Annotated in this window: 421 protein-coding genes, 8 tRNA genes and 1 riboswitch; of the genes, 261 read left to right on the top strand and 168 right to left on the bottom strand. The window is 73.5% G+C overall.

Features of this window, described 5'->3' with window-relative positions; genetic code table 11:
• Positions 1 to 1,089: 1,089 nt before the first annotated feature.
• Entirely contained in the window at positions 1,090 to 1,533 is a 444-nt protein-coding gene (locus DCS98_RS09545) for a hypothetical protein (RefSeq protein WP_116451158.1), read from the top strand.
• Positions 1,534 to 2,071: 538 nt separating this feature from the next.
• Here DCS98_RS09545 and DCS98_RS09555 read toward each other — a convergent pair.
• Positions 2,072 to 2,260, bottom strand: coding sequence for a hypothetical protein (locus DCS98_RS09555; RefSeq protein WP_116451160.1), 189 nt, complete (start codon positions 2,258 to 2,260; stop codon positions 2,072 to 2,074).
• Positions 2,261 to 3,015: 755 nt separating this feature from the next.
• Here DCS98_RS09555 and DCS98_RS09560 point away from each other — a divergent pair.
• The 3 genes from DCS98_RS09560 (at position 3,016) to DCS98_RS09570 (ending at position 4,906) form a co-directional block, all read left to right on the top strand.
• Positions 3,016 to 3,948 carry a DNA-processing protein DprA gene (locus DCS98_RS09560; RefSeq protein ID WP_206340175.1) on the top strand — a complete coding sequence of 311 codons (933 nt, stop codon included), beginning with the start codon at positions 3,016 to 3,018 and terminating at the stop codon, positions 3,946 to 3,948.
• Positions 3,945 to 4,688 carry a hypothetical protein gene (locus DCS98_RS09565; protein WP_116451161.1) on the top strand — a complete coding sequence of 248 codons (744 nt, stop codon included), beginning with the start codon at positions 3,945 to 3,947 and terminating at the stop codon, positions 4,686 to 4,688. The genes DCS98_RS09560 and DCS98_RS09565 overlap by 4 nt, the downstream gene beginning before the upstream one ends.
• Positions 4,689 to 4,759: 71 nt before the next feature.
• Positions 4,760 to 4,906 (top strand): ATPase, T2SS/T4P/T4SS family, encoded by a 147-nt coding sequence (locus DCS98_RS09570; protein WP_241037466.1) that lies wholly within the window; start codon positions 4,760 to 4,762, stop codon positions 4,904 to 4,906.
• Between the two features lie 11 nt (positions 4,907 to 4,917).
• Here the strand turns inward: DCS98_RS09570 and DCS98_RS09575 are convergent, their stop codons facing one another.
• Complete coding sequence (locus DCS98_RS09575) at positions 4,918 to 5,925, bottom strand: hypothetical protein (RefSeq protein ID WP_164704483.1); 1,008 nt, start codon at positions 5,923 to 5,925, stop codon at positions 4,918 to 4,920.
• A 21-nt stretch (positions 5,926 to 5,946) separates the two neighbouring features.
• Complete coding sequence (locus tag DCS98_RS09580) at positions 5,947 to 6,525, bottom strand: hypothetical protein (protein WP_116451163.1); 579 nt, start codon at positions 6,523 to 6,525, stop codon at positions 5,947 to 5,949.
• A gap of 320 nt (positions 6,526 to 6,845) precedes the next feature.
• On the opposite strand from DCS98_RS09580, the gene DCS98_RS09585 reads away from it, so the two are divergent.
• Positions 6,846 to 7,721, top strand: coding sequence for a TIR domain-containing protein (locus DCS98_RS09585; RefSeq protein ID WP_164704484.1), 876 nt, complete (start codon positions 6,846 to 6,848; stop codon positions 7,719 to 7,721).
• Between the two features lie 9 nt (positions 7,722 to 7,730).
• Here the strand turns inward: DCS98_RS09585 and DCS98_RS09590 are convergent, their stop codons facing one another.
• Positions 7,731 to 8,321, bottom strand: coding sequence for a hypothetical protein (locus DCS98_RS09590; protein WP_116451165.1), 591 nt, complete (start codon positions 8,319 to 8,321; stop codon positions 7,731 to 7,733).
• 1,855 nt (positions 8,322 to 10,176) lie between these two features.
• The gene (locus DCS98_RS09605; RefSeq protein ID WP_116451167.1) at positions 10,177 to 11,115 is read right to left on the bottom strand and encodes an HNH endonuclease; all 939 of its coding nucleotides are present in this window, start codon (positions 11,113 to 11,115) and stop codon (positions 10,177 to 10,179) included.
• A 401-nt stretch (positions 11,116 to 11,516) separates the two neighbouring features.
• Here DCS98_RS09605 and DCS98_RS09610 point away from each other — a divergent pair, with 401 nt between their 5' ends.
• Entirely contained in the window at positions 11,517 to 12,218 is a 702-nt protein-coding gene (locus tag DCS98_RS09610) for an EcsC family protein (RefSeq protein WP_116451168.1), read from the top strand.
• A 296-nt stretch (positions 12,219 to 12,514) separates the two neighbouring features.
• Here the strand turns inward: DCS98_RS09610 and DCS98_RS09615 are convergent, their stop codons facing one another.
• On the bottom strand, positions 12,515 to 12,697 hold the full coding sequence (locus DCS98_RS09615) for a hypothetical protein (protein ID WP_116451169.1): 183 nt from the start codon (positions 12,695 to 12,697) through the stop codon (positions 12,515 to 12,517).
• A gap of 128 nt (positions 12,698 to 12,825) precedes the next feature.
• Here DCS98_RS09615 and DCS98_RS09620 point away from each other — a divergent pair, with 128 nt between their 5' ends.
• Entirely contained in the window at positions 12,826 to 13,527 is a 702-nt protein-coding gene (locus DCS98_RS09620) for a hypothetical protein (protein WP_116451170.1), read from the top strand.
• An 859-nt stretch (positions 13,528 to 14,386) separates the two neighbouring features.
• Here the strand turns inward: DCS98_RS09620 and DCS98_RS09630 are convergent.
• The 4 genes from DCS98_RS09630 to DCS98_RS09645 all read right to left on the bottom strand — a co-directional run bounded on the left by DCS98_RS09630 (position 14,387) and on the right by DCS98_RS09645 (position 18,164).
• Entirely contained in the window at positions 14,387 to 14,956 is a 570-nt protein-coding gene (locus tag DCS98_RS09630) for a hypothetical protein (protein WP_116451172.1), read from the bottom strand.
• Positions 14,957 to 15,102: 146 nt separating this feature from the next.
• Entirely contained in the window at positions 15,103 to 16,293 is a 1,191-nt protein-coding gene (locus tag DCS98_RS09635) for a PrsW family intramembrane metalloprotease (protein ID WP_116451173.1), read from the bottom strand.
• Positions 16,290 to 16,931 (bottom strand): hypothetical protein, encoded by a 642-nt coding sequence (locus tag DCS98_RS09640; protein WP_116451174.1) that lies wholly within the window; start codon positions 16,929 to 16,931, stop codon positions 16,290 to 16,292. The genes DCS98_RS09635 and DCS98_RS09640 overlap by 4 nt, the downstream gene beginning before the upstream one ends.
• A gap of 342 nt (positions 16,932 to 17,273) precedes the next feature.
• Positions 17,274 to 18,164, bottom strand: a complete 891-nt coding sequence (locus tag DCS98_RS09645; protein ID WP_116451175.1) for a LysR family transcriptional regulator — start codon at positions 18,162 to 18,164, stop codon at positions 17,274 to 17,276.
• Positions 18,165 to 18,474: 310 nt separating this feature from the next.
• On the opposite strand from DCS98_RS09645, the gene DCS98_RS09650 reads away from it, so the two are divergent.
• Entirely contained in the window at positions 18,475 to 19,734 is a 1,260-nt protein-coding gene (locus tag DCS98_RS09650; protein WP_116451509.1) for an aminomethyltransferase family protein, read from the top strand.
• Positions 19,735 to 19,755: 21 nt separating this feature from the next.
• Here DCS98_RS09650 and DCS98_RS09655 read toward each other — a convergent pair whose 3' ends face one another.
• Positions 19,756 to 20,088, bottom strand: coding sequence for a hypothetical protein (locus DCS98_RS09655; protein WP_116451176.1), 333 nt, complete (start codon positions 20,086 to 20,088; stop codon positions 19,756 to 19,758).
• 193 nt (positions 20,089 to 20,281) lie between these two features.
• Here DCS98_RS09655 and DCS98_RS09660 point away from each other — a divergent pair, with 193 nt between their 5' ends.
• The 3 genes from DCS98_RS09660 (at position 20,282) to DCS98_RS09670 (ending at position 23,041) form a co-directional block, all read left to right on the top strand.
• Complete coding sequence (locus DCS98_RS09660) at positions 20,282 to 20,902, top strand: hypothetical protein (RefSeq protein ID WP_116451177.1); 621 nt, start codon at positions 20,282 to 20,284, stop codon at positions 20,900 to 20,902.
• A gap of 103 nt (positions 20,903 to 21,005) precedes the next feature.
• Positions 21,006 to 21,566, top strand: coding sequence for a gluconokinase (locus tag DCS98_RS09665; RefSeq protein WP_116451510.1), 561 nt, complete (start codon positions 21,006 to 21,008; stop codon positions 21,564 to 21,566).
• Entirely contained in the window at positions 21,563 to 23,041 is a 1,479-nt protein-coding gene (locus DCS98_RS09670; RefSeq protein ID WP_116451178.1) for a GntT/GntP/DsdX family permease, read from the top strand. The genes DCS98_RS09665 and DCS98_RS09670 overlap by 4 nt, the downstream gene beginning before the upstream one ends.
• Positions 23,042 to 23,049: 8 nt before the next feature.
• On the opposite strand, the gene DCS98_RS09675 is transcribed toward DCS98_RS09670, so the two are convergent.
• The 4 genes from DCS98_RS09675 to DCS98_RS09690 all read right to left on the bottom strand — a co-directional run bounded on the left by DCS98_RS09675 (position 23,050) and on the right by DCS98_RS09690 (position 27,140).
• Positions 23,050 to 23,397, bottom strand: a complete 348-nt coding sequence (locus tag DCS98_RS09675) for a flagellar FlbD family protein (protein ID WP_116451179.1) — start codon at positions 23,395 to 23,397, stop codon at positions 23,050 to 23,052.
• 136 nt (positions 23,398 to 23,533) lie between these two features.
• On the bottom strand, positions 23,534 to 24,832 hold the full coding sequence (locus tag DCS98_RS09680; RefSeq protein WP_116451180.1) for a hypothetical protein: 1,299 nt from the start codon (positions 24,830 to 24,832) through the stop codon (positions 23,534 to 23,536).
• Positions 24,829 to 25,272, bottom strand: coding sequence for a cupredoxin domain-containing protein (locus tag DCS98_RS09685; RefSeq protein WP_241037469.1), 444 nt, complete (start codon positions 25,270 to 25,272; stop codon positions 24,829 to 24,831). The genes DCS98_RS09680 and DCS98_RS09685 overlap by 4 nt, the downstream gene beginning before the upstream one ends.
• Before the next feature lie 26 nt (positions 25,273 to 25,298).
• On the bottom strand, positions 25,299 to 27,140 hold the full coding sequence (locus DCS98_RS09690) for a hypothetical protein (RefSeq protein WP_116451181.1): 1,842 nt from the start codon (positions 27,138 to 27,140) through the stop codon (positions 25,299 to 25,301).
• Positions 27,141 to 27,249: 109 nt separating this feature from the next.
• Between DCS98_RS09690 and DCS98_RS09695 the strand changes: the two genes are divergently transcribed.
• On the top strand, positions 27,250 to 28,020 hold the full coding sequence (locus DCS98_RS09695) for a MerR family transcriptional regulator (protein WP_164704485.1): 771 nt from the start codon (positions 27,250 to 27,252) through the stop codon (positions 28,018 to 28,020).
• Here the strand turns inward: DCS98_RS09695 and DCS98_RS09700 are convergent.
• Both DCS98_RS09700 and DCS98_RS09705 read right to left on the bottom strand, forming a co-directional pair.
• Positions 27,998 to 28,204 carry a hypothetical protein gene (locus DCS98_RS09700; protein ID WP_164704486.1) on the bottom strand — a complete coding sequence of 69 codons (207 nt, stop codon included), beginning with the start codon at positions 28,202 to 28,204 and terminating at the stop codon, positions 27,998 to 28,000. The genes DCS98_RS09695 and DCS98_RS09700 overlap by 23 nt on opposite strands.
• Positions 28,205 to 28,254: 50 nt before the next feature.
• A complete protein-coding gene (locus tag DCS98_RS09705) occupies positions 28,255 to 29,193 on the bottom strand; it encodes a siderophore-interacting protein (protein WP_116451184.1) in 939 nt (312 codons plus the stop codon).
• A 147-nt stretch (positions 29,194 to 29,340) separates the two neighbouring features.
• Here DCS98_RS09705 and DCS98_RS09710 point away from each other — a divergent pair, with 147 nt between their 5' ends.
• Positions 29,341 to 30,288 (top strand): ABC transporter substrate-binding protein, encoded by a 948-nt coding sequence (locus DCS98_RS09710; protein ID WP_116451185.1) that lies wholly within the window; start codon positions 29,341 to 29,343, stop codon positions 30,286 to 30,288.
• A gap of 56 nt (positions 30,289 to 30,344) precedes the next feature.
• Here the strand turns inward: DCS98_RS09710 and bfr are convergent, their stop codons facing one another.
• Together bfr and DCS98_RS24085 are read right to left on the bottom strand one after the other, a co-directional pair.
• Positions 30,345 to 30,881: a bacterioferritin gene (gene bfr / locus DCS98_RS09715; protein WP_241037477.1), complete on the bottom strand. Its 537-nt coding sequence runs from the start codon at positions 30,879 to 30,881 to the stop codon at positions 30,345 to 30,347.
• A complete protein-coding gene (locus DCS98_RS24085) occupies positions 30,814 to 31,047 on the bottom strand; it encodes a (2Fe-2S)-binding protein (protein ID WP_116451187.1) in 234 nt (77 codons plus the stop codon). The genes bfr and DCS98_RS24085 overlap by 68 nt, the downstream gene beginning before the upstream one ends.
• Positions 31,048 to 31,181: 134 nt before the next feature.
• On the opposite strand from DCS98_RS24085, the gene DCS98_RS09725 reads away from it, so the two are divergent.
• The 3 genes from DCS98_RS09725 (at position 31,182) to DCS98_RS09735 (ending at position 33,321) form a co-directional block, all read left to right on the top strand.
• On the top strand, positions 31,182 to 31,964 hold the full coding sequence (locus DCS98_RS09725; protein ID WP_116451512.1) for an isocitrate lyase/PEP mutase family protein: 783 nt from the start codon (positions 31,182 to 31,184) through the stop codon (positions 31,962 to 31,964).
• Between the two features lie 2 nt (positions 31,965 to 31,966).
• Positions 31,967 to 32,482, top strand: coding sequence for a class I SAM-dependent methyltransferase (locus DCS98_RS09730; protein WP_116451188.1), 516 nt, complete (start codon positions 31,967 to 31,969; stop codon positions 32,480 to 32,482).
• A 134-nt stretch (positions 32,483 to 32,616) separates the two neighbouring features.
• Complete coding sequence (locus tag DCS98_RS09735) at positions 32,617 to 33,321, top strand: response regulator transcription factor (protein WP_116451189.1); 705 nt, start codon at positions 32,617 to 32,619, stop codon at positions 33,319 to 33,321.
• On the opposite strand, the gene DCS98_RS09740 is transcribed toward DCS98_RS09735, so the two are convergent.
• The 13 genes from DCS98_RS09740 to DCS98_RS09800 all read right to left on the bottom strand — a co-directional run bounded on the left by DCS98_RS09740 (position 33,303) and on the right by DCS98_RS09800 (position 43,235).
• On the bottom strand, positions 33,303 to 34,022 hold the full coding sequence (locus tag DCS98_RS09740; protein WP_116451190.1) for a response regulator transcription factor: 720 nt from the start codon (positions 34,020 to 34,022) through the stop codon (positions 33,303 to 33,305). The genes DCS98_RS09735 and DCS98_RS09740 overlap by 19 nt on opposite strands.
• A 38-nt stretch (positions 34,023 to 34,060) precedes the next feature.
• Complete coding sequence (locus DCS98_RS22965) at positions 34,061 to 34,735, bottom strand: response regulator (RefSeq protein ID WP_164704487.1); 675 nt, start codon at positions 34,733 to 34,735, stop codon at positions 34,061 to 34,063.
• On the bottom strand, positions 34,729 to 35,205 hold the full coding sequence (locus tag DCS98_RS22970) for a hypothetical protein (protein ID WP_164704488.1): 477 nt from the start codon (positions 35,203 to 35,205) through the stop codon (positions 34,729 to 34,731). Before DCS98_RS22970 ends, DCS98_RS22965 begins: the two co-directional genes overlap by 7 nt.
• Complete coding sequence (locus tag DCS98_RS09755) at positions 35,202 to 35,810, bottom strand: signal peptidase I (RefSeq protein ID WP_206340177.1); 609 nt, start codon at positions 35,808 to 35,810, stop codon at positions 35,202 to 35,204. Before DCS98_RS09755 ends, DCS98_RS22970 begins: the two co-directional genes overlap by 4 nt.
• Before the next feature lie 32 nt (positions 35,811 to 35,842).
• Entirely contained in the window at positions 35,843 to 36,439 is a 597-nt protein-coding gene (locus tag DCS98_RS09760) for a TasA family protein (RefSeq protein WP_116451191.1), read from the bottom strand.
• Positions 36,440 to 36,734: 295 nt separating this feature from the next.
• Positions 36,735 to 38,018, bottom strand: a complete 1,284-nt coding sequence (locus DCS98_RS09765) for a PAS domain-containing sensor histidine kinase (RefSeq protein WP_116451192.1) — start codon at positions 38,016 to 38,018, stop codon at positions 36,735 to 36,737.
• On the bottom strand, positions 38,015 to 38,395 hold the full coding sequence (locus tag DCS98_RS09770; RefSeq protein ID WP_116451193.1) for a response regulator transcription factor: 381 nt from the start codon (positions 38,393 to 38,395) through the stop codon (positions 38,015 to 38,017). Before DCS98_RS09770 ends, DCS98_RS09765 begins: the two co-directional genes overlap by 4 nt.
• A 192-nt stretch (positions 38,396 to 38,587) precedes the next feature.
• Positions 38,588 to 39,223 (bottom strand): DUF3618 domain-containing protein, encoded by a 636-nt coding sequence (locus DCS98_RS09775; RefSeq protein ID WP_116451194.1) that lies wholly within the window; start codon positions 39,221 to 39,223, stop codon positions 38,588 to 38,590.
• Between the two features lie 22 nt (positions 39,224 to 39,245).
• A complete protein-coding gene (locus tag DCS98_RS09780; RefSeq protein WP_116451195.1) occupies positions 39,246 to 39,779 on the bottom strand; it encodes a phage holin family protein in 534 nt (177 codons plus the stop codon).
• Between the two features lie 3 nt (positions 39,780 to 39,782).
• Complete coding sequence (locus DCS98_RS09785) at positions 39,783 to 40,580, bottom strand: hypothetical protein (protein WP_116451196.1); 798 nt, start codon at positions 40,578 to 40,580, stop codon at positions 39,783 to 39,785.
• A 251-nt stretch (positions 40,581 to 40,831) separates the two neighbouring features.
• Complete coding sequence (locus DCS98_RS09790) at positions 40,832 to 41,617, bottom strand: enoyl-CoA hydratase/isomerase family protein (RefSeq protein ID WP_116451197.1); 786 nt, start codon at positions 41,615 to 41,617, stop codon at positions 40,832 to 40,834.
• Positions 41,614 to 42,534, bottom strand: coding sequence for a KPN_02809 family neutral zinc metallopeptidase (gene ypfJ / locus DCS98_RS09795; RefSeq protein WP_116451198.1), 921 nt, complete (start codon positions 42,532 to 42,534; stop codon positions 41,614 to 41,616). Before ypfJ ends, DCS98_RS09790 begins: the two co-directional genes overlap by 4 nt.
• Positions 42,531 to 43,235 carry an SIMPL domain-containing protein gene (locus tag DCS98_RS09800; protein WP_164704489.1) on the bottom strand — a complete coding sequence of 235 codons (705 nt, stop codon included), beginning with the start codon at positions 43,233 to 43,235 and terminating at the stop codon, positions 42,531 to 42,533. The genes ypfJ and DCS98_RS09800 overlap by 4 nt, the downstream gene beginning before the upstream one ends.
• 116 nt (positions 43,236 to 43,351) lie before the next feature.
• Between DCS98_RS09800 and DCS98_RS09805 the strand changes: the two genes are divergently transcribed.
• The 3 genes from DCS98_RS09805 to DCS98_RS09815 are packed head-to-tail and all read left to right on the top strand — an operon-like array spanning position 43,352 to position 45,466.
• Positions 43,352 to 43,753 (top strand): hypothetical protein, encoded by a 402-nt coding sequence (locus DCS98_RS09805; RefSeq protein WP_164704490.1) that lies wholly within the window; start codon positions 43,352 to 43,354, stop codon positions 43,751 to 43,753.
• 3 nt (positions 43,754 to 43,756) lie between these two features.
• Positions 43,757 to 44,995, top strand: coding sequence for a glutathionylspermidine synthase family protein (locus tag DCS98_RS09810; protein WP_241037505.1), 1,239 nt, complete (start codon positions 43,757 to 43,759; stop codon positions 44,993 to 44,995).
• A gap of 24 nt (positions 44,996 to 45,019) precedes the next feature.
• Positions 45,020 to 45,466, top strand: a complete 447-nt coding sequence (locus DCS98_RS09815; RefSeq protein ID WP_116451201.1) for a nitroreductase family deazaflavin-dependent oxidoreductase — start codon at positions 45,020 to 45,022, stop codon at positions 45,464 to 45,466.
• 3 nt (positions 45,467 to 45,469) lie between these two features.
• Here the strand turns inward: DCS98_RS09815 and DCS98_RS09820 are convergent, their stop codons facing one another.
• Positions 45,470 to 46,534 (bottom strand): winged helix DNA-binding domain-containing protein, encoded by a 1,065-nt coding sequence (locus DCS98_RS09820; RefSeq protein WP_116451202.1) that lies wholly within the window; start codon positions 46,532 to 46,534, stop codon positions 45,470 to 45,472.
• Positions 46,535 to 46,573: 39 nt separating this feature from the next.
• Between DCS98_RS09820 and DCS98_RS09825 the strand changes: the two genes are divergently transcribed.
• The 5 genes from DCS98_RS09825 to DCS98_RS09840 all read left to right on the top strand — a co-directional run bounded on the left by DCS98_RS09825 (position 46,574) and on the right by DCS98_RS09840 (position 49,799).
• The gene (locus DCS98_RS09825) at positions 46,574 to 47,152 is read left to right on the top strand and encodes a class I SAM-dependent methyltransferase (RefSeq protein WP_116451515.1); all 579 of its coding nucleotides are present in this window, start codon (positions 46,574 to 46,576) and stop codon (positions 47,150 to 47,152) included.
• A gap of 30 nt (positions 47,153 to 47,182) precedes the next feature.
• Positions 47,183 to 47,308, top strand: a complete 126-nt coding sequence (locus DCS98_RS23885) for a hypothetical protein (RefSeq protein WP_277394607.1) — start codon at positions 47,183 to 47,185, stop codon at positions 47,306 to 47,308.
• A gap of 10 nt (positions 47,309 to 47,318) precedes the next feature.
• Positions 47,319 to 47,759 carry a DUF1801 domain-containing protein gene (locus DCS98_RS09830; protein ID WP_241037508.1) on the top strand — a complete coding sequence of 147 codons (441 nt, stop codon included), beginning with the start codon at positions 47,319 to 47,321 and terminating at the stop codon, positions 47,757 to 47,759.
• Between the two features lie 161 nt (positions 47,760 to 47,920).
• Positions 47,921 to 48,130 carry a three-helix bundle dimerization domain-containing protein gene (locus DCS98_RS09835; protein WP_116451203.1) on the top strand — a complete coding sequence of 70 codons (210 nt, stop codon included), beginning with the start codon at positions 47,921 to 47,923 and terminating at the stop codon, positions 48,128 to 48,130.
• Between the two features lie 49 nt (positions 48,131 to 48,179).
• Positions 48,180 to 49,799, top strand: a complete 1,620-nt coding sequence (locus DCS98_RS09840) for an ABC-F family ATP-binding cassette domain-containing protein (RefSeq protein WP_116451204.1) — start codon at positions 48,180 to 48,182, stop codon at positions 49,797 to 49,799.
• Here the strand turns inward: DCS98_RS09840 and DCS98_RS09845 are convergent.
• Positions 49,796 to 51,031: an amino acid deaminase/aldolase gene (locus tag DCS98_RS09845; protein ID WP_116451517.1), complete on the bottom strand. Its 1,236-nt coding sequence runs from the start codon at positions 51,029 to 51,031 to the stop codon at positions 49,796 to 49,798. The two genes, DCS98_RS09840 and DCS98_RS09845, sit on opposite strands and share 4 nt — an antisense overlap.
• A 124-nt stretch (positions 51,032 to 51,155) precedes the next feature.
• Between DCS98_RS09845 and DCS98_RS09850 the strand changes: the two genes are divergently transcribed.
• Genes DCS98_RS09850 through DCS98_RS09860 form a run of 3 tightly spaced genes read left to right on the top strand, consistent with a single transcriptional unit; the run spans position 51,156 to position 54,308 of the window.
• Positions 51,156 to 52,475 carry a D-arabinono-1,4-lactone oxidase gene (locus DCS98_RS09850; protein ID WP_241037510.1) on the top strand — a complete coding sequence of 440 codons (1,320 nt, stop codon included), beginning with the start codon at positions 51,156 to 51,158 and terminating at the stop codon, positions 52,473 to 52,475.
• A gap of 1 nt (position 52,476) precedes the next feature.
• Positions 52,477 to 53,079: a TetR/AcrR family transcriptional regulator gene (locus DCS98_RS09855; protein WP_116451206.1), complete on the top strand. Its 603-nt coding sequence runs from the start codon at positions 52,477 to 52,479 to the stop codon at positions 53,077 to 53,079.
• Positions 53,076 to 54,308: an MFS transporter gene (locus DCS98_RS09860; RefSeq protein WP_116451207.1), complete on the top strand. Its 1,233-nt coding sequence runs from the start codon at positions 53,076 to 53,078 to the stop codon at positions 54,306 to 54,308. The genes DCS98_RS09855 and DCS98_RS09860 overlap by 4 nt, the downstream gene beginning before the upstream one ends.
• Position 54,309: 1 nt before the next feature.
• Here DCS98_RS09860 and DCS98_RS09865 read toward each other — a convergent pair whose 3' ends face one another.
• The 3 genes from DCS98_RS09865 to DCS98_RS09875 form a co-directional block, all read right to left on the bottom strand.
• A complete protein-coding gene (locus DCS98_RS09865) occupies positions 54,310 to 55,203 on the bottom strand; it encodes an aldo/keto reductase family oxidoreductase (protein WP_116451208.1) in 894 nt (297 codons plus the stop codon).
• A gap of 38 nt (positions 55,204 to 55,241) precedes the next feature.
• On the bottom strand, positions 55,242 to 56,453 hold the full coding sequence (locus tag DCS98_RS09870; protein ID WP_116451209.1) for an MFS transporter: 1,212 nt from the start codon (positions 56,451 to 56,453) through the stop codon (positions 55,242 to 55,244).
• A gap of 186 nt (positions 56,454 to 56,639) precedes the next feature.
• A complete protein-coding gene (locus tag DCS98_RS09875; RefSeq protein ID WP_116451210.1) occupies positions 56,640 to 57,821 on the bottom strand; it encodes a zinc-dependent alcohol dehydrogenase in 1,182 nt (393 codons plus the stop codon).
• Positions 57,822 to 58,110: 289 nt separating this feature from the next.
• Here DCS98_RS09875 and DCS98_RS23890 point away from each other — a divergent pair, with 289 nt between their 5' ends.
• The 3 genes from DCS98_RS23890 (at position 58,111) to DCS98_RS09895 (ending at position 61,915) form a co-directional block, all read left to right on the top strand.
• A complete protein-coding gene (locus tag DCS98_RS23890; protein WP_206340178.1) occupies positions 58,111 to 59,889 on the top strand; it encodes a M23 family metallopeptidase in 1,779 nt (592 codons plus the stop codon).
• Between the two features lie 85 nt (positions 59,890 to 59,974).
• Positions 59,975 to 60,892: a cation diffusion facilitator family transporter gene (locus DCS98_RS09890; RefSeq protein ID WP_116451211.1), complete on the top strand. Its 918-nt coding sequence runs from the start codon at positions 59,975 to 59,977 to the stop codon at positions 60,890 to 60,892.
• Positions 60,893 to 60,985: 93 nt separating this feature from the next.
• Positions 60,986 to 61,915, top strand: a complete 930-nt coding sequence (locus DCS98_RS09895; protein WP_241037512.1) for a cytochrome c oxidase assembly protein — start codon at positions 60,986 to 60,988, stop codon at positions 61,913 to 61,915.
• A gap of 60 nt (positions 61,916 to 61,975) precedes the next feature.
• Here the strand turns inward: DCS98_RS09895 and DCS98_RS09900 are convergent, their stop codons facing one another.
• Positions 61,976 to 63,574 (bottom strand): MFS transporter, encoded by a 1,599-nt coding sequence (locus DCS98_RS09900; protein ID WP_116451213.1) that lies wholly within the window; start codon positions 63,572 to 63,574, stop codon positions 61,976 to 61,978.
• Between the two features lie 76 nt (positions 63,575 to 63,650).
• On the opposite strand from DCS98_RS09900, the gene DCS98_RS09905 reads away from it, so the two are divergent.
• Positions 63,651 to 64,160: a metallophosphoesterase family protein gene (locus DCS98_RS09905; protein WP_206340179.1), complete on the top strand. Its 510-nt coding sequence runs from the start codon at positions 63,651 to 63,653 to the stop codon at positions 64,158 to 64,160.
• The gene (locus DCS98_RS09910; RefSeq protein ID WP_206340180.1) at positions 64,157 to 65,032 is read left to right on the top strand and encodes a putative RNA methyltransferase; all 876 of its coding nucleotides are present in this window, start codon (positions 64,157 to 64,159) and stop codon (positions 65,030 to 65,032) included. The genes DCS98_RS09905 and DCS98_RS09910 overlap by 4 nt, the downstream gene beginning before the upstream one ends.
• Here DCS98_RS09910 and DCS98_RS09915 read toward each other — a convergent pair.
• Positions 65,022 to 65,300 carry a GlsB/YeaQ/YmgE family stress response membrane protein gene (locus DCS98_RS09915; RefSeq protein ID WP_116451214.1) on the bottom strand — a complete coding sequence of 93 codons (279 nt, stop codon included), beginning with the start codon at positions 65,298 to 65,300 and terminating at the stop codon, positions 65,022 to 65,024. The two genes, DCS98_RS09910 and DCS98_RS09915, sit on opposite strands and share 11 nt — an antisense overlap.
• 216 nt (positions 65,301 to 65,516) lie before the next feature.
• On the opposite strand from DCS98_RS09915, the gene ctaD reads away from it, so the two are divergent.
• Both ctaD and serB read left to right on the top strand, forming a co-directional pair.
• On the top strand, positions 65,517 to 67,274 hold the full coding sequence (ctaD, locus tag DCS98_RS09920; RefSeq protein WP_116451215.1) for an aa3-type cytochrome oxidase subunit I: 1,758 nt from the start codon (positions 65,517 to 65,519) through the stop codon (positions 67,272 to 67,274).
• 90 nt (positions 67,275 to 67,364) lie between these two features.
• The gene (gene serB, locus DCS98_RS09925; RefSeq protein WP_116451521.1) at positions 67,365 to 68,621 is read left to right on the top strand and encodes a phosphoserine phosphatase SerB; all 1,257 of its coding nucleotides are present in this window, start codon (positions 67,365 to 67,367) and stop codon (positions 68,619 to 68,621) included.
• An 89-nt stretch (positions 68,622 to 68,710) separates the two neighbouring features.
• Here the strand turns inward: serB and DCS98_RS09930 are convergent, their stop codons facing one another.
• Positions 68,711 to 69,277 carry an isochorismatase family protein gene (locus tag DCS98_RS09930; protein ID WP_116451216.1) on the bottom strand — a complete coding sequence of 189 codons (567 nt, stop codon included), beginning with the start codon at positions 69,275 to 69,277 and terminating at the stop codon, positions 68,711 to 68,713.
• Complete coding sequence (locus DCS98_RS09935) at positions 69,274 to 70,581, bottom strand: nicotinate phosphoribosyltransferase (RefSeq protein WP_116451217.1); 1,308 nt, start codon at positions 70,579 to 70,581, stop codon at positions 69,274 to 69,276. The genes DCS98_RS09930 and DCS98_RS09935 overlap by 4 nt, the downstream gene beginning before the upstream one ends.
• A 60-nt stretch (positions 70,582 to 70,641) precedes the next feature.
• Here DCS98_RS09935 and clpS point away from each other — a divergent pair, with 60 nt between their 5' ends.
• Together clpS and DCS98_RS09945 are read left to right on the top strand one after the other, a co-directional pair.
• Positions 70,642 to 70,938 (top strand): ATP-dependent Clp protease adapter ClpS, encoded by a 297-nt coding sequence (clpS, locus tag DCS98_RS09940; protein ID WP_116451218.1) that lies wholly within the window; start codon positions 70,642 to 70,644, stop codon positions 70,936 to 70,938.
• A complete protein-coding gene (locus DCS98_RS09945) occupies positions 70,935 to 71,432 on the top strand; it encodes a DUF2017 family protein (protein WP_116451219.1) in 498 nt (165 codons plus the stop codon). The genes clpS and DCS98_RS09945 overlap by 4 nt, the downstream gene beginning before the upstream one ends.
• On the opposite strand, the gene DCS98_RS09950 is transcribed toward DCS98_RS09945, so the two are convergent.
• Positions 71,371 to 71,724 carry a hypothetical protein gene (locus DCS98_RS09950; protein WP_116451220.1) on the bottom strand — a complete coding sequence of 118 codons (354 nt, stop codon included), beginning with the start codon at positions 71,722 to 71,724 and terminating at the stop codon, positions 71,371 to 71,373. The genes DCS98_RS09945 and DCS98_RS09950 overlap by 62 nt on opposite strands.
• A gap of 90 nt (positions 71,725 to 71,814) precedes the next feature.
• Here DCS98_RS09950 and DCS98_RS09955 point away from each other — a divergent pair, with 90 nt between their 5' ends.
• The 6 genes from DCS98_RS09955 (at position 71,815) to DCS98_RS09980 (ending at position 76,005) form a co-directional block, all read left to right on the top strand.
• Complete coding sequence (locus DCS98_RS09955) at positions 71,815 to 72,288, top strand: M67 family metallopeptidase (protein WP_116451221.1); 474 nt, start codon at positions 71,815 to 71,817, stop codon at positions 72,286 to 72,288.
• Between the two features lie 122 nt (positions 72,289 to 72,410).
• A complete protein-coding gene (locus tag DCS98_RS09960; protein WP_116451222.1) occupies positions 72,411 to 72,686 on the top strand; it encodes a ubiquitin-like small modifier protein 1 in 276 nt (91 codons plus the stop codon).
• 4 nt (positions 72,687 to 72,690) lie between these two features.
• Entirely contained in the window at positions 72,691 to 73,641 is a 951-nt protein-coding gene (locus DCS98_RS09965; protein ID WP_116451223.1) for a PLP-dependent cysteine synthase family protein, read from the top strand.
• A gap of 92 nt (positions 73,642 to 73,733) precedes the next feature.
• On the top strand, positions 73,734 to 74,474 hold the full coding sequence (locus DCS98_RS09970; protein WP_116451224.1) for an MBL fold metallo-hydrolase: 741 nt from the start codon (positions 73,734 to 73,736) through the stop codon (positions 74,472 to 74,474).
• A gap of 8 nt (positions 74,475 to 74,482) precedes the next feature.
• Positions 74,483 to 75,436, top strand: a complete 954-nt coding sequence (locus DCS98_RS09975; RefSeq protein ID WP_116451225.1) for a DNA polymerase domain-containing protein — start codon at positions 74,483 to 74,485, stop codon at positions 75,434 to 75,436.
• Positions 75,437 to 75,519: 83 nt separating this feature from the next.
• A complete protein-coding gene (locus tag DCS98_RS09980; protein ID WP_116451226.1) occupies positions 75,520 to 76,005 on the top strand; it encodes a DUF4262 domain-containing protein in 486 nt (161 codons plus the stop codon).
• Between the two features lie 3 nt (positions 76,006 to 76,008).
• Here the strand turns inward: DCS98_RS09980 and bcp are convergent, their stop codons facing one another.
• Both bcp and DCS98_RS09990 read right to left on the bottom strand, forming a co-directional pair.
• Positions 76,009 to 76,497 (bottom strand): thioredoxin-dependent thiol peroxidase, encoded by a 489-nt coding sequence (gene bcp, locus DCS98_RS09985; protein ID WP_116451227.1) that lies wholly within the window; start codon positions 76,495 to 76,497, stop codon positions 76,009 to 76,011.
• A gap of 60 nt (positions 76,498 to 76,557) precedes the next feature.
• Entirely contained in the window at positions 76,558 to 76,962 is a 405-nt protein-coding gene (locus DCS98_RS09990) for a YjbQ family protein (protein ID WP_116451228.1), read from the bottom strand.
• A gap of 77 nt (positions 76,963 to 77,039) precedes the next feature.
• Here DCS98_RS09990 and rph point away from each other — a divergent pair, with 77 nt between their 5' ends.
• Both rph and rdgB read left to right on the top strand, forming a co-directional pair.
• Positions 77,040 to 77,762, top strand: coding sequence for a ribonuclease PH (rph, locus tag DCS98_RS09995; RefSeq protein ID WP_116451229.1), 723 nt, complete (start codon positions 77,040 to 77,042; stop codon positions 77,760 to 77,762).
• Entirely contained in the window at positions 77,759 to 78,370 is a 612-nt protein-coding gene (gene rdgB / locus DCS98_RS10000) for an RdgB/HAM1 family non-canonical purine NTP pyrophosphatase (RefSeq protein WP_116451230.1), read from the top strand. The genes rph and rdgB overlap by 4 nt, the downstream gene beginning before the upstream one ends.
• A 3-nt stretch (positions 78,371 to 78,373) precedes the next feature.
• Here rdgB and DCS98_RS10005 read toward each other — a convergent pair whose 3' ends face one another.
• Entirely contained in the window at positions 78,374 to 78,631 is a 258-nt protein-coding gene (locus tag DCS98_RS10005) for a hypothetical protein (RefSeq protein WP_116451231.1), read from the bottom strand.
• Between the two features lie 70 nt (positions 78,632 to 78,701).
• Entirely contained in the window at positions 78,702 to 79,313 is a 612-nt protein-coding gene (locus DCS98_RS10010; RefSeq protein ID WP_116451232.1) for a class I SAM-dependent methyltransferase, read from the bottom strand.
• 74 nt (positions 79,314 to 79,387) lie between these two features.
• Between DCS98_RS10010 and DCS98_RS10015 the strand changes: the two genes are divergently transcribed.
• The gene (locus DCS98_RS10015; protein WP_116451233.1) at positions 79,388 to 80,308 is read left to right on the top strand and encodes a DUF6910 family protein; all 921 of its coding nucleotides are present in this window, start codon (positions 79,388 to 79,390) and stop codon (positions 80,306 to 80,308) included.
• A 1-nt stretch (position 80,309) separates the two neighbouring features.
• On the opposite strand, the gene DCS98_RS10020 is transcribed toward DCS98_RS10015, so the two are convergent.
• Positions 80,310 to 80,390, bottom strand: a tRNA-Leu gene (locus tag DCS98_RS10020).
• Between the two features lie 90 nt (positions 80,391 to 80,480).
• On the opposite strand from DCS98_RS10020, the gene DCS98_RS10025 reads away from it, so the two are divergent.
• Positions 80,481 to 80,711, top strand: coding sequence for a DUF3618 domain-containing protein (locus tag DCS98_RS10025; protein WP_116451234.1), 231 nt, complete (start codon positions 80,481 to 80,483; stop codon positions 80,709 to 80,711).
• A 4-nt stretch (positions 80,712 to 80,715) separates the two neighbouring features.
• The gene (locus tag DCS98_RS10030) at positions 80,716 to 81,210 is read left to right on the top strand and encodes a DUF427 domain-containing protein (RefSeq protein ID WP_116451235.1); all 495 of its coding nucleotides are present in this window, start codon (positions 80,716 to 80,718) and stop codon (positions 81,208 to 81,210) included.
• 7 nt (positions 81,211 to 81,217) lie between these two features.
• Here the strand turns inward: DCS98_RS10030 and DCS98_RS10035 are convergent, their stop codons facing one another.
• On the bottom strand, positions 81,218 to 81,841 hold the full coding sequence (locus tag DCS98_RS10035; RefSeq protein WP_116451236.1) for a TetR/AcrR family transcriptional regulator: 624 nt from the start codon (positions 81,839 to 81,841) through the stop codon (positions 81,218 to 81,220).
• Positions 81,842 to 81,976: 135 nt separating this feature from the next.
• Between DCS98_RS10035 and DCS98_RS10040 the strand changes: the two genes are divergently transcribed.
• Entirely contained in the window at positions 81,977 to 83,089 is a 1,113-nt protein-coding gene (locus DCS98_RS10040) for an EAL domain-containing protein (RefSeq protein ID WP_116451237.1), read from the top strand.
• 9 nt (positions 83,090 to 83,098) lie between these two features.
• On the opposite strand, the gene DCS98_RS10045 is transcribed toward DCS98_RS10040, so the two are convergent.
• Positions 83,099 to 83,698, bottom strand: coding sequence for a histidine phosphatase family protein (locus DCS98_RS10045; protein WP_116451522.1), 600 nt, complete (start codon positions 83,696 to 83,698; stop codon positions 83,099 to 83,101).
• Between the two features lie 52 nt (positions 83,699 to 83,750).
• On the opposite strand from DCS98_RS10045, the gene DCS98_RS10050 reads away from it, so the two are divergent.
• Positions 83,751 to 84,611 carry an aldo/keto reductase gene (locus DCS98_RS10050; RefSeq protein WP_241037515.1) on the top strand — a complete coding sequence of 287 codons (861 nt, stop codon included), beginning with the start codon at positions 83,751 to 83,753 and terminating at the stop codon, positions 84,609 to 84,611.
• Positions 84,612 to 84,614: 3 nt separating this feature from the next.
• Here the strand turns inward: DCS98_RS10050 and DCS98_RS10055 are convergent, their stop codons facing one another.
• Positions 84,615 to 85,043: an STAS domain-containing protein gene (locus tag DCS98_RS10055; protein WP_164704491.1), complete on the bottom strand. Its 429-nt coding sequence runs from the start codon at positions 85,041 to 85,043 to the stop codon at positions 84,615 to 84,617.
• A 185-nt stretch (positions 85,044 to 85,228) separates the two neighbouring features.
• Between DCS98_RS10055 and DCS98_RS10060 the strand changes: the two genes are divergently transcribed.
• The 3 genes from DCS98_RS10060 (at position 85,229) to DCS98_RS10070 (ending at position 88,572) form a co-directional block, all read left to right on the top strand.
• Positions 85,229 to 86,380: an acyl-CoA dehydrogenase family protein gene (locus DCS98_RS10060; RefSeq protein ID WP_420837351.1), complete on the top strand. Its 1,152-nt coding sequence runs from the start codon at positions 85,229 to 85,231 to the stop codon at positions 86,378 to 86,380.
• Positions 86,377 to 87,033 carry a PaaI family thioesterase gene (locus DCS98_RS10065; RefSeq protein WP_116451240.1) on the top strand — a complete coding sequence of 219 codons (657 nt, stop codon included), beginning with the start codon at positions 86,377 to 86,379 and terminating at the stop codon, positions 87,031 to 87,033. The genes DCS98_RS10060 and DCS98_RS10065 overlap by 4 nt, the downstream gene beginning before the upstream one ends.
• Positions 87,034 to 87,096: 63 nt before the next feature.
• Positions 87,097 to 88,572 (top strand): AAA family ATPase, encoded by a 1,476-nt coding sequence (locus DCS98_RS10070; RefSeq protein ID WP_116451241.1) that lies wholly within the window; start codon positions 87,097 to 87,099, stop codon positions 88,570 to 88,572.
• A 1-nt stretch (position 88,573) separates the two neighbouring features.
• Here DCS98_RS10070 and DCS98_RS10075 read toward each other — a convergent pair whose 3' ends face one another.
• From DCS98_RS10075 to DCS98_RS10110, 8 genes are read right to left on the bottom strand one after another with little or no spacing between them, the layout of a single operon-like run.
• Positions 88,574 to 89,689, bottom strand: coding sequence for an NAD-dependent epimerase/dehydratase family protein (locus tag DCS98_RS10075; protein WP_116451242.1), 1,116 nt, complete (start codon positions 89,687 to 89,689; stop codon positions 88,574 to 88,576).
• A gap of 9 nt (positions 89,690 to 89,698) precedes the next feature.
• Positions 89,699 to 90,997, bottom strand: coding sequence for an MFS transporter (locus tag DCS98_RS10080; protein WP_164704492.1), 1,299 nt, complete (start codon positions 90,995 to 90,997; stop codon positions 89,699 to 89,701).
• Positions 90,994 to 91,575 (bottom strand): helix-turn-helix domain-containing protein, encoded by a 582-nt coding sequence (locus tag DCS98_RS10085; protein ID WP_116451244.1) that lies wholly within the window; start codon positions 91,573 to 91,575, stop codon positions 90,994 to 90,996. The genes DCS98_RS10080 and DCS98_RS10085 overlap by 4 nt, the downstream gene beginning before the upstream one ends.
• Before the next feature lie 49 nt (positions 91,576 to 91,624).
• Positions 91,625 to 91,819 carry a helix-hairpin-helix domain-containing protein gene (locus DCS98_RS10090; protein WP_116451245.1) on the bottom strand — a complete coding sequence of 65 codons (195 nt, stop codon included), beginning with the start codon at positions 91,817 to 91,819 and terminating at the stop codon, positions 91,625 to 91,627.
• Positions 91,816 to 92,172 carry a cupin domain-containing protein gene (locus DCS98_RS10095; protein ID WP_116451246.1) on the bottom strand — a complete coding sequence of 119 codons (357 nt, stop codon included), beginning with the start codon at positions 92,170 to 92,172 and terminating at the stop codon, positions 91,816 to 91,818. Before DCS98_RS10095 ends, DCS98_RS10090 begins: the two co-directional genes overlap by 4 nt.
• On the bottom strand, positions 92,169 to 93,545 hold the full coding sequence (locus tag DCS98_RS10100) for an MFS transporter (RefSeq protein ID WP_116451247.1): 1,377 nt from the start codon (positions 93,543 to 93,545) through the stop codon (positions 92,169 to 92,171). The genes DCS98_RS10095 and DCS98_RS10100 overlap by 4 nt, the downstream gene beginning before the upstream one ends.
• A gap of 10 nt (positions 93,546 to 93,555) precedes the next feature.
• Positions 93,556 to 94,386: an alpha/beta fold hydrolase gene (locus DCS98_RS10105; protein WP_206340181.1), complete on the bottom strand. Its 831-nt coding sequence runs from the start codon at positions 94,384 to 94,386 to the stop codon at positions 93,556 to 93,558.
• Positions 94,387 to 94,423: 37 nt separating this feature from the next.
• Positions 94,424 to 95,041: a TetR/AcrR family transcriptional regulator gene (locus tag DCS98_RS10110; RefSeq protein ID WP_116451249.1), complete on the bottom strand. Its 618-nt coding sequence runs from the start codon at positions 95,039 to 95,041 to the stop codon at positions 94,424 to 94,426.
• A 52-nt stretch (positions 95,042 to 95,093) separates the two neighbouring features.
• Between DCS98_RS10110 and paaA the strand changes: the two genes are divergently transcribed.
• From paaA to idi, 6 genes are all read left to right on the top strand, one after another.
• Positions 95,094 to 96,032, top strand: coding sequence for a 1,2-phenylacetyl-CoA epoxidase subunit PaaA (paaA, locus tag DCS98_RS10115; protein ID WP_116451250.1), 939 nt, complete (start codon positions 95,094 to 95,096; stop codon positions 96,030 to 96,032).
• Positions 96,029 to 96,394, top strand: coding sequence for a 1,2-phenylacetyl-CoA epoxidase subunit PaaB (paaB, locus tag DCS98_RS10120; protein WP_116451251.1), 366 nt, complete (start codon positions 96,029 to 96,031; stop codon positions 96,392 to 96,394). The genes paaA and paaB overlap by 4 nt, the downstream gene beginning before the upstream one ends.
• Positions 96,395 to 96,488: 94 nt before the next feature.
• Complete coding sequence (paaC, locus tag DCS98_RS10125; RefSeq protein ID WP_116451252.1) at positions 96,489 to 97,400, top strand: 1,2-phenylacetyl-CoA epoxidase subunit PaaC; 912 nt, start codon at positions 96,489 to 96,491, stop codon at positions 97,398 to 97,400.
• On the top strand, positions 97,397 to 97,942 hold the full coding sequence (paaD, locus tag DCS98_RS10130; protein ID WP_241037518.1) for a 1,2-phenylacetyl-CoA epoxidase subunit PaaD: 546 nt from the start codon (positions 97,397 to 97,399) through the stop codon (positions 97,940 to 97,942). Before paaC ends, paaD begins: the two co-directional genes overlap by 4 nt.
• Positions 97,942 to 99,024: a 1,2-phenylacetyl-CoA epoxidase subunit PaaE gene (gene paaE, locus DCS98_RS10135; protein ID WP_241037520.1), complete on the top strand. Its 1,083-nt coding sequence runs from the start codon at positions 97,942 to 97,944 to the stop codon at positions 99,022 to 99,024. Before paaD ends, paaE begins: the two co-directional genes overlap by 1 nt.
• Before the next feature lie 49 nt (positions 99,025 to 99,073).
• The gene (idi, locus tag DCS98_RS10140) at positions 99,074 to 99,616 is read left to right on the top strand and encodes an isopentenyl-diphosphate Delta-isomerase (protein ID WP_116451253.1); all 543 of its coding nucleotides are present in this window, start codon (positions 99,074 to 99,076) and stop codon (positions 99,614 to 99,616) included.
• 5 nt (positions 99,617 to 99,621) lie between these two features.
• On the opposite strand, the gene DCS98_RS10145 is transcribed toward idi, so the two are convergent.
• Both DCS98_RS10145 and DCS98_RS10150 read right to left on the bottom strand, forming a co-directional pair.
• Complete coding sequence (locus DCS98_RS10145; protein WP_116451254.1) at positions 99,622 to 102,249, bottom strand: putative bifunctional diguanylate cyclase/phosphodiesterase; 2,628 nt, start codon at positions 102,247 to 102,249, stop codon at positions 99,622 to 99,624.
• A 16-nt stretch (positions 102,250 to 102,265) separates the two neighbouring features.
• The gene (locus tag DCS98_RS10150; RefSeq protein WP_164704493.1) at positions 102,266 to 104,365 is read right to left on the bottom strand and encodes a S8 family serine peptidase; all 2,100 of its coding nucleotides are present in this window, start codon (positions 104,363 to 104,365) and stop codon (positions 102,266 to 102,268) included.
• Between the two features lie 269 nt (positions 104,366 to 104,634).
• On the opposite strand from DCS98_RS10150, the gene DCS98_RS10155 reads away from it, so the two are divergent.
• From DCS98_RS10155 to DCS98_RS10180, 6 genes are all read left to right on the top strand, one after another.
• Positions 104,635 to 105,465: a polysaccharide deacetylase family protein gene (locus tag DCS98_RS10155; protein ID WP_116451256.1), complete on the top strand. Its 831-nt coding sequence runs from the start codon at positions 104,635 to 104,637 to the stop codon at positions 105,463 to 105,465.
• A 77-nt stretch (positions 105,466 to 105,542) separates the two neighbouring features.
• Positions 105,543 to 106,322, top strand: a complete 780-nt coding sequence (locus DCS98_RS10160) for an SDR family NAD(P)-dependent oxidoreductase (protein WP_116451257.1) — start codon at positions 105,543 to 105,545, stop codon at positions 106,320 to 106,322.
• Positions 106,323 to 106,342: 20 nt separating this feature from the next.
• A complete protein-coding gene (locus DCS98_RS10165; protein WP_241037523.1) occupies positions 106,343 to 106,627 on the top strand; it encodes a hypothetical protein in 285 nt (94 codons plus the stop codon).
• 63 nt (positions 106,628 to 106,690) lie between these two features.
• Complete coding sequence (locus DCS98_RS10170; RefSeq protein WP_116451258.1) at positions 106,691 to 107,140, top strand: helix-turn-helix transcriptional regulator; 450 nt, start codon at positions 106,691 to 106,693, stop codon at positions 107,138 to 107,140.
• Between the two features lie 5 nt (positions 107,141 to 107,145).
• Positions 107,146 to 107,565, top strand: coding sequence for a VOC family protein (locus DCS98_RS10175; RefSeq protein WP_116451527.1), 420 nt, complete (start codon positions 107,146 to 107,148; stop codon positions 107,563 to 107,565).
• A gap of 57 nt (positions 107,566 to 107,622) precedes the next feature.
• The gene (locus DCS98_RS10180; RefSeq protein ID WP_116451259.1) at positions 107,623 to 110,010 is read left to right on the top strand and encodes an ATP-binding cassette domain-containing protein; all 2,388 of its coding nucleotides are present in this window, start codon (positions 107,623 to 107,625) and stop codon (positions 110,008 to 110,010) included.
• A gap of 8 nt (positions 110,011 to 110,018) precedes the next feature.
• Here the strand turns inward: DCS98_RS10180 and DCS98_RS10185 are convergent, their stop codons facing one another.
• From DCS98_RS10185 to DCS98_RS10195, 3 genes are read right to left on the bottom strand one after another with little or no spacing between them, the layout of a single operon-like run.
• Entirely contained in the window at positions 110,019 to 112,346 is a 2,328-nt protein-coding gene (locus DCS98_RS10185; RefSeq protein ID WP_241037526.1) for a SpoIIE family protein phosphatase, read from the bottom strand.
• Positions 112,343 to 112,969 carry a biliverdin-producing heme oxygenase gene (locus tag DCS98_RS10190; RefSeq protein ID WP_116451260.1) on the bottom strand — a complete coding sequence of 209 codons (627 nt, stop codon included), beginning with the start codon at positions 112,967 to 112,969 and terminating at the stop codon, positions 112,343 to 112,345. Before DCS98_RS10190 ends, DCS98_RS10185 begins: the two co-directional genes overlap by 4 nt.
• 42 nt (positions 112,970 to 113,011) lie before the next feature.
• Positions 113,012 to 114,142 (bottom strand): PucR family transcriptional regulator, encoded by a 1,131-nt coding sequence (locus DCS98_RS10195; RefSeq protein ID WP_116451261.1) that lies wholly within the window; start codon positions 114,140 to 114,142, stop codon positions 113,012 to 113,014.
• Between the two features lie 151 nt (positions 114,143 to 114,293).
• Here DCS98_RS10195 and DCS98_RS10200 point away from each other — a divergent pair, with 151 nt between their 5' ends.
• A complete protein-coding gene (locus DCS98_RS10200) occupies positions 114,294 to 115,223 on the top strand; it encodes a proline dehydrogenase family protein (RefSeq protein WP_206340182.1) in 930 nt (309 codons plus the stop codon).
• Positions 115,224 to 115,233: 10 nt separating this feature from the next.
• On the top strand, positions 115,234 to 116,859 hold the full coding sequence (gene pruA, locus DCS98_RS10205; RefSeq protein ID WP_116451263.1) for an L-glutamate gamma-semialdehyde dehydrogenase: 1,626 nt from the start codon (positions 115,234 to 115,236) through the stop codon (positions 116,857 to 116,859).
• A 75-nt stretch (positions 116,860 to 116,934) separates the two neighbouring features.
• Here the strand turns inward: pruA and DCS98_RS10210 are convergent, their stop codons facing one another.
• Positions 116,935 to 117,477: a DUF488 domain-containing protein gene (locus tag DCS98_RS10210; protein WP_116451529.1), complete on the bottom strand. Its 543-nt coding sequence runs from the start codon at positions 117,475 to 117,477 to the stop codon at positions 116,935 to 116,937.
• A 43-nt stretch (positions 117,478 to 117,520) separates the two neighbouring features.
• Between DCS98_RS10210 and DCS98_RS10215 the strand changes: the two genes are divergently transcribed.
• Positions 117,521 to 118,690, top strand: coding sequence for an MFS transporter (locus DCS98_RS10215; protein ID WP_116451264.1), 1,170 nt, complete (start codon positions 117,521 to 117,523; stop codon positions 118,688 to 118,690).
• Here the strand turns inward: DCS98_RS10215 and DCS98_RS10220 are convergent.
• The 5 genes from DCS98_RS10220 to DCS98_RS10240 form a co-directional block, all read right to left on the bottom strand.
• Positions 118,612 to 119,037: a hypothetical protein gene (locus tag DCS98_RS10220; protein ID WP_206340183.1), complete on the bottom strand. Its 426-nt coding sequence runs from the start codon at positions 119,035 to 119,037 to the stop codon at positions 118,612 to 118,614. The two genes, DCS98_RS10215 and DCS98_RS10220, sit on opposite strands and share 79 nt — an antisense overlap.
• A gap of 47 nt (positions 119,038 to 119,084) precedes the next feature.
• Positions 119,085 to 119,918, bottom strand: coding sequence for an ABC-2 transporter permease (locus tag DCS98_RS10225; RefSeq protein ID WP_116451265.1), 834 nt, complete (start codon positions 119,916 to 119,918; stop codon positions 119,085 to 119,087).
• The gene (locus DCS98_RS10230; RefSeq protein ID WP_116451266.1) at positions 119,915 to 120,835 is read right to left on the bottom strand and encodes an ABC transporter ATP-binding protein; all 921 of its coding nucleotides are present in this window, start codon (positions 120,833 to 120,835) and stop codon (positions 119,915 to 119,917) included. Before DCS98_RS10230 ends, DCS98_RS10225 begins: the two co-directional genes overlap by 4 nt.
• A 117-nt stretch (positions 120,836 to 120,952) precedes the next feature.
• Positions 120,953 to 122,116, bottom strand: a complete 1,164-nt coding sequence (locus DCS98_RS10235; RefSeq protein ID WP_241037537.1) for an FAD-dependent oxidoreductase — start codon at positions 122,114 to 122,116, stop codon at positions 120,953 to 120,955.
• Entirely contained in the window at positions 122,077 to 123,252 is a 1,176-nt protein-coding gene (locus DCS98_RS10240; RefSeq protein ID WP_164704495.1) for an MFS transporter, read from the bottom strand. Before DCS98_RS10240 ends, DCS98_RS10235 begins: the two co-directional genes overlap by 40 nt.
• An 84-nt stretch (positions 123,253 to 123,336) precedes the next feature.
• Between DCS98_RS10240 and DCS98_RS10245 the strand changes: the two genes are divergently transcribed.
• The 3 genes from DCS98_RS10245 to DCS98_RS10255 are packed head-to-tail and all read left to right on the top strand — an operon-like array spanning position 123,337 to position 125,889.
• Positions 123,337 to 123,723, top strand: a complete 387-nt coding sequence (locus DCS98_RS10245) for a DUF6394 family protein (RefSeq protein WP_116451531.1) — start codon at positions 123,337 to 123,339, stop codon at positions 123,721 to 123,723.
• A 12-nt stretch (positions 123,724 to 123,735) separates the two neighbouring features.
• The gene (locus DCS98_RS10250) at positions 123,736 to 125,577 is read left to right on the top strand and encodes a potassium channel family protein (protein ID WP_116451268.1); all 1,842 of its coding nucleotides are present in this window, start codon (positions 123,736 to 123,738) and stop codon (positions 125,575 to 125,577) included.
• A 9-nt stretch (positions 125,578 to 125,586) separates the two neighbouring features.
• The gene (locus DCS98_RS10255; protein ID WP_116451269.1) at positions 125,587 to 125,889 is read left to right on the top strand and encodes a hypothetical protein; all 303 of its coding nucleotides are present in this window, start codon (positions 125,587 to 125,589) and stop codon (positions 125,887 to 125,889) included.
• Here the strand turns inward: DCS98_RS10255 and DCS98_RS10260 are convergent, their stop codons facing one another.
• Together DCS98_RS10260 and DCS98_RS10265 are read right to left on the bottom strand one after the other, a co-directional pair.
• Positions 125,890 to 126,129 (bottom strand): hypothetical protein, encoded by a 240-nt coding sequence (locus tag DCS98_RS10260; RefSeq protein ID WP_116451270.1) that lies wholly within the window; start codon positions 126,127 to 126,129, stop codon positions 125,890 to 125,892.
• Between the two features lie 87 nt (positions 126,130 to 126,216).
• Positions 126,217 to 126,289, bottom strand: a tRNA-Lys gene (locus DCS98_RS10265).
• Positions 126,290 to 126,486: 197 nt separating this feature from the next.
• On the opposite strand from DCS98_RS10265, the gene DCS98_RS10270 reads away from it, so the two are divergent.
• The 4 genes from DCS98_RS10270 to DCS98_RS10285 all read left to right on the top strand — a co-directional run bounded on the left by DCS98_RS10270 (position 126,487) and on the right by DCS98_RS10285 (position 129,588).
• Positions 126,487 to 127,644, top strand: a complete 1,158-nt coding sequence (locus DCS98_RS10270) for a L,D-transpeptidase (RefSeq protein ID WP_241037541.1) — start codon at positions 126,487 to 126,489, stop codon at positions 127,642 to 127,644.
• A 69-nt stretch (positions 127,645 to 127,713) separates the two neighbouring features.
• Positions 127,714 to 128,133 (top strand): hypothetical protein, encoded by a 420-nt coding sequence (locus DCS98_RS10275; RefSeq protein ID WP_116451271.1) that lies wholly within the window; start codon positions 127,714 to 127,716, stop codon positions 128,131 to 128,133.
• Between the two features lie 91 nt (positions 128,134 to 128,224).
• Positions 128,225 to 129,307, top strand: a complete 1,083-nt coding sequence (locus DCS98_RS10280) for a WD40/YVTN/BNR-like repeat-containing protein (protein WP_116451272.1) — start codon at positions 128,225 to 128,227, stop codon at positions 129,305 to 129,307.
• On the top strand, positions 129,304 to 129,588 hold the full coding sequence (locus DCS98_RS10285) for a ubiquitin-like small modifier protein 1 (protein ID WP_116451273.1): 285 nt from the start codon (positions 129,304 to 129,306) through the stop codon (positions 129,586 to 129,588). The genes DCS98_RS10280 and DCS98_RS10285 overlap by 4 nt, the downstream gene beginning before the upstream one ends.
• A gap of 47 nt (positions 129,589 to 129,635) precedes the next feature.
• On the opposite strand, the gene DCS98_RS10290 is transcribed toward DCS98_RS10285, so the two are convergent.
• From DCS98_RS10290 to DCS98_RS10305, 4 genes are all read right to left on the bottom strand, one after another.
• Complete coding sequence (locus DCS98_RS10290) at positions 129,636 to 129,878, bottom strand: hypothetical protein (protein WP_116451274.1); 243 nt, start codon at positions 129,876 to 129,878, stop codon at positions 129,636 to 129,638.
• A 92-nt stretch (positions 129,879 to 129,970) separates the two neighbouring features.
• Entirely contained in the window at positions 129,971 to 130,273 is a 303-nt protein-coding gene (locus tag DCS98_RS10295; protein WP_116451275.1) for a transcriptional regulator, read from the bottom strand.
• Complete coding sequence (locus DCS98_RS10300; protein WP_164704496.1) at positions 130,263 to 130,718, bottom strand: hypothetical protein; 456 nt, start codon at positions 130,716 to 130,718, stop codon at positions 130,263 to 130,265. Before DCS98_RS10300 ends, DCS98_RS10295 begins: the two co-directional genes overlap by 11 nt.
• Positions 130,719 to 130,764: 46 nt before the next feature.
• Entirely contained in the window at positions 130,765 to 132,555 is a 1,791-nt protein-coding gene (locus DCS98_RS10305; RefSeq protein ID WP_116451277.1) for an AMP-dependent synthetase/ligase, read from the bottom strand.
• 128 nt (positions 132,556 to 132,683) lie between these two features.
• Here DCS98_RS10305 and DCS98_RS10310 point away from each other — a divergent pair, with 128 nt between their 5' ends.
• From DCS98_RS10310 to DCS98_RS10325, 4 genes are read left to right on the top strand one after another with little or no spacing between them, the layout of a single operon-like run.
• Positions 132,684 to 133,826, top strand: a complete 1,143-nt coding sequence (locus tag DCS98_RS10310; protein WP_116451278.1) for an acyl-CoA dehydrogenase family protein — start codon at positions 132,684 to 132,686, stop codon at positions 133,824 to 133,826.
• A gap of 56 nt (positions 133,827 to 133,882) precedes the next feature.
• Positions 133,883 to 135,097, top strand: coding sequence for an acetyl-CoA C-acetyltransferase (locus tag DCS98_RS10315; protein WP_116451279.1), 1,215 nt, complete (start codon positions 133,883 to 133,885; stop codon positions 135,095 to 135,097).
• A 28-nt stretch (positions 135,098 to 135,125) separates the two neighbouring features.
• Positions 135,126 to 137,288, top strand: a complete 2,163-nt coding sequence (locus DCS98_RS10320; protein ID WP_116451280.1) for a 3-hydroxyacyl-CoA dehydrogenase NAD-binding domain-containing protein — start codon at positions 135,126 to 135,128, stop codon at positions 137,286 to 137,288.
• Positions 137,289 to 137,299: 11 nt separating this feature from the next.
• Positions 137,300 to 137,920, top strand: a complete 621-nt coding sequence (locus DCS98_RS10325) for a TetR/AcrR family transcriptional regulator (RefSeq protein WP_164704497.1) — start codon at positions 137,300 to 137,302, stop codon at positions 137,918 to 137,920.
• 22 nt (positions 137,921 to 137,942) lie between these two features.
• On the opposite strand, the gene DCS98_RS10330 is transcribed toward DCS98_RS10325, so the two are convergent.
• Positions 137,943 to 139,082: an acyl-CoA dehydrogenase family protein gene (locus tag DCS98_RS10330; protein WP_206340184.1), complete on the bottom strand. Its 1,140-nt coding sequence runs from the start codon at positions 139,080 to 139,082 to the stop codon at positions 137,943 to 137,945.
• A gap of 89 nt (positions 139,083 to 139,171) precedes the next feature.
• Between DCS98_RS10330 and DCS98_RS10335 the strand changes: the two genes are divergently transcribed.
• From DCS98_RS10335 to DCS98_RS10370, 8 genes are all read left to right on the top strand, one after another.
• On the top strand, positions 139,172 to 139,783 hold the full coding sequence (locus DCS98_RS10335; RefSeq protein ID WP_164704498.1) for a TetR/AcrR family transcriptional regulator: 612 nt from the start codon (positions 139,172 to 139,174) through the stop codon (positions 139,781 to 139,783).
• A gap of 15 nt (positions 139,784 to 139,798) precedes the next feature.
• Complete coding sequence (locus DCS98_RS10340) at positions 139,799 to 141,346, top strand: acetyl-CoA acetyltransferase (RefSeq protein ID WP_116451283.1); 1,548 nt, start codon at positions 139,799 to 139,801, stop codon at positions 141,344 to 141,346.
• Positions 141,343 to 142,137, top strand: coding sequence for a crotonase/enoyl-CoA hydratase family protein (locus DCS98_RS10345; RefSeq protein WP_116451284.1), 795 nt, complete (start codon positions 141,343 to 141,345; stop codon positions 142,135 to 142,137). The genes DCS98_RS10340 and DCS98_RS10345 overlap by 4 nt, the downstream gene beginning before the upstream one ends.
• 18 nt (positions 142,138 to 142,155) lie before the next feature.
• Positions 142,156 to 143,637 (top strand): flavin-containing monooxygenase, encoded by a 1,482-nt coding sequence (locus DCS98_RS10350; protein WP_116451285.1) that lies wholly within the window; start codon positions 142,156 to 142,158, stop codon positions 143,635 to 143,637.
• Positions 143,624 to 145,342 (top strand): FAD-dependent oxidoreductase, encoded by a 1,719-nt coding sequence (locus DCS98_RS10355; RefSeq protein ID WP_116451286.1) that lies wholly within the window; start codon positions 143,624 to 143,626, stop codon positions 145,340 to 145,342. Before DCS98_RS10350 ends, DCS98_RS10355 begins: the two co-directional genes overlap by 14 nt.
• Before the next feature lie 72 nt (positions 145,343 to 145,414).
• Positions 145,415 to 146,743 carry a methyl-accepting chemotaxis protein gene (locus DCS98_RS23895; protein ID WP_164704499.1) on the top strand — a complete coding sequence of 443 codons (1,329 nt, stop codon included), beginning with the start codon at positions 145,415 to 145,417 and terminating at the stop codon, positions 146,741 to 146,743.
• Between the two features lie 107 nt (positions 146,744 to 146,850).
• Complete coding sequence (locus DCS98_RS10365) at positions 146,851 to 148,248, top strand: TrkH family potassium uptake protein (RefSeq protein WP_206340185.1); 1,398 nt, start codon at positions 146,851 to 146,853, stop codon at positions 148,246 to 148,248.
• Positions 148,241 to 148,903, top strand: coding sequence for a potassium channel family protein (locus DCS98_RS10370; protein WP_116451288.1), 663 nt, complete (start codon positions 148,241 to 148,243; stop codon positions 148,901 to 148,903). The genes DCS98_RS10365 and DCS98_RS10370 overlap by 8 nt, the downstream gene beginning before the upstream one ends.
• Positions 148,904 to 148,921: 18 nt before the next feature.
• On the opposite strand, the gene DCS98_RS10375 is transcribed toward DCS98_RS10370, so the two are convergent.
• The gene (locus DCS98_RS10375; RefSeq protein WP_164704500.1) at positions 148,922 to 150,487 is read right to left on the bottom strand and encodes a Na+/H+ antiporter; all 1,566 of its coding nucleotides are present in this window, start codon (positions 150,485 to 150,487) and stop codon (positions 148,922 to 148,924) included.
• A 60-nt stretch (positions 150,488 to 150,547) separates the two neighbouring features.
• Positions 150,548 to 151,123, bottom strand: a complete 576-nt coding sequence (locus tag DCS98_RS10380) for a DUF421 domain-containing protein (protein ID WP_164704501.1) — start codon at positions 151,121 to 151,123, stop codon at positions 150,548 to 150,550.
• 229 nt (positions 151,124 to 151,352) lie between these two features.
• Here DCS98_RS10380 and DCS98_RS10385 point away from each other — a divergent pair, with 229 nt between their 5' ends.
• The 11 genes from DCS98_RS10385 (at position 151,353) to DCS98_RS10435 (ending at position 161,226) form a co-directional block, all read left to right on the top strand.
• Positions 151,353 to 151,625 carry a hypothetical protein gene (locus tag DCS98_RS10385; RefSeq protein WP_164704502.1) on the top strand — a complete coding sequence of 91 codons (273 nt, stop codon included), beginning with the start codon at positions 151,353 to 151,355 and terminating at the stop codon, positions 151,623 to 151,625.
• Positions 151,626 to 151,701: 76 nt separating this feature from the next.
• Positions 151,702 to 152,079: an ArsR/SmtB family transcription factor gene (locus DCS98_RS10390; protein ID WP_116451292.1), complete on the top strand. Its 378-nt coding sequence runs from the start codon at positions 151,702 to 151,704 to the stop codon at positions 152,077 to 152,079.
• 171 nt (positions 152,080 to 152,250) lie between these two features.
• Positions 152,251 to 152,592 carry an NADH-quinone oxidoreductase subunit A gene (locus DCS98_RS10395; RefSeq protein WP_116451293.1) on the top strand — a complete coding sequence of 114 codons (342 nt, stop codon included), beginning with the start codon at positions 152,251 to 152,253 and terminating at the stop codon, positions 152,590 to 152,592.
• Positions 152,583 to 153,668, top strand: a complete 1,086-nt coding sequence (locus DCS98_RS10400) for a hypothetical protein (protein WP_164704503.1) — start codon at positions 152,583 to 152,585, stop codon at positions 153,666 to 153,668. Before DCS98_RS10395 ends, DCS98_RS10400 begins: the two co-directional genes overlap by 10 nt.
• Entirely contained in the window at positions 153,661 to 154,599 is a 939-nt protein-coding gene (locus DCS98_RS10405) for an NADH-quinone oxidoreductase subunit H (RefSeq protein WP_116451295.1), read from the top strand. Before DCS98_RS10400 ends, DCS98_RS10405 begins: the two co-directional genes overlap by 8 nt.
• Before the next feature lie 10 nt (positions 154,600 to 154,609).
• Positions 154,610 to 155,191 (top strand): NADH-quinone oxidoreductase subunit J, encoded by a 582-nt coding sequence (locus DCS98_RS10410; protein ID WP_116451296.1) that lies wholly within the window; start codon positions 154,610 to 154,612, stop codon positions 155,189 to 155,191.
• Positions 155,188 to 155,505, top strand: a complete 318-nt coding sequence (locus DCS98_RS10415; RefSeq protein WP_206340186.1) for an NADH-quinone oxidoreductase subunit NuoK — start codon at positions 155,188 to 155,190, stop codon at positions 155,503 to 155,505. Before DCS98_RS10410 ends, DCS98_RS10415 begins: the two co-directional genes overlap by 4 nt.
• Entirely contained in the window at positions 155,502 to 157,439 is a 1,938-nt protein-coding gene (locus DCS98_RS10420) for an NADH-quinone oxidoreductase subunit 5 family protein (RefSeq protein WP_116451297.1), read from the top strand. Before DCS98_RS10415 ends, DCS98_RS10420 begins: the two co-directional genes overlap by 4 nt.
• The gene (locus DCS98_RS10425) at positions 157,436 to 159,058 is read left to right on the top strand and encodes a complex I subunit 4 family protein (RefSeq protein WP_241037543.1); all 1,623 of its coding nucleotides are present in this window, start codon (positions 157,436 to 157,438) and stop codon (positions 159,056 to 159,058) included. The genes DCS98_RS10420 and DCS98_RS10425 overlap by 4 nt, the downstream gene beginning before the upstream one ends.
• Positions 159,059 to 159,063: 5 nt before the next feature.
• Complete coding sequence (locus DCS98_RS10430; protein WP_116451537.1) at positions 159,064 to 160,524, top strand: NADH-quinone oxidoreductase subunit N; 1,461 nt, start codon at positions 159,064 to 159,066, stop codon at positions 160,522 to 160,524.
• Between the two features lie 39 nt (positions 160,525 to 160,563).
• The gene (locus DCS98_RS10435) at positions 160,564 to 161,226 is read left to right on the top strand and encodes an HAD family hydrolase (RefSeq protein ID WP_116451298.1); all 663 of its coding nucleotides are present in this window, start codon (positions 160,564 to 160,566) and stop codon (positions 161,224 to 161,226) included.
• Between the two features lie 84 nt (positions 161,227 to 161,310).
• Here the strand turns inward: DCS98_RS10435 and DCS98_RS10440 are convergent.
• Positions 161,311 to 161,386, bottom strand: a tRNA-His gene (locus DCS98_RS10440).
• 60 nt (positions 161,387 to 161,446) lie between these two features.
• A complete protein-coding gene (gene orn, locus DCS98_RS10445) occupies positions 161,447 to 162,127 on the bottom strand; it encodes an oligoribonuclease (RefSeq protein ID WP_116451299.1) in 681 nt (226 codons plus the stop codon).
• Positions 162,128 to 162,274: 147 nt separating this feature from the next.
• Between orn and DCS98_RS10450 the strand changes: the two genes are divergently transcribed.
• Entirely contained in the window at positions 162,275 to 163,459 is a 1,185-nt protein-coding gene (locus tag DCS98_RS10450) for a hypothetical protein (RefSeq protein ID WP_116451300.1), read from the top strand.
• A gap of 180 nt (positions 163,460 to 163,639) precedes the next feature.
• Positions 163,640 to 165,394, top strand: a complete 1,755-nt coding sequence (locus tag DCS98_RS10455; RefSeq protein WP_116451301.1) for a hypothetical protein — start codon at positions 163,640 to 163,642, stop codon at positions 165,392 to 165,394.
• A 3-nt stretch (positions 165,395 to 165,397) separates the two neighbouring features.
• Here DCS98_RS10455 and DCS98_RS10460 read toward each other — a convergent pair whose 3' ends face one another.
• Positions 165,398 to 166,003 carry an SACE_7040 family transcriptional regulator gene (locus DCS98_RS10460; RefSeq protein ID WP_206340187.1) on the bottom strand — a complete coding sequence of 202 codons (606 nt, stop codon included), beginning with the start codon at positions 166,001 to 166,003 and terminating at the stop codon, positions 165,398 to 165,400.
• A 90-nt stretch (positions 166,004 to 166,093) separates the two neighbouring features.
• Between DCS98_RS10460 and DCS98_RS10465 the strand changes: the two genes are divergently transcribed.
• From DCS98_RS10465 to pdxA, 7 genes are all read left to right on the top strand, one after another.
• Positions 166,094 to 167,704 (top strand): carboxyl transferase domain-containing protein, encoded by a 1,611-nt coding sequence (locus DCS98_RS10465; RefSeq protein ID WP_116451302.1) that lies wholly within the window; start codon positions 166,094 to 166,096, stop codon positions 167,702 to 167,704.
• Between the two features lie 49 nt (positions 167,705 to 167,753).
• Positions 167,754 to 169,757, top strand: a complete 2,004-nt coding sequence (locus DCS98_RS10470) for an acetyl-CoA carboxylase biotin carboxylase subunit (RefSeq protein ID WP_116451303.1) — start codon at positions 167,754 to 167,756, stop codon at positions 169,755 to 169,757.
• Positions 169,757 to 170,911: an acyl-CoA dehydrogenase family protein gene (locus tag DCS98_RS10475; RefSeq protein WP_116451304.1), complete on the top strand. Its 1,155-nt coding sequence runs from the start codon at positions 169,757 to 169,759 to the stop codon at positions 170,909 to 170,911. The genes DCS98_RS10470 and DCS98_RS10475 overlap by 1 nt, the downstream gene beginning before the upstream one ends.
• A gap of 244 nt (positions 170,912 to 171,155) precedes the next feature.
• The gene (locus DCS98_RS10480) at positions 171,156 to 173,075 is read left to right on the top strand and encodes an MSCRAMM family protein (RefSeq protein ID WP_116451305.1); all 1,920 of its coding nucleotides are present in this window, start codon (positions 171,156 to 171,158) and stop codon (positions 173,073 to 173,075) included.
• 155 nt (positions 173,076 to 173,230) lie between these two features.
• A complete protein-coding gene (locus tag DCS98_RS10485) occupies positions 173,231 to 174,724 on the top strand; it encodes a GntP family permease (protein ID WP_116451306.1) in 1,494 nt (497 codons plus the stop codon).
• Between the two features lie 27 nt (positions 174,725 to 174,751).
• Positions 174,752 to 176,077 (top strand): four-carbon acid sugar kinase family protein, encoded by a 1,326-nt coding sequence (locus tag DCS98_RS10490; protein WP_116451307.1) that lies wholly within the window; start codon positions 174,752 to 174,754, stop codon positions 176,075 to 176,077.
• A gap of 31 nt (positions 176,078 to 176,108) precedes the next feature.
• Positions 176,109 to 177,146 (top strand): 4-hydroxythreonine-4-phosphate dehydrogenase PdxA, encoded by a 1,038-nt coding sequence (gene pdxA / locus DCS98_RS10495; RefSeq protein ID WP_116451308.1) that lies wholly within the window; start codon positions 176,109 to 176,111, stop codon positions 177,144 to 177,146.
• 49 nt (positions 177,147 to 177,195) lie between these two features.
• Here the strand turns inward: pdxA and DCS98_RS10500 are convergent, their stop codons facing one another.
• The 3 genes from DCS98_RS10500 to DCS98_RS10510 form a co-directional block, all read right to left on the bottom strand.
• Positions 177,196 to 178,332, bottom strand: coding sequence for a glycerate kinase (locus tag DCS98_RS10500; RefSeq protein ID WP_116451309.1), 1,137 nt, complete (start codon positions 178,330 to 178,332; stop codon positions 177,196 to 177,198).
• 65 nt (positions 178,333 to 178,397) lie between these two features.
• Positions 178,398 to 178,745: a cupin domain-containing protein gene (locus DCS98_RS10505; protein ID WP_116451310.1), complete on the bottom strand. Its 348-nt coding sequence runs from the start codon at positions 178,743 to 178,745 to the stop codon at positions 178,398 to 178,400.
• Positions 178,746 to 178,767: 22 nt separating this feature from the next.
• The gene (locus DCS98_RS10510; protein ID WP_116451311.1) at positions 178,768 to 179,781 is read right to left on the bottom strand and encodes an NADPH:quinone reductase; all 1,014 of its coding nucleotides are present in this window, start codon (positions 179,779 to 179,781) and stop codon (positions 178,768 to 178,770) included.
• A gap of 70 nt (positions 179,782 to 179,851) precedes the next feature.
• Between DCS98_RS10510 and DCS98_RS10515 the strand changes: the two genes are divergently transcribed.
• The gene (locus DCS98_RS10515; protein WP_241037546.1) at positions 179,852 to 180,136 is read left to right on the top strand and encodes a DUF1905 domain-containing protein; all 285 of its coding nucleotides are present in this window, start codon (positions 179,852 to 179,854) and stop codon (positions 180,134 to 180,136) included.
• A 4-nt stretch (positions 180,137 to 180,140) separates the two neighbouring features.
• On the opposite strand, the gene DCS98_RS10520 is transcribed toward DCS98_RS10515, so the two are convergent.
• The 3 genes from DCS98_RS10520 to DCS98_RS10530 are packed head-to-tail and all read right to left on the bottom strand — an operon-like array spanning position 180,141 to position 182,070.
• A complete protein-coding gene (locus DCS98_RS10520; protein ID WP_116451313.1) occupies positions 180,141 to 180,557 on the bottom strand; it encodes a hypothetical protein in 417 nt (138 codons plus the stop codon).
• 24 nt (positions 180,558 to 180,581) lie between these two features.
• Positions 180,582 to 181,211 (bottom strand): HAD family hydrolase, encoded by a 630-nt coding sequence (locus DCS98_RS10525; protein WP_116451314.1) that lies wholly within the window; start codon positions 181,209 to 181,211, stop codon positions 180,582 to 180,584.
• Positions 181,212 to 181,221: 10 nt separating this feature from the next.
• The gene (locus tag DCS98_RS10530) at positions 181,222 to 182,070 is read right to left on the bottom strand and encodes an IclR family transcriptional regulator domain-containing protein (RefSeq protein ID WP_116451539.1); all 849 of its coding nucleotides are present in this window, start codon (positions 182,068 to 182,070) and stop codon (positions 181,222 to 181,224) included.
• Between the two features lie 87 nt (positions 182,071 to 182,157).
• On the opposite strand from DCS98_RS10530, the gene DCS98_RS10535 reads away from it, so the two are divergent.
• The 9 genes from DCS98_RS10535 (at position 182,158) to DCS98_RS10575 (ending at position 192,778) form a co-directional block, all read left to right on the top strand.
• A complete protein-coding gene (locus DCS98_RS10535) occupies positions 182,158 to 184,146 on the top strand; it encodes an acetoacetate--CoA ligase (protein ID WP_116451315.1) in 1,989 nt (662 codons plus the stop codon).
• A 25-nt stretch (positions 184,147 to 184,171) separates the two neighbouring features.
• Positions 184,172 to 185,980: a PEP-utilizing enzyme gene (locus DCS98_RS10540; RefSeq protein WP_116451316.1), complete on the top strand. Its 1,809-nt coding sequence runs from the start codon at positions 184,172 to 184,174 to the stop codon at positions 185,978 to 185,980.
• Positions 185,980 to 187,059 carry a PEP/pyruvate-binding domain-containing protein gene (locus DCS98_RS10545; protein WP_116451317.1) on the top strand — a complete coding sequence of 360 codons (1,080 nt, stop codon included), beginning with the start codon at positions 185,980 to 185,982 and terminating at the stop codon, positions 187,057 to 187,059. The genes DCS98_RS10540 and DCS98_RS10545 overlap by 1 nt, the downstream gene beginning before the upstream one ends.
• Positions 187,060 to 187,064: 5 nt before the next feature.
• A complete protein-coding gene (locus DCS98_RS10550; RefSeq protein WP_241037548.1) occupies positions 187,065 to 187,532 on the top strand; it encodes an acetyl-CoA carboxylase biotin carboxyl carrier protein in 468 nt (155 codons plus the stop codon).
• Positions 187,529 to 188,890 (top strand): acetyl-CoA carboxylase biotin carboxylase subunit, encoded by a 1,362-nt coding sequence (locus tag DCS98_RS10555; RefSeq protein ID WP_116451318.1) that lies wholly within the window; start codon positions 187,529 to 187,531, stop codon positions 188,888 to 188,890. Before DCS98_RS10550 ends, DCS98_RS10555 begins: the two co-directional genes overlap by 4 nt.
• Positions 188,890 to 190,374 (top strand): biotin carboxyl carrier protein, encoded by a 1,485-nt coding sequence (locus DCS98_RS10560; protein ID WP_116451319.1) that lies wholly within the window; start codon positions 188,890 to 188,892, stop codon positions 190,372 to 190,374. The genes DCS98_RS10555 and DCS98_RS10560 overlap by 1 nt, the downstream gene beginning before the upstream one ends.
• Entirely contained in the window at positions 190,367 to 191,209 is an 843-nt protein-coding gene (locus DCS98_RS10565) for an HAD-IIA family hydrolase (protein WP_116451320.1), read from the top strand. Before DCS98_RS10560 ends, DCS98_RS10565 begins: the two co-directional genes overlap by 8 nt.
• 80 nt (positions 191,210 to 191,289) lie before the next feature.
• Positions 191,290 to 192,132: a formate/nitrite transporter family protein gene (locus tag DCS98_RS10570; RefSeq protein WP_116451321.1), complete on the top strand. Its 843-nt coding sequence runs from the start codon at positions 191,290 to 191,292 to the stop codon at positions 192,130 to 192,132.
• Positions 192,133 to 192,307: 175 nt separating this feature from the next.
• Complete coding sequence (locus DCS98_RS10575; protein WP_206340188.1) at positions 192,308 to 192,778, top strand: CoA-binding protein; 471 nt, start codon at positions 192,308 to 192,310, stop codon at positions 192,776 to 192,778.
• A gap of 240 nt (positions 192,779 to 193,018) precedes the next feature.
• Here DCS98_RS10575 and DCS98_RS10580 read toward each other — a convergent pair whose 3' ends face one another.
• The 7 genes from DCS98_RS10580 to DCS98_RS10610 form a co-directional block, all read right to left on the bottom strand.
• Positions 193,019 to 195,625 (bottom strand): bifunctional FO biosynthesis protein CofGH, encoded by a 2,607-nt coding sequence (locus DCS98_RS10580; RefSeq protein ID WP_116451323.1) that lies wholly within the window; start codon positions 195,623 to 195,625, stop codon positions 193,019 to 193,021.
• 69 nt (positions 195,626 to 195,694) lie between these two features.
• Positions 195,695 to 195,829, bottom strand: a complete 135-nt coding sequence (locus tag DCS98_RS10585; protein WP_116451324.1) for a methionine/alanine import family NSS transporter small subunit — start codon at positions 195,827 to 195,829, stop codon at positions 195,695 to 195,697.
• The gene (locus DCS98_RS10590; RefSeq protein ID WP_116451325.1) at positions 195,826 to 197,424 is read right to left on the bottom strand and encodes a sodium-dependent transporter; all 1,599 of its coding nucleotides are present in this window, start codon (positions 197,422 to 197,424) and stop codon (positions 195,826 to 195,828) included. Before DCS98_RS10590 ends, DCS98_RS10585 begins: the two co-directional genes overlap by 4 nt.
• A 137-nt stretch (positions 197,425 to 197,561) precedes the next feature.
• Positions 197,562 to 198,410, bottom strand: coding sequence for an ABC transporter permease subunit (locus DCS98_RS10595; RefSeq protein WP_116451326.1), 849 nt, complete (start codon positions 198,408 to 198,410; stop codon positions 197,562 to 197,564).
• Positions 198,407 to 199,351 carry an ABC transporter ATP-binding protein gene (locus DCS98_RS10600; RefSeq protein ID WP_241037552.1) on the bottom strand — a complete coding sequence of 315 codons (945 nt, stop codon included), beginning with the start codon at positions 199,349 to 199,351 and terminating at the stop codon, positions 198,407 to 198,409. Before DCS98_RS10600 ends, DCS98_RS10595 begins: the two co-directional genes overlap by 4 nt.
• A 19-nt stretch (positions 199,352 to 199,370) precedes the next feature.
• On the bottom strand, positions 199,371 to 200,444 hold the full coding sequence (locus DCS98_RS10605) for a hypothetical protein (RefSeq protein WP_116451328.1): 1,074 nt from the start codon (positions 200,442 to 200,444) through the stop codon (positions 199,371 to 199,373).
• Complete coding sequence (locus DCS98_RS10610; protein ID WP_241037554.1) at positions 200,428 to 200,952, bottom strand: sigma-70 family RNA polymerase sigma factor; 525 nt, start codon at positions 200,950 to 200,952, stop codon at positions 200,428 to 200,430. The genes DCS98_RS10605 and DCS98_RS10610 overlap by 17 nt, the downstream gene beginning before the upstream one ends.
• Before the next feature lie 188 nt (positions 200,953 to 201,140).
• Here DCS98_RS10610 and DCS98_RS10615 point away from each other — a divergent pair, with 188 nt between their 5' ends.
• Complete coding sequence (locus DCS98_RS10615; RefSeq protein ID WP_164704504.1) at positions 201,141 to 204,011, top strand: AfsR/SARP family transcriptional regulator; 2,871 nt, start codon at positions 201,141 to 201,143, stop codon at positions 204,009 to 204,011.
• Positions 204,012 to 204,023: 12 nt separating this feature from the next.
• Here the strand turns inward: DCS98_RS10615 and DCS98_RS10620 are convergent, their stop codons facing one another.
• From DCS98_RS10620 to DCS98_RS10640, 5 genes are all read right to left on the bottom strand, one after another.
• Positions 204,024 to 206,267: a peptidase domain-containing ABC transporter gene (locus DCS98_RS10620; RefSeq protein ID WP_116451331.1), complete on the bottom strand. Its 2,244-nt coding sequence runs from the start codon at positions 206,265 to 206,267 to the stop codon at positions 204,024 to 204,026.
• Positions 206,264 to 207,319 carry a TIGR04500 family putative peptide maturation system protein gene (locus tag DCS98_RS10625; RefSeq protein ID WP_116451332.1) on the bottom strand — a complete coding sequence of 352 codons (1,056 nt, stop codon included), beginning with the start codon at positions 207,317 to 207,319 and terminating at the stop codon, positions 206,264 to 206,266. The genes DCS98_RS10620 and DCS98_RS10625 overlap by 4 nt, the downstream gene beginning before the upstream one ends.
• Positions 207,316 to 208,344: an MvdC/MvdD family ATP grasp protein gene (locus DCS98_RS10630; protein ID WP_206340189.1), complete on the bottom strand. Its 1,029-nt coding sequence runs from the start codon at positions 208,342 to 208,344 to the stop codon at positions 207,316 to 207,318. Before DCS98_RS10630 ends, DCS98_RS10625 begins: the two co-directional genes overlap by 4 nt.
• Before the next feature lie 93 nt (positions 208,345 to 208,437).
• The gene (locus DCS98_RS10635) at positions 208,438 to 208,596 is read right to left on the bottom strand and encodes a putative ATP-grasp target RiPP (protein WP_116451333.1); all 159 of its coding nucleotides are present in this window, start codon (positions 208,594 to 208,596) and stop codon (positions 208,438 to 208,440) included.
• Between the two features lie 139 nt (positions 208,597 to 208,735).
• The gene (locus DCS98_RS10640) at positions 208,736 to 209,248 is read right to left on the bottom strand and encodes a flavin reductase family protein (RefSeq protein WP_116451334.1); all 513 of its coding nucleotides are present in this window, start codon (positions 209,246 to 209,248) and stop codon (positions 208,736 to 208,738) included.
• A 35-nt stretch (positions 209,249 to 209,283) separates the two neighbouring features.
• On the opposite strand from DCS98_RS10640, the gene DCS98_RS10645 reads away from it, so the two are divergent.
• Together DCS98_RS10645 and DCS98_RS10650 are read left to right on the top strand one after the other, a co-directional pair.
• Positions 209,284 to 210,702: a dihydrolipoyl dehydrogenase family protein gene (locus tag DCS98_RS10645; RefSeq protein WP_116451335.1), complete on the top strand. Its 1,419-nt coding sequence runs from the start codon at positions 209,284 to 209,286 to the stop codon at positions 210,700 to 210,702.
• A 25-nt stretch (positions 210,703 to 210,727) separates the two neighbouring features.
• Positions 210,728 to 211,705, top strand: a complete 978-nt coding sequence (locus DCS98_RS10650) for a pyridoxamine 5'-phosphate oxidase family protein (protein WP_116451336.1) — start codon at positions 210,728 to 210,730, stop codon at positions 211,703 to 211,705.
• On the opposite strand, the gene DCS98_RS10655 is transcribed toward DCS98_RS10650, so the two are convergent.
• Positions 211,644 to 212,429, bottom strand: a complete 786-nt coding sequence (locus DCS98_RS10655) for a transglutaminase-like domain-containing protein (protein WP_206340190.1) — start codon at positions 212,427 to 212,429, stop codon at positions 211,644 to 211,646. The two genes, DCS98_RS10650 and DCS98_RS10655, sit on opposite strands and share 62 nt — an antisense overlap.
• Before the next feature lie 96 nt (positions 212,430 to 212,525).
• Here DCS98_RS10655 and DCS98_RS10660 point away from each other — a divergent pair, with 96 nt between their 5' ends.
• The gene (locus tag DCS98_RS10660; protein ID WP_116451338.1) at positions 212,526 to 213,311 is read left to right on the top strand and encodes an SGNH/GDSL hydrolase family protein; all 786 of its coding nucleotides are present in this window, start codon (positions 212,526 to 212,528) and stop codon (positions 213,309 to 213,311) included.
• A gap of 98 nt (positions 213,312 to 213,409) precedes the next feature.
• Here the strand turns inward: DCS98_RS10660 and DCS98_RS10665 are convergent, their stop codons facing one another.
• Complete coding sequence (locus DCS98_RS10665; protein WP_241037557.1) at positions 213,410 to 215,344, bottom strand: putative bifunctional diguanylate cyclase/phosphodiesterase; 1,935 nt, start codon at positions 215,342 to 215,344, stop codon at positions 213,410 to 213,412.
• A gap of 235 nt (positions 215,345 to 215,579) precedes the next feature.
• On the opposite strand from DCS98_RS10665, the gene DCS98_RS10670 reads away from it, so the two are divergent.
• Positions 215,580 to 215,951: a VOC family protein gene (locus DCS98_RS10670; protein WP_116451339.1), complete on the top strand. Its 372-nt coding sequence runs from the start codon at positions 215,580 to 215,582 to the stop codon at positions 215,949 to 215,951.
• Positions 215,952 to 216,074: 123 nt separating this feature from the next.
• On the top strand, positions 216,075 to 217,109 hold the full coding sequence (locus tag DCS98_RS10675) for an LLM class flavin-dependent oxidoreductase (protein WP_116451543.1): 1,035 nt from the start codon (positions 216,075 to 216,077) through the stop codon (positions 217,107 to 217,109).
• A gap of 94 nt (positions 217,110 to 217,203) precedes the next feature.
• Here the strand turns inward: DCS98_RS10675 and DCS98_RS10680 are convergent, their stop codons facing one another.
• The 4 genes from DCS98_RS10680 to nadA all read right to left on the bottom strand — a co-directional run bounded on the left by DCS98_RS10680 (position 217,204) and on the right by nadA (position 221,464).
• Entirely contained in the window at positions 217,204 to 217,689 is a 486-nt protein-coding gene (locus DCS98_RS10680) for a hypothetical protein (protein ID WP_116451340.1), read from the bottom strand.
• 196 nt (positions 217,690 to 217,885) lie between these two features.
• A complete protein-coding gene (gene nadC, locus DCS98_RS10685) occupies positions 217,886 to 218,782 on the bottom strand; it encodes a carboxylating nicotinate-nucleotide diphosphorylase (RefSeq protein ID WP_116451341.1) in 897 nt (298 codons plus the stop codon).
• Entirely contained in the window at positions 218,779 to 220,449 is a 1,671-nt protein-coding gene (locus DCS98_RS10690) for an L-aspartate oxidase (RefSeq protein ID WP_241037559.1), read from the bottom strand. Before DCS98_RS10690 ends, nadC begins: the two co-directional genes overlap by 4 nt.
• Position 220,450: 1 nt before the next feature.
• Positions 220,451 to 221,464: a quinolinate synthase NadA gene (gene nadA / locus DCS98_RS10695; protein WP_206340191.1), complete on the bottom strand. Its 1,014-nt coding sequence runs from the start codon at positions 221,462 to 221,464 to the stop codon at positions 220,451 to 220,453.
• A gap of 72 nt (positions 221,465 to 221,536) precedes the next feature.
• On the opposite strand from nadA, the gene DCS98_RS10700 reads away from it, so the two are divergent.
• Positions 221,537 to 222,268 carry an NUDIX hydrolase gene (locus tag DCS98_RS10700; protein ID WP_116451343.1) on the top strand — a complete coding sequence of 244 codons (732 nt, stop codon included), beginning with the start codon at positions 221,537 to 221,539 and terminating at the stop codon, positions 222,266 to 222,268.
• Here the strand turns inward: DCS98_RS10700 and DCS98_RS10705 are convergent.
• Positions 222,239 to 223,537, bottom strand: coding sequence for a lytic transglycosylase domain-containing protein (locus DCS98_RS10705; protein WP_164704505.1), 1,299 nt, complete (start codon positions 223,535 to 223,537; stop codon positions 222,239 to 222,241). The genes DCS98_RS10700 and DCS98_RS10705 overlap by 30 nt on opposite strands.
• A 229-nt stretch (positions 223,538 to 223,766) precedes the next feature.
• Positions 223,767 to 223,839: transfer RNA gene (locus DCS98_RS10710), tRNA-Arg, on the bottom strand.
• A gap of 203 nt (positions 223,840 to 224,042) precedes the next feature.
• Here DCS98_RS10710 and DCS98_RS10715 point away from each other — a divergent pair.
• From DCS98_RS10715 to DCS98_RS10725, 3 genes are all read left to right on the top strand, one after another.
• On the top strand, positions 224,043 to 224,558 hold the full coding sequence (locus DCS98_RS10715; RefSeq protein ID WP_241037561.1) for a single-stranded DNA-binding protein: 516 nt from the start codon (positions 224,043 to 224,045) through the stop codon (positions 224,556 to 224,558).
• A 100-nt stretch (positions 224,559 to 224,658) separates the two neighbouring features.
• On the top strand, positions 224,659 to 226,329 hold the full coding sequence (ettA, locus tag DCS98_RS10720) for an energy-dependent translational throttle protein EttA (protein WP_116451346.1): 1,671 nt from the start codon (positions 224,659 to 224,661) through the stop codon (positions 226,327 to 226,329).
• 71 nt (positions 226,330 to 226,400) lie between these two features.
• On the top strand, positions 226,401 to 226,814 hold the full coding sequence (locus DCS98_RS10725; RefSeq protein ID WP_116451347.1) for an acyl-CoA thioesterase: 414 nt from the start codon (positions 226,401 to 226,403) through the stop codon (positions 226,812 to 226,814).
• 77 nt (positions 226,815 to 226,891) lie between these two features.
• On the opposite strand, the gene DCS98_RS10730 is transcribed toward DCS98_RS10725, so the two are convergent.
• From DCS98_RS10730 to DCS98_RS10750, 5 genes are all read right to left on the bottom strand, one after another.
• Positions 226,892 to 227,488 (bottom strand): biotin transporter BioY, encoded by a 597-nt coding sequence (locus DCS98_RS10730; protein ID WP_206340192.1) that lies wholly within the window; start codon positions 227,486 to 227,488, stop codon positions 226,892 to 226,894.
• A gap of 164 nt (positions 227,489 to 227,652) precedes the next feature.
• Positions 227,653 to 228,084, bottom strand: coding sequence for a globin (locus tag DCS98_RS10735; RefSeq protein WP_116451348.1), 432 nt, complete (start codon positions 228,082 to 228,084; stop codon positions 227,653 to 227,655).
• Positions 228,081 to 229,391 carry an MFS transporter gene (locus DCS98_RS10740; protein ID WP_116451546.1) on the bottom strand — a complete coding sequence of 437 codons (1,311 nt, stop codon included), beginning with the start codon at positions 229,389 to 229,391 and terminating at the stop codon, positions 228,081 to 228,083. The genes DCS98_RS10735 and DCS98_RS10740 overlap by 4 nt, the downstream gene beginning before the upstream one ends.
• Positions 229,388 to 230,368 carry a mechanosensitive ion channel family protein gene (locus DCS98_RS10745; RefSeq protein WP_241037562.1) on the bottom strand — a complete coding sequence of 327 codons (981 nt, stop codon included), beginning with the start codon at positions 230,366 to 230,368 and terminating at the stop codon, positions 229,388 to 229,390. Before DCS98_RS10745 ends, DCS98_RS10740 begins: the two co-directional genes overlap by 4 nt.
• An 82-nt stretch (positions 230,369 to 230,450) precedes the next feature.
• The gene (locus DCS98_RS10750) at positions 230,451 to 232,523 is read right to left on the bottom strand and encodes a prolyl oligopeptidase family serine peptidase (RefSeq protein ID WP_116451350.1); all 2,073 of its coding nucleotides are present in this window, start codon (positions 232,521 to 232,523) and stop codon (positions 230,451 to 230,453) included.
• A gap of 119 nt (positions 232,524 to 232,642) precedes the next feature.
• Between DCS98_RS10750 and DCS98_RS10755 the strand changes: the two genes are divergently transcribed.
• The 5 genes from DCS98_RS10755 to DCS98_RS10775 are packed head-to-tail and all read left to right on the top strand — an operon-like array spanning position 232,643 to position 236,485.
• Complete coding sequence (locus DCS98_RS10755) at positions 232,643 to 233,251, top strand: HNH endonuclease (RefSeq protein WP_241037572.1); 609 nt, start codon at positions 232,643 to 232,645, stop codon at positions 233,249 to 233,251.
• Positions 233,248 to 234,114 carry an SCO6745 family protein gene (locus DCS98_RS10760; protein WP_116451351.1) on the top strand — a complete coding sequence of 289 codons (867 nt, stop codon included), beginning with the start codon at positions 233,248 to 233,250 and terminating at the stop codon, positions 234,112 to 234,114. Before DCS98_RS10755 ends, DCS98_RS10760 begins: the two co-directional genes overlap by 4 nt.
• Positions 234,115 to 234,124: 10 nt before the next feature.
• A complete protein-coding gene (locus DCS98_RS10765) occupies positions 234,125 to 235,558 on the top strand; it encodes an amidase (RefSeq protein ID WP_116451352.1) in 1,434 nt (477 codons plus the stop codon).
• A 30-nt stretch (positions 235,559 to 235,588) separates the two neighbouring features.
• Entirely contained in the window at positions 235,589 to 235,972 is a 384-nt protein-coding gene (ctaJ, locus tag DCS98_RS10770) for an aa3-type cytochrome oxidase subunit CtaJ (protein WP_116451353.1), read from the top strand.
• 42 nt (positions 235,973 to 236,014) lie between these two features.
• Positions 236,015 to 236,485 (top strand): DUF5130 family protein, encoded by a 471-nt coding sequence (locus DCS98_RS10775; RefSeq protein WP_116451354.1) that lies wholly within the window; start codon positions 236,015 to 236,017, stop codon positions 236,483 to 236,485.
• Positions 236,486 to 236,651: 166 nt separating this feature from the next.
• On the opposite strand, the gene pepN is transcribed toward DCS98_RS10775, so the two are convergent.
• A complete protein-coding gene (gene pepN, locus DCS98_RS10780) occupies positions 236,652 to 239,204 on the bottom strand; it encodes an aminopeptidase N (RefSeq protein ID WP_116451355.1) in 2,553 nt (850 codons plus the stop codon).
• A 149-nt stretch (positions 239,205 to 239,353) separates the two neighbouring features.
• Between pepN and DCS98_RS10785 the strand changes: the two genes are divergently transcribed.
• Positions 239,354 to 240,019 carry a mycothiol-dependent nitroreductase Rv2466c family protein gene (locus DCS98_RS10785; protein ID WP_116451356.1) on the top strand — a complete coding sequence of 222 codons (666 nt, stop codon included), beginning with the start codon at positions 239,354 to 239,356 and terminating at the stop codon, positions 240,017 to 240,019.
• Here the strand turns inward: DCS98_RS10785 and DCS98_RS10790 are convergent.
• Positions 240,003 to 241,655, bottom strand: coding sequence for an MFS transporter (locus tag DCS98_RS10790; RefSeq protein ID WP_116451357.1), 1,653 nt, complete (start codon positions 241,653 to 241,655; stop codon positions 240,003 to 240,005). The two genes, DCS98_RS10785 and DCS98_RS10790, sit on opposite strands and share 17 nt — an antisense overlap.
• Before the next feature lie 239 nt (positions 241,656 to 241,894).
• Here DCS98_RS10790 and DCS98_RS10795 point away from each other — a divergent pair, with 239 nt between their 5' ends.
• Both DCS98_RS10795 and DCS98_RS10800 read left to right on the top strand, forming a co-directional pair.
• Positions 241,895 to 242,656: an SDR family oxidoreductase gene (locus DCS98_RS10795; protein ID WP_116451358.1), complete on the top strand. Its 762-nt coding sequence runs from the start codon at positions 241,895 to 241,897 to the stop codon at positions 242,654 to 242,656.
• A gap of 182 nt (positions 242,657 to 242,838) precedes the next feature.
• Positions 242,839 to 243,357 (top strand): ribose-5-phosphate isomerase, encoded by a 519-nt coding sequence (locus DCS98_RS10800; RefSeq protein ID WP_116451359.1) that lies wholly within the window; start codon positions 242,839 to 242,841, stop codon positions 243,355 to 243,357.
• On the opposite strand, the gene DCS98_RS10805 is transcribed toward DCS98_RS10800, so the two are convergent.
• The 5 genes from DCS98_RS10805 to DCS98_RS10825 are packed head-to-tail and all read right to left on the bottom strand — an operon-like array spanning position 243,347 to position 248,318.
• Positions 243,347 to 244,429: a DUF2855 family protein gene (locus DCS98_RS10805; RefSeq protein WP_116451360.1), complete on the bottom strand. Its 1,083-nt coding sequence runs from the start codon at positions 244,427 to 244,429 to the stop codon at positions 243,347 to 243,349. The genes DCS98_RS10800 and DCS98_RS10805 overlap by 11 nt on opposite strands.
• A gap of 21 nt (positions 244,430 to 244,450) precedes the next feature.
• Entirely contained in the window at positions 244,451 to 245,059 is a 609-nt protein-coding gene (locus DCS98_RS10810) for a maleylpyruvate isomerase N-terminal domain-containing protein (protein WP_116451361.1), read from the bottom strand.
• A gap of 9 nt (positions 245,060 to 245,068) precedes the next feature.
• Positions 245,069 to 246,313 carry a GNAT family N-acetyltransferase gene (locus DCS98_RS10815; RefSeq protein WP_116451362.1) on the bottom strand — a complete coding sequence of 415 codons (1,245 nt, stop codon included), beginning with the start codon at positions 246,311 to 246,313 and terminating at the stop codon, positions 245,069 to 245,071.
• 47 nt (positions 246,314 to 246,360) lie between these two features.
• Complete coding sequence (locus DCS98_RS10820) at positions 246,361 to 247,005, bottom strand: response regulator transcription factor (protein WP_116451363.1); 645 nt, start codon at positions 247,003 to 247,005, stop codon at positions 246,361 to 246,363.
• Positions 246,993 to 248,318, bottom strand: a complete 1,326-nt coding sequence (locus DCS98_RS10825) for a sensor histidine kinase (protein WP_241037574.1) — start codon at positions 248,316 to 248,318, stop codon at positions 246,993 to 246,995. The genes DCS98_RS10820 and DCS98_RS10825 overlap by 13 nt, the downstream gene beginning before the upstream one ends.
• A gap of 245 nt (positions 248,319 to 248,563) precedes the next feature.
• On the opposite strand from DCS98_RS10825, the gene DCS98_RS10830 reads away from it, so the two are divergent.
• Both DCS98_RS10830 and DCS98_RS10835 read left to right on the top strand, forming a co-directional pair.
• Positions 248,564 to 249,556, top strand: coding sequence for a sigma-70 family RNA polymerase sigma factor (locus DCS98_RS10830; RefSeq protein WP_116451365.1), 993 nt, complete (start codon positions 248,564 to 248,566; stop codon positions 249,554 to 249,556).
• A gap of 72 nt (positions 249,557 to 249,628) precedes the next feature.
• The gene (locus DCS98_RS10835; protein WP_116451366.1) at positions 249,629 to 250,003 is read left to right on the top strand and encodes a VOC family protein; all 375 of its coding nucleotides are present in this window, start codon (positions 249,629 to 249,631) and stop codon (positions 250,001 to 250,003) included.
• Between the two features lie 19 nt (positions 250,004 to 250,022).
• Here the strand turns inward: DCS98_RS10835 and DCS98_RS10840 are convergent, their stop codons facing one another.
• Positions 250,023 to 250,934, bottom strand: a complete 912-nt coding sequence (locus DCS98_RS10840) for a DNA-formamidopyrimidine glycosylase family protein (protein WP_116451367.1) — start codon at positions 250,932 to 250,934, stop codon at positions 250,023 to 250,025.
• A gap of 100 nt (positions 250,935 to 251,034) precedes the next feature.
• Here DCS98_RS10840 and DCS98_RS10845 point away from each other — a divergent pair, with 100 nt between their 5' ends.
• The gene (locus tag DCS98_RS10845; RefSeq protein WP_206340193.1) at positions 251,035 to 251,181 is read left to right on the top strand and encodes a hypothetical protein; all 147 of its coding nucleotides are present in this window, start codon (positions 251,035 to 251,037) and stop codon (positions 251,179 to 251,181) included.
• Between the two features lie 93 nt (positions 251,182 to 251,274).
• Here DCS98_RS10845 and DCS98_RS10850 read toward each other — a convergent pair whose 3' ends face one another.
• The 3 genes from DCS98_RS10850 to DCS98_RS10860 form a co-directional block, all read right to left on the bottom strand.
• Entirely contained in the window at positions 251,275 to 252,204 is a 930-nt protein-coding gene (locus DCS98_RS10850) for an NADP-dependent oxidoreductase (RefSeq protein WP_116451368.1), read from the bottom strand.
• Positions 252,205 to 252,268: 64 nt separating this feature from the next.
• Positions 252,269 to 252,736: a DUF5709 domain-containing protein gene (locus DCS98_RS10855; RefSeq protein WP_206340194.1), complete on the bottom strand. Its 468-nt coding sequence runs from the start codon at positions 252,734 to 252,736 to the stop codon at positions 252,269 to 252,271.
• 232 nt (positions 252,737 to 252,968) lie between these two features.
• Positions 252,969 to 253,610, bottom strand: a complete 642-nt coding sequence (locus tag DCS98_RS10860; RefSeq protein ID WP_116451370.1) for a TetR/AcrR family transcriptional regulator — start codon at positions 253,608 to 253,610, stop codon at positions 252,969 to 252,971.
• A 374-nt stretch (positions 253,611 to 253,984) separates the two neighbouring features.
• On the opposite strand from DCS98_RS10860, the gene DCS98_RS10865 reads away from it, so the two are divergent.
• On the top strand, positions 253,985 to 254,608 hold the full coding sequence (locus DCS98_RS10865; RefSeq protein WP_164704506.1) for a hypothetical protein: 624 nt from the start codon (positions 253,985 to 253,987) through the stop codon (positions 254,606 to 254,608).
• A gap of 387 nt (positions 254,609 to 254,995) precedes the next feature.
• Here DCS98_RS10865 and DCS98_RS10870 read toward each other — a convergent pair whose 3' ends face one another.
• From DCS98_RS10870 to DCS98_RS10895, 6 genes are all read right to left on the bottom strand, one after another.
• Positions 254,996 to 258,235, bottom strand: coding sequence for a heavy metal translocating P-type ATPase (locus tag DCS98_RS10870; protein ID WP_116451372.1), 3,240 nt, complete (start codon positions 258,233 to 258,235; stop codon positions 254,996 to 254,998).
• Between the two features lie 90 nt (positions 258,236 to 258,325).
• Complete coding sequence (locus DCS98_RS10875) at positions 258,326 to 258,742, bottom strand: hypothetical protein (protein ID WP_164704507.1); 417 nt, start codon at positions 258,740 to 258,742, stop codon at positions 258,326 to 258,328.
• Positions 258,739 to 259,212 carry a GNAT family N-acetyltransferase gene (locus tag DCS98_RS10880; RefSeq protein WP_116451374.1) on the bottom strand — a complete coding sequence of 158 codons (474 nt, stop codon included), beginning with the start codon at positions 259,210 to 259,212 and terminating at the stop codon, positions 258,739 to 258,741. Before DCS98_RS10880 ends, DCS98_RS10875 begins: the two co-directional genes overlap by 4 nt.
• Before the next feature lie 67 nt (positions 259,213 to 259,279).
• Positions 259,280 to 259,708: a hypothetical protein gene (locus tag DCS98_RS10885; protein ID WP_116451375.1), complete on the bottom strand. Its 429-nt coding sequence runs from the start codon at positions 259,706 to 259,708 to the stop codon at positions 259,280 to 259,282.
• Between the two features lie 34 nt (positions 259,709 to 259,742).
• Complete coding sequence (locus tag DCS98_RS10890; RefSeq protein WP_116451376.1) at positions 259,743 to 259,976, bottom strand: heavy-metal-associated domain-containing protein; 234 nt, start codon at positions 259,974 to 259,976, stop codon at positions 259,743 to 259,745.
• Positions 259,977 to 260,086: 110 nt separating this feature from the next.
• Entirely contained in the window at positions 260,087 to 261,547 is a 1,461-nt protein-coding gene (locus tag DCS98_RS10895; protein WP_116451377.1) for an MFS transporter, read from the bottom strand.
• A gap of 123 nt (positions 261,548 to 261,670) precedes the next feature.
• On the opposite strand from DCS98_RS10895, the gene DCS98_RS22975 reads away from it, so the two are divergent.
• The 3 genes from DCS98_RS22975 to DCS98_RS10920 are packed head-to-tail and all read left to right on the top strand — an operon-like array spanning position 261,671 to position 265,977.
• Complete coding sequence (locus DCS98_RS22975; RefSeq protein WP_164704508.1) at positions 261,671 to 264,388, top strand: ATP-binding protein; 2,718 nt, start codon at positions 261,671 to 261,673, stop codon at positions 264,386 to 264,388.
• Positions 264,389 to 264,442: 54 nt separating this feature from the next.
• Entirely contained in the window at positions 264,443 to 265,540 is a 1,098-nt protein-coding gene (locus DCS98_RS10915; protein ID WP_116451379.1) for a flavin-containing monooxygenase, read from the top strand.
• Positions 265,528 to 265,977 carry a hypothetical protein gene (locus tag DCS98_RS10920; RefSeq protein WP_116451380.1) on the top strand — a complete coding sequence of 150 codons (450 nt, stop codon included), beginning with the start codon at positions 265,528 to 265,530 and terminating at the stop codon, positions 265,975 to 265,977. Before DCS98_RS10915 ends, DCS98_RS10920 begins: the two co-directional genes overlap by 13 nt.
• A 216-nt stretch (positions 265,978 to 266,193) precedes the next feature.
• Here the strand turns inward: DCS98_RS10920 and DCS98_RS24090 are convergent, their stop codons facing one another.
• Positions 266,194 to 266,685, bottom strand: coding sequence for an RGCVC family protein (locus DCS98_RS24090; RefSeq protein ID WP_420837352.1), 492 nt, complete (start codon positions 266,683 to 266,685; stop codon positions 266,194 to 266,196).
• A 397-nt stretch (positions 266,686 to 267,082) separates the two neighbouring features.
• Between DCS98_RS24090 and DCS98_RS10930 the strand changes: the two genes are divergently transcribed.
• A complete protein-coding gene (locus tag DCS98_RS10930; RefSeq protein ID WP_116451382.1) occupies positions 267,083 to 269,233 on the top strand; it encodes an amylo-alpha-1,6-glucosidase in 2,151 nt (716 codons plus the stop codon).
• A 71-nt stretch (positions 269,234 to 269,304) separates the two neighbouring features.
• Positions 269,305 to 270,420 (top strand): glycosyltransferase family 4 protein, encoded by a 1,116-nt coding sequence (locus tag DCS98_RS10935; protein WP_116451383.1) that lies wholly within the window; start codon positions 269,305 to 269,307, stop codon positions 270,418 to 270,420.
• 221 nt (positions 270,421 to 270,641) lie between these two features.
• On the opposite strand, the gene DCS98_RS10940 is transcribed toward DCS98_RS10935, so the two are convergent.
• Entirely contained in the window at positions 270,642 to 271,832 is a 1,191-nt protein-coding gene (locus DCS98_RS10940; RefSeq protein WP_116451384.1) for an AI-2E family transporter, read from the bottom strand.
• Positions 271,833 to 272,551: 719 nt separating this feature from the next.
• Between DCS98_RS10940 and DCS98_RS22980 the strand changes: the two genes are divergently transcribed.
• Positions 272,552 to 272,758 (top strand): lipopolysaccharide assembly protein LapA domain-containing protein, encoded by a 207-nt coding sequence (locus DCS98_RS22980; protein ID WP_164704509.1) that lies wholly within the window; start codon positions 272,552 to 272,554, stop codon positions 272,756 to 272,758.
• 634 nt (positions 272,759 to 273,392) lie between these two features.
• Here DCS98_RS22980 and DCS98_RS10950 read toward each other — a convergent pair.
• Positions 273,393 to 273,466: transfer RNA gene (locus tag DCS98_RS10950), tRNA-Gly, on the bottom strand.
• 33 nt (positions 273,467 to 273,499) lie between these two features.
• Complete coding sequence (locus tag DCS98_RS10955) at positions 273,500 to 276,850, bottom strand: ATP-binding protein (RefSeq protein WP_116451386.1); 3,351 nt, start codon at positions 276,848 to 276,850, stop codon at positions 273,500 to 273,502.
• A gap of 171 nt (positions 276,851 to 277,021) precedes the next feature.
• On the opposite strand from DCS98_RS10955, the gene DCS98_RS10960 reads away from it, so the two are divergent.
• The 7 genes from DCS98_RS10960 to clpX all read left to right on the top strand — a co-directional run bounded on the left by DCS98_RS10960 (position 277,022) and on the right by clpX (position 284,645).
• A complete protein-coding gene (locus tag DCS98_RS10960; protein ID WP_116451387.1) occupies positions 277,022 to 278,332 on the top strand; it encodes a glycosyltransferase in 1,311 nt (436 codons plus the stop codon).
• 57 nt (positions 278,333 to 278,389) lie between these two features.
• Entirely contained in the window at positions 278,390 to 279,841 is a 1,452-nt protein-coding gene (locus DCS98_RS10965; protein ID WP_206340195.1) for an amidase, read from the top strand.
• Positions 279,842 to 279,854: 13 nt separating this feature from the next.
• Positions 279,855 to 279,928: transfer RNA gene (locus tag DCS98_RS10970), tRNA-Pro, on the top strand.
• Between the two features lie 129 nt (positions 279,929 to 280,057).
• Entirely contained in the window at positions 280,058 to 281,509 is a 1,452-nt protein-coding gene (gene tig / locus DCS98_RS10975) for a trigger factor (RefSeq protein ID WP_116451389.1), read from the top strand.
• 246 nt (positions 281,510 to 281,755) lie between these two features.
• Positions 281,756 to 282,394 (top strand): ATP-dependent Clp protease proteolytic subunit, encoded by a 639-nt coding sequence (locus tag DCS98_RS10980; protein ID WP_420837353.1) that lies wholly within the window; start codon positions 281,756 to 281,758, stop codon positions 282,392 to 282,394.
• Positions 282,395 to 282,416: 22 nt separating this feature from the next.
• On the top strand, positions 282,417 to 283,046 hold the full coding sequence (locus DCS98_RS10985) for an ATP-dependent Clp protease proteolytic subunit (protein ID WP_116451390.1): 630 nt from the start codon (positions 282,417 to 282,419) through the stop codon (positions 283,044 to 283,046).
• A 324-nt stretch (positions 283,047 to 283,370) separates the two neighbouring features.
• A complete protein-coding gene (gene clpX, locus DCS98_RS10990) occupies positions 283,371 to 284,645 on the top strand; it encodes an ATP-dependent Clp protease ATP-binding subunit ClpX (RefSeq protein ID WP_116451391.1) in 1,275 nt (424 codons plus the stop codon).
• A gap of 121 nt (positions 284,646 to 284,766) precedes the next feature.
• On the opposite strand, the gene DCS98_RS10995 is transcribed toward clpX, so the two are convergent.
• Positions 284,767 to 285,684 carry a DUF559 domain-containing protein gene (locus DCS98_RS10995; RefSeq protein WP_164704510.1) on the bottom strand — a complete coding sequence of 306 codons (918 nt, stop codon included), beginning with the start codon at positions 285,682 to 285,684 and terminating at the stop codon, positions 284,767 to 284,769.
• A 265-nt stretch (positions 285,685 to 285,949) separates the two neighbouring features.
• Here DCS98_RS10995 and DCS98_RS11000 point away from each other — a divergent pair, with 265 nt between their 5' ends.
• Positions 285,950 to 286,591 (top strand): hypothetical protein, encoded by a 642-nt coding sequence (locus DCS98_RS11000; protein WP_116451393.1) that lies wholly within the window; start codon positions 285,950 to 285,952, stop codon positions 286,589 to 286,591.
• A gap of 36 nt (positions 286,592 to 286,627) precedes the next feature.
• On the opposite strand, the gene valS is transcribed toward DCS98_RS11000, so the two are convergent.
• Positions 286,628 to 289,222 (bottom strand): valine--tRNA ligase, encoded by a 2,595-nt coding sequence (gene valS, locus DCS98_RS11005; protein ID WP_116451550.1) that lies wholly within the window; start codon positions 289,220 to 289,222, stop codon positions 286,628 to 286,630.
• 40 nt (positions 289,223 to 289,262) lie between these two features.
• Between valS and DCS98_RS11010 the strand changes: the two genes are divergently transcribed.
• The 18 genes from DCS98_RS11010 (at position 289,263) to DCS98_RS11090 (ending at position 308,006) form a co-directional block, all read left to right on the top strand.
• A complete protein-coding gene (locus tag DCS98_RS11010; protein WP_116451394.1) occupies positions 289,263 to 289,730 on the top strand; it encodes a YccF domain-containing protein in 468 nt (155 codons plus the stop codon).
• Between the two features lie 32 nt (positions 289,731 to 289,762).
• A complete protein-coding gene (locus tag DCS98_RS11015; RefSeq protein ID WP_241037577.1) occupies positions 289,763 to 291,115 on the top strand; it encodes a bifunctional folylpolyglutamate synthase/dihydrofolate synthase in 1,353 nt (450 codons plus the stop codon).
• Complete coding sequence (locus DCS98_RS11020) at positions 291,112 to 291,519, top strand: DUF4233 domain-containing protein (protein ID WP_116451395.1); 408 nt, start codon at positions 291,112 to 291,114, stop codon at positions 291,517 to 291,519. The genes DCS98_RS11015 and DCS98_RS11020 overlap by 4 nt, the downstream gene beginning before the upstream one ends.
• Before the next feature lie 11 nt (positions 291,520 to 291,530).
• On the top strand, positions 291,531 to 291,941 hold the full coding sequence (ndk, locus tag DCS98_RS11025) for a nucleoside-diphosphate kinase (protein WP_116451396.1): 411 nt from the start codon (positions 291,531 to 291,533) through the stop codon (positions 291,939 to 291,941).
• A 145-nt stretch (positions 291,942 to 292,086) separates the two neighbouring features.
• The gene (locus DCS98_RS22985) at positions 292,087 to 292,740 is read left to right on the top strand and encodes a hypothetical protein (RefSeq protein WP_164704511.1); all 654 of its coding nucleotides are present in this window, start codon (positions 292,087 to 292,089) and stop codon (positions 292,738 to 292,740) included.
• Between the two features lie 47 nt (positions 292,741 to 292,787).
• The gene (locus DCS98_RS22990; protein ID WP_164704512.1) at positions 292,788 to 293,783 is read left to right on the top strand and encodes a signal peptidase I; all 996 of its coding nucleotides are present in this window, start codon (positions 292,788 to 292,790) and stop codon (positions 293,781 to 293,783) included.
• Positions 293,689 to 294,702, top strand: a complete 1,014-nt coding sequence (locus DCS98_RS11035; RefSeq protein WP_116451397.1) for a hypothetical protein — start codon at positions 293,689 to 293,691, stop codon at positions 294,700 to 294,702. The genes DCS98_RS22990 and DCS98_RS11035 overlap by 95 nt, the downstream gene beginning before the upstream one ends.
• Positions 294,699 to 296,372 carry a GGDEF domain-containing protein gene (locus tag DCS98_RS11040; protein ID WP_116451398.1) on the top strand — a complete coding sequence of 558 codons (1,674 nt, stop codon included), beginning with the start codon at positions 294,699 to 294,701 and terminating at the stop codon, positions 296,370 to 296,372. Before DCS98_RS11035 ends, DCS98_RS11040 begins: the two co-directional genes overlap by 4 nt.
• A gap of 92 nt (positions 296,373 to 296,464) precedes the next feature.
• Positions 296,465 to 297,526 carry a hypothetical protein gene (locus DCS98_RS11045; protein ID WP_116451399.1) on the top strand — a complete coding sequence of 354 codons (1,062 nt, stop codon included), beginning with the start codon at positions 296,465 to 296,467 and terminating at the stop codon, positions 297,524 to 297,526.
• Between the two features lie 82 nt (positions 297,527 to 297,608).
• Positions 297,609 to 299,531, top strand: a complete 1,923-nt coding sequence (locus tag DCS98_RS11050; RefSeq protein WP_116451400.1) for a TIGR03960 family B12-binding radical SAM protein — start codon at positions 297,609 to 297,611, stop codon at positions 299,529 to 299,531.
• Positions 299,531 to 300,292 carry a TIGR03936 family radical SAM-associated protein gene (locus DCS98_RS11055; RefSeq protein WP_116451401.1) on the top strand — a complete coding sequence of 254 codons (762 nt, stop codon included), beginning with the start codon at positions 299,531 to 299,533 and terminating at the stop codon, positions 300,290 to 300,292. Before DCS98_RS11050 ends, DCS98_RS11055 begins: the two co-directional genes overlap by 1 nt.
• A gap of 325 nt (positions 300,293 to 300,617) precedes the next feature.
• Positions 300,618 to 303,467 carry an Rne/Rng family ribonuclease gene (locus DCS98_RS11060; protein WP_241037579.1) on the top strand — a complete coding sequence of 950 codons (2,850 nt, stop codon included), beginning with the start codon at positions 300,618 to 300,620 and terminating at the stop codon, positions 303,465 to 303,467.
• 186 nt (positions 303,468 to 303,653) lie between these two features.
• A complete protein-coding gene (gene rplU / locus DCS98_RS11065) occupies positions 303,654 to 303,965 on the top strand; it encodes a 50S ribosomal protein L21 (RefSeq protein ID WP_116451403.1) in 312 nt (103 codons plus the stop codon).
• Between the two features lie 7 nt (positions 303,966 to 303,972).
• Positions 303,973 to 304,230, top strand: a complete 258-nt coding sequence (gene rpmA / locus DCS98_RS11070) for a 50S ribosomal protein L27 (protein ID WP_091379203.1) — start codon at positions 303,973 to 303,975, stop codon at positions 304,228 to 304,230.
• Between the two features lie 77 nt (positions 304,231 to 304,307).
• Positions 304,308 to 305,795 carry a GTPase ObgE gene (gene obgE / locus DCS98_RS11075; protein ID WP_116451404.1) on the top strand — a complete coding sequence of 496 codons (1,488 nt, stop codon included), beginning with the start codon at positions 304,308 to 304,310 and terminating at the stop codon, positions 305,793 to 305,795.
• Positions 305,792 to 306,913 (top strand): glutamate 5-kinase, encoded by a 1,122-nt coding sequence (gene proB, locus DCS98_RS11080; protein ID WP_116451405.1) that lies wholly within the window; start codon positions 305,792 to 305,794, stop codon positions 306,911 to 306,913. Before obgE ends, proB begins: the two co-directional genes overlap by 4 nt.
• A gap of 24 nt (positions 306,914 to 306,937) precedes the next feature.
• Complete coding sequence (def, locus tag DCS98_RS11085) at positions 306,938 to 307,420, top strand: peptide deformylase (protein ID WP_116451406.1); 483 nt, start codon at positions 306,938 to 306,940, stop codon at positions 307,418 to 307,420.
• A gap of 1 nt (position 307,421) precedes the next feature.
• Positions 307,422 to 308,006, top strand: a complete 585-nt coding sequence (locus DCS98_RS11090; protein WP_116451407.1) for a GNAT family N-acetyltransferase — start codon at positions 307,422 to 307,424, stop codon at positions 308,004 to 308,006.
• Positions 308,007 to 308,009: 3 nt separating this feature from the next.
• On the opposite strand, the gene DCS98_RS11095 is transcribed toward DCS98_RS11090, so the two are convergent.
• From DCS98_RS11095 to DCS98_RS11110, 4 genes are read right to left on the bottom strand one after another with little or no spacing between them, the layout of a single operon-like run.
• The gene (locus tag DCS98_RS11095; protein ID WP_116451408.1) at positions 308,010 to 308,426 is read right to left on the bottom strand and encodes a Fur family transcriptional regulator; all 417 of its coding nucleotides are present in this window, start codon (positions 308,424 to 308,426) and stop codon (positions 308,010 to 308,012) included.
• Positions 308,423 to 309,421: a metal ABC transporter permease gene (locus tag DCS98_RS11100; protein ID WP_116451409.1), complete on the bottom strand. Its 999-nt coding sequence runs from the start codon at positions 309,419 to 309,421 to the stop codon at positions 308,423 to 308,425. Before DCS98_RS11100 ends, DCS98_RS11095 begins: the two co-directional genes overlap by 4 nt.
• A gap of 1 nt (position 309,422) precedes the next feature.
• The gene (locus tag DCS98_RS11105) at positions 309,423 to 310,223 is read right to left on the bottom strand and encodes a metal ABC transporter ATP-binding protein (RefSeq protein WP_116451410.1); all 801 of its coding nucleotides are present in this window, start codon (positions 310,221 to 310,223) and stop codon (positions 309,423 to 309,425) included.
• On the bottom strand, positions 310,220 to 311,182 hold the full coding sequence (locus DCS98_RS11110) for a metal ABC transporter substrate-binding protein (RefSeq protein WP_116451411.1): 963 nt from the start codon (positions 311,180 to 311,182) through the stop codon (positions 310,220 to 310,222). The genes DCS98_RS11105 and DCS98_RS11110 overlap by 4 nt, the downstream gene beginning before the upstream one ends.
• A 78-nt stretch (positions 311,183 to 311,260) precedes the next feature.
• Between DCS98_RS11110 and DCS98_RS11115 the strand changes: the two genes are divergently transcribed.
• From DCS98_RS11115 to holA, 10 genes are all read left to right on the top strand, one after another.
• Positions 311,261 to 312,514: a glutamate-5-semialdehyde dehydrogenase gene (locus tag DCS98_RS11115; RefSeq protein WP_116451412.1), complete on the top strand. Its 1,254-nt coding sequence runs from the start codon at positions 311,261 to 311,263 to the stop codon at positions 312,512 to 312,514.
• 39 nt (positions 312,515 to 312,553) lie between these two features.
• Positions 312,554 to 313,441, top strand: coding sequence for an AAA family ATPase (locus DCS98_RS11120; RefSeq protein WP_116451413.1), 888 nt, complete (start codon positions 312,554 to 312,556; stop codon positions 313,439 to 313,441).
• Entirely contained in the window at positions 313,441 to 314,877 is a 1,437-nt protein-coding gene (locus DCS98_RS11125; protein WP_116451414.1) for a vWA domain-containing protein, read from the top strand. Before DCS98_RS11120 ends, DCS98_RS11125 begins: the two co-directional genes overlap by 1 nt.
• 328 nt (positions 314,878 to 315,205) lie before the next feature.
• A complete protein-coding gene (nadD, locus tag DCS98_RS11130; RefSeq protein ID WP_241037581.1) occupies positions 315,206 to 315,874 on the top strand; it encodes a nicotinate-nucleotide adenylyltransferase in 669 nt (222 codons plus the stop codon).
• Entirely contained in the window at positions 315,871 to 316,302 is a 432-nt protein-coding gene (gene rsfS, locus DCS98_RS11135; protein ID WP_116451415.1) for a ribosome silencing factor, read from the top strand. Before nadD ends, rsfS begins: the two co-directional genes overlap by 4 nt.
• Positions 316,299 to 317,036, top strand: coding sequence for a histidine phosphatase family protein (locus DCS98_RS11140; protein ID WP_116451416.1), 738 nt, complete (start codon positions 316,299 to 316,301; stop codon positions 317,034 to 317,036). Before rsfS ends, DCS98_RS11140 begins: the two co-directional genes overlap by 4 nt.
• Positions 317,037 to 317,106: 70 nt before the next feature.
• Positions 317,107 to 317,973, top strand: a complete 867-nt coding sequence (locus DCS98_RS11145; protein ID WP_116451417.1) for a DegV family protein — start codon at positions 317,107 to 317,109, stop codon at positions 317,971 to 317,973.
• A gap of 140 nt (positions 317,974 to 318,113) precedes the next feature.
• Positions 318,114 to 318,944: a ComEA family DNA-binding protein gene (locus DCS98_RS11150; protein WP_116451418.1), complete on the top strand. Its 831-nt coding sequence runs from the start codon at positions 318,114 to 318,116 to the stop codon at positions 318,942 to 318,944.
• Positions 318,941 to 321,340 carry a ComEC/Rec2 family competence protein gene (locus DCS98_RS11155; protein WP_241037583.1) on the top strand — a complete coding sequence of 800 codons (2,400 nt, stop codon included), beginning with the start codon at positions 318,941 to 318,943 and terminating at the stop codon, positions 321,338 to 321,340. The genes DCS98_RS11150 and DCS98_RS11155 overlap by 4 nt, the downstream gene beginning before the upstream one ends.
• A 12-nt stretch (positions 321,341 to 321,352) precedes the next feature.
• Positions 321,353 to 322,354 (top strand): DNA polymerase III subunit delta, encoded by a 1,002-nt coding sequence (gene holA, locus DCS98_RS23600; RefSeq protein WP_241037585.1) that lies wholly within the window; start codon positions 321,353 to 321,355, stop codon positions 322,352 to 322,354.
• Between the two features lie 99 nt (positions 322,355 to 322,453).
• On the opposite strand, the gene rpsT is transcribed toward holA, so the two are convergent.
• A complete protein-coding gene (gene rpsT, locus DCS98_RS11160) occupies positions 322,454 to 322,714 on the bottom strand; it encodes a 30S ribosomal protein S20 (RefSeq protein WP_116451419.1) in 261 nt (86 codons plus the stop codon).
• A 211-nt stretch (positions 322,715 to 322,925) separates the two neighbouring features.
• Between rpsT and lepA the strand changes: the two genes are divergently transcribed.
• The 6 genes from lepA to DCS98_RS11190 all read left to right on the top strand — a co-directional run bounded on the left by lepA (position 322,926) and on the right by DCS98_RS11190 (position 329,301).
• Positions 322,926 to 324,755 (top strand): translation elongation factor 4, encoded by a 1,830-nt coding sequence (gene lepA / locus DCS98_RS11165; RefSeq protein WP_116451420.1) that lies wholly within the window; start codon positions 322,926 to 322,928, stop codon positions 324,753 to 324,755.
• The gene (locus tag DCS98_RS11170; protein ID WP_116451421.1) at positions 324,752 to 325,408 is read left to right on the top strand and encodes an MOSC domain-containing protein; all 657 of its coding nucleotides are present in this window, start codon (positions 324,752 to 324,754) and stop codon (positions 325,406 to 325,408) included. Before lepA ends, DCS98_RS11170 begins: the two co-directional genes overlap by 4 nt.
• Before the next feature lie 327 nt (positions 325,409 to 325,735).
• Positions 325,736 to 326,602: an ABC transporter permease gene (locus DCS98_RS11175; protein WP_206340196.1), complete on the top strand. Its 867-nt coding sequence runs from the start codon at positions 325,736 to 325,738 to the stop codon at positions 326,600 to 326,602.
• A complete protein-coding gene (locus tag DCS98_RS11180; protein WP_241037586.1) occupies positions 326,599 to 327,513 on the top strand; it encodes an ABC transporter permease in 915 nt (304 codons plus the stop codon). Before DCS98_RS11175 ends, DCS98_RS11180 begins: the two co-directional genes overlap by 4 nt.
• Positions 327,497 to 328,261: an ABC transporter ATP-binding protein gene (locus DCS98_RS11185; protein WP_116451422.1), complete on the top strand. Its 765-nt coding sequence runs from the start codon at positions 327,497 to 327,499 to the stop codon at positions 328,259 to 328,261. Before DCS98_RS11180 ends, DCS98_RS11185 begins: the two co-directional genes overlap by 17 nt.
• A gap of 56 nt (positions 328,262 to 328,317) precedes the next feature.
• Complete coding sequence (locus DCS98_RS11190; protein WP_116451423.1) at positions 328,318 to 329,301, top strand: ABC transporter substrate-binding protein; 984 nt, start codon at positions 328,318 to 328,320, stop codon at positions 329,299 to 329,301.
• Between the two features lie 42 nt (positions 329,302 to 329,343).
• On the opposite strand, the gene DCS98_RS11195 is transcribed toward DCS98_RS11190, so the two are convergent.
• On the bottom strand, positions 329,344 to 330,159 hold the full coding sequence (locus DCS98_RS11195; RefSeq protein WP_116451424.1) for an IclR family transcriptional regulator: 816 nt from the start codon (positions 330,157 to 330,159) through the stop codon (positions 329,344 to 329,346).
• Positions 330,160 to 330,424: 265 nt separating this feature from the next.
• Here DCS98_RS11195 and DCS98_RS11200 point away from each other — a divergent pair, with 265 nt between their 5' ends.
• The 7 genes from DCS98_RS11200 to DCS98_RS11230 all read left to right on the top strand — a co-directional run bounded on the left by DCS98_RS11200 (position 330,425) and on the right by DCS98_RS11230 (position 341,448).
• On the top strand, positions 330,425 to 332,008 hold the full coding sequence (locus DCS98_RS11200) for an FAD-dependent monooxygenase (protein WP_116451425.1): 1,584 nt from the start codon (positions 330,425 to 330,427) through the stop codon (positions 332,006 to 332,008).
• Between the two features lie 107 nt (positions 332,009 to 332,115).
• On the top strand, positions 332,116 to 332,823 hold the full coding sequence (locus DCS98_RS11205) for an LppX_LprAFG lipoprotein (RefSeq protein ID WP_116451426.1): 708 nt from the start codon (positions 332,116 to 332,118) through the stop codon (positions 332,821 to 332,823).
• Positions 332,792 to 334,525 (top strand): MFS transporter, encoded by a 1,734-nt coding sequence (locus tag DCS98_RS11210; protein WP_116451427.1) that lies wholly within the window; start codon positions 332,792 to 332,794, stop codon positions 334,523 to 334,525. Before DCS98_RS11205 ends, DCS98_RS11210 begins: the two co-directional genes overlap by 32 nt.
• 1 nt (position 334,526) lies before the next feature.
• Positions 334,527 to 334,592, top strand: a riboswitch (guanidine-III (ykkC-III) riboswitch).
• Positions 334,593 to 334,602: 10 nt separating this feature from the next.
• A complete protein-coding gene (locus DCS98_RS11215) occupies positions 334,603 to 334,917 on the top strand; it encodes a DMT family transporter (RefSeq protein ID WP_116451428.1) in 315 nt (104 codons plus the stop codon).
• Positions 334,918 to 334,968: 51 nt separating this feature from the next.
• Positions 334,969 to 338,568: an ATP-binding protein gene (locus tag DCS98_RS11220; RefSeq protein WP_116451429.1), complete on the top strand. Its 3,600-nt coding sequence runs from the start codon at positions 334,969 to 334,971 to the stop codon at positions 338,566 to 338,568.
• Positions 338,565 to 339,956, top strand: coding sequence for an FAD-binding oxidoreductase (locus DCS98_RS11225; protein WP_116451430.1), 1,392 nt, complete (start codon positions 338,565 to 338,567; stop codon positions 339,954 to 339,956). The genes DCS98_RS11220 and DCS98_RS11225 overlap by 4 nt, the downstream gene beginning before the upstream one ends.
• A 97-nt stretch (positions 339,957 to 340,053) precedes the next feature.
• Complete coding sequence (locus DCS98_RS11230) at positions 340,054 to 341,448, top strand: FAD-binding oxidoreductase (RefSeq protein ID WP_116451431.1); 1,395 nt, start codon at positions 340,054 to 340,056, stop codon at positions 341,446 to 341,448.
• Between the two features lie 52 nt (positions 341,449 to 341,500).
• On the opposite strand, the gene DCS98_RS11235 is transcribed toward DCS98_RS11230, so the two are convergent.
• Positions 341,501 to 342,037, bottom strand: coding sequence for a Clp protease N-terminal domain-containing protein (locus tag DCS98_RS11235; RefSeq protein WP_116451432.1), 537 nt, complete (start codon positions 342,035 to 342,037; stop codon positions 341,501 to 341,503).
• A gap of 2 nt (positions 342,038 to 342,039) precedes the next feature.
• Positions 342,040 to 342,273, bottom strand: a complete 234-nt coding sequence (locus DCS98_RS11240; protein ID WP_116451433.1) for a helix-turn-helix domain-containing protein — start codon at positions 342,271 to 342,273, stop codon at positions 342,040 to 342,042.
• A 117-nt stretch (positions 342,274 to 342,390) separates the two neighbouring features.
• On the opposite strand from DCS98_RS11240, the gene DCS98_RS11245 reads away from it, so the two are divergent.
• A complete protein-coding gene (locus tag DCS98_RS11245) occupies positions 342,391 to 342,702 on the top strand; it encodes a hypothetical protein (protein ID WP_116451434.1) in 312 nt (103 codons plus the stop codon).
• A 4-nt stretch (positions 342,703 to 342,706) separates the two neighbouring features.
• Here DCS98_RS11245 and DCS98_RS11250 read toward each other — a convergent pair whose 3' ends face one another.
• Positions 342,707 to 343,015 carry a hypothetical protein gene (locus DCS98_RS11250; RefSeq protein ID WP_206340197.1) on the bottom strand — a complete coding sequence of 103 codons (309 nt, stop codon included), beginning with the start codon at positions 343,013 to 343,015 and terminating at the stop codon, positions 342,707 to 342,709.
• A 16-nt stretch (positions 343,016 to 343,031) separates the two neighbouring features.
• Positions 343,032 to 343,997 carry a zinc-binding dehydrogenase gene (locus DCS98_RS11255; protein ID WP_116451435.1) on the bottom strand — a complete coding sequence of 322 codons (966 nt, stop codon included), beginning with the start codon at positions 343,995 to 343,997 and terminating at the stop codon, positions 343,032 to 343,034.
• A 93-nt stretch (positions 343,998 to 344,090) separates the two neighbouring features.
• Between DCS98_RS11255 and DCS98_RS11260 the strand changes: the two genes are divergently transcribed.
• Positions 344,091 to 344,954, top strand: coding sequence for a class I SAM-dependent methyltransferase (locus DCS98_RS11260; RefSeq protein ID WP_116451436.1), 864 nt, complete (start codon positions 344,091 to 344,093; stop codon positions 344,952 to 344,954).
• Here the strand turns inward: DCS98_RS11260 and selD are convergent.
• The 3 genes from selD to DCS98_RS11275 are packed head-to-tail and all read right to left on the bottom strand — an operon-like array spanning position 344,941 to position 347,117.
• Positions 344,941 to 345,948 carry a selenide, water dikinase SelD gene (gene selD, locus DCS98_RS11265; protein ID WP_116451437.1) on the bottom strand — a complete coding sequence of 336 codons (1,008 nt, stop codon included), beginning with the start codon at positions 345,946 to 345,948 and terminating at the stop codon, positions 344,941 to 344,943. The genes DCS98_RS11260 and selD overlap by 14 nt on opposite strands.
• 36 nt (positions 345,949 to 345,984) lie before the next feature.
• A complete protein-coding gene (locus DCS98_RS24095; RefSeq protein ID WP_116451438.1) occupies positions 345,985 to 346,503 on the bottom strand; it encodes an Lsr2 family DNA-binding protein in 519 nt (172 codons plus the stop codon).
• A 47-nt stretch (positions 346,504 to 346,550) separates the two neighbouring features.
• Positions 346,551 to 347,117: a helix-turn-helix transcriptional regulator gene (locus DCS98_RS11275; protein WP_164704515.1), complete on the bottom strand. Its 567-nt coding sequence runs from the start codon at positions 347,115 to 347,117 to the stop codon at positions 346,551 to 346,553.
• A 64-nt stretch (positions 347,118 to 347,181) separates the two neighbouring features.
• On the opposite strand from DCS98_RS11275, the gene DCS98_RS22995 reads away from it, so the two are divergent.
• From DCS98_RS22995 to selB, 3 genes are all read left to right on the top strand, one after another.
• Positions 347,182 to 347,277, top strand: a tRNA-OTHER gene (locus DCS98_RS22995).
• A 29-nt stretch (positions 347,278 to 347,306) separates the two neighbouring features.
• Positions 347,307 to 348,611, top strand: a complete 1,305-nt coding sequence (selA, locus tag DCS98_RS11280; protein ID WP_116451440.1) for an L-seryl-tRNA(Sec) selenium transferase — start codon at positions 347,307 to 347,309, stop codon at positions 348,609 to 348,611.
• Positions 348,608 to 350,386, top strand: coding sequence for a selenocysteine-specific translation elongation factor (gene selB / locus DCS98_RS11285; RefSeq protein ID WP_241037588.1), 1,779 nt, complete (start codon positions 348,608 to 348,610; stop codon positions 350,384 to 350,386). The genes selA and selB overlap by 4 nt, the downstream gene beginning before the upstream one ends.
• 8 nt (positions 350,387 to 350,394) lie before the next feature.
• Here selB and DCS98_RS11290 read toward each other — a convergent pair whose 3' ends face one another.
• Complete coding sequence (locus tag DCS98_RS11290) at positions 350,395 to 350,697, bottom strand: hypothetical protein (protein WP_116451441.1); 303 nt, start codon at positions 350,695 to 350,697, stop codon at positions 350,395 to 350,397.
• A 58-nt stretch (positions 350,698 to 350,755) separates the two neighbouring features.
• Between DCS98_RS11290 and DCS98_RS11295 the strand changes: the two genes are divergently transcribed.
• Complete coding sequence (locus DCS98_RS11295; protein ID WP_241037596.1) at positions 350,756 to 351,403, top strand: TetR/AcrR family transcriptional regulator; 648 nt, start codon at positions 350,756 to 350,758, stop codon at positions 351,401 to 351,403.
• A 2-nt stretch (positions 351,404 to 351,405) separates the two neighbouring features.
• Here DCS98_RS11295 and DCS98_RS11300 read toward each other — a convergent pair whose 3' ends face one another.
• Entirely contained in the window at positions 351,406 to 352,173 is a 768-nt protein-coding gene (locus tag DCS98_RS11300; protein WP_116451443.1) for an enoyl-CoA hydratase-related protein, read from the bottom strand.
• Positions 352,174 to 352,221: 48 nt separating this feature from the next.
• On the opposite strand from DCS98_RS11300, the gene hemW reads away from it, so the two are divergent.
• Positions 352,222 to 353,442 carry a radical SAM family heme chaperone HemW gene (hemW, locus tag DCS98_RS11305; protein WP_116451444.1) on the top strand — a complete coding sequence of 407 codons (1,221 nt, stop codon included), beginning with the start codon at positions 352,222 to 352,224 and terminating at the stop codon, positions 353,440 to 353,442.
• Between the two features lie 18 nt (positions 353,443 to 353,460).
• Here hemW and DCS98_RS11310 read toward each other — a convergent pair whose 3' ends face one another.
• Positions 353,461 to 353,817 (bottom strand): hypothetical protein, encoded by a 357-nt coding sequence (locus DCS98_RS11310; RefSeq protein ID WP_116451445.1) that lies wholly within the window; start codon positions 353,815 to 353,817, stop codon positions 353,461 to 353,463.
• Positions 353,818 to 353,905: 88 nt separating this feature from the next.
• Here DCS98_RS11310 and DCS98_RS11315 point away from each other — a divergent pair, with 88 nt between their 5' ends.
• The 8 genes from DCS98_RS11315 to DCS98_RS11350 all read left to right on the top strand — a co-directional run bounded on the left by DCS98_RS11315 (position 353,906) and on the right by DCS98_RS11350 (position 360,167).
• Positions 353,906 to 354,820 (top strand): oxygenase MpaB family protein, encoded by a 915-nt coding sequence (locus tag DCS98_RS11315; protein ID WP_116451446.1) that lies wholly within the window; start codon positions 353,906 to 353,908, stop codon positions 354,818 to 354,820.
• Between the two features lie 71 nt (positions 354,821 to 354,891).
• Positions 354,892 to 355,050: a hypothetical protein gene (locus DCS98_RS11320; protein ID WP_164704516.1), complete on the top strand. Its 159-nt coding sequence runs from the start codon at positions 354,892 to 354,894 to the stop codon at positions 355,048 to 355,050.
• Between the two features lie 92 nt (positions 355,051 to 355,142).
• Positions 355,143 to 355,454, top strand: coding sequence for a TraR/DksA family transcriptional regulator (locus tag DCS98_RS11325; protein WP_116451448.1), 312 nt, complete (start codon positions 355,143 to 355,145; stop codon positions 355,452 to 355,454).
• 1 nt (position 355,455) lies between these two features.
• Positions 355,456 to 356,706 carry an NAD(P)/FAD-dependent oxidoreductase gene (locus DCS98_RS11330; RefSeq protein ID WP_116451449.1) on the top strand — a complete coding sequence of 417 codons (1,251 nt, stop codon included), beginning with the start codon at positions 355,456 to 355,458 and terminating at the stop codon, positions 356,704 to 356,706.
• 77 nt (positions 356,707 to 356,783) lie between these two features.
• A complete protein-coding gene (locus DCS98_RS11335; protein WP_116451450.1) occupies positions 356,784 to 357,680 on the top strand; it encodes an ABC transporter ATP-binding protein in 897 nt (298 codons plus the stop codon).
• A complete protein-coding gene (locus DCS98_RS11340) occupies positions 357,677 to 358,423 on the top strand; it encodes an ABC transporter permease (protein WP_116451451.1) in 747 nt (248 codons plus the stop codon). The genes DCS98_RS11335 and DCS98_RS11340 overlap by 4 nt, the downstream gene beginning before the upstream one ends.
• Before the next feature lie 20 nt (positions 358,424 to 358,443).
• Entirely contained in the window at positions 358,444 to 359,565 is a 1,122-nt protein-coding gene (locus tag DCS98_RS11345) for a sensor histidine kinase (RefSeq protein ID WP_116451452.1), read from the top strand.
• Between the two features lie 5 nt (positions 359,566 to 359,570).
• The gene (locus tag DCS98_RS11350) at positions 359,571 to 360,167 is read left to right on the top strand and encodes a response regulator transcription factor (protein ID WP_241037597.1); all 597 of its coding nucleotides are present in this window, start codon (positions 359,571 to 359,573) and stop codon (positions 360,165 to 360,167) included.
• On the opposite strand, the gene DCS98_RS11355 is transcribed toward DCS98_RS11350, so the two are convergent.
• From DCS98_RS11355 to DCS98_RS24175, 5 genes are all read right to left on the bottom strand, one after another.
• Positions 360,164 to 360,979 (bottom strand): ABC transporter ATP-binding protein, encoded by an 816-nt coding sequence (locus DCS98_RS11355; protein ID WP_116451454.1) that lies wholly within the window; start codon positions 360,977 to 360,979, stop codon positions 360,164 to 360,166. The two genes, DCS98_RS11350 and DCS98_RS11355, sit on opposite strands and share 4 nt — an antisense overlap.
• The gene (locus tag DCS98_RS11360) at positions 360,976 to 362,028 is read right to left on the bottom strand and encodes a FecCD family ABC transporter permease (RefSeq protein WP_116451455.1); all 1,053 of its coding nucleotides are present in this window, start codon (positions 362,026 to 362,028) and stop codon (positions 360,976 to 360,978) included. Before DCS98_RS11360 ends, DCS98_RS11355 begins: the two co-directional genes overlap by 4 nt.
• Entirely contained in the window at positions 362,025 to 363,068 is a 1,044-nt protein-coding gene (locus DCS98_RS11365; protein WP_206340198.1) for a FecCD family ABC transporter permease, read from the bottom strand. Before DCS98_RS11365 ends, DCS98_RS11360 begins: the two co-directional genes overlap by 4 nt.
• A complete protein-coding gene (locus DCS98_RS11370) occupies positions 363,065 to 364,087 on the bottom strand; it encodes an iron-siderophore ABC transporter substrate-binding protein (protein WP_116451456.1) in 1,023 nt (340 codons plus the stop codon). The genes DCS98_RS11365 and DCS98_RS11370 overlap by 4 nt, the downstream gene beginning before the upstream one ends.
• A gap of 158 nt (positions 364,088 to 364,245) precedes the next feature.
• Positions 364,246 to 364,746: a type II toxin-antitoxin system VapB family antitoxin gene (locus DCS98_RS24175; RefSeq protein WP_476727144.1), complete on the bottom strand. Its 501-nt coding sequence runs from the start codon at positions 364,744 to 364,746 to the stop codon at positions 364,246 to 364,248.
• Positions 364,747 to 364,842: 96 nt separating this feature from the next.
• Here DCS98_RS24175 and hrcA point away from each other — a divergent pair, with 96 nt between their 5' ends.
• From hrcA to DCS98_RS11390, 3 genes are read left to right on the top strand one after another with little or no spacing between them, the layout of a single operon-like run.
• Positions 364,843 to 365,865, top strand: a complete 1,023-nt coding sequence (hrcA, locus tag DCS98_RS11380) for a heat-inducible transcriptional repressor HrcA (protein ID WP_116451457.1) — start codon at positions 364,843 to 364,845, stop codon at positions 365,863 to 365,865.
• 15 nt (positions 365,866 to 365,880) lie between these two features.
• On the top strand, positions 365,881 to 367,017 hold the full coding sequence (dnaJ, locus tag DCS98_RS11385; RefSeq protein ID WP_116451458.1) for a molecular chaperone DnaJ: 1,137 nt from the start codon (positions 365,881 to 365,883) through the stop codon (positions 367,015 to 367,017).
• 1 nt (position 367,018) lies between these two features.
• Entirely contained in the window at positions 367,019 to 367,774 is a 756-nt protein-coding gene (locus DCS98_RS11390) for a 16S rRNA (uracil(1498)-N(3))-methyltransferase (protein ID WP_116451459.1), read from the top strand.
• 91 nt (positions 367,775 to 367,865) lie between these two features.
• Here DCS98_RS11390 and DCS98_RS11395 read toward each other — a convergent pair whose 3' ends face one another.
• Together DCS98_RS11395 and DCS98_RS11400 are read right to left on the bottom strand one after the other, a co-directional pair.
• A complete protein-coding gene (locus DCS98_RS11395; protein ID WP_116451460.1) occupies positions 367,866 to 368,054 on the bottom strand; it encodes a YbdD/YjiX family protein in 189 nt (62 codons plus the stop codon).
• Complete coding sequence (locus DCS98_RS11400; protein ID WP_116451461.1) at positions 368,051 to 370,270, bottom strand: carbon starvation CstA family protein; 2,220 nt, start codon at positions 370,268 to 370,270, stop codon at positions 368,051 to 368,053. Before DCS98_RS11400 ends, DCS98_RS11395 begins: the two co-directional genes overlap by 4 nt.
• Positions 370,271 to 370,489: 219 nt before the next feature.
• Here DCS98_RS11400 and DCS98_RS11405 point away from each other — a divergent pair, with 219 nt between their 5' ends.
• The 6 genes from DCS98_RS11405 to DCS98_RS11430 all read left to right on the top strand — a co-directional run bounded on the left by DCS98_RS11405 (position 370,490) and on the right by DCS98_RS11430 (position 376,219).
• On the top strand, positions 370,490 to 370,849 hold the full coding sequence (locus tag DCS98_RS11405) for a histidine triad nucleotide-binding protein (protein WP_241037600.1): 360 nt from the start codon (positions 370,490 to 370,492) through the stop codon (positions 370,847 to 370,849).
• 22 nt (positions 370,850 to 370,871) lie between these two features.
• Positions 370,872 to 371,690, top strand: coding sequence for an enoyl-CoA hydratase/isomerase family protein (locus DCS98_RS11410; RefSeq protein ID WP_116451462.1), 819 nt, complete (start codon positions 370,872 to 370,874; stop codon positions 371,688 to 371,690).
• Positions 371,691 to 371,794: 104 nt separating this feature from the next.
• Positions 371,795 to 374,011, top strand: coding sequence for a PhoH family protein (locus DCS98_RS24100; protein ID WP_206340199.1), 2,217 nt, complete (start codon positions 371,795 to 371,797; stop codon positions 374,009 to 374,011).
• A gap of 4 nt (positions 374,012 to 374,015) precedes the next feature.
• On the top strand, positions 374,016 to 374,519 hold the full coding sequence (gene ybeY / locus DCS98_RS11420; RefSeq protein WP_116451463.1) for an rRNA maturation RNase YbeY: 504 nt from the start codon (positions 374,016 to 374,018) through the stop codon (positions 374,517 to 374,519).
• The gene (locus DCS98_RS11425) at positions 374,516 to 375,862 is read left to right on the top strand and encodes a hemolysin family protein (protein ID WP_116451464.1); all 1,347 of its coding nucleotides are present in this window, start codon (positions 374,516 to 374,518) and stop codon (positions 375,860 to 375,862) included. Before ybeY ends, DCS98_RS11425 begins: the two co-directional genes overlap by 4 nt.
• 24 nt (positions 375,863 to 375,886) lie before the next feature.
• Positions 375,887 to 376,219: a cytidine deaminase gene (locus DCS98_RS11430; RefSeq protein ID WP_116451562.1), complete on the top strand. Its 333-nt coding sequence runs from the start codon at positions 375,887 to 375,889 to the stop codon at positions 376,217 to 376,219.
• On the opposite strand, the gene DCS98_RS11435 is transcribed toward DCS98_RS11430, so the two are convergent.
• Positions 376,216 to 376,629 carry a DUF1801 domain-containing protein gene (locus DCS98_RS11435; RefSeq protein WP_164704517.1) on the bottom strand — a complete coding sequence of 138 codons (414 nt, stop codon included), beginning with the start codon at positions 376,627 to 376,629 and terminating at the stop codon, positions 376,216 to 376,218. The two genes, DCS98_RS11430 and DCS98_RS11435, sit on opposite strands and share 4 nt — an antisense overlap.
• Before the next feature lie 2 nt (positions 376,630 to 376,631).
• Positions 376,632 to 377,213 (bottom strand): hypothetical protein, encoded by a 582-nt coding sequence (locus tag DCS98_RS23000; protein ID WP_164704518.1) that lies wholly within the window; start codon positions 377,211 to 377,213, stop codon positions 376,632 to 376,634.
• Positions 377,214 to 377,281: 68 nt separating this feature from the next.
• Here DCS98_RS23000 and era point away from each other — a divergent pair, with 68 nt between their 5' ends.
• The 11 genes from era to ppdK all read left to right on the top strand — a co-directional run bounded on the left by era (position 377,282) and on the right by ppdK (position 387,849).
• Entirely contained in the window at positions 377,282 to 378,199 is a 918-nt protein-coding gene (gene era / locus DCS98_RS11440) for a GTPase Era (RefSeq protein WP_116451466.1), read from the top strand.
• A complete protein-coding gene (gene recO / locus DCS98_RS11445) occupies positions 378,199 to 378,987 on the top strand; it encodes a DNA repair protein RecO (RefSeq protein ID WP_116451467.1) in 789 nt (262 codons plus the stop codon). The genes era and recO overlap by 1 nt, the downstream gene beginning before the upstream one ends.
• An 8-nt stretch (positions 378,988 to 378,995) precedes the next feature.
• Entirely contained in the window at positions 378,996 to 379,748 is a 753-nt protein-coding gene (locus tag DCS98_RS11450) for an isoprenyl transferase (RefSeq protein ID WP_241037602.1), read from the top strand.
• 118 nt (positions 379,749 to 379,866) lie between these two features.
• The gene (locus tag DCS98_RS11455; RefSeq protein ID WP_164704519.1) at positions 379,867 to 380,571 is read left to right on the top strand and encodes a hypothetical protein; all 705 of its coding nucleotides are present in this window, start codon (positions 379,867 to 379,869) and stop codon (positions 380,569 to 380,571) included.
• Positions 380,572 to 380,662: 91 nt separating this feature from the next.
• Positions 380,663 to 380,938 carry an antibiotic biosynthesis monooxygenase gene (locus DCS98_RS11460; protein ID WP_116451470.1) on the top strand — a complete coding sequence of 92 codons (276 nt, stop codon included), beginning with the start codon at positions 380,663 to 380,665 and terminating at the stop codon, positions 380,936 to 380,938.
• Between the two features lie 23 nt (positions 380,939 to 380,961).
• The gene (locus DCS98_RS11465; RefSeq protein WP_241037604.1) at positions 380,962 to 381,342 is read left to right on the top strand and encodes an HNH endonuclease; all 381 of its coding nucleotides are present in this window, start codon (positions 380,962 to 380,964) and stop codon (positions 381,340 to 381,342) included.
• Positions 381,343 to 381,422: 80 nt separating this feature from the next.
• Positions 381,423 to 381,806: a hypothetical protein gene (locus tag DCS98_RS11470; RefSeq protein ID WP_116451472.1), complete on the top strand. Its 384-nt coding sequence runs from the start codon at positions 381,423 to 381,425 to the stop codon at positions 381,804 to 381,806.
• 84 nt (positions 381,807 to 381,890) lie between these two features.
• Positions 381,891 to 383,288 (top strand): glycine--tRNA ligase, encoded by a 1,398-nt coding sequence (locus DCS98_RS11475; RefSeq protein ID WP_116451473.1) that lies wholly within the window; start codon positions 381,891 to 381,893, stop codon positions 383,286 to 383,288.
• A gap of 135 nt (positions 383,289 to 383,423) precedes the next feature.
• Entirely contained in the window at positions 383,424 to 384,563 is a 1,140-nt protein-coding gene (gene dusB, locus DCS98_RS11480; RefSeq protein WP_116451474.1) for a tRNA dihydrouridine synthase DusB, read from the top strand.
• Positions 384,560 to 385,003: a hypothetical protein gene (locus tag DCS98_RS11485; RefSeq protein WP_116451475.1), complete on the top strand. Its 444-nt coding sequence runs from the start codon at positions 384,560 to 384,562 to the stop codon at positions 385,001 to 385,003. Before dusB ends, DCS98_RS11485 begins: the two co-directional genes overlap by 4 nt.
• 146 nt (positions 385,004 to 385,149) lie before the next feature.
• Entirely contained in the window at positions 385,150 to 387,849 is a 2,700-nt protein-coding gene (ppdK, locus tag DCS98_RS11490) for a pyruvate, phosphate dikinase (protein WP_206340200.1), read from the top strand.
• Between the two features lie 18 nt (positions 387,850 to 387,867).
• On the opposite strand, the gene DCS98_RS23005 is transcribed toward ppdK, so the two are convergent.
• From DCS98_RS23005 to DCS98_RS11500, 3 genes are all read right to left on the bottom strand, one after another.
• Positions 387,868 to 388,017: a hypothetical protein gene (locus tag DCS98_RS23005; RefSeq protein ID WP_164704520.1), complete on the bottom strand. Its 150-nt coding sequence runs from the start codon at positions 388,015 to 388,017 to the stop codon at positions 387,868 to 387,870.
• 76 nt (positions 388,018 to 388,093) lie between these two features.
• Positions 388,094 to 390,313, bottom strand: coding sequence for a catalase/peroxidase HPI (gene katG / locus DCS98_RS11495; protein WP_206340201.1), 2,220 nt, complete (start codon positions 390,311 to 390,313; stop codon positions 388,094 to 388,096).
• 35 nt (positions 390,314 to 390,348) lie between these two features.
• Complete coding sequence (locus tag DCS98_RS11500) at positions 390,349 to 390,780, bottom strand: Fur family transcriptional regulator (RefSeq protein WP_116451564.1); 432 nt, start codon at positions 390,778 to 390,780, stop codon at positions 390,349 to 390,351.
• Between the two features lie 117 nt (positions 390,781 to 390,897).
• Between DCS98_RS11500 and DCS98_RS11505 the strand changes: the two genes are divergently transcribed.
• From DCS98_RS11505 to DCS98_RS11520, 4 genes are read left to right on the top strand one after another with little or no spacing between them, the layout of a single operon-like run.
• Positions 390,898 to 391,527: a YdcF family protein gene (locus tag DCS98_RS11505; protein ID WP_206340202.1), complete on the top strand. Its 630-nt coding sequence runs from the start codon at positions 390,898 to 390,900 to the stop codon at positions 391,525 to 391,527.
• 9 nt (positions 391,528 to 391,536) lie between these two features.
• On the top strand, positions 391,537 to 392,046 hold the full coding sequence (locus DCS98_RS11510) for a hypothetical protein (protein ID WP_116451477.1): 510 nt from the start codon (positions 391,537 to 391,539) through the stop codon (positions 392,044 to 392,046).
• A complete protein-coding gene (gene dnaG, locus DCS98_RS23605; RefSeq protein ID WP_116451478.1) occupies positions 392,046 to 394,874 on the top strand; it encodes a DNA primase in 2,829 nt (942 codons plus the stop codon). Before DCS98_RS11510 ends, dnaG begins: the two co-directional genes overlap by 1 nt.
• Entirely contained in the window at positions 394,871 to 395,443 is a 573-nt protein-coding gene (locus DCS98_RS11520; RefSeq protein ID WP_116451479.1) for a hypothetical protein, read from the top strand. The genes dnaG and DCS98_RS11520 overlap by 4 nt, the downstream gene beginning before the upstream one ends.
• Positions 395,444 to 395,450: 7 nt before the next feature.
• Here DCS98_RS11520 and DCS98_RS11525 read toward each other — a convergent pair whose 3' ends face one another.
• Positions 395,451 to 395,699 (bottom strand): hypothetical protein, encoded by a 249-nt coding sequence (locus DCS98_RS11525; RefSeq protein ID WP_241037606.1) that lies wholly within the window; start codon positions 395,697 to 395,699, stop codon positions 395,451 to 395,453.
• A gap of 100 nt (positions 395,700 to 395,799) precedes the next feature.
• Between DCS98_RS11525 and DCS98_RS11530 the strand changes: the two genes are divergently transcribed.
• The 3 genes from DCS98_RS11530 to DCS98_RS11540 all read left to right on the top strand — a co-directional run bounded on the left by DCS98_RS11530 (position 395,800) and on the right by DCS98_RS11540 (position 398,108).
• Positions 395,800 to 395,872, top strand: a tRNA-Asn gene (locus DCS98_RS11530).
• 689 nt (positions 395,873 to 396,561) lie between these two features.
• Positions 396,562 to 397,710, top strand: a complete 1,149-nt coding sequence (locus DCS98_RS11535) for a DUF4062 domain-containing protein (protein WP_116451481.1) — start codon at positions 396,562 to 396,564, stop codon at positions 397,708 to 397,710.
• Between the two features lie 35 nt (positions 397,711 to 397,745).
• Complete coding sequence (locus tag DCS98_RS11540) at positions 397,746 to 398,108, top strand: 4-fold beta flower protein (RefSeq protein ID WP_116451482.1); 363 nt, start codon at positions 397,746 to 397,748, stop codon at positions 398,106 to 398,108.
• Between the two features lie 255 nt (positions 398,109 to 398,363).
• Here DCS98_RS11540 and DCS98_RS11545 read toward each other — a convergent pair whose 3' ends face one another.
• A complete protein-coding gene (locus DCS98_RS11545) occupies positions 398,364 to 398,699 on the bottom strand; it encodes a helix-turn-helix domain-containing protein (RefSeq protein ID WP_116451566.1) in 336 nt (111 codons plus the stop codon).
• Positions 398,700 to 398,995: 296 nt separating this feature from the next.
• On the opposite strand from DCS98_RS11545, the gene DCS98_RS11550 reads away from it, so the two are divergent.
• The 26 genes from DCS98_RS11550 (at position 398,996) to DCS98_RS11680 (ending at position 424,432) form a co-directional block, all read left to right on the top strand.
• Positions 398,996 to 399,448, top strand: coding sequence for a helix-turn-helix domain-containing protein (locus tag DCS98_RS11550; RefSeq protein WP_116451483.1), 453 nt, complete (start codon positions 398,996 to 398,998; stop codon positions 399,446 to 399,448).
• Positions 399,449 to 399,534: 86 nt separating this feature from the next.
• The gene (locus tag DCS98_RS11555; protein ID WP_241037608.1) at positions 399,535 to 400,245 is read left to right on the top strand and encodes a hypothetical protein; all 711 of its coding nucleotides are present in this window, start codon (positions 399,535 to 399,537) and stop codon (positions 400,243 to 400,245) included.
• Between the two features lie 1,024 nt (positions 400,246 to 401,269).
• Positions 401,270 to 401,821: an SAF domain-containing protein gene (locus DCS98_RS11565; RefSeq protein WP_241037717.1), complete on the top strand. Its 552-nt coding sequence runs from the start codon at positions 401,270 to 401,272 to the stop codon at positions 401,819 to 401,821.
• Positions 401,822 to 401,835: 14 nt separating this feature from the next.
• Positions 401,836 to 402,639, top strand: a complete 804-nt coding sequence (locus DCS98_RS11570; RefSeq protein WP_116451487.1) for a CpaE/TadZ family protein — start codon at positions 401,836 to 401,838, stop codon at positions 402,637 to 402,639.
• Positions 402,640 to 402,697: 58 nt separating this feature from the next.
• Complete coding sequence (locus tag DCS98_RS11575) at positions 402,698 to 404,050, top strand: TadA family conjugal transfer-associated ATPase (RefSeq protein ID WP_241037610.1); 1,353 nt, start codon at positions 402,698 to 402,700, stop codon at positions 404,048 to 404,050.
• Positions 404,047 to 404,958, top strand: a complete 912-nt coding sequence (locus tag DCS98_RS11580) for a type II secretion system F family protein (RefSeq protein ID WP_116451489.1) — start codon at positions 404,047 to 404,049, stop codon at positions 404,956 to 404,958. Before DCS98_RS11575 ends, DCS98_RS11580 begins: the two co-directional genes overlap by 4 nt.
• On the top strand, positions 404,955 to 405,869 hold the full coding sequence (locus DCS98_RS11585) for a type II secretion system F family protein (protein ID WP_116451490.1): 915 nt from the start codon (positions 404,955 to 404,957) through the stop codon (positions 405,867 to 405,869). Before DCS98_RS11580 ends, DCS98_RS11585 begins: the two co-directional genes overlap by 4 nt.
• Before the next feature lie 30 nt (positions 405,870 to 405,899).
• Positions 405,900 to 406,097 carry a hypothetical protein gene (locus DCS98_RS11590; RefSeq protein ID WP_116451491.1) on the top strand — a complete coding sequence of 66 codons (198 nt, stop codon included), beginning with the start codon at positions 405,900 to 405,902 and terminating at the stop codon, positions 406,095 to 406,097.
• A 101-nt stretch (positions 406,098 to 406,198) separates the two neighbouring features.
• Positions 406,199 to 406,570 (top strand): TadE/TadG family type IV pilus assembly protein, encoded by a 372-nt coding sequence (locus tag DCS98_RS11595; protein ID WP_241037612.1) that lies wholly within the window; start codon positions 406,199 to 406,201, stop codon positions 406,568 to 406,570.
• Positions 406,567 to 406,992, top strand: coding sequence for a TadE/TadG family type IV pilus assembly protein (locus tag DCS98_RS11600; protein WP_116451492.1), 426 nt, complete (start codon positions 406,567 to 406,569; stop codon positions 406,990 to 406,992). Before DCS98_RS11595 ends, DCS98_RS11600 begins: the two co-directional genes overlap by 4 nt.
• The gene (locus DCS98_RS11605; protein ID WP_116451493.1) at positions 406,989 to 407,435 is read left to right on the top strand and encodes a TadE/TadG family type IV pilus assembly protein; all 447 of its coding nucleotides are present in this window, start codon (positions 406,989 to 406,991) and stop codon (positions 407,433 to 407,435) included. The genes DCS98_RS11600 and DCS98_RS11605 overlap by 4 nt, the downstream gene beginning before the upstream one ends.
• Positions 407,432 to 410,665: an AfsR/SARP family transcriptional regulator gene (locus DCS98_RS11610; RefSeq protein WP_116451494.1), complete on the top strand. Its 3,234-nt coding sequence runs from the start codon at positions 407,432 to 407,434 to the stop codon at positions 410,663 to 410,665. Before DCS98_RS11605 ends, DCS98_RS11610 begins: the two co-directional genes overlap by 4 nt.
• A 154-nt stretch (positions 410,666 to 410,819) precedes the next feature.
• Positions 410,820 to 411,287, top strand: a complete 468-nt coding sequence (locus DCS98_RS11615) for a hypothetical protein (RefSeq protein ID WP_116451495.1) — start codon at positions 410,820 to 410,822, stop codon at positions 411,285 to 411,287.
• A gap of 6 nt (positions 411,288 to 411,293) precedes the next feature.
• Positions 411,294 to 411,551, top strand: coding sequence for a helix-turn-helix domain-containing protein (locus DCS98_RS24105; RefSeq protein WP_116451496.1), 258 nt, complete (start codon positions 411,294 to 411,296; stop codon positions 411,549 to 411,551).
• A gap of 302 nt (positions 411,552 to 411,853) precedes the next feature.
• Positions 411,854 to 412,675 carry a hypothetical protein gene (locus DCS98_RS11625; RefSeq protein WP_116451497.1) on the top strand — a complete coding sequence of 274 codons (822 nt, stop codon included), beginning with the start codon at positions 411,854 to 411,856 and terminating at the stop codon, positions 412,673 to 412,675.
• Positions 412,672 to 413,055: a hypothetical protein gene (locus DCS98_RS11630; RefSeq protein WP_241037614.1), complete on the top strand. Its 384-nt coding sequence runs from the start codon at positions 412,672 to 412,674 to the stop codon at positions 413,053 to 413,055. Before DCS98_RS11625 ends, DCS98_RS11630 begins: the two co-directional genes overlap by 4 nt.
• Before the next feature lie 68 nt (positions 413,056 to 413,123).
• Positions 413,124 to 413,864, top strand: coding sequence for a hypothetical protein (locus DCS98_RS11635; RefSeq protein WP_338070209.1), 741 nt, complete (start codon positions 413,124 to 413,126; stop codon positions 413,862 to 413,864).
• Between the two features lie 94 nt (positions 413,865 to 413,958).
• The gene (locus tag DCS98_RS11640) at positions 413,959 to 415,479 is read left to right on the top strand and encodes a hypothetical protein (protein ID WP_241037616.1); all 1,521 of its coding nucleotides are present in this window, start codon (positions 413,959 to 413,961) and stop codon (positions 415,477 to 415,479) included.
• Positions 415,476 to 416,990, top strand: coding sequence for an SCO6880 family protein (locus DCS98_RS11645; protein ID WP_116451499.1), 1,515 nt, complete (start codon positions 415,476 to 415,478; stop codon positions 416,988 to 416,990). The genes DCS98_RS11640 and DCS98_RS11645 overlap by 4 nt, the downstream gene beginning before the upstream one ends.
• A complete protein-coding gene (locus DCS98_RS11650) occupies positions 416,987 to 418,486 on the top strand; it encodes an ATP-binding protein (protein ID WP_116451500.1) in 1,500 nt (499 codons plus the stop codon). Before DCS98_RS11645 ends, DCS98_RS11650 begins: the two co-directional genes overlap by 4 nt.
• A 5-nt stretch (positions 418,487 to 418,491) precedes the next feature.
• Entirely contained in the window at positions 418,492 to 419,661 is a 1,170-nt protein-coding gene (locus DCS98_RS11655) for a M23 family metallopeptidase (protein WP_116451570.1), read from the top strand.
• A 55-nt stretch (positions 419,662 to 419,716) separates the two neighbouring features.
• Positions 419,717 to 421,639, top strand: coding sequence for a type IV secretory system conjugative DNA transfer family protein (locus DCS98_RS11660; protein WP_241037618.1), 1,923 nt, complete (start codon positions 419,717 to 419,719; stop codon positions 421,637 to 421,639).
• Positions 421,636 to 422,214: a hypothetical protein gene (locus DCS98_RS11665; protein ID WP_116451501.1), complete on the top strand. Its 579-nt coding sequence runs from the start codon at positions 421,636 to 421,638 to the stop codon at positions 422,212 to 422,214. The genes DCS98_RS11660 and DCS98_RS11665 overlap by 4 nt, the downstream gene beginning before the upstream one ends.
• Positions 422,211 to 422,693: a hypothetical protein gene (locus DCS98_RS11670; protein ID WP_116451502.1), complete on the top strand. Its 483-nt coding sequence runs from the start codon at positions 422,211 to 422,213 to the stop codon at positions 422,691 to 422,693. The genes DCS98_RS11665 and DCS98_RS11670 overlap by 4 nt, the downstream gene beginning before the upstream one ends.
• A 108-nt stretch (positions 422,694 to 422,801) precedes the next feature.
• On the top strand, positions 422,802 to 423,098 hold the full coding sequence (locus DCS98_RS11675; protein WP_116451503.1) for a hypothetical protein: 297 nt from the start codon (positions 422,802 to 422,804) through the stop codon (positions 423,096 to 423,098).
• A 2-nt stretch (positions 423,099 to 423,100) separates the two neighbouring features.
• Positions 423,101 to 424,432 (top strand): hypothetical protein, encoded by a 1,332-nt coding sequence (locus DCS98_RS11680; RefSeq protein ID WP_116451504.1) that lies wholly within the window; start codon positions 423,101 to 423,103, stop codon positions 424,430 to 424,432.
• Here the strand turns inward: DCS98_RS11680 and DCS98_RS11685 are convergent.
• From DCS98_RS11685 to mobF, 3 genes are all read right to left on the bottom strand, one after another.
• Positions 424,426 to 425,259, bottom strand: coding sequence for a DUF5710 domain-containing protein (locus tag DCS98_RS11685; protein WP_116451505.1), 834 nt, complete (start codon positions 425,257 to 425,259; stop codon positions 424,426 to 424,428). The two genes, DCS98_RS11680 and DCS98_RS11685, sit on opposite strands and share 7 nt — an antisense overlap.
• 268 nt (positions 425,260 to 425,527) lie before the next feature.
• Complete coding sequence (locus tag DCS98_RS11690) at positions 425,528 to 425,938, bottom strand: hypothetical protein (RefSeq protein ID WP_164704521.1); 411 nt, start codon at positions 425,936 to 425,938, stop codon at positions 425,528 to 425,530.
• A gap of 98 nt (positions 425,939 to 426,036) precedes the next feature.
• Positions 426,037 to 431,544: a MobF family relaxase gene (gene mobF, locus DCS98_RS11695; protein WP_116451572.1), complete on the bottom strand. Its 5,508-nt coding sequence runs from the start codon at positions 431,542 to 431,544 to the stop codon at positions 426,037 to 426,039.
• Positions 431,545 to 431,884 lie beyond the last annotated feature (340 nt).

Here is a 431,884-nt window from a genome sequence, read left to right on the forward strand (position 1 = left end):
GCTGCGCAATCCGTTGTGACCAGTAGCCGACGTCGAGGGGTGACAGGGTCTGGTCAGCTGCCTAACGGCAAGCCGCTCGGGGGCGTCACCGGCGCGCGACCCCTCGAAACGGATCGGTGCGCCTCTCGGCGGGGCGTTCCGCGCGGGCAGAGGGCGCTGCCGGATGTCACGTCGCTTGCGAGGACCAGTGGCGCGCCGGTTGGGGTGACGTGGGGCCGGTCGGGTCGTCGCCGCCCCGTCACCCCGCTCCACGACGAAATGCCTGGACGCCACCGTCGACGCCGGTGCCTCACAGGAGCAATAAGGGAGCTCCGCCTCCGGGCGCTCAGGTGAGGTCAGGTGCGCCGCTCCAGCGCGCCCGCCGCCGGTAGGACCGCAGGACGGGCTCCAACGCCCGGCCAAGGACGGACAAGTCCCGGTCGTAGACGTGGCCGTCATCCAATTGACCGGCGAGATCGCCGAGCAATCTCGGCCAGTCCCGGCGGGTCGGCTCGAGGGGGACACGAACCTCAACCCGCCGCTCCACCACCTGCACCGCCGCCCTGCCGGAGGTCGCCGCGCGGCTCTGCTCCCACGCTCGGTGGCGGCAGGTGGCCGAGCACCACTTGGGGATCGGACCGCGGCTGCGCGGGGTGATCGGTCCACCGCACCACCCGCAGGCCGTCGCGGCAGTGCGTCGTTCCCGCCCGTCCGCCGCGGGGGCCGCCCGGTCCGTACGAGGGAGTTCTTCCGGGGTGCGACGTTGACGCTCGCGGCGTTGCTGCTCGCGCGCTCGCCGTCGGGCGCGGTACTCAGGGGTGCCGCTGGTTCCCATGTCCTCAGTCTGCTGGCGATCCTCCTGTAATCCGTCACCACGAGTTCCCAGCCCGAGATGCAAGACGTGTGTCGCCTCTTGTTCTGGCTGCGCTCCAGTGTCGAGGGCATCGCGTCACGGGTCGCGGCGGACCAAACGTGATGACGATGGTCGCGGTGGGCGGTGTCCCAGAAGGCGGCTTTAGGGACAGTGGAAGGGCGACATCGCGGGCGCGGGGTCGACCCTCATCCGGTAGGGGGAAGACAGTCGCGCCCCGGAACAACACGATGTCGAGCGTGAGCAAGAACTTCGTCTCAAAGGACACCATCGACGCCCTGGTCACCGCCGCTCTCCACTGGGGCTACACCAAGCCAGGAGAGTTCTGGTTTCGGCCGGTGGCCACGACGGACGTTCGCAGGATCGGTTGGAATCAGGCCACTCAGGTCGGCGAGATGCTCTGGCGGCAGAACTGGGAGACCACCGAGGGGTGGGTGGAACCGCTCGAGGTGAAGTGGCCGGGGTATGAATTCGACCGCTACCCCGGGGAGCCGGACCCGGTGGTGATCCTCAAGACGATCAGCTTCTACGAGTATCAAACGGAAACGGATCCGGACATCTGGGACGTGAGCGAGGCGGCCGGATTCACCCGCTACCTCCGGCTGGTGGCTGAAAAGCAGCTCCCGGGTTGGGAAGACGCCCCGTGGGGGATCGACGACCGCGCAGCATTCACGGCGTCCTAGCTTCAGATCGGTGTCACTGAGTGGGCCGCTCAGGGGCGGTGCCCCGGGGCTAACGGAGAGGCCAGCTATGCGGGAAAACGCCTCAACAGCTCTGCTCAGATGCGGGGCTCGGGCGAGCCTCTGACGAGGGTAGGTTCCGTGCCTGTGGCGAGTCTCCGAGTAGAGCGTCCTCACGATGGTGGGGGCCTGCTGCGTCGACTTCGCGTCGACGTCAATGGCCAGACGGTGGCTAGCCTCAAGCAGGGAGAGTCTGCGGATATCCCTCTCGCGTCGGGCACCCACACGGTGACCGGCCGAATGGATTGGACCAGTAGTCCGCCGCTTGCCGTCGACCTGGGAGAGGAAGAGCAGGTACGGGTGGAGGTCGCTCTACCGTTCTCCGCGCTCTGGAACATGGTTCTGCGTCCGCAAACGGCGCTCACGATCCGTCGCATCTAGCACGGACTCGCCTGTCCCATAGTGGGCCGCTCGGGGGCACCCGCGTCGCTCTCTCTCCGGGTGGCTAGGGACACTCCGGCCACGCCGGCAGGGGCGCTCCTCATCCCCTTCGGGACTGCCGCCGCTCCTGGTACCAGCGGATAGCGAACACGAGCGTCGCTATCACCATGAAGACGACGATCCACCAGCGGTCGCCCGTCAGGACCGACACGATGAACAGCGCGAGGGTGACAACGCCCGCGCTGACGGCCATCAGTGCCAGCGTGTCTTTGACCTGCGGATTGGCCATGGCTGGGAACGGTAGTCGCGATCTGCCCCCGGTGTCCCTAGGTGGGCCGCTAAGGGACACGCAGCGCATCCCCGAGCTGCCCCGGCGACTGTTCAGCCGCTGAACAGTCGGTCGGGCCCCGCGGGTCGCTGAGCGGACCCCGGACCCCACGGCCGCGGCGCCCGGCGGGGTGTCCGTCTCACGCCGGCCACCCGGTAGCGCGGTGGTAGCTGGAGGCAGCGCGGAGGGGCTGAACCGACCGGGGGAGGGGGTCCCGAGACGTGTTCCCGAGGTGTTCCCCTGCAGGTCAGAGCGTTGGGACCCTCCCCGGAATCCGTGCGGGGGATGGCCCTCCGCTCTCACTGCGCGACGCACCCCGCCAAACGGCCCCGGGAGACATGTTCCCGACCCGTTCCCGATGTGCTCCCGGGAACGGGTCGAGTCAGAGATGGAGACGGGGGTGACGTGTTCCCCACTCACGGACTGGTCCGCGACCCCTGGCCGGCGGATCGTTCCCTCGCCAAGTCGCGGCTGCGCAGGCGTTCCGTTTTCGTCCCTATCTCCGGGGGAGGACTTGGGTCGTCTCGCTGGTGCGCCTTCGTGCCTTGCTCCCACGGCCAACTGACAGCGGCCAGTCGGGGGCGTGGGGTCAAAAGGTCAGCGAAGGCAGAGCCTCCGGGCAGTGTCTGCCGGGCGCCGCTCTGCCGATACAGGGTGGTGATGGCCATGTGTCCAGCGGGCCCGGCCTGCGGCTAGTTTGGTCGTAGGTGTCAGGCATGATCGATCACATGTTCGAGAGAAGGTGTCGCGGGGTGAGTGAGTCAGCTGCACTGGTTGCACTGCTGCAAGCGCGCCCCCAACGGCTGACATGGCCGGAGTTGACGGCCAGAGTCGTGGAAGCGGGGTCTGCGTCTGCCGTCTATGACGAGCTGGTGCCCGCTGTCCTCATGCCCGCCCCAGGGGAGGCCGATCCCCTCGCTGCTGCGGAGGCGCAGGTGCAGGGGTGGGCAGACGAGGGCCTGTCATTCGTGACAGTCCTGGACGATGCCTACCCGGCGAGACTCCGGCAGGTGCACCAGGCGCCACCGTTCCTCTTCGCACGCGGTCGCCTGGTGTCCGACGACCCGGCTGTGTCGGTTGTGGGCTCGCGCAAGGCATCCCCTCAGGGCCTCCACATCGCTGCAGGCGTTGCGACAGCGCTGGCGCAGCGCGGAGTTACCGTGCTGTCCGGGCTGGCGGCTGGAATCGACGCGGCCGCCCACCGGGCTGCCTTGGCCGCCGGCGGGCGCACAGTCGCCGTGATCGGCACTGGCATCCGTGGCTACTACCCAGCCGGGAATCGGAATCTTCAGGATCAGATCGCCCGTGACGGACTAGTGCTGTCGCAGTTCTGGCCAGACGGGCCACCGAGGGCTCAACACTTCCCGATGCGGAACGCCACCATGTCTGGCTACGGCGTGGCCACCTTGGTCGTGGAGGCAGGGGAGACGAGCGGCGCGCGCATCCAGGCAAGGGTTGCGGTCGAGCACGGACGCCCCGTCATGCTCACTGACCTGGTGGTGGAGCGAAACCTGTGGGCGCAGGCGCTAGTTGGCCGGCCAGGGGTGCACGTCGTTAAGGGCACGGAGCAGGTGCTGTCCCTTGTGGACGAGTTGCTCGCGGAGCCGGAGCGTGTGGAGGAGTTTCTGGCCCAGCTGCTGTCAGCGTGACCGGCGCCCAGATTCCCGCTCGGGTCCGGGACATACTCCGGCCGCGGGTGTCGGGCTACTTCCCGAACATCGTGCATGAGTCCGCGACGTGCCTGACTTGCGCTACGCCGGTCGATGGTTACGCGCGCTGCTACCGCTGCAACTCCGACCGCGGGCCGCTAACTGCTGACCATGTGGGCTCCTCCGTCTATGCCTGGCCGCGCCACCAGTCGGGTTACGCCATGCATGGCTACAAGGCGCCCCAGCCGCTTGCCGAGGCTGGCACGGCGGTGTCTCTCCTCCTCGGCGTGGCTTTCGCCTTCCACGCGGACTGTCTGGAGCGCGTGGCAGGACGCTCGGTCGAACAGTGGGCAACCGTGCCATCGGCCAGCGGCCGCACGGGCGAGCATCCTTTCCACCGCATCGTCGGTCGACTGAAGACAGTGCCCGGGGCAGAGGTGCCAATGCGGTCGCTCGTTCAGCAGGCGCCGAGGAACGTCGACCCAGCGATTTTCGCCGTTGACGGTGAGGTGCTGGCTGGTGGCCACGTGCTCCTGCTCGACGACACGTGGACGACGGGCAGTCGCGCGCAGTCTGCTGCCGGAGCGCTGAAGCTTGCCGGTGCTGGGACTATCTCCGTCTACACCGTGGCGCGATGGTTGGACCCCGCCTACAGCACCACGAAGGCCTTCATGCCTCGCCTTGCGCATCCAGACTTCGACCCCAGCCTGTGCCCCTGGACCGGCGGAGCCTGTCCGTAGCTTCGTTCGTAGGTCACCTGTGCGCTAGACCTATCTTTCGCCTGCGGGCGCCACTGCCCGACGTCGTCGCGATGCAGACCCGCCAGCCGAACCTGGAGGGCGCCGGGGAGATCCCGCTGCGCCGGCTGGTGAAGGAGGCGCTGCGCATGCGGCCCTCGCGGATCGTCGTCGGCGAGGTCCGCCAGCAGGAGTGCCTGGATCTGACGCAGTCGGCCTGAACGAATACCGGCTACTGCGAGCTCGCTGTGCTCGAAAGGTTGTTGAGCCACTCCAGGAGGCGCTCAGCCGTCAGTAGGCCTTCTCGCGCCTCTTCGGGAGCCACAGGTACACCGGTATGAACGACCCTGTTCCTCAGGTCGGTCAGTCGTCTAAGGGCCGAGCCCAGCTCCGCGTCGGCGCTCTTCAGCGTTGCCAGTCCCAGGGCGGCAAGCGGCCTATCGACGAGATCGGGCGCGCTGGACATCCGACTCATCACCAATGCCAAGAGATCCTGCTGCTCAAGTGAAGCCAGTGAGCGAACAACAATCTTTGCCTTTATCTCACAAGCCATAGCTGACACCAAAACGGCGCGCTGAGCATCAGGGACGTCTGATCCTTGGAGCATGTGCCGCGCGTCGGCCAGCAATGACTCAGCTACCGGAGGGTCCTCCTGTGCCGTCACCCCTCGGGTGACGGCAAGCCAATCATCTCTCGTAAGGGCCAACTTGGCTGAACGCCATTCGACCTCCATTTGAGGGCCAAGACCCATCAATGGCTGGCCTGTGTCAGCGTTCAGAATGCCGGCCCGTCCGTACTGAGCAGGCGGCTCTTCACTTAGACCCAGCCACCCCTGACGGCAGCTCACTCGCAACCACCGCAAGAAGTCGTGCCCGGCACGCTGGGCGATTACCAGGCCGGGCGCCGCCAACTCCTCCATGTGGGCGAAGAAGCTATCGGGTGCATCCGCCGGTTGCCGGTCAGGAACATCCGCGTCGTAGGTGACGGAAACGGAGAACAGTCGAACTGCCACAGCGAAGTCGGGGCCCGTCGGGTCATTGAAGGTGCGCGCCTGAAAGCACGCGGGGGTGGGTTGCACCTCCGTCGCCCCCGGACTTGGCTGAAAGTCCGTGGAGCTTTCCGGCAGGGCAATCCGGATGTCCGCATCGTCCCGCCTCAAGCTGAAGGCCGAGCCAAGCAGCTCGGGCAGCACCCACACGTCATGAGACAGATAGCGAACCTGGACCTCGACCCGTGACACGAGTCTGAAGCTACAGCGGTCCTAGAAGGTGACAGGCTCAGGCAGCCCATCATCTGCGCTGGCCACCGCTTCCACGATCTGCGGCTGCTCGCTCACGGTCTTGCCCTTCTGGGCCGCACGGAGGTGCTGTGCAAACACACGCCGGACACGATCGCCGCCGGCGTCCAGTCCCAGCTCGCGGCGAGTCCCGACCAGCGCCAGTTCGACGGCTTCCACCCCTCGCTCGGTAAGGGCCGCCCGACGCTCACCCCCGTTGCTGCGGACCATCGCATCGGCCAGCTTCGCCAGGTGGTTGCGTTCGGCCGTGTAGACCGCGAGCAGGCTGGCGTCTTGCGGTCGGTGAGCGATCTGCGCAGCAAGCCAGTCGACGTGCCTGAGTCCTGTGCAGCTCCTCGGTGAGCGCGTCGATGGGGGAGACGTCGCGCGGACGCCGTAGTAGCGCGCGACCTCCATGATCGACGCCTCCGCGACGACCTCCGCGGCCTTCCGGCGAACCATCGGTGCGGAGCCGCCGTGAATGCGACAACGAGCGCCACCACGGACGGCTGCGTCCGTGGCGACGGTGGTTGCGGCGGCCAGCTTGGCGAAGTCGATGGTCATGACGGTTCCTCTTCCGGTGCGGTCGAGGGCTGCTTGCTGCGGCAAGGGCCCCGATCGATGCCAACTGCACCGTTGCGCTCCATAAACAACGATCGGACGTTCTGACAACGATCTTGATGTCAATGCTGGTCGCCGGCTGTCGTGCCCGTGGCGCCCATGGTTAGGGATTGGGCTCGCTGAGCCACGGGGTCGAGCGGCCCTTAGCGTCGTACTCGCTGGGTAGCGTTCGGCACAAAGTCGCAGCTACCGGAGGCTGCGAGGATCGGGGGGGACACTTCTTGCCGCTCAACTGGCCTCAGATGCAGTCAATCGGGGGCAACATGCCCGACGGTGACCGGCAGGCTGTGCACAAGCAGCTGAACCAGTTCGCCGATTTCGTTGTCGCAGGCTTGGCGAAGCATGGCTTGCCTCAGCACGCGTCACCCCTCTGGCGGCCTTGGAGCGTGCTCGTTGTCAGGGACAGGGAGAAGGTCCTCTGTGCCTTCAGCCCACTCACCGGTGGCATCGCCAACGTGAACTGGCTCGACAAGCCAGGTGAGATGTGGAGCCCCGACGGGATGGCGCAGGCGGTCAGGAGCGAGCTCGGCCGTGAGGTCAGCACGGTCGTCGTGCTACCGCCCTCGGGCATTAGTGGAGAGGCAAGCTTCTTGGAGGCGGTTGCCGGGCAGCATGTCGATGATGTTGAGAGAGCGAACCGGCTCGGACGCTTGGGCGACTTGAGCGGCGTCCGGCATCTTGAGCCGCAGTTGCGCCAGTTCTTGGAGGACCACCCAGACCCGGAGCGCAACGTCTTCGTGATGATGCGCTTTCTGCAGTCCGCGCAGCTCGATGAGGCGCATACGGCGGTGAAGGAGACACTGGCGGCTCGCGGCTTCCACGCAGTGCGGGCAGACGACCGCGACTACACCGGCGAACTGTGGTCCAATATTGAGGTCTACCTCACTGGCTGCAAGTACGGCGTAGCGATCTTCGAGGACATTGAGCAGCGTGAGCACAACCCCAATGTCGCTTTGGAGCTTGGTTACATGCTGGGACGGCGTAAGCGCTGCCTCATCCTCAAGGAGAAGCGACTGCCCACCTTGCCGTCAGACGTCATGCACCGTCTCTACAAGCCCTTCGACATGTTCGATGTCAAGGCGTCGGTGACTCGTGAAGTTGGCCGCTGGATTGACGTTGACCTCGGATTAGGGGCTTGAAGCTCTCGTTTATGAAAGACCAGCCTGAGCCTTGCTGACCAGCACGTTGTTCTGGAAGATCAGTACTGCGTTGGCCCCCGGCTGTCCTTCACCTCGGCACGTGAGGCCCACCGTCGTGAATCCTCCGATAGATGACTCCGAGGATTTATCGCACGCTCGGTCGCCGACCAAGGCGTAAAGCTGATCCAGGGTCGTGCTTTCTGGGATGAGCTGCTGATAGTCGGCCATGGTCATGCGCGTCTTTACGCTAGAGGCACTCGGTGTGCCCAACACGCAGGCGGCGACACGGGTCCTGTCGTTGTTCCAGAAGTAGGGGCCCGTTTCGGCAGTGGGCGATAGCACGCCCTCAATCTTGTTCTCAAGGTCGAAGCGCTGGTCCCCATCGGTGTCCTTGGCCCACTGGACCCCGACGGGCGGCTGGCCGTCGGGAAGCGCCCACACCGCCACCGTCGTCAGCGCGCCGTCAATCGTGGGGCCGATGCGTGCGGCAAGGTACGTCCACGAGTCGCCCTCGTATGTGGTGCGCAGGCCGACAACGCCGTTCAGCGCGAAAGTTGGGTCGTCCCACGGGGGCAGGACTGTGGCCGCCAACTGCGACACGACCCCCTGATCGGTGACCGGCTCGCACTCATTGAGAACTGGCTGTGGGTCGAGAGTCGCGGTCGCGCTCGGGGGACTCGCACTTGTTCTCGGCGTGACGCTCGGCCTTGAGCTTAAAGATGTGGCCGAAGCTTCGCTTGGCGCTCGCGTGGACCTTGCATCGTCCGAACGGTCGCTGTCGCCGCTGCCGCACGCCACGGCCATCGCTAGGACAGCGGCCGCAATCCCGACTGATCCCCCCGTGCGCATGAGACGGACTGTCTCACTGCGTTCGCTGATCCGTCTACGAGTCGGCTGCCAGGAGAGAAGTCAAGCGCCGGTGACGTCCTCGGGCGTTAGGTCACCCGCGTCCATCGGCCAGTGAGCCACCCACGGCTCCTCGACGTCGAACATCGGCGCGTGCCAGGGACACCGGTAGGTGATGAGGCGTGTCTTCACCCCTGAGGCAGCACTCAGCCCACCCGGCCTAGATGGTCAGGTGGGCGTTGCAGGCCCGTACGGGGGTAATCAGGGCCTTGTAGGTACTGGACAGTAAGGCTCAATTGCGCGTGCATGAGACCCTCTCTGACGAGTTCTTGATGCGGGCGACGCGCGGCGCCTCTTCCACGGTCGCGGCCTGCCGTTTCGAGAAGGCAAAGTCCCGTAGCCTCCCACCGCAACCTTCAATGACTCGGGGATGGCCAATGACTCACCAGCGCTACGCGGCTCGTCAACTCGCCATCTTGGCGCTTATGCCGACAGTGCTAGCGGCTTGCAGCAGCGGCGGTGAGAGCGAGCAGCCGGCGGCCACCGTCACGGTGACCGAGACGCCGAGCGAGAGCGCGTCCCCCTCGCAGTCCTCGGAGGCACCCTCTACTTCCGTCGCTCCGCCGAACGTGGGTGGCAACGCGCTGCCGCTGGACGCTTGGCGAGAGGGCACGGCGGTCCGCACCCGGGTCCGCAGCGTCACCCAAGCTGTGGACGCTGCTCTTCCGTCCTACTTGGTCGGTGACACCAGCGCGGAGGGTGCGGTGGCTCTTGTGGAGGTGTGTAACCGGGAGTCGGCGACTAGCCCGCTGGCGACCGAAGTTTTCACTTTGTTCTCCGCACATGACGGGAGCGGGGGGCAGTACACGCGGGCGAGCAGCTCGTGGGACGTCTGGCCGCCTCGGCCGCAGTTTCCCAGCGAGATCAGCGTGGCCCCTGGCGCTTGCGCCAGCGGCTGGGTGCTGTTTTCGGTTCCGCCAGATGTGCGGGTCGCTTCCATCACCCTCGACGACGGGAGCGTGACCCTCGCCGAGTGGCTCGTCGGCTGATAGTCCGCCGACCGACGGACGGCGGCCGGTGCTCGGCCAAGTCGTGGACTCGCCGGAAGCTGTCCTTGAAGCCGCCTTCGCGGCACGGTCGACCGGCGTCCTTGAGCGGCCCACTTAGGGACAGTCGATACGGATTCGCCTCTGGGTGCCGCTGCCCGACGTCGTGGCAATGCAGACCCGCCAGCTTCAACCTCGAGGGCGCGGGTGAGATCCCGCTGCACCGGCTGGTCAAGGAGGCGCTGTGGATACGGCCCTCGCGGGTCGTCGTCGGCGAGGCGCGGATTCCGGCGAGAGTGTCCCCGCGCGACCTGCGGCTCTCCGCCGACGGACACTGCCCGCGTCGTCCGACCACGGACACTGCTGGGGCGAACGGTTCCGCGGAAGGACACTTCGCTCCGCCGACGGACACTTCCGGCGACGTACGAGCCCGGAGATGGCGCTCTCGAGCATGAGACTTGCGGCGACTGGCGGCCGCCACGTGGGCACAGCGCTGCGGCCCGGACCGAGGTGGGTCCAGGCCGCGGAGGCTTTGGTGGTCGGGCCGCGCTCGGGACCCGGTGTCAGACGAGCTTGGCGGCCTTCGACCGATTGCAGCGCCAGCACAACGTCTGGAGGTTCTCCGGCGTGGACAGGCCACCCTTCGACACCGGGATCATGTGGTCCACTTCCAGCAGCAGGTGGGGCTCGTCTGTCAGGGACACGGCGCAGCGCTGGCAGGTGTAGTTGTCGCGCGCCTTGATGTCATTGCGCAGCCTGGTCGTCATCAGGGCGCGCTGGCCGGCTGCGCTCCTCCTCCAGCGGATCTTCTGCCCGAGCGTCTCGACAAGTGCGTCGATAACCGGAGCGTTGAACGTGACGGTCGCCCTCTGCGAGCTGTTGCCACCGGCGCTGACGTACTCGAACACGTAGACGGGGTAGGGCACGGAGATCGGCGCGAGGTGCGCGCCGACCTGCGCCATCAACTCCCGCCAGTAGTGCTTACGGATGAAGCTGGGCGGGTCGATCGACGCGGCGATGGCGGCCTCGCGCTCGTGGAGGTTGCCGACGGCTGCCTCGAGGCGGGAGATGCTCTCGCCGAGGCGCTCGACCTCCTCAAGGCTGGGCTCGTCGGCCCGGATGCCGAAGTACTTCATCACGTACTTCAGCGGGTCCGCGCTGGCGTTTCGGACGACCTGCAGGGAGCAGTTGTGCACATTCCGGGCCTGGTAGCTGGCCAGGTTCCGGTCGCGTCGGTAGTTCCACTGGCTGGTGTTCTGAAAGGACGCCAGGTGCGCCTGGGTCCCAGTGGTCGACGCACCGATTTGGAACGTGCCGCCGGACCGGATGTCGGCGGTGTACGCGCTGACTTCGTTGTGCTCGGCGACCACCGCGGCGACATCGGCCTTGTGGGCCCCGAACTCCTCGCTGGCGAAGTAGCGCTCCTTGCGGATGTAGCGGATGACGCGGATCAGCGCCCACGCGGCGAGGACCACAGCGACGAGCGTCAAGAAGTCGTTCACGGCTCGGCACACTCCGTGATCGGCCAGCGAAATGCCACCGACCGCGCCGCGCATGCGTCGCGTGAGGCCCGTGGGGTGCGGATGGCCGGGGGATGCGCCCCGCAGGTCGGGTCCGGCCCCGCGGCTGCGCTGCCGCCGGGGATGCACCGCAATCTCGCGCTTGGACGCCTCCGCGGTCTCGCCTCCTCACGCGGCAAGGGGACGCTCGCCGCCGTCGAACCACGCTTCCCGCTAGCCAACGTGCCGTGCACCAGCTGCGCCGGACATGCGCCGCGGCTGCTGGCGGGGCGTCTGTGACGGCAGTGAGAAGGGCCGCTTCCTGCGGCGGTGTCGGCGGCACGGTCCCGGTTCTCTCGTCGTCGATGACGAAGAGTGGAGGGACCGAACGGGGAGGAAGACCGATGCAGCTGATCCGCAAGACCGAGGTGGTCGAGGACTACGACACCGATGAGCTGGTAGGCGAGGTGATGCCTACCCAGACGAGTCGGAAGGGCGCCGAGCTCGCCGAGAAGCTGGTCTCGAACATCCTCTCCGTCGGCGTGGACGGCGCCGGTCGGTTCAAGGGCGCCCGCGAGATCGCCGAGGAGCACCGGGCTCACCACGTCGACGTCGAGGTGGCCATCGCGAAGGTCATCGCCACGCATGCGCGCGTAGTCACGGCGACGGGATTCGCCACCGGGCTCGGCGGGATCGCCACGCTGCCGGTCGCGATCCCGACCGACATCGCGATGTTCTACGCCTACGCCGGCCGCTGCGCCGCCGCCGTCGCGTATCTCCGCGGGTACGACATCGAGTCCGACGAGGTCCGGAGCGTCGTACTGCTGTCACTTCTGGGCGCAGGCGGTGTCGCGGCCGCGTCGAAGGTCGGCGTCGAGCTCGGCACCAAGACCGCGATGGCTGCACTCAAGAAGCTGCCCGGCAAGGTGCTCATCGAGATCAACAAGAAAGTCGGCTTCCGGCTCGTCACCAAGGCCGGCACCAAGGGAGTCGTCAACCTCGGCAAGCTCGTGCCGTTCGTGGGTGGGGGCGTCGGCGCCACGGTCAACGCGGTGGGGATGCGCACCGTGGCGACCTACGCGAAGAGCAACTTTCCGACTATCTGACGAGGACCACTGCCATGCTGTTTCGCCGCCGGCGGCCTGAGCCCCACGTCACCGCAGTCCGTTTCCTGCCGTTGCACCGAGCGTCGCATGGGAAGTGTGTTGCATACGGCCGAACCCCGGAGGAAGCGGTCGCGCGATGGAAACTGCGCCACAAGGCTCAGAGCTTCAGCGTCTGGGACGTCCCCGACGCGATTGCGCAGGCCGTCTTCTTCTAGCTTGGCGAGCCGTGCGCCGAGCTGGACGGGACAGTGTCCTAGGCGCCGGCAGTGACGGTGACAGGTCCTCGGACATCGCGGTCAGCTGCCTGCGGTGACGTAGCGGTCGAAGATGGTCAGGAGCGGGTAGTCGGCCGGGCCGTTGCACAGGATCGAGGCGGTGCGGTGCCGCAGCAGCGGCTTGCGCATGTGCGCCGGAACCGTGACCGGGCCGGCGGTCAGCACTAGCTGCGCTCCACCGACGGTCAGCATGTCGGCGTGCACGTCGTTGAGGCGATGCTTGGCCGGGTGCAGTTCGACGAGCGCGTCCTGCTGATCGCGCTCAACTCCGGCCTACCCAGTGGTAATGGCGCATTGGGCGCGCGTGCGTGGCGAGATTGTCCGAGTTACCTGTGACGATCCTCGGCATGGATGGGGAAGTTGTTGTAGCCATCGTGTCGTCGGCGATCGCCCTCGTGGCGTTGGTAGTCGCCATCATCACAGCGATCTTCGCCCGGTCTCAGACGCGCAGCGCGAAGGCGTCTGCTGACGCCGCCAAGGTGCAGGCAGAGCGAGCAGGCGAGCAAGTCGACGTGGCAAGGCAGTCAGCCGACTCAGCGCGCGAGCAGGTCGAGGCCGCGCGTCGACAGAACGAGCTGCAGGAGATGGTGCGCCAGGACCAGGCGCAGCCTTACGTCGTCGCCGATGTCGTCCCCAGCCCGGGGTCTGGGCACCTGCTGCAAGTTGCAGTCACGAACCACGGCTCGACCATTGCCCATAACGTCCGGGTCAAGTTCGACCCGCCGCTGATGTCTCGGTGGCAAGGTCGTCCAGTCGAGCCCTTCGCCGCACTTGACGAGGGCATCTCGTTCCTAGCGCCTGGACGAAGCATGAAGTACCACCTGGGCACGTCTCCCGACTACTTCGTCGGTGGCCAACTGCCCGAGGACAACAAAGTCACCGTGGACTGCGAAGGACCGTTCGGAGCGCTACCGCCGTTGACTTACACCCTGTCGCTGGCCGCACTCAGGAACAGCGAGGCGGCGGCCCCGGGGACGCTCGGTCGCATCGAGGACTCGATCAACAAGCTGACCAAGGTGATGAGTCAGCAGTGAGCTTCGGGTACACCTTCGTCGACGTCGTCAGGGGGGCGTGCCCAGCTGAACCAACTCGTCGAGGAAGTGCGCCTGGACCACGAACTTGCGGATGTTCATCCCCATCGTGACGGCGGGTGATGTCTGTCTGTTAAGCCGCCTTCAGGGACACGCGGTCGCGGTCGTGCCCGTGGCCTCAGGCACACCGTCGGGACCGGCCACAGCCAAGCGACCCCAGCTCCTGCTGGTGGCAGTTTTGGTTGCAGTTGCTCTAATTCGATCTTGGTTCGCGGGCGTTCGCCGTCGTCCGGCGACGTGGTAAACCCGCTGCTCACCAGGCCTTTTGGGACGTTCGCGAACGTCAGCGAACGCCGTCAGGTCGGCCTGGCAGTGTGGGGGTCAGGGGTTCGAGTCCCCTCAGCTCCACCCCGATGACCAGGCCGTCCTCCTCCGGGAGGGCGGCCTGAGTCGTCTCTGGTGCCACCGTGGTGGCCACCGGAGCCAAGCCGGTGCCGGCTCGGTCCCAGAGAGCGCGGCCCATCCGGTCGGCCGCGTCGCGCCCCAAGGCAGGCATGACGTCGCTGTAGGTGTCCGTGTGGTCCGCATCGGTGCGGAACCGAGCACCTTCACAAGGACCGGGGGATGTGCTCGCCTCTCTGAACGAGCTCGCCGACCTGCGCCGGGGTGGAGAACTCGGACACGCTGCCGGAGAGCCTGGCCATGTGGGGTCGAGCAACGACGCCCCGCGCACGCAGCGGAGCGCATGACCCACTGAGAACACGGCCCGATTCCGCGACCCCCACGGGGGCGAGGAGGCAGAGTCTCGGTCGGTTGTCGCGCAGCCATGTCTGGCACCAGGCATCCCTTGCGTGCGCGGCCTTCAGTCGCCGAGTGCGTCCAGAAGCTCCCCGAGGCCGTGGCCGCCGATGGTCATCACCTCGAATTCGAGGGCCTTCCCGGTGGTGGTGTCGGTCAGCTCGATGACGCGGACGGTGCCGTGCTTGCGGCGCGTGACCTCGAGGTTCTGGCGTTCGATGTGGGCAACCGGGTGCAGGTGCTTCCAGCCACCGACGACGTCGGTGCGGCTGCGTCCGAGGACGTAGAGCCGGGTCGGCGAGAGGGCCAGGACGATGGAGGGGTAGCTGCCCTTGGCGGCGCTGTTCGCGCGCTGCGCGAGCATCCCGCCCGCGATGCCCCACGCCATCGTGGAGTTCGACGAGCCGGTGCCGACGCCGGCGGCGGCACCGAACACGCCGGCGAGCGTAGAGCCGCGTGGCATGACGACGGCGATGTCGAGGATCTCGTCGTCAGGGATCACGGCCTGCGCGCCTGCGCGGGCGTTGTCCTCACTGCTCATGCTGCCGTCCTCAGTGGCGAGTCCCGGGATCGTGCGGATGTCGTGGTCCTCGCGGGAGCGGTGGCGCCCGGAGTGTCCGGCCTTGCCGCGCACGGTGAGGTGGATCAGACGATAGGGCGATACCGCCGATGCTGATCAGCAGCGCAAATCCGCAGACGATGCGACCAGCGTGACTGCCTTCCCCGTCGAGGGTCGGTTCCAGACATGTGGTGCCAGCGGGTGCGGCGCCGTCCAGCAGGTCAACTGTGCCGCCGCAGACGACCGATCTCGGCACGGGCGTGGAGCACCGCGGGGCTGTCGTCGCCGTCTGCTCGGGCAAGATCCTGGGCGAGATCGCGGGCGGCACGTAGCACGTGCTTCTCCCGGTGCCGGCCCATCCCCTCGGGCCTGTGCCGGACGGCGGCCTTGCGGTCGTGGCGGCGGCCGGCCACCGCCACGAGCTCGTCCTCGGTGATCGTGCCGTTGGTGACCTCGGGGGCGAGGATGTCTCGCATCCAGCCGTGCTCGCGGTCCCGGGCCCAGCGCAGCGCGGCGAAGAGGATCACGACGCTGGCCACGGTGAGGCCGACCATCAGCAGGAGCGCGACCGCCACTGACCCGTCGGTGAGTGCGGAGGTGGCATCCCAGACGCCGTGGATGACGATCGCGGCCAGCATCAGAGCGATGCCGCGGCCTGCGCGGCGCGGTTGAGCGGCGGTGCCGACCAGGTAGATCAGCCCGGCCGCGAACAGCGCGGTGTAGAGGGCATGGGAGGCGATGCCGGTGAGGGAGCGGATGACGAAGGTGTGCAGCACGCTGGGGGCCTGGTCGGCACCGAAGTGCTCGATGGCGGCGTTCTGCCCGTAGAGCATGTCCTCGAGGATCTGGAAGCCCAGGCCGACGTAGGCACCGACGATGAGCCCGTCGTAGACGGTGCGGATCACGAGCGGCGCGAGGCCCCAGACGAGCAGGAACGCCGCGCCCTTGGCGGTCTCCTCGACGAACGGCGCGCTCAACCCGGCCTGCCAGTCGGTGGCCCAGGACTGGCCGAACAGCTTGCTGTAGAGGGATGAGAGTGCAGCGTTCCCCGGGAGGGCCATCGCCCACGGCACCCCGAAGCCGCCGATGAGGAACGCCGCCAGCGCCAGCTTCGCCGGCGTCCGTTCGAACCGGTCGAAGCGGTGCAGGAAGTACAGGAAGACCAGCGCGAACAGCCCGGTGGTCAGCACCGAGGCCACGTAGGCCTGGGCGAACGCGCCGGCCGTGTCGGCAACGGTGTTCACGACGTACCAACCACCGGCGAACACCACCGCCAGGTAGACCCGGAAGCAGGCATTGCGCGGCTGGATGAACCGGAAGCGGGCTCCCCAACCACTGACCTCGATCGCGTGGCGACGGCGCTCCAGCTCATCGGCCGGAGGAACGGGAGCCGGGTCCACGGTGGCGGTCATGCCGCCTCCTCGTCGGTGAAGCTGGCGATCATGTCGACGATCTGATCCGAGTGCTGGCCGATCTGCTCGGGCGTGCCGAGGACCTCGATGAGGATCCCCTCCTCACCGAAGACGTAGGCGGCGGCGACGCCGTTGCCGCGGTTGGTGGTGAACCCCTGCCCCACGCCGACATCGCCGTCGATCGTGGTGATCGTGGTCGCGTCCCCGACCAGGTCGACCTCCGTGTCCCCGAAGGTTCCGACCGTGGGGGCTTCCTCGACCTGTGCCAGCAGCTCGCCGGCCGTGCCGCTCCAGGGGCCGGGCTGGACGGCGAACGTCACGCCGTCCTGGACGAGGACGACGTCGGAGGGAACGGCGCCGCTGCGCGTCGCCTCCGTGGTCCGGATCCCCTGCTGCAGGTCCCAGCCCGGGGTGGGCGTGAAGGTGACGCCCCTGGCGCTGACCAGCACCTCGTCACCGGCCTCGACCGGGTTGGTGTAGTCCACCTGGCTGTTGACCCATGGAAGGACCACCGCCCAGAGCAGCCAGACCGCCAGGGCCACGGCCGCGAACGGGATGGTGCGCTTGTCGAGGCCGAGGAAGCGATGCTCGACCGGCACGCGATGCTGCGGCGCTGCCGGTACGGCGGGGGCGGTCATGTGCGCTCCTGGTGCCGGCTTCGCTCACCGGCAGGTCATGCGTGGCACGGTGCCCACCCGCGACCGCCCCGGGCCCCCGCGCACCGGGTCGAAGTGGACGCGACCGGCGGTGCCAGCCGCTGCCCCCGGAACGTACTGGCGCGGTGCGCAACCGTGTAGGGCGTCATCGATCCGAGGCTCCAGTCGCCGATCAGGATGCCCTGCGATCAGGCCGGGCCCGACCTGCCCGCGCAAGAAAACTGCAGGTACGCGCGGAGGACGGGCCGCCTCGCGGGTGGAGGGAAGCCGCCATGCGATATGTCATGCGCAGCTCGCATCGCGCCGGGATGTGCTCACTGCCGCCTACGAGGAGACGGCGCCGGAGCAGCACCGCACGAACTCCTGCACTGCCGGTCGAGAATCCTGATGCCGCCAGACGATGGCCAGTTCCCCGGGCGGGATGTTCGGTACCGGCCTCGTCGTGAACTCGGGGCGGCGGAACAGCTCAGCGTTCCCGGCTGCGATGAAGGCCACGCCGATGCCTCGGCCGAGGGCCTCGATCACCTCCTCCGGGCCGTGAACAACGGTCCCGATGCGGACTGGGTGACCCTGCCGTTCCTCCGTCGCCAGCCAGTAATCGCGCACTGGTCCGGCGGACTCCGGAAGGGCCAGGAACGGCTCGTCCAGCAGATCGGTCATGGTGACTTCGGCTTGAGCCGTCAGGCGGTGCGTCGCCGGCAGAGCGATGTGTCGTGGTTCGGTCACCAGCACTCGGGCATGCAGAGGTGCGTCGTGCGGCAGGGGCAGCCAGCAGAGGGCGACGTCGGCGCGCCCCTCCAGGACAGCGGCCGCTTCACCGCCGAGCGGGACCTGTCGCACGTTGACGCGATGGCCCGGACGGCGCTGCGAGAACGTCGTCGTGATCGCCGGCAGCAGCCCTCTGCCCACGCTGATGGTCAGGGCGACAACCAGGGTGCGACTGCTCTCGGACTCGGCCTCCGCAACGGCCCGCTGGGTCTCGTCCCACGTCTGGATGACCCGCCTCGCGTGCTCGACGAGGGCCTGCCCGGCGGCTGTCAGGACCAGGCCGTTCGGCCGACGATCGAACAACGGCGCGTGGACCTGCAGTTCCAGCGCATGGATCTGCCGGCTCAGGCCGGGCTGGGAGATGAACAACCGCTGGGCGGCACGTGTCAGGTGCAGCTCCTCGGCGACCACGAGGAAGAACCGGAGGTCGCGCAGCGACACGTCCACGTCTCCGTTGCTACCCGATGGGTAGGCGCCAACTCAATCCCGCACCGCGTGATGCCGCTGTTTTCGCGACGGAACCGGCATGGAGCAGCGAGCTCCTCCTCTCCATGTCAGGAGGGCGTCTTGCGTGAGCTGGCCGGCCGGCACGCTGGTTGCGCATCCCGAGATCGCGGTCTTCATCGCACTGGGTCCAAGCCCCGGCCTTCGTCCTTACCGGTGCCGGTCGCGGTCCGGTCGGGGTGGTCCTAGCGTCCGACGGGACAGCACCCGCCGACGTCGGAGCGAGGCAGCAGTGGACTACTCGGTCAGCAGCATGCGCACGCCACCGGAGGGCTACGCCTGGAGCCGCTGGGGGCAGCCGGAGTTCACCGACTGGCTGGACGAGAGCCTGTCGTGGAAGCAGACCTGCTACATCGGCGACTGGTCGTTCCTCTGGCAGCACCGCTTCACCGGGCCCGACGTCCTGGCCATGCTGGGCGAGATCACGGTCAACAGCTTCGCGACCTTCGACGTCGGCCAGTCCAAGCACGCCATCCACACCAACGCGGACGGCAAGGTCATCCACGAGGGCATCCTGACCCGGTTCGGGCCCGAGGAGTTCATGCTCCACGGCCGCGGCGGGTTCTGGGCCAGCCACCACCTCGCCTCCACCGGCTACGACGTGCAGGTGGAGCGGGACGACTGGTTCATCCTCCAGGTGTCCGGGCCGCTCTCGGTCAAGGTGCTCGACAAGCTCGCCGGCCCGTCGCTGCGCGACACCGGTTTCATGCACGTCGCCACCGTCACCGTGGCCGGCCACCGGGTGCACGCCCTCCGCCAGGGCATGGCCGGTGAGATCGGCTTCGAGCTGCAGGGGCCGGTCGAGCACAAGCAGGAGGTGTACGACGCGGTCCTCGAGGCCGGCCGGGAGTTCGGGATCCGCAAGCTCGGCGGCCGGACCGCACCGATCAACCACCTCGAGGCGTGCTTCCCGACCATCGCGACGGACTACATCCCGGCGATCTTCGAGCCCGAGACGGCCGACTACCTCGACTTCTTCACCGCGTCCATGCCCGCCTTCGCCCAGCCCGCGTACGTCGCCGGCTCCTACGACGGGCAGGACATCTCCGAGTACTACCGCAGCCCCGTCGAGCTCGGCTGGGGCCGCAACATCCGGTTCGACCACGACTTCCTCGGCCGCGAGGCGCTCGAGGAGGAGAAGGCGAACCCGCGCCGGACCATCCGCACCCTGGTGTGGAACGCCGAGGACGTCCTCGACGTGCAGGCCTCGCTGTTCCGCCCCGGGGAGCACTACCCCTTCATGGACATGCCCCGGGACCAGCGCGGGTTCATGTGGGCGGACAGGGTCACGCGCGACGGCGAGCTCGTCGGGGTGGCCACCTCGCGGGGGTACAGCTACTGGTTCCGCGAGATGCTCTCCCTCTGCACCATCGACGTCGCCCACGCCGAGGTCGGGACGCCGGTGATCGTGCACTGGGGCGACCCCGGGGGCCCGCAGAAGGAGATCCGGGCGACCGTGGCCCCCGCGCCGTACAAGACCGACCGCAGGCGAGCGGACCTGCACAGCGCCTGAGCGCCGCCGGCCCGGGCGGGTTCAGTCGCCGCTGCGGGCGTGCACCTGGTTGTGCACCCAGCCGATGAGGCAGTACAGCGCGGCGTGCCCCTCGGGGGAGGCGTACGCCTGCTCCGCCCGCGCCGCCTCGAGCAGCTCGGCGGTGTCCACGGAGCCCTTCCGGTAGAAGCGTTCCATCACCTTGCCCGTCGGGGTGGGGCTCCGGAACAGGCCGGCGATGCCGAGCGCGGTCGCGTCGGACACGGCCAGGGTGACCGGCGGGTGCTTCATCGCCCCCCGGCGCTCCAGCACGTCGGAGACCTCGGCCGCGACGGCCAGGTCCCCTGCGGCAACGGCCTTGTTGCTGACGATCAACGGACGGTCCTCCCCGTGCTGTGGTGCATCGGTCCGTTGGGTGAATCGGCACCCGATCGGCCGTTCTGAAGCCCGGCCGCCCTGTTCTTGCGGATCCCTTGCGCTTCCCCGGGCAGGACCGTGCGTTTTCCCCGGCACGGTCGAGTCGTCGCCGGGTGGAGGTCACCCGGCCCGGCACCTGAGGAGCTCCACCGTGCAGAACTCGAGCGTTGCCGCTCCGGCCCGGCGCCGTACCGCGGCGAAGGTCGTCGCGTCCCTCGGCATCGTCGGCGCCAGCGTGGCGATCGCCGGCCTGGGCACGTTCGGATCCTTCACCGAGACCACCGCCCCGGTCGAGACGAACGTCGAGACCGGCACCGTCTCCATCCGCCTGTCCCCGGCGGCCTCCTACGCGTCGGTCCCGTTCACGGCCGGCGGCCTGATGCCCGGTGACAGCACCTCGACGCCCTTCGACCTGGTCAACGACGGCGACGTCGCCTGGGACTCGGTGACGTTCACGTCCTGGGCGACCAGCTCCAGCCTGCTCGACACCGACCAGGTCAACGGCCTCCAGCTGACCCTCGAGTCCTGCCCGACGTCGTGGACCGTCGTCGGCAGCGGCTACGCCTGCGGCGGCGCGGTCCAGGAGTTCTACTCCGGGCCGATCATCATGGACGACGCCCTCGCCGGCGCCGCCAGCCTGCAGCCGGGCCAGGTCGACCACCTGCTCGCCACCATCGACTTCCCGACGACGGCCGGTGAGGCGCACGAGAACAAGGTGAGCCAGCTGGCGTTCGCCTTCACCGCCGTGCAGCGCGACGGCGCCGCCCGCTGACCGACCGCACCTGCACCGCGGGGCGTCCTCCTTCCCGGAGGGCGCCCCGCGGTCGTCCCGGCTCCGGGTGTCCGCGCAGGTCGAGCGGGCCTACGGTCGGGCCATGGACTCCCACAGCAGCGCGGGAACGACGTCGATCGTGGTCATGGGGGTGTCGGGCTCGGGGAAGTCGACCGTCGCCGCCGGCCTCGTGGAGGAGCTGGGCTGGGAGTTCGCCGAGGGCGACGACTTCCACCCTCCGGCCAACGTGGAGAAGATGCGCAGCGGCACGCCGCTGGACGACGACGACCGGTGGCCCTGGCTGCGCCGCCTCGCCGACTGGATCGGGGAGCACGAGGCGGCGGGGACGTCCGTCGTCGTCACCTGCTCGGCGCTGAAGCGCAGCTACCGGGAGCTGCTCCGCGACGGGCACCCCTCGGTCTGGTTCGCGCACGTGACCGCCGACCGCGAGCTGCTGCGCGACCGGGTGGAGCACCGCAGCGGCCACTACATGCCGTCGTCCCTGCTCGAGAGCCAGCTGGCGACCCTCGAACCCCTGCAGCACGATGAGCCCGGCGCCGCCATCTCGGGGGCCGGAGCACCCGAGGACGTCGTCCGGCAGCTGCTCGCCGCGCTCGGGGCCGAGCGCGGCGTCCACCCCGAGAGCCGGGAGGCCTCGTCATGAGCCTGCTCGCCGCAGAGGAGACCATCGCGACGGGGAGCGACGGGCAGCTCGTGATCGCGGCGGTCCTCGGCATCGCCGTCGTCGTCGCGTTGATCACCTGGCTGAAGGTGCACCCCTTCCTGGCCCTGATCCTCGGCTCGCTGCTGCTCGGCGTCGTCGGCGGGCTGGCCTTCACCGACACCATCGCGAGCTTCCAGGCCGGGGTGGGCTCCACGGTCGGCAACGTGGGTGTGCTGATCGCCCTCGGCGCGATGATCGGCGGGATGCTCGCCGAGTCCGGCGGCGCCGACCGCATCGTCAACGCGTTCGTCGACCGGGTGTCGGCTCGCCGGCTGCCGTGGACGATGGCCGGCGTCGCGGCCCTCATCGGCATCCCGCTGTTCTTCGAGGTCGGCGTCGTCCTGCTCGTCCCGATCGTCCTGCTCGTCGCCCGGCGCACCCAGCTGCCGGTGCTGGCCGTCGGCATCCCCGCCCTGGCCGGCCTCTCGGTGCTGCACGGACTCGTCCCGCCGCACCCGGGTCCGCTGGTCGCGATCGACGCCCTGGACGCCGACCTGGGCCGCACCCTGCTGTTCGGCCTCATCGCCGCGATCCCGTGCGTGATCATCGCCGGGCCGGTCTTCGGGTCGTGGATCAGCCGGCGGCTCGACCTGCCGGTACCCGGGCCGGCCGGCAACGGCCCGGCCGACCCGGAGCCGCCCGCCGGCGGCAGCGGGTCCGTCCGCACGGGGACCGACCTGGGTGAGCCGACCGGCAGCGAGCAGCGGGCGACCGCGACGGCGACGGTCGCCGACGGCCGCCCCACGCGGCGGCCGGCGCTCGGCGCGACGATCCTGACCGTCCTGCTGCCCGTCCTGCTCATGCTGCTGCGCGCCATCGGTGAGCTCACCCTCGACGAGGGCAACGCCCTGCGGTCGGTGCTCGACGTCGCCGGTGCGCCGATGATCGCCCTCCTCGCCGGCGTCGTCCTGGCCATGTTCACGCTGGGCACCGCCGTCGGCTTCGGCCGGCAGCGGATCTCCGACACGCTCGGCGGCTCGCTGCCGGCGATCGCCGGCATCCTGCTCATCGTCGCGGCGGGCGGCGGCTTCAAGCAGGTGCTCGTCGACGCGGGCGTCGGTGACCTGGTCGGCGAGGCGGCGCAGGACTGGAACCTCAACGCGCTGGTGCTCGGCTGGCTGGTCGCCGTGGGCATCCGCCTCGCGACGGGATCGGCGACGGTCGCCACGATCACCGCCGCGGGCATCGTCGCGCCGCTGGCCTCCGGGCTCGACGGCAACACGGTCGCCCTGCTGGCCCTGGCCGTCGGCGCCGGCTCGCTGTTCTTCTCCCACGTCAACGATGCCGGCTTCTGGCTGGTGAAGGAGTACTTCGGGATGACGGTCGGCCAGACGATCAAGAGCTGGTCGGTGATGGAGACGCTGATCTCCGTCGTGGGTCTGCTCGCCGTGCTCGGGCTGTCCGTCGTCGTCTAGCGGGCGGCTCAGCCCTCGTCGGGGGACGTCTCCTCGGGCACCCGGCGGTCGGCCGCCGACCGGCCGGTGTCGACGCTCCGGTCGTACTGCCGCCGCTCCACCCGGAGCGTCCCGTTCCGCACGTTCGTCGCGTGGTCGGCGATCTCCGCCGTCCCGCCGGCCAGCCGCTTCTGGACGACGGTGCGCGCGGCCCGGTGGTCGCGGATCGAGAGCAGCACCTCGTCGAAGCTCTCGTTCACCACGTACTTGGTGCCGTCGACCAGGTGGACGACGGTGTCGGGGCGGGTCTCCACCCGCTCGATGTGCGTCGGGTCGACGGAGAAGTGCTCCCCGTTGCGGCAGGTGACACCGATCATGGAGCGGTCCTTCCGCTCGAGCGGGGCAGCGGACCCCGTTGGCGCCGGTGACGGCACCCTCTGCATCGGCGCGCGGGTGCCCCGGCTGTAGCCGAACCGCCTGGATCTCACCCCGACGGCGGGGGAGAGTCGCAGGTCAGAAGCCGAACAGCAGGCCCAGCCCGCCGAGCGTGAAGCACACCATGACCAGGACGAGGGGCAGCTGGTCGGAGGCGCGGGCCCGCCGGGCCGACAGCAGGGCGCGCTCGTGCGCCAGCGTGACGCCGGCGACGTGGCCGAGGATGATCGCGCCGACCTGCACCAGCGCGATCACGTCGGAGCTCACGGCGGTGAGGTCGACGCGGTTGCCGTAGGTGCCGAACAGGTCGACCCCCGCGACGCCGAACGGGTTGCTGGCCAGGATCCAGGTCGTCTGGCCGTCCAGGGCGAGCAGGCTGAAGTAGTGCGCCACGGTGTACCCGAGGGCGATCGGGATGACGGTGGCGGCGTACCGGCCCGGCTGCACCGCGGGGTCCTGGCCGGCCATCCGGCCCGAGAGCCGGGTGCCCAGCAGGTACAGCGCGCCGACGACGGCGATCATCGCCAGCAGGCCCAGCGTCCCGGACAGCGTGTCGTTGGCCGACCCCGGGCCGCTCTGCCAGAACACCGTGCGGGAGAGCCCGTCGAACGCGGTGGAGCCGAGCAGCACCACGACGAGGGCGGCCAGCCCCGGCTGCTGGGGGGTGGCCATCGCGTTGGCCAGCGGGTTGCGCAGCACCAGCCGGCCGTCGTCCCGCCGCCCCCACGGGGAGAGCCGGGCGATCAAGGTCGAGTACGCCTCGAAGCCGTCGCCGTGGGCGAACCAGCGCTCCCCGAACCACAGCGACAGGGCCAGCTGCACGACCGCGTACGCGATCAGGAAGACCGCCACGGTGGTGGGCTCCGAGCGGCCGGGGTAGACGAGCTCGAGCCAGACGAAGACCAGCAGCGAGCCGGCGGCCGGCCACAGCCCCAGCGCCGGCAGCCGGGTGGCGCCGGGCGCCCGGGGAGCGAGCACCCGCAGCCCGCGGTGCAGCAGGCGGAGCGGGTTGGCCACCCGGGCGACGGGTCCGAGCAGCAGGCTCAGCGGGACCAGGCCCACCCAGAACGTCACGTACAGGACCCAGGGGGCCAGGTTGCGGGACGTGTCGTCGGGCCCCCACAGGGCGACGGCGACGACGAAGCAGGCGACCACGAGCGCGAACGCCTGGAGCCCGCGCCGCAGCGGTGCGCCGTCGAGCACGCGCTGCAGCCCGGCCGGCAGCGGACGGCCGGAGCCGCCCAGCCGTGGCGTCCGCCAGAAGAGCAGCAGGACGGCGAAGCTGGCGAGGATCGCGGCGCCGGCGCCGTAGAGCGCGAAGCCGATCGGGATCGGCAGGTCCGTCCGGGAGCCCACACCGTGGGCGAGGACCGTCACCCGACCTGCAGCGAGAGCAGCACCGTGCCCGCCTCGTGCAGCTCCACCTCGAACACCCCGGGGATGGTGGCGTCGAACTCCACCGTGGCGGGCGTGCCCGGGGGGACTTCGGCCTCGAGGTCGTAGCCGTGCACGTGCAGCTCGTCGGCGACGTCGCTGGTGACGACCAGCGTGACGTGCTCACCGGCCGGCACGGGCACGCGGCCGGTGTCGCCGCTGACCTGGCCGCCGGTGACGGTCACCTCGATCCGCTGCCCGGTGGACGCGGTGGTCTCCGGGGCAGCGGACGAGCTGCTGCTCGTCGACGCCGGCGCCGACGAGCTGCTCGAGCTCGCCGACCCGGCCGACGCCGGCTCGTCGGTGCCGGCGCAACCGGCGACGGCGAGGGTCACGCCCAGGCAGAGCAGGGCAGCGGGGAACCGGGACGGTCGTGCGGTCACAGGAGTGCTCCAGGAGAAGAGGGGGGTCAGCGGGAGCCGAGCTCGCTGGCGGGACGGTCACCGGCGTCCGGCGCGTCGGCCGGGGCGTCGGGATAGGGCTCCCGGGACGCCGCGCGCCGCGAGTACCGGCCGACGCCCCACGACAGCGCCGCGATCAGGGCCAGCGTGCAGGCCAGCACCACCAGGTTCGACACCAGCCACAGGCCACCACCGGAGGCCTTCAGCTCCCGCTGCAGGATGTCGATCTCGGGGATCGTCCCGCGGGTCACGCCGTCGTCGGCCTCGATGGCGTCGGCCGGGATGGCCTCGTCCTCGGGGAGGTAGATCGGGACGGCGCTGAGCATCCGGCCGTCGTGGATGCGCAGCAGCGTCTTCCAGTCGCCGTGCAGCGGCACCGGCTCCGTCGTCCGGTAGCTGCCCTCGCCGGTCTCCTCGAGCGCGGTCACCACCAGCCCCTGGCCCTGCCACGAGGTGATCTGCACCCACGCGGGGTCGTCGAGGGCGTCCGCCGGCTCGAGCTGGACGCTGATGTTCGCCGTCCGCGGGTCGGTGGTGACGTCCTCGATGGTGAAGGTGGCCTCGACGTCGTCCGGGACGGTGGCGACGAGCCCGTTGGTGACGCAGGCGGCGAGGACCAGGACCGAGCCGACCAGGACGCCGCGGGCGACCGCGGGACGCGGGAGGCGCCGGCGGAGTCCGGTCGCCAGCAGCGCACCGAGCAGCGCTCCCGCGACACCACCGGCGATCGCCATGAGCGTGCCCTCGACCAGGATGTCGCTGTCCCACGACAGGGTCTGGGTGAACTCGGTCCAGCCCCACTCGGTCGCGTGGCCCAGCGTGCCGATCGCGACCCCGAAGACGGTGGCCGACAGCAGCGGCCGGCCGGCGAGCGGCAGCACCAGCGCCAGCAGTTCGACGACGATCGCCGAGCCCAGGTAGAGGGGGAACATCGGCACGATCTCGCCGAAGGCCGGCCCCACGATCAGCGCGATGCCGCCGCGGACGACGAGGAAGAACGCGGTGGCGGCCAGGGCGCCGCCCTTGCCGATGAACAGCCGGGCCGCGACCAGCGCCAGGCCCGCGGCACCGGCGATCATGAACGGCTCCAGCACCAGGCGGAACTGGGGGACGTCGAAGTCGTACTCGCCCTGGAAGACCGAGAGCCCGAGCAGCAGGCCGCCCATCGCCGCGGCCTGGCGGACGAACCGCGCCGTCTGGCCGACCTTGCGGTCGCCGTCGTCCGTCGACAGCCCGCCGTGGCCCTCCTGCTCGAGGATCAGCAGGCCGATGATGGACAGGCCGGCGCCGGTGATGAGCATCAGGTGCGTGGGGCCCCACAGCGTGACGTCCTGGCCGAAGAGCCGGTGCCAGACGTCGTCGAGGGGGAAGCCGAGGAGGGCGTAGAAGCCGGCACCGGTCAGCAGGATGCCGCCGACCGGCACGTCCCAGCCCCTGATGAAGCGCACGGCGGCCGGGCCGGGCTTCTCGTCCAGCGGCATCGCGCAGGCGAAGACGCCACCGGCGAAGACGCCGAAGAGCCCGAAGAGGATGAGGTAGTGCGCGGGGTTGGCCAGCGGCCCCTCGTCGCGGCCGACGCCGATGTGCAGCGAGATGTCCCAGAGCATGCCCAGCAGGGCCACGAGCAGGGACGCCGTCGTCAGCACGGTGGGCAGGGCGACCCACGGCGGGACGCCGGTGGCCTTGCCCAGCTTCGTGCCGACCGCGGTGAGCACCGTCGTCCTGCGCGTGCGGTGCAGGAAGACCAGGCCCAGCAGCACCACGGTCAGGCCGAGGCCGATCCCGGTCGCCAGGATCACCTCACCGATCGCGGCGCCTCCGGCGGGACGTGTGTCAGCAGCGAGCAACACGGAAACCTCCTGAGCCATGAGGCCTATGCAACACCCATGACGGTGACATCGACAACTGATACATAAACGAGCGGATTACCGTGGACGTCACGACGAGGAGGAGGTGGCGGTGGTCACGCCCGGCCAGACCCCGCACGAGGACGACGACGGCGACCGCGAGCTGACGGTCGACGAGCTCGCCGCCCGCGTGGGTGTCACGGTGCGCAACCTGCGTGCCTACTCGGCGCGCGGGCTGCTGCCGCCGCCGCGCATGGTCGGGCGCACCGGCTACTACGGCCGCGAGCACGTCGCCCGGCTGCTCCTCGTGCGCGAGATGCTGGCCGAGGGCTACTCGCTGGCGATGATCGAGCGCACCCTCGCCTCGGCCCCCGCCACCGCGAGCTCGGCCACCCTGGCGCTGCACCGCGCGCTGCTGGCGCCCTGGCTGCCGCCCGAGCCGGAGACGACGACCGGCGCGGAACTGGCCGCGAAGGCCGGCGTGCCGGAGGACTCCGCCCTCGTCGACCGGCTGGTCGACCTCGGGCTGGTCCAGCGCACCGAGGACGGCGGCCTCCGGGTGCTCGACCCCGCGCTGCTCACCGCCGGCCTCCAGGTGGTGGGGCTGGGCGTCCCGCCGGAGGACCTGATCGAGGCGCAGACCCGGGTCAACCAGCACGTCCGCGAGATCGCGCAGACCTACGTCGGCATGTTCGTGCGGACCGGCTGGCAGGCGTTCCTCGACGCCGGGTCACCGCCCGAGCAGCTGGACGCGCTGCGCGACACCGTCGCGCGCCTGCAGCCGGCCGCGGCGCAGGCGGTGCTGGCCGCCTTCCGCACCGAGATGGCCGCCGCCGTCGAGGGGGCGCTGGAGACCGAGCTCAGTCGGCTGCAGGGGGATTAGGGATCTCCTCGCGCGCCATGGCGGCGCGGCGGGCGTCGTCGGCCTCCTCCCGGGCGCTCAGCCGGCGGTCGCGGACGACCGCGCCCACCACGAGCGCGACGAGGATGGCCGCCGGGACGAAGAAGCCGATCGTCCCCAGGACCTTGAGGCCGTCGGTCGCCAGGACGTCGAAGGCATCGGGCACGCCCTCCATGTGACACCGCTCGATGTCAGGGTGTCAAACGGAAGCCCGGATCAGTCGCTGACGCGGCCGTCCCGCCAGTAGCCCATGAAGGCGACGGAGCGGCGGTCGACGCCGCGCTCCTGCACCAGGTGCCGCCGCAGGCCCTTCACGACGCCGGCCTCGCCGGCCAGCCAGGCGTACACGCCGGACGAGCGGCGGGGGAGCGGCTCCTCCTCCGGGACCTCCCAGAGGATCCCGGCGTCCACGTCGACGTCCTCGAGCTGGACGCCCGGTGTCGGCGCGAGGACGTCGGACAGCTCCTCGACGGTGGCGACCACGGCCGCGGTCAGGAGTGCTCCCCGCGGTGCCGGGGCGCCGCCGTCGTCGGGCCAGCGGGGGAGCCAGGTGATGCGGACGCCGGCCGGAGCGGCCACGTTCAGCGCGTCGGCCGCCGTCGGCACCTCGAGGAGCACGTGTGCCCGCTGCCCCGCGGGCAGGGCCTCGACGATCGCGCAGACGGCGGGGACGGCGGTCTCGTCGCCGGCGACGATCAGGCAGGACGCGTCGGCCGGGGGGTGCCACTCGAAGCCGCCGGTCGGGCCGGGGAACGGCCGGTTCGGGCCGATCAGGACGACCTCGTCGCCGACGGACGCGGTCTCCGCCCAGGCCGACGCCGGCCCGGTGGCGCCGTGCAGGACGAAGTCGACGTCCACCTCGCCGGCCTCGGGCCGCAGGGCGCGGATCGTGTACGTCCGGATCGGCATCTGCCGCTCGACCGGGAGGGCCCGCCAGGCGCCGTACCAGTCGGGATCGGCGGGGAAGTCGACGACGGCCTGGCCGGGGAGGGGCAGGACGACCTTGATCCGCTGGTCGAAGCCGTTGGAGGCGAAGTCGCCCATGTCCGGCCCGGTGAAGGTCACCCGCAGGAAGCTCGGGCTCAGCCGCTGCAGCCGCGCGACCTGCACGACGAACGGCCGGTAGACCGGGACCTGCAGTGCCTCGACGGTCATGCGCCCTCTCCCGGTGGCCGGCAGGTGAGGGCCGGGAACCGACTTAGGCTAGCCTCACCTGGCTTCGTGACGGAGTCTTGCACACCGTCGCGGACGGATCCAGAGGCACGTCCCACCGAGGTGGCGTGCCCGTCCACGAGGAGAACGATGAGACGCCCTGCCCTGACCGCGGCACTGCTCCTGGCCCTGTCCCTGACTGCGTGCGGGACGTCGGACGACGGGGGGACTGCAGCCGAGGCCACGACGACCGAGGGCGCCGCCTTCCCGCGCACCGTCGAGCACGCCATGGGCAGCACCGAGATCCCCGAGCGGCCCGAGCGGGTCGTCGTCCTGGACACCGGCGAGCTCGACACGGCGCTGTCGCTCGGCATCACGCCGGTCGGCGCCGTCACCACCGCGGTGTCGGACGACTTCCTGAGCTACCTGGCCGACGACGCGGCCGGCGTCGAGGTCGTCGGCACGATCGCCGAGCCGAACCTCGAGGCGATCGCGGCGGTGCGGCCGGACCTGATCCTGTCGAACAAGACGCGGCACGAGGACATCTACGAGGAGCTCTCGCAGATCGCCCCGACCGTCTTCGCCGACCGCGTCGGCGCGGTGTGGAAGGACAACCTCCGGCTGGACGCCGAGGCGCTCGGCCTCGAGGACGAGGCCGAGGAGCTGATCGACGCCTACGAGGAGGACGCCGCGGCCCTGGGGCAGGAGATCGGCGACCCGGCCGGGACGACGGTCAGCACGATGCGGTTCGTCGAGGGGGCGATCCGCGTGTACACGGCCGAGTCCTTCATCGGCACGGTGATGGCCGACATCGGGCTGGACCACCTGCAGCTGCCCACGCAGGACGTCGCCACGTTCGCGGAGCTCAGCCCGGAGCAGGTCACCGAGGCCGACGCCGAGATCGTCCTGTACTCGTCGTACGGGGCGGCCGCCGACTCCGGTGAGGACGCCGTCGTCGCCGGCCCGCTGTGGCCGCGGCTGGGTGCGGTCGCCGACGGGCGCGCCCACGCCGTGGAGGACGACGTGTTCTACACCGGCATCGGGCTGCGCGCCGCGACGCTCCAGCTGGAGGCGCTGCGCGACCTGCTGGCCGGGTGAGACGACGAGGGCCGCTCCCCGGACGGGGAGCGGCCCTCGTGGCGATCAGCTGCGGATCAGGGCGTCTCGGTCGCGATCTGGGCGGCGAGGTACTGCGGCGCGCCCACCCGCTCGATGGCGGCCAGCTGCGCCTCGAACCAGTCGGCGTGCTTCTCCTCGTCGCGCACCATCTCCTCGAAGACCGCGGCGGTGCCGTGGTCGCCGAGGTCGTGGCACTCCTTCGCGGAGGCGTTGAACTGCGCGACGGCGGCCTTCTCGCTGTCGAGGGCGAGGACGAGCATCTCCTCGGCCGTCTCGCCGACGCGGATGGCGTTCAGGCGCTGGACGTTGGGGTGGCCGTCGAAGAGCAGCACCCGCTGGATGAGGTCGTCGGCGTCGCGCATCTCGTCGATGGACAGGTCGTAGAAGACCTTGCCGAGCTTGGGCAGGCCCCAGGCGTCCAGCATGCGGGCGTTCAGGAAGTACGTGTTGGTGACGGTCAGCTCGAAGGTGAGCGCGTCATTGAGCAGTTCGACCACACGGGGGCTAACGGGCTGCACCAGCCACTCCCACTTCTCGTTCTGCCGCGACTTGCTCGGTACGGCGCTCGGCACGGACCGGGCAATGCTGACACACGAGGTCGCGGAGGGAGCTGATGCAGTTTCCGCAGGTCCGTCCGGCGCCGGTCTCCCGGGCGACGTCGGCGACGCACCGCGCACCGTTGGCGATCGACTCCAGGACGTCGCGGTCGGTCACCACGTTGCAGTGGCACACGTACATGGCGGTCGCCTCACGGGTAGCGCTGACAAGGTCTGCCTCCCAGAGGCTCGACCCTGGGCACTGGATGCAGGTTAGCCTGACCTAAGTGGTCCTGGTCAAGTGTGCAGGTCAGCGTCCTGGCCTACGTTCGGGTCATGCCTGATCTCGCCACTCGCGCCCGCACCATGCTCGAGCTGCACACCGCACCCGAGATCCTCGTCCTCGCGAACGTGTGGGACGTCGTCTCGGCCCGCGTGGTCGCCGCGACCGACGGGGTCCGGGCCCTGGCCACCGCCAGCCACTCGATCGCCGCGACGTTCGGCTACGAGGACGGCGAGAACATCCCGCTCGACCTCCACCTCGACATGGTCGGCCGCATCGTGCGGGCCGTCGACGTGCCGGTGACCATGGACTTCGAGGCCGGCTACGGCGACGCCGGCGAGACAGCCCGCCGCGCCATCGAGGCGGGCGCGGTCGGCGGCAACCTCGAGGACCAGATGAAGCCGCTCGACGAGGCGGTGGCCGCCGTGGAGGCGGTGGTGCGCGCCGGGCGGGACGCCGGGATCGACTTCGTGCTCAACGCGCGCACCGACGCCCTGCTCCGGGCGGGCCGCGACGCCGACCGCGGGCAGCTGCTCGAGGAGGCCGTCCGCCGCGGACGCGCCTATCTGGAGGCCGGTGCGCCCGTGGTCTTCGTCCCCGGGGCAGTCGGCCGCGAGGAGATCGCCGCCCTCGTCGAGGCGCTCGGGCGGCAGAAGGTGAGCGTCATCAGCGTGCCCGGGCACTCGCTGCCCACCCGGGAACTGCAGGAGCTCGGCGTCGCCCGGGTCTCGACCGGGCCGTTCACGCAGCGGGTGGCGCTCACCGCCCTGCAGGACGCGGCGGCGGAGGTGGTCGCCGGCGGCGTGCTGCCGGCCGGGACCCGCCCGCTGAACTAGCGGTGCCCGCGTCGGAGCGACTGGCCTGGACGGCGGGCCTCGTCGACCTCGGACCCGGTGAGCGGGCGCTGGAGGTCGGCTGCGGGCACGGCGTCCTGCTCGGGCTGCTGGCCGGCCGCCTGACGACCGGCGAGGCGGTGGGCGTCGACCGCTCGCCGACGATGGTCGCGGCGGCCGCGCGCCGCAACCGCGCCGCGGTCGAGGACGGGCGGGTCCGGCTGGCGGCGGCCGACCTGACCGACGCCGAGCTGGGCGTCCGGCCCTTCGACGTCGTCGTCTCCTTCAACGTGCGCGCGTTCTGGACGCCACCGGCACCCGAGTGGGACGTGGTCGACCGGGTCCTCGCTCCGGACGGCCGGGTGCTCGTCGCCTTCTCGGTCATGGCGCCGGGCGCCGACGGGCCGGTCGAGGACGCGGTGCGGGAGCTGGCAGGGCAGCGCGGGCTGCGCCCCGTGCGCAGCCACCGGGGCGCGACCGCACCGATCGCGTCGGCCGCCGTCGAGCTCCGCCGCGGCTGACCTCACCCGTCCGGGGGAGCCGGAGCCGGCCGGGGGCGCTCGGCTCAAGGCGGAGCCCCGGGCTGCCGATCACCCGGTCAGGTGAACGGAGGAGTCTGCCTCCGCACCGTCGCCGCTGGTGAGGAGGAGACGTCGTGCCCGCACAGTCCGTGCTCGTGGTGGAGGACACCGACGAGATCCGCGAGCTGGTGACCACCGTGCTGCGCCGTGCCGGGTTCGACGTCCGCGAGGCGGCCTCCGGGGCCGCGTGCCTCGAGGAGGTCCGGCGCTCGGCTCCCGACCTGATCGTGCTCGACCTGGGGCTCCCGGACGCCGACGGCACCGAGGTGTGCCGGCAGATCCGTGCCGAGACCCAGTGCTACGTGCTAATGCTCACCGCGCGCGCCGAGGAGGTCGACCTGCTCATCGGGCTGGCCGTCGGCGCCGACGGGTACATGGCCAAGCCGTTCTCCCCGCGCGAGCTCGTGGCGCGGGTGCAGGCGATGCTGCGCTTCCCCCGCACCGCCCCGGCCCCGGTCGAGACCGCGGCCGCCGACGAGTCGGTGCGCCGGCTCGCCGAGCTCGAGGTGGACGAGGAGACGCGGGAGGTACGGGTGGACGGCTCCGTCGTCGACCTGACCCGCACCGAGTTCGACCTGCTCGCCGCCCTGGCGTCGCGACCCGGCCGGGTGCTGCAGCGCGAGACGCTGCTGCGCGAGGTCTGGCAGACCGACTGGGAGGGCAACCTCCGGCTGGTCGAGGCGCACATGTCCAACCTGCGCCGCAAGCTCGTGGCCGCCGGGCTCAACAGCCCGGAGATCCGGACGGTCCGGGGAGTGGGCTACCGGCTCGTCGCCTGAGCCGCCGGCATCCGGCGGCGGCGCCCCTCGACGCGGGCGCAGGCGCCCACGAGCTCCATCAGCCGGCCCTGCGGGAGGACCCCGCGGCGCGCGTCGTCCGCGACGGCGTGGGCGACCTCCGCCACCTCGAGGTGACCGAGCCGGTCGCTGACCGCGGCCAGGGACACGGCGTGGGAGGCCACCGCCTCCGCGTCGCCCTCCCGGGCGCCGGCGGCGATCATCGCGAGCCGGTGCGGCAGGGCGCTGACGAACATCTCGTCGAGCCGCGCGCGCTCGCCCGCGGCGAGCTCGGGGGCGGCGGGCTCGACCTCGACCCGGCGCAGCACCGGCGCGAGGCCGCGCATCACGTCCACGAACAGGCGGGGGTCCACCGGCTTGGCCAGGCACGCGACGGCGCCGGCGTGGGCGGCCAGCGTGCGCACCTGGTGGGTGCGGCGGGCGGCGACGACGAGGAAGCGGGCGGTGCTGCCGTTCTCCCGCAGCTTGCGCATCAGGGTGGCGCCGTGGCCGTTGCGCATGGCCATGTCGGTCACCACGAGGTCGAAGTCGACGACCGCGGCCATGCGGAGGGCGGCGTCGGTGCCGACCGCCTGGACGACCTGCCAGCCGCCGAGCTGCAGCAGCGTGGTGATGCGGGCGCGGGCGGCGGGGGAGTCGTCGACGACCAGGGCGGTCTGGACGGCGGGGGTGGGCTGGGACATGGTCCGGACCTCCGTCTCTCGTTCGTGGGTGGTGGGCCTCAGGCCCGGGCGAGTTCCTGCAGTTCGACGACCTTCGCGTGGGACATGACCCCGCGCCGGGCGTCGGCGGCGATGGCCTGGCAGACCGCGGCGACGTCGGGGTGACCGAGCTGACCGCTGGTCCCGGCGAGGGTGTGCGCGGCGGAGACGACAGCCGGCGCGTCCCCGGAGCGGGTGCCGCTGGCGATGGCGCTCAGCCGGCCGGGGAGGGCGTCGAGGTACATCTCGTGCAGCCGGTCCATGAGCTCCTGGTCGACGTCCTCGTCGTGCAGGTCGATCCACTCGCGGAGCTCGGGGAGTTCGCCCTGCGCAGTCGGCCCCGTGGTCCGGCTGCGCAGGAAGTCCAGGAGGAGGCGTGCCTCGACGGGCTTGGCGAGGCAGGCCATCGCGCCGGCGGTGATCGCCTCGGCCCGCACCTCGTCGGTGGGCTCGTCGGTCACGACCAGGAAGCGGGCGCGGGAGCCGTCGTGGCGCATCCGGCGGAGCAGCGCCGGGCCGCTCCCGCCGGGCACCGAGGCGTCGGTGACCACGAGGTCGGGGTCGTCGGCGGCGGCGACGCGGCGGGCGCTCTCGGCGTCGGCGGCCTCGCGGACCTGCCAGCCGCCGAGGCGGAGGAGGCCTGCCACGCGACGGCGGGCGGTGGGTTCGTCGTCGACGACCAGGGCGGTCAGCACGCCAGCACCGCCGTCCGGGGCGTCTCCGCCGTCCAGCCGTAGCTGGTGAGCGTGATGACCGAGATCCGCGGCTGGTAGTTCAGGTAGCTGCGGTCGACGCGGGCGTTGGCCGTGCGGTTCGTGGTGCCGGTCTCGGCCATCACGATCGACTGGCCGTTGTTCAGGTGCGCCATGACCCGGTAGCCGACGACCCCGCGGGCGGTGGTGCTGGCCGGCCAGGTGACGGTGGCGTCGACCCAGTAGGAGTAGGTGGTGACCCACTGCCCCCAGGAGTTGTAGTAGCCGCCGTTCGCCGTCTGCCCGCAGTAGTCGTTCACGGTGACCGAGGCCGGGGCGGCGACGGTGCCGGTGGAGATGCCGGTGGCGACGGCGACGGTGTCGCCGAAGGTGGCCGAGGCCGGGATGGCGGCGCCGATCATGACGGCCACGGTGAGGCCGACCAGGACCAGGGCCCGACGGATGCCGGTCATTCCGTGCCCTCCTCTTCCTCACGGGTGGGACGCCAGATGGTCATCAGCAGCCAGCCGGCGAGCAGTGCCGGGGCGCCGTAGAGCAGCACCTGGGTCACCACAGGGGTGCGCAGGGCCTGGATCAGGTGGCCGAGCTCGGGGACGACGACACGCACCTGGTAGGCGGTGTCGCCCTGCAGGGTGGCGGTCCAGGGGTCGACGGCGTCGTTCGCGTCGCCCTTGGTCTGGATCTGCACGGCGCCGTCGGGGCCGGTCTCGACCGACACGACCCGGTGGGTGACGAGCGCGTGGTCGTCGATGGGCTTGTGGTACGCGAGGACCATGCCCTCGGTGATCTCGGAGGTCGCGATCGGCGTGACGACGGTGACGTCACCCGGCTCGATCCCCGGGGCCATGCTCGGCGTCAGCATGGTCATCGTGCGGTAGCCGAGCAGGTGGGGCCCGACGGCCAGGAGGAGGAACACCGCGACCGCGACGCCCATGACTCCGCGGACCAGCCACGGGGCCACACGGCCCACGATGCGGCCGGCGGTGGAGCGCGTGTCCTCGGCCGGGGGCAGCGCGGCGGCTGCCCCCGGGCGACGGACGGGGAGGACGGCGGTCATGGCGAGATCTCCGTGTGGTCGTCAGGCCGTGATCAGCGGGTGGTACCGGTGCGCTGGGTGCCCGTGAAGGTCAGGCTGAGCGCGGCGGTCTTGCCCTGGAAGGTGTTGTCGGCCGACGACGGCAGCGAGATGGTCAGCGCCAGGTTGTCCGTGGCACCGGCGGCCAGCGACGCGGGGTTGGTCAGGGTCATCTGGCTGGTGACCGGACCGGCGGCCAGCAGACGCTCGGTGCCGCCGCAGGTGTAGGTGGCCGACCAGGCGACGCTGCAGGACTTGACGCTCAGCTGCAGGCCGTTCGTGATGTCGGTGGTGAGGACGCTCGGGGTGGTCACGGTCGTGTTCAGGACGACCGAGCCGAGTGCCGAGGTGCCGTCGTTGCTCAGGTTGACCGTCCGGGTGAGCGAGTCACCGGGGACGAAACCGGCGGTGGTCACCGGGATGGCGGTGCCGACCTGCGCGAGGTTGATGTCGACCGTGCCGGAGGCGACGGTGGTGGTGACGGGGGCGGTGCTGTCGGTGAAGCTACCGAAGGTGCCCATGCCGGCGACCGCGGCAGCGGCGCCGAGGACGCCCAGCGAGCCGACGACCTTGCGGGCGGTGGAGCTCTTGGCGATGGTCTTGGTGCTCATGTCCGTTGTTCTCCCTGTGTCCGGTTCGTCGACCGGCGATCCGGGCGACAGGGAGAACTCTGCGGGCCCTACCGCAGGGCACCCGCGAGCGTTCCGCAAGGAATCCGCAAGGAATCGGCGAACCCGTCGCAACCGGGCTCTTCCCCCGGATCTGCAGGAGTTTCCGGCCCGTCGCCGGGCGCCGGCGGAGCTCTCGACCGGCGTCCTGGCTCAGCGTTCCGGGTCCTGCCTCACCGTCGACCGTGAGCCAGGACCCGGGACGATCAGGAGACCTGATCGTCCGGGGCGGGGTCCGTCAGGCGGTGGCGAGCGGCAGGGTGAGGGTGAAGGTGGTGCCCTCGCCCTCCGCGCTCACGAGGTCCAGCGTCCCGCCGTGCGCGGTGGTGATGGCCTTCGTGATGGCCAGGCCGAGCCCGACCCCGGGGACGGCGTTGCGCTGCGCCGTCGAGGCGCGGAAGAAGCGGGTGAACATCTTCCCCTGCTCGCCGGTGGGGATGCCGATGCCGGTGTCGCTGACCGCCAGCCGGGCCACGGGGACGGCGCCGGGACGCGGATCGGTGCTCGTCGTGCCGTCGGGGGCGGCCCACGCCCGGTGGAGCGAGAGCGTCACGCGGCCGCCGGCCGGCGTGAACTTGACGGCGTTGGAGACCAGGTTGTCGCAGGCCTGACCGAGGCGCACGGCGTCACCGGGGACGACGAGGCCGCTGCCGGGGACGTCGACGACGATCTCGACGCCCGCCGCCGCAGCGCCCACCCGGGCGGTCTCCTCGGCCGCCCGCACCACGCCGGCCAGGTCGACGTCGTGCGGCTCCAGGCTGAAACGGCCGGCGTCCACCTGCGCGGTGAACAGCAGGTCGCCGACGAGCCGCAGCAGCCGGTCGGCGTTGCGCTCCACGGTGGTCAGGTACTTCCGCTGCTCCTCGGTGAGCGGCTGCTCGTCGTCCTCGAGGACGAGTTCCAGGTAGCCCAGGATCGAGGTGAGGGGGGTGCGCAGCTCGTGGCTGATCAGGCTCACGAACTGGTCCTTCATCCGCTCGGTGGCGCGGGCCTCGGTCATGTCGGTGCCCACGAAGTTCCAGCCGGCGTGTGCGCCGTCGTCGTCGGTGCGCGGGGTGATGGCGACCGACACCGTCCGGTGCGACCCGTCGGCCGCGACGTAGGTCCAGTCGCGGACGTCGCTGCCGTGCTCCTGGGCCGCGTGCACCAGCGCCGCGAGCCCGGGCGCCGAGCCGCAGCTCTCGGCCTGGGCCTCGAGCTCCTCGGCGACGTGGAACTCGACGATCGACCGCTTCCGGACGACGTCGGGGCGGGGGAGGCCCAGCATCTTCTCCGCGCCCGGGTTCCAGACGCGGATCACGCCGTCGACGTCGGTGCCGATGATCGACTGCTCGGTGACCGCGTCGATGACGCTGGTCATGGTCTCGGCGCGCGCGGCGAGCATGCGCGTGGCGACGTCCAGCTCGTCGGCGCGGCGCTGCACCTGCGAGAGCAGGGCGGCGTTCTCCTCGCGCAGGCGGGCCAGCTCGACGTCGCGGCGGTCGGGCTGCCCGGCGCGCGGCCGGGGGACGACGGTCGTCATGCCGGCTGCCGGGCAGTCAGCGCACGCACCTGGTGCACCAGGGCGGCGACCCCGAAGGGCTTGGCGAGGTAGGCGTCGGCGCCGGCCGCGAGACCGCGTGCGACGTCGTCCAGGGAGGCTCCGGCGGACAGCAGCAGGATGCGGATGCCGGCGGTCGCCGGGTCGGCCCGCAGGGCGGTGCACACCTCGAGCCCGGTGGCTCCGGGCATCGACACGTCGAGGACGACGAAGTCGGGCAGCTCGGTGCGGGCGGTCGCCAGCGCGGTGCTGCCGTCGGCGACGGCGTCGGTGACGGTGCACCCGGCCTTGGCGACCGCCAGGCACACGAGCGCGCGGATGTCCTCCTCGTCGTCGGCGACGAGCACGCGGACGTCCACGGCGGGGCTCCTGTCGGTCGGCGGCTCCGGGGAGCCGAACGGCGTCGTCCACGAAGGACAACGGCCTCCCGAGCAGGGGCCTGCAGGGTCGCGACGGTCACCTCACCCCGTCGGGTGAGCACAGCGCTGCGCCCCGCCGGGAGAACCCGGCGGGGCGCAGTCGAGCGGGGTGGGTCGGTACGACCCGAGGGGTCAGGAGCCGGTTGCCTGGCTCTGCACCGTCTCCTTGGACTGCTGGGCCTGGCCCTGCACGTCCGCGGCGGAGGACTTCCCCTCCTCGGTCACCGTGGTGGCGGCGTCCTGGGCGGTGGACGTGACCGACTCGACCGCCTGCTGCGCCGCGGGCTTGAGCTGGTCACCGATCTCCTGGGCCGCCTGCTTGGCCGGCTCGAGGAGCGTGTCCTTGTGCTCCTTGACCGCGGTCTCGGCCTGCTGGGCCAGCTGCTTCTCCTTCTCCGAGGCCGGCAGGAGGCTCGACACGAGCCAGCCGACACCGAAGGCGATGAGGCCGGCGGCCAGGGGGTTGCCCTGGGTCTGCCGCATCACCTGGTCGGGAGCCTGCTGGACGGCGCCCACCGCGGTGGAGGCGGCGTTCGAGACGCTGTCCGCCGCGTTGGAGGCGGCCCCCTGCGCGTGGGCGGAGGTGTCCTGAGCGCTGCCCATGACCTTCTCCTTCAGGTTGGTCATGCGTCCCTTGGCCGCACTGACGCGACGGTCGACGACGCGGGCCGGGTTGACCTTCTCGTTGAGGGCGTCGACGTCGTAGCTGAGCTCGCGCCGGGTGTCCTCGATCTGGCGCCGGATGACGTCCGGGTCACTGGTGGTCATCGGTACTCCTCGGGTCTCGTGGTCAGTTGGGCTTCAGGGCGCCGGGGACCTGCTGGAGGGTCTCCACGGTGCGCTCGGGCTTGGGGTTGACCTGCTGGAACTTCTTCTTGCCCATCACGAACGTGACGGCGGCGACGACGCCCCAGAGGATCGCGACGACGAGCGCCGCCAGGCCGATGTCCATGACGTTGGCCAGGGCCCACCAGAGCGCGAAGGACAGGAACATCAGGACCATGTAGCCGGCGAAGCCGGCGGCTCCGAACATCCCGGCCCCCTGGCCGGCCTTCTTGGCCTCGACCTTGAGCTCGGCCTTCGCCAGCTCGAGCTCCTGGCGCATCAGCGTCGAGAGGTCCTTGCTCACCTCACCGAGGAGCTGGCCGACCGAGGTGCTCTCGACGTCCGGGCGACCCTCGGCCGTCGTGGGCGTGCCCATGCTGCCGCTGTAGTCGGCCGCGTAGTTCTGGCCGGTCGCCGGCTCCACCATGGGCGGCGAGGTGGGGCTCGCGTAACCCTGCGGGCTGCCCGCCGGGGTGGCCCCGGAGTAGGGGGAGCTCATGGGTCAGCCCACCCCACCGGGCCGACGGGCCGGGTCGTCCCAGCCGGTCTGGCTGGCCGGCGGCACCATGCTGCCCTCGGGGGGCACCGTGCCGTAGGGCGGCGGCGGCAGGGGAGCGCCGCCGGTGGCCGCACCGGTGGTCGCGTAGGTGCTGGTGGCCGGGGCCGAGTAGTCGGAGTAGGCCGGCGCGGGGTCGACGTAGTTCGACTGGGCGGTGAGGCCGTTGCCGGAGCTGCTGTCGCTGTGGGCGGCCTTGACCCCGCTGGTCAGCCGGCCGGCGAGCACGCCGGCGGCGGCGGCACCGAGGAGGAAGAGACCCGGCTTGCGGCGGGCGAAGCTGCGGACGTCGTCGAGCAGCTGCGCCGGCTCGCGGTTCTGCAGCATGCCGGCGAAGTTCTCGACCTGGGTGGACGCCTGCTGGAGCAGGTCCCGTGCGGGGCCGGGGGCACCTTCGCTGCTGCCGTCGGCCAGGGCGCGCAGCTCCTGGGCGAGCGCGGACAGGCTCTGCCCGGCCTTGTGCTGCTGGGTGACGACCTGGTCCCTGACCTGGGTGCGGCCCTGGTCGAGCAGGTCCTTGGCCTGGCGCTGGGTCTCCTGCGCGACCTGCTTGGCCTGGTCGGTCGCGACGGAGGCGACCTGGCTGCCGGCCTCCGCCGCGGTCTGGCCGACGTTCTTGGCCTCGCTCACCGCGGTGTCCTTGGTCTCCTGGGCACGCCCGCTCGTGGAGTTCTCGGGCGTGGCGTGAGCTCCTGCGCCCGCGGTGGCGGGGGGCGGGAACGGGGCGTCGATGCTGTGCGTCATCGGTCCTCCTGGGCAGTGGGCTGTCTGGTCGTGAGGTCGGGTGGAGCGCTACCCCCACGCCGTTCGGCGACACCTGCCATCGCTGGCAGAGCGGGCGTGAACGGGGGCCTTCCGACCGGCGCATCCATGCGTCACGGGCGGGCGGGGAGACGAGCGGCGGCGTGGCTGCAGACCACGCCGCTCCCCGTCTCCGGAGGAGAGCGCCGCAGACCTCTGGTACCCCTACCGGCCCGAGAACGAAACGGGAACGATCACTTCTCGGCCCACGGGAAACGGGGGGGACGGCGCTCGGCGAACGCCGCGACGCCCTCGGCGAGCTCGCCGGCGGCGATCGTCTCCCGGTACCAGCGGGTTGCCACGCGCTCGCCGTTCCCGCCCTCGGTCAGGTCGGCGACGACCGCCTTGGTGGACCGCTGGGTCAGGGCCGAGCGGGAGGCGAGGACGTCGGCGAAGCGGCGGACCTCGTGCTCCAGGTCGTCGGCCGGGACCACCTGGTCGACCAGGCCGGCCCGCAGCGCCGTCGGGGTGTCGATCAGCTCGCCGCTGAACAGCAGGTACTTCGTCATCGCGGGGCCCACGAGGTCGATCAGCGCCTTCGTGGACGACGGGGTGTAGACGATCCCGACCTTCGCGGGGGTGACCCCGAAGACGGCGGAGGGGTCGGCGAAGCGCAGGTCGCAGCAGGCCGCGATCTCGACACCGCCGCCGATGCAGTGGCCGCGGATCATCGCCAGGGTCGGCTTCGGGAAGTCGCGCAGCGCCGCCTGCGCGGCGAGGTTGTCCCGCCGGACGTCGGCCATGGGGTCGGCCGGGTCCGGCCCGCTCAGCAGGTCGGAGATGTCGGCCCCGGCGCAGAAGCTGGGTCCCGCGCCGGTGACGACGAGGACCCGCACGCCCGGATCGTGGGCGAGCGGTTCCAGGACGCCGGGCAGCGCGGCCCACATGGCCGCCGTCATGGCGTTGCGCTTCTCGGGGCGGTCGATCGTCAGCACGGCGACGGAGCCGTCCCGGGTGACCACCAGGGGCTCGCCGGTCACCCGAGGTCGTCCGTGCCGAACGTGTCGCACGCGCGGAAGTCGCCGGTCTCGTAGCCGGTCGTGAACCACCGCTGCCGCTGCTCGGAGGAACCGTGGGTGAAGGCGTCCTGGTCGACCGTCCCGCTGCCCAGGTTCTCCTGGATGAAGTCGTCCCCGATGCGCGAGGCCGCGTCCAGGGCGCGGTCGAGGTCGTCCTGGGTGATCTCCTCGATCAGCGGCGCGCCGGACTCGTCGGGCACCGTCTCGGCGTGGTTGGCCCACGTGCCGGCGTAGCAGTCGGCCTGCAGCTCGAGCCGCACGGTGCCGCTGGCGGGCCCGGTCTCGCCCGGCGTGACGAGCCGGTTGGTGCCCAGCAGGTTCTGCACGTGGTGGCCGTACTCGTGCGCGATCACGTAGGCGTTCACGAACAGCCCGCCCTCGGCGCCGAACTGGCTCTGCAGCTGGTCGAAGAAGCTCAGGTCGATGTACACGAGCTGGTCGGCCGGGCAGTAGAAGGGTCCCGACCCGCTGGTCGCGCCGCCGCAGCTGGTCTGCGTCGAGCCGGAGAAGAACACGGTGCTCGTGGGCAGGTAGTCCTCGCCGAGCGTCGCCGACCAGTAGTCCTGGATGGAGTCGACGTCGGCGACGACGGCGCAGTCCACGGAGGTGTTCGCGTCGCCGCTGTCGTCGCACGCCTGTTCCAGCGCGCTGTTGTCCGCGGTCTCGCCCTGCCCGAGGCCGGCCAGGCCACCGAGCGCGGCGCCGGTGCCCCCGTCCCCGCCGCCGGCCAGCTGGAGGACGACCACGATGATCAGGCCGACGAGGCCGAGCCCGCCGCCCCCGACCGCGATCCCGCGGCCACCGCCGAGCCCGCCGCCCCGGCCACGGCGGTCCTGGACGCTCGACGTGTCCAGGCGGCCGCCCTCGCGATACCTCATCCTCCGAGGACCCTTCCTTCCTGCTTCCCGGTGCCGAAGAGCGCGGCGTCCGGCTCCGACATGGCGAAGCGGACCTCCACCGCGCCGTGCACCTCCTGACGGGGCGGGGTGAGGTCGAGGTGGACCTGGCCGTCCTCGAACCGTGCCATCGAGGTCATGGCTCCCGCGACTCGGAGCCCACCTCCGCCCAGCCCGGCGTCGCCGACCTCGAGCAGGGCGGTCAGCCGTGCCCCGAAGGCCGCGGCGTACTGCTGGGCCCGGCGCACGGCGTCCCGGACGGCGTCCAGGCGCGCCCGCTCCTGCACCGGGCTGTCCGGCCGCAGCCGCCAGCCCGGGCCGGACACGTCGACGTCGTCGAGCCGCCCCAGCTCCACGACGAGGTCGCCGACGGCGTCCAGGCGGCCGACGGTCAGCCGGGTCTGCACGGTGGCGACCGGCTCACCGGGGGCCCGCCGGTCGCGCACCTCCAGGTGGACCGATGCGGTGCTGGTCTCCACGGCCTCGACGGCGTCGCCCGCCGCCGCGGCGACCGCGGTCACCTGCTGCTGCACCGACAGGCAGCGCTGCAGGGCCGACTCGCGGTCGCGGGCCCGGACGCGGACGGTCACCCAGACGTCGGCCAGTTCGGGCTCGACCTGCAGCAGGGCCTCGCCGCGGACGACGACCTGCGGCTCGGCGGTGCGGGGGGAAGAGCTGTTCACGGTGACCTCCGGGAGGGTTCGGCGGAGGGACTCTGGCAGACCTCGCGGGGCGGGAGCGCGCACGGCGTGGCGGCGACGTCCTACTGTCGGGCGCAACCGAGGGAAGGGGAGTGGTCGTGGCGGTCTCCAACCGCATCCGTGCCGCCTTGACGACGACCGTGCTCACCACTGCTGCCACCGGCTTCATGGCCGGCTGCGGCGTCGGCGGGGAGGACGAGGAGGAGCAGGTCGCGTACTGCACGGACGAGAACGGCGAGATCGTCGACGAGGACCTGTGCGACGACGACCGCGTGGGTGGCGGTGGCGGGCTCTTCTTCCTGTACCTCGGCGCGTTCCGGCCCGGCCTGCCCGTGGGCACCGTGCTCCCGTCCGGTGGCACGCGGATCAACCCGACCGACTCCGCGGCCCGCCAGCGCGCCGGTCTGCCGGCCAGCGGCAAGGTCAGCGCCGGCCAGCGGGTGAGCGGCGGGATCGGCAGCGGCGTGGGCAACAAGGCCGGCAGCGGAGCCGGCAGCTAGACCTTGAGACGGATCGAGAGCGGGATCGTCCGGCCGGGCTGGGAGGCCGAGATCGAATCCCAGGGCCTGGTCTACAACCGGACCCACCTGCCCGGCGGCGAGGTGCGCAGCTACTGGCGCGAGGGGCCGTTCTACGACTTCACGATGGCCGAGGTCCAGCGGCTCGAGGGGGCGGTCGCCCAGCTGTTCGAGATGTGCGTGGCCGCCGGTGACCACGTCGTCGAGAACGAGCTGTTCGACCGGATGCGCATCCCGCCGATGGCCCGCCCGCCCATCCGGCGGACGTGGGAGGCCGAGCCGCCGAGCATCTACGGCCGGTTCGACCTGCGCTACGACGGCGAGGGCCCGCCGAAGCTCCTGGAGTTCAACGCCGACACCCCGACCGGGCTCGTCGAGTCCGCGGTGACCCAGTGGAACTGGCACCTGTTCACCGGGCAGGGCAGCGACCAGTGGAACGCGCTGCACGACAAGCTCGTGGCGGCCTGGCAGCGCAACCTGGTCAAGTGGGAGCGGCGCACCGGGATCCGCCCGCGGGTGCACCTGGCCTGGACGAGCGAGGAGAAGTCCGGCGAGGACCGGATGACCGTCGCCTACCTGATGGACACCGTCGTGCAGGCCGGGTACGAGGCGATCGAGCTGGTCGTCGAGGACATCGTGCTCGACGACGGCGACGGCCGGTTCTACGACCCGCAGGGCCGCCATCTCGACGTCGTCTTCAAGCTCTACCCCTGGGAGTGGCTGATCGAGGACGAGTTCGGCCCGGCCGTGCTGGCCGACGGGATGCGGCCGGGCGGGACGACGTGGGTGGAGCCGGCCTACAAGATGCTGTGGAGCACCAAGGCGCTGCTGCCGGTGCTCTGGCAGATGTTCGGCACCGACCCCGTCCTCGGGGAGCTCCTGCTCCCGGCCTACTTCGCCGACGAGATGCCGTCGTCCTGGCGGGACTACGTGCGCAAACCGCTGTGGGGTCGCGAGGGCGCCAACGTGGCCATCGTCCGGGGCGGGGCGGTCGCCGACGAGCTGCCCGGCCGCTACGGGACCGAGGGCTTCGTCGTGCAGGAGCTGGCGCCGCTGCCGGACTTCCCCGGCGTCGACGGGTCCCACCACCCGGTCCTCGGCGCCTGGGTCGTGGACGGCGAGCCGGCCGGCCTCGGCATCCGCGAGAGCGACGGCCTGATCACCGACAACCTGAGCTACTTCGTTCCCCACACGATCGACTACCGGCCTCCGCGCGCGCGGTGACCGGAGCCGTCCTAGGTTCGGGGCATGCCGCTGGAGGGTGAGTACGAGCCGAGCGCCGCCGACTGGGTCCGCGAGCAGGTCGAGCGCTACGAGGCGACCGGGGGGCGGGAGGCCAACACCCTCCGCGACACCGGGCTGCCGATCGTCATCGTGAGCACGCGGGGGGCGACGAGCGGCAAGGTCCGCAAGCTCGGGCTGATGCGCGTCGAGCACGAGGGCGTGTACGCCATGGTCGGGTCGAAGGGGGGCGCACCGGAGGACCCCGCATGGGTGAGCAACCTCCGCGCCCATCCCGACCAGGTGGTGCTGCAGGACGGGCCGGAGCCGTGGGACGGCGTCGCGCGCGAGATCACCGGTGAGGAGCGGGCGGCCTGGTGGGAGCGGGCCGTGGCGGCCTACGCGGACTACGCCGACTACCAGGAGAAGACCGACCGGGAGATCCCGGTCTTCCTCTTCGAGCGCCGGACCTGACTCTCAGGGGAGCGCCGCGGCGAGCCCCGGGACCGCCGCTGCCACGCCCGGCGGCAGCTCGGTGTACGGCTCCAGGTCCACCGTGCGCTTGGCCCCCCGGCCGGCCCACCGCCAGACCGCGACCACCTGGCCGCGGTGGACGACGGTCGACCGGAACATCCCGTTGTTGCCCGGGACGATGCGGGTCGCGAACTCGGCGGGGACGACGGCGGTGCGGTCGGCGTAGCCGAGGACGAACTCGTCGAAGCCGGGCAGCAGGAGCGGCCCCTCGGCCTCCGCGCGAGCCGCCGCGAGCCGATCGGGGGTCCCGGGGTCCATGAGGTACTCGGTGCCCTCGACGGTCACCGGCTCCAGCCGGTCGCGGACCGCGGCCAGGCCGGCCCGGACGTCGCGGACGGTGCTCCCGGCCCACCGCACGAGGTCGGCCACGGTCGCCGGACCGTGCCCGGTGAAGAAGCGCAGCGCGAGCTCGGCCAGGGCCTCGTCGCGGTCCAGCCGTCGGGGCGTGCGGATCCACTCGTCGAGCAGGACGAACAGCTGCTCGCCCGCGCCGTCCGTGGGCCCCAGGCAGAGGGTGCCGGTCTGCGACAGGTACCAGAGCAGGTGGTAGCCGCGCTGGCCCGTGACCGGGACGCCGCCCTCGTCGATGGCCGCCAGCAGCTCGGCCCGCGTGGCGCGGCGCCCTCCGGTGAGTGCCCCGAGGACGACCTCCCGGGCCCGCTCGGCCTGCACCTCGTCCAGCTCGAGCTGCGCCCACCGGCGGCCGATCCCGTTCAGCGCCCGGACGCCGACGGTGTCGAGGAACCACGGCAGGTCCTCCGCCGCGACCAGGTGCAGGGTGCCCCGCATCGGCCACGACCGCACGACCTCGCCGGCGTCGAGCGCGGCCTCGACGTCCGCCCGCAGGCGGCTCTCCGTGCGCAGCGCCACCGACACCAGCGCACCGGGGTAGTCCTGCCCCTGGGCCGCGCCGAGGCGGTGGACGGCGGCGGCCGCGCTCGGCGCGCGCGGGCCGACCAGCCCGAGGGCGGCCAGGCGGAGCAACCCGAGGTCGCGGAGCGCGGTCACCCGCCCACCGTGGCAGGTGGGTGCGACAGACTGCACGGTGTGCAGGCCCGGGAGTGGGACGAGCGGTACGCCCAGCGGCAGCAGTGGTCGTCGGAGCCGAACGCGCTGGTCGCCGAGCTCCTCGCCGGTCTACCGGCCGGGGACGCCGTCGACCTCGCGGCGGGTGAGGGACGGCACGCGCTGTGGCTCGCCGCACGGGGGTGGCAGGTGACGGCGGTCGACTTCTCCGGCGTCGGCCTCGACCGCGGGCGGGCCCAGCCCGGAGCCGACCGGATCGCGTGGGTGGCGGCCGACGTCACGACCTGGACGGCGCCCGCGGAGAGCCTCGACCTGGTGCTGGTGGCCTACCTGCACCTGGCGGAGCCCGAGACCCTCGACGTCCTGACCCGTGCTGTCGGCTGGCTGCGGCCCGGTGGACGGCTGCTCGTCCTGGGCCACGACCTGGCCAACCTGACCCACGGGGTGAGCGGGCCCCAGGACCCGGCGCTGCTGCACAGCGTCCAGAGGCTGCAGCCGGTCGCGGACCTCCTGGAGGTCGACCGGCTCGAGCAGGTGCGGCGGGAGACGCCGGCCGGCGTCGCGCTGGACACCCTGCTCTGGGGTCGCCGGCCCTCCTGAACGGGCCGTTCCGGCTGTAGGTTGCCCGCCATGACGAGGACGAGTGGGTACGGGCGCTCCCGGGCGGACCGGCGCCGACGGTTGATCGCGCTGGTGATCGTGTTCGGGATGGTCCTGGCGGCGGCGGCCACGATCATCTCGCTGATGATCGGCTGAGCCGGTCGCGGTGGCCGACGACATCGAGGCCGACGACATCGAGGCCTGGTTCGATGCGGCCGGCCCCCGGGGTGAGGAGCTCCGCCGGGTCGACGAGCTGGTGATGGCGGCCGCGCCCGGGATCGACCGGCAGCTGGTGCCGGTGGGGTCCGGGGCCATGCTGGGGTACGGGCTGATGCCCTACCGGCCGCGGTCGGCCAAGGAGACGACCCTGTGGCCGCTGATCTCGCTCGCGGCGCAGAAGCGGCACCTCTCCCTCTACGTGAGCGCCGTCGTCGACGGCGAGTACATCGCCGAGCAGCGTGCCGAGCGGCTGGGCAGGGTCTCCTGCGGCAAGAGCTGCATCCGCTTCACCTCCCTGGACGCGGTCGACACCGGTGAGCTCAGCGCCCTGGTCCGCGACGCCGTGGCCGTCACGAACGCCGGCGGGAACGCCTTCTCGTCGTCCTGAGGCGCGCCACGCCGAGGGCGAACAGCGGCGGGGACCTTCGTCCCTGGATCACGCACGCCACACGCGCCACGGTGTTCCAGCACGACATCGGCCGCCTGGTCAGGTGGCCTCGGGGGGAACCATCACCGCCGCACCGCGGCCGCGCACCGGAGGACACGTCCATGACGTTGGCCGTCCCGCCCATCGTCCCCGACCCGTCCGTCCGTTCCGCCATCGCCCGATTGCGGCAGGAGTTCCCCGAGCTGGGGCCCGAGCCGATCGTCCTCGTCGTCCGCACCTGCCGCGAAGAGCTGCGCGGCTCGCCCGCCGACGCGCTGCCCGAGCTCGTCGAGCGCCTCGCCCGCCAGCGGCTGCGGGTCTCCCTGGACTGAGCCCGGACGCGAGCGGAAACGCGGTTGCCCGGACGGGGAGGATGTCCGGGTGGGGTACGTCGACGTCAGCGCGGTCCGGCACACGCTCTCCGACGGGCGGGTGCTGCTCGACGACGTCAACTTCCGCATCGGGGAAGGGGCGCGTGCGGCGCTGGTCGGTGAGAACGGCGCCGGGAAGACGACCCTCCTGCGCATCATCGCCGGCGACCTGACCCCGGAGGCCGGCGCGATCGCCCGGACCGGCGGCCTCGGCGTCATGCGGCAGTTCATCGGTTCGGTGCGCGACGACACCACGGTGCAGCGGATGCTCGTCGACCTCTCGCCGCCCGCCGTCCGGGAGGCGTGGCACGCGGTCGAGGCCGCCGAGCTGGCGATGATGGAGGACGACGACGAGCCGACCCAGATGTCCTACGCCAACGCGCTCGCGCACTGGGGCGACGTCGGCGGCTACGACATCGAGGTCACCTGGGACACCGTCACCGTCGCCGCGCTCGGCATCCCCTACGACGGGTGCAAGTACCGGGAGCTGAACACGCTCTCCGGTGGGGAGCAGAAGCGGCTGGCCCTCGAGGCGCTGCTGCGCGGGCCCGACGAGGTGCTGCTGCTCGACGAGCCGGACAACTACCTCGACGTGCCGGGCAAGAGGTGGCTGGAGGAGCGGCTGCTGGAGACGCGCAAGACGGTCCTGTTCGTCAGCCACGACCGCGAGCTGCTGGCCCGGGTCGCCGACCGGGTCGTCACGGTCGAGGGCGGGACGGCGTGGGTGCACGGCGGCGGGTTCGCCAGCTACCACGAGGCGCGGACGGCGCGGCACGACCGGCTGGCCGAGCTGCGCCGCCGGTGGGACGAGGAGCACCAGCGGCTCATCGACCTGGTGCGCACCCTGCAGCAGCAGGCCGCCAACTCGCCCGACATGGCCTCCCGGTACCGGGCGATGCAGACCCGCCTGGCGAAGTTCGAGGCCGAGGGCCCGCCGCCGGACCAGCCGCCGGAGCAGAAGGTGGCCATGCGCCTGCGCGGCGGGCGGACCGGCGTGCGCGCGGTGCTCGCCGAGCAGCTCGAGCTGTCCGGCCTGATGCAGCCGTTCGACCTCGAGGTCTTCTACGGCGACCGCGTGGGCGTCCTGGGCGCCAACGGCGCGGGCAAGTCGCACTTCCTGCGGTTGCTGGCCGGCCAGCAGGTGGCGCACACGGGCGACTGGCGGCTCGGTGCCCGTGTCGTCCCGGGGTTCTTCGCCCAGACGCACGCGCACCCCGACTGGCAGGACCGGACGCCGGTGGACCTGCTGTGGCACGGCGAGCCGGGCCGGCCGGGCGTCGACCGCGGGCGGGCGATGGCGGCGCTGCGCCGCTACGGCCTCGCCGGGGCGGGGGAGCAGCCGTTCCGCACCATGTCGGGCGGGCAGCAGGCGCGGTTCCAGATCCTGCTGCTGGAGCTCTCCGGTGCGACGCTGCTGCTCCTCGACGAGCCGACCGACAACCTCGACGTCCTCTCCGCCGAGGCGCTGGAGGAGGCACTCGCCGCGTTCGACGGGACGGTCCTCGCCGTCACCCACGACCGCTGGTTCGCCCGCTCGTTCGACCGCTTCGTGGTCTTCGGCGCCGACGGGCGGGTGTACGAGTCGGCCGAGCCGGTGTTCGACGAGACGCGGGTCCAGCGCGCCCGTTAACCGAAGGAACGGCCCTCGCCCCGGTACGTGCGCATCGTCCCGGTGAGCTCGTCGCCCGCCAGGGCGTGCAGCTCGTCGACGTGCTCGCACACCTCTCCCGCCTTGGCGTGCCGGAACCACACCCGGTCGCCGACGGCGAGCCGTGCTGCGGCCGCTCCCCGCAGCGGCGTCTGCACCTCGCCGACGCCCTCGGTCGGCAACCAGCGCAGCCCGGCCGGGTAGGTGGGCACGGGCAGCCGGTCGGCCCCGGGCGGACCCGAGGCGATCCAGCCGCCACCGGCCACGGTCACGGTGCCCGGTGCCGGGAGCCGGGTGACCGGTGCGGCGAAGAACGCGGCCGGCCGGCCGGTGAAGGCGCGATAGCCGTCGAAGAGCACCGGGTTGTAGAGGCCCGACCCGGCCGCCACCTCGGTCACCGCGCCCTCGGCGGCGGTGCGCTCCACGCTGCCGGTGCCGCCGCCGTTGACGAACTCGAGGTCGGCGACCGACGAGACGGCGTCGACGACGGCGGCCCGGCGGCCGGCCAGCTCGCGCCCGGACACCGCCTGCATCCGCCGCACGGCGAGGCCGCGGACCCTCCGGTTCGCCGGGGCGTCCTGCACGCCGGCGATCTGCGCCTCGTAGACCATGACGCCGACCAGCCGGAAGCCGGGCCGGGACGCCACCGCATGCGCGAGGGCGACGGCTTCGGCAGGGGAGTGGACGGGGGACCGCCGGACGCCGACGTGCACGCGTCCCCCGGCCGCGCGCAGGGAGGCGTCGACGTCCAGGCAGATCCGCAGCTCCGCCCGCTGACCGGGCGGGACGACGGAGTCGATCAGGTCCAGGTGGGCCACCGAGTCGACCATGAGGGTCACCCGCGCCGCCCCCGTCGCGTCGGTGGCGAGCCGGCGCAGCGCCCCGCGGTCGGCCGACGGGTAGCCGACGACGACGTCGGTGCTGACCGGGTCGTCGCCCGAGGCGAGCCAGAGCGCCTCCGGGAGCGCATAGGCCAGGACGCCCGAGAATCCGGGACGGGCGAGCACCCGGCGGAGGACGTCGCGGTTGCGGACGGACTTGCTGGCCACGCGGATCGGTTTCCCCGCCGCCCGGCGCACCAGGTCGCCGGCGTTGGCGTCGAGCGCGTCGAGGTCGACGACGGCCAGCGGTGGGTCCAGCGACGCGGTGGCGCGGTCGAGGCGGTCGCGCGCCCGTACGGCGTCGTCGGGGGAGGAGGACGCCACGGAGGTCATGGGCGGCAGCATCATGGGTCGACACCCGATGGGTCAACTGTCCCAGTCACTTGACCCGCACCGCGCCGGACGCCAAGCTGCGCCGGAACCCGCGCGCACCGCGGCCGGACGACGAGGAGGACCCGTGGCGGGCACCCGCACCGACCGCTGGCGCAACTGGGCCGGCAACCAGCGGGCGACCGGCATCGAGGTGGTGCGCCCCGCGGGTGCCGACGGGATCGCCGGGGAGGTGCTGCGCGCGGCCCGGTCGGGCCGCCGGGTCCGGCCGATCGGCAGCGGGCACTCCTTCGCCGCGATCGGCCGCCCCGAGGACGTGCAGCTCGTCCTCGACCGCCATGCGGCGCTGGTCGACATCGGACCCACCGGCCTGGTGACCGTCCAGGCCGGCATGCCGCTGCACCGCCTCAACGCCGAGCTCGCCGCGCAGGGATGGGCACTCACCAATCTCGGCGACATCGACCGCCAGACCGTCTCCGGTGCGCTGTCGACGGGGACCCACGGCACCGGGGCGCGCTTCGGCGGGCTGGCCACGCAGCTGCGGGGGTTCGAGCTGGTGCTCGCCGACGGGTCGCTGATGCGGTGCTCGGCCACCGAGAACGCCGACGTCTTCGCCGCCGGCCGGATCGGCCTGGGGGCGCTGGGCGTGCTCAGCACGGTGACGCTGCAGGCCGAGCCCGCGTTCGCCCTGCGCGCCGAGGAGGGGCCGGGGCACCTGCCCGACCTGATCGACGGCTTCGCCGGGTTCATGACCTCGACCGACCACGTCGAGTTCTACTGGTTCCCCCACACCGACCGGTGCCTGACCAAGCGCAACACCCGGGTGCCCTTGAGCGAGGTGGCGCCGCTCGGTCGCTGGCGGGCGGTCTGGGACGACGAGATCCTCGCCAACGCCGTCTTCGGCGGGGTCGTCGCCGCCGGGCGGAGGGTGCCGGCGCTCATCCCGCCGCTCGCCCGTGTCTCGGCACGCGCCCTCGGGCCGCGCACCTGGACCGACCGGTCGCACGAGGTCTTCGTCAGCCGGCGGCGGGTGCGCTTCCAGGAGATGGAGTACGCCGTGCCGCTGGCCGACGCCCCCGGGGTCCTCGCCGAGCTCCGCCGCGTGCACCGGGCCAGCGACTGGCGGGCCGCCTTCCCCGTCGAGGTGCGCGTCGCCGCGGCCGACGACATCCCGCTGTCGACCGCCACCGGCCGCGACACCGCCTACATCGCCGCCCACGTCCCGGCCGGCACGGACCCGGGACCGTGGTTCGCGGCCCTGGAGTCGATCGCGGGCGAGGTCCAGGGCCGGCCGCACTGGGGGAAGCTGCACGGGCTGGACGCCTCGGCGCTGCGCGGGCGCTACCCCCGCTTCGACGAATTCACGGCGCTGCGCGACCGGCTGGACCCGGCCGGCGTCTTCACCAACGCCCACCTGGACCGCGTGCTCGGCCCGGCGGGGAGCTGACGTGGCGCGGCGACCGGTCGAGGAGCGGCGTGCGGCGCTCGTCGACGCGGCTCTGCGGGTGATGGCGCGCGACGGCCTGGCCGCCGGGACGACGCGGGCGATCGTCGCCGAGGCCGGCATGTCGCTGGCCAGCTTCCACTACGCCTTCACCTCCCGCGACGAGCTGCTGCGCCAGCTCGTCCGGGGCGTCGTCGGCCGCGAGTTCGACGCGGCCACGGCGGGCATGACCGCCGACGATGGGCTCGCCGGCTGCCTCCGGCAGGCGGCGGCCGGCTACCTCGACCACCTCGAGCGCGACCCGGGCCACGAGCAGCTGATGCTCGAGCTGACCCTCCACGCGCTGCGCAACCCGGCGCTGCGACCGCTGGCGGGGGAGCAGTACCGCGCCTACGCCGTCGCGGCGGAGCGGCTCCTGGAGCAGGCGGCCGAGCTGACCGGGGAGCGGTGGGCGCGGCCGGTGCCGGAGCTGGCCCGGCTGCTCATCACGATCGTGGACGGCGCCACGACCACCTGGCTGGTCGACCGCGACACCGCCGCCACGCGCGCGGCGCTGGATGCCGCGGTGGAGGCGTTCGTCGTCCGGCACGCGGCGCGGACGCCGTGACCGAGCCCGCCCTGGTCCGTCCCGGCGTCCCGGTGACCCGCGCGTGGACCGCCCGCTTCGGCCTCGCCTGGCTGGGGCTGTGGGCCGCGCAGCTGGCCCCGATCCAGCTGCTGCTGCCGCTGCAGCTGGCCGAGGTCGACCCGGACCACAAGGTCCGCGACTTCGCGCTCGTCAACGGCCTCGCCGGGCTGGCGGCCCTGGTGGCGCTCCCGCTCTTCGGCGCGCTGTCCGACCGGTCCCGCAGCCCGTTCGGACGGCGGCGGGTGTGGGTGGCCGGGGGCGTGCTGGTCTACGCCGCCGGACTGCTGCTCACCGGCACCGCCTCGACGTGGCCCGCGGTGGCCGGGGCCTGGCTGGTCGCACAGCTCGGCATGTACGCGGCCATGGCCGGGCTGACGGCGACGGTCGCCGACCAGGTGCCCGTCGAGCACCGCGGCGCGGTCTCGGCGGCGATCTACGGACCCCAGGCGCTGGGCATCGTGGTGGGCCTCGGGCTCGTCGCCGCCTCGGGTGGGGAGCCCGGCGCCGGTTACCCGTTGCTGGCCGCGCTGCTGCTCGTCGCCGCGCTGCCCTGGGTGCTCAGGGCGCGGGACGCGCGGCCGACCGAGGGCGAGCGGCCCCGTTCGCTCGGTGCGGCGCTGCGCAGCACCTGGCGGGCGCCCTCCCGGCACCCCGACTACGGGTGGGCCTTCGCCGGCCGGCTGCTGGTCAACCTCGGCAACGCGCTGGGGACCACCTACCTCCTCTACTTCCTCACCGACGGCTTGCGGGTGGCCGATCCGGAAGGGTCGCTGCTCGTCCTGACGCTGGTCTACCTCGTGGCCACGGTGGCCGCGACCTGGGGCGGCGGGGTGCTGTCGGACCGCACCGGCCGGCGCCGGGTCTTCGTCGCGGGGGCCGCCGTCCTGCAGGCCCTCGCCTGCGCCGTCCTGGTGCTCGCGCCGAGCTGGCCCGCTGCGCTGGTCGCCGGCGTGCTGCTCGGCGCCGGCTACGGCGCCTACACGTCGGTCGACCAGGCGCTGGTGACGCAGGTGCTGCCCGACGCCCGGACCGTCGCCGGCGAGCTGGGCGTCATGAACGTCGCCGTGGTGGCACCCCAGGCACTGGGCCCGCTGCTCGCCGGCCTGGTGATCGCGGAGCTCGGCGGCTACGACGTCCTGTTCACCGTCGCCGGGCTGGCCACGGTGCTCGGGGCGCTGACCGTCGGGCGGATCCGCTCGGTGCGCTGACTCAGAGGTCGGGGTCCGGCTCGCCGGTGCCGCCGATCCGATCGAGCTCCTCGAGCTCGACCGGCCCCAGGACCCGGGCCGACGCCATGAGGTTCTCCTCGAGGTGCGCGACCGACGACGTCCCCGGGATGAGCAGCACGTTGGGGGAGCGGGCCAGCAGCCACGCGAGCGCCACCTGCATCGGCGTGGTCTCCAACCGGCGGGCCACGGTCTCCAGCGCCGCGGACTGGATCGGCGTGAAGCCCCCGAGCGGGAAGAACGGCACGTACGCGATGCCCTCGCGGGCGAGCGCGTCGACGAACGGGTCGTCGTGCCGGTGCACGAGGTTGTAGTGGTTCTGCACGCAGACCACGGGCGCGATGGCCTGCGCCTCGGCGAACATCTGCGTCGTCACGTTGCTGATCCCGAGGTGGCGGATCAACCCCTCCTGCTGCAGCTGCGCCAGGGCCTCGAACGGCTCGGCGAGCGAGCGCTCCTCCGGCTCGGCGAACCCGGGCATCCGCAGGTTCACCACGTCCAGGACGTCGACCCCGAGGTGGTCCAGGTTGTCCTGCACGGCGCTGCGCAGCTCGTCGGGGGACAGCGCCTCCGGCCAGTGCCCGTCGGGGGTCCTTCGCGCGCCCACCTTGGTCACGATCACCAGGTCCTCGGGGTAGGGGTGCAGCGCCTCGCGGATGATCTCGTTGGTGACGTGCGGACCGTAGTAGTCGCTGGTGTCGATGTGGTCGACACCGAGCTCGACCGCCCGGCGCAGCACCGCGATCGCGGCGTCCCGGTCGGCCGGCGGGCCCATCACGTGCGGGCCGGCCAGCTGCATCGCGCCATAACCGAGCCGGTGGACCGGCTGCCCGCCGAGGGTGAACCGACCTGAGCGCTCCGCGCCGATGACCGTCATGCCTCCCTCCTACCCGGCGGACGGCGGTCAACCCCGGGTCAGGCGGCGTCGGCCGCCTGCAGCCGGCCCGAGGGCACCGGCTCCACCCGGACGACGTCGGCGGCGGGCGCCCGCCGGTCGACCGCCCGGGCGAGCACCGCCAGGGCGGCGCCCACGAGCGCGAGGACAGCCCCGACCCACATCGGCGCCGTGTAGCCGAGTCCCTGCGAGATGACCAGGGCGCCCAGCGCGGCCCCGACGGCGTTGGCGATGTTGAAGGCGCCCTGGTTGGCGGCGGAGACCAGGCTGCCGCCCGGGACCCGCGCGGCGTCGATGACGGCGTTCTGCACGACCGGGCCGAGCGCGAACGACAGCGTCCCGAACAGCACGAGCAGCGCGACCGCGGCGACGGTCGTCCGCGCCAGGAACGCGAAGGCGACGAGCACGCCGGCCATGGCGACCAGCCCGACGGCCACGAAGGAGAAGCCGTACCGGTCACCGAGCCGCCCACCGGCGAGCGTGCCGACCGTCGTCCCGGCGCCGAAGAGGGCCAGGACCGGGGTGACCCACTCCGTCGGGATGCCGCCCAGCTCGGTGAGGATCGGGCTGACGTAGCTGTAGACGGCGAAGAGCGCGGCGAAGCCGATCATGGTGAGCGCCAGCACGAGCCAGACCTGGCCCCGGCGGAACGCGTGCAGCTCGGACCGCAGGTCGCCGGGCTCGCCGGCGTCGCCGGGCATCCACGCCAGCAGCCCGGCGATCGTCGCGACGCCGATCAGCGCGATGGCGCCGAGCACGACCCGCCAGCCGAGGTGCTGGGCGACGAACGTGCCCAGCGGCACACCGATGACGTTGGCCAGGGTCAGGCCGGTGATCATCAGGGAGATGGCCCGGGTGGCCCGGTCCGGCGGCACGAGCCGGCGGGCGGCGACCGCCCCGACGCCGAAGAACGAGCCGTGCGCCAGGGCGGTCAGGACGCGGGCGGCGACCAGCAGCCCGTAGCTGGGGGCGAGCGCGGACAGGGCGTTGCCGACCACGAAGACGACCATGAGCGCGACGAGGGTCTGCCGAGGGGTGAAGCGCAGCCCGATGGCGGTCAGGGTGGGCGCCCCGAGCACCACGCCGATCGCGTAGGCGGAGATGAGGATGCCGACGGCGGACACCGAGACCCCGAGGCCCTCGGCGATCTCGGGCAGCATGCCCATGACGACGAACTCGGTGGTGCCGATGCCGAAGGCGCCGATGGCCAGGGCGAGCAGCGCGCGAGGCACGAGGGGAACTCCAGGGGGGACACGGGTGCGCGGGCGGTCGGCCGGCGGACCTCGTCGTCCTTCCTGAGCCGGGTGGACTCTCCTCAGGGGCAAGCGCCCGACGCCGCCCGCCATGCCCCGGCAGCGGCGTGGGGATGCTCACAGCGGGGGTCCGGGGCGCCGGGCGGGCCGGCGCCCCGGACGCCGTCACGGCTGGAGCAGGACCTTGACGTGCCCGTCCTTCTTCTCGCGGAAGTTCATGTACGCCTGCGGTGCCTCCTCGAGCGGCACGTGGTGCGTGGCGAACTCGTCGACGCCGAAGGCGTCGCCCTCGGTCAGCAGCGGGAGGATGTCGGGCACCCAGCGCCACACGTTGGCCTGGCCCATGCGCAGCTGGATCTGCTTGTCGAACATGCGCATGAGGGGCAGCGGGTCGGTCGCCCCGCCGTAGACGCCGGACAGCGAGATGGTGCCGCCGCGGCGGACCGCCTCGATCGCGGTGTTGAGCGCCGCGAGCCGGTCGATGCCGGCGACCTGCATGACCTTCTCCATGATCGCGTCCGGAACCACCGCGGTGGCCTTCTGGAGCGCCGATGCCACGGGGGAGCCGTGGGCCTCCATGCCGACGGCGTCGATGACCGCGTCGGGCCCGCGACCGTCGGTCAGGTCGCGCACCCGGGCGACGACCTCGGCCTGGTCGGTGCTCTCGATGACCTGGACGTCGTTGCGGCGGGCGCGGGCCAGGCGCTCGGGGACGACGTCGGAGGCGATGACCTGACCGGCGCCGAGGTGCTTGGCCACCCGGGTCGCCATGTCACCGATCGGCCCGAGGCCGAGGACGAGGACGCTGCCGCCCTGGGGGATGCCGGCGTACTGCACCGCCTGCCAGGCCGTGGGCAGGACGTCGGAGAGGTAGACGAAGCGGTCGTCCGGCACGCTTGCCGGCACCTTGATCGGCAGCGTGTTGCCGAACGGGACCCGCAGGTACTCGGCCTGGCCGCCGGGGACCTGCCCGTAGAGCTTGGTGTAGCCGAACAGCGAGGCGCCGAAGCCCTGCTCGCGGTTCTGGGTGGTCTCGCACTGGGAGAACAGCCCCTCGGAGCACATCCAGCAGGTGCCGCACGAGATGTTGAACGGCACGACCACCCGGTCGCCGGGCTTGACGGCGGTCACCTCCGGGCCGACCTCGCGCACGATGCCCATGGGCTCGTGCCCCATGACGTCGCCGACGGTCATGAACGGCGCCATGACCTCGATGAGGTGGAGGTCCGAGCCGCAGATGCCGGTCGACGTGATCTCGACGATCACGTCGGTCGGGTCCTGGATGACGGGGTCGGGAACGGTATCGACGCGGACGTCCGCCCGGCCGTGCCATGTCACTGCGCGCATGTGGAGATCTCCCTCGATCGGGTCGCGATTCGGCCCCTTCGGAGGGTGTCCTGCCCCGTCGTGACCTGGATCGCGCGACTTTCAACAAATCGCTGCGTGGCGTTCACTCTCCGTAGCGCGGCACTTACGGACAGCGGAATCACACCTGTGCTGTCTTGTGGCCCAGGCCACAGAACTGCAGCTCCTTACCCCCTTGTGCAGATCACGAAAACATCACGACGTGTTTACATGGGCCCCGCTCCTCTCCCCGGGAGTGCACGTGGAATGCCCGCAAACGGAAGTCAGGTGCATGAGTCCGCTCCACAAGGACCGCCTCCACGAGGAGGGTTCGGAACCCACGACCGGGTTCCCGGCCACCCTCGTCCCGGCCCGCGAGACCTCGCGTCGGCCGGCCGCAGGGAAGGCGACCAGCACGGTCCCGACGCAGCGCCAGGGGACGGCGCAGCGATCCGGGTCCACCACGAACACCGCCGCTGCCGTGGCTCCCGCCACCCGGAACCGCCGCGCCACCGGTGCGAAGGCCGGGACGGGTGCGGCCGGGTCGATCGCCGCCCGCGCCAAGGCTGCCGGTAGCGCGACGCGCAAGGTCGCCACGGGCAAGGCCGCGACGGCGACGGCGGCGACCGCCAAGGTCGCCACCGCCAAGGCCGCGTCCGCCGCGAAGGCCGCCACCGCCAAGGCCGCGTCCGCCGCGAAGGCGGCAGCCGCCGCCAAGTCCGCCCGGGCCGCCGCCCCGAAGACCCCGCGCACCCCGAAGCCGGCGACCGCCGCCAAGCCGGCGACCGCCGCCAAGGCCGCCCCGGCCGCGAAGCCGGCGACCGCTGCGAAGGTCGCCCCGCTCGCGAAGCCCGCGGCCGCCGCGAAGGCCGCCCCGGCCGCGAAGCCCGCGGCCGCCGCGAAGGCCGCCCCGGTCGCGAAGCCGGCGACCGCTGCGAAGGTCGCCCCGGCGAAGCCGGCCACGGCGAAGCCCGCCTCTGCCAAGGCCGCCGCGTCCGCGACCGCTGCGACCAGCAAGGCTGCGACCGGCAAGCCGGCGACCGGCAAGCCCGCGACCGCCAAGCCTGCGACCGCCAAGCCTGCGACCGCCAAGCCCGCGAAGGCGGCCACGGCGAAGCCCGCCACCACCAAGGCCGCCCGGACCGCCACGCCGGCCACCGCGGCCGAGGCCGCCACGACCCCTGTCGTCGCCGTCGCGACCGAGGCGCCCGCCGTCGAGGCGCCCCGCGTCCGGCCGACGCCGCACAAGCGCACCGTGCCGGCCGCCCTGATCCTGGCGGCCCTGGCAGAGCCGGCCGCCACCGCCGAGGCCGTGCCGGCCGTCGCCGAGGAGGGTCGCCGGGCTCGCTTCCTGCGCTTCCGCCCGCCGTCGATCAGCCGCCGTCCCGGCGTGTACCTCGCCGCCGGCCTCATCGCCGCGCTGAGCGTCAGCTCGGTCACCACCAACGACCCCCGTGCCCAGGCCACCGACACCATGAGCTCGTCGGTGAGCGTGGCCGAGGAGCTCGGGATCGAGGCGGCCCCGACCGAGGCGATCATCGACACCGACGCCGCCGCCCGCCTCGGCGAGCTCGTGGTGAGCCGCAACGCCCGTGACGCCGAGCAGGCGGCGGCCGTCACGGTGCAGGCCGAGGCCGACCGCGCCGCCGCCGAGGCTGCTGCCGAGGCCGCCCGCCCCAAGGCCGTGCTGCCGGTGCAGGGCGCCCGCCTGACGAGCGGCTTCGGCGCCCGCTGGGGCACGCTGCACGCGGGCATCGACCTCGCCGCACCGATGCAGACCCCCGAGTACGCCGCCATGGACGGCGTCGTGCTCGAGGCCGGGCCCGCCAGCGGCTTCGGGCTCGCCGTCTACATCCAGCACGAGAACGGCGACGTGACCGTCTACGGCCACATGGACTCGATCCTGGTCCAGGCCGGCCAGGTGGTGAAGGCCGGCGACACGATCGCCCTGCTGGGCAACCGCGGCCAGTCCACCGGCCCGCACCTGCACTTCGAGGTGCACGTCGGTGGCCTGAACGGCCAGAAGATCGACCCGCTGCCCTGGCTCCGGGAGCGCGGCGTCCAGATCTGACCGCGACCCTCGACGCCCCCTGCCGGACATTCCGGCAGGGGGCGTCGTCGTCGGGGCAGACTGTGCCCAGGAGAAGGGAGGGCCGATGGGGCACGGGCACGCGCACGCTCCGGGAACCGCCGCGGGCGGCCACCGCCGGCGCCTCGTCGTCGTCCTGGCCCTGACCCTCGCCGTCATGGCGGCGGAGATCGTCGGCGGTCTGCTCTCCGGCTCGCTGGCGCTGCTGGCCGACGCGGGGCACATGGCGACCGACGCCGCCGGGATCGGGCTCGCGCTCGGCGCGGTCACCCTCGCCCAGCGACCGGCCCGGGGGCGCCGCACGTTCGGCTGGCAGCGGGTCGAGATCCTGGCCGCCGTCGCGAACGGGCTGCTGCTCCTCGCGGTCGCCGGCTACGTCCTCGTCGAGGCGGTGCGCCGGATCGGGGAGCCGCCGGAGATCGGCTCCGGGCTGATGCTCGTCGTCGCCGGCGTCGGCCTGGTCGTCAACCTGGGGTCGCTCGCCGCCCTGCACCGGGGGCGCGACGCGTCGCTCAACCTGCGGGGCGCGTACCTCGAGGTGCTGGCCGACGCCCTCGGCTCGGTCGCGGTCATCGTGGCCGCCGTCGTCATCCTCACGACCGGGTGGACGCCGGCCGACATCATCGCGTCGGTGGCCATCGGCTGCCTCGTGGTGCCCCGGGCCTGGCACCTGCTGCGCGAGGCGTTCGACGTCCTCCTCGAAGCCGCCCCCAGGGGCGTCGACCTCGACGCAGTGCGCGCCCACATCCTCGGTGTCGACGGCGTCCTCGGTGTCCACGACCTGCACGCCTGGACGATCACGTCCGGCCTGCCGGTGCTCTCCGCCCACGTGGTCGTCACCGACGAGGCGCTCGACGCCGGGCACGGCGGCCGCGTGCTCGACGCGCTGTGCGCCTGCCTGGGGGAGCACTTCGACATGGAGCACTGCACCTTCCAGCTCGAGGCCGAGGCGCACGCCGGGCACGAGGCGCCGGTCCACGACTAGACCGGTCGGTGGGACAGTGGTGCCCGCACGGACGACTCGGATCGGAGGCAGCTGGTGGACCACGGGCACCACTCGGGCATGTGGGTGCCCTCAGTGCCTCCGACCTGGGCGCGGATGTTCATCCCGCACCTGGAGGCCTGGTCGGTCCTCGCCGTGCTCAGCGTCGTCGGCCTGGTGCTGTACCTGGCCGCCGTCGTGCGCCTGCGTCGCACCGGCGTCGCCTGGCCCTGGTGGCGGGTGCTCGCCTGGATCGGCGGGACGGCGTCGCTGTTCGCCGTCACCGGCACCTGGCTCAACGGCTACAGCATGGTGCTGTTCAGCGTCCACATGACCCAGCACATGGTGCTGTCGCTGATCACCCCGCTGCTCCTGCTGCTGGCCGCCCCGGTGACGCTCGCCCTGCGCACCCTGCCGCGCGGTCAGGGGGCGGCCGGGGCGCCGCGGGCGCTGCTGCTCAACGGCCTGCACAGCCGGTTCGCGCGGTTCGTCGCGCACCCGGGGTTCTCGATCCCCCTGTTCATCGCGAGCCTCTACGGCGTCTACTTCACGCCGCTGTTCGACGCGCTCATGAGCAACCCTGCCGGGCACCAGCTGATGCTGGCCCACTTCGTCGTCACCGGGCTGCTGTTCTTCGGGCCGATCGTCGCCCAGGACCCCTGGCCGCGGACCCTGAGCCACCCCGGCCGGATGCTCGAGCTGTTCCTGCCCGTGCCGTTCCACGCCTTCTTCGGCGTCGCGGTCATGATGGCCGGCTCCCTGGTGGTCGAGACGTTCGCGAACCCGCCGGCCGGCTGGGGCATCGACCCGCTCCGGGACCAGGGCGAGGCGGGCGGCATCGTCTGGGCGTTCGGCGAGCTGCCGACCGTCCTGGTGCTCGCCGTCGTCTTCTTCTCCTGGGCGAGCTCCGACGAGCGCCGCGCCCGGACCCTGGACCGCGCCGCCGACCGCAGCGGTGACGCCGAGCTCGCCGCCTACAACGCCCGGCTGCGCGCGCTGGCGGAGCGGCAGCAGCAGAAGGCCTGAGAACCCGTCAGGCGCCCTCTCCCGGTACGGGGAGAGGGCGCCTGACGGGCGGTGGTGGGCTCAGCCGACGTGGACGACGGCGTCGCCCTCGGCGGGCAGGTCCTCCTTGGTCGCCTTGATCAGCAGCCCGGCGACCAGCGCGCCGAGCACGAGGAGCGCGGCCGCCCACGTGAACGCGGTGGTGTAGCCCTCGACCTGCGCCGTCAGGCCGACCGACGGGTCCTGCGGGTTCGCCCCCGAGGTGAGGGCGTCGGCGGTGTAGGCGCTGATCGCCGCCACCGACAGGGAGGCGAGGACGGCGGTGCCGATGGAGGCCCCGACCTGCTGGGTGGCGTTCAGCATCGCCGAGGCCGCGCCGGCGTCGTGCTGGCCGGCGCCGACCAGTGCCAGGTTCGACAGCGGCACGAAGGTGAAACCGAGGCCCAGGCCCAGCAGCAGCTGGCCGGGGAAGGGCAGGGCCCAGAAGCTCGTGTCCAGCCCGACGAACGACAGCGTGAACAGCCCGCTGGCGGCCAGCAGCCCACCGAGCACCATCAGCGGCTTCGGCCCGACCCGCGGCACCAGCGCACTGGCCGCTCCCGCGGAGATGAAGACGCCGAGCGTCGTCGGCAGCGAGGCGAAGCCCGCTTCGATCGGCTCGTAGCCCAGCACCTGCTGGAAGTACAGGCTGAGGAAGAAGAACGCCCCGATCAGCCCGGCGCCGACCAGCGTCGAGGTCAGGTAGGCCCCGCCCCGGTTGCGGTCGAGCACGATGCGCATGGGCAGCAGCGGGTTGCGGGTCCGCATCTCGAGCAGCACGAACAGCGCCACCAGGACGAGGCCGACGACGATGAACACCCAGGCGAGGCCGTCGGTCCAGCCGCTGTCCGGGGTCAGCAGGGTCGGGTTGCCCTGCGCGGCGGACTCGGCGTTGGCTGCGGCGGTCTCCGCCGCGTTGGTCTGCGACGCCTCGGCGACCCGGGTGAAGCCGTAGACGATCGAGGCGAGGCCGAGGGTGATGAGGACCGCCCCGGGGATGTCGTACTTCGTGTCACCGGGGGCCTTGCTCTCCGGCACGATCGGGATCGCGAGCGCGATGGCGAGCAGCGCCACCGGCAGGTTCACCCAGAAGCACCAGCGCCAGTCGGCGTACTCGGTGAGCACGCCACCCAGCAGCAGGCCGACCGCCGAGCCGCCGCCGGCGATGGCGCCGTAGACGCCGAAGGCCTTGGCCCGCTCCTTGGGGTCGGTGAACAGGACCGTCAGCAGCGCCAGGGACGCCGGCGCGAGCAGCGCGCCGAAGACGCCCTGCAGTGCCCGGGCGCCGAACAGCATGGCCTCGTTCTGCGCGACGCCCCCGAGCGCGGAGGCGAACGCGAACCCGCCGGCGCCGACGAGGTAGGTGCGCTTGCGGCCCCAGAAGTCGGCGATGCGGCCGCCGAGGAGCAGGAAGCCACCGAAGGTCAGCGTGTAGGCGGTGACGATCCACTGCTGCGACGCCGCGCTGATGCCGAGGTCCTCGGTCACGGCCGGCAGGGCGATGTTGACGATCGTCGCGTCGAGGATGACCAGCAGGACGGTCATCGCGATGACGCCCAGCGCCAGCCAGCGCTTCTCGTACGGCTCGTCGGCGGGGGTCGCCGCGCCGGCGGCCGAGGTCGTGGGACGGGGTTCGGTCACGGGGGTTGTCCTCGCTTCGTACGGATCGGCCGGATCGCCGGCCGGAGAGAACGTAGCGGCCTGCAACGATGTCGTCGTGCCTGTTCCGCTGGTGTTCACCTCCGACACGCACGTACCGAAGCGGGCGCGTGACCTACCTCATTCCCTGTGGGCGGCGATCGCGGACGCCGACGTCGTCGTGCACGCCGGTGACTGGGTCGACGTCGCGCTCCTCGACCTGTTCGAGGCACGGTCCCGGCGGCTGGTCGCGGTGCACGGCAACAACGACCACGGCGCCCTGCGGGACCGGCTGCCCGAGATCGCCCGCGCCGAGATCGAGGGCATCCGCTTCGCCGTCGTCCACGAGACCGGCGACGCCAAGGGCAGGGAGTCGCGATGCGCGGCACGGTTCCCGGACGCCGACGTCCTGGTGTTCGGCCACAGCCACATCCCGTGGGACACCACCGCGGCGTCGGGCCTGCGGCTGGTCAACCCGGGGTCGCCCACCGACCGCCGTCGCCAGCCGCACGGCACCTACGTGACCGCCGTCGCCGACGCGGGGGAGCTGCGGGACGTCGTCTTCCACGCCGTCCCGCCACGTCGGTGAGCGCCCGGCCGCCGCTGGACGAGCGGGCCGTGGCGCTGCTGGCCTGCCCCGTCTGCGGCCGGCAGCTGTCCGCGCAGCCGGACGGGGCGGCGTTGCGCTGCCCGGAGGGGCACGCGTTCGACCGGGCCCGGCAGGGCCACGTGACCCTGCTGCCCCCGGGGCACCGCCCGCCGTCCGGCGACTCGGCCGGGATGGTCGCCGACCGGGTGGCCTTCCTCGACGCCGGGCACTACGGCCCGGTCACCGCTGCCCTGGCGGACGCGGTGGAGGCCGACGGGGCGCCGTCGGCGCTGCTCGACCTCGGCGGCGGCACCGGGCACCACCTCGCGGGCGTGCTCGACCGGCTGCCGGGAGCGGTCGGGGTGGTGCTGGACTCCTCGCCCTACGCCGCCCGCCGGGCGGCGCGGGCCCACCAGCGGGCGGTGGCCGTCGTCGCCGACAGCTGGGCGCGGCTGCCCGTCCGGGACGGCGCCGTGGACCGGGTGCTCGTGGTCTTCGCGCCGCGCAACGGACCCGAGATCGCCCGGGTGCTGCGACCGGAGGGCCGCCTGGTCGTGGTCACGCCGGCCGCGGACCACCTGGGTGAGCTGGTCGGCCCGCTCGGCCTGCTCCGCGTCGACCCCGACAAGGCGGCGCGCCTGGCCGCCTCGCTCGAACCCGGGCTCGAACCGGTCCGGACGACGGGCCTGCGGCGACGGCTGCAGCTGTCGCGGGCGGCGGCCGCAACGCTCGTCGGGATGGGCCCGCACGCGCGGCACACCGATCCGCAGGCGATCGCCGACCGCCTCGCCGGGATGCCCGAGCCGGTCGAGGTGACCGTGTCGGTCGACCTGGGGACCTACCGCCCGCGGCGGGGAGCGGTCAACGGCTGACCGACCGCCGGCCCCGACCGGCGACGGCCACGTAGATGCCCAGCACGACGATGGCGCCGAGGATGGAGGCCCACCAGCCGCCGAGGTCGAAGGTGGCCTCGCCGTCGCGGATGAGGCTGACGATCAGGTTGCCGACGACGGAGCCGATCAGGCCGAGGACGAGCGTGGCGACGATGCCCAGGTCCTGCTTGCCGGGGATGACGGCGCGCGCGATCAGGCCTGCGACCAGGCCGATGACGATCGCCAGGATGATGCCACCGATGGACATGGATGGACCTCCGCGTGGTGGTCCGCGGGAGCGGACCGGGCGCCCGGGATCTCCGGTCGCGGGGGAGGGGTGCCCTGCCGATCATGATCGAAAACGCGCCGCCGGAGGGTCCGGGGCGGTCGCCGAGAGGCCTCCGACCGGGGATGTGGGCTCGGTCACCGGCGCGCCCTCCCTGGTCGGCCGAGCGGCTGATAAGGGAACGGTTAAGCTCCGACCGTGACGATTGCACCGGCGCCCATCGTGAGTCGGCCGAGCCCGGTCCACGTGGCGGAGAAGGGTTCGCGGCTGTCCAGCCTGCTGCGGACGACCGACCACAAGACCATCGGCCTGATGTACATGGTCACCTCGTTCGCGTTCTTCATCGCGGGCGGGCTGATGGCCCTGCTGATGCGCGGCGAGCTGGCCAGGCCTGAGCTGCAGTTCCTGTCGCCGGAGCAGTACAACCAGCTGCTGACCATGCACGGCACGGTCATGCTGCTGATGTTCGCGACGCCGCTGTTCTTCGCGTTCGGCAACCTGATCATGCCGCTGCAGATCGGGGCGCCCGACGTCGCGTTCCCGCGGCTGAACGCGTTCTCGTACTGGCTGTTCCTCTTCGGCAGCCTCATCGCCGTCTCGGGCTTCCTGACCCCCGGCGGCGCGGCCGACTTCGGCTGGTACGCCTACGCGCCGCTGTCCGACGTCACGAACTCCCCGGGTGCGGGCGCGAACCTCTGGTTCGCCGGCCTGGCCGTCAGCGGCCTGGGCACGATCCTCGGTGGCGTCAACTTCATCACCACGATCGTCTGCCTGCGGGCTCCCGGCATGACGCTCTTCCGGATGCCGATCTTCACCTGGAACGCCCTCGTCACCAGCGTCCTGATCCTGCTGGCGTTCCCGATCCTGACCGCCGCGATCTTCGGCATGCTGGCCGACCGCAACCTCGGCGCCCTCGTCTACTCCGACGAGAACGGCGGGCCGATGCTGTGGCAGCACCTGTTCTGGTTCTTCGGCCACCCCGAGGTCTACATCATCGCGCTGCCGTTCTTCGGCATCATCACCGAGATCATCCCGGTGTTCAGCCGCAAGCCGCTGTTCGGCTACAAGGGCATGGTCTTCGCGACCATCGCGATCGGGGCGCTCTCCCTCGCGGTGTGGGCGCACCACATGTACGCCACCGGCGCGGTGCTGCTGCCGTTCTTCGCCTTCCTGACCTACCTGATCGCGGTCCCGACCGGCATCAAGTTCTTCAACTGGATCGGGTCCATGTGGCGCGGCCAGATGACCTTCGAGACGCCGATGCTGTTCTCGATCGGCTTCATGGTCACGTTCCTCCTCGGTGGCCTGACCGGCGTCCTGCTGGCCAGCCCGCCGATCGACTTCCACCTCAACGACAGCTACTTCGTCGTCGCGCACTTCCACTACGTCGTCTTCGGCACCGTGGTGTTCGCCGCCTACGCCGGCATCTACTTCTGGTTCCCGAAGATGTGCGGCCGGATGATGGACGAGCGGCTGGGCAAGCTGCAGTTCTGGCTGACCTTCATCGGCTTCCACACGACGTTCCTGGTGCAGCACTGGCTCGGTGGCGAGGGCATGCCGCGCCGGTACGTGGACTACCTGCCGACCGACACCTTCACCGCGCTGAACATGGTGTCGACCATCGGGTCGTTCATCCTCGGTGCGTCGGTCATCCCGTTCGTCTACAACGTCGTCCGGTCGTGGAAGTACGGCGAGCTCGCCCTGCGCGACGACCCGTGGGGCCACGGCAACTCGCTGGAGTGGGCCACGTCCTCCCCGCCGCCGCGGCACAACTTCGTCGAGATCCCGAAGATCCGCTCGGAGCGCCCCGCGTTCGAGGCGCACTACCCGCACCTCCTCCAGCGGCTCCAGGACGAGGCGCACGCCGGCAAGCGGCACAAGCCCTACGGCGGCGTCAGCGAGCTGGTGCCCGGCACCGGTCCGCGCCAGGGTCCGAACGACCCCGACCCGACCTGATCCGCCCGAACTGATCCGCCGGAGAGGCCCAGGACCGTCGTGGTCCTGGGCCTCTCCGGTTCGTCCGGGCGGGTCAGGCACGATGACGGCGTGCAGCTCGACCCCCACCCCCGTCACCCGGCGCCCGTCCCGGGAACGGCGCAGGCCGTCCTGACCGTCTCCGGCGACGACCGACCCGGGGTGACCGCCCGGCTGTTCGCCGCGCTCGCGTCCGGCGACGGCCCGGTCCCCGTCGAGGTGCTCGACGTGGAGCAGGTCGTCGTGCACGGGCACCTCGTGCTGGGCGTCGTGGTCGCCGCGCTGCCCGGCGAGGGCGTGCCCGACCAGGGCGCCCTGCTCGCCCACCTCGGCGCGCTGGCCGGTCAGGTCTCCGCGGACACGGGCCTGGAGGTGACCGTGGAGCCGGTGTCGCCCGACGAGCCGGCGCCCCGGCCGGCGGACCGCCCGCACCACGTCATCGTGCTGGGCCGGCCGGTGCCGCCGGACGCCGTGGGCGGCGCCGCGCGGGCGATCGCCGACGTCGGGGGCAACATCGACGCCATCCGCCGGCTCTCGGACTACCCGGTCACCAGCTTCGAGCTCACCGTGTCCGGCGCCGACGGGACGACGCTGCGCACGCGCCTGGCCGAGGTGGCCGCCACGACCGGGGCCGACATCGCCGTCGAGCAGGTGGGGCTGGCCCGCCGCAGCAAGCGCCTGATCGTGCTCGACGTGGACTCCACGCTCGTCCGGGGCGAGGTGATCGACGAGCTGGCCGCCCGCGCCGGACGCGCCGCCGAGGTCGCCCGCATCACCGCCGCGGCCATGAACGGGGAGCTGGACTTCGCCGAGTCGCTGCGAGCCCGCGTGGGCGTGCTGGCGGGGCTGCCCGTGGAGGTGCTCGACGAGGTCCGCGAGCACCTGGTGCTGACGCCGGGGGCGCGGACCCTCATCCGCACGCTCCAGCGGCTGGGCTTCCGCTGCGGGATCGTCAGCGGCGGCTTCACGCAGATCACTGACCCGCTCGCCGAGACGCTGGGCCTCGACTTCGCCGCCGCCAACACCCTGGAGGTCGTCGACGGGAAGCTGACCGGCGGGCTCGTGGGCGAGATCGTCGACCGCCCCGGCAAGGCCCGGGCGCTGGCCCGCTTCGCCGCGCAGTACGGGATCCCGCTGGAGCAGACGGTCGCGGTGGGCGACGGCGCCAACGACCTCGACATGCTCAGCACCGCGGGGCTCGGGATCGCCTTCAACGCCAAGCCGTTCGTGCGCGAGCAGGCGCACACCGCGCTCAACCAGCCCTACCTGGACGCCGTCCTGCAGGTGCTCGGCTTCACCCGCGACGAGGTCCTCGACGCCGTTCCCTGATGATCAGGGTCCCTGATCACCACGGGTCCCCCTCGTGGTCGACCGTGAGGAAGGACCCGGAACGGTGAGGGAGGACGCGGGTCGGGTCCCTACGGGCGGTGGACGGCGCCCTCGAGCTCGACGCCCGCCGTGCGGAGCTGGTCCAGGGCCGCGTCGGTCGACGCCTCGGCGACGCCCGCGGTGAGCGGCAGGAGGACCCGCGTGGCGAAGCCGCTGCCCACCCCGTCGAGCGCGGTGGCCCGCACGCAGTGGTCGGTGGCGATGCCGACGACGTCGACGGCATCCACTCCGCGCTCCCGCAGCCAGTCGGCCAGCAGCACGCCGTCGGACCTCGCCTCGAACCCGGAGTAGGCCGCGGCGTACTCGCCCTTGTCGAACACCGCCTCGATCGGCCCGCGGTCCAGCGCCTCGTGGAGCTCCACGCCGCCGGTGCCGACGACGCAGTGCGCCGGCCACGTCTCGAGGAAGTCCGGCTGATCGGCGAAGTGGTGCCCCGGATCGATGTGGTGGTCCCGGGTGGCGACGACGTGGTCGTAGGCCGTCGACGACATGTGCTCGGTGATCGCGGCCGCGACCGCGGCACCGCCCGCCACGGCGAGGCTGCCGCCCTCGCAGAAGTCGTTCTGGACGTCGACGACGATCAGCGCGCGGGTCACGAGGACGCAGTCTCCAGCACCGGCTCGCCGCGGGACAGTGCCCAGGCCTCCGCCGGGAGGGATTCGCGGACCCGCTCGTGGTGCGCGCGTGCGCGGGTCAGGGCGTCGGCCGGGCCGACCTCCTCGCAGAGCTCGCCGCCCCGCACCAGGGGGACGACGAGGTCGCGGTCGCCGTCCCGGGGCGTGACCGGCGCGCTGCTGACCACCTCCGCGGTCGCGATGCCGTCGGCGTCGTGCCGGCGGACGGCGTGCTTGCGGCCCCCGACGGAGCGCTTGCCCTCCGACTTCTTCGCCACCGGGACGCCGTCGCGCTCGACGAGCTTGTAGACCATCCCGACCGTGGGGGCGCCGGACCCGGTCACCAGGGAGGTGCCGACGCCGTAGCGGTCGACCGGCGCGGCCATGAGACCGCTGATCGCGTACTCGTCCAGGTCGCTGGTGACCACGATGCGGGTCTTCGTCGCGCCGAGGGAGTCGAGCAGCTCGCGGGCGTGGGTGGCCAGCGTGGGCAGGTCGCCGGAGTCGAGGCGGATGCCGCCCAGCTCGGGCCCGGCCACCTCGACCGCCGTCCGGATGCCCTGGTCGACGTCGTAGGTGTCCACGAGCAGCGTCGTCCCGGGGCCGAGGGTGTCCACCTGCGCCTGGAAGGCCGAGCGCTCGTCGTCGTGCAGGAGCGTGAAGGCGTGCGCGCTGGTGCCGCTGGTGGGGACGCCGTAGCGGCGGCCGGCCTCCAGGTTCGAGGTGGTCGCGAAGCCGACCAGGTAGGCGGCACGGGCGGCGGCGACGGCTGCCTCCTCGTGGGTGCGCCGCGAGCCCATCTCGATGCAGGGCCGCTCGCACGCCGCGGCGACCATGCGGGCGGCGGCCGAGGCGATGGCGCTGTCGTGGTTGAGGACCGAGAGGGCGAGCGTCTCCAGCAGCACGCCCTCGGCGAACGGGGCGCGGACGGTGAGCACCGGCGAGCCGGGGAAGTAGAGGTCCCCCTCGGCGTAGCCGTCGACGTCGCCGGAGAACCGGAAGTCCGCCAGCCAGTCCAGGAGGCGGGCGTCGGTCAGCCCCTGCTCGCGCAGCGCGGCCAGCTCGCCGTCCCCGAAGCGGAAGTAGGGCAGCGCCTCGAGCAGCCGCCCGGTGCCGGCGAGGACGCCGTAGCGCCGGCCGTGGGGGAGGCGGCGGGCGAAGACCTCGAAGACGCAGTCGCGCCCGGCGGTGCCGTCGGCCAGCGCGGCGGCGACCATCGTCAGCTCGTACCTGTCGGTGAAGAGCGCGGGTGCCGGCGGGGGAGTCAGCCCGGTGTCCACAACCATGATCGGGGAGCGTAGGCGGGGCCGGGGACCAGGGCAGATCGGCGTCCTAAGGTGGAGTGCGTGTCCGGACCTCTCGCCCCGACGGTGATCCCGGAGACCACCGACGAGGAACGCGGCGACCTCGACCGCCCGTGGGTGACCGTCGTGTGGAACGACCCCGTCAACCTCATGACCTACGTGACGTTCGTGCTGCAGGAGCTGTTCGGCTACGACGAGCCCACGGCCACGACGCTGACGCTCCAGGTCCACCACGAGGGCAGGGCGATCGTGAGCTCCGGCCCGCGGGAGCGGATGGAGCACGACACCAGCCGGCTGCACGCCTACGGGCTGTGGGCGAGCTTCCAGCGGGACTCATGAGGCCCTTCCGCGCCACGGGCGGCAGCGTCGTCGCCCGCCTCGAGCCGGCCGAGTCCGGCATCGTCGGACTGCTGCTCGACCAGCTCGAGCAGCTGCTGGACGCCGACTCGGACGACGTGGGTGGCGACCCGGTCATGGCCCGGCTGCTGCCCCCGGGGCACCGGGGGGACGCCGAGCTCGCCGCCGACTACCGGGAGCTGACCGAGAGCGCGCTGCGCAGCGGCAAGGCCGACGACCTCGCGACCGTCCGGGCCACCCTGCCCGACGGCGGCGGAGAGGTCCGCCTGGACGCCGACCAGGCGGCGGCCTGGCTGCGGACGACGAACGACCTGCGGCTGGCGCTGGGCACCCGGCTGGACATCAGCGAGGACACCGAGCCGCCGGAGGAGATCACCGGCGACGAGGACCAGCAGCTGGCCGTCTACTACTGGCTCACCGCGCTGCAGGGCTCACTCGTCGACGCACTGATCGCCGCGCGCGCCGGCCGAAGCTGAGCACGATCAGCAGCGCGAGCAGGACGTCCAGGCCGAACAGCACGTAGACCATGCCGTGCAGCGGGACGTCGACGACGACCGCGCCGACGGTCGACACGAGGACGACCGCGGAGAGCGCGAGCACGAGCAGCAGCACCAGCGCGCGGAGGGCGACCACCAGTACGTAGGAGACGCGGTCGGCCGGTTCGTCGGCGCTGTAACCGGGGCGCTTCATCAGGCCCCGGGCCCCCATGACGAGAGCGGGAACCGGGAGGACGAGCACCCCCGCGGCCACCAGAAGCTTCACCAGCACGTCACGCAACGTATCGGTACGGGCAGCGCATCGGACGGTCGGGCGGGACCACGCCATGGGCGGCCGGATCGCGCCACCTAGACTGGTGCCGTGCTGCGCATCGACCGCGCGACCTACGACGCCATCGTGGCCCACGCCCGGGAGGACCACCCGGACGAGGCCTGTGGCGTCGTCGCCGGGCCCGAGGGCAGCGACCGCCCGGAGCGGTTCATCCCGATGCTCAACGCGGCGCGGTCCCCGACGTTCTACGAGTTCGACTCGGCGGACCTGCTGAAGCTGTACCGGGACATGGACGCCCGCGACGAGGTCCCGGTCGTCGTCTACCACTCGCACACGGCCACCGAGGCCTACCCCTCGCGGACCGACATCAGCTACGCGTCCGAGCCCGAGGCGCACTACGTGCTGGTCTCCACCCGTCACCACGGGGAGCGGACCGGCCTGGTCGAGGACGAGGTCGAGTTCCGCAGCTTCCGCATCGTCGGGGGCGAGGTGCGCGAGGAGGACGTCGAGGTCGTCGAGTCCTACCTGTTCGGGCACACCCCGACGACCGTCGTCTACGACTGACACGTGATCTGCCCCGCGGTCCGGAATCGGCCGCGGGCGAGGGGCGTTGCCCCGACCAGACGCACGAACGCTGCCGTACCGCGGCGCCCTGACACCCCTGCTCGCGAGGAGAACCGCACGCCATGGCCATCGAGGTCCGGATCCCCACCATCCTGCGCACCCACACCGGCGGCAACAAGACCGTCGAGGGCAGCGGCGCCACGCTCGGCGCGCTCGTCGACGACCTCGACACCAAGCACCCCGGCCTGAAGAACCGCCTCGTCACCGAGGAGGGCAAGCTGCACCGCTTCGTGAACGTCTACGTCAACGACGAGGACGTGCGGTTCACCGGCGCGCTCGACACCGAGGTCAAGGACGGCGACTCGGTGACGATCCTCCCGGCCGTCGCCGGCGGCTGACCTCATGGCGCGATTCGCCTCCCTCGTCGACTCCCTCGGCGGCACCCCGCTCGTGGGGCTGCCGAACCTGTCGCCGACCTCTGACGTCCGGCTGTGGGCCAAGCTCGAGGACCACAACCCCACCGGGTCGATCAAGGACCGCGCCGCGATCGCGATGATCGAGGCGGCGGAGAAGGACGGGTCGCTGCAGCCCGGGTCGACGATCCTGGAGCCGACGAGCGGCAACACCGGCATCTCGCTGGCCATGGTGGCCCGCCAGCGCGGGTACAAGCTGATTTGCGTCATGCCGGAGAACACCTCGGTGGAGCGCCGGCAGCTGCTCGAGATGTACGGCGCGCAGATCATCTCCTCGCCGGCCGCCGGGGGGTCGAACCAGGCCGTCGCCGTCGCGAAGGGGCTCGCGGCCGAGCACGAGGACTGGGTGATGCTGTACCAGTACGGCAACCCGGCCAACGCCCAGGCGCACTACGACGGCACCGGTCCGGAGATCCTCGCCGACCTGCCGACGATCACCCACTTCGTCGCCGGCCTGGGGACGACGGGCACGCTGATGGGCGTCTCCCGCTTCCTGCGCGAGAACAAGCCCGACGTCCAGGTGATCGCCGCCGAGCCGCGCTACGGCGAGCTGGTCTACGGCCTGCGCAACATCGACGAGGGCTTCATCCCCGAGCTCTACGACGCCTCGCTGCTGGACTCGCGCTTCTCGGTCGGCCCCGACGACGCCATCCACCGCACGCGTCAGCTGGTCGAGCGCGAGGGGATCTTCGCCGGCATCTCGACCGGCGCGATCCTGCACGCCGCCCTCGGCATCGCCGACAAGGAGGTCGCCGCCGGCCGGCACGCCGACATCGTCTTCATCGTCTGCGACGGCGGCTGGAAGTACCTGTCGACCGGTGCCTACGCCGGCTCGCTCGAGGAGGCGACCTCGGCGCTGGAGGGCCAGCTCTGGGCGTGAACCCGGCCCGGTCGGTCACACGCGGTCTGCGGAGCGTCAGCACCGGCCGCTAGCCTGACCCGCGCCATGGAGATGCGACGGGGGGAGGCGGCGTGAGACTCACCGTCGTCGGCTGCTCGGGCAGCGCCCCCGGTCCGCGGTCGGCCGCGTCCTGCTACCTCGTGGAGCAGGACGGGTTCCGCCTGCTGCTCGACCTCGGCAACGGGGCGTTCGGCGCGCTGCAGGGCCTCGCCGACCCCGACTCGATCGACGCGGTGTTCCTCTCCCACCTGCACGCCGACCACTGCCTCGACGTCGCGCCGTTCGTCGTCTGGCACCGGTACTCCGGCCGTGCGACGAAGGAGCAGGTGCCGCTGTACGCACCGGTCGCCGCGGAGCGGCGGCTGGCCCTCGCCTACGACGCCGACGGCGAGGGCGTCACCGACGTCTTCGACTTCGTGCCGGTCGGCCCGGGTTCGTTCACCCTCGGCCCGTTCGACGTGACGCTCGCGCGCACCGCGCACCCCGTCGAGTGCTACGCCATCCGGCTCACCGCCGGCGGCCGTTCCCTGGTCTACACCGGCGACACCGGTCCCAGCGACCGGGTCGTCGAGCTCGCCCGCGGCGCCGACGTCCTGCTGGCGGAGGCCGCCCACCCGCCGGGGCCCGACCTGCCCGGCGGTCTGCACCTGACCGGCAGGGAAGCGGGGGAGCACGCGGCGGCCGCCGGCGTCGGCCGGCTGCTGCTCACCCACATCCCGGCGTGGGTGGACGAGATCGGCCAGCTGTTCGCCGCCAGCGCGGTGTTCTCCGAGACCGAGCTGGTCCGCTCCGGCGCGACGTACGAGATCTAGGCTCGGACGTGGCCGAGGAGGAGCGCGACGGCGTCACGTTCTCCAGCCTGGACGCGCCCCTGGGCGACGGGCTCGAGGTGACGAAGCGGGCGCTGGTCGACTACGCCGACGCCGTCGCCGACCGGCTGGTGCCGCTGCTCGCCGGCCGGCCGCTGTCGGTGAAGCGGGTGCGGCCGGGCCAGGCGCCGTTCATGCAGCGCAACGTCAGCAAGGGCGCTCCCGACTGGGTGCGGACGGCGCCGATGTGGTCGGAGGGTTCCCACCGCGAGATCCAGCAGGTCCTCTGCGACGACCGGCGCACGCTGCTGTGGCTGGCCAACCAGCGCGCCGTCGAGCTGCACGTCCCCTTCTTCCGGGTCGGCGAGGACGAGCCCACCGGCCTCGTGCTCGACCTGGACCCGCCCGAGGGCGCCGACTTCCCGGTCGTCGTGGCCGCCGCGCGCCTGGTCCGGCAGGCGCTCGACGGCTCGGGTCTCACGGGTGCGGTCAAGACCAGCGGTTCCAAGGGCCTGCACGTCGTCGTCCCGGTGGGCGGGTCGCCGTTCGAGGACGTCGCCGCCGCCACGCGCGCGCTGGCCGCCCGCACCGCCGCCCTCGACCCGGAGCTGGCGACCACGGCCTACATCAAGGAGGACCGGGGCGGCCGGGTCTTCGTCGACTCGACCCGCTCGGGTCAGGGCACGATCGTGGCGGCGTACAGCCCGCGGATCCGGCCGGAACTGCCGGTGTCGTTCCCCGTGGCCTGGTCCGACCTCGACGACGTGCGTCCCGCCGACTTCACGGTGACGACGGCGCCCGGCCTGCTCGGCGACCGCGACCCGTGGGCGGAAGCGCTGCCGGAGCCGCAGCGGCTGCCGGCCGACCTCGTCGCGGAGGGCCACACCATCCCGATCGCTCGGGTGCAGGCCATGCACGAGGGCAAGCGCCGCAAGCGAGCGGCACGGGAGTCCGGCGGCGGCTGACCGCCGTCCCCAGGGCGGGCGCCCGTCCACAGGCCGCCGGTGGGGCAGGGCGTTCTGTCGGTCCTCCGGCGCACGCTGCCCCCATGACGCACGACCCGCAGACGCTCGCCTGGCTCGACCAGGAGGACGCGCACCTCGCGCAGACCATCCGCGCCCACCGCTGGGCGGTCCAGTACGTCGGAGCGGGCGACGGCCCCGACGAGCCGGCGTTCGGTTACACGATCGGCCTGTTCGGCCTCGGCCACCCGGAGCTGGTGCTCGTGGGGCTGGGGCACGACAACGCGCACGGGATCCTCGGCCGGGTGGCCGGCATGGTGGCCGACGGGCGCGACCTGGTGGCCGGTGAGCTGCTGACCTGGCCGGACCGGGGCGGCCGGATCGTGGTCGAACCGCTGCCCAACCCGGGGGAGGTGCTGCTCGCCGCGAACCGCTTCTACGAGCGGCCCGCCGAGTACTCGGTGCCCGCCCACCAGCTCACGTGGAGCCACGCGGACGGGACGTTCCCCTGGGACGACGACTACCCCTGCGGCCCGGAGTGCCAGCCGCGGCCGGGGACGTGGCGCGCGTGAGACCTAGTCGATCCCGAGGTCGCGCATCAGCTTCGCGACGTGCCCGGTCGCCTTGACGTTGTAGGACGCCTGCTCGATGCGGCCCTCGGCGTCGACGATGAACGTCGAGCGGATCACGCCGACGACCTCCTTGCCGTACAGCTTCTTGGGGCCGTAGGCGCCGTAGGCCCGCAGCACGGTCTTCTCGGTGTCGGAGACCAGCGTGATGCCGAGGTTCTCCTTCTCCCGGAACCGCAGCAGCTTGTCGGGCTCGTCGGGCGAGATCCCGATGATGTCCAGCCCGGCCTCCGCGAGGTCGCCCGCGGCCGCGGTGAAGTCGACGGCCTGCGTGGTGCACCCAGGGGTCATCGCCGCCGGGTAGCAGTAGACGATCACGCGGCGGCCGCGGTGGTCGGCGAGGGAGACCGGCTTCCCGTCGGCGTCGGGGAGCGTGAAGGCCGGCGCCGGGTCGCCGGGGGAGAGGCGGACGGGGGCGGAGACGGACTCGCTCATGCCCCGCATCCTGCCGTGCGCAGGTGCCGCAGCGGGAGGGGGGCTCGGGGGGCGGGCCCGTCAGCCGCCCAGGAACGAGAACCGGACGTGGCGGGTGTGGTTGTCCACGTTGGTGTCCACCAGGCAGATGCGCTGCCACGTGCCCAGCTGCATGAGGCCCTCGAGGACCGGCACGGTCGCGTGCGGAGGCACGAATGCGGGGAGGACGTGGTCCCGGCCGTGTCCTGCGGAGCCGTGCCGGTGGCGCCACCGGTCGTCCCGGGGGAGGAGCTCGTCGAGCTGGGCGAGGAGGTCGTCGTCGCTGCCCGAGCCGGTCTCCAGGATCGCGATGCCGGCCGTCGCGTGCGGCACGAACACCTGCAGCAGCCCGTCGGCCTCCTGGCGCACGAAGTCGGCGCACTCGTCGGTCAGGTCCACCACCACGGGGACGCCACCGGTCCGGACGGCACGCAGCTCCGATCGCATGCCGACGATCCTGGCCGGGCGGGGGCGGTGGTGCACGGCGGCGGGCCGTGCGGGGCGCCCCACTACCCTGGGTCCCCGTGACACGCCCCGACGGCCGCAGCGCCGACCAGCTCCGTCCGGTGACCATCACGCGCAACTGGCTCGACCACGCGGAAGGGTCGGTGCTCGTCGAGTTCGGGCGGACCCGCGTGCTGTGCGCGGCCAGCGTCACCGAGGGCGTGCCCCGCTGGCGCAAGGGCTCGGGGCTGGGCTGGGTGACCGCCGAGTACTCGATGCTGCCGCGCGCCACCCACACCCGCAGCGACCGGGAGTCGGTGAAGGGACGCATCGGCGGGCGCACCCACGAGATCAGCCGGCTGATCGGCCGCTCGCTGCGCGCCTCGATCGACCTGGCGGCCCTGGGTGAGAACAGCATCGCCCTCGACTGCGACGTCCTCCAGGCCGACGGCGGCACCCGCACCGCCGCCATCACGGGTGCCTACGTCGCCCTCGCCGACGCCGTCTCCTGGCTCGGGGAGCGCAAGAAGCTGGCCCGTCCGACGGCGATCGTGCAGTCGGTGTCCGCGGTCAGCGTGGGCGTCATCGACGGGGAACCGCGGCTCGACCTCGCCTACGAGGAGGACGTGAAGGCCGGCACCGACATGAACGTCGTCTGCACCGGCGACGGGAACTTCGTGGAGGTGCAGGGCACCGCGGAGGGCGCCGTCTTCGACCGGAAGACCCTCGATGCGCTGCTCGACCTGGCGGTCGCCGGCTGCGGCGAGCTGTCCCGGCTGCAGGCCGACGCGCTCGGGCGATGACCACCCGCCTGCTCCTGGCCACCCGCAACGCCGGCAAGCTCGCGGAGCTGCAGCGGCTGCTGGAGACCGCCGTCCCCGGCGTGGAGGTGATCGGACTCCGGGACGTGCCGGAGTATCCGGAGGCGCCCGAGACGGGCGCGACCTTCGAGGAGAACGCCCTCCTCAAGGCGCGCGAGGCGGTGCGGTACACCGGGCTGCCGGCCGTGGCCGACGACTCGGGTCTCGCCGTCGACGCCCTCAACGGGATGCCCGGTGTGCTGTCGGCGCGCTGGTCGGGCCGGCACGGGGACGACGACGCCAACACCGCGCTGCTGCTGGGCCAGGTCGCCGACGTGCCCGACGAGCGGCGGGGGGCGGCGTTCGTCTGCGCGGCCGCGCTCGTCACGCCCGACGGCGCGGAGCGGGTGATCGAGCGGCACTGGCGCGGGCGGGTGATCCGCGAGAAGCGCGGCACCAACGGGTTCGGCTACGACCCGGTGTTCGTGCCCGAGGGGCTCGGGCTCACCTCGGCGGAGCTGAGCCCGGCCGAGAAGGACGCGCGCAGCCACCGCGGCCAGGCCTTCGCGGCACTGGTGCCGGTGCTGGCCGAGGTGCTGGCGCCCCGCTGACGATCAGCGGCGGGCAGTCCGGAAGCCCAGCCACGCCAGCGAGTCCGCCTCGTCGCGCCTCGGGTCGTGCAGCTCGCGGCTCCACTCGGTCTCGGCGTGCCGGCCGGAGCGCTTGAGGTCGTCCGGGGTGGCGATGCGGATCTCGCCGGGCACCTCCGGAGCGGCGTGACGACCGCGCCGCGGCACGTCCTGCGCCGGGGGAGCGGGAACGACGGCGGCGCGGACGATGGCGGCGGGCAGCCACGAGGCAGAGCTGGTCATGGGGATGAGGTCGGCCGGCGCGCGGCTCCACCTCAGCGCCGCCGGCGCTGTTCCACCCCGAGGGGTGAGGTCAGGCGCGGGCGCGGCCCTCGTACATGTACCCGGCGGCCTTCGGAGCCCCCGGCTCGTACCCGGTGCGCAGATCCGTCACGGTCAGGGGCGAGCGGTCCAGGAGGCCGACGACGTCGTTGTCGAGGACGCAGCCGGACACCACCCGGTTGATGCGGTTGCCCCGTCGCTGCCACCGGACCACACCCGGGTCGGGCGCCAGGCCGTGCTCGACGAAGTGCACCTCGCCGCCGGGCTTGAGGACCCGGGCGAGCTCCCTCAGCGCGGCGTCGCCGTCCGGGATGCCGCAGAGCACCCAGGTGCACAGCGCCGAGTCGAACCGGCGGTCCGGGAACGGCAGCACCTGCGCGTCCTCCCCGGCGACGACGACCGGGACCGCGGAGGCCTCGCGCCGGGGGAGCGAGAGCTCCAGCGCCGTCGCCGACGGCTCTACGGCCCAGACGCCGGTCACTCCTGCCGGTAGGTGGGGCAGGTTCAGGCCGCTCCCGAAGCCGATCTCCAGGACGTCCCCGGCCAGGCCGTCGCACACCCGGTCGCGCACCTCGCCGGTCAACCGCTCGTTCAGGGCGTACGTGTGCAGGCGGGGCCGGAGATGTCGTCCGTAGAAGCCCATCGCCGCAGCATGCTGCAGCCGTCCTCCGGACGGAAGCCCGCGTGGGACGAGCGGCCCGCGGGCACAGAACGCCCGTGCGGGTTCACGTGGACGACGTCAGGGCGCTGCGGTTCGACGACGGCACGCCGGTGACCGCCGCGTCCGGGATCTCTCCGCTGGGGCCGGGCTGGCTGGTCGCGCAGGACGACGCGACCGTCGCTGCGTGGCTGCACGGGCGGCGGGTGGCACCGGTCCGGCTGCTCCCACCGGTCGAGGGCCTGGACAGGTTCGGCGAGGCGGCCGGCACCAAGCACCTGAAGCCCGACCTCGAGGTCGCCTGCCCCGCCGAGGTCGACGGCGAGCCCGCGGTCGTCGTCCTCGGGTCCGGGTCCACGCCGAGGCGCATGCGCGGAGTCCTGGTCCGCCGGTCGGGGGCTGGGTTCCAGGTCGAGCCGGCCGAGCTCGGGCCGCTCTACGCGAGCGTTGCCGCCGAGCTCGGCCTCCCGGTGGAGCACCTCAACCTGGAGGGAGCCAGCCGGCACGGCGGCACCGTGCGCTGGTTCAACCGCGGCAACCTGGCGGCCGGTGTGCCGTCGTGCAGCGTCGACGTCCCGCTGGAGGCGCTCGTCGACGCGCTGCTCGGCCGGGCCGACTCCGGGGCGGTGGAGGTCCGCCGGCCCCGCGTCTACGAGCTGGGGAAGGTCGAGGGCGTGGGGCTGGCGGTCACCGACGCCGTCGCGCTGCCCGACGGGCGGGTGCTGCTGAGCGCCGCGGCGGAGGACACCCCGAACGCCGTCGACGACGGCCCCGTCGTGGCCACCGCCCTCGCCCTCCTGGACGACGAGGAGGTCCTCGCAACCGCCGCCATCCCGGAGGTCGGGGGCCGCGTGCACAAGGTCGAGGGCCTCGCCCTCCGCCGCGTGCACGGCGGTGAGCTGCACCTGCTCGCGGTGGTCGACGACGACGACCCGGAGACCCCGTCGACGGCGATCGAGCTGCGCGTGCAGCTCGGGTGAGTGCGGGAGGCGGGAGTCGAACCCGCACGCCCGAAGGCACCAGATCCTAAGTCTGGCGTGGCTGCCGTTACACCACTCCCGCTCGGCTCCCGGAGTGTAGGAGCAGCCCGCACGGGTGGCCTCGCCGTTCCCGGACGCGCCCCGCCGGAGAACGTCTGGCAGGCTGTCGCCCGTGCCTCGCGACCCACGACAGATCCAGCTGGAGATCGACGCCGCCCGCGAGTCGCTGGCCGCCACGCTGGACCAGCTGACCTACCGGACCAGCCCGGCGCGCATCAAGGCCAAGGGGCGGGACGCCGTCCAGCGCTTCCTGCAGACCCCGGCCGGCATGGCCACCGTCGGCGCGGTCGGCCTCCTGGTCACCGTCGTCGTCGTCCAGCGGATCCGGCACCGCAACGACTGACCGCATGCACCCGCGCCCCGACCCCGTCGGGCCCGGCCAGGAATCGGTCTGGGACTACCCCCGGCCGCCGTCGGCCGAGGTCACCCCGCGGCACGTCGTCGTCGAGCTCGGCGGCCGGGTCGTCGCGGACACCGTCCGCGCGGTCCGCGTCTGCGAGACCAGTCACCCGCCGGTCTACTACGTGCCCCGCGAGGACGTCGCGGACGGCGTCCTGGAGCGGGCCGCCGGCTCGTCGTGGTGCGAGTGGAAGGGCGCGGCGACCTACTGGGACGTCGTCGTCGACGGGCGGCGCTCCGCGGCCGCCGGCTGGTCCTACGAGGACCCCACCCCCGGGTACGAGCACCTCCGGGGCGCTGTCGCCTTCTACCCCTCCCGCGTGGACCGCGCGACGGTCGACGGCGAGGAGGTCAGGCCCCAGGCCGGCGGGTTCTACGGCGGCTGGATCACCGACGAGGTGACCGGGCCGTTCAAGGGGGACCCGGGCACCCTGGGCTGGTGAGCCGCGCTCAGGCGGTCGCGGCGGCCGAGCGGATCAGCGGCATGACGACGGTGGCCAGCACCTCGTCGGCGTAGGCCTCGTCGACCGGGCGCCCGGTGAGCAGCCAGCGCTGCACCATCAGGGCGCTCGTGGTCTCGGCGATCACCGAGTTCGCCAGCCCGGGGGCGATCTCGCCGCGCGCCTCGGCGCGGGCCCACAGCTCCTGGAACGACGAGCGCCAGACGGCGAGGGGCCCGTCCTGGAACGCCTGCGACAGCGCCGGCTGGTGCGGGATCGTCGACAGCAGCGACAGCGTCGCCGCCCCCGTCGGGCCGTCGATCATCGCCACCATCTGGTGCATCATCGCGCGCAGGTCGCCCTCGAGGGTCCCGGTGTCGACCACCTCGGCCTGGGCCCGGTTCAGGTCGGAGATCGTGTCGACCACGAGGTCCTGCTTGGTGCGCCAGCGGCGGTAGATCGTCGCCTTGCCCACACCCGCCTCGGAGGCCACCGCGTCCATCGTCAGCGCGCCGTAGCCGACGTCGGCCAGCAACCGGAGGATCGCCGCCCGGATGACGCCGTCGCGGCTCGGGTCGCGCGGGCGCCCACCACGGCTGGGGCGCGGGATGCTGGGCGAGGCGAGGGCGGTCATGATCGAGACCTTAGACAATAAAGCTAGGAACGTTCCAGAACTTGGCTGTCAGTTCACTGGGCAATCACCTGACCGGGCTCGCGAGGCGCCGCGCGCCTGCCCGGAACGTGCCGCGGCGTGGGTCATCCTGCGACGGTGGGAACCATCTGCGGCGGTGTCTGCGGTTGCCGCCGGAACTGGGAGGTCCCGGGGCCCGCGACCCGCGCCCTGTTGGCCACCTCCGCCGACCACGTGCTGCCGACCGTCGCCCGCCTGGCCAAGGCGCTGGGGATGACCGTGCGCTCCTCGCCCCAGCTGGTCGACGTCCTCGACGACTGGGGCGGGCGGCGGCTCGAGGTCCTCTTCCAGCGGTTGGCCCGGGAGCTCACCGCGGCCGAGACCGAGGCGCTGCGGGTCGTCACCGACCCGCCGACCGAGCCGACCGCGCTCACCGCCCGCCTGCTCACCGCGCCGACCCTCGCCGTCGAGCTGGCCCGGCGGGGAGTCACGGTCGAGGTGGGGGTCCTCGCCGAGGCGGAGTTCTGGTCGGTCTACCAGCCGATCGTCTCCCTCGCCGACCGCTCCGTCGTCGCGCACGAGGCGCTGCTGCGCGGCGTCGTCGACAACCGCGAGGTGGGCGGCGGCGACCTGTTCTTCGTGGCCGAACAGGCCGGCTGGCTGGACCGGCTCGACCGCATCGGCCGGGAGTCGGCGATCACCGGCGCCGTGCCCTGGCTCGGGGACGACGACCTCTACGTCAACTTCAACCCGACGTCGATCCTGCGGCCGCAGGTGTGCCTGGCCAGCACCGAGCGCGTCGTCCACGAGACCGGGATCGACCCCGGGCAGCTGGTGTTCGAGGTGGTGGAGTCGCACGCCATCGCCGACCGCGGGCACCTCGTCTCGATCCTCGACCACTACCGGACCCTGGGGTGGCGCGTGGCCCTCGACGACGTCGGCGCCGGCTGGTCCAGCCTGTCGCTGCTGGCCGCGGTGCGCCCCGAGGTGGTCAAGCTCGACAAGGCGCTGGTGCAGGAGCTGCCCGACGACGGCGCCCGCACCGTCCTGAAGGCCGTCACCGACCTGGCGCACCAGCTGGGCGCCGTCGTCGTCGCCGAGGGGATCGAGACCGAGCGGCTCGCCGACGAGGTGACCGCGCTCGGGGCGGACCTGGGCCAGGGCTGGCTCTTCGGCCGCCCGGTGCGGCCGGAGCCGCCGGTGGAGGAACCGGCGGGACGCTGGCAGCCGGTCACCCCTGCCCGGCGCTGACCTCGCGCATCAGGGGCAGCCGGTGTTCCAGCCGGTCAGGGCGGGCCAGTCGTGCTCGTGCCCCAGGACGCCGTAGCGACCGGTCGCCAGCGGGAAGAGCGCGCCGGCCTCGGGGTCGAGCCCCAGCCAGCGGGCGGTGAGGATCCGCAGCACGTGGCCGTGCGCGACCAGGGCGACGTCGCCGTCCGCGAGCAGCGGGCGGACGGTGCCCAGCACGCGGTCCACGCGCGTCGCGACCTCCGCCAGGGTCTCTCCGGGGGTGTCGCCGGGGACCGTGCCGTCCGCCCACAGCGACCAGGGCCGTCCCAGGTCCGCGCTGATCTCCTTGGTCGTCCGGCCCTCGTAGCCGCCGTAGTCGACCTCGACCAGGTCCGGCTCCAGCTCGGTCGCGACGGCGCCGTCCATCAACCCGGCCAGCTCGGCGGTCCGGCGGGCGCGGGCGAGCGGGCTGACGAAGGCGTGCGTGATGTGCCGCCCCGCGAGGACCGGCCGCAGCCGCCGGCCGTCGTCCTCCCCGTCGGGGAGCAGCGGGAGGTCGGTCAGGCCCGTGTGCTGCCCGTTCCGGCTCCACTCGGTCTGCCCGTGGCGCACCACGATGACTTCGCCCATGCGGCCATCGAACACGCCGCCGGGAACACCCGCGCGTCGTCCCGTGCTGGCCATGTCCATGACGACCGCACAGATCAGCGACACGTTCACCATCGGCGGGGACCTCCCCGTCCACCGGCTCGGCTACGGCGCGATGCAGCTCACCGGCCCCGGCGTCTGGGGTGAGCCGGCCGACCGGCCCGGTGCCCTCGCGGTGGTCAGGGCGGCGATCGAGCAGGGCGTCGACTTCATCGACACCGCCGACTCCTACGGCCCCCAGGTCAGCGAGCAGATCATCGCCGAGGCGGCGTACCCGTACCCCGACGGCCTCGTCATCGCCACGAAGGCCGGGCTGACCCGGACCGGTCCGGGCGAGTGGCCGGTGTGCGGGCGGCCCGAGTACCTCACCCAGCAGGTCGAGCTGTCCCTGCGCAACCTGAAGGTCGACCGCATCGACCTCATCCAGCTGCACCGCATCGACCCGCAGGTACCCCTGGCCGACCAGCTCGGCGCCTTCAAGGAACTCCAGGACCAGGGCAAGGTGCGCCACATCGGCGTCTCGGAGGTCTCCGTGGCGGAGCTGCAGGCGGCGCGGGAGATCGTCGACGTGGTCAGCGTCCAGAACCTCTACAACCTGACCAACCGGCAGAGCCAGGACGTGCTCGACTACGCCACCGCCGAGGGAATCGCGTTCATCCCGTGGTTCCCGATCGCCACCGGCGACCTCGCCGCCCCGGACAGCCCGGTCGCCGACATCGCCCGCGAGCTCGACGCGACGCCGTCGCAGGTCGCGCTGGCCTGGCTGCTGCAGAAGTCGCCGGTCGTGCTGCCCATCCCGGGCACCAAGTCCGTCGACCACCTCACCGAGAACCTCGGCGCTGCCCGGCTGACCCTGTCCGACGAGGACATGGCCCGGCTCGACGCCCTGGCCTGAGCCTCAGCGACCGTGACCGGCGGCCACCAGGTCGCCGGTCACGGAGGCGGCCGCCCGGCGCACCCGCCGGCCGGATGCCCGTGCGGCGACGTTGCCGCGGAAGGCCGCGGCGGGCCGGACGACGTCGAGCTGGAGCCCGGCCGTCAGGTTCGCCATCCCGATCAGCCGCCGGGTCGCCGGCTGGGCGGCCACGACGCGGCAGGACCGGCCGGCGGCCTGCAGCTCCCGGGTGAACCGCACGAGCTCGTGCAACCCGGAGCAGTCCCAGAACCGCGCGGACCCCAGGTCGACGACCACCTGCGGCGTGCCCAGCCCCGCCGCCTGCCCGAGCGCGTCGGCGACCAGGGGTGACGTGGAGAGGTCGACGTCACCGGTGAGCCGGAGGACGACCTGGTCGGGAGCGGGGACGAGAGCGACGTTCAGCTGCGGCACCTTGCCTCCGTGGACCGGATGCGTCGGCCACCTGTGTTCGGCGGCCATCTCCGAGCCTAGGTCGGACGGAACCTCTTCACAACGGAGAGCAACCGATTGATTGCAGGAAGTTCACGGAATGGGACGCCGGCCGTCTCCGGACCCCGGCGGGAGGCCGGTCCGCGGCGCGCGTCACCATGACCGGCGTGGACACCGCTGACTTCCGCCAGATCCGGGACGCCGTGCGCCAGCTGGTCCGCGGGTCCGTCGTCCCCCGCGAGGAGCAGATCGAGGACGAGGACCGCATCCCCGACGACCTCCGGGCGCAGGCCGCCGACATGGGCCTGTTCGGGTACGCCCTGCCCGAGGAGCACGGCGGGCTCGGCGTCACCATGACCGAGGACGTGCAGCTGGCCTTCGAGTTCGGCTACACCACCCCCGCGTTCCGCTCGCTGTTCGGGACCAACAACGGCATCGCCGGCCAGGTCATCGCCAAGTTCGGCACCGACGAGCAGAAGGTGACGTACCTGCCGCGGCTGGCCGCCGGCGAGCTGATCGGCTCCTTCGCGCTCACCGAGGCCGAGGCGGGTTCCGACCCGGCCGGCCTCCGGACGACCGCCCGCCGCGACGGCGACCAGTGGGTCATCAACGGCAGCAAGCGCTACATCACGAACGCGCCGATCGCCGACCTGTTCGTCGTCTTCGCCCGCAGCAACCCCGAGGAGAAGGGCGGCCGGGGCATCTCCAGCTTCGTCGTCGAGACCTCGACGCCCGGCGTCACCGTCGGCCCCAAGGACAAGAAGATGGGCCAGTCGGGCGCCTGGACGGCGGAGGTCTTCTTCGACGACGTCCGGGTGCCGGCCGACGCGCTGATCGGCGAGGAAGGGCGCGGGTACGCGAAGGCGCTCACCGTGCTGTCCCGCGGCAGGTTGCACATCGCCGCGCTCTGCGTCGGCATGGCGCAGCGGGTGCTGGACGAGTCGGTCGCCTACGCCGCGACCGCGAAGCAGGGCGGAGCACCGATCGGTCGGTTCCAGCTGGTGCAGGGCCTGCTCGCCGACATGCACGCCGAGCTGCTGGCCGGCCGCGCTCTGGTGCGCGAGGTGGCCGAGCGGTACGACAGCGGCGAGGACATGTCGATCGGCCCGTCGTCGGCCAAGCTCTTCTGCACCGAGATGGTGGGCCGGGCGACCGACGCGGCTGTCCAGGTGCACGGCGGCATGGGCTACCTGCGGACGACGCCGGTCGAGCGCTTCTACCGCGACGCCCGGCTGTTCCGGCTCTACGAGGGCACCAGCGAGGTCCAGCGCGTGATCATCGGCGGCGGCCTCCTGCGCGAGGCCGGGATGAGCCGGTGAGCCGCGAGGTCCGGCGCGCGGCGGTGGGGGAGCTCGGGTCGGCGCTGCGCGACCTGGTCGACGCCGCCGTCCGCACCGAGGTCTCCCTGGAGGACCTGGCAGCCGCCACCGACGGCGCCCGGCAGCTGGCGGCGCTGCTGCGCGCGGAGACCCGCGGTCTGCACGACATCGCCGGGGTCGACGACCCGGAGACCGGCGAGCGCTGGTACAGCCCGGTCTACGGGCCGGGCAACCCCGTCGCACCGCCGATGGAGGCCTCGAGCACGCCCGACGGCCGGGCGACCGGTCGGGTCACGCTGGGGAAGCCGCACGAGGGGCCACCCGGGCTCGTGCACGGCGGCGTCGTCGCGACGCTGCTCGACCACGTCCTGGCGCGGGCGGTGCGCGCCGCCGGCCGCGGCGGGCTCACCGCGACGCTCACCGTCACCTACCGCCGTCCGGTGCACCTCGGCGTCCCGCTCCTCGCCACGGCCGAGGTCGGGACCACCGAGGGGCGGCGCACCACCGCGACCGCGCGCATCGTCGCGGAGGACGACCCCGGTTCGACGCTCGCGGAGGCGGAGGGGTTGTTCGTGGCGCTGCGGCCGGAGCGCGCGGCCGACGTCTTCGCCCCGACCGGCCGTGACGTGGGGGCCTGGACCAGCCGCAGCTGAAAGGCCGCGCGCGAGCCTGCCTGGTTCCGCTACGGTCCGCCTCCCGACGAGCAGGAGGCGGCAGTGGCGAGGTACGGGTGGAGCGCCTACCCCGGAGCGGTCCCGGGTCCCGTCGGCGCGCCCGCGGACGGCGACCTGCGCCCCGAGCTCGCCGACGTGGGACGGCTGGCCCGGCGCGGGCTGCGGGCGGTGGTGGGCGCTGCCCGCGCCGCCGAGCGACCGCGGCTGTCGCGGATCCTCAACGACCACCTGGGCGCCGGGGCCTCGACCCTCGAGGTGGTCGAGGAGACCTGGCCCGGCTACGACCACGTCAACGTGCAGGCGGGGCTCGACGCCTGGCTCGCCGCGCCCGGCCGGACGTGGGAGCTGGTCGGGGTCACGAACTTCCAGCACGCGATGTTCGGGCTCGGCGATCTGGTCGCGGCCGGCGACGGCGTCCACGACCCGTACGGCCTGAGCCCTGGCAACCCGGCGACGGTCAACCTCGCGTCCGGTCCGGACGGCGAGGTGCGGGCCTGCCTGCGCTGCGGCATCTACCTGGTCACGGAGGGGGAGGTGCGCACCGCTCTGCTGCTGCGCGGAGCCACCCCGGAGTTCGGCACCAACAACGCCTCCGTGCAGCTCGTCAGCACCGATCCCGAGGCGGCGCTGCGGTCCGCCGCGGCGATCCGGGCCGCCACCCTCGAGCACAACGTCTTCCGCGGGCAGGTGCTCAGCTTCGGGCAGGAGGTGTTCGGCCACGGCCAGACGCTGCTGCAGTTCCACCGCCGGCCGGTGATGACCGCCGACCAGCTGATCCTCGCGCCCGAGACGCTGGCGGAGGTCCGCCGGCAGGTGGTGGAGGTGGCCCGGCACAAGGAGCGGCTGCTCGCCGCCGGCCAGCACCTCAAGCGCGGCCTGCTGCTCTACGGGCCGCCGGGCGTCGGCAAGACGCACACCGTCCGCTACCTGACCAGCAGCCTGGTCGGCACCACGGTCCTGCAGCTGACCGGCAACGCGCTGCACCTGATCGCCGAGGCGTGCTCGGTGGCCCGGGCGCTGCAGCCGGCGATGCTGATCATCGAGGACGTCGACCTGATCGCCGAGGACCGCGGCATGCATCCCGGCCAGCACCCGCTGCTGTTCCAGCTGCTCAACGAGATGGACGGGCTGGCCGAGGACGCCGACGTCGTCTTCGTCCTGACCACGAACCGTGCGGACCTGCTCGAGCCCGCGCTGGCGGCGCGCCCGGGGCGGGTCGACCAGGCGGTCGCGCTCGAGCTGCCGGACGCCGCCGGGAGGCGGGCGCTCTTCGCGCTCTACCGGGGCGATCTCCGGGTGGACACCTCCGGTCTGGACGACGTCATCGCCCGCACCGAGGGCGTGACGGCGTCCTTCCTCAAGGAGCTGCTCCGGCGTGCGGCGTTGCTCGCGGCGACGCGCACGGCCGACGGCGAGGAGCTCGCGGTCTCGGCCGCCGACCTCTCGGGTGCGCTCGACGAGCTGCTCGACACGCGCAACGCCATGACGCGCACGCTGCTGGGCAGCACGCCCGCCTGAGTCAGTCCGCGCGCCCGTCCGGTGTGTTCGCCGGGTCGCCGGACGGGTCGAGGGTCCGGCCGCCGGCGGGTCCCAGGAGGTCGCCCGGTGCGCCGTCGCCCCGTCCGAGCGCGGCGACGAACTGGGTGAGCACCTCGTCGCTCCGGTGGGTGGGCACCCAGTCGAGGAGCCGGCGGGCCCGGGTCGTGTCCTGCGCGGGCAGCTGCGTCCCCAGGTCGAGCCACCCCGGTTCCGTGGGCACCAGGTGCGCGGCGAAGGCCGCGTGCAGGCCGGCCCGCAGCACGCGCGCCGGGACGGGCACGCGCACCGTGCCGAGGGCCCGGGCGATCCCGTCGGGGTCCAGGACCGGCTCGGCGGCCAGGTTGAACGGTCCCGGAGCCCGGCGGTCGAGCATGCGCACGAGGGCGTCCGCCACGTCGTCCGCGTGCACGAACGAGACGGCGAGGGCCGGCAGGGGGAGGGGCAGCAGCCGCGCCACGGCACCGGGCACGGCGCGCGCCGCCCCGAACAGCAGCGGGCCGAGGAAGTAGCGGCCGATCTCGCTGCCCGCCTCCGGCTGCAGCACCAGGGTCGGCCGGACGACGGTCAGGGTGGTCGGCTGGCGGCCCAGGACCTCGCGGACGACCCGCTCGGCCTCGGACTTGTCGCGGCTGTACTGGGAGCTCTGCACGCCGGTCGTCGGCCAGTCCTCGGTGACCCGCTGCCCCACGGCTCCGCCGGTGTAGGCGCCGATCGAGGACATGTGCACGAACTGGGCGACCCCTGCTGCGGCGGCGGCGCGTGCCACCCGCTCGGTACCCTCGACGTTGACGCGGCGCAGGACGTCGGGCCGGCGTCCCGGCTGCAGCGCCCACGCGAGGTGCACCACGGCGTCGGCGCCGTCCAGGAAACCGGGGAGCTCCTCCAGGCTCGCCTCCTCCCCGAGGTCGGTCAGGTGCCACCGCACCCCGGCGTAGGGCGCGATGTCCGGCGGCCGGCGGCGGGCCAGGCCGCGGACCTCCGCCACGCCGGAGCCGGGTGCGGTCAGGCGCCGGAGCAGGGCGGTGCCGACGTTGCCGGTGGCGCCGGTGACGGCGACCGTCAGGCCGTCCAGGTGGCCGGGGGAGAGTTCGGGCATGGGCTGGCGCTACCCGATCGGGTCGCGCGCAACCCGGCTGACCGCCGCCTCCGACCCCGCGCCGCGGCGGTCGGCCCGGAGCCCGAGAGACACCACGGCCAGCAGCAGCATCCCGGCGGCCCCGGCGAGCAGCCCCGCGGGCAGCCCGGAGCTGTCGGCGAGCCGGGGGAGCAGCAGGTTGCCCAGCAGGCCGCCGACCATGAGCGCCAGCGACGACGCCGAGACGGTGGTGGAGCGCTGCGCCGACGTCGTCTGGTCGTGCATGAGCTGCTTGCGCAGCGGCCAGGCCGACGCGTTCAGCAGGTAGAAGACCGAGTAGGCGACCGCCGCGACCACCACCCCGGGCGCCAGGGCCACCGCCGCGATCGCGCCTGCGGCCAGCACGGAGGTCCCCGCGCTGACCAGCACCACCGAGCCGCCGGCGGCGCGGCCCAGGGCCGGGGCGAGCAGCGAGCCCACCGAGGCCGCGGCGAACGACACCGCGGTGACGATGCCGAAGACCGCGGAGCCCACCTCGGCCGATCCGGAGAGCTCGGCGAAGTGCAGCGGCCCGAGGAGTTCCAGGGAGGTGAGGACGAGCCCGACGAGGAGGGACACCGCCAGCAGCAGCCGCAGCAGCCGCTCGTGGAGGACCAGCCGCACCGTCGCCGTGACGACCACGGGGACGTCGCGGAGGCCGCCGCGCAGCGCCGCGGCCCCCGACCCGTGGCCCCCGTGGACCGGGACGACCAACAGCAGCACCGCCACGACGTGGACGACCGCGAAACCCGCCGCGAGCAGCAGCGGCACGGCGAGCGCTGCCGCCCCGTCCCGCTCCACCAGCAGCGGCAGCACCCCGCCGAGGACCGCGCCGACGGTGAGGCCCGCCGCGTCCGCGGCGGCCGCCCGCGACAGCCCCGTGGTGATCTCCGCGTCCGGGTCCCCCCGGTGCACGGTGTCGACGAACCAGGCCTCGAGCGGGCCCGAGTCGAGTGCCCGCGCGACCCCCTTGAGCGCCCAGGCGATCGAGAACACCAGCATGCTGTCGGCGACGGCCATCGTGAGCAGCCCGGCCGTGGTGAACAGGCCGGAGAGCGCCAGCACCGGCCGGTGGCCGATGGCGTCGGCGAGCCCGCCGGTGGGCAGCTCGAGCAGCAGGGTCACCGCTCCGTAGATCGCGACGGTGACGCCGATGTCGGCCGGCGAGAGCCCCCGCTCGGTCGCCAGCAGGACCGAGACCGGGACGGCGACGCCCACGGGCAGCCACCGCAGCGCGGTGAGCCCGACGAACCGGCGGCGGGCCTGCTCCGGCGTCAGGACCCCGTTCACAGGGGGTAGTCCTTCAGCGTGAAGAGGTCCAGCAGCACGTGCACGAGCGGCTGGTCCGGTTCCTCCTCCTCGTCGCGCCACCGCTGGACGACGGCGTTCAGCTCGCCGATCAGCTCCCGGGCGCGGCCGGGGGAGAGCCGCAGCGCCCAGTCGTTGAGCGACGCGGCGGTGCGCCAGTCGTCGTCGGTCGAGTCGCGCTCGGCGGCGAAGGCGGCGAGCATCCGCCGCTGGTGCGCGACCAGCCGGTCGGTCAGCTCGTCGAAGAGCTCGCGTCCGCCGGGCTGGTCGAGCACCTCCTCGGAGTCCCAGCGCGTGCTGCGGTGCAGGGCGCGCCACCACCGCTCCCGGCCGGTGCCCTCGTCCGGCACCTCCTCGACGAAGCCGAAGCCGGCCAGCTGGCGCAGGTGGTAGCTGGTCGCGCCGCTGCTCTCGCCCAGGCGCTCGGCGAGCCGGCTGGCGGTGGACGGCCCGTCGCTGCGCAGCGCCGCGAGGAGGCTCATGCGCAGCGGGTGGGCGAGCGCGCGCAGGGCCCGCGGGTCGTGGACGTCGATCGCCCTACCGGGAGGGATGTCGGCCATGCCGACGACGGTAGATCGCAAAGACCTCTTTGCAAAGGTTTCTTTGCATCTATCCCAGCGAGAGCCCGTGGTCGGCCAGGGCCGTTCGGAGGACGGCGACGGCCTTGGGGCCCACGCCGTGCATGGCGAGCAGGTCGCGTGCCGGTACGCCGTCGAGAGAGCGGAGGGTGGTGTAGCCGGCCTCGGTCAGCGCGGCCGTCGCGGGGCGGCCGATCTCGCGGGGTAGTTCGCCGGGGGCGCTCACGTGCGCGGTGCTGCCGGTCGGTCGGGCCCCAGGGAGGCGCCCGGGGCGGCGCCGGCGCCCTCCTTCAGCTCCACGAACAGCACGTGGGTCGGGGTGTCGCCGATGTTCTCGCCGCTGTGCTCCTGCGCCGGGAGCCACCCGGTCAGGCCGGCGGGCATCTCGACGTCCCGGTGGGCCTCTCCTGCGTGCAGCCGCCGCCGGAACGCGCTCAGGGTGTGCATGACGCTGTCGGGGTGCGCGTGCGGCGTCGTCCGGTCGCCGGGCCCGTCGGTGTACTCGAGGACGCGTACCCGCTCGTTCTCGAAGACGACGCGGTAGTGGTCGGGGTTGGTGGCGACCGGGTCGAGGGTCATGCCCCCTGACTGTGCTCCGCTCCCGGGCCCCGCGACAGGCCTTCCGGTGTGGTGTCGTCCAGCGACCGGCCGCGGCGTTCGGGCAGCCACCACGTGGCCAGCCCGCCCAGGACGAAGAACGCCGCGAAGGTGCCGAAGACGAGCCCGGTGCCGCCGGCGTCGAGCAGCGGCGGCACGCAGAGGGGTGCGGCGATCGAGGCCAGCCGGCCGAAGCCCGCGGCGGCACCGGCACCGGTGGCCCGCAGGACCGTCGGGTAGACCTCCGGGGTCACCGCGTAGAGGGCGCCCCACGCGCCGAGGTTGAAGAACGACAGCGCCATCCCGGTGAGCAGGACGGCCGTCTCGCCGTCGGCGGCGGCGAACAGCCCGGCACCCATCGCCGAGCCGGCGAGGAAGGTGGCCAACGTCGCCCGCCGTCCCCAGGTCTCGATGAGGAGGGCGGCCACCGCGTAGCCGGGCAGCTGGGCGAGGGTGATGACCAGGGTGAAGCCGAAGGAGCGGACGAGCGAGAACCCGTCGGCCACGAGGAGCGTCGGGAGCCAGATGAACGCGCCGTAGTAGGCGAAGTTGATGCTGAACCAGACCACCCAGAGCGCCGCCGTCCGCAGCCGCGCGCCCGCTGCCCACAGGGCCGCCGGACCAAGGGAGGGGACCCGGACCGGCTGCGGGGACGGGACCGGCTCGACGCTCGCCGCCCGCTCGAAGCGCCGGACCGCCGCCTCGGCCTCGTCGACCCGGCCCCGGGCCTCCAGGAAGCGCACCGACTCGGGCAGCCCGCGCCGGACGAACGCGGCGTAGAGGGCCGGCAGCGCGCCGATCGCCAGTGCCCACCGCCAGCCGTCGTCGCTGCCCGGGACGACGAAGTACCCGATCAGCGCCGAGAGGGTCCAGCCGACGGCCCAGAACGCCTCCAGCAGCACGACGACCCGCCCGCGCACCCGCGCGGGGGCGAACTCGCTCACCAGGGTCGAGGCCACCGGCAGCTCCGCGCCCAGCCCGAGGCCGATCAGGAAGCGGAAGACCAGGAGCGCGCCGACCGACCAGGCGAGAGCGGCCGCCCCCGTCGCCAGGCCGAAGACCAGCAGGGTGAGCGCGAAGACCTGCCGCCGGCCGAACCTGTCGGCGAGCAGGCCGCCGAGCGTGGCGCCCAGCGCCATCCCGGCGAAACCGATGGAGGCGATCCAGGACAGCTGGGTCGCCGACAGGTCCCACTGCACGGCGAGCGCGGCCATGACGAAGGAGATGAGCCCGACGTCCATGGCGTCCAGCGCCCAGCCGAGCCCGGACCCGACGACCAGGCGGCCGTGCTCCCGGGTGAAGGGCAGCCGGTCGAGCCGCTCGGCCCGGGGGAGCTCGGTCCCGGTCGCGGTCACCGGTGCGTCCTCAGGCGGCGCGGACGTGCGCGGTGACCAGCTCGGCCACGCGCTCCGGCGCCAGTTCGGGGATCCAGTGCGTCACGCCGTCGAGCACCTCGAGGCGGTACGGGGCGTCCACGAACTGCTCGGTCGCCTCGGTCGCGGCACGGCCCAGGAACGCGTCCCCGGTGCTCCACAGGTGCAGGGTGGGGACCCGCACCCTGCCCACCGGATCGCGACCGCTCCAGGGGAGTGCGCGGTACCAGCCCAGCGCGGAGGACAGCGCCCCGGGCTCGCGCATCCGGGCGACGTAGCGGTCGACCGCGTCGTCGGGCAGCCCGCCCCGCCTCAGCACCCGTCGCAGGGCCGCGCCCTTGCCGGCCAGCAGCAGCCGCTCCGGCAGCAGGGGCAGCTGGAACAGCGCCATGTAGTACGAGCGCAGCGCCTGGTCGCTGGTGACCATCGCCTTCGCCATCGCGGCTGGGTGCGGTACCGACAGCGCGGTCAGCGTCCGGACGCGGTCGGGGTGCCACGCGCCCAGGGCCCACGCGGCGATGCCGCCCCAGTCGTGGCCGACGACGTGCGCGCGCTCGAGGCCGGCCGCGTCGAGCAGGGCGAGCACGTCCTTCGTCGTCTCCCGGAGCGCGTAGTGCTTCCGGGTGCGCGGCCGGGCCATGGGGGAGTAGCCGCGCTGGTCCGGGGCGAGCGTGCGCAGCCCGTGCTGGTGCAGCGCCGGTGCGACCCCGTCCCAGGCCGTGCAGTCCTGCGGGAACCCGTGCAGGAGGACGACCGGCTCCCCGTCGGAGGGACCGGCGTCGATGACGTCGAAGGTCAGGCCGTCGCGGCGGAAGCTGTCCACGACGCGACAGTGCCCCGCCGGGTCACCGGTCCATGCATCAGGGGGTGCGCAACCCGGAGAAGGCGGTCGCGACGACGGCGTCGGCGAGCTGCTCCCGGGTGAGCGGCCCATCGGGGCGGTACCACTCGGTCAGGGAGTTCACCGTGCCGAAGAGGAGGCGAGCGACGACGCCCGCGGGCACGTCGGCGCGGACGGTGCCCTCCGCGGCTGCGGCGCTCACCAGGCCGGTGACGATCCGGTCGAACTCGCGGCGGCGCTGGAGGGCGGCCACCTCGACATCGGAGTTCCCGCGCACGCGCAGCAGGAGGGTCACGAACGGCAGTTCGGCGGTGAGCACCCCGACCGATCCGCGGACGACGTGCTCGAGCCGGTCGATCGCCCGGCCCGCACGGGCCCCCGGCTCCCGGGTGACGGCGAACAACCCGTCCAGCGCGCGGTCCAGCGCCAGGCGGAGCAGCTCGTCCTTGCGCGGCACGTGGTGGTAGATCGCCGACTTGGTGACGCCGAGCCGGCCGGCCAGCTCGTCCATGCTGGTCGCCTCGAAGCCCCGCTCGTTGAAGACGGCGACCGCGACGGCCAGCAGCGAGTCGAGCGAGTGGCCGGGGCGGCCGCGGCGCACGACACCGGCGGTCGGCTGCTGTGACTCAGGTCTCATGACGCGGTAGACTTTACCGACCGGATGGTCAGTTATTCGACGAGGAGGGTGTGTGACGGTCGATTCGCCCCCCGCGCCCGACCTCGAGCGCGACTTCGAGGCCACGATCGCGGCCGACCACCGGATCGAGCCGCGGGACTGGATGCCCGAGGGGTACCGCCGGACGCTCATCCGCCAGATCGCCCAGCACGCCCACTCCGAGATCATCGGGATGCAGCCCGAGGGCGACTGGCTGCTGTCGGCGCCGAGCCTCCGGCGCAAGGCGATCCTGCTGGCCAAGGTGCAGGACGAGGCCGGGCACGGGCTCTACCTCTACTCGGCCGCCGAGACGCTCGGCGCCGACCGCGCCGACCTCACCGACAAGCTCATCGAGGGCCGGCAGAAGTACAGCTCCATCTTCAACTACCCGACCCTGTCCTACGCCGACGTCGGCGTCATCGGCTGGCTGGTCGACGGCGCGGCCATCTGCAACCAGGTGCCGCTGTGCCGGTCGAGCTACGGGCCCTACGCCCGCGCGATGATCCGCATCTGCAAGGAGGAGTCGTTCCACCAGCGGCAGGGCTACGAGCTGCTGCTGACGATGATGCGCGGCACCGACGAGCAGCGGGCGATGGTCCAGGACGCCGTCGACCGGTGGTGGTGGCCCTCGCTCATGATGTTCGGCCCGCCGGACGCCGACAGCCCCAACACCGCGCAGTCGATGGCGTGGGGGGTCAAGCGGCACACCAACGACGAGCTGCGCCAGCGGTTCGTCGACATGACGGTGCCGCAGGCGGAGTTCCTCGGCGTCACGCTGCCCGACCCGGAGCTCTCCTGGGACGCCGACGCCGGGCAGCACCGCTTCGGCGCGATCGACTGGGCGGAGTTCAGGAAGGTGATCAGCGGTGAGGGGCCGATGAACCGGGTGCGGATCGCCCGCCGGCGGGCGGCGCGGGACGACAACGCGTGGGTGACCGAGGCGGCCACCGCGTACGCCGAGAAGCACGCGTGAGCAGCGACCTCACCGCCGAGGGCGGCCACGGCGCCGTTCCGCTGACCGGGGTCCCCGTGCAGCCCCAGCCGTCGGTGGCCCGCCGCGACTGGCCGCTGTACGAGGTGTTCGTCCGGGGCAAGCGCGGGCTCAACCACGTGCACGTCGGCTCGCTGCACGCTCCGGACGACGAGATGGCGGTGCACGCCGCGCGCGACCTGTACACGCGCCGCAACGAGGGCGTGAGCATCTGGGTGGTCCGCTCGGCCGACATCACGGCGTCCAGCCCGGACGAGAAGGACCCGATGTTCGCCCCCAGTGGCGACAAGGTCTACCGGCACCCGACCTTCTACGACATCCCCGACGACGTCCCGCACATATAGGACCCCCTTCCTCCCCACCACCTCGTACCTCGGCGGCGGGCCCCTGGAAGGGGGCCTTCCGGCCTCTCGTCAGTCAGACAAGGAGCGTCGCGCCATGGGTCACCTGGAGACCGTGTACGACGCGCTGACCGCCGCCCACGGCGACGAGGCGCGCTGGGCGTTCGGCACGGGCTTCGACGACCCGCTCGCCGGCGTCGACACCGCTCTGCCCGCCGGCGCCGACCCGGCCGACCTCGGCGCCTACTGCCTCATGCTCGGCGACGACGCGCTCGTGCTCAGCCAGCGCCTCACCGGGTGGATCACCCGCGCCCCCGAGCTCGAGGAGGAGGTGGCGCTGGCCAACATCGCCCTCGACCTGCTCGGGCAGGCGCGGCTGCTCCTCTCCCGCGCCGGGTCGTGCGGGGTGCTCGGCCGGTCGCGGGAGCGCGCGGGCGCGACGGTCCCGGACGAGGACGCGCTGGCCTACTTCCGCGACGCCGACGAGTTCCGCTGCGCGGGCCTGGTCGCCGCACCGGACGGGGACTTCGGGCACACCGTCGTCCGCCTGCTCGTGGCCTCGACGTGGCGCCTCGCCCTGGCCGCCCGGCTGCGCGGGTCGCGCGACCCGGTGCTGGCCGCGGTCGCCGCCAAGGCCGTCCCCGAGCTGACCTACCACCGCGACCACGCCGCGCGCTGGGTGCTGCGGCTCGGTGACGGGACGGCGGAGTCGCACCGGCGCGCGCAGGCGGGCGCCGACGCCGTCTGGCCGCTCACCGCGGACCTCTTCACGCCCACCGACGTCGAGCGCCGGCTGGCGGGGGAGCGGGTGGGGGTGGACCCGACCGATCTGCGCGACGAGGTCCGCGGCGTCCTGACCCAGGTGCTGGAGCGGGCCACGCTCGCCGTTCCGCCGTGGCCGGGCGACGTCCCGCCCCGCGGGCGCGTCGGCGCGCACGGGCCCGAGCTGGCCGTGCTCCTCGCGGGGCTCCAGGGCCTGTCCCGCGCGCACCCGGGGGCGACGTGGTGAGCGGGCGGACGCTGCGGCAGCCCGGCCGGCGCGGGGACGTGCGGGTCGACCCGCGCCCGGTCGCCGAGGCCGTCGTCGACCCGGAGCTGCCGGTGCTGACCCTCGCAGACCTCGGCGTCCTCCGGGACGTGCGCACGGGGGACGACGGCACGGTGGTCGTCGAGATCACCCCGACCTACTCGGGCTGCCCGGCGATGGGCGTGATGCGCGCCGACCTCCTGCACGCGCTGCACGACGCCGGTTTCGAGCAGGTCGACGTCCGGACGGTGCTCTCGCCGGCGTGGAGCACGGACTGGATCTCGGCCGAGGGCCGCCGGAAGCTCGCCGAGGCGGGCATCGCGCCCCCGGGTGCCGCCCCCGCCCGCACGCCCGGACCCGTCCCCCTGGACCTGGACCTCGACCGGCCGCGCCGGACGGCGGCGTGCCCGCTGTGCGGGTCGCCGGACACCGAGGAGGTCAGCGAGTTCGGCGCCACCGCCTGCACCGCCCTGCGCCGCTGCCGGCAGTGCCAGGAGCCCTTCGAGCACGTGAAGGAGATCTAGTGACGGCCGCGCCCGTGCTGACCCGGCGGCGCACGTTCCACCGGCTGACCGTCGCCCGCGTGGACCGGCTGACCGACGACGCCGCGGCGGTCACCTTCGACGTCCCGGAGGAGCTGGCCGCGGAGTTCGCCTTCCGGCCGGGACAGTCGCTCACGCTTCGGCGCACCGACGGCGGGCGCGACGAGCGCCGGGACTACTCGATCTGCGCGCCCGCGGGGGCGGCCCTGCGCATCGGCGTCCGCGAGGTGCCCGGCGGGCTGTTCTCCTCCTGGCTGGTGCACGCGGTGCGTCCCGGCGACGAGGTGGAGGTGCTGCCGCCGTCGGGGCGGTTCACGACCGACCTGGCGGTCCCGGCCGACCACGTCTTCGTGGTCGCCGGTTCCGGCATCACGCCGGCGCTCTCCCTGGCGTCCACGGCGCTCGCCGACGGCAGGTCGACGGTCACCCTGCTGTACGGCAACCGCCGGGCGGACACGGTGATGTTCGCCGACGAGCTGGCCGACCTGAAGGACCGGCACGGTCCCCGCTTCACGCTGCTGCACGTGCTGTCCCGCGAGGCCCGCGACGCCGACGTGACCAGCGGTCGGCTGGAGGGGGAGCGGCTGCGGCGGCTCGTCGGCGCGCTGGTCGACACCGAGCGGGTCGACCACTGGTGGCTGTGCGGACCGCACGGGCTGGTCACCGACGCCCGCGCGCTGCTGGACGGTCTCGGCGTGCCGCGGGAGCGGGTGCACCAGGAGCTGTTCTACGTCGACGACGTGCCGCCCGAACCCGTCCGGGGCGACGCCGCCGCGGTGACCGGACCCGCCAGCGAGGTGACCGTCGTCCTCGACGGCCGTGCGACGCCGCTCACCCTGCCCCGCGACGTCCCGCTGCTGGACGCGGCCCAGCGGGTGCGGGGCGACCTCCCGTTCGCCTGCAAGGGCGGCGTCTGCGGCACGTGCCGGGCGCGGGTGACCGGAGGGGAGGTGCGGATGCGGCGCAACTACGCCCTCGAACCCGACGAGGTGGCCGCCGGTTACGTGCTCACCTGCCAGTCCCTGCCCGTCTCGGACGCCGTCACCGTCGACTACGACGCCTGATCGGGACGCGGGCGCGGCGCGGCGGCCGCGCGTCGGGGACGATGGATCCGTGACGACCACCGCCCAGGAGCTCATCGTTCTCGTCGACGACGACGGGCGGTCCGTCGGCACGATGCCCAAGCGCCTGGTGCACCACGGGGAGACCCCGCTGCACCGCGCCTTCTCGGCCTACCTCTTCGACGACGCCGGCCGCCTGCTGATCACCCGCCGGGCGGTGGACAAGGCCACCTTCCCCGGCATGTGGACCAACACCGTCTGCGGCCACCCGGGCCCCGGTGAGGACGACGCCTCGGCGATCGCCCGGCGCGCCCGCTTCGAGCTCGGCCTCGGCGTCGCCGACATCCGCCCCGCCCTGCCCGGCTACCGCTACCGCGCCGAGTTCCGGGGCGTGGTGGAGAACGAGATCTGCCCGGTCTACCTGGGCCGGTTCACCGGGTCGCCCGAGCCCGACGCCTCCGAGGTGGAGGAGTGGGAGCTGCTGGACTGGGCCGGGTTCCGCCGCCGCCAGGAGAGCGAGGGCGACGCCTGGTCCCCGTGGTGCCGCGAGCAGGCGCGCCTGATCGAGGAGGCCGGGCTGGTGCCCGCCGCCTGAGCCGGTCAGGCCGGCGCCAGCTCCCCGGCCGGCTCGTCCCAGTCGCTGTCGACGGCCCGGGGCTGGATGGCCTCGGAGACCTGCGACGCGGACATGACGGCGCTGACCGCCTCCGCCTCGATCGGCCGGGAGAACAGGTAGCCCTGGGCGATGTCGCACCCGAGCGCCGCGACGGTCTCCGACTGCTGCGTGGTCTCGATGCCCTCGGCCACGGTGAGCAGGCCGAGGGTGCCGGCCAGCTCCACGATCGCGCGGGTGATGACGTCGTCGTGCGCGTCGCGGCCGAGGCCGTCGACGAACTCGCGGGCCACCTTGAGCATGTCGATCGGGAAGCGGCGCAGGTAGGCCAGCGACGAGTAGCCGGTGCCGAAGTCGTCGATCGCGATCCGGACGCCGAGGCCCTTGAGCAGCCACAGGGTGGCGGCCGCGGCGTCGCGGTCCTGCATGAGGACCGTCTCGGTGATCTCCAGGACGAGGCGGTGCGGCTCCAGCCCCGAGCTCGCCAGCGCCTCGCGGACCTGCTCGACGATCTGGTCGTCGGCGACCTGCCGAGCCGACAGGTTCACCGTCACCAGGAGGTCGTCCTGGTCGGGCGACTCGGCCACCCAGCGGGCGGCCTGCGTGCAGGCGTCGTTGAGGACGAGCTCCCCGATCTTGGTGATCAGGCCGCTCTCCTCCGCCAGCCCGATGAACTGGTCGGGAGTGCGCAGCCCGTCGACGGGGTGCTGCCACCGGACGAGGGCCTCGGCGCCGATGGGGCGGCCGGTGCGCATGTCGATGAGCGGCTGGTAGACGGTCCGCAGCTCGCCGTTGGCGATGCCCTGGGCCAGCTCGGCCGCGACGTCCTTGCGCGTCGACGTGGTGTTGCCCAGGCCGGGCTCGTAGACGACGAAGTCGTTGCCCGCGGAGCGCTTGGCCGTGTACATCGCGATGTCGGCGTGCCGGACCAGCGTGTCGGCGTCCGGGACGTCGTCGCCCAGGGCGACACCGATGCTGGCGCCGACCGTCGCGACGACGTCGTCGCCGAGCACGACGGGGACGTCGAGCTGGGCGCGGATGCGCTCGATGACGCGGGCGACACCGAAGCGGTCGATCGGCCCGTTGAGCAGGACGACGAACTCGTCACCACCCAGGCGGGCGGCGGTGTCGGCCGGGCGCAGGCACCCGCGGAGGCGGTCGGCGACCGCCCGGAGGAGCACGTCGCCGGCCTCGTGGCCGAACGTGTCGTTGACCGGCTTGAAACCGTCGAGGTCGAGGTAGAGCACGGCGGGGTGGACGCCGCTGCGGCCGGCGGTGTCGACGGCGTGCCGCACGCGGTCCAGGAACAGGGTGCGGTTGGGCAGCCCGGTCAGCGGGTCGTGCAGCGCCTGGTGACGCAGCTGCTCCTTGAGGTCGGTGACCTGGCGGAGGTTCTCCTCCAGGCGGCCGCGCTCGAGCGAGGTGGCGACGTGCCGGGCGAAGGTGTCCAGCAGCGCGAGGTCGCGCGAGGTGAACGTGGTGACGTCACCGATGCGGCCACCGACCAGCAGCAGCCCGTGCACGCGGTCCTCGGTGCGCAGCGCGGCGGCGACGGCATCCTTGAGGCCGCGCTCGGCGGCGTAGCTGTCGAGCGCCGCGCCGGGGCCGGTGCCCGTGCGGGTGGTGAGGGCGCCGGACGAGGTCGCCAGGCGCAGCAGGCGGTGGTGGTCCTCCGGGTTCTCCAGCGGAGCCATGACGACGGGGTCGGCACCCTCGCGGCTGCGGCTCACCGTCGCGCCGTCGCGCCCGGCCGGGCCGAGCAGCACCAGTTCGGCCATCTCGGCGCGGAAGGCCGAGCGGACGGAGTCCAGGAAGTCGCCGAGCGCCTCCTGGGTGTCGCCGGCGTGCAGCAGCGAGGTGACCTCGTGCAGCAGGCGCAGGTTCTCCTGCTGCTCGCGGGCGCCGGTGTAGGCGCGGTACGAGGCGATGATCAGGATGGTGGGCAGCGCCAGCAGGGCCAGCGCGGCGGGGTCGGCAACGGCGGTGCGGGCGACGAGCAGCCCGATCGCGGCGGAGGCGAGGGCGGCCGGCACCGTGAGGGTGCACATCGCCAGGAAGTTGCCCGGGTCGACGCGGCCCTCGGAGACGCTCATGACCGCGAAGATGCTCGCGTTGCCGACCAGGGTGGCACCGACGATGGCGACCAGCGCCGCCAGCCAGTACCAGCCCGGGGTGAGCGGCGAGCACAGGAGCGCGTAGACCGTCGTCGCCACCGAGCCGGTGAGGGCGAACAGGGCGGTGTTGAAGGCGAGCTTGAGCCCGCGCTGACGGCGGTGCAGGGCGAGGGCCGCCGCGACGCCCACCACCTGGGCGACGACGAGGTCGCCCGGGGTGGTCAGCACGAGGCCGGCAGCCATCACCAGGTCGCTGACGGAGAAGGTGTGCGCGTCCCGCTTGACCTGGACGTGCACGGGGAACGCCTCGCTCACGGCGAAGGCGACCGCCCAGACCACCCACGGCAGGGGCAGAGCCGTGGACGCTCCGGCGAGCGGGTGGACGACGATGACGAACAACGCCACCGCGACCGCGGCCAGCACGCCCGTGAGCAGCATGATCCGCTGGGGAACAGTGAGCCGGTTCGCGCCGGCCTTGGTCTCAGGAACGTCGTTCGTCATCGTCGTCACCTCCCTCTTAGGACCAGTCCGCGCCGGACCAGCTGACCCCGGACCAGCTCACGCCGGACCAGGAGACACCGCTCCAGCTGACACCGGACCAGGACACACCGGACCAGCTGACGCCGGACCAGGACACGCCGCTCCAGCTCACGCCGGACCAGCTCACGCCGCTCCAGCTGACGCCGGACCAGGAGACACCGCTCCAGCTGACGCCGGACCAGCTGACGCCGGACCAGCTGACGCCGGACCAGGACACGCCCGACCAGCTGACGCCAGTGAGCTCGGCCTGCTCGGCGACCTCGGCCTGCTGCGCGGGCGGCAGGTCCTCGATCACCTCGGCCTGCTCCTGGGCGGGCAGCTCGGAGATGGCCTCGACCGTCTCCGCGGCGGCCTCCTCGGTGATCTCGGTGACGCCCTCGGCGAGCGACTCGGCGGTCGACTCCTCGATGGCCTGACCGGTCACGTCGACCTCACCGGTGACGGCCTCGCCGTCGACCTCCACGACCACCGACCCACGGGCGGCGTCCAGGGAGCCCGCACCGGTCGAGCGCGCGTGCGTCTGCACGGCGTTCACCGGCGTGGGGGTGTTCAGCGCCTCGGCCAGGTCGATCAGACCCGCACCCTGGCGAGCGGCCGTGGCGCCGGGGATGGTGTTGGCCGTCCCCATGAGCAGCGCCTTGACCTCGTCCGGCGTGATCTCCGGACGCTGGCTGATCAGCAGCGCCGCGGCGCCCGAGACGACTGCCGCCGCCTGGGAGGTGCCGCTACCGCGGAACAGCTTCTCCCCGATGCGAGCACTCGGCGCCGACTGGTCCAGGAAGGAGTTCGGGCTGCGGAGGCTCACGACGCGCTCGCCGGGGGCGACCACGTCGGGGTTGCGGGTGCCGTCACCGTCGTTCGAGAACGCGGAGACGGTGTCGTCGGCGGTGTCCGCCGTGCCGTTGGTGGCGGCACTACCGACGGCGATGACGTAGGGGTCGGTGGCCGGGTTGTTGACCTTCCCGGTGCCGAAGCCCTCGTTGCCGACGGCGACGACGACCACGATGCCCTTGTGCCAGGCCTGCTCGGCGGCGTAGGCGAGCGGGTCGAGCTGGTAGCTCTGGACGCCGTCGGTGCCGAACGACATGTTCACCACGCGCACGTTCAGACCCTCGTCGTCACCGTGCTCGGTGACCCAGTCGATGGCCGCGATCGCCTGCGAGACGTCGGTGTGCCCCAGGGCGTCAGCGACCTTGATGCTGACGATGCGGGCGTCCGGCGCCATGCCGACGTAGTTGCCCGAGTCACCGGAGTACGGAGCGCTCGCGGCGTCGTCACGGCCGGCGATGATGCCGGCCATGTGCGTGCCGTGACCGTTCGTGTCCAGGTTCTCCAGCGGGGTCCCGACCTCGAAGGACAGGTCAGGGCCGTACACGAGCTTGCCGGAGGCGGTGAAACCGTCGACGGGGACGGCGCCCGAGTCGATGACGGCCACGTCCACGCCCGCGCCGGTGTAGCCGGCGTCCCACATCGCCGAGGCGCCGGTGACGTCGTTGGCGATCGTGTAGAGCGAACCGGTCTGGCCGGCCTGGCCCGCGACGACCTCGTTGACGGTCCTGGCCACGGCAGCCGTGGTGCCCGCAACCGTCGTCGTCGTGTTCTCGACGACCGGCTCGACGACGTCCGTCACCGGCTGGGTGACGGTCGTGGCGGCCTGGGTGACCGCCGAGAACAGGCCGCCCAGGGTGCCGCCGGTCAGGCCGTTGAGGGTCAGCGACGCGTTCTCGCTGACCGACTCGACGCCCGCGACGCCGCGGAGCGCGTCGATCCGGTCGACGGGGACGTCGGCGGTGAAGCCGCCGATGATCCCGAGCTCACGCGTGATCGAGCCCCCGTACGCGGCCACCGCCCGCTCGGGAGCGTTCCCCGAACCGGCAGCCTCGCGCACGATGACCGACACCTGGTCGGCCGACGACGAGAGCGACGCCGCGGACGCGGTGGCGGGGCCGAAGAGCCCTGCCGCCACGAGCGTGGCAACGGCGACAGTCATCGCCCGCTTCGCCTGCAATGGGACGCCGCCCCAGGTCACGCCGTAATCCGGCGCGTCCGGCGGGGAGCCCTGCACAGTGCTGCGCATTCCGTACACCTCCTTGGTGACATCCGTACTTCCATGTGCGTCATCCCTTCGGCACGGAGCGCGGGGTACTGAAACTTTCTAGAACCGCTACAGCCGCTCACCCCCCGCAGGGGTGAGACGGCGGCTGCAGACGGCATGCGACGGGTCCGGAGCGGTCAGTCGGGCGGGCGGTCACCCGGTGGATGCGGCCGCTCGCGGGGCGAAGTGGTCCGGCGCGTCGGCCGAGTCGCTTCCGGGACACGCCCGGGCGGCTCACTACCGTCCGCCGCATGGAACGCCGGAGGTTCCTCCTCGCCCTGGCGGCCGGCCTGGCCGGCGCCGCGGTGGGCCACGGCGTGACCCGCGACGACCCCCGACCGCGCCCCCGCGAGGCGCCACCCCTGGCGGCCTCGGCCGCCGCCGTCGAGGCGCCCGCACCGCCTCCGCCGCTCCTCCCGCCCACCGGGGTGGTGCACGGCCTGCCGGGCGGCGGCACCTCGCTCGCCCTCACCGTCGACGACGGCACCAGCACCGAGGTGGTCGCCGCCTTCGCCGCGTTCGCCGCCGACAGCGGGACGCGGCTGACCTTCTTCCCGAACGGCTGCTACCGGTCGTGGGAGGAGAACGCGGCGGCGCTGCGACCCCTCGTCGACTCCGGCCAGATCGCGCTCGGCAACCACACCTGGTCCCACCCCGACCTCACCACGCTGGACGACCGTGCCGTGGGCGAGGAGATCGGCCGCAACCGCGACTTCCTGCGTGACGTCTTCGGCGTCCGCGACAGCCCGTTCTTCCGACCGCCGTACGGGGCGCGCGACGAGCGCATCGACCGGATCGCCGCCGACCAGGGGCACCCCACCGTCGTGATGTGGGACGGCACGCTCGAGGACTCGCGGGTGCTGACCCCGGCCGAGCTCATGGACGCCGCCCGGACGTGGTTCACCGCCCAGCGCATCGTCGTCGGCCACGCCAACCACGCCACGGTGACGACCCTGTACGGCGACCTGCTGGCGCTGATCGCCGAACGCGGGCTGAGCACGGTCACGCTGGCCGACGTCTGGGCGACCCCGGCGCAGCGGCTCCGCGGCACCCGGGCGGCCGCCAGCGCGACGGTCGTCTGACCGACGCCGCCGACCTGCGCCCGGCCGCGTCTTCGGGAAGGCTGTCCGTGACGAGCAGGATCACGGACGGAGGGTCGATGGACGACAGCGGTGCCCTGAAGGGCCGGGTCGCACTGGTCACCGGCGGCGCCAGCGGGCTCGGGCGTGCCACGGCGGTGGCGCTGGCCGAGGCGGGGGCGCACGTCGTGGTGGCCGACATCGACGCGGCGGGCAGCGAGGAGACCCGCTCCCGGGTCACCGAGGCCGGGGGATCGGCCGAGGTCGTCCCGCTCGACGTGACCGACGACGTCAGCCGGCGGGACGTGGTGGCCCAGCTCTTCGACCGGCACGGCGACGCCTTCGACGTCCTGGTGAACGTGGCCGGCATCGACCGGCCCGGGTACGTCACCGACATCGACCTCGACGACTACCGGCGGGTCCAGGCGGTCAACTTCGAGGGGCCGGTCTTCCTGACCAGCGAGTTCATGAAGCGCGTCCAGCACCTGCCGGAGGGGCGCACCGCGGACGTGGTGCACATCGTGTCCCTGTCGGCGATCACCTCCGGCAGCGGCGCCATCGCCTACAACGGCTCGAAGGCGGGTTTCCTCAACGCCACCCGGTGCATCCAGCGGGAGCTGCGCGAGAAGGCGGTCACCCTGCCGGACGGTTCCGAGCGACCGTTCCCGTGCCGGGTGCAGGCGGTGATCCCCGCCGCCATGGACACCCCCATGATGGAGCAGTGGGGGATCCCGTCCCACCTGATGATGCCGCCGTCGGCGGTGGCGGAGATGGTCCGGACCCTGCTCCTGCTGCACCCGTCGAGCTTCGTGCCCGAGATGCAGATCGTGCCCCGGCTGGAGCCGAACTTCCCCCGCTGAGCCCGGCAGAGGAGAACCCCATGAGCATGGCCGGACCGAACGGCACCGACCCCGACAGCGGCATGGCGTCGGGGTCCGATGCGGGGGAACCGGGCGGCCACCTGGGCCCCGGCGACCTCGCTCCCGACGAGGAGCGGCTGCTCGCGGCGCTCGAGCGCGATGCCCGCGATCTCGGGCAGCCCTCGGTGGAGGAGTCCCTCCCGATGGTGCGCGCGGCCGAGGACGAGGCGCCGCTGCCTGCCCGGGGCGGCCCGCCGGACGACGGGCTGACCCCCACGTTCACCGCCCCCGACCTGGACGGGTGAACGACCGGTCCACCGCGCCCGACGAGGGCCGGTGGGACCGGTAGGACGTGGCACGATCGCCGGGTGACGAGCGCATCCGCCGAGGAGCAGCGCCTGCGCGACCTCGTGCGCCTGCGCCGGGTCCGCGACCGGATCGACCGCGAGTACGCGCAGCCGCTCGACGTGGAGGCGCTCGCGCGCGGCGCGCACATGTCGTCGGGCCACCTCAGCCGCGAGTTCCGCGCCGCGTTCGGGGAATCGCCCTACGCCTACCTCATGACGCGGCGCATCGAGCGCGCCATGGCGCTGCTCCGCCGCGGCGACCTCAGCGTCACGGAGGTGTGCTTCGCCGTGGGCTGCTCGTCGCTGGGCACGTTCAGCACCCGCTTCACCGAGCTGGTCGGTGTCCCACCCAGCGTCTACCGGCGGCAGCAGGCAGGTGCGACGGCGGGGATGCCCTCCTGCGTGGCCAAGCAGGTGACCAGACCGGTCAGGAATCGAGAAGCTCCGGCGTCGGCGCCGTCCCTAGCGTGAGGGCCATGCAGACCCCCGACGTCACCATCCACTCGAGCTTCCTCCCGCACACCGACCCCGACGCCTCCCTGGCCTTCTTCCGCGACGCCCTCGGGTTCGAGGTCCGCCTCGACGTCGGCTACGACGGGATGCGCTGGATCACCGTGGGCCCGCCCGGCCAGCCCGACACCAACATCGTCCTGCACCCGCCGACCGCCACCCCCGGCCTGACCGACGACGAGAAGCGCACGCTCCTCGAGCTGATCGCGAAGGGCAGCTACTTCGGGGTCAACCTGGCGTCCCGGGACCTCGCCGGCACCTTCGCGGCGCTGGAGGCCAGCGGCGCCGATGTCGTGCAGGAGCCGACCGACCAGCCGTACGGCGTCCGCGACTGCGCCTTCCGCGACCCCGCGGGCAACATGATCCGCATCCAGCAGATCAGTTGAGCGGCCCCCGGGCGTCCTAGCAGGCAGCGGACCCGACCCCCGTACCGAGGGAGACACATGAGCACGGCCACGACGACCGGCACCTCCGCGGAGCACACCGCCGACAGCCACGACCTGATCCGGGTGCTGGGCGCACGGGTGAACAACCTCAAGGACGTCAGCGTCGAGATCCCCAAGCGCCGGCTGACCGTGTTCACCGGTGTCTCGGGGTCGGGCAAGAGCTCGCTCGTCTTCGACACGATCGCCGCGGAGTCGCAGCGGCTGATCAACGAGACCTACAGCGCCTTCGTCCAGGGCTTCATGCCGAGCCTGTCGCGGCCGGAGGTCGACCTGCTCGAGGGCCTGACGACGGCGATCATCGTCGACCAGGAGCGGATGGGCGCCAACCCGCGCTCCACGGTCGGCACGGCGACCGACGCGAACGCGATGCTGCGCATCCTGTTCAGCCGGCTCGGCACGCCGCGCATCGGGCCGCCCACCGCGTTCTCGTTCAACGTCCCGACGCGCAAGGCGAGCGGGGTGATGAGCACCGAGAAGGCCGGTGGCCGGGTCGAGAAGAACGTGGTGCGCGACGTCGTCTACCTGGGCGGCATGTGCCCGCGCTGCGAGGGCATGGGGTCGGTCTCCGACTTCGACCTCACGGCGCTCTACGACGCCGAGAAGTCGCTGAACGAGGGCGGCCTGATGGTGCCCGGCTACAGCATGGAGGGCTGGTACGGCCGTCTCTTCCAGGGCATCGGCCTCGACCTCGACAAGCCGATCGGGAAGTACACGAAGAAGGAGATGCAGACCCTCCTCTACGAGGAGCCCACGAAGATCAAGGTGGAGGGCATCAACCTGACGTACGAGGGCGTGATCCCGAAGGTCCAGAAGTCCATGCTGTCCAAGGACGTCGACTCCCTGCAGCCGCACATCCGGCGCTTCGTCGAGCGCGTGATCACCTTCCAGACCTGCCCGGAGTGCGAGGGCACCCGGCTTACGCCCGAGGCGCGGTCCTCGCGCATCGAGGGGAGGAACATCGCCGACCTGTGCCAGATGCAGATCAGCGACCTCGCCGGCTGGGTGCGGGCGCTGGACGAGCCGTCGGTCGCGCCGCTGCTGACGGGCCTGCAGCACCTGCTCGACTCCTTCGAGCAGATCGGGCTGGGCTACCTCTCGCTCGACCGGCCGGCCGGCACCCTGTCCGGTGGCGAGGCGCAGCGGACCAAGATGATCCGCCACCTCGGGTCCTCGCTCACCGACGTCACCTACGTCTTCGACGAGCCCACGATCGGCCTGCACCCGCACGACATCGAGCGGATGAACGGCCTGCTCCTGCAGCTGCGGGACAAGGGCAACACGGTGCTCGTCGTCGAGCACAAGCCCGAGACGATCGCCATCGCCGACCACGTCGTCGACCTCGGCCCCCTGGCCGGGACCGCCGGCGGCGAGGTGGTCTACGAGGGCACGCTCGCGGGGCTCCGGGAGAGCGGCACCCTCACCGGTCGCCACCTCGGCTACCGGGCGGCGCTCAAGCCGGACGTCCGCACGCCGGCCGGCACCCTCGAGGTCCGCGGGGCGAGCACGCACAACCTGCGCGACGTCGACGTCGACATCCCGCTGGGGGTCCTCTGCGTCATCACCGGTGTCGCCGGGTCGGGGAAGAGCTCGCTGATCCACGGCTCCGTCGCACCCCGGGACGGCGTCGTCGTCGTCGACCAGGGCGCGATCCGCGGCTCGCGGCGCAGCAACCCGGCCACCTACACCGGGCTGCTCGAGCCGATCCGCAAGGCGTTCGCGAAGGCCAACGGCGTCAAGCCGGCGCTGTTCAGCTCCAACTCCGAGGGCGCCTGCCCCACCTGCAACGGGGCCGGGGTCATCTACACCGAGCTCGGCGTCATGGCGACGGTCGAGTCGCCGTGCGAGGAGTGCGAGGGTCGCCGGTTCCAGGCCTCGGTGCTGGAGTACACGTTCGGCGGCCGCAACATCGCCGAGGTGCTGGCCATGTCGGTGACCGAGGCCGAGGAGTTCTTCGGTGCGGGCGACGCGCGCACACCGGCGGCGCACACCATCCTCGACCGGCTCGCCGACGTGGGCCTGGGCTACCTGACCCTCGGGCAGCCGCTGACCACGCTCTCCGGCGGCGAGCGGCAGCGGCTCAAGCTGGCCGCGCAGATGGCGGAGAAGGGCGACGTCTACGTCCTCGACGAGCCGACCACCGGTCTGCACCTCGCCGACGTGGAGCAGCTGCTGGGCCTGCTCGACCGGCTGGTCGACTCCGGCAAGTCGGTCCTCGTCATCGAGCACCACCAGGCGGTGATGGCGCACGCCGACTGGATCATCGACATCGGGCCCGGCGCCGGGCACCAGGGTGGCGAGGTCGTCTTCGAGGGGACGCCGGCCGACCTGGTCGCCGCCCGTTCCACGCTCACCGGCGAGCACCTCGCGGTGTACGTGGGCGGCTGAGCCGGGACCTACCCGCGCAGGCGCACCGCCACGAGCGCGACGTCGTCCTCGGCGCGCTCGGGCAGCAGCCGGTCGAGCAGTTCGTCGCACAGCTGCTCGACCGGCCGGTCGCGCAGGTCGGTGAGCACCCGGCCGAGCAGCTCGATGCCGTCGTCGAAGACCTGGTCCCGCCGCTCGACCAGCCCGTCGGTGTAGAGCAGGAGGGTGCTGCCGGGCTCCACCGGGGAGACGTGCTCGGTGCGGGTGGTCGACGGGTCGACGCCGAGCAGCAGGCCGGGGCGCCCTCCGGTGAGCAGCTGCGTCCGGCCGTCCGGACCGGTCAGCACCGGAGGCAGGTGGCCGGCGCTCGCCCAGCGGAGCCGGGTCGCGCCGTCGGCCTCCTCGACCCGGCCGACGAGGACGGTGGCCATGGTGCCCAGCCCCAGGCCCTCGACCGCGGAGTCGAGCCGCGACAGCACGGCGGCCGGCCCGTCGGCGCTGTCGTAGGCGATGCCGCGGAGCAGCCCGCGCAGCTGGCCCATGCCGGCCGCCGCGGCGGTGTCGTGGCCGACGACGTCGCCGATCACGAGGGTGGTCGAGCCGTCCGGCTGCTGGAACACGTCGTACCAGTCGCCGCCGACCTGCGACTCGCGGGCCGCGGGCACGTAGCGCACCGCGAGCTCCAGGTGGTCGTGCGCCGGCGGGTCCGTGAGCAGGCTGCGCTGCAGGGTCTCGGCCGCCTGCGCCACCCGGCGGGAGCGGGCGTACAGCGCCTCGAGCAGGTGGGTGCGCAGCTCGGCGGCGACGGCGAGCTGCGTCGCCGTCCACGGGTCCGACCTGTCGCGCACCGTCTGCCGCCAGCGCTCGAAGGACTTCCGCGGGCTGAGCCGGACCTCGTCCCCCTCGCGCTCGGCGATCGCCTTGTTGTGCGGGTCGCCGCCCCAGTCGATGTGGTGGACCTGCTCGCCGCGGAACCACAGGAGGTGCTGGCCCTCGGGCAGCGGCAGCGCCAGCACCCCGCAGGCCACCTCGACGGGCGTCACGAGACCCGGTGCGGTGTTCGGCAGGGAGTCGGTGGCCACGACGTCGTCGTCCCGGCCGGCGGCCCACGCGGCGACGGCGTCCGCGACGTCCGCGGGGAGCGCCGCACCGAGGGCGGTGGTGTGCCCCTGCAGCCGCACGACCACGCCGTCGGCCGGCACGAGGTCGAGCAGGTTCGGCGTGCCGAGCAGCGTCTCGGCCAGCGGGCGTGCCTCGTCGAGGGTGGCGGCGGTCAGCCAGGCCAGGGTGGAGCGGACCTGCAGCGCGCGGCGGACCTCGTCCTCCTCGGCGCGGTCCACCAGGCGCAGCGACAGCGTGGACCCGAGGAACTCGGCGGCGGCGCGGGTGGCGAAGGGCGGGGCGTGCGGGCCGCTGTAGTGGTGGCAGGCGATGAGGCCCCACAGCTCGTCGTCGCGCAGCAGGGAGATCGACATCGACGCCTGGACGCCCATGTTCTTCAGGTACTCGACGTGGATCGGGGAAACGCTGCGCAGCGTGGCGTGGGTGAGGTCCAGCGGCCGGCCCGTGGCGGGGTGGTCGGTCGGCAGCAGCGGCGACGGCACGTAGCCGACGTCGGAGATCAGCCGGATCCAGTTCTTCTCGTAGAGCGCCCGTGCCTGCGCGGGGATGTCCGAGGCGGGGTAGTGCAGTCCGAGAAAGCTGTTGAGGGGTTCCGACTTGGCCTCGGCGACGACCTCGCCGTTGTAGTCGGCGTCGTAGCGGTAGACCATCACGCGGTCGAAGCCGGTGAGCGTGCGCACCGCCTGCGCCGTGATGTCGTACAGCTCCTGCAGCGACGACGCGCGGTTGAGCTCGCCGATCGTGCCCCGGACCGCCTGGTAGGTGTTCGGGAAGGAGAACGGCCGCGGGCCGCGGGCCGGCTCCAGCTCGACGAGCAGTCCGGCCAGCGGGGGGTCGCCCGCCGGCTGCTGCTCGGCGGCCGAGCGCAGGACGACGCGGTGCAGGATCGCGTCGACCGGGACGGGGTCGCCGTCGACGTCCAAGGTGATCTCGACCGGGTTGCGCTCGCGGAGGTCGCCGAACGCGCTGGCCGACCGCAGGACCGCCCCCGCCGGCACCACGCCCAGCACGTCGGCGAGGGGGCGCCCCAGGGCGGCGCGCCAGTCGACGCCGGTCAGGTCGGCGAGGTTCTCCGACACCTGCTGCACGACGTGGTCGGGGTCGCTGACCACCAGCAGCACGCCCCGCGGCTGGATGCTGCCGGGGACGTGGATCGGCTCGCGCTCGCAGTTGCTGAGGTCGACCGGGGTGCCCGGGGCGAGGAAGTCGATCCCCGTCACGGCGCTGTCGGTCACGCGGGCACCGGAGCGACCGGGCGGCACCAGGTCGCGAGGGCGCGGAAGGTCGCGCGTGCCGAGTCGACCATCGTGCCCGGGCTGCCGCCGGCGGCGACCCGCTCGCGGGTCACCCGACGGAAGGCAGCCCACATCGCACCGGTCTCGCCGCCGTAGGGGGAGAAGGCGCGGACGCGGACGCCCGCCAGGTGGGGGAGCGAGGCGAGGTGGCGGTCGATGAAGGTGCCCCCGAGGGTCGAGCCCTCCAGGACGTAGAGCCGGCCCAGGGCCTCGTCCGTGCCGGCCAGGGGAGGCAGCGACGGACCGGCGGCCGCGGGCGCCGCGTCCAGGGAGCGCAGGTCGCCGGCGAACAGCGCCGCCCTGCGCCGGCGCGGCCAGTCGACGGCGGCAGCGTCGCCCGGGTGCGCGCCGGCCCACGCGTCGAGGCCGGCCTCGGCGGCCAGCCAGAACCCGTGCATGCGCTCGAGCACCGCGGCGAGCCGGTCCCGCGCCAGGTCGGGGTCGAGCAGGTCCAGGGTGCGCTCGACGTCCTCGTGCTCCTCGGCGGTGCCGGTGCGCAGCCGGCGCAGGACGTCCTCGCCCCCGCTGCGGTGCCCGGCCTGCGCCACCCCGTCCGCAGCCATCCCGACGAGCGTAGGCGACCGGCGCCGGACCCGCGGGGTCGGTCAGGGACGCCCGGTGAGACGCGCGGCACGCAGCGAGGTGTGCAGCAGCAGGCGGGCGTCGCCGTCGGCCAGGTCCAGCCCGGTGACCGCCTCCACGCGGGAGAGCCGGTAGTACAGCGTCTGCCGGTGCACCCGGAGGGCGGTGGCCGCCCGGGAGGCGCTGCCGCCGCAGTCGAGGAAGACCTCCGCCGTCCCGGCGAGGACCGGATCAGCGAGCAGGGGGGCGACGGCGGGGTCGGGGCCCGGCAGGGCGGTGACGAGGCGCCACGCGCCCAGCTCCGCCCAGTGGGCGACGGGGGAGAGGTCCGGGACGGCGGCGGCCACGCGAGCGGCGGCCCGGGCCTCCGCCCACTGCGCGGGGAGGTCGCCCACCCCGGTGCGCGCCTGCGAGACGCCTGCGGCGCTGCCGCGGGGCAGCCCGGCGAGGGAGGCGGCGGCGAGCGCGCCGGCCGGGCGGAGGTCCCCGGTCCGGCTCAGCGGGACCAGCACGGCGGCGACGGGACCGGAGGGGTCGTCGAGGACCGCCGCGACGGCCCCGGCGCCGGGCCGGCGCCAGCGGTCGGGCAGGCCGTCGGGGCCGGGCACCAGCGCGACGAGCACGAGGGGCAGCCGGTCGTCGAGCGTCCCGGCCAGGGCCCGCGTGGCCTGCGCCCGGGCCGTCGAGCTCCCCGTGAGCGCAGCCGCCAGGCTCCGGCCGAGGTCGTCACCCCCGGCCCGCTCGGCGAGCAGCTTCCCTGCGTCCGCCGCGAGGTCGACCGCGGCCGCGAGTGCCGGATCGCCCGGGTCCGACGGGTCGATGCGCCCGCCGTCCAGCAGCCAGAGGTAGCCACGGGTGCGCCCCTCGTGGCGGACGGGGATCACCAGGCGGGTGAGGATCCCGGCCTCCGGGTCGGCCGGCGTGCGCAGCGGCCCCTCGGCGGAGGCGATGCCGAACTCCTCGAACCACGCGCGGGTGGGCGCGGGAGAACCGCGGGTCAGGATCGAGCGGGTGCGGACGGCGTCCATCGCGCCGTCCTGGCTGTCGTCGTGCGCGCAGAAGGCGAGCAGGGTGAACTCGGCGTCCTCGAGCGTGGCCGGCGCGGCCAGCAGCCGCGACACCTCGTCGACCAGCTCCTGCAGGTCGTCCCGCACCGCCGTCCCCCTCCCCGGGCCATCGTGCCCACTCAGGATCCTGTACATCTGTATGAGAGCACGGGCGCGGGTTCTGGACACTTGTCCCTGGCTCGAAGGGGTGGCGGTGCCTACCGTCGGCGGTGTTCGAGTCCCTGGAGCTGGAGGCCCCGTGGTCCTGCAGAAGGCCTTGCTCGCCGCGTCCCGCCGACCCGGTCTCCGGCGGGCGGTGACCGGCAACCCCGCGACCCGGCGGGTCGTCGAGCGGTTCGTCGCCGGGGAGACGCTCGACGAGGCGCTCGCCGTCGTCCGGACCCTGGACGGCGACGGCATCGCCGTCACCCTCGACCACCTGGGCGAGGACATCACCACCCGCGCCGAGGCCGAGCACTCCCAGGACGCCTACCTGGCGCTGCTCGACGGACTGGCCGCCCTGGAGCTGGGCGCGGGCGCAGAGGTGTCGGTGAAGCTGTCGGCCTTCGGGCAGGCGCTGCCCGACGGGCACGAGACGGCGCTCGAGCTCGTGCGGCCCGTGGTGGAGGCCGCCACCGCGATCGGCACGACCGTGACCCTCGACATGGAGGACCACCGCACCGTCGACTCGACGCTGGCTGCCCTCGCCGAGCTGCGCAAGGAGCACCCGGGTACCGGCGCCGTCCTGCAGGCGATGCTCTTCCGGAGCGAGGACGACGCCAAGGCCCTCGCCGTCACCGGGTCGCGCGTACGGCTGGTGAAGGGCGCCTACAACGAGCCGCCGACGGTCGCGCACCAGAAGAAGAGGGACGTCGACGCCGCCTACGCCCGGTGCCTGGAGATCCTCATGGCCGGCCCCGGCTACCCGATGGTCGGCTCGCACGACCCGGCCATGATCGCGCGGGCCCACGAGCTGGCCGCCCAGCACGGGCGGGCTCCCGACTCGTGGGAGGTGCAGATGCTCTACGGCATCCGCCCCGACGAGCAGCGCCGGCTGGCCGCCGCGGGCACCCGGGTCCGGGCCTACGTGCCGTACGGCGTCGACTGGTACGCGTACTTCATGCGCCGGCTCGCCGAGCGCCCGGCCAACGTCGGCTTCTTCCTCCGCTCCCTGATCACGAAGTCCTGAGAGGTCTCCGATGGATGCCGTCACCCGAGTCCCGGCCCCGCGCAACGAGCCGGTCCTCACCTACGCACCCGGCTCGGCCGAGCGCGCCGAGCTCGAGTCCCGCCTCAAGGCGCTGGCCGCCGAGCCCCTCGAGCTGACCAGCACGATCGGCGGAAGGCAGCGGATGGCCTCCGGGGCGGCCTTCGAGGTCGTCCAGCCGCACCGGCACGCCGCCGTCCTCGGTACCTCGGCGCACGCCACCCACGGCGACGCTCAGGACGCCGTCCGCGCCGCGAAGGAGGCCGCGCCGGCCTGGCAGGCGCTGTCGTTCGACGACCGCGCCGCGGTGTTCCTCAAGGCCGCCGACCTGCTGGCCGGGCCGTGGCGGCAGACGCTCAACGCCGCGACGATGCTCGGGCAGAGCAAGACCGCCTACCAGGCCGAGATCGACGCCGCCTGCGAGCTGATCGACTTCTGGCGCTTCAACGTCCACTTCGCGCGGCAGATCATGGCCGAGCAGCCGGAGTCCTCGCCCGGTGTCTGGAACCGGGTCGACCACCGCCCGCTCGAGGGCTTCGTCTACGCGATCACGCCGTTCAACTTCACGGCGATCGCCGGCAACCTGCCGACCGCGCCGGCGCTCATGGGCAACACCGTCGTCTGGAAGCCCTCGCCCACCCAGCAGTTCGCCGCGCACCTGACGATGCGGCTGCTCGAGGCCGCGGGTCTCCCGGACGGCGTCATCAACCTGGTCACCGGCGACGGGATCCCGGTGTCGGAGGTCGCGCTGGCCGACCGCGACCTGGCCGGCATCCACTTCACCGGGTCGACGCCGGTCTTCCAGCACCTCTGGCGCACCGTGGGCGAGAACATCGCGGGCTACCGCGGTTACCCGCGGATCGTCGGGGAGACCGGCGGCAAGGACTTCGTCGTGGCCCACTCCTCGGCCGACGTGGACGTCCTGCGCACCGCGCTGGTGCGGGGTGCGTTCGAGTTCCAGGGCCAGAAGTGCTCGGCTGCCTCGCGCGCCTACGTGCCGCGCAGCGTGTGGGCCCGCCTGGAGGACGACCTGGTCTCGACGACGGAGTCCCTGTCGATGGGCGACGTCACCGACTTCTCGAACTTCATGGGCGCGGTGATCGACCGGAAGTCGTTCTCGAAGCTGTCCGGCGTCCTGGACCGCGCGAAGGACGACGACGCGCTGACGGTGATCGCCGGGGGCACGGCCGACGACAGCGAGGGCTTCTTCGTGCGGCCCACGATCATCACGGGCACCGACCCCGGCCACGACGTCTTCACGACCGAGTACTTCGGCCCGGTGCTCGCGGTGCACGTGTACGACGACGCCGACTACGACGCGGTGCTCGCGCAGATGGAGTCGGTGGCGCCGTACGCGCTGACCGGCTCGATCATCGCGCAGGACCGGGCCGCCATCGCCCACGCGCAGCAGTTCCTGCGCAACGCGGCCGGCAACTTCTACGTCAACGACAAGCCGACCGGTGCCGTCGTCGGCCAGCAGCCCTTCGGCGGCGGGCGGGCGTCCGGGACGAATGACAAGGCCGGGGCCCCGCAGAACCTGCAGCGCTGGACGAGCACCCGGTCGATCAAGGAGACGTTCGTGCCGGCGACCGACCACACCTACCCGCACATGACCTGAGGCCCGTCGTGATCAGGTCTCCTGATCATCAGGGGTCCTGGCTCACGGTCGATGGTGAGCCAGGACCCAGAATGATCAGGTCTCCTGATCATCACGGGCCGGCCAGCGGAGGAGGCCGTCGCCCCCGAGCTCCGCGCCCTCGGACGGGCGGTGCGGCGAGAGCCGGCCGCCGGGCATGAGGTGCTGCACCGGCTCGCCGCGGGCCAGGACGGTGACGTCGGCGATCAGCCGGCGGTGGCAGCGCCACCAGACCGTCTCGCTGCACATCACCGCGACGGTGCGCCCGTCCGCCTCCGCGAGCACCGCGTCGAGGGCCGCGCTGAACTCCGGCGTCCGGGTGTGCGCGGCGTAGGCGGCGAACTGGGCGACGGTCCACCAGCCGTCCTCCACCGGCCGGCCGGGCTCGAGGCGGCGCCGGCCGCCGAGCCGCTCCTCCCACCGGTAGCCGACGCCGAGCGCCGGGAGCCAGTCCTCCAGGGCGTCCCGCGAGACGTCCGGGTTGTTGCGGCTGCCCGGGAAGCGGCGCACGTCGACCAGCCCCTGGACCCCGGCACCGGTCAGCAGCGCCCCGAGCTCCGCCCGGTCCTGCGGTCCGTGACCGACGGTGAGCAACGGCATCGTCACTGCCTACCCGGCCGCGGCCCTTTGGCATGCTCGGGGGGTGGGTGGGGGGAGGACCGAGGTCCGGACGGCGCTCTGGCGCGTCCGCGGCATGCAGGCGCTGGTCGGCGTGACGGTGCTCGGGTTCGCCAGCTTCTGCCTGACCCTGGCCTCGCTCCCCGTCTACGCGGTGACCGGGGGCGCCTCGGCCAGCACCGCCGGACTGGTCACCGCTGTCTTCCTCGTCGTCACCGTCGCGTGCCAGGCGACGATCCCGACGCTGACCGCGCGCTTCGGTGTCGGGCCGGTGCTGGTCACCGGGCTGGTGGCCATGGGCCTGCCCTCGCCGTTCTACGCGCTCGACGACTCGCTGGCGTGGATCTGCGCGCTGTCAGCGGTGCGGGGCGCCGGCTTCGCCGTCCTCACCGTGCTCGGCGCCACCCTGGCCGCCCGCGTCGCGCCGCCGGAGCGCCGGGGCGAGTCGGTCGGGCTCTACGGCCTGGCCATCGCCATCCCGAACCTCGTCGCCGTGCCGGCCGGTGTCGCCCTCGTCCTCGACGGCCACGTCGGGTGGCTGTCCTGGCTGGCGGCGTCGCCGGTGCTGGGCGCGGTTCTGGTGCCGCTCCTCGTCCGGTCCGTGGCGCCCGAGCCGGGGCCTGCGGCGGCCGGCGCCCGCCGCGCCGCCGTGCTCGCCGCGCTGACGCCGTCCGCGGTGCTGTTCTTCGTCACGATGGCCGGCGGCGGGCTGGTCACCTTCCTCCCGATCGAGCGCCCGGACGGCGTCCTGGCGACCGTGGCCCTGCTCGTCTTCGGGGTCACCGGCGCGATCACCCGCTGGCGCTCGGGGACGCTGGCCGACCGGCTGGGCACCGGCCGGCTGCTGCCCACGGCGCTGGTCGTGGCTGCCGCCGGGCTGGTGCTGACGGCGGTCGGGCTGTCGGCGGGCGCCGGGTGGGTGCTGGCGGGGGCCGCGGTGTTCGGCGCCGGCTACGGAGCCACGCAGAACCTGACCCTGGTCGCCGCCTTCGCCCGGGCGGGGAACGCCGGGACGACCACCGCCAGCGCGATGTGGAACGCCTCGTTCGACGCCGGGACGGCGGCCGGGGCGCTGGCGCTGGGCTTCCTGGCCGCGGGGATCGGGCTGGACTGGACCTACGCGGTGGTCGCCGCGTCGCTGGCGGCGGCGGTGCCGTTGGCCTCGGCGGCCGCGCGGGCCCCGGCCCACGCCTGATCGGCGGCGACCACCCGGTCGGCGATCTCCCGCAGGGAGCGGAGCAGCACGATCTCCTCGCCCGCCTGCCGCAGCCAGCTGCGCAGGCCCTCGGGGTCGCTGCGGTGGGCGTCCCGCAGCTGGCCGAGCCGCAGCTGCCGGGTGTTGGCCTGCGCGCGCTGCGCCGGCGGCAGGGAGCGGGCCTCGGCTCGGGCTACCGCGGTGAGCCCGGCGCCCAGGAACACCAGCTCGCGGACCTCGGCGACGCCGTCGAGCAGAGCGAGCGCGGCGGGCTCGTCGGTGCCCAGCAGCGAGAGGAACTCGTCGGCGCGGCGTGCGCCCTCGGCCATCGGATCGGGGGAGGTCACCCCACCACTGTGCCCCGGCCGCCCGGACCGGGGCACAGCAGGGCGGGTCAGGCGTCGCGACGGCGGAACTGCGCGTAGCCGATCAGGGTCAGCAGGGCGACCTCGCCGGCGAACACCGCGAACCCGGTCCACGGCGCGAGCAGCTCGGGGTTGAACGAGACCGGCGTCGTGACCGCCGACCCGGCGTTGCCCGGCATCGCCTTCGCCACCCACTCGCCCCAGGTGCCGGGCAGCAGCCAGGCCATCTGGCCGACGACGAACACCAGCCCGAGCACCGTCGAGAGCACGGCGGCGGTGTGCCGGACCAGGAGCCCGACGGCCGCCGCGAACAGCCCGAGTCCGGCCAGGTAGAGCCCGCTGCCGAACAGCGAGCGCAGGACGCCCTCGTCGGTCAGCGCCAGCCCGACCCCCTCGCGGTCGAGGAACCAGTTGCCGGCGACGTAGCCGAGGAACGCGGTGGCCGTGCCGACGACGAACAGCGTCGCGGTCAGCACGAGGGCCTTCGCCGCGAGCACCGCACCGCGGCGGGGTGTCGCAGCCAGGGTCGCGCGGATCATGCCGGTGCCGTACTCGGAGGTCACGATCATCGCGCCCAGGACCACAGCGGTGATCTGGGCGATCATCATCCCCCAGGTCACGAAGGAGCCCGGGGACTCACCGGCTGCGCCGCTGGCGATGTCCTCCGCCGCGAGGGCGCACACCAACGTCGTGAGGCCGGCGCCGAGGACGACGAGCGAGGCCGTGGACCAGAAGGTCGAACGGACCGTCCAGAACTTGATCCACTCGGACCGGAGGGTGGCGCCGAAGCCGGGACGGGGCGCGCCGGGCACGCCGCGGTTCGGGTCGAGGTCGACGGTGCGGGAGAACTCGGTGGTGGTCATGCGGGGATCCCGGCGGTCGTGGTGGCGTGGTACTCGACGCTGTCGGCGGTCAGGGTCATGAACGCGTCCTCCAGCGACGAGCGGACGAGCGTGAGCTCGTGGAGGAGCAGGCCGGAGCGGCCGACGAGCTCGCCGACGGCGGCGGCGTCGAGGCCCTGGACGCGCAGCTCCTGGTCGTGGACGGCCACGTCGAGGCCCTCGCGGCGGAGCAGGTCGGCGACCTCCCCGCGCTGCGGGCTGGCGACCCGCACGTAGGACGCCGCGTGGTCGGCGATGAAGTCCGACATGGAGCTGTCGGCCAGGATCCGGCCCCGGCCGACGACCACCAGGTGCTCGGCGGTCAGCGCCATCTCCGACATCAGGTGGCTGGACACGAACACGGTCCGGCCCTGGCCCGCCAGCTCGCGGGCGAGATTCCGGACCCAGCGGATGCCCTCCGGGTCCAGACCGTTGACCGGCTCGTCGAGGACGACGACCGGCGGGTCGCCGAGCAGCGCCACGGCGATGCCGAGCCGCTGGCCCATGCCGAGCGAGAACTTGCCCACCCGCTTGTCCGCCACCGCCTCGAGGCCGACGAGGCCGAGCACCTCGTCGACGCGGGCCCGGGGGATGCCGTTGCTGGCGGCCATCCAGCGGAGGTGGTCGCGGGCCGAGCGGCCCGGGTGCAGGGCGCGGGCCTCGAGCAGGGCGCCGACCTCGCGCAGCGGCGCGGGGTAGTCGGCGTAGCGGCGGCCGTTGACGGTGACGCTGCCCGCGGTGGGCCGGTCGAGGCCCAGGATCATCCGCATCGTCGTCGACTTGCCGGCCCCGTTCGGGCCCAGGAAGCCGGTGACCCGGCCGGGCTCGACGGTGAACGTGATCCCGTCGACGGCGGGCTTGTCGCCGTAGATCTTGGTGAGTCCGTGGGCGGCGATCATGCGATCGACCCGCTGCGGGGCAGGGAAGGAGTCATGCCAGAACGATGTCGTCCGAGGGCCCCCGAATACATCGGGGGAAGCCCTGAACAGACCCTGAACGCTCCCTGAACCGGGAACTCAGGCCGTGCGGGGGAGTTCCCCCGGGTCGCGCAGCAGGCGGCGCAGCCGGCGCGCGGCGGCCTGACCGGCCCGGTTGGCGCCGATGGTGCTCGCGGAGGGGCCGTAGCCGACGAGGTGGATGCGGGGCTCGCCGGCGACGTGCGTGCCGTCCATCCGGATGCCACCGCCGGGTGCCCGCAGGTGCAGGGGCGCCAGGTGCGAGACCGCCGCCCGGAAACCGGTGGCCCAGAGGATCGCGTCGGCCCGCACGGACCGGCCGTCCGCCCACGCCACCCCCTCCTCGGTGATGCGGTCGAACACCGGCAGCCGCTCGAACACGCCGCGCTCGAGCCCGTCGGCGATGTAGGGCGTGGAGACCAGCAGCCCGGTCAAGCCGACGACGCTGCCGGGACGGCGGCCCTCGCGCACCGCCTCCTCGACCTTGGCCACGACCTCGCGGCCGACGTCCTCGCTGAACGGACCTTCGCGCCAGACCGGCGGCCGGCGGGTCACCCAGGTCGTCGTCGCGACCCGGGAGATCTCGCCGAGCAGCTGGGTGGCCGAGGCGCCGCCGCCGACCACGACGACGTGCTGCCCGGCGAACTCGGCGGCGTCGCGGTAGTCGACGGTGTGCAGCTGGCGGCCGCGGAACAGCTCCTGGCCGGGGTAGCGCGGCACGAACGGGCGGGTCCAGGTGCCGGTCGCGTTGACGATCGCCCGCGCCGTCCAGTCGCCGGCGTCGGTCTCCACGCGGAACCGGTCGTCGTCCGTGCGGCGGACGGCGCGGACGCGGACCGGCCGGTGCACCGGCAGGCCGAACCGTCGCTCGTACTCCGCGAAGTAGGCGGGGACCGAGTCGACCGCCGGGGTGTCGTCGGCGGCCGGCTCGAACCGCATCCCGGGCAGGTCGTGCACGCGGTGCGTGGTCGCCAGCGTCAGTGACGGCCAGCGGTGCTGCCACGCGCCACCGGGGGCCTCGTCGGCGTCGAGGACGACGAAGCCGGAACCCGGCTCGAAGCCCTGCCGCGCCAGCGCCCAGGCCGTCGAGAGCCCCGCCTGCCCGGCGCCGATCACGACGACGTCGACGTCCCGGGCCAGGTCCACGGGTGGAAGAACGCCGGCCCGTGCCGCCGGCTTCCCGGTCAGCCGGCCGGCCGGCGGCGCAGCTCGGACCACAGCCACCCGGCCAGGCCCACGGGGACGACGAGGAAGCCGGTGAGCGCGGGCACCGCGCCGAACCTCTCCCCGAGCCAGGCGAGCAGGAGCGGGGTGCCGAAACCGATGTAGGCGAAGGCGTAGAAGGCGCTGTTCATGGCGCCGCGGGTGGCCGGTGGGGCCAGCCGTGCGGTGAGCGTGAGCCCGGCGGTGAGGCAGAACCCGCCACCGGCGCCGAGCAGGGCCGCCGCCGGCAGGAGCAGCGCCTGCGACTCCAGGACGACGGCGACCACGCCGAGGCCGTAGCCGGCCGCCCCCAGCGCCATGCCCAGCGGTGCCCCGCTCCGCACGCTGCGCCCCAGCCGGGCCGCGACCGCGCTGGCACCCAGGGCGAGACCACCCAGCAGGCCGGCGTAGGCGACGCCGACGCCGTCGGGGACGACGAGCAGCGGCAGCAGCGTGGCCGCCACCGAGGGGAAGGCGAAGACCCCGAGTGCCGTCGGGGCGAGCAGGGCCCGGAACGGGCGCCGGGCGTCGGCCGGCAGGCCCAGGTGCATCAGCCGGGCGGGCCGGCGCTCGTGCACGGTCTCCGGGACGACGAGGAGCGCAGCCAGGCCCGCGACGAGGACACCGACGTGCACCAGGTAGGGCAGCGTCGTTGGCGCGGGGCCGTACTGCGCGAGCACCCCGCTCATGGCCGGGGCGATGGCGAACCCGAGGGAGGTCGAGACCGCTCCGCGGGTCGCCGCCGCCTGCTGGCGGTCGGGACCGGCCAGCTCCTGCAGCCACGCGTTGGCGACGGAGAAGACCACACCCGAGACCGCGCCCTGCAGCAGGCGGCCGGTGTAGAGCAGCGGCAGGCTCTCCGCGGCGGGGATGAACAGCAGCGACACCAGGCCGGCGACGACGCCGAACGGCAGGACGAGGGCGCGGCGGCCGAACCGGTCCGAGGCCGCTCCCGAGACGCTCAGCGCGAGGATCAGGCCGACCGCGTAGCAGCCGAAGACGGCGGTCAGGTCGGAGGCGGACAGCCCCAGCGTCTCCTGGTAAACGAGCAGCAGCGGGGTGGGGACGTTCGTGCCGAGGGCGACCGAGAACAGGGCGAACGTCAGGGCGTCGAGCTGCCGCCGGGCGGGGTCCCGGCGAGGCGTCCCCGTCCGCACGCCCGGGACGCTACCGGGCTCGGGGCGCGGAACCCCGACGGCCGGGCCAAGATCAGCGGCAGGCCGTCCGAGGGGAGGTGCGACGTGAACCTGGAGAAGGTGGTATTCGGCTTCTTCGTGCTGCTCGCCGCCACGCTGAACTTCGGCTTCTTCATCGGCGACATCTCCGACGCCACGCTGCACAACCCGTACGAGCTGTTCGCCGCGGTCGTGGTCAACCTGATCGCGACCGTGCTGAAGTTCGGCGATCGCACCCAGATCGGTGCGGTGCACCTGGCCACCAGCCTGGTCGCCGACCTCCAGCTGATCGGCGCCGCCCTGATGTTCGGCTACGCGACCTACATCTCCAGCGCCGGCATGAACGAGGCCTGGACGGCGAGCGTCGTCTCCCTGTCGGGCGGCGCGCTGCTGGCCAACATCGTCTCCGTCGTCCTGCTCGTCGTGGAGACGGTCTCCTTCCACCGCGGCTGACCGGAGGCCGCCATGGGCAACCCCCTGCTCGCGTTCTGGAAGACCATCTTCACGACCGACGAGGACGACCGGCGCATCCGCCGGGCGACCTTCCGGGTCGCCGCCAACTCGGCCGCTCAGGCCTCGGCGACGATCTTCCTGATCCTGCGGCGCATGCGGGCCCCGCTGATCGTGCTGATCGTCATCTTCTCGGTCAGCGTGCTCGGCCTGACGGTGATCCCGGGCCAGGACGCCGACGGCGACCCGCTGCGGATGGGCTTCTTCGACGCCTTCTACGTCATGAGCTACACGGCGACGACGATCGGCTTCGGCGAGATCCCGTACCCGTTCACCTACAACCAGCGGATGTGGGTGACCATCTCGATCTACCTCACGGTGATCGGGTGGGCCTACGCCATCGGCTCGCTGCTGGCGCTGCTGCAGGACCGCGCCTTCCGGTCCGCGCTGGCCCTCCAGCACTTCAGCCGCAAGGTGGCACGGCTGCGCGAGCCGTTCCTGCTGATCGCCGGCTACGGCCGCACGGGCGAGCTGCTGGGCCACTCCTTCGACGCGCTGGGCCGGCGCTTCGTCGTCCTGGACCGGGACAACGAGCGCATCGACGGCCTCGAGCTGGACAGCTACCACGCCGACGTCCCCGGCCTCACCGCCGACGCCCGCGACCCCGGGCACCTGGCCGTCGCCGGCCTCGGCCACGCGTGCTGCGAGGCGGTGGTGGCCCTGACCGACGACGAGGAGGCCAACCTCGCCATCGTCATGGCCGCCGCGCTGCTGCGTCCCGACCTGCCGGTGATCGCCCGGGTGACGTCGCGGACGATCGCCGAGCGGATGCAGGCGTTCGGGAGCCCGGCCACGGTCAACCCCTTCGACAGGTTCGGCGACCACCTGCGGCTGGCACTGCGGGCGCCGGCGTCCTACCAGTTGCTCACCTGGCTGGAGAGCGGTCCGGGGGCGGCGCTGCCCGAGCGCGGCTCGCCACCACGCAGCGGTCGCTGGATCGTGTGCGGCTACGGCCGGCTGGGCCGGGAGCTGACCAACGACCTGCGCGCCGAAGGCCTCGAGGTGACCGTGATCGAGTCGGGCAGGCCCGACGTCGAGGACGCCGACCTGCTCGTCGGCGACGGCTCGGACCCATGGGTGCTGGCGCAGGCCGACCTCGATCGCGCCGTCGGGCTGGTGGCGGGCACGGACAACGACACGACGAACCTCTCCCTGGTCGCCGCGGCCCGCCGGAGCAACCCGGCCCTCTTCCTCGCCGCCCGGCAGAACCGCGCGGCCAGCGCACCGCTGTTCGCCGCGATGGAGGTCGACGCGCTGCTGGTGCCGACGGAGGTGGTCGCCCACGAGGTGTACGCGCAGCTCTCGACGCCGCTGCTGTGGCGGTTCCTGCGGGACATGCCCGCGCAGGGGGACGAGTGGGCGGCGACCATCGTCGACCGGCTCAAGGGACTGTGCGGCACCCACCTCCAGGCGCTGTGGAAGGTCCGGCTCACCGCTCAGGAGGCACCGGCTCTGGGCTGGTGGCTGGACGGGGATGACGCCCGCCTCGGCCAGCTGCTGCGCAACCCCGAGGACCGGGACGAACCGCTGCACGCGTTCGTCCTCCTGGTCATGCGCGACCGGGAGGTGATCCTGGCGCCGGAGGACGACTTCGTCCTGCGACCGGGGGACGAGCTGCTGCTCGGGGGCTGGGCCGCCGCCCGCCGCGCGCTCGACACGATCCTGCTCGTGCCCGGGGTCCTCGAGTACCTCGTGACGGGGACACGGGTCCCGTCCAGCTGGATCTGGCGGAAGCTCACGGGGACGCCGGAGACGGCGCGCCGCGGACCGGATGCGGCTCCCGCCCGGCGGGCCTAGCCTGCGGGGATGGTCAGGAAGGACCTGCAGGACCTGGTGCGGCGCCGGCTCTGGGAGCTGGCCCGGACGCCGGAGGACGCCGCGCGCATGGCCCGCTGGGTGATCCCGCCGGAGACCCTCAAGCGCATGGCTCGCAGCGGTGGCGCCAGCTTCATCAGCGAGGGGCTCGCAGAGTTCCTGGCGCGGGCGCTGGACGTCCCGGAGAACCGCGTCCGGCGGGCCGCCGGCCTGCCGCTGGTGCCCGACGACCGGGAGAGCATCACCACCCGGCCCCACCTCCGCCTGGTCCCGAGGACGGGGGACGAGCGCTAGTCAGGCGTTCTGCCGGTGCATCGCGAGCATCCGGCCGATCACCTCGTGCCAGGCGGCCTGCACGTGCGGCGGCTCCTCGCTGACGATCGTCGTCACCTGCGCGGCGGTGCCCCGTCCCTCGCTGACGATCGCCTCGAAACCCAGGCGGAACAGCAGGTCCCGGATCCGGTCCAGGCCCAGCCCGGCGTCGATCAGCGGGCGGATGACCCATTCGTGCTGCTGAGGAGAGACAGAACCCACGACAGGTCTTCGCACGCAGCGGCACGTCCGGATGCACCTGGACGACGAAGCGGCCCGGTCCAGGAGGACCGGGCCGCTTCTCGGAGGTGCGCCATCAGGGACTCGAACCCCGAACCCGCTGATTAAGAGTCAGCTGCTCTGCCAATTGAGCTAATGGCGCGTGTCGCCCCGGCTGCTGGGCGACGAGGGAGAACGATACCAGCGCCTACCGGGCCGGTTCGCGGGCCCCGGCGTGACGCTCGCCTCGGTGGGTTCGTTTGCCCGGGCGTGGACACTGGATCGAAGGTGCACGGACCGGGCCGGACCGGTGCGTGGTCCCAGGGGAGAGGACGGGGCAGGGTGCGCAGGACAGCAGCCGTGATCACCGCGGGAGCGATGATCTTCCTGGCGGGGTGCAGCGGTGGGGACGACGACCCGCGCGGCTCGTCGGAGGAGTCGGCAGCCGCCGCGCCGGCGCCGGAGGTGTCGCTGGCGCTCGCGGACGGCTCCGCCGACGTCTCGCCCGTGACGCCGCTGGAGATCTCGGTCCCCGAGGGCGAGCTCGACGAGGTGACCCTGACCGACGCCGACGGGGCGTCGGTCACCGGCGCGGTGCAGCAGGAGGACGGCGCGGAGACCGCCGTCTGGGCGCCCGAGGCGCCGCTGGCCTACGGCACGGAGTACACCCTCACGGCCACCGCGGTGAATGAGGACGACGAGGAGGCGAAGGCGACGTCGACCTTCACCACGGTCACCCCGGCCACCGTCTCGACGCCCGGCATCGGGCCGCTCGACGGCCAGACCGTCGGCGTCGGCATGCCGATCCGCGTGTACTTCGACGACCCGGTGGTCGACAAGGCCGCCGTGGAGAGCCACCTCGTCGTGACCAGCACCCCGGCCACCGACGGCGTCTGGAACTGGTTCAGCGACACCGAGGTGCACTTCCGGCCCTCGCAGTACTGGCCGGCGCACACCGAGGTCCGCCTCGACGCCAACCTGTACGGGGTCGCCTTCGGCGAGGGCGTCTGGGGCGAGAAGGACCGCACGGTGTCCTTCACCATCGGCGAGAAGCACGTGTCGATCGCCGACGCCTCCACCCACACCATGGAGGTCTACGACAACGACCAGCTCGTGCAGAGCTGGCCGATGAGCGCGGGCAGCCCGGACAACCCGAGCTACAACGGCGCCCACGTGGTCACCGACATGAACCGGAACATGATCATGGACTCGAGCACCTACGGCGTCCCGGCGGACGCCCCGGGCGGCTACCGGACCCCGGTCGAGTACGCCGTCCGCATCTCCAACAACGGCGAGTTCGTGCACGCCGCCCCGTGGTCGGTCGCCCAGCAGGGCAACAGCAACGTCTCGCACGGCTGCATCAACCTCTCCACCGACCGCGCCGCCTGGTTCTTCAACTTCTCCCAGCCGGGCGACGTGGTGGAGATCCGCGGCTCGGCCGCGGGCACGCTGAGTTCCGACATCTACGACTGGACCATCCCGTGGGAGGAGTGGCAGGCCGGCAGCGCGCTGAAGTGAGCTGAGCGCGGCGTTTCCCCTCCCCGGCGCACGGGCACAAGATCCCGTGGTTCCGAGGAGGGGATTGCCGTGGACACGTGGCTCATCGTCCTGATCGTCGTGGTCGCCGTCGTCCTGCTGGTGCTGCTGGCCCTGGCGCTGTCCAAGCGCTCCCGCGTGGCCAAGCTGCGCCAGCGCGAGCAGGCCCGCGAGCACCTCCAGGAGTCGCAGGTGCGCGCCGCACGGGCGGAGAAGGAGCAGGCGCTCGCCGAGGAGCAGGCCGCCCGCGCCCGGCGCGAGCGGGCCGAGGTCGAGGAGCGCACCCGCCTCGCCGAGCAGGAAGCCCGCGAACGGTCCCAGCGCGCCGGCGAGGAGGCCTCCGAGGCCGAGAAGCTCCGGGCGCGCGCCGAGAAGATCGCCCCCGACCTGGCGCACGACGGGCACACCCACCAGCAGCCCGACGCCCCGCAGCACGACCAGCCCGGAGGTGGCGGCGCCACCCGCCGCTGAGTTCCGGCGCCCCGGAAGGTCACACCTCCCGTGAGGCCGTCCGTGGTCCTACGGTCGCCCTCACGTCGATCCGTCGACTCCGGAGGGCGTCATGACAGACCTGCTGGCCATCGGTACGCGCAAGGGGCTGTGGCTCGCCCGCAGCGACGACGACCGGCGCACGTGGACGCTGGGTGAACCGCACCTGCTCGCGCAGGAGGTCGCCGCCGTCTCCATCGACACCCGGCGTCCGGCGCCGCGCGTGCTGGCCGGCATCCAGTACGGGCACTGGGGTCCCACCGTCATGTGGAGCGACGACCTCGGCGGGAGCTGGCAGGAGACCGACCACGGTGCGATCCGCTTCCCCGAGAGGGAGGACGCCGCGCTCGCCCGCGTCTGGCAGCTGCGGCCGGACACCGCGGAGCGCCCCGACGTCGTCTGGGCCGGCTGCGAACCGCACTCGCTGTGGCGCAGCACCGACGGCGGTTGCTCGTTCGAGCTGGTCCGCGGCCTCTGGGACCACCCGCACCGGACGACGTGGGAGCCCGGCGGCGGGGGAGGGGCGGTGCACACGGTGCTGCCCAACCCGGCCTCGGACCGGGTGACCGTCGCGATGAGCACCGGCGGCGTCTACGTCAGCGAGGACGGCGGGGCGGCGTGGGAGCCGCGCAACCGGGGGATCACCGCGACCTTCCTGCCCGACGAGCTGCCCGAGTACGGCCAGTGCGTGCACAAGGTGGCCGTCGACGCCTCCGGCCCGGACCGGCTGTACGCGCAGAACCACTTCGGCGTCTTCCGCAGCGACGACGCCGGCGGCTCCTGGACGTCGATCGCCGACGGGCTGCCCGCCGACTTCGGCTTCCCGATCGTCTCCTCGCCGCAGACCCCGGGCACGGCGTGGGTGATCCCGCTGGTGGCCGACATGCAGCGGGTGCCGCCGGGCGGCCGGCTCCGGGTGCACCGCACGAGCGACGCCGGCGGGACGTGGACCGAGCTCGGCACCGGGCTGCCCGACGGCAACTGGAGCGCGGTCATGCGCGACGCCTTCTGCGCCGACGACCACGAGAGCACCGGGATCTACTTCGGGACGCGGGACGGCTGCGTCTACGCGAGCGCGGACGGGGGCGAGGCGTTCACGCTGGTCGCCGACCACCTGCCCGACGTCCTCACCGTCCGCGCCGCGCGGGTGCCGTGAGCGTGCAGGTGGTGCTGCCCGGCGCCCTCGCCTCGCTCGCGGGGGGCGCCAGGCACCTGGACGTCGACCCGGCGGGAGGCACGCTGGCCGATCTGCTCGACGCGCTGGCCGCGCAGCACCCGATGCTCTGCCGCCGGATCCGCGACGAGACCGGCCAGGTGCGGCGCTTCGTCAACGTCTACGTCGACGGTGACGACGTCCGGTTCCAGGGCGGGCTGGCCACCCCCGTGCCGGACGGCGCCGAGGTGCAGGTGCTGCCGTCGGTCGCCGGCGGCTGTTGAAGGACCCCCCACCACTCGCACGCTCGACGCGGGGCCCCGCAGGGGACCTACAGGGCGGCGAGCTCCGCGCAGCTCTCGCACAGCTGCTGCTCGTCGTAGCCCTCCGGCGGCCAGGGCAGCTGCTCGTCGATGGAGACGTAGGCGCCGCACAGCGCCTTGCGGCTCTGCCCGCTGACCCGGCCGATCGTGGCGTGCGCGGGGCCGATCTGCCGCGGCTTCAGACCCTCCGCGCCGAAGGAGCCGACCATCACCACCGCGTGAGCCGTTCCGTACGCGTAGACGCTGGTCATGTCCTCAGAGTCGGAGCCGCACGCCCGTCACGCCAGCACCGCCGGTCACGTGTCCACCGCACCCGTCACACCGGCACCGCGCGCACCGCGGGTCAGCCCGGATCGGCGGTGATGATCTCCTGCAGCGCCCGGACGTGACCGGCGTAGGCCCGGGCCCCCGTGCGCGTGAGCGAGAGCCACACCCGGCTGCGGCCGTCGCGGACCGCCCGCTCCTGCGTGACGTAGCCGGCGTCGACGAGGTGCGACAGGTGCTTGCTCAGCGCGGACTTCGACAGCTCGAGGCGCTCCTGCAGGATGCCGAACTCCACGCTCTGCGCGGCGCTGAGCATCGCGCAGATCCGCAGCCGCTGCGGCGCGTGGACGACCTCGTCGAACGCCGCCGTCTCAGCGGCCATCGCCGTACGTCCTCCGGTACCGGGCGCCGGTGACGAACACGACGGCAGCCGAGAACACGGCACCGACGATCCAGACCCACCGCGCACCGGTGGCCTCCGCGACCGCCCAGCAGACGGCGAAGCTGCCGAGGATCGCGGCCAGGAACGGGACCATGTCGGTGAGCTTCATCGATACCCAGCCGACGCCGTCGCGGTTGAGCCAGTACCGCGAGCCGAGGCCGCCCGCCGCCAGCGCGATGGCCAGGATGGCCACGAGCTGCGCCGTCCGGCCGGCGTCGCTGCTGGGCAGGAGGCGGATCAGGTGCAGGGCGGCGACGGCCCCCGCCTGCACGGCGAAGAACCAGGCCGGGATCGGCGGGTACCGCACCGCTTCCTCGTCGCCGGCCAGCTGCCGCAGCATCTCCTGCGCTTCGTGCGGCGTCGGGGCGCCGTCCTGGGTTGCCATGTAGGAAACTCTAGCGACGAGTTTCCTACATGGCAACCATCGGATGTCAGCCGGCGTAGATCTTGTCCACCTCGCCGGCGAACTCCTTCATGACCACCGACCGCTTCAGCTTCAGCGACGGCGTCAGCTGGCCGCCCTCGACGGTCCACTCGACCGGGAGGATCTCGAAGGACCGGATGGACTCCGCCCGGGACACCTGCGTGTTCGCCGCGTCGACGGCGGCCTGGATCTCGGCCACCACCTCCGGGTCGTCGACCAGGTCGGTCATCGCGGTGCCCGAGGGGCGACCCTTGCTCTCCAGCCAGCCGGGCAGCGCCTCCACGTCGAGGGTGATCAGGCAGCCGATGAAGGGCCGGTTGTCGCCGACGACCATGCACTGGCTGACCAGCGGGTGCGCCCGGATCTTGTCCTCCAGCACGGCCGGGGAGACGTTCTTGCCCCCCGAGGTGACGATGAGCTCCTTGATCCGCCCGGTGATGGTCACGTAGCCCTCGGCGTCGATCTCGCCGATGTCGCCGGTGGCGAACCAGCCGTCGCGCATGGTCTCGGCGGTCGCCGTCGGGTTGTTCCAGTAGCCGGTGAACACCTGCGGGCCGCGGACCTGGATCTCGCCGAACTCGGCGATGCGCACCGCCGAGCCGGGCGCCGGACGGCCGACCGTCCCGACCTTGAGGCTGTCGGGACCGCTGACCGTGGCCGGGCCGGTGGTCTCGGTCAGGCCGTAGCCCTCGAGGATGGTCACGCCGATGCCGCGGAAGAAGTGGCCGAGCCGCTCGCCCAGCGGGGCGCCGCCGGAGAGCGCGTACTCGACCTTGCCGCCCATCGCCGCGCGCAGCTTGCCGTAGACGAGGGCGTCGAACAGCTTGTGCTGCAGGTTGAGGCCGAGGCCGGCACCACCGGTGTCCTGGGCCTTGGACCAGGCGACGGCGACCCGCTCGGCGCGGTCGAAGATCGCCCCCTTGCCGCCGGCGTGCGCCTTCTGCCGGGCGCCGTTGTAGACCTTCTCGAACACCCGCGGCACCGCGACCAGGAACGTCGGCTGGAAGGTGCCGAGGTCGACCAGCAGCTGGGCGAGGTCGCCGGTGTGACCCAGGCGGGCACCGTTCTGGATGCAGCTGACCTCGATGATCCGCGCGAACACGTGGGCCAGCGGGAGGAACAGCAGCGAGCTCGCGTCCTCGGCGCGCATGGCCGGGATGACCGTCGGCGCCAGCTCGGCGACGTAGAGCAGGTTGCCGTGGGTCAGCTCGCAGCCCTTGGGCCGGCCGGTGGTCCCGGAGGTGTAGATGATCGTCGCCAGCGACTCGGCCGACAGGGTGGCGCGCCGGTCGGCCAGCTGGTCGGCGGGCACGTCGGCGCCTCGCGCCGCGACGTCCTCGAGGTCGCCGGCGTCGACCTGCCAGACGTCGCGCAGGCCGGGCAGCCCGTCCCGGACCGACTCCACCAGGGCCTGGTGCGCCGCCGTCTCGACGACCACCGCGACGGCTCCCGAGTCGGAGAGGATCCACTGCGCCTGCTCGGCCGACGAGGTTTCGTAGATCGGGACGGCGACGCCGCCGGCGGTCCAGATCGCGTAGTCGGCGAGCGTCCACTCGTAGCGCGTCTTGCTCAGGATGCCGACGCGGTCACCGGCCTGGACGCCCGCGGCGACCATGCCGCGGGCCAGGGCGGACACCTGCTCGGCGAACTGGCGGCTGGTCACCGGCTCCCAGCGGCCGCCGACGTTGCGGCTGAGCGCGACGTGGTCGGGTGTCGACGTGGCGTGCTCGCCGACGGCGTCGGGGAGGGCGGCGGTCGAGGGGATCTCGAAGGCGGTGGGGCTGGAGTACTCCTGCACGGGTGGGCTCCTGTCGATAGGCACGACGCTGTGACCTGGATCGCGAACATACAGAACGGATGGTCTGTATGTTGAGGTTTCTGGCAGTCCTCGCGGCCCCAAACGATCACGCTCCCCGGAGGGTTCCTGTGCAATCCGCGCTCTACGAGGCCGACCACGACGCGTTCCGCGCGATGCTGCGCGACTTCCTCGCCAAGGAGGTCGTCCCGCACCACGCGGCCTGGGAGGAGGCGGGCGTCGTCGACCGCTCGGTCTGGCTCAAGGCCGGCGAGCACGGCCTGCTCGGCATGGACGTGCCCGAGGAGTACGGCGGCGGCGGGGTCTCCGACTTCCGCTACAACGCCATCCTGTCCGCGGAGGTCAGCCGCGTCGGGGCCAGCGGCCTGGGCTTCACCCTGCAGAACGACGTCGTCGCCCCGTACCTGATCGCGCTCACCACCGACGAGCAGAAGCAGCGCTGGCTGCCCGGTCTGGTGAGCGGCGAGATCATCACCGCGATCGCCATGACCGAGCCGGGCGCCGGCTCGGACCTGCAGGGCCTCCGGACGACGGCCCGCCGGGACGGCGACGAGTGGGTCCTCAACGGCTCGAAGACCTTCATCACCAACGGCATCAACGCCGACCTGGTGATCGTCGTCGCCCGCACCGACCCCGAGGCCGGGGCGCGCGGGTTCTCGCTGCTCGTCGTCGAGCGGGACATGCCCGGCTTCCAGCGCGGCCGCAACCTCGACAAGGTCGGCCTCAAGGCCCAGGACACCGCCGAGCTGTTCTTCGAGGACGTGCGGGTGCCCGCGGCCAACCTGCTCGGCACCGAGGGGCACGGCTTCTTCCACCTCATGGAGAACCTCCCGCAGGAGCGGCTCTCCATCGCCGCGGGCGCCGTGGCCTCCGCCCGGATCGTGCTCGACCTGACCGTCGAGTACTGCAAGGAGCGCACCGCGTTCGGCAAGCCGATCGGGAAGTTCCAGAACACCCGGTTCGAGCTGGCCGAGATGCACACCGAGGTGACGATCGCCGAGACCTTCCTGGAGAAGGCGATCCTCGAGCACAACGCCCGCCGGTTCACCGCCGAGGACGCCGCCATGGCGAAGTGGTGGACGACGGAGCTGCAGAAGCGCGTCATCGACCGGTGCCTGCAGCTGCACGGCGGCTACGGCTACATGCTCGAGTACCCGGTCGCGAAGGCGTTCATCGACTCCCGCATCCAGACCATCTACGGCGGGACGACCGAGATCATGAAGGAGATCGTCGGCCGTTCCCTCGGCGTCTGACCCCACTCCCGAGCTTCATGGCGATGAAGCACGCATCACCACCCGAGAGGATCCGCATGACCGCCGAGGCGTTCATCTACGACGCCGTGCGCACCCCGCGCGGCAAGGGCAAGAAGACCGGTGGGCTGCACTCGGTCAAGCCGATCAGCCTGACCACCGGGCTGATCGACGCGGTCCGCGACCGCAACCCCGGCCTGGACCCCGCCCTGGTCGACGACATCGTCCTGGGCGTCGTCTCGCCCGTGGGCGAGCAGGGCGCGGTCATCGCCCGGACGGCGGCGCTGGCCGCCGGCCTGCCCGACACCGTGGCCGGCGTGCAGATCAACAGGTTCTGCGCCAGCGGCCTGGAGGCCGTGAACCTGGCCGCCCAGAAGGTGCGCTCCGGCTTCGAGGACCTCGTGCTCGCCGGGGGCGTCGAGTCGATGTCCCGCGTGCCCATGGGTTCGGACGGCGGCGCCTGGCCGATGGACCCCGAGACCGCCGCGCGTACCGGCTTCGTCCCGCAGGGCATCGGCGCCGACCTGATCGCGACGCTGGCCGGCTGGAGCCGGGAGGACGTCGACGCGTACGCCGCCGAGTCGCACGCCCGCGCCGCGAAGGCGTGGTCGAACGGCTACTTCGAGCGGTCCGTCGTCCCGGTGACCGACAAGAACGGCACCGTCGTGCTCGACACCGACGAGCTGGTCCGCCCGGGCACGACGGTGGAGTCGCTGGCCGGGCTGCCGTCGGCGTTCGCCGGCATCGGGGACATGGGCGGCTTCGACGCGGTGGCGCTGAACAAGTACCACTGGGTCGAGCGGATCGACCACGTGCACACCGCCGGCAACTCCAGCGGCATCGTCGACGGCGCCGCGCTGGTCGTCGTCGGCACCGAGGAGGCGGGCTCCCGCAACGGGCTGACCCCGCGCGCCCGCATCCTGAGCACCGCCGTCTCCGGCGCCGACCCCGTGATCATGCTGACCGGTCCGGCGCCGGCGACGCACAAGGCGCTGGCCAAGGCCGGCCTGACCGTCGACGACATCGACCTGGTCGAGATGAACGAGGCGTTCGCCGCCGTCGTCCTGCGGTTCATGGCCGACACCGGCTTCGACCACGAGCAGGTCAACGTCAACGGCGGCGCCATCTCGATGGGCCACCCGCTGGGCGCCACCGGCGCGATGATCCTGGGCTCGCTCGTCGACGAGCTCGAGCGGCGCGACCTGCGCTACGGCCTGGCCACCCTGTGCGTCGGCGGCGGCATGGGCATCGCCACCGTCGTCGAGCGAGTCTGAGGAGCGAGCTGCATTGTCTGAAGAGCAGATGACCTACAGCACCATCCGCTGGGAGCAGGACGCCGACGGCGTCGTCGTCCTCACCCTCGACGACCCCTCGTCGTCGGCGAACACCATGAACGACGCGTACGTGCGGTCGATGGGCGAGACGATCGACCGGCTGGAAGCCGAGAAGGGATCCGTCCGCGGCGTCGTCCTCACCAGCGCGAAGAAGACCTTCTTCGCCGGCGGCAACCTCGGCAGCCTCATCCAGGCGACGCCCGAGAGCCGCGACCAGGTCCTGGCCCAGGTGACGCTGGTGAAGAGCCAGCTGCGCCGGCTGGAGACGCTCGGCATCCCGGTCGCGTCGGCGATCAACGGCGCCGCGCTCGGCGGTGGGCTGGAGATCGCCCTGGCCACCCACCACCGCGTCGTCCTGGACGACCCGAAGGTGAAGCTCGGCTTCCCCGAGGTGACCCTCGGCCTGCTGCCCGGTGGCGGCGGCGTCGTCCGCTCGGTGCGGCTGCTCGGCCTGACGACGGCGCTGCTCGAGCTGCTGCTCCAGGGCCAGCAGCTCCGCCCCGACAAGGCGCTGAAGCTGGGGCTGGTGCACGAGGTGGCGAGCGCCGACGAGCTGCTCGCGACGGCCAAGGCCTGGGTGCTGGCCAACGAGACCGCCCAGCAGCCCTACGACGTCAAGGGCTACAAGGTGCCCGGCGGCACGCCGTCGACGCCGTCGCTGGCGTCCAGCCTGCCCGCGTTCCCCGCGAACCTGACCAAGCAGCTCAAGGGCGCGCCCTACCCGGCGCCGTACGCGATCCTCTCGGCGGCGGTGGAGAGCCTGCAGGTCGACGTGGACACCGCGTTCACCGTCGAGGGCCGCTACTTCGTCGACCTGGTCGTCGGCCAGATCTCGACGAACATGATCCAGGCGCTGTGGTTCGACCTGAACCGGATCAACGGCGGCGGCTCGCGGCCGTCCGGCCCGGCGCAGTACGCCGCATCGAAGGTCGGCGTCCTCGGGGCCGGGATGATGGGCGCCGGCATCGCGCACGCCTTCGCCAAGGTCGGGGTCGAGGTCGTCCTCAAGGACGTCAGCGCCGAGGCGGCGGAGAAGGGCAGGGCGCACGTCGAGGCGCTGGTCGGCAAGCAGGTGAGCCGCGGCCGGATGACGCAGGAGAAGGCCGACGCCTTCCTCGCGCGGATCACGCCGACCGGCGACGCCGCCGACCTCGCCGGCTGCGACGTGATCGTCGAGGCCGTCTTCGAGGACCAGGCGCTCAAGCACCGCGTCCTCTCCGAGGCCGAGGCGAACGCCCTGCCGGACGCGCTGCTGGCCAGCAACACGAGCACCCTGCCGATCACCGGACTGGCCGAGGGTGTCTCGCGGCCGGCCGACGTCGTGGGCATGCACTTCTTCTCGCCGGTGGACAAGATGCCGCTGGTCGAGCTGATCGTGGGGGAGCGGACCTCCGACGCGGCGCTGGCCCGCGCCTACGACGTCGTCCGGCAGATCGGCAAGACGCCGATCGTCGTCCAGGACAGCCGGGGCTTCTTCACCAGCCGCGTGTTCGGCACCCTGGTGATGGAGGGCGCGGCCCTGCTGGCCGAGGGCCTGGCGCCGATGAGCGTCGAGCGGGCCGCGCTGCAGGCCGGCTTCCCGGCCGGGCCGCTCACGCTGCTCGACGAGGTCACGCTGACGCTGCCGCTGAAGATCCGCGACGAGGCGGCCAAGGCCGGCGCCACCGACGACCACCCGGGCGTGGCCGTGCTGCGGACGCTGGTCGAGCAGGGCCGCACCGGCAAGTCCTCCGGCGCGGGCTTCTTCGACTGGGAGCCGGAGAAGCGGGTCTGGCCGGGGCTGGCCGAGCTCTTCCCGAGCTCCGACGCCGTCCCGTTCCGGGACGCGCAGGAGCGGCTGCTGTTCGCGATGGCGGTGGAGACCGCGCGCTGCGTGGAGGAGAAGGTCCTCAACTCGGTGGAGGACGCCAACATCGGCTCGATCATGGGCATCGGCTTCCCGCCCCTCTACGGCGGCGTGCTGCAGTACGTCGACCAGTACGAGGCCGGGGTGGCCGGGTTCGTGGCCAGGGCCGACGAGCTGGCCGACGCCTACGGCGAGCGGTTCCGTCCCCCGGCCATCCTGCTCGAGCGGGCCGTCCCGGCGGGGAGCCTGCGCGCCGTGCTGGCCGGTGCAGGGGCGTCCCGCTGACCTCCACCACCGTGCGCGGGTCCCGCCCGCCGCTCCGCCGCACCCAGGCGGAGCGGCGGGCGGCGACCCGTGACGCCCTCGTCCGTGCGACCGTCGAGTCGCTGGTCGAGCTCGGCTACGCGCACACCACGACCCAGGAGGTGCAGCGCCGGGCGGGCGTCTCCCGCGGGGCGCTCACGCACCAGTTCACGTCCAAGGCCGACCTGGTCCTGGCCGCCGTCGACCACCTCTACGCGGAGTTCAGCGCGAGCGTCCGCGCGGCCGCCGCCGAGCTGCCCGAGGAGTCGGTGGCCCGCGTCCGGCTCGGGGTCGAGCTGGTCTGGCAGCGGTTCCACGGCCCGCTGTTCGTCGCGGCGATGGAGCTGTGGACGGCGGCCCGCACCGATCCCGAGCTGCGAGCGGCGCTGCTGCCGCACGAGCGCCGGCTGGGCGCGCAGCTGCGCGAGCTCGCCTTCGAGGTGTTCGGCGAGGAGGTCGCCCGCCACCCGGCGGCCGAGTCGGTGTACCAGGTGCTGCTCACGTCGATGCGCGGTCAGGCGCTGACCTACGCGCTGCAGCCGGAGGCCTCGCGGAGCCACTTCCTCCAGCACTGGCTGACCATCGTCGAGGCCCTCACCCCCCGCCCCTCCTGAGCATTCTGTACACAAAGCCGGGTCAAGCGAGGAGGAGCTTGGCGACGATCTCGGTCATGATCTCGTTGGTGCCGCCGCCGATGCCGAGGATCCTGCTGTCGCGGTAGTGCCGCTCGACCTCGGTCTCGCGCATGTAACCCATGCCGCCGTGCAGCTGGACGGCGTTGTCGACGACGAAATCGCACGCCTCGACGGCGGTGTTCTTCGCCATCGCCACCTGCGTGAACACGTTCTCGCCGGCCAGCCACGCGTCGATGACGGCGCGGGTGTACGTGCGGGCGACGTCGGTGCGCCGGGCCATCTCCGCCACGCGGTGGGCGACCACCTGGCGGCTGGCCAGCGGCCGGCCGAACGTCGTCCGGTCCTTGACCCACGCCAGGGTGAGGTCGAGGCAGCGCTGCGCGGTGGCGTAGGCCTGGACGGCCAGGCTCAGCCGCTCCGCGGCGAACTGGCCCATGATCGCGTAGAAGCCCTCGTCCTCCTTGCCGATCAGGTTGCCCACGGGAACGCGGACGTCGGTGAAGGTCAGCTCGGCGGTGTCGGAGCAGAGCCAGCCCATCTTCTTCAGCGGTGCCGACACGGCGAGCCCGGGCATGCCCCGCTCGAGCAGGAGCAGCGAGATTCCCCCGGCGCCGTCCCCGCCGGTCCGGACGGCGACGGTGAAGAAGTCGGCCCGCGTCGCCGAGGTGATGTAGAGCTTGGCGCCGTTCACGACGTACTCGTCGCCGTCCCGGACGGCGCGGGTGGTGAGGCCCGCGACGTCGGAGCCCGCGCCGGGTTCGGTGATCGCCAGGGAGACGATCTTCTCGCCGGCCAGGACCGGCCGGGCGACCCGGTCGACCAGCACGGGGTCGCCGGCCTCGACCAGGTGCGGCAACCCGATGCCGTGCGTGAACAGCGACGCGACCAGCCCGCTGGAACCACCGGCCTGGATGATCTCCTCCGCGATCACCAGGGTGTCGATCGCCGACCCGCCGTCGCCACCGACCTCCTCGGCGAACCCCACCCCGAGCAACCCGGCCGCGGCCGCCTTCCGGTGCAGCTCGCGGGGGAGGGCGCCCGCCTCCTCCCAACCGGCCAGCGCCGGCACGATCTCCGCCTCCGTGAAACGGCGGGCGGACGCGCGCAGCTCGCGACGTTCGGCGGTGTCCCAGCTGCTCACGGCGTCTCCTCGAAGTGTGTCGGCGACGACATCTTGTACGCCGCGTTTCATCTTGTACAGTACCGCTCAAGATTGGCGGGGAGGTGGACGTGGTCGAGCGGGTGTACGCCGGGATGAGCGCCGAGGAGCGCTCGGCGCGACGGCGCGAGCAGTTCCTCGCCGCCGGCCTCGAGGTGTTCGCCGAGCGCGGGTGGGCGGCCAGCACGGTGGCCGACGTCTGCCGTTCGGCCGCGTTGAGCCCCCGCTACTTCTACGAGCTCTTCGGCAGCCGGGAGGACCTCTTCCGCGCCGTCTCCACCCGCATCGGCGAGGAGGTGCGCGCGACGGTGCGGTCCGCCGTCGCCGTCCAGGGCCTCGACCCGCAGGAGCGCGCCCGCGGCGTCCTCGCCGCCCTCGCCGAGTACTTCACCGCCGACCCGCGCACCGTCCGGGTCGCCCTGATGGAGTCGCTGGCCACCGAGGAGTTCCGCCGCGACCGCCGCGAGCTGATCGAGGGCTTCGGCACGCTGGCCGCCCGGCTCATGCGCTCGCTGCGCACCGGAGGCGCCGACGACCGGTCGCTGGAGACCAGCGCGGCCGTCCTCACCGGCGGCCTGGTGGAGCTGCTCGTGTCGGGGGTCGAGGAGCCGTTCACCCCGGCCGCGCTCGGCCGGCTGCTCGACCGGCTCACCGCCCTCTACACCGCCGCCGCCCAGCTCTGACCCCGAGGAGAACCCGTGCCCGACGAGTCACGCACCCCCGTCCTGGTGGGGGTGGGCCAGCTCCGCGCCAACCGGGAGCGCACGGTGGACGGCGCGCGCGAGCCGCTGGACCTCGTGGCGCAGGCCCTGCGCCTGGCCGGGCGGGACGCCGGGGCGCCGGACCTCCTGCGGGCCGCCGACGCCGTCTTCGCCATCCGCACCGCGAGCTGGGCCTACGACGACCTCGCCGCCTCCGTGGCGGCGAGCACCGGCGCGGCCCCGCGGACCTGCGAGAACACCGCGCTCGGCGGTCACCTGCCGGCCCGGCTGCTGGACCGGGCGTCCGCGGCGATCTGGGCGGGGGAGAGCGACGTCGCGGTGATCGTCGGCGGCGAGGCGCAGGCGTCGGCCAACGTCCTGGCGAAGGCGGGGGTCGACCCGCGGGAGCGCGGCTGGAGCGCCGCCCCCGGTGGCCCACCACCCCTGGACCTCGGCGAGCTCGGCTCGGCGGAGATGCTGGCCGCCGGCCTCTTCCTCCCGCCGCGGATGTACCCGCTGTTCGAGAACCGCCTGCAGGCCGACCTCGGGCTCACCCCGGAGGAGAACGCGGCGTGGTCGGCACGCCTGTACGCCGACCTCAGCCGCGTGGCGGCGCAGAACCCCCACGCCTGGAACCCCGAGGAGCTGACCCCCGAGCAGGTCGGCACGGTGGGGCCGGGCAACCGCATGGTCTGCGAGCCCTATCCGCTGTCGATGAACGCGATGCCCAACGTCGACCAGGCCGTCGCCGTCGTCGTCACCTCGCTGCGGGCCGCCCGCCGGCACGGCATCCCGGAGGACCGGCTCACGTACGTGTGGGGCGGCGCGGGCGCCGACGACCTGCCCGACCCCCTGCGCCGCACGGGCTTCTCCGGCTCCGAGGCGCTCGGCCGGGCGCTGGACAGCTCGCTGGAGGCCGCCGGGCTCGGCATCGGCGACGTCGACCTCGTCGACGTCTACAGCTGCTTCCCGATCGTGCCGAAGCTGGCCACCCTGCACCTGGGGCTCGACCGCGACGCCGTGCTCAGCGTGGCGGGCGGCCACTCCGCGTTCGGCGGGCCGCTCAACACCTACTCGCTGCACGCCGTCGCCACCATGGTCGAGCGGCTGCGGGCCGGGGCGGGCACCGGCCTCGTGCACGCCAACGGTGGCTACCTCTCCTACCAGCACTCCGTCCTGCTCGGCGCCCGCCCGCACCCGGAGGGGTACGTCGGCAGCCCGGAGCCGGCGCGCGTGACGCACCCGGACGCGCCCCCGGTGCTCGAGGCCGCGACCGCCGCGCAGGACGGCCCGGAGCTCACCGTCGAGACCGCCACCGTCGAGCACGGCCGCGACGGCGCCCCGCAGCAGGCGTTCGTGGTCGGCCGCCTCCCGTCGGGGGAGCGGGTCGCGGCCGCCACCGCACCCGACGACCGCACCGCGGCCGCCGCGCTCTCGCTTGCCGCCCTGCCGCCGGGCGCCGTCTCGCACGTCGGCCGGACCGTGCGGCTGTCCCTCCGGGACGGCCAGGCCGCCGTCACCCTCCCGTCAGGAGCTCCCGCATGACCGACGACCAGCCCAGCGTCCTCACCGAGCGGACCGGCCACACGCTGGTGATCACGCTCAACCGGCCGCGGGCGCGCAACGCCGTCGACGCCGACGTCGCGACCCGCGTGGCCGACGCGCTGGCCGCGGCCGACGCCGACCGGGAGGTGCGCTGCGTCGTCCTCACCGGCGCCGGCGACACGGCGTTCTGCGCGGGCGCCGACCTCAAGGCGCTCGGCCGGGGCGAGACACCCCTGGCGCCCGGCCGCGAGCAGCTGGGGTTCGCCGGGTTCGTCCGCCACCCGGTCAGCACGCCGGTGATCGCCGCGGTCAACGGCCAGGCGCTCGGCGGCGGCACCGAGCTGGTGCTCGCCAGCGACCTCGCGATCGCGGCCGACACCGCGAGCTTCGGCCTGCCGGAGATCTCCCGCGGCATCTTCGCCGCCGCCGGGGGAGTGCTCCGCCTGCCCGAGCAGCTGCCCCGCAAGGTGGCGATGCGGCTGATCCTGACCGGCGACCCGATGCCGGCCGCCGACGCGCTGCGCTGGGGCCTGGTCAACGAGGTCGTGCCCGCCGCCGACGTGCTGCCGACGGCATTGGCCCTGGCCGAGCGGATCGCCGCCAACGCGCCGCTCGCCGTGCAGGCCAGCAAGCGCCTGGCCCTCGGCATCGTCGACGGCGACCTGCCGCACGAGGCCGCGGCGTGGCGGCGCAACGACACCGAGATCGCCGCGATCGGGCAGAGTGCCGACGCGATGGAGGGCATCGTCGCCTTCATCGAGCGCCGCACCCCCACGTGGACCGCGGGCTGAGCGACGAGGGGAACAGCGATGACCAGGGTGGCCGTCATCGGGACCGGCTTCGGCGGGATCGCCGTCGCCGTCCGGCTCAAGCAGGCCGGCGTCAGCGACCTCGTGCTGTTCGAGAAGAGCCATGACGTCGGCGGCGTGTGGCGCGAGAACACCTATCCCGGCGCCGCGTGCGACGTCCCCTCGCACCTGTACTCGCTCTCCTTCGCGCCCAAGGCGGACTGGTCGCGGCGGTTCGCCCCGCAGGCCGAGATCCACCAGTACCTGCGCGACGTCGCCCGCGACTTCGACGTCCTGCCGCACATCCGGTTCGGGACCGAGGTGCTGGCCGCGACCTGGGACGACGACGACGGCGTCTGGCGGCTCACCCTGGCCGGCGGCGGCGAGCACGAGGCCGACGTCCTCGTCGCGGCGACCGGCCAGCTCAGCCGGCCGAGCACGCCGGCCATCCCGGGCCTCGACCGGTTCGAGGGCACGATGTTCCACTCCGCGCAGTGGGACCACGGGCACGACCTGACCGGCGAGCGGGTCGCCGTCCTCGGCACCGGGGCCAGCGCCATCCAGTTCGTGCCGGCCATCGCGCCCCGGACGGCATCGCTGACGGTGTTCCAGCGCTCGGCGCCCTACGTGCTCGCCAAGCCCGACCGGGCCTACCGCGAGCGGGCGAAGAAGGCGTTCGCCCGCGTCCCCGGGCTGCTGCGCCTCTCCCGCGAGGGCAACTACTTCTCCAACGAGCTGCGCTCCCTCGGCTTCAACACCGAGCCGCGGCTGCTCTTCGCGCACAAGGCCGCCTACCGCAAGCACCTGCGCGCGGCGGTGGCCGACCCGGCGCTGCGGGAGAAGCTCACGCCGACCGACCCGATGGGCTGCAAGCGCATCCTCATGTCCAACGACTGGTACCCGGCGCTGCAGCTGCCGCAGGTGGAGGTGGTCACCGACCGCATCGCCGAGGTGCGGGCGCACTCGGTCGTCACCGCCGACGGCGCCGAGCGCGAGGTCGACACCATCGTGCTCGGCACCGGGTTCGCGGCCACCGAGTTCCTGCTGCCCATGCGCATCACCGGCCGCGGCGGCTGCGACCTGCACGAGCAGTGGAAGGACGGCGCCCGGGCCCACCTCGGCACCGTCGTACCCGGCTTCCCCAACTTCTTCGTGCTCTACGGCCCGAACACCAACCTCGGGCACAACTCGATCATCGTGATGCTGGAGGCGCAGGTGTCGTGGGTCGTGCAGGCGGTCCGGGCGCTGCGCGACGGCCGGGTGCGGGAGCTGGAGGTCCGCCGCGACGTCGCGGAGCGGTTCGACGCCTGGGTGCAGGAGCGGGTGGGGCACACGGTCTTCGCCGGCGGCTGCTCCAGCTGGTACATCGACGAGCACGGCCGCAACACGCAGAACTGGCCGGCCTCGACGCTCACCTTCCGGCGCCGTCTGCGGCGCCTCCGGCTCGAGGAGTTCGAGCCGTCCCCCGTCGCCGTCGCTGGAGGGGCCCGTGCCCAGGACTGAGCACACGGACGTCGTCGTCGTCGGCAGCGGCTTCGGTGGCAGCACCGCAGCCCTCCGGCTGACCGAGAAGGGCTACCGCGTCACCGTGCTCGAGGCGGGGCGCCGGTTCGCCGACGACGAGCTGCCGAAGACCTCCTGGGACCTGCGCCGCTATGTGTGGGCGCCGCAGCTGGGCTGCTACGGCGTGCAGCGCATCCACCTGCTGCCCGACGTCCTGGTGATGGCCGGCGCGGGCGTCGGCGGGGGGTCGCTGAACTACGCGAACACCCTCTACAAGCCGCCGCCCACCTTCTTCCGGGACCCGCAGTGGGCGGGCATCACCGACTGGGCCGCCGAGCTCGAGCCGTACTACGAGCAGGCGTCGCGCATGCTCGGCGTCACCACCAACCCGACGACCACGGCGGCCGACGAGATCTTCCGCCAGGTCGCCGAGGAGATGGGTGTCGGCGACACGGTGGTCCCCACGCCGGTGGGCGTCTTCTTCGGCGAACCGGGTGTCACCGTGCCCGACCCGTTCTTCGGTGGCGTCGGACCCGACCGCACCGGGTGCACCGAGTGCGGCTCGTGCATGACCGGCTGCGCGGTCGGTGGCAAGAACACCCTGGTGAAGAACTACCTGTACCTGGCCGAGCGCAGCGGGGCGGTGGTCCACCCGCTGACGACCGTCACGTCGGTGCGCCCGCGCCCCGGTGGCGGCTACGAGGTCGAGACGCGGCGCACCGGCGCGTGGCTCGGCAGGCGCACGGTCCGCCGCTGGACCTGCGACCAGGTCGTGCTGGCCGCCGGCACCTACGGCACCCAGCGGCTGCTGCACGCCATGAAGGACGGGGGCACACTGCCGGGGCTGTCGCCCACCCTGGGGCACCAGACGCGGACGAACTCCGAGGCGGTGCTCGCCGCGACCGGCCGCCGGGGCGGGCCCACCGACTTCAGCCGCGGTGTCGCCATCACGTCGTCGTTCCACCTCGACGAGCACACCCACGTCGAGCCGGTGCGCTACGGCAAGGGCAGCAACGCGATCGGGCTGCTGCAGACCGTGCTGGTCGACGGCGGCGGCCGGCTGCCCCGCTGGCTGAAGGCGCTCGGCGTGATCGCCCGCCACCCGGGGGCGTTCGTGCGGAGCCTCTCGGTGCGCGGCTGGTCGGAGCGCACGCTCATCGCGCTGGTCATGCAGACGCGGGACAACAGCATCGTCGTCTCCGGGCGGACGGGGCGGTTCGGCCGGAAGCTCACCAGCCGGCCGGGCCCGGGGGAGCCGGTGCCCACCTGGATCCCCGGCGGGCACGAGGCGGTGCGGCGGATCGCGGCCACGATCGGCGGTGACCCGGGCGGCGCCTTCACCGACCTGGCGAACATCCCGATGACCGCCCACTTCCTCGGCGGCTGCGTGATCGGGGCCACCGCGCAGGACGGCGTCGTCGACCCCTACCACCGGGTGCACGGCTACCCGGGGCTCTCGATCGTGGACGGGTCGGCGGTGTCGGCGAACCTGGGCGTGAACCCGTCGCTGACCATCACCGCGCAGGCGGAGCGGGCGACCGCGCTGTGGCCCAACAGGGGCGAGGCCGACCCCCGGCCCGCGCCGGGTGAGCCCTACCGGCCGGTCGCACCGGTGCCGCCGCGTCGGCCCGTGGTGCCCGCGCACGCACCGGGAGCGCTGCGGCTGCTCCCGCTGACCGTCGTCCGCCGGTCCGAGGTCGGCTGACCGTTCGACCGGAACTGGAGCGACTCCAATCATCCCGCTCAACACGGTGGACGGGGTGCCGATGAGGAAGGGGTGACTCCCACCCCTGTCGCGACGACGGCGTCCCGGCCCAGCGGCTTCCTGGCATCCCTCCCGCGCGGCGTGCGCCTGGACGAGCCGAGCTTCCGGTCCCGCCACCAGATCATCGCCGGCATCCTGGCCGTCCACCCGCCGGTGCTCCTGGGCATCGGCGTCTGGCAGCACCACACCCACGGACCGTGGCTCTGGGTCGAGCTCGGCGCGATCGTCGCGATGTGCCTGCTCGGCCAGGTGCTGCGCAGCCAGGTCGCCCGCGCGAGCGCTGTGGGTGTCGGCCTGATGCTCTCCGCCGGGACGCTCGTGCACGTCAGCGGCGGTCTGACCGACATGCACATCTGGTTCTACGCGCTGCTCGCGCTGGTGGCGCTCTACCAGTCGTGGGTGCCGTTCCTGCTCGCCGTGGCCTTCGTCGCCGTGCACCACGGGACGATGAGCCTGGTCATGCCCGAGATGGTGTACTCGACGCCGCTCGCGCTCGACTACCCGATGGCGTTCGCGCTGCTGCACGCGGTCTTCCTGCTCGCCGAGGCGACGTTCCTCGCCTACGGGTGGAAGTTCACCGAGGAGGCCGACCGCGGCCGCCGCGCCGAGCAGCGCCGGGCCGAGGAGCAGGCGCTGGCCCAGGCCGCCGTCCAGGCCGAGCTCGCCGAGGAGCGCGCCCGGGCAGCCGACAGCGCCGCGGCCGAGCTCGCGCAGCGCACGCAGCGCGCGGCCCTGCTGGAGCACCAGCTCGCCGAGCTGGTCGACGCCGGCCAGCGGCTGGACGAGAACGTGGGCACCGCCACCTCCGTGATGGCCGGCCTCCGCGAGGCGATCTCGGAGATCGCCGCCGCGGCCAGCTCGGCCACCACGACGGCGAACCAGGCCAGCGCGGGCTCGCGGGAGAGCGCCGAGACCGTCGAGCGGCTGGCCGAGACCATGGCCGAGATCGACCAGATCGCCGGCAGCATCTCCACCATCGCCGACCAGACGAACCTCCTGGCGCTCAACGCGACCATCGAGTCGGCCCGGGCCGGGGAGGCGGGCAAGGGCTTCGCCGTCGTCGCCGGGGAGGTCAAGGACCTGGCGGGGGAGACGGCGAAGGCGACCGAGCGGATCCGGCGCGTCGTCGACGCCGTGCGCGGTGACGTCGAGGCGGCCGGCACCGCGCTGACCAGCGTCCAGGAGGTCATCCTGGGCGTCGTGGAGGCGCAGACCACCATCGCCGCGGCGGTGGAGGAGCAGAGCGCGTCGACCGCGCAGGCGCAGGACGCGATCGTCGGCGCCTCGCGGGAGGCGACCCGGATGGCCGCCGACCTGCAGCGCATCGTCGACGGCGTCTGATCCGGCGAGGTCGTCTCTCGGGGGGCTCCGCACCTGGTCAGCGCCTGGTCGACGTTCGTACGGACCGTCGGTCATCCGGGCGAGGGGGGCTGTGGCACGGTGTCGCGGTGAGCTCGGACCACCCTCGGACCGTTCCGGCACCGTCGGTCCGTCGCCGGGCGAGCCGCTCGGCGGCCACCCGTGGGTTCCGCCACCCGGGCCAGGTGATCGCGGGCTCCTTCGCCGCTGCGGTCGCCGTCGGGACAGCGCTGCTCTCGCTGCCGATCGCCACGGCCGGACCGGGCCGCGCCGATCTCCTCACCGCGCTGTTCCACGCCACCTCGGCCGTCTGCGTCACCGGTCTGGTCACCGTGGACACCGGCACGTACTGGTCGGGCTTCGGGCAGGCGGTCATCCTCGGCTGCATCCAGGCCGGCGGGCTCGGGATCGCCACGCTCGCGACCCTGTTCGCGCTGCTGGTGTCCCGGCGCCTGGGGCTGCGGGCGCGGCTGGTGGCGCAGGCCGAGACGAAGGCGCTGTCGGCCGCGGACGTGCGCCGGGTGGTGGCCAGGGTCGTGGTCTTCGTCGTGGCCGCGGAAGCGGTCGTGGCCGTCGTGCTGGCGCTCCGGTTCGCCCTCGGCTACGGCCAGTCGTGGTCGTCGGCGGCCTACCACGGGGTGTTCCACGCCATCTCCGCGTTCAACAACGCCGGGTTCGGGCTGCGGGCCGACAGCCTCGTGCGCTACGTCGCCGATCCGTGGATCAGCCTGACCATCTGCACCGCCGTCATCGTCGGCGGCCTCGGCTTCCCGGTGGTGTTCGAGCTCGCCCGCGAGTGGCGCACACCGAGGACCTGGTCGGTGCTCACACGGATCACGGTCGTCGTCACCGCCCTGCTGCTCCTCGTCGGCACCCTCGTCTTCCTGTTCGCCGAGGCCGGCAACCCCGGCACGCTGGGCCCTCTCGGCGCCGGGACCAAGGTCCTCGCCGCCTTCACGGCGGCCGTGATGCCGCGCACCGCCGGGTTCAACAACCTGGACGTCGGCGCGTACCAGCCGGAGACGCTCCTGCTCACCGACGCCCTCATGTTCATCGGCGGCGGGTCCGCCGGCACGGCCGGCGGGATCAAGGTCACCACGTTCGGCCTGCTGGCCTACGTCCTGTGGGCCGAGATGCGCGGCGACCCCGACGTGGAGGTCGGTCGCCGCCAGGTGCCCGCGAGCAACCAGCGCCAGGCGCTCGCCGTCGCCCTGCTCGGTCTCGGCGTGGTCGCCGTCGCGACGTTCGCCATGGAGGCGCTGACCGACTTCACCTTCGACCAGGTGCTGTTCGAGACGGTGTCGGCGTTCGCGACGGTCGGGTTGTCCACCGGCATCACCGCCGACCTGCCCGCCCCCGCCCAGTTCCTGCTCGTGCTGCTCATGTTCATCGGCCGTATCGGCCCCCTGACCCTGGCCTCGGGGCTCGCTCTCCGTGAACGGGCCCGTCGCCACTCGCTGCCGGAGGAGAGAACCATCGTTGGCTAGCCGCAGGGATCCCGTCGCCGTCATCGGCCTGGGGCGGTTCGGCCGCGCCCTGGCCCAGGAACTCGCCCGCGGGGGCACCGAGGTGCTCGCGGTCGACCGCAGGGCCGACATCGTCCAGAAGCTCTCGGGCCAGCTGGGCCAGGTCGTCGTCGCCGACTCGACGGACCCCGACGCGCTCGCCGAGATCGGCATTGCCGACATCCCCCGCGTGGTGGTCGCGATCGGCAACGACCTGGAGGCCAGCATCCTGACCACGGCGCTGCTGTCCGAGATCGGCGTCCCCGACATCTGGGCCAAGGCGATCAGCCGCCAGCAGGCCACCATCCTGGAGCGCGTCGGCGCGCACCACGTGGTGTTCCCGGAGCAGGACATGGGTGAGCGGATCGCCCACCTGGTCTCCGGCCGGTTGCTGGACTGGGTGGAGCTGGACCCCCAGTGGGTGTTCGCCAAGACCCGCCCGCCCCGCGAGATCGTCGGCGTCCCCCTCGGCGAGACGGGGCTGCGCACGAAGCACCGCGTCACGGTCGTGTCGGTCAGACCGGAGAACCAGACCAGCTACTCGCACGCCGGCTACGACACCGTCCTGACCTACGGGGCCGAGATCGTCATCGCCGGGCGGCCGGCCGACGTCGAGCGGTTCGTCGAACTGCAGTGACCGGCGGCGCTCGCGTCCTCAGCCCCCGTAGCGCGTCGCCCGGGCCTCGATGTCGAAGAGGACGTCGTCCGCGGCGGCCGGGCTGACCTGACCGGACCGCCGGGCCTCCAGGACCGCCTCCCGCTCGGCCTCGGCCGCGCGGGCGAGCAGCGAGCGGAGGTGCTCCCCGGCGTGGTGGCCACCCAGGTCACCGTCGACGAGATCGTGCACCTGCCCGCGGTAGGCCAGCCGGCTCTCGTACTGCTGCAGGACGGCCGCCTTCACCTCCGCGGGCACGTCGTCCGCCCGGCGGATCTGCTCGAGCGCGGCTTCGGCCACCAGGCTCTGCAACCTCCGGGCGTCGGCGCGCACGTCCACCGTCCCGGCCACGCCGAGCCGCCGGATGAGCGGGGCGAGGGTGAGCCCCTGCAGGACGAGGGTCACGATCACCACGAGGAGGGCGACGAGGACGACCTCGTCCCGGAGCGGGAAGGAGGACCCGCTGTCGGTCGTCTGCGGCAGCGCCAGGGCGGTCGCCACCGTCACGACGCCTCGCATGCCCGCCCACGAGGCGACCGTCGCCTCGCGCCAGCCGTAGGGCACCGCCGAGGCGGCGCGCCGGGCCCGGCTGCCCGCGACCGCCGACGCCAGCGACATGGCGGCGGCCCGGGACACGACCAGCACCCCGGTCACCGCCGCGGCGACACCCAGCGTGCCGCCGTCGCCGAGGAGGGGGGTGTCCTCCAGGACGTCGGCCAGCTCGACCCCCAGGAAGGCGAACAGGAGACCGCTCACCGCGAAGTCGACGTACTGCCACACGGACCGCCCGAGCAGCCAGCCGGCCGAGGTCACCTCGCGCGACGTGGTGGCCCGGAGGTAGAGGCCGGCGACCAGGACCGCGAGGACCCCGGAGGCGCCGATCTCGTCGGCGACCAGGAAGAGGGCGAAGGGCACCGCGATGGTCACGGTCGTCTCCGCACCGGGGTCGTGCAGCAGACCCAGCGCCCGCCGGGCCAGCCACCCGCCGGCGAACCCGATGAGGGCGCCGCCGAGCACGGCCACGACCAGACCGGCGGCGACCTGGGTGACGGTGACCCCGCCGGCCACCACCGCCATGACCGAGAGCTGGTAGAGCACGAGCGCGGTGGCGTCGTTGAACTGCCCCTCGCCCTCGAGCACCGTCACGAGGCGGGGCGGGAGCCGCAACCGACCCGCGACCGCGCTCGCCGCGACCGGGTCCGGGGGCGACACCACCGCACCCAGGACCGCGGCCACCGCCCAGGGCAGACCGAGCGCGTGGGCGACGACGGTCACCAGGGCCGCGGTCGCGACGGTCAGCCCCACGGCGAGGCCGAGGATCGGCCGCGCAGCCGCCCGCAGCTCCCTCGTCGAGGTGGTCTGGGTGGCCGCGAACAGCAGCGGGGGGAGCACGAGCGGCAGGATGAGCTCCGGTGGCAGGTCCGGGGCCGGGATGCCGGGCGCGAAGCCGAGGGCGATGCCGAACACGGTGAGCAGCACGGGTTGGGGCACCCCGATCCGGTCGGCCACCGGCGTCAGGACGACGACTCCGAGGACCAGCAGGCCGAGCAGCACGACGGCGTCCACGTCCCCGATCCTGGGAGGGCCAACCGATCCCGGCCACTCGCGGGTCGTGCGCCGGGCGGATCAGCCGCGATCGCCACCGTCGCGAGCGCGCCGCGCGCGGCGGTGGTCGACGCCGGCCGCGTCGGAGAGCCCGCGTCGGACGAGGGTCCCGTCCGGCTCCGGGCCGTTCTCGCGGACGATGGTGAGCTCGCCCTTCGTCTCGTACAGCACGTAGCGGAGCTCGGCGATCTCCCGGACGCCGAGTTCGCGCAGCTTGGCGAGGACGTCGTTCTCGGTGAGGCCGCAGATGCGCAGCTGGTCGCGCCGGAGTACGCCGTGGTCGACCAGCACCCGCACCCGGTGGTCGACGGCCTTGGCCACCCACCTGTTCCCCCGGCCGAGCGTGACGACGGCGTGCGCGGCCAGGAAGGTCACGAGCGCGGTCGCGCCGACCAGGAAGGACTGGCCCTCCGCCACCGCGGTGCGGCCCATGACGGCGCCGATCGCCACCGCCGCGGCGAAGTCGATCGCCGTCCACTGCGCCAGGGTCCGGCGGTGCGCGATCCGCAGGCCCACCACGGCGGTGCCGTACACCAGCAACGCCTTCGCCGCGACGACGACCAGCGCGTCGTCCTGTCCCAGGAACCACGTGGGCATGACGCCTCCTCCCGACCCGTCCGAGCCCCGACTGCCGCGCCGGTACCCGCATCGCGCACCCGTCACGAGGTCGTCACGCGGACGCACGGTCACCGCAAGACGCCGGGCGGAGCATCGGATGCGGAGGGCCGGCGAGGGCGCCGGCACCCTCCACGCCCACACCGAGTTCCGCCGGCTGCTCCCCGCACCGCGCCGTGGTGGCCGCGGACACGACCCGTTGGAGCCCGTCATGCTCCGAGCAGTCCTCGCGATCCTGGCAGTTCTCGGCATCGTCGCCGCGACGGCGGTGACCGGCCCGTTCTGGCTCACCGTGCTGGTGGTGGGGGCGGCGCTCCTGCTGGGCGCTGCGGGGCTGAGCCTGCTCCCGGTGCCGGAGGAGGACGAGGAGGGCGGCGAGGGGGACGACGCAGGGGCGGACGTGCTGTCGATCGCCCCGCGGGCCGGCGGCGGTTCCCGGACCCGTGTGCCCGGGACGGCCGGTGGGCTCGGCCAGGCGGCGTGACCGCCTCCCGGCGTCGATCCGGGCGCCAGGGTTACCCGTAGGCCCGTACGGACATGGGTGGTCCGGAGGTGCCCCCATGTCCGATCTCGATCATGCCCACCCGGTCGACCCCGCGCGGGTCGCCCACGCCCGCGACCGGCTCCCCGGCCGGGAGGAGACCGCCCAGCTGACCAGCGTGCTGAGTCTCATGGCCGACCCCACCCGGGCGCGGGTGCTGTTCGCCCTGGACGTGGTCGAGGAACTGTGCGTCGGGGACCTCGCGCTGGCCCTCGACGCGAACGAGGACGCCGTCGGCTACGCACTGCGGCTGCTGCGCACCGCAGGTCTCGTCGCCAACCGGAAGCAGGGACGCGTCGTGTACTACCGGCTCGCCGAAGGTTTCCCCGAGCCGCTGCGCAACCACTGCCTCCGCCAGTTGGTCGTCCTCGCGAACGCAGCGCCGGAGGAGGACTGACCCGCGTCGTCGAGGCCGCCGCGGGGGCCGGGCGGTCGGTCGTCGCCGCGCGACGGCCCTTCGCCGCCCCTACAGTCGGCGATACCCGGACGGTTGTTCGGATGTCGCTGCCGAGTCCGGGCCGGACCCGGACGAGGCGCGGCGGACCACCCGTGAGGCGAGGAGGGCGGCATGATCGCTCTGCTGTCGCTGACGGGACTCGTCGTGGCCGGCGTCCTCGGTCTGCACGCGCTCTCCGCCGCGGTGCGGAGCACGCGCGAGACGGCGTCCGTGCTGCCGTACGAGTCGGGTCTGCGCCCGCAGCAGCACGCCGTCTCCCGCTACCACGCCCGGTGGTACGCGATCACGGTCCTCTTCCTCGCCTTCGACATGGAGATGATCTTCATGTACCCGTGGGCGGTCGTGGTCGCCGACCTGGGTGCGCAAGCGGTCGCCGAGATGTTCGGGTTCCTCGCGGTCCTGCTCGTCGGTGTCGTGTACGTCTGGCGTGAGGGTGCACTGCGATGGGCCTGATCGCCCGACTGCGGACCTGGGCGCTGTCCCGTCCGGCTGTGCTGCTCGTCGACGTACCGGGCGAGACGACTCTCCGGTGGGCCGCCGAGGCCGAGCTCGAGCGTCGCGGCTGGCGGCGCGCCGCGACGCCTGCCGACACCGACCTGGTCGTCGTCCTGGGCGAACCCGGACCCGAGCTCGCGGCAGCGGTGGACCTCCTGTGGAGCCAGGTCCCGGAACCGCGGCACCGGATCGTCGTCCGCGGGCAGGGCGACGTCTCCGCCGAGCTCGACGCGGGCCTCGGTGAGCTCGTCCGGCGCGCCGCAGGCGGTCCACGAGGGGACCGTCGTCCGTCGCCCACCTCGTTCCTGGACGAGGACGGGGGCATGGACCACGGGGGCATGGACCACGGGGGCATGGACCACGGGGGCATGGACCACGAGGGCATGGACCACATGCACCACGGGGGAGAGGTGGCCGGGCTGCCCATGGCGTCGACCGGCCCCGACCGTGACGGCCTCGAACTCGACGTCCTGGAGGTCGCGCTCGGACCGGTGCTACCGGGCTGGCCCACCGGGCTGGTGCTGCGGGCGGACCTGCAGGGTGACGTCCTGGTGTCGGCCGAGCTCGCCTGGCTGGACGCCGACGCGCTTCCCACCGGCAACCCGCCGGAGGACTCGCAGTGCGCCGCGCTGGACCGGCTCGCCCGCTTCCTCGACGTCGCCGGCTGGCCGACGGCAGCCCGCCAGGCCCGCCGGGCGCGCGACGGCCTGCTGGCCGGGACGGATCCAGCCCGAGCACAGCGGCTGGCCCGGGCCGTGGCGAGGCGGATCCGCCGGTCCCGGGCCCTGGCGTGGACGGCCGGCGGCATAGGGCAGGTCCCCTCGCAGGACGGTGCAGGCGAGGGTGTCGTGGACCGCGTCCGGCGCTGGTGCGACAGCGCAGCGGGGCAGCCGGTCGACGAGCGGCCCGCGCCGTCGCTGGACGAGGCCGCCGGCCTCCTGCGAGGCACGGAGGTCGGCGGGGCGCGCCTGATCGTGGCCAGCCTGGACCTGCCGATGCCTGCTCCGACGGCGCCGGAGCGCGCGCATGCCTGAGCAGACCTCGGCGGATGCCTGGGGGCTGGCGCCGGCTCTCCTGGGTGTCCTCGTGGTCGGCCTGCTCCTGGGGTTGGTCGTGGCGGCCGCCGACCGTGCCGTCGTCGCCGGCACACCGAGGCGCGCACTCGACCCGCTGCGCTCGAGCGCGCGCCTGCTGGTCGAGCAGCGGCGGACCACGCTCGCGCCCGACCGGCTGCTGTGGCGGCTGGCATGCGGGGCGGTTCCGGTCCTGGCGCTGCTGACCCTGGCGGTGGTCCCGATCGGGGGTCGGACGCTGTGGTCGACCAGCGCCGACCTCGTGTGGTTCAACGCCATGGAGGCCCTGCTGTGGGCGGTGGTCTGGCTGGTCGGCTGGGGTCCGAACGCCTTCCACGCCCTGACCGGCGGCTACCGCTTCCTCGCCCAGGGGCTGGCCTACGAGCTGCCGCTGATGTTCGCCCTCATCACGGCCGGCCTGGCAGCCGGCTCGCTGCGCATGACGGACGTCCTCGCCGCCCAGCAGGACATGTGGTTCGTGGTGACCATGCCCGTCGCCTTCCTGGTGTTCCTGGCCGGCGCCGCCGCCTTCGCCTTCTGGGGTCCGTTCGCCGCACCCGCCGGAGCCGACATCGCCGGCGGGGTCACCTCGGAGCTGTCGGGCGTCGATCGGCTGCTGGTCGAGGCCGGCCGGGCGGTGTTCCTGGGGGCGAGCGCGGCCATGGCGGCCGCGCTGTTCCTCGGCGGCGGCTCCGGGCCCTGGCTGCCCGGCCCGGTGTGGCACCTGCTCAAGACGCTCGCCGTCATCGCGGCGCTGGTGTGGCTGGGCCGGCGGCTCCCGGTGCTGCGCCCTGACCGGACGGTCGAGGTGGGCTGGGTGGTGCTGGTGCCGCTCACGCTCGTGCAGGCGCTGGTCGTCGCGGTCCTCGTGCTGAGCGGCTTCTACGCGTGAGGAGGACACGATGCTGACCGACCTGTCCGGCGGGGCGATCGCCGCGGTGGCGGGGCTCGGCGTGCTGGCGGTGGCCGCCGGTGTCGCGGTCTTCCGCGTGGACTCGATGGCCCGTGCGACGTTCGCGCTGCTGGCGTCGTTCCTGGCCGTCGCCGGCGTCCTGCTGGCCTTCGACCTGGTCTACCTGGCCGTCGTGACGGCGCTGATGATGACGATCGAGATGGCGATCATGGCCGTCTTCATGATCGCGTTCATGATGAACCCGGCCGGGCTGATGCCGATGACGATGGTGCACAACACCACGGGGTCGGCCGTCGTCGGTGCCGGCGCGTTCGCCGTCCTCGCCGTCGGGATCTGGACCGCCGACTGGCCGACCCGCTCCGGACGCCGGCCCGCCGACAGCACCCGGCAGCTCGGCGAGGCGATCATGGGCGGACACATGCTGGTGATGCTGGTGATCGGCATCGCGCTGTTCGCCACGATCCTCGCCGGCACGGTGCTGGCCACCTCGCGCGGCCGGTACGACCGCTTCGGTGCCGACCTGGCCGCGTCGCGGCCGGACGACCCGGTGCCCGGGGGGCTGCCCCGATGACCGCGGAGGTGGTGCTCCAGATCGTGCTGACCGTGGCGGCCGGCCTGATCGGGGTCGGGCTGTTCGGCGCGCTGTCCCAGCAGTCGATCGTCATGGTGATGATGGGTCTGGAGCTGGTGCTCAACGGGGTGCTGCTGGCCGGCGGGGCGGCCTGGTACTTCCTCGCACCCGAGCTGCCGGACGCGCAGGTGCTCGTGGTCGTCGCACTGGTCGTCATGGCCGTGGAGATGGCGATGGGCTTCGCCGTCACGGTCGCCATCTACCGCGCCCGGCAGGTGGACATGGTCGACATGGCGACGGACCTGCGCGGATGACCGCTGCGCTCGCCGCCCTGGTGCTGCTGCCCGCCGTGACCGGGGCGGCGCTGCTGATCGCGGGACGACGGGCCGACCGGGTCGCCGGCCCGGCGGCCGTCGGGATCACCGGAGTCGCCGTCGTGCTCGCCGCCCTGTCGGCGGCCGCCCGCCCGAGCATCTCCGCGCCGTTCCTGGGCATCGTCGACGGCGGGGACCTGCGCCTGGTCGTCGACGGCCTGTCCGCGGTGCTCGTCCTGCTGGTCGCGGGGATCGCCCTGCTGGTCACCGTCTTCGCCGTCGCGGACCTGCCGGTCGGTGCGGCGCGCGCCCGCTTCTCCGGGTTCGTCCTGCTGTTCGTCGCGGCCATGCTCGCGACCGTCACCGCGGCCACGCTGCCGGCTCTGCTGCTGGCCTGGGAGGTGATGGGTGCGACGTCCTACGCGCTGATCGGCTTCCGCTGGGACGAGCCCGGCAAGCTCGCTGCCGGCACCCGGGCGTTCGTCACCACCCGGGCCGGCGACCTCGGGCTGTACGTGGCGGCGGGGGCCGCTCTCGCGGCCACCGGCAGCCTGGCGCTGGCCGACCTCGGGGCCGCGGACGGCGGATGGGCGGACCTCGCCGCGGCCGGCGTGCTCGTCGCTGCGCTCGGCAAGTCGGCGCAGCTGCCCTTCTCGGCGTGGCTCTCGGCAGCGATGCAGGGCCCCAGCCCGGTCAGCGCGCTGCTGCACTCGGCCACGATGGTCGCCGCCGGCGGCTACCTGCTGCTCCGGATGCAGCCGCTGCTCGCCGGTACCGGCTGGGCGGCCACGACCGCGGCCTGGGTCGGCGCACTCACCGCGCTGGTCCTGGGCGCGGTCGCCGTGGCGCAGACGGACCTCAAGCAGTTGCTGGCCGCCAGCACCGCCGCCCAGATCGGGTTCGTCGTCCTCGCCGCCGGTGCCGGTGCCACCGCCGGCGGCACCGCGCACCTGGTCGGGCACGCCGCGGTCAAGGCGGGGTTGTTCGTCGCCGCGGGGGCATGGCTGTCGGCGCTGGGCACCAAGCAGCTAGCCGGCCTGCGGGGTGCCGCCCGGCGATACCCGGGGGTGGGGGCGGCGGCCACCGTGGCGGCGCTGGCGCTGGCCGGCGTGCCGCCGCTCTCGCTGTGGGCGACCAAGGACCAGGTGCTGGCCGGCGTCGAGGGGACGGCGCTGACGGTCGTGGGGCTCGCCGCCGCGGTGCTCTCGGCCGTCTACGCCGGGAAGATCCTGGCCGTCGTCCTGGCCCGGCCGACGGGGGAGGAGGTCCTCGACGAGGAGGAGCCGGGGACCCGGCATGTCCCGCTGCCGACCCGAGTTGCAGCCGGCGTCCTGGCGGTGTTCGCCGCCGGGCTCGGGGTGCTCGCCCTGCCGGCCGTGGCCGACGCGCTGAGGACGGTGCTGGACGCGGAGGGCGAGCCCTCTCCCGGGCTCGGGGAGCTGCTCCTCTCCGGCGGGCTCGCCGTGGCGGCCCTGGCGCTGACCGTCCTGGTCGGCCGGGCCCGGCCGGCGGTCGGCATGGCTCTCGAGCGGAGCCCGCTCGCCGCGTGGGCCGGGCTGGGGCACCTGCTCTCGCCGCGGCCGGCGCTCGCGGTCGCCCGCGTGCTGGCCGCCGTCGACGACCGCGGGATCGACCGGGTGGTCCGGGGGGCGGGGACCGTCGTGCGCCGGGTCGCGGGGCTGGCTGCCCGGGCCGACGACGGCGGCATCGACCGGGCGGTCACCGCTGTCGTCGCCGGGACACGGCGGGTGGCGGCCGCCTCGGCCCGCACCGACGACGGGCTCGTCGACGGCGCCGTCCGTGGGATCGCGCGGGCGGTGCGCCGCGCCGGTGACGCCGCGCGGCGCCCCCAGACCGGGCTCCTGCACCAGTACTACGCCCAGACCGCCGCCGGTCTGGGGTTCCTGCTCGTCCTCCTGCTCGTGGTGAGGTGACCGTGCTGCTGACCGTCGTGATCTTCCTGCCGCTCCTGGCGGCGGCCGTGCTCGTCGCCTCCCCCGGGATGTCCGGGCGGTCAGCGACCGGGCTCTGGATCGCCGCCTCCGCCGCGGACCTGGTGCTCGTCGGCTGGATGTGGTGGAGGTTCGAGCCCGGCACGGGTGCCTCGGGCGTCCTCGACGGGCCGGCCTTCGAGGCCGACCTGCAGTGGATCCCGACGGTGGACGCCGGCTACCACGTCGGCGTCGACGGGCTGTCGCTGCCGCTGCTGGCGCTGACGGGCGTGCTCTTCCTCGCCTGCGCCGTGTACTCGCTGCGTGAGCCCGATCGGCCGCGCACCTACGCGGCGTTGTTCCTCTTCCTGCAGACCGCGTGCGTGGGCACCTTCGCGTCGCTGGACCTCATCCTCTTCTTCGTCTTCTTCGACCTGACGATCGTCGGGATGTACTTCGTCATCGCCGGCTGGGGGCACGGCAACGCCCGTCGCAGCGCGCTGACGTTCTTCCTCTACACCTTCATCGGGTCGCTCGCCCTGCTCGTGGGCTTCATCGGGCTGTTCCTCGGCAGCGAGGAGCGCACCTTCGACATGGTGGCCCTGGCAGCCGACCCACCGCTGGCGGACTCCCCGGTGGCCGGTGGGCTGGTGCTGCTCGCGATCGGGCTCGGGCTGGCGGTGAAGACGCCGCTGTTCCCGTTCCACACCTGGCTGCCCGACGCGCACACCGACGCACCGGCGGCCGGGTCCGCCGTGCTCGCGGGCGTCCTGCTCAAGCTCGGCACGTACGGCTTCGTGCGCATCGCGATGCCGATCCTCCCCGACGCGTGGCAGCGCTGGGCGATGGTCGCCGTGGTCGTCGGGGTGATCAGCGTGCTGTGGGGGGCGTTCGTCGCGCTGGCCCAGACGGACGTGAAGCGGATGATCGCCTACACCTCGGTCAACCACATGGGCTACGTCCTGCTCGGCCTCGGCGCCGCGGGGCTGGTGGCCTCGGCGGACGAGGGGGCGCGCACGGTGGCCACCGTGGGTGCGATGTACCAGATGGTCAGCCACGGTCTCCTCACCGGCGCGCTGTTCCTGCTCAGCGGCTGGCTGTGGTCCCGCGGGCACACCTACGCCTTCGAGCAGTGGGGCGGGCTCGCCCGTCCGGCACCGGTGTTCGCCGCCTGCCTCGCCGTGGCGGCCTTCGGATCGCTGGGGCTCCCGGGGCTCTCCGGATTCATCGCCGAGTTCCAGGTCTTCACCGGGGCGCTCGAGGCCGTGCCGGTCGCCACCGTGATCGCCGTCGTCGGCATCCTGGTCACCGCGGGGCTGTTCCTGCTCGCCCTGCAGCGGCTGCTCACCGGCGACACCGTCGCCCCCGGCGGGACGGATCCCGGTGGGGAGCCCGGCGCCGGTCGGGCGGGAGAGGGACGGGCTCCCGCGCGCGCCGGCGCTGTCTCATCGGTCGCGACGGAGGTCCCGCCAGCGACGGGCATCCGTGACCTCCGCGGCCACGAGCTCCTGGCGATCGTCCCGCTCCTCGCGCTCGCCGTGGTGCTGGGTCTGTTCCCCCGCGTCCTGCTCGACGTCCTCGAGCCCGCTGCGACGGCGGTGGTGGAGCTGGTGGCCCGGTGACGAGCATGTCCGGTGGCACGGAGGCGTGGCCGGCCCTCCTGCCCGAGGGGCTGCTCCTGCTCGGCGCGGTCGGCGGGCTGCTGCTCGGGCTGTGGACCCCGCAGCAGGCGCAGTGGCGGGTGCGGCTCCTGGTCACGGCGGCCTGCCTGGCCAGCGCGACGGCTGGGGCGGTCGCGATGTCCCGTCCGGACGAGCGGGTCTTCGAGGGCACCTGGGTCGTCGACACCACCACGGGCGTCGTCCGGATCGTCGTCGCCCTCGGGGTCGCCGTCCTCGTCTGGCTGGCGGCTCCCTCGGTGGCCGGGCACCCGCGGGAGACCGAGGCCTACGTCCTCATGCTGCTGGGGGCGCTGGGCAGCGTCGCGCTGGCGGCCGGCGGCGACCTGCTCCTGCTGGTGGCCGCCTACCTCCTGGCGAGCGTGCCGCTCTACGCCCTGGCCGGTGTCGCCAAGGACGCCGCCGGCACCGAGGCGACGATGAAGTACTACCTCATGGGCGCCTTCGCCGGCGTGCTCCTGCTGGTGGGCGTCGCCGCGCTCGTGCTCGCCTCGGGCACCACCGGCTACCCGGAGCTGGCCGCCGCCCTCCCGGACGCGTCTCCCGCGCTGCTGGCCCTCGGCGTCCTCGGGGTGCTGGCGGGGGTGGCGTTCAAGGCAGGCGCCGTGCCGGTCCACTTCTGGGTTCCCGACGTCACGGCCGGGACGACGCCTCCGATGGCCGCCTACCTCACCACGATCCCCAAGATCGGTGCGGTCGCGGCCGCGTTCCGCCTGGTCGCCGAGCCGTTCGCCGGTCTGCCGCTCGACGTCCCGCTGCTCGTCGCCGTCCTCGCGACGGCCAGCATGACGCTGGGCAACCTGGCCGCGTTCTCCCAGACCGACGTCCTGCGGCTGCTGGCGTACTCCACGGTCAGCCAGGTCGGCTACCTCTTCATGGTCGTCGCGGTGGCCGCCCGGACCGATCTCGCCGGCCCGGCCCTCGCGCTCTACCTGGCCGCGTACGCGGTGACCAACATCGGCGCCTTCGCAGCCGTCGCCGCCACACCGGCGGCACGGACGATCACGGACTGGGTCACGGCCGCAGGACGGCACCGCCGGCTGGTGGGGAGCCTCGTGGTGTGCCTGCTCGGCCTGGTCGGGACCCCGCCGACGGCGGTCTTCGTGGGCAAGCTCGCCGTCTTCACCGCAGCATGGGACGGCGGACTGGCGTGGTTGGTCGTCGTGGCTGCGGTCAACACCGTCGCCAGCCTCTTCTACTACCTGCGCTGGGTGGCCCCTGCGTTCGCCGGGGTACCCGTCGCGCCCGTCCCGGCGGAGGGGCCGGTGGGCAGCGGTGCACGCACGTCGGCCGGAACGCGGCAGGAGGTCCGCCGGTCGCCGGAGGCGATCCTGCACGCGGCCGCCGTCGGATCCGTCCTCCTCGGCGTGGGTGCCGGCGTGTGGCTGGGGGTCAGCGGGGCCTCCTGATCCGCGCGCCGGGCCGCATCGGCGGCGGCAGGATGGCTCATGGCCTTCGTGACGGTGGACCTCTTCAGCGCCCTGCTGGACTCACGGGCGGGTGGCACGAGGGCGCTGCAGCTGATCGGGGGCGGGCGTGGCTGGCCGGTGGGCGCAGCGACGGTCTACGACACCTGGGACGCACGGAACAAGGCGTCGCAGAAGGAGACCACCGGGTGGATGTCCTTCGCCGAGCACTCGCGGCGCGCGCTGCGCGCGACCTACCGGGAGCTGGGACTGCGCGGGGATCCCGACGTCGACACCGGGCGGCTGCTGGACAGCGTCGCCGACTGGCCCCTGTGGCCCGACGTCCCGGCCGCCCTCGACGCGCTGCGCGGCGTGCACCGGGTGGGGGTCCTGTCCAACGTGGACGACGCCGTCTTCGCCCCGACGGCGGTGGCCCGGCTCGTGGATCCGGCCGACGTGCTGACCAGCGAGCGGCTCGGCGCCTACAAGCCGCACCCGGCGCTCTACCGCAGCGCGCGCCAGGCCGGTGTCGACGTGCACGTGCCGGCGTCCGCGCGCGACACCCGCGGAGCGCTGGAGGCGGGCATGCGCGTGGTGCGGGTGCGACGGCCCGGGCACTCGGTGGATCCCGACGGCCCGCACCCCGGGCTGGAGATCCCCGACCTGCTCGGGCTGCCGGAGGCGGTCGCCACGGTGATGGGGTGACCACGCCGGCGGGCGGCAGTCGCCGCGGAGGCCGGTCGCAACAGGAGAGGCCCTGGTCAGCGGGCTGACCAGGGCCTCTCCTCGTGGGGTGAGTGACGGGGCTCGAACCCGCGACACCCAGGATCACAACCTGGTGCTCTACCAACTGAGCTACACCCACCGTCGCTCCCCGGAGGCGCACGCGCCAGGAGGGGAACCGGAGCAACGATACCGGAGCGGGTCAGCTCCCCGACGCGGCCGGGGGTGCGGCGTCGGCGGCGGGGCTGGCGTCGCCGGCCGCCAGCACGTCGGCGAACGCGCCGACGACCTCCTCGGCCGCGCCCTTGGCCTGGTCGCTGCTGGGCCCGGGGGCGGGCACGAACAGGGTGCGACGGTAGTAGGCCAGCTCCCGGACCGACTCGATGATGTCGGCGAGCGCGCGGTGGGCCAGGCCCTTCTGCGGCTGCGCGAAGTAGACCCGCGGGAACCAGCGGCGGGCGAGCTCCTTGATCGAGGAGACGTCGACCATCCGGTAGTGCAGGTGGTCGTCCAGCTCGGGCATGTCGCGGGCGAGGAAGCCGCGGTCGGTGCCGATCGAGTTGCCGCACAACGGGGCGGTGCGCCGCTCGGGCACCCAGCGCTTGATGTAGCCGAGCAGCTGCTGCTCGGCCTCGGCCACCGTGAGCGAGGAGGCCCGGACCGCGTCGGTGAGCCCGGACTTGCGGTGCATCTCGACCACGACCTCGTCCATGCCGTCGAGGTCGGCGTCGTCCGCGGCGATGATCAGGTCCAGGCCGGGGTCGAGGACGTTGAGCTCCGAGTCGGTGACGACGACCGCGACCTCGATGAGCTTGTCCTTGACGATGTCGAGCCCGGTCATCTCGCAGTCGATCCAGACCAGGTGCCCTGCGCTCTCTGCCACGTCGCCCGACAGTACGCACCGTGCGCACCGCTCGCCCCGTGTGCCCGGCTGATAGCGCAGGTGTCGCGAACCTGCCACTCGGACGCTCGGAATCGGCCCTCTCCGCCGCTAGGGTCGGGGCCAGTCCACCGAGCCCGAGGAATCCCCGTGCCCCCTGCTGCCGCTCCCGCCGTCCGCGAGGTCCCTCCGGCTCCGGGGACCCTCCGCAACGGGCTGGCCCACCCGGTCGCCCTCGTGCGCTGGCTCTGGCTGGCGTACATGACACCGGGTCGCCCGGGCCGGGCCACGACCGAGACCGAACTGCGCTGGATCTACACGGCGTGGCTGGGCGCCTTCCTGCTCAAGATGCTCGGCTCGTCCTGGGACGTCTCCTGGCACTTCCGGTGGCTGCGCGACGACCTCGCGCCCCCGCACCTGCTCAACTCCGCCGGCACGGCGGTCGTCATCGGCCTGGTCGTCTTCCACAGCTACAGCGGCTACGGGGTCGACCGGCGGGCGCTGCACCTCATGCAGTGGGGGATCGGGACGTTCCTGATCGCGATCCCGATCGACATCCTCAACCACCGCATCAACGGCCTGGACATCACCAGCTGGAGCCCCAGCCACGCGCTGCTCTACATCGGGACGGCGATCATGCTCGCCGGTGCCATCCGGGGCTGGTGGCTGTACGCGGCGCCGGGCCGGGTGCGCGACCTCGTGTCGCTGGGCCTGTGGCTGTTCTTCGTGGAGAACGTCCTCTTCCCCAACCAGCACCAGGAGTACGGCGTCCTCTCGCTGGCGGCCTACCTCGACGGCCGCACGACGGCCGAGCCGCAGCTGCTGGACTTCGCCGCCTCCCAGGGCCAGACGCCGACGATGTTCATGCTGCCGGTGCCCTCGTGGGTCCACCCGGCCTGGCTGGTCTGCGCCGGCCTCCTCTCGCTCGTGGTCGCCCGCAAGGTCGTCGGCCTGCGCTGGACGGCCACGATCATCGCGGCGACCTACCTCGCCTACCGCGCCGTCATGTGGCTGGGCCTGGTCGCGATGGGCTTCCCGCCCTCGGTCCTGCCCGTGGTGCTGGTCGTCGGGGCGGTCCTCGTCGACGTCGCCGTCACCCGCCGGGTGCCCGGCTGGCTGGCCGGCCTGGTCGTCACCGCGGCCGTCTACGGGGTCGCGGTGGCGCAGGAGGCGCTCGACCTCCTGCCGCCGTGGAACTGGTGGTCCGTGCTGCCGGTCGGCGTGGGCTTCGCGGTGCTCTGGACGGCGGTGGACCTGGTGGGCCGCAGCGGCTCGTTCGCCCGGTGGCGTGCTCCCCAGGAGCCCGCGGGCGAGGAGCAGCCCGCCCACGCCTGACAGCTGCGCTCCGGCGCGCGCACGCCGTGTGCCCACCGCGATGACGTAGCGTCGTGAGCAGCTGCCGGCGCCGGGTGGACCGCGTACGGGCAGTGCGCGCCGGGGGGCGCCCTGCCCGGGTCCACGGCGTCCGCGGCCACGACCGACACAGACCCCCGACCGCCCCGGAGGACACCCGACGTGCTGGCCCTGACCCCGGCGCCGCTGCAGACGGCGGGGGAGCGAGCCCTCTTCGGCGAGCTGACGCGCTGGGACACCGGCGCCTCGGTCCGCGCCGCCGTGGTCGCCGCCCTCCCGCTCATCGACGGGCCGCTCGGACGACGCATCTCCGACGCGGTCCTGCTCGTGCCCGAGGGCATCGCCGTCGTCCGGATCGCCGAGGTGCTGCGCCAGTCCGGCGTGATCAAGGCGGTCCCGGAGGGCGCGTGGACGATCGCGCCCGAGTCGGGGCCCGGTCAGGCCCTCCAGCTCGCCGGCGGCGGGTCCACCCCCCTCGACGGCCTCATGCGCGCGGGCATGGAGGTCGCGATGAAGCTGCGGCGCGCCGGCCTCGAACCCGGTCGCATCGCCCGGCTCACCGTGCTGGTCGGCGACGTGACCGGCCTCGTCCCGGCCGACGGCGATCTCGGCGAGGGCGACCTGGTGTCGCTGCTCGAGACGCGCTCGCTGCTGCTCGGCATCGCCCGCTCCAGCCGGTACTCCGGCGTCGACAACCCCCGGCTGTGGACGACGGCCGACGTGCGCGCCGCCCTGGAGGCGCTGGAGCTGCCCGGGCGCGGGCCCTCCGTCGAGGAGCTCAACGGCGAGGGCTTCCCGTACTCCCCGTACGTCCTGCGCCGGCCGGAGCTGCTCGCGCCGGCCGCGCTCGGCGCCCCGGCCACGCCCGCCCCGGCGCCCGCCACCGCCCCGGCCGGCCAGGAGCCGCCCGCTCCGCCGGTCCGCGAGCAGCCCAGCCCCGAGGCGATCGCCGCCGCCGTCGCCGCCTCGGCGGCGGCCGGGCACGCCGCGGCGGCCCAGGAGGCGGCCGCCGCGCAGCAGGCGGGCGTGCAGCAGGCCCCTGGCCCGGTCGCGCCTCCCCGGGACACGGTCGCCATCGACGAGCCGTCCGCCTCGCGGGACGACGCGGGCGGCATCGGCGGCCTGTTCGCCGGCGCCGAGCCGGAGCCGCCGGCGGTGGGCAAGGTCGTCCCGCCCCGGACCGCTGCGCCGCCCACCGCGGCGTTCCAGCAGCCTCCGCCGCCGGCGCCCCCGGCGATGCCGCCCCTGTACTGGGACCAGAACCAGCAGGCCGAGGACGCCGAGGAGCGCAGCGGGGCGCGCGGCCGCGTGCTGCTGATGACGCTGGTCGCCGTCCTCGTCGTGGCCGCGCTCGGGCTCGGCGGCTGGTTCCTGCTGCGGGACGGCGACGACGGCGGCAGCGGCGGCACCGGCGCGGCCCCGACCGCCCCGCAGACGCAGGTCACCGGGCCCGCCGTCGGCGACGTCCAGGTGGTCGGCGCCGCCGAGTACCGCGTGGAGGCGTTGCAGGTCGACGCCACCTGCGCGGGCCACGCCTACGGCGACACCGCCGACTTCTTCGCCGGGCTGGACTGCACCGGGCTGTCCCGGGCGCTGTACTCGACCCAGGTCGAGGGCGCCGCGGTGGTCGTGGCGGTGTCCCGGGTCCGGATGCCCGACACCGGTGCGGCCCGCAACCTCCAGGCGCTCACCGACCGCAACGGTAGCGGGAACGTCAGCGACCTGCTGCGGGAAGGCGTCCGGTACACCGGCAGCCCGGACGAGCTCTCCGGCGCCGAGTACGCCAGCGCGGTCTCCGGCCCGGCGGTGACGATCGTGGAGAGCGCCTGGGTCGACGAGGAGACCGCGGGGAGCTCGGCGGCGATCGACGCGGTCGCCGAGGCGGGCCTGTCGCTGGCCACCCCGCCGTTCGAGTAGCCCTCAGGCGGTGGCGGCCGCCCAGGCCATGTCGCCGAGCAGCGCGGCGGTCGCGGGGCGGCCCAGCCGTCCCGCGCTGTGCGGGGTGGAGTTGATCAGGCCGAAGACGGCGTGCGCCCTCGCCCGGCAGGCGGCTGCGTCGGCCGCGGGGTGCAACCGGGCGAGCACGGCCACCCACACCTCGACGTAGCGCCGCTGGAGCCGGCGGACCTGGGCGGCGTCGGCGTCGGCCAGGTTGCCGAGGTCGCGGTCCTGCACGGTGATCAGCGCCGGGTTGTCGAGCGCGAAGTCGACGTGGAAGGCGACGAGCGCCCGCAGCTGGGCCTCCGGGTCCCCGCCGGCGTCCTGCACCCGTTGGCTGCCGCCCTCGAGCAGGTGCTCGCTGATGCGCACGAGCATCTCGGCGAGCATCGCGTCCTTGCTGGCGAAGTGCCGGTAGATGGCCGGTCCGGTCACGCCGACCGCAGCCCCGACGTCGTCCACCCCGACGGCGCGTGACCCGCGCTCCGCGAACAGCTGGGCGGCCGCCTGGAGGATCTGCTCCCGGCGCGAGGGCCGGTCGACGTCGGCGTGCAGGGCCGCATCCCGGCCGGTGCGCGTCGAGGTCACGCCGGGGATGCTAGCCCTCGCGTGAACGATCGTTAACCACTCCGGGGTGTGAGGTGGACCGTCGGAGTGAACGACCGTTAACCTCGCTCCGTGGACGCACCCGTGCTCGGAACCGCCGCGGTGGACCCGGAGAGCGCCGGCCGCAACGCCGCGGCGCATGCCGAACTGGCCGGCGATCTGGCCGCCCAGCTGCACCGGGTCACCCTCGGTGGCGGCGACCGTGCCCGGCAGCGGCACGTCGACCGCGGCAAGCTGCTGCCCCGCGAGCGCGTCGACGCGCTCCTCGACCCGGGCAGCCCCTTCCTCGAGCTCTCGGCGCTGGCCGCGCACGGGCTGTACGACGACGAGGCGCCGGCGGCCGGGATCATCACCGGGATCGGGCGGGTCTCGGGGCGGGAGTGCGTCGTCGTCGCCAACGACGCCACCGTCAAGGGCGGCACCTACTACCCGATGACGGTGAAGAAGCACCTGCGCGCGCAGGAGGTGGCCCTCCACAACCGGCTGCCCTGCATCTACCTGGTCGACTCCGGTGGCGCGTTCCTGCCGATGCAGGACGAGGTGTTCCCCGACCGGGAGCACTTCGGCCGGATCTTCTACAACCAGGCCACGATGTCGAAGGCGGGCATCCCGCAGATCGCCGCCGTCCTCGGGTCGTGCACCGCCGGCGGCGCGTACGTACCGGCCATGAGCGACGAGGCGGTCATCGTCCGCGAGCAGGGGACGATCTTCCTGGGTGGTCCGCCGCTGGTGAAGGCGGCGACCGGCGAGGTCGTCACCGCCGAGGAGCTCGGCGGGGGAGACCTGCACAGCCGGGTCAGCGGGGTCACCGACCACCTGGCCGACGACGACGCGCACGCCCTGCAGATCGTCCGCCAGATCGTGGGCACCCTGGCCCCGCGCGAGCCGCGGCCGTGGGACGTGGCGCCCACCGAGGAGCCGCTGCACGCGCCGGAGTCGGTGGTCGAGGTCGTGCCGCCCGACCCGCGGACGCCCTACGACGTCCGGGAGGTCATCGCCCGCCTCGTCGACGGCAGCCGGTTCGCCGAGTTCAAGCCGCTGTACGGGGCGACCCTGGTGACCGGGTTCGCCCGGCTGCACGGGCACCCGGTCGGGATCGTCGCCAACAACGGCGTCCTGTTCGCCGAGTCGGCGCTCAAGGGCGCGCACTTCATCGAGCTGTGCGACCGCCGGAAGATCCCGCTGCTGTTCCTGCAGAACATCACCGGCTTCATGGTCGGCCGCGACTACGAGGCCGGCGGCATCGCCAAGCACGGCGCCAAGATGGTCACTGCCGTCGCCTGCGCGCGGGTACCGAAGCTGACCGTGGTCATCGGCGGCTCGTTCGGCGCCGGCAACTACTCCATGTGCGGCCGGGCCTACTCGCCCCGCTTCCTGTTCACCTGGCCCAACGCGCGCATCTCGGTGATGGGTGGGGAGCAGGCGGCGTCGGTGCTCGCGCAGGTGCGCCGCGACGGGGCCGAGGCCCGGGGCGAGGAGTGGCCCGCCGAGGAGGAAGAGGCGTTCAAGGCGCCCATCCGCGAGCAGTACGAGCACCAGGGCCACCCGTACTACGCGACCGCGCGGCTCTGGGACGACGGCGTGATCGCCCCCGCGCAGACCCGCACCGTGCTCGGTCTCGCCCTGTCCGCCTGCGCCAACGCGCCCCTCGAGGACGTCGGCTACGGCGTCTTCCGGATGTGACGGCAGTGACCGCGCGCTCCATCGCGACGAAGCACCCAGGGGGCTGCTGATGTTCGACACCGTGCTCGTGGCCAACCGGGGCGAGATCGCCGTCCGGGTGATCCGCACGCTGCAAGCGATGGGGATCCGCTCCGTCGCGGTGCACAGCGACGCCGACGCCGGCGCGCTGCACACCCGGCTCGCCGACGTCGCAGTCCCGATCGGCCCGGCGCCGGCCGCGCAGAGCTACCTCTCGATCGAGCGGGTGCTCGAGGCCGCGGCCCGCACCGGCGCGCAGGCGATCCACCCCGGTTACGGCTTCCTCTCGGAGAACGTCGAGTTCGCGCGCGCCGCCGAGAAGGCCGGGATCGTCTTCATCGGCCCGCCGGTGGCCGCGATCGAAGCCATGGCCGACAAGATCCGCGCCAAGCAGACGGTGATGGCCGCGGGTGTCCCGGTGGTCCCCGGGCGCAGCGACCCCGGCATGGACGACGCCGCCGTGGCCGCGGCGGCGGTGGCCGTCGGCTTCCCGGTGCTGCTCAAGCCCAGCGCCGGCGGCGGGGGCAAGGGCATGCGCGTCGTGCGCAGCGAGGACGAGCTGTTCGGCGCCATCGCCTCGGCCCGGCGGGAGGCGTCGGGCTCCTTCGGCGACGACACGCTGCTGGTCGAGCGTTATGTCGGCAACTCGCGGCACATCGAGGTGCAGGTCCTCGGCGACGCGCACGGGAACGTGATCCACCTCGGCGAGCGCGAGTGCAGCCTGCAACGCCGGCACCAGAAGGTGATCGAGGAGGCGCCGTCGCCGCTGCTGGACACCGCCTCCCGGGCGTCGATGGGGCGCGCCGCCGTCGAGGCGGCGAAGGCCGTCGGCTACACCGGTGCGGGCACCGTCGAGTTCATCGTGGACGCCGACCGGCCGCGCGAGTTCTTCTTCCTCGAGATGAACACCCGCCTGCAGGTCGAGCACCCGGTCACCGAGCTGATCACCGGCCTGGACCTCGTCGAGCAGCAGATCCGCGTGGCGGCGGGGGAGCCCCTGCCGCTGGACCAGAGCGACATCTCGCTCGACGGCCACGCCATCGAGGCGCGGCTCTACGCCGAGGACCCGGCCCGCGGCTTCCTCCCGCAGGCAGGCACGGTGCTGGGGCTGGTCGAGCCGTCGGGCCCGGGCGTGCGGGTGGACAGCTCGCTGGCGGTCGGCTCCGTCGTCGGCACCGACTACGACCCGATGCTGGCCAAGATCATCACCTGGGGGCCGACCCGCGAGACCGCCCGCGCCCGCCTGGTCGGCGCGCTGGGCCGCACCGCCGTCCTCGGGGTGACGACGAACGCGGCCTTCCTGCGGTCGCTGCTCACCGATCCCGACGTCGTCGCCGGGAAGCTCGACACCGGGCTCATCGAGCGGCGCGGCGACGACCTCACGCTGCCCGAGCCGCCCCCGCCGCACGTCTACGCGGCCGCCGCGCTGGCGCTGCTCATCGAGGACGAGCCGATCGGTCCCGTCGTCGACCGGTGGGACGTACCCGACGGCTGGCGGCTGGGCGAGCCGGCCTGGACCGTGCGCCGGCTGCAGGTCGCCGGCGGCGAGCCGGTGGAGGTGCGCCTGCGCGGCCGGTCCACCGCCGCCGAGGTCCGGGTGGGGGACGGCGACCCCGTGCCCGCGCGCGCGGTCCGGGACGGTGACCGCCTCACGGTGACCCTCGACGGGCTGACGGCGTCCTACGCCGTCGTCCACGCGGGCGGGACCGTCTGGCTGGCTGCAGACGGCCGCGTCGCAGCACTGCGCGAGCAGGAGCGGCTGGCGGCGCACGGCGAGGGCGCGGGCGCCGACGGCGCGGTGACCGCACCCATGCCCGGGACCGTGACCGTGGTGCAGGCCGCGGTCGGCGACGAGGTGGCGGCGGGGACCCCGCTGCTGGTCGTCGAGGCGATGAAGATGGAGCACGTGCTGACCGCCCCCGTCGCGGGGACGGTCACCGAGCTCGGCGTGACAGCCGGCCAGACGGTCGCGCTGGACGAGCGGGTGGCCCTGGTGACCCCAGCGGCGGCCGCGCCTGAGCAGCAGGAGAAGTGATGCTGGACTACCGGCTCAGCGACGAGACCGAGACCCTCCGGAAGACCGTCCGTGCGTTCGCGCAGGAGGTCATCGCCCCGCAGATCGGGGAGTTCTACGAGCGCGACGAGTTCCCCACGGAGATCGTGCGCCAGATGGGCGAGCTGGGGCTGTTCGGGCTGCCCTTCCCCGAGGAGTACGGCGGCGCCGGAGGCACCTACTTCGACCTGTGCGTCGCGCTGGAGGAGCTGGCCCGCGTCGACTCGTCCATGGCGATCACCGTGGAGGCCGGCGTCTCCCTCGGCGCGATGCCGATCTACCGGTTCGGCACCGAGGAGCAGAAGCAGGAGTGGCTGCCGCGGCTGTGCGCGGGGGAGTCGCTCGGTGCCTTCGGGCTGACCGAGCCCGGCGGCGGGTCGGACGCCGGCGCCACCAGGACGACGGCCCGGCTCGAGGACGGGCACTGGGTGATCAACGGCTCCAAGGCGTTCATCACCAACGCGGGCACCGACCTGACCGCCCTGGTCACCGTCACCGCGGTGACCGGCACGCGGCCGGACGGCGGCAAGGAGATCTCGGCGATCATCGTGCCGTCGGGCACCCCCGGGTTCGCCGTCGGCCGGCGCTACTCGAAGGTCGGCTGGAACGCCTCCGACACCCGCGAGCTGTCGTTCGCCGAGGTCCGGGTGCCCGAGGAGAACCTGGTGGGGGAGCGCGGCCGCGGCTACGCGCAGTTCCTGTCGATCCTCGACGAGGGGCGGATCGCGATCTCGGCGCTGTCGGTGGGACTGGCGCAGGGCTGCGTCGACGAGTCGGTGAAGTACGCGCAGCAGCGCGAGGCGTTCGGGCAGGCGATCGGGAAGAACCAGGCGATCCAGTTCATGATCGCCGACATGGAGGTCCGCGCCTCCACCGCGCGGCTGGCCTACTACCGGGCGGCGGAGAAGATGCTGCGCGGGGAGCCGTTCAAGCGCGAGGCGTCGATCGCCAAGCTGTACAGCTCCGAGGTCGCCATGGACAACGCCCGCTACGCCACCCAGGTGCACGGCGGGTACGGCTTCATGAACGAGTTCCCGGTCGGCCGCTTCTACCGCGACGCCAAGATCCTGGAGATCGGCGAGGGGACCAGCGAGGTGCAGCGGATGCTGATCGCCCGCGATCTCGGCGTCGGCTGAGCCACCGATCCGGAACGGGAACGCGCGTCTGACCAGGCCGTTCGCGCGCGGGTAGCCCACGAGTCGACACGGCGCTTGGCAACTCCGGCCGTCGCCGGCCGGTGCGGGTGTGGCCGCTGGGACCTGCGGGACCCGGACCGGCGAACGCGCTGGTCAGGCGGCGTGTCGCGGGTCGGCGGCGCCGGGGGCCGACAGGCTCCGCACGGCTCGCGGCGACGGTCGCCGCGAGACCGCCGGAGACATCGTGAAGCAGTGGTCCCGCGTGGCTCGCGGACTCGTCCCGATCGCCGCCCTGCTGGCGCTGACCGCCGGCGTCCTGCCGGCCGCGTCCGCGGCACCGGCGTCGGTCCCGAGCGTCGGCGCCGTGCGCCACCTCGACCTCGACCTCGACGTGAAGGGCGCGCTGCCGCTCGGGATGCTGCCCTCGGGTGTGGGCTTCACGTTCACGTCGGCGACGGCCTCCGGCACGTGCGTCACCGACCTGCTCAGCCACTGCGACGTGGACTGGACCGACGGCCGGGTCTCCGGCAGCGGGACCTCGCACCTCGACCTGCCGGCCGGCGTGTACACGATCACCCAGGACCCGGCCCGGGCGCTGCCCGGCGTGGCACCGAGGACCGGCCCCATCGCCACGGTCGACATCGGGGACCACTGGGTGAAGGCGGGCCGGATCAAGCTCTGGCCGAAGGTCGACCGGCTCACGGTCGAGAACCAGTCCCTGTACCGCCCCGCGGTCACCGCCCGCGTCGTCGACCAGGCGGGTAACGCCGTCCGCGGCGCGCGGTTCCACCTGGGCGGCCCCGGCCTCCCGATGGCCGGCAGCGACGTGACCAACGGCAACGGCTACCTCACGATCCGGGCGCCGTTCAACCTGCCGATCTACCGGCCCGGGGCGTGGACGCTGACCCCGGTGGGCCTGCCGGACACCTACGACGGCAGCGCGCACACGGTGGAGATCACCGATGCGGGTGTGGGCGCTTCCGCACTCGACCTCGGCACCGTGCGGCTGGCGGCGGCGCCGCCGCAGACGGGCACCGGCACGCTCCGCGTCCAGCCGGCCGGCGACGTGCCGCCGGGGCTCGACCTCTCCGGTGCCACGTTCTCGCTCGCCGGCGGTTCGACGTCAGCCACGTGCGTGACCGACGCAGCCGGGGTCTGCGCCGTCGAGGTGGTCCCTGCCGGCGGCAGCAGCACCCTCCCCGGGACGGGTGCCACACGGATCGCGCTGCCGGCCGGGACGTACTCGGTCGAGCAGACGTCCGCACCCACCGGCCTCGCCGTCGACGCGGACGTCGAAGACCTGGTCCTCTGCACGTCGGCGGTGGCCGGGCGGTGCGCCGCCACGGTGGTCGCCGACGGTCGGTCCCTCTTCCACAGGTCGGTGAGCGCCGGCGTCAGCGGAGACGGCGCGGCGGTCGAGGGGATGGAGCTGACCCTGACCGGCCCCGGCTACCGGGTGCAGGTCGCCGGGGGAGCGGCGGGTGGGGTGACCGCCCCCGCGGCCACGTGGCCGGGCTACCGGAGCGCGTCCGTGGCGACCGACGACGAGGGCGTCGCGTCGTGGGACGGCTGGTTCCTGCCCGGCACCTGGACCATCAGCGCCACCGGCGCGGAGGAGCCGCTCCTGGTCTTCCCGCTCGGGCCGCCGAGCGACGGAGCGCCGGCCGGACTGGTGATCCAGCTCCCCGCGACGCCCGTGCCGTCCACCCCGACGACGTCGGCCCCGCCCACCTCCGCGGCGCCCACGTCAGCGGCACCGACGTCCGCCGCGCCCAGCACTGCCACGGAGTCGAGCACGGCCGGGACCGCCGGGTCGGGTGCGGGCGCCGCCCCGGCCGCGGGTGCGCCCGGGACCACGGCGGCCACGGGCGGCCGTGCCGGTGGGGCGTCGCGCGCCGCCGGTGCGCCGGCTCCCTCCGCCGCGGCGTCACCGACCGCGGGTCCGTCGACCGCCGGGCGGACGACCGCGCCGTCCTCGACGCGCAGCCCGGCGGCCCAGGACGGGCCGCAGGTCTTCGTCGCGGCCGAGGAGCCGCGGCTCGAGACCGCCGGCGCCGCCGAGCCCTTCAACGGCGGCGTCGTCCTCGGCGTCGGCCTGCTGTTCGTCGCCGTCGTCGTCTCGGGCGTGATGCTGGTCCGTCGCCGCGTCGGCCGGCTGGGCTGACGTCGGTCCCCTCGTCGCGGGTCGACCCGCGACGAGGGGGCCGGTCGCCCGGAGGGCGGCGCACGCACCCGGCCGCGGTTGCCCCGCGCAGTGACCTCCCTCACGCTGGCGGGAGTTCTCCACCCGACCGCGGGGGAGGCGCAGGGAGGTTCCGGGTGGACGTACAGCTTCTCCTCGCACTCGTGCTCGGCATCGCGACGATCGTCGTCCTCGTGCTGCGCACCCGCCTCGACGCGTTCGTGGCGCTCCTGATCGCCGCCCTGGTGACCGGTTTCGTGGCGGGCGCCCCGGCCGGGGAGATCATCACCTCGATCACGACGGGTTTCGGGAACACCCTCGCCTCGATCGGCATCGTCATCGGCCTCGGTGTCGCCATCGGCAAGATCCTCGAGGTCTCGGGTGCGGCCGACGCGCTGGCGCAGAAGTTCGTCAAGGTCCTCGGCGAGGGGCGTGAGCACTGGGCCATGGCCGGGACCGGCGCGGTCGTCTCCATCCCGGTCTTCTGCGACTCCGGCTACGTGATCATGAATCCGCTGGCCCGGTCCATCGCCCGGCGGCTCCGGGGCCGCTACGTGACCCTGGCCCTGGCGCTGGGCTGCGGGATGACCCTGACCCACCACCTCGTCCCGCCGACCCCCGGGCCCCTGGGTGTCGCCGGGATCCTGGGTGCCGACCTGGGTGGCCTGATCCTCGCCGGACTCGTCTTCGCGGTCCTGCTGGTCCCGGTGGTCATCGGCTACGCCGCCTTCATCGGACCCAAGCTCGAGAGCGAGATCACCCCGCAGGTGCGGGAGGCGGTCTACCACGGCGTGCCGGCGAGCACGGGAGCCGCCCGGACGGGCACCGGCGGCGGCGCCGGCACCGGTGCCGACGACCTGGACGGCGGTGAGCCCCTGCGGGAGGAGCCACCCACCAGCGAGCTGGGGGAGCCCCCCGCCGGCGCGAAGCCGCACCGGGTCGGCTTCGGGCTGGCCGCCGTGCCGCTGTTCGTGCCCCTGCTGCTGATCGTGCTGAACACGGTCACGACGGCGATCGACCGCAACGCCCAGGGAGTGCTGTCGCCGACGGACGAGTACACCCCCTCGGGGTTCGCCGCGATCATGGCCTTCCTCGGCAACCCCGTCGTCGCGCTGGTGATCGGCATCATCCTGGCCGTCTACCTGCTGCTGCCCCGCTGGACGCCGCGCAAGCGGGTCCACGGCTGGCTCGCCGATGCCGCCGCGTCGGCCGGTCTGATCATCCTGATCACCGGTGCCGGGGGTGCCCTCGGTCAGGTGCTGCGCGACACCGGCGTCGGGGACGAGCTGGCCGAGGCGGTGTCGAGCCTGTCGCTGCCCAGCGTGCTGGTGCCCTTCCTGATCGCGTCCCTGGTACGCATCGCCCAGGGTTCGGGCACCGTCGCGATGATCACGGCGGCGTCGGTGTCCGCTCCGCTGGTCGACGGACTGGGGCTCTCCGCGCTGCTCGCGGCGCTGGCCTGCTGCGCCGGTTCGATGGTCTTCAGCTACTTCAACGACTCCTACTTCTGGGTCGTCACCCGGTTCACCGGGCTCGAGGGGACGGCGGCCCTGCGCGGCTGGTCGGGCATCACCACGGCCGTCTGGCTGGCCTCGCTGCCGTTGCTGCTGATCGCCAGCCTGTTCCTCTGATCCGGCACCGCGACGTGGAGCCGGCCGATGGCTGACGTGCTCGTCGTCGCCGACGACCTGACCGGGGCGAACGCCACGGCCGCAGGGTTCGCCGGCGCCGGGCTCCGGGCGGCGACGGCGAGCGTCGCCTCCGGGGTCGACGCCATCAGCGGGATGGTGTCCCGCTTCGACGTGGTGGTCGCCACGACGGACAGCCGGCACATCGCGCCCGCCACCGCCGCGGCGATGGTCCGTTCCGCCGTGCGGGAGGGCTGGCCCGCCCGCCTGGTCTGCAATCGGATCGACACCACGCTGCGCGGCAACATCGGGGCGACCACCGAAGCCGTGGTCGCCGAGGTGCACGCCCTCACGGGCGCGCGGGTGGTGGCGCTCTGCGCCCCGGCGCACCCAACGGCTGGGCGCCACACGATCGGTGGGACCCAGCTCCTCGACGGACGGCGGCTCGAGGAGACGGAGGTGGCCCGGGACGCGCGCAGCCCGATGCGGACCTCGGACGTCGTCGAGATCCTGCACCAGCAGACCGACCTGCCCACCCACGTGCTGCCGATCGCGGTGGTGACCGGTCGCCGGGAGGAGCTCGTGGTCGCTATCAGGTCCGCCCTCGACGCCGGCGCCGCCGTGCTCGTCGCCGACGCCACGACCGAGGAGCACCTCCAGCGGATCGCGGACGCCGCGGTGGCGGCGTCCGAGGGCACCGGCCTGGTCTGGGTGACCAGCGATCCGGGACCGGGGTCGGTGGCCATGGCACAGGCGCTGGGTCTGCACCCTGCGACGCGCGGCGAGCCGCTGCTCGTCGTGTCCGGTTCGGCGACCGAGCTCACCCGCAAGCAGCTGCAGCAGCTCGTCGCGGAGCGGGGGGCCACGGTGCACCGGGTGCCGTGCCTGCCAGACAGCGCCGTGCCCGATCCCGAGGCGGCGACGGCGGTGCTCGACGCCGCTCTCGCCGCCGCCGACGCCGACGCGATCGTCGTCTTCGCCACGGTCCTGGAGGACGCGGACGTGCGGCCCACGTCGGCGCATGACGCCGACCTCATCCCACGCGAGCTGGCCGGCGCGGTGCGGCGGGCGCTGGACGGGCATGCCGTCGGCGGGCTGTTCACCACGGGCGGCGACGTCACCGCCGCCGTCCTGTCCGAGCTGGGGTCGCACGGGCTGGAGATCTCCGGGGAGATCGTCCCCCTCGCCGTGGCGGGCACCCTCGTCGGCGGCCCGTGGGACGGTCTGCACATCGCCACCAAGGGGGGCCTGGTCGGCGACGTGACGACGACCGTGGCCTGCCTCGACCACCTCCGGCAGGCCGTGCAGCTGGAGCGCCGCCATGTTGCCGCGGCCCGGTCCCGGGCATCCACCTGACCGAGGCCCACCACCATCCAGGGAGACGGACATGACCAGGCACGTACTCGCACTGACCCTCGGTGATCCCGTGGGCATCGGCCCCGAGATCACGGCGCGGACGCTGGCCGAGCAGGCCGGCGCCGCCGACCACCACGGCGTCGCCGTCGGTGATGCGGCAGCCCTCCGACGCGGCGTCGAGGCCATGGGCCTGGACGTGGAGGTGCGCACCGTCGACGACTTCGGCGTCGAGCCCGCCGACGGGGTCATCGACATCGTCGACACCGGCGTGCTGGGGGACGACGTCCCCGAGTGGGGCAAGGTCGACGAGCGTGCCGGCCGGGCTGCGGTCGCCGCGATCGAGACCGCCACCCGCGCCGCCATGGACCGGGAGGTGGCCGGCATCGTCACCGGGCCGATCAACAAGGAGGCCATCTGGGCCGCGGGCTCGAAGCACCTGGGCCACACCGAGATGCTGGGCGAGCTGACCGGGGTCACCGAGCAGGACACCATGTTCGTCGTCCGCAATTCCGCGGCCGAGGGCCACCACCTGCGCATCTTCTTCACGACGCGCCACGTGTCCCTGCGCAAGGCCATCGACCAGCTGACCCAGGAGCGCATCCAGGACTCCATCCGCAAGGCGCACACGGCGCTGCAGGTGTTCGGTGTGCAGAGCCCCCGGCTGGCCGTCGCCGCGCTGAACCCGCACGGGGGCGAGAACGGCAACTTCGGGGACGAGGAGATCGTGCACATCGCGCCCGCCTGCGAGGCGGCGCGTGCCGAGGGCCTGGACGTCAGCGGCCCGGTCCCGGCCGACTCGGTGTTCCACCAGGGCCTGGTCGGCCGCTACGACGGAGTGCTGTCGCAGTACCACGACCAGGGCCACATCCCGGCGAAGACCTTCGACTTCGACGGCACGATCTCGGTCACCGTCGGCCTGCCCATCCTGCGGACCTCGGTCGACCACGGCACCGCGTTCGACATCGCCGGCACCGGGAAGGCGGGGCACGGGACGATGCTGTCGGCCTACCTCGCGGCGGTGGACTACGCGCCCTTCGTCGACAACATCCGCCGCACCTACGGGTCCTGAGCCAGGGGCGGGCGTCCCTGGGCGGGGCGCGCCGCCGCACCCGGAGGTCTCAGCCCGGTGGCGGCTGACCGAGGTGGTGCAGGGCGATCTGCCGTCCCACGGCCGCCAGCAGGCTGCTCGCCTCGGTCATGCAGCGCCCCGTGTCGGGTTCGAGGTCGGTCAGCGGGTAGACCGCCTCGATCCCGGCCTCCCGCAGTTGCCCGGTCCCCAGCGTCGTCCGTCCGCAGACCGCGACCACGGAGGCGCCGGCGTCCCTCGCCAGCCGCGCGACCCCGACGGGCGCCTTGCCGTGCAGGGTCTGCTCGTCCAGGGAGCCCTCGCCGACGATCACGAGGTCGGCACCCGCGACGTGCGCCCCGAAGTCGAGCAGTTCGAGCATGAGGTCGATGCCCGGTCGGAGGGCGGCACCCAGTACCGCCATCGCGGCGAAACCGACACCGCCCGCGGCGCCCGCGCCGGCCGCCTCGCGCACGTCGTGGCCGGTTGCCTCCGCGATCCGATCGGCCAGTCGCGAGAGCCCGTCGTCCAGCAGATCGACGTGTCCCTGGTCGGCACCCTTCTGGGGGCCGTACACCGCGGCCGCTCCCCGGGGCCCGGTCAACGGATTGTCGACGTCGCATGCCACCACGATCTCGGCCGCGGCGAGGCGAGGGTGCAGGAACCGGGTGTCGACCGTCGCCAGGTGGTGGAGGGCCCCGCCGCCCGGGCCGATCGCGCCGCCGTCCGCATCGAGGAGCCGGACGCCCAGGGCCTGCAGCATCCCGGCGCCGCCGTCGGTGCAGGCGCTGCCACCGATGCCCACGACGATCCGCCGGGCCCCGGCGTCCAGCGCCGCAGCGAGGACCTCGCCGGTGCCGCGACTGCTCGCCGTCAGCGGCTCTGGGCGCCCGGCCGGCAGCCGGGAGAGGCCCGACACGTCGGCCATCTCCACGACGGCGTCGGTGCCGCGCCGGCCGTAGGCGGTGCCGACCGGTTCACCCGTCGGCCCCGTGGCGGTGACCGGTACGCGCCGGAACCCGGCGGCGACCGCGGCGGCCAGCGTGCCGTCCCCGCCGTCGGCGACCGGCAGCGAGGTCACGTCGAGGTGGGGGATCTCCGCAGTGAGCCCACGGGTGACGGCCTCGGCGACCTCGGACGCGGAGAGGGAGCCCTTGAACTTGTCCGGAGCGACGAGGACCCGTGCCATGCCGCGATCGTGCCAGGACTGCTGCTGCGTGACCCGGTCGACAGGGCGACCTGACGACACGTCGATCAGTCGGCCAGGGGTGCCCGGTCCGGGACGGCGACGCTGAGCAGGACGACGCTGTCCTCGTCGGCGTGCAGGCTGTGCCGCCGGTCGGGGACGGGGCTGAACTCGTGGGGGCCGACCTCGACGGTCCGGTCACCGGCCACCACGCGGACGCGGCCCTGCAGCACCAGCAGGCTGGCCGGGCCCGGGCTCTCGTGCTCGCCCAGCTCCGCGCCGGCCAGGAGGGCGATCAGCGTCTGCCGGAGGCCGTCCACCGGGTGCGGCAGCGTGCTGGCCGCCCGGTGTGCCGACCCTCGCGCGGCGCGGTCCAGCAGTTCGGCGGAGAGCTGGTGCACGTCCACGGTGCTCATGCGCGCAGCCTAGGCACGCAGGTCACGCCGTGACATCGATGAGCACCTTGCCGACCGCGCCGTCCTGCACCGCCTGGTGCGCCTGCGCGGTCCGGTCGAGCGGGAACACGTGCAGCGGCAGCCCGGCCTCACGCCCGACGCGGACGGCGCCGTCCAGCACCGCGGCGTCGACGTCCTCGACGCCGATCTCCTTGGCCCGGGCCGGCTCGGTGTAGACGAGCACGAACTGCCACCGGGCGTTGGGACCCATCTGCAGGCGCACGGGGACGGTCACCTCCGCCCCGCCGTCGTCGGCGTACATCGCGACGGCGCCGTGCATGCCGATGACCTGTGCGTCGACGCCGGCGTTGACCGCTGCCGACACCTCCACGATGGAGTCGACGCCCTTCGGGGCCACCTTCCGCACCTCGGCGACGACGTCCTGCTGCCTGTAGTCGACGACGTGGTCGGCGCCGGCCGCCGCGGCGAGCTGCGCCTTGGCCGCGCTGCTGACGGTGGCGATGACCGTGGCGTCGGCCCAGCGCGCCAGCTGGATGGCGGCGTTGCCCACAGCGCCTGCCCCGCCCTGCACGAGCACCACCCGGCCGGTCAGCGCGCCGGGGCCGAGGCGGTCGGGCAGCGACTCGGCCACGGTGAGGCAGCGGTGAGCGGTGAGGAACGGGATGCCGAGCGAGGCCCCGAGCTCGAAGGAGGGCTCGGCGCCCAGCAGCACGGTCTGCCGGGCCGGGACGACGGTGTACTCGGCGGCCGTGCCCCAGGGGCGCTGCCAGGCGGCTTCCCAGATCCAGACCCGTTCCCCGACGAGGACGGGGTCCACGCCCTGGCCGACCGCGTCGACGGTCCCGGCGCCGTCCTGGTTCGGCACCTGTCCCTCGGGTCCGGGCGGGGTCTTGCTGCGGGACTTCCAGTCGGTCGGGTTGACGCCGGAGAAGGCGATGCGGACCCGCACCTCCCCGGGACCGGGCTCGGGGACCGGGCGGTCGGTCAGCTGGAGGACGTCGGGACCACCGGGCTGGCTGTAGGAGACGGCGCGCACGGTCTCCTTCCTACCGCCGGGCGGCGAGGAGGGCGCGATGAGTTCCGCGGCGAGGGCAGGTCCACCCCCCGTGACCACCTACCCCCAGCCGCTGGACGTCGTCTTCACCGCGCCGATCGAGAAGGACGGCGCCTTCGCCACCTTCGTCACGGTGCCCGGCTCGGCCGAGGCACTCGGCACCCGGCGGCCGGTGAAGGTGGGCGGGACGATCGACGGTCACGAGTTCGCCGCCACGCTGATGCCCTCGGGCGCCGGACCGCACTGGCTGCCGCTCCGGGCGGCGCTCTGCACCGCGACGGGCAAGTCGCGGGCCGGTGAGCAGGTGACGGTCGAGCTCCGTCAGCGGTTCAGCTGAGCGGTCAGCCGGCGGGCGCGTCGTCGTCCGTCGGCCACTCGGGCAGCGGCAGGCCGGCCAGCGCGAGCAGCTTCTCGACGGTCTCCTCCACCGACTCCTCGGCGGGCGGGGCGCCGTCCGGCGCGGCCAGCAGCCGGCGGACGTCGTCGGGGTCGACGTCCGTGCCGGTCGTCTGCTCCACCCAGCGGGCGAACCCCTCGGCCTCGGCGCGGGTGTCGACCGGCGGGGAGGCGTCCGGTTCCTCGAAGTAGATGCGCGGCTCGTAGCCGAGGAAGAACCGCCCGCCCGAGGCGTCGGCCGCGCGGTGGTCGATCGTCGCGATGCGGCTGTCGTGGACGTCGACGAGGAGGAAGGGCACCGCGGTCGGGCGTCCCGCCGTCCACCGCCCGTCGCTGTACGCGAGCCTGCCGGAGTACCCCACGGCCGGAGGCTAGCTGCCGGCCGGTCAGCGCCAGGTGAGGGTCTCGGGACGGCGGCCCAGGGTGCGCTCGACCCGGCGTGCGGCCCGCTCGCCGGCGTTGACGAGGACGGGGCGTGGCGTGCCCGAGAACAGCGGCAGGTCGGAGGCGCTGTCGCTGTAGACCGCCGCCCACGGCGGCGGGTGGCCGCGGTCGATCAGCATCGACACCTTCGACCCGCCCATCGCGCGCCGTACCGGCACGGTGGCCGCCGACCCGACGACGTCGAGGTGCCCGAGGCCGATCGCGGTCAGGAAGCCGCGGGCGAGGGTCTCCTCGCAGCCGGTCGCCACGACGACGGTGTCCCCGGCCCGCTCGTGCGACCGCAGGCACGCGATCGCCTCCGCCACCGCCGCCTCCGGCTTGACGGTCAGGACCTCCCGGTAGGCGGCGGCGATGCCGTCGACGTCACCCCGGGTCACGGCCAGCCGGGTCATCAGCCGGGCACCCAGCGGCCTGGTCTGCGGCAGCGCGGCGCCGAGGAGCAGCACCGGGGAGGCGAGCACGAGGGGCACGGCTCTCCCCGGTGCCTGCCGGAGCCGCCCGTGCAGGAACAGCGTCGAGGCGTCCCCGCCGAGCAGCACCTTGTCGAGGTCGAAGACGACGGTGGGCGCCATACGGGGGTGATTACCGGTCCGGCGAGGGGGCGGAAACGTCGGGACCGGGGGCGGGTCCGGCGGCGCGGGCCCGCTCCTCGACCGTCTCGACAGCGCGACGCAGGTCGTCGAGGTGGCGTTGCACCATGCCGGTCGTGGACATCACCTGCCGCCGCCAGGTCAGGTTGATCGTCGCGATCACCCGGTCGTCGAGCCGCACCGGCATGGCGATGGACTCACGGCCGTCGTCGACCTCGGACCGCGGGTGCGTCGGGTCGCCGCCGAAGTCGGGGGCCCGCACGCCGTACCCCCGGTCGCGCGTGCTGGCCCGCAGCCTGCGCAGGGCCTCGTCGTCGAAGGCCAGGCCCCGCCCGTCCGGCTCGCGGGCCCGCAGCCGGCGCAGGACGGCGTCGAACTCCTGCTCGCTGCAGAAGGCGAGGTAGGCGCGACCTGACGCCGACCCGAGCATGTTCACGCGGAAGCCGCGTGGCCGGGGCGGGAGGGCGTCGAAGTAGGTACGGGTGCTGTTGGTCTCCAGCGTCTCCATGTGGTCCAGCCGGGGCACGGCCAGCACCGACGGCCACTGCACCCGGCCGGCGAGCTCGTCGAGGACGGGCGAGGCGACCTCCACGAGCCACGCATCGTGGTCCGGCTCGAGCCGGCGCTGGGTGTGGCTGGGCAGGAAGGCGCCGTCGACCATGCGCTGCCACACCAGGCCCTGCTGGTGGGCCGTCCAGAGGATGCGGGTCAGGGTCGGTTTGGGGATGCCCGTCGCGACGTGCAGGTCGTGCAGGCTGGCGGCGCACACCTCCTGCAGCGTCTGCAGCACCTGCAGACCGCGCGCCAGCGACTCGATCGGCTTGACCCGGTAGTTCCGCATCCGCTCGGCCACCTGCGTCTTTTCGCACCGTGAAATGTCGTCAGGTGAGTGTTGCCGATCAGATGTGGTCTGCGCCACTGTCTGCGCATGCCGGTCCGAGCGACGTCCCAGGTCCGCGAGGGCGACCTGCTCTGGACGCCGGACCCCGAGCGCGCCGCGCGCGCCCGCCTCGTCGAGTTCACCGCCTTCGCGCAAGCACGCACCGGCCGCAGCTTCCCCGACTACGCCGCCCTCTGGTCGTGGTCGACCACCGAGCTCGAGCAGTTCTGGCAGGCGGTGTGGGACTTCTTCGAGGTGCGGTCGTCGTCCCCGCACACCGCCGTCCTCGAGAGCCGGGCGATGCCGGGCGCCCGCTGGTTCCCCGGCGCCCGCCTCAACCTCGCCGAGCACGTCCTGGCGCGGGAGACCCCGGGTGCCCCCGTGCTGCTCTTCGCGGACGAGACCTCTCCGCTGCGCGAGTTCCGGTGGGAGGAGTTCGCCCGCCAGGTCCGGGTGCTGGCGACCCACCTCCGGGAGCTGGGGGTGGCCCCCGGCGACCGGGTGGTCGCCTACCTCCCCAACGTGCCGCAGGCCATGGTCGCGATGCTGGCGACCGCCGCCGTCGGTGCGGTCTGGGCCAGCGTGTCGCCGGACTTCGGCCCGCGCGGCGCCCTCGACCGGCTCGGCCAGCTGGACCCGGTCGTGCTGCTCGCGGCGGACGGCTACCGGTACGGCGGCCGCGACTTCGACCGCCGCAGCGAGGTGGCCGAGCTCGTGGCCGGCATGCCCGGGCTCCGCGAGGTCGTCGCCGTCCCGGTCCTCGGGCTGGACCAGCCCGGCACCCCCTGGGACGACGTGGTGTCGGGGGACGACGTCGACGGGTTCGCGTTCGAGCAGGTCCCCTTCGACCACCCGCTCTGGGTGCTGTTCTCCTCGGGCACCACCGGCCTGCCCAAGGCGATCGTGCACGGGCACGGCGGGATCCTGCTGGAGCACCTGAAGCTGCACGTGCTGCACCACGACATGCGCCCCGGTGACCGCGCCTTCTTCTTCACCACCACCGGCTGGATGATGTGGAACTTCCTCCTCACCATGCCGCTGGTGGGAGCCGTGCCGGTGCTCTACGACGGCAACCCGGCGCACCCGGACGTCGACGTCCTCTGGCGGATCGCGCAGGACGGCCGCGCCCGCCTCTTCGGGGCGAGCCCCACCTTCGTCGAGCTCATGCAGAAGGCGGGCGTCGTGCCGGGGGAGCGGTTCGACCTCTCCGCCCTGGACGTCGTGATGCCGGCCGGCTCCCCGGTGGGCCCGGCGGTCACCGCGTGGTTCTACTCGGACGTGAAGGCCGACCTCTCGGTCGCGACGGGCAGCGGGGGCACCGACTGCTGCACCGGCTTCGTCGGCGGCGTCCCGACGCTGCCCGTGCACGCCGGGGAGATCCAGGCGCGCTCGCTGGGGGTGGCGGCGCAGGCGTGGGACGAGTCGGGGAACTCCGTCGTCGGCCAGGTGGGCGAGCTGGTCATCACCGAGCCGATGCCCTCGATGCCGCTGTTCTTCTGGGGGGACGACGACGGCGCCCGCTACCGGAGCAGCTACTTCGAGACCTTCCCCGGCGTGTGGCGGCACGGGGACTTCTTCGAGGTCAACGAGCGCGGCGGGTGCTTCGTGCGCGGCCGGTCCGACGCCGTGCTCAACCGGCAGGGCGTGCGGATCGGCACCGCGGAGATCTACCGCGTGGTCGAGGACGACCCCGCCGTCCTCGGCGCGCTCGTCACGAACCTCGACCTGCCCGACGGTGGGTTCTTCATGCCGCTGTTCGTCTCCCTCGCGCCGGGCGTGGTCCTGGACGACGAGGTGCAGGGGCGGCTGCGCCGGAGGCTCCGCCAGGAGTACACGCCCCGGCACGTGCCCGACCGGATCGTCGCCGTCACCGCCATCCCGCTGACCCGCAGCGGCAAGAAGATGGAGATCCCGGTCCGCCGGCTGCTGCTCGGTGCCGATCCCGCCGCCGTCGCCGACCCCGACGCCATGTCCGATCCCACCGCCCTGGACGACTTCGTCGCGTACGCCCGCACCCAGACCGACTACTCCCTCTGACCGCCCCCACCGCCGAGGACACGTCATGACCGAGCGCTCGTTCCCCCTCCCGTCGCAGCTCGAGGCCGTTCCCGGGGCGGAGGGCTGGGAGGCGATGTACCCCTACTTCTCCCGGTTCCAGCCCGAGGACGACCAGCGCTTCTGGTTCTACAACTCGATGCACTTCCCGGAGGTGGTCCCCGCCTTCGACGGCATCACCTCGGAGATCCCCTACACCGCGATCGGTGCCAACACCGCCCGGCTGTTCTCCTTCCCGACGACGATGGGGATCGAGTACCGCATCGTCAACGGGCGGGTCTACATCACCGCCAACCCGGTGCTCGACGAGGCCGAGCAGGGGAAGCGCTTCGCCGCCTTCCAGGAGCGCGCGGGCCACTACTACGCCAACTGGGACCGCATCTACGGCGAGTGGCAGCAGCGCATCGAGGCCCTGATCGCCGACATCGAGGCCGTCGAGGTGCCCGAGCTCGGCGAGCTCGACCCGATCGAGGTGGTCACCGGCGGCCGCGGCTTCGCGTCCAACCACTTCCTCCGCGAGCGGTTCCACCGCTGCATCGACCTGTACTCGAAGATGTGGCACCACCACACCGAGCTGCTGATGCTCGGCTACGGCGCCTACGTCGTCTTCTTCGAGTTCTGCAAGCAGGCCTTCCCCGAGATGGGCGACCAGATGGTCGCCCGCATGGTGGCCGGCATGGACGTGACCATGTACCGCCCGGACGACGAGCTGAAGAAGCTGGCCGGGCTCGCCGTCGAGCTCGACCTGCGCGACCTGTTCGTCGAGGGCGCGGATCCGGCGAAGGTGCTCGCGTCCCTGGCCGAGCGGGGCGACGCCGGCGCCCGCTGGCTGGCCGCGCTGGACGCCGCCAAGGACCCGTGGTTCAACGTCTCGGTCGGCGACGGCTTCTACCACCACCACCTGTCCTGGGCCGACGACCTGACCGTCCCCTTCGCCGCCCTGCCGCGCTACGTCGAGCAGATCGCCGCCGGGGAGGACCTCACCCGGCCGACCGAGCGGCTGGCTGAGGAGCGCGACCGCATCGCCGGTGAGTACCGGGCGCTGCTGGACGCCGAGGAGGAGAAGGCGGCCTTCGACCAGATGCTGGGGCTGTGCCGGCAGGTCTTCCCCTACATCGAGTCGCACAAGTTCTACTGCGAGCACTGGTTCACCACCCGGTTCTTCCAGAAGATCCGGGCCTTCGGCCGGCTCCTGGCCGACCGGGGTGTGCTGGAAGCGGCCGACGACGTCTTCCACCTCCGCCACCTGGAGGTCGAGGACGCCCTGGTCGACGTCTCGCTCGCCTGGGCGTCGGGCGGGACCGAGCTCGGTGCCCGGCACTGGCAGCCGATCGTGGCCGAGCGGAAGCGGATCGTCGAGGCGCTGTCGGGCTGGTCGGCGCCGCCCGCGCTGGGGGCCGTCCCGGAGGCGCTGAACGACCCGGCCGTGAAGATGCTCTGGGGCATCACCCAGGACACGATCGAGACCTGGCTCGGCGGGGACGAGGACGACGAGTCCAGCGTCCGCGGTTACGCGGCCTCGCCCGGCGTCGTCGAGGGCGTCGCGCGGGTGCTGCTCAACGTTAACGACATCGGCCAGATCCGCGAGGGCGAGGTGCTGGTCTGCCCGGTCACCGCCCCCAGCTGGGGCCCGGTGTTCGGCAAGATCGCCGCAGCCGTCTCCGACATCGGCGGCACGATGTCGCACGCGGCGATCGTGGCGCGCGAGTACGGCATGCCGGCCGTCGTCGGCACCGGCATGGCCACCGTCCGGATCCGCACCGGTGACCGCGTCCGCGTGGACGGCGACCGCGGCGTCGTCACCGTGCTGAGCTGATGGGAACCCTCGTGACCACCCGCTCCGTCCTGCACTTCCGCGACGTCGGCCTCGGCGACGTCGCGACCGTCGGCGGGAAGGGCGCCAGCCTCGGCGAGCTGCTGCGCGCCGGCATCCGCGTGCCGACCGGCTTCGCCGTGACGACGGCGGCCTTCAGGCAGACAGTCGAGCACCTGACCGTCGGCGGCGAGCCCGTCCCGGCCCGGGTGACCGCCCTCGACCCCGGGGACGCCGCGCGGCTGGCCGCCGCGACGGCGGAGATCCGGGCGGTCCTGGAGTCCGCCCCGCCGCCGGCCGACGTCGCGGCGGCCGTGACGGCCGCGTACGCGGCCTTGTGCGAGGAGTGCGGTGACCCCGAGCTGCCCGTCGCCGTCCGGTCGAGCGCGACCAGCGAGGACAGCGCGGAGGCCAGCTTCGCCGGACTGCAGGACACCTACCTGTGGGTGCGCGGGGCCGACTCGGTGCTGGAGCACGTCCGCCGCTGCTGGGCCAGCCTGTACAGCGTCGAGTCGGTGACCTACCGGCTGCGCCGCGGCATCCCCGAGACCGATCTGGGGATGGCCGTCGTCGTGCAGCGGATGGTGGGCGCCCGCAGCTCGGGGGTGATGTTCACCCGGAGCCCGAAGAGCGGCGACAAGTCGGTGGTGGCCATCGACGCCAGCTGGGGCCTGGGCTCGGCCGTGGTCAGCGGCGACGTCACACCGGACTCCTTCGTCGTCAGCAAGGTGACCGGTGAGATGAAGCGGACCGTGGCCACCAAGACCCGCTGGCACCGCCCCGGTCCGTCGGGCGAGGGCGTGGTGGAGACCGACGTGCCGGCGGAGCTGCAGGACCGGCCGTCGGTGTCCGACGAGGAGATCGCCGTGCTGGTGGCCACCGCGCGCCGCGTCGAGGCGCACTACGGCTGCCCGCAGGACATCGAGTGGGCGGTGGACGACGCCGGCGAGGTGTTCCTGCTGCAGAGCCGGCCCGAGACGGTGTGGGCCGACAAGGACCACGCGGCGAAGGCGGCACCGGCCGCGCGACCGTTCGACCACGTCTTCAACCTGCTGGGCGGCAAGCGCCCGTCCGGGGGCTGACCGCGGTGGAGCTGACCCCCGACGACGTCCGCGACGTCCTGCGGGTCCTCGACTCCAGCGGCCTGGACGAACTGCACCTGGAGCTCGCCGACTTGACCCTGACCGTCCGGCGCGGGGGCGCCGCCGGCTGGACGGCGGAGCAGCAGGTGCGACGGGCGCCGCAGCTGGACCAGCCCGCCGCGGCGGCGGTCTCCGCCGAGGCACCGGTGACCGCCGCGGAGGTGGGGGAGGGGCTGGTGGCGGTGCACCCGCCGCTGCTCGGCACCTTCTACCGGGCACCGCAGCCGGGCGCCCCGCCGTTCGTGGACGTCGGCGACCGGGTCGACGAGGAGACCGTCGTCGGGATCGTCGAGACCATGAAGATGATGACGCCGGTGCACGCCGGCGTCCGGGGGACCGTGGTGGAGTTCCGGCTGGGCAACGGCGAGTTCGCCGCGGCGGAGTCGGTGCTGCTGGTGGTGGAGCCCGCATGAGGAGGATCCGCCGGCTGCTCATCGCCAACCGGGGGGAGATCGCCGCCCGGGTGATCCGGAGCTGCCGCCGGCTGGGCATCGAGCCGGTCCTCGCCGCCTCCGACGCCGACCTGGAATCGCTCCCCGCGCGCCTGGCCGACCGGGTCGTCCGGCTCGGTCCGGCGGACGCGGGGCGCAGCTACCTCGACCCGGCGGCCGTCGTGCGGGCGGCGCAGGCGGTGGACGCGGACGCCGTCCACCCCGGCTACGGCTTCCTGTCCGAGAACCCCTCGCTCGCGCGGGCGTGCGCCGCAGCCGGGATCGTCTTCGTGGGCCCCGCCCCGGAGTCGCTCGAGGCGGTGGGCGACAAGCTCACCGCTCGGTCACACGCGCTCACCGCCGGGCTGCCCGTCGTGCCCGGCGGGGAGGCCGGGGGCCTGGACCAGGCACGGGCGGTGGCGGCCGAGGTCGGCTACCCGCTGCTGGTCAAGGCGGTCGGGGGCGGTGGCGGCCGGGGCATGAAGCTGGTCGCGGGGCCGGAGGACCTCGCGCACACCCTGGACCTCGCCGTCTCGGAGGCCGCGGCGGCGTTCGGCGACCCACGGGTCTACCTGGAGCGCTACGTGTCGTCAGGTCGACATGTCGAGGTGCAGGTCCTCGGTGACGGCGAGCGGGCCGTCGCGCTCGGCGACCGCGACTGCTCGGTCCAGCGCCGGTACCAGAAGCTGTTCGAGGAGGCGCCGGCGCCGCTGCTGCCGGATGCGCTGCGCGCCCAGATGGCCGCCGCGGCCCTGGCGCTGGCCGAGCACCTGCGCTACCGCGGCCTGGGCACCGTCGAGCTGCTGGTCGACCGCGAGCGCGGCACCTTCTACTTCCTGGAGATGAACGCCCGCATCCAGGTCGAGCACCCGGTCACCGAGATGGTCACGGGCCTGGACCTGGTGGCCGAGCAGCTCGCCGTCGCGGAGGGCCAGCCGCTTCGGCTGCGGCAGGAGGACGTCGTCCTCGCCGGCCACGCCGTGGAGTGCCGGATCAACGCCGAGGACGCCGCCCTGGGCTTCCGGCCCTCGCCCGGGCGGATCGACCGCGTCGTCCTCCCGGTGGGGGACGGCATCCGGGTGGACACCCACGTGCAGGGCGGCTCCGTCGTCCCGCCGTACTATGACTCCCTGCTGGCGAAGGTGATCGTGCACGGCGTGGACCGTGCGGACGCCCTCGCCCGGGCCCGGGCCGCCCTGGAGCTGCTCCGCATCGAGGGTGTGGCGACGACGGCGCCGGTGCACCGGGCGCTGCTCGCCGATCCGGAGTTCGCCGCCGGGGGAGTGGACACGGCGTTCTTCGAGCGCTTCCTCGCGAGCGCCCTGGTGGGGGTGCCCTGATGGCCGACGTGGGACTCGTCGACGTCTCCATCCGCGACGGCAACCAGAGCCTCTGGGGCGCGACCGGGCTGCGGACCGGGCACGTCCTCCAGGTGGCGCCGCTCCTGGAGCGGGTGGGTTTCCGGGCCCTGGACTACAGCTCCAGCACCGCGATGGGGGTCGCCGTCCGGAACCACCAGGAGGACCCGTGGGAGCGGCTGCGGCTGACCCGGGCGGCCATGCCGACGACGAAGCTGCAGTTCATCGGCACCGGTTTCCGGTTCATCAGCTGGCAGAACTCCCACCCGGAGACGATGCAGCTGGTCTACGACCGGCTCGTCGTCAACGGGATCGACCGGGTCGTCGTCCTCGACCCGATGCACGACATGGACGCGGCCCGGGAGACCGCGCGGCGGCTCAAGCAGGCTGGAGTCGACGAGGTGATCGGCGCGCTCACGTTCACGATCAGCGTGGTGCACGACGACGCCTTCTACGCCGACCTGGCCGGGCAGTACGCCGCCGACGCGAACGTCGACCGGGTCTACGTGAAGGACCCGGCCGGGATCCTGTCCGCCGAGCGCGCCCGCACGCTGCTCCCGGCCATCGTCGCCCGGCTCGGGGGCACGCCCCTCGAGCTGCACTCGCACGCCACCATCGGGTTCTCGCCGCTCACCTACTCGATCGCGCCCGAGCTGGGCGTCGAGGTGGTGCAGGTGGGCAGCGGGGCCCTGGGCAACGGGTCGTCACTGCCGGAGGCCCGGCGGACGGTCGCCAACCTGCGGGAGATGGGGCACCGGGTGGACGTCGACGACCGGGCGCTCGGCCTGGTCTGCGACTTCTTCGACGGGCTCGCCGAGGCCGAGGGGCTGCCCGTGGGCCGGCCGCAGGACTTCGACGCGGCGTTCCTGCACCACCAGATCGCCGGCGGCGTCATGACGACGACCCGCCGGCAGCTGCGCGAGATCGGGATGGAGCACCGCTTCGAGGCGCTGGTCGAGGAGGTCGGCGTCGTCCGGGCCGAGCTCGGCCACCCGATCATGGTCACGCCGTTCCCGCAGATGGTCGTCTCGCAGGCGCTGTTCAACGTGATCGGCGAGGAGCGCTACGGCAACGTGCCCGACCAGGTCATCCGCTACGTGCTGGGCAGCTTCGGCAAGCCGACGGCCCCGATCGACGCGGGGGTGCAGGACCGGATCCTCGACCGGCCGCGGGCGCGCGAGCTGGCCGCCGAGCCGCCACCACCGACGCCGGCGGAGCTGCGCAGGCAGTTCCGGCGGGGGATCAGCGACGAGGAGCTGCTGCTGCGCGCGCACATGCCGGAGGAGCAGGTCGACGCCATGCTCGCCGCCGGACCGGCGCCGCGGCACTTCAACCCGTCCCTGGCCCCGGTGCTCACGCTGCTGCAGGAGCTGGGGTCGCGGACGTCGGTCCACGACCTCGCCGTCACCACGCCCGGGCTGCGGTTGTCGGTCCGCCGCGCTCCCGGAGGTGCACCCGTTGCCTGACACCGCCGCCCTCGACCGGCTCCGACGCGTGCGCGGGTTCGTCCTCGACATGGACGGCACGCTGGTGATGGGCGACCGCAACAACCAGGGCATGGTCGCGCTGCCCGGCGCGGCGTCGCTGCTGGAGAGCCTGGCCGACCGCGGGACGGGGTTCTGCATCTACACCAACGGCACCGTCAAGACCCCGGACCAGATCGCCGAGGTGCTGCAGGGGATCGGGCTGCCGGTCGCTCCCGACCAGGCGCTGACCCCGGCGTCCACGGCGGTCGACGTGTTCCTCGAGCGCGGCCACCGACGCGTGATGGTGCTCGGCGGCAAGGGGATCACCGAGCCGTTGGAGGCGGCCGGCATCGAGACCGTGCCCCCGCTCCGGGGCACGCCGTGCGACGCGGTGATGGCCGGCTGGTTCCGGCAGGAGCTGACCTTCGACGCGCTGGAGGCCGCCGTCTTCGCGGTCTTCGACGGAGCGCCGATGTACAGCGCGTCCCAGTCCCTGTTCTTCGCGACGGCGGAGGGGCGCTCGCTGGGGACGTCGCGGGCGATCAGCGCCGTCGTCCGCGACATCACCGGCCGTGAGGCGACCGTCGTCGGGAAGCCCTCGGCGGCCGCGCTCCGGACGGCGGGGCGGCGACTGGGGCTCGCGCCGGAGGAGCTGTCCGTGGTGGGCGACGACCCGGAGCTCGAGGTGCCGATGGCCCACGGGAGCGGCGCGTTCGCCGTGGCGGTGCACACCGGCATCGGGCACGCGGAGTCCTTCAGCGACCTACCGGCCGACCGGCGCCCCCACCTCGACCTCGCCGACGTCGGCGTCCTGGCGGAGCTGCTGCGCGGCTGATGTGCCCGCTCGTGCGTGGCGCGGCCGCCCAGCGGGCACTACGGGCATCCGACTGACGGTCCGAGCCGCAGGGGGCGCCGGTGTCCGCGCGAGAGCCAGCAGAGATGGCCCAGGTCGCCGCCGAGACCGGGGCGAAGAAGACCCGCCGGACGTGGGACCGGGTGCTGGTCAGCGCCTTCCTCGCCGGCGCCTACATCTCGTTCGGCGCGCTCGTCGCCATCACGGTGTCCTCGGGTCTCGACCCCTCGACGTGGGGCACGCTGCCGACCCTGTTCATGGGCGCGGCGTTCACCCTCGGGCTGGTCCTCGTGCTCATCGCCGGCTCGGACCTGGCCACCGGCAACATGATGCTGGTCCCGCTCGGCGCGATGCGCGGGAAGATCACCGGCGGCGACGTCGCCAAGAACCTGACGCTGGTCCTGCTGGGCAACCTGATCGGGGCGCTGTTCGTCGCCTTCTTCCTCGCGGTGCAGACGAAGGTCGTCGGCGATGCCGACTCCGAGGGCAGCGCGCTGCTCACCTACGAGCGGCTGGTGTCGATCGCCGAGGGCAAGACCGGGCACACCGCGTGGGAGACGTTCCTGCGCGGCGTCGGCTGCAACTGGCTGGTCTGCCTGGCGGTCTGGATGTCGCTGGCGGCGCAGTCGGTGTCGGGCAAGATCCTCGCCGTCTTCTTCCCGGTGATGGCGTTCGTCGCGATGGGCTTCGACCACGTCGTCGCCAACATGTTCTTCGTCCCGGCGGCGATCTTCGCCGGCGTGCCGGACATCGGCTGGGGCGACGCGCTCTACAACTGGCTGCTGGCCGGCGCCGGCAACCTCGTCGGCGCGGTCGTCTTCGTCGCGACGAGCTACTGGTACCTGTTCCTCAAGGACCACCCCGAGACGCCGGCTGCCGCGGAGGAACCCGCCGAACGCGCCTGAGCCCCTGACAGGGGGCGCGGATGCGCAGTTCCGCACCGGAGTCCTGCGCATCCGCGCCCGCTGTCCGGGTGCCGGGCGGGACGAACGGTCTGCCATCCCGGGACCAAGGCCGATGGCTGCCCACCGGCCCTCCGACGAGCCTCGGGGAGAGCCGTTCCCGGACCCAGGAGGCGTCGTGACCCCCGTCAAGCAGGCCGCTCAGGACTTCCTGTCGCACAAGCGCATCGCGGTGACCGGGGTGTCACGGTCGCCCAAGGACCACGGCGCGAACGTCGTCTACACCCGGCTGCGCGACCGCGGGTACACGGTGTTCGCCGTCAACCCGAACGCCGACAGCGTCGAGGGCGACCAGTGCTTCCGCGACCTGGCCTCAGTCCCCGGCGGCGTGGACGGCGTGGTGATCGCCACGAGCCCCGCCAACGCCGGACCGACGATGCGCGAGTGCGTCGACCTCGGCATCCCCCGTGTGTGGATGCACCGCGGGCCGGGCGTCGGCAGCGTGTCCGACGACGCCGCGGCGTATGGCCGGGAGCACGGCGTGCAGGTGATCGCCGGTGGCTGCCCGCTCATGTTCGACCCGACCGCGGACACCGGGCACAAGATCATGCGCCGGCTCGGTGTCGGGCACATGCCCAAGGAGGTCTGACCGCGGGCCCGCGACCTGGACGGCGGGCGGCCCGAGGCGCCACCTGCGGACGTGGATGCACCGGGGCGGCCACCCGCACGGCGTCGCCCGGGTGCTCGACCGCCTGGACGCCGTGGTCATCGGCAGCGCGCGGGCACATCGCGGTCGACCGGCACGAGCCGGTCGCGGCGTTCGAGCCGATCGCGGGGGACCACCCCGTCTTCCGCATCCGCCCGCTGCCGGGGACCGCTTCCTCGGAGGTCAGGCCGGCTCGATCGACAGGGTGAGCCGGCGGCGGCCCTCGTCGGAGCGGGCGGTGGCCATCCGCTCGGGCGACGGCGTCCCGTACTCCGTCGTCCGCTGCCGGGCGGGACGGCCGATCGCGGCGGCCATCGCCTCCAGCTCGGCGATGGTCTTCAGCGAGCCGTTCTCGCTGCCCGCCATCCGGCTGATCGTCTCCTCCATCAGCGTGCCGCCGAGGTCGTTCGCCCCGCCCTGGAGCACGGCCTTCGTCCCGGCGTCGGCGAGCTTCACCCACGACGTCTGGATGTTGGGGATCCGGCCGTGCAGCAGCAGCCGCGCGACCGCGTGGATCGCACGGTTCTCGCGCACCGTCGGGCCCGGTCGGGCGACGCCGGCCAGGTAGATGGGGGAGTTGTGGTGGACGAACGGCAGCAGCACGAACTCGGTGAAGCCGCCGGTCTCGTCCTGCAGCGCGGCCAGCGTCCGAAGGTGCCCGACCCAGTGGGCGGGGGTGTCGACGTGGCCGTACATCATCGTCGACGTCGTCGGGATCCCGACCTCGTGCGCGGTGCGGATGATCTCCAGCCAGGTCGCCGTCGGAAGCTTGCCCTTCGTCAGCACCCAGCGGACGTCGTCGTCGAGGATCTCCGCCGCCGTGCCGGGGATCGAGTCGAGCCCGGCGGCCTTCGCCTCGGTCAGGAAGTCGCGGAAGGACAGCCCTGTGCGGGCCGCGCCGTTGACGATCTCCATCGGGCTGAACGCGTGCAGGTGGATGCCCGGCTGGCGCTCCTTCACCTCGCGGGCGAGGTCGAAGTACGCCGTGCCGGGCAGATCGGGGTGGATCCCGCCCTGCATGCAGATCTCGGTCGCCCCCGCCGCCCACGCCTCGTCGACCCGGTCACCGACCTGCGCCATCGACAGCGTGTAGGCGTCGGCGTCGGTGCGGCGCTGGGCGAACGCGCAGAAGCGGCAGCCGGTGTAGCAGACGTTGGTGAAGTTGATGTTGCGGTTGACGACGTAGGTGACGTCGTCACCGTTGACGTCGGCCCGGACCGCGTCGGCCAGCGCGCACAGGTGCTCGAGGTCGGTGCCGTCGGCCCCCAGCAGCGCGAGGTACTCGGCGTCGGAGAGCCCGGCCGGGTCCTGCTCCGCGTGCAGCAGCGCGGCCAGCACCGCCGGATCGCCCGCCGTCAGCGCGGTCGAGTGGCCGTCGCGGGCGGAGACGGTGCGGTCGCGCAGCTCGGACCAGTCGCCGTAGACCGCGTCGAAGTCCGACCGGCGGTCCGAGGACCGCCCGACGGTGTCGACCTCCACGTGCAGGTCGACCCGGCCGGTGGACGTCCACGCCTCGTCCGGCTCCTGCCACGGCAGCCCGACGGGGCTGCGGCCCTCGACGGCCAGCCCGTCCGGTCCGGCCAGCGCGGCGACGTGCGGGCGCACCCGCGGGTCGAGCCACGGCTCCGGGGAGAGCACGTACGGCGGCTGGGCGGCCAGCCGCTCGCGCAGCTCGAACCCTGCCTCGGCCGACAGCGCGGCGAGCTTGTCGATGTTCGGCCACGGCCGCTCGGGGTTGACGTGGTCGGGCGTCAGCGGCGAGACGCCGCCCCAGTCGTCGACGCCGGCCCGCAGCAGCAGGCCCAGCTCGGTGGAGTCCGACAGGTTCGGCGGAGCCTGGACGCGCGCCTTGGGGCCCAGCAGCAGCCGGCTGACGGCGACGGCGGCCACGTACTCCTGCAGCTCCAGGTCGTCGTGCGCCTGCATCGCCGTCCGCGGCTTGGCGCGGAAGTTCTGGACGATGACCTCCTGCACGTGCCCGTGCCGCTGCGCCGACGCCTTGATCTGCAGGATCGCGTCGACCCGCTCGGCGTAGTCCTCGCCGATGCCGAGCAGCACACCGGTGGTGAACGGGACGGCGGAGCGGCCGGCGTCCTCGAGCACGCGCAGCCGGACGGCGGGCTCCTTGTCGGGCGACCCGAAGTGCGGGCCGCCGGGCTCCGACCACAGCCGGGTGGCCGTCGTCTCGAGCATCATGCCCATCGACGCGGAGACCGGCTTGAGCCGCTGGATCTCCTCCCACGTCAGCACGCCGGGGTTGAGGTGGGGGAGCAGCCCGGTCTCCTCCAGCACCCGGACGGCCATCGCGCGCAGGTAGCCGAGCGTCGAGTCGAAGCCGTGCGCCTCCAGCCACGAGGCCGCCACCGGCCAGCGGTCCTCGGGGCGGTCGCCGAGGGTGAACAGCGCCTCCTTGCACCCCATCGCCGCGCCCGCGCGGGCGATGTCGAGCACCTCGTCGGGGGAGAGGAACGGCGCCTTGCCCTGCGCCCGCAGCTGCCCGGGCGTCGTCACGAAGGTGCAGTAGTGGCAGCGGTCGCGGCACAGGTGGGTGAGCGGGATGAACACCTTGCGGCTGTAGGTGACCACGCCCGGTCGCCCGGCCGAGGCCAGCCCGGCGTCGCGGACCCGGCCGGCGGCGGTCAGCAGCCGGTCCAGCGGCTCGCCCTCACCCAGCCCGCGGGCGTGCAGCAGCGTCTCCGCCTCGACGGCGTCGAGGGTCGCGCCGCGCTCGGCGCGCACCAGGGCACGGCGGACGGCGGACTCGGCCGGAGGTCCGGAAAGCGAACTCATCGCCGCGACGCTAGTCCCGCGACCTGACAGGGGCGTCCGCGGGCCGGGCGAAGCGCAGGGACGACCCCGTCAGAGGTCCCGCGGGCGGTTCTCCGCGCGGTCCTCGACCGCGCCGTGGCGCACCAGGCTGGCGATGGCGAGCGCGAGGCCACCCCAGATCACCAGCATGGCGATCACCATCATCACGATCGCGTCGGTGCTCATCGGCGTCCTCCCTCGTCCGTGCCGGACGTGACGTCCGACGGCGTCTCCGGATCGGAGCCCGGTGGCGGGCCGTCCAGGTGGGTCCCGGGGCGCCAGGGGAGCCGCCCCAGGAGGAAGCCGACGAGCGGCAGTGCGACGACCAGTCCCCAGCCGAAGACCAGCAGCAGCCAGGCGGGGTAGTCCTCGTACGGCGCGGTCAGGTCGTCCCGGAGGGCGAAGACCAGCACGAGGGCCAGGCCCACCGGGGCGACCAGGCTGGTCAGCACCCGCCACCCGGCCCCGACCCGGGGACGGCCGTGGACGTTGAGGTGGTCACCGAGGCGGGTCAGCGCCCGCAGCACCCAGGAGACGACGAGCATGCTCACCAGCGCCACGATGAGGATGCCGTACTGGTTGACGAAGTGGTCGACGACGTCGAGGACGTAGATACCGCTCGTCGTGCTGAAGAGGACCAGGCTCAGCACCGCGGCGGGGACTCCGACCAGGAGCGTCGCGGTCAGGCGGCCGGTGTCGAGCTTGTCGCGGACCGCGGAGATCACGACCTCGATGACGCTGACCAGCGAGGTGATGCCGGCGATGACCAGGGAGCCGAAGAACAGGACGCCGATGAGGGCGCCGGCGGGTGCCTCGCTGATGATCGTCGGGAAGGCGATGAAGGCCAGCCCGATCCCGTCGCTGGCCACCTCGCCGACCGGGACGCCGCCCGCCTGCGCCATGAAGCCCAGGGCGGCGAACACGCCGATGCCCGCGAGCAGTTCGAAGCCGGAGTTGGAGAAGCCGACGACGAGGCCGGAGCCGATCATGTCCTCGCGACGGCCGACGTACGAGGCGTACGTGATCATGATGCCGAAGCCGATCGACAGCGAGAAGAAGATCTGGCCGAAGGCCGCGGCCCAGACGGGTGCGGACGCGAGCGCCGACCAGTCGGGCGTGAACAGCGCGTCGAGGCCGCCCCCGGCCCCCGGCAGCAGCAGCGCCTGCACCACGAGGGCGACGAAGGCGAGCACCAGGATCGGGATGAAGACCAGCGAGGTGGCGCCGATGCCGCGCTGCACACCGAGGGCCATGATCAGCAGCACCGCCACCCAGACCAGCGCGAGGGGCACGAGGACCCCGGGCACCACGTCCGCGGTCACCTGGACGTCGCCGGCCTGGAGGAACTCGCCGAAGAAGAAGCCTTCCGGGTCGTCGCCCCACGCCTCGTCGAGCGAGAAGAACGTGTAGCGCAGCGCCCAGGCGATGACGGCCGCGTAGTAGACGGCGATCACGAAGCAGATGCCCACCTGCCACCAGCCGAGGCCCTCGGTGCCGCGGCGCAACCGCGCGAACGAGAGCGGTGCGGAGCCGCGGTGACGGTGCCCGATCGCGTAGTCCAGCAGCAGGAACGGGAGGCCGGCCGTCAGCAGCGCGACCAGGTACGGCACCACGAAGGCACCGCCGCCGTTCTCGTAGGCGACGTAGGGGAACCGCCAGATGTTGCCGAGCCCGACCGCCGACCCGATCGCCGCCAGGATGAAGACCCGCCGGGAGCTGAACCCGCCGCGGCGACGTTCCTGCTCGGCCTGTCCCGTGGCTCCTCCGGCCGTCGCGCTCATGAGACCCCCTCTGCCGTGATCCGCGGACCCGGCGGGCACGTCGAGCACCGGTCGACGACCGCCGTTGGGGAGAGGATGGCAGGGATCGGGCTCCTCGGCTGTCGGAGCACCGGGCCTCCCCGCCGTCGCGGGGCGCGCTAGACGTCGCGGCGGGAGAAGGACAGCGCGGTCAGCCCCCAGATCACCGCGATCCACACCGCGGCCCAGACGAGGTAGGCCGGTGCCAGCGGGCCCTCGCTGAGGAACGGGAAGCCGCCCTCGCCGGGGCCCATCTGCACCAGGGCGAACGGGTCCTGGAACGCGTTCATCGCGCCGCGCCACAGGCCGTCGGTCGGCAGGATGATCCGCGAGACGGTGCCCACCCGCTCGACGCCCTCGTTGCCCAGCGCGCCGCCGATCCCGCCGACCACGCCCGCGACCCAGGTGGCCCCGAACAACCCGACCGCGATGATCCCCGAGGCCATCGGGGAGACCACGCTGGACAGCAGCAGGGCGAGGGTCAGCAGGACGACGGTCTGCGCGGCCAGCAGGGCGAGGCCGGCGGCCGGGGACGGCGGCCAGTAGCCCACCGTGACGCGGACGACGACGATCTCGCCCAGCCCCGCGAGGACCACGTAGCCGGCGCCGAAGCCGATCAGCCCGAGCCACTTGCCCAGCAGGACCGACGACCGGCGGACCGGGCGCGCGAGGACGGCCAGTGCCTGCCCCGACTCCACCTCGCCGGCGAGCGTGGGCCCGGCGAGGAACGCGGTACCGATCGCCGCGATCAGGCTCAGCCCGAACATGATCAGGTTGAGCAGCAGCGACGCCACCAGGCGCGCCTCGCCGCTGGTCATCGTGCCCAGGTCGGTGTCGAGGCCGACCAGCTTCGTGAACCCCCAGGCCGACAGCGCGAGCAGCACCACGGTCAGCGCGAGCAGCGCCCAGACGACCCGTCGGCGCGCCGCCTCGCGCAGCGTCAGCCCGGCGACGGTCAGCGCCGTCATCGGGCTGCCTCCTCGTGCCGCAGGATGCCGAGCAGCCGCTCCTCCAGGCTGATCCGCACCGGCTCGACGGCGTGCACCCGGACGCCCATGCCGACCAGGTCGCGGACGAGGTCGGGCACCGTGGCGCCGTCGTCCTCGGTGGCGAGCCCCACGGTGAACCAGTCGCCGCTGCGGGCCAGCGAGCCGGCGGCGCGCAGCCGCTCCTCGACGCGGCCGTCCACCTCGCCCAGCCGCAGGCGGACCTCGTGCTGCCCGAGCAGCTCGGCGAGCGTGCCGGAGGCGGCGACCTTCCCCTGGTCGAGGATCACCACGCGGTCGCACACCCGCTCCACCTCGCCGATGAGGTGCGAGTTGAGCAGCACGGCGACGCCCCGGGACTTCAGCGAGAGCACGAGGTCGCGCACGTCGACCCGGCCGATCGGGTCGAGCGCGCTTGTGGGCTCGTCCAGGACGACGAGCTCCGGACGGGCGACCAGCGCGACCGCCAGGCCGAGCCGCTGCTGCATGCCCTTGGAGAACCCGCCGACCCGGTCGCCGGACCGCTCCGCGAGGCCGACCAGCGCCAGGCACTCGCGGCGCTCCTCGACCGGCACGTCGGCGCGGGCGAGCCTGACGTGCAGGTCGAGCACCTCGGTGGGCGTCAGCCAGGGCTGGTAGCGGAACAGCTCGGGCAGGTACCCGACGGCTGCCCGGGAGCGGGGGTCGGACGAGCGCCGACCGAGCAGCAGCACCTCGCCGGCGTCCGGCCGGACCAGGCCCAGCAGCATCTTGATGACGCTGGTCTTCCCGGCGCCGTTGGGCCCCAGCAGGCCGAGCACCTCACCGCGGCCGACGGTGAACGAGACGTCGTCCACGGCGGTGCGGCGCCCGTACCGCTTGCGCAGTCCCGAGCACCACACCGCCGGGGACGGCGGGAGGTCCGCGAGCGCTCCGGAGGTCACCCCGCGGACGGTAGTGGCGTCAGCGGAGGCCACGGGCGACCGACAGCAGCTCGTCGGCGTCGAGCGTGCCGGCGACGCCGGTCATCACACCGTCCCGCACCCACACCACCCCGGCGAACAGGCCGTTGCGGGAGGTGAGCACGGTCGCCTCGGCGCCGTCGACGTCGGCGGTGGAGCTGGTCACCAGCTCCGCCGGCACCGGCAGGGGGAGCGTCGACCCGTCGTCCGAGAGGTCCTCCAGCTGCTGGGCCAGCCCGTCGGGGATGCCCGGCAGGGAGAGCAGGTAGTCCCGCGCCGTCTCGAACCGGACACCGGAGGACTCGACGCGCGGGGCGCCGACGCGGGCGACGACCAGCGTGGGCACACCCGAGGGCTGCGACCACACGGCCGCGACGCCGGGACCCGCGGTGATCCGGAACGAGCTCCCGTCGAGCTGCGCGGGCGGCGGCGGCAGCGTTTCCCCCTCCGCCGCGGCCGCGGCAGCCGCCTTCTCCGCGGAGAACGTGAACGTGGCGCTCATGACGCCCGCCGCCTGGTACGCCGGGTCGCCGGTCACGCCCTCCGGCGGCGAGACGACCTCGGGCACCTCGAGGCCGGTCAGCTCCTCCGCCGTCGCCACGTCGGGCACCTCGCGCGGGTCGGGCTCCTGCGTGACCTCCAGGTCGCCGTACGCGGACAGGTCGGGCACCTGGACGAGGTCGGTGGCGCTCACCTCGACGGGGTCCACGCTCTCGGTCCGGAAGATGGGCAGCCAGTCGTTGGCCGCGGCCACGCCCGCGCCGGTCACCAGGACCACGGCGCTCATGGCCGCGACGACGGGCCGGCGCAGCGCGGGACGCCACCTGGCCCGTGCCGGCGCCCGGTCGGGGAGCACCCGCGGTGCGCTCGCCGTGAACCGCGCCCAGGCAGCGTCGGTGTCGACGTCCGCGGGACCGGAGGAGAGCGCCGACCCCACGAGCTGCGCGTCGGCCCGGGCCGACTCGAGCGCCCGCGTGCAGGTCGCGCAGCCCGCGACGTGGGCGCGGTCGTCGTCGGTGACGCCGGCCGGCTCGTCGACCAGGCGGCGCAGGACTCCGTCACTGGGGTGACGCATGGCGGTTCAGCTCCTCGAGCAGAAGGGATTCGGCGCGGCGGACGGTGGTGCCCACGCTGCCGGGGGACATGTCGAGCGCGGCCGCGACCTCGGCGTAGCTCAGGCCGCTGTGCCGCAGCACCAGGGCGGCCGCCTGCTTGTGCGGCAGCCGGGCGAGGGCGGCGCGGACGGTGCTGCGCTCCTCGCGGGTGACGACCAGGTCCGCGACGTCGGGCGCGGGGGTCGCGGGCTCGGCGGCGATCTCCTCCCGGGCGGTGCGGCGGCGGCCCGACCGGAGCAGGTTCAGGGCGGTGTGGGTCGCGGCGACGGTCAGCCACCCGACCGCCTCGGCCGCCGGGACCGCGGACCGGGCGTAGGAGAGGAAGACCTCCTGCGCGACGTCCTCGGCCTGGTCGCGGGAGCCGAGGACGCGGGCGGCCACGGCGACGACATGGGCGTAGTGCGCGCGGAAGACGGCGGCGAGCTCGGGGTTCGCGACGCCGACGGGCGCTCGGTCGGACGCCGGCACGCGAGCCATCCTGCCCGTCCGGCCCATCACCGCCGCGGGTGACGGCATGCCGATCCCTGGCGCACGGGCACGTCCCACGAGGTCCACACCTACTCAGCACCGCGGCACGCCCGGATGTGACACGGCCTCGACCGGGGACGGCGAAACCCCTCGATCCGGAGGTCCTGGTGCCGCTAGGTTCCGGCGTCGTGCGGGACGGGGCGGGCGGGGTGGCGGTGGGCCTGCTCGGCCCGGTGACGGCGTGGCTGGACGGGGCCCCGGCGCCGCTGGGTGGCCCGAAACCGCGAGCCCTGCTGGCCCGTCTCGCGATCGCCCGCGGCCGGGTGCTGACCGACTCCGCCCTCATCGAGGACCTCTGGGGCGACGAGCCGCCGCGGTCGGCGCTCACGACCCTCCAGGGCTACGTCGCCGGACTGCGGCGGTCGCTCGAGCCGGGGCGCGGTGCCGCCGAGGCCGCGGTCCTGGTGCGGCAGGGACCGGGGTACGCCCTCTGCCTGGGTGCGGCGGCGGTCGACGCCGACCGCTTCGCCGACCTGACGGCACGGGCCACCGACGACCTGGCGGCCGGCGACGCGGCAGCCGCGGAGCGCGCGGGACTGGAGGCGCTGGGGCTGTGGCGCGGGCCGGCGCTGGCCGGCTGCGGGGACCGGGAGTTCGCCCTGGCCGCGGCCGCGCGGCTCGACGACCTGCGCGAGGGCCTCCGGGAGACGGTGTGGTCGGCCCAGCTGGCGCTGGGCAGGCACCACGAGGTCGCGGCCGAGCTGGGCGACTTCACGCGCGAGCACCCGCTGCGGGAGCGCGGGTGGGAGCTGCTCGCGCTCGCCCACTACCGGGCAGGGCGCCAGGCGGACGCGCTGGCGTCCCTCCGTGCCGCGCGCGACGTCCTCGAGGAGGAGCTCGGTGCCGACCCCGGACCCGGGTTGACGTCCCTCTCCCGCGCCATCCTCCGGCAGGACCCTGCCCTCGACCTCCCCGCGCCCGCGGACAGGCGACCCGCCCGTTCCGCCGTCGTCCCGGAGCCGGAGCCGCCGGCCCCTCGCCGGCCGGGTCCCGGCGCGGCGGCGCTCCCGGTCCCGACCACACCGTTCCTCGGCCGCGGGGACGACGTCGACGCCGTCGGCCGCCTGCTCGACCAGCACCGCCTGGTGACGCTGGCCGCCGCCGGTGGCATGGGCAAGACCCGGCTCGCCCTCGCGGTGGCCGGCGCCCGGGACCGCGCCGACGGTCCCTGGTTCGTCGACCTCGCGCCCGTCCAGGACGGCGACCGGGTGGTCGACGTCATGGCCACGACGCTGGGGTCGACGGGAGCGGGCACGCCCGCGGAACTGGCCGCCCTGCTGGGCGAGCGGCACGTCCTGCTGGTCCTCGACAACTGCGAGCAGGTGATCGCGGCCGTGGCCGCCGTGGTGACGGACGTGCTCGCACGGTGCCCGGGCGTCACGGTGCTGGCCACCAGCCGCGAGCCGCTGCTGGTGCCCGGCGAACGGGTCCACTGGCTCGGCCCGCTGCCCCGGGAGGAGGCGGTGACGCTGTTCCGGGAGCGCGTCGCCGCCTTCCGCCCGGACTGGCGACCGGACGCCGAGGAGGAATCGGCCGTCTCCGGGCTCTGCGACCAGCTCGACCGCATGCCGCTCGCCCTGGAGCTGGCCGCCGCCCAGTGCCGGCTGCTGTCGGTGCACCAGGTCGCGGCACTGGTGGGCGACCGGATGGCGCTGCGGTGGACGGGGAACCGGGGCGGAGGACGGCACGCGACCATGCGGACCGCGATCGCCTGGTCGGTCGAGCAGCTCGAGCCCGAGGAGCGGGCGGTGTTCGCCGAGCTCGGGGTGTTCGCGGGCGGGTTCGACCTCGACGCGGCGGCGGCGGTGACCGGCCGGCCCGACGTGCTGCTCACCCTCGGCGGGCTGGTCGACAAGTCGCTCGTGGTGGTCGAGGGCGGCCACCCCGCCCGGTACCGGGTCCTCGAGGTGCTCCGGCAGTACGCCGCCGAGCTGCGCGACCCCGAGCAGGACCGGGTGCTGCGCGACCGCCACGTGGCCTGGGTGCGGTCCTTCACCGATCACGCCGACCGGGCGCTGCGTGGTTCGGACTCCGCGGCGTGGATGCGCCGTCTGGCGACGGAGTCGGCGAACGTGCGCTCCGCCCTGGACCACTGCGCCGGGGACCCGGCCACGGCCCTCGAGATCGCCGCCGGGATGTACTGGTTCTGGTTCCGCCGCGGACCGGTCGTCGAGGGGCTGCAGCGGCTCTCGGGGGCGGTGGCCGCGATCGGCGCGACCCCCGTCCCGCACAGCACCCTCGTGCGCGCGGCCGTGGGGACCGCGCTGCTCAGCTACCTGCGCGGGGACCTGGCCGGCCTCCTGGGCGCCCTGGAGCGCGTGGGCGTCCTCGGGGCGTCCGCCGTCGAGCCGGCCGACCGGGCCTACGCCTTCGCCACCCTGGCCTTCTTCGAGGCGTCGGCGGGATCGACCGGCCCCGCCCGCGAGCACGCCGGCATCGCACTGGCGGTGGCCGACGAGCTGGACCTCGACCACATCCGCGCCGAGGCGCTCATGTGCCTGGGGACGGCGTCCTTCCGCGAGGGCGACCACACCGCGGCGGCGGAGCAGCTGCAGGCGTGCCTGCGGGCGGCGCAGCGGGGCGGCTACACCTGGTGCGCGGTGTCCGCCGCGTGGCTGCTGGCGAAGTCGCGCATCGCCGCCGGGGAGCCGCTCCCCGGGATCGCGGTGGAGCTGATCGCCGCCGCCGACGCGTGCGTCCTGGACGAGGACGTCACCTCGTGGCTGGTGGTGCTCGCGACCCTCGCCTACGTCGCCTTCCGCGGGGGGCTCGTGGACGACGCGCTCCTGCTGTCCGGGGTCGTCGCCCGGTACGGCGAGGAGGTGGGCTTCGTGCCCGAGGCGATGGACGCCGTCGAGCTGGCCCGCTACGGGGCGGAGATCCGCGAGGCCGTGCCCGCCGACGACCACGCCGACGGGCTCCGCCGCGGCCGCGCCCTCCCGGACCGGGAGGTGGAGGCCCTGGTGCGGGCCCTCCCGGCGGCTCTCGCGCGCGGGTAGCGACCGAGGCGGTCAGCCGTCCTGGTGCGCCACGAGTGCGGCGTACCTGCCGCCCAGCGCCAGCAGTTCCGGGTGCGTCCCCTGCTCGACGACGCGGCCGCCGTCGAGCACCAGGATCCGGTCGGCGCCGCGGACGGTGCTCAGCCGGTGGGCGATCACGATCCGGGTCTGCCGGAGCCCGGCGATGTTGGCGGCCACCACGGCCTCGGTGGCGGTGTCCAGGGCGCTCGTGGCCTCGTCGAGCAGGAGCACGCGCGGCCGCCCCAGCAGCGCCCGTGCCAGCGCGACCCGCTGGCGCTGGCCGCCGGAGAGACCCGTCCCCTCGCGGAGGACCGTGTCGTAGCCCATCGGCATCGCCGCCACCTCGTCGTGCAGGGCCGCCAGCCGGGCGGCAGCCTCGACGTCGGCCCGGCTCGCATTCGGCCGTCCCAGGGCGATGTTGTCGGCGATCGTCCCGGTGAACAGCACGCAGTCCTGGCTGACGACCCCGAGTTGGCGCCGCAGGCCGGGCAGGGCCACCTCCCGGGCACGGACACCGTCGAAGAGCACCTCGCCCTCGGTCGGCTCGTGCAGACCCAGCAGGACGCGGGCGAGGGTGGACTTGCCCGAGCCCGAGGGGCCGACGAGTGCCACCGTGCTGCCCGCGGGGACGTCGACGTCGACGTCGCGGACCACCCACGGGGAGCGCTGGTCGTAGCGGAAGCCGACACCCCGGACGGTGAGCCCGCCGCTGAGCGGCGGCGCCTCGGGCAGCTCCGGGTCGTCCTGCTCCGGCTGGGCCGCGAGGACGTCCCCGAGCCGGCGGAGGTGGGCCGCTCCGGCCTGCAGCCGCGCGGCGCTGCCGAGGAGCGAGCCGATCGGGACGAGGGCGGTGACCGCCAGGGTCGACAGGGCCAGGGCCGACCCCAGGGACAGGTCGCCGGTCACCGTCGCGTGCACACCGACCCACATCAGCACGCCCGGGCCGACCAGCCGCAGCGCCCCCAGGGCGGCGTCGACCGAGGTCTGGAGCGCCGCGCTGCTCGCGGAGTCGGCCAGCGCGACGTCGAAGTGCCGCCGCCACGCGCCCACCAGCGCGGGCTCGCTGCCGCCGGCCTTCACCGTCTCCATCCCCGAGACCGCCTCCAGGAGCAGCCCCTCCGCGGCGGCCGAGGTGGCGAGCTCCCGCTCGGCGAGGTCGCGGATCCGGCGGCGCGGCACCAGCACGACGGCGGCCTGCAGCGCGGCCAGCACGAGCAGCGCCGCGCCGAGCCGGAGGTCGGCCCACAGGACCGCGACCAGGTACACCGCGGCCATCGGGGCGTCGATCACCGCCGCGACCACCTGACCGCTGACCAGCTCGCGGAGGCTGGACAGGCCGTTGACCCGGGACACCACGTCCGCGGTCCCGCGCCGGGTGAACCAGGAGTACGGCAGCGCGAACAGGCGGGTGACGACGTCGGGGGTGAGCGACGCGTCGATCCGGCGGCGCAGGGCGACCAGGACCCTGGCCCGGAGCAGCGCGACCGCCGTCCACGCGCAGGTCACCGCCGCGAGCAGCCAGCCGAGCACGGCCAGCAGGCCCGTGTCGCCGTCGGGGACGACCCGGTCCACGAGCAGGGCGGAGAACAGCGGGACGGCGGCGCCGATGCCCTGCAGCAGCAGCGAGGCGACGACGGCGCCGGCCAGCGGGAGCCGGCCCGCGCGCAGCGCCTGCGCGGCCAGCGGCCGGCGCCACGCGGTCTGCTGGGCCGGGATCGGCGTCACGGGCCGGTCGGACGGTGCGGTGAAGGTCAGGACGACCCCGGTGGCGCCGGCCGCGAACTCCTCGGCGGGGAGGACGCGACGTCCGCGCGCCGGGTCGTGCACGACCACCCCGCGCCGGGTGGTGCCCGTGACGACGACGAAGTGGGACCCCGCCCAGTGGACGACGAGCGGGGCGGGAGCCGTCCGCGCCGGGGACAGCAGCTCGACCAGCGTCGCCGGGTCGATGCGGAAGCCGCGGGCCGTGAACCCGAGCGCCCGGCCCGCGTCGAGGAGCGCAGCGGCCGACAGCCCGTCGCGACCCACGTCGAGAACCGCGGCGACCTCGGCCGCACCCACCCGGACCCCCGCGTGCCCGAGCACCATGGCCAGGCAGGCGGCGCCGCAGTCGGCGGTGCCCTGCTGCGGGACGAACGGGACGCGCCGGCCACGTCGCGGGCCGGCGGCCCGCGGGACGCCAGCGTCCGCCGCCGTGCGGGTCTCCTGACCCGTGCCCGCCGTGGACACGGTCATGCGACGGCCGCCGTGCCGGTGGCCGCGTCGGTGGACGCGGTGTCGCCCCAGCCCCAGCGGACGGACGCGCTCCGGCGCCGGTCGGCGAGCCAGGCGGCGAACAGCGCGTCCCGCGCCTCCCGCCGCGCCGCCGCCGGCGACGCCTCGAGCACCTCCGTGACCTCGACGACCACCGCCCCGTCCGGCGCGGGGGCGCACCAGACGAGACCGGGGGCGAGCGCGCCCGGCGCGCCGGGCAGGTCGGCAGCGGCCACCTCGCCGGTCGTGACCGTCAGCGCCGTCCCGGCAGCCAGCTCGGCGGCCGCGGCAGCCACCAGCGAGCCGCTCCGGGCGGCGGCGGCCAGCCGCTGGGCGAGCGCGGGGTGGGCCACCGTCACCTCGGTCCGGCGCACCCGGCCGCCCGCACGGGGGTGCTCGGCGAGCCAGGCGTCGACGCCGGGGGCCGTGACCCGGTCGCGCAGGCCGGCCAGCTCGGCCTCCCACCGGGCCATGTCCTCGAGGCCCTGGGCGGTCAGGCCGCGGTCGCCGAGCCAGCGGACGGTGTCCTCGGCGGTGAGCAGCCCGCGGGCGCGCCGGAACGCGTCGACGGCCGCCTGCAGGTCGGCCGGGCCGAGCTCGACGGGGTCCTCGGCCAGCACCCGCCGGACGAGGCAGGCGTTGACGAGCCGGTCGAGCAGGGCCGTCTCCTGCCACAGGACGTCCAGCAGCGCGACGCCGTCCTCGACGCTCAGGGGCACGCCGTCGACGGTCAGGAGCACCGACTCCTCGACGCGCTGCGCGCCGCGCATGACCCACGGGACGGTGGAGGGAGGCGTCCAGGAGAGGGAGACCGCACCGCCGTCGGCGCCGGTGAGCAGCAGGGCCCGGGCCACCGACCCATCGAGGGACTCGCGCTGGTGGAGGAGGCGCACGCGCCGGCCGGGGTGGGCGGCCCGCAGCGCGCGCAGCTCGCCGGTCTCGTCGGCGCGGTCGGGGCCCGCGGCGTCCAGCCGCAGGAGCGCGGCCAGCGCGGCGTCGAGCATGCCGGCCTCGGGCAGGGGCGGGAGCGTCATCGCAGGGCTCCGATCGGCGGGAGGTCGTGGGCGGGTGCCGGCGCGGCCAGTCGTTGCAGCTCGTCGGCGATCGCCGCGGAGATGGGCAGGCCGGTGGCGTCTTCGATCCACAGCCACTGCCCGTTGGGGTTGATCTCGAGGAAGACGTAGCGGCGGTCGGGCGTGAGCACCAGGTCGATCGCGCCGTAGCGCAGCCCCAGCTCGGACACCAGGCGCAGGCACCGGTCCCGCACCGGTCCGGGCAGGTCGTGGACGGCGTGCCGCGTGGTCGCGCCGTCGTAGCACCGCCAGTCCAGGCGGGTGTGGTTGGACTGCTGGCTGTGGATCTCCGCGGCGAAGACCTGCCCGCCGACCACGGTCACCCGCAGCTCGACGTGCTTGGGCACGTAGGCCTGCACGATGACGGGGCACAGGACGGCCGAGGCGGCGGCGGTCACGTCGTGGACGGTGACCGGTTCGGCCTTGCGGGTCAGGGCGCCGCCGTCGTCCTCCCGGAGCCAGGGGCGCTCCAGGGGCTTGCTGATCACCGCTCCCTGGTGCTCGTCCCAGAAGTCGAGCAGGGCGTCGGGATCCGTGGTCACCAGCGTGGGCGGCAGCTCGAAGCCGAGCATCCCGGCCAGCCGGAGCTGGCCCAGCTTCTGGCCGGCGAGGCGGATCGTGTCCCGGGTCGCCGGGAGCGTGGGGCGGTCGATGCCGGCCCACACGTCGTCGGCCAGCCGGGCGAGCTCCGCGGTGGCGAGCGCTGCGACGGGGCCGGTCAGGGCGGGGTCGGACCCCACGGCCCCGGGCTTGCGCACCCACACGGCGGTGACGTCGGCGAGCTCCACCCGCTCCTCGCCACGGTGCAGGACGTGCGCGAACCGGCCCTGCGCGTCGCAGCCGGCGCTGAGACGGGCCCGCACGGGCAGGTCGGCCGGGTCGAAGACGGTGACCCGCACGCCCCGGTCGGTCAGCATCGTGCAGACGCGGCGGGCGTGCTGGTCGCCGGGGGCGGTGAGGACCAGGACGTGGGGCTGGGCGGGCACGGGGTCCTCCGGTCTCGGGACGGTCGGTCGGGGGGAAGGCTGCGGGGAGGGGGCGCGGCCGGGAAGGGTCGCGCCCCCTCGCCCCGGGGGTGATCAGAAGTCGGCGTCGGTGCCGCACCAGCCCCCGGCGATGTCGATGACCTGGCTCGAGGTGCCCTGGTTGGCGCGGCGGCCACCCACGACCTCGGTGAGGGTCTCGACCTCGAGCTCCTCGCCGGCGGCGGCGATGTCGGCGATCACGGTGCTGTTCATGGCGGTTCTCCTTGGTGTCGTGTCGGCTTGTTCCGACAGGGAGAACCGTGCCCGCCACCGCTGGAGGCCTGGTGGGAGTTCGCTGGGGACGCGTCCCCCGGCGCTGGGAAGCTGCTGGAGGGGGCGACGTCCGCGCAGGTCAGGCGCGCGCGGCGGGATTCCCGGACTCGTCGACGTACCGGCCCCGCAGGCGCAGCAGGGGCCGCCCCAGCGGGTTCAGCGCGACCACGGCGTCCACGGCGAGCAGCGCCACGACGTGGTCGCCGGCCCCCACCAGCTGCTGCAGGCGGCAGTCGAGCGTGGTGAGGCCGTCGTCGAGCACGATCGCCCCGCTGCCGGGGGCGCGGGACCACGGCACCGACTCCAGCAGGTGGCGGGCGCTCGGGCGGCCGGCCGACGAGAACCGGGAGGCCACGATCGCGTGCTGGGCGGCCAGCACGGTCAGCCCGCACGAGCCGACCTCCTCGAGCACCTCGGCGGGGTAGCCCGACGCCGTCAGGCCCACGGCGACCAGCGCCGGGTCGGCCGACACGCTCATCACCGAGGTGACCGTCGTCCCGACGTCGTCGATGCCGTCGCGCACGGTCAGCAAGCAGACCCCTGCGGCGTACTGCCCCAGGGCGGCGGCGAAGTCCGAGCGGTCGACCGGCATGGCGGCCAGTCGACCACACCGGGGAGGATGCCGAGGTGAGCGCAGCGGAGAAGACCTATGACGTCGTCGTCCTCGGAGCCGGATCGACGGGGGAGAACGTCGCCGACATCGCCGTCCGGGGCGGGCTGACCGCCGTCCTGGTCGAGAACGAGCTGGTCGGCGGGGAGTGCTCCTACTGGGCCTGCATGCCCAGCAAGGCGCTGCTGCGCGGCACCGAGGTGCTCGCCGAGGCGCGTGCGGTGGACGGCGCGAAGCAGGCGGTGACCGGAGAGCAGGACGTCGCCGCGACCCTCGCCCGCCGGGACGGCTTCACCGCGCACTGGGACGACTCCGGCCAGGTGCAGTGGGTCGAGGGCGCCGGCATCGACCTGGTCCGGGGCACGGGCCGGCTCACCGGCGAGCGCACGGTGGTCGTCACCGGGGCCGACGGCACCGAGACGCGGCTGACCGCGCGGCACGCCGTCGCCGTCTGCACGGGATCGGTGTCGGCGATGCCGCCGATCGAGGGGCTGGCCGACGTCGGTGCGTGGTCGCCCCGCGAGGCGACGAGCGCGAAGGAGGCGCCGGGCCGACTGCTCATCCTCGGCGGCGGCTACGTCGGGTGCGAGATGGCGACGGCGTGGCAGGCCCTGGGCGCGCAGGTGACGCTCATCCAGCGCGACCACCGGCTGCTGCCCAACGCCGAGCCGGTGGCCGGCGAGGCGGTCGAGAAGTCGCTGCGGGACCGGGGCGTCGACGTCCGGCTGGAGACCGACGTCATGGCCGCCCGTCGGGAGGACGGCGAGGTGGTGCTCAGCTGCACCGGCGGGGAGGTCCGCGGCGACGAGGTGCTGGTGGCGGTCGGCCGGGCGGCCCGCACCCGCGACCTGGGGCTCGACGCCGTGGGCCTGGAGCCCGGCGCCTACCTCGACGTCGACGACACGCTGCAGGTGCGCGGCCTCCCGTGGCTCTACGGCGTCGGTGACGTGAACGGGCGGCGGCAGCTGACCCACATGGGCAAGTACCAGGCCCGGCAGGCCGGCGCGGCGATCGTCGCGCGCGCGAACGGGCAGGACGCCGACACCTCCGACTGGTCGCCGCACGTGGCCACCGCCGACGTGCACGCCACGCCCTCGGTCGTCTTCACCATCCCGCAGGTCGCGAGCGTGGGCCGGACCGCGGCGGAGGCGGAGGAGGCGGGCATCGCCCACAGGGTGGTGCAGATCCCGCTCGCCGTCGCCGGTTCGCGGCTGTTCGCCGACGACTACGAGGGCACGGCGGTCGCCGTCGTCGACACCGACCGGGAGGTGCTGATCGGGGTGACCTTCGTCGGTCCCGCCGTCGCCGAGCTCGTCATGGCCGCGACCATCGCCGTCGTCGGCGAGGTGCCGATCGGCCGGCTCTGGCACGCCGTCCCCGCCTACCCGACGGTCAGCGAGATCTTCCTGCGGTTGCTGGAGGCCTACCGCGGCTGACGGGCGGCTGCCACCCTCTCCCGGCATGAGCCAGCCGACGGACCCCCAGGTCCTCGAGGTCGTCGACCGCTACCGGACCTGCGAGTTCGCGACCCTCACGAGGTCCGGCGTCCCGATCGCCTGGCCGACGGCGGCGCTCCTCCGCGACGACGGCACGTTCCTCGTCACCACGTCGATCGCGCTGCCGCAGAAGGCCTACAACATCCGCCGGGACGACCGCGTCGCGATGCTGTTCAGCGAACCCACCGCCAGCGGGCTCGTGGGCGCGCCGCAGGTCCTGGTGCAGGGCCGGGCCGGCTGCCCGGACGAGATCGTCACGGACGTGTCCGGCGACGTCGAGTACTGGCGGCGGCTGCACGAGCGGCAGCCGTTCAACGCCCTCTACTCCCGCAACGCGCTCACCCGCCGGTTCTTCGACTGGTACTACATGCGGCTGCACATCACGGTCACCCCGACGTCGTGGACCACCCGGCCGCCGCTCCCCGCGGGCCGGCCCCCGGCGGCGGGCTCCCCGGACGGTCTCGCCGGCCGGGCGCTCGCGCAGCTCGCGGGCTACCCCAGCGCCGTCCTCGCGACCCGCACCGACGACGGGATGCCGAGCCTGCGGCGGGTGCACGTGACCGGGCCCGGGGCGGCCGGCCGGCTGCGGCTCGACGTCCCGCCGGACGAGCAGCTGCGCGAGGGACCGGCGAGCCTGCTCGCGCACGGGCACGACGAGCAGCTGTGGTCGCTGCGCAGCGTCGTCGTCACCGGTGAGCTGATCCCGGCCGACGTCTGGACCTTCCGGCCCGAGCGGATCGTCGGCGCCGGCGATGCGAGCCCGGTCGGGATGCTGCGCGAGCTCGGCCGGCTGCGCCGGACGGCGAAGGGCTACCTGGAGAAGCGCTCGCTGCCGCGCCCCTCGATCGCCTGGAGCAGCGTGCGCGCACTGGGGGACGACGTCAGGGCAGGGGGAACGGGGCGTCGTCCGGAGCCGGGAGCGGTCCGTCCGTCGTCGCGGTGACCGTCATCGTCTCGAAGCGCGCGATCCGCCCGAACAGCGAGAGGAAGGCCGTGTCGGCGGCGTCCCGCCCCGAGCAGATCCGCACCAGCGAGCTCGTGGGCGCCAGCCGGGTGGGGTCGACCACCGACCAGACCCCGTCCACGTCGGCCTCGACGACGGCGTGGAAGTCCATCGGCGAGAGCCCCGGCGCGTAGACCGCCACGAGCCTGGCCGGGATCTCCAGCGCGCGCAGCAGCGTGATGGTCAGGTGCGCGTAGTCCCGGCAGACACCCTGGCCGGCGAGGAGCGTGTCGACGGCGGTGTCGACCGGCCGGCTGGAGCCGGACGTGTAGACCAGCCGGCGGTGGACCCAGGCCGCCACCGCGGGGACGAGCTCGGCCGCCGGGAGGTGCGGGTCGAACTCGGCGGTCGCGAACCCCTCCAGCTGGTCGGACGGGCAGTACCGGCTGGGGCGCACCGCCTCGGCCCACTCCGCCGGCGTGACCTTCCGCGGCGGGCCGCCCAGCTCGGCCGACGCCGAGTACGTGACCGTCGTGCCGCCCTCCTGCAGCTGCAGCCGGTGCACGCGCGCGCCGTCGACCTCGATCTCCTCGGGCTCGATCGCGACCCCGCCGGAGACCACGGTCAGCTGCTCGGCGACCGGCGCCGCCACGGCGATCTGCAGCAGCGCGGTCGCCGGCTCCGGAGAGGACATGGTGAGCGTCGCGGCGACGTCGGTGCGCATGCGGCACATCCTCGCCCACCTGCGGTTTCCTCCGCATGACGGTGATCACGCCGGACCCGACGGCGCGCGGGCGCCCCGTCGTGCTGGAGTGGAGCCGTGCACTCTCCCTGGCGGCGCTACATCGCGCTCGGCGACTCCTTCACCGAAGGTCTGAGCGACCCCGATCCCGGGCGACCGGGGGAGTACCGCGGCTGGGCCGACCGGCTCGCCGCCCACCTCGCCGCCGCCACGCCCGACGCCGACGTCGAGTACGCCAACCTCGCCATCCGGGGCCGGTTGCTCCGGCAGGTGGTCGAGGAGCAGGTGCCCGTGGCACTCGAGGCGGAGCCGGACCTGGTCAGCCTGGTGGCGGGCGGCAACGACCTCATGCGTCCCGGTGCCGACCCCGACCTCCTGGCCGCGACCCTCGAGGATGCCGTCCGCCGTCTGCGGGCCGCCGGTGCCGACGTGCTGCTGGCGACCGGCGTCGACACCCGGCTGACGCCGATCCTCAAGCGCGTCCGCGGCAAGGTGGCGGTCTTCAACGCGCACGTCTGGTCGATCGCGGCACGCCACGACGCCGTCGTCCTCGACCAGTGGGGCGCCGACTGGATCCTCGACTGGCGGCTGTGGGACACCGACCGCATCCACCTCACCGCCGAGGGGCACCGGCGGATCGCCCTGGCCGCCGCGGCGGCCCTGGGCCTGCCGGAGGAGGACGGCGACTGGCGCACGCCTCTTCCGCCGGCGGACCCGCGGCCGTTCCGGACCGCGGTGGCCGAGGAGGCAGCCTGGGTGCGCGGCTTCGTCGCGCCGTGGATCGGCCGTCGGCTGCGCGGGCGCTCGTCGGGCGACGGCCGGGCGCCGAAGCGCCCGGTGCCGCTGAGCCTGCCGCGGGCCTAGTGCCCCTTCCCCGGTTGATCATCGCCTCCGCGCAGGTCCGCGCGGCAGGTTCTGCCGTGTCGCGGACCCGCAGCCGATGATCGTCGCCCGGGACGGCGTCAGTGCTCGTCGGGCTCCGCGGAGTCGTCGAGGAGGGCGCCGGTGGCGAAGGCCCCGGTGTCGTCGAGGTCGGTGGTCCGCAGGGTCGGCTCGCTGCGCTGCTGCGGGAGCGGCGGGGTCTCGCGGTCCTCGGGCAGCAGCTCGCCGGCGACGTCCTCGGCCGGTGCGTCGGTCATCTCGCCGATGAACACCTCGGCGGGGTTGGGCAGCGGGGCGGGACGGCCGAAGGCGTAGCCCTGCGCCATCGCGCAGCCGTGCCGCAGCAGCCAGTCGGCCTGGTCGAGGTCCTCGATGCCCTCGGCGATGACCTGCAGCCCCATGCCGCGGCCGAGCTGCAGCAGGCCCTGGACGAGCGCGGCGGTCGACGGCTCGGTGACCACGTCGGCGACGAAGGACCTGTCGATCTTCACCGTGTGGATCGGCAGCCGGTGCAGCGCGGTGATGGCGGAGTAGCCGGTGCCGAAGTCGTCCAGCGCGAGGGTGACGCCCTGGTCGGTGACGACGGCGACCGAGTGGAGCGTGGCCTCGGCGGCGAACAGCGCCGTCGACTCGGTGATCTCCAGCTCCAGCCGGTGCGGGGCCAGCCCCGACTCGGCCAGCGCCGCGGCGACGAGCTCGCTGAACCCCTCCTCGGCCAGGTGCCGGGCGGAGACGTTGACGTGGACGCGCAGCTCCTCGGGCCAGGTCGCGGCGTCGTTGCACGCTCGGCGGAGCACCCAGGCGCCCAGCTTCGAGGTCAGCCGGTTGTTCTCCGCGGCGTCGAGGAACGCCGCCGGGGGGAGCAGGCCGCGGGTCGGGTGCTCCCAGCGGACCAGCGCCTCGTAGCCGAGCAGCGTCTCGTCGCCCAGGTGCACGATCGGCTGGTAGAAGAGCCGCAGCTCCTCGTTGTCCAGGGCGTGCCGCAGGTCGGTCTCCAGCTGCAGGGCGTCGACGTCGCCGCGGGTCAGGGCGCCCTCGTGCACCTCGATGCGCGCCCGGCTGCCGTCGGCCTTGGCCCGGGTGAGCGCGCTCTGCGCCTGGCGCAGCAGGTCGTCGGGGGTGGTGTCCGACCCGAGGGTCAGGCCGACGCTGGCCGACAGGTTGATCTCGCGGTCCTGGACGACGAAGGGCTCGTCCAGCACCGCGAGGAGGCGGTCGGCGAGCGCGCGCAGGCCGTCGAGGTCCTCCACGTCCTCGGCCACGACCAGGAACTCGTCGGCGCCCAGGCGGACGGCGGTGTCCTCGACCCGGGTGCTCCAGCGCAGCCGGTCGGCCACCTGGCTCAGGAGCAGGTCGCCGGCCTCGTGACCCAGGGAGTCGTTGACGGCCTTGAAGCGGTCGATGTTGAGGTGGACGAGGCCGACCTGCAGGCCCCGGCGGCGGGACAGCGCGACGGCGTGCCGCAGGCGGTCGGTCAGCGCCCGCCGGTTGGGCAGCCCGGTCAGCGGGTCGGTGAAGGCACGGCGGACCAGGTCCTCCTCGGCGCGACGGCGGTCGGTGACGTCGACCAGGGAGAGGACGACGAACTGCGCCTCGCCGTCGTTGCGGCGGACGATCTCGTGCGACTGGACGACCCACAGCTCGGTGCCGTCGGAGCGGCGCAGCCGGCGCTCGCCGTCGAGCAGCAGGTTCGGGTCGAGGGAGGCGGGCTCGCCGGGCGCGGCCACCAGGCCGAGGTCGGCGACCGGCGGGTCGTCCGGGTGCGCGAAGAGGTCGACGTGCCGGCCGGACAGCTCGTCCGCCGTCCGCCCGCTGAGCGCGCACAGCATCGGGTTGGCGACCAGGATGTGGCCGTCGAGCTGCACCAGCGCCTTGGGGATCGGTGCGGACAGGAACAGCGCCTGGAACAGCTGGCCGCGATCGGCGAGCAGGGTGTCGATGGCCCGCATGCGCTGCCCGCCCGCGCCGGCGGGACCGGCGGGCGTCCGGGGCACCTCTGAGGCGGGAAGGCTCACCTGCACAGGGTCACCCATCGTCGGCGTGAAGTGACGGAACCTGGTCACGGAGAGTCGTGTTCGTGCCGTCACGGTGCGTTAGTTAGGACGGTTCCGCGGGCGTCTTCTGCCAACGGCCGCGGACCGGCCCGTCACATCACGACTGATCCGCTGATCGCGGCCGGGAAGTGACCGCATGGCGCGGGAGGGTCGTCCCAACCGGCCCGAGGGGTCGGTCCGACCGAGAGGAGGCCCCGTGGACTGGAAGCTGGAGCTGGTGGCGGTCCCGGTGACGGACGTCGACCGGGCGATCGCGTTCTACGTGGAGAAGGCGGGGTTCGTCCTCGACCACGACCACCGGGTGAGCGACGAGCTGCGCTTCGTCCAGCTGACGCCGCGCGGTTCCGCCTGCTCGATCGCGCTGGGCACCGGGTTGCTGAGCACCCCGCCGGGATCCGCGCAGGGTCTCCAGCTGGTGGTGCCGGACATCGAGGCTGCCCGGGACGAGCTGGTCTCCCGCGGGCTGGACGTCGGGGAGATCGACCGGCAGCCCTGGGGCGCGTTCCTGTACTTCACCGACCCCGACGGCAACGGCTGGGCCGTGCAGGAGATCCCTCCGCGGGGGTGAGCGGCCGAGAGCTCAGTCGTGGTCGCCGACCTCGGCGCGTCGGCGCGTGTCGACGACCACAACTGCCTTCTCGCGAACAGGGGCCCGGGGAACAGCAGGGAGCGCTCCGGTGCTGGACCGACCGTGGAGAAGAAGATCGGGTTCCTGTCCTTCGGGCACTGGCAGCCCATCCCCGGATCGCAGGTGCGGACCGGCCGGGACGCCCTGGTGCAGAGCGTCGAGCTGGCCGTCGCGGCGGAGGAGCTCGGCGTCGACGGCGCATTCGTGCGGGTGCACCACTTCGCCCGTCAGCTGGCCTCGCCGTTCCCGCTGCTCGCGGCCATGGCGGCCCGCACCAGCCGGATCGAGATCGGCACCGGCGTCGTCGACATGCGGTACGAGAACCCGCTGTACATGGCCGAGGAGGCGGCGGCGACGGACCTGCTGTCCGACGGCCGGCTGCAGCTCGGCGTCAGCCGGGGGTCGCCGGAGACGGCGCTGCGCGGCTCGGAGGCTTTCGGCTACGTGCCGCCGGAGGGCAGCACCGACGCGGACCTGGCCCGGGACAAGACGGGGCTGTTCCTCGCCGCGCTCGAGGGGCAGACCGTCGTGGAGGCCGACCCGCGGATGACCGGGGGCACGCGAGGCCGGCTGGCGATCCAGCCGCACGCGCCGGGGCTCCGCGACCGCATCTGGTGGGGCTCGGGGACCCGGGCGACGGGGGAGTGGACCGCGCAGCAGGGGATGAACCTGATGAGCTCCACCCTGCTGGTCGAGGACACCGGCGTGCCCTTCGACGAGCTGCAGGCCGAGCAGATCGCCCGGTACCGGACGGCGTGGGCCGAGGCCGGCTGGGAGCGCGAACCGCGCGTGTCGGTCAGCCGCAGCGTGCTGCCGATCGTCAGCGACGAGGACCGCGCCTACTTCGGCAGCGAGCGGTCGAGCGAGGACCAGGTCGGCATCCTCGAGGGGGTCCGGGCGCGGTTCGGGAAGAGCTATGTGGGCGAGCCGGACGCGCTGGCCGAGGAGCTGGCGAAGGACGCCGCCGTCCGGGAGGCCGACACCCTGCTGATCACGGTGCCCAACATGCTCGGCGTCGACTACAACGCCCGGCTGCTGGAGAACGTGGTCCGGCACGTCGCCCCGGCGATCGGCTGGCGTCACCCGTCCCAGCGCTGACCGCCCGATCCCGGCCGCGGCGCACGAACGGCAGCCCCGGGAGACGAGGAAGGCCCCCGCGTGACCGCGCGGGGGCCTTTCTCGTGCGGGTGCCTCAGTTCAGGGTGCAGCCCGCGTTGTTCGCGTCGTCCAGCGTGGTCGCCAGCGCCAGGATGACCGAGCGGTCGCCGGTCCGGAGGGCGGCGTTCACGTCGGCGATGATCCGGCTGCTGGTGAACGCGTAGTCGACGTCGTCGTCCGCCGCGTTCAGCACGGCCGCCGTGGCCGCGCGGAGCAGGATCCGGCTCGCCCCGTCGACGCCGTTGCCGCCCTTGGAGGACAGCGCCTGGAGCAGCGTCGCCGAGCCGAGGTCGCCGGTCGCCGCGCTGAAGACCGACCGCACGGAGCTGCTGGGGGCGTAGCGCTCCCAGCTGTCGGTGTGGTTCTTCCAGTAACCGGGAGTGCAGCCCTCGCCGCCGGTCTGCTCGTACGGCGGCGGCGGGTAGGACGGGGTGTCGTACGCGCTGGCCACACCGGTCGACAGGGACAGCGGCACGGCTGCTGCGACGGCGATCGCGGCGAACCGGAGACGGGTCTTCACTCGGCGTTACCTCCAGGTGTGCGGGGTGGTCCGGCACTGGACCACGCACCGCGGACGCTAGGAAGACCCGCCGGGAGCCGCCGTCCGGGAGGCGGGTGAACCACCACTCGTGGGGGACACGGGCGAGCCGCCTGCCGGTGCGTCGTCGCGGAACGCGACCGGGTGGGAACGCGGCCCGATCACCCGATCGGGCGGCTCATCCGCGCAGGTCGAACCCGAGGTCCAGCACCGGTGCGCTGTGGGTCAGCGCACCCACCGCCAGGTAGTCGACGCCGGTCGCCGCGACCTCGGCGGCTCGGTCGAGCGACAGCCCGCCGCTGGCCTCCAGCCGGACACCCGACCCGCGGACGAGGTCCACCGCCGTCCGGGTGTCGGCGAGCGAGAAGTTGTCGAGCAGGACGAGCTCGACGCCCGCGGCCACCGCCTCGCGCACCTGGTCGAGGGTGTCGCACTCCACCTCGAGCGGGACTCCGCGAGCCGACGCCCGGACGGCCTCGACGGCCGCCGTGATCCCGCCCGCGGCGGCGACGTGGTTGTCCTTGACCAGCGCGGCGTCGCCCAGGGCCATCCGGTGGTTGACCCCGCCGCCGCAGCGGACGGCGTACTTCTCCAGCGCCCGGAGCCCCGGCGTCGTCTTGCGCGTGTCCCGGACGGCGGCACCGGTGCCGGCGACCGCATCGACCCACTGCCGCGTCAGGGAGGCGACGCCGGAGAGGTGGCCGACCAGGTTCAGCGCGGTCCGCTCGGCGGTGAGCAGGCAGCGCGCCGGCCCGCTGACGGTCAGCGCCGTGCGGCCCGGCTGCGCGGCGTCACCGTCGGCGGCGTGCAGCGAGACGTCGACCCGCGGCCCGCCCACGAGGTCGAACACGGCCGCCGCCACGGGCAGGCCGGCGAGCACACCGGGGACCCGGGGCACGACGTCCCCCGTGGCCCGGGCGCCCTCCGGCACCGTCGAGTTCGTGGTCACGTCGGGGCCGAACGCGAGGTCCTCCTCGAGCGCCCGCCGGATCACCCGCACGACCTCGGCAGGGTCCAGCCCGGCGTCCTCGAGCGCTGCCGCGAGCGCGGGGCGCAGCACGCCTTCGCCGGTCATGCGACCACCTGCGCGGCGGGGGTCAGCGGCCGGACGGGCTGGGTCCGGGTGTGCACGAGGCCGGTGCGGTCGATCCGGTGGACCAGCCGCACCTGCCACTCGGGACGGGTCTCCGGGGCGTCGAGCCGCCGGTGGCAGCCGCGGCTCTCGGTCCTGGCACCCGCGGCGGCGGCCAGCAGCGTGGCCACGGTGTGCAGGGCCGTCGTCTCGACGGCGGTGACGTCCAGGACGGCGTCCGCACCCACGCGGGGCGCCGCGCACAGCAGGCCGGCCAGCTCGGCGAGCCCCGCGGCGTCGCGGACGACCCCGGCGTTCCGGGTGGCCGCCGCCGCGATGCCGGTGCGCACGGACGGGTCGATCGCCGCGGGCGCGCCGGTCGCGGGCGCGGGCTCCCCGCCCCCGGGCAATTCGGCCGCCAGCAGCGCGGCGCACCGGCGGGCGGCGACGAGCCCCTCGGTGATGGAGTTCGACGCCAGCCGGTTCGCGCCCTGGACGCCGGTGCACGCGACCTCGCCCACGGCGAACAGGCCGGGCACGGTGGTGCGCCCGTCGAGGTCGGCCACGACCCCGCCGCAGGTGTAGTGGGCGGCCGGCGCGACGGGCACCGGCTCCCGGCCCAGGTCGAACCCGGCGGCCGCGCAGGCGGCGGTGATGCCCGGGAAGCGGTGGGCGACGGCGTCGGCACCGAGGTGGGTCGCGTCGAGGAAGACGCAGTCCGCCCCGGTGGCGCGCAGGTGCGCGGCGATCGTGGCCGAGACGACGTCGCGGGGCGCGAGGTCGGCCAACGGGTGCGCGCCGAGCATGATCCGGCGGCCGCCGGCGTCGACGAGCACGGCGCCCTCGCCGCGCACCGCCTCCGAGACGAGCACCTGCTGGCCTCGGGCGGCCGGTCCGGTCCACAGCACCGTGGGGTGGAACTGCACCATCTCGACGTCGGCGACCTCGGCGCCGGCCCGCAGGGCGAGGGCCAGACCGTCGCCGGTCGCGCCGGCCGGGTTGGAGCTGGCGGCGTAGAGCTGCCCGAACCCACCGGTCGCCAGGACGACGGCGGGGGAGCGCAGGTCACCGGCGTCGACCAGCGCGCCGTTCTCGATGCGCGCCACCCGCAGCCCGGCGATCCGGCCGTCGCGGGTGAGCAGCGCGTCGAGCGCTACCGTGCGCTCCAGCACCTCGACTCCCCGCGCGCGCAGCGCGTCGCCGAGGGTGCGGGTGACCTCCGCGCCGCTGGCGTCGCCCCCGGCGTGCACGATCCGGTCGCGGCTGTGCCCGCCCTCCCGGGTCAGGGCCGGGCGGCCGTACCGGTCCAGGTCGAGCCGGGCGCCGAGCTCCCGCAGGAGCGCGACGGCCAGCGGGGCCTCCTCGACGAGGGTGCGCACGGCCTCCTCGTCGCACAGCCCGGCGCCGGCCACGAGGGTGTCGCGCACGTGCAGCTCGGCGTCGTCGTCCGCTCCGAGCACTGCCGCCAGGCCGCCCTGGGCCCACGCGGTGCTGCCGTCGCCGAGCGCTCCCTTCGTGACCACGGTGACCGCGCGGCCGGCGTCGGCCAGCGCGACCGCGGCCATGAGCCCCGCCGCGCCGGTGCCCACGACGACGACGTCGGTCGCCCGGCTCCAGCCGGCGGTGGGCAGCGGAAGCGCCGGGACCACCCGGCCGAGACCGGCACTCACGTCACTCACCGACCGGCGACGGCGTGCCGATGGCGACCATCGCCTCCACGGCGGCGCGGGCGCGGGCGGCGACGGCCGGGTCGACGGTCACCTCGTCGCGCCCCTCGCGCAGCGCGCGCAGCAGCTTCTCGGGCGTCGACATCTTCATGTAGGGGCAGGCGGCGCGGGAGTTGACCGGCTGGAAGTCGGTGACCGGGTTCGCCTGGCGCAGCTGGTGCAGCATGCCGATCTCGGTGGCGACCAGCACGCGCTTCGCCGTCGTCCGGCGGGCCTCGTCGAGCATCCCCCCGGTGGAGAGGATGTGGACCCGCTCGTCCGGGAGCTGACCGTCCGAGACCATCCAGAGCGCGCTCGTCGCGCAGCCGCACTCGGGGTGCACCAGCAGCTCGGCGTCCGGGGCGGCCTCGACGCTCGCGCGCAGGTCGGTGGGGGAGATGCCGGCGTGCACGTGGCACTCGCCCATCCAGATCCGCATGTTCTGCCGCCCGGTCACGCGCTGGACGTGCGCGCCCAGGAACTGGTCGGGGAGGAACAGCACCTCGCGATCGGCCGGGATCGACTCGACCACTTCGACGGCGTTGGACGACGTGCAGCAGATGTCGGTCTCGGCCTTCACCTCGGCGGAGGTGTTGACGTAGGAGACGACGACCGCGCCGGGGTGCTCGGCCTTCCACGCCCGCAGCTGGTCGGCGGTGATGGTGTCGGCGAGCGAGCAGCCGGCGGCCGCGTCGGGCACCAGCACGGTCTTCCCGGGGCTGAGGATCTTCGCCGTCTCGGCCATGAAGTGGACGCCGGCGAAGACGATCGTGGACGCGTCGCTGGCCGCCGCGATGCGGGAGAGCGCGAGCGAGTCACCGACGTGGTCGGCGACGTCCTGGATCTCCGGGGCCTGGTAGTTGTGCGCCAGGACGACGGCGTCCCGCTCGCGGGCGAGGCGGCGGACCTCGTCGCGCCAGTCGTCCCACTGGTCGTCCGTCCAGGCGGTGGCGGCGGGGACGGGCAGCGTTGCGGTCACGGGGACCTCCCGAGGAGTGGGGTTTCGTACTCACAGTCGAAAACCTGCGGGACGGACCATAGCATTCCCGCCGTGCCCTCCGTGTGGTCCTCGCCGGACCGTCCCGCCTATCCGCACCACGCGCTCGCAGCCGTGCTGCAGGTCCGATCGGCGCGGCTGCACGTGATGTTGTGGGAGCGGGCGAACGACCCGTTCGCCGGAGCCTGGGCGCTACCGGGCGGACCGCTGCTGGCCGGCGAGACGCTCGGCGCCTCGGTGGCGCGCCAGCTGGCGAGCAAGGTCGAGGTCACCCACCTGGCCCACCTCGAGCAGCTCGAGACCCGGAGCGACCCGGCTCGCGACCCGCGGGGGCGGACCGTCGCGACCGCCTACCTGGGACTCGTCCCGTCGGACCTCGACCCGGCGCTGCCCGACGACACCGGGTGGCACCCCACCGACGCGCTCCCCGCGACGGCCTTCGACCACGGCTCGATCGTCGAGTCCGCGCTCGCGCGGCTGCGGGCGAAGCTGTCGTACACCAACGTCGGCTTCGCGCTGGCGCCGCCGGCGTTCACGATCGCCGAGCTCCGCGACATCTACGTCGCCGCCCTCGGCTACGAGGTGACGGCGACCAACCTCCAGCGCGTGCTCCTGCGCCGGGGCGTGCTGGAGTCGACCGGCGAGCTGGCGCCCCCCGGACGTGCCGGGGGGCGGCCGGCCGCCCTCTACCGCTTCGCGTCGGACGGGCTGGAGGTCACCGACCCGTTCGCCGTGCTGAAGCCGCCGTCGGCACGGTCACGGGCAGACGGGCAGGTTCGGGAGTAGCGGCGCGCCGAGCGGGCTCAGCAGGGTGCAGGTGACCCCCGGGACGAGCTCGGGTGGCGGCGGGGGCAACGGGTTGCTCGGCGGAGGCGGCGGCGGGGGAGCCGGCACCGGGACCGGGACCGGGACGGGCAGCGGCGCGGGAGCCGGTGCCGGTGCGGGCGCCGCCGGCTGGCCACCCGACGTCGCGGGCGGGGGCTGGCTGCCCGAGCCCGCCGGCGTGCCGCCCTGCGGAGGCGGCGCCGCTCCGGCCCCACCACCGCTGTCGGCGGGCTGGGCCGGCTGCCCACCTCCGGATTCCGCCGGCTGGCCGGCCGCGGGTGCGCCACCGGAACCCGGTGCGGGGGAGTAGGCGACCGTCTGCCCCGGCGGCGACGACGTGGTGTCGCGGAGGCCGATGGCCGGTCCCGGCGCCGCGGGCGCCCCGTAGAAGGCGGACGGCGGGGGCACGGCACCGCTGGTGTTGCCGACGATCGGCAGGTCGGCGACCGGCATGCCGGTGGCGTAGGCGCGGGCGAGCGCCAGGACCTCGTCGGCGTACTCGTCGGAGTGGTTGTACGCGAGCACGGCCTTCCGCTGGCCGCCGTCGGTCCGGAGGTTGCCCCCGGCCACGCAGAGGTAGTTGGCCGCGGCGAGGGCGGCGTCGTTGATGTTGAAGGGGTCGGTGACGCCGTTCTCGTCGGCGTCGATGGCGTAGGAGCGCCACGTGGTCGGGATGAACTGCATCGGTCCCATGGCGCGGTCGTAGCTGGTGTCGTTGTCCCACATGCCGTTGTCGCTGTCGCCGATGTAGGCGAACTGACCGCCGTCCAGCGCCGGGCCGAGGATCTTCGGCGTGGCCGAGCCGTCGGGCCCGAGGACCGCGCCGCCGTAGCGCCCGTGGTTGGACTCGACCCGGCCGATGCCGGCCAGCAGCGACCAGTCGATGCCGCACTCGCCCTTCACCGTCGCCATGCGGGCGGCGGCGACGCGATAGGCGTTGAGGGCGACGTTGGGGATGCCGTTGGCCGCGAGACCGGTGACGACCGCCTCGGGCGCGGGCGCCTGCGGCCCGGCGGCTCGCGCCGGGACAGCGGTCAGCGTGGTGGCCCCGCGAGGTGCCCCCTCGGACAGCGCCGGGATCGCCCACCGGGCGGCGAGCGTGCGCGGGACGGCGAAGTCGTCGGCGTGGCCGACCGCCTGGAGGTCCTGCGACTGCGCGGGCGGCGCGACCATCGCGGTGAACGCGGCGAGCACGCCGGCCACCACGAACCACCGCTTGTGCCCCGGCACCCGCCGTCTCCGGCGCGGATCGAGGGAATGCGCTCCGCCGGTGCTGGGCGGCTCGAACTGACTCGAGGAACTCGACTGACCCACTGTCACTCCAGACGATCCACCGTTGGCTCGTTGGTCCCCCGTGACCTGGCTGGGGGCGTCTACCCCGGCCAGAGGCGCGCGATGCATGAACCTGCGACGCGCTATCACGGATAACGACGACGGGATCGTCGGGTGACGGTCGAGGCGCGCCCGGCAGGGATCGAACCTGCGACCAAGTGCTTAGAAGGCACCTGCTCTATCCGCTGAGCTACGGGCGCTCGGTCGCCGATCATCGCATCGCCGGGTGTCCGGGACGCGGTGGTCGACGGCGCGCTCACGCCGGCGGGTGAGCGTCCACAGGGATCGCGGCCGTCCACAGATGACGTGCGGGGCCGCCGTCCGGGGCGCCGTGGAGCCAGGGTCGTCGGCACACCGGCAGGTCGCCGGTCGCGCCGCAGGCGCAGCAGACCCGAGGAGCACCGTGAGCAACAAGGTCACGTTCACCGGCAACGTCGTCAACTCACCGTCCCGCAACCGCACCCAGAACGGCAGCGTCACCAACTTCCGGCTGGCCTCCACCGAGCGCCGCTTCGACACCGGTTCGCAGACCTGGGTCGACGGCTCCTCCTTCTTCGTGGACGTCGAGTGCTGGGGCGAGCTGGGCGGCAACGTCTCGCACAGCGTCAGCAAGGGCGACCCCGTCGTCGTCGTGGGCACCATCCGCACGCACTCGTGGGACTCCGAGGAGGGGCGCCGCAGCCGGCCGCAGATCAAGGCGGAGGCCGTGGGGCCCAACCTCGCCCGCGGCACCGCCGAGTTCCGTCGGCCGGCCCGCGCGGCGGCCGCCGCGTCCGACGAGCCGGTTCCGCCGTCGGAGGAGGAGGCGCCGTCGACGTCGGACGGGCTGTCGGAGTTCCTCGAGGGGCGGGACTACGAGGTGGGGGACGGGACGTTGGGAGAGGTGAACCCCTCCGACCTGGAGCCCGCGCACGTCTAGTTGCCCGGGCTGGGAGGATCGGGGGCGAGAACGCACGGGGTGGGGCCGCATCACGCGGTCCCGCCCCCGCTCGCGAGACGACGGAAGGCTCCGAAGCCCAGTGGCTCAGTACATCTACACGATGGTCCGCGCGCGCAAGGCGCACGGCGACAAGGTGATCCTCGACAACGTCACCCTGTCGTTCCTGCCCGGCGCGAAGATCGGCGTCGTCGGCCCCAACGGCGCCGGCAAGTCGACCGTGCTCCAGATCATGGCCGGCATGCAGCAGCCCTCCAACGGCGAGGCGACGCTCGCGCCGGAGGCCACGGTCGGCATCCTCCTGCAGGAGCCGCCGCTCAACGAGGCCCTCGACGTGCGCGGCAACGTCGAGGAGGCGGTGAAGCCCCTCCGCGACGCGCTGCGCCGCTTCGAGGAGGTCAGCGCGGCGATGGGTGAGCCGGACGCCGACTTCGACGCCCTCCTCGCCGAGCAGGGCGAGCTCATGGAGGTCATCGAGAACAACGACGGCTGGGAGCTCGACGCCCGCATCGAGCAGGCGATGGACGCGCTCCGCTGCCCGCCCGGCGACGCCGACGTGACGGTCCTCTCCGGTGGTGAGCGCCGCCGCGTCGCGCTGTGCAAGCTGCTGCTCGAGGCGCCCGACCTGCTGCTGCTCGACGAGCCCACCAACCACCTCGACGCCGAGAGCGTGGCCTGGCTGGAGCAGCACCTGGAGAAGTACGCCGGCACCGTCGTCGCCGTCACCCACGACCGGTACTTCCTGGACAACGTCGCGCAGTGGATCCTCGAGCTCGACCGCGGCCGCGCCTACCCCTACGAGGGCAACTACTCCACCTACCTCGAGACCAAGGCCGCCCGCCTCAAGGTCGAGGGTGCCAAGGACGCCAAGCGGCAGAAGCGCCTCGCCGAGGAGCTGGAGTGGGTCCGCTCGGGTGCCAAGGCCCGCCAGGCCAAGAGCAAGGCCCGCCTCGCCCGCTACGAGGAGATGGCCGCGGAGGCCGAGAAGTTCCGCAAGCTGGACTTCGAGGAGATCCAGATCCCGCCGGGCCCGCGCCTGGGCAACGTCGTCGTCGAGACGAAGAACCTGACCAAGGGCTTCGGCGACCGCGTCCTCATCGACGACCTGTCCTTCACCCTCCCGCGCAACGGCATCGTCGGCGTGGTCGGCCCCAACGGCGCCGGCAAGACCACGCTGTTCAAGATGCTGGTCGGCGAGGAGAAGCCGGACGACGGCGACATCAAGGTCGGCGAGACCGTCAAGCTGTCCTACGTCGAGCAGAACCGCAGCGGCATCGACCCGAAGAAGACGCTGTGGGACGTCGTCTCCGACGGCCTCGACCACATCAAGGTCGGCAACGTCGAGATGCCGTCCCGGGCCTACGTCGCCGCGTTCGGGTTCAAGGGTCCCGATCAGCAGAAGCCGGCCGGTGTGCTGTCCGGTGGTGAGCGCAACCGCCTCAACCTCGCGTTGACCCTCAAGCAGGGCGGGAACCTGCTGCTGCTCGACGAGCCGACCAACGACCTCGACGTGGAGACGCTGACCAGCCTGGAGAGCGCGCTGCTGGAGTTCCCCGGCTGCGCCGTGGTGGTCAGCCACGACCGCTGGTTCCTCGACCGCGTGGCGACGCACATCCTCGCCTACGAGGGCGAGTCGCAGTGGTTCTGGTTCGAGGGCAACTTCGCCGACTACGAGAAGAACAAGATCGAGCGGCTGGGGGCAGAGGCGGCGCGTCCGCACCGCGCCACCTACCGCAAGCTCACCCGCGACTGACGCGCCTGCCACCGGGCCGCCCCAGCAACCCGCTGGGGCGGCCCGTGGTGTCCCTAGGGCAAGGTGGCAGCGTGAGACACACGGTGCACGTGCCGATGCGCTGGTCGGACACGGACGCCTACCAGCACATCAACAACGTGGCGTTCCTGGGCTACTTCGAGATGGCCCGCGTGAACCTGTTCTTCGAGCACCCGACGCACGACGAGCGGACCGGCATGCGCCGCGGCCTCGTCGTCCACTCGCACGAGATCTCCTACAAGCGCTCGGTGCTCTACGACGCCGAGCCGCTGGAGGTCCAGATCTGGGTGTCGGGCATCCGGGCGGCGTCCTTCACCTGCCACTACGAGCTGTTCGACCACGGGCGCCTGGCTGTCACCGGCAGCACCGTGCTCGTGCCCTTCGACTTCGCCCTCGAACGCCCGCGGCGGATCACGCCCGAGGAGAAGGCGTTCCTGCTGCGCTACGCCGACGAGCCGGCCGCCTGAGCGGCCGGGAGGCGCACCCCCGGAACGCGACGACCCCCTGACGCCGGGGGCGCCAGGGGGTCGGGGAGCGGACGGGGTCAGGCCCGACGGGTCAGCTTCCAGGCCGTCCCGAGCACCGCGGCCGCGACGGCGGCCTTCACGATGCCGCCCAGGATGAACGGGTAGAACCCGGCGTCGAGGGCCTGGCCCGCCGTGAGGCCGGCGCTCAGCGCCAGCCACGGCACGCCCACCGCGAAGATGACCGCCTGGCCGGCGACGAACAGCGGCACCGACTTCAGCGGGTTGCGGTCGGCGCCGTGCTTGGCGGCCAGGCCGATGAGGAACGCGGCCGGGATGAAGCCGACGACGTAGCCGCCCGTGGCGCCGAAGACGACGTCGAACCCGCCGCTGGCCTCCGAGTAGAACGGCAGCCCGACGAGCGCGGCCAGGATGTAGAAGACCTGCACCGCGACCCCGCGGACCGGGCCGAGCGCGGCGGCGGTGAGGACGACGGCCAGCGTCTGGCCGGTGATCGGCACGGGCGAGCCCGGTACGGGCACCGACACCTGCGCGAGCAGCGCCGTGACGAGGACGCCCAGCGCCACGAGGACGACGTTGCGGGCGCGGACCGCCGGGACGAGGTCGGCGAGGACGAGCGGGCGCGCCGGCAGCGCGGGCATCGAAGCGGTGGCCACAGAACCTCCTGGAGCGACTGGTCGGCGCCCGCCGAGCCGGGCTGGGCGCCGCTGATCACCGGTGAGTCTGCACTACCGCGCCGGCGGCTTCCTGGGCTGGTCGGCGTCGCCGCACCGGGCGCGCTTCGGTGCAGCCGCTGCACCGAGCGCGACGCCCGCCGGCTCTACGGGGAGAGGTCGCCGGCCGCGTCGTCGGGGAACCGGTTCTGCATGCTGCGCGCAGCCATCTCCAGGTAGCCCCAGAGGGTCGCGTCCTGCTCGGGGGTGAGGCCCAGCGAGTCGACGGCCGCGCGCATGTGGGTCAGCCACGCGTCCCGCTCCGCCGGCCCGATGGCGAACGGCGCGTGCCGCATCCGCAGGCGGGGGTGGCCGCGCTGCTGCGAGTAGGTGGTCGGCCCGCCCCAGTACTGCTCCAGGAACGACCGCAGGCGCACCTCGGCGCCCTCCCAGTCGTCCTGGGGGTACAGCGGCGCGATCACCGGATCGGTCCGCACCGCCGCGTAGAAGTGGGCGACGAGCCGGGTGAAGGTCGGGGCGCCGCCGACCTCGTCGTAGAAGGTGCGCGCCGAGGGCAGGGGCCGGCTCGACTCGCTCATGCTGCCGATGGTCCCTCACCGGCGGGCGCTCCCGCCACGGAGGTCTGGGTGCGCCGGTACGCGACCAGCGCGGGAGCCACCGCGAGGAGACCGACACCACCGGAGAGGGCGAGCACGCCGCTGGCCGACACCCCCTCCGCGACGAGGCCGGCCGCCAGCGCCCCCAGGGCCTGGACGCCGTAGAGCCCGCTGACGGCGACGCCGAAGGCGCGGCCGCGGAAGGCTGCCGGCACGGCGCGCACGAAGGACACGTTCAGCGGGATCAGCCACGACGACCCGAGCCCCGAGACGAACAGCAGCGCCACGACGACGGCGAAGGGCATCGTCCCGGGTCCGGTGAGGACCGCGAACACGCCCGCGGCGAGCAGCGGCGTCAGGGAGAGCACGACCAGCGGGACCACCAGCCGCTCCCGCCGGTCGGGTGCCACCAGGCGGGCGATCACCAGACCGCCGACGGTCACGCCGAGCGGGTTGGCCGACAGCAGCACGCCGATGGCCGCCGTCGCGTCGGACCCCAGTTCGTGCACCAGCGGCGCGGCGACGCCCTCGGAGGCGTAGGTGAACAGCGTCGCCACCCAGAGCACGCCCATGATCGCGACCAGCCGCGGCGACCGGCCGATCAGGCGCAGGCCGGCCCCGGTGTCCCGCCACACCGACCGGGGGCCCTCGTCGCCGACCGGGGCCGGGCGCCGTTTCAGCCCCGCCCACAGCCACAGCGCCGACACCACGAACGTCCCGGCGTCGATGAGCAGCGCCCCCGACGGGCTGAGGACGGTGACCAGCGCCCCGGCCGCGAGGAAGCCGACCACCTGGGCCAGCTGGAGCGTGATGTTGGTCAGCGAGGTGGCGACGGCGTAGCGGTCCCCGTCGAGGACGTCGGCCATGAGCGCCGACCGCGCCGACTCGAACGGCGGCGCGCACAGCGACACCAGGAACAGCAGGGCGAGGAGCACGGGTAGCGGCGTCCCGGGGATCGCCATGCCGGCGAGGACGACGGCGCGGGCGACGTCCGCGGCGATGAGCACGCGGTGCCGCGGCAGCCGGTCGGCGATGGTGGCGAGGAACGGTCCGCCGAGCAGCCAGGGCAGGTGCCCGATCGCGAAGGTGAGCGCCGAGAGCAGCGGCGAGGAGGTGCGCTGGTAGACCAGCACCGTCAGCGCCACGCGGGCCAGCTCGTCGCCGGCGGTGGAGAGCAGGAAGGTCCCGAACAGCGGTCGGAACTCGCGGACGGCGAAGACCTCGCGGAAGGTCGCCTGCCGCTCGGGGGCGCCGGTCGGGGAGATCCCCTCGGGCGCGGCCGCGGTCAGCGGACCCCCGAACCGTTGCCGGTGGCGCCGGCGAGCAGCGGCAGGGGCGTGCGGATGCCCTCGGCGACGAACCGCTCCTTGAGCCGCAGGCGCAGCTCCCGGCCGACCCGCCACTGGTCGGCGTTCGTGCTGCGGACCTGCACGCGCAGGAAGACGCCTTCCGCGGTGATCTGCTCGACGCCGAGCGACTCGGGCTCGGCGAGCAGCACCGCCGCCCACTCCTCCTCGGCGTACATCGCGTCGGCGACCTCCTGCATCACCGTGCGCGCCCGCTCGAGGTCGGTGTCGTGCGCGACCGGCATGTCGATGACGACCTGCGCGAAGCCCTGGCTCTTGTTGCCCACCCGCAGGACCTCGCCGTTGCGGACGTACCAGACCACGCCGTTGACGTCGCGCAGCCGCGTGATCCGCAGCCCCACGGCCTCGACGGTGCCGCTGGCCTCGCCCAGGTCGACGACGTCGCCGACGCCGTACTGGTCCTCGAGGATGATCCCGATCCCGGCGATGAAGTCCTTGATCAGGTTCTGCGCGCCGAAGCCGAGCGCGACGCCGACGACGCCCGCGCTGGCCACGATGGGCGCGAGGTTGATGCCCAGCTCGCCGAGCACCAGGACCACGGCGATCCCCAGGACCACGATCGAGGCGAAGCTGCGCAGCACCGAGCCGATCGCCTCGGCCCGCTGGGTGCGGCGCTCGGTGATCTGCCCGTCGGCGTCGTGCTGGGCGACCCGGTTGCGCAGCGGCCGCAGGATCGTGGGCATGGCGCCGGTGGCGGTGCGGTCGGTGAGCCGCCGGATGGCCCGGTGCGCCAGCGCGCGGGCGACCACGGCCACCAGGACGACCAGCAGGATCCGGGCGGGGGTCGCGACGAGGACCCGCGCGTTCTCGGCCAGCCAGTCCAGGCCGAACCAGTCGTAGAGCTTCTGGCACAGCCAGTAGTCCGCGCAGTCGGGCATGCCCGTGGACGGATCGTCCACGGCCAGCACGGTTAGTGATCGACTCATCACCGGAAATCCTCCCAGGTGAACCCCCGCATGTCAGCGATGCGGGGGTCGCGTCCTACCGAAGGGCCAGGCCGGTGTGCTCGGCGAGGAAGGCCAACTGGTCCGCGGCGAGGCCGACGGTGCGGCTGACCGCCCGCGCGCCGTGCCCGACCGAGGTCTCCCGGCGCAGCACGATCGGCGCGTCCGACGTCGTGGCGTGCTGCAGCGCGGCGGCCAGCTTCCGGCCGTGCAGCGGGTGCACCCGGGTGTCGGACTCGAACGTCGTGAACAGGACCGCCGGGTACGCCGTCCCCTCCCTGACCGCGTGGTATGGCGAGTAGCCGAGCAGCCAGCCCAGCTCCGTGGGGTCCTCGGCGGTGCCGTACTCGTCGTTCCAGGTGCGGCCCAGGCCGAACAGCTCGTACCTGACCATGTCGAGCAGCGGGGCGCTGCAGACGACGGCCGCGGCCAGGTCGGGACGCTGGGTGAGCGTCGCCCCCACGAGCAGCCCGCCGTTCGAGCCGCCGAAGATCCCGAGCTGGCGGTGCGTCGTCCACCCCTGCGCGACCAGGTGCTCGCCGGCCGCGGCGAAGTCGTCGAACACGTTCTGCTTGCGCTCGCGCATCCCGGCGCGGTGCCACTCCTCGCCGTGCTCGGAGCCGCCGCGCAGGTTCGCCACCGCCCAGACCCCGCCGGCGGCCACCCAGGAGAGCGCCTGCGCGCTGTAGGCGGGTGTCACCGAGACGTTGAAGCCCCCGTAGCCGTAGAGCACGGTCGGCCGCGGGGTGTCCGGCGCCCCTGACAGGGACAAGACGAACAGGTGCACCGGCGTGCCGTCGGCCGACGTCGCGTGCGTCTCGACGACTCTCAGGTCCGGCACGTCGCCGGCGACGGCCGCCCGCTCCCAGCTCTCCAGCGCGGTCGGGGAGCCCGCGTCCCAGACCAGCACCGAGGGCGGTGTCGCGTAGTCGGTGTACCCGACCCACGCCCGGCCGCCGCCCTCGGGCGGCGAGCTGACGCCGGAGATGCTGCCGGCGCCGAGCCCCTCGACGTCGCCCAGCCGGCCGGAGCCGTCCGCGGCCCACAGCGACAGCCGGTCGGTCGCGTCCACGGCGTGCACGGCCAGGACCTGCAGGGATCCGTCCGGGGCGTCGACCAGCGCGACGTCGGAGAGGACGGCGTCCGGGAGCTCCGGGACGACGTCGCGCCAGGCCTCGGGTGCCCAGGTGGCCGGGTCCCCGGGGTCGGCGACGGCCAGCCGCCAGCGCGGCGTGCCGCGGTCGGACATCAGCCACAGCCGCCCGTCGCGCGCCACCCAGGCCGCCGTCTGCGCGTCGACGCCCACCTGGAAGTCGCGGAGCGCGCCGTCCCCGGCCAGGTCGGCGATCCAGACGTCGTCGCGCGGGGCGGTCCCGGCCGCGCCGGAGACGACGAGCCAGCGGCCGTCCCGGCTGGTGTGGACGCCGAAGTAGGTGGTCGGGTCGCTGCCCTCGCCGTGCACGAGCAGGTCGTCGTCCGCGCGCGTGCCGACCCGGTGGCGCCACACCCGGCGGTGGAACTGCTCCTCGCCGGCCGGCACCTGGTCGGGGGCGAGGCGGCGGACGTAGAAGAGCTCCTCGCCCCCGGGCAGCCAGGCGACGGGGGAGTAGCGGCAGCGGTCGATCGGGCCGTCGACCACCTCGCCGGTGGCGACGTCGAGGACGTAGAGCTCCGATTCCTCGTCGCCGCCCGTGGACAGCTGGTAGGCCAGCCGGTCGCCCTCCCACGAGGGCGACCACGCGTCGAGCGTCGTCGTCCCCGCCGGGTCGAGAGCGGTCGGGTCGACGAGCACCCGCACGGTGCCGTCGGCCTCCCGCACCCGCAGGACCGCGTGCTCCTGGCCGGGGTCGCGGCGGGTGGAGAAGGCGCGGCCGCCCCGCCAGACCGGGACGCCGACGGCGCCGGAGTGCACCAGCTGCTCCAGGCGCCCGGCGAACGCCGGCCGCATCGGCAGCCCGGCGAGGAGCTCGCCGGCGAGGGCGTCCTGGGCCTCGCTCCAGGCCCGGGTGCGCGGGTCGGCGTCGTCCTCGAGCCAGCGGTAGGGGTCGGCGACGCGGTGTCCGTGCAGGTCCTCGACGAGGTCGAGCCGGGGGGCCTCGGGGTAGCGCATCGCTCCCACGGTAGTTGCCGGGCGCTTTCCCACTACGCCGAACGGCCGTCCGCGGGTCAGAATGGGGCAGCCCGCGGGTCTCGGAGCCACCGGCGGTCCGGGGCGACCGGAGGTGAGCCGTGCCGCGAGCCGCGTCCGGGTCGACGACGGTGGGTCATCCAGGCCCCCGCCGCGACCCACACCACCCATCGCTGCTGCCTGTCCCGTCCCCGGGCACGACGAGCGCGACACTGCTCCTCAACGCGACGTACGAGCCGCTGTGCGTCGTCTCGAGCCGGCGGGCGATCGTGCTCGTCCTGGCGGAGAAGGCCGAGCCGGTCGACTCCGCCGCGGACGTCGTCCACGCCGAGCGGGTGAGCCTGCCCGTGCCCGTCGTCGTCCGGCTGACCAGGTACGTACGGGTGCCCTACCCCGCGTCCGTGCCGCTGTCGCGCCGCGCGGTGTTCACCCGCGACGGGCAGACGTGCGTGTACTGCGGGAGCTCGGCGACGAGCATCGACCACGTGGTCCCCCGCAGCCGGGGCGGCACGCACACCTGGGACAACGTGGTGGCCGCCTGCCGGCGGTGCAACCACACCAAGGCCGACCGCTCGCTGGCCGAGATGGGCTGGGCGCTGCCGCACCCGCCCCGGACGCCGAGCGGCGCCGCCTGGCGGCTGCTGGGCACGCGGACCGTCGACCCGCGGTGGCGGGACTGGCTGGGCGTGCCCGAGAGCGTGAGCGCGTGAGCTCTCCGGGCGCCGCTCGGAGGCTGTGGGCGCTCGCCGAGCCCTTCCACGCCCTGACCTATTTCGCCCAGGAGTGCCGCGACGCCGCGGAGCAGGCCGGGCTGGGAGGTTTCTGGAACGGCTACTTCGCGCAGCGCGCCGCCCCGATGGGAGCGGTCGGCGCCGAGGTGGTGACGGCGGTCTTCTACAACTTCGCGCCGGACTTCGTGGCCCGCCGGGTGCCCGCCGTCTGGTCGGCCGCCTCGCCGGACGCCGCGCTGTCCGCCCGGCTCGCGGGGGTGGGTGCTGCCGTCCGGCGGGTGCTGGGCGAGGAGTGGGTCCGGTCGGACGACGCCGCGGAGGCGGCGGACCTCGCCGCGACGGCCGCGGCGGCGGTCGACCTGCCCGGCCGGCCGCTCGCCGCGGCGAACACCGCTGTGGCCGTGCCCGACGAGCCGCACCTGCGCCTGTGGCAGTCGCTCACCACGCTGCGCGAGCACCGTGGCGACGGGCACACGGTCGCCCTGGTCCAGCGCGAGGTCGACGGCATCACCGCCCACGTGCTCGCCGCAGCGGCGGGCCGGTCGGACCGCGAGTGGCTGCTGCGGGCCCGCGGCTGGGACGACGCCGCCTGGGACGACGCGACGGCGCGGCTGGTGGAGCGGCGCTGGATGGACGAGGGCGAGCTCACCGCCGAGGGGCTGGCGATGGTCGCCGCGATCGAGGCGGACACCGACCGGCTGGCGCTGGCGCCGTGGCAGGCGCTGGGCGACGCCGGGTGCGACCGGCTGGCGGGACTCCTGGCGCCGGTCCGGCGGGCGGTCGTGGCGGCGGGGGACTGGCCGGCCGGGAACCCGATCGGGGTGCCCGAGAGCGAGGTCTAGCGTCGGCGCCGTGACGCAGCTGCACGACCTCACCGCGCTCGAGCAGGCCGCCGCCGTCCGCGCGAAGGAGGCGAGCCCGACGGAGCTCGTCGAGCACGCGCTCGGCCGGATCGAGGCCCTCGACCCGGGGCTGGGCGCCTTCCTCACGGTCACCCCCGAGCGGGCGCGCGAGGCCGCCGTCAGGGCCGAGGCGGTGCTCCGCGAGGGCGGCGAGCTACCGCCGCTGCTCGGCGTCCCGACGGCGATCAAGGACCTGAACAACACCGCCGGCGTCCGGACGACTTTCGGCTCGGCGGTCATGGCCGACTTCGTGCCCACCGTCGACGACGCCGTCGTCACGAAGCTGGCCGCGGCCGGGACGATCAGCGTGGGCAAGACGAACACCCCGGAGTTCGGCTTCCCCTGCTACACCGACAACGAGCTGGCCGGGCCGGCCCGCTGCCCGTGGGACCCGACGCGGCTGGCCGGCGGTTCCAGCGGCGGCGCGGCGGTCGCCGTGGCGGCGGGGATGGTGCCGTTCGCGCAGGGCAGCGACGGCGGCGGATCGATCCGCATCCCGGCGTCCATCAACGGCATCTACGGCATCAAGCCCACCCGCGGAAGGGTCAGCAACGCCCCCTTCGGCAGCGAGGTCACCGGCCTGGGCACGAACGGGCCGCTCGCCCGGACCGTCCGGGACGCCGCCGCGATGCTGGACGCGATGGCCGGGCCGGTGCTCGGCGACCCCGCCTGGGCGCCGCCGCTGCCGCCGGGGGAGACCTTCGCCGGCGCCGCGGACCGCGACCCCGGCCGGCTGCGGATCGGCCGGTTCCGCGAGACCCCGATGCCCGACGTCGTCCTGGACCCGGAGGTGCTGGCCGCGTTCGAGGACGCCTCGGCGCTGCTGGCCTCCCTCGGCCACGAGGTCGAGGACGTGCCGGAGGGGCTGCTCGGGCCCGACGTCCTGCCGTCGTTCGAGCAGGTGTGGGCCCTGTCCGGAACGACGCTGCCGGTTCCGCCGGGGCGGGTGGGCGAGCTCCGTCCCCTGACCCGGGAGCTGCGGGCACGCGGGCTGGCGATGTCCGCGCAGACGGCGATGGAGTCGATGTTCGCCCTGCGGGTGTTCTCCCGGCGCTTCCTGCACGCGACCCGGCAGTACGACGTCCTGCTGGCCCCCGTCGTCACCATGACGCCGCGGCCCCTGGGCTGGTTCGACGCCGACGGCGACGGCGCCGAGGACTTCGAGCGCAACAAGCGCTACGCCGCGTTCACCGCGCTGTTCAACGTCACCGGGCAGCCCGCCGTGAGCGTTCCGCTGCACTGGACCGACGACGACCTGCCCGTGGGCAGCATGCTGGTGGGGCGGCCCGCGGACGAGGTCACGCTCATCTCGCTGTCCGCCCAGGTGGAGGCGGCGCGCCCGTGGGCGGGACGGCACCCCGCGTCGTGGCAGCAGGGAGGCTGAAGACCGGGGCGTGCCGGTAAGTTGTCGCGCGTGAACACCGTCGAGGTCCTCCTCATACTCGTCGGCATCCCGCTGGCCGTCATCGTGGTGCTGGCGCTGCTGACCCTCCCCGGCGGGCGCAAGCGCTCCCGCTACAAGCCCGGCCAGCCGTGGGAGCACGCGCCGGTCTGGTACGAGCCCCACCCCGAGGGCGGGAGCTCGGGCGGTCACGGGCCGGCCCCCGCGCACGGCCCGGCCGCGGTGCCCGGTGCCTCGACCGCCGCGCTGGGCTCGTCGGTGTACCCGGAGCAGCCGGGGGAGCGGAACACCGATGCGGGCAGCGGGGCCGGTCCGGTCGCGCACAGCGGCTCCACCAGCGGCGGCTACGCCTCGGTCGACGCCGGCCCGCTCGGCGGCGCCCGCGGGACCTGGTGACCCGATGACCCACTCCACGACGACTGTCCCGGGAGGACGGCGATGACCTCCGCGCTCGAGACCGAGTCGCACGACACGGCCACCCGGCACACCGCCACCTCGCGGACGGAGGAGGCGGAGCAGTCCCGGCTCGACGAGATCTTCACGTTCCAGGAGCTCGCCCGGCTCGACGAGGCGCTCACCATGTCCTCCCGGGAGACCGGGCTGCGGTTCACGCTCTACATCGGTGACCTCGGCAAGCGGACCCGCATCCAGGCCGAGGAGCTGCACGCCCGCTCCGGGGTCAACCCGACCGACTCGGTGCTCCTCGCCGTGTCACCGGGCCAGAAGGTGGTCGAGGTCGTCACGGGTGCCGGCGCCGGTCGCCGGCTGCCCGACCGCGCCTGCGCGCTGGCGGTGCTGTCGATGACGACGTCGTTCGCCAACGGCGACCTGGTCGGCGGCATCATCAACGGGCTCCGCCAGCTGTCGGACCAGGCCGGCCACCCGGCGTCCCTGCGCAAGGCCCACTAGAACACCGCGGTCCTCCGTACAGCACCGCGGCCAGGTGCCGTACCCGACCAGGGCTGAGCCGCTGCCCTTGTCCCGATCGGGAAGCCTCCAGCCCCCGCGATCGGTCCACGCACGAACAGCAGAGGCGCCGCATCCCACGAGGGGTGCGGCGCCTCTGCCGTTCGACTCAGAGGTTCGCGTCGGCGTCCCGCTCGCGGGCGCGAAGCGCGCGGGCGATGCCGTCCCGGCCCTCCGACACCAGCCGGCGCAGCGGGGCCGGCTGCTCGGTGTCGGCCAGCCACCCGTCGGCCGCCGCGATGGTGCGGGGCTCGACGACCGGCGGGAACAGGTACTGGACGGCGTTCTTCGCGATCTCGCCCGGTCGGCGGTCCCACATCGGGCGGATCTCGGCGAAGTACCGCTCCACGTAGCCGGCGGTGAGCTCGCGCTGCGCCGGGTGCCAGAAGCCCTGCAGGATCGCCTCGTGCACCGCGTTGGGCACGGTCTCGTCGCGGAAGACCCGCTCCCAGGTCTCCTCCTTGGACTCCGCCGTCGGCCGCAGTGCCCGCGCGGTGGCCGCGCGCCGGATGCCGGTGGCGGTGGCGTCCCGCTCGGCCTCGGCGTCGATCTCGGCGTCACCGGCGGCGCCGATCGCGACCAGCCCGGAGAGGAACGCCCAGCGCGCGTCGGCGTCGACCTCGAGGCCCTCGACCGTGCGCGAGCCGTCGAGCAGGCCGCGCAGCACCGCGGCGTGCTCCTCGGTCCGCGCGGCGGCCGCCAGCGTGCGTGACCACTGCAGCTGCATGTCGCTGCCGGGGGGTGCGGTCTGCAGCGCGCCCATCGCGTGGTCGGCCAGCGCCGTCCAGCCGGTGGGCGCCCAGGTCGGGTCGGCGTAGGACGACAGCGCGGTCTGCACCCGGGCGAGCAGCGCCTGGACGACGCTGATCTCGGTCTCCGCGTCGACGCCGGCCAGCACGAGCTGCACCCACTCGCGGGCGGGCAGCTCGGCGTCGCGGGTCATGTCCCAGGCGGCCGACCAGCACAGCGCGCGGGCCAGCGGGTCGGGCATCGCGCCGATCCGCGTGCGCAGCGTGCCCAGCGACCGCTCGTCGAGCCGGAGCTTGGCGTACGTGAGGTCGTCGTCGTTGACCAGCACCAGGTCGGCGGCGGGGTGGCCGACCAGCTCGGGCACCTCGGTGCGGGCGCCGGCGACGTCGAGCTCCACCCGGTCGCTGCGCGTCAACCCGCCGGGGCCCTCGCTGTAGAGGCCCACGGCGAGGCGGTGGTTGCGCAGCACCGGGTGCTCGGCGACGGCGGTCTGCTCGATGGCGAAGCTCTTGTAGCGGCCGTCGTTGGTCAGCTCGAAGACCGGGCGCAGCGTGTTGACCTGGCTGGTCTTCAGCCACTGCTCGACCCACTCGGACAGGTCGCGGCCGGAGCTCTCCTCCAGCGGGGCCAGCAGGTCGGCGAGCGTGGTGTTGCCGAACTCGTGCTTGCGGAAGTACCGCCGCACGCCGGCGAGGAACTCGTCGCGGCCGACGTAGGCCACCAGCTGCTTGAGCACCGAGGCGCCCTTGGCGTAGGTGATGCCGTCGAAGTTGACCTCGACCGCGGCGACGTCGGGGATGTCGGCGGCGATCGGGTGGGTCGAGGGCAGCTGGTCCTGCGCGTACGCCCATGCCTTCTCGGTGTTGGCGAACGTCGTCCACGCGGTCGTGTACTCGGTCGCCTCGGCCTGGCAGAGGGTGCTGATGTAGGTGGCGAACGACTCGTTGAGCCAGAGGTCGTCCCACCAGCGCATGGTCACCAGGTCGCCGAACCACATGTGGCCGAGCTCGTGCAGGATCGTCTCCGCGCGGCGCTCGTACCGGGCCCGGCTGACCTTCGACCGGAAGACGTAGTCCTCGAGGAAGGTCACCGCCCCCGCGTTCTCCATCGCACCGGCGTTGAACTCCGGCACGAAGAGCTGGTCGTACTTGTCGAACGGGTACGGGTAGTCGAACACCCGGTGGTAGAAGTCGAAGCCCTGCTTCGTGACGCGGAAGAGCTCGTCGGCGTCGAGGTGCTTGGCCAGCGACGCCCGGCAGTAGAGCCCCAGCGGGATGCCCTCGTGCGAGTCGGTGACCTTGGCGTACGGGCCCGCGATCAGCGCGACCAGGTAGGTCGAGATGCGCTTGGTCGGCTCGAAGTGGGCCAGCTGCGACCCGGCGGGACCGGCCTCGATGGTCCGGCCGCCGGTGTTCGAGACGACCTGCCAGTCGAACGGCGCGACGACGTGCAGCGTGAAGGTGGCCTTGAGGTCGGGCTGGTCGAAGCAGGCGAACATCCGCTTGGCGTCGGCCGGCTCGAACTGCGTGTAGAGGTAGACCTGCCCGTCCTCGGGGTCCTCGAAGCGGTGCAGGCCCTCACCGGAGTTCGAGTACCGGCAGTCGGCGGTGACGACCAGGGTGTTCTGCTCGGCCAGGCCGGGCAGCGGCAGACCGCCGTCCTCCGTGTAGGTGCTGACGTCGAGCTCGGCGCCGTTGAGCGTCGCGGAGTGCACGGTCTCGGCGACCAGGTCGATGAACGTGCTCGCCCCGGCCTCGCGCGCGGTGAACTCGACGGTCGTGACCGACCGGAACGTGCGCTCGCCGGGGTGCCCGTCGCCGTCGGTGACGTCGAGCTGGAGGTCGTAGCTCTGCACGGCCAGGAGCTCGGCGCGGGCAGCGGCATCGGTGCGGGTCAGGTTGGGAACGGCCACACAGGCCAGCTTCCCATGCGGGGACGACAGGATTTCTCCCGCTCCACCGCGTCGACCTGCCGCGGGAGGGAACAAGCCGGTGGCGATCCGGATTGGTGAACTGCGGGACCGGCCAGGCCGGCGCGACGACGAACGCAGAGGAGCACCACATGACCGAGGCAGTGCAGAGCGCCCCCACGAAGGCCCGGGTGGACTTCTGGTTCGACCCGCTGTGCCCCTGGGCCTGGCTGACCAGCCGCTGGGTGCTCGAGGCGGCCAAGGTCCGCGACATCGACCTGCACTGGCACGTCATGTCCCTCGCCGTCCTCAACCGCGGCCGGGACCTGCCGGAGGAGTACCAGGAGATGATGAAGCAGGCGATCGGCCCGGTCCGCGTCGCCATCGCCGCCGCCCAGCAGCACGGGAACGAGGTCCTCGGTGACCTCTACACCGCCATGGGCACCCTCCGGCACCACGAGGGCAAGGAGCTCGACGAGCTGACCGTCCCGGCTCTGGAGCGCGCCGGCCTGCCGGTGGAGCTGGCCGAGGCCGCCACCTCCACCGAGTACGACCAGGCGCTGGAGAAGAGCCACCACGAGGGCATGGACCCGGTCGGCGACGACGTCGGCACGCCGGTCATGCACATCGACGGCGTCGCCTTCTTCGGTCCGGTCATCAGCAAGGTCCCGACCGGTGAGGACGCCGGCAAGGCGTTCGACGGCGCCGTCCTGCTCGCGAACCTCCCCGACTTCTGGGAGCTCAAGCGCACCCGGCTCTCCGGCCCCGACATGGACTCCGTCCCGGCCGACGCCCTGGAGCTCACCGGCCGCCGCTGACCTCGCCCTCGGCCCGGTCGCCCGCCGGGGGTCCCGCCTGGGGCGGGATCTCCGGCGGTTCGCCCGTGGTAGCCCCCTCGGCCAGCGCCGCCGCCTGCCCCGGCGTGACGTCGGTGGCCAGGTCCTCGTGCCTGATGTTCAGGCCGACGAGGATCACCACCGCGACGGCGACCATCATCCAGATGGCCACCGTGAACGCCTGCGACGTCCCGTACGCCTGGGCGTCCAGGGCGGCCGCCGGGCCAGGGGGACCCGAGGCGGCGAGCTGGGCCAGGCGCTCGCTGATGCCGTTCGCGAACACGGTGCCGAGGACGGCGATGCCGACGGCGCCGCCCACCTGCTGCACCGTGTTCAGCACGGCCGAGCCGACGCCGGCGTCGTTGGGATCCACCCGGCTCACCGCCGTGAGCGTGAGCGGCACGAACAGCAGCCCCATGCCGACCGCCTGGACGACGATCCACGGCAGGAGGTCGGAGGCGTACCCGGCGTCGACGTCCATCCCGCTGTAGCCCCACATGGCGAGCACCGACAGCCCCGCGCCCGCGCCGGCGATCCACCGGGGGTCGACCCGTGAGGCGAGCGTCGAGGCGATCTGCGCGGCGACGACGATCCCGACGGTGAACGGCAGGAAGGCGATGCCGGCCTCGAGCGGGCTGTAGCCGAGCACCTGCTGCACGAACAGCGACACGAACAGGAACATCGAGAAGATCGCCGCGCCGATGACCAGCATCGCCACGAAGCTCACCGCGCGCGTCCGGTCGGCGATCACCCGCATCGGCAGGAGCGCGTGCGACGAGCGGGCCTCGATCACGAAGAAGGCCACGAGCAGGACGACCCCCGCGATGATCGGGCCGTACACCAGCGTGTCCGACCACTCCTGCGGGAGGCCCGTGTCGAGGTCGGTCTGCGCCTTCCGGTTGAACCCGTAGACGATCGCGGCGAGCCCGGTGGTCCCGGTCAGCGCGCCGGGCAGGTCCCACCTTCCGGACTGCGGAGCGGACTCCGCCAGGAAGCGCGGCGCCAGGAAGGCCGCGAGGAGACCGATCGGGACGTTGATCAGCATCGTCCAGCGCCAGGAGGCCTCGGTGAGCGCGCCGCCGAGGATGAGCCCCACGGCCGCGCCCGCGCCGGACATGGCCGCGTAGACGGCGAAGGCCCGGTTGCGCTGAGGGCCGGCCGGGAAGGTCGTGGTGATCAGCGCCAGGGCGGTCGGGGACGCCGCTGCGGCACCCGCCCCCTGCAGCGCGCGGGCCCCGAGCAGTTGCCACTGCTCCTGGGCGACGCCCGCGAGCAGCGACCCCACGGCGAACAGCAGCACGCCCGCGAAGAAGACCTTGCGCCGGCCGATGAGGTCGCCGAGCCGGCCGCCGAGCAGCAGCAGGCCGCCGAAGGCGATCGCGTAGGCGGTGACCACCCAGGTGAGGTCGGCGTCGCTGATGGCGAGCTCGTCCTGGATGCGCGGGAGCGCGATGTTCACCACCGAACCGTCGAGCACGACCATCAACTGCACCGTGCAGATGAGGACGAGGGCGACCCACAGCGGACGTCCGCCGGGGCCGGTGGGCCTCTCGACGGTGCGCGCCGGCTGGTCGGGTGGCCGGCGCGGGCCGGGGACGGGCGGGCGATCGGTGGTCATGGGATCTCCTCCGGGGTGCACATGGATGCGCGGACGTGCGGGGCCCGAGCGGCGCCGGCCGGGACCTCGACCTGAGACCGCGCGGGACGCTAGTCAGGGGGACGACGCGGCGGGCCGGGCCGTGACACGTGAGAGCGGTCTCCCGGCGCGTGCTGCTGCCCCGCGGTCGGCCGGTCACGGCGGGTTCCCGCCGGCAGGGCCGGAGGTCCCTGCCGGGCGGGGTGCGGCATGCTGTCGCGGTGCCGAACCCCGTCCGCCAGCGCATCTTCATCTCCGGCGCGAGCGCCGGGCTCGGCGAGGGCATGGCCCGCCGGTTCGCCGCCATGGGCCGCGACCTGGCGCTGGCCGCCCGCCGCACCGACCGGCTGGACGCGCTCCGCGAGGAGTTGCTGGCCGCGCACCCGGGGATCCGGGTGGTCACCGGCGCCGTGGACGTCGACGACCCGGACTCCGTCGCTACCGGAATGCGCTCGCTCGCCGAGCAGCTCGGCGGCTTCGACCGGGTGATCGCGAACGCCGGCATCGGGCGGGGAGCGTCCATCGGCACCGGTCACGCCGCCGAGAACCGCGCCATCCTGCTGACCAACGTCCTCGGCACGCACGCCCAGTGCGAGGTCGCCATGGAGCTCTTCCGCGACCAGGGCGCCGGGCACCTCGTGCTGATCAGCTCGGTGGCCAGCGTCCGCGGGATGAAGGGCAGCCGCACCGCCTACGGCGCCAGCAAGGCGGCGCTGAACTCGCTCGCGGAGGGCATCCGCTCCGACGTCCTGGGTTCGCCGATCGTGGTGTCGGCGATCCTGCCGGGCTACATCGAGACGGCGATCAACGAGGGGCGCCGCGGCCCGCTGACGGTCGGGCTGGACGAAGGCGTCCGCGCGCTGGTCGACGTCGTCGAGCGGGAGCCGGCGCGGGGCTACGTGCCGGAGTGGCCGTGGCGACCGGTCGCCGGTCTGCTGCGGGTGCTGCCCATGGGCGCCGTGCGCCGGCTCACCGGCGACTGATCACCAGCAGATCCGCATCGGGCGACCGCGGGAGCACCTCCACGTCGCGGGACGGCGAGGAGGGACGCTGCAGTGGCAGCACCGAGAACGCCACGGACCGGCCAGCCGCGCAGCGAACCAGGCGCCCTTCCAGCGGTCGACCCCCAGCACCGCCACGCCCGGAGCCTGACAGACTCGCGCCCGTGCGCGTCTTCATCGGTACCGACCACGCAGGCCTCGAGTTCAAGGAGCACCTGAAGCAGGCACTCACCGACGCCGGTCACGAGCCGGTCGACTGCGGCGCGTTCGAGTACGACGCGCAGGACGACTACCCGCCCTTCTGCTTCGAGGTGGGGGAGCGGACCGTCACCGAGCCGGGATCGCTCGGCGTCGTCATCGGTGGATCCGGCAACGGCGAGCAGATCGCGGCGAACAAGGTGCCCGGCGTCCGGGCTGCCCTGGTCTGGAACACCTCGACGGCGCAGCTGGCACGCCAGCACAACGACGCGAACGTCGTGGCGGTCGGCGCCCGCCAGCACAGCCCGGAGGAGGCGACCGAGCTGGTGCTCGAGTTCCTGCGCACGCCGTTCAGCGAGGACGAGCGGCACGTCCGCCGGATCGGGCTGATCAGCGACTACGAGCGCGACCGGCACCGCCCCGCCGGTGGGCTGCCCACAGAGCCCGAGCTTCCGCTGAGGGCTCACCGGCCGCCTAGAACGTGATGACGTGGCCGGTGCGGGGGTCCGCGCGGCCGGCCAGCACGTCCTGCCAGACCCGCTCCAGTTCGTCCGGCCCGGCCGAGACGACGACGTCGACCCACTGATCGGCGAGCGGGGCGAAGGCACGCCAGGCGTCGGCGAAGCGGCTGTCGAGCCCCTCGCGCCCCCACTCGCCGATGCGCTTGCGCATCTGGTCGGGGGCGAAGAACATCGCCGGCCCCGTGTCGGCGAGGGTGCCCGCGGTGGCGGCATCTTGGTGCGTCACGCCGACGACGACCTCGTGCAGCAGGGACGAGCCGAGCTGGACGCGGACCCGTGCCGTCAGGGCGGGATCGCCGGCGAGGTCTGCGTACAGCGTCGGCACATCGGGGGACAACTGGTCCAGCGCGTCGTAGGGCAGCACCGCGTCGTAGCAGCCCAGGCCCTCGGTGTAGGCGACATTGCGGGGGGACGTGAGCCCGACGACCTCCCGGCCCAGGCGGTGCAGCTCGAACGCCGTCCCGTAGGCGGTCTTGCTCGAGGCCGAGGACAGCACGATCCGCTCGGCGCCCATGGCGTCGGAGTCGTCCAGCCAGTCGGCGAGCATGAAGGACGTGAAGAACAGCGGGCGGAAGAGGACCTGGAGATCCTCCCGGTCGGCCTCGTAGGCCGGGTGGCCGGTCGTCGCGGCGTAGGCGTTGTACGGCGAGGGCAGCGTCGCCCGGTGGTCGCTCGTGTCCCGGAACCCGCGCTCGCCGACGCGGCCGGGACGGACGAGCAGGTGGCTCCCGAAAGGCAGGTACCCGTACACACGGGTGCCCTCGGCGAGCCCGTCGACCCGGGACTCCGCCACCTCCGCGAAGCCCCAGAGCGGGACGACGCCCCACCCGGGCTCGGTCGGGAAGAACTCCCAGTAGCGGAAGGAGTCGCCCAGGACGGCGTAGGTGACGTTGTTGGCCGTCAGGCCGACCCGCTGGACCCGGAGCACGGCCTCCCCGGGTGCGGGGTCCGGGACCGGCGTGGCCAGGCGGCGCGTGCGGGCGAGGTCCGAGCGGTCCACCGCGAGGGTCCAGGAGTTCCTGCCGGAGTCGCCCATGCGGCCGACCGTAGCGCCCGGTCAGAGCACCGAGAAGCCGCTCGGCAGGCCGGTCCGTCCGGTCGCGGCCAGCAGCAACGGGCCGGCGCGCCCGCCGCTGACGGCGAGCTCGGCGACCAGGGCGAGCGCCTGGGCCGCTGCGCTCGGCGGGACGTCGGCCGGGAGGTCGAGCGCGGCGCAGAGGTCGGCGGTGTGCACGACCAGCTCGAAGGTCCGCGTCGGGAGGTAGTCGGCCAGGCGCATGCCGCCGGCCACCGTGGTCAGCAGCTCGTCGCCGGTCCGTGCGCCCACCAGCGGGACCACCCGGGCGGCGATCGCTGCGACCGCGGCCGGCGGGTCGTCCCCGAGAGCCGCACCCGCCTGCCGTCCGCGTTCGGCCACGGCAGGACCTGCGGACATCGTGCTGGTGGCGCGGAAGTACCCGGCGGCCGAGTCGATCTCCGCGGACTCCGCCGGCTGGGCCAGGTAGGCCTCGACGGTCAGCAGCGAGCGGCTGGTGTGGCCGACCAGGGCTTGGATGTCCCACTCACCGAGGCCCGGCTCCGCCCACCGTTCGCCGACCAGGGCGGTCGTGCCCACGAACCACCGGGCGGCGTCGGCGAAGGCCTCGCGCGAGGCGTCCCACGTCATGCGGCGGCCTCAGAAGTCGTCCGGGCACCACGGGGTGACCGGCCAGCCGAACGCGGTGGAGGCGTGGGTGACCGCGCCGGGGCTGATCTCGCTCACCCTGCCGGCGGCCTGCAGCGTGGCCAGCGACGTCCCGCCCAGGTAGGCCGCGGACAGCTCCTCGATGCCGAGGGCGATGTCCGGGTCGCGGTCGGTGCGCTCGCAGAAGGCGCCGGAGGGGTGGCCCCAGACGTGCCAGCGCCCGTGGTTCCACTCGCAGAACGGGTCGCGGACGTCGAAGACCAGGTCGATGCGAGCCGGGTACCGCCGGGCGGAGAGCGCCCGGCCGACGTCGACCAGGCGGACCCACAGTCCGTCGCGCGGAGGGCCGGTGAGGGCCCGGGCGTCGGTGACCATGGAGCGGATCGGGTCGTCGGGGTGGGCGCGCTGCAGCCGGACCGTGCTGACCAGGTCGACGGAGAGCAGCACCTGCCAGAGCGAGGCGTAGGCGGGCGTGCTGAGCCCGCGCACCTCCTCGACGGTCAGCGTCCCCTCCGGGTGCCCGGTCTCGGTCCAGCTCTCCTTCATCCGGTAGGCGGCGTACCCGGTGACCGTGCCGTCGGTCTCGGTGTGCAGGAGGTACCGGCGGGCGGTGGCGCCGTGCCGGTGCTCGGGGAGGTCGGCCATCTCCCGGTCCCACCAGCGGTCGTCGCGGGCCAGGTTGCCCGGCACGGCGCGGCGCACCACGTCGTGCACGGCGGCGGCGGCGGGGCGGTAGGCGGCCTCGTCGACGATGGAGACGCGGCCGGTGCCGAGATCGACGTCCGGGCGCAGCCGCAGCCGTGCCACCGGACCGGAGAGCGGCGCCCGGACGGTGGCGGGCGCGTAGCCGAACCGGCCGTAGATGGGGTGCTCCGACGCCCAGAGCGCCGCGACCGGCTCGCGCTCCTGCTCGTGGAGCTCGGTGAGCTGGCGCCGCATCATCGAGGTCAGGACACCCCGGCGGCGGTGGGTCGGGGCGACGGTCACCCACGTGACGCCGGCGCACGGCACCAGCGCTCCCGGCACTGTCAGCTCCCGGCTGTAGATGCCGGAGGTGGCGACCACGCGGCCGTCGTCCCAGAGGCCCAGCGACCGGTCCAGCTCGGCGACCGGTGACGGGGTGTCGACGTAGGGCCCGACCGGCGTCTCGCCGAAGGCGCCGGCCATCGTCGCGAGGAACTCGGGCCACTCCTCGGCGGTCGCGGGGCGGAGCTGGTCGTAGATGTCGTCGGCCACGGACGTTGTCTACCGGGCGGGTCCGACGGTCCGCCAACCAGTTCCGGTCAGCCGCGCAGGTAGGCCAGCGTGGCCATGACCCGCCGGTGCTGGTCGTCGTCCTGGGCGAGGCCGAGCTTGGCGAAGATGTGCTGGGTGTGCTTCTCGACCGCGCCGGGGGTGACGACGAGGATCCGGGCGATGGCGGCGTTCGAGTGGCCCTCGGCGATGAGGCCGAGCACCTCCCGCTCGCGCGGGGTGAGCCGCCGGACCGGGTCGTCGGCGCGGCGCCGGGCGAAGAGCTGGGCGACGACCTGCGGGTCGAGCACGGTGCCTCCTCCGACGACGTCCTCGAGCGCGGACAGGAAGGTGTCCACGTCGGCGACCCGGTCCTTGAGCAGGTAGCCGACCCCGCCGGCGCCGTCGGCGAGCAGCTCGTCGGCGTAGGCGACCTCGACGTACTGGGAGAGGACGAGCACCGCCGTCCCCGGCACCTCCCGCCGGGCCTCGACGGCTGCGCGCAGGCCCTCGTCGGTGTGGGTGGGCGGCATCCGGACGTCGACCACGGCGACGTCCGGGCGGTGCTCGCGCACCGCCCGGACGAGCGAGGGGCCGTCGCCGACGGCGGCGACCACCTCGGTGCCGGCCTCCTCGAGGAGGCGGACCAGGCCCTCGCGGAGGAGGACCGAGTCGTCGGCGATCACGACGCGCACGGCAGCTCCGCGGTCAGCCGGGTGGGTCCGCCGCGCGGGCTGTCCACGGTCAGGACGCCGTCCACCGCCTGCAGGCGGTCGGCCAGGCCCGCGAGCCCGTGACCGGACGCGATCACCGCGCCGCCGGCGCCGTCGTCCTCGACGACGACGCGCAGCCGGTCGCCGGCGCAGCGGACCTCGACCCGGCTGGTGGTCGCGTCGCTGTGCTTGGCGATGTTGGCCAGCGCCTCGCTGACGACGAAGTAGGCGGTGTTCTCGGTGACCGGTGCCAGCCGGTCCGCGGGCAGGTCGACGGCGAGGTCGACGGGCACGGGGGAGCGGGCGGCGATCGCGGCGAGCGCTGCCGCCAGGCCGCGGTCGGCGAGCACCGGCGGGGCGATGCCACGGGAGAGGGCCCGCAGGTCCTCCAGCGTCTCGCGAGCCAGGCCGGCCGCCTCGCCGAGCGCCGCGTGGGCGGCGGCCGGGTCGCGCTCGAGCTGCCGCTGGGCGCGGGCGAGGTCCATGTTCAGCCGGACCAGCTGCTGCTGCGGCCCGTCGTGGATGTCGCGCTCCAGCCGCCGCAGCGCGACCGCCTCGGCGGCGACGGCGGCGTTGCGGCCCTCGGTGAGCCGGCCGAGCTCGGCCTGGGTCGCGGCCCGGGAGGTCAGCATCACGCGGCCCAGCTGCGCCTGGAGCAGCGCCATCCCGCGGACGGCGAAGGGCAGCAGGACGGCGAAGACGATGCCGATGGCGGTGGAGAGGGCGATCCGGGCACCGGCCGAGCTCTCGAAGCCGAGCAGCTCGAGCAGGTCCATGTTGTCCGGGTCCGTGGAGGCGTCGGGCAGCGCCCAGTCCCAGGCGCCGTAGGTGATCCCCCCGAGGGCCGCCGACCAGAACGTCACCGTGACGACGAAGGAGGCGATCGCGAGGGGGAAGCGGACCAGGCCGTGCAGTGCGTCCAGCCAGGTCTGCGGGTCGCGCAGCGGGGTGATCAGCTTCCGGACGGCGCTCCCCTCGGGCACCCGGTAGGCGGGGCTCGGGACCGGGCGGCCGAGGACGTTGGGCAGCCAGGCGCGCTCGATCGCGGCGAAGCCGCGCGCCGCGACCAGGGTGGCGGCCAGGACCGCCACGCCCACCCAGATCACGAGCAGGCCCGCACCGAGGCTGAGACCGGTCACGACGACGACGAACGCCGCGATCGCGACCGGGAAGCTGACGAGGGTGTAGGCGGAGTCGATGCCGAGCTGGCGCACGACGCCGAGCCGGTCCGGCCGGGCCGGCGGGTCGGGCGTCTCGAAGGCCATGGTCGGCAGTACTGCGGTGTCTGTGGTCATGCCGTCGAGCCTGGTGCCGGACGGCGCCCGGACCCATCCCGCTGGCTGGCCGACTGGAGGTCGGGCTGGCCCGACCACGGGGAACGTGTCATCTCGGACGGAATGCTGGCGGCCGCCCCGTACGAAGTCCAGCAGCCGCGGCCCCGACCGGGTGAGGACGGGCGCACCTGCGTCCGGGGACTGCCGAACTGTCGGTGACCTGTGATGTGCTGCTCGGCACATCGACTTCCGAGGAGTGGTCACAGGTGACCAGCGTCGCGATCGGCCCGGCGGACCAGCTCGATCCCCGGCTGCTCGAGCACCGCCGTGAGCTGACCGGCTACTGCTACCGGATGCTCGGCTCGTCCTTCGACGCCGAGGACGCGGTGCAGGAGACCATGGTGCGGGCGTGGCGCGGGCTCGGTGACTTCGAGGGCCGGTCGGCGCTGCGGTCCTGGCTGTACCGCATCGCCACCAACGTCTGCCTCGACCAGCTGTCCGGCCGGCAGCGCCGCGCCCTGCCGATGGACCTGGCCGGCTCGCCCTCGCCTCCGGTCGAGTCCTCGCTCGCCGCCCGCCGGCCGGGGACGGCGTGGATCGAGCCGGTGCTCGACCGCCAGGTGCTGCCCGAGGACGGCGACCCGGCGGAGCGCGCGGTCGCCAAGGAGTCGATCCGGCTGGCGTTCGTCGCGGCGCTGCAGCACCTGCCGCCGCGCCAGCGGGCGGTGCTGATCCTCCGCGAGGTGCTGCGGTGGAAGGCCGACGAGGTGGCCCAGCTGCTCGACACCACGGTGGCCTCGGTGAACAGCGCGCTGCAACGGGCCCGGGCCACGCTGGCGGCCTCCGGCGGGGTGCCCGAGCCGCGGCGGGAGCTGGACGCCGAGGACCGCCAGCTGCTGGCCCGGTACGTGGACGCGTTCGAGCGCTACGACATCGACGCCTTCGTGCGGCTGCTGCACGAGGACGCGACCCAGCACATGCCTCCGTTCGAGATGTGGCTGCGCGGTCGCGAGGACATCGGTACCTGGATGCTCGGCCCGGGCGCGGCCTGCCGTGACTCCGTGATCATCGAGGCCCCGGCCAACGGCACGCCGGCCTTCGCGCAGTACAAGCCGCGCAAGGAGGGCGGTGGTCGCGAGCCCTGGGCGTTGCACGTGCTCGAGGTGGAGGACGGGCGGATCGCCCACATCTCGAGCTTCCTCGACCTCGACGGCAACCAGCTGTTCGCGAGGCTCGGCCTGCCGACGCTGGTCGACTGACGCCGGGCGCCGCCGATGATTCCCGGGCGGCCGACGGGTCCTAGGAGCAGGACCTTCGAGAGGGGACATCTCATGCTCGGCGACAGCCCTGCCTTCAGCGGTTTCTCGGTCAGCGACCCGGTGGCCGCGCGCCGCTTCTACGAGGAGACCCTGGGCCTGCGCGTCTCCGACGAGGAGATGGAGGGCATCATGCGGCTCCACCTCGGCGGCGGCACCGACGTGCTGGTGTACGGGAAGCCGAACCACGCGCCGGCCACGTTCACGGTGCTCAACTTCCCGGTGGCCGACGTCGAGAAGGCCGTCGACGAGCTGACCGCGCGCGGCGTCCGGTTCGAGCAGTACGAGAACCCGCCCACCGACGCCAAGGGGATCATGCGCGAGGGCGGCCCGCTCATCGCCTGGTTCACCGACCCGGCGGGCAACGTCTTCTCGGTGATCGAGGAGTAGCGGGGCGGCGGGTGCCTCGTCAGCGGCGGGGGCGTCGGGCGTACCCGGCTTCGCCGCGCAGCCGCCGGCCGCGCGAGCCGAACGACTCCTCGTTGACGCCGCGCCGGAATCCGGGGCGGGTCGGCCGCTCGGCCAGCGACGGGAAGGGCCCGGGCTGGCAGTGCGGGCACCACCAGGTCTCGCGTGAGTAGGGCGTGCCGGTGATGGAGTCGCGGAAGGCGATCGGCGTGCCGCACCGACGGCACGGGCGCTCGGCCCTCCCGTAGACCCAGTGGGTCTCGCCGCGACGGGTGTTGCCGGTGGTGACCTGGCCGGGGTGGTCGAGCGAGTGCTGCATCATCCGGCGGGCCAGGCGGACCGTGGCACGCAGGTCGACGTCGCACACGGGTGTCCAGGGGGAGTGGCCGCGCAGGTAGCACGTCTCGACGGCCCAGAGGTTGCCGATGCCGGCGAGGTTCCTCTGGTCCAGCAGCGCCTCGACCAGCGGCCGTCCGGGTTCGCGCAGCAGCCTCTCGACGGCCACGTCCTCGTCCCACGAGGGCCCGAGCAGGTCCGGCCCGAGGTGGCCGACGACCTCGTGCTCCCGATCCGTCGCGACGAGCTCGAGCACCGGCATGCGGAGCGCGTACGCCGTCGGGCCGTCGGTCTCGAGGACCAGCCGGATCTCGTCGTCGAAGGTGCGCGGCAGTCGCTTGCCCGGGCCGACGACCTGCCAGGCGCCGTCCATCTGGAAGTGCGTGTGCAGCGTCATCCCGCCGCTGAAGCGGGTGAGCATGTGCTTGCCGTAGGAGTCGAACGCCGTGATGGTGCGTCCTCCGAGGTCGGCCGCCGCGAGCTGCGGCACGCGGAAGTCGCTGCGCACCACGGCGCGGCCGACCAGGTGCGCGCGCATCCGCCGGGCCGCCTTCCAGACGCTGTCTCCCTCCGGCACTCCTCCATCGTGCCCGCCGAGGGCCGGCCCCGCCGCCGTGCGGCGGGCGGGCCCCCGGATAGCCCGCTTGCGCGTCTCCGACGAGGGGATGGAGGGCATCATGCGGCCCCACCTCGGCGGCGGCACCGACGTGGTCGCGTACGGGAAGCCCAACCATGAGCCGGCCACCTTCACGGTGCTCAACTTCCCGGTGGCCGACGTCGAGAAGGCTGGTTCACCGACCCGGCGGGCAACGTCTTCTCGGTGATCGAGGAGTAGCAGGAGATCCTCCTCGTCCCTGCCGGGCGAGGGCGCCGAGCACGGCCGTCAGAACGAGGCGGGAGCTGGGAGCCCGAGGCGCTCAGCCGCCTCCCGACGCGTCCACGCGGATGATGGTCTTCCCCTGGCGTCGCTGCGTCGGGTCGAGCACGGCGACGGCGTCGTCGAGCGGCGCGACGGTGCCGATGTTCGTCCGCAGCCGTCCGTCCCGCACCCGCTGGACGATCTCACCCAACTGCGCGCGATCGGACTCCACGACGAAGTCGACGGCCCGGCCGTCCGCGGGTCGGGCTGCGACCGGTCCCACGACGGACACCAGCGTTCCGCCCGGGCGGATCAAGCCCGCGGACCGCTTCTGGACGTCGCCGCCGATGAGGTCGAGAACAAGGTCGACCCCGCCCACCTCCTCCAGGGCGTCGTCGTCCAGGTCGATGAACTCGTGCGTGCCGAAGTCGAGCGCGACCTGGCGATGGGCTGCGCGGCCGGTACCGACGACCCGTGCGCCGAACTCGCGCGCGAGCTGCGTGGCCATCGTCCCCACCGCGCCCGCTGCGCCGTGCACGAGCACGCTCTGCCCCGCCTCGAGCCGGCCGTGGACGAAGAGTCCCTGCCAGGCGGTGAGGCCCGAGATCGGCAGGCTGGCGCCCACCGTGAAGTCGACGTCGCCCGGCAGCGGTGCGAGGTTGCGCGCCTCGACGGCCACGAACTCCGCCAGGGTGCCGTCGCGGTGCCAATCGGTGAGGCCGAACACCCGCTGCCCCACCGACAGCCCGGTCGTGCCGTAACCGAGAGCCCTGACCACCCCGGCCACCTCGTGCCCCGGGATCGACGGCGTCCGGTCACGGTCGAGCCGATCGGCCCAGGTGGAGGGCCACTCCAACTCGGTCCCGACGAATCCCGACGCACGGACCTCGACGACGACGTCGTTGATCGCTGCCGACGGCTCGGGCCGTTCCTGCAGACTCATCCCGGCCGCTCCCGCGGCCTGATCGCTCACCACGACCGCCCTCATCGGGCACCTCCTCGTATCCAGTGGTCGCCTGCACGTACACGCGGTCGCGGGCAGCGTTCGCCCGTCACGAGCCCAGCCGCCGGTCGTCGGACAAGAAACCGTCCGGCATGACGTGGACGGCGGCTTCCTCGGCCGAGGCGCCGACGCCGTCGATGCCGGCGTCGATCGCCCAGTAGTCCGAGCGCGGGTCCAGGTCGTCGATCGCGCCGAGGACGAGGCGTCCGGCTCGACGGTCTCCCACCTGGTCGTCGATCAGTTCGCCGTCGGTGCCGACCGTGTCACCGATGCCGTCCCCTTCGGGCTCGGCCGCGTACTCCGGCTGTTCCCGAGCGAGGCGACGTCCCAGGCCTTCGTGCGTGGATTCCTCGTAGGCCGTGACCCCCCAGGCCGTCACGCCGTAGGGGCGTTCCCCCGGCGAGTAGCCGTCGGCGACATCCTCCCCGAACACGTCCTCGTCCACGCTCTCCTCGGGGGAGAGGGGGTTCCCGTAGCCGGAGTTCCCGTCGTCGTCGGGGAGGTCACGGTCAGACACCACTGGGGCCATCCTTCGAGCTGCTGGTGACGGTCGCCCCGCGATCGCGTGGCAGCCGCGGACGAGAGCCGCGAACCTCCACCGCGAACCGGCCATGTCGCGCCTCTCCTGGCCGCCGGGGTCGTGTGCCAGGGCAGCATGGTGGCTCGTAAAGTGGACTGTCAAGTCCAGTTCTTCCCGACCTGGTGAGGCCGTCGGAACGGTCAGGTGACGCGCTGCCGGAGCGCCGTCCTCAGGCTTCGGGTGTGGTCGCGAACGACTTCACGTGCGCGACTGCCATGTCCAGCGCGATCTGCATGGGGCCGACGTCGCGCGCCGTCTGGGCCAGGAGGTAGCCCCCCTGCAGGGCGGCCATGAGGCCTGTCGCCAGGGCGTCGGGATCCGCGTCCGGCCGCAACGCTCCGGCCTCGACCATCCGGGCGAGGCCGGAGGTGAGCAGTCCCTGCCACGTGTGGAAGTGCTCGTTCAGAGTGAGGCGGGCGGCTTCGTCCTGGTCGGCGAGCTCGCTCGCCAGCGAACCGAGCTCGCAGCCGTAGGCGCCGTTGCGGAGCGCATTGCGCTGGACGACTCCGTCGCGCCACAGTTCGAGTCCACGGATCGAGTTCAGCCGCTCCAGGCGCTGGCGATGCCTCTCCAGCACCCCCTCGGCCTGGCGGGAGATCACCGCCTGGACGAGCGACTCCTTGTCGGGGAAATGCCGGTAGAGCTGCGACTTGCTGGTCCCGCTCGCGACGCGGACGTCGTCGAGCGTGGTGGCGTTGACGCCCCTGGTGTGCATCAGGGTGGCGGCCGCGCTCACGATCCGGTCGCGGGTCGCCAGGCCACGCCTCGTCAGACGGCGAGCCGGCGGGAGCTCGTCTACGGCGCCGGACATGGCCGTCAGCCTATGGCAGGACCCTCGTCCGCCAGTCTCGTCCGACGTCGTCGTCCTCTCGAAGGGTGACCGGCCGGACGACGCGGCCGGGATCCTGTGGCCGGCCCGTCCGTGGACGGCCGCGGTCCCCGTGCCGGCCGGGTGCTCTGCTCGTCCAGAATGAGCAAAAGAGGACTTGACAGACCACTTTCTCGCGCCGAGACTCGCTCCCGTCACGCCTTCGCCACAGCGACCACAGCAGAGCGGCGTGTGCCGATGAGCGACCCGCTCCCTACCCGGCGGGGCCGGTGCGACCGGACGAGGCCGAGCGATGTCATGACGCTCGGTCCGACGGAGCAGACGCACGCGCCCCGGCACGTGTAGGTACACCGACCATGCCCCCCTCATCCCGCTCCGTGGACGACGACCACGCGGTCGCGCAGCGCTTCGCCGCGGAACACGCCCTGGAGCACGTCCACAGCCGTCGGGACCTCACCCACCGCTGGGAGAGCTATCCGTTCGGCATCGGCACCTGGCGGCGCGCACGGAACGTCGTCCGGGGCAGCCTGCACGGCCGCTCCATCACCGCCTTCGAGTACCACTACGTCCTGCTGAGCGACGACACGAACGAACGGGACGCCTTTCGCAACTTCCTGGTGTGCGTCGTCGACCTCGACCATGCCGTGCCTCCGCTCACGGCGGTCCGCAAGGATCGACTCCTCTGGCACGGCGACCGGCTCGTCGGCGGCGAGATCCCCATCGCCCACCAGGCATGGCGAGACGAGTACTCCCTCTTCGGGGAGGACGACGATTTCGCCCACGCCGTCCTGACCCACGAGCACGCCGCCCGGTGTGCGCAGGCCGACATCCGAGCGGAATGGCGGTTCGCCGCCGACGACTTCCTGCTGTGGATCGAGAGCGCTCGTGTCAGCGACATGCTGACGGCTGCACTCGAGGTGCTGCGGCCCCTGATCAGCGCTGCCGAAGGGTTCGGGTCGCGGGACGCACAAGAGCAGTGACCGCGCCGTCGCGGTGGATCGGGTGACCGGGATCGAACCGGCATGGCCGGCTTGGGAAGGCTGGGGAATCCGCGCGGCACTCCTCCGTCGCACCTGTGGGAGCCGACGAGGTGCGGAGCTGCTCCACGGCGGCTCGGCGGTGCGAAGACGCCGGCGGGTTCGGCTGAGCAGAAGGGCCGTCGACATCGGCACGCAGGTGAGTGCCTGGGCGGAACGGGGAAGTGCGGTGCGAGCGCCCACCAGCCGACATCGGTGGCTTCGGACGACGACGCGGCGGTCCACCCGGGTGGCGCGGACGACACCGTGTGCTCCTGCGACGCCGACGGGTCGATGCACCCCCGCCCGCCGAGAACTCGCCGATCTGGGTTGATCGTGAGGGAACCGGCATCACGACGCCCGGACGGTGAACGGAACGGTGATGACATCGCCGTCGGCGAGCCGGAACTGCGCCCACAGCTGGTAGAGGCCGGAGGTGGGGAACTCCGCGTGCACCTCCAGTTCCGGTCCGAACGTCTGACCGGGCAGGGCGAAGACTGGGCGGCCGCCCGCATCGGTCACCTCGGCGTGCTCGTGGGCGAAGGTCTGCCCGTCGGCCCGCATGACCACGATGTGACCGGCCGCCGCCAGGTACGGCTGCAGGTCGTCGACCGGGCGACCGGTGTCCGCGTCGGTGACCGAGAAGTGCAGGTCGCTGCGGCCGCCGGCCGCCGCCGCACCGCCCAGCTCGACCCGGATCCCGTCCACGACCGCGCTCCGCGGGCTCTCCGCGAGCGCCACCGGGGCCGGCGCCGCGCCGGCGACGGTGACCACCTGCCGCTGGTGGACGTCGCCCATCTCGCCCTGCCGCCGGAACTCGGTGTTGACGACGTACTCGCCGGCGGTCGGGAACGTGATGTCCACGGCCAGCTGACCGGGACGGCCCGTCGGCTCGGGATGCACGTGGGCGAACGTGCCGAGGTCGGCACGCGTCGCGATCAGGTGCATCCACGCCTCGTGGCTGCGGGTGAGGTCCTCGATCGGGGCTCCGGCCGCGTCGACCACGTCGATCAGCAGCCGGGTGGGCTCGCCGGGCCGCACGTCGGCAGGCAGGGCGAGCCGGACGTCGATGCCTGCGTCGGCGGCCTCCACCGGCGGCACCTCGGCGGTCATCATCTCGCTCATGGCGGGCCGCATCGGCATGCCGGTGCCCTGCACCCAGGCCAGCTGGCCGTTCATCCCGCGCTCGGCGAAGTCCATCCGGCTCACCGCGGTCAGGCCCGCACCGAGGGCGAGGGCGACGACCGCGACGCCGGTCAGGTAGGCGTACTGGCCGATCCGGGCGCGCAGCGGCGGGTGCAGGATCTCCGCGGCCGTCGCGGGACGGCGGAACCGCCGCAGGCGCAACGCGTTGGTGAGCACGCTGACCGAGCTCATCGCCATCGCCGCCGATGCGAGGACCGGGTCGAGCAGCAGGTCGTTCCACCAGTACAGCGCGCCCGCGGCGACCGGGACGAGCAGCAGGTTGTAGCCGAATGCCCAGCCCAGGCCCTGCTTCATCGTGGTCACCGTCCGGCGCGACAGCGCGATGGCGGAGACGATGCCGCGCAGGTCCCCGCCGACGAGCGTGATGTCGGACGCCGCGATGGCGACGTCGGCGCCGGTGCCGATGGCGATGCCCACGTCGGCGGCCGACAGCGCCGCCGCGTCGTTGATGCCGTCGCCGGCCATCGCGACCACGTGACCCTGTGCCTGCAGCTCGCGCACCGTGGCGGCCTTGTCGGCGGGCAGCACCTCGGCGAGCACGTGCTCGATGCCCACCTGGTCGGCGATGGCCGCGGCGGTGGCGCGGTTGTCGCCGGTGAGCATCCAGACCTGCACCCCGAGGGCGGTCAGCTGCGCGACCGCCTCGGCGGAGTCCGGCTTCACGGTGTCGGCGACGGTGACGACGGCGACCGGCCGTCCGTCGACCGCGACGAACATCGGGGTGCGGCCGTGTGCGGCCTCGGTGGCGGCGGTGCCGGCGAGCGGTTCGACGTCCACCCCTCGGGCGGCCATGAGCGCGGCGTTGCCGGCCAGCACCGACCGGTCGCCGACGACGGCGTCGATGCCGTGGCCGGGCACCGCGTCGAAGGACCGCAGCGCCGGCAGCCGCAGCCCGCGCGCCGACGCGGCAGCGACGATCGCCTCGCCGACAGGGTGCTCGCTGCCGGTCTCCGCGGACGCGACCAGGGCCAGGACGTCGTCCTCGGCCCACCCGCCGATGGTCGTGACCGAGGTCAACTCGGGCTTGCCGCGGGTGATCGTCCCGGTCTTGTCGAGGACGACGGCGGTGACCCGGCGCGCCGTCTCCAGGGCGTCGCCGTTGCCGATGAGGATGCCGAGCTCGGCCGCGCGCCCCGTGCCGACCATGACCGCGGTGGGCGTGGCCAGCCCGAGAGCGCACGGGCAGGCGATGATGAGGACGGCGATGGTCGTGGTGATCGCCATGGTCATGCCGCCCGTGTCGCCACCGAACAGCGCCCAGACGACGAAGGTGGCGGCCGCCAGACCCAGCACGATCGGCACGAACCAGGCCGACACCCGGTCGGCCAGACGCTGCAGCGGCACCTTCGCGCCCTGCGCGTCCTCGACCAGCCGGACGATCTGCGCGAGGGCGGTGTCCGCGCCCACGGCGGTCGCCCGCAGCACGATGGTGCCGGTGCGGTTGAGGGTCGCGCCGATGACCTGGTCGCCGGCCGTCTTGTCCACCGGCAGGCTCTCGCCGGTCAGCATGCTCTCGTCGACCGCGGTCACGCCGTCGGTGACGACGCCGTCGACGGGCAGCTTCTCGCCCGGCCGCACACGCACCAGGTCGCCGACGACGACCTGCTCCACGGGCACGTCGATCTCGGCGCCGTCGCGGAGCACGCGCGCGGTCCTGGGGGTCATGCCGACCAGCGCGGTGATCGCCGCGGCGGTGCGCTTCTTCGCCTTGCCCTCCATCCACCGGCCCGCGAGGACCAGCGCCAGGATCACCAGCGACGTCTCGAAGTAGACGTGCAGCGGCAGGCCCCACCGCTCGGCGGCGGCGGGCCACAGCGTGACGAAGGCGCTGTAGCCGTAGGCGACGCCAGTGCCCAGTGCGACCAGGGTGTTCATGCTCGTGGAGCCGTGCCGGGCGGCGGTCCACGCGGCGCGGTAGATGTCCCGGCCGGCCCAGAACTGGACGACGGTGGCGACGACGAGGATCGCCGGCATCAGCCAGTCCATGGCGTCGAGGTAGAGCGGCACGTACATCAGCACCATCAGGCCGAGCCCCACGCCGAGGGTGACCTGCCAGCGGCGCTTGAGCGAGGTCAGGTGCGCCTCGTCGTCGCGGTCGTCGCCGGGCCCGCCGGGCTCGGTCGTCGCCGGGGCGTCGTGCCGGGGGCGGGCGGTGTAGCCGGCCTTGCTGACGGCGGCGGTGAGCTCGGCGAGGCCGATCTGGGCCGGGTCGAACCGGACGGTGGCGACCTCGGTGGCCAGGTTGACCTCGGCGGCGGTGACGCCGTCCACCCGGTTGAGCGCCTTCTCCACGCGGCCGACGCAGGACGCGCACGTCATGCCGCCGATGTCGAGGGTGCAGCTGGCGGTCGCTTCGGTGCTCGGGCTCGGCGCCGTGGTGGTCATCGGAACTCCTGATCGAGGGCTGTGTCGGCTACCGGCGATCGTTCGCGGCGGTCACCGGGGTCGGACCGGGAAATTCGCCAGGTTCGGCGCTCAGGTGGTCACTCCCGCAGCGAGGAGGACGGCGATGAGCGCGGCGGCGGCGAAGTCGACGGCGGCGCAGAACGGCGGCCACCACCGGGTGTTGGCGACGAACTGGGTGCGGTGCTGCCACATGTCCTTGAGGCCGTGACCGACGAGGCCGGCGACGACGAGCCAGGGGAGGACGGGCACCGCGGTGGCGACCACGACGAACCCGGTCGCCACGGCCAGCTCCACCGCGAGAACCGTCCGGCGACCGTCGGCGACGGCGAAGCCGATGTAGACGGTGGCGATCAGCGCCAGGCCGAGCGCGTACACCGTCGCGGCGTCGAGCCACGGGAAGGCCAGGGGCGAGGCGGCCTGGCCGACGCCGACGGCGACGCCCCAGAGCACCGGCCGCCGAAGGCTCCGGGACACGGCGGTGGTCACAGGAGGCCCCGGTACGCGGGGGGCTGCCAGGCGGCGAGGATCTTCGGCCGCAGGGTGGCCCCCAGCCGGCGGTAGAACCGCTGGGCGTCGACGTTGTCGACCTCCATTCCCCACCGGATGATCAGCTCGTCCGGGGCGGCGAGCCCGGCCAGGGACGCCATCAGGAGGCGGCCGACGCCGGCGTCCCGATGGCTGGGGCGGACGTACAGGTCGTCGAGGTTGAGGACGTCGCCGCCGGTCCAGAGGTGCAGCTGGCGGACGGCGGAGACATAGCCGACGGGGGCGCGGTCCCGCTGGGCGAGCAGCACGACGACGTCGGGCCGGGCCAGCAGCCCGCGCCACTGCTCGTCGTCCACGTGCACGTGCGCGGACTGGTCCTCGTGGGCGGCGATCTCGCGGACCATCGCGGCGACGTCAGCGGTGTCGGCCGGGGTGGCCCGGCGGACCGTCACGGTGGTGGTGGTGGTCATGGAGGTTCCTCTCTCGGTCAGGTCGGGATGGCGGCGGGACAGGTGCCTGTCCCGCCGCCGTCCCGGTTCAGCAGTGGGCGTACTCGGAGGGGCGCAGCACCATGGCCACGGCCATCGCCGGGAGCATCAGCACGTGGCCCCAGAGAACGAGGGCGCCGTCGCTGATGAACCCGAGCGCCAAGGGCACGAACAGCACCAGGAAGGGCAGGTACATGGCCGCGCCCATCTCGGCGATCGGCCGCCAGCGGTGGCCCCGGAACTTCATCCAGGCCGACATGGCGACCGTCATGTTCGTCGCCATGATCAGCGCTCCGGAGTACGGGTTGTCCATCACGCTGCCGGCGCCGAACGCGTCGAGGACGAGCATCCACACGGGGTGCAGCGCCACCATGCCGACGGCCATCGCCGCGACCATCTCGGCGAAGTGGAGCGCGAACCTCCTGGCGCTCAGCCGGTGCTCCGCGGGCACTGGCTCCGCGGGGTGGGTGGTGTGCATCGGTTCTCCAGAACAGGTCAGGGATCGGGTGAGGTCAGGGGACGAGGACGTAGCCGGCCTCGTCGACGGCGGCGGCGATGTCGGCCCGGTCGACGGGCTGGTCGGTGCTGACGGTGACCGTGCCGGAGGCGAGGTCGACGGCGACGGACTCGACGCCCTCGACGGCCGAGATCTCCTGGGTGACCGCGCGCCGGCAGTGGTCGCAGGTCATGCCGGTGACGGTGAACGTCGTCGAGCCGACGAAGGTGCGGGGCGTGTCGGACAGCATCGGAACTCCTTCAGTGGGTGGTGGATCGGACAGGACGAAGACTTGCTGGGGGACGGGGCGGCTCTCGCCGGGGAAATCGCCGGGATCTCCCGGGCGAGAGCCGGGGGCGATCAGTGGCCGTGGCCGTGCGCGTGCCCGTGGCCGGCGACGGCCGCCGTGGGCCTCCCACCGGGGACGGCGAGCAGCGTGAGCACGAACAGCGCGGCGAGGACGCCGGCGGTGGCGAGGAACGCGGTGCCGTAGCCGTCGATCAGTCCCGACCTCGTGGCCAGGTCGCCGGCGACCGCGGTCAGCGCGGCCACACCGATGGCGGCGCCGATCTCGTGACCGGTCATCATCAGCCCGCTCGCCAGGCCGGAGCTCTCCGCCGGGACGTCGCCCATCGCGGCGACCGCGATCGCCACGAACATCGGGCCGACGCCGCCGCCGACGAGCAGGAAGCCGGGCAGGACGTCGGCCGCGTACGAGGTCCCACCGGCGTTCGCGGCGAGCAGCAGGACGCCGGCGGCCATGACGACCAGCCCGCCGAGGATGAGCGTGCGCGAGCCGACGTGGCCGATGACCTTGGACGCACCGGCAGCCGCGAAGGTGATCGCGCCGGCCAGCGGCAGGAACTGCAGCCCGGCCACCACCGGCGAGGAACCGATGATCGACTGGAGGTACAGCGACGTCAGGAAGATGGCGCCGACCACCACGCCGGTGACCCCTGCCATCACCGCCGAGGCGGAGACCAGCGAGCGCATCCGCCAGGTGTGCGGCGGGACCAGCGGGTCGGCGCTGCGCCGCTCGAGCCGGGCGAACCCGGTGAGCAGGATCGCGGCCAGGAGCAGGGGGATCCAGGTGCGCGGGGCGGTCCAGCCGGCCGAGCGGGTGGCCTCGATCCCGAACACCAGCGCGAGCAGACCTCCGACGAGCGTGAGGGCACCCGGCACGTCGAGCCGGCGCAGCGCTCCGGTCGCGGTGGCGCCGCGCCCGACCGACCTGATCGTCCCGACGACGACGGCGATGCCGATGGGCACGTTGATGAAGAACACGGCCCGCCAGCCCAGCGCGCTGGTGAGCGCGCCGCCGAAGAGCACCCCGGCGGCGATGCCGAGGCTGCCGACCGTGCCCCAGACGGCCAGAGCGGTCTGCCGCTGTCGGCCGGCGTAGGCGGTCATGATGATCGACAGCGCGGCCGGCGTGAGCAGCGCGGCACCGGCGCCCTGGCCGGCACGGGCCAGGATGAGCATGATCGGCGTCTGCGCCACGCCGCTGACCAACGAGGCCGCGGTGAACAGGCCGATCCCCGCCAGGAAGGCGCGGCGGCGGTCCAGCAGGTCGGCGATGTGGCCGCCGAGCAGCAGCAGTCCGCCCGACAGCAGCACGTAGGCGCTGATCGTCCACTGGTAGTCGGCGGCGGACAGCTGCAGGGCCTCGCTGATGGACGGCAGCGCGACGTTCACCACCGACACGTCCAGGATCACCATGAACTGCGCGGCGATCATGAGCGCGAAGATGGTCCAGGGCCGGCGCGGCTCGTCCGCGTCGGACGTCGACGCCGCGTGGGCGTCGATCGCGTGGGTCGACATGTCTCCTCCTCGAGATGTGGGTCGGTCGCAGTCACGGTCGCGTCCGAGCCGGTCGCTCACGCCGGGAAATTCGCCGGGATCGGTAGGGCTCGGCAGCCGGAGTCGGTCGGTACCGTTCCGCCCGTGCTGGCCGGACGGGACGTCGAGCGGGTGCGGATCGCCGCGGTGCTGGACGCCGCGCGCGTCGGCCGCGGCGGGGCCCTCGTCGTCCGCGGAGTCGCCGGCTCGGGGAAGTCGACGCTGCTGGACGACGTCCTGTCCTCGGCTTCCGACATGCGGGTGCTGCGGACGTCCGGGGTCGAGTCGGAGTCACCCCTCGCCTTCGCCGCGCTGCAGCGGCTGCTCTGGCCGATCCGAGGGCGCATCGGCGTGTTGCCCACCCCGCAACGCACGGCGCTCCGGGCGGCGATGGGCGAGGCCGAGGGTGAGGGCGACCGGTTCCTGACGTTCCTCGGCACGCTGAGCCTGCTCGCCGAGGCCGCCGAGGACATGCCCGTCGTCGCCGTGGTGGACGACGCGCACTGGCTCGACGACGCCTCGACCGCCGCGTTGCTCTTCGTGGCTCGGCGCCTGCAGGACGAGCGGATAGCGCTGCTGTTCGCCGCTCGTGACGGCGACGCCCGGCGGTTCGACACGCCCGATCTGCCGGCCGTCGTCCTGGGCGGGGTCTCCGGCGAGGCGGCGTCGACCATCCTCTCGGCGCGGAGCGGCGCCGAGGTGGACCCTGAGGTGCGCGACCGCCTCGTGGCGAGCACCGGCGGCAATCCCCTCGCGCTCGGCGAGCTCGCCGGCGCTCTCGAGTCGGACCAGCTGGCCGGTCGTGCGCCGCTACCGGCGCAGCTGCCGCTGACCGGGGGTGTGGAGCGGGCGTTGCTCGACCGCTTCCGCCGTCTGGACGAGCCGGCTCAGCGATTCCTGCTCGCCGCCGCCGCGGACGACACCGGTCGACTGACCGTCGTCCGGGACGCCGCCGAGCAACTCGGTGCGGGCGAGGACGCCCTGGACGCCGCAGAGCGCGCCAGGCTGGTGGCGGTGGACGGCGACGCCGTCGCCCTCTACCACCCGCTCGTCCGTTCGGCGGTCTACCGGGCGGCGACCAGTGCTCAGCGTCGCTCTGTGCACCGGGCGCTGGCCGACGTCCTGGGGGGTGACCCCGACCGGCGCGCCTGGCACCTGGCCGCGGCGGCCGACCGGCCAGACGAGCAGGTGGTCGCCGCCCTGGACGAGGTGGCCGAACGGGCAGCGGGACGCGGTGGCCATGAGGCCGCGGCCGCGGCCTGGTCCCGCGCCGCCGAGCTGACCCCGGCGGGGGAGGATCGCGGGCGGCGGCTGTACCTGGCTGCCTCGTCGGCGTGGTCGGGTGCGCACCCGTCACGGGCGGCGGCGCTGGCCACCGCCGCGGCGGCGGAGGTCACCGAGCCGGTGCTGCGGGCGCGGCTGCTGACCCTGCAGGGCCAGATCGAGTGGAACACCCGGTCGCTGAACGACGGCTACGACCTCGTGCTGCGGGCCGCCGAGGCCGCGGCCGGCGCCGATGACGTGATGGCGGGCCGGCTCGCGATGCTCTCGGCCTCGCTGTCGGTCTTCGGCGCCCGCTCACCACGGACCTTCGATCCCGTCGCGCTGGTCCCGGCTCCGCCCGGGGAGGCACCCGTCCACGCGCGCGTGGCATTCCACCTGATGCACGGTTTCCGGGCGCTCGCGCGCCCCGACCACGGCGCGGCGGCGGAGGCGTTCGCGTGTGCTTTCGCGCTCACCGACTCCGATCCGCTCGAGGGCGACTCGGTGCTGCAGCCCAACCTGGCCATTGCCGCGTGGGTCATGGACGACGACGAGCGAAGCCTGCGGCTGCACGACGACCAGCTGATCGCCGCGCGCCGCGCCGGCGCCCTGTCGATGGTGGAGCACGCCCTGACCCGCGGCTTCGTGTCGCACCTGGCGACCGGAGCGTGGACGGCGGCGGCTGCGGCCGCGGCCGAGGCGTTGTCGCTGACGGCCGGCACGGGTTCCGCGGGGATGACGACCCTGCCGACCGCGCAGCTCGCCCTGGTCGCCGCGCTGCGCGGGGAGGAAGGGGCCGACCGTCAGCTCGCGGAGGCCGCCGCCCTCCGCGATCAGCATCCGTTCGGCGTCACGGACCGGCAGGTCGTCGACATGGTCCTCTGGGGTCGCGGAGTCCGAGCGTCCTCTCAGCCGGTCACCGCACTCCACCACCTGCAGCAGATCCAGCTGCCGATGATGCGCCGCTTGGCGTCCCTCGACCTGTTCGACGTCGCCTTCCGGGCGGGGCACGTCGACGTCCTCGGTTCCTGGGTCGAGGAGGTCGCCGCATTCGCCGAGGGCACCGGAACCCCCAGTGCGAACGCGGTGGTCGAGCACGGCCGGGCGCTGATGGCCGAGGGGCAGGATGCCGCGGGCCATTTCGAGGCGGCGCTGGCGGCGCACGCGAAGTCCCTGCGGATGCCAGACCGGGCCCGCACGGAGCTGGCCTACGGCGAACATCTGCGTCGCGCCCGCAGGCGGGTCGACGCCCGCGAGCACCTGCGGTCCGCGCTCGCGCTCTTCGAGGAGCTCGGCGCCATCCCGTGGGCGGAGCGGGCGGCCCAGGAGCTGCGCGCGTCCGGGGAGACCGCGCGGCGACGCGACGTCTCCACGGCCACGGACCTCACCGCGCAGGAACGTCAGGTGGCCGGCCTCGTGCGCCAGGGCCTGTCGAACCGCGACGTCGCGGCGCAGCTGTTCGTCAGCCCGCGGACGGTCGACTTCCACCTGCGCAACGTCTTCAGCAAGCTCGGTGTCGCCTCCCGGGCGGAGCTGACCGCCCTGTCGCTCGAGCTGTGAGACCTGGCGATTCTCCCGGCGTGATGCGTCACCGGCTTTCCTAGCGTCCAGGTCATGACGAAGACCCTCGACGTGATCGTGATCGGTGCCGGCCAGGCCGGCCTCGCCCTCGGGCATCACCTCGGCCGTCGTTCCGCCGACTTCCTGCTGCTCGACGCAGGTCCGGAGATCGGATCCTCGTGGCGGTCCCGCTGGGACTCCCTGCGGCTGTTCAGCCCGGCGCAGTACGACTCGCTGCCCGGGCTGCCGTTCCCGGCGCCGGCCGACACGCACCCGACCAAGGACGACGTCGCCGACTACCTGGCGACCTACGCCGAGCACTTCCAGCTACCGGTGCGGCTCAACTCGCCGGTGCAGCGGGTGCACCGCGAGGACGACGGCACCTTCGCCGTCCGGACTCCGGACGAGGTGCTGCGGGCTCGGCAGGTCGTGGTCGCCACCGGGCCGTTCCAGACGCCGTGGACCCCGGCGCTGAGCGACCGGTTCGACCCGGCGCTGCCGCAGCTGCACAGCGCCGACTACCGGAACGCGGGCCAGCTGCCTGCCGGAGGCCGGGTGCTGGTCGTGGGTGCCGCGAACTCCGGCCTGCAGATCGCCGATGAACTGGCCCACAGCTGCTCGGTGACCGTCGCCGTCGGCTCCCGACCGGCGGAGCTGCCGCAGCGCATCGCCGGCCGCGACCTGTTCTTCTGGCTCACGAAGTCCGGCTTCTTCACCGTGCCCGCCGACAGCCGCATCGCCCGCCGGCTCCGCGCCCGGGGCGACCTCGTCATCGGCACCCGCAGCAGCCGGCTGCGGCGTCGCGGAGTCGGATTTCGGCCGCGGCTGACGGGGGCCACCGGTCGCACTGCGCACTTCGCCGACGGCAGCAGCGCGGAGATCGACGCCGTTGTCTGGGCCACCGGCTTCCGTTCCGACTACTCGTGGCTGCACGTACCGGGCGTCGCCGTCGACGGCCAGGCCCGCCACACTGCAGGCGTCACAGACGTCCCGGGGCTGTACTTCATCGGTCTGCCCTGGCAGAGCAGCCGCGGGTCGGCGCTGCTCGGGTTCGTCGGAGCCGACGCGGCCGTGCTGTCGACCCGCATCGCCGCCGACGCAGGCCTGCCGACGCCGGACTCCCTCGCCACGGAGACGGCGTGCTGCCCGTAGCGGCGCGTCCCGGGTCCGCCGCCGCAGCGCCGGCGTCCGGGCACGCCGAGCAGGGACCGGTCTGCGGCTTCCTGACCGACTACGCGACGCTGCTCCCGCTGCTCGTGGGGCTGGCGATCCTCTGGGCCGGATGGGCCGCGATCGCCGCGGGTTCCGGCTGGCTGTTCGCCTGCGGCGCGTCGGCGGGATGGGCCGTGCTCGCGTCCGCATGGCTGCACCGTCGTGGCTGGGCCGCGGGCACGGTGCAGGCGATCGCGTGGGTCGCCCCGGCCGTCGTCGCGGGGATGTCCGCCGCTGCGGGTTGGATGTCGCCGGCCGGATTGGTGCTGGCAGCCCCGTTGACGTCGGTCCTGGTCGCTGCCCTGGGAGTTCTCGCCGGACCGCGTCCGCCGGGCCGACCTGAGCGTGATCAGGCGGATGCCGTGCCTTCCGTGTGACTGAACGCGACCCCTGGTGGGGCCCGGGACGACGGCGATGGCGCATTCGGCGAGCGCCCAGCCATCGCAGTGAGTGCTGCTGCGCCAGTGGTCGTACCGCCGCCGGAGATCCAACGGCTGCGAATGCTGATGGCGGCCCCGACCGGTATGGCGCTGACAACGTGCTCCAGGGCCCGGTCGGACGTCACCCTTCGGTGACGAACGACCGACGTCCGGTCAGCACTGGCAGACGCAACCCCTGACGATGGAGCCGTCCCGGGTTGCCGAGCAGAACCGCGCCGCGATCGCGTCATGGCTCGCAGGATCGTGGGGGCACACGACGCACGCCCCTCTGTCCGTGGCCTCGGCGGCCTCCCGAAGCAACGATGCCCGTTCCAGGTGCCGGACGTCGGTGGAGGTCGTGACGGAGAGAGCGAGCGTGAAGGACGTCATGGCGGACGGGGCCTGACTCCGCCGCAGAGCGGCGGGATAGTGGCAAGTCGGTCCCGGCGCTGCCATGGGAGGCAGTGAACGAGGAGAGACCGGCACCTCGACGTTACGCCCCACCCGCGACCACCGTCCGGCCCGGCGGTACCCGGGCGATCGGACCGGAGTCGGCCTCCATTCCGGGACGCACGTCGGGTCGCCGCAGTGCGCGTATCGTCCGGCCTGACGCCAGCTCGGCGTGGAGTCCCTTCGCTGGCGGAGGGAGAAACGGCGGTCCCGCATGGGACCCACCCCAGGCGCGAGCGGGCATCGACGCCGTTCAGCCCTCCGCTCGTCCCACGACGCGCGCACTCCGTACTCTCGCGCGCCGCACGGCGTACCAGGTGGCGGCCGGGCTCATCAGTCGTCCGGTCGCCGGCTCGCCTGCATCGGCGGGTCTGTCGGCCGCCGCGCACTCCCGTCGCTCCCGGCAACGACGTCTCCGTTCCACCCTCGGCACCCCGAGGTCCCCACGATCGCCGCCACCACCGTGCCGGCGTGACCCACGCGGTATGAGGGGTGCTCCGGCGTCGCTCCAGAGGGGAACGACAGCGATGGTTCCAGCACGAACGGCACAGCTCCGCCCGTCGCCGGCGCGCGCCGAACGGACGCGTCACCTCCGCGCCGGCGGGCTGACCGCGTGACGGAAGGCTGGGCCTTCGCCGGGGAACCACCGTCGTTGGGCTCACCCGGGGGAGCGGTCACCCTGGTCGAGGGCGCGGGCTTCTGCGTCTGCGGATCGACCGGGGACATCAGCGCGGACGCGCCGCACGGCTTGTTCTTCCGCGACACCCGGCTGCTGTCCCGGTGGCAGTTCCTGGTCGACGGCGCTCGGCCGGAACTGTTGGCCCGAATGGAGGGTGAGCCGTTCGCGACGACGTTCGTCGCCCGAGCCCGACCGCAGGCCGGTCGCGCCGACAGCACCCTGCTAGTGCTGCGGCACCGCTATGTCGGCGACGGGATGAGGGAGGACGTCGTTCTGCGCAATCTGGCCGGCGAACCTGTGAGCTGCACGTTGTCGATCACCGCGGCCGCCGACTTCGCCGACCTCTTCGAGGTGAAGGAAGGGCGTGTCCGGCCGCGCGGACACCAGGAACTGAGGGCCGGCCACGACGGGCTCGCCTTCCGCCGGACGTGGCAGGACGACGTCCGGGGTACCCGCGTACACGCGCCCGGCTGGACCGCCACGCAGGACGGGACGCTCACCATCGAGATCGTCGTCCCGGCGCGTGACGAGTGGTCGAGCTGCGTGCAGGTGCAGCCGTATCTGGACGGCGTGGAGTTCCCGCCCAGATACGCCTGCGGGGAACCGGTGGAGCGCACGTTGCCCTCGCTCCGTCTGCAGCAGTGGCGCCTGGCCAACCCGGTCGTGCAGACCGACCACCGCGGCCTGGCCGAGGTGTTGGAGCGCACCCGCGAGGACCTGGGGGCCCTGCGCATCTTCGACCCCGAGCACCCCGACCGGATATCGGTCGCCGCCGGAGCGCCATGGTTCATGACCGTCTTCGGGCGCGACTCGCTGCTCACGGCGTGGATGGCCCTGCTGCTCGACCCCGGTCTGGCGCTGGGCACGCTGCGCACGCTGGCGCGCTTCCAGGGCACCAAGGTCGAGCCCCGCAGCGAGGAGGAACCCGGCAAGATCCTGCACGAGATGCGGTTCGGGGCCGACTCGGCGCACTCGCTGGCCGGAGGGACCGTCTACTACGGCAGCGTCGACGCCACTCCCTTGTTCGTGCAGCTGCTCGGCGAGCTGGCCCTCTGGGGCGCGGACCCGACGGACGTCGCCGAGCTCCTGCCGGCCGCGGACCGTGCGCTGGACTGGATCCAGCGCTACGGGGACCGCGACGACGACGGCTTCGTCGAGTACCAACGGGCAACCGAGACCGGACTGCTCAACCAGGGGTGGAAGGACTCCTTCGACGGCGTGCCCTTCGCAGACGGCCGGTTGGCGGAGCCCCCGATCGCGCTCGCCGAGGTGCAGGGCTACACCTACGCCGCCTACGTCGCTCGCTCCCGGCTCGCCGAGCAGGCCGGCGACCGCGAGAGCGCCGTGCGTTGGGCCGACCGGGCCCGCAGCCTGAAGGAGGCCTTCAACCGCGACTTCTGGATGGCCGAGCGCGGCTGGTTCGCCCTAGGCCTCGACCGCGACAAGTGTCCGATCGACAGCCTGGCCTCGAACATGGGCCACTGCCTGTGGACGGGCATCGTCGATGAGGACAAGGCGGCGCAGGTCGCCGAGCACCTGCTCTCCCCGGAGATGTTCACCGGCTGGGGCGTGCGCACGCTGGCGTCGTCCATGGCCGCCTACAACCCGATGAGCTACCACGACGGCTCGGTCTGGCCGCACGACAACGCGTTGATCGCGGCCGGTCTCATGCGCTACGGGTTCGTGGAGCAGGCGCAGCGGATCGCCGGCGGACTCATCGACGCGGCGGCCTTCTTCGGCGGACGACTGCCGGAGCTCTTCTGCGGCTTCGACCGCGCCGAGTTCCCGGCCCCGGTCCCGTATCCGACCTCGTGCTCACCGCAGGCCTGGGCGGCGGCCAGCCCGCTGCTGCTGCTGCGCGCAATGCTCCGGTTCGACCCGGCGGTACCCGACGGCCAGCTCTGGCTCGCGCCCGAGTTGCCGGCGGACTGGGGCGATCTCCGGATCGACCGGGTGGCGCTGGCCGGAGCGCGAGTCACCGTAGGCGTGGCGGACGGCGTGACCACGACCTCCGGTCTGCCGCCCGGCGTCGTCACGGTGTCCGCAGCCCGGCCGGTCGCCCCCGCGGAGCGCTCGCCCGCCTGAAGCACTCCTCCACCGTCCCGGTCGGTCCCTCCGTACCGGGCGCACGACGGCACCGCCACAGACAGGACCCCATGAGACAGACCTCATCCCTACGGCCGCTGCGCATCGCGATGATCGCCCCACCGTGGTTCACGGTGCCTCCCCGCGGCTACGGCGGCGTCGAGAACATGTGCGCGGACCTGGTCGACGGCCTGGTCGACCGCGGTCACGAGATCACCCTGATCGGGGCCGGGCTGCCCGGGACGCGCGCCTCGCGGTTCGTGGCCACCTATGCCGACCCGCCGAGCGCACGGCTGGGAGAGCCACTGCCCGAGGTGCTGCACAGCGCGAGCGTGGCCCACATCCTGGACGGCCTCGACGTCGACCTCGTCCACGACCACACCTTGGCGGGCCCCCTGCAGGCGCGGGGCAGGCGCGTTCCGACCGTCGTCACGATGCACGGGCCGGTTGCGGGGGAAGCGGGGGAGTACTACCGGCAGCTCGGCGACACCGTCGACCTGGTGGCCATCTCGGACGCCCAGCGCCGTGCGGCTCCGGACCTGTCCTGGCTGGGTACGGTCCACAACGCCGTCGACGTCGAGAGCTTCCCGTTCCGTGCGGAGAAGGAGGAGATGCTGCTGTTCCTCGGCCGGCTGCACCCGGACAAGGGTGTGCACCTGGCGATCGATGCCGCCCGCAGCGTCGGCTTGCCCATCGTGGTGGCCGGCAAGTGCTCCGAGCCACTCGAGAGGGAGTACTACAGGACGGACATCGAGCCGAGGCTCGGCCCCGACGTGACGATCTTCGGCACGGCCGACGCCGTGGCCAAACGGGATCTGCTGTCCCGTGCGGCGGCACTGGTCTTCCCGATCCTGTGGGAGGAGCCGTTCGGGATGGTGATGATCGAGGCCATGGCCTGCGGCACACCGGTGGTGGCACTGCGGCGGGGAGCGGTGCCGGAGGTGGTCGTCGACGGCGTCACCGGTGTCCTCTGCGACGACCCCGCGGAGTTCCCTGCGGCGATCACCACCGCGCGCAGCCTGTCGCCGGCGGACTGCCGGGAACGCGTCCAGAGCCGGTTCGATGCCGGCTCGATGGTCGTCGGTTACGAGGCGCTGTACCGGCGAGCCCTGCTGGGCCGTGCACCGACCCGCCGGGATGACGCGCACCTGCCCGCCGGTGCCGTCCCGGCCGGTGCCGCAGCCTGACCCGGACCGCAGCTCACCAGAGTGCAGGCCGCAGCCGCGGGTCAGCCCAGAGCCCCGCGGTGGGTGCGTCCGGGCGCTTCCGATCCGCTGGTTGCCGGCTGATCAGCACGCTCGCCCGGTCGTTGAGCATGGTCTCGGGCGGTCCGCACGGCGCCGGGGGCTCGAGGCCGGAGTCCGGGCGTTCGCGCGACCGAGCAACTCGTGCCTCGTCGATTGCGTCGTCAGGACGGTGACGCGGACGTCTCGCCGGGGTCCGGCGGAGGGGGCGTGGTCGTCGGTTCCGGCCGGGGATGCCCGTCGTCGTCCGCCGGGACCGCCGGCCGCCGTTCGGGCCCGACGGTGGGTTCGGCCTTGAGCCGGCCGCGGCGGTGGTCCCAGACGTCCCGGAGGATCACCTGGATCATGCCGGCGACCGGGATCGCGAGCAGCGCACCGAGCACGCCGACGAGCTCAACCCCGAGGAGGATCGCGACGATGACGGCCAGCGGGTTGAGCTTGACGGTCCGGGCGAAGATCAGCGGCTGCAGCAGGTGGTTCTCCAGCTGCTGGTAGAGCACGAAGAACACCAGGACGGCGATGCCGGCAGTCGTCGAGTGGAGGAAGCCGGCGATCACGGCCACAGCTCCGCCGATGGTCGCGCCCACCAGCGGGACGAGGTCGGCGAGTCCGACGAAGAGCGCGATCAGGCCGGCGAAAGGGATGCCGAGGATCAGCAGCACGACGTAGGTCAGGACGCCGCAGATCACGCTGATCAGCAGGTTGCCGGTGAGGTATCCGGTCACCGACCGGGCGCAGTCGACACCGACCCGCAGGATCCGCTCACCGGTGGAGGGCGGAAGGACGCGCATGGCACCGTTCACCACCTTGGGGCCTTCGAGCACCATGAGATAGGCGAGCACGAAGACGGTGACTGCGCCGGCGATCCCGGTCGCGACGCTGCCCAGCACGCCCGCGGCGGGGGCGGTGAGGCTGTTGACGAAGGAGTCGATCCGGTCGTGGTTGTTCTCCACCCACTCCAGCGCGTTCGTGCGCTCCAGCAGTCGCCCCACCGCCCCGTGCCCCGCACGCGCCTGGTCGATGAGCTCGGGCAGTTGCCCGGCGAACTTCGTGCCCTCCCTGACCAGCGGAATGGCGAAGGCGGTGACGAGCCCGCCGAGCCCGAGGAACACCGCCAGGAAGACCAGGAACGTCGCCAGTGCCCGCCACCGGTCGCCGAGCATCCGCCGCTGGATCCAGGCAGTCAGCGGGTACAGGGCCACGGCGAAGAAGGTGGCGATCACCATCCACGTCAGGACCCGTCGGGTCTCGACGACGAGGTACAGCGCCAGGGCCGCGACCAGGACCAGGCCGATGGTGGCGAGGATGGTCCGTACCGGTATGGGCGCATGGCTCTGACCCGGGTGGGGCGTCACGGCGCATCCCTTTCCGACGCACCGGGGCGCTCGCACCGGATCCCGGGTCCGCGCGCCCCGGTGGGCCCCGGACCTGGAGGCGGTAGAGCGTCCGCCCGTTCAGCCGGCCCGGTGAGCGGGCGCCGGAACCTGTTCGCGGCGGCCCGCAGGAGGTAGCCGACACCGAACGCGATGGAGGACCGCGCCGCCGTGGGAACGCCACGGATCAGCACGAGCCCTCGGGCACGGACCTCCGGGACGACGGCTGGCCCGCTGCTGATCGATGTCACGGGCGCATCCTCGGACAGCGGGCCGCGATCAGTACACCGTGCCGACGCGGTACCGAGCGACCTCCGGCGTACCCCACCCAGGCAAGCGTGGTCGCCCTGCCCGGGGAAGCTCCCCGCGACGCGAGGCGCACGCGGTCGATCGTCGGCGCTCCAGGTGAGTTCGCCGCGCTTCCGGCGCGGAAGGACGCGAGCGCTCGGTGTCGATTGCCGGCCGGGAAGAGGGCTCTTGTCCTCGGGGTGCGCGTAGGGTCGAACTCGACGCCAGTTCGGCGCCCAGCCCCTCCGCTGGCGGAGGGAGATCGGCGGTCCCTGATGGGACCCCTCCCGGCACCTCCGCGCACCGGCCCTCCGCCCGAGCCCGTTCACCCAGCGACACCCCTTTCCCCGCCGCCCCGCGCAGTCGAGCCCGCGCGTCGGTCACGCCACATCTGGCTCGGGCTCGTCCCGGGGATGGGCGCGCTGGTGATCATGCTCGTGTTCATCTTCCAGAACCTGCGGGAGACCACGGTCACCTTCCTGGGCTTCTCCGGCGGCGCGCCGCTCGGTCTCGCACTGGTGGCCGCCGCGCTCCTGGGCGGCATCGTCGTGTTCGCCCTCGGTTCCGTGCGGATCGTCCAGCTGCGCAAGCTCGCCCGCGCCCGGGGGCGACAGCCGTGACCATCATCCGCATCATGCGGCGGCCGCCGACCGAGAAGACGCCACCAGAGCCGCCCGACGGCCGTCGGCGGCCGGTGTGGGCGCGCGGCCGGACGGCACCGGAACGACGGAAGACCGTCGCGGAAACGCGCTGGGAATCCGAGGGCGGTGCCCAGCGGCGGTGACGGCGACCGCCGTACCTCGGCCCCGCCGACCCGCGCTCCCGGCCTGATCGTGACCTGGGCGATGTCGAGGTGAGTGTCGGTGAGGGCAATCGGCTTCCGCTGCACGTCGGCCCCGCGGCGCCCGATCCGCTCCAGCGCCGGCATCCGACATCCGGCACAGCGCGCCACTCCGGCACCACCCACGCACTTGTTGGTTCAAGGAGCACACCTCGATCCCTTCGCCCGAGTACACGAGCACCGGCGCCCAGAGAGTGGACCTGCAATACCCAGCATCGACGAACCGGCCGCCGCTGCCGGCCGCTGCGGCAGGATCCACCTGCCCACCGGCCGCATCTGTCGTACACGGGCGCGTCACACCGGCGGCTGTGACTTCGTGCGTCTCTCATGAGCCGGGCACGGCCGTGCCCCGTGGGGGCGGCGCGAAAGCCGCGCTGAGCTGCGCAGACGGGGTATCCGAGGTGGCCAGTGCTTGGAGCGGGTGACCGGGATCGAACCGGCATGGCCAGCTTGGAAGGCTGGGGCTCTACCATTGAGCTACACCCGCGAGGTGCCCGGACAGCCTAACGGCCCGGCGCCGTCACCCGTCCGCCAGCCGCCGGGCGTCGCGTGCGATCCCCGTCATGCCGATGTCCTCGGCCACCCGCAGCGCTTCCGCCACCTCGTCCGCGGCACCCGCGTCCCCGCGCTCGGCCAGCAGCTGGGCCAGGGCCAGGTGCGCCCGCGCCCCGGACGGCCGGAGCCCCAGCCGGTCGCTGGTCGCGGCCGCCGCCCGCAGGTGCTCCTCCGCGGATTCGACGCGTCCGGCGGCCACCTCCGCCCGCCCCAGGTACAGCGCCACCGGGCCCATCGCACCGATCCCGCCCTGCAGCGCCAGGTGGCTCGCGTACGGCAGCAGCCGGTCGGCGATCGCGGCGGCGACGTCGGGGGAGGGAAGCACGCCGCCGTCGGCGAGCTCGGCCGCGATCAGCGCCTGCCAGCAGGTCAGGGACAGCCAGTCCCACTGCATGGGCCACGGCCGGAACGCGTCGTGCTCCGCCATCGCCGCCGCGGCGGCCTCCGGCTGCCCGGCCTGCAGCAGCGCCAGCGCCACCAGGAACTGCTCCGCGCCCGCGCCCGCCGACGACTCCGGCGGCAGACCCTGCACCCGCTCGGCCAGGCAGCCCTGGTCGATCCAGACGAACGCGCGCATCACCAGGTGCGTCCACGTCTGCGTGTATAGCTGCGTCCGCTGGGTCAGGTCGGCGGCGCGGTCCACCAGCTCCATCGCGACCTCGTAGCTGCCGACCAGCGTCGCCCGCGCCGCCTGCATGCTCACGCACTGCGCCTGCAGCAGCGGCAGCTCGTGGCGGCGGGCGACGTCCCACGCCTCGGCCAGGTCCGCGTCGCCACCCGCCAGGTCGCCCAGCGCCAGCCGCGCGGTCGAGCGCCGCGACAGCGCCAGCACCGCGACGTCCGCCCGGCCGGGTCCGATCGCCAGCCCGAGCAGCTCGGTGGCGTCCTCGATCTGCGCCGTCTCGTCACCCGGCAGCCATGCCGCGGACAGCCGCGCCACGAGAGCCGTGACCAGCAGGTCGTCGCGGCCGGAGCGCCGGGCCAGCGCGAGAGCCGCCGCCGACTCCCGGCGGCTGCGCGTCCGGTCCGGGCCGTAGTGGCAGACGGTCGCCAGCGCCGCCTGGCTGCGGACCTGTGCAGGGACGTCGCCACCGGCCGCCGCCAGCACCGCCTCGAGCCGCTGCACCAGGTCCTCCGGGTAGCTGCCGTAGGAGACCGGGAACCAGAGGCCGGCCAGCCGGCAGAACTGCTCGGCGGCGGCCGCGGCGGTCGCCGCATCCCCGCGGCCCAGGGCGGCGTCGATCGCTGCCGACAGCAGCCCGGTCGCCGAGTCCCACGAACCCGCCCGGGCCAGGGTCGCGCCGGCCCGCAGCAGCAGCTCCTGCCGCAGGTCGGGGGCGTCGACGGCCGGGTCGTCGTCGAGGGTGGTCAGCGCCCGCTCCCACCACCGGGCGGCGTTCTCGTGCGCGTGGTCGCGCGCCGCGCGCTCCGCGGCCCGGGCGCACGCGGCGACCGTCGTCCGGGTGTCGGTGAACGGCCGGCCGGCGACCAGGTGGTGCGCCCGCTCGAACGGGTCCCCGCCGTCGGTCAGCGCGGCCGCCAGCCGGGCGTGCAACCGGCTGCGCCGCACCTCCGGCGTCTCGACCAGCAACGACTCCCGCACCAGGGCGTGCGCGAACGCCAGCCCGCCCCCGCTCGACGGGCGTACCAGGTGCGCGGCCTCTGCAGCGTCGAGGGCGTCGGTCAGGACGTCGTCGTCGGTCCCGGCCCGCAACAGCAGGGGGACGTCGAAGCGCTGCCCGGCCACCGCCGCCAGCCGGAGCACGTCGCGTGACGCCGTCGGCAGGCGGTCGAGCCGGCGGACGACGACGTCCCGAACGCTCGGCGGCAGCCGCCCCGGCGGCCCGTCGGACACGACGCGCGCCAGCTCGGTGGCGAAGAACGGGTTGCCACCGGACCGGTCGTGCAGGTCGGCCAGCACCCCGGCGTCGAGCCGCCCGTCGGCCACCCGCTCGACGAGCCGCCCGGTCGACCCGGGGTCCAGCGGACCCAGGGCCACGAGCTCGAACCCGGCGGTCCGGGCCAGCGTGGCCCGCACCTGGGCGACGTCCCCGGAGTCCGGGCGGCAGGTCACCAGGACGGCGATCGGCCCGTGCCGCAGCTCCACGGCGAGGAACGACAGCAGGCGCAGCGACGCCGGGTCGGCCCAGTGCAGGTCGTCGACGACGAGCACCACCGAGGCGTCCGCCGATTCCTCGACGACAGCCCGCAGCACCCGCTCGAACGCGGCGAACGCCCCGCCCTCGGGTGCGGAGAGGGTGGCCTCGGCGTCCCGCGACAGCGCGCCCAGGATCTGCCGCCACGGCCACAGGGCGGGGGAGTCGTCGTCCTCGTGGCAGCGGCCCCACGCCACTTTCGCCCCGGACGCACCCGCCGCCGCGGTCACCTCCGCCACCAGCCGGGTCTTGCCGATGCCCGGCTCGCCGTCGACGAGCGCGAACCGTGGGCCCGACCGCGGCAGCCCGTCGACCAGCCCGGTCAGCAGTGCGAACTCGCGACCGCGGCCGATGAGCTCGGGGCGCGGGAGGGGAGGCGTCGAGGGCCGGGACGGGGGGAGCGGGTCCTCACCGGCCCGCACCGCCCGGGCCTGCGCCGCCCGCAGCCCCGGCCCGGGAGCCACGCCCAGCTCGTCGTCGAACAGCCGATGCGCGTCGGAGTACCGGGCCAGCGCGTCGGCGGTGCGGCCGGCGGCTGACAGGGCGTCGACCAGGAGCACCCACGGCCGCTCGCGCAGCGGGTGCCGCCGCACCAGATCCTCGGCCTCCGGCACGACGTCCTCGGGCCTGCCCAGCGCCAGCAGCGCCGCGAGCAGGTCCTCCTGGCAGGTCAGCCGGAGCTCGTCGAGCCGGTGCCGCGCGTGGACGGCGAAGTCGCGGTCCCCGGCGTCCTCGAGCGGCACCGGCCCGCGCCAGAGCGCCAGCGCACGCTCCGCCGTCGCCACCGCCTCGGCCGCCCGGCCCCCGGCGACCAGGTCCCGCGCCTCCGCGGCCAGGGCGACGAACCGGTCGGCGTCCACGGAACCTTCCGGGGGGACGACGAGGCGGTAGCCGGCCGGCGTGCGCACCAGGACGCCGCCCGTCCGGTCCGGGTCGAGCACCCGCCGCAACCGCGAGACGTAGGTGTGCACCGAGCCCTCGGGGTCGGCCGGGGGAGCGTCGCCCCACAGCTCGGCCACGATGCGGTCGAGGGACACCGCGCGGTCCCGCTCCGTCAGCAGCAGGCCCAGCAGCACCCGCTGGAGCGGGCTGCCCAGGTCGAGAACAGGCGAACCGGCGTCCGGCCGGGCCTCGACGGCGCCCAGCAGGCCGAAGAGCACCGGACCACCTCCGTCCCGCCGCGCCTCTGACCTGCGCGTTCAGCCGCCATCAAGCGGCCGCTCGGTCGGCGCCGGGTCAGCGTCGCGAATCGTCCAGGAGCCGTCAACCGCCTGCGCGCACGGTGACCGCAGCGCCTCCACCCGGGAGGCCACCACACCGAGGAGCACGCCATGACCCGCGTCCTGTTCACCAGCATGCCGATGGCCGGCCACCTGCGTCCCGGCCTGCCGATCGCCGCCCAGCTCATCGCCGGCGGGCACGAGGTCGCCTGGTACACCGGCGCCAACTACGCGCACCTGCCCCAGAAGGTCGGGGCACGCGTCTTCCTGATGAGCCCGGAGCTGGACTTCGACGACACCGCCGTCGACGACAAGATCGAGGGCGGCGCCCGCAAGCCCGGGCTCGCCACCCTCAAGCGGGCGATCATGGACCTCTTCATCGCCCCGATCCCCGCATGGGTCGCCGAGCTCGACGAGGTCATCGACGCCTTCGCCCCGGACGTCGTCGTCTCCGAGCAGGGCTTCACCGCCGGGGCGATCGCCGCCGAGCGCCGCGGCATCCCGCGGGTGGTCTTCAACGTCTCGCCGCTGGGCCTCTCGAGCGTCGACGCGGCGCCCTTCGGCATGGGGCTGCCGCCCTCGTCGTCCGCCCTGGGCCGGCTGCGCAACCGCTCGCTGAACTGGGCGATCCGCAGCGTCGTCTTCGCCGAGGCGCAGCGCGCGGCGGAGCAGGTGCGGGCGCGCCTGGGCCTGCCGCCGCTGGACTCGTACTTCATGGACTGGGGTGTCCAGATCGCCGACCGCTACCTGGTCCCGAGCGTGCCGCAGTTCGAGTACCCGCGCCGCGACCTGCCGGCCAAAGTCGAGTTCGTCGGGCCGCTCCTGCCCAAGGGCGTCGACGAGTGGACGCCGCCGGAGTGGTGGGGCGACGTCCTGGACGCGAAGGCGGCGGGGCGGCCCGTCGTCCTGGTCACCCAGGGCACCATCGCGACCGAGCCGCGCAATCTCGTCCTGCCGGCGATCGAGGGCCTCGCGGACGCCGACGCCCTGGTGATCGCCACGACCGTCGGGCACGACCCGGACCAGGTGCTGCCCGCCGACGACCGGCCGGCCAACCTGCGGCTGGTCGAGTACATCCCCTTCACCGAGGTCCTCCCGTTCGTCGACGTCATGGTCACGAACGGCGGCTACGGCGGGGTCCAGCTGGCGCTGGCCAGCGGCGTCCCGCTGGTGGTCGCGGGGTTGACCGAGGACAAGATGGAGGTCTCCGCCCGGGTCATCTGGTCGGGCACGGGCATCGCGCTGAAGACCGACACCCCGACGGCGGCCCAGCTCCGCGACGGCGTCGGCCGCGTGCTCGCCGTCCCCGCCTACCGGGAGCGGGCCCGCGCGCTCCAGCAGGCCTACGCCGGCCACGACGGTCCCGCGCGCGCCGCGGAGGCGGTCCTGGAGGTGGCCGCCTCCCGGCAGCCCGTCGGCTGAGGTCCGCGCACCGCGGCCGCCGTCCCCCCGGGGCCGGCGGCCGCTAGCGTGCCCGACGTGACCGACAGCACGTGGCTGGACGCCACCGCCCAGGCAGAGCTCGTGCGTACCGGGCAGGCGAGCCCGGCCGAGCTGGTCGAGGCGGCGATCGCCCGCATCCGGGCGGTCGACCCGCAGCTGAACGCCGTCGTCCGGGACCGCTTCGAGGCGGCGCGCGCGGAGGCCGCGGACGAGCTTCCGGACGGTCCGTTCCGCGGTGTCCCGATGCTGCTCAAGGACATGGGCTGCCACCTCGCCGGCGAGGCCACCCACTACGGGACGTCGTTCCTCCGGGACGCCGGGTGGGTCTGGCCGACCGAGAGCTACCTGGCGCGCCACTTCCGCAGCGCCGGCTTCGTGCCGGTCGGGCGCACCAACGTGCCGGAGTTCGGCACCACCATCACCACTGAGCCGGACGCCAACGGACCGGCGCGCAACCCGTGGGACGTCGGCCGGTCGACGGGCGGCTCCAGCGGCGGCTCGGCCGCGGCGGTGGCCGCCGGACTGGTGCCGGTCGCCCACGCCAGCGACGGCGGCGGGTCCATCCGCATCCCGGCCAGCGAGTGCGGGCTGGTCGGGCTCAAGCCCACCCGCGCCCGCGTGAGCCAGGGCCCCGACGTCGGGGAGAGCTGGGCGGGCGCCACGATCGACGGCGTCGTCACCCGCTCGGTGCGCGACACCGCCGCCGTCCTGGACCTGATCGGCCGGCCGATGCCGGGGGACCCCTACGTGGCACCCCCGTTCGCCCGGCCGCTGGTCGACGAGGTCGGCGCCCCGCTGGGTCGGCTGCGCGTCGGGGTGCTCGACGTCGGCCCGGGCGAGCGCTACCTGGACCACCCGCAGTGCCGCGCCGCGGTGGAGCGAGCCGGCGCGCTGCTGGAGGAGCTGGGCTGCGCCGTCGAGCCGGGCTCGCCGGACGCGATGTTCGACAGGCAGTTCGGGCGGTTCTTCGCCGCCACGATCGCCGGTGACACCGCCCTGACCGTCGCGGCCTTCGAGCGCGCGCTCGGCCGTCCGGTCCGCGACGACGAGCTGGAACCCCGCAACGCTGCGTACCGGGCGGCGGGGAAGCGGATGACCGCCGAGGACTACCTGGGTGCCCGTCACGTGCTCGGCCGGTGGACCCGCCGCATGGCGGCCTGGTGGGCATCGCCCGAGGACGGCGGGAAGGGCTTCGACCTGCTGGTCACGCCGACGGTGGGTGCGCCGCCGCCCGAGCTCGGCTGGTTCACGGCGGGCGGTCCCGAGGAGGAGGGGCGCCGGATCAACAGCTTCATGCCCTACACCTCCCAGTTCAACGTCACCGGCCAGCCGGCCGTCAGCCTCCCGCTCCACCGGACCGACGAGGGCCTGCCGGTCGGCGTCCAGCTCGTCGCGGCGTACGGCAGGGAGGACGTCCTCGTCCGGGTCGCGGCCGCGCTGGAGGAGGCTGCGCCCTGGGCGGACCGGCGTCCGGCGGTGTCCGCCTAGACTCGGGCGGCCACGGGGTGTGGCGCAGCTTGGTAGCGCACCCGCTTTGGGAGCGGGGGGCCGTGGGTTCAAATCCCGCCACCCCGACGTCACGGCGCGCTGTGAGCTCACATCCCGCCACCCCGACCCGGCCCACGCGTCTCTAGACTCGTGGGCGATTCCGCGCCGTCCGTCCCGTCGGCGCCCGTCTGTCTGCAATCGAGGAGCACTGCCGCTGTGAAGAGCACCATCGAGGAACTCGGCCCCACGCGGGTCCGGATGGCGATCGAGGTGCCGTGGGGCGACCTGGACCACGCCTTCGGTGAGGTCTACAAGGAGCTCGGCAAGCAGGTCCGCGTACCCGGCTTCCGCCCCGGCAAGGTGCCCAACCGCGTGCTCGACCAGCGCATCGGGCGCCCCGTCGTGCTGGAGCAGGTCGTCCAGCACGCCATCCCGGAGGTCTACTCCGAGGTCGTCCGCGAGAACCAGGTCCGCGTGCTGGGTCAGCCCGACATCGAGGTGACCCGCCTCGACGACAACGACACCCTCGCCTTCACCGCCGAGGTCGACGTCGCGCCGCAGCTCGAGCTGCCGGCCCTGGACGCCATCGCCGTGACCGTCGACGACGTCGAGGTCACCGACGAGGAGATCGACCAGCAGGTCGACGTCATGCGCGAGCGCTTCGGCATGCTCACCGGCGTCGACCGCCCGGCCGAGGACGGCGACTTCGTCTCCATCGACCTCGAGGCGAAGCTCGACGGCGAGGTGCTCGAGGACGGCTCGACCACCGGCATGTCCTACGAGGTCGGCTCCGGCAACCTCATGGCCGGTCTCGACGACGCCGTCCGCGGGCTGTCCGCCGACGAGTCGAAGACCTTCAGCACCGCGCTGCTGTCCGGCCCGAACGCCGGTCAGGACGCCGAGGTCACCGTCACCGTCCGCTCGGTGAAGACCAAGGACCTGCCCGAGCTGGACGACGACTTCGCCCAGACCGCCAGCGAGTTCGACACCCTTGCCGAGCTGCGCGAGGACGTGCGCACGCGGCTGGCCCGCAGCAAGGGGCTGAGCCAGGGCGCCCAGGCTCGCGACAAGATCGTCGAGCACCTCATCGAGACCGTCGAGGTGCCGATGCCGGAGAACCTGGTGGAGCGCGAGATCGAGTGGCGCAACCGGGCCTTCGAGCAGGAGCTGCAGCAGGCCGGGATGGACTGGGACAGCTTCCTGCAGATGTCCGGTGGCCAGAGCCGCGAGGAGTACGACGCCGAGCAGCGCACGAACGTCGAGCAGGCGGTCAAGACGCAGTTCATCCTCGACGCGATCGCCGACGCCCGCGAGGTCACCGTCGACAACGACGACCTGTCGGCGCAGATCATGGCGCAGGCCCAGCGCAGCCGGATGAGCCCGGAGCAGTATGCGCAGCAGCTGCAGCAGGGCGGCAACATCGCCGAGTTCGTCGCCGACGTGCGCCGGACGAAGACGCTGGCCCAGCTGCTGGAGGAGGCGACCATCACCGACGCGTCGGGCAACGTCGTCGACCTCGAGGCCTTGCGCCCGCAGACCGTGCGCGCCGCAGCGCCGGCCGCCGAGGACACCGCGGACGAGGACGAGGCGAACCTGTCCGCCGAGGCCGCCGCGGTCGAGGCCATCGAGGGCGCGGTCGAGGACACCGAGGACGTGTCCAAGGCCTGAGGAACACCCCCGTCCCGACGCCGTCCTGCCCTCCACGGGCAGGGCGGCGTCGCGCATTCCCGGGCATTCCGCTGCGCCGTCGGCGAACACCGCCCCGACGGGGACTGCGTCGTCGGGGGACCGCGTTAGGGTCGACAGGACTCAGGCGATCGGCCGGGGGGTACCGCCCCCCGGAGTGCCGCCCCAGCCCTGCACCACTCCACCGAGACCTACTGCACAGCGAGTCCTACGGAGGTCACCGCACCCGTGAGCACCACCCACCCGAACCTCGCGAGCGCACCGATGATGCGCGGCGCCAGCGGCATGAACACCCTGGGCGACTCGGTCTACGAGCGCCTGCTGCGCGAGCGCATCATCTTCCTGGGCAGCCAGGTCGACGACGTCATCGCCAACCAGCTGGCCGCCCAGATGCTGCTGCTGTCCGCCGAGGACCCCAAGCGGGACATCCACCTGTACATCAACTCGCCCGGCGGCTCCGTCACGGCGGGCATGGCCATCTACGACACGATGCAGTTCATCGACTGCGACGTCGCCACCTACGGCATGGGCCTGGCCGCCTCGATGGGCCAGTTCCTGCTGACCGCCGGCACGAAGGGCAAGCGCTACGCCCTGCCGCACGCGCGGATCATGATGCACCAGCCCTCGGCCGGCGTCGGCGGCACCGCGTCCGACATCGCCATCCAGGCCGACCTGTTCCGCCGGACCAAGTCCGAGCTCAACCAGCTGCAGTCGCAGCACACCGGGCAGTCGGTGGAGCAGATCGAGAAGGACTCCGACCGCGACCGCTGGTTCACCGCGCAGGAGGCCCTCGAGTACGGCTTCGTCGACCACGTCGTGAGCCGCGCCGCCATGACCGACAACAGCAACCCGGTCACGGACAACTGACGGTTCGGAGGAACTGAGACCCATGAGCTTCGAGATGCCCTCCAGCCGTTACATCCTGCCCTCCTTCGTGGAGCGCACGAGCTACGGCATGAAGGAGTCCAACCCCTACAACAAGCTCTTCGAGGAGCGGATCATCTTCCTCGGGGTGCAGATCGACGACGCCTCGGCCAACGACGTGATGGCCCAGCTGATCACGCTGGAGTCCGCCGACCCCGACCGCGACATCACGATCTACATCAACTCGCCCGGTGGCTCGTTCACGTCGCTGATGGCCATCTACGACACGATGATGTTCGTCCGCCCGGACATCCAGACCGTCTGCATGGGCCAGGCCGCCTCCGCGGCTGCCGTCCTGCTCGCGGCCGGGACGCCGGGCAAGCGCCTGGCGCTGCCGTACTCCCGCGTGCTGATCCACCAGCCCTCCGGCGAGTCCGGCGGTCAGGTGTCCGACCTGGAGATCCACGCCGCCGAGATCCAGCGCGTGCGGTCGCAGATGGAGGAGATCCTGGCCCGGCACACGGGGCAGACCCTCGACCAGGTCCGCACCGACATCGAGCGCGACAAGATCCTCACGGCCAACGAGGCGAAGGCCTACGGCATCGTCGACGAGGTCGTGCAGAGCCGGAAGCTGAACGCTCTCCCGGCGGTCTGACGCCGATCGGGACGGGTCGAGGGTGCGCGTGTCGCGCCCTCGACCCGTACCGTCGACACACCTGGTCGACACGGAGGATCCGAGAGGCACGGGGCACATGCGGGACAGAAGTGGGACGGTCGCCGGAACCGGGTGAGTCATTGCCCGGAGACGTCGGCAGTCGGGGTTACGGTCTGCGGGCGCCCGATCCCTGGCCGGCAGCGCCGGGAGGAGAGCCTCACGGGTCAGCCCGCACCACGAGGCCGAGCAGGGGCGAAGCAGCCAGAATGAAGTCCGCAGGGTCGGGGACACCCACCCCCGCGACAGACAGGTGGAGGTCAGCAGGTGGCACGAATCGGTGAGAGCGGTGACCTGCTCAAGTGCTCCTTCTGCGGGAAGAGCCAGAAGCAGGTCAAGAAGCTCATCGCGGGCCCCGGGGTCTACATCTGCGACGAGTGCATCGACCTCTGCAACGAGATCATCGAGGAAGAGCTCTCGGAGTCCTCGGACCTGAAGTTCGACGAGCTGCCGAAGCCGAAGGAGATCCACGACTTCCTCGAGCAGTACGTCATCGGCCAGGACCAGGCCAAGCGCACGCTCTCGGTGGCCGTCTACAACCACTACAAGCGGATCCAGGCCGGTGGTGACCGCGCCTCCCGCGACGACTCGGTCGAGCTCGCCAAGTCCAACATCCTGCTGATGGGCCCCACGGGCTGCGGCAAGACGCACCTGGCGCAGACCCTCGCCCGGATGCTCAACGTCCCGTTCGCGATCGCCGACGCCACGGCGCTCACCGAGGCCGGCTACGTCGGCGAGGACGTCGAGAACATCCTGCTCAAGCTGATCCAGGCCGCCGACTACGACGTCAAGCGCGCCGAGACCGGGATCATCTACATCGACGAGGTCGACAAGATCGCCCGCAAGAGCGAGAACCCGTCGATCACCCGCGACGTCTCCGGTGAGGGCGTCCAGCAGGCGCTGCTCAAGATCCTCGAGGGGACGACGGCGTCGGTGCCCCCGCAGGGCGGCCGCAAGCACCCGCACCAGGAGTTCATCCAGATCGACACGACGAACGTGCTGTTCATCGTGGGTGGCGCGTTCGCCGGCCTGGAGAAGGTCATCGAGCAGCGCACCAGCAAGCAGGGCATCGGCTTCGGCGCGGAGATCCGCGGCAAGGCCGAGATCGCCGAGGCCAACGCCTTCGCCGAGGTCATGCCCGAGGACCTGCTGAAGTTCGGCATGATCCCCGAGTTCATCGGCCGCCTGCCGGTCATCACCAGCGTGCAGAAGCTCGACCGCGAGGCGCTGATCAACATCCTCACCGAGCCGAAGAACGCCCTGGTGCGCCAGTACCGCAAGCTCTTCGAGCTCGACGGCGTCGACCTGGAGTTCACCGACGACGCCCTCGAGGCGATCGCCGACCAGGCCATCCTCCGCGGCACCGGTGCCCGCGGCCTCCGCGCGATCATGGAGGAGGTGCTCCAGTCGGTGATGTACGACGTCCCCAGCCGGGACGACGTCGCCTCCGTGGTGATCACGAAGGAGGTCGTCCTGGAGCACGTGAACCCGACGATCGTCCCGCGCAAGCCCACCCGCGAGCGCCGCGAGAAGTCGGCCTAGCCCCCAGCCACCGCGACGGCCCGTCCCCACCTAGGGGCGGGCCGTTCGCCGTTCCTGGGGCGGGGCGTTGTCCCGGCAGCGGCCACTTCTGGCTCCACTCCGACCGGTGGAGGGACAACGCTCAGCTGATCCGGTCGGCGGTAAGCCGGCGCCGGCGGTAGGTGGCCAGGATCTCCGCTCGGCAGCCCTCCGGGTCGCGGGTCAGCCGGCGGTAGCTGAAGCGGAGCACCACCCACCCGAGGGCCGTCAGAGCCGCATCACGCCGGAGATCGCGCTCCCGCGCTTCCTGGCTGCCGTGGAAGGCAGCCCCGTCGAGTTCCACGGCGACCTTGACCTCCGGCCACGCGGCGTCCAGGAACACCGAGCGGTCCGACAGCCGCACCTCGTGCTGCTGACGGCACGGAGGCAGCCCGGGGATGTCGAGCACGTGCCGGACACCGAAGATCTCCAGCTCGCTCTGACATCCGCCGGCGATGAGACCGAGCAGCTCGACGAGAGCCGTGCGGCCGGCCAGTTCGGGGCGGCGGGCCAGCTCCCGGGCCAGCTCCTCGGTTCCGACCCTCCGCTCCCTCGTCGCCCGCAGGACGGCTCCGCGCGCGACGCTCGCGAAGCCCCGGCGACGGCGGTGTGCGTCGGCCCAGGTGTCGATCAGGGCTCGGGGGAGCGGGGTGGCGGGCAGTCCGCGGGCGATCACGACTCCGCTGGCGAGGCGGCTCCGGTGGACACGCAGCCACGGCGTGGTGCGGACGCGGTGGTGGGACGGCGTGAGGACGTGCAGCTGGCGCCCGCGGTCGTCGACGAGCCCGTGAACCGACAGGGCGCTGATGTGGCTGAGCGGTCCGCCCGCGTAGCTCGTGGCAGCGTTGGCTCGGACGCTCCAGTCATCGGCCCATTCCGGGAGGGTCACCCAGCCGGGATGCAACCGGACCAGCCGGCCGGTTTCGAGCCAGCGGCCGATGCTGCGAGGGCTGACTTCCCTCGCGAGCGCGGCGATGGAGGCGGTCCGGGTCGGGCCGAGGAGGGTGGCGATGTCGTGCACGGCTCCGATCCTGGAGTTCGTCAGGATCGCGTGACCCGGAGCGACGGCGAGGCTGTGGACAGCCCCGAGGCTTGTCCTCGGAGTGGACACTTCGGGCTCGCATCTGGCCGGTGATGGGACAACGCCGGCAGGACCGCGAGGGGCGGGCGCGGCGGGTGTGATTACGGCTCGGCTTCGTCCTCCGCGCCGCTCCGGTTCCCGGCCCGAGCTGCCCTAGGTTCGCCGCGACCCCGGGCGGTGTGCCCGGCCCACCGAGGAGCGCGCAGTGAGCCACCCCTACCCGCCGGCCGGCACCACCCAGCAGCTGCCGCCCCACGGTCAGCCGCCGTACCCGCCGCCCGCGCCGCAGCGGAACAACCTGGTGCCGTGGCTGATCGGCGGCCTCGTCCTCCTCGCCGCGGTCGCGAGCGTTCTCGCCTTCGTGCTGCTGCGGGCCGACGACACCGCCGACTCACCTCCCGCGCAGGAGAGCGCGCAGGTCGAGGACCAGCTCGGTGACGTCGACGGCGACGCGGTCGTCCCGCCCGAGGCGGACGAGGAGCAGGTGCCCGACGACCACGGCACCCCGTACGCCGGCGACGGCGGGCTGATCATCGGCTCGGTCGACCGCGGTGCGGCCTTCCTGGACGACGTCGTCCTCGGCGACTTCCCGACCGCGATCGGCCACGGCGGCAGCGACTTCCAGTCCTACTACGCCGGCGACGCCGACCTGCTGTCCGCCGAGATCGCCGAGGCGGCCGGCGGCACGCTGCCGGTGAACTACACGATCGACGCGGTCAGCTTCGACCCCGGCACGGCCTCCGACGTCCTCGACGTGACGCTCGAGCTGCCCGACGGCAGCTACGACGGCATGGTCGTGCTGGTCGGCCAGGAAGGCGGCACGGCGGTCGTCATCGGCTTCCAGTGACCGGAGGTGGGGCCGCCCCTCGGCGGCCCCACCCGGTCAGTCCTCGGCCGGCGGGGCGAGGACGACGGCGACGGTGAGCGGGCCCGTCCCGGCCACCACCGACAGCGTCGCGATGCGGCCGGCGTCGATCAGGTCGGTCCGGGCCGCCTCGACGTGTGCCACCTGGTCCTCGGCGGCGATGACCGTCGCGGTCTCGACGTCGGCGCGCATCGACACCTTGGCGTCCGACTTCGCCTTGCGGACCCCCGCCAGCGCCTCGGCGGCCGCGGTCACCACCGCGGGGTTGCCGCCGGCCGGGAGCTCGGAGGCGACCGGCCACGGCGCGCGGTGCACCGAGCCCGCCCGCCACCACGACCAGACCTCCTCGGTCACGAACGGCAGCACGGGCGCGAACAGCCGCAGCTGCACGGCCAGCGCCAGCGCGAGCGCTGCCTGCGCGGACTCGGCGTCCGCCCCGGTCCGGTAGGCGCGGGACTTCACCAGCTCCACGTAGTCGTCGCAGAACGACCAGAAGAACGTCTCGGCGACCTCGAGGGCCCGCGTGTAGTTGAACGCCTCCATCGCGGCCGTCGCCTCGTCCACCACCCCGGCCAGCGCGGTCAGCAGGCCCTGGTCGATCGGCTCGGTGACCCGGTCCGCCGCGGACGCCAGGTCGACGTCACCGGCGCCCAGCCCCAGGACGAACTTGCCGACGTTGAGGATCTTCATGGCCAGCCGGCGGCCGACCTTCATCTGCGCCTCGTCGAACGGGGAGTCCGCACCCGGCCGCGCTCCGGCAGCCCGCCAGCGGACCGCGTCGGTGCCGTAGCGCTCGAGGACGTCGATCGGCGTGGTCGCGTTGCCCTTCGACTTCGACATCTTCTTGCGGTCGGGGTCGACCACGAAGCCCGAGATCGTGGCGTGCGACCAGGGCACGGTCCCGTGCTCGAAGTGCGCGCGGACGACGGTGGAGAACAGCCAGGTCCGGATGATGTCGTGCGCCTGCGGCCGCTGGTCCATCGGGAAGACCTTCGCGAACAGCTCCGGGTCGGTGTCCCAGCCCGAGGCGACCTGCGGCGACAGCGACGAGGTCGCCCACGTGTCCATGACGTCGGGGTCGGCCATGAAACCGCCCGGCTTGCCCCGCTGCGACTCGGTGAAGCCCTCGGGGACGTCGGAGGACGGGTCGACCGGCAGCGCCGACTCGGGCGCGAGGATCGGGTCGTCGTGGATCGGCTCACCCGACTCGTCGAGCCGGTACCAGACCGGGAACGGCACGCCGAAGAACCGCTGCCGGCTGATCAGCCAGTCGCCGTTGAGGCCCTCGACCCAGTTGTCGTAGCGGTGGCGCATGTGCTCGGGCACCCACTGGATCTCGCGGCCGCGGGCGACGAGCGCGTCGCGCAGGTCGGCGTCCCGGCCGCCGTTGCGGATGTACCACTGCCGCGTGGTGACGATCTCGAGCGGGCGCTCGCCCTTCTCGAAGAACTTCACCGGGTGGGTGATCGGCTTCGGCTCGCCGTCGAGGTGGCCGGCCTCCTTCAGCAGCTCCACGATCCGCTGCTGCGCGCTGAACACCGTCTTGCCGGCCAGCTCGTCGTAGGGGCGGGCGGGCACACCGGGCGGCGGGTCGGCCAGCAGGCGGCCGTCCCAGCCGATGATCGCCCGGGTCGGCAGCTGCAGCTCGCGCCACCACGTGACGTCGTTGAGGTCGCCGAACGTGCAGATCATGGCGATGCCCGAGCCCTTGTCCGGCTCGGCGAGGCGGTGCGCGACCACCGGGACCTCGACGTCGAACAGCGGCGTCCGCACCGTCTTGCCGAACAGCGGCTGGTACCGCTCGTCGTCGGGGTGGGCCACCAGGGCGACGCAGGCCGGCAGCAGCTCGGGCCGGGTGGTCTCGATGTGGACGACGCCCTCGCGGCTGGAGAACCCGATCCGGTGGTAGGCGCCGGGGCGCTCCCGGTCCTCGAGCTCGGCCTGGGCGACCGCGGTGCGGAAGGTGACGTCCCAGAGAGTCGGGGCCTCCTGCGCATAGGCCTCCCCACGGGCCAGGTTGTGCAGGAACATCCGCTGGGCGGTCGCGCGGGAGGACTCCGAGATCGTCCGGTAGACGTTCGACCAGTCCACCGACAGGCCCACGCGGCGCCAGAGCTTCTCGAACTCCGCCTCGTCCTCCTCCGTCAGCCGCATGCACAGCTCGACGAAGTTGCGGCGGGAGATCGGCAGCTGGTCCTTCGCCGGCTTCTCCGGCGGCTCGAACGACGGGTCGTAGGGCAGCGACGGGTCGCACCGGACGCCGAAGTAGTTCTGCACCCGGCGCTCGGTCGGCAGGCCGTTGTCGTCCCAGCCCATCGGGTAGAAGACGTGCCGGCCGCGCATCCGCTGGTAGCGGGCGACGAAGTCGGTGTGCGTGTAGCTGAACACGTGCCCGACGTGCAGCGAGCCGCTCGCCGTCGGCGGGGGCGTGTCGATCGACCAGATCCGCTCGCGCGGACCGGCGAGCGCCGACGCGCGGTCGAAGGCGTAGGTGTCCTCGGCCGCCCACCGGGCGACCCACTTCTCCTCGAGCCCGTCGATCGAGGGCTTCTCGGGTACGCCGACAGCGGTCCCCGGGGACGTCGGGTCCGGGCGGGAGATGTCGGCAACCATGCCCCGCATCCTAGGAACCGGTCGCAACGAGGTTCCGGCCATGCCCAGGGAACACGGCGGCGGTGTCGTCCGTGAGGGGGACGTGGATTCGCTGCGCCTGCTGCTCAACCTCGTCTGGCTGGTGTTCCAGGGGTGGCTGCTCGCCCTGGCCTACCTGCTCGCCGGTGTGCTCGCCTGCCTCCTCGTCGTCACGATCCCCTTCGGCATCGCCTCCTTCCGCCTGGCCGGCTTCGTCCTGTGGCCCTTCGGGCGCACCACGGTGCGCGCCCCCGGAGCGGGGGTCGCCTCGGCCGTCGGCAACCTGCTGTGGTTCCTGGTCGCGGGGTGGTGGCTGGCGGTGATCCACGTCGTCGCGGGCATCGGCTTCTGCCTCACGGTCATCGGCATCCCGTTCGGCGTCGCCTCGTTCAAGCTGGCCGCCGTCGGGCTCTTCCCGCTCGGGAAGCGGGTCGTCGAGACCGAGCCGCCGCGGGACTGGATGCACGCCGGCAGCGCGGTCGCCCGGTAGGGAGGCGGCGCGCCCCTGGCATCCTGGGAGACGTGAACAGCAGCACCGGTGACATGGCCCGGGTCGAGAAGGAGCTGCTGGCCCGCTGGCCGGAGAACCGGCTCGAGCCGTCCCTGACCCGCATCACCGCCCTCGTCGACCTCCTCGGCTCGCCGCACCGCGCGATGCCCGTGATCCAGGTGGCCGGCACCAACGGCAAGACGTCGACGGCGCGGATGATCGACGAGCTGCTGCGCGGGTTCGGCCTGCGCGTCGGCCGGTTCACCAGCCCGCACCTGCAGGAGATCCGCGAGCGGATCGTGCTCGACGGCGAGCCGGTGAGCGCCGAGCGGTTCGTCGAGACCTACGACGACATCGCCCCCTACGTGCAGATGGTCGACGCCGCCGGCGAGCACCCGATGAGCTTCTTCGAGGTCACCGTCGGCATGGCCTACGCGCTGTTCGCCGACGCCCCGGTCGACGTCGCCGTCATCGAGGTCGGCATGGGCGGCAGCTGGGACGCCACCAACGTGGCCGACGCGCGCGTCGCCGTCGTCACCCCGGTCGACCTCGACCACGCCGAGTACCTCGGGCCGGACGTCGGCACGATCGCGGGGGAGAAGGCCGGGATCATCAAGGCCGACTCGATCGCCGTGCTGGCCCACCAGCAGCCGGCGGCGCTGGACTCCCTGGTCCGCCGGGCGGTCGAGGTCGAGGCCGTCGTCGCCCGCGAGGGCACCGAGTTCGGCGTGCTGGAGCGGCGGGTCGCCGTCGGCGGGCAGCAGGTGCGCCTGCAGGGCCTCGGCGGCGAGTACGAGGAGGTCTTCCTCCCGCTGTTCGGTGCGCACCAGGCGCAGAACGCCGTCCTCGCGCTGGCCGCCGTCGAGGCGTTCCTCGGGGCGGGCGCCGCCACCGGGCCGATCGAGCAGGAGACGGTCCGGGCCGCGTTCGCGAACGTCCGCTCGCCCGGTCGGCTGGAGCGGGTGCGCACCAGCCCGACGGTCCTGGTCGACGCGGCGCACAACCCGGCCGGCATGGCCGCGACCGTCGACGCGATCACGGAGTCCTTCGACTTCACCCGGCTCGTCGGCGTGGTCAGCTGCGTGGCCGGGAAGGACGTCGCCGGGATCCTCGCCGCGCTCGAGGACGTCTGCGCGGAGCTGGTGGTCACCGAGAACAGCTCGCCGCGCGCGATGCCCGCCGACGAGCTCGGTGCGCTCGCCGTCGAGATCTTCGGGGCCGACCGGGTCAGCGTGCAGCCGCACCTCGGGGAGGCGATCACCGAGGCGATCGAGCTGGCGGAGGCCGGTCCCGACGACGCGCTGGGCGGGTCGGGCGTGCTGGTGACGGGCAGCGTCATCACCGCCGGCGAGGCTCGCACGCTCATGGCGCGGAGGGGCGCGTGACCGCCCCCGACCCGGTCCGGGCGGGCCGGGCGCTGGGCGGCGCCGGCGCGGCCATCCTGGTGCTCGAGGGCATCGCCACCCTGTTCGTCCCGCGCGGCATCGCCCAGGACGGCGACGGGCTGACCGGCGTCGAGCTGACCTACCTGGTCGTGCTCGCCGTCGTGCTGATCCTGTCGTCGGGCGTGCAGCGGCGGGAGCGGGGCGTGCTCATCGGCACGGTCCTGCAGGTGCCGCTGCTCCTCACCGGCCTGCTCAACCCCGTCATGTGGTTCGTCGCCGGGGCGTTCGTGCTCATCTGGCTCTACCTGCTGCAGATCCGGCGGGAGCTGCTGGGCACCCCCTTCGGGGCACCTCGGACCCAGGTTCCCGACGACGGCGACGGGGGAGCGGCGCCCACCCCGTAGGCTGCCGCCCCGTGACCGAACGCACTCTCGTCCTCGTCAAGCCCGACGGCGTCGCCCGTGGCCTCGTCGGTGAGGTGATCACCCGCCTGGAGCGCAAGGGCCTGCGACTGGTCGCTGCCGAACTGCGCACGCTGACCCGGGAGACCGCCGAGACCCACTACGCCGAGCACCGCGAGCGGCCCTTCTTCGGCTCGCTCGTCGAGTTCATCACCGGCGGCCCGCTGATGGCGCTGGTGGTCGAGGGTCCGCGGGCCATCGAGGCGTTCCGCGCCCTCGCCGGCGCCACCGACCCGGTGAAGGCCGCTCCGGGCACCATCCGCGGCGACTTCGCCCTCGAGGTGCAGAACAACATCGTGCACGGCTCCGACTCGCCCGAGTCCGCCGAGCGCGAGGTGACGCTCTTCTTCCCCGACCTGGGCTGAGCTCCGGTCCTCCGGCGGGTGGGTGGCGGGCGCCACTCACCCGTCCGGGGGATGTGGCTTCCCGGCCGGCTACGGGGGGTGCCGACGCCGCCCGATGGCGTGGTGTCGGCCCCACCCCAGGGGCCTCGAAGCCCGAGGGGGCGTCGTGCGCACCAGGTCTGCCGCGCTGCGCTCCCTGCTGCCCGCCGTGCCGGTGGGGCTGCTGCTGGCCGGCGCCCTCGTCTGGCAGTCCACGGCGGCGGCTTTCACCGCGACCACCGACAACGCCGGCAACACGTGGCAGGCCGGGAGCGTCGCCATCTCCGATTCCGACGGTGCTTCGGCGCTGTTCGACTCGACCAGCGACGGTGCCCTCCAGCCCGGGTCCACCGGCTCGCGGTGCATCCGGGTCGACTACACCGGCGACCTCACCGCCGACATCCGCCTGTACGTCACCACCCCGACGGCCGGCGCGGTCACGCTCGACCCGTACCTGGTCATGAGCGTGGAGCAGGGGCAGGACGTCCCGGCCGGCACGACGGTGGCCCCGGACTGCACCGCGGGCTTCACCCCCACGTCGACGCCGACCTTCCTCGTCAACACCGCCTCGGCCGATCTCGGGTCCGCGGACCAGACGAAGACCCTGGCCGCCCTCAAGACCGCCAGCCCCGACTACGCCCGCGGGCTCCCGGTGGGCAGCGCCGTGTCGGGCGGCACCTCGCTCACCTTCCGCATCACCTATTCGGTGGTCGACGACAACGACGCCCAGAGCACCCGGTCGACGGCCACCTTCACCTGGGAAGCGCGGAACGTCCCGTGACCCGGGTAGAACGCCGTTCGGCGTCGGGCCCGGGCCGGGTGCGGCAGGTGGCTCGCGTGGTTGTCGTCCTGGGCCTCGTCGTGCTGACCGGGCTCGTCCTGGCCGCGCTCGCCCCGCTCGCGGCCGGCTACTCCGCGCACGTGGTGACCAGCGGCTCGATGGCCCCCCGGGTCAACCCCGGCGACGTGGTGGTCACCCACCCCGTCACGGCCGCCGAGCTGCGCACCGGCCAGGTCCTGCTCGTCCACGACCCGGAGGTGCCCGGCGGCCTGCTGCTGCACCGGCTGGTGTCCTTCGACGAGGAGGGCCGGCTGGTCACCCGCGGCGACGCCAACCAGTCCGACGACAGCGTGCACCCCGATCCGGCCGACGTCCTCGGTCTGGCCGTGCTCCGGGTGCCGTGGGTGGGACTGCCGGCGCTCTGGCGACTGCAGGGACGGCACGGCGCTCTCGCGCTGACTGCCGGTGTCCTGGTCGCCGCTGCGGTCTTCGCCAGCAGGGCGGGCCGGCGACGTGCGGCCGGCGGCGAGCCGGGCGACGAGCCGGAGCAGTTGGGCGTCGACCCGGACGCCCCCACCGTCTGGGACATCCCGCCCGTCCCGGACCCCGATCTCGTCCGGGAAGCATCGTCCGTCCGCCGGCTCCCACCGGTCCCGGTAGCGCAGCGAGCCCCGCAACGCCCCCTCCCGCGCGCACTCCCACCCGTCCCGGCCGCCCGACCGAGGCGGCAGACGCCGCCCGCCGTCGTGGCGGCGATCCCGATCCACCCGGCGTCCAGCTCAAGCGCGGCCGTCCGGCTGTCGAAGACAGGGGCGGTGCGACCTGCCGTGCGCAGCTTCGCCAGACCGGCCGTCTCGACCACAGGAGGGGAGGGGAACAGTGCACCCGCCACCCGTCAGCCACGCCCGCCGGCCACGCCTGCGATGGGCGGTCTCCGCGGCGGTCGGGTTGCTGCTCCTGCTCCTGGCCCTCGGGTCCGTCCGGCTCGCGACCACGGCGACCGCGCCGACAGCGGGAGCTTCCGCGGTCAGCCTCGTCGATGACGCCGGCGGCGCCGCGCTGTTCTCCTCCGCCGGCCTGAGCCCCGGCCGGGTGGAGTCCGCGTGCGTCGGGCTCACGGCCGACGGCTCGGTCGACCCGGCCACGGAGGTGTCGCTGAGCGCGGACGTGACGGCCGGCGGCCTGTCCCCATACCTGCAGATGTGGGTGGAGAGGGGAACCGTGCCCTCCGGCGGCACCTGCGGCTCCTTCACCGGCGCCGTGCTCTGGAACGGGACGCTCGACTCCTTCCCGGCCACGGGCAGCCCCGGCATCGCGACCGGCTGGCGCCCGGCGGTGACCCAGCGCAGCGTGTACCGCTTCACCGTGACGGTGCTCGACGACCCCCGAGCCGCGAGCCTCAGCACCTCCGCCACCTTTCGCTGGGCGTTCACCGAGGCGGCTCCGCCGCCCCCACCTGCGCTGCCGCCCGCACCCGTGCCGCCGACGACCGTCGCCCCGCCCACGACGGAGGCGCCCCCGGCGACCGTCGTTCCCACGCCCTCCCGTACCGCGAACAGCACGGCAGCGGCGACCTCCACCTCCGGCGCGCCCGCCGACGGGACGACGGAGGTCATGCCGTCCACGTCGCCGTCCGCGCCCGCATCGTCGGCACCGGTGCCCCCCGCCGACGGCGGGAGCAAGCGCGTCGTCGAGGCGCCGCCGCTGGAGACCGGCCCCGCAGCGGCGGTGCAGGCCGCCCTCGCGGCGGCCGGTCAGGTGGCCGCCGACGTCGCCCGCACGGTCCAGGCAGTGGCCCAGGACGGGCAGTACCCGCTGGCGCTGGTCGGCGTCGTCGCCGCCTTCCTCTTCCTGCAGGGCCGGCTGGATCGCCGTGACCCGAAGCTGGCTCTCGCGCGTGTGCGCGAGGAGCTGTCCGAATACCGCGACTTCCCCGGGCCACCCCCCACGGAGACGACATGACAGCGCCCGCACAGGCGATGGAGATGGTGCCGCTGGCCGACCGGCTGCGGTGGTTGCTGGTGGTCCGGATCGGCGTCGTGGTGCTGCCACTGGTGGCCTGGTTGGTCACCGGCGACCGCGGCCAGCGGTCCCTTGCGGTGCTCGCCGTCCCGGGTGCGTTGCTCCTGCTCAGCGGGCTGCTGCTGCAGTGGCGATCGCGCAAGGGGCGCCGCTGGGCGGTCGCCGCCATGACCGTGCCGATCACGCTGGACGCCGTCTACCTGGGGTGGGCGCTGTACCTGACGGGCGGCCTCACCGGCCCCGTCGTGTACGTGATCGCGCTGCACGTGCTGGCGGTGACCCTCGTGGGTTCCTTCCGCACCGGGCTGAAGATGGCGTTCTGGCACTCCCTCGTGGTCATGAGCCTGCTCGAGGCGGTGACCACCGAGGTGGTGCCGTCCGGCGGTCCTGGCACCGAGTTCGACAAGCTCCGCTACGGCGTCTTCCTCGCGGTCGTGTGGATCATCGCCGTCACCACCGCGGTCCTGGCCGGCGTGAACGAGCGGGAGCTGCGCCGCCGGCGCTACGACGAAGCGGTGCTGCGCCGCCTGTCGGCGGCACTGCACGAGGCCGAGACCGGTGTGGAGGTGGCCGAGGCGCTCCTGGACTTCACGCTCGACGCGGGCGACGCCACGCTCGCCGCCGTCCAGTGCCGGCTGGGAGCCGGCGACGCCGAGGCGGCCACGCTGACGATCCGCAAGCGGCAGGACGAGCCGCTCGAGGTGCTGCGGGACGTGGCCGAACCCGGCTCGGGATCGCTCATCGACGTGGTGACGGCGATGGGCACCACGATGCTCGCCGCGATGCGCGCCCCGGACCCGTGGGTGGACGACGTGCTCGACGGGGCCCCCCGGGTGGTCGCGGTGCCGTTCTCCATCGAGGGCCAGGGCACCGGCGCGCTGGTCTTCCGGAACGACGCACGCGCCGGGTCCCGGATCGAGCAGCGCCGGGTGGCGGTCGTGGAGCAGGCGGTGGCGCACACTGCCACCGCCCTGGCCCGCGTCGCCCTGCTCGAGCAGCTGCAGCGCAGCGCCCTGACCGACGGCCTGACCGGGGTGGCCAACCGGCGCGCCTTCGACGTCGCGCTGACCCGGGAGATGGCGCTCGCCGGCCGCACCGATGCGGCGCTCGCCGTGATCATCCTCGACCTGGACAAGTTCAAGAGCCTCAACGACACCTACGGCCACCTCGCCGGTGACGACGTGCTCCGCGGGGTCGGCGCGGCCCTGAAGCAGTGCACCCGGCAGGGCGACCTCGTCGCCCGTTACGGCGGCGAGGAGTTCGTGCTGCTGCTGCCCGGGGCGACCGAGGAGGACGCCGTCAGCGCCGCCCGACGGGTGCGCGCCGTCCTCCGCGGTGTCGAGGGCCCGCGCACGATCACCGCCAGCCTCGGGATCGCCCACTGGCCTGCCCACGGGTCCACCGGCCCGGAGCTGCTGGCCGCCGCCGACTCGGCGCTCTACGCCGCGAAGGAGGGCGGTCGTGACCAGGCGCGCGTGGCCGGCCGAGAGGGCCCGGTCACCGGCGGCGACGGCGTGGACGGCCCCGACAGCTGGGACGACGTCCGCCCGCTCGACGTGCGGGCGGTCCCGGTCCCGCCGCCGCTGCGGTCGGCGTCCGTGATCGGCTGACCCGAGCCGCCGCTCAACCCAGGGCAGCTTTCTGCCGACATGGGAGGGAGGACCCCCCGGACCACCGGGACGGGCGGAGCCAGGAGGTGGGTGTGCGAGCACGACGCGGTACCCGGCGAGGTCTGCGCGCCCTCGCCGCCGGGCTCGCCGCGCTGGCCCTCGTCCTCGCGCCGGCGGCCCTCGACGGCACCCGCGCGGCCTTCTCGGCGACGACGTCGAACGTCGGGGACGAGCTGGCCACTCGGCAGCTGCAACCGCCGTCCGGCCTGACGGTGACGCAGAGCTGCGCCGCAGCGCCGGCGGTCACGCGCCGCGCTTCCTCGACGGGCACCGGGACGGCGTCGGTGGCCCTGCCGATGCCGGCCGGCACGACGGCGGGGGACTTCCTCCTGGCGCACGTCGCCTACCACGACGGCGTCCAGACGCTCACCGCGCCGAGCGGCTGGGCCCTGGTGGGGCAGAGCACCAACTCGGGCAGCGTGACCTCGGCCGTCTTCTGGAAGGTGGCCGCGACCGGCGAACCCGGTGCAGTCTTCAGGCATCCCAACAGCGGCTCCGCCGTGCTGTTCGCCGGCGGCGTGACGGCCTTTCGCGGCGTCCGCCCCGTCACGCCCCCGTTCGCCGACGCCGTCGGCAGCTCCTTCACGGCGACCACGCCATCGGTGGGCACCTCGAACGCCGGCGTGCAGGTGGTGCACCTGTTCAGCAAGACGCAGGGACCCCTGGACCCCGCTCCCGGGGCCACGGACTTCTACGGGGACGCGACAGGCTCCGGCGACACCGTGCACGTGGGCATCCGGGCAGCCGGCGAGACGTTCGCCGGGCCGGGGTCCACCCCGACGCGCAGCGCCACGGCCGCCACGAGCTCGCGCTGGGTCGCCCAGGCCGTCGTCCTGGAGCGCGTCGCCGACACGCCCTCGGCGAACCTCTCGTGGACGAAGAGCTCCAGTTCGTGGGCCGACGGCTACGAGCTGACCCGCCAGGTCGGCGGCGGCGGGCAGGTGACCCAGCCGGCGGTGCCGGGCGTGGCCACCCAGGCCGTGACCAACGGCCCGCTCGTCAACGGCACGAGCTATACCTTCCGGCTCTCGGCGTCGCGGGGTACGTGGCGGTCCTCGGCGGTGGCGGCGGCGCCGTTCACGCCCAACTGCTGACGGCGTGCCCTCGGGAGTCGCTGTCGTCCGGCCACTCGGCGCGGGATCCAGGCGGCACGGGGGCGGCTACCCTGGAGCGGTCATGACTGGTCAGACCCTGTACCCCCGCCTCGAACCGCTGCTGGCGCAGATCCAGAAGCCGATCCAGTACGTCGGCGGTGAACTGAACTCCCAGGTGAAGCCGTGGGAGGACGCCGACGTCCACTGGGCGCTGATGTACCCCGACGCCTACGAGGTGGGGCTGCCCAACCAGGGTCTGATGATCCTGTACGAGGTGCTCAACGAGCGCCCCGATGCCCTGGCCGAGCGCACCTACGCCGTGTGGCCGGACCTCGCCGCGCTCATGCGGGAGAACGGCGTCCCGCAGTTCACCGTCGACGGGCACCGCGCCGTCCGCGACTTCGACCTGCTCGGCGTCAGCTTCGCCACCGAGCTCGGCTACACGAACCTGCTCGAGGCGCTCGACCTCGCCGGCGTGCCGATCCTCGCGAGGGATCGCGACGAGACCCACCCGGTCGTCGTCGCCGGCGGGCACGCCGCCTTCAACCCCGAGCCGGTCGCCGACTTCGTCGACTGCGCCGTCCTCGGCGACGGCGAGCAGGTCGTCGGCGACATCACCGACGTCGTCAAGGCGTGGAAGGCGCAGGGGCGGCCCGGTGGCCGCGTCGAGCTGCTCGCCCGCCTGGCCCGCGTCGACGGCGTCTACGTCCCCGGCTTCTACGCCGTCACCTACGGGGCGGACGGCGCCATCGCCGAGGTGCTCCGCCTGCGCGACGACGTCCCGGCGAAGGTCGGCAAGCGCACGGTGATGGACCTCGACGAATGGCCGTACCCGAAGACGCCGATCGTGCCGCTGGCCGAGAGCGTCCACGAGCGGATGAGCGTCGAGATCTTCCGCGGATGCACGCGCGGCTGCCGCTTCTGCCAGGCCGGGATGATCACCCGCCCGGTGCGCGAGCGGACCATCACCGGCATCGGCTCGATGGTCGAGCAGGGCCTGAAGTCGACCGGCTACGAGGAGGTCGGGCTGCTCTCGCTGAGCTCCGCCGACCACTCCGAGATCGGGCAGCTCGCCAAGCAGCTGGCCGACCGCTACGAGGACTCGAAGGTCAGCCTGAGCCTGCCGTCGACCCGGGTCGACGCCTTCAACGTCACCCTCGCCAACGAGCTGTCCCGCAACGGACGGCGTTCCGGCCTCACGTTCGCCCCCGAGGGCGGCAGCGAGCGGATCCGCCGGGTGATCAACAAGACGGTGTCCAAGGAGGACCTCGTCCGCACGGTCACCACGGCCTACGCCAACGGCTGGACGCAGGTGAAGCTCTACTTCATGTGCGGCCTGCCGACGGAGACCGACGAGGACGTCCTCGAGATCGCCGAGCTCGCCGTCGAGGTGATCCGCGCCGGCCGCGAGGCCAGCGGCCGCAAGGACATCCGCTGCACGGTCTCCATCGGTGGCTTCGTGCCCAAGCCGCACACGCCCTTCCAGTGGGCGAGCCAGGCCAGCGCCGAGACCATCGACCACCGGTTGAGGGTCCTGCGCCAGGCGATCAACGCCGACCGCCGCATCGGCCGCTCGATCGGCCTGCGCTACCACGACGGCAAGCCCGGCGTGATCGAAGGCCTCCTGTCGCGCGGCGACCGCCGCGTCGGCCGGGTCATCGAGCGCGTGTGGCGCGAGGGCGGGAGGTTCGACGGCTGGAGCGAGCACTTCTCCTTCGACCGCTGGACCCAGGCGGCCGCCGAGGAGCTCGCGCCGTTCGGCGTCGACCTCGACTGGTTCACCACCCGCGAGCGCACCGAGCACGAGGTCCTGCCCTGGGACCACCTCGACTCCGGGCTGGACAAGGAGTGGCTCTGGGAGGACTGGCAGGAGGCCCTGAGCGAGCAGGAGGTCGCCGACTGCCGGTGGACCCCCTGCTACGACTGCGGCGTCTGCCCGACCATGGGGACCGAGATCCAGATCGGCCCGACCGGGCGCACCCTGCTCCCGCTCACCGTCGTCTGATGGCCCGCCAGCCCGACGGGCCGCCTCCGCCGCCGACGGTCCAGAAGCTGCGCATCCGCTACGCCAAGCGGGGCCGGCTGCGATTCGCCAGCCACCGCGACCTCGCCCGCACCCTGGAGCGCGCGCTGCGCCGCGCCCGGGTGCCGATGGCGTTCTCCGCCGGGTTCAGCCCGCACCCGAAGATCTCCTACATCGGTGCCGCGCCCACGGGTTCGGCGAGCGAGGCCGAGTACCTGGAGATCGGTCTGGCCGTGGCCTGCGAACCGGAGGCCGTGCGCGCCGCCCTCGACGCCTCGCTGCCCGACGAGGTGGCCATCCTCGAGTGCGTGGAGGCGGCCGAGGGCACCGGGTCCCTGGCCGACCGCATCGACACCTCGGTCTGGCGGGTGGAGCTCCCGGGCGTGGACGCCGAGGACCTGGCGGCAGCGGTCGACGCCTTCCTGGCCAGCGACGTCGTCACCGTGGCCAAGCGCACCAAGAACGGCCTCAAGGACATCGACGCCCGCGCGTCGGTCGCCAGCGCGTCGGCGGGCGAGGAGGCAGGTTGTGCCATACTGCACATGGTCGTCCGGCAGCTGACGCCCGCTGTACGACCTGACGACGTGTTGGCCGCCCTGGCTGCCGTCGCCGACCTGCACCCGCCGTTGCCCCCCCGGGCCGTGCGTGAGGCGCAGGGCCGGCTCGACGACACCGGGACCGTGGCCGATCCGCTCGGTCCCGACCGCGCGGCGCGCCCCCTCCGGGAGCACGCGGCGATCTGACCAGGTGGATCCCCGGTGGCCTCCCGCCGTCGAGCGCCACGGCTGCCAGGCGTGACGCGCCCCGATCCGGGCCACCCGGCACGGACCTACCAGACCACCGCACCACCGCCAGACCGCACCACCGGACCGGCCCCGGCCGGGACGGGCACCACCGCAGTGCGGCTGCTGCCGCGGCAACCGCCGCGCGGCGGCCGACATCAGACTTCCGCAGGACGAGCCACACCCGCCGAAACCCGTGCGGCGGCCCGCCCCGCCCAACCCGTGCTCCTGCGCGGCCGCCAGTCATCCGATCGGCGCCCGGGAGCACATGAGGAGACGAGCCCTCGTGGCCGATGACGACACCACCAGCACCACCGACCAGACGACCGGGGACGACGAGGTGACCGAGGTCCCCGCCGTCTCGGAGGACTCCTCGGTCCCGGAGGACGGCGAGGAGCAGGCCGCCGCCGGAGCGGAGCCCGCGCCGGAGCCCGAGGAGGAGCACGAGCCGGAGCCGGAGCTGCCCCGCTTCGCGACCGCCTTCAGCTCCCCGGAGCCGACCGCCGTCGTCGCCCGCCCGCGGCGCCGCGCCACCCGCTCGGTCATCGCCGCCGACCCCGACTCCGTCGAGGCCCCGGCCCCCGCGCCCGCCCCGGTGGCCCCGGCGTTCGTGAGCTTCGTGGCGCCCAGCGAGGCCGACGCGCCGCCCGCCCCGCGCCGCCGCAGCCGCCGACCCGCCGAGGCCGTGGAGCCCGAGGCCGTCGACGAGCCGGCCACCGACGAGGACGACGACCTCGAGTCCGTCGCCCCGCCGCGCCCCCGCCGCAGCCGGTCCCGCCGTCGTCCGGCCTCCACCGAGGCCGAGGAATCCGGCGACGAGGGCGAGGACGCCGACTCCGAGGACACCGACGCCGACGAGGCCGAGGACCGCGAGGAGGGCGGCACGGGGAGCCGGCGCCGGCGCCGGGGTCGCCGTGGCCGCGGCCGTGGCCGCTCCGGTGAGGACAGCGGCGACGAGGACTCCGCGGAGGAGAGCTCCGACGCCGACGAGGACGACGAGGACGCCGACTCCTCCGACGACTCCGGTGAGAGCGACGCCGACGAGGCCGAGGGCACGTCCAGCACCCGTCGCCGTCGCCGCCGGCGCCGCCGCAGTGGCAGCGGCGGGTCCGGCGATGCCGGCAGCGACGACTCCGACGACGACGACCGGCCCGAGCGCGCCGGTCGCAACGGCCGCCTGACCAGTGACGACGACGTCCGCGGCGTCTCCGGGTCCACCCGCCTGGAGGCCAAGCGCCAGCGCCGCCGGGACGGCCGGGACACCGGTCGCCGTCGCACGCCGATCCTCACCGAGAGCGAGTTCCTCGCCCGCCGCGAGGCCGTCGACCGGAAGATGGTCATCCGCCAGCGCGGCGAGCGGACGCAGATCGCCGTCCTCGAGGACGACATCCTCGTCGAGCACTACGTGACGCAGGCGTCGGCGACGTCCTTCGCCGGGAACGTCTACCTCGGCCGCGTGCAGAACGTGCTGCCCAGCATGGAGGCCGCGTTCGTCGACATCGGCAAGGGGCGCAACGCCGTCCTCTATGCCGGTGAGGTCAACTGGGACGCCGCGGGTCTCTCGGGCAAGCAGCGCTCGATCGAGACCGCGCTGAAGTCCGGCGACAAGGTGCTGGTGCAGGTCACCAAGGACCCGATCGGCCACAAGGGCGCGCGGCTGACGCAGCAGATCAACCTGCCGGGCCGCTTCCTGGTGTTCGTGCCCGGCGGCTCGATGACCGGCATCAGCCGCAAGCTGCCCGACACCGAGCGCCAGCGGCTCAAGGACATCCTCAAGAAGATCGTCCCCGAGGACGCCGGCGTCATCATCCGGACCGCCGCGGAGGGCGCCTCGGAGGAGGAGCTCACCCGCGACGTCAACCGGCTGACCGCGCAGTGGGAGGTCATCCAGAAGAAGGCGGAGACCTCCAGCAGCGCGCCGACCCTGCTCTACGGCGAGCCCGACCTCGCGATCCGGGTGATCCGCGACGTCTTCAACGAGGACTTCAAGGAGCTCGTCGTCTCCGGCGACGACGCCTGGGACACCGTCGAGGCCTACGTCGCGCACGTCTCCCCGGAGCTGGTCGGCCGGCTGACCCGCTACACCGGCACCGGCGACGTGTTCCACGACCTGCGCATCGACGAGCAGCTGGCCAAGGCCCTCGACCGCAAGGTGTGGCTGCCCTCGGGCGGGTCGCTGGTCATCGACCGCACCGAGGCGATGACCGTCGTCGACGTCAACACCGGCAAGTTCGTCGGGTCGGGTGGCAACCTCGAGCAGACCGTCACGCGCAACAACATGGAGGCGGCCGAGGAGATCGTCCGCCAGCTCCGGCTGCGCGACATCGGCGGCATCATCGTCATCGACTTCATCGACATGGTCCTCGAGAGCAACCGCGACCTCGTGCTGCGCCGGCTCACCGAGTGCCTGGGCCGCGACCGCACCAAGCACCAGGTCGCCGAGGTCACCTCGCTGGGCCTGGTGCAGATGACCCGCAAGCGGGTGGGCCAGGGCCTGCTCGAGGTGTTCTCCGAGCCGTGCGAGCACTGCCGCGGTCGCGGGATCCTGGTGCACACCGACCCGGTGGACGAGAAGCGCCGCGGTGGCGGGGGCGGCAACGGCGGCGGGAGCAACGGGGGCGGCGGCGGCAACGGCCGTCGCGACCGCTCCGGCTCCCGGGACGCCGCCGACAAGGACCAGGCCAAGGACACCGGCGACACCGTCGTCGCGCCCGAGGAGCCGGTCGCCGAGACCGGGGACGGCGACGCCGCCGAAGGTGCCCGCAGCGGCGGGCGGCGCAGCCGCGGACGCCGCGGTCGTGGCCAGTCGGGGGAGGAGCGCGCCGCCGAGGACGCCGCGGTGATCGCGGGGACCGACGCCGAGGGTGCGCAGACGCCCGCCGACCAGACCCCCGCCGAGGCCCCGGCCCCGGAGGTGCCGGCCGAGGCGTCGGCTCCCGAGGTGCCGGCCGAGCCGGCTCCCGCGCAGGCCGCCCCCGAGGTGGCCGTCGAGCCGGAGGCAGAGACGGAGACCCCGACCGCGGAGCAGCCCGCGGTCGAGGAGCAGGCGGTTGCGGCGCCGGAGCCGGCCGGGACCACCGGGCGCCCGCGTCGTCGCCGGGCGGCCAGCCGCCCGGCAGGACCGCCGGTCTCCTGACGCAGCCCAGGTCACGTCGACCGGGGGCGACGGCCTCAGGTACGCTGGTCGGGTTGCACCGCCACCGCGCGGGCGCCCGAGGGTGCCGCCGGGTCAGGCGAACGCAGCCCGTCCAGCACCCGGCGTCGCTCCGGTCTGCGCGCCGGAACACAGAGCTAGACAAAGAAGAGCAACGAGGAGTCAGTGGTGTACGCAGTGGTGAAGGCCGGTGGCAGCCAGCACAAGGTGGCCGTGGGCGACACGTTCACGATCAACCGCCTGGCCGGCGCTGAGGGCGACACCGTCGCGCTCCCGGCCATCCTGCTGGTGGACGGCGACACCGTCACCAGCGACGCGGCGACCCTGGCCACGGTGACCGTGACCGGCGAGATCGTCGAGCACGGCAAGGGCCCGAAGATCCGCATCCACAAGTTCAAGAACAAGACCGGCTACCACAAGCGGCAGGGGCACCGTCAGCCCCTGACCAGCGTCGTGGTCCGCGACATCAAGAAGGGCTGACGACGACATGGCACACAAGAAGGGCGCATCGTCGTCCCGCAACGGTCGCGACTCCAACGCCCAGCGCCTGGGCGTGAAGCGCTTCGGCGGCCAGGTCGTCAAGGCCGGCGAGATCATCGTCCGCCAGCGCGGCACCCACTTCCACCCGGGCCTGGGTGTCGGTCGCGGTGGCGACGACACGCTGTTCGCGCTCGAGGCCGGTGCGGTCACCTTCGGCACGCGGCGCGGTCGCAAGACCGTCTCCATCTCGGCCGTCGAGGCCTGAGCACTCGATCCAACCGCTCACGAGCGCACGGGCCGGCCGGCCCGTGCGCTCGTGGCGTCTCCAGAGGTAGCTGACACATGGCCGCATTCGTCGATCGCGTAGTGGTGCACGTGGCGGCCGGCAACGGCGGCCACGGCGTCTCGTCGATCCACCGCGAGAAGTTCAAGCCCCTCGGCGGGCCCGACGGCGGCAACGGCGGCGACGGCGGGGACGTCGTCCTCGAGGTCGACCCCAGCGTCCACACGCTGCTGGACTTCCACCACCGCCCGCACCAGAAGGCCGGCAACGGCCGGCCAGGGGAGGGCAGCAACCGGCACGGCGCCAAGGGCGAGGACAAGGTCCTCAAGGTCCCGGCCGGCACGGTGGTCAGCACCCCGGACGGCCGGGTCGTGGCCGACCTGGTCGGAGCCGGCACCCGCGTGGTGCTGGCCAAGGGTGGCAAGGGCGGGCTCGGCAACGCCGCGCTGGCCAACGCCCGCCGCAAGGCACCCGGCTTCGCCCTGCTCGGCGAGGAGGGCGAGGCCTTCGATGCCGTCATCGAGCTCAAGAGCATCGCCGACGTCGGCCTGGTCGGGTTCCCCTCGGCGGGCAAGTCGTCGCTGATCGCGGCGATGTCCTCGGCGCGGCCGAAGATCGCCGACTACCCGTTCACCACGCTGGTGCCCAACCTCGGCGTGATCCGCTCCGGCGACACCGTCTACACGATGGCCGACGTCCCGGGCCTGATCCCGGGCGCCTCCACCGGCAAGGGTCTGGGCGTGCAGTTCCTCCGGCACGTCGAGCGCTGCGCCGTCCTCGTACACGTCGTCGACATGGCGACGATGGAGCCGGGCCGCGACCCCGAGAGCGACATCGAGGCGCTGGAGCACGAGCTCGGGGAGTACGGCGGCGAGGAGCTCGACCTCGTCGGCCGGCTGCGGATCGCCGTCCTCAACAAGATCGACGTGCCCGACGCCCGGGAGCTGGTGGACCTCGTCCGCTCGTCGCTCGAGAAGCGCGGGCTGGCCGTCTTCCCCGTCAGCGCGGCCACCGGCGAGGGGCTCCGGGAGTTCGGCTTCGCGCTCGCCGCCGCCGTCGAGGAGCACCGCGCCAGCCTGCCCCCGATGGAGCCGGCGCGGGTCACGGTCACGCCGAAGGCCGTGGACGACTCGGGCTTCACCGTCGAGCGCGACACCGAGTACACCGACGGTTTCGTGGTCCGCGGCGTGAAGCCGGAGCGCTGGGTCCGGCAGACCGACTTCACCAACGACGAGGCCGTCGGCTTCCTGGCCGACCGGCTCAACCGGCTCGGCGTCGAGGAGGAGCTGGCCAAGGCCGGGGCGGTCGAGGGCGACGCCGTCACCATCGGCGGCGTCACGTTCGACTGGGTGCCGACGCTGCCCGCCGGCACGCTCACGATCGAGGAGTCCGCAGGTCTGGGCGGCCGCGGCACCGACGCGCGGATCGACGCGCCGCACCGTGTGCGCGCCCAGGAGCGGCTCGCCGCCAAGAAGGCCCGCCGCACGCCCTACGAGATCAGCGAGGACGGCTGGACCGACGACGAGCTCCCGGACGACGTGCAGTGAGCGCCCGTGAGCGGATCGCCGGCGCCCGCCGGGTCGTGGTCAAGGTCGGGTCGTCGTCGCTGACCACGCTGCCCGGAGGGCTGGACCCCGCCCGTCTGACGGCCCTCGTCGACGTCCTGGGTGCCGTGCGGGCCGGGGGGCGGGAGGTCGTGCTCGTCTCCTCGGGCGCGATCGCCGCGGGGCTGGCCCCGCTGCAGATCGTCGGCCGCCCCCGCGACCTGGCCACGGCGCAGGCGGCCGCCAGCGTCGGGCAGCTGCGCCTGGTGCAGACCTACGCCGACGCGTTCGCCCGCCACGGCATCACGGTCGGCCAGGTGCTGCTCACCGCCGACGACCTCACCCGCCGCAGCCACTACCGCAACGCCCACCAGACGGTGGAGCGACTGCTCGCGCTCGGCGCGCTGCCGATCGTCAACGAGAACGACACCGTCGCCACCGAGGAGATCCGGTTCGGCGACAACGACCGGCTCGCCGCGCTGGTGGCGCACGTCGCGCAGGCCGACGCCCTGGTGCTGCTGTCCGACGTCGACGGCGTCTACGACGGCGACCCGCGGATCGGCCCGGCGCAGCTGGTGCACACCGTCAGCTCGCCCGACGACCTGGCCGCCGTCACGCTCGGCACCGCCAAGCGCAACGGCGTCGGCACCGGCGGCATGGCGACCAAGGTCGAGGCGGCGTTCATCGCCGCCCACGCCGGCGTCCCGGTCGTCGTCACCTCCACCCCGCAGGCCGCCGCCGCCCTGGCGGGCGAGCAGGTGGGCACGCTGTTCGAGCCCATGGGCCGCCGGCCCGGTGCCCGCCAGTTCTGGCTGCGCTACGCCAGCCGTCCCCGCGGCCGGGTGCTGCTCGACGAGGGCGCGGTGCGCGCGGTCCGCGAACGGCACGCCTCCCTGCTGGCAGCGGGCGTCACCGGCGTCACCGGCGACTTCCTCGCCGACGACCCGGTCGAGCTCGTCGGGCCGGACGGCGTCGTCGTCGCCCGCGGGCTGGTCGCGTACGACGCGCGGGAGATGCCCGCCCTGCTCGGCCGCAAGACCGGCGACCTCGCCCCCGAGCACCGCCGCGAGGTGGTGCACCGCGACGAGATGGTGCTGGTCGGGCGGCACGTCGGGCGCTGATCGCGGGCTGAGAGACTGCCTGGCGTGACAGTTCGATCCATCCGCGAAGTCGGCGACCCGGTGCTGCGCACCCCCAGCGACGAGGTGAAGGCCTTCGACCGCGACCTCGCCGCTCTGGTGCGCGACCTGCTGGAGACCGTCGACAACCCGGGCCGGGCCGGGCTGGCCGCGCCGCAGATCGGCGTGGGCCTGCGCGCGTTCTCGTACAACATCGACGGCGTGATCGGGCACATGGTCAACCCGGTGGTCGTCGAACTGTCCGAGGAGACGCAGGACGGCGACGAGGGCTGCCTCTCGGTGCCCGGCATCTGGGCGCCGACCGTGCGGGCGATGCACGCGGTGGTCGAGGGCTTCGACGTCCACGGCAGGCCGCTGCGGCTGGAGGGCTCGGGGCTCATGGCCCGGTGCCTCCAGCACGAGGTGGACCACCTCGACGGGAAGCTCTTCCTCGACCGGCTCACCGGCGAGGCGCGCAAGACCGCCCTCCGCGCCCTCCGCGACCGCTGAGGTGGCCTTCCTCGAGCCGGTGACGCTGACCGGGTCCTTGGTCACGCTCGAACCGCTGCGGGCCGGGCACCACGACGAGCTCGTGGCCGCGGCGTCCGACGGGCGGCTGTGGGAGCTGTGGTACACGTCCGTGCCCTCTCCCGAGGCGATGGCGGCCGACATCGCGACCCGGCTGGGCACCGGGGACATGCTGCCGTTCGTCGTCCGCCGGAACGCCGACGGCGCCGTGGTCGGGGCGACCACCTACTGCAACGTCGATGCCGGTGCCCCCCGGCTGGAGATCGGCTACACCTGGACGGCGCGCTCTGCGCAGGGCACCGGCGTCAACGCCGGCAGCAAGCTGTTGCTGCTCACCCACGCCTTCGAGGTGCTCGGCTGCATCGCCGTCGAGTTCCGCACCCACTGGCACAACCGGCAGTCGCGCGAGGCGATCGCCCGCCTCGGCGCCAAGCAGGACGGCGTGCTGCGCAACCACCGGCGCATGCCCGACGGCTCGCTGCGGGACACCGTCGTCTTCTCCGTGACCGACGCCGAGTGGCCCGCCGTCCGCGCCGGGCTGGAGCACCGGCTGCGCCGGCACGCCTGACCCTCAGCCTCGGGCGGCGCAGTCCGAGCAGATGCCGAAGACCTCGAGCTGGTGCTGGACGTCGGCGAAGCCGTGCTCGGCCGCCACGCGGGCGGCCCACCGCTCGACCGGCGGGTCGGCGACCTCCACGGTCCGGCCGCACGACCGGCACACCAGGTGGTGGTGGTGCCCGGTCGAGCAGCGCCGGTAGGAGGCCTCGCCGTCGTCACCGCGCAGGACGTCGACCTGCCCGTCGTCCACCAGCGCCTGCAGCGCCCGGTAGACGGTCGCCAGCCCCACGGAGTCCCCGCGCTGGCGCAGCAGGGCGTGCAGGTCCTGGGCGCTGCGGAACCCGTCGAGCCCGTCGAGCAGCGCCAGCACGGCGCTGCGCTGGCGGCTCGGACGGCGCGTCGTCCCCTCGGCCTGGTCGGGCAGGCTCACCGGGCACCTCCCGCTCCGTGCTCGTCGTAGTGGACGCCCGAGCTGGTCAGGTGCGGTGCGTGCAGGTGGCCGTCGTGGTCGTAGTCGACGTGGTCGCCGTGGGGGACCGGCTCGTGCCCGCACCCGCTCCCGTGCTCGTGCGGGTGGGCGGCGTGCACCTCACCGCGCCGGCGGTGCCGGCGGCGGGCGGTGGTCTCGCGCAGCGCCACCGCGGCCGACACCAGCAGGAACAGCGCGATGGCCAGCAGGACGATCGTCCCGCCCGACGGGGTGCCCGTGTAGTACGACGCCGTCGTCCCCGAGACGCTGACCACCAGGCCGATGGCGCAGGCCAGGTAGAGCGCCTGGCGGAAGCTGCGGGCGACCAGCTGGGCGACCGCGCTCGGCACGATCATCAGCGCGCTGATCAGCAGCAGACCCACGACCCGCATCGAGAGCACGACCGTGGCGGCGACCAGAGCGGCCAGCACGATGTTCAGGGCCAGCACGGGCAGGCCGACGGCCCGGGCGTACTCCTCGTCGTCGCTGACCGCGTAGAGCCGCTGGCCCAGCAGGCCGACGACGGCGAGCACCGCGAGGGCGATGACCGCGAAGACGGCGAGATCGCTGCCGCTCGTCGTGGTGATCGCGCCGAAGAGGTAGGCCTCGAGGTTGGTGGCCTGCCCCCGCGGCGCCAGGCTGAGCAGCACGACGCCGCCGGCGATGCCGCCGTAGAAGAGGACGGCGAGGGCGACGTCGCCGCTGGTGCGGCCGCGCGCCCGGACCAGCTCGATGAGGACCGCGCCCAGGACGGCCGCGACCAGGGCGGCACCCACCGGCGCGGTCGAGGTCAGGACGCCGATGCCGACGCCGGTCAGCGCGACGTGCCCGAGGCCGTCGCCGAGCAGCGACAGCCGCCGCTGGACCAGGAAGATGCCGACCGCGGGCGCGACCAGCCCCACCATCAGCGAGGCCAGCAGCGCGCGCTGCATGAAGCCGTACTCGAGGATCTCCACGTCAGCGCCCCCGGGTCCGTGCCGCCACCGTGGGCTGGTCGAGGCGGTAGCCGGGGCGGGCCGGCTCCTCGCCCGGGCCGCAGTGGGCGTCGTCGTGGCGGTGGCCGCGCTCGGCGCCGGCCAGCGGGCCGTCGTAGGAGATGCGGCCCTGGTCGACGACGACCGCGCGGGTCAGCACGGCGGCCAGCGGGCCGCTCTCGTGGGTGACGACGACGAGCGTGGTGCCGGCGGCCGAGACCCGGGCGAGGACCTCGGCCAGCGCGTGCTGGCTGGGGGCGTCGACCCCGGCTGTCGGCTCGTCCATGATCAGCAGCTCCGGCTGGGCGGCCAGTGCCCGCGCGACGAGCACGCGCCGCTGCTGCCCGCCCGAGAGCGAGGCGACCGGCTCCTCCATGCGGTCGGCCAGGCCGACGGCGGCCACCGCGTCACCGACGGCCGCGCGGTCGGCGGCGCCGAGGCGGCGGAAGAGGCCGAGCCGGGCCAGCCGGCCGACCGAGACGACCTCGCGGACGGTGGCCGGGACGGCGCCGCTGACGGTGTGCCGCTGGGGCACGTAGCCGACCCGCCCCCGCTCGCGCAGCCGGCCGACCGGCGATCCGAGCAGCTCCACCTCGCCGCCGAGCACCGGGGCGAGCCCGAGCAGCCCGCGGGCCAGGGTGGTCTTCCCCGACCCGTTCGACCCGAGGACGGCGATCGCCTCGCCGTGGCCCACGGTCAGGTCGACGCCCTGGACGATCGGGACGTCGTCGTAGCCGATCGTGGCGTCGTGGAGCCGGATCGCCGGCGTGCCGGGCGGCGTCATGAACAGGACTGGCCTTCCTGCAGGGTGGCGAGGTTGGCGCGCATCACCTGGAGATAGTCCTCGCCCGGCGACTCGTCGGTCAGCCCCTCGATCGGGTCGAGGACGGCGGTCCGCACGCCGGCCTCGTCCGCGACGGTCTCGGCGACGGCCGGGTCGACGAGGGTCTCGGTGTAGACGGTCGTGACGCCGCGTTCGCGGACCAGGGACGCGATCTCGGCGAGCTGGGAGGGGTCGGGCTCCTGGGAGGGGCTCAGCCCGCTGATGCCGACCACCTCCAGACCGTAGCGGTCGGCCAGGTAGCCGAAGGCGTCGTGGCTGGTGACGAGGGTGTCGACGGCGCAGCCGGCCAGCCCGGTCTCCATCTCGGTGTCCAGGGCCTCCAGGTCGGCGCGGAGGGCGGCCGCGTTCTCCTCGTACGAGGCCGCGCCGTCCGGGTCGAGCTCGGTGAGGCGATCGGCCAGGGCGTCGCCGACCGAGGCGAGCCGGGTGGGGTCGAGCCAGAAGTGCGGGTCGATCGCCTCGTCGCCGTGGTCGTGCCCGTCCTCCTCGGCGTGCTCCCCGTCCTCCTCGTGGCCCCCGTGCTCGTCGGGGGAGACCAGGTCGGCCGCCCGGCCGGCGTCCCACGCGTGGTCGCCGCCCTCGGAGTGGGCCGCCTCGTCCAGCGCCGGCTGGAACCCGTCGAGGTAGACCAGCAGGTCCGCCTCGCCGACGGCCGCGACGTCCTTCGGCGTGAGCTCGAGGTCGTGCGCCTCGGCGCCGGGCGGCGTGAGCGAGGAGACCGAGATCCGGTCACCGCCGACCCGGGCGGCCGCCCACTCGAGCGGGTAGAAGCCGGCCACGACGGTCAGCCCGTCGTCGCCGCCGCCCGATCCGCCGTCGTCCGAGCCGCAGCCCGCCGTGAGGAGCGCGGCGGAGGAGAGCGCGGTCAGGGCGGTCCAGCGGACGGCGGAAGCGTTCATGGGAATCATTCTCACATAGGTCGCCCGGTCGGTGGCAGGCGGGCCGGTGCGGGGGAGGGCCCGCGTACCCTCGCGGGCGTGCCCGACGTCTCTTCGCTGCCGTTGATCGGTGCCGCTGCGCTGCGCGCGCGGGCGGCGGCACGGGTGCTGCGCACGCTGCCGACCGACGTGAAGGACTCGGCACTGGCCGCGATGGCCGACGCCCTGGTCGAGCGCACGGACGAGATCCTCGCGGCCAACGCCGCCGACGTCGAGGCCGCGGCGGCCGACGGCACCCCCGAGTCGGTGCTCGACCGCCTGCGCCTGGACGCAGGCCGGGTGGCGGGCGTGGCCGCGGCCCTGCGCGACCTGGTCGCCCTGCCCGACCCGGTCGGCGACGTCGTGCGCGGCTCCCGGCTGCCCAACGGCCTGCAACTGCGCCAGGTGCGGGTGCCGCTGGGCGTCGTCGGGATCGTCTACGAGGCCCGCCCCAACGTGACCGTCGACGCCGCCGGCCTCTGCCTCAAGAGCGGCAACGCGGCGCTGCTGCGCGGTTCGGCCTCGGCGTTCGGCACGAACACCGCGCTCGTCGCGATCCTGGCCGAGACGGCGGAGAAGGCGGGCCTGCCCGCCGGTTCGGTCGAGCTGCTGCCGGCTGACCGGGCGTCGGTCGGTGAGCTGCTGAGCGCACGCGGGCTGGTCGACGTGGTCATCCCGCGCGGTGGCGCCTCCCTGATCCAGCGGGTCGTCCGGGAGTCGCGGGTGCCGGTGATCGAGACCGGTGAGGGCAACGTCCACGTCTACGTCGACGCCTCGGCCGATCCGGTGATCGCCGAGGCGGTCGTGCTCAACTCCAAGACGCACCGGGTGAGCGTCTGCAACTCGGCCGAGACGCTGCTGGTCCACCGTGGCTACCCGCACCTGGCCCGGCTGCTCGCGGCGCTGGCCGGTTCCGGGGTCGCGCTGCACGGCGACGACGCCGCCCGCGCCGCCCACGACGGCGTCGTCCCGGCCGGCGACGAGGACTGGGCCACCGAGTACCTGTCGATGGACATGGCGGTGCGCGTGGTGGACGACCTCCAGGAGGCGCTCGACCACATCGAGCGGTGGAGCACCGGGCACACCGAGGCGATCGTCGCCGACTCCGCTGCCGCGATCGCCGCCTTCACCGCGGGTGTCGACGCCGCCGCGGTCATGGTCAACGCCTCGACGCGCTTCACCGACGGCGGTGAGTTCGGCTTCGGCGCCGAGATCGGCATCTCGACGCAGAAGCTGCACGCGCGGGGGCCGCTGGGCCTGCCCGAGCTCACCTCCACCACCTACGTCGTGACCGGCACCGGTCACACCCGCTGAGGTCCACCCACCACACCGCCCGAACGAGAGGCCCTTTCCGTGCCCCGTCCGCCGTCCCAGTTCCCGCAGTTCTCCTCGGTCGGGGACGTCGAGAAGCGGCTCGCCGAAGCCGGGTACCTGCCCGACGCCCAGATCTCGACGACGGTCTTCCTGGCCGACCGGCTGGGCAAGCCGCTGCTGGTGGAGGGGCCGGCCGGCACGGGCAAGACCGAGCTGGCCAAGGCGCTGGCGACCGCGACGGGTGCCGAGCTGATCCGGCTGCAGTGCTACGAGGGGCTGGACGAGGCCCGTGCGCTGTACGAGTGGAACTACAAGAAGCAGCTGCTCCGCATCCAGGCGTCGCAGGGGACCGACGGCGCCGACTGGGACACCGTCCACGACGACATCTTCGGCGAGGAGTTCCTGCTCTCCCGCCCGCTGCTGACCGCCATCCGGCGCACCGAGCCGACCGTGCTGCTGATCGACGAGACCGACAAGGCCGACGTGGAGGTCGAGGGGCTGCTCCTGGAGGTGCTGTCGGACTTCCAGGTGACGATCCCCGAGCTCGGGACGGTGACGGCGACGCGGCGGCCGATGGTCGTGCTCACCTCCAACGCCACGCGCGAGCTGTCGGAGGCCCTCAAGCGCCGCTGCCTCTACCTGGCGCTTGACTACCCCACCGCCGAGCGCGAGCGGGAGATCGTGCTGTCGCGGGTGCCCGACCTGGCGCCGGGTCTGGCCGAGCAGCTCGTGCGGACGGTCCGCGCGATGCGGGCCCTCGAGCTGAAGAAGTCGCCGTCGATCTCCGAGACCCTCGACTGGGCGCAGACCCTGCTCGAGCTGGGGCTCGACACCCTCGACGAGACCGCGGTGCGCTCGACGCTGGGCGTGGTGCTCAAGCACGCCAGCGACCAGGACCGTGCCGCCGCCGAGCTGCGGCTGAACTGATGACGGTCCCGGCTCCTCGTGTCGAGCCCGGTGGGCTCGCCGGCCACCTGGACGGGTTCGTCCGGGCGGTCCGCGAGGCCGGGATCCCGGTCGGCATCAGCCAGGCCGTGGACGCCGCGGAGATCCTCACCGTCGTCGACCTGCTGGACCGCGAGCAGCTCCGGCACGGCCTGGCCGCGGTGCTGCTCCAGCGGGCGGCGCAGCGGCCGACCTACGACGTCCTGTTCGACCTGTGGTGGCCGCTGTCCGACCGGCCCCGACCGGCCGACGACGACGAGCCGGACGGCGAGGCCGACGGCGAGGCCCCGGAGTCGACGCTGGACCTGCCGGGGGACGACGGCGTCGACCTGGCCGCCCTGATGCGCGAGCAGCTGCTCCGGCTGCTGCTGGAGGGCGACCCCGAGGCGCTGCGCCGGTTCGCGCGGGAGGCCGTGGAGCTGCTCGGCCGCGGGCAGCCCTCGCCGTCGGGGCAGTCGTACTTCAGCTACCGGGTGCTGCGGGCGCTGTCACCGGACACCCTCGTCGCGCAGCTGCTCGCCGGGCTGCTGGCGGAGGGCGACCGCGGCGGGCTGGCCGAGCAGGTGGCGCGGCAGACGATCCGCGAGCGGCTCACGGCGCTGCGGGCGGCGATCGAGTCGGAGGTGCGCCGGCGCACCGCGGCCGAGAAGGGCCGGGACAAGGTCGCGAAGAACGCCGTCCGCCCGCTGGCCGACCAGGTCGACTTCCTGCGGGCCCAGTCCTCGGACCTGGCCGAGCTGCGCCGGGCCGTCGCCCCGCTGGCGCGGCGCCTGGCCGTGCGGCTGTCCGCGCGGCGGCGGCTGGGCCGGGAGGGCCGGCTGGACTTCCGCAAGACGGTGCGGGCCTCGCTGGGCACCGGCGGGGTGCCCGTGGTGACCCACCACCGGCCGCGCAAGGTGCACAAGCCGGAGCTGGTCGTGCTGTGCGACGTCAGCGGGTCGGTGGCCGGGTTCAGCCACTTCACGCTCATGCTGACCCAGGCGCTGCGCGAGCACTTCACCGGCGTCCGGGCCTTCGCGTTCGTCGACACGACCGACGAGGTCACCCGCTTCTTCCGCCCGGGCGCGGACGTCGTGGACGCGGTCTCGCGGATCGGGCGCGAGGCCGACGTGGTCGGCTTCGACGGGCACAGCGACTACGGCACCGCGTTCGAGGTGTTCGCCGACCGCTGGGCGTCGGCCGTCGGGCCGAAGACCTCGCTGCTCGTGCTGGGCGACGGCCGCACGAACTACCGGCCGCCGGGACTGCCCGTGCTGGCCGACCTGGTCCGCCGGTCGCGGTCGGCGCACTGGCTCAACCCCGAGCCGCAGCGGTTGTGGGGGAGCGGCGACTCGGCGGCCCATCGCTACGGCGAGGTCATCGACATGGTCGAGTGCCGCAACGCAGCGCAGCTGGCGGAGTTCGTCACGACCCTCTGAGCCCGCGGCCGGCGGGCCGTGGGCGACATGTCGACGTGCGGGTTCGTCGACCTGTCGGCACGGTCCGCGGACGGTGTGTGCCGACGACCACAAGGCGACACGCCGGAGGGCCGTAACCCATCGCCGGGTGCCGCGTTGGTCAGCGCGGCGCCGGGGCAGCTGACCGCGCCGCACGATCCGTGCGACGACGCACGGCCTGGACTGCGACCGGCTGCACGGGGGAGCCGGTCGTGGCGGTTCCGGGGCCCGCCTCCGGGTGGGCTCCGGAGCCGCCGGCCGGGGTCGGTCCGCCGGGGCCGGCTCCGGTGGGCCCGGATACTCTCGTGCGGTGGCAGGCGGCCGGGTCGGGATCATGGGTGGGACGTTCGACCCCATCCACCACGGGCACCTCGTCGCCGCCAGCGAGGTCGCCGGGCTGTTCGGCCTCGACGAGGTCATCTTCGTGCCCACGGGAGAGCCGTGGCAGAAGAGCGACCGCGAGGTGAGCCCGGCGGAGGACCGCTACCTGATGACGGTCATCGCCACGGCCTCCAACCCCCGGTTCTCCGTGAGCAGGGTCGACATCGACCGCGGCGGACCGACCTACACGATCGACACGCTGACCGACCTGCGCCAACAGCGGCCGGACGCCGAGCTGTTCTTCATCACCGGCGCGGACGCCCTGTCCCAGATCGTCAGCTGGCGGGAGAACCAGCAGCTGTTCGAGCTGGCGCACTTCATCGGCGTGACGCGGCCCGGCTTCCACCTGGCCGACGCCCACCTGCCCGAGGGCGTGGTCAGCCTCGTCGAGGTGCCCGCCCTGGCGATCAGCTCGACCGACTGCCGCGGCCGCGTCGGGCGCGGCATGCCCGTCTGGTACCTCGTCCCCGACGGCGTGGTGCAGTACATCGAGAAGCGCGGCCTGTACCGCGAGGGCCCGCGGCGGGCTCCCGTCGACGGCGCCCGCCCGCCCGCCACCCACCCACCGAACGACTCCCTCCAGGAGGTACCCCGATGACCGCCTCGGCCGAGGCGCGGGACACCGCGCTGCTCGCCGCTCAGGCGGCTGCGGACAAGCTCGCCACCGACGTGTCCATCGTCGACGTGAGCGACCGTCTCGCGATCACCGATGCCTTCGTGCTGGCCTCGGCGCCCAACGAGCGCCAGGTCCAGTCGATCGTGGACGAGGTGGAGGAGCGGCTCCGCCAGCACGGCATCAAGCCGGTCCGCCGCGAGGGCGTCGCAGAGGCCCGCTGGGTGCTGCTGGACTTCGTCGACGTCGTCGTGCACGTGCAGCACGCCGAGGAGCGCGCGTACTACGCCCTCGAGCGCCTCTGGAAGGACTGCCCGACCATCCCGTTCGTCGACAGCGCCTCCCCGGAGGCAGAGCGTGCCGCCGGCTCCGACGGTGACCCGTCGGCCGACGGGGAGCCCGCCGGCCGGTGAGCGGGGGACCACTGCCCGCCCTGCCGGTCCCGCGGCTCGTCCTCTGGCGGCACGGCCGCACCGAGTGGAACGCCGAGGGCCGCTTCCAGGGCCAGCTCGACCCGCCCCTGGACGTCACCGGTCGCCGGCAGGCCGCCGAGGCCGCCCCCTACGTCGCCGCGGGGCTTCCGCCGCAGGACACCGTCGTGGTGTCCAGCGACCTGGACCGGGCAGCGGAGACCGCGCGGACGCTGGGCTCGCTGCTCGGCGTGGAGGTGCGCCTCGACGAGCGGCTGCGGGAGCACGGCATGGGCTCCTGGGAGGGCCTCACCCGGGCGGAGGTGGAGGAGCGCTTCCCCGAGCAGTACGCCGACTGGACGGCGGGGCGGCAGGTTCTCGGGCGCGGTGGCGAGGAGCCTGCCGCCGTCGGTGAGCGCGCGGTGGCGGCGCTCGCCGATCTGCCGGCCGCGGCCGTCGCCGTCGTCGTGACGCACGGAGGCACGGCGGGACGGCTGATCGAGCGCCTGGTCGGTCTCGGTCCCGAGCACCGCCGGTTCCTCGGCCCCCTGGCCAACTGCGCCTGGAGCGAGCTCTCCGTCCAGGGCGGTCGCTGGCGGCTGCTGCGGCACAACAGCACCGTGCACCGGCGTCCCGAGGGGCGGGTCGAGGGCGCCGGCCCGGTACCGCCCGCCGACGCGGTGGCGACGCCCGAGGGGGCGGCTCCTCCGCCGCCGGGTGACGCCGACGCCGTCTGAGGGCGCGCCGCCGAACCGGCGCCCCGCGCGCTCCCGCCGATCTCCCGGAGCCGCGGGCTAGCCTCGCCGGGTGCCCGTCGCCGTAGTCACCGATTCGACGGCCTACCTCCCCGACGAGCTGATCGAGGGCTACGGCATCCACGTGGTGCCGCTGTACGTCGTCCTGGCCGGGCGGTCGGGCCGCGAGGGCTGGGACATCGGGCCGGAGGAGGTGGCCCGCACCTTGTCGGTCCGCGGGCAGACGGTCTCGACGTCGCGGCCCACGCCCGGTGACTTCGTGGCCGCCTACCGCGGGGCGCTCGACGACGGTGCCGACCGGCTGGTCTCCATCCACCTCTCCTCGGAGCTGTCGGGCACGTGCGATGCCGCGCGCCTGGCCGCGTCGCAGGTGGGCGAGCACATCGTGACGGTGGTCGACACGCGCTCGGCGGCGATGGGCGCGGGCTTCGCCGTCCTCGCCGCGGCCCGGTCCGCGGCAGCCGGCGCCGACCCGGCGACCGTGGTCCGCACCGCCCGGGAGACGGCGGACGCGACCCGGACGTACTTCGTGGTCGACACCCTCGAGCACCTGCGCCGGGGTGGGAGGATCGGCTCCGCGGCCGCCGTCCTCGGATCGGCGCTCGCGGTCAAGCCGGTCCTGCACGTGCAGGACGGCCGCGTCGTCCCGCTGGAGAAGGTGCGCACGTCCGCGCGGGCGCTGAGCCGGCTGGTGCAGCGGGCTGTCGAGACGGCCGGGGAGGGGCCGGTGTCGATCGCGGTCCACCACCTCGCCGCCCCCGAGAAGGCCGACCGGCTGGCAGCCGAGCTCCGCGACCGCCTGCCGCAGCTGCGGGAGCTGCACGTCAGCGAGCTGGGCGCTGCCATCGGTGCGCACGTCGGCCCCGGGGCGGTCGGCATCGTGGTGGCGCCGTTCTGGCAGGAGCCGGCGGAGAACTGAGCGCAGGGACGAGGGCGGCATGCGCGGCAGACTGCCGCGCACCGGCCCGGAGTGGGCGCTCGTCGTCCACAGCCGTCTGTCCCGTCCACAGATCCCCGACGAGGTGCCGCCCGGCGTCCGCCCGTTCCTAGCGTCGCGCCGTGCGACTTCCCTCCCGCCGCAGCGACGACGCCGACGTCATCCGTGCGCGCCTGAGGCGGCTGCTCGACGAGCGGGACCACCACGGGGGATGGGTCCCCGAGGAGATCGACGACCGCCCGCCTCCCGGCGGTTGGCCGGGCGACGAGGTCACCGCGCCGATCGCCCCGGACGACGACGGAACCGTTGCCGGGCTCCCGTCCGGCATCGGCCGCCACCGCGCCCCCGGCCCGGGGACGCGGTGGGACCCGGGCCGCCCCGGGGCACGCTCTCTGTGGCTGGCGGCGCTCGTGGCGGCCCTGCTGCTGGCCGGGTGGACGTGGTGGGACAGGCCCCGCGTCGAGCCGGTCGGAGGTCCGGCCGCTGCCACTGCCGGCGCCCCGTCCACGACGCCGATGGGCGAGGTCGCCGAGACGACGGAGACCGTCGTCGTCTCCGTCGTCGGGCAGGTGGTCCGGCCAGGCCTGGTGACCCTGCCGACCGGCGCGCGCGTCGCCGACGCGATCGCCGCGGCCGGCGGGCTGCTGCCCGAGGCCGACGCCGCATCGGTCAACCTCGCCGCGGTGGTCGCGGACGGCGAGCAGCTGGCCGTCGGCGCTCCGGCCTCACCGGCCGGCACGACCGCCGGCGCTGCCGGCGGCGGACGGGTGGACCTGAACGCCGCCGGGGTCGCCGAGCTCGACGCGTTGCCCGGCATCGGTCCGGTGCTCGCCCAGCGCATCGTCGACCAGCGGGAGTCGCAGGGGCCCTTCCGCAGCGTGGAGGAGCTCGACGACGTCCCCGGCATCGGTCCGGCGATCGCCGCGGAACTGGCCGAGCTGGTGCGGGTGTGAGACAGGAGGAGTGGCGGCCCTGGCGGTGGCTGGACCTGCGGCTCGTGCCCGCGGCCGTCGCGATCTGGGCCACGACCCTGGCCGCCCCGCTGGTCGCACCGTCAGCGCTCGGCTGGACGTGTCTCGCGGCGTGCCTGCTCGCCCTGGCCGCTGGGCGCCGTCGCGGACCGGCGGCGGCCGTCCTGCTGGCTCTCCTGGCCGGCCTCGCCGTCGCCTCGGCAGCGGCCGCGGTCCGCGGCGTCGCACGAGAGGGGTCGCCGCTGCGGGCGGCAGCGGAGGTGGAGCGGACCGCCTGCGTGGTGCTCGAACTGGACGGTGACCCCCACGTGCTGAGAGGCCCCGGCGGGCCGCGGGTGGTCGCCGACGCGACCGTGACCCGGCTCGTCGAGCGCGACGTGACCCACCACCTCCGCGCGGAGGTGGGCCTCTTCGGGCCGGCGGACGACTGGCGCGACCTGCTGCCGGGGCAGGCGGTCCGCGTGCGGGCCGGTATCTCCCTGCCGGAGGCGGGCGACACCGTGGTCGCGGTGCTGTCCGCTCGCGGACCGCCCGCGCTGGTGGGGGAGCCGGATCGTCTGCAGCGCGCCGCCGGCAGCGTGCGGGAGGCCCTGGTGGCCTCGGCCCGACGGGTCCTCGACCCTGCGGCGGCGGGTCTGCTCCCGGGCCTCGTCGTGGGCGACACCGCAGGGATGGACCCCGTGCTGGAGGACGACTTCCGGCGGGCCGGGCTCGCGCACCTCACCGCCGTGTCGGGGGCGAACGTCGCCATCGTCCTGGCCGGGGTTCTCAGGCCGTTGCGCCGCCGGGCGGTGGACCGCCGCGTGCAGGCGGTGGTCGCCGGCCTGGCGCTGGTCGGCTTCGTGGTGCTCGCACGCCCGAGCCCCAGCGTCGTCCGCGCAGCGGCCATGGGCGCGGTCACCCTGCTGGCACTGGCCTCCGGACGGTCCCGCGCCGCGGTGCCGGCGCTCAGCGGCGCAGTGGCCGTGCTGCTCCTGCTCGACCCCGGACTGGCGCGCGATCCCGGCTTCGCGCTGTCGGTGGCCGCGACGGCAGGCATCGTGCTGCTCGCGCCGGGGTGGTCCCGCCGTCTGCGCGAGCGCGGCTGCTGGTCGGTCCTCGCCGACGCGGTAGCGGTCAGCGCAGCGGCCGGGGCGGTGACGGCACCGATCGTCGCCGGGCTGTCGGGAACGGTGAGCCTGGTCTTGCTGCCGGCCAACCTGCTCGCAGCGCCCGCGGTCCCGGCCGCCACCGTGCTCGGGCTGCTCGCCGCGGTCGTGGGCGTGCCCCTGCCGTTCCTCGGGGACGCGCTGGTGTGGGTGGCCGGCTGGCCCACCCGGTGGCTCGCACTCGTCGCGCAGCAGGCCGCGGCGGTGCCCGACGGTGCCGCGGGGTGGCCGGCCGGGGCGACCGGCGCCCTGCTGCTGGGCGTGCTCCTGCTGGGGACGGGATGGCTCCTGTGGCGGTTCCGGCCGCTGCGGCCGCTGGCCCTGGCCGCGCTCGTCGGTCTGCTGGTCGTCGGATGGCCGGTGCGGCAGGTCGTCCGCGGTTGGCCGCCGCCGGACACGGTGGCCGTCGCCTGCGACGTGGGGCAGGGTGACGCGTTCGTCCTGCCGGTCGGCGGCGGTGCCGGGGTGCTCGTGGACGCCGGCCCGGACGTCGCAGCCGTCGACCGCTGCCTCGACCGGCTCGGCATCGACGCGCTCCCGCTGGTGCTGATCTCGCACCTGGACGCCGACCACGTGGCCGGCCTGGCCGGCGCACTCGGCGGCCGGGACGTCGGCGTGGTGGCCACCGGCACCCTCTCGCCCGCGGACGAGAGGGTGCCGGCGTTCGAGGCGCTGGTGCGCAGGTCCGGTGGGCAGCGGGCGGTGCTGGTGCCCGGTGACCGCACCGGAGCAGGGGAGGTCGCCGTCGAGGTCCTGGCACCGGCACCCGACCGCGTCACCGCGGCCGCGGAGCCCAACGACCTCTCCCTGGTGGTGCGGACGGAGGTGCGCGGTCTGCGGATCCTGTTCACCGGCGATCTGGGCGCCGAGGCCGAGGCGCGGCTCGTGGCGCAGGGCACCGATCTGCGTGCCGACGTGCTCAAGGTGCCGCACCACGGCAGCGGCGACGCCGACCCGGACTTCCTCGCCGCCAGCGGGGCTCGCGTCGCCCTCGTCTCGGTGGGCGCGGACAACACCTACGGCCATCCCACGGCGCAGCTGCTGGACTGGCTGGGAGGGGCCGGCATGCGGGTGCACCGGACCGACCTGGAGGGCGACCTGGCCGTCGTCGGCTCCGCCGGCGAGTGGGGCGTCGCCGCCCGGGGGAGCGGGGGAACGCGGCGCCGCGGGCGCCGGCAGCCGCGACGACGGGCCCGGGTGCACGGGCGCGGGAACGTCGGTGCGCCGTGACACCATGCAGACGTGCCGGCCCGACCCGTCGAACCCACCTCGCGGTTGCGCGTCGTCATGGGCGAGGAGGAGCTGCTGCGCTCCCGCGCCGTCGGCGCCGTGCGCTCCGCCGTCCTCGAGCGCCACCCGGAGGCCGAGGTGCACGAGCTCGCGGCGGCGGGGCTGCCGATCGGGCATCTCGCCGACGTCCTGGCTCCGTCGCTGTTCGGCGGCCACCGGCTGGTCGTCGTCAGCGGGGTGCACGAGTCGGCCGCCGCCCTGGCGGACTCGCTGATCGGCTACGCCAAGGACCCCGATCCCGACCTCACGCTGGTGATCGTCCACTTCGGCGGCAAGCGCAACGAGGCGCTGGTCAAGGCCTTCACCGCGGCGGGTGCGGCGCTGGACGAGTGCCCGAAGCTCAAGTCACCGGGGGACCTCGCGGCCTTCGCCCGCAACGAGGTCCGCCAGTTCGGGGGGCGGATCACCGCCGACGCCGTCACCGCCCTCGTCGACGCCATCGGCAACGACCTGCGCCAGCTCTCGGCCGCGGCCAGCCAGCTGGTCTCGGACTTCGGCGGCAGCATCGACGGTGACGCCGTCGCCCGCTTCCACCGCGGTCAGGCCGAGGTGTCCGGCTTCACCGTCGCCGAGCGGGTGCTGGTCGGCGACCGGGCCGGCTCCATCGAGATGCTGCGCTGGGCGCTCGAGCGGGGCGTCCCGCACGTCCTCATCGCCGACGCCATCGCCGACGGCGTGCGCACCGCGGCCCGGGTGGCCTCGCTCAGCTCGACCAACCCCGGCGAGCTGGCCCGCACGCTGAAGATGCCGCCCTGGAAGATCAAGAAGGCGCAGGCCCAGTCCCGCGGCTGGAGCATCGACGGGCTGCAGCAGGCGATCGGCGTGGCGGCCGAGCTCAACGCCGACGTCAAGGGCGCCGCGGCCAGCGCCGACTACGCCCTCGAGCGCGCGGTCCGGCGCATCGTCACCATCCGTGCCGAGACGGGTCGGGGCCGGGTCGGCGCCGGCCGCTGATCCCCGCCCCGGTCACCAGGCCCCCGGACGCGAAAGAGCCCCCGTCCCGGACCGGGAGGGGGCTCGTTCGACCACCGCGTCCGCAGACGCGGCGCCGGATCAGAGACCGGCGGTGAGCTTCGCCAGACCCGACTTGCGGTTGGCGGCCTGGTTCTTGTGGATGACGCCCTTGCTGGCGGCCTTGTCGAGCGCCTTGCTGGCGGTGGCCAGGGCGGTGGCCGCGGCAGCGGAGTCACCCGACTCGGCAGCGGTGCGGACGCGCCGGACGGCGGTCTTCAGGGCGGACTTCACGGCAACGTTGCGCTGGCGCGCCTTCTCGTTGGTGATGTTCCGCTTCTTCTGGGACTTGATGTTCGCCACGCGTGAGCCTCGAAAGTCTGGAGGGGATGGTTCTGACAATGCGTCCGGGCGGCAGGCGCCACAGGACCGGCCTGCAAGATTACCAGCGTCGTCGTCCCGAGCCCACCCCGGCACCGGGCGACCCACGGCACACGCCCGGGAGCCCCCGGGCGCACCCGGTTTCCCGGTACTCGCCCGGAGCCGGCCCGGGCCGTGGGACGATGGGCCCACTGTGACGACACCTGCCACCACTGATCCGGCCCGTATCCGGAACTTCTGCATCATCGCCCACATCGACCACGGCAAGTCGACGCTGGCCGACCGGATGCTCGAGGTCACCGGGATCATCGAGGCACGGCAGATGCGCGCCCAGTACCTCGACCGCATGGACATCGAGCGCGAGCGCGGCATCACCATCAAGGCGCAGAACGTCCGGCTGCCGTGGAAGGTCGGGGACGACGAGTACGTCCTCGACATGATCGACACCCCCGGCCACGTCGACTTCACCTACGAGGTGAGCCGCTCGCTGGCCGCTTGCGAGGGAGCCGTGCTCCTCGTCGACGCCGCCCAGGGCATCGAGGCGCAGACGCTGGCCAACCTCTACCTGGCGCTCGAGAACGACCTGACGATCATCCCGGTCCTCAACAAGATCGACCTGCCGGCGGCCCAGCCCGAGAAGTACGCCGCGGAGATCGCGCACATCATCGGCTGCGACGCCGACGACGTGCTGCGGGTCAGCGGCAAGACCGGCGAGGGCGTCCCCGAGCTGCTCGACCGCATCGTCCAGGAGATCCCGGCCCCCGAGGGTGAGGCCGACTCCCCGGCGCGGGCGATGATCTTCGACTCCGTCTACGACATCTACCGCGGGGTCATCACCTACGTCCGCGTCGTCGACGGCCGGATCTCCGCCCGCGACCGCATCAAGATGATGTCCACCGGCGCGACCCACGAGCTCCTCGAGATCGGGGTCATCTCACCCGAGCCCAAGCCGGTGGCGAGCCTCGGCGTCGGCGAGGTCGGCTACTTCATCACCGGCGTGAAGGACGTCCGCCAGTCCCGCGTCGGCGACACGGTCACCCTCCAGCACAAGCCGGCTTCGGAGTCCATCGGCGGCTACCGCGATCCCCGGCCGATGGTCTACTCCGGCCTCTACCCGATCGACGGCAGCGAGTACCCGCTGCTGCGCGAGGCCCTGGACAAGCTCCTCCTCAACGACGCCGCGCTCACCTACGAGCCCGAGACGTCGGCCGCGCTCGGCTTCGGCTTCCGCGTCGGCTTCCTCGGCCTGCTGCACCTGGAGATCGTCCGCGAGCGGCTCGAGCGCGAGGCCGGCATCAGCCTCATCTCGACCGCGCCGAACGTCGTCTACCGGGTCGTGATGGAGGACCGCTCCGAGATCACGGTGACCAACCCCAGCGACTGGCCCGAGGGCAAGATCGACACGGTCTACGAGCCCGTCGTGAACGCGACGATCATCGCGCCCAGCGACTACACCGGCGCCATCATGGAGCTCTGCCAGGGCCGGCGCGGCCAGCTGGGCGGCATGGACTACCTGAGCGAGTCCCGGGTCGAGCTGCGGTACACCCTGCCGCTGGGCGAGATCATCTTCGACTTCTTCGACGCGCTGAAGTCCAGGACCCGCGGCTACGCCAGCCTGGACTACCAGGAGGCCGGCGAGCAGGAGTCAGCGCTGGTCAAGGTGGACATCCTGCTCCAGGGCGAGGCCGTCGACGCGTTCAGCGCGATCGTGCACAAGGACAAGGCCTACAGCTACGGCGTGATGATGGCCGGCAAGCTGCGCGAGCTCATCCCGCGGCAGCAGTTCGAGGTGCCGATCCAGGCCGCTGTCGGCTCGCGCGTGATCGCCCGCGAGACGGTCCGCGCGATCCGCAAGGACGTGCTCGCCAAGTGCTACGGCGGTGACATCACCCGCAAGCGGAAGCTGCTGGAGAAGCAGAAGGAGGGCAAGAAGCGGATGAAGATGGTCGGCCGCGTCGAGGTCCCCCAGGAGGCCTTCGTGGCCGCGCTCTCCACCAACGAGCCGACCGCCGCCAAGAAGTGACCGGCCGGATCGACGCGGTCTGCGTCTCCGGCCCTCGGCCGATCCGCCTGCCGCGGGCCGGAGACACCACCAGCGCCATCGACAAGCGGCCGGTGCCCGGCCGGGTCGCCGTCCACCGGCTCGGTCTGGACGGCGACGTGCAGGTCAACCGGAAGTGGCACGGCGGCGAGGGCCAGGCGCTGTACGCCTACGCCCAGGAGGACGCCGACCGGTGGGCCGCCGAGCTCGACCGCGACCTGCCCGCCGGCCGGTTCGGCGAGAACCTCCGCACCAGCGGGATCGACCTGACCGGGGCGGTCCTGGGCGAGCGGTGGCGCATCGGCGATGTGCTGGCCGAGGTCACCGCGCCCCGCACGCCCTGCGCCAAGCTCCAGGCGCACTGGGGTGTGCCGCGGCTGATCAAGCGGTTCACCGAGCGCGGCCTGCCCGGCGCCTACCTGCGCGTGCTGGAGACCGGCGACATCGGCGCCGGCGACGGCATCGAGGTGGTCGAGCGCCCCGACCACGGGCTCACCATCGGATTCGCGTTCCGCGCGTTCACGACCGATCAGGACCTGCTGGCCGAGCTCGCTCCCGCCCGCGACGCGCTGCCCACGCGCAACCGGCCGAAGCTCGACGCGGCGGTCGCGTCACGGACCGGCGCCCCGGCCTGAGGTCCGGGGCCTGCGTGCCCTGCGCCGCACCTCCGACACGCCGCCCACCCCGGGGCCGTGCCGTCGGCTCCCCCCGAGCACCCGCCTGCCGACCCCCTCCGGAGACGGTCCACCGGTGTGCAATCCCGTCAAACGTTCGGCATAGCGGAACTACGGCCCGTGAACGTAGCGCTGTGCGCTACGCCACGTTAGCGTCCGGACGACCGCCGACGACGTGCAGCGCCTCAGCGCGACACCACGCGCCGGGCTCGTAGCCGTCAATGCCGACGTCTCTGGGAGGGCACCGTGCAGCCGTCCGCCGTTCCCGCATCGGTCCACCGGGGGGAGGTGAGCGCACCGGCCTCCCCGTCCGCCGCCGGGCCCGGCGGGCCCGCGGAAGCGGGCGGCGACGCCGGTCGGCAGGGGTCCGCCGGCACACCTGCCCGGCTCCGCCGGATCGGCCTCGGCCTGGCCGGCGTCGTCGGGGTCGTCGTCCTGCTGGAGCTCGTCGTCCGGACGGGCCTGCTGCCGCAGGCCTGGTTCCCGCCCCCGTCGGAGATCTTCCCGGCCTTCGTGCGGCTCGTCGCCGACGGCGAGCTGTTCGGCCCGGTGGGGCAGACCCTGCAGGGCTGGGTGCTGGGCATCCTCGCCGCCGCGGTCGTGGCCCTCCCGCTGGGCATCGCGATCGGGTCGGTGGAGCTGGCCCACCGGCTGACCCGGTTCCTGCTCGAGTTCCTCCGGCCGATCCCCCCGGTGGCCCTCATCCCGGCCGCCGTCCTGATCTTCGGCAGCAACCTCGACATGAAGGTGTTCCTCATCGCGTTCGGCACCTTCTGGCCGATCCTGCTGCAGACCGTCTACGGCATCCACGACACCGATCCGACGCTGCGGGACACCGCCCGGTCCTACGGGCTGCCGCGGCACGCCCGGCTGCTGCGCATCGTGCTGCCGAGCGCGCTGCCCTACATCGCGACCGGGCTGCGCATCGCCTCGGCCATCGGGCTGATCCTGGCCATCACGGCGGAGATCGTCGTGGGCACGCCCGGCATCGGGGTCCGCATCACCGACGCGCAGTCGGCCGGCAACGCCCAGGACGTGATGTACGCGTGGATCCTCGCCGCGGGGCTGCTCGGCTGGCTGCTCAACGGCGGGTTGCAGGCGGTCGAGCGCCGGGTCCTGCACTGGCACACCTCGTTCCGCGAGGTGGCCCGGTGATCCGCGCCCGCGCGACCGACTGGGCGCTGGCCCTCGTCCTCCCCGTCCTGCTCCTCGTCGGCTACGACCTCTGGGCGCGCGGCGCGGGTGACTTCTTCTTCCCGCCGCTGTCGGTGATCGGCGCGGAGTTCGCCGAGGACTGGCTGTTCGCCCGGGTGCCGACCGACCTCCTGCCGAGCCTGGGCCGCATGCTCGCCGGCTACGCGATCGCCGTGGCGCTCGGCGTGGCGGCCGGGACGCTGCTCGGGCTGAGCCGCACGCTGGCCACGGCGCTGGAGCCGGTGCTGCAGTTCCTCCGCGCCCTGCCACCCCCCGCGCTCATCCCGGTCTCGCTGCTCGTGTTCGGTGCCGGGGACAGCGCGAAGGTGTTCCTCATCGTGCTCGGCGCGCTGTGGCCGGTGCTGCTGAACACCGTCGACGGGGTGCGCGGGGTCGACCCGACCGCGCTGGACATGGCCCGGTCCTACCGGATCCCGGCACGTGCCCGGCTCACCCGGGTCGTGCTGCCGGCCGCCCTGCCGCGCATCTTCGCCGGCGCCCGGACGGCGCTGTCGATCGCGATCATCCTCATGGTCGTCAGCGAGCTGGTCGGGGCCGCCAACGGCGTCGGGTACACCGTCCAGCTCGCGCAGCGAGGGTTCGACATCCCGGAGATGTGGGCCGGCACCGTCCTGCTCGGCCTGCTCGGGTTCGCCTTCAACGCCCTGTTCGTCGCCGTCGAGCGACGGGTCCTGCGCTGGCACCACGGCAGCACCGGTCGTGGCGGCGCCCCCACCGTCCGCCGCTCGCGGCTGCGGCGCGAGGCAGCGCGGCCCGCGCTCACCCCCACCCGCACCGCCGTCGCCGTCGAGTCCGCAGCCGCGGGCCCGGCCACCCCCGAAGGGACAGCCCCCGATGCTCGACGTCCGTGACCTGAGCAAGACCTACGCGCCCGGCGGCGAGCCGGCCATGGCCGGCCTGGACTTCTCCGTGGGTGAGCGGGAGTTCGTCTGCATCGTCGGCTCCTCCGGCTGCGGGAAGACGACGATGCTGCGCTGCCTGTCCGGGCTCCTCGCACCGACCGGCGGTTCCATCGAGCTCGAGGGCCGCCCCGTGCAGGGCCCGCCGCAGGACATGGCCTACGTCTTCCAGGACTACAGCCGCTCGTTGCTGCCCTGGCAGACGGTGGCCGGCAACGTCTCCTTCCCGCTCCGGTACAAGGGGCTGTCCAAGGCGGAGGCGGCCACCGCCACCGAGGAGGCGCTCGCGGCGGTGGGGTTGTCCGACCGCGGGCGCAGCTACCCGTGGCAGCTCTCCGGTGGCATGCAGCAGCGGGTGGCCATCGCCCGTGCGCTGGCCTACCAGCCCCGGATCCTGCTCATGGACGAGCCGTTCGCCTCGGTCGACGCGCAGACCCGCGCCGACCTCGAGGACCTGCTGCTCGACATCTGGCGGCGCTTCGAGATCACCGTCCTGTTCGTCACCCACGACATCGACGAGGCGGTCTACCTCTCGCAGCGGGTCCTCGTCCTGCACAAGCCGGCCCACGTCTTCGAGGCGATCGACGTCGACCTGCCCGCCGAGCGCGACCAGCTGGCCACCAAGCAGCTGCCGCGCTTCGGCGAGCTGCGCTCGCGCGTCCTGGCGAGCCTGCGGACCCCGGACGCCGTCCACCCCTGAGCCGGCCCGTCCGGCCCTCCTGACCGCACCACCCCCTCACGAAAGGGCATCCCTCGATGAAGATCTGGTCCCGAACCGGCGCCGCCCTGGCTGCTGTCGCCCTGCTCGTCTCCGGCTGCGGCGGCTCCGACTCCGACTCCGACGGCGGCGGGAGCGGCGGTGGCGGGGACGGCGGCCCGATCACGCTCCGCGTCGCCGACACCAACGGGGCTCCGCTGTACTTCCTCAAGTACGGCATCGAGCAGGGCTTCTTCGAGGACGCCGGGGTCGAGCTCGAGGCCACCGCCTCGAGCGGCGGGGCGACGGTCATCCCGCAGCTGGTCAGCGGTGACCTGGACATCGCCGGGTCCAACGTCGTCTCGGTGCTGATCGCCCGCAGCCAGGGGCTGCCCCTCAAGATGGTCGCCGCCGGGACGAGCACGTCCGAGGACCCGGAGCAGGACTTCTCCGCGCTGATGGTGCCGGCCGGCAGCCCGATCACCGACATCGGCCAGCTGGAGGGCCAGAAGGTCGCGGTCAACACCCTGCGCAACATCAACGACATCGTGCTGGGCCACATGCTCGAGGACGCCGGCCTCTCCTTCGACAGCGTGGAGCTCGTGGAGATCCCGTTCCCGGACATGGCGGCGGCCATCGAGTCCGGCGACGTCGCGGCCGGGGTGCTGATCGAGCCGTTCATCACCGTCGCCGAGCAGCAGGGGCTGACGATCATCGGTCGTCCCTACTCCGACCTGAAGCCCGGCCTGCAGATCGGGACGTACGTGATGACCGAGCAGTTCGTGAACGAGAACCCGGACGCCGTCAGCGCCTTCCAGGAGGGCGTGCAGGCGACGGCCGACGCCATCGCCGACGACCCGGACGCCTTCCGGGCGGCGTTGCCGCAGCTCGGCGACATCTCGCCCGAGCTGGCCGACCAGGTGCGGATCAACCTCTGGAAGGGCGAGACCGACCAGGAGTCCCTCGAGCTCATCCAGGGCCTGATGACGACGTACGGCCTCATCGACGAGGAGGTCGACCTGGACGAACTGGTCGTCGGCTGAGCCCGGTGGGTGCCGGCGGGGGAGTGCCGCCGGCACCCGCGTTCAGCTCGGGGAGGTCAGCCGCTCGTGCACCAGCGCCGCACCGCGCAATGCGGCCGGGGCGAGGGCCCGGATGGTCTCCCGGTCGCCGATGCGGCTGCTGGGCGCGGCGATGCCCAGCCCGGCCAGGGGCTGGCCGACGGTGTCCCGGAGCGCGACGGCGACCGCGCAGACGCCGTCGGCGCTCTCCTCCCAGTTGAGGGCGTAGCCCTGCTCGCGGATCTCGGCCAGCTCGGCCTTCAACCGGCCCATGTCCCGGATGGCCGCGCTGGTGGTCGCCTCGGGCAGCCGGCCGTCCGGGTAGCGCCGGTCGAGCTCCTCGTCGGACAGCCCGGCGAGGATCGCCTTGCCCACGGCCGCAGCGTGCGCCGGCCGGACGACCCCCGTGCGGTTGCCGACCCGCACCGACCGCGGGCTCTCGGCGCAGTCGATGAACCGCACGGACGTGCCCTCGAGCACGACGAGGCTCACCGTCTCCTGCGTCTCCTCCCGGAGCTGCTCCAGCACCGGCCGGGCGACCCGCCGGATGTCGATGCGGCTCACCGCGGCCAGCCCGATCTCGTAGAGCGCGGGCCCCGGCCGGTAGGCGCCGTTGGGTCGGTCCTGGTTGACGAATCCGCGGCGGCGCAGGGCGGTGAGCAGCCGGTGGGCGGTCGACCGGGCGACGCCGAGCAGATCGGCGGCCTCCGCGACCCGCAGGGCCTGGCGTTCCCCGATCAGCTGCAGGAGCCACAGGGCGTTGTCGACGGAGGTGGAGGTGACCCCACCCGGTTCCGGGGGCGGCGCCAGGCGGCCGGCTGGAGGCCGAGAGTTCGACATGGAGGAATCCTAGAGCCGTCCGGGGTCGTCCTCGCGGGGCTCCAGGAGGGATCGGCCCCGCGGGGTGATCCGGTAGGACGGATGTCGTCCGACGCAAGTTCGGCATGGCGGAACTATTGGCGTCCGACTTCCGCTGATAGGAACACGTGGATAGCCTCGGGGTCCATCCACCGAGCGACTCCGGCAGCCGACCCCGACGTGCACGGCACGCGGCGCGTCGCGCACGTGCACGGCGGTCACGCAGAGACAGGGCTGGGAAGGCGTCATGAGCGCGCGTTACGAGGTCGTCATCGTGGGAGCGGGCCCGGTGGGCATGGCGCTGGCGCTGGAGCTGGGCATGCGCGGGGTGTCCTGCGCGATCGTGGAACGCCGGACGGCGCCCTCCCGCATCCCGAAGGGCCAGAACCTGACCCAGCGCACCATGGAGCACTTTCGGTTCTGGGGTCTGGCCGAGGAGCTGCGCGCCGCCCGCACGATGCCGCCGGGATCCCCCATCGGCACCGTGGTGGCCTACGGCGACCTCATGAGCGACTTCTGGCACGCCCCGCCGGGCCGCGAGCAGGTCGGGGACTTCTACGTCGAGCGCAACGAACGGCTGCCCCAGTACCGCACCGAGGAAGTGCTGCGCAGGGCGTTGGCCGAGCAGGACACCGTGGAGGCATACCGCGGGTGGACCGTCGCGGGGATCGAGCAGCACGACACCGGCGTCCGGGTGGCCGTCGAGAGGACCGGCGAGCAGCAGGTCCTGGAGGCCGAGTACGTCGTCGGCTGCGACGGCGGGCGGTCCGTGGTCGCCGAGCAGAGCGGCGTGCAGCGGTCGGGCTCGGACTTCGACCAGGTGGTCGCCCTCGCCGTCTTCCGTTCCCCCGAGCTCAACCGCATCCTCGACCGCTTCCCCCCGCGCTCCACGTACCGCGTGGTGGCGCCCTACCTCAAGGGCTACTGGGCCTTCTTCGGCCGGGTCGATGCCGACGGGACCTGGTTCTTCCACGCCCCCATCCCGGAGGGTGACACCCCGGAGAGCGCCGACATCGAGAAGATGCTCCACCGGGCGGTGGGGGAGGCGTTCGCCCACGAGCTGGACCACCTGGGCTTCTGGGACCTGCGCGTCCAGGTGGCCCAGGAGTACCGGTCGGGGCGGGCGTTCATCGCCGGCGACGCGGCGCACACCCATCCGCCGTACGGCGGGTTCGGGCTCAACAACGGGCTCGAGGACGCCGTCAACCTCGGGTGGAAGCTCACCGCGGTGCTCCGCGGCTGGGGTGGCGAGGGCCTGCTCGACTCCTACAGCGCCGAACGCCGCGCGGTCTTCCACGACATCGGGCAGAACATGATCGCCGCGCAGATCGAACGCGAGCGCGACTTCGTCGAGAGCCACCGGCCGGAGCAGGGGCTGCCGGAGTTCGAGGAGGCCTTCGCCCGGATCGCCAGCGTGGGCGGCGAGATCGCGGTGCACGACTACGAGCCGAACTACGAGGGCTCGGCGGTCGTCGCCGGTCCTCCCGGGGCGGTGTCCAGCGCCCACGGGTCGCACTCGTTCCTGGCGCGAGCGGGGCACCACCTCTCCCCGCAGGTCCTGACCTCCGGGGAGAACGTGCTCGACGCGCTCGGTCGCGGGTTCGCGCTCATCGCTCTCGACGCGCCGGAGTCCGCGGTGGCCTCCCTGGACGGCGCCGCGACCGCCCTCGGTGTGCCGCTCACGGTCGTGCGGGACAGCTTCGCCGACGGCCGCGCGGCGTACGGGTCGCGGCTGGTGCTGGTCCGCCCCGACCAGCACGTCGCGTGGGCCGGGGACGACGCCCCGCAGGACGTGGAGGCGCTCGTCCGCCTGGTCACCGGGCGCCCCTGACACCTTCGGAGGCGTTCCACCGGATCGTCCGCCGGCCGGGACCCGTGGCGCGCTACTGTCCGCCGCGGTATGCCGGTCGCTCGCGCCCGGCCGACGGGGAGGTCGCCATGCTGCTGCGCCGGACGGCGAGCTCGCTGCTCGCCCTGACAGTGTTCGCCGTCCCGGTGCTGGCCGGGTGCGGGGGCAGCGACGAGCCGGAGGAGTCGGCGTCCGACCTGCTGGCCCGCGCGAAGACGGTGCTGGACGAGACGCAGACCGCGCACTTCGTGCTGAGCAGCGAAGGGGCGCCCGACACCGGCACCGCGCTGATCGGCGGAGAGGGCGACATCGCCCGTCCGTCCTCGTTCGGGGGCACGCTGCAGGTGCGGGCGCTCGGCTCGGCCCTCGACCTCGAGGTGGTCTCGATCGACGGCACCGTCTACGCCCAGCTCCCGTTCGCCTCGGGTTTCAGCGTGGTCGACCCGGCCCAGTTCGGCTTCGGCGACCCGGGTGCCCTCATCGACCCCGACACCGGCATCTCCCAGCTGCTCGCCGAGGCCGACGGCGCCGAGCTGGGGGAGGAGCGCCGCGTCGACGGCGAGGTGGTCCGCGAGGTGACCGCCGAGCTGCCCGGTGACCTGGTGGAGCAGATCCTCACCAGCGCCGACCCCGACCAGCCGGTGCAGGCCCGGTTCAGCATCGCGAGCGAGAGCGGGGAGCTGCGCCGGGCCGTCCTCACCGGGCCGTTCTTCGACGCCGGGGACGACGCCACCTTCACCGTCGACCTGAGCGACTTCGGGGCCGATGTCGAGATCACCGCACCGGCCACCGGCTGAGCCGGCGGCACGGGCGCCGGGCCTGCCGCTCGTCGTCCTCGCCACGCTCGCCGTCCTCGTCACCGCGGCCGACACCTACGTCGTCGTCCTGGCGCTGCCCGACATCCTCACCGGGGTCGGCGTCGGGCTCGACGAGCTGCAGCGGGCCACCCCGATCGTCGGCGGTTTCCTGCTCGGCTACACCGCCACCCTCCCGCTGCTGGGGCGGCTGGCCGACCTGCGCGGCCGCGTGCCGGTCCTGGTCGGGTGCCTGCTGCTGTTCGCGCTGGGCTCGCTCCTGACCGCCACCGCCGACGCCCTGGGCCCGGCGGTCCTCGGCCGCGGGCTGCAGGGCATCGGCGCCGGCGGGTTGGTGCCCGCGACGCTCGCCCTGGTCGCCGACCGGTGGCCGCCCGAGCGCCGGGCGCTGCCGCTCGGCGTCGTCGGTGCGGTGCAGGAGGCCGGCGCCGTCCTGGGGCCGCTGGCCGGGGCGGCGGTCCTGGCCGTCGGCGACTGGCGGGCGATCTTCTGGCTCAACCTGCTCCTGGGGCTGGGCCTGGCGGCCGGCGCCCACCTGACCGGTGGAGCGCGCCGTCCCGACCCCGTGGGTCTCGCGCTGGGCTCGGTCACCGCGATCGCGCTCGGGCTGCAGCTGGCGGCCCCGCCGGCGCTGGCCGAGGACGTGACCCTGGGGCTCCTCTACGTGCCGGTCCTCGACGCCCTCGCCTGGACGACGCCGCTCGTCCTGGTCGCGGCTGCCGCCGGCATCGGGCTCGTGGCCCGCAGCCTGACCCGCCCGGACGGCGCCGTCCTGCCGCTCCGGGGGCTGCGCCGGCTGGCCGCGGACGTCGACGTCGCCGGCTCGGCCCTCGTGGTCGTCGCGCTGGGCAGCCTGGTCTGGGCGTTCGCGGCCGCCGACCCCGCCACCCAGGTGGTGGCGCACGGCCCGGTGCTCCTGCCGGTCGCCGCGCTCGCCACGGCCGCCTTCGTCTGGCACGAGCGGCGCACCCCGGCGCCGGTGCTGCCCCTGGCCGCCCTGCGCCCGGTCGGCGCCTGGGGCGCCCTGCTGGTCAACCTCCTCGTCGGGGTCGCGCTGGTCGCGGCCCTGGTCGACGTCCCGCTGTTCGCCCGCGGCACCACGACGCCCGGCGACCAGCTCGGTGCCGCGCTGGTGCTGCTGCGGCTGCTCGTCGCGGTGCCGGTGGGCGCGGTCGCCGGCGGCTGGCTGTGCCGCAGCGTCCCCGCCCGCGTCGTCGCGGCCGCCGGCATGGCCCTGTCCGCGCTCGCGTTCGTCGCCATGACGCAGTGGGATGCCACGTCGCTCGACGGGGCGTGGTCGACGGTGGTGCTGGTGGCCGCGGGCCTCGGCTTCGGCCTGGCCATCGCGCCGGTCAACGCGGTGCTGCTCGGCGTCACCGGCGCCGAGGTGCACGGCAGCGCGAGCGCCCTCGCCGTCGTCGCCCGGACCGTCGGCATGCTGGCCGGGCTGTCGCTGCTCACCGCCGTCGCGCTGCGCCGGTTCACCGCGGAGGTCGACGCGATCGGCACGCCGTTCGAGCTGTGCCCGCGCACGCCCGCCGACTGCCCGGCCTACGACGCCGCCACGGACGCCGCGATCCTCACCCAGCTGCACACGGTCTTCGCCGGGGCGGCGGTCGCCGCGGCGATGGCCGCCGTCGCCGCGCTGCTCCTCCTCCGCGAGACGCGGGCCGTGAGAACCTGAGGGCGAGCCGCGACGTCGGCTCCCGGACGAGGGGTGCCGTACCCGGAGTGCGACAAGACGGCCCGGAGAGGTCCGTCGTGTCCTGGTTCGTCCTCGTCCTGTCCGGCGTGCTGGAGGCCGTCTGGGCCACCGCCCTCGACAGGTCCCAGGGGTTCACCCGGCTGTGGCCGTCGGTGCTGTTCGTCGTCGCCCTCGTGCTGAGCATGGGCGGCCTGGCCTTCGCCATGCGCGAGCTGCCCGTCGGCACGTCGTACGCGGTGTGGGTCGGCATCGGCGCGGTGCTCACCGTCGCCTACGCGATGGTCACCGGCGCCGAGTCCGCGTCGGTCGTCAAGCTCCTGCTGCTCGGCGGGATCGTCGGCTGCGTGGTCGGGCTCAAGCTCGTGCACTGACCGGCCCACTCCGGCCGGTTCCTCGTCTAGCTTCCGTGCGAGGGAGGCGTCGTGGAGGGCACCGGGCAGCTGCGGATCAGCCTGCTGGGCGCCTGCACGGCCTCGTCCGGGGGGACGCCGCTCGACCTCGGGGGACCGCGGCAGCGCGCGGTCCTGGTCGTCCTCCTCCTGGCCCGCGGCGAGGTCGTCCCCGTGGAACGGCTCACCGAGGCGGTGTGGGGGGACCACCCGCCGGCCGACGCCGCGGGGGCGCTGCAGGCCTACGTGTCGCACCTGCGCAAGCGGCTGCAGCCCGGCAGCGCCGCGCGGACCCGGTCCTCGATCATCGTCAGCGAGGGCCGGGGCTACGCGGTGCGGGTGCCACCCGACGCCGTCGACGTCTGGCGGTTCGAGCAGCTGCTGGACCGCTCGGGGACGGCGCCGGCCGCCGACACGGCCCGGCTCGTCGGCGAGGCGCTGGCCCTCTGGCGGGGTCCGCCGCTGGCGGAGTGGGCCGACGAGCCGTGGGCGGAGGCGGAGATCGCCCGCCTCGCGGAGCTGCGTGCCGTGGCCCGCGAGCGGCTGAGCGCCGCCCGCCTGGAGCTGGGCGAGGCCGCGCTGCTCGTACCCGACCTCGAGGCGATGGTCGCCGAGGAGCCGCTGCGCGAGGAGCGCTGGCGGCTGCTGGTGCTCGCGCTCTACCGGGCGAGCCGGCAGGCCGACGCCCTGGGCGCGCTCCGCCGCGCCCGCGCCACCCTGGCCGACGAGCTCGGCGTCGACCCGGGACCGGCGCTGCGCGAGCTGGAGGAGCAGGTGCTCGCCCAGTCGCCGGCGCTCGCCGTGCCCGCGCAGCGCACCCGTCCGCCCGAGCCGGCGCCCCCGGCGCCACCGCCCCCGGACGACCTGCTCGACCGGGAGCGGGAGGTGCGCGCCGTCCGGGGGGCCCTCGCCGACCTCGTGGCCGGGGAGCCGCGGCTGCTGCTCGTCGAGGGACCGGCCGGCATCGGCAAGACCCGCCTCCTGACCGAGGCCCGCCGGATGGCGGCCGAGCGGTCGATCCGGGTCCTCACCGCCCGCGGCAGCCAGCTGGAGAAGGAGTTCGGGTTCGGCGCCGTGCGCCAGCTCTTCGAGCCGGAGCTGGCGACCGCCGAGCGCCGGGACGCCCTCCTGGCGGGCGCCGCGGCCAGCGCCCGGACCGTCTTCGACCTCGCCCCCGGCGACGTCCAGGAGGGCTCGTTCGCCGTCCTGCACGGGCTGTACTGGCTGGCCGTCAACCTGAGCGCCGACGGTCCGCTCGTCCTCGCCGTCGACGACCTGCAGTGGTGCGACAGCGCGTCCCTGCGGTGGCTGGCCTACCTCGCCCGCCGGCTGGACGCCGTCCCGGTCCTGGTGGTCGCCACCGTCCGGACCGGCGAGCAGCACCCCGACGAGGAGCTGCTCGCCGAGCTCGCGCTCGAGCCGGCCGCCGTCGTGGTGCGCCCGGCCGCGCTCTCGGCCGAGGCGACCGAGGAGCTCGTGGAGCGCCGTCTCGGCGGCCCGGTGTCGCCGCTGTTCGCCCTCGCCTGCCACCGCACCACCTCGGGCAACCCGCTGCTCCTGCGGCAGCTGCTGCGGGGGCTGGAGGCCGACGCCGTGCGACCCGACGCCGCGCACGCCGACGTCGTCGTCGGGGTCGGGTCGCGGGCGGTGTCGAGCATGGTCCTCATGCGGCTGCGCCGGCTGCCGGGCCCGGCCGCCGACGTCGCCCGTGCGGCCGCGGTCCTGGGCGACGGCGCGTCCCTGCCGGCGGTGGCGGCCCTCGCCGGGCTGACCGAGGCGCAGACGGCGGCGGGGCTCGCCGCGCTGGCCCGCTGCGAGATCGTGAAGGACGAGCAGCCGATGGCGTTCGTCCACGCGCTGGTGCGCGACGCCGTGTACCGGGACCTGCCGGCGGCGGAGCGCGCCCTGCGGCACGAACGCGCGGCCGGGCTGCTGCAGGCGGCGGGGGCCAGCGCCGAGCAGGTGGCCGCCCACCTGCTGCTGGCCCCGGCGCGCGGCGACCCCGCGACGGTGGAGACGCTGCGCCGGGCCGCCCGCACGGCCGCCGACCGCGGCGCCTCCGACAGCGCCGTCACGCTGCTCCGGCGGGCCCTGGCCGAGCTTCCGGCCGGCGAGCTGCGCGCCGACGTGCTCACCGAGCTCGGCATGCTCGAGACGCGCGTCGACGGCGCCGCGAGCACCGAGCACCTGCTCGCCGCCTACGAGCTGGACGGCGACCCGCGGGCCCGGGCCACCATCGCCGTCGCGATTGCCCGCACCGAGGTGTTCGCCAGCCCGCCCGGAGCGGCCACGGACTTCGCGCGGGCGGCTGCCCGCGTCCTGCCCGCCGAGCTGACCGACCACCGCCAGGCCCTGGTGGCGATCGAGCGGATCGGCGGTTACCTGCACGGGCTCGAACCCGGGAGGTGGGCGACCGCCGACCCGGGGGTGCCGGCCGGCGAGGGGCTCGGCGCCCGGATGCTGGCCGCCACGCTCGCCTTCGAGGCGACGGTGGAGGGTGCCGACCGGGAGCGCGCAGTCAGGCTCGCGCGGTTCGCCCTGGACGGCGACCGGCTCTGGGCGGTGGACGACGGCCTGTTCTGGGCGGTGGCGGCGCAGGTCCGCATGCTGGCCGACGACGACCTCGGCGACTTCTGGGCGCGGGCGCGGGTCCGGGCGCACGCCCGCGGCTCGCTGTTCATGGCACTCACCGTCAGCGTGTGGGAGGGCTACTGGCGCTGGCGCCGCGGGGAGCTCGACGAGGCGCTCGCCTGCCTCACCGCGGCGCTGGACCAGGACCGGATGTGGCGCGGGTCCCGCATCGGCGAGCCGTACACCCGCTCGATGCAGATCGGCTGCCACCTCGACCGGGGCGACGTCGCCGCCGCCCGCCAGGTGGCTGACGCGGCGGTCGCCGGGCCGACGGCGGGGGAGGGTGGGCGGCTGCTGGAGCACGCGGTCGCCCGGCTGCTCGCCGTGGAGGGCCGGCCCGCCGAGGCACTGGCCCGGCTGGACGCCATCGACATGCCGGTGCCGGTCCGCAACCCCGTGTGGAACCCGTGGCTGACCACCGCGGCGATCGCCCTCGACCGCCTGGGCCGCCGCGGCGAGGCGGTGTCGCTGATGGAGGAGGAGGTCGCCCGGCTGCGCCGGTGGGGTGCCCCCAGCTACCTCGGGACGGCGCTGTGCCGCCTGGGCGAGCTGCGGGGCGACGACGGCATCGAGGACGTGCGCGAGGCGGTCGAGGTGCTGACGCCGACGTGGGCCGCGGTCGAGCTGGCGCGGGCGCGCTGCGTCCTGGGTGGCCGCCCCGAGGTGCCCGACGACGAGGCCGTCGGGCTGCTGCGGGCAGCGCTGGACACCGCGCTCGACCGCGGCGCCCTGGGCATCCGGAAGCGAGCCGTGGCGGCGCTGGCCCGGCGCGGCCACCCCGACGTGAGCGGGCGGGACGCACAGCGGTGCCCGACGTCCACCGAGCGCCGCATCGTGGCGCTCGCCGCCGCGGGCGCCGGCGTCCGCGACGTCGCGCAGCAGCTGTTCCTGACACCGGGCACGGTGCAGTCGGTCCTGGAGGCGGCCGCCGCGAGCGGTCTCAAGTTCTCCTCAAGTCCGGCGCCCGATGCTCGGTCACCGGCAACCGGGAGGATCCCGTGACCCAGCAGCAGACGCCGACGGCGGCCCCGGACCGCGCCGCGGGCCTGCGCGGCCTGTGCGGCGGCTCGGTGCAGCTGCCCGGAGATCCGGCCTACGACATGGCCCGGTCGCCGTGGAACCTCCAGATGCGCGACCTCCCGGCGGCGGTGGCCTACCCGGCCTTCCCCGACGAGGTGGCCGAGGTGCTGGTGGCCGCGGCGCGCGCGGGCCTGCAGGTCGCGGCCCAGGGCACCGGCCACGGCGCCCCGCCACTGGAGGGACGGCTGGGTGACGCCGTGCTGCTGCGCACCTCGGCGATGACCGAGCTGGAGGTCGACGCCGGGCGCCGCAGCGTGCGCGCCGGCGCCGGCGTCCTGTGGGGCGACCTCGCGGACGCCGCCGGCCGGCACGGGCTGGCCGCCCGCCACCCGTCGTCGCCGGACGTGGGCGTCGTCGGCTACACGCTGGGCGGCGGCATCGGCTGGTACGCCCGCGCGCTCGGCCTCCAGTGCAACGCCGTCACGGCGGTGGAGCTGGTGCTCGCCGACGGCTCGTTCGTGCGCGCGACCGCCGACACGGACGCCGAGCTGTTCTGGGCGCTGCGCGGCGGGGCGGCCCCGCTGGGCGTCGTCACGGCATTGGAGTTCGCGCTGTTCCCGCTGGAGACCGTGGTCGCCGGGCACCTGTCCTGGGACTGGACGGCGGCCGAGCGCGTCCTGCCGGCGTGGGTGGCCTGGTGCGCGGACGCCCCGGAGGCGGCGACGACGGCGTTCCGGCTGCTCGACGTGCCGGTCGACGAGACGGTCCCGGCGGAGCTGCGGGGCCGGCGCATCGCCATGATCGACGGCGCGGTGCTCGGCGACGACGCCTCGGCCGCGGAGATCCTGGCGCCGCTGCGGGCGCTGCACCCCGAGTTCGACACCGTCGCCCGCGTGCCCGCGGCCTCGCTGGTGCGGCTGCACCTGGACCCCGAGGGGCCCACGCCCGCCTACGCCAGCAGCACGCTCGTCTCCGGGCTCCCGGACGCGGCCGTCGCGGGCATCCTCGACGCCGTCGGCCCGGGCTCCGGCACCCGGCTGGCCGCGGCGGAGCTGCGCCAGCTCGGCGGGGCCCTGGCCCGCCCGGACTCCGACGGCGGTGCGCTGGCGGCCCTCGACGGCGAGTTCCTCGCGCTGGGGCTGGGCCTGGGCGGCGGCGACGACGAGCACTGGGCGCGCCAGCGGGCCGACGCCACCCGGTTCCTCTCCACGGTGGAGCCGTGGGCCACCGGGCGGCAGTACCTGCCGATGCTCGACGCCCGCACCGACACCCGGAAGGTCTTCCCCCCGGGCGTGCACGCGCGGCTGTCCGCGGTCCGCCGCGCCGTCGACCCCGGCGACCTGTTCCTCGCCGCGCACGACGCCACCTGAGGCGAGCCTCAAGCGCGGGCTCAAGCCCGCCGCAGCCGCCCGTCAAGGCCCCGGCGCCACGGTTCCTCCATCAGCTCGATCCGACCTGGAGGACCCCGTGACCCTCACCCTCGACGCCCCCTACGTCGACCTGGAGACCTCGTTCGACGCCCTGCGCGCCGAGCTGACCGGCTCCCTGCACACCCCCGACGAGCCCGAGTACGACGCGCTCGTCAGCCCCTGGAACCTCGCCGTCCCGATGCGGCCGGCCGCCGTCGTCGCCGTCCGCACCGCCGAGGACGTGGCGGCGACCGTCCGCTTCGCCGGTGCCCACGGCTTCACCGCCGGGGTGCAGGCGACCGGCCACGGCGCCGAGGCGTCCCTCGCCGGCCACCTGCTCGTCGTGACCCGCGGCCTGGACGAGTGCACCGTGCACCCGGAGGGCTGGGCCCGCGTCGGCGCGGGCGTGAAGTGGTCGCGGCTGGTCCCCGAGGCCGCCCGCCACGGCCTCGCCGGCGTGAACGGCTCCACGACCGACGTCGGCATCGTCGGCTACACGACCGGCGGGGGCGTCGGGCCGATGGCCCGGACCTATGGCATCAACGCCGACCGGGTGCGCGCCTTCGAGGTCGTCACGGGGGACGGCGTGTTCCGGCGGGTCACCGCGACCGACCACCCCGACCTGTTCTTCGCCCTCCGCGGCGGCAAGGGCGCGGCCGGCATCGTGACCGCGATCGAGTTCGACCTGGTGCACATGCCGGAGTTCTACGGCGGCGCGGTCTACTTCGACGGCGCCGACGCCGCGCGGGTCGTCGACCGGTGGCGCGGTTGGGCGGACGCCCTGCCGGAGCAGGGGACGACGTCGTTCGTCATCTTCCAGCTGCCGCCGCTGCCGGAGATCCCGCCCCCGCTGGCCGGCCGGATGACGCTCGGCATCCGGTTCCTGTGGACCGGGGAGCCGGGGGAGGGCGCCCGCCTGCTCGACCGGATCCGGGCGACGGCGCCGGTGATCCTGGACGACGCCCGGCTGCGCCCCTACGCGGAGATCGACGCGGTGCACGCCGACCCGGTGGACCCGATGCCGGTCGTGGACCCGGCGATCCTGCTCGACGGGTTCCCGGCCGAGGCGGCGGAGCGGCTCCTGGCCGTCGCCGGGTACGGGTCGGGCTCGCCGCAGGTGCTGGTCGAGGTGCGGCACCTCGGGGGCGCCTACGCCCGCGAGGGCGCGTACCCCAGCGCCTTCAGCCACCGGTCGGCGAGGTACAGCGTCCTGGCCGTCGGGATGGCCGTGGACGAGGCGACGGCGGCCGGGTCGCTGGCCCACGCCGACCAGGTGTTCACCGCGCTGGCCGACTGGGACACCGGTGGTGTCTGGCCGAACTTCGGCGTCCCGCACGACGCCGTCTCGGCCCGGCGCTGCTACGACGAGCCGACGCTGGCCCGGCTCCGCGAGGTCGTCAGCACCTATGACCCGCAGGGCGTGCTCCAGGCGGGGGCCTACACCCGGGCCTGAATCCCGGCCGCCGGTGCCCGGACGTGGTTCCCACGTCCGGGCACCGTCGCGCTCAGGCCGCGAGGGCGGCCGTGAGGTCGCGGCGCAGCTCCACGGTGTCGACGCCGCGGTCGGCGAGCACCTTCATCGCCAGGCCCTCTCCCTCCCGGAGCAGGCCGAGGGCGATGTGCCCGTCGCCGATGCTCTTCGACCTCATCGCGATCGCCTCGCGCAGCGAGAGCTCGAGCACCTTCTTGGCCCGCGGCGTGAACGGGATGTGGCCGGCCGGACCCCGCTCGCCCGGACGGCGGTCGAGGGCCCCGGGCCCGAAGCTCGCCTCCACCGAGCTGCGGACGGCGTCCAGGTCGATCCCGAGCGCGGTGAGGGCCTCGGCGTCGAGATCCCCGTCCCCGACGTAGTGGCGGACTGCCGCGCTGACGTCGTCGCGCGTGAGCCCGTGCCGGGCGAGAACCGCGGCGCTGGGCGTCGGCTGGATCAGCAGGGCGAGGAGCAGGTGCTCGGTGCCGATCCGGCCGGAGTGCAGCCGTCGTGCTTCGTGCTGGGCGCCGACCACGGCCTGCCGCGCCTCGGTGGTGAACCGCTCGAACATGGTCAGTCCCTCCGCCGGAGCGGCCCGCGGCCGCTCGCGTACTTCTTGTGCACCGCCTGCCGGGTCACGCCCAGGAGCTGGGCGATCTGCTCCCACGTCCAGCCCTGGTCGCGCGCGTTGCCCACCTGGAGCGCCTCCAGCCGCTCGACGAGCGTCCGGAGGGAGCGCACGGCCTTGAGGCCGATCGCGGGATCCCGGCTGCCGGCGGCCGATGCCACCTGCGCTGTGTCCGCCATGTCTGTCAACCTAAGTTGCGTGATGCCTCCTGTCAACGTGCATTGACGAACCCGGCGATACGGTGGGCCGGGTCCGGGAGCAGACCGGGCCCACCGCCGTCCGCAGCGGAGGACGTCATGACCTACGGATTCGTCATGGACGTACCGGCCCCGGTCCAGTTCTACGACGTGCTGCACGCCGAGCTCGCCCGCCGGACGTCCGGGGTCGTCGTCGAGGGGCTGCTCCTGCACGTGGCCCGGCAGACCGTCGCCGGGTTCCAGATCGTGGAGGTGTGGGAGTCCAAGGAGCTCTGCGACCGCTACACCGCCGAGCTCGTGAACCCGGTGATCGCCGAGCTCTCGGGCGGATCACCGATGCCGATGGCACCGGCGATCGAGGAGTTCGAGCCGCGCGGGCTGGTCGTGCCCGCCGCGCACGTCTACGCCTGACCGGTCAGCCCGCCTCGGCCACCTCGAAGTGCGTCACGGTCACCTCGCGCTCGACGAGGTACCTGTCGTCCTCCGGGTAGAAGACGGCGCGGGAGACGTCCCCGCCGGCGAAGCCGGCGACGACGTCGAGGGAGTCCCAGAAGCTCAGCGTCACGATCTCGGTCCGGCCGTCGTCGAGATCGCGGGTGAGCAGGTGCGCGCCGCGGTTGCCCGGGGTCCGGCGGTAGTGCGCCATCCCGGTCTCCTCGACGTAGGAGACGTAGACGTCGCGGTCCTCCGTCCGGACCCAGCCCCGCCACATCCGAGCGATCACGGCGCCACCTCCCGGGCTACAGCGTGAAGACGATCTTCCCGGCGGTGCGGCCCTCGAGCATCCGCTCGAACCCGTCGCGCGCCTGGCCGAGGGGCAGCTCGACGTCGATCTCGGGGCGGATGCCGGTGACGCTGCACAGCTGGATCAGCGACTCGAGCTCGGACCTGGTGCCCATCGTCGAGCCGATGACCGACAGCTGGGTGAAGAAGATCCGGTTGAGCTCCGCGCCGGGGTTGAAGCCGGTGGTGGCACCGGAGGTGACGATCACGCCGCCGGGCTTGAGCGACTTGACGCTGTGCGACCAGGTGGCCTCGCCGACGGTCTCCATGACGCCGTCCACCCGCTCGGGCAGGCGCGCGCCGGACTCGAACGCCTGGTCGGCGCCCAGCGCCAGGGCGGCGGCCCGCTTCTCCTCGCTGCGGCCGGTCACCCAGATCCGGTAGCCGGCGGCCCGCCCCAGGACGATGAGCGCCGTCGCCACGCCGCCGCTGGCGCCCTGCACCAGGACAGTCTGGCCCGGCCGCAGGCCCGACCGGACGAACAGCATCCGGTAGGCGGTCAGCCAGGCCGTGGGAAGGCAGGCGGCCTCGGCGAAGGACAGGTCGGCGGGCTTGGGCAGCAGGTTGCGCCTCGGGACGGCGACCCGCTCGGCCAGCGTGCCCTGGTGGACCTCCGAGAGCAGCGACCGCTTCGGGTCCAGCGTCTCGTCGCCGCGCCAGTCGGGGCTGGAGATGACCGCGTGGACGACGACCTCGTTGCCGTCCTCGTCGATGCCGGCGGCGTCGCACCCGAGGATCATCGGCATCTTCTCGGCCGGCAGACCGACCCCGCGCAGGCTGAACAGGTCGTGGTGGTTGAGCGACGCGGCCTTGACCTCGATCGTCGTCCAGCCGTCGGGCGCCTCGGGCTCGGGCCGGTCGCCCACCTCCAGGACGGACAGCGGGTCCTTCGGGGCGGGGGTCGAGACGAAGGCGGCGAGCATGGTCGGACGCTAACCGAGCCGCCCACCAGCGGCGACGCGGACCCGTGCACGAGGCCCTGGGCGGCGGGGGAGGCGTCCGGGACGATCGGCCGCATGTCGCAGCCCACGCCGGTGGTCGACGAGGCCAACGCCGAGCAGTTTCGCGCCTGGAACGGGGACGACGCGCAGGACTGGGTGAGCAACGCCGACCGCTACGAGGCGGCCAGCGCCCGCTACGACCCGTGGCTCCTCGACGCCGCGGCGATCGGTGCCACCGACCGCGTGCTCGACGTCGGCTGCGGCGCGGGCGTCTCGACCCGGGCGGCGGCGCGGCTGGCGGTCGACGGCCACGCCACCGGCCTCGACCTGTCGGCACCCCTGCTCGCCGAGGCCCGCCGGCGCACCGCGGCGGCCGGCCTGCGCAACGTCGACTTCTTCCAGGGCGACGCCCAGGTGCACCCGTTCGAGCCCGCCGGCCGCGACGTGGCGATCAGCCGGTTCGGCGTCATGTTCTTCGCCGACCCCGTCGCCGCCTTCACCAACATCGCGTCGGCGCTGCGGCCGGGCGGCCGGCTGGCCGCCGTGGTGTGGCAGGAGTTCGCCCGCAACGAGTGGCTGCGCCTGCTGGTCGAGACGCTGGCCACCGGACGGGACCTGCCGCGGCCGGCGCCGGGCGCCCCCGGCCCGTTCGGGCTGGCCGACCCCGACGCCGTCCGCCGGATCCTGACCGCGGCGGGGTTCAGCGACGTCGATCTGGCCGACGTCCGGGAGCCGGTGCTGCTCGGCAGCGGACCCGACGACGCGTACGCCTACGTCAGCTCTCTCGGACCGGTCCGGGCCCTGGTGCGCGGTCTCGCGGAGGACGCTCGCGCCGGGGTGCTGGCCGAACTGCGGGTGCGGCTGTCCGAGCGCGCGGGCCCGGACGGCGTGCTGCTCGGCGCCGCCGCCTGGGTGGTGACGGCGGTCAGCGGACGATGAGCACGTGCTCCCGCCGGGGCACGAACTCGCCGATCACCGGGGCGCCGGGGACCTCCCCGCCCAGCAGCAGGCCGCCGGAGGTCTGCGCGTCGGCCAGCAGCAGCGCGTCGTCCTCGGTGGCCGCCGACAGGTCGGTGTGCGGTCGCACCCAGTCGAGGTTGCGCCGGGTGCCCCCGGAGACGTACCCGTCGGCCAGCGCCTCGCGGGCCCCGGCCAGGTACGGGACGGCTGCCGCGTCGACCACGGCGGTCACGCCGCTGGCCCGCGCCATCTTGTAGAGGTGCCCCAGCAGGCCGAAGCCCGTGACGTCGGTGCCCGCACGGATGCCCGCGGCGACGGCGGCCCGGCCGGCGTCCCGGTTGAGCGCGGTCATCGAGGCGACGGCCTCCTCGGAGACCTCGCCCGTCGCCTTCATGCGGCTGTTGAGGACGCCGACGCCGAGCGGCTTGGTCAGCGACAGCGGCGTCCCTGCCTGCGCGGCGTCGTTGCGGATGATCCGGTCGAGGTCGACCAGCCCGGTGACCGCCATGCCGTACTTGGGCTCGGGGTCGTCGATGGAGTGCCCTCCGCCGACGTGGCAGCCGGCCTCCTGCGCCACCTCCAGCCCGCCGCGCAGCACCTCGGCCGCGAGCTCCGCGGGCAGCACGTCACGCGGCCAGCCCAGCAGGTTGACCGCCACGACGGGGGTGCCACCCATCGCGTAGACGTCGGACAGCGCGTTGGCCGCCGCGATCCGGCCGAAGCTGTACGCGTCGTCGACGACCGGGGTGAAGAAGTCGGTGGTGAGCACCAGCCCCTGGCCGCCCGCGAGGCGGACCACGGCGGCGTCGTCGCCGTCGTCCAGGCCGACCACGAGCTCGGCGTTCGGCGACCCCGGACCGGTACCGGTCAGGCCGGCGACGACCGACTCCAGCTCGCCGGGCGGGATCTTGCAGGCGCAACCGCCGCCGTGGGCGAACTGGGTGAGCCGGACGCGGGCGGGTGCGGTGGTCACGCGTCCGACGGTAGCCGCGACCGGCCGGGCACGTGATCACTGGTGAGCCTGCGCCCACGCCTCCCGGACATGACGGGGAATGGGTCCCCGATCGGCGATGTGGAGGCCCGAGGTCCGGGCCCACTGCCGCAGCTCCGCGTTGCCGACCGGCCTCACCGGGGTGGCCTGTCCGGCAGGCGTCGGCGGGGGTTCAAACGGCGGAGGCGGTTCAGGTGGCGGGGGCAGGGGTGGTGCCGTCCGCCGGGACTGTCCTCCCGCCGGTTGATCACGCGGCGTCGGCACGGCATCGGCGGGTCCTGCCCGTAGCCGCTCATCCGTCAGCCGGCCGTCTGACCGCCGGCGTGCCCAGCCGCTGATCGTGACACCGACGATCACCGCGAGGCCGAGGAGCGCCATGGCACCCCAGGCCATCACGAGGACCAGCCAGTCGGTCACCCCGACCGCCTGGTCGGGTGCCGGACCGTGCTCGTCCACGGCAGGGGCGGCGCGCCCGCGGCGGAGAGCGTGGTCACGACGGACAGGTTCGTCGACGACGCCCCGACGGACACGGGGCATCGGGAAATGTCACACGACCGGGCGAGCCGGTCCTGATCCGTCGACGGTCAGGAGCGGCCGCCGGGCAGCACGACCAGCCGCGGCCGAGCGGGGGCGGGGGCCGCGCCGAGCGCCCTCCCCGCCGGGTGCCGGTCGACCGGGGGCGTGCCGAGGTCGGCCAGGTCACGCCGGGGAGCCGACTCCCCGGTGATCTCCACGCTCTCGATGCGGTCCTCGCGGAACCAGCGCACCGCCTCGCGCTCGCGGCACCACGCCACCAGGAACCAGTGCCTGCCGCTGCGGGCCAGCAACTGCGGCTCGACCTCGCGCCGGGTCGTCGTGCCACGGCCGTCGCGGTACTCGACCACGAGCACGCGGTGCCGCGTCACGGCCTGCTCGAGGACCGCGCGGATCGCCGCCGAACGGCGGGCCTCCGCGCTGGTGGCCAGCAGCTCCGCGCGCCGCACCGGATCGGGCTCGAGCACGTCGAGCACCTTCTCGAGCGCGGCCCGGCCCTCGGCGGCGTAGGGGCCCTCGGGCTGGGCGGCCAGCGCCACGGCGACGGCCGCCGCCTGCTCGGGGGTGAGGGTGACCGGCGGCAGCGTCACGGGGGAGCGGGACTCGGTTCGGTTCACGCCGCGGATGCTGGCAGCGGCCTCTGACAATTCCGGCGGGCGAGGGGCACGTACGCTGCCGGACGGAGGCGTCAGGGTGTCTGGTGACCCCCGCGGCCTCTAAAGCCGACGTGGCCGAGCAGCTCGGTCAGGCGGGTTCGATTCCCGTCCGCCTCCGCCACACCCGTTGCGCCCCTACGCTGCGGGGCGATGAGCGCCGACATCCGCAGGCAGGTGCCCCGCACGGACGCGCTGCTCGCCGACCCGCGGCTCGCCGCGGCCGGCGAGCGGCTCGGTCGCGGGCTGGTCAAGGGGGCCGTCCAGCAGGTCCAGCAGCGGATCCGGGAGGGGGAGGTCGCCCCACCGGAGGCGGTCGACGCGGTCCTGGCCTCGCTCCCGGGGACGGCGAGCAGCCTGCGACCGGTCCTCAACGCGACCGGTGTCCTCGTGCACACCAACCTGGGCCGCTCGCCCCTGTCGGATGCGGCGGTGGAGGCCATCACCGCGGCGGCCGGCACGACCGACGTGGAGCTCGACCTGGCCACCGGCCGTCGCGGCCCCCGGGGCGAGGCGGCGATCGCGGCGCTGCTGGATGCCGTCCCCGCCGCCGAGGCCGCGATCGTGGTCAACAACTGCGCCGCCGCGCTCGCGCTGGTCGCCACCGCCCTCGGTCAGGGCCGGGAGCTGGTGCTCGCCCGTGGTGAGCTGGTCGAGATCGGCGACGGCTTCCGGATCCCCGAGCTGCTGACCTCCACCGGCGCCCGCCTCCGCGAGGTCGGGACCACCAACCGCGTGACGCTCGCCGACTACCGCGGCGCCCTGGGACCGCAGACCGGCGCCGTCCTCAAGGTCCACCCGTCCAACTTCGTCGTCCGGGGCTTCACCCGGCAGGTCGAGGTGGGCGAGCTGGCGGCGGCGCTGGAGGACGTCCCGCTGGTCGCCGACATCGGGTCCGGTCTCCTGCGCCCGCACCCGCTGCTGCCCGACGAGCCCGACCTGCAGAGCACGCTGGCCGCCGGCGCCGACCTGGTGCTGGCCAGCGGCGACAAGCTGCTCGGCGGTCCGCAGGCCGGGCTGGTGCTCGGCCGGGCAGAGCTCGTCCAGCGGCTGCGCCGGCACCCCCTCTACCGGGCGCTCCGCGTCGACAAGACGACCCTCGCCGCGCTCGAGGCGACGCTCCGCGGTCCGCTCCCGCCGGTCCAGGAGATGCTCGCCGCGGACGTCGACGGCCTGCGGGCCCGTGCCGCGGCCCTCGCCGCTCGCTTCACGGGGGCGGGGATCGACGCCGCCGTCGTCGATGCCGAGGCGCGGGTCGGCGGGGGAGGTGCGCCGGAGCACCCGCTGCCGAGCATCGCCGTCTCCCTCCCCGTGTCCTTCGCCGACCGGCTGCGGCTGGGCTCGCCGCCGGTGGTCGGCTACGTCGAGGACGACCGCACCCTGCTGGACCTGCGCAGCCTGCCGCCGTCCGCGGACGACGACCTGGCCGCGGCCGTGCTGGCGGTCGCCACGCGATGACCGAGGTGCTCCACCCGGACGTCAACCACATGGACGTCGTCGCGACGGCCGGGCACGTCGACCACGGGAAGTCGGCGCTGGTCCGCGCTCTGACCGGCATGGAGCCCGACCGCTGGGTCGAGGAGCGGCGGCGCGGCCTGACCATCGACCTCGGCTTCGCGTGGACGACGCTGCGCTCGGGCCGCCGGGTCGCGGTCGTCGACGTGCCCGGGCACGAGAAGTTCGTCGGCAACATGCTGGCCGGGGTCGGCTCCGTGCCGGCCGCGCTGCTGGTCGTGGCCGCCGACGACGGCTGGTCGGCGCAGACCGCCGAGCACGTGGCCGTGCTCGACGCGCTCGGGGTGCGGCACGCGCTGCTCGCCGTCACGAAGTGCGACCTCGCCGACCCCGAGCCGGTCATCGCCGACGTCCGGGAGCGGCTGGCGGGCACGTCGATGGGTGAGGTGCCGGCCGTCGCGGTCAGCGCCCTGACGGGTGCGGGCGTCGTCGAGCTGGGCGGCGCTCTGGAGGACCTGCTCGCCGGGCTGCCGCCGGCCGACGCGACCGCACCCGTGCGGCTGTGGATCGACCGCGCCTTCACGATCCGGGGCGCCGGCACCGTCGTCACCGGGACCCTGGCCGCGGGCAGCGTCACGGCCGGCGACCGGTTCCTGCTCGGCGACCGCGAGGTCGTCGTGCGCCGGGTGCAGTCGCTGGGAGCGCCGGTCGAGCGGGCCTCGGCCACGGCACGGGTCGCGCTCAACCTCCGCGGGGTCGCGGTGGAGGAGCTGTCGCGCGGCGACGCCCTGCTGACCCCGGGCGCCTTCCGCCTGACCGACCTCGTGGACGTGACCCTGACCGGGGCGCCCGAGGAGCGGCTGCCCGCCGAGCCGGTGGTCCACGTCGGGTCCGCGACGGTCGGTGCCCGCCTGCGCCTTCTGGACGGGCCGGCGCTGCGGCTGCGGCTGGCCTCGGCGCTGCCGCTTCGGATCGGCGACCGGCTGCTGCTGCGTGATCCCGGCTCACGCCGGGTGCTCGGCGCCGACGTCCGGGACGTCGACCCGCCGGACCTGCGCCGCCGCGGTGCGGCCCGCCAGCGGGCGGCCGAGCTCGCCGAGCAGCCGGACGGCGCGGCGGGCGCGGCCGCCGACCTCGCGCGCCGGCGCCTCGTCCGGGCCGACGACTTCGCCGCCATGGGCTGGCCGGTGCCGGCCGGTGCAACCGTCCACGGTCCGTGGCTGATGGCGGCGGGACTGGCCGACGACCTCGCGACGCGGCTGCCCGACGTCGTGGCCCGCTACCGGAGGCTGCGGCCGCTGGAGGCGGGGCCGCCGGTGGAGGTGGTCCGCCAGGCGCTCGAGCTGCCGGACGCCGACCTCGTGCCGGCCGTGGTGCGGCCGCCGCTGGCACTGCGCGACGGCCGCGTGGTCGACGGCTCGGCGGAACTGCCGCCCGACGTGCAGGTGGCGGTCGACGGCATCCTGCGGCGCCTCGCCGACGACCCGTTCGCCGCACCGGAGGCGCCGGACCTGGTCGCCGCGGGTCTGGGGACGCGGGAGCTCGCGGCCGCGGTGCGGAGCGGGCAGCTGGTCCGGATCGGCGAGGGCGTCTACCTGGCGCCGGGCATCGCCGACGAGGCCCGTCGGCGGCTGCGGGCCATCGCGCAGCCGTTCACCCTGAGCGAGGCGCGGCAGGCGTGGGGCACCAGCCGCCGGGTCGCCGTCCCGCTGGCCGAGTGGCTCGACGCGCAGGGCGTGACAGTCCGGCTGCCGGACAACACCCGCCGGCTGCGCTGAGCGGGGCGTCAGGCCCGGGTGCCGAGCGCGGATCCGCGCACGTCGACGACGTCGAGGCGGGTGACCGTGGGCTCCGTCGCCGGCCGGCGGCCGCCGAACGCCGCGTCCACGGCGGGGTGCACCCGCTCGTCGAAGGCGCGGGCGCACTGCTCCTCGCTCTCCCAGACGTCGATGTAGCGGAGGCTGCCGTCCTCGTTGCGGACGCAGAGGTGCAGCAGCTGCCCGTCCATCGGTTCGTCGCCGAGCAGGTCGATGATCCGGCCGTACATGGCCGTGTCGATCGGGACGTCCTGCGTGTAGGCGTAGACCATGGCGGTCTCCTCAATCGGTCCGAACCAGCTTCGGACGGATTCTGGTAGCGTGGCCCTGGTGACGGGGGACGTCAAGAGCACGCGGCGCTACACCTCGGCCGTCCGGGCGGAGCAGGCGGCTCGGACGCGTCGTGCGGTCCTCCTGGCAGCGCGCGACCTGTTCGCCGAGCGCGGCTACACGGCGACCTCCATCTCCGCGATCGCCGACCGGGCCGGGGTCGCTGTCGACACGGTGTACGCCGCTGCCGGGCGGAAGCCGGCGCTGCTGCGGGAGCTGGTCGAGACCAGCATCTCGGGCACCGACCACGCCGTTCCTGCCGCTCAGCGCGACTACGTCCGCCGTGTCCGCGAGGCGACCACGGCGAGGGAGAAGATTGCGGTCTACGCCGCGGCGGTGGCCGAGATCGGCGTCCGCATGGCCCCCGTCCACCGGGCCCTCGCGGAGGCCGCCGTGACCGACGCCGACTGCGCCGCCTTGCGGGCGGAGATCAGCGCCCGTCGGGCGGCCAACATGCGGCTGTTCGCCGCCGACCTCCGCGCCACCGGTGAGCTCCGGGACGACCTCACCGACGACGAGGTGGCCGACGTCGTGTGGAGCATGAACTCGGCCGAGTACCGGGCGCTGCTCGTGGGGGAGCGGGGCTGGACGGCCGAGCGCTTCGGCAGCTGGCTGGCCGACGCCTGGACCCGGCTGCTCCTGGCCTGAGCTCAGCTCGCGGGGACCCACCGGGCGGGGCGCTTCTCCCGGAAGGCGGCGATGCCCTCCTGGCCCTCCTCGCCGGCGAAGAACCGGGCCGAGAGGTCGAGCAGGTCGTCGAACGCCAGGGCGCCCTGGCGCGCGCGCAGCAGCCGTTTGGTCTCGGCGAGCGCGGTGGGGGAGCCGGCGGTCAGGTGCACGAGCTGCGCGCGCAGCTCCCCGTCGACGTCGGCGTCGGGCACGGTGACGTCGACCAGCCCCCCTGCCGCGGCGACCGACGCGTCGAAGACCTGGCCGGTGAGCATCAGCCGGTGCGCGACGTGCGGCACCATCCGCGGCAGCACGACGGCGGAGATCACGGCCGGCACGAGCCCGAGCCGAACCTCCGAGAAGGCGAACGTGGCCGAGTCGCCGGCCACGACGACGTCGCAGGCGGCCGCGAGCCCGACCCCGCCCGCCCGTGCCGGCCCGCGCACCACGCCGACCACCGGCTTGGGCGAGGACCACACGAGCTCGAGCAGTTCCGGGAACTCGCGCACGCCCTGGTCGTCGGAGCTGCCGCCCGCCGCCTCGGACAGGTCCATGCCGGAGCAGAAGACGCGGCCGGTGTGGTCGAGGACGACCACGCGGACCGCGTCGTCGGCCAGCGCGTCGGTGAGCGCCGTCCGCAGCTGCGCCCGCATCGCGCGGGAGAGGGCGTTGCGGTTGGCGGGGGAGTCCAGCGTCAGCGTCGCGACCCCGCGCGCCACCTCGACCTGTACCACTCGATCGGACGTCACAGCCGCATCCTGCCGGTCCGCGGCGCCGGCGCGGCACACTGGGAGCAGATGAACACCGTCCTGCCCCTGCTCGAGACCCCGCCCCGGGCCTTCGAGCTCCCCGACAGCGCTCGCGAGGGACTCGCCCGCACGCCGTTCGGGCTCTACGTGCACGTGCCGTTCTGCGCCACTCGCTGCGGCTACTGCGACTTCAACACCTACACCTCCGACGAGCTCGGCCCCGGCGCCAACCGCGCCGAGTACGCCGGGACGGCGATCGCCGAGCTGCGCCGAGCCGCCGAGACGCTCGGGCCCGACCTGCCCACCGTCTCCACCGTCTTCGTCGGCGGCGGCACCCCGACCCTGCTCCCCGCGGACGACCTGGCTGCCGTGCTGGCCGAGGTCCACCGGCTCTTCCCGGTCGCCGACGACGTCGAGGTCACCACCGAGGCCAACCCGGAGACGGTGAGCACGGCCTACTTCTCCCGGCTGCGCGAGGCGGGGTTCACCCGTGTCAGCCTCGGCATGCAGTCGGCCGCCGAGCACGTGCTCGCCGTCCTCGACCGCCGGCACACGCCGGGCCGGGCGGTCGAGGCCGCGCACGAGGCGCGCGCCACCGGGTTCGAGCACGTCAACCTCGACCTCATCTACGGGACGCCGGGGGAGACCGACGCCGACTGGGCGGCTTCGCTCGACGCCGTCCTGTCCGGGCCGGTCGACCACGTCAGCGCCTACGCGCTGATCGTCGAGGAGGGCACCCGCCTGGCCCGCCGCATCTCCCGCGGCGAGCTCCCGATGCCGGACGACGACGTCCTCGCCGACCGCTACGAGCAGGCCGACGCGACGCTCCGGTCGGCCGGCTTCGACTGGTACGAGGTGTCCAACTGGGCCACCTCGGACGCCGCTCGCTGCCGGCACAACGAGCTGTACTGGGCCAACGCCAACTGGTGGGGCGTCGGACCGGGTGCGCACAGCCACGTCAGCGGCCTGCGCTGGTGGAACGTCAAGCACCCGGCCGCCTACGCCGACCGGCTGGCGGCGGGCGGCAGCCCGGTGCAGGACACCGAGCTGCTGGACGACGCCGACCGGGCGCTGGAGACGGTGATGCTGGGCCTGCGCCTGCGCGAGGGCCTGCCGATCGACCAGCTCTCGGACGTCGGACGACGGCGCGCCGAGGACTCGGTCGTCCGCGGTCTGCTCGACCCGGCGGCCCACGAGGCGGGGCGCGCCGTCCTCACCGACCGCGGCCGCCTGCTCGCCGACGCGATCGTCCGCGACCTCACCGACTGACGGTGCGCCCCGAAGCCCTCAGCCGGTGGGGCCGGGTGGCAACACCTCGAAGGTGCCGTCGCGGAGCTCGCCCCAGGCCAACCGGCTCTCGGCGAGTTCGTCACGAAGGAGGTCGTACAGTTCGTCGGCGAACCACTGCGCGTCCTCCGGGGCCTCGGTCACGAGCCAGCGACGTGGAGGTTCGATCCACTCCCCGCGGGCCTTCACCGCGACCCTGAGCCAGTTCTCCCGACCCACCACCGGGAAGCTGTTGCGGCCGACCTCGACGACGAGCTCCTCGAGCTCGTCAGCACGGACGAGGCTGCTCACGACGGGCACAACCACCCGACGGCGGACCTCCGCCGTATCGAGGAAGTCCAGGTCGTAGCCACCCATGCACCGTATCCGGGGAGGTGCGCTCCGTGTGGGCACGGATGGGCGTGCACCTTCCGCCATGCCCCAGCTCGGGGCATGCTCCGCCGGTATGGGACGACGGTTCGCGATCCGCCGGCGCATCGAGGCGCTGGACCCGCGCACGGACTTCGCCGAGATCTACCGGCTCATGGGCGCCTACGAGTTCCCGTGGGACATGAACCAGTCGCTGAGCTTCGCGCTGTTCCGCACCTACGCCGTCCCGAGCATCGGCGGCCTCCTGGCCCGCACCGGCGAGTTCACCGAGCGCACCCAGAAGCGCTACGACGACACGGTCCTGATCCTGGACGCCGTCCTGGAGCACGGCCCGGCCAGCGACGAGGGTCGCACCGCGATCCGGCGGATGAACCAGATGCACCGCGCCCACGGCATCCCGAACGACGACCTGCGCTACGTCCTCGCCACCTTCGTCGTCATGCCGATCCGGTGGATCGAGGCCTACGGCTGGCGGCGGCTCACCGAGACCGAGCGGATCGCCAGCGCGAACTACTACCGCGACCTCGGACGACGGATGGGGATCCGCGACGTGCCCGAGACCTGGCAGGGGTTCGCCCACCTGCTCGACCGCTACGAACGGGAGCACTTCGCATTCGACCCCGGGGCCCGCGACGTCGCGGAGGCGACCCTCGACCTGTTCGCCACCTTCCCGCCGAACCACCGGCTGCCCGCGCCCCTGGTCCGGCAGATCTCCCTGGCCGTCATGGACGACCCGCTGCTCGACGCGTTCCGCCTGCCGCGCCCGAACCCGGTGGTGAGCGCTGTGGTCCGGGGCGGGCTCGCTGCCCGCGGGCGGGTCGTCCGCCTCCTCCCGCCGCGGGAGCAGCCCTACTTCGCCCGGCAGCTGCCGCAGGTCCGCAGCTACCCGGACGGGTACCGGCTCGCGGACCTCGGCACGTTCCCGGGCGGGTGCCCCGTACCGCACCCGCGGGAGGAAACGACACGGCGCTCACCCGAAAGGGCCGGGTAGCGGCGCCGGTCGTGGGCTATGGTGCTGAGTTCCGGCAACGAGGCCGGGGCGGGACGAGGGGGTGGTCGGCGATGGACGCGTACGCGTTCCGAGACGCGGGCTCCCCGCCCGGCGTCCCCGCCCTGACCGGCGGGATGCTGCTCGCCCTGGCGATGAACCGGCGAGCGCGCGGCCTGCGGGGACTCGACGTCCTCCGCCGCAGCCAGGATCGGGCCCCGCCGCACCGTTGACTCCTCCGGAGTCCGCCGGCCATCCCCCTTCCTGACGCGTACCACCTCCGGTGGTCGCGTCTTTCGTTTTTCCCCTCACCGAGGAGAGCACCATGACGCACACCCTGCCCAGCTCGTGCACCCACGACCGTTTCCGCGCCCTGCTCGACGAGCAGCGCGCCGACTGCGTCCGCCAGCGGGAGGAGGCCCTCGCCGAGTGCGCCCAGTCGGTCCCCGATCCGGTCGCGCAGCGCCGGGCCGCGGACCTCAAGATCACGATCGAGCAGATCGACGCGGCGCTCGCCCGCGTCGAGGCCGGTACCTACGGCCGGTGCACCGGCTGCGGGGCCGAGATCCCCGAGGAGCGGCTCGAGCTGCGCCCGTTCGCCGGCACCTGCGTGGCCTGCACCGCCGCCGCCCGCTGACATGACCGCCGCCGCACCCCGCGACGTCGCCGTCGTCGGGGCCGGGATGGTGGGGCTGGCCACCGCCTGGTTCCTGCAGGAGGGCGGCGCTCGCGTCACCGTCCACGAACGGGACGCCGTCGCGGCGGGGGCGTCGTGGGGCAACGCCGGCTGGCTCACCCCCGGCCTGGTCGCGCCCCTGCCCGAGCCCGCCGTCCTCCGGTACGGGCTCAAGGCCGTCCTGGACCCGAGCTCGCCGGTCTACCTGCCGCTGCGGGCCGACGCCGGCCTGCTCCGGTTCCTGGCCGCCTTCGCCCGCAACAGCACCCCCGGCCGGTGGCGCACCGGCATGCGCGCCTTCGTGCCGCTCGCCGAGCAGGCGCTGGCCGCGTTCGACACCCTCGCCGCCGGCGGCGTGAGCGCGGCGACTCCCCGCAGCGAGCCGTTCCTCGCCGTCTACCGGTCGGAGCGGGCACGCGAGGGGCTGCTCACCGAGCTGCGGCACGTCGAGGACGCCGGCATGCACGACCTCCGCTACCGAGTGGTCATGGGGGCCGAGGCGCGGGCGATGGAGCCGCTGCTGACCTCCGAGGCCGGTGCGGCGGTGCGGATCTGGGGCCAGCGCTACCTGAACCCGCCGCAGTACGTGGGGTCGCTCGCGGACGCCGTGCGGGCCCGCGGCGGCGACATCGTCGAGGGCGGGAACGTCACCGGCGTGCGCGCGACCGACGACGGCGTCGTCGTCACCACCACCGCGGGTGAGCACCGGCACGACGCCGTCGTCCTGGCGACCGGTGCCCGGCTCGGCGCGCTGGCCCGGCAGTTCGGCGTCCGCCGGACCGTGGAGGCCGGTCGGGGGTACAGCTTCAGCGTCCCGGTCGATCGCATGCCCGGCGGCCCGCTGTACTTCCCGGAGGAGCGGGTCGCGTGCACGCCGCTCGGCGACCGGCTGCGCGTCGCCGGGATGATGGAGTTCCGCCGCCCCGGCGACCCGCTCGACCCCCGGCGCATCACCGCGATCGTCGACGCGGTCCGCCCGTTCCTGTCCGGCGTCGACCTCGACGACCGGCAGGACGAGTGGGTCGGCTCCCGCCCCATCACCGCCGACGGGCTGCCGCTGCTCGGGTCGACGGCCTCGCCCCGCGTCTTCGTCGCCGGCGGTCATGGCATGTGGGGCATGGTGCTCGGACCGGTGACCGGGCAGCTCGTCGCCCGCACCGTCCTCAGCGGCGCGGCGCCGCCCGAGCTGCGCCCCTTCGACCCGCTGCGCTGAGGCGTCTGACGGATGTCAGACGCCATCGCCGACGTTCCGCACTACCTGGCGGCGCGCGGTCCCGACACGCTCGTCGCATGGACCGACCGCCCGCTCTGGACATCTCCGGACTGACCGTCCGCTACGGCGGGACGACCGCTGTCGACGGCCTCGACCTCGTCGTCCCCGCCGGCCAGACGGTGGCCCTGCTCGGCCCCAACGGGGCCGGGAAGTCGACCACCGTCAACGCCGTCCTCGGCCTCCTCCACCCCGACGCCGGCCGCATCCAGGTGCTGGGCCGCTCTCCGCAGGACGCGATCCGCGCCGGCGGGGTGGGCGCGATGCTCCAGCACGGCGGGCTGCCGAGCGAGGCCCGTGTCGGCGAGGTGATCGACCTGGTGCGGCGGAGCTTCCCGACGGCGTGGCCGCTCGACGACCTGGTCGTCACCGCCGGCATCGACGGGCTGCTGGGCCGGCCGGTCGACGCTCTCTCGGGCGGTCAGCGGCAGCGGGTGCTGCTCGCCCTCGCGCTGGCCGGCGAGCCGCCGCTGCTGCTCCTGGACGAGCCGACGTCGGCCATGGACGTCGAGGGCCGCCGGGCCTTCTGGACGACGATGCGCGGGCTGGCCGGTCGCGGGCACACCGTCGTCTTCGCCACCCACCACCTCGAGGAGGCCGACGCGGTCGCCGACCGGGTGGTCGTGGTCGCCGGCGGGCGGATCGTCGCCGACGGCTCGGCGGCCTCGCTCAAGGCGGGAGCGGCGACGCGGCGGATCAGCTTCACCGCTGTCGACGACCGCGACCTCGATGCGCTGCCGGCCGTCCGTGGCACCAGCCGGCAGGGCAGCACGGTGACGCTGTCGACCTCCGACGCGGAGGCGACGCTGCGGGCGCTGCTGGCCGCCGGCACCCCGCTCCCGGACCTGGAGGTCCGCGGCGCCAGCCTCGAGGACGCCGTCCTCACCCTCACCTCGACGATCGGAGCCGTGCGATGAACCCGCTGTTCGCCTTCCAGCTGCGCCGGGTCGCGCGCAACCGCCAGTACCTGATCTTCACCGTGGTGCTGCCGGCGCTGTTCACGATCTTCTTCACCAAGATCTTCGGCGGCATGGCGTCGGGCCCGGTGGAGTACCAGGAGCAGGCGGCCCTCTACATGGTCTCGATGATGGCCTACGGCGGGCTCGGCGCCGCCCTGGGCGCGACCATCCGCATCTCGTTCGACCGAGCGTCGGGCTGGCTGCGGCAGCTGCGCGTGACTCCGGTGCCGCAGACCCAGGTGCTCGCCGTCGACGTCGCGGTCGGGTCGCTGCTCACCCTGCCCAGCCTCGTCGTCGTGGCGCTGGTCGGGCGGTTCGTGAACGACGTCCAGCTGGGCCTGGGCCAGTGGCTGGCGCTGGTCGGAGTGCTCTGGATCGGCGCGATCACGTTCGTCGCCCTGGGCATCCTGCTCGGCCTCGCCCTGGACGAGAAGGCCGCCGGGGGAGCGATGGGCTTCGTCGGGGTCGTGCTCGCGACCCTCGGCGGCCTGTGGGCACCGGTGGAGGTGTTCCCCGAGTCGCTGCGCACCGTGGCGCACGCGATGCCGTCGTACTGGTACGCCGAACTGGGTCGCGACGTCGCCGCCGGAGCCGTGCCCTCGGGGACGGCGGCCCTGGTGCTGGCCGGCTTCACCGCGGGGTTCGCCGCCCTCGCGGTGACCGTGGCCCGGCGTCGTCCGCTGCACGCGGTCGCGGGCTGAGCCGGGCTACGGTGCCGGGCGTGGAGCACGGGAGCCGCGGGTGGCGGCCGCGCTGGGGCGAGCTGGCGTGGGCGTCGCCGTGGCTGCTGTTCCAGCTCTTCCCGCTCGCCGACCTGGTCACCGAGCCCCGGCCGGTCGCCGTCCGGATCGTCGCGGGCGCCGCGCTGGTCGTCTTCACCGTCGTCTACCTGATGGTGTTCGGCCGGGCCTTCGCCCGCGGTTGCGCCCCGGCCTACCGGGAGCTGGCGCTGGTGGCCGTCCTGGGCGTCGGTCTCGCCGTCACCATGGGGACGGCCTGGGCCGGTCTGATGATCTACCTGTCGGCCGCGGTGGCGGTCACCCTGCCCCAGCGATGGGTCTGGCCGGCGGTGCTGGCCGCGACGGCGGTCTGCGCGTCCGTCATCGCCCGCGAGGGCCTGCTCGAGGACGTCTTCATCCTCCCGGTCATGTGCGTGCTCACCGCGTTCGCGCTGCGGGGGACGCGAGCCCTGGTCTCCCTCAACGCCGAGCTGAGCGAGGCGCGCGACGAGCTGGCCCGCAGCGCCGTCGCCGAGGAGCGCATGCGCTTCGCCCGCGACCTGCACGACCTGCTGGGCCACAGCCTGTCGCTCATCGCGCTGAAGAGCGAGCTGGCCGGCCGGCTCGCCGAGCGCGACCCGGTGCGGGCCCGCCAGGAGATGGCCGACGTCGAGGCCGCCGCGCGCGGCGCGCTGGCCGAGGTGCGCGACGCCGTCAGCGGCTACCGGCAGGTCAGCCTGGCGCAGGCGCTCGCCGAGGCCCGCTCGGCCCTGTCGGCGGCGGGCATCACGCTGCGCGTCCCCGCGCCGGGGGAGCCGCTGCCCGGCGCCGTCGACGCCGTCCTCGGCTGGGTGGTGCGGGAGGCGACGACGAACGTGCTCCGGCACAGCGGGGCACGGTCGGTGGCGGTCGACCTGGTCACCGGCGCGGACGCCGTCACGCTCACCGTCACCGACGACGGCCGGGGCGGGACGGCGCCGCGCGGTGCCGGTCTGGCCGGTCTGGCCGAGCGCGTGGCGGCGGTCGGCGGGCGGCTGGAGTCCGGCCCCGCCGCGGGGAGGGGCTTCGTGCTCACCGCCGTCGTCCCGGCGCGGGTGCCGGCCGCCGAGGCGGTGCCGAGGTGATCCGGGTGCTGATCGCCGAGGACCAGACGCTGGTCCGCGGCGCGCTGCGGGCGCTCCTGGAGCTGGAGGAGGACCTCGAGGTGGTGGCCGAGGTCGGTCGCGGGGACGCCGTCGTCGACGCCGCCCGCGAGCACCGGCCGGACGTCGCGCTGCTCGACATCGAGATGCCCGGCGGCGACGGCATCGAGGCCGCCCGCGCGCTCGCCACCGCCGTCCCCGGCTGCCGGGCGGTCATCCTCACGACGTTCGGCCGGCCCGGGTTCCTGCGCCGGGCCATGGAGGTCGGCGCCGCGGGGTTCCTCGTGAAGGACGCGCCGGTCGCCGAGCTGGCCCGCGGGATCAGGGCGGTGATGACCGGCGAGCGGGTGATCGACCGGGAGCTGGCCGCCGCCGCCCTGGCCATCGGCGCGACGCCGCTCTCGGCGCGGGAGGCCGACGTCCTGCGCGCGGCGGTCGACGGGGCCACGGTCGCCGACATCGCCGGGCGGCTGTTCCTCTCGGAGGGGACGGTGCGCAACTACCTGTCCTCGGCCATCGGCAAGACCGGTGCCCGGACCCGCGTCGAGGCGGCGCGGGTGGCGGCGGAGAAGGGCTGGCTCTAGGCCGTCGCGGCCGGCGCCATGTGGTGCCGGCCGATCGGCAGCATCAGCGGCCGCCCCGACGTGGGGTCGGAGATGACCCGGCTGTCCAGCCCGAACACCGCCCGGACCGTGTCCTCGGTGAGCACCTCGGCCGGCTGGCCGACGGCGTGCACCCGCCCGTCGGCTAGCGCGACGAGGTGGTCGGCGTAGCGGGCAGCGAGGTTCAGGTCGTGCAGCACCATGACCACGGTCGTGCCACGCGTCCGGTTGAGGTCGGTCAGCAGGTCGAGCACCTCGACCTGGTGGGCGACGTCGAGGAACGTCGTCGGCTCGTCGAGCAGCAGCAGGTCGGTCTGCTGGGCCAGGGCCATGGCGATCCAGACCCGCTGCCGCTGCCCGCCCGACAGCTCGTCCACGCTCCGCTCGGCCAGCTCCGTCGTCTGCGTCGCCTCCAGGGCCGCGGCCACGGCGGCGTCGTCCTCCCGGCTCCACCGGGTGAACACGCCCTGGTGCGGGTGCCGGCCGCGGCCCACGAGGTCGGCCACGGTGATGCCCTCCGGCGCGATCGGCGACTGGGGGAGCAGGCCGAGGGTGCGGGCCAGCTCCTTGGCCGGCATGCGGTGCACGGAGCGGCCGTCGAGCAGGACGTGGCCGACCCGGGGTGCCAGCAGCCGGGACATCGAGCGGAGCAGGGTCGACTTGCCGCACGCGTTGGCCCCGACGATGCCGGTGATCCTCCCGGCCGGGACGACCAGGTCGAGGCCCTCGATGACCGTCCGCTCCCCGTACGCGAGCGTCAGCTCCTCGGCGGTCAGCGAATGGGTGGCGGTCACAGGCTGCCTCCGGCGCGGTTCGTGCGGACGATCAGGTAGATCAGGTAGGGCGCCCCGAGCACACCGGTGACGACGCCGACCGGGAAGCGCGTCCCGAGGGCGAACTGCCCGACCAGGTCGGCGACCAGCACCAGCAGCGCGCCGACCAGGGCCGCCGGGACCAGCAGCGAGCCGTCGGGGCCGACGATCCGCGCCGCGATGGGCCCGGCGAGGAAGGAGACGAACGCGATCGGGCCGCACGCGGCCGTGGCGAAGGCGATCAGCCCCACCGCCGCGACGATGGCCACGACCCGGGTGCGCTCCACCCGGATCCCCAGGGCCGACGCCGTGTCGTCGCCGAGCTGCAGCGCTCCCAGCTCCCGCGTCTGCGCGAGCAGGACCGGCCCGAGGACGACGAGCGCGACCAGCGCCGGCACCGTCGCCTCCCAGGTGCTGCCGTTGAGGCTGCCGGTCAGCCAGCGCAACGCCTCGGCGAAGTCCCAGGCCCCTGCCTGGTCGAGCACGTAGGCGATGAAGCTGCGCGACATCGCGGCCACGCCGATGCCGATGAGGATGAGCCGGGTGCCGGCGACGCCGTCCTTGAAGGCCAGCAGGTAGACGAGCAGGGCGACCACGAGCGCGGCGACGATCGCGGTGACCGAGACGGCGGTGCCGCTCCAGCCGAGGACGACGATGGCGAACGCGGCGGCGGCGCTGGCTCCGGCGCTGATGCCGATGACGTCCGGGCTGGCCAGCGGGTTGCGGAGCATCGTCTGGAAGGTGACGCCGGCCAGGCCGAAGCTCAGCCCGGCCACGACCGCGAGCACCGCACGGGGCAGGCGCAGCCGGCCGACGGTGAAGGAGGCGCCGGGCACCTGCTCGCCGAACACCACCCGCAGGACGTCGCCGGGCGGGTAGAAGGTCTGCCCGACCATGAGGGCCGCCAGGAACGCGACGACCACGAGCGCGGCCAGGACGGCGACGACGAGGCGGCGGCGGGCGGCCCGGCGGACCCGGTTGCGCGCCACGGCGTCGACGAGCTCCGACGGCGGGGGGACGACGGCGGTCACAGCTCGCGCACCTTCTGCCGGCGGACGATCCAGATGAAGAAGGGCGCGCCGACCAGCGCGGTGATGATGCCGACGTCGATCTCCGACGGCCGGGCCACGATGCGGCCGAGGACGTCGGTGGCGGTGAGCAGGCAGGCCCCGGTCAGCGCCGAGAAGGGCAGCATCCACCGGTGGTCGACGCCGACGAGCAGCCGGCACAGGTGCGGGACGACGAGGCCCACGAAGCCGATGGGGCCGGCGACCGCGGTGGCGGCGCCGCAGAGCAGGACCGAGCCGAGGGCCGCGACGCCCCGGGCCAGGGCGACGCGCTCACCCAGGCCGGCCGCCAGCTCGTCGCCCAGTGCCAGGGAGTTGAGGCTGCGCGCGGACAGGAGGCTGACGGCGAAGCCCACCGCCAGGAAGGGCAGGACCGTGCCGATGCTGTCGAAGGTGGCGCCGCCGACGCCGCCGATCTCCCACGACTGCACGCTCTCGGCGATGTCACCGCGCGGCAGGGCGACGGCGGTGATGAACGAGGTGAGCGCGGCGGAGGTGGCCGCCCCGGCGAGGGCCAGCTTGAGCGGCGTCGGACCGCCGCGGCCCAGCGAGCCCACCGCGTAGACGAAGACGGCCGCGACGGCCGCTCCGGCGATCGCCGTCCAGATGATGGCCGTCGAGGAGAACAGGCCGAACCACGCCAGGCCGGCGACGACGGCGAGGGAGGCCCCCATGTTGATGCCGAGGACGCCCGGGTCGGCCAGCGGGTTCCGGGTGACCCCCTGCATGACCGCACCGGACAGGCCCAGCGCCGCGCCCACGGCGACGGCGAGCAGCGTGCGGGGGATCCGCTTGGTGACGGCCGCCTGGCCGATGTTCTCCGTCGACCCGCCGAGGGCGGCGACGATGTCCGACCAGTCCACGTCGCGCGACCCCACCGCGACGGAGGCGGCCATGAGGGCAACCAGCAGCGCGAGCACCGCCAGGAGCCAGAGGAACCGGACCGACCCCGGGCGCCGCACGACGGCGGCACCCGGGGCCGGGACGGGAGGAGCGGTGGTCACTGCCCCTTGTCAGCTGCCTCGGCGAGCATCGACAGGTAGTCCTCGAGCACGTAGCCGATCGCCAGCGGCGTCGGGTTCGCCGCGGTGCCCAGCGGGGTGTCGGGGAGCAGGACGATGGCCCCGTTCTTCACGGCCGGGATCTGCGAGAGCAGCGGGTCGGCGTTCAGGGCGTCGACCAGGGCCTGGTCGCCGTAGGTGACGATGATGTCGACGTCGTCGAACGTGTCGACCTGCTCGGCGCTGATCGTGCCGGAGAACTGCTCGGGGTCGGTCGACGCGTCCGCCACGCTGCCGGGGGTGGTCAGCCCGAGGTCCTCGAAGAAGGCGCTCCGGGTGTCGAACGGCGTGTAGTAGCTGACCTCGCTCAGGTCGGTGGTGTCGACGTGGGTGAGGAACATGGTCGCCTTGCCCTCGAGCTGCGGGTGCTCGGCGGCGGCGTCGGCGATGTCCTGCTCCAGGCTGGCGACGAGCTCCTCGCCCTCCTGCTCCATCCCCATGCCCTTCGCGTTGATCTCGATCATCTCGCGCCACGGCGTCGCCCACGGGGCCTCGGGGTAGGCCACGACCGGGGCGATCTCGCTGAGGGTGTCGTAGTCCTCCTGCGTGAGGCCCGAGTAGCCGGCGAGGATGACGTCGGGGTTCGTGTCCGCCACGGCCTCGAAGTCGATGCCGTCGGTCTCGTCGAACAGGACCGGGGTCTCCGCGTCGAGCTCCTCGAGCCGCTCGGAGACCCAGGGGAGGAGGCCGTCGCCGTCGTCGTCGCCGAAGTTGGCGGCGGCCATGCCGACGGGGACCACGCCCAGCGCCAGCGGCACCTCGTGGTTGGCCCACTGCACCGTGGCGACGCGCTCGGGCTTGGACTCGATCGTCGTCGTCCCGAGGGCGTGCTCGATGGTGATGGGGGCGAAGTCGCCGCCGGTGTCGGCCTGGGCCTCCTCCTCGGACGACGAGCAGGCCGCGAGGCCGCCGGTGAGGAGTACGGCTGCGGAGAGCGCGACCAGTCGCGATGCGCGGGGCATGGTGTCCTTCCAGGGTGGTCCGGTCCTCCGCGCAGGCGTCGACCGGGCGAGGGGGTTAGGTATGCCTAACCGAACCTAGGGGTGCCCTGGACGCGCTGTCGATCACGAACCGATCACGATCGACAGCGGGACTGTGTGACGTGCGACGCGCGCAGGCGTCAGAGCCGGCGCGGGTTGGGAACCGGCGGCTGGGTGGGGATCGACGCGGTCGCGGGCCCGGACGGCGCCTGGACGGGGGTGAGCGCATCCAGGTCCAGCACGCGGACGTGGATCACGTTGCGCTGCTGCAGGGCCGCGCGCAGGGCGCGGTGCAGGCCGTCCTCCAGGTACAGCTCGCCGTGCCACTGCACCGCGTGCGGGAAGAGGTCGCCGTAGAACGTGGAGTCGTCGGCGAGGAGGGCGTCGAGCGCCAGCTCCTTCTTCGTCGTCGTCAACGTGTCCATCCGCACCTGCCGGGGCGGGATCATCGCCCAGTCCCGGGTCGACAAGCCGTGGTCGGGGTACGGGCGGCCGTCACGAACAGCTTTGAAGATCAGGGAACCGACCTCCGCTCTCTGCCCCGCGCGAGGGCGCCGACGGATCCACCCTAGCCGTCGGCCCTGGCCTCCGCCCCCGCCCACCGGAGGGGGTGAGGCTCGCCGCGAGCCACGCGACGGCACGGCTCTGCGGAGATATGCTGGCCTGGCACTCTGCCCGTGCGAGTGCCAGGTTCACGGTGCCGCGCGGGACGTCGACCGGTACGGGGAGGTGTCACCGTGGCGCACGACGAACGCCGCCTGGAGGTCCTCCGGGCCATCGTCCAGGACTACGTCTCCACCAACGACCCCGTGGGCAGCAAGGCCCTCGCCGAGCGGCACGACCTCGGCGTCTCCCCGGCCACCATCCGCAACGACATGGCGGTGCTGGAGGAGCAGGGCTACATCACCCAGCCGCACACCAGCGCCGGCCGGGTGCCCACGGACAAGGGCTACCGCCTGTTCGTCGACCGGCTCTCGGCGGTCAAGCCGCTGTCGACCGCCGAGCGCCGCGCGATCGAGCGCTTCCTCGACGGCGCGGTCGACCTGCACGACGTGCTCAGCCGCAGCGTCCGGCTGCTGGCCCAGCTCACCCGCCAGGTGGCCGTCGTCCAGTACCCGACCCTGTCCCGGAGCGCCGTGCGCCACCTCGAGGTGGTGCAGCTCGCGGCGGCCCGGCTCATGCTGGTCCTCATCACCGACACCGGGCGGGTCGAGCAGCGGGTCGTCGACACCCCCGTGGACGTCGACGCCGAAGCCGTGGCCGAGCTGCGGACGCTGTTGAACTCCGCGTTCGTGGGGGTGAAGCTCGTCGACGCCGGAGGCAAGGTGCCCGACCTGCTGGAGACGGCGCCGCCGCACCTGCGCGGGCTGGTCGCCACCGTCAGCGCGACCCTGCTGGAGACCCTGGTCGAGCCGAGCGAGGACCGGCTGGTCATCGGCGGGACGGCGAACCTCGCGCGGGGCAACGCGCTCGACTTCCCGGGCACCGTCCGGCCGCTGCTGGAGGCGCTGGAAGAACAGGTGGTCGTCCTGCGGTTGATGAGCCAGGTGGACGCGAGCACGGTGCTGGTGCGCATCGGTGAGGAGAACGCCCACGAGGCACTCACCGGGGCATCCTTCGTCTCCGTCGGCTACGGCGCCGGCGACCGGGCCCTGGGTGGGCTGGGTGTCGTGGGGCCGACCCGCATGGACTACCCGATGAACATGGCCGCGGTTCGCGCCGTGGCCCGCTACGTCGGCCACCTGCTGGCCGAGAGCTGAGGCTGAGACTTCTCGATGGCGACCGACTACTTCGGCGTACTGGGCGTGTCCCACGACGCCAGTGACAGCGACATCAAGCGCGCCTACCGCAAGATGGCGCGCGACCTGCACCCCGACGTCAACCCCGACCCGGGTGCCAAGGAGCGGTTCCAGGAGGTCACCCGCGCCTACGAGGCGCTGACCGACCCGGAGAAGCGCCGCATCGTCGACCTGGGCGGCGACCCGTTCGACCCGGGCGGCAGCGGCGGCGGCGCCGGCGGCTTCGGCGGCGCCGGGTTCGGCGGGCTCGGCGACATCATGGACGCGTTCTTCGGCGGGGCGGCCACCCGCGGCCCGCGCAGCCGCACCCGCGCCGGTCGCGACGCGCTCATCCCGGTCGAGCTGGAGCTGGACGAGACGGTCTTCGGGACGACGAAGGACATCACCGTCGACACCGCCGTCCTGTGCACCGTGTGCACCGGCGCCGGCACTGCGCCGGGCACCCACCCGACCACCTGCACCACCTGCTCCGGCCGGGGCGAGGTGCAGAGCGTCCAGCGCGGCTTCCTCGGCCAGGTCGTCTCGAGCCGGGTCTGCCCGACCTGCGCCGGCACGGGTCAGGTCATCCCCGAGCCCTGCCGCGAGTGCGGCGGCGACGGGCGCGTCCGGGCACGGCGCACCCTGCAGGTGAAGGTGCCCGCGGGCGTCGAGGACGGCATGCGGATCCGGCTCACCGGCCAGGGCGAGGTCGGCCCCGGTGGCGGCCCGGCCGGCGACCTCTACGTCGAGGTGCACGAGCGGCCGCACGACGTCTTCACCCGCGACGGCGAGGACCTGCACTGCCGGGTCACCCTGCCGATGACGTCGGCCGCGCTCGGGACGACGCTGAACCTCAAGACGCTGGACGGCGAGGAGGACCTGGACATCAAGCCGGGCACCCAGTCGGGCAGCGTGCTGACCCTGCGGGCGCACGGCGCGCCGCGGCTGCGCGGCACCGGCCGCGGCAACCTGCTCGTCCACGTCGAGGTGGCCACCCCGACCCGCCTGGACGCCGAGCAGGAGAAGCTGCTGCGCGAGCTGGCCGCCCTGCGCGGCGAGGACCAGGCCGACTCGCACCGCGAGGCGCAGGGCGGGCTGTTCTCCCGCGTCCGCGACGCGTTCAACGGGCGCTGAGATGACCGACGTCGGCGTCCCGGAGCTGGACGGCGCCCCGCTGTTCCTGCTCGACACCCTCCCCGAGACCGCCGAGCTGCTGGTGGACGGGCCCGAGGGCCGGCACGCCGTCGAGGTGCTCCGGCTCGCGCCGGGGGAGCGGGTGCGGGTCGGCGACGGCCAGGGGACGGTCGCCGAGGGCGACGTCGTCTCCGCCGGTGCCGAGGGCCTGCGGGTCGCCGTCACCGCGCGGCTCGAGGTGCCGGCGCCGAGCCCCGAGTTCGTGCTGGTGCAGGCGCTGCCGAAGGGTGACCGCGGGCCACTGGCCGTGGAGCTGGCCACCGAGCTCGGCGTCGACCGGGTCGTGCCGTGGACGGCGTCGCGCTGCGTGACCCGCTGGCGCGACGACCGCATCGCCAAGGGCGTGGCCAAGTGGCAGGCCTCGGCCCGCACGGCGGCGAAGCAGTCGCGGCGTCCGCGGGTGCCCGAGGTGACCGGCCCGATGACCACCCGCGAGGTGTGCGGGATGCTCGCCGACGTGGACCTGGCCGTCGTCCTGCACGAGCAGGCCCGCCGTCCGCTGTCGGGGCTGGAGATCCCGCGGGAGGGGACGATCGCCGTCATCGTCGGACCCGAGGGCGGGCTCACCGACGGCGAGGTCGTCGCCTTCCGCGCCGCCGGTGCCGAGGCGGTGCGCCTGGGCCCGGAGGTGCTGCGCACCTCCACCGCCGGCGCCGCCACCCTCGCCGCCCTGTCCATGCGCACCCGCTGGGCCTGACCCCCGTAGTGATCAGGTCGGCTGATCGTCACGGGTCCTGGCTCACGGTCGACGGTGAGCCAGGACCCGAAACGGTGAGCCAGGAACCTGCTCAGCAGCAGCGGCTGACCGGGTTCCGCTCCTGGGCGTCGGTGCGCGCCCGCTCGAACTCGTAGCGGGACATCGGCGTGTGCCCGTGCTGGGCGCAGTGGGACAGGTAGTCGTCCCACCGCGCCTCGCCGGTGAACTCCTTCAGGTACCAGCGCACGCCGTGCCAGGCGCGGGTCAGCGCGGCGGTCACTTCTCCTCCGCCTCGCTGCGCCCGCTGCCGGCACCGACCAGCCGCTCGTGCTCGGCCATCGCCCGCTTCTCCGCCGCCGTGGGGATGAGACCCGCGGGCTCCACGATGTTCGACGGCACCGCCGGTTCCTCCGTGGTCGGCAGCCCACCGGCCCTGATCGCCCGCGCGATCACCACCGCGGCGTGCGCGGCGACGACGAGCACCAGCAGGGCGAAGACCGCCTGCAGGATGCCGTTGAGGGTCGAGTTGAAGATGACCTGGTCCATCTGGCCCTGGTCCTGCGCCGGCGCGAGGACCTCCCCGGCCTCCTGTGCGTCGCGGTAGATGCCCGCCTGGGTGAAATAGCCGACCCGCGGGTCGCCGGAGAAGACCTTCTGCCAGCTCGCCGTCATGGTGACCACGAGGTCCCACACCAGCGGTACCGCCGACACCCAGGCGTAGCGCAGCTTCCCGTGCTTGATCAGCAGCACCGTCACCAGCGTCAGCGCGATCGCGGCGAGCAGCTGGTTGGCGATGCCGAACAGCGGGAAGAGCTGGTTGACCCCGCCGAGCGGGTCGGTGACGCCGATGTAGAGCACCGAGCCCCACAGCCCGACGACGATGGCGCTGGCGATGATGTTGCCCGGCCGCCACGACAGGTCGCCGAACTTCTTCCAGACGTTGCCGATCGTGTCCTGCAGCATGAACCGGCCCACCCGGGTGCCGGCGTCGACGGCGGTGAGGATGAACAGCGCCTCGAACATGATCGCGAAGTGGTACCAGAACGCCTGGCCGCCGCCGCCGAACGCCTGGCTGAACACCTGCGCGAGGCCCACCGCGAGCGCCGGGGCGCCTCCGGTCCGCGAGATGAGGGTGTCCTCCTGCACCGCTGCCGAGGCCGCGGCCAGGTCCTGCGCCGAGGTGTCGAAGCCGAGGCCCTGCACGAACGTCGCGGCCGACTCCACCGTCCCGCCGGTCGCTCCGGCGGGCGCGTTCATGGCGAAGTACAGCCCCTGGTCGATGACGACCGCGGCGATCAGGGCGCTGATGGCGACGAAGGACTCCATCAGCATGCCGCCGTAGCCGATCAGCCGGACCTGGCTCTCCTTGGCCACCATCTTCGGCGTCGTCCCGGACGAGATCAGCGCGTGGAATCCGGACAGCGCCCCGCACGCGATCGTGATGAACACGAAGGGGAACAGCGACCCGGCGAAGACCGGCCCCGTGCCGTCGCGTGCGAAGTCGCTCACCGCGTCGGCCTGGAGCACCGGCCGCGCGACCAGCAGGCTCACCGCCAGCAGCGCGATCACACCGATCTTCATGAACGTCGACAGGTAGTCGCGCGGGGTCAGCAGCAGCCACACCGGCAGGACCGAGGCGACGAAGCCGTAGATCACCAGCGCCACGACCAGCCACTCCTTGGAGAGGGTCAGCGCGTCGCCCAGGCCGCTGTCCTCGATCCACCCGCCGCTGATGATGGCCAGCAGGAGGAGAACGACGCCGATGCCGGTCGCCTCGAGCACCCTCCCCGGCCGGAGCCGGCGCAGGTAGACGCCCATGAACAGCGCGATCGGGATGGTGAGCCCGATCGACCAGACGCCCCACGGCGACTCGGCCAGCGCGTTCACCACGATCAGCGCGAGCACCGCCAGGATGATGATCATGATGGCGAAGACGGCGATCAGCGCGGCGATGCCGCCGACGATGCCGATCTCCTCGCGGACCATCTGGCCCAGGCTCTTGCCGTTGCGGCGCATGGAGAAGAACAGGACGGTCATGTCCTGCACCGCCCCGGCGAAGATGACGCCGACGACGATCCAGATGGTGCCGGGCAGGTAGCCCATCTGCGCCGCGAGCACGGGTCCGACCAGCGGACCGGCGCCGGCGATGGCGGCGAAGTGGTGGCCGAAGAGCACGCGGCGGTCGGTGACGTCGAAGTCGACGCCGTTCTCCAGGCGCTCGGCGGGGGTGGCCCGCCGGTCGTCGGCGCGCAGCACCTTGTAGGTGATGAACCGCGAGTAGAAGCGGTAGGCGATCGCGTACGAGCACAGCGCCGCGAACAACAGCCACAGCGCCGAGATCGTCTCGCCGCGGGCGATGGCCAGCACACCCCAGCAGACGGCGCCGACCACGGCGACCGCCGTCCAGATGGCTATCGACTTCACCGACCGGCCGCCTCCGGCTGCCGGGCCTGCCGACGAGCTGCCGCCGGCGTCGGTGGTGATGGTTCCGGACATGAGCGCCCCCTTGCACTCCTGCCAACGCCTGCGACGGCGTCTTCCGCCCAGGAGCCTAGGGAGCCGGGACGGTTCCGGCTCCCCGGAACGGCGGATCGTGATCGCCGGTCGACCTCGACGCGGAGCGGTCGTCCTCGCGGTGCACCGCGAGGTGGCCCGCCGCACCGCGAGCACCAGGCGCGAGATGTGGGGGAGGAGCGGTCCTCCTAGGGTCGGGGCGTGACCGACTGCCTCTTCTGCCGCATGGTCGCCGGTGAGATCCCCGCCGACGTCGTCCACGAGACCGACCGGGTGCTGGCGTTCCGCGACATCAACCCGCAGGCGCCCACGCACGTGCTGGTGATCCCGAAGGAGCACCACCGCAACCTCGGGGCGCTCGCCGCGGCGGACGGCGAGCTGCTCGCCGACGTCGCCCGCGCCGCCCACGCCGTCGCCGTCCAGGAGGGCCTGGTGACCGACGGCGGCATCGAGCCGGGCTACCGCGTCGTCACCAACACCGGGCCGCAGGCGGGGCAGTCGGTGGACCACCTGCACCTGCACGTCCTCGGCGGACGCGGACTCGGCTGGCCGCCCGGCTGACCCGCCCTGCGAGGATCGGCGCATGACCGAGACCGCGCCCCTCCGGATCGAGCGTGACGGCGACGTCGCCGTCGTCGTCCTGGACAACCCGCCGCTGAACCTCTTCGACGGGCGGGTGTTCGACGCCCTCGAGTCCGTGGCCGGCGAGCTGGTCGGGCTCACCGATCCGGCGCGGCCGGACCGCGCCCGTGCGGTGCTGTTCGAGGCGCGCGGCAAGGTCGTGTCCGGCGGCGTCGACGTCACCGAGTTCCAGGCCATCGCCGAGGGGCCCGAGCCGGCCGAGCGGGGCGCGGAACTCTGGGCCCGGCTGCTGAAGGCGTCGCAGACCATCGAGGACCTGCCCGTCCCCACCGTCTACGCCGCCCACGGGCTCACCCTGACCGCGGCGTTCGAGCTGGCGCTGGCCTGCGACATCCTGCTGGCCGCCGAGAAGGCGTCGTTCGGGCTGGTGGAGATCGTCGTCGGCCTCACGCCGTCGATGGGCGGGCCGCAGCGCCTGGCCGAGCGGGCCGGGCCGGCCCGCGCCCGCGAGCTGGTCTTCACCGGCGAGCGCTACCCGGCCGCCGTCCTCGAGCGCTGGAACGTGGTCAACCGGGTGCTGCCCGACGACGGGTTCGCCGCGGCGGCCCGCGAGTACGCCCGCCGGGTGGCCGCCGGCCCCACGGTCGCGCACGCGGCGACCAAGCGGCTGGTCGCCGAGACGATCCGGAACGGCGCCCGCGCGGCGGACGCGCTCGTGCCGGAGGTCTCGGGCGCGCTGTTCGCCACCGAGGACCTGCGGGGCGCCGTCGCCTCCTTCCTCACCGAAGGGCCGGGGAAGGCCACCTACTCCGGCCGCTGACCGGGTGCTCCCCCCGAGGAGCGAAGCGGGATTCCCGGTGGCCGGGCGCGGGTAGACTCGCGCGGGTCCGCTCGTCCATCGAAGGAAGGCAGGGTCGAGGGTTCTTGCCCGACACCTCCCCGAACGTGCCCGTGCCCGGCGCCCCCATGTCCCGTGACGCGTCGGCCCAGGCCGCAGCCGCGGACGGCCACCTCGGGATGCCCGCCGACGGCGCTGTTCCCGCTGCTGTCCGCGCCACCATCACCGTTCCCGAGTCCGTCTCGATGGTCGCCCTCCTGGGCTCGGCCGACGAGCTGCTCCGCCTGGTCGAGGCCGAGGTCGACGCCGACGTCCACGTGCGCGGCAACGAGATCGCCGTCACCGGCCAGCCGGCCGACAACGCCTTCGCCGTCCGGGTCTTCGACGAGCTGATCGCCCTGCTCGGCACCGGCCAGGCCCTGCGGCCTGACTCGGTCCGCCGGGTCATCGCCATGCTGAAGAGCGGCGGGTCCGAGCGGCCGGCCGACGTCCTGAGCCTGGACATCATCAGCCGCCGGGGCCGCACGATCCGCCCGAAGACGCTGAACCAGAAGCGCTACGTCGACGCGATCGACGAGAACACCATCGTCTTCGGCATCGGCCCGGCCGGTACCGGCAAGACCTACCTCGCCATGGCCAAGGCCGTGCAGGCGCTGCAGACCAAGCAGGTCAACCGGATCATCCTGACCCGCCCGGCGGTCGAGGCAGGCGAGCGCCTCGGCTACCTGCCCGGCACGCTGAGCGAGAAGATCGACCCCTACCTGCGGCCGCTGTACGACGCGCTGCACGACATGGTCGACCCCGAGTCGATCCCGCGGCTCATGGCCGCCGGCACCATCGAGGTCGCCCCGCTGGCCTACATGCGCGGGCGGGCGCAGCCTTACGACGCGCAGGTGCTCACGCCCAACGGCTTCATGCCGATCGGGTCGCTGCAGGTCGGTGACCTCGTCGTCGGTTCCGATGGTCTGCCCACTCCGGTGCTGGGCATCTACCCGCAGGGCAAGAAGGTGGTCTACCGGGTCACCACCCAGGACGGTGCCTCGACGCTGGCCTGCGGAGAGCACCTGTGGACCGTGACGACGCCCGACGACCGGCGACGCGGCACGGAGCGGACTCTCGAAACGCAGGAGATGGTCGGGAACCTGCGCTGGGGTGCCGGTGCACACCGATACGAGCTGCCGCTCGTCGACGCGGTGGAGTTCGAGCCTCAGGAAGTGCCGCTCGATCCGTACGCGCTCGGGCTCCTGCTCGGCGACGGTTGCCTGACGACCTCCACGACGCCATCCTTCGCCACCGCTGATCAGGAACTCGTCGTCGCGCTGGAGTCGGCGCTGGACGGGATCGAGGTGGTGCACAAGGCGGGGCCGGACTACAGCCTTCGGCACGTGGACGGCGGCCGCGGCGGGCTCCGGATCGCCAACCCGGTGACGGAGGCGATCCGAGAGCTCGGTCTGGCGGGCACGCGTTCGGCGACGAAGTTCGTCCCCTGGGTGTACTCCCACAACTCGGCGGAGGTCCGGACCGCGCTGCTGCAGGGGCTTCTCGACAGTGACGGTGGCCCCGTCACGCAGCGGGGGCGCACCTGCCGCGTCCAGTACACGACGACGTCGACTCGCCTCCGGGACGACGTGATGTTCCTCGTCCGCTCGCTGGGCGGCGTGGTCACCTCACGCACCCGCCCGGCGATCGGGCGCCGACCGGGCCTTGCCCTGGGGCGGCCGGTGCACCACCGGCACGCGAGCCACATCCTGGACATCCGGCTTCCTGCCGGCATCCAGCCTTTCCGCCTCGCGCGCAAGCGAGCGGCGTACGACGCCGCGGGCGGTGGACGACCGATGCGATTCGTCCACAGCATCGAGCCGGTCGGCGAGATGGACACGATGTGCATCCAGGTCGGCGCGCAGGATTCGCTCTACGTCACCGATGACTTCCTGGTCACGCACAACACGCTGAACGACGCGTTCGTCATCCTCGACGAGGCGCAGAACACCACCGCCGAGCAGATGAAGATGTTTCTCACCCGCCTCGGCTTCGGGTCGAAGATCGTGGTCACCGGTGACATCACGCAGGTCGACCTGCCCGGCGGCGCGCAGAGCGGGCTCAAGATCGTCCGCGAGATCCTCGACGGCATCGACGACGTGCACTTCGCCAACCTGACCAGCACCGACGTCGTCCGCCACCGCCTGGTGGGCAACATCGTCGACGCCTACGAGCGGTGGGACGCCACCCGGCAGCCCGCCGCCGCCCGACCGGGCGCCGGCGCACCGGTCCGGTCGTCCCGCCCGCGCCGCCAGGGGAGCTGACCGCGTGCCCGTCGAGGTCGCCAACGAGTCCGAGATCGCGGTGGACGAGGCCGAGCTGGCCGGCATCTGCCGCTTCGTGCTGGGCGAGATGCAGGTCAACCCGATGGCCGAGCTGTCGGTGCTGTGCGTCGACGTCGAGTACATGAGCAGCCTGCACGAGCGCTGGATGGGGGAGAAGGGGCCGACCGACGTCCTGGCCTTCCCGATGGACGAGCTGGACACCGCCCGTCCCGACGACCCCGAGCCGGGCCCGGCCCTGCTGGGCGACGTCGTGCTCTGCCCCGCGGTCGCGGTCCGCCAGGCGCGGGCCGCCGGGCACTCCATGGACGACGAGCTGATCCTGCTGGCCACGCACGGCGTGCTGCACCTGCTCGGCTACGACCACATGGAGCCCGACGAGGAGAAGGAGATGTTCGGTCTCCAGCAGAAGCTCATCGAGGGCTGGCGCGCCGCACCGCGGCAGCCGGTGACCGGCGAGCCGGCGACCCGGGAGCCGGGACCCCGATGAGCTCGGGCGAGATCACCATGCTGGTGGTCGCCATCCTGCTGGTGCCCCTCGCCGGCCTGTTCGCCGCCATGGACGCCGCCATCCAGCGGGTGTCCAAGGCGCGGGTCGAGGAGATGCGCCGCGAGGGCCAGAAGCGCGCGGACGCCCTCGAGGAGGTCGTGCTCGAGCGGGCCCGCCACGTGGCCCTGCTGCTCCTGCTGCGGATCGTCTGCGAGATGGTCGCGGCGGTCGTGGTGACCGTCCTCTTCTACGACCTGTGGGGCAGCAGCTGGCAGACGGTGCTCGCCTCGGCCGGCGTGATGATCGTCGTCAGCTACGTGCTGATCGGCGTCGGGCCGCGCACCCTGGGCCGCCAGCACGCGTACGGGACGGCCCTCGCCAGCGCGGGCGTCGTCCGGCTGCTCGGGCGCGTGCTCGGACCCGTCGCCACGCTGCTCATCCTGATCGGCAACATGATCACTCCCGGCCGTGGCTTCCGCGACGGCCCGTTCTCCTCCGAGGTGGAGCTGCGCGAGCTGGTCGACCTCGCCGAGGAGCGCGGAGTCGTGGAGTCCGGCGAGCGCAACATGATCCACTCGGTGTTCGAGCTGGGCGACACGATCGCCCGCGAGGTCATGGTCCCGCGCACCGACGTCGTCTGGATCGAGCGCGGCAAGACCGTCCGCCAGGCACTGGCGCTGGCGCTGCGCAGCGGGTTCAGCCGCATCCCCGTGATCGGTGAGAACGTCGACGACGTCGTGGGCGTCGTCTACCTCAAGGACCTGGTCCGCCGGTCGCAGAACTCCGGCGACCAGCGCGGGCCCAAGGTCGAGGAGCTGATGCGGACGCCGACCTTCGTGCCGGAGTCGAAGCCGGTCGACGAGCTGCTGCGCGACATGCAGGCCCAGCGCATCCACATCGCGATCGTCGTCGACGAGTACGGCGGCTTCGCCGGGCTGGTGACCATCGAGGACATCCTCGAGGAGATCGTCGGCGAGATCGCCGACGAGCACGACGCCTTCCAGCGGCCGCCGGTCGAGCAGCTCGAGGACGGCTCGGCCCGGGTGACCGCCCGCCTGCCGGTCGAGGACCTCGCCGAGCTCTTCGGCGTCGACCTGCCCCAGGACGACGACGTCGAGACCGTGGGCGGCCTGCTCGCGCGGGCGCTGGGCCGGGTGCCGATCGAGGGCGCGTCCGCGGAGCTGAACGGACTGCGGCTGGTCGCCGAGAGCACCGGCGGACGGCGCAACCGGATCGACACCCTGCTGGTCTGCCGGGTCGAGCCGGAGACCGAGGAGGAGTCCGAGGAGCCGCGCGGGCGGGGGGCCTCCCGCCACGAGGAGCCCGCCCCCGTGGAAGGCTGACTCGCTGTGACTGCCGCAGACGCCGTGCCTGATCTCCAGCCCGAGGACGCCAAGCTCGTCACGCTCGCCCGCTCCGCCCGCGGCCGCACCGGTGCGCCCGAGGGCGCCGCCGTCCGCGACACCGACGGCCGGACCTACGTCGCCGCGACGGTCGCCCTGCCCTCGCTGAGGCTGTCGGCGCTGCAGGCCGCGGTGGCCGCCGCCGTGTCCAGCGGTGTCGAGGGCCTGGAGGCCGCCGCCATCGTGTCGGCCGCCGACGCCGTCGAGCAGGAGGGCCTGGCCGCCGTCCGAGACCTCACGCCGTCGGCGCCCGTGCACCTCGCCGGTCCCGACGGGGTGCTGCGCACCACCGCCTAGCGGCCGTACCGCTCCCGCGCGGCAGCGCTGATCTCGTCGGCGTTCGCGAGGAAGTGCTCCCGCCGGTCGAGCGCCTCCCGCACGTAGCCGCCGACGGCCGCGGTGTCGATCTCGCCGCCCCGCGGGATGTCCCAGGTCATCAGCGTCGACGTCCCCGGGCGGAGCACGCCCAGTGGGTCGTCGAGCAGCACGCCCCAGAGGAACCGCAGGCAGACGGCGGACTTCGTCGCGTTGACGGCGCACACCCAGTGCCGCCAGTCCCGCTCGACGGTGTAGCTGAGCAGCCGGTACTTGATCGCCGAGTCGAGCTCCGGCGCCGCCGCGCGGATGGCGCCGTCCAGCTCGACGAACAGGCGGCCCGCCGCCTCGTCGTAGAGGGCGAGGTACTCCTCGAGCGGGTCGCCGGCCACCGTCAGCCCGTCTGCAGCGGGCGGTCCACGGCCCGGGCGAACTCGCCGGCGTTCCGGACCCAGCGGGTGAACGCCGCCTCCGTCGTGCCGTCCTCGGCCAGGTGCCGGACCGACACCCGGGTGCGGCCGGGGAGCCACCCGCCCTTCCGTGCCGCGCGCGGCCACTCCTCCGGGGGCGGCCCGACGCGCACCTCGCGGACCAGGACCAGCGGGACGACACCGGTCGAGGGCGTCCGGGTCGCGCCGACGTCGAGGGACATCCCGTGCGCCGACACCGTGAACCGGCCGACGTTGCACAGCAGCACGAGCAGCCCGAGCCCCAGTGCCAGCGGAGCCTCGTCGACGACCGCCGCCTGCCCGCCGCGCCAGCCGAAGAAGCCCAGCCAGATGGCGACGACGACCACTGTGAAGACCAGCGGCACCGGCCGCGGCAGGTCGTACTGCCAGTAGCGCAGGGGAGCGGGCACGGTCGTCGCCCGGCTCTTGGGTCCGCGCCCCGCGAAGAAGCCGTACCCGCGGACCTGCTCCAGGTGGAGATCCCGCTCTCTGGCGGCCCGTACCGGCAGGCCCTGCTGTCGCGCCATGCCCCGATCATCCCAGGGGCCACAGGAGCGGGGCCGGTGCCGTCGCACCCCGGTGGGAGACTGGTGCCGTGACCACCCCGGACCAGGCGCCGCACCGCAGCGGCTTCGCCGCCCTCGTGGGCCGCCCCAACGCCGGGAAGACCACGCTGACCAACGCGCTGGTCGGCGAGAAGGTCGGCATCGTCAGCAACCGCCCGCAGACCACCCGGCACGCCATCCGCGGGGTCGTGCACCGGCCCGGCGGCCAGATCGTGCTCGTCGACACCCCCGGCCTGCACAAGCCGAAGAGCCTCCTGGGCAAGCGACTGAACGACGTCGTCCGCGACACGCTCTCCGACGTCGACGTGATCGTCTTCTGCATCCCCGCCGACCAGCCCGTCGGCACCGGTGACGCGTTCATCGCCCGCCAGCTGCGCGAGGTGAAGGCGCCGGTCGTCGTCGTGGTCACCAAGACCGACGCGGCGAGCAAGAAGCAGATCGCCGAGCAGCTGATCGCCGCCAGCCAGCTGGTCGAGGCCGCCGAGGTGGTGCCCGTCAGCGCGGTCAGCGGCGACCAGGTCGAGCTGCTCGAGGACCTGCTGATCAAGCTGCTGCCCGAGGGGCCGCCGCTGTACCCGGAGGAGCAGACCACCGACGAGGACGTCGAGCGGCAGATCGCCGAGCTGATCCGCGAGGCGGCCCTGGAGAAGGTGCGCCAGGAGGTGCCGCACTCGCTCGCGGTCAGCGTCGAGGAGATGCTGCGGCGTCCCGACCCGAAGAAGCCCGGCGGCGAGCTGGTCGAGGTGCACGCGCTGCTGCACGTCGAGCGCAACAGCCAGAAGCCGATGCTGCTGGGCAAGGGCGGGCAGATCATCAAGGCGATCGGCAGCGAGGCGCGCGCCGGGATGGAGACGCTGCTCGGCGCCCGCGTGCACCTCGAGCTGCACGTCACCGTGCTCGGCGAGTGGCAGGACGACCCCAAGAAGCTCAACCGGCTGGGCTACTGATGAGCGCGCACACCCCGAAGGCGCTGTACCGGGACGAAGGCATCGTCCTGCGCACCCAGAAGCTCGGCGAGGCCGACCGCATCGTCACCGTGCTGACCCGCCGGCACGGCAAGGTGCGGGCGGTGGCGAAGGGCGTGCGGCGCACGAAGAGCAAGTTCGGGTCGCGGCTCGAGCCGTTCAGCCACGTCGACCTGCAGCTCTACACCGGCCGCAACCTCGACATCGTCAGCCAGGCGGAGTCCATCCGCTCCTACGGGAACGACATCGTCGACGACTACCCCTGCTACACCGCCGGCACCGCCGTGCTGGAGACCGCCGACCGGCTGACCTCGGAGGAGAAGGAGCCCTCGCTCCGGCTGTTCCTCCTGGTCGTCGGCGCGCTGCGGGCGCTCGCCGAGCGCACCCATCCGGCCGGGCTGGTCCTCGATGCCTTCCTCCTCCGCGCCATGTCGGTGGCCGGGTGGGAGCCGGCGCTGTCCGACTGCGCCCGATGCGGTGAGGAGGGGCCGCACCGGCACTTCTCCGTGCCCGCCGGCGGCACCGTCTGCCCGCCGTGCCGGCCGACCGGCTCGGCGATGCCCAACCCGGTCACCCTCGAGCTGCTCGACGCCCTCCTCACCGGCGACTGGGACCGCGCCGAGGCCTCGCAGGGCACCAACCGCCGGGAGGGCAGCGGCCTGGTGGCCGCCCTGCTGCAGTGGCACCTGGAGCGCGGGCTGCGTTCGCTGCCGCTGGTCGACCGGTCCGACGCGGCGGCGCCCCGCCGGGAAGCGGGCGTGCCCCTGTGAGGCGCGAGGTGAAGGCCCCGAACCCGCACCCGTCGGGCGCGCGGCCGCCGGAACTGCCCAAGGACAAGGTGCCGAAGCACGTCGCCATCGTCATGGACGGCAACGGCCGCTGGGCCAAGCAGCGCGGGCTGCCCCGGACGGCCGGCCACGAGGCGGGGGAGTCCTCGCTGTTCGACTGCGTCGAAGGCGCCATCGAGCTCGGCATCGGCGCGATCAGCGCCTACGCCTTCTCCACGGAGAACTGGCGGCGCAGCCCGGACGAGGTCCGCTTCCTCATGGGCTTCAACCGCGACGTCATCCGCCGGCGGCGGGACGAGATGCACGAGCTGGGCGTGCGCGTGCGCTGGGCCGGCCGTCGGCCCCGGCTGTGGCGCAGCGTCATCGACGAGCTCGAGATCGCCGAGGAGCTGACCCGCGACAACGACGTCCTCACGCTGACCATGTGCGTCAACTACGGAGGGCGGGCGGAGATCGCCGACGCCACCGCGGCCATCGCCCGCGAGGTGGCGGCCGGACGGCTCAACCCGGACAAGATCGACGAGAAGACCGTGGCCCGGTTCCTCGACGAGCCCGACATGCCCGACGTCGACCTGTTCGTCCGCAGCTCGGGGGAGAACCGCACCAGCAACTTCCTGCTGTGGCAGTCGGCGTACGCCGAGTTCGTCTTCCTGGACACGCTCTGGCCGGACTTCGACCGGCGGCACCTGTGGGCGGCCTGCGAGGAGTACGCGTCGCGGCAGCGGCGGTTCGGCAGCGCCTGACGCGCCGCCGTCGACACTGCGCGGTATCCGGCTCCGATCCGGGCGCCTCCCCACTACGGTGCTCAGCCACGGGCGAGCACCGCCCATCCGCGCCCCGCCCGAGAGAGCTCACGCAGCGATGACCCAGCCCCCCGGACCGTACGGACCGCCCTACGGCCAGCCCGCCCCCTACGGCCAGCCCGTCCCGCCACCCCAGCCCCCTCAGGGGTACGGCCAGCCGGGGACGTACGGCGCGCCGCCCCAGCCGCCGGCCAGGAAGAACCTGCTGCCCTGGCTGATCGTCGGTGGAGCGGTGCTGCTCTCGGGCATCGGGATCGCCCTGGTCCTGCTCCTCGGCGGCGGCGACTCCGGGTCCGAGGAGCGGGCGGCGGCCTCCACCACGTCGAGCGCACCGACGACGTCCTCGGCCGAGCCCAGCCGCGAGTCCTCCCTCGGCGACCTCCCCGGCGGTGCCCAGGTGGCCGACGAGCCCACGGTGGCCGCCGGCAACGCCTATGCCGGCTCGGACGAGGTGGCGCTGGCTTGGGTGGACGCCCTGGCCGACGGCGACTGGCAGACCGCCTACGACCTCTCCTGCGCCGCGGTCCGGGACTCCGCCGCCGCCGCGGCCGCCGGCGGCGACCCGGCCTACGAGCTGGGCCGGTACTTCTACGAGCAGACGCTCGGTGGCGTCGGCTTCACGGAGGGGACGTTCGACAGCATCCAGTTCGACCCGGCGTCCGGCTCGGACATCGGCGCTTTCACCCTGGCGATGGAGGACGGCGAGACCTTCACCCTGCTGGTCTACGTCCAGGAGGACCTGACGGTCTGCGACTTCTTCTGATCCGGCTCCGGGCGGGCGGGCACCTCGGTGCCCGCCCGCCCGCGTCGTGCCGGGGGCATGGCAACGTCTCCGGCGGCAGGAGGAGGTCGGAGTGTTCGCAGTGACCCGGTTCCGCGCGTCGGGGGAGGACGGCGAGGCCCTCGCGGCCGCCGTCGCGCCGCTGCTGGCAGCGCTCGGCGCCCGGCCCGGCTTCGTCTCCGGTGAGCTCGGCCGCGCGGCCGACGACCCGTCCCTGTGGGCCCTGGTCACCCGCTGGGACGGCGTCGGGGCCTACCGGCGGGCGCTGTCGGCGGCCGAGGTGAAGATCGCCGGCGCGCCCGTCTGGGTGCACGCCCTCGACGAACCGGGTGTCTACCTCACCGACTGACCGCGCGGCCCTACGCTCCGGTCGTGGCGAGCCGGACCGCGAGCGCGCGGTATGCCCGCAAGCGCAAGCGACGGATGCAGTTGGTCGAGCACGACCTCAGCGCCGAGCAGTGGGCGGTGCTCCAGGAGACCTGGGGCGGGTGCGCGTACTGCGGCGCGACGGGCGTCCCGCTCCAGCGCGACTGCGTGCTGCCCGTCTCGCGGGGTGGGCGCTACACGCTCGACAACATCGCGCCGGCCTGCCGCTCCTGCAACGCCAGCAAGTGCAACGACGAGGTGACCGGCTGGCTCCGGCGCAAGCGGCTCGACGAGCGGGCCTTCCTCGCGCGCCACGTCGAGATCCGCGCCGCCCTGGCCCTGCGCTTCGCCGCGTCCCCGCCGCCGGGGGAGACCGTCGAGGCGTGACCGGCCGCCCGGCCGGGCATGGAGGCCTGGACGGGCGCGGGGGAGCGGGGCGCGACCCGGTGGACCACGGAGGACGCGCGATGACCGAGCCGCCGCCGGACCCGACGCTCCGCGTCGCCCGGCCACCGACGCCGGGCCGCGCGGTGCGGGCCGACGTCGCGGCAGGGAAGCTGCCCACGCCCCCGGTGCGTCCGGACGAGCCGACCGTCACCATCGACACCGCGGTGCCGAGGCCGCCGCACCGCACGCTCGAGTTCGGCACCCCACCGGCGGTCGACGTGACGGTGGGGCCGCGGCCCCGCCCCCGGCGCCGCACCTGGCCCTGGATCGTGGGGCTCGCGCTCCTGCTGCTCGCGCTGGGCGTCGTGCTGCTGGTGATGATGCTGCGCGGCGCGACCATCGACGGGACGGCCGACCTCGTCGGACGGGCAGGAGCGGCGGCCGTCGTCCTCTCCACCGGGTGACCCCGGGGGCCGCCGGGCGGGTGGACGGTGCCGACTACCGTGGGCGGGTCAACCGCCGACCGCCAGCCGGATGGAGCCCTCCGCGTGAGCACCGCCAAGCACGACCCCCAGCGACTCGACAAGGTCGTCAACCTCTGCAAGCGCCGGGGGTTCGTCTTCCCGTCGGGTGAGATCTACGGCGGGACCCGCTCCGCGTGGGACTACGGCCCGCTGGGGGTGGAGCTCAAGGAGAACATCAAGAGGCAGTGGTGGCGCACCGTCGTCCAGAGCCGGGACGACATCGTCGGCCTGGACTCGTCGGTGATCCTGCCGCGGCAGGTGTGGGTGGCCTCCGGTCACGTGGGCGTCTTCACCGACCCGCTCACCGAGTGCCAGCACTGCCACAAGCGCTTCCGGGCCGACCACCTCGAGGAGGAGTTCGAGGCGAAGAAGGGCCGCGCGCCGGAGAACGGCCTCGCGGACATCACCTGCCCGAACTGCGGCACCAAGGGGCAGTGGACCGAGCCCCGCGACTTCAACATGATGCTGAAGACCTACCTCGGCCCGGTCGAGGACGAGTCCGGCCTGCACTACCTGCGGCCGGAGACCGCGCAGGGCATCTTCGTCAACTTCGCCAACGTCATGGGCGCCGCGCGCAAGAAGCCGCCGTTCGGCATCGGCCAGATCGGCAAGTCGTTCCGCAACGAGATCACGCCGGGCAACTTCATCTTCCGCACCCGCGAGTTCGAGCAGATGGAGATGGAGTTCTTCGTCGAGCCGGGCAGCGACGAGGAGTGGCACCAGTACTGGATCGACGAGCGCACCCGCTGGTACACCGACCTCGGCATCGACGCCGACAACCTGCGGCACTTCGAGCACCCGAAGGAGAAGCTGTCGCACTACTCGAAGCGCACCGTCGACATCGAGTACCGCTTCGGCTTCCAGGGCTCGGAGTGGGGCGAGCTCGAGGGCATCGCCAACCGGACCGACTTCGACCTGTCGACGCACTCCGAGCACTCGGGGACCGACCTGTCGTACTTCGACCAGGCCACCAACACCCGCTGGACGCCGTACGTGATCGAGCCGGCAGCGGGCCTCACGCGCTCGCTGATGGCCTTCCTCATCGAGGCGTACACCGAGGACGAGGCGCCCAACGCCAAGGGCGGCGTCGACACCCGCACCGTGCTGAAGCTCGACCCGCGGCTGGCACCGGTGAAGGCCGCCGTCCTGCCGCTGTCGCGCAACGCGGACCTCTCGCCCAAGGCGAAGGACCTCGCCGCCGCGCTGCGCCGGAACTGGAACGTCGACTTCGACGACGCCGGCGCCATCGGCCGCCGGTACCGCCGGCAGGACGAGGTCGGGACGCCGTTCTGCATCACCGTCGACTTCGACACCCTCGAGGACCAGGCCGTGACCATCCGCGAGCGCGACTCGATGAGCCAGGAGCGCGTGGCCCTCGACCAGGTCGAGTCCTACCTGGGAGCCCGCCTCCCCGGCTGCTGAGGACGCTCGGGCCGGAGCGTCGTCCCGCCGCCGGCCGTTCCGGCACCCGGAACGGCCGGGGCAGGGACAACGCTCGGCGTCCTCTTCCGGCCCGGGCGGCGGGGGTGACGCAGGTCGCCGCCTACCCTGGATGTCGTGACCACGCCGCTGCCTGCCCTGAAGCTGGGCGCGCTCGCGGTCGACCCCGCCGTCGTCCTCGCGCCGATGGCCGGCATCACCAACCCGGCCTTCCGCACGTTGTGCCGCGAGTTCGGGGCCGGGCTCTACGTCTGCGAGATGATCACCACGCGCGCGCTGGTCGAGCGCAACGAGAAGACGCTGCGCATGATCCGGGCGACCGCCGACGAGAAGGACGCGTTCTCCGTCCAGCTCTACGGGGTCGACCCCGCCACCGTCGGCCGGGCGGTCGAGATGCTGGTCGACGAGGGCGTCGCGGGCACCCGCCCGGCGCACATCGACCTGAACTTCGGCTGCCCTGTGCCCAAGGTGACCCGCAAGGGCGGGGGGTCGGCGCTGCCGTGGCGGCGGGTGCTGTTCCGCGACATCGTCCGCTCCGCCGTGCGCGCCGCGAAGGACGTGCCGGTCACGGTGAAGACCCGCATCGGGATCGACGCCGACCACGTCACCTACCTGGAGGCGGGCCGGACGGCGCAGGACGAGGGTGCCGCGGCCATCACGCTGCACGGGCGCACCGCCGACCAGCTCTACAGCGGCACCGCCGACTGGGCGCCGATCGCCCGCCTGGTCGAGGCCGTGGACATCCCGGTGCTCGGGAACGGCGACATCTGGGAGGCCGACGACGCGCTGCGCATGGTCGCCGAGACCGGGTGCTCGGGCGTCGTCATCGGGCGCGGGTGCCTCGGGCGGCCGTGGTTGTTCGGCGACCTGGCCGCCGCCTTCGCCGGCCGCAGCGAGCGGACCCTGCCGACCCTGCGCGAGGTCGCGGCCGTGATGCACCGGCACGCCACGCTGCTGAGCGAGGAGCAGGGCGAGCTGCACGGGTGCACCGACTTCCGCAAGCACGTCGCCTGGTACCTCAAGGGCTTCTCGGTGGGCTCCGACACCCGCCGCGCGCTGGCGATGGTGAGCGGCCTCGACGAGCTCGCCGGGCTGCTCGCGGGCATCCCGGACCAGCCCTACCCCGTCGCCGTCCTCGGCGCCCCGCGCGGGCGGACCAGCCCGCCCCGGCCGGTCGCCCTGCCCGAGGGCTGGCTCGACGGCCGCGACGACCCCCGCCCGCCGGCAGGCGCCGAGCTGGAGGTGAGCGGCGGATGACGGCCCAGGGCCCGTTCCTGTACGACGAGGGCCCGGCACCGCTGCACACCGGCACGCCGCGGCGCTCGGGCAAGTGGCTGGTCCTCGTCTTCGGCGGCACGGTCGTCGTCGCCGTCCTCATGGTGGTGCTGGCGCTGACCCTCAAGGGGACGGCGTCGGACCAGGCGAAGGAGGTGAGCGGGGTGTTCCTGGCCGCGCTCGCCGCCGACGACACCGAGACCGCCTACGACCTGCTGTGCCAGGACGAGCGCATCCGGCTGGATCCCGGCGAGGTCGCCGGCGAGTACCTCGGGGACGGGAACCCGGAGCTGGGCGAGGTCCGCCGGGACGGCGACACCCGCGTCGTCCCCGTGGCGTGGTCGGACGGGACGACGTCGGAGCTGACCGTGGTCGGCGAGGACGGCCTGAAGGTCTGCGGGGTGGCAGCCGGCCGACGGTGACCTGTGTCACCCGGTCCAGCTCTCGCGCCGGTCGGCGCGGTCGGCCACGATCAGCTGACTTCGGTGGACGTTTAGGACGTCTTGCGCGCGGGGGAGTCCTCCCACCGTGACGTGTGCGCCGGGGGCGACGATCGCGGAGGTAGCAGGTGGCTGACGTGAAGTGGGTCTTCGACTTCAGCGAGGGCAACAAGGACCAGAAGGACCTGCTGGGCGGCAAGGGCGCCAACCTGGCCGAGATGACGAACCTGGGGCTGCCCGTCCCGCCCGGGTTCACGATCACCACCGATGCCTGCCGGTACTACCTCGAGAACGGTGGCACCCCGCCGGAGCTCGACGCCCAGGTCAGCGAGCACCTCGCCGACCTCGAGAAGGCCATGGGGAAGACGCTCGGCGACCCGGCCGACCCGCTGCTGGTGTCGGTCCGCTCCGGCGCCGCCGCGTCCATGCCCGGGATGATGGAGACGGTCCTCAACGTCGGACTCAACGACGAGTCGGTGCAGGGGCTGACCCGGCAGTCGGGCAGCGAGCGCTTCGCCTGGGACTCCTACCGCCGGCTGATCCAGATGTTCGGCAAGACCGTGCTCGACATCGACGGCGAGCTGTTCGACGACGCCCTCGACGAGGTGAAGGCCGAGCAGGGCACCGACCTCGACCTCGACCTCGACGCGCAGCACCTGGAAGAGGTCGTCGGCCGGTTCAAGGCGATCGTGCGCGAGCACACCGGCCGCGACTTCCCGCAGGACCCGCGCGAGCAGATGGACATGGCGATCAACGCCGTCTTCGACTCGTGGAACTCCGACCGCGCGGTCATCTACCGCCGCCGGGAGCGCATCCCCGGCGACGCGGGCACCGCCGTGAACGTCGTCGCCATGGTGTTCGGCAACCTCGGCAGCGACTCGGGCACGGGCGTCGCGTTCACCCGCGACCCGGGCAGCGGCGCGCAGGGCGTGTACGGCGACTACCTGCAGAACGCGCAGGGCGAGGACGTCGTCGCCGGCATCCGGAACACCGTGCCGCTCACCGACCTCGAGGGCATCGACAAGGGTGCCTACGACGAGCTCATGCAGACGATGTCCCGCCTGGAGTCCCACTACCGCGACCTGTGCGACATCGAGTTCACCATCGAGCGCAACAAGCTCTGGATGCTGCAGACCCGCGTCGGGAAGCGCACCGCCGCCGCCGCGTTCGTCATCGCCACCCAGCTGGTGGACGAGGGCCTCATCGACATGGACGAGGCGGTCCGCCGGGTCACCGGCGACCAGCTGGCCCAGCTGATGTTCCCGCGGTTCGTCTCCGGCGGGGACGCCCAGCAGCTCACCCAGGGCATGAACGCCTCCCCGGGTGCCGCGGTGGGCAAGGCGGTCTTCTCCTCCGAGGAGGCCGCGAAGTGGGCCGACCGCGGGGAGCAGGTCGTCCTCGTCCGTCGGGAGACCAATCCCGACGACCTCTCCGGGATGATCGCCGCCCAGGGCGTGCTGACCAGCCGGGGCGGCAAGACGTCGCACGCCGCGGTCGTCGCCCGGGGCATGGGGAAGACCTGCGTCTGCGGCGCCGAGGAGCTGCAGGTCGACACCAAGGCGAAGAAGTTCACCGCCCCGGACGGCACGGTCGTGAACGAGGGCGACGTCATCTCCATCGACGGGTCGACCGGCCGGGTGTGGCTGGGTGAGGTGCCCGTCGAGCCGTCGTCCGTCGTCCGCTACTTCGAGGGCGAGATCGACCCCGACTCGGACGACGCCGACGACCTGGTGCGCAGCGTGCACCGGATCCTCACGCACGCCGACGAGAGCCGGCGCCTGGACGTGCGGACCAACGCCGACACCCCCGAGGACTCCGCGCGCGCCCGCCGGTTCGGTGCCCGCGGCATCGGGCTGTGCCGCACCGAGCACATGTTCCTCGGCGACCGCCGCCAGCTGGTCGAGAAGCTGATCCTCGCCGACGGCCCCGAGGAGCGGCAGGCGGCGCTGGACGCCCTCGAGCCGTTGCAGAAGCAGGACTTCCTGGAGATCTTCGAGGCCATGGACGGGCTGCCCGTGACCGTCCGGCTCCTCGACCCGCCGCTGCACGAGTTCTTGCCCGACCTGACGGAGCTCTCGGTCCGCGTCGCCCTGGCCGAGGAGCGCGGTGAGCCGGACGAGGGCAGCCTGCGCCTGCTCGCCGCCGTGCGCGGCATGCACGAGTCGAACCCGATGCTGGGGCTGCGCGGCGTCCGTCTGGGGCTCGTCGTCCCGGGGTTGTTCGCCATGCAGGTGCGCGCGATCGCCGAGGCCGCGTGCGAGCGGAAGAAGGCCGGGGGCGACCCGCGACCGGAGATCATGATCCCGCTGGTCGGCGCGGTGCAGGAGCTGGAGGCGATCCGCGAGGAGTCGGTCCGGGTGCTCCAGGAGGTCTTCGAGGCGGAGGGCTGCGAGGTCCCCGGCCTCCTGGGCACCATGATCGAGGTGCCGCGCGCCGCGCTGACGGCGGGGGAGATCGCCGGGTACGCCGAGTTCTTCTCCTTCGGCACCAACGACCTCACCCAGATGACCTGGGGCTTCTCCCGGGACGACGTCGAGGCGGCCTTCTTCCACCAGTACCTGGACAAGGGCATCTTCGGGATCTCGCCGTTCGAGTCGCTCGACCGCGAGGGCGTGGGGCGGCTCGTGCAGATCGCCGTCGAGGCCGGCCGGGCCGCACGCCCGGAGCTGAAGCTGGGCATCTGCGGCGAGCACGGCGGTGACCCCGACTCGGTGCACTTCTTCCACGAGGTGGGGCTGGACTACGTGTCCTGCTCGCCCTTCCGGGTGCCCGTGGCCCGGCTGGAGGCCGGTCGCGCGGCGCTGGGTGGCGAGCGCGCCGGGTCCTGACCGACCCGGCGCCCGCCCTCACTTCTTCTTCTTGTTCTTCTTCCCGCCCTTCTTGCCCAGCTCGCTCTGAGCCGCCGAGCTCTTCCGCGGGTTCTTCTTGCCGTCCTTCTTCGCCTTGGCGTTCGCCTTCTTCGCCGTGTCGCTGCCCTTGCCGCTCTTCTCAGCCATGCCGGGCCGCTACCCGGGTGCGGACGCGCCGACGCCCCGGCCCGCACGAGGCGGACCGGGGCGTCGGCAGGGTGGATCAGGCGTGCAGGTCGAAGCGGTCGAGCTCCATGACCTTGACCCACGCGTCGACGAAGTCCCGAACGAACAACTCCTGGGCGTCGTCGGCCGAGTAGACCTCCACGATGCCGCGCAGGATGGAGTTCGAGTTGAACACCAGGTCGGCGGCGGTGGCGGTGCGGACGACGGCGCCCGAGGCGTCCCGCCCCTCGTAGACGCCCTCGGCCTCGGACGTGGACCACGAGATCCCGAGGTCCAGCAGGTTGCGGAAGAAGTCCTGCGACAGGACGCCGGGCCGGTCGGTGAGCACGCCGTGCTGCACGCCGCTGGTGTTGGCGCCGAGCACCCGCAGCCCGCCGACGAGCAGCGTCATCTCCTTGGGCGTCAGCGAGAGCATGTAGGCCTTGTCGACCAGCAGCGTCTCCGGGGAGATCTTGCTGCCCGGGGCGATCCAGTTGCGGAAGCCGTCGGCCCGCGTCTCCAGCCAGCGGAAGTTGTCGACGTCGGTCTGCTCCTGCGAGGCGTCGGTGCGCCCCGGGTGGAACGGCACGGTGACCTGGACGCCGGCGTCGGCGGCGGCCTTCTCGACGGCGGCGCTGCCGCCGAGCACGATCAGGTCGGCCAGCGAGACCTTCTTGCCCGTCTGCTGCTCGAACTCGCCCTTGACGCGCTCCAGCACCGGCAGCACGTCGCGGACGCCCTCGTTGGCCGCCCAGCCGATCTGCGGCTCGAGGCGGATCCGGGCACCGTTGGCACCGCCGCGGTTGTCGGTGCTGCGGAACGACGCCGCGGACGACCAGGCGGTGTGCACCAGCTGCGAGACCGTGAGGCCGGAGGACAGCAGGCGCTGCTTGAGGTCGGCGATCTCCGCCTCGCCCACGAGCTCGTGGTCGACCGGCGGGACCGGGTCCTGCCAGATGAGGTCCTCGGCCGGCACGTCCGGGCCGAGGTAGCGGACCTTGGGGCCCATGTCGCGGTGCAGCAGCTTGAACCAGGCGCGGGCGTACTGGTCGGCGAAGTACTCCGGGTCGTCGCGGAAGCGCTCGGCGTACGCGCGCAGCTCCGGGTCGACCCGCAGCGCCATGTCGGCGGTGGACATCATCGGCGGGTTCTTCTTGCCCTCGATGTGCGCGTCGGGGACCAGCTCCTGCGCCTCGGGGTTCTTCGGCTGCCACTGCTTGGCGCCGGCCGGGCTCGTGACGAGCTCCCAGTCCCAGCCGAACAGGGTCTCCCAGTAGGAGTTGTCCCACTGGGTCGGCGTGGGGGTCCAGGCGCCCTCGAGGCCGCTGGTGATCGTGTCGGCGCCCTTGCCGGTGCCCTGCGGGTTCTGCCAGCCGAGGCCGTTGCCGTGCACCGGGCAGCCCTCGGGCTCGGGGCCGAGGAGGGACGGGTCGCCGTTGCCGTGCGTCTTGCCGAAGGTGTGGCCGCCGGCGATCAGCGCGACGGTCTCCTCGTCGGTCATGCCCATCCGGCGGAACGTCTGCTTGATGTCGTGCCCGGAACCCATCGGGTCCGGGTTGCCCTTGGGGCCTTCGGGGTTGACGTAGATGAGGCCCATCGTGACGTTGGCCAGCGGGCCCTCGTCCAGGTTGAGCGGCTCGTCATCCGCGTAGCGCTCGTCGCCGAGCCAGGTGTCCTCGGGGCCCCAGAAGACCTCCTCGGGCTGCCAGGTGTCCTCGCGACCGAACGCGAAGCCGAAGGTCGGCAGGCCCATGTCGTCGTGCGCCACGTTGCCGGCGAGCACGAGCAGGTCGGCCCAGGAGAGCTTGCGTCCGTACTTCTGCTTGATCGGCAGCAGCAGGCGGCGCGCCTTGTCGAGGCTGGCGTTGTCCGGCCAGCTGTTGAGCGGGGCGAAGCGCTGGCCACCCTGGCCGCCGCCACCGCGGCCGTCGGCGATGCGGTACGTGCCGGCAGCGTGCCAGGACATGCGGATGAACAGCGGGCCGTAGTGGCCCCAGTCGGCGGGCCACCAGTCCTGGGAGGTGCGCATGAGGGTGCGCAGGTCGGCCTTGAGCGCCTCGACGTCGAGCTCGGCGAAGGCGGCCTTGTAGTCGAAGTCGGCACCCAGCGGGTCCGAGTCCTTCGAGGGCTTGTTCAGCACCGACAGGTCCACCTGGTTGGGCCACCAGTCCCTGTTCGTGCGGGGGCGACCGCCGGTGTGCGACTCCGGCGACGGGATGGCCGGGTTCTCGCTCTCGCTGGTGCTCTCGGTCTGGACCTTGTTGGTCTCGTCCTTCACGGTGTGCCTCTCTGTGCTGCGGATCGGTCCGGTGTTCAGGGAGCGGGTGTGCGGGCGCAGGTGGGGCAGCGGCCCCAGTAGATGACCTCGGCCTCGTCGATCGTGTACCCGGCCTGGTCGTTCGCGGTCAGGCAGGGGGCCTCGCCGACCGCGCAGTCGACGTCGACGATGGCACCGCAGGAGCGGCAGACGAGGTGGTGGTGGTTGTCGCCGATGCGCGCCTCGTAGCGGGCGACCGAGCCCTCGGGCTGGAAGCGCCGGAGCAGGCCCACCTCGGTCAGCGTGCGCAGCACGTCGTAGACCGCCTGGTGGGAGACCTCGCCGGAGTCGCGGCGGACGATGGTGATGAGCGAGTCGGTGTCGGCGTGCGGGTTCCCGTGCACGGCGGCCAGCACCGCCAGCCGCGGACGCGTGACCCGGAGCCGCGCGTCGCGCAGCATCGACTCGAAGTCGGAACCGGTGGGCACGTCCGACAGCCTCCCTCATGAACTTGATCTGATCAAGATAGAGATGTCACCGGAGGGGCGCGCCCCATCCTGCCCGTGCGTCCCCGGACCGTCGGTGCGGCGTGGTACCCATGACGCGTGGGCGTGCGCATCGGGAACCTGCTGGGACGGGTGGCCGGCGCCGCCGTCCTCGCGTTCCTGCTGCTCGTCGCCTCCACCGGCCTGGCGATCTGGTGGACCGCCCGGCAGGACTCGCGGCCGGCCTCCGACGCGATCGTGGTGCTCGGCACCGCGCAGTACAACGGCGTCCCGTCCTCCATCTTCGAGGCGCGCCTGGAGCACGCCATCGCCCTCTACGAGGACGGCGTCGCGCCGGTCATCGTGACCGTCGGCGGCAAGGCCGACGGCGACCAGTTCAGCGAGGCCGAGGCGGGTCAGGCCTACCTGTCCGAGCAGGGGGTGCCCGACGACGGCCTGCTCGCCGTGCCCGAGGGCGTCGACACCCTGGAGAGCATGCGGGCGGTGGGGGCGGCGTTCGCCGAGCGCGGCTGGTCCACCGCCGTCCTGGTCACCGATCCCTGGCACGCGATGCGGGCCCAGCGCATGGCCGAGGACGCCGGCATGGAGGCCGAGAGCTCACCGACCAGGCAGGGGCCGGCGGTGCAGACCCGCGCCACGCAGTTCCGCTACATCCTGCGGGAGACTGCTGCCTACCTGCTCTACCGCGTCACCGGTGAGAGCGTCGCCGGCGCACCGGGGATCGGCTGAGGGGGAGAGGTGCTCGAACTGGGCAAGGCCGGCACCGCCGGTGCCGGCAAGGGCGTGATCCCGGTGTTCCGTTCGGGATCGGTCGTCGCGACCCTGCGCGCCTCCGACTGGAAGGAGTCGGCCACGGCCGTGGTCGGCGACCGGGAGTGGGTGTTCAGCAAGCGCAAGGGCGAGCTGACCGGCCGCTGGGCGGCCGAACCCGAGGCAGCGGCCCGCCTGCGCGCGAAGCAGACGTCGCTGTGGAAGGGCACCTGGTCGGCCGACCTCGACGGGACGCCGGTCGAGGTGGAGAGCGCCTCGTACTGGAAGGGCACCCACAGGTTCACCTCCGGCGGGCGGGCGGTCGCCGAGAGCGGCACCACCGGCGGCTGGTCGCCGCGCCCGACGCTGACGGTGCACACCGACCTGCCGCTCGACCAGCAGGTCTTCCTGCTCTGGCTGCTGCTGGTCATCAGCCGCCGCAACACCGCGGCGATCACCGCGGCGACGGGTGCCGCAGTCATCGGGGGGAGCAGCTGATGGCCGGGCGTGGACGCATCCGGGCGGCCGACATCGCGCTGGTCCGCGAGCGGTCGAAGATCGACGAGATCGTCGGCGAGCACCTGCAGCTCAAGCGCGCGGGCGGCGGCAGCCTCAAGGGCCTGTGCCCTTTCCACGACGAGAAATCGCCGTCATTCCAGGTGACTCCGACGCGAAACCTGTTCCATTGCTTGGCAGGAGAGACGGGAGTTCTCACCGAGGACGGCGTCGTGCCGATCCGTGAGCTGGCCGGCAAGACCGTCCGCGTGCTCAACGGAAGCGGTGGCTGGGTCGAAGCTCCTTTCAAGTCATATGGCGTCCAGCGCCTGATGAAGGTGAGTGTCAGCCGGAACGGACGTACGAAGGATCTCTACGCGACCGACGAACATCGCTGGTTCGTGCCTGCCGGCCGATTGAGACACGACCGTCGTGAGGTCCTCACGAAGGATCTGCAGGTCGGATACCAGCTGTCGCCGTCCTTCCCGATGAGTCGCGTTCTCAATCCGGCGACACGACCGTCACCATTCGGTATTGCTCGCGGCGTCGTCTACGGGGACGGAACGCGCGGGGGTGCCGGCTCGGTCGCCAACCTCTTCGGCGCAAAGGACGCCCAGCTCGCTCACTACTTCGAAGGTTGTCGTCGCTGGGAGGGCGACGGCGTCACGAAGTTCTACGGGCTACCCGCGTACTTCAAGGACGAACGTCCCTCCTTGGACGAAGACGCTTCGTACCTCCTGGGCTGGTTGGCGGGCTACTTCGCGGCCGACGGGTGCGTTGCCGAGGACGGCGGTGCAGTCCTCAACTCGGCTCGGATCGAGGATCTGGAGTACGTCCGAAAGCTGTGCACTCGTCTGGGCATCGGCACCTTCGGGATTGCCAAGCAGAACCGCGTCGGCATCGATGGCGTGCCCAGCGACATCTACAACGTTCGCTTCATGACGAAGGGGCTTCCCGAGTCGTTCTTCCTCCTCGACCAGCATCGCGAGCGCTACCTGGCCAACGAGAAGAAGTACGAGCGGAAGCGTTGGGTCGTCCAATCAGTCGAGTGGAGCGACCGGGTCGAAGAAGTCTTCTGCGCTGAGGTCCCAGGGACTCATGCCTTCACTCTCGAAGACAACATCCTCACGGGAAATTGCTTCGGCTGCGGCGAGGGCGGCGACGTCATCTCCTTCGTGCAGAAGATCGACCACCTCTCGTTCTCCGAGGCCGTCGAGCTGCTGGCCGGTCGGGCGAACGTCGAGCTGCACTACGAGGACGACAGCGGCCGGGCGACCGGCGCCCCTGACCGCGCGAACGTCGGCCAGCGCGCCCGCCTGGTCGCCGCCAACACGGAGGCGGCGCGCTTCTTCGCCGAGCAGCTGGGGGTGCCCGAGGCTGCGCCCGCCCGCCAGTTCCTCGCCGAGCGGGGCTTCGACCGGCAGGTCGCGCTCGACTTCGGCTGCGGCTTCGCCCCGGGCGGCTGGGACACCCTGACCCGCCACCTCCGGGGCAAGGGCTTCACGCAGGCCGAGCTGGTCACGGCCGGCCTGGCCAAGGAGTCCTCCCGCGGCACGCTCATCGACCGCTTCCACCGCCGGCTGGTGTGGCCGATCAAGGACATCACCGGCGACGTCATCGGCTTCGGCGCGCGCAAGCTCATGGACGACGACCAGGGGCCGAAGTACCTCAACACCCCCGAGACGCCGCTCTACAAGAAGAGCACCGTGCTCTACGGCATCGAGCGCGCCAAGCGCGACATCGCCCGCCGCCACCAGGCCGTCGTCGTCGAGGGCTACACCGACGTGATGGCCTGCCACCTGGCCGGCGTCACCACGGCCGTCGCCTCCTGCGGCACCGCGTTCGGCGGCGAGCACATCAGCGTGCTGCGCCGGCTGCTCATGGACCAGGACGAGTTCCGCGGAGAGGTGGTCTACACCTTCGACGGCGACGCGGCCGGTCAGGCGGCGGCCATGAAGACCTTCGCCGAGGACCAGCGCTTCGTCGGCCAGACGTTCGTCGCCGTCGAGCCCAACGGCAACGACCCGTGCGAGCTGCGGCAGGAGCACGGCGACGCCGCCGTCCGCGACCTGATCGCCCGCCGGACGCCGCTGATCGAGTTCGTCCTCAAGACGACGATCGCCGGCTACGACCTGGACACCGTCGAGGGCCGCGTGCACGCGCTGGAGAAGACGGCGCCGCTGCTGGCCCAGATCAAGGACCACGCACTGCGTCCCGCCTACGCCCGCCGGCTGGCGGGGCTACTCGGCCTGCCCGACGAGACCGAGGTGATGGACCGGCTGCGCCGGCTGTCCGGGGGAGGGGAGGAGCGGCCGCGCCAGCGCGCCCGCACGCCGCAGCGCACCCCGGACGACGCCGCGATCGAGGTGGAGCGCGAGGCGGTGAAGGCGGCGCTGCAGGTGCCGGAGATCGCCGGGCCCTCGTTCGACGCCATCCCGTTCGACGCCTACACCGACCCCGACTACTCGGCGGTCGCCGCCGCCGTGGCTGCGACGGGGGGTGCCGCCGCCGCGCGGGTCACCGGCCCCGAGTGGCTGGACCAGGTGGCCGCGCAGTGCTCGCGCGAGACCGCCCGGGCGCAGCTGACCGCGCTGGCGGTCGAGCCGCTGCGCTCGGTGGGCGAGGGTGACGCGGGCTACGTCAACGCCGTGCTGGCCCGGTTGCAGGAGATGGCAACCGTGCGCCAGGTGGCGAACCTGAAGAGCAAGCTGCAGCGGATGAACCCGGTCGAGGCACCCGACGAGTACACGAAGGTCTTCGGCCGGCTGGTGGCGCTGGAGGCCCAGGCGCGGTCGCTGCGCGAGCGCGCGATGGGCGGCCTGACCCCGTGAGCCTGATCGACACCGTCAAGCGACGGTTCGCCCGCCCGCCCGAACCGGTGCGGGTCGCCGTCCTGGCGTCGCCCGACCCGGACGAGCGGGTGCTCGCCTGGGGAACGCTGACCCGTGACGAGGGCTGGCTGGTCGCCACGAGCCGCGGCCTCCGGGTCGTGCCGCGCGAGGTCACCGACGTCACCGATTCGCCGGTGCTGCCCTGGCACGAGGTCGCCGAGGCGCGGTGGTCGAAGGTCGGGGAGGGCGGCAGCTTCGTCGTCACGGCGCTGGTCGAGGTGGAGCCCGGCGTGCAGGCCCGGCAGCCGCAGCAGCGCCACGGCCTCGCCGACGCCGGCGACCTGCCGGCGGTGGTGCGCCGCCGGGTGGACCAGACGGTCGTGTCGAGCCAGCGCTCACCGCTGCCCGGCGGGGGAGGCGTGCTGCTGGTCGCCCGCCGCATCCCCGGTCAGCCGGGGCGGGAGTGGACGGTCGTGTTCGACGACGACGAGCGGCGCAGCGACCCGGAGGCGCGCGAGGCGGCCAGGAAGAAGCTGGCCGACCTGGTGGCGGCCGACCAGGTCGACTGAGCCGGGCTCAGCGCGAGGTCTCGTTGCCCATTTTGGCGCGCAGCGAGGACAGGGCGTCGTCGGCCTTGGCCTGCGCGACACCGGCGATGCTCTGCAGGCGCGGGTCGTCCTTGGCCTGCTCCCAGCCGCGCCGGATCTGCTCGTAGCGCTCCCGGCCGGCCTTCGAACCCAGCACGTAGCCCGCGCCGAATCCGGCGAGGAAGGACAGCTTGGCCACGAGGAACCTCCGCAGACGGTGGGCCGGATGGGTGATCACGCTACCTGTGTCGCACGCGACGCGACGCCCGGGCGAGGCGGTCCGAGAGCGCCTCAGGTGGTGAGGTAGTCTCGTCGGGCCAGCGGGTCGTACCCGCTCGTCCCCCGTAGCTCAATTGGCAGAGCATGCGACTGTTAATCGCAGGGTTACTGGTTCAAGTCCAGTCGGGGGAGCAAAGCTCCTGGTCAGTGGGACAAGGCCTCTCAACGTCCGAGCCGGTGCCCCACTAAACCCCCATTTTTCGCCGCCAGCCGCTCCCGACGAGCCCGCGTCGCAGCCTGGTGCATGGCCCAGACCGGAGGGTTCTGACCTCCGGTCGTGCAACTTCCCGTGCCACTTCATGCAAAGTTCACATGTCTCCTGTCAGTGCGGCCAAGTCGTTTAGCAGTGGCCTGAGCGTCCGCAGGGCAGGTACGCCTTCTACATGTAGAGCACGCATGCCACCGGGGCGGCCCCCGTGACGGGGCGCCGCCCACAGGCGCATCCACGTCATGTCGCGCCCGGAACTGTCACCTCAGGCCCATACCGTGCGGCCAAGGCAACGGCCGAACATCCGGGAGGCAAAGTGGTTGGCAGGCCCGACGCGGTCAAGGTTCGGCTGGAGTGCCGACGCTGCCGAGCGTCGATCAACATCTGCGTGCCGGTCCACCGCGGGGTCCCGGAGTTTCTTCGATGCGACCATGGCCATCACGACGGTGTGCGTACGGACGGGTCCGGAGACATCCTCTGCGAGGAATGCGGCTGCCTGTGGAAAATCGGCGGCGACAGGTTGAGCCGGGAGACCGAGGACGCCTTGGCCGCCAACATGCCGGAGTGGCGACGACAAGGTGTTGTCGTCCTGCTCTGCGGGGACAGGTGATCCATGCGGGTCTTCATTTCCTCGGTCCGACGTGGCCTCGGCGCCGAGCGTGACTACCTTCCCGGACTCATCCGCGCCCTCGGGCACGAGCCCTCCCGCTTCGAGGACTTCGGCGCCCGCAACGCCACCAGCCGTGACGCGTGCCTCGACGGCGTCGCCCAGGCCGACGTCTACGTCCTGCTCCTGGGACCTCACTACGGGGACGAGATGCAAGACACCGGCATTTCCGCCACCGAGGAGGAGTACAACGTCGCCCAGCAGCGAGGCATCCCCATCCTCGTCTTCAAGAAGACCGGCGTGGCCTCCGACCCGGCCCAGGAGGACTTCATCCGGCGGCTCGGCGACTACCAGCAGGGCCGTTTCTGGACGGAGTTCAGCGACGGGATGGATCTGGGAGTGCGTGTCGCGGAAGCGCTGCGCGGACTCGCCGTGCCACCCCCGCCTCTGACCTACCTTCCGCTCACCCAGCCGGTCTCCGTCGTATGGCGGCGCGACCGTGCGCCGCTCAGCGACCGGAACTTGTACGCCCCCGTTCTGGAGGTCCACGCCCTACCGACCGCGACCAACGCACTCAGACCGGTCTCACAACTGGCCGATCTCGCCGAGCGACTTGCCATCCGAGGACGGGAGATCGGCTTCTTCGGCCAAGGCGACGCCCTGATGATCAACCACGACGGCAACACCGCCTGGGCGCTTCGACCCAGTGACCCACGCGCCGGTGGCCGCTACGACGAGCGCCAGCTCGACCCGTTCGCAGGGCTCGCGGTCGGGCGTGATGGGGCCGCGATGGTCTTCCAGGCGCTGCCGACCGACGTGATGGGCGCACTCGTGGACCAGGCAGACCTCGGACAGCGGATCGGCGTCCTCCTCCGGATCCTCGCGCCGCAGCTGCCCACGACCGAACACATCGCTCTCGCCGCAGCCCTGGACCCCATCAGCCGCATCGCCGAAGGCGACCCCAGCCAAGTGGGAAACCGGAACAGCGGAATCATGGCCCACGGCAATAGCGACAAGGCCGCCCGAGCCGACCCAGTCGATCAAGTTGCTCGCGCCAGCCTCACAGAGGGGCTGCCCGCCGTCGCCGAGGAACTCGCGGTCCGACTCCTCCAGGCGCTCCGGGCAGCGAACACCTCGCGCGGCCCCTGGGGATAACTGCCGTTGCCGTTCGACGTTCGCGAGGAGGGGTCTTGTCCGAACAGAGCCTGTACGACCGTGGTGGCCGTCCCACGGCATACATCGCTGAGGACGGCGAAACCATCTACACCTGGCGGGGCAAGGCAGTGTGCTTCGTAAGCGACGAACGGCTCTACGGATGGAACGGCAGGCATCTGGGCTGGATGGTCAACGGCGTCCTCTACGACGGCACCGGCCGCCGAGTCGGCTACACCCGCGAACGCTGCCCCGTGGCCTGTCATGCATCGCCCGCCAAGTCGGCGAAGCACGCCAGAAGCGCCAAGAGCGCTCGGCAAGCAGCCCGTGCTCGCCCCGCTCTCAGCACCGGCCCCTCACAGCAAACCCTCGACGACTTCCTCGCAGCAGGAGCGCGCTAGAACCCGGGCGCTCTCAACCGCCGCAACGGGCGCTGACTTGGCCTAACTGAAGTGACGAACCGCCTTGCCGACTGAAATGACGAACTTGCGAAGTCGTGCTGGAGACGTCGAGGTGACCCGTCAGCGATCCCTGCGCGAGATGTACGAGGGCATGTCAGTCGCGAAGCAGGGATTGCGCTGGTCTGCGGCGAGCGCAAAGGACGAACTGGACGATGGTGTGCTCGTCGTCCAAGTCGGCCACGACTCAAGGCGGGATCACCTCGGTGGTTCCTCGCCCAGAACCCGCCCGGCCTCGATGAAGGCGTCGAGTGATGAACGGGGAAGCCGGACGAATCTGCCGATCTTGACGTAGGTGATCCGCCTCTCGGTGATCAGCCGCCGAACGAATCGCTCCCCGGTGCCGAGATAGTCGCCGGCCTGCGCGACGGTCAGGAGCGGATCGTCCCGTTCGATCCTGACAACGCGTCCCTGCTCGGCATTGCGCAGGTGGGGGCTGTCTTGCGCGGGCAGAGAGCTCGACGATCGCAGATGACGGAAGTCCCCGGGGGCCGAGGCTGCTGAGGACGTCGCCGGGTCGGGTGCGGGTCTCATGGCGGGGAGTCTGAGCCGTGGCGTCGCGGTTTCCCTCCAGTTGTCGTCCGCCGCCACGAACTGCGGTGTCTCGACGCCTCCTTGTGCCCCCGCGTCGTCTGGCGGTGGGCGGCTTCTGCAGTTGTTCTCCAGTACTTCTCCAGTCCGGAGGCCGGGCCGGGCCGTGCCGGCAAGGCGGACCTGGCCGCAGAAGTTCTCCGGGGCGTGCGACGTGCCTCGCTGGAGGAAGCCATTCCGCGGCCTAGGGTGCGAGACCACGGGGGAGGGCATCCAACCCTTGTCGATGGGGGACTGCCGTGGCGCGGCCGTTGCTTCGAGGCGACCGCCTGCAGGCTGCCCGTGAGGCCATGGGCCTGAGCCGAGAAGAACTGGCCACGAAACTGGAGCTCTCCAGCCCGGTGCGCGTCCGCGTCTGGGAGACGGGGCTCGAGCGTCCGCGACCACGCTTCGTTCCGCGGCTGGCGGTCGCGCTCGGCGTCAATCCGCTGTACCTCCTGGACGTTGATCCCGACGACCCGCCGTTGGCGGCTCTGCGCTTGGCGGCCGGGCTCGCCACGAATGAGGTGACTGGCCCCGGGTTGTCGGTCATGACGTACGTGCGTCTGGAGGACGGCCGCCCCGGGGCCGATCCCTCGGCCAAGGTGATAGCCGCCATCAGCCAGGCTCTGGGCGTGGACATCTCCCGCGTGAAGGCGGCCGTCCGCCGCTCTCGCAGTGACCACGCGGCCATCGCGGCTTACCAAGGCTGAACTGGAGAATTACTGGAGAAGGAAGCTTGCCTCCCCGGACGATCCCGGTGGTAATTTCCCGCGCACGTTGCCCGGGGGAGGTGCCCATGGCCCGCACGACCGAGTCGAGTGCGGCCTGGGACGGCGTGCCCCCACCGACCGCTGGCAGTCATTCTCGTGCCCGGGCGTGGTTCGCCGACCCGGCGAGGACCGTCGCGATGATCAGGCGGCGGTGGGTGGCTGGGGTGCTGCTTGCGCTGCTGCCGCTCGTCGGCTGCACGGCGGGCGAGGCCAGTCCCGAGGACTCCGCGCCGAGCGGGACGACGTCTTCGTCCTCGCGGACTTCGACGACCGCTCCTGCCTCGAGCAACGCGCCGACTCCTGAAGAGCAGGCGGCCTCAGATGCCACCGTGGTCGTCAACGAGATGCTGCGCGTCACGGACGCAGCCAAGAAGGACCCGGGCGCCAGGGACTGGGAGCCGGAGATCCGGCGATTCTCGGGTGACCCCGCCGCGCTACTCGCTGTTACGGCGGTACGTGACTACGCAGCCCTCGGTCTCCGTCAGGAAGGCGACACGACTGTCGACCTGGAGGTCGCCGACGTCGACCTGACGGCTCCCGAGGGGCCCACCGTCAGGATCACCGGCTGCTACGACAGCGAGAGCACGCGTGTTGTGCGGACCGAGACAGGGGAGGTCGTGCCCCCCGGCACTCCGCCGCGGTTCGTCTGGGACATCACCGTCACGCGCTACGAGGCCGAACCGGAATCCCCGTGGCTGGTCAACGAGTTGGACCCGCGGACGGATCGACCATGTTGAAGTCGTACCGCGTGGTCTTGTTGACGGTCGCGATCCTCACGGTCGGCTGCGGACTGAACGGTGCAATGGCAGCTCCACCCGTGGAGTGCGCACAGAGGGATGCGCAGACTGGGATCTGCTTGGTCCAAGCGACTTCTCCCGGACAAGGCGCCGGTGAGGACAACGACGTCAGCCCTGGCCGGGAGCGGCCGGCAGTAGGAGAGGAGTCCCCGCCGAGTTGCACGAGAGCGGTTGCCGACCCTCAGCCGTGGATTGGGCACCCGGTATGGGCCGGACATCGTCCGGAAGACGGGATGATCTGGGTCTTCACATGTCCGCGCCCGGCGGGTTTGGGACCCGGCCTTTGGACTGGCCTGATCTTTTTGACGAATGGGGCCGGAGCACCTGGTGCCCCGACGGTCGACCCTCGCCTCCTCGCTCAGGAGGCGATCGCCTCCATGGCTCTGAAGGCGCCGGACATCGGGATGGCGCCGCCGCCGAGCTCCGCCAGCGGGCTGGTGGGCCTACCTGTGTGGATGTGGGTCGACCGCACCGCAGAGTCGACTGGCCCTGTCGGGGCCTCTGCCTCCGCAGGGGGAGTGACGGTGAACGCCGAGGCTCGGGTCAGCCAGGTCCTCTGGAACATGGGCGATGGGCGCATCGTCACCTGCGGCCTTGGGACGCCGTATGTACAGGGCACCGAAGGTGCGTCTCCGGACTGCGGCCATGTGTATTCGCGGGCGTCGAGCCGACACATTCCGGGCGGTGGTCCGTGGCCTATCACCGCGACGAGCACGTGGACGATCACTTGGTCCGGTGGTGGGCTGTCGGGCACAGAGACCCTAGAGCTGTCCTCTTCGGCGGAGTTGTTCGTCGGTGAGTTGCACGTCCTCAATCAGGACGGAGGCAGCCGATGACCCGGACCCAGCCGCCGAGGACCGGTGCGGTGCCCTCTCCGGCGGAAGTGCATGGCTTGCCTCGTGCGCCGGTGCTGCCGCCACCACGTCGCCGGCGCCGACCGGCCCTCCTGGCATTGGCCGTGAGCATGGTGGTGCTCGGTGCCCTTGGAGCGACCTATCTGGCGACGTCGCTGGGTCAGACGTCCCCCGTGATTGCGATCGCTCGCGAGGTGCCCTGGGGGCAGCCCCTCACCGCTGCCGACCTAGTGGAAGCGAGGATCTCGGCCGATCCGGCATTGGAGCCCATTCCCTACGTCGACCGCAACCAGGTGATAGGTCTGGTGGCGGCGACCACCCTGAAGCCGGGTTCGTTGCTGACTCGCGACGCCCTGACCGATCAGCGCCTCCCGGCTCCCGGCCAGCAGCTGATCGGGGTCGGAGTGCCGCCCGTGCAGCTACCGGCGACGCCGCTGCGCGCGGGCGACGACGTTCTTCTGGTGCCTGTGGCCGCAGGCAGCGTCCCAGCTACGACCGAGGGAGCCGCGAGCGCGGTGGAAGCGACCGTGGTGCAGACCGGTGCGCCCGGAACCGATGGCTTGCGGGTCGTCGACGTGCTCGTCGACGCGGCTGATGGGCCAGACGTCGCCGCCCGCGCCGCTGCCGGCCTGATCGCCATCGTCGTGGTGGCCGGCGAGTAGGCGGGGCGGCTGCCGTGTTGATCGCGCTGTGCTCGGCCAAGGGCGCACCCGGGGTGACCACCAGCGGGCTGGCTCTGGCGCTGTCCTGGCCTCGCCAGGTGATCCTGGCCGAGCTGGATCCGGCTGGCGGGGACGTGTTGCCGGGATACGGCCGCGGCGAGCCGTTCTCGGGCGGGCTCGCCGACCTGGAGCTCGCGGCACGGCGGGGCGGGCTTGCCCGGCACCTGGACAGTCAGCTGTTGCGGCTCGACTCGGAGGGAAATGCGCGGCTCCTACTGGGCCTGGCCGACCCTGCCGGCGCCCGACACGTGGACTGGAATCGCCTGGCCGCCGTGCTGGCCACGGTGCAAGACGGCGCCGTGGATGTGGTGGCGGACTGCGGACGGCTGCGCGCTCAGCACTTCCCGGCCGCCGTGGTCCAGCGGGCTGCCGCCGTGGTGCTGGCCACCGGCTCCACGCTTCGCGCTGTGCGTGCGGCGACGCAGGCGATCGCCGAACTCCGAGAGCGGGAAGCGTGCCCAGGCATGCTGGGCACGCTGCTGATCGGGCCGGGGGAGCCGTACGGCGAGCGAGAGGTCACCGAGGTACTCGGCGTTCCATCGGTCGGTTCGCTGCCGCGGGATCCGAAGTCGGCGGCAGTGCTCAGCGACGGCGCGCCGGCGGGCCGGCTGTTCACCCAGTCGCCGCTGCTTCGAGCCGCCCGGACGGTCGCGACACGGTTGGCCGAGTTGGCCGCGGCGCACGAATCCAGGTTGACACCACCGCCGGCGCCCGTTCCTGCGCCCGCAACCACGTACGGGGGCAGCCGTGTCCGCTGACCTCACCGCCGACCTGTTAAGCGCTGGCACCGTGCCTCGACGAGCGGACGCATCACCGGTGGCGGTGGATTGGACGCTGGTGCGTCGGCTGCACGAGGCGACGGCGACGGCCCTGGCCGAGGAACTCAAGCGCCGCCCGACGCTCAGCACGGTGGCCCAGCAGGAGCTGGCCCGCACGCTCGTCCAGGACGGCGTCGACGAGTTGGTCCGGCAGCGGATGCGCGCCGGGCAGGTGGTTCCCACGCCGGCCGAGGAGAGGGTGATCGCCCAGGCGGTGTTCGCCGCCCAGTTCGGGTTGGGTCGGCTGCAGCCCTACGTGGACGACCCGCTGGTGGAGAACATCGAGGCCCACGGCTACGACAACGTATGGATCGGTTACGCCGACGGCCGGGACGTCCGCGTCGACCCGATCGCCGACTCGGACGACGAGCTTGTGCTGCAGCTGCAGCACATCGCCGCTCGGCTGGGCCGCGCGGAGCGGACGTTGACCACAGCCAGTCCGCTGCTCACCATGCGCCTGCCCGACGGGTCCCGGTTGGCCGCAGTCATCGAGACGGTGCCGCGACCCCAGCTCGTGATCCGTCGCCACCGGATCCGCAACGTCGACCTCGACGGCATGATCGGGCTGCGCGCGATCGACCGGCCGCTGGCCGAGTTCCTGCGGGCAGCGGTGCGGGCGCGCAAGAACATCGTCGTCACCGGCGCCCAGGCTGCGGGCAAGACGCTGATGCTGCGGGCGCTGGCCAATGAGCTGCCGGTCGAGGAGCACCTTGCCACGATCGAGAAGCATTTTGAGCTGCTGCTGCACGAGCTGCCCGACCGGCATCCGAGGGTCGTGCCGTTCGAGGCCCGGGAGGGCACCGGGGAGCGCGGCCCCGACGGCCGCCGCCTCGGCGAGGTGACCCTGACCGAACTGGTCGAGCAGGCGCTGGTCATGAATGTCAGCCGCGTGTGGCTGGGCGAGGTCCGCGGCGAGGAGGCGTGGCCGCTGATCGAGGTGATGGAGGCGGGGGAGGGCGGCTCGGCCTGCACCCTGCACGCCCGCTCTGCCCACCACGCCCTCGAGCGGCTGGCCAACCTGTGTATGCGCGGCCGCGCGGCGGTCACCCCGGAGCACGCGTACCGGTCCTGCGCGTCGGCGATCGACCTGATCGTGCACATCACCACCGTGGACGAGCGGTGGATCGGGGGCGAGCGGCACCGGTTCGTCAGCCAGGTCCTCGAGTGCAACGGCATCGGTGAGGGCGGGCGTCCGGCCGTCACCGACGTCTTCGTCCCTGGGCCCGACGGACGGGCCGTACCCGAGCACGATCCGGTGGGCCTGGCCGACTACGTCCGGGTCGGCTTCGATCCCGACTGGCTTCGTTCCGGCCGCGGCCACTGGCCGAGTGCCGCTGGGGGACGGCGATGAGCGGCACGGGGTTGCTCGCCGGCGTCTGCGGGGCGCTGCTGGTTGGCGGCCTGCTGCTGGCCGCCCACGCGCTCACGTCCCCCGAACAGCCGGCTCGGCCGCTGCGCCTCCAGCTGCGTCCGACGGTGCGGGCGGACCGCCCGGCGGTGCGGCGGCAGCGGGCGCTGTGGGTGGTCGCCGCCGTTGCGACGGCGGTGGTGTGGCTGGCCTCGGGCTGGCCGGTCGGTGGCGTGCTGGCCGGGTTGGCGGTGATCGGGGTGCCGTGGCTACTGGCGCAGTTCTCCGGCGGCAACGCCATGGTGGAGCGACTGGAGGCGCTGCAGGAGTGGGTGCGCCGCACCGCCGACGTGCTGGCTGCCGGCGGCGGGTTGGAGCAGACGCTGATTCGTTCGGCCCGCACCGCCCCCGAGCCGATCGCGACGGAAGTGGCGGCACTGGCCGCGCGGCTTCAGGCGCGCTGGCCGACGTCCCGGGCGCTGCTGGCCTTCGCCGACGATCTCGACGACGCCGCCGGGGACCTGGTCGTCTCCGCTTTGTTGCTGGGTGCGGAGTTGCGCGGGCCGGGGCTGGCGCGGGTGCTGACCGAGCTGGCGGGAAGCCTCACCGAGGACGTAACCATGCGGCGCAAGGTCGAGGCCGACCGCGCCAAGCCCCGCGCGAACGCCCGCTGGCTGCTGCTGATCACCGTCGCCGCGTCTGGGCTGGCCGCGCTCAACGGCGACTACCTGGCCCCATACGGCACGGAAGTCGGGCAGCTGGTGATGGCCGCCATCGCCGGGCTGATCGTCGCCTGCCTGCTGTGGATGCGCCGGCTCACCGCCCCTGCGCCATTCCCACGCTTCATAGTCGATCCCGACCGCCGCCGGCGGGCTTCCGGTCTCAAGCCGAACGAGCTGCCGGTCCCATGAGCGGCACCCAGGCGCTGCTGATCGGCTCCGGCGCGCTCGTCGGACTCGGAGCGTTCCTGCTACTGCGTGCCGTTCTCGTGGTCGAGCAGCCGCGGCTGGCCGACGCGCTGGCCCGCCTCGACGGCAGCGCGGCTCCGGTACCGGTCGGGCCGATGCCGGAGGGAGGCGACCGGTGGGCGCGGGCGACCGGCCGCGCCGGTGCCTGGGCCGCCACCCGGCTGCCCGCCGCCGGGCGGAGTGCGCCGTCCCAGGCGCTGGCGTTGATCGGCTGGACTCTAGAGGGTTACGCCGTCCGCAAAGTCGGTTTGGCCGCGTTCGGCGCGGTATTCGTTCCGCTGCTGACCGCCGTGCTCGGCGTAACCGGCATCCGGTTGCCGGTGGCGGTGCCGGTCGCCGGGTCGCTGGCACTGGCCGGCGTGCTGTTCCTCGTCGTCGATCTGGTCGTGCGTGACCAGGCCGCCGAGGCCCGCGGGCAGATGCGGCGGGCGCTGTGCTCCTATCTGGACCTCGTCAGCCTGCGCCGCGACGCCAGCGAGGGTCCCACCATCGCCCTGGAGCGGGCCGCCGGCGTAGGGGATGGCTGGGTGTTCCGGCGGATCACCGATGCGCTGGTCGCCTCCCGGCTGGCCGGCGATCCGCCGTGGGACGGCCTGCGTCGAATGGCAGCCGACACCGGTGTTGGGGAGCTGGCCGACGTGGCCGACATCGCCGAGGTCGCCGCCCGGGAAGGCGCGTCGATCGCGCCGACGCTGCGGGCCCGTGCCCAGTCGCTGCGGGTGCAGCTGCTGGCAGAGGAAGAGGCGGCGGCCAACACGGCCAGCGAGAAGCTCACCGCTCCCGTCGCCCTCCTGTCGATCGCCTTTCTGCTGCTTTTCCTCTATCCCGCCCTGGCCCGCTTGATGGCCACCTGACCCGGTGACCCTGACCGCAGAGGAACCCCGATGACCGCGATGCTCACTCTCCTGACCGTCGTCGGCGCGCAGCTGCGCGACCGGCTGCGCAATCTCCGCGACGAGCCTGAGCGCGGCTCGCTGTCGGTCGAGCAGGTGATCATCACCGTGGCGCTGATCGGCATCGCAGTCGCGCTGGTAGCCGTGATCGCCAACGCGGTCACCTCTCGGTCGTCCCAGATTCAGTAGCCCGGCCCGTGGCTCGTCCCGCCAGCCCCTGTGGCCCTGCGGCCGTGTCTCGGCCCTGCCCCGTTGAGGGCAGCCGGGCGGGCGGCGTGGTGCGCCGAAGGATGTCGGGCGAGCGCGGTGCGGCGTCGGTGGAGCTGGCGGTCACCTTCCCGGTGGTGCTGCTGTTGGTGATGACGCTGATCCAGGCGGCGTTGTGGTTCTACGCACGCTCGATCGCGCTGGGCGCCGCCCAAGAGGGCGCCCGCGAGGGCCGGGTGCAGCCTGCCTCGACCGCGCGCGCCCTGTCGGCCGCCGAGGGCTTCCTCGACCAGACCGCGCAGGACCTGCTCACCGGCCGGGACGTGACCGTGACCGGCTCACCGAGCAGTATCGAGGTCACCGTCACCGGGACTTCGCTCAGCCTCTTTCCGGGCCTGTCGGGCTGGTCGGTGGCTCAGACCGCCATCGGCCCGGTGGAACGGCCGACGCCATGAGCCCCCAGGCCAGGGAGCGGGGGTCGGTGTCGGTCGAGCTGGCGCTGCTGGCCCCGGCGCTGCTCCTGCTGCTGTCCTTCGCCGTCGTCGCCGGACGCACCCAGGTCGCCGAGGGCGCCGTCCAGGAGGCCGCACGGGCCGCCGCCCGGGAGGCCTCGCTCGCCCGCGACGCTGCCACTGCCGCCGCACTGGCCGACGCCCAGGCGCAGCGCACCTTGGCCGATCAGGATCTGCGCTGCGAGGGCACCACAGTCGACGTCGACACCGCCGGCTTCCAGGCCCCGCTCGGCCAGCCCGGCGACGTCACGGTCTCGATCACCTGCGTAGTCGGTATGGCCGACCTGCTGGCCCCCGGCCTGCCCGGATCGGTCACCGTCGAGGCCTCCTTCATCAGCCCCGTCGACGCCTACCGCGAACGATGACCGGCTACCACGGGCACCGGAGGCCGGACCGAGAGCGCGGCACCATCAGCGTCTTCCTGGCCGTCCTCGTTCCCGGGCTGCTGCTCATCATCGGATTGGCCGTCGACGGCGGCGCCAAGGTGGCCGCCACACAGCGCGCCAACGCCATCGCCGACGAGGCCGCCCGCGCCGGCGGACAGGCCCTCGACATTTCCGCCGCCCTCACCGGACAGGTGCGGGTCGACCCGGCCGCTGCGGTCGCGGCCGCGCAGGACTACCTCGACCGCAACGACGTGCAGGGCGCGGTGACTGTCGTAGACGGCGACACCCTGCACGTGACCACCTCCATCACCGAGCCCACCTCGTTCCTCGGCCTTCTCGGCATTTCCACCCTCACCGTGGAGGGCTCCGGCACCGCCGACCTGATCACTGACACCGGCCAAAACGGGGGAGGTGGCCCATGACCGCACCGCCGCGGGAACTCGACTTGCTGCGCAGACTGGTCGCCGTCCTGGTGTTGGCGGCCGCCGTCGTCGGCATCCCGATCGCGCTTTGGCAGCTCGGCGGGGCCCACCTACCCGACGAGCTGCCTTCCTGGGCGCAGCTCACCACCGCGCTGAGCGGACCGGACACCGGCGCCGTTTTCCTCGGCCTGCTCGTAGTCATCGGCTGGACCGCCTGGGCCTGCTTCGCACTGTCGGTGGCCGTCGAGCTCGTCAGTCAGCTGCGCGGCATGCCGCCGCTGCGGCTGCCCGGCCTGACGGCCGCCCAGCAGCTGGCCGGCCTTCTCGTCGCCGCCGTCCTCGGTGTCGGCAGCGGGCCGTTGCTCGCCGCCCCCGCCCTGGCCGCCCCCCCGATCGTCGCCGAACAGCCGGATGGCCACGACGAGCCGCCGCCCGCACCGGCCCCAGCGTCGGACACCCCGCCCACCGCGCCTCCGGCGGCCGGTCCCAGCTACACCGTTCAGCCGCGCGACACCCTCGGGCGCATCGCCGCCCGATACCTGGGCGACTGGAGCCGCTTCGAGGAGATCCTCGAGCTCAACCGCGGTCGGCCGCAGCCCGACGGCGCGATCCTCGACGACCCGGGGTTGATCCGCCCCGGTTGGATCCTGGTGCTCCCGCCGGACGCCGCCCTTCCGGCGGCCGGCTCAACGGCCGCGGACGTGACCGTGCGACGCGGCGACACCCTCGCCGACATCGCCGAGCAGCACGGCCTGGACGGCTGGCAGCCGATCTTCGCCCTCAATGCCGGCGAACCGCTTCCCGGCGGCGGCCGATTCACCGACCCCGACCTGATCCTCCCCGGGCAGGTCCTCGAGCTCCCACCCGTAGACCCGCCGGCCGCCGGCCCCCCGGCCAGTCCCGAGCCACCGGCAGAGGAGGTACCGCCGCCATCCCCGCCGCACGAAGATGAGCCAGCCGTGCCGGCGGAGCCCCCGCCGACCGCGGCCGCCTCGCCGACATCGGAGACTCCAACCGACGAACCAGGGCAGCCGCCGGCCGACCCCGATGCCCGCAACGCCGAGGGGGACCAGTTCTCGGCGGAGCTGGCGGCCGTTCTCGCCGGCAGCGGGGCACTGCTCGCCGCAGGTGTGGGCGCGGCGTGGCTGGCGCACCGCCGCGCGCGGCTGCGCCGCCGCCGCCCCGGCCGACGGCTGATCCCCCTCCCGAAGGAACTGTCCGCCACGCAGACGGTCGTCACCTCGGCGCCCGACGGGGGTACGTCCGACTACGCCGCGCTCGATCTGGCGCTGCGCGGTCTTGCCGTCCTGATCTCCGAGGGCCCCGACGGGCCTCTGCCCGACGTCGTCGCCGCCCGACTGCACGGCGGCCGGCTCGGGCTGCGGCTGTACGCCCCCGCCGGCCGTCCGCCCCCCGAACCGTGGACCGCCGACGACACCGGCCTGTGGTGGTCCCTGCAGCTGGACCGGGACACCGGCGTGGCCACCGAAGTGGCGCGGGCACGCCTGGCGCCGTATCCGACCTTGGTCACCATCGGCACCGATGGCGGAGGTCGTTGGCTGCTGGACCTGGAACGCCTCGGTGCCGTGTACGTGGCCGGATCGGCCGACCGCCGCACCGACTTCGCCCGGCACCTGGCCGCCGAACTGGCCGTCAACAGCTGGTCGGACCTCCTCACCGTCACCACCGTCGGTTTCGGCAAGGAATTGCTCGACCTGGCACCGCACCGGGTCCACCCGACCAACACCGCCAATGACCCCGCACTGCACGCCGCCCTGCGGGAAGTGGCTGAGCGGGACACCGACGACGTGCTGGACGGGCGGCTACAGGCCGGAGCGGGGGACGGCTGGATGCCGCAGGTCGTCCTCGACCCACGCTCCCCGGATCTGGTCGACGAACTGGCCGAGGCCGCCGCCGCCCTGCGTGCCCGCGAGCGGCGCGCCGCCGTCGCAGTCGTGCTCGGCGTCGAGCCGGAGGAGGTAAGCGATGGGTGGCTGCTGACCCTGGCCGACGACGGGTCGCTGCTGATTCCGGCACTGGAGCTTCGGCTACCGGCTCCACAACTGACCGCCGAGCAGGCTCGCGACATCGCCGCGCTGCTGGCTTTCGAACGCGACTCCGATGACGACCCGATTCCCGCCGCCGTCGGCGACCGACCCTGGCAGGTGCACACCGACGCCGCCGGCGCCCTCCTCGACGACGCCTCCGATCCGGGCACCACCGCGCCACCGGTCCAATTGCCCGCCCCGCACACGGGCGGACGTCGGTTCACCACCGCTGCGGCGAGCGATGCGACGCCGGGCGCGTCGACCGAAACTCCCGCACGAACGACGTCCTCGGTGAGCGATGCCGCCGAGGCGCCGGGGCGTGCGGCGCTGGCCGACGTGCGCAGCCGGATCGAGGACGACCTCGCCCAACTCGACCGCGATCTCGCCGACTGGTGGGCGCTGGACTGCGCCCGGCCGCGGCTGACGCTGCTCGGACCGGTCACCCTGCGCGCGCACGGTGATGAGGCGGCCGTGGCCAGGTCGGGGCTTCGGCGCCGCTACGAGGAGGCCGTCGCCTACCTCGCCACCCGCCCGCACGGCGCCACCGCCGACGAGGCCGCAACCGCGCTGCAGCCGGCCCGCGGCGGCAGGACCGATCCGGTCAGCGCCCGCGCCTACGTCCACCGGGTCACCGCCGGTGCCCGCGCTTGGCTGGCCACCGATCCCGCCACCGGCCAGAAGTACCTCAGCTCCGGCCAGCGCGGCCGGTACACATTGACCAACGTGCTCGTCGACGCCGACCTGTTCCGCCAGCTGCGCGCCCGCGCCGGGGTCCGCGGGGACGACGCCCTGCCCGATCTGCTTGCCGCGCTGCGGCTGGTGTCCGGGCCGCCGTTCGCCCAGCGCCCGGCCGGTTACGAGTGGCTGGACGGCCTGGATCTCACGCTGACAGCCGCGGTCTGCGACGTCGCCCACCAGGTGGTCACGGCCGCCCTCGCCGACGACGACCTGGCCGCCGCCGGTACCGCCTCGGCCACCGCCCTTCTCGTTGCGCCGGACGACGAGCAAGTGCTGCTGGATGCGATGTGGGTGGCCTTCCACCAGGGCAACCGCGCCGAGGCCGAGACCTACGTCGCTCGCATCGTGGCGGTCCACGACGGTGAGGACGAGATGGACCTCCCCATGAGCACCGCCGAGACCATCAACCGCGCCCGCCGGCAGTTCCTCGACCGTGCCTCGTGAGGACGGCCGCAGGCTGGATCCACCACAACGAGCGAAGCGTCCAACCTGGAAAGACCGCAGTCTGGGCGTCCGGGACGTTCGCCGGGAGGTCGGGGTGTCGTACCTGCTGATCACACTCGAGTTCGCAGGGGCCTCGACGAAAGGAGAGACGCTAGTGATCATCGAGCCGATGGCCGCCGATCTCGACCTCGACGAGGTAGAGGTCGCGCTGCTGCGTGCCGCGGTCGGTGACTACGCCGCCGAGGCCGCGGTGCTGCTGCTCGCCAACGACGGGTACTGGCCCGCTCTGCTGGGCGTCGCCGGGATGGTCACGGTCGAGACTGAGGCGGTCGGCGGGCAGCTCTGGGCGCGCATCGAGTGGGCGGAGCTCGACGCCGCTCTTGCCGACGGACGGCTGCCCGCTAGCCGGGAGGAGCTGGGGGTGCTCCGTGTGGCCGCAAGTCTCGCCGACGGCCGGCCGGTTGACCTCGCCGACGTGGCCGTGACCCTGGACCGCCGCACCCTCGGCCTGGTGCTCGCCGCGCTGGCGCACGCTGCTGGCACCCACGAGCACCGCGCGCCCGTCCCGAACGGCTCTGACGTGCGACTGGAGCCACTCTTCCGCTGGCCGACCCGGCACTGATGAGTCATGCCATATCCGCCGCGGCCGCAGCTGCGCCCGTTGCCCGCCTTCGCCGGGACCGCCCGCACCGGCACGGTGACAAGCCACCGGCTGCAGGCTCAGCTTGAGGCCTTCGTCCTAGATGAGTACGCAGCCGGCCGCTCGCTGCGGCAGATCGCCGAACTGATCGACCGTTCTCCCACCGCCGTCCGCCGTGTGCTGGACAAGCACGGGGTGCCGCGGCGCGCCGTCGGTGCTCCACGGCAGGGTCGCCAGCATCCCTAACGGAAACCGGATCGTCCGCCAGCATCCGCCGGCGTACGGGGTGAATCTCCAGTAGTCCTCCAGTAGTCCGCCTGGCTCAGGTCGTCCGTCGACGCTCCCTGCGCCTGGCGTGCCCGGACGTCGGCGAGAGATGTGTGGCCTCTTATCGACTGGAGAACTACTAGAGGCCAGGGCGACACGGTCGCGGCATGCAGACCGCAGCACCGCGTCGGGGACCGCAGCGCGGTCGGATGACCTGTGACGGGTCGCCACCGGAGTCGATGGCGATCGCGGACCCCCTGACTTCCCGTTGGGCACGGCCGATGACGGTCGAGTCGATGCGCGCGGCCGTCATCGCGATCCGCGCGGGGATCTTCGACGACGTCAACGAACCCGACGTCGTCTGGAGAGACCAGGCGTCGGGCGCTGCGGCTCCCGTCACTGCCTCGCGGCCGGATGCCAGTTCAATCCAGTGCGCGGCATTCGACTACTGCCACCCCGTCGTCCTGGTTGTGGCCGGTCACGCCGGAGCCGGCGCTTCCACGGTCGCATTGGCAGTCGCCGAAGGGCTGGCTGAAGCCCGGCGGGTGCTGCTGGTCGACTACGCCGAGCCGCGTCGGTCGGGGCTGCTTGCGGCCCCGGCCATCGAGATGGGCACGGACGGGGCCTGGCGGCGCGGTCGCCGGAATCGACTCGACGTCGTCCGCCTCACTCGGCATCCGGCCGACGGAGTGCTTCCGCCGCCACCGGAGACCGACGACGCTGAGCCCCTGAGGGTGGTCGATGCCGGCTGGTCGCTGACCTGCGCGCTGCTCGATCCACCCGGTACCGTCGTCGGCGGCGCGATGGTCGTCCTCGTCACCCGGGTGACGGTGCCGGCGGTCCGGCAGACCGAGCAGGTGCTGGCCGCTCTCGACGGCGAGGCGGCGGTCGCCGCGGTGGGCCCGGCCCGCTGGCCCCGGCTGGTGGAGGCCAGTTGCGGTCCGCGGCTTGGTGAATTGCGGTCGCGGGGGCAGGTAGTCGCGGTGCCGGTCGACCGGCGACTGCAGGTTGCCGGGCTGACCGGAGACCGGCTGCCGAAGCCAGTGGCGGCCGCCGGCCGGTCGTTGGCCGCGCTCCTGGTCCCGGCGAGGGAGACCCCGTGACCACGGGGCACAGGAGCGCCGCCGTGGCGGTGCGGGCGGCATCGAGCGTCGTGTTCGTCCTTGCCGGGCTCCTCGTGCTGGGTGCCGGGACGGCGGCTGCGACGACGGTCGAGATCAGCGCGGCGGTCTGCCCCGCGGCACCGCCCGGGATGCAGGGCTTTGCCGACGACGTGACGGCTTGGGTGAAGTGGGGCGTGCTGGCGCTGATCGGCATCGGCGCCGTCGTGTCCCTCGGGTCGATCCTCGTGGGGCGGATCTTCTCCCACCCGCATGCCTCCCGCTACGGGGCCATGGGTGTTGCCGTGGTGGTGATGGTGGCCATCGCCTACACGGTCATCCTCGTCATCCTGGACTCGATCACCGGCAGCGGGTGCACCTGATGCGCCGCCACCGAGACGTCCGGGGAAGTCGCATCCCGGAGTGGGGAGCCGCTCGACTTCGCGCGCTGGTGGTGGTCGCCGCACCCGTCGCGCTGACGGTCATGGCCGGCGCGGTTCTCGCCGTCGTCGGGGTGCTGACCCAGGAGAAGCCGGACTCAACGGACGCTGCGCGACACGGAGCAGCGCCCTCCAGGCACGTGTCGCTGCAGGACGCGCTGGCTGCGACTCCGATGCCGACCGCCGACCCGGACGACGCGCTGCCAGGTCCGGTATCGAGGCAGGCCGCAGGTGTCATCGAGTTGCCCCGCACAAAGGCCGACGGCCCTGCTGACGTGCCCACCGGCTTTCCCCGCACTCCCGAGGGTGCTCTGGCGCAGTTGGCTGCTATCGACGTGACCGCGATGCAGACCGGCTCGATGGACGGTGTGCGGCGTGTCATCGCCGAATGGGCTGCCCTTGGCGGCCCGACCCAGGAGACGTGGTCCGGGGTGGCTGGCATGGCGAGCCTGTTGTCGGCGGCGGGGCTGCCCGGCGCCGGGTCTCCACAGTTGGCCATCGTCGTCCGCCCGGTGATGGGGCTGATCAAGGGAACGGTGGGCCCGGACTTTGCGGTGGTGTGCGTGAACCTCGAGTTCACCGTCACCGTGGAGCAGACCTCGCGGATCGCGATAGCCGACTGCCAGCGCATGGCGTGGGCGGGCGAACGGTGGGTCATCGGGGCCGGGCCGGAACCGGCGCCGGCGCCGTCGGTCTGGCCGGGTACCGACACCGCGGTCGCTACTGGCTGGCGGGAGCTCCGTCATGTCTAAGCCGGAGCCAGGACGGCGGCGGTCGGCCCGCTCGAGAGCGCTGGTCGTGCTCGTGCTTGGGGCGGTGGGTTGGCTGGCGACCGCGGCTGCGGCCTTGGCCGACACGGTGGTGGCGTTTCCCGCGGCGCCGGCCGCGGGCGATGGCTCGCTTCCGTGCCTGCCGATCAACCCGTTCTGCGTGATTGGCGAAGCGGCCGGAGCCGTGGTCGCCGACGTGTGGATCAGCGCGATGCTGTCGCTCTGGGGGGCCGGCCTGTGGCTGCTGGGCCTGGCCTTCTCGGTGATCGACGCCCTCGCCACCCCGGATCTGTCCGCAGGCGGGCCGCTGGCCGGCGTCTATCCGGTGACCTTCGGCATCGGCGCCACCGTCGCGGCGCTGATGGCCATGGTCCAACTCGGCGTCGCGGCGGCGCGCCGAGACGGGCAGACCCTCGGCCGGCTGCTCATCGGCCTGCTGCAGTTCGGGCTGGTCTGGGTCAGCTACGTCGGCGTCGCGGCGCTGCTGGTCACCGGCGTCTCGGGGCTGACCACCGCCTTGCTGCGCAGCCTGCTCGACATAGAGACCCTGGCCGACTTCGACCCGTCGATCAGCGTGGGCCGCGACGTGGTCGACGGCACAGTCGCCACCGTTCTCGGAGTCAGCGCCATCTTCCTCCTGGTGCCGGCCAGCATCGGCTATCTGCTGTTGATGCTGGTCCGCGAGGCAGCCCTGATCGTGCTGGCGGCAACCTCGGCCATCTCGGCCGGCGGGCTGCTGGCACAGTCCTCGAGCACCTGGTTCTGGCGCAGCCTGCGCTGGTTTCTCGCGGCGTTGCTGGTCGCCCCGGTCACCGTGCTCGTCCTCGGCGTCGGCGTCAGCATCACCGAGGGCATCGTCACTGGGGCCGAGGAGACGAGCACCGAGGCTGCGGTCGGCATGGCGGTGGTCGGCTGCCTGCTGATTCTGCTCGGCGCGATCTGCCCGCTGGCGCTGTTCCGGCTGCTTGCCTTCGTCGACCCAGGTACCTCCAGCGGCGCAGCTCTGCGTTCCTCGCTGGCCGCCTCCGGCGGAGTCATGGGCGCACTCGGCAATCTCGGTGGTGGAGGCGGTCGCGCTGCGGGGGCCGCCGCTATCGCCGCCTCGGGTGGGGTGGCCACCTCGGGCGCCGCGGCACAGCTGGCTGGGGACCGCGCGCAGGGTGAGTCGACCGCCGACGCCGCAACCAGCGGGCGCTTCGCCGGCGCGCTGCGTGCGCTGACAGCTGGCACCTCCACGGCGGGTCGGCTGGCCGCTGGGGTGGCCGTCTCGGCGGCCGACGTGCTCTCCGGAGCTGGTATCGGACACACCGCCCCCTACTACGGGCAGTCAGTTCGGGGCAGGGCTCCCGCCGCGGGCAACGGACACGCTGGCGCAGCGTCGCTCTCACGACAGGACGGCGGGTCGCCGCGTCTGGACGGGGACGGACCCGACGCTCTGATTCCTGATCCGCTGTGGTCGTCCGTCTCCGACGGCGCAGCGGCTGTGGGTTGGCCCGCTGAGCGGGCCGACGGTGCCGCACGCGGCGGGGTTCCGAAGTCCGACTCTCCCGCTCCGCGGGGGCGGGGCGATTCGCCTGTCGACGACGGTGCCACATGAGCGCGCACCGTTACGGCGAGTACGCGAAGGACGTCTCTGGCTGGTTCCTCGGGATGACCGGCACCCAGCTGACCCTGTTGACGCTCGCCGGCGTTCCGGCGCTGCTGGCCCTGAACGGCCAGGCCTGGGGGCTGTTCGTCGGCTGGCTGCCGGTGTGGGCGCTGCTGGCCGCCGTGCTGCTGGTGCCCATACGGGGCCGCGCCGCCGGCCGCTGGTTCGGCGATCTCTCTCTGTACGCGATCGGAGGAGCGATGGGCTGGACGGTGTTCGGCTCACGAGCCGGAGCGGGGACGGCCGACGACCTGTCCGAAGCCGATTTGCCGGGGGTGCTCGCAGGCGTCCGCACCCACGACGGGCCGCCCTTCGGGCAGCTCTTCACCCGGCCGGTGATCGTGCAGAACTGTGCGGCACGCACCTGGGCGGTGGTGGCGGGAATTGCCCATCCCGGCATCGGGCTCGCCGAGGCGGGGGAGCGGGACCGGATGGGCGCTGGGCTGGCCGAGTTGTGCGAGCTCGCCGCTCGTACCGAGCTGGTCGACGTCCTCGTCCTGCAGGTGCGCACCGTGCCCGACGACGGCGCGGAGCGCGCAGCTTGGGAGCGCGCTCACGCCCACCCCGACGCGCCGACGCTCGCTGCGCGGGTCAATGCACTGCTGGGCGCGACGCTGACGCCGGCCGCGGTGCGGACCGAGGCGTTCGTCACCGTCGTGGTCGGCGAGGGACGGGTCGCCCGGGCGGCGAGAGAGTCCGGCGGGGGCGTGGACGGGCGGGCCCGGGTCTTGCACTCGGTGATGGCCGAGGTCGAGGCCGCGCTTCGTGGACCGGTCGGCTGCACGACGGTGTCCTGGCTTGACTCCCCACAGCTGGCCGCCGCGGTGCGCACCAGTTTCGCCCCGGGTGACCGTGGCGAGCTGGTCGCGGCCGACCTCGCGGCCGCCTCCGGCCAGCAGTTGGCCACCGGGGTGCCGATGGCAGCCGCGGGCCCGACGGTGGCGCGCGCCGAGGTGCGGCATTACCTGCACGACGCGTGGGCGTCGGTGACCGACACGATCCTGCTGCCCGATTCCGGTGCGGTTCTCGGCGCGCTCTCCCCTGTGCTCGTGCCGACCGTGGCGGGGGAGCGGCGCTGCCTGACCGTGTTCCTCGACCCGCTGCCGCTGACCCGGGCGACCCGGCTGGTCAGTCGCGAGCAGATGAGCGCCACCACCGGCAACGAGATGCGGGCCCGGATGGGTTTCCGGCAGCGGGCCCGGCAGCGGCGGGACACCGAGCGGGTCGGCGCCGCCGAAGAGAAACTCACCGCCGGCCGCGCTCTGGTGCGTGTCTCCGCGGCGGCCTGCGTCACCGTACCGGCGACGTGGCCGGTGGTGGAGTACGGCCGCCGGCTGTCGGCCTCGGTCCGGGCCGCCGGCTTCGTTCCGCTGCGGCTGGACCTGGCGCAGGACTCCGCCTTCGCCGCCGCCGCCGTTCCCCTCGGCGTCGGGCTGCCCGATCGCAGGAGCCGACGGTGATCCGCCGTCCTTCCCGCCGTGGCCGGGACGTCGCCGTCTTGCTCGACGACTTCGGCCACCGGCTGCCTGCGGTCCCCGCGGCGGAGACCGCGGCACGGGAACGGGGGCCGTTTCCCGTGCTGGTGCCCCGCCGCGGGCCGCGCGGACGCGGTCGTGGCCGAGCGGCGGCGCTGGCGCCGCTGTCGGTGTGGCGGATGACGTCGGAGCAGACGCCCGTGGTGTGGCCCCTGATCGCTACCTCCGGCCTACCGCCCACCGGCGCACAGATGGGCATCGACCTCCTGTCCGGCGGAGCGTTCTACTGCGACCCGGTCGGCTGGGTCACCGACGACGACATCCCGGTCACCAACCCCAACGTCGTCGTCTTCGGCAAGCCCGGCCGCGGCAAGTCCGCCACCGTCAAGGCCTTCGCGCTGCGGATGCTCGCCTACGGTTACCGCACACTCGTCCTCGGGGACACCAAGGACGAGTACGAGCCGCTCTGCAGAGCACTCGGCGTGGAGCCGTTCGTCATCGGCCACGGCCTGGCGACCCGGGTGAACCCGCTGGCCTTCGGTCCGCTCGGGCACGGCTGGGACCGACTCGACGCCGCCGAGTCCCGCCGCCGCGAGGCGCTCGTGTTCGCCCGCTGGCTGGTGCTGCTGCGCGGCCTGATCGGGTCGCAGGCGGTGCCGTTCGGCCCGGTGGAGGAGACCGCGGTCGGGGAAGCGCTGCGGCTGCTCACCGGCTACCGCTCGGGCGCCACACGGCTGACCGAGCCCACCATCCCGCAGCTGTGGGGGGCACTCGACGAGCCTCCCGACGAGCTCGTCGCCGGTTGCCGCTACGCCGACCGGCGGCACTTCCTCGACGCCACCCGTACTCTTCGCGACGCTCTCGGCGCCCTGGTGAAGGGCTCTCTGGCCGGGCTGTTCGACGACCACACCACCATCGCCGTCGACTGGCGCGCCCCGATCCAGTCGCTGTCTCTGTCCCGGCTCGAGCCGCTCGGTGATCAGGCCGTCGGCATCGCGCTGACCTGCTTGAACTCGTGGGGCCAGGCGATGCGCGAGATCGCCGAGCCCGGTGACCTTCGCATCGTCATCCGCGACGAGACGTGGCGGCAGATGCGCCTGGGCACTGAGGCGATGAAGAGCCTGGACGCCAACCTTCGGCTGTCCCGCCGCGACGCGGACGTGCAGATCCTTCTGGCCCACAAACCCTCCGACATGCTCACCGCCGGGGACGCGACCTCGCAGGCGGTCGCCATCGCCCGCGACCTGCTGCACCTGTGCGACGTCAAGGTCCTGCACGGGCAGGACCAGGCCGTCGGCGACGAGCTCGGGAGCCTGCTCGGCCTGGCGCCGATCGCCCAGCGAGTGGTTACCGGCTGGGCGATCGCAGGCAAGGGCAGAGCACTGTGGCTGGCCGGGGACCGGGCGTTCAAGGTGCAGACCGTCCTCACCGAACCCGAGCTGCGGTTGACCTACACCAACGAAGCCCTTACAGCCGGATGACCGGCATGAGGGGGAGAGCGGAGTCCATCGCACGGACGTACGCGAAGAGATGGCTGTGGAGGGCCGTTGCACCAGCCGCCGTCCCGCTGTTCGCCGGGCTCACCCTGCTGCTCATACCGCTGGCGGTCATCGCGGCCCCCGAGACCCGGACGGCGGCCGCGTCGTCGGCCTGCTCGATCGGCGGCACCGGCGCCACCGTTGCCGGCATCGAACTGGACGCCGTCCAGATGGGCCACGCACAGGCCATCGTCAACGTCGCCGTAGCGCAAGGACTGGAGCCGTACGCGGCCACCGTGGCGCTGGCCACCGCCTACCAGGAGTCCCGGATCCGGATGCTGGCCAACGACGGCAGCAGCCCCGAACTCACCGCCGAGCAGGCCGCGGTGACCGCCACCAGCCTGCAGTACGCGCACGACGGCCTCGGCTCCGACCACGACAGCGTCAACACGTTCCAGCAGCGCTGGATCGTCGGCTGGGGCAGCGTCGCCCAGCTCATGGACCCCGTCTACGCAGCTGCGGCCTTCTACCGCCGACTGGTCGAGGTACCGAACTGGCGGACCATCCCGCTCACCCGGGCATCGCAGGCAGTGCAGGTCTCGGCCGCCGGCGACGCATACGCCCGCTGGGAGCCGTTCGCCCGCGAGCTGACCGGCATGCTGTGGCCGGCCGCCCAGGAGGCCGCGACCAGCCCGACCGGCGCGGCGTCCGGCGTATGCCCCGATCTGCCGGTGCCCACCGGATCCTGGATCCGACCCACCGCCGGAACGGTCACCTCCGGCTACGGGCTGCGCTGGGGCACCCTGCATGCCGGGGTCGACATCGCCGGTCCCCGGGACAGCCCCGTCTATGCGGCCGCCGCCGGCACCATCGTCCGCGCGGCGTGCACCAGCGCCTACTGCGACCGTGACGGCGGCCGGGGGCTGGCCGGCTACGGCAACCTCGTCGAGCTCGACCACGGCGGCGGGCTGACCACCCGCTACGGGCATCTCTCGGCCTACACGGTCAGATCCGGCCAGTACATCGGCGTCGGGACGCTGGTCGGCTTTCAGGGATCCACCGGCAACAGCACCGGTGTCCACCTGCACTTCGAGGTCCGCCAGGGGGGAGCGCCGGTCGACCCGGTGCCGTGGCTGGCCGATCGCGGCGTCGATCTGAATGCGCCCAACCCGGGCTGACCTGCTCGCGCACTTTCCGGCCCACAGGAGGAGCCATGCAAAGGACGACGTACGGATGGCGGCGATGACCGGCGTCGGCGCCCGGGCCGACGTCGGCCCGGCGAGCTGGGAGGTCGCCGCTGCAGCCGCGCTCGCGTGGATGGCTGCCGCCGCGCTGCTGCTGCCTGTCGGCCGCGGAGTGGCCGCCGTGCTCGACGGCGGCGGCTGGGTCTGGCCGACTGATGGCGCCGCCGTGGCCGCCTCGGTCGGCGGGCTTCTGACCGGCGATCCGGACACCGGCCTCGACGCGACACAGGCGGCGGCGCTGCCCGGCACCCCCGCCGTCTACGCCGTCATCGCCGCCCTGCTCGTCGCCTTCCTTGCTGCCAGCGCAGGTGCCGCTTGGACTGGACGGCGGGCGCTCGGGACGCCGACCGGGATGGCCGCCCGCAGCCAGGTGGAGCAGGTTCTCGGCCGCTCTCGGCTGCGTCGCGCCGCTGCCGTGGTCCGGCCCGACCTGACGGCTTCTACGGGTCGAGCCGGGCGGTCCGCCGAGCCGCGCGCGGTGGGCTGGCGGCTGGGCGCGTGCGCCGTCCCCGCCGGGGGAGAGCTGTGGGTGCCCTTCGACCGGACCGCCGGCGTCTACGGTCCGCAGGGTTCCGGCAAGACCTTGGACCTGCTCGCGCCGGCGCTACTGGACGCGCCCGGCGCGGCCCTAGTGACGTTGACCAAGGCCGAGGACCTCCTGCTCACCCTCGACGCCCGCGCCGAAGGCGGGCGGCCGGTCGCCGTGTGCGACCCGTTCGGCTCGGTCCCGGGAGTGCCCGAGTTGGTGTGGGACCCCGTCGCCGGTTGCGGAGATCCCATGGTCGCCGAGCGTCGGGCGAAGGCGTTCACCGCCGGCACCGTCGCCGGCGCGGTCACCGGGGGGATCTCCGACGGCGCGGCCCGTTTCTACGCCTTCGAGGCGGCCAAGGTGCTGCAGGCCTACTTCCACGCCGCCGCGCTGACCGGCGGCACCGTCGAGCACGTCCTCGAGTGGGCGGCCCACCCGCTGGCCGCGACCGCGCCGGCCGACATCCTGCGGGGCCACCCGCATGCCGCGCCGTTGTGGGACGGGCTGCTGCACGGTGCCCTGCAGGGAGACCCGCGAACCGCCGGAAACACCGCCACGACCGTGCAGCAGGCGCTGGCGCTGTTCTTCCAGGCCGACATCCGCCGCCGCTGCACCCCGGGGCCCGGCCGCCCGACCACCGAGGTTGCCGGCCTGCTCGCTTCCGGCGGCACCATTTACCTGCTCGGTCGCGACGACCCCTACGCCTCGGCGTCCCCGCTGCTGACCGCGTTGGCCGAGCACGTCCTCGATACCGCGCTCCAACTCGCCGCCGGCTCGCGGACCGGCCGGCTGTGCCCGCCGCTGCTGGCCTGTCTGGACGAGTTGCCGTCCACCGCGCCGCTGCCCACCCTGCGCACTCGCATGGCCAACGACCGGGCCCTGGGCGTGAGCTACATCTACGCCGCTCAGACCTGGCGGCAGCTGGTGTTGCTCTACGGCGAAGACGAGGCCCGGGCCCTGTTCGGCCTCACCAACGTCGTGATCGCTTTCGGTGGCGGCAAGGACGGCGATTTCTACCGCGAGCTCTCCGAGCTGATTGGCCGGACCCGCGTGCGCCGCACCTCCTACAGCTACCGGGGAGCCGGCTGGGCGCGGTCCACGCACGGCGAGGACACCCCGGTGCTGCGCCCGGAGGAGCTCCGCCTGTTGCCGCCCGGCCGGGCGCTGGTGCTCGCGGAGAACGCGCCGCCGCTGATCGCCCGGCTGACCCGGTGCCTCACCGGACGCCGAGGTGCGGCGCTGCTTGCCGCCCAGACCGCCGCGCGGAACCGGGTCGCGGCCGCCCGCGACCTCGGCAGCGCGGGAGGGGAGCGGACCCGCCGCGCATACGAGGCGACCGCCGGCGCGGCACAGACCGTGCCCGCGAGGTGGGAGTTGCCGTGACCGCCGTCCTCTTGGCGCCCCCGTTTCCGCGGCCGCCGCGCTGGGTCCGACACGCCCTGGAGATGCTGCGGCAGGCCGAGCTGTCCGGACTCGAGCCATCGGCCTACGGGCTGCTCGACCGGCCGTGGGACCCGGCGACCTGCTCTCCCCAGGTGCGCCGGGAGCTGTGGTCGTGGCTCGACGACGTCGCCGGCTGGCTCAACCGCACCTATGCCTGGCAGACAGCGCACGTCGTCCCCGCCTGCTGGCCTGCCCACCCGGCACTGGTCCGCGAGCTGGCCGTTCTCGCCTGCCTGCGCGTCGCAGCGGGCGACGCCACAGTTCCGCATCCGATGGAGGAGTGGCACCGCTACGCCCTGCCCGGCTTTCACGCCCGAATGACCGAGCGCCAGTCACTTGGCTGCCCGCCCGGTCGACACGTCGACTGGCCGGCCCGCTCCTGGGACGCCGACTACCGCACTCCGTCCGCCATCGCGGAGCGGCGTCGCCGCTTCGACGCCGACACCGGGGATCAGCCCTCTGACAAGGCACCGGGCGCTGTCACTCCGGACGGCGACGCAGGAGATGCCCCGTGAACGATGCTCCCCGCGCCGGCCGGTCAGACAGTGACTGGGTCACGATGCTCGGTGGGGTGCGGGTCAGCCGGCAGTGGATGACCCGACACACTCCCGAGCTGCTGGCCGCGTGGCTCGATGCCGCAACCGCGGCCCGGCGGCGGTCCATCGCGGCGGAGATCGTGCGCATCGCGGCCGAAATCGAGAGCGAGCCGGTCGGTGACGCCGAGCCCTGGGGCTCGGCGTGGGAGTCCGTCGCCGAACGGATCGACCCGCGTCTTCTGCTCGGTCCGGACTGGTGGCCCCTGTCCGCCGCCCTCACCCGCGCCGCAGCCGCTGGCTACGACGTCTCCGCCCGGCTGCCCGCACTCGGTGCTGCCGCGCCGCTGCCCAACCGGCACCCGGCGCGCGAGCTGCACTGGCGACTGCTCGACGACTGCCCGGCCGCCCTGCCCGTTCCCGACGCGGACGGCGGACCAGCCACGCCGCCGCCCAGATAACCAGTCGTGCACAGGCCGGCCCGGATCCACAGGTTTGTCGCCACATCCCCACTCACCGGCCGCGGCGACCCAGCCTCGGCGCAGTCCACCAAGCGAAGGAGAGCCACCGTGACCGTCGAGGCGAGCATCGACCCGCTCAGCTACGCCGCCTCCCTGCTCGACGCCGTCGGCGCCGACCGAGAGCACATCCCCGCACACATCGCCTTGGAGTGCCTGCAGGCCGCCGAGCTCCTCGAGCTGGCCGGCGGACACGCCCAACCGATCCCGCTCGTCGAAGACGACCCCCGCGCCAGCATCCGCGCCGCCATGGGCGCGCTCGGCCTGCTCGACCAGGACACCTTCGCCACCGGTTACGTCCTCGACGCGGCCCGGGCAGCCCGCCGCGCCTTGCGACGCCTGGGCTGACGATGGCCACCAGCCTGCAGCAGCTGCTCGACGCGCTCGCGGAACGCACCGCGGCGCCGACCGCCGTCGCCGCGATCGAGGACATCGCCGGAGCGCTGGGCCACCTCGGCCGCGCCGTCACCGGCTTGACCGACGACGGTCTCACCCCCGGCGTGAGCGCCCGGCAGCAGACCGCTGCCGACCTGGCCGCGGCCTGCACGACCGCGGGCAGGCTGTGGCCGCCCACCGGCGGACCGCTGACCGACCTCGCCGGCGCCACCGCCGACCTCACCGGCCGCGACCGCGCCATCATGGGTCGCGCCCACCGCTGGGCGGTCGCTGTCGAACTTGCCGAAGCCGCCGACCACTGCGCCCGGCTGGCGCACCGGCTGGTGCCGCAGGCTGCGGTCGCCGAGCTGGCCGCCGTCCGGCGGCTGGCCGCAGCCGTCGAGCGCGACGCCCAAGCCGACCCGCCGACGGCCAGCGGCGCGGCCGTCCTCGATCGCCTGTTGCCCGTGTTCGGCGTCCCACGAGCCGGAGGGGAGCTGACCGCCGTGGATGCCGCAGCGGCGCTGATCACGGCGCTCGACAGGGCCCTGCGCACCGACGGCCTGGCCCTGCGCGAATTCCGCGCCGCAGTCGCCGCCGCCGAGATCACCAGCGACTGCGCCGCATCCGTCGCAGCGGCTGCGGCGGGCGACGAAGGTATGACGCCGGTGCTGTCAACGGTCGCCTGGGAACTCGTCGGCCGGACCAGCATGACCTTCGACGACGGCCGCCGAGCCAGTCCGGCTGACCCCCACGGCGTCGTTCCTTGGGCATGCACCCTCGCCGACACGCTTCGCAACGACCTCGGCTCCCACCCCGACATCACCTCGCCGCGCGACCGGGTCGACCTCGCCCGCCTGACCCGCACGGTCCAGCAGGTGACCAACCAGCTTCCGGTGCTCGCCGACGGACTCACCGCCGCTGTCGACCGTTGGTCAAGGAACGGGCAGCTGTACGCCGCCGCCCGCGACCTGCCGCCGATGGACAACATGCCCGAAGACCGGATCCGGGAGGTCATCGCCGGCCGCCGAGTACAGGCCCGCGGCGCCGACTTCGACCGTCTCCGTCGCGCCCTCGCGGCGGCCACTGCGCTGTCAACCAGCCTGGCCGACGCCGTCAACCGCGCTGTGCTCCCGGGCGCTCCGATCCAGCGCCACCTCGCCGGTCTCTACGCCCAGCGGGCCCGGGCGCCCGGCTCGGGAGAGCGACTGCTCAGCCATGCAGACACCGTGGCCCAGGCCGTCGCACCATCCCGGTCTACGCCATCGAGCAACTCTCCGGCGCCAGGTGGCCCTCCCCGCTACTGACGTGCGAATGCTCGCCGAATCTGAGCCCAGAACCTCCCGCGGCGGGGCACTGGTCCGGACGGACGTCCGGCGTCGCATCGGTCTGTTGCCGTCGTGGGGATGGCTCGCTCACCCACGCCCGCTGCCGTCGAGAACGGCAGCCTGACCGCTAGGCGTGTTGAGCTCTCGTCACTCCGACGCCTGGGATCAGGTGGCTCGATGACCTTGATTCCGGCGTTCGTCAGGATGCCCAGATCGAGCCGCCATTCATGGGCCGACCGTCTCTCCCACAGTGCGCGGGCCTGATCGATGTGGGCGTCCGCCTGGCCGACCGACCACCCATTCACAGCGCGAAGGTGGGCTTTCGCCTCGGCAGAGGTACCGGTGACCTCGGCGAAGCCGAAGTGCGTTGCCCGGTGGCAGGACCAACACAGCGCGATCAGACGCCGCAACGTCTGGGTGTGGGTGTCCTCGTCGTACTCCCAGCGCTCGTGGGCTTCCAGGCGCTGGCGGTCACGGCCGCGAGGCGCGCCGCAGGTCTCGCAGCGGTGACCGGCTCGCCGGTAGACCATGGACCGGAGGGCTTCCCACTGGCCTTCGTCCACGCAGCTGCGGACGTTGGTGAACCAGCAGGTCGCTGGGACTAGGTGGACAAAGACGCCTTGGCCGAAGCTGCGGTCCTCCCCGGGCAAGAGCTCGAGTGTCTGGGCTTCCCAGTTCGCGAGCTTCGGTAGCAGCGCCACGTGGGGCGCGTACCAGCGGCGAGCGTCGGGATCCCATCGGGCGCCGGCGGCCTTGGCAGCGTCCTTCTCGGCGTATGGCACATCGAGCCACAAGCGCTCCGGCATCGATACTCCGTTCTCACTCGTGTGTGCTGACTATGCAACCGAGTACCGACATGACCCGAGCCGGATGCTTCGAGTCGCCGTGGCGGTGACTGCTCAGCGAACTCCCGGGTCCTCGGGGGAAGCTCTGAAGGACTGCGGAGACGCCCGTTGACCGGCCCGGGGAACATCCCCGGATGCGACACGCCCCGGAGCCCCGAGTTCGCTGCGAACGAGCCGAATCAGGCGTCGGAGGCTTGGGCGACGAAGGCGGAACGGCTCGCCCTGCTGTTCAGCGCTCCAGGCGGTGCAGGAACTCCTGAGCCAATGACACCCAGCCCTCGAGGGGGACGTCGCCATCGATGACTTCCAACGCGAACTCTAGGTCGGATGTGTCTTCCGGATCCCAATCAGACTGGCGCGAATAGATCGAGAGCTCGCCGCCGCTGGTGTCCCAGAACAACGCCCACGCCTGTTTCCTCTCAGTCGCCCTGGTCATCACCCAGACGCCGTCGAGGCCCTTGCTGAGGTCCGTGTTCACTTGGGGAAACCGGCCCCGGTAGTCCCATCTCCGCCACGCGCCGGCAAACGCGAGATCGACGCGCACCTTGTCGAACGGCAAGGAAGTGCGCCCGCAGAGCACTAGGCCAAGGGCTATACCTTCTGAGATGGCGTTGCGTTGTCTGGTCGGGGTGATCGCCACGTAACGCATCATGTCTCGCTGGCCCTCGCGCTTGGCAAACGACATTTCGCGGCGACTGACTCCCACTTAGTTGCCGGAGCGTTCGACCGCCGCCGACGCTAACGGGAATGGCGCAGGTCGGCCGGTGTGCCATGCGACTGCAGTCCTGTCCGACTTGTCGGGTGCCGATCCTCGTAGGAGGGCGTTGAGCTGGACGCCTGTGGGCGACCGGTCGTGGTCTGGCGAGTAGTCGCAGTAATCGGTTGGGCGTCGAGCACCGCCTTGTGGACGGCGCCAGGCGGCACGCCGAGCGCCTCGGTGACCCGGTCGATGTGTGCCAGCCACCGACCGGGTGGGAGGGCGACGATGATGGCGCTTACGTCACGCAGTGCCGCCTGGAGGCCCGCGGGACTCCGGTCGGAAAGCGCCGCGGTGAGGCGCGCGTCGAGGAGGCTGTCAGCGAGACTGCTTGCGGCGTCGATCGCCATCCGAAGCGCGGTCGCCCCCTCGCAATCAAACAGGTCGGCTGGGTCACGCCCGTGGGGAAGGGCGAGCCGGCGCGGGTCATCGCCACGCCTGGTGAGCTGCCAGAAGGCGCGCTCGGCGGCCTGCTGCCCGGCGGGGTCGCTGTCGGTTGCCACGAGGATGCCGGGACGGTCAATGCGGATGTAGGGGTCGAGTAGGCCTGCTTGCGTGTCGGTCAGGGCGGTGCCGAGGATGGCGACACCGACGGTCTGCCCTGCACCCGCCAGGGTGAGGGCGACGGCGTCCAGCGGTCCCTCAACCAGAGCCGCCGTGGCCCCAGCGGCCAGCGCGGCTCGGCTCTCGTGGAGCCCGAACAGGTGCTCGCCCTTGCGGTACAGGTCCGTGCCCGAGGTGTTCAGGTACTTGGGCCCAGCTTGTCCGTCATCCGATGCGGTGGGGTTGCGGCGGGCGATGAAGCCGACGATCGCGCCGTCGGGGGCATGAATGGGGAAGGTGAGCCGGTCACGAAAGCGGTCGATCAGCGCTCCGGTGCGGGCGCGCTGGGCGAGCCCGACGGCGAGCAACTCGTCCTCCGTGGCGCCGAGGCCGCGCAGATGCTCCACAAGTGCGGTCCAGCCGCTCGGTGCGTAGCCGGGGGTGAACCGCCCATCGTCGGTCAGGTCGGTGGCCAGCCGCTCGCGAAGGTAGCCCGGCGCCCAGGACTCTGGGAATCGCGCGGTGAAGAAGGCGGCGGCCTGGGTGTTGAGCTCGATGAGTCGGGTGCGGCCGACGACGGCCGTGGCCCAGAAGTGCTGCTCGAGCAGGTAGTCCGCGTCGTCGCCGGCGGGGTCACCCGTGGCGGTGACTGTGAACGGGTCCGGCGTGAACCACTGCGGCGCAGACGCCGGCGGAGGGGTGTCGTACTCGGGGTCGAACGGCATCTCCTCGTCGCTTAGCCTTACGTCCGCGGGCAGGAAGGCGGCGGACAAAGGGACGTCGACAGGTGGCAGGAGGTGCGCGTCGTCGGGCGGCCGCAGGTCGGCGGGCAGCGGTTCGGGATACTGGACGCGGGCCGGAGCGGGGTCGGTGAGGGCCGCAATCCGGAAAATCAGCGCCTCTACCAGCCCGGTTCCGTTGCCGGTCACCGCGGGTGGAAGACCGGCGACTGCGGCGGTGAGCAGGTCGGCGGCGGAGCAGCCCGCCCGGGTCCCGGTGGCGACGGCGGCGACGAGAGCGGGCCATGCGGGGTCGGCCAACACGCGCTGCCCCTCCTCCTCGGATAACAGAGCCGGGAGACTGGCGCACCAGTCAGGGCGCGGCACGGCCGCACCTGGCCCGGCGGCAACTGTTGCCGGAGCGAAATGGGGTGCCAGCCGCCACCAGAGGGCCCCGGCAGGCAGGTCATCGGGCAGCGGCCGCTGGGCAGCCACGGCGGCGAGCATGCCGGCGGCATCAAGACCGGCGCGGGTGGCGGCGGCCAGGCGGTCGTTGAGGACCGGCCAGTGTTCGTCACCGCGGATGCGCGGATCGATGCCGTCGGCAAGTGCGGCCCACACCGAGCTGTCGCGGGTGGGCCCGGCGGCGATCACGGCCTGATCCAGTCGTGCCTGATGACGGCGTTCGCTGGCTGGCGGTCGTTGTGGCCCGGTGGTGCGCCGGTCGTTGTCAGGAACCGCGAGCGCGGCCCGCCAGACGCCGAGCTCAGCCCGGAGCGGGGCATAGTCCGGGCCCACCAGGTATCGCGCCCAGGCGGGTGCGGTGGCCGTCGTCATCTCTGAGGTCGCAGCGGCTACCCGTGCCGCGCAGGCGGCGAGGTGACCGGCGCGGGCGGTCAGGTAGGGACCCCAGTGTGGATCGGCGGCCAGCGGGGCCGGTATGCCGGGCAGCCAGGGCAGCGGGCCCGCCGAACCTGGCATGGGCAGCCGCCAGTCGAGGACGGCCGCGGGGTCGCTAGCGGTCTGAAGCTCCCGTGCCTCGACTGCGGCCCTCAGGACGGCGACGGGCTCCTCACCGGTCAGGGCCAGCAATGCCAGGTGCCCGCGGAGCGCCGGCCACGCTGCGGCACTGGTCAGCCCTGTCCACAGGCGTTCAGCAGCGGTCTCCAGTTTTTCTGCAGTCTCTGCACCGAGGCGGTAGCTGGCGGCGAAGCGCAGTGCGTCCGCGTACCGGTTGGCGGCGGAGTGCAGCTGCTCGGCCGGGTCGAGCAACGACTCATGGCCGCCGGTGGCCGAGGTCTGCGCGCCGTCCCGGGCCAGGATGCCGGCCAGCAAATCGGTGGCGGTGGGCGGAGACACGGCGGCAGGGGTGACGATGCTGTGCGGATCGCCGTCGCCGACGGTGGCCAGGTAGACGTGGTTGGCATTGCGGCCGCGGGACAGCGCCACGTAGAGCAGCTGTCGGGACTCGGTGCCGCCAAGCACGGTGTGACAGGCCTCGGCGGTGACCCCCTGGGCGCCGTGCACCGTGGTGGCGTAGCCGAGCTGCACGTGCTCGCTCACGTAAGCCGCCGGCAGGGTGACCCGTCGACCAGTATCGGTTTGGATGGCGGCCAGGCTGCCGTCGGCGTGGACAGCCGAGACCGTCCAGCGGTTACCGTTTTTCACCCAGTCGCCCGCAGTGATCGGGAGAGCCCGGTCGTTCGCGCGGGTGACGATCATGTCCCCGGCGCTGGCCCGGGTGCCGTCCGCGAGGATCGCCTCCAGCCCCACGGGTTCCCGCAGCCGGGTGAGGCGGTCGGCTCGGGCCCGCTGGTTGAGCATGAGGACGGTGTCGCGGGTGGCGGCAAGCAGCAGGGCGTCGGCCCCCCGTTCGCGATCGGCGGCCCACGCCAAGTATGCCTGCTCGGCGCAGGTCGCCGGATCGCCGACGTGCACTCGGCCGGAGTCGAGATAGAAGCCCAGCCCGATCGTGTCCCCATCCCGGATGGCGACGGTCGCCGCGGCCTCCGCCGGATTGGAGAACCGCACCAGCTTCGTCAGTGTCACCGCGCCGTGCGTCGCGGCGATCTCCCGCAGGACACCGCCGGCGGCGACCGAGGCCAGCTGCCGGTCGTCGCCGACCAGCCGCACCGACCCGCCCCGGCCCAGCACGAACTCGACGACGCGAGAGAGCTCGAGCGTGCCGGCCATGCCGGCCTCGTCGACGATGACGAGGGTGCCCGGCCCGACGTCGGCCACCCAGTCGGGTCGCTGGTCGGCGTCGAGGGCCCAGACGAGTTTCGCCACGGTGTCGCTGTAGGCGGCGACGGCTTCCCGCAGCCCGGTAGCGGCCACCGCCGACGGCGCCAGACCCAGCACACGGCCGCCGCCGGCCGTCCAGGCCCGGGAGAGGACGGCCAGCGAAGTGGTCTTGCCGGCGCCCGCCGGGGCGACGGCCAGCTGTACCCGGGCGCCGCTGCCGGCCAGTTCCCGCACCAGCTGGGCCTGACCGGGATTCAGCTGCCCGCCGTTGGCCGCCGTCTCCAGCAAGGCCAGCTCCACCACCGTGGGGTCCACCCGGCGTCCGTCAGTGCGGCCGGCGGCGGTGAGCAGCCGGGCCTCGGCGTCCAGTACCGCCCGGCACGTGTAGAGCTGGGCGCCGGCGACGCTGTACACGCTGGTCCCGTCGGACCGGCGCAGCTCCGGCGGCTCGACCACCGGATCAGCTCCGCCTAACGGGATGGATAGGGCGGGGGATAGGGCGGCCTCGGTGATCCGGTGCACCGCGGCGTCCACGTCGCCGGGCACGAGGGCTGCACCGCGCACCACTCGTTCGGCCTCGGCACGGACGTGCCAGAACTGCCAGGTCGCGCGCTCCCCGGCAACCGTGGCCAGCACCCGGCCGGCGGCCGACTGCACCCATGCCTCCGTGACGTCCGGTGCGGGATTCCTTGTGGGGTGAAGGACGTCGTCGAGCATGCGGGTCAGCGGGGCCGGTCCGCCGAGCACGCGGAGCGCCTCCTGCCGCCAGGCGGCTCGTTGCTCGGCGAGGGAACGCGGTTCGTGCTTGGCCTCCCGCGTCTGCAGGGTGGCCTGCTGGGCCAGGGCGATCGCCTCCGACGCCGTCGGCGTCCGGCCGTGTTCACGCTGAAAGGCGGCGGCCAGATGACCTCGGCGGACGTCGATGGCCCGCCGCCGCGACGACCAACTAGACAGCAGCCGGGAGTCGATGCCGAGGATCTCCCGCACCGCTCGTTTGCCCGAGTCCCCGCCGGAGCGGTCGGTGAAGCGGACCCCGAGGCGGTCCACCAGTCCTGCTTCCAGGAGGGTGTTGTACCGCTCCGACGCCGCGACGTTGGCCTTGTACAGGACTCGGCCGTCCAGCGCCCGCCACTGGCCGTCGGTCGTCTGCACCTTGTTGCTCACGGCCACGTGGGTGTGCAGATCGGGATCACCGGCCCGTGAGTCGCGGTGGGTGAACGCCGCAGCGACCAGCCCCGTCGTCTCCACCTGGCGAACTCCGTCGTGGCCGAGCCGCGTGAAGCAGGCGTGCCGCTCCAGCCATGTCAGCGTGTCAGCGACGGCGGTGGCATGCGCGGCCTCTATCTCCTCCGCTACCGCCCGCGGCGCCAGAGCCCACAGGGCCGATACCGACTTCACTGGCGAGAAAGTCAGGTCGAAACCGGCCACCGCGGTGGTGGCCGGGCGGGACGCCTGGGCGATGAACCCGGATAACTCCCGGGCATCGGACGGTGGCCGGCCGTAAGTCTCGGCGAACATGGCCCGCGCCAGCTCCCCGCGAATTCGAGCCCGCTCCTCCTCTGGAAGGGCGGCACCAGGCGGCGAGCCGCAAGCCGCGTTGATCGCGGCGTACTCCTGCGCGCAGCGGGCCTGGAGACCGTCCGCGGAAACGGAGAAGGTGCGGAACGGCACGCCGAGGGCGCCGGCGGCGCGGGACTCCTCCGCAGAGCGTCCCGCCGACAGGCTTTCGTGTTCCAGCCGCGCCGCATCCGGATGGCGGCCCTGCCCGAACAGGGCTTTCATCTGCTGCTCCTCGACCGGTTGCCCGGCGACCACCCCGACCAGTCCGGTCAGTCCGGTGCCGGCCCACACGCCCGGCGACTCACCGCGCTGCGAGTAGTAGTCCCCCAGGCCGACGTGGCCGCGCTCGGTCGCGTCAAGCGCTGCCACCTGCCGGGTCAGGTACGTGTAGCCGTCGCCGGCAGTCAGCTTGTGCAGCGACATCACGGCTGCGGACGGTAGGAAGGAGACCTCCAGTTCGGCTCCAGTCGCCTCTCCCTCGGGGTCGAGGCAGGGCGGATTCGCGTGGCACGTCGTGCAAGTAGGTCGAAAGCACTTCTCGGGTGCACTGGCATCAGTCCTGCCGCAGCTCAATCCACGGAAGCGGACCGGAGGTGAGGCCGGACGAGACGGAAGTAGCGGCGCGGAAGGGGATGGACCTCGGAGAATCGACGTCAGATCCCGCCATGGCGTCGATCGCCGGAGGGCCCGAGCGCGCCCCAGTTTGTTGAGTTCGGGACACGGAACTTTTGTCGTCTGTGCGGCGGTAGGCCGCCGCGTGCCG

The sequence above is a fragment of the Blastococcus litoris genome, assembly GCF_003075095.1.
Lineage (GTDB): Bacteria > Actinomycetota > Actinomycetes > Mycobacteriales > Geodermatophilaceae > Blastococcus_B > Blastococcus_B litoris.

Bases quoted from the DNA above. Each gene is read 5' to 3' on its own strand.
- DCS98_RS09555 (WP_116451160.1), bottom strand. From the start codon at position 2,260: ATGGCCAATCCGCAGGTCAAAGACACGCTGGCACTGATGGCCGTCAGC.
- DCS98_RS09560 (WP_206340175.1), top strand. From the start codon at position 3,016: ATGATCGATCACATGTTCGAGAGAAGGTGTCGCGGGGTGAGTGAGTCA.
- DCS98_RS09570 (WP_241037466.1), top strand. From the start codon at position 4,760: ATGCAGACCCGCCAGCCGAACCTGGAGGGCGCCGGGGAGATCCCGCTG.
- DCS98_RS09580 (WP_116451163.1), bottom strand. From the start codon at position 6,525: ATGACCATCGACTTCGCCAAGCTGGCCGCCGCAACCACCGTCGCCACG.
- DCS98_RS09585 (WP_164704484.1), top strand. From the start codon at position 6,846: ATGCCCGACGGTGACCGGCAGGCTGTGCACAAGCAGCTGAACCAGTTC.
- DCS98_RS09610 (WP_116451168.1), top strand. From the start codon at position 11,517: ATGCAGCTGATCCGCAAGACCGAGGTGGTCGAGGACTACGACACCGAT.
- DCS98_RS09635 (WP_116451173.1), bottom strand. From the start codon at position 16,293: ATGACCGCCACCGTGGACCCGGCTCCCGTTCCTCCGGCCGATGAGCTG.
- DCS98_RS09640 (WP_116451174.1), bottom strand. From the start codon at position 16,931: ATGACCGCCCCCGCCGTACCGGCAGCGCCGCAGCATCGCGTGCCGGTC.
- DCS98_RS09650 (WP_116451509.1), top strand. From the start codon at position 18,475: ATGCGCACGCCACCGGAGGGCTACGCCTGGAGCCGCTGGGGGCAGCCG.
- DCS98_RS09665 (WP_116451510.1), top strand. From the start codon at position 21,006: ATGGACTCCCACAGCAGCGCGGGAACGACGTCGATCGTGGTCATGGGG.
- DCS98_RS09670 (WP_116451178.1), top strand. From the start codon at position 21,563: ATGAGCCTGCTCGCCGCAGAGGAGACCATCGCGACGGGGAGCGACGGG.
- DCS98_RS09675 (WP_116451179.1), bottom strand. From the start codon at position 23,397: ATGATCGGTGTCACCTGCCGCAACGGGGAGCACTTCTCCGTCGACCCG.
- DCS98_RS09705 (WP_116451184.1), bottom strand. From the start codon at position 29,193: ATGACCGTCGAGGCACTGCAGGTCCCGGTCTACCGGCCGTTCGTCGTG.
- DCS98_RS09710 (WP_116451185.1), top strand. From the start codon at position 29,341: ATGAGACGCCCTGCCCTGACCGCGGCACTGCTCCTGGCCCTGTCCCTG.
- DCS98_RS24085 (WP_116451187.1), bottom strand. From the start codon at position 31,047: ATGTACGTGTGCCACTGCAACGTGGTGACCGACCGCGACGTCCTGGAG.
- DCS98_RS09725 (WP_116451512.1), top strand. From the start codon at position 31,182: ATGCCTGATCTCGCCACTCGCGCCCGCACCATGCTCGAGCTGCACACC.
- DCS98_RS09740 (WP_116451190.1), bottom strand. From the start codon at position 34,022: ATGTCCCAGCCCACCCCCGCCGTCCAGACCGCCCTGGTCGTCGACGAC.
- DCS98_RS22970 (WP_164704488.1), bottom strand. From the start codon at position 35,205: ATGACCGGCATCCGTCGGGCCCTGGTCCTGGTCGGCCTCACCGTGGCC.
- DCS98_RS09755 (WP_206340177.1), bottom strand. From the start codon at position 35,810: ATGACCGCCGTCCTCCCCGTCCGTCGCCCGGGGGCAGCCGCCGCGCTG.
- DCS98_RS09760 (WP_116451191.1), bottom strand. From the start codon at position 36,439: ATGAGCACCAAGACCATCGCCAAGAGCTCCACCGCCCGCAAGGTCGTC.
- DCS98_RS09765 (WP_116451192.1), bottom strand. From the start codon at position 38,018: ATGACGACCGTCGTCCCCCGGCCGCGCGCCGGGCAGCCCGACCGCCGC.
- DCS98_RS09775 (WP_116451194.1), bottom strand. From the start codon at position 39,223: ATGACCACCAGTGACCCGGACGTCATCCGGCGCCAGATCGAGGACACC.
- DCS98_RS09780 (WP_116451195.1), bottom strand. From the start codon at position 39,779: ATGAGCTCCCCCTACTCCGGGGCCACCCCGGCGGGCAGCCCGCAGGGT.
- DCS98_RS09785 (WP_116451196.1), bottom strand. From the start codon at position 40,580: ATGACGCACAGCATCGACGCCCCGTTCCCGCCCCCCGCCACCGCGGGC.
- ypfJ (WP_116451198.1), bottom strand. From the start codon at position 42,534: ATGAGGTATCGCGAGGGCGGCCGCCTGGACACGTCGAGCGTCCAGGAC.
- DCS98_RS09815 (WP_116451201.1), top strand. From the start codon at position 45,020: ATGCCGCTGGAGGGTGAGTACGAGCCGAGCGCCGCCGACTGGGTCCGC.
- DCS98_RS23885 (WP_277394607.1), top strand. From the start codon at position 47,183: ATGACGAGGACGAGTGGGTACGGGCGCTCCCGGGCGGACCGGCGCCGA.
- DCS98_RS09835 (WP_116451203.1), top strand. From the start codon at position 47,921: ATGACGTTGGCCGTCCCGCCCATCGTCCCCGACCCGTCCGTCCGTTCC.
- DCS98_RS09845 (WP_116451517.1), bottom strand. From the start codon at position 51,031: ATGACCTCCGTGGCGTCCTCCTCCCCCGACGACGCCGTACGGGCGCGC.
- DCS98_RS09865 (WP_116451208.1), bottom strand. From the start codon at position 55,203: ATGACGGTCATCGGCGCGGAGCGCTCAGGTCGGTTCACCCTCGGCGGG.
- DCS98_RS09875 (WP_116451210.1), bottom strand. From the start codon at position 57,821: ATGCGCGCAGTGACATGGCACGGCCGGGCGGACGTCCGCGTCGATACC.
- DCS98_RS23890 (WP_206340178.1), top strand. From the start codon at position 58,111: ATGAGTCCGCTCCACAAGGACCGCCTCCACGAGGAGGGTTCGGAACCC.
- DCS98_RS09890 (WP_116451211.1), top strand. From the start codon at position 59,975: ATGGGGCACGGGCACGCGCACGCTCCGGGAACCGCCGCGGGCGGCCAC.
- DCS98_RS09915 (WP_116451214.1), bottom strand. From the start codon at position 65,300: ATGTCCATCGGTGGCATCATCCTGGCGATCGTCATCGGCCTGGTCGCA.
- DCS98_RS09935 (WP_116451217.1), bottom strand. From the start codon at position 70,581: ATGGTTGTGGACACCGGGCTGACTCCCCCGCCGGCACCCGCGCTCTTC.
- DCS98_RS09945 (WP_116451219.1), top strand. From the start codon at position 70,935: ATGAGGCCCTTCCGCGCCACGGGCGGCAGCGTCGTCGCCCGCCTCGAG.
- DCS98_RS09960 (WP_116451222.1), top strand. From the start codon at position 72,411: ATGGCCATCGAGGTCCGGATCCCCACCATCCTGCGCACCCACACCGGC.
- DCS98_RS09965 (WP_116451223.1), top strand. From the start codon at position 72,691: ATGGCGCGATTCGCCTCCCTCGTCGACTCCCTCGGCGGCACCCCGCTC.
- DCS98_RS09980 (WP_116451226.1), top strand. From the start codon at position 75,520: ATGACGCACGACCCGCAGACGCTCGCCTGGCTCGACCAGGAGGACGCG.
- bcp (WP_116451227.1), bottom strand. From the start codon at position 76,497: ATGAGCGAGTCCGTCTCCGCCCCCGTCCGCCTCTCCCCCGGCGACCCG.
- DCS98_RS09990 (WP_116451228.1), bottom strand. From the start codon at position 76,962: ATGCGATCGGAGCTGCGTGCCGTCCGGACCGGTGGCGTCCCCGTGGTG.
- rdgB (WP_116451230.1), top strand. From the start codon at position 77,759: ATGACCACCCGCCTGCTCCTGGCCACCCGCAACGCCGGCAAGCTCGCG.
- DCS98_RS10005 (WP_116451231.1), bottom strand. From the start codon at position 78,631: ATGACCAGCTCTGCCTCGTGGCTGCCCGCCGCCATCGTCCGCGCCGCC.
- DCS98_RS10010 (WP_116451232.1), bottom strand. From the start codon at position 79,313: ATGGGCTTCTACGGACGACATCTCCGGCCCCGCCTGCACACGTACGCC.
- DCS98_RS10030 (WP_116451235.1), top strand. From the start codon at position 80,716: ATGCACCCGCGCCCCGACCCCGTCGGGCCCGGCCAGGAATCGGTCTGG.
- DCS98_RS10035 (WP_116451236.1), bottom strand. From the start codon at position 81,841: ATGACCGCCCTCGCCTCGCCCAGCATCCCGCGCCCCAGCCGTGGTGGG.
- DCS98_RS10045 (WP_116451522.1), bottom strand. From the start codon at position 83,698: ATGGGCGAAGTCATCGTGGTGCGCCACGGGCAGACCGAGTGGAGCCGG.
- DCS98_RS10050 (WP_241037515.1), top strand. From the start codon at position 83,751: ATGTCCATGACGACCGCACAGATCAGCGACACGTTCACCATCGGCGGG.
- DCS98_RS10075 (WP_116451242.1), bottom strand. From the start codon at position 89,689: ATGCCCGAACTCTCCCCCGGCCACCTGGACGGCCTGACGGTCGCCGTC.
- DCS98_RS10085 (WP_116451244.1), bottom strand. From the start codon at position 91,575: ATGGCCGACATCCCTCCCGGTAGGGCGATCGACGTCCACGACCCGCGG.
- DCS98_RS10095 (WP_116451246.1), bottom strand. From the start codon at position 92,172: ATGACCCTCGACCCGGTCGCCACCAACCCCGACCACTACCGCGTCGTC.
- DCS98_RS10110 (WP_116451249.1), bottom strand. From the start codon at position 95,041: ATGAGACCTGAGTCACAGCAGCCGACCGCCGGTGTCGTGCGCCGCGGC.
- paaC (WP_116451252.1), top strand. From the start codon at position 96,489: ATGGGTCACCTGGAGACCGTGTACGACGCGCTGACCGCCGCCCACGGC.
- DCS98_RS10145 (WP_116451254.1), bottom strand. From the start codon at position 102,249: ATGACGAACGACGTTCCTGAGACCAAGGCCGGCGCGAACCGGCTCACT.
- DCS98_RS10150 (WP_164704493.1), bottom strand. From the start codon at position 104,365: ATGCGCAGCACTGTGCAGGGCTCCCCGCCGGACGCGCCGGATTACGGC.
- DCS98_RS10155 (WP_116451256.1), top strand. From the start codon at position 104,635: ATGGAACGCCGGAGGTTCCTCCTCGCCCTGGCGGCCGGCCTGGCCGGC.
- DCS98_RS10160 (WP_116451257.1), top strand. From the start codon at position 105,543: ATGGACGACAGCGGTGCCCTGAAGGGCCGGGTCGCACTGGTCACCGGC.
- DCS98_RS10165 (WP_241037523.1), top strand. From the start codon at position 106,343: ATGAGCATGGCCGGACCGAACGGCACCGACCCCGACAGCGGCATGGCG.
- DCS98_RS10175 (WP_116451527.1), top strand. From the start codon at position 107,146: ATGCAGACCCCCGACGTCACCATCCACTCGAGCTTCCTCCCGCACACC.
- DCS98_RS10180 (WP_116451259.1), top strand. From the start codon at position 107,623: ATGAGCACGGCCACGACGACCGGCACCTCCGCGGAGCACACCGCCGAC.
- DCS98_RS10190 (WP_116451260.1), bottom strand. From the start codon at position 112,969: ATGGCTGCGGACGGGGTGGCGCAGGCCGGGCACCGCAGCGGGGGCGAG.
- pruA (WP_116451263.1), top strand. From the start codon at position 115,234: ATGGATGCCGTCACCCGAGTCCCGGCCCCGCGCAACGAGCCGGTCCTC.
- DCS98_RS10210 (WP_116451529.1), bottom strand. From the start codon at position 117,477: ATGCCGTTGCTCACCGTCGGTCACGGACCGCAGGACCGGGCGGAGCTC.
- DCS98_RS10225 (WP_116451265.1), bottom strand. From the start codon at position 119,918: ATGACCACCACCGAGTTCTCCCGCACCGTCGACCTCGACCCGAACCGC.
- DCS98_RS10230 (WP_116451266.1), bottom strand. From the start codon at position 120,835: ATGATCGCCGCCCACGGACTCACCAAGATCTACGGCGACAAGCCCGCC.
- DCS98_RS10250 (WP_116451268.1), top strand. From the start codon at position 123,736: ATGGGCAACCCCCTGCTCGCGTTCTGGAAGACCATCTTCACGACCGAC.
- DCS98_RS10255 (WP_116451269.1), top strand. From the start codon at position 125,587: ATGGTCAGGAAGGACCTGCAGGACCTGGTGCGGCGCCGGCTCTGGGAG.
- DCS98_RS10280 (WP_116451272.1), top strand. From the start codon at position 128,225: ATGACAGACCTGCTGGCCATCGGTACGCGCAAGGGGCTGTGGCTCGCC.
- DCS98_RS10290 (WP_116451274.1), bottom strand. From the start codon at position 129,878: ATGACCAGCGTCTACGCGTACGGAACGGCTCACGCGGTGGTGATGGTC.
- DCS98_RS10295 (WP_116451275.1), bottom strand. From the start codon at position 130,273: ATGGCCGCTGAGACGGCGGCGTTCGACGAGGTCGTCCACGCGCCGCAG.
- DCS98_RS10300 (WP_164704496.1), bottom strand. From the start codon at position 130,718: ATGGCAACCCAGGACGGCGCCCCGACGCCGCACGAAGCGCAGGAGATG.
- DCS98_RS10315 (WP_116451279.1), top strand. From the start codon at position 133,883: ATGACCGCCGAGGCGTTCATCTACGACGCCGTGCGCACCCCGCGCGGC.
- DCS98_RS10320 (WP_116451280.1), top strand. From the start codon at position 135,126: ATGACCTACAGCACCATCCGCTGGGAGCAGGACGCCGACGGCGTCGTC.
- DCS98_RS10345 (WP_116451284.1), top strand. From the start codon at position 141,343: ATGACCGACGACCAGCCCAGCGTCCTCACCGAGCGGACCGGCCACACG.
- DCS98_RS10350 (WP_116451285.1), top strand. From the start codon at position 142,156: ATGACCAGGGTGGCCGTCATCGGGACCGGCTTCGGCGGGATCGCCGTC.
- DCS98_RS10380 (WP_164704501.1), bottom strand. From the start codon at position 151,123: ATGCCCACGTGGTTCCTGGGACAGGACGACGCGCTGGTCGTCGTCGCG.
- DCS98_RS10385 (WP_164704502.1), top strand. From the start codon at position 151,353: ATGCTCCGAGCAGTCCTCGCGATCCTGGCAGTTCTCGGCATCGTCGCC.
- DCS98_RS10390 (WP_116451292.1), top strand. From the start codon at position 151,702: ATGTCCGATCTCGATCATGCCCACCCGGTCGACCCCGCGCGGGTCGCC.
- DCS98_RS10395 (WP_116451293.1), top strand. From the start codon at position 152,251: ATGATCGCTCTGCTGTCGCTGACGGGACTCGTCGTGGCCGGCGTCCTC.
- DCS98_RS10400 (WP_164704503.1), top strand. From the start codon at position 152,583: ATGGGCCTGATCGCCCGACTGCGGACCTGGGCGCTGTCCCGTCCGGCT.
- DCS98_RS10405 (WP_116451295.1), top strand. From the start codon at position 153,661: ATGCCTGAGCAGACCTCGGCGGATGCCTGGGGGCTGGCGCCGGCTCTC.
- DCS98_RS10410 (WP_116451296.1), top strand. From the start codon at position 154,610: ATGCTGACCGACCTGTCCGGCGGGGCGATCGCCGCGGTGGCGGGGCTC.
- DCS98_RS10415 (WP_206340186.1), top strand. From the start codon at position 155,188: ATGACCGCGGAGGTGGTGCTCCAGATCGTGCTGACCGTGGCGGCCGGC.
- DCS98_RS10420 (WP_116451297.1), top strand. From the start codon at position 155,502: ATGACCGCTGCGCTCGCCGCCCTGGTGCTGCTGCCCGCCGTGACCGGG.
- DCS98_RS10430 (WP_116451537.1), top strand. From the start codon at position 159,064: ATGTCCGGTGGCACGGAGGCGTGGCCGGCCCTCCTGCCCGAGGGGCTG.
- DCS98_RS10435 (WP_116451298.1), top strand. From the start codon at position 160,564: ATGGCCTTCGTGACGGTGGACCTCTTCAGCGCCCTGCTGGACTCACGG.
- DCS98_RS10470 (WP_116451303.1), top strand. From the start codon at position 167,754: ATGTTCGACACCGTGCTCGTGGCCAACCGGGGCGAGATCGCCGTCCGG.
- DCS98_RS10475 (WP_116451304.1), top strand. From the start codon at position 169,757: ATGCTGGACTACCGGCTCAGCGACGAGACCGAGACCCTCCGGAAGACC.
- DCS98_RS10490 (WP_116451307.1), top strand. From the start codon at position 174,752: ATGGCTGACGTGCTCGTCGTCGCCGACGACCTGACCGGGGCGAACGCC.
- pdxA (WP_116451308.1), top strand. From the start codon at position 176,109: ATGACCAGGCACGTACTCGCACTGACCCTCGGTGATCCCGTGGGCATC.
- DCS98_RS10500 (WP_116451309.1), bottom strand. From the start codon at position 178,332: ATGGCACGGGTCCTCGTCGCTCCGGACAAGTTCAAGGGCTCCCTCTCC.
- DCS98_RS10505 (WP_116451310.1), bottom strand. From the start codon at position 178,745: ATGAGCACCGTGGACGTGCACCAGCTCTCCGCCGAACTGCTGGACCGC.
- DCS98_RS10525 (WP_116451314.1), bottom strand. From the start codon at position 181,211: ATGGCGCCCACCGTCGTCTTCGACCTCGACAAGGTGCTGCTCGGCGGG.
- DCS98_RS10530 (WP_116451539.1), bottom strand. From the start codon at position 182,070: ATGCGGAACTACCGGGTCAAGCCGATCGAGTCGCTGGCGCGCGGTCTG.
- DCS98_RS10535 (WP_116451315.1), top strand. From the start codon at position 182,158: ATGCCGGTCCGAGCGACGTCCCAGGTCCGCGAGGGCGACCTGCTCTGG.
- DCS98_RS10540 (WP_116451316.1), top strand. From the start codon at position 184,172: ATGACCGAGCGCTCGTTCCCCCTCCCGTCGCAGCTCGAGGCCGTTCCC.
- DCS98_RS10545 (WP_116451317.1), top strand. From the start codon at position 185,980: ATGGGAACCCTCGTGACCACCCGCTCCGTCCTGCACTTCCGCGACGTC.
- DCS98_RS10555 (WP_116451318.1), top strand. From the start codon at position 187,529: ATGAGGAGGATCCGCCGGCTGCTCATCGCCAACCGGGGGGAGATCGCC.
- DCS98_RS10560 (WP_116451319.1), top strand. From the start codon at position 188,890: ATGGCCGACGTGGGACTCGTCGACGTCTCCATCCGCGACGGCAACCAG.
- DCS98_RS10580 (WP_116451323.1), bottom strand. From the start codon at position 195,625: ATGAGTTCGCTTTCCGGACCTCCGGCCGAGTCCGCCGTCCGCCGTGCC.
- DCS98_RS10585 (WP_116451324.1), bottom strand. From the start codon at position 195,829: ATGAGCACCGACGCGATCGTGATGATGGTGATCGCCATGCTGGTGATC.
- DCS98_RS10590 (WP_116451325.1), bottom strand. From the start codon at position 197,424: ATGAGCGCGACGGCCGGAGGAGCCACGGGACAGGCCGAGCAGGAACGT.
- DCS98_RS10595 (WP_116451326.1), bottom strand. From the start codon at position 198,410: ATGACGGCGCTGACCGTCGCCGGGCTGACGCTGCGCGAGGCGGCGCGC.
- DCS98_RS10605 (WP_116451328.1), bottom strand. From the start codon at position 200,444: ATGCGTCACCCCAGTGACGGAGTCCTGCGCCGCCTGGTCGACGAGCCG.
- DCS98_RS10620 (WP_116451331.1), bottom strand. From the start codon at position 206,267: ATGACCGTGTCCACGGCGGGCACGGGTCAGGAGACCCGCACGGCGGCG.
- DCS98_RS10625 (WP_116451332.1), bottom strand. From the start codon at position 207,319: ATGACGCTCCCGCCCCTGCCCGAGGCCGGCATGCTCGACGCCGCGCTG.
- DCS98_RS10635 (WP_116451333.1), bottom strand. From the start codon at position 208,596: ATGAACAGCACCGTGATCGCCGACATCGCCGCCGCCGGCGAGGAGCTC.
- DCS98_RS10640 (WP_116451334.1), bottom strand. From the start codon at position 209,248: ATGCCGGTCGACCGCTCGGACTTCGCCGCCGCCCTGGGGCAGTACGCC.
- DCS98_RS10650 (WP_116451336.1), top strand. From the start codon at position 210,728: ATGAGCCAGCCGACGGACCCCCAGGTCCTCGAGGTCGTCGACCGCTAC.
- DCS98_RS10655 (WP_206340190.1), bottom strand. From the start codon at position 212,429: ATGCGCACCGACGTCGCCGCGACGCTCACCATGTCCTCTCCGGAGCCG.
- nadC (WP_116451341.1), bottom strand. From the start codon at position 218,782: ATGACCGGCGAAGGCGTGCTGCGCCCCGCGCTCGCGGCAGCGCTCGAG.
- DCS98_RS10735 (WP_116451348.1), bottom strand. From the start codon at position 228,084: ATGAGCGAGTCGAGCCGGCCCCTGCCCTCGGCGCGCACCTTCTACGAC.
- DCS98_RS10750 (WP_116451350.1), bottom strand. From the start codon at position 232,523: ATGCGCTACCCCGAGGCCCCCCGGCTCGACCTCGTCGAGGACCTGCAC.
- DCS98_RS10775 (WP_116451354.1), top strand. From the start codon at position 236,015: ATGACCTCCGCGCTCGAGACCGAGTCGCACGACACGGCCACCCGGCAC.
- DCS98_RS10785 (WP_116451356.1), top strand. From the start codon at position 239,354: ATGACCGAGGCAGTGCAGAGCGCCCCCACGAAGGCCCGGGTGGACTTC.
- DCS98_RS10790 (WP_116451357.1), bottom strand. From the start codon at position 241,655: ATGACCACCGATCGCCCGCCCGTCCCCGGCCCGCGCCGGCCACCCGAC.
- DCS98_RS10805 (WP_116451360.1), bottom strand. From the start codon at position 244,429: ATGGGCGACTCCGGCAGGAACTCCTGGACCCTCGCGGTGGACCGCTCG.
- DCS98_RS10810 (WP_116451361.1), bottom strand. From the start codon at position 245,059: ATGACGTGGGACGCCTCGCGCGAGGCCTTCGCCGACGCCGCCCGGTGG.
- DCS98_RS10825 (WP_241037574.1), bottom strand. From the start codon at position 248,318: ATGACCACAGACACCGCAGTACTGCCGACCATGGCCTTCGAGACGCCC.
- DCS98_RS10835 (WP_116451366.1), top strand. From the start codon at position 249,629: ATGCTCGGCGACAGCCCTGCCTTCAGCGGTTTCTCGGTCAGCGACCCG.
- DCS98_RS10845 (WP_206340193.1), top strand. From the start codon at position 251,035: ATGCGGCCCCACCTCGGCGGCGGCACCGACGTGGTCGCGTACGGGAAG.
- DCS98_RS10850 (WP_116451368.1), bottom strand. From the start codon at position 252,204: ATGAGGGCGGTCGTGGTGAGCGATCAGGCCGCGGGAGCGGCCGGGATG.
- DCS98_RS10860 (WP_116451370.1), bottom strand. From the start codon at position 253,610: ATGTCCGGCGCCGTAGACGAGCTCCCGCCGGCTCGCCGTCTGACGAGG.
- DCS98_RS10865 (WP_164704506.1), top strand. From the start codon at position 253,985: ATGCCCCCCTCATCCCGCTCCGTGGACGACGACCACGCGGTCGCGCAG.
- DCS98_RS10870 (WP_116451372.1), bottom strand. From the start codon at position 258,235: ATGACCACCACGGCGCCGAGCCCGAGCACCGAAGCGACCGCCAGCTGC.
- DCS98_RS10880 (WP_116451374.1), bottom strand. From the start codon at position 259,212: ATGACCACCACCACCACCGTGACGGTCCGCCGGGCCACCCCGGCCGAC.
- DCS98_RS10885 (WP_116451375.1), bottom strand. From the start codon at position 259,708: ATGCACACCACCCACCCCGCGGAGCCAGTGCCCGCGGAGCACCGGCTG.
- DCS98_RS10890 (WP_116451376.1), bottom strand. From the start codon at position 259,976: ATGCTGTCCGACACGCCCCGCACCTTCGTCGGCTCGACGACGTTCACC.
- DCS98_RS10895 (WP_116451377.1), bottom strand. From the start codon at position 261,547: ATGTCGACCCACGCGATCGACGCCCACGCGGCGTCGACGTCCGACGCG.
- DCS98_RS10915 (WP_116451379.1), top strand. From the start codon at position 264,443: ATGACGAAGACCCTCGACGTGATCGTGATCGGTGCCGGCCAGGCCGGC.
- DCS98_RS24090 (WP_420837352.1), bottom strand. From the start codon at position 266,685: ATGCGGGACCGCCGTTTCTCCCTCCGCCAGCGAAGGGACTCCACGCCG.
- DCS98_RS10935 (WP_116451383.1), top strand. From the start codon at position 269,305: ATGAGACAGACCTCATCCCTACGGCCGCTGCGCATCGCGATGATCGCC.
- DCS98_RS22980 (WP_164704509.1), top strand. From the start codon at position 272,552: ATGGGCGCGCTGGTGATCATGCTCGTGTTCATCTTCCAGAACCTGCGG.
- DCS98_RS10960 (WP_116451387.1), top strand. From the start codon at position 277,022: ATGACCCGCGTCCTGTTCACCAGCATGCCGATGGCCGGCCACCTGCGT.
- DCS98_RS10985 (WP_116451390.1), top strand. From the start codon at position 282,417: ATGAGCTTCGAGATGCCCTCCAGCCGTTACATCCTGCCCTCCTTCGTG.
- valS (WP_116451550.1), bottom strand. From the start codon at position 289,222: ATGGTTGCCGACATCTCCCGCCCGGACCCGACGTCCCCGGGGACCGCT.
- DCS98_RS11010 (WP_116451394.1), top strand. From the start codon at position 289,263: ATGCCCAGGGAACACGGCGGCGGTGTCGTCCGTGAGGGGGACGTGGAT.
- DCS98_RS11040 (WP_116451398.1), top strand. From the start codon at position 294,699: ATGACAGCGCCCGCACAGGCGATGGAGATGGTGCCGCTGGCCGACCGG.
- DCS98_RS11050 (WP_116451400.1), top strand. From the start codon at position 297,609: ATGACTGGTCAGACCCTGTACCCCCGCCTCGAACCGCTGCTGGCGCAG.
- DCS98_RS11055 (WP_116451401.1), top strand. From the start codon at position 299,531: ATGGCCCGCCAGCCCGACGGGCCGCCTCCGCCGCCGACGGTCCAGAAG.
- rpmA (WP_091379203.1), top strand. From the start codon at position 303,973: ATGGCACACAAGAAGGGCGCATCGTCGTCCCGCAACGGTCGCGACTCC.
- obgE (WP_116451404.1), top strand. From the start codon at position 304,308: ATGGCCGCATTCGTCGATCGCGTAGTGGTGCACGTGGCGGCCGGCAAC.
- DCS98_RS11105 (WP_116451410.1), bottom strand. From the start codon at position 310,223: ATGACGCCGCCCGGCACGCCGGCGATCCGGCTCCACGACGCCACGATC.
- DCS98_RS11110 (WP_116451411.1), bottom strand. From the start codon at position 311,182: ATGAACGCTTCCGCCGTCCGCTGGACCGCCCTGACCGCGCTCTCCTCC.
- DCS98_RS11125 (WP_116451414.1), top strand. From the start codon at position 313,441: ATGACGGTCCCGGCTCCTCGTGTCGAGCCCGGTGGGCTCGCCGGCCAC.
- rsfS (WP_116451415.1), top strand. From the start codon at position 315,871: ATGACCGCCTCGGCCGAGGCGCGGGACACCGCGCTGCTCGCCGCTCAG.
- DCS98_RS11185 (WP_116451422.1), top strand. From the start codon at position 327,497: ATGCTCGACGTCCGTGACCTGAGCAAGACCTACGCGCCCGGCGGCGAG.
- DCS98_RS11190 (WP_116451423.1), top strand. From the start codon at position 328,318: ATGAAGATCTGGTCCCGAACCGGCGCCGCCCTGGCTGCTGTCGCCCTG.
- DCS98_RS11195 (WP_116451424.1), bottom strand. From the start codon at position 330,159: ATGTCGAACTCTCGGCCTCCAGCCGGCCGCCTGGCGCCGCCCCCGGAA.
- DCS98_RS11200 (WP_116451425.1), top strand. From the start codon at position 330,425: ATGAGCGCGCGTTACGAGGTCGTCATCGTGGGAGCGGGCCCGGTGGGC.
- DCS98_RS11205 (WP_116451426.1), top strand. From the start codon at position 332,116: ATGCTGCTGCGCCGGACGGCGAGCTCGCTGCTCGCCCTGACAGTGTTC.
- DCS98_RS11210 (WP_116451427.1), top strand. From the start codon at position 332,792: ATGTCGAGATCACCGCACCGGCCACCGGCTGAGCCGGCGGCACGGGCG.
- DCS98_RS11235 (WP_116451432.1), bottom strand. From the start codon at position 342,037: ATGTTCGAGCGGTTCACCACCGAGGCGCGGCAGGCCGTGGTCGGCGCC.
- DCS98_RS11240 (WP_116451433.1), bottom strand. From the start codon at position 342,273: ATGGCGGACACAGCGCAGGTGGCATCGGCCGCCGGCAGCCGGGATCCC.
- DCS98_RS11245 (WP_116451434.1), top strand. From the start codon at position 342,391: ATGACCTACGGATTCGTCATGGACGTACCGGCCCCGGTCCAGTTCTAC.
- DCS98_RS11255 (WP_116451435.1), bottom strand. From the start codon at position 343,997: ATGCTCGCCGCCTTCGTCTCGACCCCCGCCCCGAAGGACCCGCTGTCC.
- DCS98_RS11260 (WP_116451436.1), top strand. From the start codon at position 344,091: ATGTCGCAGCCCACGCCGGTGGTCGACGAGGCCAACGCCGAGCAGTTT.
- DCS98_RS24095 (WP_116451438.1), bottom strand. From the start codon at position 346,503: ATGCCCCGTGTCCGTCGGGGCGTCGTCGACGAACCTGTCCGTCGTGAC.
- selA (WP_116451440.1), top strand. From the start codon at position 347,307: ATGAGCGCCGACATCCGCAGGCAGGTGCCCCGCACGGACGCGCTGCTC.
- selB (WP_241037588.1), top strand. From the start codon at position 348,608: ATGACCGAGGTGCTCCACCCGGACGTCAACCACATGGACGTCGTCGCG.
- DCS98_RS11290 (WP_116451441.1), bottom strand. From the start codon at position 350,697: ATGGTCTACGCCTACACGCAGGACGTCCCGATCGACACGGCCATGTAC.
- hemW (WP_116451444.1), top strand. From the start codon at position 352,222: ATGAACACCGTCCTGCCCCTGCTCGAGACCCCGCCCCGGGCCTTCGAG.
- DCS98_RS11310 (WP_116451445.1), bottom strand. From the start codon at position 353,817: ATGGGTGGCTACGACCTGGACTTCCTCGATACGGCGGAGGTCCGCCGT.
- DCS98_RS11315 (WP_116451446.1), top strand. From the start codon at position 353,906: ATGGGACGACGGTTCGCGATCCGCCGGCGCATCGAGGCGCTGGACCCG.
- DCS98_RS11320 (WP_164704516.1), top strand. From the start codon at position 354,892: ATGGACGCGTACGCGTTCCGAGACGCGGGCTCCCCGCCCGGCGTCCCC.
- DCS98_RS11325 (WP_116451448.1), top strand. From the start codon at position 355,143: ATGACGCACACCCTGCCCAGCTCGTGCACCCACGACCGTTTCCGCGCC.
- DCS98_RS11330 (WP_116451449.1), top strand. From the start codon at position 355,456: ATGACCGCCGCCGCACCCCGCGACGTCGCCGTCGTCGGGGCCGGGATG.
- DCS98_RS11335 (WP_116451450.1), top strand. From the start codon at position 356,784: ATGGACCGACCGCCCGCTCTGGACATCTCCGGACTGACCGTCCGCTAC.
- DCS98_RS11340 (WP_116451451.1), top strand. From the start codon at position 357,677: ATGAACCCGCTGTTCGCCTTCCAGCTGCGCCGGGTCGCGCGCAACCGC.
- DCS98_RS11370 (WP_116451456.1), bottom strand. From the start codon at position 364,087: ATGCCCCGCGCATCGCGACTGGTCGCGCTCTCCGCAGCCGTACTCCTC.
- dnaJ (WP_116451458.1), top strand. From the start codon at position 365,881: ATGGCGACCGACTACTTCGGCGTACTGGGCGTGTCCCACGACGCCAGT.
- DCS98_RS11390 (WP_116451459.1), top strand. From the start codon at position 367,019: ATGACCGACGTCGGCGTCCCGGAGCTGGACGGCGCCCCGCTGTTCCTG.
- DCS98_RS11400 (WP_116451461.1), bottom strand. From the start codon at position 370,270: ATGTCCGGAACCATCACCACCGACGCCGGCGGCAGCTCGTCGGCAGGC.
- DCS98_RS11410 (WP_116451462.1), top strand. From the start codon at position 370,872: ATGACCGAGACCGCGCCCCTCCGGATCGAGCGTGACGGCGACGTCGCC.
- DCS98_RS11425 (WP_116451464.1), top strand. From the start codon at position 374,516: ATGAGCTCGGGCGAGATCACCATGCTGGTGGTCGCCATCCTGCTGGTG.
- DCS98_RS23000 (WP_164704518.1), bottom strand. From the start codon at position 377,213: ATGGCGCGACAGCAGGGCCTGCCGGTACGGGCCGCCAGAGAGCGGGAT.
- recO (WP_116451467.1), top strand. From the start codon at position 378,199: ATGAGCGCGCACACCCCGAAGGCGCTGTACCGGGACGAAGGCATCGTC.
- DCS98_RS11455 (WP_164704519.1), top strand. From the start codon at position 379,867: ATGACCCAGCCCCCCGGACCGTACGGACCGCCCTACGGCCAGCCCGCC.
- DCS98_RS11470 (WP_116451472.1), top strand. From the start codon at position 381,423: ATGACCGAGCCGCCGCCGGACCCGACGCTCCGCGTCGCCCGGCCACCG.
- DCS98_RS11485 (WP_116451475.1), top strand. From the start codon at position 384,560: ATGACGGCCCAGGGCCCGTTCCTGTACGACGAGGGCCCGGCACCGCTG.
- DCS98_RS23005 (WP_164704520.1), bottom strand. From the start codon at position 388,017: ATGGCTGAGAAGAGCGGCAAGGGCAGCGACACGGCGAAGAAGGCGAAC.
- dnaG (WP_116451478.1), top strand. From the start codon at position 392,046: ATGGCCGGGCGTGGACGCATCCGGGCGGCCGACATCGCGCTGGTCCGC.
- DCS98_RS11535 (WP_116451481.1), top strand. From the start codon at position 396,562: ATGCGGGTCTTCATTTCCTCGGTCCGACGTGGCCTCGGCGCCGAGCGT.
- DCS98_RS11545 (WP_116451566.1), bottom strand. From the start codon at position 398,699: ATGAGACCCGCACCCGACCCGGCGACGTCCTCAGCAGCCTCGGCCCCC.
- DCS98_RS11555 (WP_241037608.1), top strand. From the start codon at position 399,535: ATGGCCCGCACGACCGAGTCGAGTGCGGCCTGGGACGGCGTGCCCCCA.
- DCS98_RS11565 (WP_241037717.1), top strand. From the start codon at position 401,270: ATGGTGGTGCTCGGTGCCCTTGGAGCGACCTATCTGGCGACGTCGCTG.
- DCS98_RS11580 (WP_116451489.1), top strand. From the start codon at position 404,047: ATGAGCGGCACGGGGTTGCTCGCCGGCGTCTGCGGGGCGCTGCTGGTT.
- DCS98_RS11585 (WP_116451490.1), top strand. From the start codon at position 404,955: ATGAGCGGCACCCAGGCGCTGCTGATCGGCTCCGGCGCGCTCGTCGGA.
- DCS98_RS11590 (WP_116451491.1), top strand. From the start codon at position 405,900: ATGACCGCGATGCTCACTCTCCTGACCGTCGTCGGCGCGCAGCTGCGC.
- DCS98_RS11595 (WP_241037612.1), top strand. From the start codon at position 406,199: ATGTCGGGCGAGCGCGGTGCGGCGTCGGTGGAGCTGGCGGTCACCTTC.
- DCS98_RS11600 (WP_116451492.1), top strand. From the start codon at position 406,567: ATGAGCCCCCAGGCCAGGGAGCGGGGGTCGGTGTCGGTCGAGCTGGCG.
- DCS98_RS11605 (WP_116451493.1), top strand. From the start codon at position 406,989: ATGACCGGCTACCACGGGCACCGGAGGCCGGACCGAGAGCGCGGCACC.
- DCS98_RS11610 (WP_116451494.1), top strand. From the start codon at position 407,432: ATGACCGCACCGCCGCGGGAACTCGACTTGCTGCGCAGACTGGTCGCC.
- DCS98_RS24105 (WP_116451496.1), top strand. From the start codon at position 411,294: ATGCCATATCCGCCGCGGCCGCAGCTGCGCCCGTTGCCCGCCTTCGCC.
- DCS98_RS11625 (WP_116451497.1), top strand. From the start codon at position 411,854: ATGACGGTCGAGTCGATGCGCGCGGCCGTCATCGCGATCCGCGCGGGG.
- DCS98_RS11645 (WP_116451499.1), top strand. From the start codon at position 415,476: ATGAGCGCGCACCGTTACGGCGAGTACGCGAAGGACGTCTCTGGCTGG.
- DCS98_RS11655 (WP_116451570.1), top strand. From the start codon at position 418,492: ATGAGGGGGAGAGCGGAGTCCATCGCACGGACGTACGCGAAGAGATGG.
- DCS98_RS11660 (WP_241037618.1), top strand. From the start codon at position 419,717: ATGGCGGCGATGACCGGCGTCGGCGCCCGGGCCGACGTCGGCCCGGCG.
- DCS98_RS11680 (WP_116451504.1), top strand. From the start codon at position 423,101: ATGGCCACCAGCCTGCAGCAGCTGCTCGACGCGCTCGCGGAACGCACC.
- DCS98_RS11685 (WP_116451505.1), bottom strand. From the start codon at position 425,259: ATGCCGGAGCGCTTGTGGCTCGATGTGCCATACGCCGAGAAGGACGCT.
- mobF (WP_116451572.1), bottom strand. From the start codon at position 431,544: ATGTCGCTGCACAAGCTGACTGCCGGCGACGGCTACACGTACCTGACC.